Source organism: Mycolicibacterium monacense, assembly GCF_010731575.1.
GTDB lineage: Bacteria > Actinomycetota > Actinomycetes > Mycobacteriales > Mycobacteriaceae > Mycobacterium > Mycobacterium monacense.
This window is the reverse complement of the sequence record NZ_AP022617.1, coordinates 1,661,007-2,122,379: the sequence shown is the minus strand read 5'-3', so window position 1 is coordinate 2,122,379 and position 461,373 is coordinate 1,661,007. Positions and strand designations below refer to the sequence as shown.

The 461,373-nt window shown below is 67.5% G+C and carries 425 protein-coding genes, 1 tRNA gene, 3 rRNA genes, 14 pseudogenes and 1 riboswitch (2 of these 444 running past the window's edge); of the genes and pseudogenes, 198 read left to right on the top strand and 245 right to left on the bottom strand.

The genetic code is table 11. The annotated features are described in order from the left end of the window. Nucleotides 1-248, bottom strand: the start of a protein-coding gene (locus G6N49_RS10090) for a response regulator (RefSeq protein ID WP_064872639.1). The gene continues 508 nt to the left of window position 1, outside the view; only the first 248 of its 756 coding nucleotides appear in the window; the start codon lies at nt 246-248; the stop codon falls past the left edge of the window. A gap of 128 nt (nt 249-376) precedes the next feature. Here G6N49_RS10090 and G6N49_RS10085 point away from each other — a divergent pair, with 128 nt between their 5' ends. Continuing rightward, the gene (locus G6N49_RS10085) at nt 377-613 is read left to right on the top strand and encodes a hypothetical protein (protein WP_163647379.1); all 237 of its coding nucleotides are present in this window, start codon (nt 377-379) and stop codon (nt 611-613) included. A gap of 4 nt (nt 614-617) precedes the next feature. Here G6N49_RS10085 and ripA read toward each other — a convergent pair whose 3' ends face one another. After that, the gene (gene ripA / locus G6N49_RS10080; RefSeq protein WP_372507583.1) at nt 618-1,988 is read right to left on the bottom strand and encodes an NlpC/P60 family peptidoglycan endopeptidase RipA; all 1,371 of its coding nucleotides are present in this window, start codon (nt 1,986-1,988) and stop codon (nt 618-620) included. A 472-nt stretch (nt 1,989-2,460) separates the two neighbouring features. Between ripA and G6N49_RS10075 the strand changes: the two genes are divergently transcribed. From G6N49_RS10075 to G6N49_RS10065, 3 genes are all read left to right on the top strand, one after another. Then, entirely contained in the window at nt 2,461-2,817 is a 357-nt protein-coding gene (locus tag G6N49_RS10075; RefSeq protein WP_064872643.1) for a BlaI/MecI/CopY family transcriptional regulator, read from the top strand. Continuing rightward, nucleotides 2,817-3,737 carry a M56 family metallopeptidase gene (locus G6N49_RS10070; protein WP_064872683.1) on the top strand — a complete coding sequence of 307 codons (921 nt, stop codon included), beginning with the start codon at nt 2,817-2,819 and terminating at the stop codon, nt 3,735-3,737. Before G6N49_RS10075 ends, G6N49_RS10070 begins: the two co-directional genes overlap by 1 nt. Before the next feature lie 281 nt (nt 3,738-4,018). Next, entirely contained in the window at nt 4,019-4,693 is a 675-nt protein-coding gene (locus tag G6N49_RS10065) for a winged helix-turn-helix transcriptional regulator (RefSeq protein WP_082947875.1), read from the top strand. A 55-nt stretch (nt 4,694-4,748) separates the two neighbouring features. Here the strand turns inward: G6N49_RS10065 and ripB are convergent, their stop codons facing one another. From ripB to G6N49_RS10050, 3 genes are all read right to left on the bottom strand, one after another. Further along, nucleotides 4,749-5,519 (bottom strand): NlpC/P60 family peptidoglycan endopeptidase RipB, encoded by a 771-nt coding sequence (ripB, locus tag G6N49_RS10060; RefSeq protein ID WP_064872646.1) that lies wholly within the window; start codon nt 5,517-5,519, stop codon nt 4,749-4,751. A gap of 520 nt (nt 5,520-6,039) precedes the next feature. Beyond that, the gene (locus tag G6N49_RS10055) at nt 6,040-7,263 is read right to left on the bottom strand and encodes a L,D-transpeptidase (protein ID WP_064872649.1); all 1,224 of its coding nucleotides are present in this window, start codon (nt 7,261-7,263) and stop codon (nt 6,040-6,042) included. Nucleotides 7,264-7,645: 382 nt separating this feature from the next. Then, entirely contained in the window at nt 7,646-8,551 is a 906-nt protein-coding gene (locus G6N49_RS10050; protein WP_225892150.1) for an alpha/beta fold hydrolase, read from the bottom strand. Nucleotides 8,552-8,707: 156 nt separating this feature from the next. On the opposite strand from G6N49_RS10050, the gene G6N49_RS10045 reads away from it, so the two are divergent. The 6 genes from G6N49_RS10045 to G6N49_RS10020 all read left to right on the top strand — a co-directional run bounded on the left by G6N49_RS10045 (nt 8,708) and on the right by G6N49_RS10020 (nt 15,094). Then, nucleotides 8,708-8,920 (top strand): heavy-metal-associated domain-containing protein, encoded by a 213-nt coding sequence (locus G6N49_RS10045; RefSeq protein WP_064872654.1) that lies wholly within the window; start codon nt 8,708-8,710, stop codon nt 8,918-8,920. Further along, nucleotides 8,917-9,876 (top strand): DUF8832 domain-containing protein, encoded by a 960-nt coding sequence (locus tag G6N49_RS10040; RefSeq protein WP_064872656.1) that lies wholly within the window; start codon nt 8,917-8,919, stop codon nt 9,874-9,876. Before G6N49_RS10045 ends, G6N49_RS10040 begins: the two co-directional genes overlap by 4 nt. Nucleotides 9,877-9,916: 40 nt before the next feature. Next, nucleotides 9,917-12,223, top strand: coding sequence for a heavy metal translocating P-type ATPase (locus tag G6N49_RS10035; RefSeq protein WP_064872685.1), 2,307 nt, complete (start codon nt 9,917-9,919; stop codon nt 12,221-12,223). 9 nt (nt 12,224-12,232) lie between these two features. Continuing rightward, on the top strand, nt 12,233-12,508 hold the full coding sequence (locus G6N49_RS10030; RefSeq protein ID WP_082947876.1) for a hypothetical protein: 276 nt from the start codon (nt 12,233-12,235) through the stop codon (nt 12,506-12,508). A 49-nt stretch (nt 12,509-12,557) separates the two neighbouring features. After that, nucleotides 12,558-12,887, top strand: a complete 330-nt coding sequence (locus G6N49_RS10025; protein ID WP_064872658.1) for a metal-sensitive transcriptional regulator — start codon at nt 12,558-12,560, stop codon at nt 12,885-12,887. Between the two features lie 83 nt (nt 12,888-12,970). Further along, nucleotides 12,971-15,094 (top strand): heavy metal translocating P-type ATPase, encoded by a 2,124-nt coding sequence (locus G6N49_RS10020; RefSeq protein WP_064872661.1) that lies wholly within the window; start codon nt 12,971-12,973, stop codon nt 15,092-15,094. 213 nt (nt 15,095-15,307) lie between these two features. Here G6N49_RS10020 and G6N49_RS10015 read toward each other — a convergent pair whose 3' ends face one another. Further along, nucleotides 15,308-16,108, bottom strand: a complete 801-nt coding sequence (locus tag G6N49_RS10015; RefSeq protein ID WP_234786801.1) for a hypothetical protein — start codon at nt 16,106-16,108, stop codon at nt 15,308-15,310. Nucleotides 16,109-16,436: 328 nt separating this feature from the next. Here G6N49_RS10015 and G6N49_RS10010 point away from each other — a divergent pair, with 328 nt between their 5' ends. Together G6N49_RS10010 and G6N49_RS29460 are read left to right on the top strand one after the other, a co-directional pair. Further along, nucleotides 16,437-16,997, top strand: a complete 561-nt coding sequence (locus G6N49_RS10010; protein WP_064872665.1) for a DUF1942 domain-containing protein — start codon at nt 16,437-16,439, stop codon at nt 16,995-16,997. 82 nt (nt 16,998-17,079) lie between these two features. Beyond that, a pseudogene (locus G6N49_RS29460) lies at nt 17,080-17,223 on the top strand (TlpA family protein disulfide reductase); the annotation flags it as partial. A gap of 118 nt (nt 17,224-17,341) precedes the next feature. On the opposite strand, the gene G6N49_RS10005 reads toward G6N49_RS29460, so the two are convergent. The 4 genes from G6N49_RS10005 to G6N49_RS09990 are packed head-to-tail and all read right to left on the bottom strand — an operon-like array spanning nt 17,342 to nt 23,555. Next, on the bottom strand, nt 17,342-19,867 hold the full coding sequence (locus G6N49_RS10005) for an AMP-binding protein (RefSeq protein WP_225892149.1): 2,526 nt from the start codon (nt 19,865-19,867) through the stop codon (nt 17,342-17,344). Then, complete coding sequence (locus G6N49_RS10000) at nt 19,842-20,921, bottom strand: ABC transporter ATP-binding protein (protein WP_064872274.1); 1,080 nt, start codon at nt 20,919-20,921, stop codon at nt 19,842-19,844. The genes G6N49_RS10005 and G6N49_RS10000 overlap by 26 nt, the downstream gene beginning before the upstream one ends. Beyond that, nucleotides 20,918-22,483: an ABC transporter permease gene (locus tag G6N49_RS09995; protein WP_064872280.1), complete on the bottom strand. Its 1,566-nt coding sequence runs from the start codon at nt 22,481-22,483 to the stop codon at nt 20,918-20,920. Before G6N49_RS09995 ends, G6N49_RS10000 begins: the two co-directional genes overlap by 4 nt. 49 nt (nt 22,484-22,532) lie before the next feature. Next, nucleotides 22,533-23,555 carry an iron ABC transporter substrate-binding protein gene (locus G6N49_RS09990; RefSeq protein WP_064872272.1) on the bottom strand — a complete coding sequence of 341 codons (1,023 nt, stop codon included), beginning with the start codon at nt 23,553-23,555 and terminating at the stop codon, nt 22,533-22,535. A 144-nt stretch (nt 23,556-23,699) separates the two neighbouring features. On the opposite strand from G6N49_RS09990, the gene G6N49_RS09985 reads away from it, so the two are divergent. Next, a complete protein-coding gene (locus G6N49_RS09985; protein WP_082947858.1) occupies nt 23,700-24,656 on the top strand; it encodes a HipA domain-containing protein in 957 nt (318 codons plus the stop codon). Between the two features lie 163 nt (nt 24,657-24,819). Next, nucleotides 24,820-25,419, top strand: a complete 600-nt coding sequence (locus tag G6N49_RS09980) for a hypothetical protein (protein ID WP_225892148.1) — start codon at nt 24,820-24,822, stop codon at nt 25,417-25,419. Between the two features lie 777 nt (nt 25,420-26,196). Here G6N49_RS09980 and G6N49_RS09975 read toward each other — a convergent pair. From G6N49_RS09975 to G6N49_RS09955, 5 genes are all read right to left on the bottom strand, one after another. Further along, the gene (locus G6N49_RS09975) at nt 26,197-26,538 is read right to left on the bottom strand and encodes a DUF3703 domain-containing protein (RefSeq protein ID WP_064872268.1); all 342 of its coding nucleotides are present in this window, start codon (nt 26,536-26,538) and stop codon (nt 26,197-26,199) included. Nucleotides 26,539-26,550: 12 nt separating this feature from the next. Beyond that, the gene (locus G6N49_RS09970; RefSeq protein ID WP_179959970.1) at nt 26,551-26,715 is read right to left on the bottom strand and encodes a hypothetical protein; all 165 of its coding nucleotides are present in this window, start codon (nt 26,713-26,715) and stop codon (nt 26,551-26,553) included. Between the two features lie 141 nt (nt 26,716-26,856). Beyond that, complete coding sequence (locus G6N49_RS09965) at nt 26,857-27,480, bottom strand: class I SAM-dependent methyltransferase (RefSeq protein WP_064872266.1); 624 nt, start codon at nt 27,478-27,480, stop codon at nt 26,857-26,859. A 290-nt stretch (nt 27,481-27,770) separates the two neighbouring features. After that, a complete protein-coding gene (gene lnt, locus G6N49_RS09960; protein ID WP_064872278.1) occupies nt 27,771-29,495 on the bottom strand; it encodes an apolipoprotein N-acyltransferase in 1,725 nt (574 codons plus the stop codon). A gap of 65 nt (nt 29,496-29,560) precedes the next feature. Beyond that, entirely contained in the window at nt 29,561-30,166 is a 606-nt protein-coding gene (locus tag G6N49_RS09955; protein WP_407665039.1) for a TlpA family protein disulfide reductase, read from the bottom strand. Nucleotides 30,167-30,589: 423 nt separating this feature from the next. Here G6N49_RS09955 and G6N49_RS09950 point away from each other — a divergent pair, with 423 nt between their 5' ends. The 4 genes and pseudogenes from G6N49_RS09950 to G6N49_RS29840 all read left to right on the top strand — a co-directional run bounded on the left by G6N49_RS09950 (nt 30,590) and on the right by G6N49_RS29840 (nt 32,254). Beyond that, complete coding sequence (locus G6N49_RS09950; protein ID WP_179959971.1) at nt 30,590-30,988, top strand: ArsR/SmtB family transcription factor; 399 nt, start codon at nt 30,590-30,592, stop codon at nt 30,986-30,988. Further along, a pseudogene (locus tag G6N49_RS29845) lies at nt 30,985-31,387 on the top strand (signal peptidase II). Before G6N49_RS09950 ends, G6N49_RS29845 begins: the two are co-directional and overlap by 4 nt. Next, a complete protein-coding gene (locus tag G6N49_RS09940) occupies nt 31,384-31,986 on the top strand; it encodes a cadmium resistance transporter (protein ID WP_064875957.1) in 603 nt (200 codons plus the stop codon). Before G6N49_RS29845 ends, G6N49_RS09940 begins: the two are co-directional and overlap by 4 nt. A gap of 67 nt (nt 31,987-32,053) precedes the next feature. Continuing rightward, entirely contained in the window at nt 32,054-32,254 is a 201-nt protein-coding gene (locus G6N49_RS29840; RefSeq protein WP_372507508.1) for a hypothetical protein, read from the top strand. Nucleotides 32,255-32,423: 169 nt separating this feature from the next. Here G6N49_RS29840 and G6N49_RS09930 read toward each other — a convergent pair whose 3' ends face one another. From G6N49_RS09930 to G6N49_RS09915, 4 genes and pseudogenes are all read right to left on the bottom strand, one after another. After that, entirely contained in the window at nt 32,424-32,834 is a 411-nt protein-coding gene (locus G6N49_RS09930; protein ID WP_064876250.1) for a PIN domain nuclease, read from the bottom strand. After that, nucleotides 32,825-33,052, bottom strand: a complete 228-nt coding sequence (vapB, locus tag G6N49_RS09925; RefSeq protein ID WP_064876252.1) for a type II toxin-antitoxin system VapB family antitoxin — start codon at nt 33,050-33,052, stop codon at nt 32,825-32,827. Before vapB ends, G6N49_RS09930 begins: the two co-directional genes overlap by 10 nt. A 502-nt stretch (nt 33,053-33,554) precedes the next feature. Then, nucleotides 33,555-34,163 (bottom strand): cadmium resistance transporter, encoded by a 609-nt coding sequence (locus tag G6N49_RS09920; protein WP_013471561.1) that lies wholly within the window; start codon nt 34,161-34,163, stop codon nt 33,555-33,557. Between the two features lie 171 nt (nt 34,164-34,334). Continuing rightward, a pseudogene (locus tag G6N49_RS09915) lies at nt 34,335-34,722 on the bottom strand (heavy metal-responsive transcriptional regulator). Between the two features lie 56 nt (nt 34,723-34,778). Here G6N49_RS09915 and merA point away from each other — a divergent pair. From merA to G6N49_RS09890, 5 genes and pseudogenes are all read left to right on the top strand, one after another. After that, nucleotides 34,779-36,181, top strand: a pseudogene (gene merA, locus G6N49_RS09910) (mercury(II) reductase). A 26-nt stretch (nt 36,182-36,207) separates the two neighbouring features. Next, complete coding sequence (merB, locus tag G6N49_RS09905; RefSeq protein ID WP_163647409.1) at nt 36,208-36,867, top strand: organomercurial lyase MerB; 660 nt, start codon at nt 36,208-36,210, stop codon at nt 36,865-36,867. Between the two features lie 13 nt (nt 36,868-36,880). After that, the gene (locus G6N49_RS09900) at nt 36,881-37,171 is read left to right on the top strand and encodes a mercuric ion transporter MerT (RefSeq protein ID WP_005148657.1); all 291 of its coding nucleotides are present in this window, start codon (nt 36,881-36,883) and stop codon (nt 37,169-37,171) included. Continuing rightward, nucleotides 37,164-37,718 (top strand): TlpA family protein disulfide reductase, encoded by a 555-nt coding sequence (locus tag G6N49_RS09895; protein ID WP_083045648.1) that lies wholly within the window; start codon nt 37,164-37,166, stop codon nt 37,716-37,718. Before G6N49_RS09900 ends, G6N49_RS09895 begins: the two co-directional genes overlap by 8 nt. Next, nucleotides 37,715-38,563 (top strand): cytochrome c biogenesis CcdA family protein, encoded by an 849-nt coding sequence (locus tag G6N49_RS09890; protein WP_005148659.1) that lies wholly within the window; start codon nt 37,715-37,717, stop codon nt 38,561-38,563. Before G6N49_RS09895 ends, G6N49_RS09890 begins: the two co-directional genes overlap by 4 nt. Before the next feature lie 982 nt (nt 38,564-39,545). Here the strand turns inward: G6N49_RS09890 and G6N49_RS09880 are convergent. From G6N49_RS09880 to G6N49_RS09870, 3 genes and pseudogenes are all read right to left on the bottom strand, one after another. Then, complete coding sequence (locus G6N49_RS09880) at nt 39,546-40,574, bottom strand: TniB family NTP-binding protein (RefSeq protein ID WP_005148661.1); 1,029 nt, start codon at nt 40,572-40,574, stop codon at nt 39,546-39,548. Continuing rightward, nucleotides 40,562-42,524: pseudogene (locus tag G6N49_RS09875) on the bottom strand (Mu transposase C-terminal domain-containing protein). Before G6N49_RS09875 ends, G6N49_RS09880 begins: the two are co-directional and overlap by 13 nt. 122 nt (nt 42,525-42,646) lie before the next feature. Beyond that, a complete protein-coding gene (locus tag G6N49_RS09870) occupies nt 42,647-43,387 on the bottom strand; it encodes a TnsA-like heteromeric transposase endonuclease subunit (protein WP_011894084.1) in 741 nt (246 codons plus the stop codon). A gap of 1,307 nt (nt 43,388-44,694) precedes the next feature. Between G6N49_RS09870 and G6N49_RS09865 the strand changes: the two genes are divergently transcribed. The 3 genes and pseudogenes from G6N49_RS09865 to G6N49_RS29455 all read left to right on the top strand — a co-directional run. Next, nucleotides 44,695-46,101: an IS1380 family transposase gene (locus G6N49_RS09865; protein WP_083045654.1), complete on the top strand. Its 1,407-nt coding sequence runs from the start codon at nt 44,695-44,697 to the stop codon at nt 46,099-46,101. Nucleotides 46,102-46,352: 251 nt separating this feature from the next. Continuing rightward, nucleotides 46,353-49,163 (top strand): tetratricopeptide repeat-containing protein, encoded by a 2,811-nt coding sequence (locus G6N49_RS09860; RefSeq protein ID WP_083045653.1) that lies wholly within the window; start codon nt 46,353-46,355, stop codon nt 49,161-49,163. Nucleotides 49,164-49,254: 91 nt separating this feature from the next. Then, nucleotides 49,255-50,243, top strand: a pseudogene (locus tag G6N49_RS29455) (IS3 family transposase); the annotation flags it as partial. Nucleotides 50,244-50,250: 7 nt separating this feature from the next. Here G6N49_RS29455 and G6N49_RS09845 read toward each other — a convergent pair. After that, nucleotides 50,251-51,645, bottom strand: a complete 1,395-nt coding sequence (locus tag G6N49_RS09845; RefSeq protein ID WP_083045650.1) for an IS30 family transposase — start codon at nt 51,643-51,645, stop codon at nt 50,251-50,253. A gap of 239 nt (nt 51,646-51,884) precedes the next feature. Between G6N49_RS09845 and G6N49_RS09840 the strand changes: the two genes are divergently transcribed. Both G6N49_RS09840 and G6N49_RS09835 read left to right on the top strand, forming a co-directional pair. Beyond that, on the top strand, nt 51,885-53,246 hold the full coding sequence (locus G6N49_RS09840) for a Mu transposase domain-containing protein (RefSeq protein ID WP_083045649.1): 1,362 nt from the start codon (nt 51,885-51,887) through the stop codon (nt 53,244-53,246). Beyond that, a pseudogene (locus G6N49_RS09835) lies at nt 53,243-53,635 on the top strand (ATP-binding protein); the annotation flags it as partial. The gene G6N49_RS09840 and the pseudogene G6N49_RS09835, both read left to right, overlap by 4 nt. A gap of 45 nt (nt 53,636-53,680) precedes the next feature. On the opposite strand, the gene G6N49_RS09830 reads toward G6N49_RS09835, so the two are convergent. From G6N49_RS09830 to G6N49_RS09820, 3 genes are all read right to left on the bottom strand, one after another. Continuing rightward, nucleotides 53,681-54,124: a DUF6262 family protein gene (locus tag G6N49_RS09830; protein ID WP_083045661.1), complete on the bottom strand. Its 444-nt coding sequence runs from the start codon at nt 54,122-54,124 to the stop codon at nt 53,681-53,683. Further along, nucleotides 54,121-56,088 carry a tyrosine-type recombinase/integrase gene (locus G6N49_RS09825; RefSeq protein WP_235679510.1) on the bottom strand — a complete coding sequence of 656 codons (1,968 nt, stop codon included), beginning with the start codon at nt 56,086-56,088 and terminating at the stop codon, nt 54,121-54,123. The genes G6N49_RS09830 and G6N49_RS09825 overlap by 4 nt, the downstream gene beginning before the upstream one ends. A 199-nt stretch (nt 56,089-56,287) precedes the next feature. Then, a complete protein-coding gene (locus G6N49_RS09820; protein WP_083045659.1) occupies nt 56,288-57,469 on the bottom strand; it encodes a tyrosine-type recombinase/integrase in 1,182 nt (393 codons plus the stop codon). Nucleotides 57,470-57,590: 121 nt separating this feature from the next. On the opposite strand from G6N49_RS09820, the pseudogene G6N49_RS09815 reads away from it, so the two are divergent. Both G6N49_RS09815 and G6N49_RS09810 read left to right on the top strand, forming a co-directional pair. Further along, nucleotides 57,591-58,055 (top strand): annotated as a pseudogene (locus tag G6N49_RS09815) (ATP-binding protein); the annotation flags it as partial. Nucleotides 58,056-58,119: 64 nt separating this feature from the next. After that, nucleotides 58,120-58,284: pseudogene (locus G6N49_RS09810) on the top strand (integrase core domain-containing protein); the annotation flags it as partial. A gap of 159 nt (nt 58,285-58,443) precedes the next feature. Here G6N49_RS09810 and G6N49_RS09805 read toward each other — a convergent pair. The 3 genes from G6N49_RS09805 to G6N49_RS09795 form a co-directional block, all read right to left on the bottom strand. Continuing rightward, nucleotides 58,444-60,066 (bottom strand): GTPase domain-containing protein, encoded by a 1,623-nt coding sequence (locus tag G6N49_RS09805; RefSeq protein WP_110807684.1) that lies wholly within the window; start codon nt 60,064-60,066, stop codon nt 58,444-58,446. Next, nucleotides 60,063-63,830, bottom strand: a complete 3,768-nt coding sequence (locus tag G6N49_RS09800) for a GTPase (RefSeq protein WP_083045099.1) — start codon at nt 63,828-63,830, stop codon at nt 60,063-60,065. Before G6N49_RS09800 ends, G6N49_RS09805 begins: the two co-directional genes overlap by 4 nt. 94 nt (nt 63,831-63,924) lie before the next feature. Beyond that, complete coding sequence (locus G6N49_RS09795; protein ID WP_133056654.1) at nt 63,925-65,151, bottom strand: endonuclease/exonuclease/phosphatase family protein; 1,227 nt, start codon at nt 65,149-65,151, stop codon at nt 63,925-63,927. 58 nt (nt 65,152-65,209) lie between these two features. Here G6N49_RS09795 and G6N49_RS09790 point away from each other — a divergent pair, with 58 nt between their 5' ends. The 6 genes from G6N49_RS09790 (at nt 65,210) to drmC (ending at nt 81,529) form a co-directional block, all read left to right on the top strand. Further along, entirely contained in the window at nt 65,210-67,210 is a 2,001-nt protein-coding gene (locus tag G6N49_RS09790; protein WP_235679610.1) for an AAA family ATPase, read from the top strand. A 239-nt stretch (nt 67,211-67,449) separates the two neighbouring features. Beyond that, nucleotides 67,450-70,998, top strand: a complete 3,549-nt coding sequence (gene drmD / locus G6N49_RS09785; RefSeq protein WP_235679509.1) for a DISARM system SNF2-like helicase DrmD — start codon at nt 67,450-67,452, stop codon at nt 70,996-70,998. A gap of 131 nt (nt 70,999-71,129) precedes the next feature. Then, the gene (locus tag G6N49_RS09780) at nt 71,130-75,071 is read left to right on the top strand and encodes an Eco57I restriction-modification methylase domain-containing protein (RefSeq protein ID WP_235679508.1); all 3,942 of its coding nucleotides are present in this window, start codon (nt 71,130-71,132) and stop codon (nt 75,069-75,071) included. Next, the gene (gene drmA, locus G6N49_RS09775) at nt 75,071-78,784 is read left to right on the top strand and encodes a DISARM system helicase DrmA (protein ID WP_083045104.1); all 3,714 of its coding nucleotides are present in this window, start codon (nt 75,071-75,073) and stop codon (nt 78,782-78,784) included. The genes G6N49_RS09780 and drmA overlap by 1 nt, the downstream gene beginning before the upstream one ends. After that, entirely contained in the window at nt 78,784-80,835 is a 2,052-nt protein-coding gene (drmB, locus tag G6N49_RS09770) for an MrfA Zn-binding domain-containing protein (protein WP_083045105.1), read from the top strand. The genes drmA and drmB overlap by 1 nt, the downstream gene beginning before the upstream one ends. Beyond that, nucleotides 80,825-81,529, top strand: coding sequence for a DISARM system phospholipase D-like protein DrmC (drmC, locus tag G6N49_RS09765; RefSeq protein WP_083045106.1), 705 nt, complete (start codon nt 80,825-80,827; stop codon nt 81,527-81,529). Before drmB ends, drmC begins: the two co-directional genes overlap by 11 nt. A 300-nt stretch (nt 81,530-81,829) precedes the next feature. Here drmC and G6N49_RS09760 read toward each other — a convergent pair whose 3' ends face one another. From G6N49_RS09760 to G6N49_RS09690, 15 genes are all read right to left on the bottom strand, one after another. After that, nucleotides 81,830-82,702, bottom strand: coding sequence for an ImmA/IrrE family metallo-endopeptidase (locus G6N49_RS09760; RefSeq protein WP_163647407.1), 873 nt, complete (start codon nt 82,700-82,702; stop codon nt 81,830-81,832). A 145-nt stretch (nt 82,703-82,847) separates the two neighbouring features. After that, nucleotides 82,848-83,726 (bottom strand): hypothetical protein, encoded by an 879-nt coding sequence (locus tag G6N49_RS09755; RefSeq protein WP_083045108.1) that lies wholly within the window; start codon nt 83,724-83,726, stop codon nt 82,848-82,850. 49 nt (nt 83,727-83,775) lie between these two features. Then, nucleotides 83,776-84,144, bottom strand: a complete 369-nt coding sequence (locus G6N49_RS09750) for a hypothetical protein (protein WP_024445219.1) — start codon at nt 84,142-84,144, stop codon at nt 83,776-83,778. 80 nt (nt 84,145-84,224) lie between these two features. After that, nucleotides 84,225-85,079, bottom strand: coding sequence for a hypothetical protein (locus G6N49_RS09745; RefSeq protein WP_083045109.1), 855 nt, complete (start codon nt 85,077-85,079; stop codon nt 84,225-84,227). 40 nt (nt 85,080-85,119) lie between these two features. After that, a complete protein-coding gene (locus G6N49_RS09740; protein WP_235679507.1) occupies nt 85,120-85,344 on the bottom strand; it encodes a hypothetical protein in 225 nt (74 codons plus the stop codon). A 166-nt stretch (nt 85,345-85,510) separates the two neighbouring features. Then, entirely contained in the window at nt 85,511-86,326 is an 816-nt protein-coding gene (locus tag G6N49_RS09735) for an ExeA family protein (protein WP_011767780.1), read from the bottom strand. Further along, nucleotides 86,323-87,783 (bottom strand): DDE-type integrase/transposase/recombinase, encoded by a 1,461-nt coding sequence (locus tag G6N49_RS09730; protein WP_013470158.1) that lies wholly within the window; start codon nt 87,781-87,783, stop codon nt 86,323-86,325. Before G6N49_RS09730 ends, G6N49_RS09735 begins: the two co-directional genes overlap by 4 nt. A gap of 90 nt (nt 87,784-87,873) precedes the next feature. Beyond that, nucleotides 87,874-88,494, bottom strand: coding sequence for an RNA polymerase sigma factor (locus tag G6N49_RS09725; RefSeq protein ID WP_011767782.1), 621 nt, complete (start codon nt 88,492-88,494; stop codon nt 87,874-87,876). Nucleotides 88,495-88,686: 192 nt separating this feature from the next. Continuing rightward, entirely contained in the window at nt 88,687-88,998 is a 312-nt protein-coding gene (locus G6N49_RS09720; RefSeq protein WP_235679506.1) for a hypothetical protein, read from the bottom strand. Between the two features lie 176 nt (nt 88,999-89,174). Next, nucleotides 89,175-89,342, bottom strand: coding sequence for a type II toxin-antitoxin system Phd/YefM family antitoxin (locus tag G6N49_RS09715; RefSeq protein WP_158498036.1), 168 nt, complete (start codon nt 89,340-89,342; stop codon nt 89,175-89,177). Next, complete coding sequence (locus G6N49_RS09710) at nt 89,339-89,614, bottom strand: hypothetical protein (protein ID WP_024445222.1); 276 nt, start codon at nt 89,612-89,614, stop codon at nt 89,339-89,341. Before G6N49_RS09710 ends, G6N49_RS09715 begins: the two co-directional genes overlap by 4 nt. 43 nt (nt 89,615-89,657) lie before the next feature. Then, entirely contained in the window at nt 89,658-89,930 is a 273-nt protein-coding gene (locus G6N49_RS09705) for a hypothetical protein (RefSeq protein ID WP_133056656.1), read from the bottom strand. A 707-nt stretch (nt 89,931-90,637) separates the two neighbouring features. Further along, nucleotides 90,638-91,636, bottom strand: a complete 999-nt coding sequence (locus G6N49_RS09700) for a TniB family NTP-binding protein (RefSeq protein ID WP_083045111.1) — start codon at nt 91,634-91,636, stop codon at nt 90,638-90,640. Between the two features lie 3 nt (nt 91,637-91,639). Next, nucleotides 91,640-93,703: a Mu transposase C-terminal domain-containing protein gene (locus G6N49_RS09695; protein WP_083045112.1), complete on the bottom strand. Its 2,064-nt coding sequence runs from the start codon at nt 93,701-93,703 to the stop codon at nt 91,640-91,642. After that, entirely contained in the window at nt 93,700-94,482 is a 783-nt protein-coding gene (locus G6N49_RS09690) for a TnsA-like heteromeric transposase endonuclease subunit (protein WP_083045113.1), read from the bottom strand. The genes G6N49_RS09695 and G6N49_RS09690 overlap by 4 nt, the downstream gene beginning before the upstream one ends. Nucleotides 94,483-95,347: 865 nt before the next feature. On the opposite strand from G6N49_RS09690, the gene G6N49_RS29265 reads away from it, so the two are divergent. Further along, entirely contained in the window at nt 95,348-96,406 is a 1,059-nt protein-coding gene (locus tag G6N49_RS29265; protein ID WP_179967745.1) for a hypothetical protein, read from the top strand. A gap of 388 nt (nt 96,407-96,794) precedes the next feature. Here G6N49_RS29265 and G6N49_RS09680 read toward each other — a convergent pair whose 3' ends face one another. Both G6N49_RS09680 and G6N49_RS09675 read right to left on the bottom strand, forming a co-directional pair. After that, on the bottom strand, nt 96,795-97,925 hold the full coding sequence (locus G6N49_RS09680; RefSeq protein WP_083045115.1) for a tyrosine-type recombinase/integrase: 1,131 nt from the start codon (nt 97,923-97,925) through the stop codon (nt 96,795-96,797). A 489-nt stretch (nt 97,926-98,414) separates the two neighbouring features. Then, nucleotides 98,415-98,672, bottom strand: coding sequence for a DUF3297 family protein (locus G6N49_RS09675; RefSeq protein ID WP_011559995.1), 258 nt, complete (start codon nt 98,670-98,672; stop codon nt 98,415-98,417). Nucleotides 98,673-98,928: 256 nt separating this feature from the next. On the opposite strand from G6N49_RS09675, the gene G6N49_RS09670 reads away from it, so the two are divergent. From G6N49_RS09670 to G6N49_RS09640, 7 genes are all read left to right on the top strand, one after another. Beyond that, nucleotides 98,929-99,480 (top strand): YaeQ family protein, encoded by a 552-nt coding sequence (locus tag G6N49_RS09670; RefSeq protein WP_011855682.1) that lies wholly within the window; start codon nt 98,929-98,931, stop codon nt 99,478-99,480. A 211-nt stretch (nt 99,481-99,691) separates the two neighbouring features. After that, nucleotides 99,692-99,901 carry a hypothetical protein gene (locus tag G6N49_RS09665; protein WP_011559997.1) on the top strand — a complete coding sequence of 70 codons (210 nt, stop codon included), beginning with the start codon at nt 99,692-99,694 and terminating at the stop codon, nt 99,899-99,901. A gap of 433 nt (nt 99,902-100,334) precedes the next feature. Then, entirely contained in the window at nt 100,335-100,784 is a 450-nt protein-coding gene (locus G6N49_RS09660; RefSeq protein ID WP_011559998.1) for a nuclear transport factor 2 family protein, read from the top strand. Between the two features lie 3 nt (nt 100,785-100,787). Continuing rightward, a complete protein-coding gene (locus G6N49_RS09655; RefSeq protein WP_110807686.1) occupies nt 100,788-101,213 on the top strand; it encodes a hypothetical protein in 426 nt (141 codons plus the stop codon). 46 nt (nt 101,214-101,259) lie between these two features. Then, nucleotides 101,260-102,438: a flavin-dependent monooxygenase gene (locus G6N49_RS09650; RefSeq protein WP_011855684.1), complete on the top strand. Its 1,179-nt coding sequence runs from the start codon at nt 101,260-101,262 to the stop codon at nt 102,436-102,438. 110 nt (nt 102,439-102,548) lie between these two features. After that, nucleotides 102,549-103,406: a fumarylacetoacetate hydrolase family protein gene (locus G6N49_RS09645; RefSeq protein WP_235679609.1), complete on the top strand. Its 858-nt coding sequence runs from the start codon at nt 102,549-102,551 to the stop codon at nt 103,404-103,406. 5 nt (nt 103,407-103,411) lie between these two features. After that, nucleotides 103,412-105,328, top strand: a complete 1,917-nt coding sequence (locus tag G6N49_RS09640) for an acyl-CoA synthetase (protein WP_011855686.1) — start codon at nt 103,412-103,414, stop codon at nt 105,326-105,328. Here G6N49_RS09640 and G6N49_RS09635 read toward each other — a convergent pair. Then, nucleotides 105,285-105,731, bottom strand: a complete 447-nt coding sequence (locus tag G6N49_RS09635; protein ID WP_011855687.1) for a hotdog fold thioesterase — start codon at nt 105,729-105,731, stop codon at nt 105,285-105,287. The two genes, G6N49_RS09640 and G6N49_RS09635, sit on opposite strands and share 44 nt — an antisense overlap. 92 nt (nt 105,732-105,823) lie before the next feature. On the opposite strand from G6N49_RS09635, the gene G6N49_RS09630 reads away from it, so the two are divergent. After that, nucleotides 105,824-106,768, top strand: coding sequence for a LysR substrate-binding domain-containing protein (locus tag G6N49_RS09630; RefSeq protein WP_011855688.1), 945 nt, complete (start codon nt 105,824-105,826; stop codon nt 106,766-106,768). Further along, on the top strand, nt 106,765-107,388 hold the full coding sequence (locus G6N49_RS09625) for a TetR/AcrR family transcriptional regulator (RefSeq protein ID WP_011855689.1): 624 nt from the start codon (nt 106,765-106,767) through the stop codon (nt 107,386-107,388). The genes G6N49_RS09630 and G6N49_RS09625 overlap by 4 nt, the downstream gene beginning before the upstream one ends. A gap of 19 nt (nt 107,389-107,407) precedes the next feature. Here the strand turns inward: G6N49_RS09625 and hpaD are convergent, their stop codons facing one another. From hpaD to G6N49_RS09600, 5 genes are read right to left on the bottom strand one after another with little or no spacing between them, the layout of a single operon-like run. Beyond that, nucleotides 107,408-108,463 (bottom strand): 3,4-dihydroxyphenylacetate 2,3-dioxygenase, encoded by a 1,056-nt coding sequence (gene hpaD / locus G6N49_RS09620; RefSeq protein WP_011855690.1) that lies wholly within the window; start codon nt 108,461-108,463, stop codon nt 107,408-107,410. A gap of 33 nt (nt 108,464-108,496) precedes the next feature. Beyond that, entirely contained in the window at nt 108,497-109,999 is a 1,503-nt protein-coding gene (hpaE, locus tag G6N49_RS09615; RefSeq protein WP_011855691.1) for a 5-carboxymethyl-2-hydroxymuconate semialdehyde dehydrogenase, read from the bottom strand. Beyond that, nucleotides 109,996-110,946 (bottom strand): 4-hydroxy-tetrahydrodipicolinate synthase, encoded by a 951-nt coding sequence (gene dapA / locus G6N49_RS09610; RefSeq protein WP_011855692.1) that lies wholly within the window; start codon nt 110,944-110,946, stop codon nt 109,996-109,998. Before dapA ends, hpaE begins: the two co-directional genes overlap by 4 nt. Beyond that, complete coding sequence (locus tag G6N49_RS09605) at nt 110,943-112,472, bottom strand: fumarylacetoacetate hydrolase family protein (protein WP_041925061.1); 1,530 nt, start codon at nt 112,470-112,472, stop codon at nt 110,943-110,945. The genes dapA and G6N49_RS09605 overlap by 4 nt, the downstream gene beginning before the upstream one ends. A 7-nt stretch (nt 112,473-112,479) precedes the next feature. Continuing rightward, nucleotides 112,480-112,656 (bottom strand): hypothetical protein, encoded by a 177-nt coding sequence (locus G6N49_RS09600; RefSeq protein WP_163647406.1) that lies wholly within the window; start codon nt 112,654-112,656, stop codon nt 112,480-112,482. Here G6N49_RS09600 and G6N49_RS09595 point away from each other — a divergent pair. From G6N49_RS09595 to G6N49_RS09585, 3 genes are read left to right on the top strand one after another with little or no spacing between them, the layout of a single operon-like run. Continuing rightward, the gene (locus G6N49_RS09595) at nt 112,655-113,191 is read left to right on the top strand and encodes a flavin reductase family protein (RefSeq protein ID WP_011855694.1); all 537 of its coding nucleotides are present in this window, start codon (nt 112,655-112,657) and stop codon (nt 113,189-113,191) included. The genes G6N49_RS09600 and G6N49_RS09595 overlap by 2 nt on opposite strands. 28 nt (nt 113,192-113,219) lie before the next feature. After that, the gene (gene hpaB / locus G6N49_RS09590) at nt 113,220-114,725 is read left to right on the top strand and encodes a 4-hydroxyphenylacetate 3-monooxygenase, oxygenase component (protein ID WP_011855695.1); all 1,506 of its coding nucleotides are present in this window, start codon (nt 113,220-113,222) and stop codon (nt 114,723-114,725) included. Between the two features lie 40 nt (nt 114,726-114,765). Beyond that, nucleotides 114,766-116,601 (top strand): acyl-CoA dehydrogenase, encoded by a 1,836-nt coding sequence (locus G6N49_RS09585; RefSeq protein ID WP_011855696.1) that lies wholly within the window; start codon nt 114,766-114,768, stop codon nt 116,599-116,601. Between the two features lie 183 nt (nt 116,602-116,784). Here G6N49_RS09585 and G6N49_RS29190 read toward each other — a convergent pair whose 3' ends face one another. After that, entirely contained in the window at nt 116,785-116,931 is a 147-nt protein-coding gene (locus tag G6N49_RS29190) for a hypothetical protein (protein WP_085975399.1), read from the bottom strand. Between the two features lie 274 nt (nt 116,932-117,205). Here G6N49_RS29190 and G6N49_RS09580 point away from each other — a divergent pair, with 274 nt between their 5' ends. The 3 genes from G6N49_RS09580 to G6N49_RS09570 all read left to right on the top strand — a co-directional run bounded on the left by G6N49_RS09580 (nt 117,206) and on the right by G6N49_RS09570 (nt 119,466). Next, a complete protein-coding gene (locus G6N49_RS09580) occupies nt 117,206-118,078 on the top strand; it encodes an SDR family NAD(P)-dependent oxidoreductase (protein WP_011855697.1) in 873 nt (290 codons plus the stop codon). A gap of 8 nt (nt 118,079-118,086) precedes the next feature. Then, the gene (locus G6N49_RS09575) at nt 118,087-118,566 is read left to right on the top strand and encodes a MerR family transcriptional regulator (RefSeq protein WP_011560014.1); all 480 of its coding nucleotides are present in this window, start codon (nt 118,087-118,089) and stop codon (nt 118,564-118,566) included. Nucleotides 118,567-118,668: 102 nt separating this feature from the next. Beyond that, nucleotides 118,669-119,466 (top strand): dienelactone hydrolase family protein, encoded by a 798-nt coding sequence (locus G6N49_RS09570; RefSeq protein ID WP_011560015.1) that lies wholly within the window; start codon nt 118,669-118,671, stop codon nt 119,464-119,466. On the opposite strand, the gene G6N49_RS09565 is transcribed toward G6N49_RS09570, so the two are convergent. The 3 genes from G6N49_RS09565 to G6N49_RS09555 form a co-directional block, all read right to left on the bottom strand. After that, complete coding sequence (locus G6N49_RS09565; protein WP_011855698.1) at nt 119,448-120,341, bottom strand: helix-turn-helix transcriptional regulator; 894 nt, start codon at nt 120,339-120,341, stop codon at nt 119,448-119,450. The two genes, G6N49_RS09570 and G6N49_RS09565, sit on opposite strands and share 19 nt — an antisense overlap. A gap of 43 nt (nt 120,342-120,384) precedes the next feature. Then, nucleotides 120,385-121,239, bottom strand: coding sequence for an SDR family oxidoreductase (locus G6N49_RS09560; protein ID WP_011855699.1), 855 nt, complete (start codon nt 121,237-121,239; stop codon nt 120,385-120,387). A 74-nt stretch (nt 121,240-121,313) separates the two neighbouring features. Next, a complete protein-coding gene (locus G6N49_RS09555) occupies nt 121,314-121,874 on the bottom strand; it encodes a TetR/AcrR family transcriptional regulator (RefSeq protein WP_011855700.1) in 561 nt (186 codons plus the stop codon). 90 nt (nt 121,875-121,964) lie between these two features. Here G6N49_RS09555 and G6N49_RS09550 point away from each other — a divergent pair, with 90 nt between their 5' ends. Further along, nucleotides 121,965-122,711, top strand: coding sequence for an SDR family NAD(P)-dependent oxidoreductase (locus tag G6N49_RS09550; RefSeq protein WP_011560019.1), 747 nt, complete (start codon nt 121,965-121,967; stop codon nt 122,709-122,711). A 71-nt stretch (nt 122,712-122,782) separates the two neighbouring features. Here the strand turns inward: G6N49_RS09550 and G6N49_RS09545 are convergent, their stop codons facing one another. Next, a complete protein-coding gene (locus G6N49_RS09545; RefSeq protein ID WP_235679505.1) occupies nt 122,783-123,097 on the bottom strand; it encodes a helix-turn-helix transcriptional regulator in 315 nt (104 codons plus the stop codon). Nucleotides 123,098-123,308: 211 nt separating this feature from the next. Here G6N49_RS09545 and G6N49_RS09540 point away from each other — a divergent pair, with 211 nt between their 5' ends. Together G6N49_RS09540 and G6N49_RS09535 are read left to right on the top strand one after the other, a co-directional pair. Further along, nucleotides 123,309-124,994, top strand: a complete 1,686-nt coding sequence (locus tag G6N49_RS09540; protein WP_179967828.1) for a GMC family oxidoreductase — start codon at nt 123,309-123,311, stop codon at nt 124,992-124,994. A gap of 92 nt (nt 124,995-125,086) precedes the next feature. After that, nucleotides 125,087-125,896, top strand: a complete 810-nt coding sequence (locus G6N49_RS09535) for an LLM class F420-dependent oxidoreductase (RefSeq protein ID WP_011560023.1) — start codon at nt 125,087-125,089, stop codon at nt 125,894-125,896. A 215-nt stretch (nt 125,897-126,111) separates the two neighbouring features. Here the strand turns inward: G6N49_RS09535 and G6N49_RS29835 are convergent, their stop codons facing one another. Both G6N49_RS29835 and G6N49_RS09525 read right to left on the bottom strand, forming a co-directional pair. Next, nucleotides 126,112-126,489 (bottom strand): DUF4189 domain-containing protein, encoded by a 378-nt coding sequence (locus tag G6N49_RS29835; protein WP_011768228.1) that lies wholly within the window; start codon nt 126,487-126,489, stop codon nt 126,112-126,114. A gap of 129 nt (nt 126,490-126,618) precedes the next feature. Continuing rightward, nucleotides 126,619-127,080 (bottom strand): nitroreductase family deazaflavin-dependent oxidoreductase, encoded by a 462-nt coding sequence (locus tag G6N49_RS09525; protein ID WP_011560024.1) that lies wholly within the window; start codon nt 127,078-127,080, stop codon nt 126,619-126,621. A gap of 273 nt (nt 127,081-127,353) precedes the next feature. Here G6N49_RS09525 and G6N49_RS09520 point away from each other — a divergent pair, with 273 nt between their 5' ends. Then, entirely contained in the window at nt 127,354-127,920 is a 567-nt protein-coding gene (locus G6N49_RS09520) for an HD domain-containing protein (protein WP_011560025.1), read from the top strand. Between the two features lie 373 nt (nt 127,921-128,293). Beyond that, entirely contained in the window at nt 128,294-128,509 is a 216-nt protein-coding gene (locus G6N49_RS09515; RefSeq protein ID WP_011855702.1) for a PLDc N-terminal domain-containing protein, read from the top strand. A gap of 41 nt (nt 128,510-128,550) precedes the next feature. Here the strand turns inward: G6N49_RS09515 and G6N49_RS09510 are convergent, their stop codons facing one another. From G6N49_RS09510 to G6N49_RS09500, 3 genes are read right to left on the bottom strand one after another with little or no spacing between them, the layout of a single operon-like run. Continuing rightward, nucleotides 128,551-128,931, bottom strand: a complete 381-nt coding sequence (locus G6N49_RS09510) for a DUF4267 domain-containing protein (protein WP_011855703.1) — start codon at nt 128,929-128,931, stop codon at nt 128,551-128,553. Nucleotides 128,932-128,951: 20 nt separating this feature from the next. Then, nucleotides 128,952-129,269 (bottom strand): NIPSNAP family protein, encoded by a 318-nt coding sequence (locus tag G6N49_RS09505; RefSeq protein WP_011855704.1) that lies wholly within the window; start codon nt 129,267-129,269, stop codon nt 128,952-128,954. A 48-nt stretch (nt 129,270-129,317) separates the two neighbouring features. Then, nucleotides 129,318-129,794 (bottom strand): DUF1772 domain-containing protein, encoded by a 477-nt coding sequence (locus G6N49_RS09500; RefSeq protein WP_011560029.1) that lies wholly within the window; start codon nt 129,792-129,794, stop codon nt 129,318-129,320. 105 nt (nt 129,795-129,899) lie between these two features. Between G6N49_RS09500 and G6N49_RS09495 the strand changes: the two genes are divergently transcribed. From G6N49_RS09495 to G6N49_RS09485, 3 genes are all read left to right on the top strand, one after another. Further along, nucleotides 129,900-130,490 (top strand): TetR/AcrR family transcriptional regulator, encoded by a 591-nt coding sequence (locus tag G6N49_RS09495; protein ID WP_011560030.1) that lies wholly within the window; start codon nt 129,900-129,902, stop codon nt 130,488-130,490. 74 nt (nt 130,491-130,564) lie between these two features. Next, the gene (locus G6N49_RS09490; protein ID WP_011855705.1) at nt 130,565-131,038 is read left to right on the top strand and encodes a MarR family winged helix-turn-helix transcriptional regulator; all 474 of its coding nucleotides are present in this window, start codon (nt 130,565-130,567) and stop codon (nt 131,036-131,038) included. A 76-nt stretch (nt 131,039-131,114) separates the two neighbouring features. Beyond that, a complete protein-coding gene (locus G6N49_RS09485; protein WP_011855706.1) occupies nt 131,115-131,768 on the top strand; it encodes a dihydrofolate reductase family protein in 654 nt (217 codons plus the stop codon). A 25-nt stretch (nt 131,769-131,793) separates the two neighbouring features. On the opposite strand, the gene G6N49_RS09480 is transcribed toward G6N49_RS09485, so the two are convergent. Beyond that, a complete protein-coding gene (locus G6N49_RS09480; protein ID WP_083045117.1) occupies nt 131,794-132,636 on the bottom strand; it encodes an alpha/beta fold hydrolase in 843 nt (280 codons plus the stop codon). 270 nt (nt 132,637-132,906) lie between these two features. On the opposite strand from G6N49_RS09480, the gene G6N49_RS09475 reads away from it, so the two are divergent. Next, nucleotides 132,907-133,476 (top strand): hypothetical protein, encoded by a 570-nt coding sequence (locus G6N49_RS09475; RefSeq protein WP_049771809.1) that lies wholly within the window; start codon nt 132,907-132,909, stop codon nt 133,474-133,476. A gap of 3 nt (nt 133,477-133,479) precedes the next feature. On the opposite strand, the gene G6N49_RS09470 is transcribed toward G6N49_RS09475, so the two are convergent. From G6N49_RS09470 to G6N49_RS09460, 3 genes are all read right to left on the bottom strand, one after another. Then, entirely contained in the window at nt 133,480-134,007 is a 528-nt protein-coding gene (locus G6N49_RS09470; RefSeq protein ID WP_011855709.1) for a DUF421 domain-containing protein, read from the bottom strand. A gap of 57 nt (nt 134,008-134,064) precedes the next feature. After that, nucleotides 134,065-134,919, bottom strand: coding sequence for a SigB/SigF/SigG family RNA polymerase sigma factor (locus tag G6N49_RS09465; protein ID WP_011855710.1), 855 nt, complete (start codon nt 134,917-134,919; stop codon nt 134,065-134,067). A gap of 235 nt (nt 134,920-135,154) precedes the next feature. Then, nucleotides 135,155-135,664, bottom strand: a complete 510-nt coding sequence (locus G6N49_RS09460) for a MarR family winged helix-turn-helix transcriptional regulator (RefSeq protein ID WP_011560037.1) — start codon at nt 135,662-135,664, stop codon at nt 135,155-135,157. A 100-nt stretch (nt 135,665-135,764) separates the two neighbouring features. On the opposite strand from G6N49_RS09460, the gene G6N49_RS09455 reads away from it, so the two are divergent. Next, nucleotides 135,765-136,283: a copper chaperone PCu(A)C domain-containing protein gene (locus G6N49_RS09455; RefSeq protein WP_011560038.1), complete on the top strand. Its 519-nt coding sequence runs from the start codon at nt 135,765-135,767 to the stop codon at nt 136,281-136,283. Between the two features lie 46 nt (nt 136,284-136,329). Here G6N49_RS09455 and G6N49_RS09450 read toward each other — a convergent pair whose 3' ends face one another. Next, complete coding sequence (locus G6N49_RS09450; RefSeq protein WP_011855711.1) at nt 136,330-136,743, bottom strand: DUF7144 family membrane protein; 414 nt, start codon at nt 136,741-136,743, stop codon at nt 136,330-136,332. 73 nt (nt 136,744-136,816) lie between these two features. Then, a complete protein-coding gene (locus G6N49_RS09445) occupies nt 136,817-137,260 on the bottom strand; it encodes a lipoprotein LpqH (RefSeq protein ID WP_011855712.1) in 444 nt (147 codons plus the stop codon). A 91-nt stretch (nt 137,261-137,351) separates the two neighbouring features. Here G6N49_RS09445 and G6N49_RS09440 point away from each other — a divergent pair, with 91 nt between their 5' ends. Beyond that, the gene (locus tag G6N49_RS09440) at nt 137,352-137,795 is read left to right on the top strand and encodes a hypothetical protein (protein WP_041925062.1); all 444 of its coding nucleotides are present in this window, start codon (nt 137,352-137,354) and stop codon (nt 137,793-137,795) included. Nucleotides 137,796-137,822: 27 nt separating this feature from the next. Continuing rightward, the gene (locus G6N49_RS09435) at nt 137,823-139,178 is read left to right on the top strand and encodes a DUF2254 domain-containing protein (RefSeq protein WP_011560042.1); all 1,356 of its coding nucleotides are present in this window, start codon (nt 137,823-137,825) and stop codon (nt 139,176-139,178) included. Here the strand turns inward: G6N49_RS09435 and G6N49_RS09430 are convergent. Beyond that, nucleotides 139,163-140,488: an APC family permease gene (locus G6N49_RS09430; protein WP_049771812.1), complete on the bottom strand. Its 1,326-nt coding sequence runs from the start codon at nt 140,486-140,488 to the stop codon at nt 139,163-139,165. The genes G6N49_RS09435 and G6N49_RS09430 overlap by 16 nt on opposite strands. A gap of 77 nt (nt 140,489-140,565) precedes the next feature. Here G6N49_RS09430 and G6N49_RS09425 point away from each other — a divergent pair, with 77 nt between their 5' ends. Continuing rightward, nucleotides 140,566-140,730, top strand: a complete 165-nt coding sequence (locus tag G6N49_RS09425; RefSeq protein ID WP_163647378.1) for a hypothetical protein — start codon at nt 140,566-140,568, stop codon at nt 140,728-140,730. Further along, a complete protein-coding gene (locus G6N49_RS09420; RefSeq protein WP_011560044.1) occupies nt 140,727-141,152 on the top strand; it encodes a hypothetical protein in 426 nt (141 codons plus the stop codon). The genes G6N49_RS09425 and G6N49_RS09420 overlap by 4 nt, the downstream gene beginning before the upstream one ends. Nucleotides 141,153-141,170: 18 nt before the next feature. Here the strand turns inward: G6N49_RS09420 and G6N49_RS09415 are convergent, their stop codons facing one another. The 3 genes from G6N49_RS09415 to G6N49_RS09405 form a co-directional block, all read right to left on the bottom strand. Then, on the bottom strand, nt 141,171-141,578 hold the full coding sequence (locus G6N49_RS09415; protein ID WP_011560045.1) for a four-helix bundle copper-binding protein: 408 nt from the start codon (nt 141,576-141,578) through the stop codon (nt 141,171-141,173). 110 nt (nt 141,579-141,688) lie between these two features. Beyond that, complete coding sequence (locus G6N49_RS09410) at nt 141,689-142,291, bottom strand: TetR/AcrR family transcriptional regulator (RefSeq protein ID WP_011560046.1); 603 nt, start codon at nt 142,289-142,291, stop codon at nt 141,689-141,691. Nucleotides 142,292-142,302: 11 nt separating this feature from the next. After that, nucleotides 142,303-143,055, bottom strand: a complete 753-nt coding sequence (locus G6N49_RS09405) for an SDR family NAD(P)-dependent oxidoreductase (protein ID WP_011855719.1) — start codon at nt 143,053-143,055, stop codon at nt 142,303-142,305. A gap of 148 nt (nt 143,056-143,203) precedes the next feature. Here G6N49_RS09405 and G6N49_RS09395 point away from each other — a divergent pair, with 148 nt between their 5' ends. Then, entirely contained in the window at nt 143,204-143,836 is a 633-nt protein-coding gene (locus G6N49_RS09395; RefSeq protein WP_041310156.1) for an FKBP-type peptidyl-prolyl cis-trans isomerase, read from the top strand. 3 nt (nt 143,837-143,839) lie between these two features. Here the strand turns inward: G6N49_RS09395 and G6N49_RS09390 are convergent, their stop codons facing one another. Beyond that, nucleotides 143,840-144,247 carry a pyridoxamine 5'-phosphate oxidase family protein gene (locus G6N49_RS09390; RefSeq protein ID WP_011560049.1) on the bottom strand — a complete coding sequence of 136 codons (408 nt, stop codon included), beginning with the start codon at nt 144,245-144,247 and terminating at the stop codon, nt 143,840-143,842. 112 nt (nt 144,248-144,359) lie between these two features. On the opposite strand from G6N49_RS09390, the gene G6N49_RS09385 reads away from it, so the two are divergent. Next, on the top strand, nt 144,360-145,373 hold the full coding sequence (locus tag G6N49_RS09385; protein WP_011768229.1) for an acetamidase/formamidase family protein: 1,014 nt from the start codon (nt 144,360-144,362) through the stop codon (nt 145,371-145,373). 10 nt (nt 145,374-145,383) lie between these two features. Then, complete coding sequence (locus G6N49_RS09380) at nt 145,384-146,145, top strand: SDR family NAD(P)-dependent oxidoreductase (RefSeq protein ID WP_011560051.1); 762 nt, start codon at nt 145,384-145,386, stop codon at nt 146,143-146,145. Between the two features lie 4 nt (nt 146,146-146,149). Here G6N49_RS09380 and G6N49_RS09375 read toward each other — a convergent pair whose 3' ends face one another. Continuing rightward, nucleotides 146,150-147,016, bottom strand: a complete 867-nt coding sequence (locus G6N49_RS09375; RefSeq protein WP_179967744.1) for an EamA family transporter — start codon at nt 147,014-147,016, stop codon at nt 146,150-146,152. Between the two features lie 108 nt (nt 147,017-147,124). Here G6N49_RS09375 and G6N49_RS09370 point away from each other — a divergent pair, with 108 nt between their 5' ends. The 6 genes from G6N49_RS09370 to G6N49_RS09345 all read left to right on the top strand — a co-directional run bounded on the left by G6N49_RS09370 (nt 147,125) and on the right by G6N49_RS09345 (nt 152,052). Next, entirely contained in the window at nt 147,125-147,517 is a 393-nt protein-coding gene (locus G6N49_RS09370; protein WP_011560053.1) for a TA system antitoxin ParD family protein, read from the top strand. Nucleotides 147,518-147,531: 14 nt separating this feature from the next. After that, nucleotides 147,532-148,110 carry an ATPase gene (locus G6N49_RS09365; RefSeq protein WP_011560054.1) on the top strand — a complete coding sequence of 193 codons (579 nt, stop codon included), beginning with the start codon at nt 147,532-147,534 and terminating at the stop codon, nt 148,108-148,110. Between the two features lie 226 nt (nt 148,111-148,336). Continuing rightward, entirely contained in the window at nt 148,337-149,758 is a 1,422-nt protein-coding gene (rox, locus tag G6N49_RS09360) for a rifampin monooxygenase (RefSeq protein WP_011560055.1), read from the top strand. Nucleotides 149,759-149,786: 28 nt separating this feature from the next. After that, a complete protein-coding gene (locus tag G6N49_RS09355; protein ID WP_011855720.1) occupies nt 149,787-150,857 on the top strand; it encodes an aldo/keto reductase in 1,071 nt (356 codons plus the stop codon). 9 nt (nt 150,858-150,866) lie between these two features. Continuing rightward, entirely contained in the window at nt 150,867-151,229 is a 363-nt protein-coding gene (locus tag G6N49_RS09350) for an Hsp15 family ribosome-associated heat shock protein (protein WP_011560057.1), read from the top strand. 49 nt (nt 151,230-151,278) lie between these two features. After that, nucleotides 151,279-152,052 carry an enoyl-CoA hydratase/isomerase family protein gene (locus G6N49_RS09345; RefSeq protein WP_011560058.1) on the top strand — a complete coding sequence of 258 codons (774 nt, stop codon included), beginning with the start codon at nt 151,279-151,281 and terminating at the stop codon, nt 152,050-152,052. 9 nt (nt 152,053-152,061) lie between these two features. Here the strand turns inward: G6N49_RS09345 and G6N49_RS09340 are convergent, their stop codons facing one another. Continuing rightward, nucleotides 152,062-153,174, bottom strand: coding sequence for a spore photoproduct lyase family protein (locus G6N49_RS09340; protein ID WP_011855721.1), 1,113 nt, complete (start codon nt 153,172-153,174; stop codon nt 152,062-152,064). 50 nt (nt 153,175-153,224) lie between these two features. Here G6N49_RS09340 and G6N49_RS09335 point away from each other — a divergent pair, with 50 nt between their 5' ends. Then, on the top strand, nt 153,225-154,844 hold the full coding sequence (locus G6N49_RS09335) for a class I adenylate-forming enzyme family protein (RefSeq protein ID WP_011855722.1): 1,620 nt from the start codon (nt 153,225-153,227) through the stop codon (nt 154,842-154,844). Nucleotides 154,845-154,989: 145 nt separating this feature from the next. Here G6N49_RS09335 and G6N49_RS09330 read toward each other — a convergent pair whose 3' ends face one another. From G6N49_RS09330 to G6N49_RS09315, 4 genes are read right to left on the bottom strand one after another with little or no spacing between them, the layout of a single operon-like run. Then, complete coding sequence (locus G6N49_RS09330) at nt 154,990-155,973, bottom strand: DUF808 domain-containing protein (protein WP_011560061.1); 984 nt, start codon at nt 155,971-155,973, stop codon at nt 154,990-154,992. A 54-nt stretch (nt 155,974-156,027) separates the two neighbouring features. Next, nucleotides 156,028-157,278 (bottom strand): sulfotransferase family protein, encoded by a 1,251-nt coding sequence (locus G6N49_RS09325; protein WP_011855723.1) that lies wholly within the window; start codon nt 157,276-157,278, stop codon nt 156,028-156,030. After that, nucleotides 157,275-158,360: a DUF1214 domain-containing protein gene (locus tag G6N49_RS09320; RefSeq protein ID WP_011855724.1), complete on the bottom strand. Its 1,086-nt coding sequence runs from the start codon at nt 158,358-158,360 to the stop codon at nt 157,275-157,277. The genes G6N49_RS09325 and G6N49_RS09320 overlap by 4 nt, the downstream gene beginning before the upstream one ends. Next, nucleotides 158,357-159,001, bottom strand: coding sequence for a TetR/AcrR family transcriptional regulator (locus G6N49_RS09315; protein WP_041925063.1), 645 nt, complete (start codon nt 158,999-159,001; stop codon nt 158,357-158,359). The genes G6N49_RS09320 and G6N49_RS09315 overlap by 4 nt, the downstream gene beginning before the upstream one ends. Before the next feature lie 143 nt (nt 159,002-159,144). Here G6N49_RS09315 and G6N49_RS09310 point away from each other — a divergent pair, with 143 nt between their 5' ends. Continuing rightward, the gene (locus tag G6N49_RS09310; RefSeq protein ID WP_011855726.1) at nt 159,145-161,187 is read left to right on the top strand and encodes a glycoside hydrolase family 183 protein; all 2,043 of its coding nucleotides are present in this window, start codon (nt 159,145-159,147) and stop codon (nt 161,185-161,187) included. Nucleotides 161,188-161,263: 76 nt separating this feature from the next. On the opposite strand, the gene ripD is transcribed toward G6N49_RS09310, so the two are convergent. Further along, on the bottom strand, nt 161,264-161,878 hold the full coding sequence (ripD, locus tag G6N49_RS09305; protein WP_011855727.1) for an NlpC/P60 family peptidoglycan-binding protein RipD: 615 nt from the start codon (nt 161,876-161,878) through the stop codon (nt 161,264-161,266). Between the two features lie 226 nt (nt 161,879-162,104). Here ripD and G6N49_RS09300 point away from each other — a divergent pair, with 226 nt between their 5' ends. Beyond that, a complete protein-coding gene (locus G6N49_RS09300) occupies nt 162,105-162,353 on the top strand; it encodes a DUF6480 family protein (protein WP_041925064.1) in 249 nt (82 codons plus the stop codon). 59 nt (nt 162,354-162,412) lie between these two features. On the opposite strand, the gene G6N49_RS09295 is transcribed toward G6N49_RS09300, so the two are convergent. After that, nucleotides 162,413-163,444 carry an NADP-dependent oxidoreductase gene (locus G6N49_RS09295; protein ID WP_011855729.1) on the bottom strand — a complete coding sequence of 344 codons (1,032 nt, stop codon included), beginning with the start codon at nt 163,442-163,444 and terminating at the stop codon, nt 162,413-162,415. 58 nt (nt 163,445-163,502) lie between these two features. Between G6N49_RS09295 and G6N49_RS09290 the strand changes: the two genes are divergently transcribed. Continuing rightward, on the top strand, nt 163,503-163,949 hold the full coding sequence (locus tag G6N49_RS09290) for an MOSC domain-containing protein (RefSeq protein ID WP_011855730.1): 447 nt from the start codon (nt 163,503-163,505) through the stop codon (nt 163,947-163,949). Between the two features lie 5 nt (nt 163,950-163,954). Here G6N49_RS09290 and G6N49_RS09285 read toward each other — a convergent pair whose 3' ends face one another. Next, entirely contained in the window at nt 163,955-164,737 is a 783-nt protein-coding gene (locus G6N49_RS09285; RefSeq protein WP_011855731.1) for a hypothetical protein, read from the bottom strand. Between the two features lie 85 nt (nt 164,738-164,822). On the opposite strand from G6N49_RS09285, the gene G6N49_RS09280 reads away from it, so the two are divergent. Then, on the top strand, nt 164,823-165,044 hold the full coding sequence (locus G6N49_RS09280) for a hypothetical protein (protein WP_221222781.1): 222 nt from the start codon (nt 164,823-164,825) through the stop codon (nt 165,042-165,044). A gap of 11 nt (nt 165,045-165,055) precedes the next feature. Here G6N49_RS09280 and G6N49_RS09275 read toward each other — a convergent pair whose 3' ends face one another. From G6N49_RS09275 to G6N49_RS09260, 4 genes are all read right to left on the bottom strand, one after another. Next, nucleotides 165,056-167,590, bottom strand: coding sequence for a hypothetical protein (locus G6N49_RS09275; protein ID WP_011855732.1), 2,535 nt, complete (start codon nt 167,588-167,590; stop codon nt 165,056-165,058). Between the two features lie 39 nt (nt 167,591-167,629). Continuing rightward, the gene (locus G6N49_RS09270; RefSeq protein WP_041310159.1) at nt 167,630-168,457 is read right to left on the bottom strand and encodes a hypothetical protein; all 828 of its coding nucleotides are present in this window, start codon (nt 168,455-168,457) and stop codon (nt 167,630-167,632) included. 367 nt (nt 168,458-168,824) lie between these two features. Then, nucleotides 168,825-170,336 carry an acyl-CoA carboxylase subunit beta gene (locus G6N49_RS09265; protein ID WP_011855733.1) on the bottom strand — a complete coding sequence of 504 codons (1,512 nt, stop codon included), beginning with the start codon at nt 170,334-170,336 and terminating at the stop codon, nt 168,825-168,827. A gap of 37 nt (nt 170,337-170,373) precedes the next feature. Next, nucleotides 170,374-170,805 carry a type II toxin-antitoxin system Rv0910 family toxin gene (locus tag G6N49_RS09260; protein WP_011855734.1) on the bottom strand — a complete coding sequence of 144 codons (432 nt, stop codon included), beginning with the start codon at nt 170,803-170,805 and terminating at the stop codon, nt 170,374-170,376. Nucleotides 170,806-170,988: 183 nt separating this feature from the next. On the opposite strand from G6N49_RS09260, the gene G6N49_RS09255 reads away from it, so the two are divergent. The 3 genes from G6N49_RS09255 to G6N49_RS09245 all read left to right on the top strand — a co-directional run bounded on the left by G6N49_RS09255 (nt 170,989) and on the right by G6N49_RS09245 (nt 174,725). Then, complete coding sequence (locus tag G6N49_RS09255; RefSeq protein ID WP_041310162.1) at nt 170,989-171,453, top strand: Fur family transcriptional regulator; 465 nt, start codon at nt 170,989-170,991, stop codon at nt 171,451-171,453. A 47-nt stretch (nt 171,454-171,500) separates the two neighbouring features. Continuing rightward, nucleotides 171,501-173,750: a catalase/peroxidase HPI gene (gene katG / locus G6N49_RS09250; protein ID WP_011560076.1), complete on the top strand. Its 2,250-nt coding sequence runs from the start codon at nt 171,501-171,503 to the stop codon at nt 173,748-173,750. 78 nt (nt 173,751-173,828) lie between these two features. Next, entirely contained in the window at nt 173,829-174,725 is an 897-nt protein-coding gene (locus G6N49_RS09245) for an aminoglycoside phosphotransferase family protein (protein WP_011855735.1), read from the top strand. Nucleotides 174,726-174,733: 8 nt separating this feature from the next. Here G6N49_RS09245 and G6N49_RS09240 read toward each other — a convergent pair whose 3' ends face one another. The 3 genes from G6N49_RS09240 to G6N49_RS09230 form a co-directional block, all read right to left on the bottom strand. After that, nucleotides 174,734-175,426 (bottom strand): Rv0518 family GDSL lipase, encoded by a 693-nt coding sequence (locus tag G6N49_RS09240; RefSeq protein WP_011855736.1) that lies wholly within the window; start codon nt 175,424-175,426, stop codon nt 174,734-174,736. A 118-nt stretch (nt 175,427-175,544) separates the two neighbouring features. Next, nucleotides 175,545-176,768: an acyltransferase family protein gene (locus tag G6N49_RS09235; RefSeq protein WP_011560079.1), complete on the bottom strand. Its 1,224-nt coding sequence runs from the start codon at nt 176,766-176,768 to the stop codon at nt 175,545-175,547. A 156-nt stretch (nt 176,769-176,924) separates the two neighbouring features. After that, nucleotides 176,925-177,728 (bottom strand): M15 family metallopeptidase, encoded by an 804-nt coding sequence (locus tag G6N49_RS09230; RefSeq protein WP_011560080.1) that lies wholly within the window; start codon nt 177,726-177,728, stop codon nt 176,925-176,927. A gap of 126 nt (nt 177,729-177,854) precedes the next feature. Between G6N49_RS09230 and G6N49_RS09225 the strand changes: the two genes are divergently transcribed. Genes G6N49_RS09225 through G6N49_RS09210 form a run of 4 tightly spaced genes read left to right on the top strand, consistent with a single transcriptional unit; the run spans nt 177,855 to nt 181,777 of the window. After that, complete coding sequence (locus G6N49_RS09225; protein ID WP_011560081.1) at nt 177,855-179,078, top strand: PP2C family protein-serine/threonine phosphatase; 1,224 nt, start codon at nt 177,855-177,857, stop codon at nt 179,076-179,078. Next, nucleotides 179,075-180,658 carry a sensor histidine kinase gene (locus G6N49_RS09220; protein WP_011560082.1) on the top strand — a complete coding sequence of 528 codons (1,584 nt, stop codon included), beginning with the start codon at nt 179,075-179,077 and terminating at the stop codon, nt 180,656-180,658. The genes G6N49_RS09225 and G6N49_RS09220 overlap by 4 nt, the downstream gene beginning before the upstream one ends. Further along, the gene (locus G6N49_RS09215) at nt 180,658-181,098 is read left to right on the top strand and encodes a response regulator (protein WP_041309694.1); all 441 of its coding nucleotides are present in this window, start codon (nt 180,658-180,660) and stop codon (nt 181,096-181,098) included. Before G6N49_RS09220 ends, G6N49_RS09215 begins: the two co-directional genes overlap by 1 nt. A 10-nt stretch (nt 181,099-181,108) precedes the next feature. Beyond that, nucleotides 181,109-181,777: an alpha/beta hydrolase gene (locus G6N49_RS09210; RefSeq protein WP_011560084.1), complete on the top strand. Its 669-nt coding sequence runs from the start codon at nt 181,109-181,111 to the stop codon at nt 181,775-181,777. 4 nt (nt 181,778-181,781) lie between these two features. Here G6N49_RS09210 and G6N49_RS09205 read toward each other — a convergent pair whose 3' ends face one another. Beyond that, on the bottom strand, nt 181,782-182,534 hold the full coding sequence (locus G6N49_RS09205; RefSeq protein ID WP_011560085.1) for an ArsR/SmtB family transcription factor: 753 nt from the start codon (nt 182,532-182,534) through the stop codon (nt 181,782-181,784). Nucleotides 182,535-182,870: 336 nt separating this feature from the next. On the opposite strand from G6N49_RS09205, the gene G6N49_RS09200 reads away from it, so the two are divergent. Genes G6N49_RS09200 through yaaA form a run of 4 tightly spaced genes read left to right on the top strand, consistent with a single transcriptional unit; the run spans nt 182,871 to nt 185,885 of the window. Next, on the top strand, nt 182,871-183,419 hold the full coding sequence (locus tag G6N49_RS09200; RefSeq protein ID WP_041925066.1) for a glycoside hydrolase: 549 nt from the start codon (nt 182,871-182,873) through the stop codon (nt 183,417-183,419). A gap of 29 nt (nt 183,420-183,448) precedes the next feature. Next, nucleotides 183,449-184,585: an alkaline phosphatase family protein gene (locus G6N49_RS09195; protein ID WP_011855738.1), complete on the top strand. Its 1,137-nt coding sequence runs from the start codon at nt 183,449-183,451 to the stop codon at nt 184,583-184,585. A 47-nt stretch (nt 184,586-184,632) separates the two neighbouring features. Continuing rightward, nucleotides 184,633-185,112, top strand: coding sequence for an MSMEG_6728 family protein (locus G6N49_RS09190; protein ID WP_011855739.1), 480 nt, complete (start codon nt 184,633-184,635; stop codon nt 185,110-185,112). 26 nt (nt 185,113-185,138) lie between these two features. Then, on the top strand, nt 185,139-185,885 hold the full coding sequence (gene yaaA, locus G6N49_RS09185) for a peroxide stress protein YaaA (protein ID WP_011855740.1): 747 nt from the start codon (nt 185,139-185,141) through the stop codon (nt 185,883-185,885). On the opposite strand, the gene G6N49_RS09180 is transcribed toward yaaA, so the two are convergent. The 3 genes from G6N49_RS09180 to G6N49_RS09170 all read right to left on the bottom strand — a co-directional run bounded on the left by G6N49_RS09180 (nt 185,886) and on the right by G6N49_RS09170 (nt 188,867). Continuing rightward, entirely contained in the window at nt 185,886-186,614 is a 729-nt protein-coding gene (locus G6N49_RS09180) for a phytanoyl-CoA dioxygenase family protein (protein WP_011855741.1), read from the bottom strand. Between the two features lie 42 nt (nt 186,615-186,656). Further along, complete coding sequence (locus G6N49_RS09175) at nt 186,657-187,484, bottom strand: alpha/beta fold hydrolase (RefSeq protein WP_011855742.1); 828 nt, start codon at nt 187,482-187,484, stop codon at nt 186,657-186,659. Nucleotides 187,485-187,604: 120 nt separating this feature from the next. Further along, nucleotides 187,605-188,867 (bottom strand): amidohydrolase family protein, encoded by a 1,263-nt coding sequence (locus G6N49_RS09170; RefSeq protein ID WP_011560092.1) that lies wholly within the window; start codon nt 188,865-188,867, stop codon nt 187,605-187,607. A gap of 61 nt (nt 188,868-188,928) precedes the next feature. On the opposite strand from G6N49_RS09170, the gene G6N49_RS09165 reads away from it, so the two are divergent. Continuing rightward, a complete protein-coding gene (locus tag G6N49_RS09165) occupies nt 188,929-189,780 on the top strand; it encodes an AraC family transcriptional regulator (protein WP_011855743.1) in 852 nt (283 codons plus the stop codon). A 9-nt stretch (nt 189,781-189,789) separates the two neighbouring features. Here G6N49_RS09165 and G6N49_RS09160 read toward each other — a convergent pair whose 3' ends face one another. Further along, nucleotides 189,790-190,989, bottom strand: coding sequence for an enhanced intracellular survival protein Eis (locus G6N49_RS09160; protein ID WP_011855744.1), 1,200 nt, complete (start codon nt 190,987-190,989; stop codon nt 189,790-189,792). 75 nt (nt 190,990-191,064) lie between these two features. Here G6N49_RS09160 and G6N49_RS09155 point away from each other — a divergent pair, with 75 nt between their 5' ends. After that, entirely contained in the window at nt 191,065-192,456 is a 1,392-nt protein-coding gene (locus G6N49_RS09155) for a pyridoxal phosphate-dependent decarboxylase family protein (RefSeq protein WP_011855745.1), read from the top strand. On the opposite strand, the gene G6N49_RS09150 is transcribed toward G6N49_RS09155, so the two are convergent. Further along, nucleotides 192,438-192,950: a hypothetical protein gene (locus tag G6N49_RS09150; protein WP_011560096.1), complete on the bottom strand. Its 513-nt coding sequence runs from the start codon at nt 192,948-192,950 to the stop codon at nt 192,438-192,440. The two genes, G6N49_RS09155 and G6N49_RS09150, sit on opposite strands and share 19 nt — an antisense overlap. Nucleotides 192,951-193,132: 182 nt before the next feature. Here G6N49_RS09150 and G6N49_RS09145 point away from each other — a divergent pair, with 182 nt between their 5' ends. From G6N49_RS09145 to G6N49_RS09135, 3 genes are read left to right on the top strand one after another with little or no spacing between them, the layout of a single operon-like run. After that, nucleotides 193,133-194,026, top strand: a complete 894-nt coding sequence (locus G6N49_RS09145; protein ID WP_011560097.1) for a fructose bisphosphate aldolase — start codon at nt 193,133-193,135, stop codon at nt 194,024-194,026. A gap of 60 nt (nt 194,027-194,086) precedes the next feature. Continuing rightward, nucleotides 194,087-195,556: an amidase gene (locus G6N49_RS09140; RefSeq protein ID WP_011855746.1), complete on the top strand. Its 1,470-nt coding sequence runs from the start codon at nt 194,087-194,089 to the stop codon at nt 195,554-195,556. A 47-nt stretch (nt 195,557-195,603) separates the two neighbouring features. After that, a complete protein-coding gene (locus G6N49_RS09135) occupies nt 195,604-196,518 on the top strand; it encodes an alpha/beta fold hydrolase (RefSeq protein ID WP_011855747.1) in 915 nt (304 codons plus the stop codon). A 4-nt stretch (nt 196,519-196,522) separates the two neighbouring features. On the opposite strand, the gene G6N49_RS09130 is transcribed toward G6N49_RS09135, so the two are convergent. Further along, nucleotides 196,523-197,788: a competence/damage-inducible protein A gene (locus G6N49_RS09130; RefSeq protein WP_011855748.1), complete on the bottom strand. Its 1,266-nt coding sequence runs from the start codon at nt 197,786-197,788 to the stop codon at nt 196,523-196,525. A gap of 70 nt (nt 197,789-197,858) precedes the next feature. Between G6N49_RS09130 and G6N49_RS09125 the strand changes: the two genes are divergently transcribed. Next, nucleotides 197,859-198,530: an MBL fold metallo-hydrolase gene (locus G6N49_RS09125; RefSeq protein ID WP_011560101.1), complete on the top strand. Its 672-nt coding sequence runs from the start codon at nt 197,859-197,861 to the stop codon at nt 198,528-198,530. Here G6N49_RS09125 and G6N49_RS09120 read toward each other — a convergent pair. The 3 genes from G6N49_RS09120 to G6N49_RS09110 all read right to left on the bottom strand — a co-directional run bounded on the left by G6N49_RS09120 (nt 198,508) and on the right by G6N49_RS09110 (nt 200,311). Continuing rightward, a complete protein-coding gene (locus G6N49_RS09120; protein ID WP_011560102.1) occupies nt 198,508-198,732 on the bottom strand; it encodes a hypothetical protein in 225 nt (74 codons plus the stop codon). The two genes, G6N49_RS09125 and G6N49_RS09120, sit on opposite strands and share 23 nt — an antisense overlap. 73 nt (nt 198,733-198,805) lie before the next feature. After that, nucleotides 198,806-199,516, bottom strand: coding sequence for a 2OG-Fe dioxygenase family protein (locus tag G6N49_RS09115; protein WP_011855749.1), 711 nt, complete (start codon nt 199,514-199,516; stop codon nt 198,806-198,808). 57 nt (nt 199,517-199,573) lie between these two features. Then, nucleotides 199,574-200,311, bottom strand: coding sequence for a glucose 1-dehydrogenase (locus G6N49_RS09110; protein WP_011855750.1), 738 nt, complete (start codon nt 200,309-200,311; stop codon nt 199,574-199,576). Between the two features lie 74 nt (nt 200,312-200,385). Here G6N49_RS09110 and G6N49_RS09105 point away from each other — a divergent pair, with 74 nt between their 5' ends. Continuing rightward, entirely contained in the window at nt 200,386-201,474 is a 1,089-nt protein-coding gene (locus tag G6N49_RS09105) for an NAD(P)H-dependent amine dehydrogenase family protein (protein ID WP_011855751.1), read from the top strand. On the opposite strand, the gene G6N49_RS09100 is transcribed toward G6N49_RS09105, so the two are convergent. The 4 genes from G6N49_RS09100 to G6N49_RS09085 form a co-directional block, all read right to left on the bottom strand. After that, on the bottom strand, nt 201,461-201,937 hold the full coding sequence (locus G6N49_RS09100; RefSeq protein WP_011855752.1) for an ATP-binding protein: 477 nt from the start codon (nt 201,935-201,937) through the stop codon (nt 201,461-201,463). The two genes, G6N49_RS09105 and G6N49_RS09100, sit on opposite strands and share 14 nt — an antisense overlap. Before the next feature lie 32 nt (nt 201,938-201,969). After that, nucleotides 201,970-202,449, bottom strand: coding sequence for an STAS domain-containing protein (locus tag G6N49_RS09095; protein ID WP_011855753.1), 480 nt, complete (start codon nt 202,447-202,449; stop codon nt 201,970-201,972). 116 nt (nt 202,450-202,565) lie between these two features. Beyond that, nucleotides 202,566-202,904 (bottom strand): hypothetical protein, encoded by a 339-nt coding sequence (locus G6N49_RS09090; RefSeq protein ID WP_011855754.1) that lies wholly within the window; start codon nt 202,902-202,904, stop codon nt 202,566-202,568. Nucleotides 202,905-203,009: 105 nt separating this feature from the next. Next, nucleotides 203,010-203,747, bottom strand: a complete 738-nt coding sequence (locus G6N49_RS09085; RefSeq protein ID WP_011855755.1) for an HAD family hydrolase — start codon at nt 203,745-203,747, stop codon at nt 203,010-203,012. A 130-nt stretch (nt 203,748-203,877) separates the two neighbouring features. On the opposite strand from G6N49_RS09085, the gene G6N49_RS09080 reads away from it, so the two are divergent. Both G6N49_RS09080 and G6N49_RS09075 read left to right on the top strand, forming a co-directional pair. Continuing rightward, the gene (locus G6N49_RS09080) at nt 203,878-205,008 is read left to right on the top strand and encodes a nitronate monooxygenase (protein WP_011560110.1); all 1,131 of its coding nucleotides are present in this window, start codon (nt 203,878-203,880) and stop codon (nt 205,006-205,008) included. A gap of 63 nt (nt 205,009-205,071) precedes the next feature. Further along, a complete protein-coding gene (locus G6N49_RS09075) occupies nt 205,072-205,503 on the top strand; it encodes a hypothetical protein (RefSeq protein ID WP_011855756.1) in 432 nt (143 codons plus the stop codon). Here G6N49_RS09075 and fdxA read toward each other — a convergent pair. Beyond that, complete coding sequence (fdxA, locus tag G6N49_RS09070; protein WP_011560112.1) at nt 205,500-205,844, bottom strand: ferredoxin; 345 nt, start codon at nt 205,842-205,844, stop codon at nt 205,500-205,502. The genes G6N49_RS09075 and fdxA overlap by 4 nt on opposite strands. Nucleotides 205,845-206,003: 159 nt before the next feature. Here fdxA and G6N49_RS09065 point away from each other — a divergent pair, with 159 nt between their 5' ends. Then, nucleotides 206,004-206,588 carry a TetR/AcrR family transcriptional regulator gene (locus G6N49_RS09065; protein ID WP_011855757.1) on the top strand — a complete coding sequence of 195 codons (585 nt, stop codon included), beginning with the start codon at nt 206,004-206,006 and terminating at the stop codon, nt 206,586-206,588. Next, the gene (locus G6N49_RS09060) at nt 206,585-208,843 is read left to right on the top strand and encodes a molybdopterin-dependent oxidoreductase (protein WP_011855758.1); all 2,259 of its coding nucleotides are present in this window, start codon (nt 206,585-206,587) and stop codon (nt 208,841-208,843) included. Before G6N49_RS09065 ends, G6N49_RS09060 begins: the two co-directional genes overlap by 4 nt. Before the next feature lie 6 nt (nt 208,844-208,849). Here the strand turns inward: G6N49_RS09060 and G6N49_RS09055 are convergent, their stop codons facing one another. Continuing rightward, nucleotides 208,850-209,356 (bottom strand): hypothetical protein, encoded by a 507-nt coding sequence (locus tag G6N49_RS09055; RefSeq protein WP_011855759.1) that lies wholly within the window; start codon nt 209,354-209,356, stop codon nt 208,850-208,852. A 226-nt stretch (nt 209,357-209,582) separates the two neighbouring features. Here G6N49_RS09055 and G6N49_RS09050 point away from each other — a divergent pair, with 226 nt between their 5' ends. Further along, a complete protein-coding gene (locus G6N49_RS09050; RefSeq protein ID WP_011855760.1) occupies nt 209,583-210,854 on the top strand; it encodes a cytochrome P450 in 1,272 nt (423 codons plus the stop codon). Here G6N49_RS09050 and G6N49_RS09045 read toward each other — a convergent pair. Beyond that, nucleotides 210,796-211,143, bottom strand: a complete 348-nt coding sequence (locus G6N49_RS09045) for a hypothetical protein (protein ID WP_011855761.1) — start codon at nt 211,141-211,143, stop codon at nt 210,796-210,798. The genes G6N49_RS09050 and G6N49_RS09045 overlap by 59 nt on opposite strands. Nucleotides 211,144-211,252: 109 nt before the next feature. On the opposite strand from G6N49_RS09045, the gene G6N49_RS09040 reads away from it, so the two are divergent. From G6N49_RS09040 to G6N49_RS09025, 4 genes are read left to right on the top strand one after another with little or no spacing between them, the layout of a single operon-like run. Beyond that, nucleotides 211,253-212,053, top strand: coding sequence for a helix-turn-helix domain-containing protein (locus tag G6N49_RS09040; RefSeq protein ID WP_041925068.1), 801 nt, complete (start codon nt 211,253-211,255; stop codon nt 212,051-212,053). A gap of 40 nt (nt 212,054-212,093) precedes the next feature. Further along, the gene (locus G6N49_RS09035; RefSeq protein WP_011855763.1) at nt 212,094-212,513 is read left to right on the top strand and encodes a lipoprotein LpqH; all 420 of its coding nucleotides are present in this window, start codon (nt 212,094-212,096) and stop codon (nt 212,511-212,513) included. Nucleotides 212,514-212,563: 50 nt separating this feature from the next. Next, complete coding sequence (locus G6N49_RS09030; protein WP_011855764.1) at nt 212,564-213,283, top strand: FadR/GntR family transcriptional regulator; 720 nt, start codon at nt 212,564-212,566, stop codon at nt 213,281-213,283. Beyond that, nucleotides 213,280-213,954, top strand: a complete 675-nt coding sequence (locus G6N49_RS09025) for a sterol desaturase family protein (RefSeq protein WP_011855765.1) — start codon at nt 213,280-213,282, stop codon at nt 213,952-213,954. Before G6N49_RS09030 ends, G6N49_RS09025 begins: the two co-directional genes overlap by 4 nt. On the opposite strand, the gene G6N49_RS09020 is transcribed toward G6N49_RS09025, so the two are convergent. From G6N49_RS09020 to G6N49_RS09010, 3 genes are all read right to left on the bottom strand, one after another. Then, complete coding sequence (locus G6N49_RS09020; protein ID WP_011855766.1) at nt 213,938-214,678, bottom strand: L,D-transpeptidase; 741 nt, start codon at nt 214,676-214,678, stop codon at nt 213,938-213,940. The two genes, G6N49_RS09025 and G6N49_RS09020, sit on opposite strands and share 17 nt — an antisense overlap. Before the next feature lie 135 nt (nt 214,679-214,813). Next, nucleotides 214,814-215,461 carry a Pr6Pr family membrane protein gene (locus G6N49_RS09015; protein WP_011855767.1) on the bottom strand — a complete coding sequence of 216 codons (648 nt, stop codon included), beginning with the start codon at nt 215,459-215,461 and terminating at the stop codon, nt 214,814-214,816. An 8-nt stretch (nt 215,462-215,469) separates the two neighbouring features. After that, on the bottom strand, nt 215,470-216,405 hold the full coding sequence (locus G6N49_RS09010) for a threonine ammonia-lyase (RefSeq protein ID WP_011855768.1): 936 nt from the start codon (nt 216,403-216,405) through the stop codon (nt 215,470-215,472). Nucleotides 216,406-216,540: 135 nt separating this feature from the next. On the opposite strand from G6N49_RS09010, the gene G6N49_RS09005 reads away from it, so the two are divergent. Genes G6N49_RS09005 through speB form a run of 3 tightly spaced genes read left to right on the top strand, consistent with a single transcriptional unit; the run spans nt 216,541 to nt 218,520 of the window. Beyond that, nucleotides 216,541-217,026 (top strand): DUF5994 family protein, encoded by a 486-nt coding sequence (locus G6N49_RS09005; protein ID WP_234786907.1) that lies wholly within the window; start codon nt 216,541-216,543, stop codon nt 217,024-217,026. Nucleotides 217,027-217,043: 17 nt separating this feature from the next. Further along, nucleotides 217,044-217,442, top strand: coding sequence for an acyl-CoA thioesterase (locus tag G6N49_RS09000; RefSeq protein ID WP_322790263.1), 399 nt, complete (start codon nt 217,044-217,046; stop codon nt 217,440-217,442). A gap of 40 nt (nt 217,443-217,482) precedes the next feature. After that, entirely contained in the window at nt 217,483-218,520 is a 1,038-nt protein-coding gene (speB, locus tag G6N49_RS08995; RefSeq protein WP_011855771.1) for an agmatinase, read from the top strand. 1 nt (nt 218,521) lies between these two features. Here the strand turns inward: speB and G6N49_RS08990 are convergent, their stop codons facing one another. Then, nucleotides 218,522-219,406 carry a cyclopropane mycolic acid synthase family methyltransferase gene (locus G6N49_RS08990; protein ID WP_011855772.1) on the bottom strand — a complete coding sequence of 295 codons (885 nt, stop codon included), beginning with the start codon at nt 219,404-219,406 and terminating at the stop codon, nt 218,522-218,524. Nucleotides 219,407-219,644: 238 nt separating this feature from the next. Here G6N49_RS08990 and G6N49_RS08985 point away from each other — a divergent pair, with 238 nt between their 5' ends. The 4 genes from G6N49_RS08985 (at nt 219,645) to G6N49_RS08970 (ending at nt 221,928) form a co-directional block, all read left to right on the top strand. Continuing rightward, on the top strand, nt 219,645-219,860 hold the full coding sequence (locus G6N49_RS08985; RefSeq protein ID WP_011560129.1) for an Rv3202a family protein: 216 nt from the start codon (nt 219,645-219,647) through the stop codon (nt 219,858-219,860). Nucleotides 219,861-219,886: 26 nt separating this feature from the next. Then, nucleotides 219,887-220,438 carry a chorismate mutase gene (locus G6N49_RS08980; protein ID WP_165760730.1) on the top strand — a complete coding sequence of 184 codons (552 nt, stop codon included), beginning with the start codon at nt 219,887-219,889 and terminating at the stop codon, nt 220,436-220,438. 18 nt (nt 220,439-220,456) lie between these two features. Continuing rightward, nucleotides 220,457-221,305 carry an SDR family oxidoreductase gene (locus tag G6N49_RS08975; protein ID WP_083045281.1) on the top strand — a complete coding sequence of 283 codons (849 nt, stop codon included), beginning with the start codon at nt 220,457-220,459 and terminating at the stop codon, nt 221,303-221,305. A 161-nt stretch (nt 221,306-221,466) separates the two neighbouring features. Then, the gene (locus G6N49_RS08970; RefSeq protein ID WP_011855775.1) at nt 221,467-221,928 is read left to right on the top strand and encodes an SRPBCC family protein; all 462 of its coding nucleotides are present in this window, start codon (nt 221,467-221,469) and stop codon (nt 221,926-221,928) included. Here G6N49_RS08970 and G6N49_RS08965 read toward each other — a convergent pair. Beyond that, nucleotides 221,925-223,850 (bottom strand): flavin-containing monooxygenase, encoded by a 1,926-nt coding sequence (locus G6N49_RS08965; RefSeq protein ID WP_011855776.1) that lies wholly within the window; start codon nt 223,848-223,850, stop codon nt 221,925-221,927. The genes G6N49_RS08970 and G6N49_RS08965 overlap by 4 nt on opposite strands. 50 nt (nt 223,851-223,900) lie before the next feature. On the opposite strand from G6N49_RS08965, the gene G6N49_RS08960 reads away from it, so the two are divergent. Beyond that, nucleotides 223,901-224,347, top strand: coding sequence for a hypothetical protein (locus G6N49_RS08960; RefSeq protein WP_011855777.1), 447 nt, complete (start codon nt 223,901-223,903; stop codon nt 224,345-224,347). Between the two features lie 10 nt (nt 224,348-224,357). After that, nucleotides 224,358-225,641 (top strand): cytochrome P450, encoded by a 1,284-nt coding sequence (locus G6N49_RS08955; protein ID WP_011855778.1) that lies wholly within the window; start codon nt 224,358-224,360, stop codon nt 225,639-225,641. On the opposite strand, the gene G6N49_RS08950 is transcribed toward G6N49_RS08955, so the two are convergent. Then, nucleotides 225,604-226,947: an FAD-dependent oxidoreductase gene (locus G6N49_RS08950; RefSeq protein ID WP_011855779.1), complete on the bottom strand. Its 1,344-nt coding sequence runs from the start codon at nt 226,945-226,947 to the stop codon at nt 225,604-225,606. The genes G6N49_RS08955 and G6N49_RS08950 overlap by 38 nt on opposite strands. Nucleotides 226,948-227,004: 57 nt before the next feature. Between G6N49_RS08950 and G6N49_RS08945 the strand changes: the two genes are divergently transcribed. Both G6N49_RS08945 and G6N49_RS08940 read left to right on the top strand, forming a co-directional pair. Then, nucleotides 227,005-227,649 (top strand): TetR/AcrR family transcriptional regulator, encoded by a 645-nt coding sequence (locus G6N49_RS08945; protein ID WP_011855780.1) that lies wholly within the window; start codon nt 227,005-227,007, stop codon nt 227,647-227,649. Nucleotides 227,650-227,711: 62 nt separating this feature from the next. Further along, on the top strand, nt 227,712-228,812 hold the full coding sequence (locus G6N49_RS08940) for an Rv2629 family ribosome hibernation factor (RefSeq protein WP_011560138.1): 1,101 nt from the start codon (nt 227,712-227,714) through the stop codon (nt 228,810-228,812). Here G6N49_RS08940 and G6N49_RS08935 read toward each other — a convergent pair. The 3 genes from G6N49_RS08935 to G6N49_RS08925 form a co-directional block, all read right to left on the bottom strand. Continuing rightward, complete coding sequence (locus G6N49_RS08935) at nt 228,797-229,519, bottom strand: HAD family hydrolase (RefSeq protein WP_011560139.1); 723 nt, start codon at nt 229,517-229,519, stop codon at nt 228,797-228,799. The genes G6N49_RS08940 and G6N49_RS08935 overlap by 16 nt on opposite strands. Next, nucleotides 229,516-230,121 carry a hypothetical protein gene (locus G6N49_RS08930; protein ID WP_083045280.1) on the bottom strand — a complete coding sequence of 202 codons (606 nt, stop codon included), beginning with the start codon at nt 230,119-230,121 and terminating at the stop codon, nt 229,516-229,518. The genes G6N49_RS08935 and G6N49_RS08930 overlap by 4 nt, the downstream gene beginning before the upstream one ends. A gap of 75 nt (nt 230,122-230,196) precedes the next feature. Further along, a complete protein-coding gene (locus tag G6N49_RS08925; protein WP_083045279.1) occupies nt 230,197-231,318 on the bottom strand; it encodes a glycosyltransferase in 1,122 nt (373 codons plus the stop codon). Between the two features lie 225 nt (nt 231,319-231,543). Between G6N49_RS08925 and G6N49_RS08920 the strand changes: the two genes are divergently transcribed. After that, nucleotides 231,544-232,911 carry an HNH endonuclease signature motif containing protein gene (locus G6N49_RS08920; RefSeq protein ID WP_083045278.1) on the top strand — a complete coding sequence of 456 codons (1,368 nt, stop codon included), beginning with the start codon at nt 231,544-231,546 and terminating at the stop codon, nt 232,909-232,911. Here the strand turns inward: G6N49_RS08920 and G6N49_RS08915 are convergent. Next, nucleotides 232,899-233,810, bottom strand: a complete 912-nt coding sequence (locus G6N49_RS08915) for a dienelactone hydrolase family protein (RefSeq protein WP_064872688.1) — start codon at nt 233,808-233,810, stop codon at nt 232,899-232,901. The two genes, G6N49_RS08920 and G6N49_RS08915, sit on opposite strands and share 13 nt — an antisense overlap. Nucleotides 233,811-233,876: 66 nt before the next feature. Between G6N49_RS08915 and G6N49_RS08910 the strand changes: the two genes are divergently transcribed. From G6N49_RS08910 to G6N49_RS08900, 3 genes are all read left to right on the top strand, one after another. Further along, nucleotides 233,877-234,800 (top strand): SDR family oxidoreductase, encoded by a 924-nt coding sequence (locus tag G6N49_RS08910; protein ID WP_083045277.1) that lies wholly within the window; start codon nt 233,877-233,879, stop codon nt 234,798-234,800. An 82-nt stretch (nt 234,801-234,882) separates the two neighbouring features. Continuing rightward, the gene (locus G6N49_RS08905; protein ID WP_083045276.1) at nt 234,883-236,679 is read left to right on the top strand and encodes an N-acyl-D-amino-acid deacylase family protein; all 1,797 of its coding nucleotides are present in this window, start codon (nt 234,883-234,885) and stop codon (nt 236,677-236,679) included. After that, complete coding sequence (locus tag G6N49_RS08900; protein WP_011560146.1) at nt 236,669-237,112, top strand: nuclear transport factor 2 family protein; 444 nt, start codon at nt 236,669-236,671, stop codon at nt 237,110-237,112. The genes G6N49_RS08905 and G6N49_RS08900 overlap by 11 nt, the downstream gene beginning before the upstream one ends. 8 nt (nt 237,113-237,120) lie before the next feature. Here the strand turns inward: G6N49_RS08900 and G6N49_RS08895 are convergent, their stop codons facing one another. From G6N49_RS08895 to G6N49_RS08885, 3 genes are read right to left on the bottom strand one after another with little or no spacing between them, the layout of a single operon-like run. Beyond that, nucleotides 237,121-238,473: a type I glutamate--ammonia ligase gene (locus G6N49_RS08895; RefSeq protein ID WP_011855785.1), complete on the bottom strand. Its 1,353-nt coding sequence runs from the start codon at nt 238,471-238,473 to the stop codon at nt 237,121-237,123. Between the two features lie 43 nt (nt 238,474-238,516). Beyond that, the gene (locus G6N49_RS08890) at nt 238,517-239,011 is read right to left on the bottom strand and encodes a carboxymuconolactone decarboxylase family protein (protein WP_011560148.1); all 495 of its coding nucleotides are present in this window, start codon (nt 239,009-239,011) and stop codon (nt 238,517-238,519) included. Between the two features lie 26 nt (nt 239,012-239,037). Further along, nucleotides 239,038-241,086, bottom strand: a complete 2,049-nt coding sequence (locus tag G6N49_RS08885) for an MDR family MFS transporter (protein WP_011855786.1) — start codon at nt 241,084-241,086, stop codon at nt 239,038-239,040. A gap of 162 nt (nt 241,087-241,248) precedes the next feature. Between G6N49_RS08885 and G6N49_RS08880 the strand changes: the two genes are divergently transcribed. Then, nucleotides 241,249-242,754: an IS1634 family transposase gene (locus G6N49_RS08880; RefSeq protein ID WP_083045275.1), complete on the top strand. Its 1,506-nt coding sequence runs from the start codon at nt 241,249-241,251 to the stop codon at nt 242,752-242,754. A 178-nt stretch (nt 242,755-242,932) separates the two neighbouring features. Here G6N49_RS08880 and bfr read toward each other — a convergent pair whose 3' ends face one another. Then, a complete protein-coding gene (gene bfr, locus G6N49_RS08875) occupies nt 242,933-243,412 on the bottom strand; it encodes a bacterioferritin (RefSeq protein ID WP_011560150.1) in 480 nt (159 codons plus the stop codon). A 238-nt stretch (nt 243,413-243,650) separates the two neighbouring features. Here bfr and G6N49_RS08870 point away from each other — a divergent pair, with 238 nt between their 5' ends. Together G6N49_RS08870 and G6N49_RS08865 are read left to right on the top strand one after the other, a co-directional pair. Continuing rightward, a complete protein-coding gene (locus tag G6N49_RS08870) occupies nt 243,651-244,283 on the top strand; it encodes a hypothetical protein (RefSeq protein ID WP_011560151.1) in 633 nt (210 codons plus the stop codon). Between the two features lie 11 nt (nt 244,284-244,294). Further along, the gene (locus G6N49_RS08865) at nt 244,295-244,510 is read left to right on the top strand and encodes a (2Fe-2S)-binding protein (RefSeq protein WP_011560152.1); all 216 of its coding nucleotides are present in this window, start codon (nt 244,295-244,297) and stop codon (nt 244,508-244,510) included. Between the two features lie 4 nt (nt 244,511-244,514). On the opposite strand, the gene G6N49_RS08860 is transcribed toward G6N49_RS08865, so the two are convergent. Continuing rightward, the gene (locus G6N49_RS08860; RefSeq protein WP_011855787.1) at nt 244,515-245,273 is read right to left on the bottom strand and encodes an enoyl-CoA hydratase/isomerase family protein; all 759 of its coding nucleotides are present in this window, start codon (nt 245,271-245,273) and stop codon (nt 244,515-244,517) included. Nucleotides 245,274-245,287: 14 nt separating this feature from the next. Continuing rightward, nucleotides 245,288-245,992 carry an EthD domain-containing protein gene (locus G6N49_RS08855; RefSeq protein ID WP_011855788.1) on the bottom strand — a complete coding sequence of 235 codons (705 nt, stop codon included), beginning with the start codon at nt 245,990-245,992 and terminating at the stop codon, nt 245,288-245,290. A 93-nt stretch (nt 245,993-246,085) separates the two neighbouring features. On the opposite strand from G6N49_RS08855, the gene G6N49_RS08850 reads away from it, so the two are divergent. Then, a complete protein-coding gene (locus G6N49_RS08850; RefSeq protein ID WP_083045282.1) occupies nt 246,086-248,035 on the top strand; it encodes an FUSC family protein in 1,950 nt (649 codons plus the stop codon). Here the strand turns inward: G6N49_RS08850 and G6N49_RS08845 are convergent. Further along, nucleotides 248,004-248,636: a PaaI family thioesterase gene (locus G6N49_RS08845; RefSeq protein ID WP_011855789.1), complete on the bottom strand. Its 633-nt coding sequence runs from the start codon at nt 248,634-248,636 to the stop codon at nt 248,004-248,006. The two genes, G6N49_RS08850 and G6N49_RS08845, sit on opposite strands and share 32 nt — an antisense overlap. A gap of 147 nt (nt 248,637-248,783) precedes the next feature. Between G6N49_RS08845 and G6N49_RS08840 the strand changes: the two genes are divergently transcribed. The 5 genes from G6N49_RS08840 to G6N49_RS08820 are packed head-to-tail and all read left to right on the top strand — an operon-like array spanning nt 248,784 to nt 253,862. After that, on the top strand, nt 248,784-249,344 hold the full coding sequence (locus tag G6N49_RS08840) for a TetR/AcrR family transcriptional regulator (protein WP_011560160.1): 561 nt from the start codon (nt 248,784-248,786) through the stop codon (nt 249,342-249,344). 21 nt (nt 249,345-249,365) lie between these two features. Then, nucleotides 249,366-250,385: an ABC-2 transporter permease gene (locus G6N49_RS08835; RefSeq protein WP_011855790.1), complete on the top strand. Its 1,020-nt coding sequence runs from the start codon at nt 249,366-249,368 to the stop codon at nt 250,383-250,385. Beyond that, nucleotides 250,363-252,054, top strand: coding sequence for a tetratricopeptide repeat protein (locus G6N49_RS08830; RefSeq protein WP_011560162.1), 1,692 nt, complete (start codon nt 250,363-250,365; stop codon nt 252,052-252,054). Before G6N49_RS08835 ends, G6N49_RS08830 begins: the two co-directional genes overlap by 23 nt. Before the next feature lie 30 nt (nt 252,055-252,084). Continuing rightward, a complete protein-coding gene (locus G6N49_RS08825; RefSeq protein ID WP_011560163.1) occupies nt 252,085-252,564 on the top strand; it encodes a nucleoside deaminase in 480 nt (159 codons plus the stop codon). Further along, entirely contained in the window at nt 252,561-253,862 is a 1,302-nt protein-coding gene (locus G6N49_RS08820; RefSeq protein ID WP_083045274.1) for an alpha-amylase family glycosyl hydrolase, read from the top strand. Before G6N49_RS08825 ends, G6N49_RS08820 begins: the two co-directional genes overlap by 4 nt. 4 nt (nt 253,863-253,866) lie before the next feature. Here the strand turns inward: G6N49_RS08820 and G6N49_RS08815 are convergent, their stop codons facing one another. Further along, nucleotides 253,867-254,295, bottom strand: a complete 429-nt coding sequence (locus G6N49_RS08815) for a DUF1810 domain-containing protein (RefSeq protein ID WP_041925307.1) — start codon at nt 254,293-254,295, stop codon at nt 253,867-253,869. 199 nt (nt 254,296-254,494) lie between these two features. On the opposite strand from G6N49_RS08815, the gene G6N49_RS08810 reads away from it, so the two are divergent. The 9 genes and pseudogenes from G6N49_RS08810 (at nt 254,495) to G6N49_RS08770 (ending at nt 262,311) form a co-directional block, all read left to right on the top strand. Next, nucleotides 254,495-255,499, top strand: a complete 1,005-nt coding sequence (locus G6N49_RS08810) for an esterase family protein (RefSeq protein ID WP_011855793.1) — start codon at nt 254,495-254,497, stop codon at nt 255,497-255,499. Between the two features lie 107 nt (nt 255,500-255,606). After that, on the top strand, nt 255,607-256,083 hold the full coding sequence (locus G6N49_RS08805; RefSeq protein ID WP_064872711.1) for a hypothetical protein: 477 nt from the start codon (nt 255,607-255,609) through the stop codon (nt 256,081-256,083). 65 nt (nt 256,084-256,148) lie between these two features. Next, on the top strand, nt 256,149-258,500 hold the full coding sequence (gene lon, locus G6N49_RS08800) for an endopeptidase La (RefSeq protein ID WP_011855794.1): 2,352 nt from the start codon (nt 256,149-256,151) through the stop codon (nt 258,498-258,500). Between the two features lie 71 nt (nt 258,501-258,571). Beyond that, nucleotides 258,572-258,904, top strand: coding sequence for a TfoX/Sxy family protein (locus tag G6N49_RS08795; RefSeq protein ID WP_011855795.1), 333 nt, complete (start codon nt 258,572-258,574; stop codon nt 258,902-258,904). A 37-nt stretch (nt 258,905-258,941) separates the two neighbouring features. Next, nucleotides 258,942-259,574, top strand: coding sequence for an HhH-GDP family DNA glycosylase (locus tag G6N49_RS08790; protein WP_011855796.1), 633 nt, complete (start codon nt 258,942-258,944; stop codon nt 259,572-259,574). After that, nucleotides 259,571-259,798, top strand: a pseudogene (locus G6N49_RS08785) (DUF72 domain-containing protein); the annotation flags it as partial. The gene G6N49_RS08790 and the pseudogene G6N49_RS08785, both read left to right, overlap by 4 nt. Nucleotides 259,799-259,869: 71 nt before the next feature. Next, a protein-coding gene (locus G6N49_RS08780; protein WP_085975380.1) for an IS3 family transposase occupies nt 259,870-261,098 on the top strand; the annotation gives its coding sequence in 2 pieces (ribosomal slippage) (nt 259,870-260,182 and nt 260,182-261,098; 1,230 coding nt in all). A gap of 29 nt (nt 261,099-261,127) precedes the next feature. Then, a pseudogene (locus tag G6N49_RS08775) lies at nt 261,128-261,646 on the top strand (DUF72 domain-containing protein); the annotation flags it as partial. Nucleotides 261,647-261,693: 47 nt separating this feature from the next. Further along, the gene (locus G6N49_RS08770) at nt 261,694-262,311 is read left to right on the top strand and encodes a hypothetical protein (RefSeq protein ID WP_011768237.1); all 618 of its coding nucleotides are present in this window, start codon (nt 261,694-261,696) and stop codon (nt 262,309-262,311) included. Nucleotides 262,312-262,390: 79 nt separating this feature from the next. Here the strand turns inward: G6N49_RS08770 and xypA are convergent, their stop codons facing one another. From xypA to G6N49_RS08720, 10 genes are read right to left on the bottom strand one after another with little or no spacing between them, the layout of a single operon-like run. Further along, nucleotides 262,391-263,446 (bottom strand): sugar ABC transporter xylitol/L-sorbitol-binding protein XypA, encoded by a 1,056-nt coding sequence (xypA, locus tag G6N49_RS08765; RefSeq protein WP_011560173.1) that lies wholly within the window; start codon nt 263,444-263,446, stop codon nt 262,391-262,393. Between the two features lie 47 nt (nt 263,447-263,493). Then, nucleotides 263,494-264,543, bottom strand: coding sequence for a substrate-binding domain-containing protein (locus G6N49_RS08760; protein ID WP_011560174.1), 1,050 nt, complete (start codon nt 264,541-264,543; stop codon nt 263,494-263,496). 42 nt (nt 264,544-264,585) lie between these two features. Continuing rightward, nucleotides 264,586-265,614, bottom strand: a complete 1,029-nt coding sequence (locus G6N49_RS08755; RefSeq protein ID WP_011560175.1) for an ABC transporter permease — start codon at nt 265,612-265,614, stop codon at nt 264,586-264,588. Then, complete coding sequence (locus G6N49_RS08750; RefSeq protein ID WP_011855798.1) at nt 265,611-267,152, bottom strand: sugar ABC transporter ATP-binding protein; 1,542 nt, start codon at nt 267,150-267,152, stop codon at nt 265,611-265,613. The genes G6N49_RS08755 and G6N49_RS08750 overlap by 4 nt, the downstream gene beginning before the upstream one ends. Nucleotides 267,153-267,155: 3 nt before the next feature. Then, nucleotides 267,156-268,199: a zinc-dependent alcohol dehydrogenase gene (locus G6N49_RS08745; protein WP_011855799.1), complete on the bottom strand. Its 1,044-nt coding sequence runs from the start codon at nt 268,197-268,199 to the stop codon at nt 267,156-267,158. Then, complete coding sequence (locus G6N49_RS08740; RefSeq protein WP_011855800.1) at nt 268,193-268,960, bottom strand: SDR family NAD(P)-dependent oxidoreductase; 768 nt, start codon at nt 268,958-268,960, stop codon at nt 268,193-268,195. Before G6N49_RS08740 ends, G6N49_RS08745 begins: the two co-directional genes overlap by 7 nt. After that, on the bottom strand, nt 268,960-269,985 hold the full coding sequence (locus G6N49_RS08735; RefSeq protein WP_011855801.1) for an NAD(P)-dependent alcohol dehydrogenase: 1,026 nt from the start codon (nt 269,983-269,985) through the stop codon (nt 268,960-268,962). The genes G6N49_RS08740 and G6N49_RS08735 overlap by 1 nt, the downstream gene beginning before the upstream one ends. A gap of 1 nt (nt 269,986) precedes the next feature. Continuing rightward, on the bottom strand, nt 269,987-270,637 hold the full coding sequence (locus G6N49_RS08730; RefSeq protein WP_011855802.1) for a beta/alpha barrel domain-containing protein: 651 nt from the start codon (nt 270,635-270,637) through the stop codon (nt 269,987-269,989). After that, complete coding sequence (gene xylB / locus G6N49_RS08725; RefSeq protein WP_011855803.1) at nt 270,634-272,115, bottom strand: xylulokinase; 1,482 nt, start codon at nt 272,113-272,115, stop codon at nt 270,634-270,636. The genes G6N49_RS08730 and xylB overlap by 4 nt, the downstream gene beginning before the upstream one ends. Then, nucleotides 272,112-272,729 (bottom strand): SIS domain-containing protein, encoded by a 618-nt coding sequence (locus G6N49_RS08720; protein WP_235679503.1) that lies wholly within the window; start codon nt 272,727-272,729, stop codon nt 272,112-272,114. Before G6N49_RS08720 ends, xylB begins: the two co-directional genes overlap by 4 nt. A 184-nt stretch (nt 272,730-272,913) precedes the next feature. Between G6N49_RS08720 and G6N49_RS08715 the strand changes: the two genes are divergently transcribed. Then, nucleotides 272,914-273,834 carry a sugar-binding transcriptional regulator gene (locus G6N49_RS08715; RefSeq protein ID WP_011560183.1) on the top strand — a complete coding sequence of 307 codons (921 nt, stop codon included), beginning with the start codon at nt 272,914-272,916 and terminating at the stop codon, nt 273,832-273,834. A 28-nt stretch (nt 273,835-273,862) separates the two neighbouring features. After that, nucleotides 273,863-274,633, top strand: coding sequence for an SDR family oxidoreductase (locus G6N49_RS08710; protein ID WP_011560184.1), 771 nt, complete (start codon nt 273,863-273,865; stop codon nt 274,631-274,633). On the opposite strand, the gene G6N49_RS08705 is transcribed toward G6N49_RS08710, so the two are convergent. Continuing rightward, nucleotides 274,626-276,104 (bottom strand): acetyl-CoA acetyltransferase, encoded by a 1,479-nt coding sequence (locus G6N49_RS08705; protein ID WP_011855805.1) that lies wholly within the window; start codon nt 276,102-276,104, stop codon nt 274,626-274,628. The two genes, G6N49_RS08710 and G6N49_RS08705, sit on opposite strands and share 8 nt — an antisense overlap. 181 nt (nt 276,105-276,285) lie before the next feature. Between G6N49_RS08705 and G6N49_RS08700 the strand changes: the two genes are divergently transcribed. Together G6N49_RS08700 and G6N49_RS08695 are read left to right on the top strand one after the other, a co-directional pair. After that, the gene (locus G6N49_RS08700; protein WP_011855806.1) at nt 276,286-278,706 is read left to right on the top strand and encodes a phosphoketolase family protein; all 2,421 of its coding nucleotides are present in this window, start codon (nt 276,286-276,288) and stop codon (nt 278,704-278,706) included. Between the two features lie 28 nt (nt 278,707-278,734). Beyond that, entirely contained in the window at nt 278,735-279,469 is a 735-nt protein-coding gene (locus G6N49_RS08695) for a CPBP family intramembrane glutamic endopeptidase (protein ID WP_011855807.1), read from the top strand. A gap of 482 nt (nt 279,470-279,951) precedes the next feature. On the opposite strand, the gene G6N49_RS08685 is transcribed toward G6N49_RS08695, so the two are convergent. The 3 genes from G6N49_RS08685 to G6N49_RS08675 form a co-directional block, all read right to left on the bottom strand. After that, nucleotides 279,952-280,953 (bottom strand): APA family fibronectin-binding glycoprotein, encoded by a 1,002-nt coding sequence (locus G6N49_RS08685; RefSeq protein WP_011855808.1) that lies wholly within the window; start codon nt 280,951-280,953, stop codon nt 279,952-279,954. A gap of 199 nt (nt 280,954-281,152) precedes the next feature. Further along, the gene (locus tag G6N49_RS08680; RefSeq protein WP_011560190.1) at nt 281,153-282,229 is read right to left on the bottom strand and encodes a sulfate/molybdate ABC transporter ATP-binding protein; all 1,077 of its coding nucleotides are present in this window, start codon (nt 282,227-282,229) and stop codon (nt 281,153-281,155) included. After that, the gene (locus G6N49_RS08675; protein WP_221222827.1) at nt 282,226-283,002 is read right to left on the bottom strand and encodes an ABC transporter permease; all 777 of its coding nucleotides are present in this window, start codon (nt 283,000-283,002) and stop codon (nt 282,226-282,228) included. The genes G6N49_RS08680 and G6N49_RS08675 overlap by 4 nt, the downstream gene beginning before the upstream one ends. Before the next feature lie 166 nt (nt 283,003-283,168). Here G6N49_RS08675 and G6N49_RS08670 point away from each other — a divergent pair, with 166 nt between their 5' ends. From G6N49_RS08670 to G6N49_RS08660, 3 genes are all read left to right on the top strand, one after another. Further along, entirely contained in the window at nt 283,169-283,855 is a 687-nt protein-coding gene (locus tag G6N49_RS08670) for an SDR family oxidoreductase (RefSeq protein WP_011560192.1), read from the top strand. An 18-nt stretch (nt 283,856-283,873) separates the two neighbouring features. Continuing rightward, nucleotides 283,874-284,803 carry an LLM class F420-dependent oxidoreductase gene (locus G6N49_RS08665; RefSeq protein WP_011560193.1) on the top strand — a complete coding sequence of 310 codons (930 nt, stop codon included), beginning with the start codon at nt 283,874-283,876 and terminating at the stop codon, nt 284,801-284,803. Between the two features lie 110 nt (nt 284,804-284,913). Continuing rightward, nucleotides 284,914-286,299 carry a type II NADH:quinone oxidoreductase Ndh gene (locus G6N49_RS08660; protein ID WP_011855809.1) on the top strand — a complete coding sequence of 462 codons (1,386 nt, stop codon included), beginning with the start codon at nt 284,914-284,916 and terminating at the stop codon, nt 286,297-286,299. Here G6N49_RS08660 and G6N49_RS08655 read toward each other — a convergent pair. From G6N49_RS08655 to G6N49_RS08620, 8 genes are all read right to left on the bottom strand, one after another. Continuing rightward, nucleotides 286,292-286,924, bottom strand: coding sequence for an urease accessory protein UreD (locus tag G6N49_RS08655; RefSeq protein ID WP_011560195.1), 633 nt, complete (start codon nt 286,922-286,924; stop codon nt 286,292-286,294). The genes G6N49_RS08660 and G6N49_RS08655 overlap by 8 nt on opposite strands. After that, nucleotides 286,924-287,616: an urease accessory protein UreG gene (gene ureG, locus G6N49_RS08650; RefSeq protein ID WP_011560196.1), complete on the bottom strand. Its 693-nt coding sequence runs from the start codon at nt 287,614-287,616 to the stop codon at nt 286,924-286,926. Before ureG ends, G6N49_RS08655 begins: the two co-directional genes overlap by 1 nt. Nucleotides 287,617-287,641: 25 nt before the next feature. Beyond that, complete coding sequence (locus G6N49_RS08645; RefSeq protein WP_011855810.1) at nt 287,642-288,277, bottom strand: urease accessory protein UreF; 636 nt, start codon at nt 288,275-288,277, stop codon at nt 287,642-287,644. A 16-nt stretch (nt 288,278-288,293) separates the two neighbouring features. Next, entirely contained in the window at nt 288,294-290,015 is a 1,722-nt protein-coding gene (locus tag G6N49_RS08640; RefSeq protein ID WP_011560198.1) for an urease subunit alpha, read from the bottom strand. Continuing rightward, a complete protein-coding gene (locus G6N49_RS08635; RefSeq protein WP_011560199.1) occupies nt 290,012-290,329 on the bottom strand; it encodes an urease subunit beta in 318 nt (105 codons plus the stop codon). Before G6N49_RS08635 ends, G6N49_RS08640 begins: the two co-directional genes overlap by 4 nt. An 8-nt stretch (nt 290,330-290,337) precedes the next feature. Then, nucleotides 290,338-290,640, bottom strand: coding sequence for an urease subunit gamma (locus G6N49_RS08630; protein ID WP_011560200.1), 303 nt, complete (start codon nt 290,638-290,640; stop codon nt 290,338-290,340). 48 nt (nt 290,641-290,688) lie between these two features. Beyond that, complete coding sequence (locus G6N49_RS08625; RefSeq protein WP_011560201.1) at nt 290,689-291,093, bottom strand: PaaI family thioesterase; 405 nt, start codon at nt 291,091-291,093, stop codon at nt 290,689-290,691. A 173-nt stretch (nt 291,094-291,266) separates the two neighbouring features. Further along, nucleotides 291,267-292,040, bottom strand: coding sequence for a hypothetical protein (locus tag G6N49_RS08620; RefSeq protein ID WP_011855811.1), 774 nt, complete (start codon nt 292,038-292,040; stop codon nt 291,267-291,269). A 203-nt stretch (nt 292,041-292,243) separates the two neighbouring features. Between G6N49_RS08620 and G6N49_RS08615 the strand changes: the two genes are divergently transcribed. From G6N49_RS08615 to G6N49_RS08570, 10 genes are all read left to right on the top strand, one after another. Next, entirely contained in the window at nt 292,244-292,660 is a 417-nt protein-coding gene (locus G6N49_RS08615; protein WP_011560203.1) for a BlaI/MecI/CopY family transcriptional regulator, read from the top strand. A 14-nt stretch (nt 292,661-292,674) separates the two neighbouring features. Next, a complete protein-coding gene (locus tag G6N49_RS08610; protein WP_011560204.1) occupies nt 292,675-293,625 on the top strand; it encodes a M56 family metallopeptidase in 951 nt (316 codons plus the stop codon). Nucleotides 293,626-293,673: 48 nt separating this feature from the next. Further along, nucleotides 293,674-295,134: an NADP-dependent phosphogluconate dehydrogenase gene (gndA, locus tag G6N49_RS08605; RefSeq protein WP_011560205.1), complete on the top strand. Its 1,461-nt coding sequence runs from the start codon at nt 293,674-293,676 to the stop codon at nt 295,132-295,134. 83 nt (nt 295,135-295,217) lie between these two features. After that, nucleotides 295,218-296,654 (top strand): GuaB1 family IMP dehydrogenase-related protein, encoded by a 1,437-nt coding sequence (locus tag G6N49_RS08600; RefSeq protein ID WP_011560206.1) that lies wholly within the window; start codon nt 295,218-295,220, stop codon nt 296,652-296,654. 206 nt (nt 296,655-296,860) lie between these two features. Further along, nucleotides 296,861-298,273, top strand: a complete 1,413-nt coding sequence (locus tag G6N49_RS08595) for a hemolysin family protein (RefSeq protein WP_011855812.1) — start codon at nt 296,861-296,863, stop codon at nt 298,271-298,273. Beyond that, a complete protein-coding gene (locus G6N49_RS08590) occupies nt 298,273-299,328 on the top strand; it encodes a hemolysin family protein (RefSeq protein ID WP_011560208.1) in 1,056 nt (351 codons plus the stop codon). Before G6N49_RS08595 ends, G6N49_RS08590 begins: the two co-directional genes overlap by 1 nt. Further along, nucleotides 299,328-300,245 (top strand): hypothetical protein, encoded by a 918-nt coding sequence (locus G6N49_RS08585; protein WP_011855813.1) that lies wholly within the window; start codon nt 299,328-299,330, stop codon nt 300,243-300,245. Before G6N49_RS08590 ends, G6N49_RS08585 begins: the two co-directional genes overlap by 1 nt. A 59-nt stretch (nt 300,246-300,304) precedes the next feature. Then, entirely contained in the window at nt 300,305-302,500 is a 2,196-nt protein-coding gene (locus G6N49_RS08580) for a malate synthase G (RefSeq protein WP_083045486.1), read from the top strand. 105 nt (nt 302,501-302,605) lie between these two features. Beyond that, nucleotides 302,606-304,672 (top strand): vWA domain-containing protein, encoded by a 2,067-nt coding sequence (locus tag G6N49_RS08575; protein WP_011855815.1) that lies wholly within the window; start codon nt 302,606-302,608, stop codon nt 304,670-304,672. 84 nt (nt 304,673-304,756) lie between these two features. Beyond that, entirely contained in the window at nt 304,757-306,103 is a 1,347-nt protein-coding gene (locus tag G6N49_RS08570; RefSeq protein ID WP_011855816.1) for a hypothetical protein, read from the top strand. Here G6N49_RS08570 and G6N49_RS08565 read toward each other — a convergent pair. Next, nucleotides 306,088-306,894 (bottom strand): SDR family NAD(P)-dependent oxidoreductase, encoded by an 807-nt coding sequence (locus tag G6N49_RS08565; RefSeq protein WP_011855817.1) that lies wholly within the window; start codon nt 306,892-306,894, stop codon nt 306,088-306,090. The genes G6N49_RS08570 and G6N49_RS08565 overlap by 16 nt on opposite strands. A 265-nt stretch (nt 306,895-307,159) precedes the next feature. Between G6N49_RS08565 and G6N49_RS08560 the strand changes: the two genes are divergently transcribed. Then, complete coding sequence (locus G6N49_RS08560) at nt 307,160-308,974, top strand: CocE/NonD family hydrolase (RefSeq protein WP_407665053.1); 1,815 nt, start codon at nt 307,160-307,162, stop codon at nt 308,972-308,974. Here G6N49_RS08560 and G6N49_RS08555 read toward each other — a convergent pair. After that, the gene (locus tag G6N49_RS08555) at nt 308,961-309,482 is read right to left on the bottom strand and encodes a DUF2505 domain-containing protein (RefSeq protein WP_011560215.1); all 522 of its coding nucleotides are present in this window, start codon (nt 309,480-309,482) and stop codon (nt 308,961-308,963) included. The two genes, G6N49_RS08560 and G6N49_RS08555, sit on opposite strands and share 14 nt — an antisense overlap. A gap of 88 nt (nt 309,483-309,570) precedes the next feature. On the opposite strand from G6N49_RS08555, the gene G6N49_RS08550 reads away from it, so the two are divergent. Then, nucleotides 309,571-310,002 (top strand): SRPBCC family protein, encoded by a 432-nt coding sequence (locus tag G6N49_RS08550; RefSeq protein ID WP_011855819.1) that lies wholly within the window; start codon nt 309,571-309,573, stop codon nt 310,000-310,002. On the opposite strand, the gene G6N49_RS08545 is transcribed toward G6N49_RS08550, so the two are convergent. Together G6N49_RS08545 and G6N49_RS08540 are read right to left on the bottom strand one after the other, a co-directional pair. Further along, nucleotides 309,947-310,369: a DoxX family protein gene (locus G6N49_RS08545; RefSeq protein ID WP_011560217.1), complete on the bottom strand. Its 423-nt coding sequence runs from the start codon at nt 310,367-310,369 to the stop codon at nt 309,947-309,949. The two genes, G6N49_RS08550 and G6N49_RS08545, sit on opposite strands and share 56 nt — an antisense overlap. Nucleotides 310,370-310,449: 80 nt before the next feature. Then, nucleotides 310,450-312,033: a PE-PPE domain-containing protein gene (locus G6N49_RS08540; RefSeq protein WP_235679502.1), complete on the bottom strand. Its 1,584-nt coding sequence runs from the start codon at nt 312,031-312,033 to the stop codon at nt 310,450-310,452. A gap of 611 nt (nt 312,034-312,644) precedes the next feature. Between G6N49_RS08540 and G6N49_RS08535 the strand changes: the two genes are divergently transcribed. Beyond that, nucleotides 312,645-314,123 carry a flavin-containing monooxygenase gene (locus G6N49_RS08535; RefSeq protein ID WP_011560219.1) on the top strand — a complete coding sequence of 493 codons (1,479 nt, stop codon included), beginning with the start codon at nt 312,645-312,647 and terminating at the stop codon, nt 314,121-314,123. A gap of 21 nt (nt 314,124-314,144) precedes the next feature. Here G6N49_RS08535 and G6N49_RS08530 read toward each other — a convergent pair whose 3' ends face one another. The 10 genes from G6N49_RS08530 to G6N49_RS08485 all read right to left on the bottom strand — a co-directional run bounded on the left by G6N49_RS08530 (nt 314,145) and on the right by G6N49_RS08485 (nt 338,216). Then, nucleotides 314,145-315,029 carry a class I SAM-dependent methyltransferase gene (locus tag G6N49_RS08530; protein ID WP_011855820.1) on the bottom strand — a complete coding sequence of 295 codons (885 nt, stop codon included), beginning with the start codon at nt 315,027-315,029 and terminating at the stop codon, nt 314,145-314,147. Nucleotides 315,030-315,044: 15 nt separating this feature from the next. After that, nucleotides 315,045-316,277, bottom strand: coding sequence for a phthiocerol/phthiodiolone dimycocerosyl transferase (locus G6N49_RS08525; protein WP_011768239.1), 1,233 nt, complete (start codon nt 316,275-316,277; stop codon nt 315,045-315,047). 70 nt (nt 316,278-316,347) lie between these two features. Beyond that, on the bottom strand, nt 316,348-317,211 hold the full coding sequence (locus G6N49_RS08520; RefSeq protein WP_011560222.1) for an ABC transporter permease: 864 nt from the start codon (nt 317,209-317,211) through the stop codon (nt 316,348-316,350). Then, nucleotides 317,211-318,020 (bottom strand): ABC transporter permease, encoded by an 810-nt coding sequence (locus G6N49_RS08515; protein WP_011560223.1) that lies wholly within the window; start codon nt 318,018-318,020, stop codon nt 317,211-317,213. Before G6N49_RS08515 ends, G6N49_RS08520 begins: the two co-directional genes overlap by 1 nt. After that, nucleotides 318,017-319,117, bottom strand: coding sequence for an efflux ABC transporter ATPase subunit, DrrA-related (locus G6N49_RS08510; RefSeq protein ID WP_011560224.1), 1,101 nt, complete (start codon nt 319,115-319,117; stop codon nt 318,017-318,019). Before G6N49_RS08510 ends, G6N49_RS08515 begins: the two co-directional genes overlap by 4 nt. 56 nt (nt 319,118-319,173) lie before the next feature. Further along, nucleotides 319,174-323,592 carry a type I polyketide synthase gene (locus tag G6N49_RS08505; protein ID WP_011855821.1) on the bottom strand — a complete coding sequence of 1,473 codons (4,419 nt, stop codon included), beginning with the start codon at nt 323,590-323,592 and terminating at the stop codon, nt 319,174-319,176. Further along, complete coding sequence (locus G6N49_RS08500; RefSeq protein WP_083045433.1) at nt 323,589-328,151, bottom strand: type I polyketide synthase; 4,563 nt, start codon at nt 328,149-328,151, stop codon at nt 323,589-323,591. The genes G6N49_RS08505 and G6N49_RS08500 overlap by 4 nt, the downstream gene beginning before the upstream one ends. Nucleotides 328,152-328,156: 5 nt before the next feature. Continuing rightward, entirely contained in the window at nt 328,157-331,729 is a 3,573-nt protein-coding gene (locus tag G6N49_RS08495) for a type I polyketide synthase (RefSeq protein ID WP_011855822.1), read from the bottom strand. 5 nt (nt 331,730-331,734) lie between these two features. Next, complete coding sequence (locus G6N49_RS08490) at nt 331,735-336,477, bottom strand: SDR family NAD(P)-dependent oxidoreductase (RefSeq protein ID WP_011855823.1); 4,743 nt, start codon at nt 336,475-336,477, stop codon at nt 331,735-331,737. Continuing rightward, nucleotides 336,474-338,216, bottom strand: coding sequence for an AMP-binding protein (locus G6N49_RS08485; protein ID WP_011855824.1), 1,743 nt, complete (start codon nt 338,214-338,216; stop codon nt 336,474-336,476). Before G6N49_RS08485 ends, G6N49_RS08490 begins: the two co-directional genes overlap by 4 nt. 1,632 nt (nt 338,217-339,848) lie before the next feature. Here G6N49_RS08485 and G6N49_RS08475 point away from each other — a divergent pair. Beyond that, a complete protein-coding gene (locus G6N49_RS08475; RefSeq protein WP_011560231.1) occupies nt 339,849-340,595 on the top strand; it encodes a thioesterase II family protein in 747 nt (248 codons plus the stop codon). Between the two features lie 4 nt (nt 340,596-340,599). After that, entirely contained in the window at nt 340,600-340,995 is a 396-nt protein-coding gene (locus tag G6N49_RS08470) for a hypothetical protein (RefSeq protein ID WP_011855826.1), read from the top strand. 6 nt (nt 340,996-341,001) lie between these two features. Here G6N49_RS08470 and gcvP read toward each other — a convergent pair whose 3' ends face one another. The 12 genes from gcvP to G6N49_RS08410 all read right to left on the bottom strand — a co-directional run bounded on the left by gcvP (nt 341,002) and on the right by G6N49_RS08410 (nt 353,412). Then, nucleotides 341,002-343,848, bottom strand: a complete 2,847-nt coding sequence (gcvP, locus tag G6N49_RS08465) for an aminomethyl-transferring glycine dehydrogenase (RefSeq protein WP_011855827.1) — start codon at nt 343,846-343,848, stop codon at nt 341,002-341,004. Between the two features lie 167 nt (nt 343,849-344,015). Continuing rightward, nucleotides 344,016-344,114: riboswitch (glycine riboswitch) on the bottom strand. 133 nt (nt 344,115-344,247) lie between these two features. After that, entirely contained in the window at nt 344,248-344,868 is a 621-nt protein-coding gene (locus G6N49_RS08460) for a MerR family transcriptional regulator (RefSeq protein ID WP_011855828.1), read from the bottom strand. Between the two features lie 228 nt (nt 344,869-345,096). Continuing rightward, a complete protein-coding gene (locus G6N49_RS08455) occupies nt 345,097-345,591 on the bottom strand; it encodes a bifunctional nuclease family protein (RefSeq protein WP_011560235.1) in 495 nt (164 codons plus the stop codon). Between the two features lie 104 nt (nt 345,592-345,695). After that, nucleotides 345,696-346,454: a transcriptional regulator FtsR gene (ftsR, locus tag G6N49_RS08450; protein WP_011560236.1), complete on the bottom strand. Its 759-nt coding sequence runs from the start codon at nt 346,452-346,454 to the stop codon at nt 345,696-345,698. A 30-nt stretch (nt 346,455-346,484) separates the two neighbouring features. Continuing rightward, nucleotides 346,485-346,961: a glycogen accumulation regulator GarA gene (gene garA, locus G6N49_RS08445; protein WP_011560237.1), complete on the bottom strand. Its 477-nt coding sequence runs from the start codon at nt 346,959-346,961 to the stop codon at nt 346,485-346,487. A 171-nt stretch (nt 346,962-347,132) separates the two neighbouring features. Then, entirely contained in the window at nt 347,133-347,528 is a 396-nt protein-coding gene (gene gcvH, locus G6N49_RS08440) for a glycine cleavage system protein GcvH (RefSeq protein ID WP_011560238.1), read from the bottom strand. Nucleotides 347,529-347,573: 45 nt separating this feature from the next. After that, nucleotides 347,574-348,386, bottom strand: a complete 813-nt coding sequence (locus tag G6N49_RS08435; protein ID WP_011560239.1) for a DUF881 domain-containing protein — start codon at nt 348,384-348,386, stop codon at nt 347,574-347,576. Between the two features lie 2 nt (nt 348,387-348,388). Continuing rightward, a complete protein-coding gene (locus G6N49_RS08430) occupies nt 348,389-348,721 on the bottom strand; it encodes a small basic family protein (protein WP_011560240.1) in 333 nt (110 codons plus the stop codon). Then, entirely contained in the window at nt 348,718-349,632 is a 915-nt protein-coding gene (locus G6N49_RS08425) for a DUF881 domain-containing protein (RefSeq protein ID WP_011560241.1), read from the bottom strand. Before G6N49_RS08425 ends, G6N49_RS08430 begins: the two co-directional genes overlap by 4 nt. Further along, entirely contained in the window at nt 349,625-350,227 is a 603-nt protein-coding gene (locus G6N49_RS08420) for a CDP-alcohol phosphatidyltransferase family protein (protein WP_011560242.1), read from the bottom strand. The genes G6N49_RS08425 and G6N49_RS08420 overlap by 8 nt, the downstream gene beginning before the upstream one ends. 10 nt (nt 350,228-350,237) lie before the next feature. After that, on the bottom strand, nt 350,238-352,562 hold the full coding sequence (secA2, locus tag G6N49_RS08415; RefSeq protein WP_011560243.1) for an accessory Sec system translocase SecA2: 2,325 nt from the start codon (nt 352,560-352,562) through the stop codon (nt 350,238-350,240). A gap of 4 nt (nt 352,563-352,566) precedes the next feature. After that, on the bottom strand, nt 352,567-353,412 hold the full coding sequence (locus tag G6N49_RS08410) for a GNAT family N-acetyltransferase (RefSeq protein ID WP_011560244.1): 846 nt from the start codon (nt 353,410-353,412) through the stop codon (nt 352,567-352,569). A 74-nt stretch (nt 353,413-353,486) separates the two neighbouring features. Here G6N49_RS08410 and G6N49_RS08405 point away from each other — a divergent pair, with 74 nt between their 5' ends. The 4 genes from G6N49_RS08405 (at nt 353,487) to G6N49_RS08390 (ending at nt 360,740) form a co-directional block, all read left to right on the top strand. Further along, on the top strand, nt 353,487-355,100 hold the full coding sequence (locus G6N49_RS08405; RefSeq protein WP_011855829.1) for an FAD-dependent monooxygenase: 1,614 nt from the start codon (nt 353,487-353,489) through the stop codon (nt 355,098-355,100). A gap of 9 nt (nt 355,101-355,109) precedes the next feature. After that, entirely contained in the window at nt 355,110-356,990 is a 1,881-nt protein-coding gene (locus G6N49_RS08400) for an ABC transporter ATP-binding protein/permease (protein WP_011855830.1), read from the top strand. 45 nt (nt 356,991-357,035) lie between these two features. Continuing rightward, nucleotides 357,036-358,946, top strand: coding sequence for an ABC transporter ATP-binding protein/permease (locus G6N49_RS08395; RefSeq protein ID WP_011855831.1), 1,911 nt, complete (start codon nt 357,036-357,038; stop codon nt 358,944-358,946). A gap of 87 nt (nt 358,947-359,033) precedes the next feature. Next, nucleotides 359,034-360,740 carry a DUF222 domain-containing protein gene (locus tag G6N49_RS08390; RefSeq protein ID WP_197913482.1) on the top strand — a complete coding sequence of 569 codons (1,707 nt, stop codon included), beginning with the start codon at nt 359,034-359,036 and terminating at the stop codon, nt 360,738-360,740. 6 nt (nt 360,741-360,746) lie between these two features. Here the strand turns inward: G6N49_RS08390 and G6N49_RS08385 are convergent, their stop codons facing one another. The 3 genes and pseudogenes from G6N49_RS08385 to G6N49_RS08380 form a co-directional block, all read right to left on the bottom strand. Next, nucleotides 360,747-362,228 (bottom strand): FAD-binding protein, encoded by a 1,482-nt coding sequence (locus tag G6N49_RS08385; RefSeq protein ID WP_041925313.1) that lies wholly within the window; start codon nt 362,226-362,228, stop codon nt 360,747-360,749. Nucleotides 362,229-362,339: 111 nt separating this feature from the next. Next, a pseudogene (locus G6N49_RS29445) lies at nt 362,340-362,723 on the bottom strand (VOC family protein); the annotation flags it as partial. A gap of 62 nt (nt 362,724-362,785) precedes the next feature. Further along, nucleotides 362,786-363,469 carry a TetR/AcrR family transcriptional regulator gene (locus tag G6N49_RS08380; protein ID WP_041925073.1) on the bottom strand — a complete coding sequence of 228 codons (684 nt, stop codon included), beginning with the start codon at nt 363,467-363,469 and terminating at the stop codon, nt 362,786-362,788. A gap of 102 nt (nt 363,470-363,571) precedes the next feature. Between G6N49_RS08380 and G6N49_RS08375 the strand changes: the two genes are divergently transcribed. Next, nucleotides 363,572-364,012, top strand: coding sequence for a nitroreductase family deazaflavin-dependent oxidoreductase (locus tag G6N49_RS08375; protein WP_011855835.1), 441 nt, complete (start codon nt 363,572-363,574; stop codon nt 364,010-364,012). 3 nt (nt 364,013-364,015) lie between these two features. On the opposite strand, the gene G6N49_RS08370 is transcribed toward G6N49_RS08375, so the two are convergent. From G6N49_RS08370 to G6N49_RS08345, 6 genes are all read right to left on the bottom strand, one after another. Then, complete coding sequence (locus tag G6N49_RS08370) at nt 364,016-364,690, bottom strand: Rv1815 family serine proteinase (RefSeq protein ID WP_011855836.1); 675 nt, start codon at nt 364,688-364,690, stop codon at nt 364,016-364,018. Nucleotides 364,691-364,806: 116 nt separating this feature from the next. Then, nucleotides 364,807-366,213 carry an NAD(P)/FAD-dependent oxidoreductase gene (locus G6N49_RS08365; protein ID WP_041925074.1) on the bottom strand — a complete coding sequence of 469 codons (1,407 nt, stop codon included), beginning with the start codon at nt 366,211-366,213 and terminating at the stop codon, nt 364,807-364,809. A gap of 9 nt (nt 366,214-366,222) precedes the next feature. Further along, nucleotides 366,223-367,377, bottom strand: coding sequence for a cation:proton antiporter (locus tag G6N49_RS08360; RefSeq protein WP_011560255.1), 1,155 nt, complete (start codon nt 367,375-367,377; stop codon nt 366,223-366,225). Between the two features lie 3 nt (nt 367,378-367,380). Next, nucleotides 367,381-367,905 carry a cation:proton antiporter regulatory subunit gene (locus G6N49_RS08355; RefSeq protein ID WP_049771553.1) on the bottom strand — a complete coding sequence of 175 codons (525 nt, stop codon included), beginning with the start codon at nt 367,903-367,905 and terminating at the stop codon, nt 367,381-367,383. A 30-nt stretch (nt 367,906-367,935) separates the two neighbouring features. Next, nucleotides 367,936-368,874, bottom strand: a complete 939-nt coding sequence (locus G6N49_RS08350) for a sterol desaturase family protein (RefSeq protein ID WP_011855839.1) — start codon at nt 368,872-368,874, stop codon at nt 367,936-367,938. 37 nt (nt 368,875-368,911) lie between these two features. Continuing rightward, entirely contained in the window at nt 368,912-370,483 is a 1,572-nt protein-coding gene (locus G6N49_RS08345; RefSeq protein ID WP_011560258.1) for a carboxylesterase/lipase family protein, read from the bottom strand. 68 nt (nt 370,484-370,551) lie between these two features. Here G6N49_RS08345 and G6N49_RS08340 point away from each other — a divergent pair, with 68 nt between their 5' ends. Both G6N49_RS08340 and G6N49_RS08335 read left to right on the top strand, forming a co-directional pair. After that, entirely contained in the window at nt 370,552-370,896 is a 345-nt protein-coding gene (locus G6N49_RS08340) for a DMT family transporter (RefSeq protein ID WP_011560259.1), read from the top strand. Continuing rightward, on the top strand, nt 370,896-371,219 hold the full coding sequence (locus G6N49_RS08335) for a DMT family transporter (RefSeq protein ID WP_011560260.1): 324 nt from the start codon (nt 370,896-370,898) through the stop codon (nt 371,217-371,219). The genes G6N49_RS08340 and G6N49_RS08335 overlap by 1 nt, the downstream gene beginning before the upstream one ends. Here G6N49_RS08335 and G6N49_RS08330 read toward each other — a convergent pair. Then, nucleotides 371,188-372,387, bottom strand: a complete 1,200-nt coding sequence (locus G6N49_RS08330; protein WP_011560261.1) for an MFS transporter — start codon at nt 372,385-372,387, stop codon at nt 371,188-371,190. The two genes, G6N49_RS08335 and G6N49_RS08330, sit on opposite strands and share 32 nt — an antisense overlap. A gap of 89 nt (nt 372,388-372,476) precedes the next feature. On the opposite strand from G6N49_RS08330, the gene malQ reads away from it, so the two are divergent. After that, nucleotides 372,477-374,636, top strand: coding sequence for a 4-alpha-glucanotransferase (malQ, locus tag G6N49_RS08325; protein ID WP_011560262.1), 2,160 nt, complete (start codon nt 372,477-372,479; stop codon nt 374,634-374,636). A gap of 92 nt (nt 374,637-374,728) precedes the next feature. Beyond that, nucleotides 374,729-375,139: a hypothetical protein gene (locus G6N49_RS08320; protein ID WP_041310174.1), complete on the top strand. Its 411-nt coding sequence runs from the start codon at nt 374,729-374,731 to the stop codon at nt 375,137-375,139. A gap of 2 nt (nt 375,140-375,141) precedes the next feature. Here the strand turns inward: G6N49_RS08320 and G6N49_RS08315 are convergent, their stop codons facing one another. Genes G6N49_RS08315 through G6N49_RS08305 form a run of 3 tightly spaced genes read right to left on the bottom strand, consistent with a single transcriptional unit; the run spans nt 375,142 to nt 377,255 of the window. Then, nucleotides 375,142-375,909 carry an SDR family NAD(P)-dependent oxidoreductase gene (locus G6N49_RS08315; RefSeq protein WP_082967855.1) on the bottom strand — a complete coding sequence of 256 codons (768 nt, stop codon included), beginning with the start codon at nt 375,907-375,909 and terminating at the stop codon, nt 375,142-375,144. A 34-nt stretch (nt 375,910-375,943) separates the two neighbouring features. Beyond that, the gene (locus G6N49_RS08310; protein WP_011560265.1) at nt 375,944-376,378 is read right to left on the bottom strand and encodes an SRPBCC family protein; all 435 of its coding nucleotides are present in this window, start codon (nt 376,376-376,378) and stop codon (nt 375,944-375,946) included. 31 nt (nt 376,379-376,409) lie between these two features. Further along, nucleotides 376,410-377,255, bottom strand: coding sequence for a lysophospholipid acyltransferase family protein (locus tag G6N49_RS08305; RefSeq protein WP_011560266.1), 846 nt, complete (start codon nt 377,253-377,255; stop codon nt 376,410-376,412). Nucleotides 377,256-377,349: 94 nt separating this feature from the next. Between G6N49_RS08305 and G6N49_RS08300 the strand changes: the two genes are divergently transcribed. Then, nucleotides 377,350-378,249 carry a metal-dependent hydrolase gene (locus G6N49_RS08300; RefSeq protein WP_011560267.1) on the top strand — a complete coding sequence of 300 codons (900 nt, stop codon included), beginning with the start codon at nt 377,350-377,352 and terminating at the stop codon, nt 378,247-378,249. Next, on the top strand, nt 378,249-379,355 hold the full coding sequence (locus G6N49_RS08295) for a PDR/VanB family oxidoreductase (RefSeq protein ID WP_011560268.1): 1,107 nt from the start codon (nt 378,249-378,251) through the stop codon (nt 379,353-379,355). Before G6N49_RS08300 ends, G6N49_RS08295 begins: the two co-directional genes overlap by 1 nt. 3 nt (nt 379,356-379,358) lie before the next feature. Here the strand turns inward: G6N49_RS08295 and G6N49_RS08290 are convergent, their stop codons facing one another. After that, nucleotides 379,359-379,703 carry a DUF7882 family protein gene (locus G6N49_RS08290; RefSeq protein WP_011560269.1) on the bottom strand — a complete coding sequence of 115 codons (345 nt, stop codon included), beginning with the start codon at nt 379,701-379,703 and terminating at the stop codon, nt 379,359-379,361. Between the two features lie 69 nt (nt 379,704-379,772). Here G6N49_RS08290 and G6N49_RS29685 point away from each other — a divergent pair, with 69 nt between their 5' ends. From G6N49_RS29685 to G6N49_RS29440, 3 genes and pseudogenes are all read left to right on the top strand, one after another. Continuing rightward, complete coding sequence (locus tag G6N49_RS29685; protein ID WP_268793806.1) at nt 379,773-379,904, top strand: hypothetical protein; 132 nt, start codon at nt 379,773-379,775, stop codon at nt 379,902-379,904. Then, the gene (locus G6N49_RS08285; protein ID WP_011855840.1) at nt 379,901-380,776 is read left to right on the top strand and encodes an LLM class F420-dependent oxidoreductase; all 876 of its coding nucleotides are present in this window, start codon (nt 379,901-379,903) and stop codon (nt 380,774-380,776) included. Before G6N49_RS29685 ends, G6N49_RS08285 begins: the two co-directional genes overlap by 4 nt. Continuing rightward, nucleotides 380,773-381,165: pseudogene (locus G6N49_RS29440) on the top strand (nuclear transport factor 2 family protein); the annotation flags it as partial. The gene G6N49_RS08285 and the pseudogene G6N49_RS29440, both read left to right, overlap by 4 nt. A gap of 43 nt (nt 381,166-381,208) precedes the next feature. Here the strand turns inward: G6N49_RS29440 and G6N49_RS08275 are convergent. The 4 genes from G6N49_RS08275 to G6N49_RS08260 are packed head-to-tail and all read right to left on the bottom strand — an operon-like array spanning nt 381,209 to nt 383,807. After that, nucleotides 381,209-381,682 (bottom strand): NUDIX hydrolase, encoded by a 474-nt coding sequence (locus G6N49_RS08275; RefSeq protein WP_011560272.1) that lies wholly within the window; start codon nt 381,680-381,682, stop codon nt 381,209-381,211. A 17-nt stretch (nt 381,683-381,699) separates the two neighbouring features. After that, the gene (locus G6N49_RS08270; RefSeq protein ID WP_011560273.1) at nt 381,700-381,891 is read right to left on the bottom strand and encodes a hypothetical protein; all 192 of its coding nucleotides are present in this window, start codon (nt 381,889-381,891) and stop codon (nt 381,700-381,702) included. Between the two features lie 32 nt (nt 381,892-381,923). After that, nucleotides 381,924-383,246, bottom strand: coding sequence for an NAD(P)/FAD-dependent oxidoreductase (locus G6N49_RS08265; protein ID WP_011855841.1), 1,323 nt, complete (start codon nt 383,244-383,246; stop codon nt 381,924-381,926). Between the two features lie 3 nt (nt 383,247-383,249). Further along, nucleotides 383,250-383,807, bottom strand: a complete 558-nt coding sequence (locus tag G6N49_RS08260) for a type 1 glutamine amidotransferase domain-containing protein (RefSeq protein ID WP_011560275.1) — start codon at nt 383,805-383,807, stop codon at nt 383,250-383,252. Nucleotides 383,808-383,890: 83 nt separating this feature from the next. On the opposite strand from G6N49_RS08260, the gene G6N49_RS08255 reads away from it, so the two are divergent. From G6N49_RS08255 to G6N49_RS08245, 3 genes are read left to right on the top strand one after another with little or no spacing between them, the layout of a single operon-like run. Then, nucleotides 383,891-384,943, top strand: coding sequence for an alpha/beta hydrolase (locus G6N49_RS08255; protein ID WP_011855842.1), 1,053 nt, complete (start codon nt 383,891-383,893; stop codon nt 384,941-384,943). A 10-nt stretch (nt 384,944-384,953) separates the two neighbouring features. Continuing rightward, nucleotides 384,954-385,724 (top strand): SGNH/GDSL hydrolase family protein, encoded by a 771-nt coding sequence (locus tag G6N49_RS08250; RefSeq protein ID WP_011768244.1) that lies wholly within the window; start codon nt 384,954-384,956, stop codon nt 385,722-385,724. A 4-nt stretch (nt 385,725-385,728) separates the two neighbouring features. Beyond that, nucleotides 385,729-386,610 carry a cyclopropane mycolic acid synthase family methyltransferase gene (locus tag G6N49_RS08245; protein ID WP_011855843.1) on the top strand — a complete coding sequence of 294 codons (882 nt, stop codon included), beginning with the start codon at nt 385,729-385,731 and terminating at the stop codon, nt 386,608-386,610. 6 nt (nt 386,611-386,616) lie between these two features. Here G6N49_RS08245 and G6N49_RS08240 read toward each other — a convergent pair whose 3' ends face one another. From G6N49_RS08240 to G6N49_RS08230, 3 genes are read right to left on the bottom strand one after another with little or no spacing between them, the layout of a single operon-like run. Then, a complete protein-coding gene (locus G6N49_RS08240; protein WP_011560279.1) occupies nt 386,617-387,189 on the bottom strand; it encodes a hypothetical protein in 573 nt (190 codons plus the stop codon). A gap of 53 nt (nt 387,190-387,242) precedes the next feature. After that, nucleotides 387,243-387,434 carry a hypothetical protein gene (locus G6N49_RS08235; protein ID WP_011560280.1) on the bottom strand — a complete coding sequence of 64 codons (192 nt, stop codon included), beginning with the start codon at nt 387,432-387,434 and terminating at the stop codon, nt 387,243-387,245. 9 nt (nt 387,435-387,443) lie between these two features. Then, complete coding sequence (locus G6N49_RS08230; protein ID WP_011560281.1) at nt 387,444-388,268, bottom strand: nuclear transport factor 2 family protein; 825 nt, start codon at nt 388,266-388,268, stop codon at nt 387,444-387,446. Nucleotides 388,269-388,377: 109 nt separating this feature from the next. Here G6N49_RS08230 and G6N49_RS08225 point away from each other — a divergent pair, with 109 nt between their 5' ends. The 6 genes from G6N49_RS08225 to G6N49_RS08200 all read left to right on the top strand — a co-directional run bounded on the left by G6N49_RS08225 (nt 388,378) and on the right by G6N49_RS08200 (nt 394,489). Next, nucleotides 388,378-388,755 carry an Rv0313 family protein gene (locus G6N49_RS08225; RefSeq protein WP_011560282.1) on the top strand — a complete coding sequence of 126 codons (378 nt, stop codon included), beginning with the start codon at nt 388,378-388,380 and terminating at the stop codon, nt 388,753-388,755. 76 nt (nt 388,756-388,831) lie between these two features. Then, the gene (locus G6N49_RS08220; protein ID WP_011560283.1) at nt 388,832-389,254 is read left to right on the top strand and encodes a hypothetical protein; all 423 of its coding nucleotides are present in this window, start codon (nt 388,832-388,834) and stop codon (nt 389,252-389,254) included. Between the two features lie 31 nt (nt 389,255-389,285). After that, on the top strand, nt 389,286-390,962 hold the full coding sequence (locus G6N49_RS08215; protein WP_011560284.1) for an acyl-CoA synthetase: 1,677 nt from the start codon (nt 389,286-389,288) through the stop codon (nt 390,960-390,962). Between the two features lie 70 nt (nt 390,963-391,032). Continuing rightward, on the top strand, nt 391,033-391,833 hold the full coding sequence (locus G6N49_RS08210; protein ID WP_011560285.1) for an alpha/beta fold hydrolase: 801 nt from the start codon (nt 391,033-391,035) through the stop codon (nt 391,831-391,833). Continuing rightward, on the top strand, nt 391,830-393,011 hold the full coding sequence (locus tag G6N49_RS08205) for a PP2C family protein-serine/threonine phosphatase (RefSeq protein WP_011855844.1): 1,182 nt from the start codon (nt 391,830-391,832) through the stop codon (nt 393,009-393,011). Before G6N49_RS08210 ends, G6N49_RS08205 begins: the two co-directional genes overlap by 4 nt. A 2-nt stretch (nt 393,012-393,013) precedes the next feature. Next, entirely contained in the window at nt 393,014-394,489 is a 1,476-nt protein-coding gene (locus G6N49_RS08200; RefSeq protein WP_011855845.1) for an AMP-binding protein, read from the top strand. A gap of 60 nt (nt 394,490-394,549) precedes the next feature. Here the strand turns inward: G6N49_RS08200 and mbp1 are convergent, their stop codons facing one another. After that, a complete protein-coding gene (gene mbp1 / locus G6N49_RS08195; RefSeq protein WP_041925075.1) occupies nt 394,550-394,804 on the bottom strand; it encodes a microaggregate-binding protein 1 in 255 nt (84 codons plus the stop codon). Nucleotides 394,805-394,960: 156 nt separating this feature from the next. Between mbp1 and G6N49_RS08190 the strand changes: the two genes are divergently transcribed. After that, nucleotides 394,961-395,629, top strand: coding sequence for an SOUL family heme-binding protein (locus G6N49_RS08190; RefSeq protein WP_011855847.1), 669 nt, complete (start codon nt 394,961-394,963; stop codon nt 395,627-395,629). Nucleotides 395,630-395,637: 8 nt separating this feature from the next. Here the strand turns inward: G6N49_RS08190 and G6N49_RS08185 are convergent, their stop codons facing one another. Continuing rightward, nucleotides 395,638-396,447 carry a SigB/SigF/SigG family RNA polymerase sigma factor gene (locus tag G6N49_RS08185; RefSeq protein ID WP_011560290.1) on the bottom strand — a complete coding sequence of 270 codons (810 nt, stop codon included), beginning with the start codon at nt 396,445-396,447 and terminating at the stop codon, nt 395,638-395,640. A gap of 545 nt (nt 396,448-396,992) precedes the next feature. Here G6N49_RS08185 and G6N49_RS08180 point away from each other — a divergent pair. Then, complete coding sequence (locus G6N49_RS08180) at nt 396,993-397,439, top strand: STAS domain-containing protein (RefSeq protein ID WP_011560291.1); 447 nt, start codon at nt 396,993-396,995, stop codon at nt 397,437-397,439. 8 nt (nt 397,440-397,447) lie between these two features. On the opposite strand, the gene G6N49_RS08175 is transcribed toward G6N49_RS08180, so the two are convergent. From G6N49_RS08175 to G6N49_RS08155, 5 genes are all read right to left on the bottom strand, one after another. Continuing rightward, entirely contained in the window at nt 397,448-397,675 is a 228-nt protein-coding gene (locus G6N49_RS08175) for a hypothetical protein (RefSeq protein WP_225892142.1), read from the bottom strand. A 93-nt stretch (nt 397,676-397,768) separates the two neighbouring features. Then, the gene (locus G6N49_RS08170; RefSeq protein WP_011855848.1) at nt 397,769-398,563 is read right to left on the bottom strand and encodes a glutaminyl-peptide cyclotransferase; all 795 of its coding nucleotides are present in this window, start codon (nt 398,561-398,563) and stop codon (nt 397,769-397,771) included. 25 nt (nt 398,564-398,588) lie between these two features. After that, nucleotides 398,589-399,200: a hypothetical protein gene (locus G6N49_RS08165; protein WP_011855849.1), complete on the bottom strand. Its 612-nt coding sequence runs from the start codon at nt 399,198-399,200 to the stop codon at nt 398,589-398,591. 29 nt (nt 399,201-399,229) lie between these two features. Then, nucleotides 399,230-399,787 carry a class I SAM-dependent methyltransferase gene (locus G6N49_RS08160; RefSeq protein WP_407665038.1) on the bottom strand — a complete coding sequence of 186 codons (558 nt, stop codon included), beginning with the start codon at nt 399,785-399,787 and terminating at the stop codon, nt 399,230-399,232. After that, nucleotides 399,778-401,055, bottom strand: a complete 1,278-nt coding sequence (locus G6N49_RS08155; RefSeq protein WP_011855851.1) for an acyltransferase family protein — start codon at nt 401,053-401,055, stop codon at nt 399,778-399,780. Before G6N49_RS08155 ends, G6N49_RS08160 begins: the two co-directional genes overlap by 10 nt. Nucleotides 401,056-401,173: 118 nt before the next feature. Here G6N49_RS08155 and G6N49_RS08150 point away from each other — a divergent pair, with 118 nt between their 5' ends. From G6N49_RS08150 to G6N49_RS08140, 3 genes are read left to right on the top strand one after another with little or no spacing between them, the layout of a single operon-like run. After that, a complete protein-coding gene (locus G6N49_RS08150) occupies nt 401,174-401,845 on the top strand; it encodes a VldE C-terminal domain-containing protein (protein WP_041309709.1) in 672 nt (223 codons plus the stop codon). A gap of 50 nt (nt 401,846-401,895) precedes the next feature. Beyond that, nucleotides 401,896-402,636, top strand: coding sequence for a response regulator (locus G6N49_RS08145; protein WP_179967741.1), 741 nt, complete (start codon nt 401,896-401,898; stop codon nt 402,634-402,636). Beyond that, nucleotides 402,633-403,772, top strand: coding sequence for a sensor histidine kinase (locus tag G6N49_RS08140; RefSeq protein ID WP_011855853.1), 1,140 nt, complete (start codon nt 402,633-402,635; stop codon nt 403,770-403,772). Before G6N49_RS08145 ends, G6N49_RS08140 begins: the two co-directional genes overlap by 4 nt. A 248-nt stretch (nt 403,773-404,020) precedes the next feature. Here the strand turns inward: G6N49_RS08140 and G6N49_RS08135 are convergent, their stop codons facing one another. The 3 genes from G6N49_RS08135 to G6N49_RS08125 form a co-directional block, all read right to left on the bottom strand. Further along, nucleotides 404,021-405,265: a serine/threonine-protein kinase gene (locus G6N49_RS08135; RefSeq protein ID WP_011855854.1), complete on the bottom strand. Its 1,245-nt coding sequence runs from the start codon at nt 405,263-405,265 to the stop codon at nt 404,021-404,023. A gap of 66 nt (nt 405,266-405,331) precedes the next feature. Continuing rightward, nucleotides 405,332-405,790, bottom strand: a complete 459-nt coding sequence (locus G6N49_RS08130; RefSeq protein ID WP_011768245.1) for a transglycosylase family protein — start codon at nt 405,788-405,790, stop codon at nt 405,332-405,334. A gap of 213 nt (nt 405,791-406,003) precedes the next feature. Continuing rightward, a tRNA-Pro gene (locus G6N49_RS08125) sits at nt 406,004-406,077 on the bottom strand. Nucleotides 406,078-406,238: 161 nt separating this feature from the next. Here G6N49_RS08125 and G6N49_RS08120 point away from each other — a divergent pair. Then, complete coding sequence (locus tag G6N49_RS08120) at nt 406,239-407,729, top strand: cryptochrome/photolyase family protein (protein ID WP_011855855.1); 1,491 nt, start codon at nt 406,239-406,241, stop codon at nt 407,727-407,729. Here G6N49_RS08120 and G6N49_RS08115 read toward each other — a convergent pair. From G6N49_RS08115 to G6N49_RS08050, 14 genes are all read right to left on the bottom strand, one after another. Further along, nucleotides 407,726-408,493 carry a sulfite exporter TauE/SafE family protein gene (locus G6N49_RS08115; RefSeq protein ID WP_011855856.1) on the bottom strand — a complete coding sequence of 256 codons (768 nt, stop codon included), beginning with the start codon at nt 408,491-408,493 and terminating at the stop codon, nt 407,726-407,728. The two genes, G6N49_RS08120 and G6N49_RS08115, sit on opposite strands and share 4 nt — an antisense overlap. Before the next feature lie 49 nt (nt 408,494-408,542). After that, a complete protein-coding gene (locus G6N49_RS08110) occupies nt 408,543-409,481 on the bottom strand; it encodes a sulfite exporter TauE/SafE family protein (RefSeq protein WP_011560319.1) in 939 nt (312 codons plus the stop codon). Nucleotides 409,482-409,695: 214 nt separating this feature from the next. Next, entirely contained in the window at nt 409,696-411,111 is a 1,416-nt protein-coding gene (gene der, locus G6N49_RS08105) for a ribosome biogenesis GTPase Der (protein ID WP_011560320.1), read from the bottom strand. Then, a complete protein-coding gene (cmk, locus tag G6N49_RS08100) occupies nt 411,108-411,794 on the bottom strand; it encodes a (d)CMP kinase (RefSeq protein ID WP_011560321.1) in 687 nt (228 codons plus the stop codon). The genes der and cmk overlap by 4 nt, the downstream gene beginning before the upstream one ends. Further along, nucleotides 411,791-412,534, bottom strand: a complete 744-nt coding sequence (locus G6N49_RS08095; protein ID WP_011560322.1) for a pseudouridine synthase — start codon at nt 412,532-412,534, stop codon at nt 411,791-411,793. The genes cmk and G6N49_RS08095 overlap by 4 nt, the downstream gene beginning before the upstream one ends. Beyond that, nucleotides 412,531-413,226 (bottom strand): SMC-Scp complex subunit ScpB, encoded by a 696-nt coding sequence (scpB, locus tag G6N49_RS08090; protein ID WP_011855857.1) that lies wholly within the window; start codon nt 413,224-413,226, stop codon nt 412,531-412,533. Before scpB ends, G6N49_RS08095 begins: the two co-directional genes overlap by 4 nt. Continuing rightward, the gene (locus G6N49_RS08085) at nt 413,223-414,050 is read right to left on the bottom strand and encodes a segregation/condensation protein A (RefSeq protein WP_011560324.1); all 828 of its coding nucleotides are present in this window, start codon (nt 414,048-414,050) and stop codon (nt 413,223-413,225) included. Before G6N49_RS08085 ends, scpB begins: the two co-directional genes overlap by 4 nt. Then, nucleotides 414,047-414,919 (bottom strand): ParA family protein, encoded by an 873-nt coding sequence (locus G6N49_RS08080; protein ID WP_011768247.1) that lies wholly within the window; start codon nt 414,917-414,919, stop codon nt 414,047-414,049. Before G6N49_RS08080 ends, G6N49_RS08085 begins: the two co-directional genes overlap by 4 nt. 54 nt (nt 414,920-414,973) lie before the next feature. Further along, nucleotides 414,974-417,277, bottom strand: coding sequence for an MMPL family transporter (locus G6N49_RS08075; RefSeq protein WP_011855858.1), 2,304 nt, complete (start codon nt 417,275-417,277; stop codon nt 414,974-414,976). Between the two features lie 6 nt (nt 417,278-417,283). Next, a complete protein-coding gene (locus G6N49_RS08070) occupies nt 417,284-418,432 on the bottom strand; it encodes a flavin-containing monooxygenase (RefSeq protein ID WP_011855859.1) in 1,149 nt (382 codons plus the stop codon). Nucleotides 418,433-418,437: 5 nt separating this feature from the next. Continuing rightward, nucleotides 418,438-419,499 carry a pyridoxal phosphate-dependent aminotransferase gene (locus tag G6N49_RS08065; RefSeq protein WP_011855860.1) on the bottom strand — a complete coding sequence of 354 codons (1,062 nt, stop codon included), beginning with the start codon at nt 419,497-419,499 and terminating at the stop codon, nt 418,438-418,440. Further along, nucleotides 419,496-420,509, bottom strand: a complete 1,014-nt coding sequence (locus G6N49_RS08060; protein WP_011855861.1) for a 3-oxoacyl-ACP synthase III family protein — start codon at nt 420,507-420,509, stop codon at nt 419,496-419,498. The genes G6N49_RS08065 and G6N49_RS08060 overlap by 4 nt, the downstream gene beginning before the upstream one ends. A 9-nt stretch (nt 420,510-420,518) precedes the next feature. Beyond that, nucleotides 420,519-421,184: a hypothetical protein gene (locus G6N49_RS08055; RefSeq protein ID WP_011560330.1), complete on the bottom strand. Its 666-nt coding sequence runs from the start codon at nt 421,182-421,184 to the stop codon at nt 420,519-420,521. Then, nucleotides 421,165-422,913 carry a thiamine pyrophosphate-binding protein gene (locus G6N49_RS08050; protein ID WP_011855862.1) on the bottom strand — a complete coding sequence of 583 codons (1,749 nt, stop codon included), beginning with the start codon at nt 422,911-422,913 and terminating at the stop codon, nt 421,165-421,167. Before G6N49_RS08050 ends, G6N49_RS08055 begins: the two co-directional genes overlap by 20 nt. 1,113 nt (nt 422,914-424,026) lie before the next feature. Between G6N49_RS08050 and G6N49_RS08045 the strand changes: the two genes are divergently transcribed. Next, on the top strand, nt 424,027-425,379 hold the full coding sequence (locus G6N49_RS08045; protein ID WP_011855864.1) for a cytochrome P450: 1,353 nt from the start codon (nt 424,027-424,029) through the stop codon (nt 425,377-425,379). Here G6N49_RS08045 and G6N49_RS08040 read toward each other — a convergent pair. The 7 genes from G6N49_RS08040 to G6N49_RS08010 form a co-directional block, all read right to left on the bottom strand. After that, on the bottom strand, nt 425,357-426,481 hold the full coding sequence (locus tag G6N49_RS08040; protein ID WP_049771818.1) for a methyltransferase: 1,125 nt from the start codon (nt 426,479-426,481) through the stop codon (nt 425,357-425,359). The two genes, G6N49_RS08045 and G6N49_RS08040, sit on opposite strands and share 23 nt — an antisense overlap. 97 nt (nt 426,482-426,578) lie before the next feature. Then, a complete protein-coding gene (gene xerD, locus G6N49_RS08035; RefSeq protein WP_011855866.1) occupies nt 426,579-427,535 on the bottom strand; it encodes a site-specific tyrosine recombinase XerD in 957 nt (318 codons plus the stop codon). Further along, the gene (locus G6N49_RS08030; RefSeq protein ID WP_011855867.1) at nt 427,535-428,164 is read right to left on the bottom strand and encodes an NUDIX domain-containing protein; all 630 of its coding nucleotides are present in this window, start codon (nt 428,162-428,164) and stop codon (nt 427,535-427,537) included. The genes xerD and G6N49_RS08030 overlap by 1 nt, the downstream gene beginning before the upstream one ends. Next, complete coding sequence (locus tag G6N49_RS08025; protein ID WP_011855868.1) at nt 428,157-429,896, bottom strand: CTP synthase; 1,740 nt, start codon at nt 429,894-429,896, stop codon at nt 428,157-428,159. The genes G6N49_RS08030 and G6N49_RS08025 overlap by 8 nt, the downstream gene beginning before the upstream one ends. Nucleotides 429,897-430,021: 125 nt before the next feature. After that, the gene (locus G6N49_RS08020; RefSeq protein ID WP_011855869.1) at nt 430,022-430,963 is read right to left on the bottom strand and encodes a copper transporter; all 942 of its coding nucleotides are present in this window, start codon (nt 430,961-430,963) and stop codon (nt 430,022-430,024) included. 9 nt (nt 430,964-430,972) lie between these two features. After that, nucleotides 430,973-432,157 carry a putative cytokinetic ring protein SteA gene (gene steA / locus G6N49_RS08015; RefSeq protein WP_011855870.1) on the bottom strand — a complete coding sequence of 395 codons (1,185 nt, stop codon included), beginning with the start codon at nt 432,155-432,157 and terminating at the stop codon, nt 430,973-430,975. 92 nt (nt 432,158-432,249) lie between these two features. Continuing rightward, nucleotides 432,250-432,627: a VOC family protein gene (locus G6N49_RS08010; RefSeq protein WP_011855871.1), complete on the bottom strand. Its 378-nt coding sequence runs from the start codon at nt 432,625-432,627 to the stop codon at nt 432,250-432,252. Nucleotides 432,628-432,699: 72 nt separating this feature from the next. Here G6N49_RS08010 and G6N49_RS08005 point away from each other — a divergent pair, with 72 nt between their 5' ends. Then, nucleotides 432,700-433,275 carry a TetR/AcrR family transcriptional regulator gene (locus G6N49_RS08005; RefSeq protein WP_041925077.1) on the top strand — a complete coding sequence of 192 codons (576 nt, stop codon included), beginning with the start codon at nt 432,700-432,702 and terminating at the stop codon, nt 433,273-433,275. Between the two features lie 3 nt (nt 433,276-433,278). Here the strand turns inward: G6N49_RS08005 and recN are convergent, their stop codons facing one another. The 11 genes from recN to G6N49_RS07950 all read right to left on the bottom strand — a co-directional run bounded on the left by recN (nt 433,279) and on the right by G6N49_RS07950 (nt 446,630). Then, the gene (gene recN / locus G6N49_RS08000; RefSeq protein WP_011855873.1) at nt 433,279-435,042 is read right to left on the bottom strand and encodes a DNA repair protein RecN; all 1,764 of its coding nucleotides are present in this window, start codon (nt 435,040-435,042) and stop codon (nt 433,279-433,281) included. Nucleotides 435,043-435,047: 5 nt separating this feature from the next. Continuing rightward, the gene (locus tag G6N49_RS07995) at nt 435,048-435,971 is read right to left on the bottom strand and encodes an NAD kinase (RefSeq protein ID WP_011560343.1); all 924 of its coding nucleotides are present in this window, start codon (nt 435,969-435,971) and stop codon (nt 435,048-435,050) included. Beyond that, nucleotides 435,968-436,777 carry a TlyA family RNA methyltransferase gene (locus G6N49_RS07990; RefSeq protein ID WP_011560344.1) on the bottom strand — a complete coding sequence of 270 codons (810 nt, stop codon included), beginning with the start codon at nt 436,775-436,777 and terminating at the stop codon, nt 435,968-435,970. Before G6N49_RS07990 ends, G6N49_RS07995 begins: the two co-directional genes overlap by 4 nt. Nucleotides 436,778-436,783: 6 nt before the next feature. Next, a complete protein-coding gene (locus tag G6N49_RS07985) occupies nt 436,784-436,957 on the bottom strand; it encodes a hypothetical protein (protein WP_165607539.1) in 174 nt (57 codons plus the stop codon). A gap of 13 nt (nt 436,958-436,970) precedes the next feature. Continuing rightward, nucleotides 436,971-437,975, bottom strand: a complete 1,005-nt coding sequence (locus G6N49_RS07980) for an HAD-IIA family hydrolase (protein ID WP_011855874.1) — start codon at nt 437,973-437,975, stop codon at nt 436,971-436,973. 13 nt (nt 437,976-437,988) lie between these two features. Then, the gene (locus tag G6N49_RS07975) at nt 437,989-438,822 is read right to left on the bottom strand and encodes a tetratricopeptide repeat protein (RefSeq protein WP_011855875.1); all 834 of its coding nucleotides are present in this window, start codon (nt 438,820-438,822) and stop codon (nt 437,989-437,991) included. Between the two features lie 120 nt (nt 438,823-438,942). Next, nucleotides 438,943-439,057 (bottom strand): 5S ribosomal RNA (gene rrf, locus G6N49_RS07970). Between the two features lie 136 nt (nt 439,058-439,193). Further along, a 23S ribosomal RNA gene (locus G6N49_RS07965) occupies nt 439,194-442,313 on the bottom strand. Between the two features lie 431 nt (nt 442,314-442,744). Then, nucleotides 442,745-444,266, bottom strand: a 16S ribosomal RNA gene (locus G6N49_RS07960). The 16S, 23S and 5S rRNA genes sit together here, the layout of an rRNA operon. 396 nt (nt 444,267-444,662) lie before the next feature. Continuing rightward, entirely contained in the window at nt 444,663-445,934 is a 1,272-nt protein-coding gene (gene tyrS / locus G6N49_RS07955; RefSeq protein WP_011855876.1) for a tyrosine--tRNA ligase, read from the bottom strand. Nucleotides 445,935-445,961: 27 nt separating this feature from the next. Next, on the bottom strand, nt 445,962-446,630 hold the full coding sequence (locus G6N49_RS07950) for a DNA-3-methyladenine glycosylase (protein ID WP_083045273.1): 669 nt from the start codon (nt 446,628-446,630) through the stop codon (nt 445,962-445,964). A gap of 3 nt (nt 446,631-446,633) precedes the next feature. On the opposite strand from G6N49_RS07950, the gene G6N49_RS07945 reads away from it, so the two are divergent. The 3 genes from G6N49_RS07945 to G6N49_RS07935 are packed head-to-tail and all read left to right on the top strand — an operon-like array spanning nt 446,634 to nt 448,768. Next, nucleotides 446,634-447,395, top strand: coding sequence for an ABC transporter ATP-binding protein (locus G6N49_RS07945; protein WP_011855878.1), 762 nt, complete (start codon nt 446,634-446,636; stop codon nt 447,393-447,395). Continuing rightward, nucleotides 447,323-448,147: an ABC transporter permease gene (locus tag G6N49_RS07940; RefSeq protein ID WP_183497711.1), complete on the top strand. Its 825-nt coding sequence runs from the start codon at nt 447,323-447,325 to the stop codon at nt 448,145-448,147. Before G6N49_RS07945 ends, G6N49_RS07940 begins: the two co-directional genes overlap by 73 nt. A gap of 6 nt (nt 448,148-448,153) precedes the next feature. Then, the gene (locus G6N49_RS07935) at nt 448,154-448,768 is read left to right on the top strand and encodes a TetR/AcrR family transcriptional regulator (protein ID WP_011855880.1); all 615 of its coding nucleotides are present in this window, start codon (nt 448,154-448,156) and stop codon (nt 448,766-448,768) included. Here the strand turns inward: G6N49_RS07935 and G6N49_RS07930 are convergent. The 3 genes from G6N49_RS07930 to G6N49_RS07920 form a co-directional block, all read right to left on the bottom strand. Further along, a complete protein-coding gene (locus G6N49_RS07930; RefSeq protein ID WP_011560353.1) occupies nt 448,765-448,971 on the bottom strand; it encodes a Trm112 family protein in 207 nt (68 codons plus the stop codon). The two genes, G6N49_RS07935 and G6N49_RS07930, sit on opposite strands and share 4 nt — an antisense overlap. 10 nt (nt 448,972-448,981) lie before the next feature. Further along, nucleotides 448,982-449,428 carry a hypothetical protein gene (locus tag G6N49_RS07925; protein ID WP_011560354.1) on the bottom strand — a complete coding sequence of 149 codons (447 nt, stop codon included), beginning with the start codon at nt 449,426-449,428 and terminating at the stop codon, nt 448,982-448,984. A 63-nt stretch (nt 449,429-449,491) separates the two neighbouring features. Then, a complete protein-coding gene (locus G6N49_RS07920; protein WP_011855881.1) occupies nt 449,492-452,509 on the bottom strand; it encodes an acyl-CoA synthetase in 3,018 nt (1,005 codons plus the stop codon). 140 nt (nt 452,510-452,649) lie between these two features. On the opposite strand from G6N49_RS07920, the gene G6N49_RS07915 reads away from it, so the two are divergent. Both G6N49_RS07915 and G6N49_RS07910 read left to right on the top strand, forming a co-directional pair. After that, a complete protein-coding gene (locus tag G6N49_RS07915; RefSeq protein WP_011855882.1) occupies nt 452,650-454,440 on the top strand; it encodes an ABC-F family ATP-binding cassette domain-containing protein in 1,791 nt (596 codons plus the stop codon). A 48-nt stretch (nt 454,441-454,488) separates the two neighbouring features. Beyond that, nucleotides 454,489-454,942, top strand: a pseudogene (locus tag G6N49_RS07910) (TIGR03618 family F420-dependent PPOX class oxidoreductase). Here G6N49_RS07910 and argH read toward each other — a convergent pair. The 7 genes in view from argH to argJ are tightly spaced (at most 13 nt apart) and all read right to left on the bottom strand, a layout consistent with a single transcriptional unit that may run on beyond the window. After that, complete coding sequence (gene argH, locus G6N49_RS07905) at nt 454,943-456,355, bottom strand: argininosuccinate lyase (RefSeq protein ID WP_064875256.1); 1,413 nt, start codon at nt 456,353-456,355, stop codon at nt 454,943-454,945. Between the two features lie 7 nt (nt 456,356-456,362). Further along, nucleotides 456,363-457,565, bottom strand: a complete 1,203-nt coding sequence (locus G6N49_RS07900) for an argininosuccinate synthase (protein WP_083045271.1) — start codon at nt 457,563-457,565, stop codon at nt 456,363-456,365. A gap of 13 nt (nt 457,566-457,578) precedes the next feature. Further along, nucleotides 457,579-458,058 (bottom strand): arginine repressor, encoded by a 480-nt coding sequence (locus G6N49_RS07895; RefSeq protein WP_011855886.1) that lies wholly within the window; start codon nt 458,056-458,058, stop codon nt 457,579-457,581. Nucleotides 458,059-458,065: 7 nt separating this feature from the next. Further along, the gene (argF, locus tag G6N49_RS07890) at nt 458,066-458,989 is read right to left on the bottom strand and encodes an ornithine carbamoyltransferase (RefSeq protein WP_011855887.1); all 924 of its coding nucleotides are present in this window, start codon (nt 458,987-458,989) and stop codon (nt 458,066-458,068) included. Further along, nucleotides 458,986-460,194, bottom strand: coding sequence for an acetylornithine transaminase (locus G6N49_RS07885; protein ID WP_011855888.1), 1,209 nt, complete (start codon nt 460,192-460,194; stop codon nt 458,986-458,988). Before G6N49_RS07885 ends, argF begins: the two co-directional genes overlap by 4 nt. Next, on the bottom strand, nt 460,191-461,063 hold the full coding sequence (argB, locus tag G6N49_RS07880) for an acetylglutamate kinase (RefSeq protein WP_011855889.1): 873 nt from the start codon (nt 461,061-461,063) through the stop codon (nt 460,191-460,193). The genes G6N49_RS07885 and argB overlap by 4 nt, the downstream gene beginning before the upstream one ends. Next, nucleotides 461,060-461,373 carry the final stretch of a bifunctional glutamate N-acetyltransferase/amino-acid acetyltransferase ArgJ gene (argJ, locus tag G6N49_RS07875; RefSeq protein ID WP_011855890.1) on the bottom strand. The gene runs 892 nt beyond the window's last position, so 314 of the gene's 1,206 nt are visible here — the last part of the coding sequence; its start codon lies beyond the right edge, outside the window — the gene reads right to left on this strand; it ends in the stop codon at nt 461,060-461,062. Before argJ ends, argB begins: the two co-directional genes overlap by 4 nt.

The window sequence follows — 461,373 nt, the reverse complement described above, 5'->3', positions numbered from 1 at the left end:
AGCTGTCTGCAGACTTCCAGTCCATCAATGCCGGGCAGGCCGAGGTCGAGAATGACGACATCGGGATCGAAGTCGCGTGCGACAGCGATAGCGTCGACGCCGTTGCCGGCCACCACGGCCTCGAACTGATCGCGTTCCAGATAGCTGGCCACCACTTCGGCCAGTGGCAGTTCGTCGTCGACGACGAGCGCGCGGTATCCCTTCGCCTGCTCAGGCGATCTACCCGGGTGGCGCTCCATGCTCCCCATGGTGCCCGCCGAAGCGGCCGCGGCGGCGCACGACTTCCGGAACGGCGCAATCTTCAGCAGATCTTTACGAGACTCATACCGATTCCATCCTGCGGCTGGGTGACGCTCACTGTGGAGGAGGGCCTTGCATGCGCTGGCTGATGGACGTCTGCCCGAACAGCCTCGGGTGGCAAACGTGGCTGATCCTGTGCGCCGTTGTCGTCGTGCTGTGGGCCGCCGCCATCGCCGGCGCGACGGCTCTGTTCCGCGCCGCAGCGCCGCAGCGCCGCAGCGAGCGGCGTGAGGCATTGGAGGAGCCCGTTCACAGCGGTCACGCTGGGGCGGATGATGCGTTAACGGTGCAACCGCCACAGCGCTCGCTGTGAGGTGTCAGTACTCGATCAAGCGCGTGACGTAGGGTGTCATGCCGGAGGTGCGCACGGGGGAAATCTTGACGACGGACCCGGTGTAGGGAGCTTCGAGCATCATGCCGTCACCGAGATACATGGACTCGTGCTGGCTGGCGTTGGGGCCGTAGAAGATTAGATCACCACGTCGCATCTGCGATGACGGAACTTTGCGGCCGGCGTTGTACTGCGATCCGGAATAGTGGTCGAGCTTGATGCCCACGCCGGCGAAGGCGTACAGCATGAGCCCGGAACAGTCGAAGCCGACGGTGTTGGCTCCCTGATCGATGCCCCGAGAGGGACCGTTGGCGTTGCCGCCGCCCCACGAGTAGGGAACTCCCAGTTGTGACATGGCGCGTCGGATCACGAACTCAGAGGCCTGCCGGCCGTTCAGGCTGGGGATGCGTCCATTGGTGATGCCGGGATCTGCGGCGGCGGCCGCCGGGGAGAGAATGCCCAGTTTGGTAAGGAACTTTCGGCCCATGTCGGCAGTCAGCTGCACCGAGGTCGCCATGATCTTGAGGATCGCGTTGATGATGGCTACCGGGTCGCCGGCCACATTGGCGCTGGGCACCATCGGCAGCGTGGTGTCCCAGAGGCCGGCGCCAGAATTGTCGGCCGGCAAAGAGTCGCTTCGGTCCCATTGGTCGCCGGGTGCCTGCGCGGCGCCGGGTTGAGGAACCGTGGGCGCAGTCGCGGTCCCTGCTACCGGCCGGGCGGCACCGAGTCGGGCTTGCGCCGAGTCACGTTCGGCGGCAAGCCTATTAATTTCGTCCTGCCGTGCCGCGAAGGTCTGCTGCGCCTCCTGAAGGGCGGCGACCGCGTCGTCCTGGCGGCGCTGCGCCTCGGCGGCGGCGCCCTCAGCGCGCGCCCGGGCAGCCGTCGCGGTTGAGAGCTTGTTGGCGTGATCGGTCTGCCTGCGCACGAGGTCATCCCTGACCTTCTGGAAGCTGATGATCAGGCTCTGTTGCGTCGAGGCTCCAGCAAGGATTTCCTCCGGCCCGTCTGCCAGTGGCAGCGCACCCGACGGCCCGTTCATATACATCGATGCGGCGAACTGATCGAAGCGTTGTTGCGCGGCGTCGATCGCCACCTGACTGTCGGCGAGGCCCTGCTCACTGGCGGCAACCTCACGCTGCGCGTCCGCGAGAATGTCGCGAGCAGCAGCAATCTCGACGAGGGCCTTGTTGACGCCCTCTTGCTTGATCTGGATATCGGCACCGACATCGGCTACCCGCTGATTCGCCTCGGCGACAGCCGCAACCAGGGACGGAATGTCCTTGTTGTCGCCGTCTGGTGCGCCGTCATGTTCGGCAGCCGCGATACCTGAAGGGCTGAGCATCAGCGTCGACATCAGTGCGCAGAGAGTGAGAAGTGAAGTGAGGCAACGCATCGGATCTCCTCACCTGGGTTGAGCGTCGTCGGGCTACCGAGCGAGGGCCAGCGCACGGCATTCTCGGATCGGACCTACTGCCCAGCAAAGTACGGAGCACGATAGTAGGCAGTTGAAAACGTACATCACTTGCGCACCAGGGGAAACGCCTGTCACAGTCTCAAGTCGGTAACGACTCTGCGAGGCTCCGTGGACAACCCGCAGGCGGCCCCTCAATCATCGTCTGTCAGCGCTGCGGCGAAGCTGATGCCCAGTTGACAGCTCCCGTGCGTGATCGGCTCCGCCCGCACGGCGGCGTGGAATGCACTGACGAGGCCATGAACGCCGGGTGCGGCGCATCGGAACTTTCGAGGTCGGGCGCTACATTGGGGGTCTGGTAGGGGTCGATGGGCAAAGTACTCCAGCTCGTCGTGGACAGCAGGAGCGGCGCGGAATGGAACAGCGAGGGTTCGGCGACCTCTATGCAGTAGTCATGGATTGCGTGTGGGATTGCGCGGGGCCCATCACAGTGGGCGACGGCTTCGACGAGATCTCCGGGAAGCGCCAGTCCTACACCAGTGTGATGCCGACGATAGACAACCTGTACCGCGAGGGTCGGCTGAGGACTCAGCGCCGTGGGAAAGGCTATGTATACCCGGCATCGATGGGCCACGAGGGGTGTTCAGCGCAATTGGTGCGGGCTGCTATCGACTGCGGCGGTGATACCAGTGCGGTGTTGGTCGTAGTCGATCAGATGAGTGCGGAGCAGTCGGCGCAACTGAAGTCGGCTACGTGTAGGGGGCGGCGATGATGACTACGGCGCTGTGGCTGCTGCTTTACGGGGGTGCGCTTGCGTGGTTGGCTCCTCCGGTTCTGCGGCGAATGACCGGCCAGGGAATCAGCCCTCATATGGGAGTCGCCGCATGGCTAATCACGGTCGCCGCAACCCTGGCGGCTTGGCTGGTCGCGGTCTCGATGGTCATCGGTGCAACGGCGGACAGTATTCGCACTGGCGCGGTGGTGACGCTGTGTCTTGAACTGTTCGGATTTTCCGAACACACACCGATGGCGGGCAGGATCGGATCTGTTGCCCTCATCGGTGTGGGGACCCTGACGTTAGGGTTCGGAGGACTGCGGATGAGCCGTAGCCTGTCCCGCCTACGCGCGCGGAGTCACGAGCACGCACATGCCGCGCGGATCATTGGCCGGCCCACCGGTCACCCCAACGTGGTTGTCGTGGACGCCGACCGGCCCGCCGCCTACTGTGTGGGCGGCCGCCTGAACACCATTATCGTCACCTCCGCGGCCATCAAGACGTTGAACCGGTCGCAACTGAAAGCGGTTCTGGCACACGAAGATGCCCACATCTCGGGGCGCCACCACCACATCCTCATGGGGCTGCGTGCCCTCGCCGTCACTTTGCCCCGCCTGCCGCTTTTCGCTACGGCACGCCATTCTGTAGCAGAACTGCTGGAGATGTGCGCCGACGATACCGCCGCGCGGCGCGTCGGCACTCGCCCTCTGCTTGCCGGGCTGATTGCTCTGGCCGGACATCAACCTCCTGTGCACGAAGGCCTAGCCGCAGCGGGAACGGCGGTCGTCGCTCGAGCGGAACGATTGGTCACCCCCACGTGCCGCCACGTGCGATGGCGCCACCGTATCTGCTTAGCTGCCGCGATCATCGCCATGCTTGCGACACCAGCTCTCATCCAGCTGCTCTGCCACCACTGAGGACCTGACGACAGCCGACACGATTGCGGCGGCGAAGACATCGACGCGGTCGACCGAAACCCAAAAAGCCGACATCGGATGTCGCGAGAACACGGGCTGAAAGCGGATAGTCGACGACATGCGGGACGCCCGGGCTGTGATCTACGTAGTAACAACGTAGATCACGATATGCTGGTTGTCAGAACCCGCGTAGGCAATCCAGTAACCGCGATGCGCGTCGTCGACAGGAGGCTGCCACGACCATCGAGTCACACCTCGGACCGGGTAGTGCCGCATCTCCGGTGGCGGCCGCCGGCCGCATCCGCGTTCTGCTCGTTGAGCCGCGACGCATCTACGCCGACATGCTGGCCCACCGTATGCACGCCGGAGATTTCGCCGTTACGGTCGCATGCTCGGAAACCGCAGCACTCACCGCATTGCGTGTCGTTGACCCCGACGTGGTGGTGGTCTGCGTAGGGCCAACGGACCAGGGAGCTGCTGTCCTTGACCGTGTTCGTCAGGTGGCACAAGGTGGCGTAGTCGCGCTTACTGATGCAGAGATGGCGCCGCTGGTGTCACGTGTCGCAGTGGTGGCGATCGGCGACTCGGAGATGCTGAGTACACGAATTAGACGCGCGCTCAGGCACATCGGCGTGTGCGGTGCGGCCGGCGATACGCAGCGACGGCAAATCGACGACCTCGTGGTCGATGTCGCGGCTCGGCGGGTGTATCAGCGAGGAAACGTTGTACCGCTCACTCGGACAGAGTTCGCGATCCTGCGGGCACTATCGGACAATCCGGGCGAACCCGTGACGTGCCGGCGACTCCAGGAGAGTCTCTGGGGAGCCTCGCACCCCGGCGGTCGGGCTGCTCTGGGGGTGCATGTGGGCAATCTCCGTCGCAAGCTCGGGGACGACCCGACCTGTCCGCGCTACGTCCGCACTGTCCGCGGCATCGGCTACTGTCTCGTCGGTTGATTCGGTCACCCGCTGAGGTGAACGGCTCTGCGGGCGTGCTAATTGAGCCTCGCGCTCAGCTCTCGATAATCCGGACGACGTAGGGCGTCATGCCCCCTGTTCGCACTGGGGAGACCTTGATCGGGACGCCGGTCTGCTGCGCCTCAATCATTTGACCGCCGCCCAGGTAGATAGCTTCGTGCTGACTCCCGCCCGGCCCCCAGAACAGCAGGTCGCCCCGCTTCGCTTGGGAGGGCGGCACCTTTCGGCCGGCGTCGTACTGGTCACCGGACCATCGCGGGAGCAGAACACCGACGCCGGCGAACGCGAACCGTGTCAGGCCTGAACAGTCAAAGCCCACGGTGCCTGCTCCCTGGTCGACGCCGCGGCTTGGACCGGTGAGGCTTCCGCCACCCCACGAGTAGGGAACACCGATTTGCGTTCCCGCCCTGCGAATCACGTACTCGATCGCTTGCGCACCATTGACCCGATTTCCGCGCACGCTCGTCGACGGATCCGCGGCGGGGCTGACAATTCCCAGGCTGCTGAGGAAGCTGCGACCCATATTCATGGCCGTCTGCGTCGCCATGGCCGTTGCCTGCAGGGATGCGTTCGCGATGGCAACCGGATCGCCGGGAGCGCCCGCGCTCGGTATCTTCGGAAGCAATGGGTCCCACGGCCCGGCGGCAGGTTGGGCCGACGCGACCGGTGCGCACGCGAGGAAAAGCAAGACGACGATAGCGATCACACCGGGGAGCCGTCGAACACGTCCCGCAACAAGGATTGCCGGGTCGCAACGGTCAGCGCGGGCAGTTGCCGCACCCTTGCTCCGGACGTGTAATCCCATGTCTTCTCCTCGGTGCGCCCGGCGGTGAGTTACTTCACGCACCAATAGCGGGGCTGATCGCATACGTAGGGCGCAGCACCAAAAATACGTAGCTCCTACGTAGAAAAGCGTAACCCACAAAAGCCCCACCAGTAACACCAGCCACATAATTACAGTGGTGAAATTCGCTGCGGCCGTTCGCTTCGATGCGGCAAGTACTGGACTTAAACCCGTTTCACGGTCGGGAAGACGCGCGTGAATGGTGCGCGGACTAACTCAAATGTGCGAGCTTCTCGGCAAGGAGCTCTATGGGCCGTCTTCGGGCGTCAGCAACCATTCTGCCCCGAGCGGTCATGTGAAGCCTCGTCGGCGGTACGCGCCGCCATCGGTCATCGGGGAGCCGATGGGCTCCAGCCACGCCGACAACCGCCCGTACGGCAACGACGTCTCAGAAATGACCTCAAATGCACTGCGGAGTAATTGTTTTCAGATTCGCCGGGCATTGAAGCCATGTCGGCTCGGTGTCAAGAACTTCCGATGCTCAGAGGTTGGCGTTTCCGGCCTTCCATTGCTCCCAGGGGATGTTCCAGTCGCCGAGGCCGTCGGTTCCTGACAGTGTGGGGCCGGTTGTGTTGATGACTTCCACGATGTCGCCGCGTCGGGTGTTGTCGTAGAACCAGCGGGCGTTGGCCGGGTTGACGTTGAGGCATCCGTGGCTGACGTTGGCGATGCCTTGGCTACCCACCGACCATGGCGCTGAGTGCACGTAGATGCCGCTGTAGGACATTTGCGTGGCCCATTCGACTTCGGTGCGGTACCCGTCGGGTGAGTTGACGGGGACTCCGTAGGTGGACGAATCCATCACCAGGAATGAGTAGCGGTCGCCGATGATGTAGGCGCCGTTGTCGGTGGGCGTTTTGGCTTTGCCCATGGAGATGGGCATGGTTTTGACGACTTCGCCGTTGCGCCGTACGGTCATCGTCTTGGTGGCGTCATCGGCGGTGGCGATGATTTGGTCGCCGATTGTGAAGCGCGTGGTGACGTCATCCTGGCCGAAGAGCCCGTCGCCGAAGTCGACCCCGTAAGCCTTGACCGACACCTCAACGGTGGTTCCGGGCTCCCAGTACTCGGCGGGGCGCCAGCGGACTTCACGGCTGCTGAGCCAGTAGAAGGCGCCTTCAACCGGGGGGTTAGTGGTCACCGTGATCGCTTGCTGCGCCGCAACCCGGTTAGCGATGTTCTCGTCAAAGCGAATTGCAATGGGTTGACCCACGCCCACTGTTTCGCCGTCATTGGGCAAGACGTAGGGCATCGTCAGGTTTTCGGGGGAATGGGTTTCGAATGTTGCGCTGGTGCTTGTCGTTCCGCCAAGCCCTTGTGCGTGCGCCTGCAGGGTGTACTGCTTGTTGTAGCCCAGCGGTTCCGCCGATGACCAGGTAACGCCGTCGGGGCCCAGCTGCCCGTTGACAGGTTCGCCCGCCTCGTTGGTCAGCGACACTTGGCCGAGAACACCGTCGCCGGCGGTAACGGTCACGGGGGCATCGACAGCGACGCCGATGGCACCATCAGTGACGGACGCTTCCAGTTTCGGTACGAGCAAGTCTGCGTAGGGCGTGCCCTTGTCGGTGATGACGTCGGGAGTGGGCGCCGCCGTCGGTGATGAGGTGCAGGCGGTCGCGATCAGCAGCACCGCCACCGCGAGGACGGTCGTGCGCAGCCAGTGCGTCGTCGCTCGAAACGCTGGGGGGCAGCCTGTCTGCGGCATGAGTGGGGCTCTCCGTATCGGGTTGTCGTAACGGCTAACGGGCGGCGCACCGCCTGGTGCGTCGCGAGGGCCGGTCGCGGGCGACGGTGCACCGTTCACGGGTATGTCTTCGAGTGTGCTCGTCAGTCGTTTGGCTTTCTTAGTCCTTCGATGAAGATTCGATAAAGGCGGCACTACGAGCTGGCTCCACGGCTTCGCGAGCAACATCTGATAGGGCGCACATTGTGCGAGGATACCCCCGAGGGGTACTTTGCGGTTGTACCCGCGGCGGGTACCTCGTCGACTGGGATTTCTATCGCTCGTGACGGCACAAGAGAAATTCCGGCGGCTCATCGAGAGTTCAACCACGCGGTCGATCGCCACGTGCATCGCTCTGTGCACGTTAAGCCAAATCACCGGCGAGCGCCGCCCCATCAAGGCCGATAAGGGGAAATCCTGCTGCAGCTGACGGCTGGAGCTGCGCCACTCCCTCGATGGCCTTAAGTATCCGGGTCCGAGGTGGTGGCGAGGAACTGTTCGATTTCCGGGGCGCGAGCGCGCGCCAGGTCGTCGGCGTTGTCGAGCAGGTCGGACATTGTGGCCTCGGCGAGTACTCCGTGCGGAAGGGTGTCGGCGAGGGTGCGCGCGAGTTGCGTGGGGTGACGTGGGTCATCGCCGGCGATGATGAGCGCCGGAGTGTCGATGCGCCGGAGTTCCTCGACGGTGGCGAAGGCGCGGTCATGCCCGATTGCCGCTGCGGCAGCGGCGCTTTGGGCGTTAGCGCGCGGAATGGCCTCGGTGACGAGGTGGGCAATGAGCGGCTGCAGGTGAGGAACAAACAGCTCCAGGCGGCCTGTAGACCGCGGGAGCGGGCGCGGTCGGCGAAGCGGTCCATCAGCTTTGCGTCTGCGGCCTTGTCGTCGTCGTCCTCGATGGCTTCAGCACTGATGATGACCGCGGACCGGGCGACATGGGGGTGTTGGAGGCATGTCCGCAAGGCGATCGTGCAGCCGAGGCCGGCGCCGACAAGGTGGGTGGACGTGGCGTCGAGCGCGTGCATGATCGCGACGGTGTCGGTGACGTACTGATCCCAGCGGTGCAACGTCGGGTCGGGGCATTGTGATGCTCCGTATCCTCGAATATCGGGCAGCGCAACGCGATACCGGCGAGCAAGTCGGTCGGCAAGTGGCCGCATGCTGTAGTGATCGGGCCCACCGCCGTGCAGCATGATGATCAGCTCGCCGCGGCCGATGACCTCGCCCATGACCGGCCACCCGTCATCCCCGACGTGCAACGTTTGCATCACCATTTGTCTCTCCCTTCGTCGGGAATGCTTCAACCAGCGTCGACGCGGCATCAGCACGAGCCCGAAGAAGCCGCCCTTGCAACATACCCTCTGGGGGTATACTGTGAGGTACGCATACCCGGTAGGGGTATCACCTGAGTCGAAGATGGGAGTTCGGTCATGAGCACGACCAAGTACGCCGTCACGGGAATGACCTGCGGGCACTGCGAGCTGTCAGTGCGAGAAGAAGTCAGCGAGGTCGCCGGTGTTCAAGACATCGAGGTCAGCGCCACGACGGGCACTCTGATCGTGACCTCCAGCGGTCCCGTCGATGACGCCCAGATCCTGCGTGCGGTCGACGAGGCCGGCTATTCGGCGGTGCGGGTCGCATGAACGCCGCGGGACGGTTGGCCGCTTTCGGTGCCGGACTGGCAGTGGCGTTCACGGCTGCGTACGTCACTGCCGCGGCGGTCGTCCCTGACACCGCGGTGACGGCTACTCAGCACGTTGGCGCTAAGCCCGCGGCTGATCACAGCGCGCCGACCGCGCCGATATCACCTCTGTCCGCTGATCCGCCGGGGTTGTCACTCGCCCAAGACGGATACACGCTCAACGCGGTACGGGCACCCGGAGCCCCCAACGATCGGGCCACGTTGAGCTTCACCATTGCTGGTCCCAGCGGCACGCCGCTGCTGGACTACGCGACGGTGCACGACAAGCAGCTGCATCTCATCATCGTCCGCTCCGACGGTCAGCACTTCGCGCACGTCCACCCGGCCCTGGACCAGGCAACCGGCATATGGTCGACGCCCTGGATGTGGAAGGCCGCCGGGACCTACCGGGTGTTCGCGGATTTCCAGCCCGCCCAGCCCGGCAGCGCCAAACTCACGCTCACCCGCACGGTCGACGTGGCCGGCGAGTTGGCCCCGTCGCCCCCACTGACCACACGCACCTCGGATGAGATCGCCGGGTACACCGTGGAACTCGACGGTGCGCTCACCGCGGGCGTCGCGAAGCAGCTCACAGCGAAGGTCACCCGTGACGGCGAGCCGGTGACGACACTGCAGCCCTACCTGGGGGCTTACGGGCACCTCGTCGCGCTGCGGGAAGGTGACCTGGCGTATCTGCACGTGCACCCTGAGGGCGCTGAGCCGGTGGGGAACCGCGGTGGGCCTGCGGTGTCGTTCGCGGCGACCGCACCCACCGCCGGTCGCTACCTGCTCTACCTCGACTTCCAGGTCGACGACACCGTGCACACCGCCACTTTCGTTGTGGACGCCGCACGCGGCGACATCGATCAACCAGTGACAGAGCCTTCGCGCGACGCCGGCCATGCCGGCGGGCACTGACAACCTCCGTCCACCCAAGAACCGAAAGGCAGTGGCACACATGACGACAACGACCCCCGTGTCCGGCCCGAGCATCGAGCTACGCATCGGAGGAATGACCTGCGCCTCCTGCGCCAACCGCATCGAGCGCAAGCTCAACAAGATCGATGGCGTCGCGGCAACAGTCAATTACGCGACCGAGAAGGCCACCGTCACGGTGCCCGACGGATACGATCCCGCGCAGCTGATCGCCGAGGTCGAAACCGCCGGCTACAGCGCCGCGCTACCCACACCGGAGAAGCCCGCCCCGCCTGGGGAGGATGCAGGCGAGACCGACGACCCCGACATGGTGTCCCTGCGCCACCGGCTGACCGGTTCGGTGCTGCTGTCGGTGCCGGTCATCGCGATGGCGATGATTCCCACGCTGCAGTTCACCTACTGGCAGTGGGCGTCGCTGGTGCTGGCTGCGCCGGTGATCGTCTGGGCGGCGTGGCCGTTTCACCGTGCTGCCTGGGCCAACCTGCGGCACGCTACGGCGACGATGGACACGCTCATCTCCCTGGGCACCTTGTCGGCCTTCCTGTGGTCGCTGTACGCGCTGTTCTTCGGGACCGCCGGCATCCCAGGAATGAAGCATCCGTTCGAACTGACACTCGCACCGTCTCACGGCGCCGCCAACATCTACCTCGAAGTCGCCGCTGGAGTAACGACATTCATCCTTGCGGGGCGCTACTTCGAGAAACGGTCCAAACGGCAGGCCGGTGCGGCGCTGCGCGCCCTCCTGGAGATGGGCGCCAAGGAGGTGTCCGTGCTCCGCGACGGCGCGGAATCGAAGATCGCCGTCGAGGACCTGATGGTGGGCGACGAGTTCGTCGTGCGCCCGGGGCAGAAGATCGCCACCGACGGGGTGGTGGTGTCGGGGACATCGGCTGTCGATGCCTCGATGCTGACCGGGGAATCGGTCCCCGTGGAGGTCGGTCCAGGTGACACCGTGGTCGGTGCGACCGTCAACGCCGGCGGGCGGCTGGTGGTGCGCGCCGCCCGCGTCGGTTCCGACACCCAGTTGGCGCAGATGGCCCAACTGGTGGAGAACGCTCAAACGGGCAAGGCCCAGGTCCAGCGTCTGGCCGATCGCATCTCCGGTGTCTTCGTGCCGACCGTGCTCGCGATCGCGGTGATCACACTCGGCGCATGGTTGGGCGCGGGTTTCCCGGTCGCGGCCGCCTTCACCGCCGCGGTTGCTGTGCTGGTAATCGCCTGCCCCTGCGCGCTCGGTTTGGCCACGCCGACGGCACTGCTGGTGGGCACCGGTCGCGGCGCGCAAATGGGCGTTCTGATCAAGGGCCCGGAGGTGCTGGAGTCCACCCGCAAGGTCGACACCGTGGTGCTGGACAAGACCGGCACCGTGACCACCGGGAAGATGACCCTGGTCGACGTCGTTACCGCGCCGGGAACCGAACGCGGGAACCTGCTCCGGCTGGCAGGGGCGTTGGAGAACGCTTCGGAGCACCCGATCGCCCAGGCCATCGCCGTCGCTGCGACCGAAGAACTCGGGACGCTGCCCACCCCTGAGGATTTCGCCAATGTCGAAGGCAAGGGTGTGCAGGGCATCGTGGACGGCCACGCTGTCGTCGTGGGGCGCGAGTCACTGCTCGCCGACTGGTCCCAGCACCTTAGTCCAGAGTTGGCGCGGGCGAAAGCCGGTGCGGAAGCTCAGGGGAAGACTGTGGTCGCCGTCGGCTGGGACGGTGAGGCTCGCGGCGTGCTCGTCGTCGCGGATACCGTGAAACCGACTAGTGCGCAGGCGATTTCACAGATGCGTGAGCTTGGTTTGACGCCTGTGCTGCTCACCGGGGACAACGAGGCCGTCGCCCGGCAGATCGCTGCTGAGGTCGGCATCGACACCGTGATCGCCGAGGTGATGCCCAAGGACAAGGTCGACGTCATTGTCCGGCTGCAATCCGAGGGCAAATCGGTGGCGATGGTCGGCGATGGCGTCAATGACGCGCCCGCCCTCGCCCAAGCCGACCTCGGCCTGGCTATGGGTACCGGAACCGATGTGGCGATCGAAGCCTCCGACATCACCTTAGTACGCGGCGACCTGCGCAGCGCCGTCGACGCAATTCGGCTGTCCCGCAAAACACTATCGACAATCAAGACGAACCTGTTCTGGGCTTTCGCCTACAACGTCGCCGCCGTACCGGTTGCTGCACTGGGCATGCTCAACCCGATGCTGGCCGGCGCGGCCATGGCGTTCTCCAGCATCTTCGTCGTAGGCAACAGCCTCCGACTGCGCGGCTTCAAATCCACGTCCATCCTCAGCCCCTACCCACTAAAACCCCCACTGCGCCAACCCTTACTGCACTAAGGAGAACCCATGTCCGACAACAAGAACCTGACGTCGAGCTGCTGCTGCAGCGGCTCAACACAAGACCTCGACACGACGATCATCAATCCTGCGGCCACGAACCTCCTCGACCCCGCAACGGACCAGGCGACATGCCCGGTGATGCCCGGCACGCCGGTGAACACGGCGGCCGCCGAAGCCGCGGGGCTGTTCCGCGACTACCGAGGCCGACGGTACTGGTTGTGCTGCAAAGGATGTGGACCGCGATTCGACCGAGACCCCAACAAGTACGCCAGCGCGGCGTGACTGACCTGCCGGACCCCGGCGCCCCAACCCACAGACCGAAGGAGTTGCCATGACTCACGTCGACGACGCTGACCACTGCCCAGCATCGGGGTCGGTCCACCACGGCTATATCACCGATAAGGACAAATATCTCAAACGCTTGAAACGCATTGAAGGCCAAGCCCGCGGCATCAGCCGGATGATCGAGGACGAACGCTACTGCATCGACATCCTCACCCAAGCCGACGCACTGACCAAAGCCCTGCAAAGCGTCTCGCTGGCACTGCTCGACGACCATCTCCGACACTGCGTTCGAGACGCTGCAGCCGCCGGGGGACCAGCCGCCGACGCCAAACTCACCGAAGCAACCGAAGCCATCGCCCGACTCGTACGGTCATGACCCCCAACGGCGGTGCACTGACGCCGCCGCCTCGCGACACACCCGCGCGAACGAACACGTGAGACTCCTCAAGGAGAGACAACATGGCTAACCACGACGAGCACGCCATAGCGACATCGCACACCGGCGTCCACGCCAACCACGACGGCCACGGCGAGCACACCGTTCACGATTCCGACCCCCACCACGACAACCATGCCGGCCATGGGGGTCATGCCGGGCACGGGTCCGATCACGTCGCTGTGTTCCGGAAGCTCTTCTTGATCAACCTGATCATCGCCGTCCCGGTCATCGCGTTCTCGAACATGTTCGCAATGCTGCTCGGCTACGAAGTACCCGACGTCCCCGGCGGCCGCTGGATCGCGCCACTGTTGGGCACGGTCATGTATGTCGTCGGCGGGCGTCCCTTCCTTACCGGCGCCGTCAGCGAAATCCGTTCCCGCAAACCGGGAATGATGCTGCTCATCGGGCTGGCCATCACCGTCGCATTCTTCGCCTCCTGGGGTGCGAGCCTGGGCCTGCTCCACCACGAACTGGAGTTCTGGTGGGAACTGGCGCTGCTGATCGTCATCATGCTGCTCGGACACTGGGTCGAAATGCGCTCCTTGGCTCAGACCACCTCCGCACTGGACTCCCTGGCCGCCCTGCTTCCCGACGAGGCCGAGAAGGTCGACGGCGAACGAATCATCACCGTCTCACCCGCCGACCTGCAGGTGGGGGATCTGGTGGTCGTGCGACCCGGCGGCAGCATCCCCGCCGACGGCAGAATCGTCGACGGACGAGCGGACATGGACGAGTCGATGGTGACCGGTGAATCGCGGCCGGTGAACCGCAGCGTCGGAGATGCGGTGACAGCCGGAACTGTCGCCACAGATTCCGGGCTGCGGCTCGAAATCACCGCCACCGGCGAGGACACCGCCCTAGCGGGAATTCAGCGCCTGGTCACTGACGCCCAGAACTCGTCCTCGCGAGCCCAACGCCTCGCCGACCGCGCGGCGGGATGGCTGTTTTGGTTTGCCCTAGGGACCGCCGCCATCACTGCCGCGGCATGGTCGATCGTCGGAGACCCCGACGCCTCCGTCATAAGAGCCATTACCGTGCTCGTCATCGCCTGCCCCCATGCGTTGGGATTAGCGATACCACTTGTCGTCTCGATCGCCACCGAACGCGCCGCGCGGGGAGGCGTGCTGATCAAGGATCGCCTGGCCCTAGAAGGTATGCGCACCGTCGACGCCGTTCTCTTCGACAAAACCGGCACCCTCACCAAGGGCGAACCAACCGTGACCGCGATCGAGGTCCGCGGCGACCTCGACGACGACTCCGTGCTCGCCGTCGCGGCCGCCGCCGAGGCCGCCAGTGAACACCCCCTGGCACGAGCGATCGTGAAAGCCGCCGACGAGCGGGGACTGACTGTGCCACGCGCGAAAGGCTTCTCGTCGTCTCCCGCCGTCGGGGTGACTGCCACGGTCGACGGACACGAGATCCGCGTGGGCGGCCCCCGCCTGCTCGACGAGATCGGCGCACAAGAGGTTCACGCGGCGACCTCGTGGCGCGACGAGGGCGCAATCATCCTGCACGTCATCCGCGACGGTGCTGTGGCCGGCGGGCTGCGCCTGGCCGACGAGATCCGCCCCGAGTCCCGCGACGCCGTCGATGCCTTGCACAAGCTCGGCGTCGAGGTGGTCATGATCACCGGTGACGCCGAAGCCGTCGCGCAGGCGGTAGGTCACGAACTCGGCATCGACCGGGTGTTCGCCGGAGTACGCCCGGAAGACAAGGCGTCGAAAGTTGCTGCGCTGCAACAGGAGGGCAAGAAGGTCGCGATGGTCGGCGATGGCGTCAACGACGCGCCCGCGTTGGCACAGGCCGACGTCGGCATCGCGATCGGCGCCGGCACCGATGTTGCCATCGCCTCTGCCGGTGTGATCCTGGCCAGCTCCGACCCGCGCTCGGTGCTCTCGGTCATCGAACTGTCGCGTGCCAGCTACCGAAAGATGAAGCAGAACCTCTGGTGGGGTGCCGGATACAACCTCATCGCAGTGCCGCTGGCTGCCGGTGTGCTCGCACCGCTCGGATTCGTCTTACCGATGTCAGTCGGCGCCATCCTCATGTCACTGTCGACGATCGTCGTGGCGCTCAACGCGCAACTGTTGCGCCGCCTCGACCTGAGCCCTGAGGCCAGCACACGCGCAGTTCTCAACCGTTAGGACTGGTTAGCGGCGGGCTCGATCCGCCAAGGCGCGCTGCGGAGTAGGTCGCAGGCACTATGGGCTCACGAATGGGATGACCGGCATGCGCTGATGGTGACGGGTTGCGGCCCATCCGCCGAGCTGACCTCTGGGGTGCCGGTCGATCACGATACGTACCGACTGGGCACCTGCCAATCGTCTAGGAACCCACTCCAGCGAGAGATCAGATTTTCAGTCGCCGTGATCGTGATCGCCATGGGCGTCGTCCAATGGCGCAGCGGATGGGGCCGGGGCTCCTTCCGGCGCCGGCGCCTCGCCGCCAGGCACGCTCACCGGCGCCTCGCCGCCAGGCACGCTCACCGGCGGCGAGATGACCGACTCTGGACGACCGCCATCGTGGCCATCTGCATGCTCGGCACTCGTCCCACGATCACTACCCTCCTCCGGCTCGGCGCTAGTGCTGTGGTGGTCACCATCCGCAGCCTCGGCGGCCGTCCCATGGTGACCACCGGCTGCGCCTGCTGGACCGTGATCACCGTGCCGCAGACCTGAAGCAACTCCCACTGTGGACGCCAGCGCCACGACACTGACTGCGCCCATGAGGACCATCGCGCTGCCGAACACCGGTACCGGCTCTCCTTGCAGGCCGCGGTACCACACCCAGCCGGCGCCCATCACGACATAGATCTGAAGCAGCAGCGCACAAAGGTCCGCGGCCTGCACCAATTCGGCTTCCCCTGCATTAGGGCCGAATGGTGCCCCGGCGGTCCTGGACAGGCCCCAAAGAGCAATGGCTCCGAGATTGAGCATGATGCCGGCGGCAAGCACGGGCATCGTCGTTCGGGCCAGCACAGCCCGCGCCCATATCAATTGGAAGAGCGCGACCGCAACGAAGAACAAGCCCGCCGGCATCCACTCCTGCCAGTGAGCAGGCACAACGGCGAAATGGATAAGAGAAGCGCCCAACGAGGCCAGCGCGGCAAGCCGAGCAGCCAGTCTGCTGTCGGTCTTCCTCGCTGTCCTAGGCGCCACGGAATCAGGATGACAGCGCTTTCCCCGAAGCGGCTGCCTGACACCACATCTCAACCCGAACGAGATTCATCTGTCACCGATAGGTGTCGTCGTGCGCGCATGCCACTTCCTGAGAACCCGCTCGCTTAAGTCTCGACCACTGCTGATCGGCCCTCAGTTATCCGTACTGACCCGTACGACACCTGTTCCGAGCTCCCTGATCGATGCTTCCGCGTGCAGTTGCTTACCGCGCAGGGGCGACCGACTACGATCTAGCTACGTAGATGTTCGCTATGCTGCATACGCGCCCGCGACCGCCTACTCACATCGCACGGAAGGACCACCCAATATGCGTCTTCGCGTCATCATGGCGGTACTCGCCTGCGTGACTCTTCTCGGTGCCGCAGCTACTCTCGCGCCGCCCGCAGTAGCGGCGATGCCGTGCGGACATCAGTTCGGCTCGCCTCAACAGCTCACCGATGCGGGGGGCGCAGTCGTCCAGGAGTGGGTCATCTCGGATCTGCGAGAGTCCTCGGTCGCCTTGCCCGGATACACGGCCCGCGGTCAAGTCTGGGAAGCTTCGGCCACCGTTCGAGCCGTCACCGGCACGGTGACTCCGATAATCCCGAATCTGTACACGGTCACCGCAGACGGCCAGCGTTATCCCGTCCTGTGGCAGATCGCCAGCCCACAAGGCCTTCCGGCTACCACCCTCGGCCAGGGCCAAGCCTCCAGCGGGGCGATCTACTTTGATGCAGTTGGCCCACAGCCCATGGCGGTGGTTTACGACAACGGCACTCCTACGCAGCTGTTTTGGTGTTGCACGGGCTCCATGATGATGCCAATGGAGAAGTGTCCGATGTGCGCCGACATGCAGCGCGCCTGCCCCCATTGTCCCGGCGGGATGTAGCCCCCGAGGACCTGACAGGGACCCATTAGCCTTCACCGATCGCCGCTAAGTGTCAAAGCTATCTCCAACCGATCCGCCTAACACCCTGGGACGTAACTATCCGACCAGCGTGGTGCCCACCACGATGGTCCTCGACCGCCAGCACAAGGTCGCGACGGTCTTCCGCGTGGCGCTACTAGCCGAAGACATACGGCCTCTGCTAGATCGGCTGACCACCGAGCGCTGACACCTCGCTGGAGAGCTGCCCTGCGGCGCCTAACGTCACGGATCGTTCGATGCGTCGGTGCGCGCAAGGATCCCAGGTTCATCAAGATGACCGCGGGCCCCGGTGCCGCAGCGGGGTCTCACCGCCGAGCGGCAGCCTGACCGCGAGTGATGGCGGTCGGCGTGTATCGGTGAGCCTTTTTGCGAGTTAGCGTGACCAGCTGGGTCAGCAGGATGCCGACGACGATCGCGGCCAGCACGCCGACGAGCTTCTGTTCGCCGAACAGCGGATACACCTGGTAGTGCGTCAGATAGATGAACAGTGACGCCTCGGCGATCACACCGGCAGTGACCGTGAAAGCGGATGGGCAGCGAATGGCGGGCAGCCAGATCAGCAGCGCCAGCCCGATGAACACCAAGGCCTCGCGGTTGGGTTGGCCGAAGTACCCGACGATTCCGATCGCGAGGACCGCGGTCACGGCGAGCCGCTGCCACACCGTCGACGACTTCGAGGCAGCCCAGCCGATGGCGAAGAACCAGAACGCCAGCATGGTGAACCAGGCGGACTTGCCGAACCCGATGCCGAAGACGTCCCACCGCAGGGCCATGCCCAGGGCCAGGAATGCCGCCGCAACGCCGAACGGCCACCGGCGTTCGGCGCGGTCACCCCACCGCGTCGCGCACAGCAGCGCCAGCCCGACCAGAACCCACACCAGGAACTCGACGAACCACAACCGCCCAGCGGTCATGCTGTCCTCTGGGCCCAGGAACTTGTTGGCCAGCAACACATTCGAGGCCGCATAGTCGTCGGTGACCAGCAGCGCGAATGCCACCCACAGTATGGCGGGCACGGCGATCCACCTGATGGTGCTGACCAGGTGACGCACCCGGGTGGCGCGCGGCAGGGGGGTGAGGCAGAAGCGGCCGAAGTTGTATCCGGCGACGCCCAACAGAACGTGCGCGCCGCCCCACAACACCCACAGCTCCGCGTGCGAGCCGGCGACCAAAACGATCGCCGCCGCACGCAGCGCCACGCTGGTCTCCAGCGTTGTTCCCCACCACCGGCGGGTCTTGCGGGCGGACTCCAGCTCGCTCAGCGGCAGCCGCGGCCAATCCGCTGGCAGGTGCCCGAGCGCGCGTTCGAGCCGCACCGACATGGCGACGTAAGACAGCGAGTTGCCGCCGAGGTCGACGAAGCTACTGCGGGGATCGACGTCGGCCGTGTCGATCTGCAGCACGTCGGCGAACAGACCGCGCAGGTCCAGGCGGGCATCGGCGGTCGTCGGCTCGGCGGCCCGCTCGCGCAGGCTGCGATAGTCCGGCTTGCCGGTGGGCAGGCGGGGGATCTCGTCGACGTCCACCACCCGGATCGCGGCCCGGGGCAGCCCCGACGCGTCGGCCGCCGCGGCAGCGACGTCGGTGTCCTCGGGACAATCGACGGCGCCCACGAGCAGCAGGCCGTCGCCGTCGGTGCAGATCGCGGTGACGCCGTCGGCGTGCAGGGCCGACTCGACGCGTTGCAGGTCGATGCGCAGTCCGTACAGCTTGACGAACCGGTCGCTGCGCCCGACCACCTCGTAGAGGCCGTCGCGGCGCTGCCGGGAGATGTCGCCGGTGCGCAGTTCCTCGATCCCGGCATCACTGGCGAGATCGGCGGCGGTGTGGGCGTACCCCATCATGACGTTGGGTCCGCGGTAGAAGAGTTCGCCGGTGCCGTCGGGCATTCCGTCGACCGGCTCGATGCGGAACGACCCACCGGGGATCGGAATGCCGATCGACTCGGGATGGTCGTGAGCGAGTTCCGGCGGCAGATACGCCATGCGCGCGGTGGCCTCGGTGGCGCCGTACATGACGAAGAATCGCCAACCCGCCCGCCCGCCGAGGTCTGCCAGCCGGCGCACGCGATCCGGGTCGAGCCGTCCGCCGGCCTGGGTGACGTAGCGCAGGTCCGGCAGCGACATCGCCTCGAAGCCGATCCGGTCGAGCAGCTCGAAGGTATGCGGAACACCCGCGAACGACGTTGCGCCGCACTTCCGGAACACGTTCCAGAAGTCGTCGTCGACCACGGAGAGGTCGGTGAGCACGACTGCGGCTCCGCGCAGCAGGTGACTGTGGATCACCGACAGGCCATAGCAGTACGACATCGGCAGAGTCGTTGCGGCCCTGTCGGTTCGGGTGATGTCGAGATAGGTGGCGATAGAATCGGCGTTGGCGGCGAGGTTGAACCGGGACAATCGCACCAGCTTAGGGGAGCCGGTACTGCCGGACGTCGAAAGGAGCAGGGCCAGGTCCGGGTGGAGTTCGGGGGTGGTCCGGTAGCGTGGGCCGTCGGTGACGACGCCGTCGGTGACGATGACGTCGGGGCGGTAGGTGTCGACGACCGACCGGTTGTCACCGCCCGCGGGCACGGGCAGCACCACGTGGTGGCCGGCGAGCGCACCGAGGTAGGTCACCAGCGTGGGCAGGTCGTTGCGGGTCTCGAGCAGGACGAGCTTGCGGCAAGTACCCAGTTCCTCGGCGCGGGTCGCGACCTGCGTCGCGAGTTCGGCGTAGGTAACGGCCTTCTCGGCGGTGATCACCGCGACGGCGTCGCCGTGGCAGGCAAGGTGGTCAACGAGCCGCTCGAACATCACGGCGCGGTCATCGCCCGTCGCGCGGGCGGTCATCAAACACTACGGCGGCACCGGTGACGTGGATGCGGACCTTGGCGTCGACCGCGGGCGGCGCGACGCTGTGCTGGCGGACGGTGATCGGCGCGGCGTCGCCGCCGAGGTCCACGGTGAGCAGGACGTCGTGGCCGCGGAACTCCGACGCCAGGACCGTCGCCATCCCGTCGCTGCGGTCGTCGTCGGAAACTGCCGCCGCCTCCAATTGCTCCGGGCGGAGCATCAGCGTGCCACCGCCGTCGGGTACGGAGCCGCGGACGGGAAGGCGGCCCAGCGCCGAGGTAGCGACCCCGCCGGTCACGGTGCACGGCAGCAGCACGCAGTCACCGAGGAATTCGGCGGTGAAACGATCGTTGGGTTCTCGGTAGACCGCCTGCGGCGTACCGACTTTGGTGAACCGGCCGTCGCGCATCACCGCGACCTGGTCGGCGATCGACAGCGCCTCCTCCTGATCGTGAGTGACGATCAGGGTGGTAACGCCGGCGTCGGAGAGCAGTGTCGCCACGGCCTTGCGGGTCGACGCCCGCAGTCCGGTGTCCAGGGCGCTGAACGGTTCGTCGAGCAGCATGAGCGCGGGCTGGCGGGCGAGGGCGCGGGCGAGGGCCACGCGCTGCTGCTGTCCCCCGGAGAGTTCGTGCGGCCGGCGCGCGGCGTAGGACTCGTCGAGGGAGACGGTAGCGAGCAGTTCGGCGACGCGCGGCTGGACGTTGCGGCGGCCCGACAGCCCGTAGGCGATGTTCTGGCCCACGGTCAGGTGCGGGAACAGCGCGCCGTCCTGCGCGACGTAGCCCACGTCGCGGCGATGCGCGGGGGTACTGCTGCCGGCTGCTGCCACCTGGCGTCCGGCGATGGAAACCGTTCCCGCGTCGGGGTTCTCGAAGCCGGCGACCAGACGCAGCAGCGTGGTCTTGCCGCAGCCGGAGGCGCCGACCACGGCGGTGATCGTGCCCGCGGTGACGCCGAGGTCGATGCCGTGCAGCACGGTGTGGCTGCCGAAGGCCTTGGTTAGCCCGGTGACGTCGAGCGCGTTGCCGGTGACCCCGCGGATCGTCATAGCGCGGCCGCCCTGCTGGACTGCTGGAACAGCACGACTGTCACCGGAACCGCGAGCACGACGAGCAGCAGCGCATACGGTGCGGCGCTGGCGTAGGACAGTTCGCTCGACAGCGACCAGAATCGCATCGCCAGGGTGTTGGTGCCAGTCGGTGCCAGCAGCAGGGTGGCGGTCAGCTCGGTGGCTACGGCGACGAATACCAGCGAGGCGCCTGCGGCGGCGGCAGGTGCGGTGAGCCGCAACGTGACTCGCAGCAAGGTGCGGGTGGGGGATACGCCGAGCGAGCGCGACGCCTCCTCCAGCGTCGGCGGCACTTGGGCCAACCCCGACCGCAGGTTGACCATCGCGCGGGGCATGAACATCAGCACGTAGGCCGCGAGCACCAGCGTGGCGGTCTGGTATAGGGGCGGTGCGAAGCGGATCGCCACGGTGACGAGCGCGAGCGCGGTCACGATGCCTGGCATCGAGCTGGTCACGAAGTTCGAGCCCTCGACGAAGCGGGCGAAGAAGCCGCGGTGCCGCACCGCGATCCAGGCGAAGGGGAAGGCCAGCACCGTCGTCAGCGCTGCGGCCGCGGCGGCCAGCGCCACAGTCTGCACGGTCGACGGCACGATCTCGTAGAGCGCCCACACGTCGCTGCCGCCGATCCACAGCCACCGCAGGATCGTCCACACCGGAACGCCGAGGGCCAGCACGGCCAGTGCGGCGAGGGCGGCCAGTGCTAAAAAGGTCATGGCGCCCAGTCGATGGGGCAGCGAGGTGCGCTGGGCGCCGGAACCGAGTCGGGCGTAGCGGGCGTTGCCGCGCACCCCGGCCTCGCCGACGAGCAAAACCAGGCACAGCAGCATCAGAACGCCTGCGAGCGTGCTGCCCGCCGCGCCGTCGAACGTGGCCTGGAACTGTTCGAAGATCGCGGTGGTGAACGTCGAGAAGCGCAGCATGGCGAACGCGCCGTACTCGGCCAGCAGGTGCACGCCGATGAGCAGTCCGCCGCCGAGGACCGCCAGGCGAAGCTGTGGCAGCACCACGCGCCGGAATACGGCCGCCGGGCTGGAACCGAGCGTGCGTGCGGATTCCTCGATCGCCGGGTCGAGGCGACGGAGCGTGGCGGCGGCGGGCACGTAGACGAACGGGAAGTACGACAGCGAGGAGACGAGAATGCCTGCCCAGAAACCGTGCAGGGCCGGGACGACGCTGACCCATGCGTAGCTGTTGATGAAGGCGGGCACCGCCAGGGGAGCGACGAACAGCGGTCGCCAGATCGCCCGGCCGGGGATGTCGGAGCGTTCCACCAGCCATGCCGCTCCGATGCCGAGCACGATGCAGATCGGGACCGTGACGACGACGAGACCGACAGTGTTGACGAACAATTCGAGCACGCGTGGCCGTGCGACGAGTTCCCACACCCGCGTCGGCCCCAGCGACACCACCGACCAGGCGACGTACCCGATCGGCACGAACGTCGCGACGACCAGCAGCACCACGCCGGCGGTGAGGACCGGCCCCGGCCGCGTGGCAGCTGCCCGGCCGGGCACCTCCGACGGCGTAACGGCGTCGATCAGCGCCGCGTCGACGGCCGTCGCGGTGGGAGTGACCACGTCAGCCACCCATCTAGAGCAGGCCCGCCTTCGTCATCAGGTCGGTGACCTTCTGCGCGTCGAGGTTCGACGGGTTCACGGCGGGTGCCTGCAGGTCGACAAGAGGCACCAGCGCGGGGTTGGCCGGAACGCCGCTGGCCACGGGGTACTCGAACGACGTGCCCTTCTCGAGCACTTCTTGGCCGGCGTTGCTGGTGATGAAGGTCAAAAACTTCTGGGCGTCTTCTTTCTTCTTGCTGGAGTTCAAGATGCCGCCGCCGGAGATCGAGACGAAGGCGCCCGGGTCTTGGTTCCGGAAGTAGTGCAGAGCGGTGTTGCCCGAGATTTCCTTGGTCTGCGACTGATCGCGGAACCAGTAATAGTGGTAGATGATCCCGCCCTCGACCTGGCCGTCGTTGACGGCGCGCAGCGTGGCGATGTTGTCGGAGTAGATCTCCGCGCCTGCCTTCATGCCGGCCAGCCACTGGCCGGTGGCCCGTTCACCGGTGAGTTCCAGCATTGCCGCGACGATGGCCTGGAAGTCGGGCTTGACCGGCGGGGCACCCCAACGGCCCTTCCATTCTGGCTTTTCCAGATCCATGATCGAAGTCGGCAGCTGAGCCTCGGTGAGCTTGGTCTTGTCGTAGGCGAACACGGTGGTACGGGCGGCGACGCCGGTCCACTTACTCGTGGCGGGGCGGAACTGTGGTGGCACCTGAGCGATCGTGGCCTCGTCGACGTCGGTGAACAGGCCGTCCCTCTCGACCGCGGCCATGGCGGGCGAGTTCTCGGTAAGGAACACGTCGGCCGGCGACGCGTCGCCCTCGGCGATTAACTGGTTGCCCAATTCGGTGTCGCCGCCCTGGCGATAGGTGACCTTGATGCCGGTCTCCTTGGTGAAGGCGTCGATCCACTCCTTGGTCAGCGACTCGTGCTGCGCGTTGTAGACCAGCAGGCCGTCCTCCTCGGAGGACGAGCAGGCAGTAAGACCTGCTGCCAGCCCCCCAGCGACAATGAGGGTGACGATGCGATTCCAGCGAGTGCGACGGGTTGACATCCACGACACTTTCTCCGAGGTGAGCCTTGGCTAACGAACATACCCTTCGGCATGGCGCCGTTTTAAGTCGCAGGCCCTTGCTGCGGACGGGCGCGCCGCTCTGCCTCGCCCCGTCTCACGGAGCCCCCACTTAGAGTTCGCACCGTGGTGGACAGCTACGAAGTCGTCGACCTCGCCGACTGGACTCGCGGTGAGAGCGAACCAGGAGGTGACGAAGCGAAACGATGGTTCATAGCACCAGAGACTTCGCCGCATGCCGGGCACTGGTTGTTCAAGCCACGCCGCATCAAAACCCTCGAACTGTCCAAAGAACGTCGGCATCGCGGCGACAAACCCGACGTGCTCGTTCGCGGAGAGGACTGGGCGGAGAAGATCTCCTACGAGGTCGCCCAGCTGCTGTCTGTGCCTGCAGCGGAAACGGAGTTGGCGACAGTTGTCCAGTTGCGCACCCACGAACGCGTCTATGGCTCGATGAGCCGAGACATGCGGCCTCGCGCGTGGGCATGGACCCCGGGAGCAGCATTGCTTGCTGAGCGCGACGACGAGTTCGATGCCAAATCCTGCCGCGGCCATACGATTAGCGCCATTCGCGAAGCATTAGAGGGGCTGCAAGGTCCGGAGGGCACCAGTTACGCCGACTGGCCCGCATTCGATGTCTTCGCGGGCTATCTGCTCCTGGACGCCTGGATCGCGAACACTGACCGGCATGCGCACAATTGGGGGGTGCTGCAAAACTCCAGGACAGGTAACGTTTGCCTCGGTCCAAGCTTTGATCACGGGTCGGCCCTCGCCAGCGGTGACGAGGATAGGGTCCGTGCCCAGCGAATTGAGCAGAAGACCGTCGTGCAGTGGTGCGAGCACGGGCGAACAACCCGCTTTAACGCCGGCGAGGCGATCGGCCTGGTAAATGTCGCCGCGGAGGCCCTGTCAGTCTGCGGAGGCGCGGCACGACAACACTGGACAGCTCAAATAACCGACGTTGACCTGGATCTATGCTTCGATATCGTTGCAGCGACACCAAATCTGTCGGACCCGACCCGTAGTTTCGTGAGGACAGCACTCGCCACTAATCGAAAGCGAATCCGTGATGCACTCCGTTGATCTCTTAGTCGAGTCGACAGATGCTGACCCAGGTCTTCGTCGGTCGAGGTTGATTGTCACGCGTCGCGGTGCTGACGATGGGGTGTATCGGGCGATTGGCTACCTCGATAGGTTGACCGGAGGGGCCGAGCGCCCGACGTATCAATTCACGTACTTGGCTCGCGTGGCGGCTGATCCTGCTTTCGTGCCGGTCGTTGGGTTCCGTGACGTCAGCCGTCTTTACCGTTCCGAGAGGCTATTTCCATCGTTCGCCGACCGGGTGATGAGCGCTAAGCGGCCGGACCGTCCTCAATACCTTGAGGCTTTGGATCTCGATGCCGACGCTGATGCCTGGGAGATCCTGACCGCGTCCGGCGGGCATCGCGAAGGCGACCCGATCGAACTCGTCTCAATACCCCGATTCGATCGGACCACAGGCGAAACGTCGGCGCACTTCCTTGCTCACGGTGTCAGGCATCGCAGCGTAGAGGCCAGCCACCGAATAACCGCCCTTCGGGCGGGCCATCGCCTCGGACTGGAGCGCGACCTCGAGAACCCTGTTAACTCAGCGGCGATCCGGGTTGTTGATCGTGGGATGCACTTGGGGTTTGTGCCCGATCCCCTTCTTGACTACGTCCATTCGGTAATGGCCAGCGGCACTTACGATCTGACAGTCATGCGCGCCAACCCTGCTGTAACTCATCCGCACCTGCGGCTACTGCTGCGCTTGGGCGGACATTGCAGTTCTTTTGTGTTCGACAGCCCGGACTGGAATGCGGTCTAACTCCACTCCCGTTCCACCTTGATAGTTCGAACGGCAAATGCACAGTTAAGCGCTTCAAGGGCATCTTGCCGGAGGGTGCCCGGAATTGCCTCTGCGACATCATGTTTGGTGACTGGATTATCAGCCCTGCTTATCGCACGCCTCCAAAGGCCAGTAGGAGCTTCGAAGTCCTGGAGGTGGTATAGCGTCCGCCGGTTCTCATTGAGCGATCAAGGCGCGAAGCTAGGTCGGCGTCGAACCAATGTCTTTCTCTCCCAATGCGGATAAGGCGGCCCAGGCCCCAGCGCTCAGTGTTCGGTGTTGGAGGGTGTTGCCACTTCAACGTGCCGGCAAGCTCTCGCTCGCAGCAGGCGTGGGCACACAATATGCAGGCCAGATCAGCCCCGAGATGATAGCAACGGGTTGCCTCGACAATGAGAAAACCGTTTCATAGCCGCCGGCGGACGATCCATAAAGCCCTGGGCCACCATATGACTCGACGATTAGGTTGACCTCGGCCCGACGAATCGGCTCTTCGTCTATGTCGGTGCACATCGACAAACGTCTCTGTGCGTGCAGATGCCAGTTCGGCTGATCGAATCACGAGGTGCAACTGTAGGGCAACGGGGGATCGATCCGCTGTCCGCGCGGACGTCTTCACTGCAGTCGCAAACCGGGATGAGCCACCTGGACTGAAGAGCACTAGAATTGGTACCCCTCCACGCTATTGGCATACTGCGCTCTATTCGTGCACTATTTCCGGGACAGTCGCAGGCGGGTATGCCGACGGCGCGGCGCCTAAGGTGCCAGGGCTGCCCGCAGGTCTTCGGGTATTGGCATCGGCGTCGTCAGGCCCGCCGCCGTCCGGCCCGTGTTGCCCTCGGGGTAGCGCCCCGCGAATGAACCGGGTGCGGCGACGACGATCCGGACGACCTGACCGAAGGCCTCACGCCGGTCGCGCTGTCGGACGGCCAGCACAAACATGGCAGCGTGGTTACAGGTGTGTAGCCATGGGTCAGGCTGCGAGACAATGTGCGCCCGTTCGAGGTGGTGCCAGCGCGCCGCGGCGGTGCCAGCTGCTTTCGCGGCCGTCATCTCGCGTCGGTAGACGTCCCTCCCGTTGTCGGTGATGCGGCTCATGTCGCGCTCCGTTCAGTCGTCGTCATTGTCCTCTACCAGTTCGACCTCCCAGGCTTCTTTGCCTTCGTGGATGGCGAACGCGGAGATGACGAAGCCAGCGACGGGGTCGGGCCAGGCCGCGCCGGTAAGCTCGACCAGCCCGACGCCGACCAGCGTGAGATGCTGAGCAGCACACAACGTGGTCTCGGCGGTGTCGACCAGGATGAGGTTGTCTTTGCGGCGGGCGCTGACCTCATTTTCCTTTTGATCTGCCGGCGGCCCGCGCCCTTCACCAGGATCATCGAAGTGAAGACAGGACCAAGACCGCGATGGTCACCATCACTCACAGCCGGTGGGCAACGGTTTGGCGGCCACGCCGAGCAGGTAGTCGCCTTGGATGCGGGTCCGTGAACCCAGTACGACGAGGCCATGATGGGCGAGCTCGTCAGAGAATTGCTCGGCGCTGAACCGGTCTTCGGTCGGGTGGTCGAACAGCCGCTTGTAGCTGGGGCGGGCGAGGGCGTGGGCGGTGACTTCATCGAAGTAGAACCGCCCGCCCGGCGCGAGGACTCGCGCGACTTCGGCGACGGCGTTACGCCAGTCGGGAATGTGGTGGACGATCCCGAAGTCGAACACCGCCCCGTAACTGCCGTCGCCGGCATCTAGCGCGGTGGACAGATTGGTGGCGCTGCCTTGGACCAGCCGAACTCGGTTGCCGTAGCGGGCCAAGCGCTCCCCGGCCCGCCGGATCATCGCCGGGTCCAGGTCGACGGCGTCCACGGTGGCAGCGCCAAACCGCTCCAGAATCAGCTGCGTTCCGTATCCAGATCCGCAGCCGATTTCTAGAGCCTGGGTGTCCGGGACCAACCGGCCGCCGAACCGCAGCAGCACCGGAACCTCGTAGACGCGTTGGAGCCATCGCCGCGGCGCAGAATTGATCAGCGCGGTCTCCGCCATGTTCATCAACACGATTGGCCCTCTCCAGAGGTGGTCGTATCAGCGGACAGCCCGTGAGACTGGTTGCAGTTCAGCTCGATTCAGCTGTGCCAGGCCCCGGGCCGGCGGTGCGTGCCGCGGTGAGCACGGGGCACTGAGCGAGGCATGGTCCCGGTGGCCGACAGCGCCGGGACCATCCGTGCAGGGCGGCGGTTGACGGTTTACGCCGACCCGCACCAATGAACAGACTCCTACCATCACCGCCGTTTGGCGATGACCGCGATCCTGACGCTATCATCGCCTTCGGACGATGACAACTATCGCCGCCGCGGTGCCATTGCAGGCGGCGACGTGTGGGTACGCGGGGTGCGACGGCGCAGACTGACCCGGTGCGTAGGTGATCTGCGCAGAATGATCGACGCGATGCACGCGACGATGCCAATGCTGATCAGCAGCCACTGCACGACCGGGCCCCACCGAGTGGCTGGCGTGAGTCCGGTCATCAGCCTGACCGGGGTGTCTAGGTAGGCAGGTTCGAAGAATCCGGTGCGGGCCAGTTCGCGACCGTCCGGCCCGACCACGGAACTGATGCCCGTCGTCGCGGCGACCACGACGTAGCGGTTGTGCTCGACGGCGCGTAACTTGGCGAATGCGAGCTGCTGCTCGCTCATCGCCTCACCGAAGGTGGCGTTGTTGGACGGGACGGTGAGCAGCTGGGCGCCGTTGAGGACCGACTCGCGGGCCGCCCGGTCAAAGATCACTTCCCAGCAGGTCACCACTCCGATCGGCACCCCGGCTGCGCGCACTACCCCCGACCCGTCGCCGGGCACGAAGTAGCCAGCCCGGTCGGCGGAGGACGAGAAGAGCCGGAAGAAGCCGCGCCACGGCAGGTACTCGCCGAATGGTTGCACGATCTGCTTGTCGTGACGGTCACTAGGGCCGCCGACCGGATCCCAGACGATCACCGAGTTGAGGGTCACCGGGTTGGTGCTGCTGTAACCCGGCCCGGCGAGCACGCCGCCGACGAGGATCGGCGCCTCGATCGCCCGCGCGGCGATCGTGATCCGTTCGGCGGCGTCGGGATTGGCCAACGGGTCGACGTCGGAAGAGTTTTCCGGCCACACGACGATCTGCGGTTGCGCAGCACGCCCGGCGCGCACCTCGTCTGCGAGCCGCAGGGTTTCCCGAACGTGGTTGTCCAACACGGCGCGACGTTGGGCATTGAAGTCCAGGCCGAGTCGCGGCACATTGCCCTGCACCGCGGCCACGGTGACGAGCGGGTCGTAGTTCGCATTGATTGACGGCTGCCGGACCTGCGGCCAGATCACGGCGGTAGCCAACAGCACCACACCGATGTACGCACCGGGCAGCACTATCGCGGGAGGGCCCGCGTGGCCGGCACCGGCGGCGTCAAGGCGCCACCAGCGCGTGACCTCGCTCGCCAGGGCGGCCATGCTGACGCCCAGGAGCACGACCGCAAATGACACCAGCGGCACCCCGCCGATTTGGGCGATCGGCAGAAACGGGCCGTCGGTCTGGCCGAACCCGACTGCGCCCCAAGGGAATCCGCCGAACGGAACATTGGATTTGGCCCATTCCTGCACAGCCCACACGGCCGCGACCCAGATCGGCCAGCCCGGCAGTCGGCGCACCAGCACTGCCCCCGCGCCGAACAGCGCGGGAAATACCGACTCCATGCCCGCCAGCGCCAGCCATGGGCCGACGCCGACGAAGCTGCTCGTCCAGGGCAGCAGCGAAACGTAGAACGCGATGCCGAACAGAAGTCCATATCCGAGCCCGCCGATTTGCGTCGTCGACTCGTGGGTCAGTACCCAGGCCAGCAGTGCGAACGCGACGATCGCGGTGTACCACCACCCGAACGGCGGAAAGCTGACGCACAACAGCAGGCCCGCAGCGATCGCGCCGGCCATCCGGGGCAGTCGGCGCAGCACCGCAGCACCTAGACCTGCACCCCGAGGTCTGCTCAACGGCGGGGCGGGGGCCCCATCGGAATTGGCGGACCCGTCGGTGAGCGCCGCCATCGCGTCGGTGTCCTCGTCGGGTTGCCCCGCACCGCGCCTCCCGGTCAGCCTGGCCAAGGGGCCGGTCACGGGTTCATTGCCGCGACGGCCGCACGAACCTGCTCGACGTCACGGAACACCGTGGGCGTGGTGACCCGGCGGACGGTGCCGTCGGTGCCAACGAGGTAGCTCAGCGGCAGGACCGGGGGAGCGCCTAGGACCTGCCCGACGGCGTCGGCGTTGCCGAAGGACGGGTAGTGCACACCCAGATCCGCCAAAAGGCTCAGCGCCACGGTGTCGGTGTCCTGCACGTTCATCCCGACCACCCGCACCGCGCCCGGCTGCCCGGCGTAGGCGTCCAGCACCGGAATCTCTTCCCGACACGGGGCGCACCATGACGCCCACAGGTTGATCAGGGTCTGCTCACCGGCGAGCGCCGCGCCGACGTTGAACATGGTCCGCGCCCCCAGGCACGACGCCAGCGCACCAGCCAAATCACCCTTGGGCGGCGCCCCCTCACGTGGTGTCGGGCATGGCGCCAAGGCCGCACGCGCGGTGAGTCGCGCCAGTTCGCCGGTATCGGCGTCGCCAACGGCGGCAGCGGGCAGGGTAAGCCCGGGGCTGGAGGCATTAGTGCCGTCGACCTGGGGCGTACGCGGCCAGATCGCCACCGCCATCGCGGCTATTACCACCAGCGCGCACACCGTCCACCGCAGCCGAGCCCGCAATTGGCACCTCCCCTGTTGCCGAGTTGGCACCGGCTGGGTCCTGGGCGCTACCGACGGCACCCTTCCTACTAGGGGCCATAGTAGATTGTTCGAGCCTGCCACCGTTGATGAGCCGCCAACGTTCCGGGAGGGGGGCCGATGACCGCCGAATGGTGTTGGCATACATGGATCCGGCACTGAACCGCCCAAGAGGATCGCGTGGCCTCAGGGGCACGCAGCAGGTCAGGCCTCCTCTCCCATGCCCATCCCAGGAGGCGCCGGCCGCAGCACCTGCCGGTCGCCGTCTGCGGATGCGTTGGAGGTTGCGCCGACCCGGACCAATCAACGAACTTCGTGCTTTCACCGTCCTTTGGCGATGAGGGCGAAAAGAGGCGGTATCATCGCCGTATGGCGATGACAACCAACGATTGCGGCTCTGCGCGGCCGTCCCCCAATCTGTCTCCGGCGGCGGCGCTGTTTCACGGTTTGGCGGATCCGACTCGACTGGCGATCCTGCAGCGGTTGGCTGACGGTGAAGCCCGAGTGGTGGATTTGACGGGACTGCTCTCTATGGCGCAGTCCACAGTGTCTGCGCATCTGGCGTGCCTTCGTGACTGCGGGCTCGTAGTCGGGCGGCCCGAGGGCCGGCAGATGTTCTACTCCCTGACCCGCCCCGAACTGCTCGATTTGTTGGCCACAGCCGAGACACTTCTGGCCGCCACCGGCAATGCCGTCGCGCTGTGCCCCAACTACGGAACCCGCTCCCGCACGGGCGCAACGATCGATGCGGAGGAGACCGGCCGATGAGCGACGCCTGCGGCTGCGGCAATGACGAACCCCGCGGCGCCGACGAGGAGGAGCGAGAGCCCGAGCGGCTCTGGCAGATCAAGGAATTGCAGTTCGCCGCCATTTCAGGCGGTCCTGCTCGGCGTTGCCGGCGTAATTGTGGTCGCACTCGCGGTGTTCGCGGTCCGCGTCGCTCGCACCGCCGCGCCGCCGGTCGTGCTGGCACTGGCCGCGATGCTGGGTGGCGCGGTGGCCAACTTGAGTGACCGCGCCGGTGATGGGCTGGTCACCGACTACCTGCACACGGGCTGGTTTCCCACCTTCAACCTCGCTGACGTCTTCGTCGTCACAGGCGCCGCCGTCCTCGTTCTGGCTAGTTGGCGCGCCAGCGACACCGCAGACACCGGGGCCGACGCATGATCCAGTCGTCGATTCTGCCCGCGATCGGCCTGTTCATCGTCACCAACATCGACGACATCATCGTGCTGTCGCTGTTCTTCGCCCGCGGTGCAGGGCAACGCGGGACGACGGCCCGGATCACCGCAGGCCAATACCTGGGGTTTGCGGGGATCCTGGGCGCGGCCGTGCTCGTGACGTTGGGCGCGGGAGCATTTCTTCCCCCGCAGATCATTCCGTACTTCGGGCTCATACCCCTGGCCCTGGGACTGTGGGCGGCATGGGAAGCCTGGCGTGGAAACAACGACGACGATGATGACGACGACGACGCACGAGTCGCAGGTAAGAACGTCGGCGTCTGGACCGTCGCGGCAGTCACCTTTGCCAACGGCGGGGACAACATCGGCGTCTACGTCCCCGTCTTCCTCAGCGTGGGGCCCGCGGCCGTGGTGGCCTACTGCGTCGTCTTCCTCGTGCTCGTCGCGGTCCTCGTCGTCGCCGCCAAATTCGTCGCCACCCGCCGGCCGATCGCCGAGGTCCTCGAACGCTGGGAACACGTGCTGTTCCCGATCGTCCTGATCGCCCTCGGCATCTTCATCCTGGTCAGCGGCCTCGCCTTCTAGCAGCTGGCCAGCGACCCCCGCCCGCACACCAGCTGAACGCCGAACTACTTGTAGTGAAGGAGGTTTCATGCGTAGCGCGAAGCAATCTCTCGCCGTCGTGGCAGCCCTTGTCATCGCGGCAGCCCAAGTCACCGGCTGCACCACGGGCGAGGATGCCGTCGCGCAAGGCGGTACGTTCGACTTCGTCTCCCCCGGCACGTTGCCGGCGGCGTCGGTGGTAGGGCCGCTCGATCTAGGTCACGATCCGCCACCAATAATTCATGGATAATGACTATTATCCATGAAGTAAAGCCGTTGCGGCAGTGGGGGATTGGGTTGATTGCCGTGCCCGTCAACGTCGTCGTGGAGTGATGAACTTGAGCACTTCGCAAGAGTTGACCCCGGTGGGGGCGCAGTACGCCGTCTACGGCGAGGTTGGCAGACGGACGCTCAACCGGTCACATCCGCAGGCTCTCAACGGGCTGACCGGTGACCTGGGCGATGAGATCGAAGTCCTTGTCCAGCGCCAGCACGGTCAGCCCACCGAGTTCTGCGGTCGCGGCGACGAGAAGATCAGGAATGGCGGGGGCGCGGTGCTGGCCGCGATCGGCCAGCAGCATTTGCACCGCGACGGCGCGGTCCTCAGCGGCCGGTGTCAAGTACTCGACCGGCATCAGGCTCAGGGGAGGGGATGCTGTCTCCTCGCGCGCCTGTTGGCCGGTGCGGAACGAGTATCCGATTTCTAGTCGGGTGACGGTGCTGATGCGGACGAGGCCGCGTTCGATGCGTTCGATCCAGGCCGTGGCGTCGCGCGACGCCGATAGCCGTGTGTAGGCGGATTTGTCGATGATCCAATTAGTCACCGCCACGCTGTGTCCATCACGCCGGGATCGTCGAGGTCGGCGGCGGCGGCCTCAGCGCGGCGCAGGTCGGCCAGCGTCAGCGAGCGCTGGGTCGCGCCCACTGTCCCTTCGCGCTCGAACCGCTGACGCAGATACTCTTGGCGGGACAGGCCGCGCGCGGCCGCGTCGGCGTCGATGCGCGCCACCGCCCCCTCGGACAATCCTCGGATCAGCACGTCGCTCACTCGTCCCACCTCCTGATATCACTGTTATCAGTCTAACGGATCTCAAGCTAGGTCGGTGACGAAACGCTCAGCGCGCCGCTATCGACGGTTGTCCGTTCTCATTGAATCTGGGGCACATTTACTAGTCTGACCTGCATTGCCCCAGATTGGATGAGAATTTCGATCGCGACGTTTCTCATTGAATCTGGGGCAACCCTGCTTCCGCGCCCGGCTGCGAGCGCAGCAGGGTAGCCGGAATGGTCTCCTGTCGATTCCGTTGGCTCGGGTACGTCTTCGGTATAACTACTGTGATCGTGTCTCTCGTGACACACGATCATGATTCTGTGGTGCGCTCGCTCGTGTTGGTAGTTCGGGTGCCGGCTGCGGCCTTTGAGCACCTTGGCCACCGCCCGTTTTAGATTGTCATAGCGGATACGGGCCGGGACATCACCAAAGTGGTTGAACGCCAACACATGCCGATGCAGGAGCGCCTCCTGGCCCTGAGTGGTGAAGTTGCTCCGAGCTAGAGGGCGAACGCTCCGCCTTTGATGAGGATGAGGGCCCCGATTGTGATCAGTGCAACGGGCAGAACGATGTGGCCCCAGCGTGAGAGTGCTTTGGCGATGATCGGGTGGGAGGCGAAATATCGGCCGGCCGCGCACCAGATGGCCACACCGATGAGGAACACGATGATGTAAACACCGATGGTGGCGATCGTTGAGACGGCGAAGATCGGAACGTACACGCCGATGTTGTCGCCGCCGTTGGCGAAGGTGATGACTGCGACCTGCCAGGTGCCAGGCGTCAACAGTGTTGCGGGATCATCGGTCGGCGCCGGTTGGGTGCGGCGATCCCGCCAGGCCAGCCATGCCGCCCGCAGCCCCAACACGATGGGCAGCAGCCCGAAGTACGGCAGTGCGGCTGGAGGAAGCAGCGTGGCACCCAGGAGTGCGCCGCCGACCGAAACTGCCAAGATGGCGGTGAAGCCGAGGTACTGACCGGCGGTCACTCGGATGGCTGCGCCACGATGACCGGGCGCCTGGCCGAACATCACCGCGAGGACCACGATGTCGTCGATATTGGTGATGGCGAAGGTGGCGATCGCCTGAACGAGTGTGGCTGGGCTCAGCACGGCCAATGCGACCAGCTTCGAGTGAAATCCCACCGCATCGGGTGAGCCTACTGCTCAGCAGGCCCCGCGCTCCCGCGCACCAACGACCTCCAGTGGGGCGGAAATTCATGACGACTGCCGGGGTCAACGGACTTGACGAAATACATGCCTCCGGTGCCACGGAGGTGGCTCCTAGAGGTATCGACATACGTCATCGGCGCTGCATGATTCCGGGTCGACGCTTTCGGCGCCCTGCCGCAGCCGGGCGATGGTCTCGCGCAGTGCCACCAGTGCGCTGATCTGCTCGTCGAGGTCGGTCAGTCGGATGTCGAGCAGGTCGCGCATGCGTGCACGGCGCGTGGCCGCTGTCACGGATGTCGAGGATCTGCCGAATCTGGGCGAGGCTGAACCCGGCGGCCTGTCCCCGTCGGATGAAGCCGACCCGGGCGATCGTGTCGGCGGCATAGTCGCGATACCCCGCCGGGGAACGTTCGGCGGGCGGGAGCAGGCCTTCGTCTTCGTAGTAGCGCAGCGTCGCGGTGGTGGCCCCGGTCGCCTCGGCGAGCTTCCCGATTCTCACGATGTCTCCTCAGAACACTTGACCTTCAAGCCTACTTGAAGGTCAAGGATGGGTGCATGAGTCAGGGATTGGACCTCGCGGTCATCGGTTCCGGCGGCGCGGCGATGGCCGCGGCGATCCGCGCTACCGCGCTCGGTAAGTCCGTCGTCATGATCGAGCGCGGCATCTTCGGTGGCACGTGTGTCAACACCGGCTGCGTGCCGTCAAAGGCCCTGATCGCAGCGGCCGAGGCCCGGCATACCGCAGCCGACACTGCCCGGTTCCCGGGATCGCCACCACGGCCGGCCCGGTGGACATGGCGGCCCTGATCGCCGGCACGCACGATCTGGTGGAGTCGCTGCGCTCAGAGAAGTACCTCAACGTGGCCGAATCGTATGGCTGGCAGCGCATTCAGGGCCAAGCGCGGTTCGCCGGAACCCCGGACGCGCCCGTCATCGAGGTCGGCGATGCCACCATCGAGGCCGAGCACTACCTGATCGCCACCGGCGCGAACCCAGTCATCCCGCCCGCATTCGAGGGCGTCGCCTACCTGACCTCGACCACCGCGATGGAAGTCACCGAGGTCCCGGAGTCGCTGCTGGTGATCGGCGGCGGCTACGTCGCGTTGGAGCAGGCGCAACTGTTCGCCCGGCTCGGGTCAACGGTGACGGTGCTGGTCCGCTCCACGCTGGCATCGAAGGAAGAGCCGGAAGTCGGCATGGCGCTGCTGGAGGTGTTCGCCGACGACGGCATCCGGGTGGTGCGCCGCGCCACGGTGAGCGAGGTCGAGCAGGCCGACGATCAGGTCACGGTCACCGCGACCATCACCGGCGGAACGCAGCAGTTCCGTGCCGCGAAAGTCCTCGTCGCCACCGGCCGCCGTCCGAACACCGACGGCCTGAATCTCGAAGCGGTGCAGGTCAAAACCGGCGAGAACAACGAGGTCGTGGTGAGCGACGGGCTGCAGTCGTCGAACCCACGGATCTGGGCGGCCGGCGACGTGACCGGGCACCGCGAGTTCGTCTACGTCGCCGCCCATCACGGCGCGATGGTCGCCGACAACATCTTCACCGACGCCGGCCGCAGGGTCGACTACCGCCATCTGCCCCGCGTGACGTTCACCAGCCCCGCGGTCGGTGCGGCCGGGACGACCGAGGCCGAGCTCCTCGCCGCCGGGACACGGTGCGACTGCCGGGTGCTGCCGCTAAAACATGTGCCGCGTGCGGTGGTCAACCGAGACACCCGCGGTTTCATCAAACTCGTCGCCGACGCCGGCACCGGCCGCATCCACGGCATCACCGCCGTCGCCAAGGATGCTGGCGAGATCGCCGCCGCCGCGGTCTACATCCTCGACGCCGCGATGACCGTCGACCAGGTCGCCGGGTCCTGGGCCCCGTATCTGACCATGGCCGAAGGCATCAAAATCGCCGCCCAGTCCTTCAGCGCCGATATGTCCCGACTGTCCTGCTGCGCATCCTGACGCATGGCTCACTCGAAAGGTTCCTGATGCCCAATTTCCTTGACCGCCTGACCATTCCGGAAGAGTCCGGGCTCGACCCGACGATGCTGGTGCCGTTGCTGCGGCTGCTCGCCGCCGGCGAGCCGGTCACCGTGGAGGCGCTCGCCGCGGCCGTCGGCCTCCCGGTTGACGAGGTGACCCGGCGTCTGGCCGCGGTACCCGACACCGAATACGACGAGCAGGGCCGCATCGTCGGCCAGGGCCTGACCCTGCGCCCGACCCGCCACCGATTCACCGTGGCCGGCCAAGAGCTCTACACCTGGTGCGCCCTGGACACCCTCATCTTTCCCACCATCCTGGACCGGCCCGCCAGCATCGAATCCGAATCACCCGTCAGCGGGCACCCGATCAGGGTCTCGGTCGGCGAAAACGGTGTCACCAGCGTGCAGCCCGAGACCGCGGTGGTCTCGCTGGTCAACCCCGACGACCTCACCTCGATCCGGTCCTCATTCTGCAACCAGGTGCACTACTTCACCTGCGCGCAGGACGCCGCGCCGTGGCTCGCCGAGCACCCCGAAGGTCAGATCGTCAGCGTCGCTGAGGCCCACCAACTCGGCGCAGCCCTGACCACACAAATCCTTACCCAGCTCCATACCCCGCCAACTGCCCACCCGGCTGCTGCAGCTGACCAGCCGCACCCAACCTGATGAGGAGAAATCAATGAATCAACGTCCACGAAGAAATCCCGTGCTGCTGGGTGCGGCAGCGGTGCTGGTGACGGCCCTGTGTTGCGCCGCGCCAGTCCTGATCGCCGGCGGCGCGCTCGCCGCCGTGTGTGGACTGCTCGAGAATCCATGGGTCATCGGGGCAGCCGTCGCGCTGCTGCTGGCGGCTGTGGTCGCCTTCGCCCGCCGCGGTCAACGCGGCGATCACTGCTGTCCCGCCGACAGCCATTCACCCGCGACGCACACGCTCGACGACCTGACGAAAGGAAGCATCGACAATGTCTGAAACGCGTTCGTTTACACCCCACAGGTGGGCGGGCGTTACGGCTGTGATGCTGGCAGCGGGCGCGCTGACCGCGTGCGGCCAATCGGCCACAACCAGCAATCCGACCTCACCGCCACACGCCAACGCCACAACCCAGGCGACGGCGGCGACACTGACCACGGTGGACGGCAAAACCGTCGAACTGCCCGCTGCCGCCCCGACCGCGATCCTGTTCTTCTCCTACGGGTGCGGCGAATGCGTCGGCGGCGGTAAATCCCTGGCCGCTGCTCGGGCGGCCGTGGAGGAAGCCGGAGGCAGCGCCAAGTTCCTAGCCGTCGACATCGTCCCCACCGAGAAACCCGCCGATGTTCGCCACTTCCTGGACCAGATCGGCGGCACCAGCCTGCCCGCGGTCGTCGATACTAACGGGGCCCTGACCAGCCGCTACCAGGTGACCGCGCCGACCACCGCCCTCGTCATCGACCCGTCCGGGCAGATCAGCTACCGCGGCCACGCCCCGTCCCAGGATCAGATCCTGGCCGCCCTCGGCAGCAGCGCCGCACGGTGAACCTGCTCGCGCTCGCGTTTACCGCTGGCATGCTCGCCCCGGTCAACCCCTGCGGGTTCGCGCTGCTACCGGCGTGGATCACCGGCACCATCGCCACCGGCGGCACCGATGCGGTGCTCGTGCGGCTGGCCCGGGCACTGCGCACCGGGGCCGTCCTGACCATCGGGTTCACCGGCACCCTCACCCTCGCCGGTATCGCGATCAGTGCCGGTGCCCGGACCCTGGTGACGGCTGCTCCCTGGCTCGGGATCACGATCGGGCTCACCCTGGCCATCTTGGGCGGCTTCATGCTCACCGGCCGCACCATCGGTCTGCGTATGCCTGCCCGGACGCGTCATCGGCCGGACTCCCCAACAGCCGGTGGTGTGCTCGCGGCCGGAATCGGCTACGCCCTGGCGTCACTGTCCTGCACCTTCGGGGTACTGCTCGCGGTGATCGCCCAGGCCCAGGCCACCAGCGGATGGGGCGGTCTGCTGGCAGTGTTCACCGCATACACAGCCGGTGCCGCCACCATCTTGATGCTGGTCAGCGTCGGCACCGCCATCGCCGGCACGGCCCTGACCCGGCATCTGGGTATCCTCGCCCGCCACGGGACCCGCGTCACCGCCGTTGTCCTCATCGCCACCGGCGCCTACCTCGCGTGGTACTGGCTGCCCGCGGCCACCGGGCACACCGCCAGCGGCGGCAACCTGCTCACCGGCTGGTCGGCCACCGCGACCGGATGGCTGCAGGACCACGCCCTCCCGGCCAGCGTCATTGCCGCCTTCGCTGTGGTGGTCAGCGCGGTGGCCGCGTACTGGACCACCCACCGCCGGCCAATCACCGGCAAGCAGCGCCGCCGGTGATGATTCACCGGCCGATACACCCAGCCAGATACCACTGTCCCTAACGATTAGAAAGCCGATAGATACAACCGTCGGACACAGTCAGATGCACACCACAAGTGCCTTACTGATAAGGCACATTCAAGACTGCCGACCCCCTAAGCGCGACACGCCAGTTCTGCGCCGTCTGAGCGTGTCGTCAATACGGCAGTGGCGAATAGGCGTCGGTACTGCGCCCATTGCTCGACGGGGGGTGGCGTCGGCATGGTGGGCGCCGGTGCGTTCGTTGATGCGGTCGAGCAGTAGCGTCGGCCAGGCGGGTTCCGTTGGCGTCCTGGGCTGTTCAACCCGAGGGCGAGCTGTGAGCAATGTTGCGGCTACGGCGATCACATCGGGGTAGGCCACCACGTGCGCTTCTAGGCCATTCTGCAGAATCCCCGCCGCCACGTGACGCTCTGCGTGAGCCCAGAAGACCAGGATGTGGCGGGCGTCGCCCAAGGCGTCATGAAGGTCGACCTCTGAATACTGACGGGCCAAGCGCCGATGCGTGCGCCCGGCACTGAGCACCGTGGGCCGGTCACGAAGATCCACCTGGTCGTCAAGAACGCGCGTTGGTGAACCGATCCAGCGTCGGTGACGGTGGCATACGGAGACATGTGCAGGCAGGTAGCAGTAGACGGGTTCGTGTATTCCCTTGCGTGCCATACATCTTTGACACAAAGGGCGGCGGAGATATTGCTTGAGCGCGGTGGGGTCGCCAGCAAGCCCGCAGAGACGGGACCGGATTACCTGCTCAGGTTGGCCGCTGACGACGGCCAACCAGTCCGGTCGCGGCCGGGCTGCGCATGATTCGGCGACATGGCCGCGCAGTGTGGAGACGCCGATATGGTTGGCGCGGGCCAGCCTGTCGATGTAGGACGATACGGCTTCCCAACGGAACGGTGCGATCGTTCGCGGGAGCCGCTGGCGTGGTCCGCGCGGCCACGGCCTGACAGTTGCCACGTCAGCTGGCCGTGCGGGCCGCGGCCGTGTGGGCGGCGTAGTCGATCAAAATATCGTCCATGGCCTCGCGGGTGATGTGCTCGGTGCCGTCGAGCATCGCTTGGATTGCTGAAGCCCGGATCAAGTGGGCCAGGCTGCCGATCATCCCGCCGGTGCGGCGGTGCAGGTAACGGGCCTGGGCGACAAGGCTTCCCGGTTCGTGTCGATGCAGACGCAAGGTACCTTCCATGGCGGCGACGAGTTGTCGCCACTCCTTGGCGTCGGGGAATGCGCTGGTGTGGATCACCCCGCAACGGCCGGCCAACTGCCGTCCCCGCGTGCCGGTGAACAGCCCCGAGCGTTCCACTTCGATCCCGGCGTAAACGAATGTCGCAGGCAGATGCTCGGTGAAGTATTTGAGGTGGTCGGACAGTTCTTCGCCGGCGCGGGTGTCGAGGTTGAGGTTGTGGATTTCATCGACCACCACGATGTCGGTACGGGCATCGATGAGCACCTGGCACACGGCATCGGAAATATCGGTCACGTTCATCCGCTGATTGAGCGTGGGAAGCCCCAGAAACCGTGCGAACTCCATCGCCAACTTGCGGGGCGACCCTTTCGGCGGGGCCGTCACATACACCACCGGAATCCGGCTCTCATCGCCGGGAAACCGTGCACGGGTGCGCAATTCGTGAAACCGACCCAGTTGCTTGATCGCCGTAGTTTTCCCCGTCGCTGCCCCGCCGGAGATGATCAGCCCGCGCCGGGCCCCGATCTCGCGCTGGTTGAGCAATGTCAACAGCCGGCCCTGATGGGTGATCGCTTCGATCGCCGACGTGGTGACCACCACCAGCTCCGAATGATGCGCAACCCGGGCCTCGTTGTAGGCCGTCCGCTCGTCCTCACCGAGGCTGGCCCACTCGTCGTCGGCGAGCAACGTGAACTCCGGCGGATCGGCATCAACAAAACGCCGCCAGCCCTCCAGCGTCGTGGTCGGCTGGCGGCGATCCTCTAACTGACCCACCGCCGCAATCTCGGTCACAGTCGCCACGTTTGGGCCTCCTTGCGTGCATCAAACACCGGCAGGGTATGACCTCCGCCATCTCGCCGTCATCGTCGAAAGTCTCGTTGTCGGCGGCCCGTTCCGACGGTGACGGGCCATGATGTTCGGATGATTCCGTCGGGTCCGGCCAGTCCCGGCCGGCGCTCGCGGCGCTGGTCCGTCCAGTCACTCGGCGCTCGGCTTTCGTCTGCTGCTGCGGCCCAGCGGCGGCGCGGTCCAGCAAGTCCTCCGCGATGGCCGCAATCTCCGCTTCCTGGGTCTTCTGGGCCCCTCTGCGGTCGGCTACGGAGCGGGCGTGGCGCCACAGTGTCTCGCCGAACGGCACCGGCGAGGACCGAAGGTGCGTCCACGTCGCGGCCAGCCATCCGTCTTCGTGGTGATTGCGCACCCAAATCCTCGACACGTCATACGGGTCGTAGTGCACTTCCACTGTCCGTTACGGGCATCGACCCCGGAATGCTGGCGCCGGTATGGGTTGAGCGCCTTGGCGTCATAGGTGCGATGGTTGATCCGGACCCCGTAACTGTTGATTGTGCGCCACTGCACGGGAAGCAATTCGATATAGTCGTCGGCGTCCAGTGGGACCGGTACATAGCCAGCCACCTCAACGAGGGCAGTGTATTTCTCGTTGGGAGACAACGCTTTCCCCGGCGTCACCGGATCCCGCAGGCCATCGTGGGGGCGGTTCTGCCACACCGCGATGATCCACTCGTCCAGCAGCGCCTGCAGCTCAATCATCGACCACACCGCGTCGTCCTCGGCGTTTTTCCCACGCCGCTCCACCGATGAACCGACGTAACCGGCCACGTACTGTGCGAACAGGGTGCCCACCGACTGCAATGTCCGCTCGATCTTCGGCTTATCGGTCGGGCAGTCGGGATGAGCCGGCTGCAGATTGATCCCCAATGTGCAGCACGCTTGCCGAAATGTTTGGGACAGATACGCTTTCCCGTGATCGCAGACGATCGTCTCGGGAGCGATCACCGGCCTGGCCGCAGCATCGGCCAGGCGCTGATCGACACTGGTCAGGCTGTGGTGCGGAAGTACCGACCGGGACATCCGCAGCGCATCGGCCCATCCCGGGCGCATCGGTTCGGGCGTCAATGCCCGCGCCAAGAGCAGTGACGCGTCCACTGCTTTGGTCGTCGGTCGCAGCACCGCGGCCGGGATGGACCGCGTAGCGTTGTCGACCATCGCAGTCAGCTCGACTCGGTCTACCATGCCGTCATCGAGCACTACCCGTACATCCAGAAGGGTTGAATCGATTTCCACCATCTCGCCGGGGCGCACCACGGTGATCGACCCGAATGGGCCATCGGGCTGCTTGGACAGCGATCGCCGCGTCCGTGCTGACCCGAACGTGTGCCGTCCTTCCGCGAGGCGCTTGACCAGCCGGTAGAAGGTGGGCTGCGACGGCATCGCGGGCGCGTCGTCGGCACCATAGGTGGCCACCAGCGTCTTGGCGACCCGCCGTTGCAGACGCTGCACCGTTCCCGTTGACAGGTCGGTCTCGCCCTCGATCGCATCCCGCACCGCGGCGACGACACGGTCGTCCACACGGCCGAATACCGCGCGCCGCCGATTATGGCGCCCGTCAACCACTCCCAGGAGCCCGTCCCGTTCGTAGGCAAATCGGCGACGCTGCAACGCATTCCGACTCACGTCGTGGCCGGCGGCACGCAGCTCGTCCAACTTGGCCAGCTCACGCTGCCGCAGAGATCGTTTCGCCGTGTCGAACTCTGGGCGGGGACGAATGCCCGCGGCCGTCCCAGGCGGGCGGCCGCTGAGGATCTCCACGATGTGGCGCTCCCACCACCGTGCTTGCTCGACGGCTGCCTCGGGAATGCCAGCCAGCATTTCCTCAGAACACAGTGGCGGTCGCGACCCCGACACCAATTCCAATGCCGGATCAACCATCAGCTGCGAGAGCGGCACCACAATCTGCTCGCCGACAGCGTCAACCAGTCGAGCTGATCCGCCCGACAGGGTTACGACGGTGAAAACACCTGCTGATAAACGGATTTCGTCTCCTCTCGGACGACACCCGTTCGCACGTCAGGTCACCACCCGGTCCCGAGGCCAATCGCCGTGTCGTCGCCAAGTGCCGCTCCTTGCAGATCGGCAACTAAACGGCCGTGCCAGAGCAGATGAAACAGTACGGGCAGCACCACCAAAGGAGTCCCGACCGCGTGCACACCAGCCATCAACGGACGGACCCGAGCGAAGACCTCCGCCAGTTGATCAGCCAAACCGATCTTCAATACTCGCGGATGCCGATAACCCGACAACCAACGTAGATTCGCCCGCAGCACTGGATCGAGGGAACCGACACGCAGGTAATCCCAACCGACCATCGCGCACGTGGCGGCAGACCGATCGAACACGTCCCGATCAGCGTCAGAGATCCGGTCGTCCTCACGAACGTCGACTACGACGACAGATCCATCGCGGCGCCGCACGAAGTAGTCAGGAGCATGCCGCGTGCCGTCACGCCAATGAATCCAAAATGGTTGCGACAGAACACCAACAACATCCGGATCGGCATCCAACGCCATCAACTGGTCACGTTCTACCCAGGACTCGTGACCTACATGTGCGCCGGTTGTGGCGAACCACCACAGCCCGGGAAAGTTACGCTGACCTCGAAACGAGGGGAAATTCCGCACTGGTGAACAGTCCAACTCAAACCGGGTTGCAGCACATCGGTCCAGCGATTGCCGCGTGCATCCCTCGCGGGTGTTGAACTCCAAGTCCACTGCACTCGCTACACCTGGCCCAGCCGAAACAGCCGACGTCAGCACACATAAACGCTAAGCCTCGTGCCCCAGATTCAATGAGAAAGACACGCACTTACCCCAGATTCAATGAGAATGCCCCAGAATCAATGAGAACGGACAACGGTGCCAATGAACGCAGGGATGCGATGGCCGTTTAGAAGAACAGTCAATAGCATTACGTCACCGTGACGTAATGCTATTGAGTTACCGGGAGCGTCTAGACTAAATCCGTCTAAGTGCCTGAGCAGAGCAGAGCGTCGCCGTCAACGTGCACTGTCAGGTTTTTCTGGACGGGGGTCCGGCGCTCTCAGGTCTTTCCGGACGAGGGTCCGGCACTGTCGAGTTATCCCGGAATCGCGGGCGCCCCACTGGGAACGTGCGGCCACCAGGAGCGACTCGATGTTCGGCTAGCTCAGAAAGGTCTCGGGCACGCGCGGCCCGCATGTATTCGTGGATTGCTGTCCGATCCGGAACTTTCTGAGAGTGCGGGGGAGTGCCGACCGGCTCGCTCTCAAATAGTTTCGGACGGGATGAGGCCGACAACTCCAAGATAGTATGAGAGTGACGGATGACATCCAGGAAGACTTGAGAGCGCCGGACAACGCCGGCGCTGAAGGGTCGCGAGCAATCTGAGATCGAGTACTTCTCTGCGGGAGCACCCCCGGTTCGGGACAACTGCGCAATCGCGTCGCCTCAGCGAACAGCTGTAGGGCTCGTTGGGCGCGTCGGCCAGGGCGAGCGGATATTGCAACAATGACCAACTCAGCGCCGCTGCCCGTGATCTGAACACCCAACAACAAATAAGGAAGCTGATTTCGTGGCAAAGAAGAAGCGCGACAGGCCTGCCCAAACAGGCTGGGACGAAGATCTCTGTACCGAATGCAAGACTCGCGCCGAAAGGCGAGAGCGTTCGTGCACGAAGAGCCATGTCAGCAACAGAGCTTTTCGCGGTGAAGAGCGAAAGATGGTCCTACCCACGTGGTTCTCTGAATTCCCAATGGGCGGGCCTCGCCGTTAGGGAAGCGGGTTCTTCTTCGGTGAGTGAAGGTGGCTGGTCCCGATACTGAGCTCACCCTCCAATGGGCGAATGGGAAGCGCCGGGCTGCACCGCCCCAGTATCGTCACGATGACGAAGTGGGCAAAGACACATGAGTGTGTCCGACGGTGTAGGGAGCAGTAGACAAGACCACCCGCGAAATGCAACGGTCTAGCCCGGATTTTTCGCGGATTATCGCTGGTGACGGCGTGTAGATAAGCGAAAGTGCCTGTCCTGCAAGGGATAATTGGACTTCTCTAGGGTTCAACCATCCTGACGGGAAGGCACTTCGCAGGTGAAGAGTATCGCGGCCGCATCGCGGGTGAAAGTGTCAGCCGACGGCCACGGGGTCGTGTCGCACGCCGGGATGGGCCTACTGCGGGAACTGGCCGACCGGACCGGGTTATCAGCGCAGGTCACCAGCGCGTTGGCCGACACCTACCGCGGACGGTGGACCTATGCACCCGGCGAGGTGTTCGCCGATCTGGCCGCGGCGGTCGCCGACGGCGCGGACTGCATTGACGGGGTCGGCCAACTGTGCGGCGACCGTGAGCACGCGTTCGGCGCGAAAGCCTCCACGACCACGATGTGGCGGCTGGTCGATGAGCGCATCGACGCCGCACACCTGCCAGCGGTGCGCGCGGCCCGCGCCAGCGCGCGGGCGGCGGCCTGGGCCGCCAGTGCGGCCCCCGAACCGGGTGGCTGGCTGCACATCGACATCGACGCCACCCTGGTGATCGATCACTCCGACAACAAACACGGCGCGACGCCGACCTGGAAGAAGTCGTTCGGCCACCATCCGCTGCTGGCGTTCCTGGACCGCCCCGAGATCGCCGGCGGTGAAGCCCTGGCCGGGCTGCTGCGCAGCGGCAACGCGGGCTCCAACACCGCCAGCGACCACATCATCGTCCTGGCCCAGGCGCTGGCAGCGCTGCCCGCGCCGTGGCGGCCCGACCCCAGTCGCGGCGGTGATCCCGACCGGCCCCAGGTGCTGGTGCGTTGCGACACCGCCGGAGCCACCCACCGATTCGCCAACGCCTGCCGCGAGCAGGGGGTCGGATTCTCCTTCGGCTACCCCGTCGACGCCCGCGTCCAGGACGCGGTGGACACACTCAACCTTGCCCAGGGCTGGTACCCAGCCATCGACACCGACGGTGGGCTGCGCGACGGCGCCTGGGTCGCCGAGGCCACCACCTTGGTCAACCTCAACAGCTGGCCGCCGGGCACCCGGCTGATCCTGCGCAAAGAACGCCCGCATCCCGGCGCCCAGCTGCGGTTCACCGACACCGACGGGATGCGCGTCACCGCGTTCATCACCGACACACCCACCGGTGTCGTGGCCGGCCAAGTCGCCGGCCTGGAGTTGCGGCACCGCCAGCACGCCCGCGTCGAGGACCGCATCCGCGAACTCAAGAACACCGGCCTGCGCAACCTGCCGTGCCACGGCTTCTGGGCCAACGCCGCCTGGCTCGAGATCGTCCTGGCCGCCGCCGACCTGGTCACCTGGGCACGGCTCATCGGATTCACCAGTGATCCGACGCTGGCCCGCGCCGAGATCGCCACGTTCCGCTACCGCGTGCTGCACGTCGCGGCCCGCATCACCCGCGGCGCCCGCCAACTCCGGCTGCGTATCGACGCCACCTGGCGCTGGGCCACCTCGATCGCGACCGCCTGGCAGACCATCCGCACCGCCTTCGGCTAACAGCCGGCCCCCTGACCGATCGATCACGAAAGACCTACCGGCCCTGGGAAAGCCCGCCCCACCCGGCGACACGGGACCACCCCAGCATGCCTTGTGACCACAGACCTCACCCGACCACACACCACGCCCTACAAATCCACCGCCAACACCCTCGACGAAAAATCCGGGCTAGTCTGACCAACAACATGGGGGATCATTCTTGTCGAGCAAGTCCTGCACGGTCGTCTATGTCCTGCGAAGATTAGCGTGTCATGACTGAGCTAGGCGGCGGTGGTGTTGCCGCTTTCGGATTTAGCTACCAGTACCTGCAAACCGCTGAGGTCTTTCTCACTTTCCTGCGCGATAACACCGAGCAAATACCTCGCGCGACGCTTGTTGTCGAGCCTCTGCACACAAAAGCCGACGGCGAAGACGACGACGTAGTCGACTTCGCGATTGAGGTCGACGGTGACGTGCTGTACAGCATCCAGGTGAAGTCCTCGGTGGAGCCCGACCAGAATCCCATGCAACCCGCTCCTGCTCGGACGGCCCTGGAACGGCTGGTTGCATACCCAGCCGCGAACACGCTCCTTTTGACCAATAAGCCGATTTCACCGGGCCTACTCGACGAGGTCGAGATCGTTCCTGGGAACGGCGCAGAAACGACGACGGCGTACACGTGGGCCAACGGGCCGCAAAGAGGGCCGAACGATCCTGGGGCTCAGCCGAACATCGTCGTCGATTCTCGACGGCCAGTCGTCATACGTAACTCGATCGCAGAACTCATCAGATTCTTTCGTGGCCAACGGGCGCTACGCCAAGGCGTCGTTTCGGCCCGACTTCTTGTCCCGATACTGCAAGACTACATATTCTCGGCCGCTGCGGGCCAACAGCCAAGCAGATTAAGCGCGCTTGACCTGCTTGAGATCCTGGCCATGCCAGATCCGCGCATCGCCCACGTGGCTGGCGGGTTCGATTGGGGCGTACCAATTACTGGCATTCCAAACTACCTATCGACCGTCCCCCGGTTCGAGTACCTAGAACAAGTTCAGGAGCATCTTGCTCCAGATGACACAACCATCACGCCAGCTAGGGTGGTATTAACTGGACGCACGGGCAACGGTAAAACTGTTCTGGCAACTGACTATTGCCACGTCGAATCGATTTCTTACGAGTTCATATGCTGGATCGATTGCCGCGAGGTCGACTTTATCGAGCCGCAGATCCGAAACCTCATCTCGCAGCTAACAAGCGAGCAGATCACCGCTGACGCAGCGGTCGCTTCTGTATTCGCCGGCATGCTCGGGCGTCACAGCGGCCCGTGGCTGCTTGTCTTCGACGGCGTCCAACGCCGAAGCGACATCGATGCATACATCCCGTCTATGGGCAACGGTTCGGTTCTTGTGACCTCGAATAACAGTCTGAATTGGTGGCCAAGTGTGCCCGTCATCGACGTCGGCGAAATGACGGAAGTCGAAGCAGTGCACTGTTTTGCCAGTTACGCAGGTATCGCTGACGCCGACATCGAGGACGTTCGGTCGCCGATCTCGGAGATCGTCGATCGACTGGGGCTGGTACCGCTTGCGGTCAGTATGTCCGCGATCTATTTCAAGAACACTGAGGGCCAACTGGACGAACTTGCGCTGCAATACTTCAGCGACCTTGAAGCCCTCGCTGACAGTGACTCAAGGCCCCCAGGTTTCCCGAGGACGGCATTCGCCGCGATACAGCACGCGGTCCGGAATCTCGGCAAAGGTACGCCAGCCGGCGCTACCTATGGCAGGTCAGCCCGAGCAGTATTGGAGATCGGATCTCTGCTCGCCCCAGAGCTATTGCCGCTGAACTTCATGCTGTTAGCGACGCCCGAAGAGCTCCAGATAAACCTGGCCAATCTTCCAGTGCCCACTGAGGTCGACAAGGTCACCCTTCGCGGAGTCCTGTCCACTCTGCGAACTCAGACAATCGCAAGGCGAGTGGTGAATGACGGGGACGGCAGTCACACGGCTGTCAGCGATACCATCGCGATTCACCCCCTAGTGCACGACATCCTTCAGCGCTCGTACCTGGCGGCGGTTCCGCCCGGCTACTTGGAGCCACAGTGCACAGTCTTCATGTACTTCCTGATCGGTTGGCTAGGCCAGATGCGGACTGAGGGTGAATACTTCGCGGTCGAGCAGTTGCGACTACACGCGAATGCGCTCCTCGCGCTCGTCGCTGAGAACGAACCCATGTCGTCGCTGTCGGCTGACAACACACGGGTTTACACATACGCCAAGACACTGCTGCAGGCCGAGCTAAGCACGTGTGCTGCCAGCCGCGGTCGGCTGCAGGTGGCGTTCGAACTCGGGACGTCGGCGTTCCAGACTCTCTCGCGGTACATGCATGAGCCATACGCGCGGCGAATCGCAATGAAGATACTTGCCAACATGATCGCCGACTTGAGCATGGGTGAGGCACCTTCCGAAGCAATTCGAAGGTGCGCGATCCCATTTGTCAGCTCCGTGGCCGAGGCTGAAGCCGACACTAGCGATTCCGTGCGGGCACTTGCCTACACCTTGGCAAGCGACACGCTGGCTGTCATAAACCGACTGGATACCTACCGCGACGCGCCGGAACTGACTGCAATCAGGCAGAGACTCTTCGAGGTCACTCAACGAGACCCGTCTCTTGCCACGCAGGAGGCGACTCAAATGATGCGGGTCAACGAGCTCTACGAGGCGGGTCATTTTACTGAACTTCTTTATCTCGCTGACGAATTGCTGGCTGCCAACACTTCGCTCGAAGGGAGAGTCATCCTCAAGGCAATCAAGATCACAGCACTGCTGCTTACCAACGCCGTAGACGAAGCTCTTGCAGGAGTCGATGAATTGTTGGAGCTGCGAAACTACGCGGACTACGTGCTGCTATCGTTGCACGAAGCACTCAAGAAGATCGGACGCGAGCTGTACCGGATGATCGATACGGAGGCATTCTCATCGACCCGTCCACGCCTTCAGAGAACGCTCGATCGAGTTGTGGAGCGCTACAACGAACTCAGTGATTCTGCAGGACCTGAATCCAGCAGCCAGACGGAACAGAACTGAGCAATTTGTTGTTGCGGTCCATGTATGGCCGATAGCGAAGTGACCCGTCCCGGCGTTTCCGGAGACTTCCGATCTTGGGAGGATCTGGGTTATGGGACGTGTCAGCAAGTACCCCGAGGAGCTTCGTGAGCGTGCGGTGCGCATGGTCGCCGAAGTCCGCCCGCAGTACCCGTCGCAGTGGGCGGCGATCACCGCGGTCGCGGGCATGTTGGGAATCGGCACCCCGGAGACGTTGCGGACCTGGATACGGCGTTCGGAGGTCGATACCGGCCAGCGGCCGGGGGTGACGACTCAGATCGCCGAGGAGAACAAGGCGCTGCGCAGGGAGATCGCCGAGCTGCGTCGGGCCAATGAGATCTTGAAGGCAGCGGCGATTTTCTTCGGGGCCGAGCTCGACCGGCCCGGGAGACGGTGATTCGGTTCATCGCCGAACACAAGGACCAGCAGGTGGCCGGCCCCGACGGCGGGGCCGGACTGCGCTGGGGTGTCGAGCCCATGTGCGCCGTGCTCTCCGAGCACGGCATGCCGATCAGCCCGTCGACGTTCTACGAGTGGATCGCCAAGACACCGACACGGCGCCAGGTCCGCGACGCCGAGTTGGTCGAGATCATCACCGCGGCAAGGGAAGACCGCAAGACCGGGAAGTTCGTGCAGACGTTGGGATCGCGCAAACTCTGGATCTGGTTGCGTGGTCGAGGTCACGATGCGGCGCGCTGCACCGTGGAGCGGGTGATGCGTGAAAACGGTTGGGAGGGTGCGCGTTACGGATCTAAGCACCGTACGACCGTCGCCGACGACACCCACGTCCGATACCCCGACCTCGTCGACCGCCGGTTCTACGCGGCTGCACCGAATCGGTTGTGGGTAGCCGACTTCACCTACGTCTCGACCTGGATGGGGTTCGTCTACGTCGCGTTCGTCATCGACGCCTACAGCCGTCGGATCCTCGGGTGGCGGGCCGCCCGGACGATGACCACCGACCTGGTCCTCGACGCCGTCGAGCACGCCTTCTTCACCCGCGCACAGGACGGAACCACCAGCCTGCACGGGCTGATCGCCCACAGCGACGCGGGCAGCCAGCGCGGATTCAACTGGTCGACGCAACAGTATCCTCGATCGAGGATAGTTCATCGCGCATCAGTTCGGCGGGTGTTCGCCACTTGAGGATCTTGCGCGGACGGTTGTTCAATGTGTCGGCAACAGCTTGCAATTCTGTTGATGTCCAACGTGATAAGTCAGTCCCCATGGGGAAGTACTGCCGAAGGAGACCGTTGGTGTTCTCGTCGGTACCGCGCTGCCACGGGCTGTGCGGATCGGCGAAGTACACCCGCACACCGGTCGTATCGGTCAACGCGGTGTGAGCAGATAGTTCCTTGCCTCGGTCCCAGGTCAGTGACTTCCTCAGCGGCTCTGCAATTTTCGTCAGCTCCGCTTCCAGCGCGGCGTTCATGGACAACGCACCATAGCCGCCCAGGGCCGGGCCGTTCTTGACCGGTTTACTCACCCCCCACCCATCCTTGCGTGGCAGGTGAACAAGCATGGTGTAGCGCGTCTTGCGCTCGACAACCGTGCCGATCGCCGAGCGTCCAAGCCCGATGATGAGATCTCCCTCCCAGTGGCCGGCAACGCTGCGGTCATCCGCCTCCTTCGGCCTGTTGCTGATCACGGTGTCCTCGGTGACATGCGCCCACGCGACTCGCTTCGAGCGGGCTCGCGGCATGCGCAACGCTCGACCCGTGCGCAGACTCAGGATCTCGTCACGGTTGAGGCCACCGCGGCCCTCGATGTATAAGGCCTGGTAGATCGCCTCGTGGCTGATCCGCATCGACGGATCATCGGGAAAGTCGATCGTGATCCGGTTCGCGATCTGCTCTGGGCTCCATGCCTGCACCCAGCGACGATCGGCCCGATGCGGCTTGTTGCGGCCGGTCCACTGCCCGACCGCGGGTCCGGCGACCACGTTGCCCTCGGCATCATGAATCTGGCCAGACAGTCGTTGATGGACGTACTCGCGCAGCTTCGGGTTGGTCTCCAGCTTGGTGGCCTTCGGTCGGCGGGCGAACAGTTCTGCCTTCCATTGAGCTACCGACGCCCGGTACTGCAGTGTTCCGCTTCGGGTTGCTGCGTTGCGGCGCAGCTCCCGCGAGATCGTCGATGGACTCCGTCCCAAAGCCGAAGCGATCTCTCGAATTCCTTTACCCTGCACGCGAAGTAATGCGATCTCTTCTCGCTCGGGAAAGGTCAAGTAGCGACCTGAAGGCGCCGGCCAAGAGTACGGGGACATGCCCCCACCTTGACGGAACCATCGGGATCCCACGACGCCCGACACACCGACGGCCACCCCGGCTTCCGAAGGCAACATCCCCTCGGCCACCTTGTCCCAGAATCGACGCTCCAACCCACGATGGTGACCGGGATGCCCCGGCGACCGCAGCGGCCTGCGCCCGGTAACCTCACGAACCCAATCTGACGGACGTCCCACAGCACCCTCCTGACCTCGGGTGTTGCGTCCACCGGTTGAGCCTGATCAGTACACCTCGGTGGCCTTCACCCAGCGGCTCATCGACGAAGGCGTCGATCCCTCTGACCGCGCTCACTGAATTTCCCCACTGACGCTCATCGAAATTCCCCACCCGTGTGGCTCCGCCGAGAAGGGCGGGCCTCCCTCGAAGCTGCTGGTGTCTGACGCCAGTTGCTCCATCGAAGGAGGCCCGCTTTCTCATGCTCACATGGGAGGACGATGTGGAAGTACATGCCCTGCACAAACGTGGTTGGACGATCTCGGCGATCGCCCGCCACACCGGCTTCGACCGCAAGACGGTCCGCAAGTATCTGGCCGGTGACGGCACGCCCGGGGTCCGCGCCCGGCCCGACCCGGATCCATTCGATCCGTTCGTCGACTACATCACCGCGAGGCTGACCGAGGACCCGCACCTGTGGGCCCGCACCCTGTTCGACGAACTGGAGGACCTGGGGTTCGGGTTGTCGTATCAGAGCCTGACCCGCAACATCCGCGCCCGCAGCCTGCGCCCGGTCTGTGAGGCTTGCCGGACCGCCACGCAGCGCCCGAACGCGGTGATCCCGCACGAGCCCGGGGATGAAACCCAATGGGACTGGCTGGAATTGCCCGATCCACCGCAGTCGTGGGGCTGGGGCAAGACCGCGCACCTGCTGGTCGGCTCGCTGGCGCATTCCGGGAAGTGGCGCGGCTATCTGGCGCCCTCGGAGGATCAGCCGCATCTGGTCGCCGGCCTGGACCGCGTCACCCGCGGCCTCGGTGGACTCACGCGAGTGTGGCGCTTCGATCGGATGGCGACCGTGTGTGACCCCGGCTCGGGTCGGGTGACGGCATCGTTCGCCGGGGTGGCCAAGCACTACGGCGTCGCGGTGGCGATCTGCCCGGCCCGGCGCGGCAACCGCAAGGGCGTGGTGGAGAAGGTCAATCACACCGCCGCGCAACGCTGGTGGCGCACCCTGGCCGACGAGGCCACCGTGGAGGCGGCCCAGGCCAGCGTGGATCGCTTCGCCCGGGTCCGTGGTGACACCCGAATGCGGGCCACCGCTGACGGGCGGTCCTCGGTCGCTGTCGTGGCCAAGGCCGAACCGCTACACCCGGCGCCGGCGCAGGCGTATCCCGTCATCGTCTCCGAGCGTCGGACCGCGTCCCGGCAGGCATTGGTGCCCTACCGCGGCAATCGCTACTCGGTGCCCCCGGAACTGGCCGCCGCCCAGGTCGTGGTGTCCCATCCGGTCGGCGGCGAGTTCTGCGACATCGCCACCACGAGCGGGATCATCGTCGCTCGCCACCGGATGGCCGCCGACGGGCTTGGGGTGATGGTGCGTGACAGCGGGCATGTCATCGCCTTGGACACCGCGGCGATGGCCACCGCAGCCACCGGGCGTCCGCATCGCCGCAAGAAACGCATCCCACCGGGACCGGCCGCCAAAGCCGCTGCCGCGCAACTGCTTGCAATCAAGCGGCCATCCACCACCGCAATTGAAACATCGACTCCGTCAACCGATTCCACCGTCATCGACTTGTCCGCCTACGAGCGGGCCGCCCAGAACAGGACCATCCAATGACCGCCACGCCGCCCAACGCCACGACCACCACCACGACCGCCACCCAGGAGTCGCCGTCGGCGGCGGCGAGCCGCTATCAGCAGCTGCGCTCACACCTGGCCGAACTCAAACTCACCGCGGCCGCCGAAGCGCTGCCCGCGGTGCTCGACCAGGCCACCGCCGAAGGCCTGTCCCTGACCGTCGCATTGGAGCGGCTGCTGGCCGTGGAAGTCGAGGCCTCCACCGCCCGCCGACTGGCCGGCCGGTTGCGGTTCGCCTGCCTGCCCACACCGGCCACCCTGGCCGACTTCGACGTCGACTCCGCTGCCGGGATCGACCGCAAGCTCATCGACGAACTGGGCACCTGCCGCTACCTGGAATCGGCGACCAACATCCTGCTCATCGGGCCGGGCGTTATCGAGGGTTGGAGCGCAGAATGGCTGTGTTCTCCCAGTTCAGGACGTTGTTGCGATCGATGCAACGTTTGGCGAAGGTTGGATGCCGCGGCGGGCCAGTTCGCGCCGTAGGTCGAGGTTCTCGCCGTGTGCCCGCTCGAGGGCGTCGCGGAGCGCTTGCAGTTGCCGACGGTGCTGTTTCTTGAGTTCGGCGAGCTGGCGGGTCAACGTGATGACGAGGGTGTCATCGGTGTCGGCGCGCTGGTCGGTGGTGGCCTTGCGGCGGGCGCCGCGTAGATGCTCGATTCGTTTGCGCAGTTCGGGGTGGTTGTAGAGGAAGGCGTGGGAGACGCTTGCCTCACGTTGCACGGCTTGGAACGTGATCGGTTCGCCGCGTTTGACCAGTCGGCGGATGGCTTGGTCAGCGTCTCGGGTTTTATTCTCGGACTTGGCTTTCGCTGCCTCGGTGAGGGCGGTGATTCGGCGTTCTCGGGAGTCGGTCATGGGGTGCTCCTGCGGTGGCGGGTGAGGTCGAGAGTCAGCGGGACGGGTCCAGCGCTGGGTTGATGACACTCGGTGATCGCGCCGTGGGCCGCGGAGTCGGGTTCGTGGTCGAGGGCGTCGAGGAGTCGTTCCAGAGCGTGGTGTTCAGTGCGGCGCCTAGTGAGCCATACGTTGTCCTCGGGCATGGGATGGCCGTGTCGTTGCTCGAATTCTGTTGCGGCCCGGTTTATCAGATCGGTGGTTTCGCGAAGTTGACGTTGCAGAACGTCTCGGTGGGTGTGGTCGGTGACGAATACCGAGCAGGTCAGGCAGGCGTTGCCTTTGTCGCAGGACTGCAGCGGTGGCAGGGTGCACCAGCCGTTGGGCAGGAACCGGTCTGCGCGGCGGAACAGGTGCAGGCTGTCGTGGTCGTCGCTGGAGAGTTGGATGCGGGTGCCGTCGGATCGGAGCTTGGCGGTGGCCAGGAACGCCTGCTCGGCGTGTTCGTCGCGGGCGGCGATGTAGTGCATGGTCATGGTGGGGGTGGCGTGTCCGGCGTAGCGCTGCAGTACGTGGACTGGCAGGCCGAGTTCGGCCAGTCGGGTCAGCCTGGTGTGTCGGAAGCGGTGGGTGTGGCTCAACCGCACGACGTGGCCCTTGGCGTCGGTGATCTGAACGAGGTCGCTGAGGGTGCGTAGCACCCAGTTGTAGGTGCCTGCTGGATAGGGTTTGTCGCCGCGGCGGTTGCCCAGGCGCCGCGCGAACAGGTACCGCCTGCTGCCGCCCGGATGCTGGTCTTGGAGCCAACGGTGTTGTTCAGCAATGACTTCGGTGACTTCGTGGTCAACAAGGATGGTGTCTGGCGCGACGTCGATCTTGCTTTGCGCGTAACGGAACCTGCTCAGCGTTTGGTCGTCGTCTGCGGCCGCGGTGGTACTGGGCGCAGCGGTGAGGCAGTCGAAGTCGCAGGTGCGGATCTCGCTGGCCCGACGGCCGGTGAGGATCTGCAGCAGGATCATCCGCATCGCTTGCGGGTCGTCGAGCCCGCTTACGGTGATGGTGGTGCCATCGCCGCGGGTGATGGTCATCTGCTCGGTGCGGGGCAATCCGATCAACGGCAGCGCAGCGGTGATCTGGGCGAGCGCGTGATCGTCGATGTAGTTCGCGTCGTTGAAGCCGCGTTGATGCGGTATCCGGGTGACACGGCCGAACCAGCTGGCGGCGTGTGCTGCGGTGACGTGTTGCCAGGGGTCGGCACCCAGAACGGTGCGTGCTTCGCCGGGGTTGGCGGCGACGAAGTCCAGGAGGCCGGCCACGGCTCGCAGGTCGTCGTTGATCCCTCGGGTCGGCACCGGTCTTCCGAGGTGGCGGGTGTCTGATTCGCGGGTGACGCGGTTGGCGGCCACGGCGGTCCACCGTGCGAACGCGGCTGCCTGCTCGACCGCTGTCGTGGGGTCACCCAGGATGTCGGTGGGGTCGTCGAAGCTGGTGGTCAGCCAGTTGTCGAAGCGGCGGAAGCTTCTCATCCGTTCTTGGCTGACCGTGGTCCAGCGCAGCATCCCGGATTCCAGGGAGGTGCCCAGGTGCCACTTCACGGCGGCCCGCAGCCAGGGCAGCTGGATGTGTCCGGGTGGGCAGCCGTAGTTGGCGACCGGTTCGCGGTCGGTGAGGGGGATCCGCGGATCGCAACGCGGGTGCCAGAAATCCAGTTGCCACCACGGGCCGTCGTGACAGGCGGCGATCAGTGCGTGTCGTGCAAACCCGAACAGGCCGTGAACCCGGGCGCGGCCTCTGGGTGAGGGCAGTCGCTTGCCCCTGCTGGCATAGAACCAGCCCTGTAATGCCGCGGCGGCGTTGTAATCCATCGCCCGGATCGACGGCGCGAACGTACGGCCTTCGGCGATGGCCCGTCGAATGATGTTGGCGAACTGCGCCATCGCCAGCACCGACACCCGGGTGCCATCACCGGCCTGCCAGTGCGCCATCCACGCCAGCTCCGCGGCGAAGGGTCGGGTAATCCGCTCAGATCGAGGTGTGGCCAGTCATTCTCGGTAAGCGATGCCCAGTTCTCGATGCCAGGTCCCAGCACCGGGCCACGCCACTGCGCCGGCAGCCCGTCCCAGAGTCGCCAGATCGGATCGAGGTGTTCGGCTCTTCGCAGGTGACGGTGCCCACGCTCGTCGATCATTCGGCCACCCGCCAGCTGCTGGCATAGGAAGCCCAGTTGGCCGCCGCTCGCAGCGCGTCGTCGTCCCGGACCCAGCCGTAGAGGTCAAGGGTCGTCTGCACGTGGGCGTGCCCGAGGCGCCGAGAGACCACCCATTCCGGTGTCCCCGCGAGCAACAATGCGGTGGCATGGGTGTGGCGGAACCAATGCGGTGTCCACCCAGGCGTCCCGATGCCGCGCCGGCGCAGCGTGGCCACCTTCTCCCGCACTGTCGTCTCACGCAGAGCCGCCAGCAGCGGGGGTCGCGCCACATTCACCAGCAGCGGATACTGATCTGTCAGCCCGATACCGGATTCAGCTGCGCGGCAGGCGATATCGGTGAGATAGTCAGCGAACAGCCGCTCGAGGTCAGCACCGACATAGACCCGTCGCGGTCGCATCATCTTCACCCGCGCACCGTTCGGGTTATCCGAGCGCGGCACGATCTCCACATACGCGGTGCCGCCGCGGCCGAGGACGAACTCGCCGATCCGCAAGCCCAACGCCTCCCCGAGACGCATCCCAGTCTCCGCAAGCAGCGCGAACACGAACCGGTCCCGCAGGTTGCCTCGCCACGATCCGGACTCGGCATCGAAGACCGCGCAGCCATCCAGGATCGCCTGGATCTGTTCAGGCAGCAGTAAGGGCGGTCTGTCCCTGCGTCGGTCGCGTCGCACGCGCACCAGCGACGTTGCCGCCGGGGCCGAACGCGCATCCAGATGCGCCAGCAAGCCTCGGGCTGGTCGGTGCCGCGGTGTTCCTCGAAGTAACCGCTCCGCCACCAACACACCGGAGGTTGCTTGATGCCATCGGTAGAACGAAATCAACGCTGCCAGGCGAACTTCCAAGGTCGCAGCGGTCGGCGCCAGGTCCGACTCCGCCAGCCGGTGTTCAACTGTGCGGCCATTGCGTTGCCAGGAAAGGAACGCCGTGACGGCTGGGACACCGACCTCGTACCAACCGTCGGCTTGCCCGCGTTGCTCCAGGAAGCTCCACCACTGGGCCAACGAAGTCGCATAACCGCGCACGGTGTTCGGCGACCACAGGTGTCGGTGAGCTTCTATCCACTCCTCAACGGGACCGACCGTTGCATAATCCTGCCCGAGCACGGTCCAGGTCCGCTGCCCCCTCGCAGGAGACACTGCCACCGGATACGCCATCGTTGCCGTTCCTTCACGTCGAAGAACACCCGCCGATAAACCGGCAACAACGATGACAAACCTGGCTCTAACCTCCCTGTCGCATACATAGATTCGAGCGTGTTACTACCCGTTGATAACACCGGGCACCGGCAAGACGCATCTGTCCGTCGGATTGGCCCGCGCTGCAGCACACGCCGGCTACCGGACCTACTTCACCACCGCCGCCGACCTGGCCGCCCGGTGTCATCGCGCAGCGATCGAGGGGCGCTGGGCCACCACGATGCGGTTCTTCGCCGGTCCGACGCTGCTGGTGATCGATGAGCTGGGGTACTTGCCGTTGCCCGCCGAAGCCGCCTCGGCGTTGTTTCAGGTTGTCTCCCAACGGTATTTGAAGACCAGCATCGTCATCACCACCAACCGCGGGGTGGGAGCCTGGGGTGAGATCCTCGGCGACACCACCGTGGCCGCCGCCATGCTCGACCGCCTGCTGCACCGCTCGGTCGTCATCAACCTCGACGGCGAGTCCTACCGGCTACGCGACCATCACGCTGCCGCTGAAACCCTACGCCGGACCACCACCGGCACCCGCCAACAACTACACTGACCGCTGCTCACAGGTGAGGAATTTCGGCGAGCACAGCCGGGGATTTTCGATGAGCGCCGTCACCTCGGTCGGCTCGGTCGGCGACGCGCTGGACAACGCCTTGGCCGAGACCACCGTCGGGTCCTTCAAGAACGAGGTCATCCGGCGCCAAGGCCCCTGGCGTGACGTCAACCAGGTCGAGTTGGCGACCGCCGAGTGGGTGATGTGGTTCAACACCGAACGCCCGCACGAGTACCTCGACGACTTCACCCCCGAGGCCGTCGAGAAGCTCCACTACGATCACAGACGCATCCCACCGAAGGCGGGATGAATCAACGAATGCAGTCTCCGGACTCGCCGGGACGGGTCAAAGTGCCGCTCAAACCCCACCACGCGTTGACCGCCGCGATCAGGTGCCGCTCCCCGAGGCGGAAAGCAATGCCTCACCTGAGATGATGTGGTTGCGTAGCTCGTCGACCAAATGTCGCAGCCCGTCGCGGAACTCAACTTGGTCGGCGGTGGCGTCGCCGATCCGTTGACGGGCTCCGTCAGCGAGATCATCGAGTGCTTTTTGCGCCAGCGCTGTCGCTTCTTCGCCGACACTGACAAGTTCGGACTGTAGTTGTGCACGCTGCTGCACCGCCGCATTCGCCGCACGTTGTCGGTTAGCGAACTGTTCTGCGATGACGGCCAACTCCGCGATCACGGACACGCCAGCGGCGGCAGCCGCCATCCGGTCAACACCGAGCGATGCCCCCAAAGCGCCGGATGCGGGCGAAGTCAGTTTCAGGCCGCGACTCTGCTCGTAGTGCCGCAACGCATTCAGGACCGCATCACCAACTTGTCGCACCACCGGGGCGTAGATCAGCTCATCGTCGGGTGCAGACTCAGGTCCTGGTGGCCCAAGTCGCAATGTTGCGGCCATTTCCTCGAACCGCTGCCAGTCCGGCCGCATGCGTTCAGTCGCGACCGTATCTCCGACGCTGCGTAACAGCTTGTCGATGTCGCGTTTGAGGGCGGCGTACCAGGCGCCGAGAGACGTCTTCAACGCCTGCGCGAAACTCTGAGCCGGATCGGGACTGTCCACGGCATCGCCAACGGCCGCCGACACCATTCCACGCAAATCAGCCTCAGCGGCGCGAGTCAACGTGTCCAATTGCGCCAGCCACGACGCGCGTCGTTGCTCACCTTCGTCACTGACGGCCGAGTTCTCCAGGCGCGTTGCGAGCTCCGCGCGCAACTGATGAAGCACTTGCTGAACCGAGCTACCCCAAAACCTCTGTGCGGCAGCTTGCCTAGTGTCAGGTCGAGACGAACTACCTAGAGCAGTGATCGCAGCGATCAGTTCCGAGATTCCGTCCCAGCTGCGTGATTCGTCCCAAACAGTTGGATCGGGATTACGTTCCGTACCTGCCATCTGAGCAAAATCCTGGCAGACCACGTAAACCGGAAACCGCTCATCAAGACTCAGGGCAGCCCTGAGTTCACCCACTTTGTGCTCGCCTAGTGCACGGTAACCGTCCGGGTCATCGTCGGGATCTATCCCTGCTTCGTCGAATCGCGAAATCACAAACCACAGTGATTCCGGCGCCCACTCTTGCTGTACCAATTCGCGAAGCACAGGATATTCAGCAGTGGCAAGTTGCGGCGGCACCACGACAATACCGATGTCGGTCCGTGCGATGGCGTCCGATGCAAGTCCGGTATTCATCTCTGCGCGAGCATCCGTGCCACCCGAGACGAACCCGGGTGTGTCCCGCAACAGACACCCGGCGGCGCGAATCTCGTTGACCTCAAAGGTCTCATGTCGCGCACTAATCGTGAGCCAGGCTGGAACTTCCTGCCCGAGCTCGATGAGCAAACGGCGCAGGAGCGAACTCTTTCCGGTGTCGTACGAACCGTAGATTGTCACGACTGTCTCGCTAGCAGCTGAGAAATCCTGCCAGCTTTGTTCCAGGCGCTGGCCGATCTCGCCACCGGGAACTGCATTCAGCCAATTCTTGGCGGCGTCGACATCGATGGGATCACTCATTTCCCGCTACCTCCCCGTAGCTCTTGTGCTGCAGTAATAAGTTCATCGGCCACCTCCAGTCGTCGTTCCAGCCGCTCGGCCTCCTGCTGCGCAGCACGCTGACGTCCTTCGTACTGACCCCGAAGAAGTCGGACCTGTTCGGTGCGTTCGCTCAGGTACGCCCAGGGGCCCTCAGGTTCAGCAAGCAACAGTTGTACTGCGTCGTGCTTATCCGACTCCACCTGTTCCACAGCAGCATCGCGTTTGGAGTCCCAGTTCCGCGCCTTACTCGCTTGGAAGGCCCAGTCAGCTCCATCAGCGGCGACTGCGACAACACCGAACACCACCCCGACTCGCCCGACGGCTTTGCCGGCTTTGATCGCACCCCATGGTTTGAACTTGTGACCGAAGAAATGGCCAATTTGCAAGGCTGCCTCGCGGTTACCAAGTACCTTGCCCAATTGGGCTCCGAACTTCGCCACCGAGCCAGCTACCCCGGCTGCCTGCCCGACGGCATCACCGACACCGCCTACCGATGCTGCGCCCGGTAGATTGAGGTTAACGTCGAATCCAGCCGCTGCCTCTTCACGGCTGATTGTAGAAGCGTGCGTCGCGGACCAGTCGTTGACCTTTGTCGTCGCTCTTTCCATGAATCTCTTTACTTCGTCCTCGGTTTCGGCACTACGCCAAGAACTGATCGCTTCGGCAAGTTCCTTCTCTTCGCCAACAGCGACTGCTCGGATACGGGCGACAGCCTGGGTGACAAAGGCTGCGAGCACATCGTCGAGTTCGTGTTCTAGTGACCGCTGCAGGTAATCCGCGTCTTCGAGGCCAATATCCATTGCTGCGATTAAGGAATCATGCTTGCCGGTCTCATTGCGGTAGGCCGCGATGTCCGCGCGAGTGTCCTCCCGCAGTACGAGGAGTGCTGAGCAGGCTTTGTCGAATCCGGCAAGCGCAGTAGCGCGCGTCAGGTCGTCGTCGACCCACTCCCGTAGCGCGGCAACCAGGGCGCCTATCCCATCCCAGGCCCTGTTAGCGTCGTAATCAGCTGCGGTGACCGGGTACTGCATACCTACGCTGCCGTATGGGTCGGCTGCGACACCGTGGATATGCGTAGCGTCCACCTCGATCCCGCGGGAGCGCAGTGCCGCTCCAAGTTCGGTCAGTTTGCGGTCGCGGCGATTGAAGTACTCAGCGGTGGAGTCCAGCGGGTCGACGCCTAACTCGTCGCAGCGGTTCACGATGAACAGCATGCGTGGCCATTTTCCGACACCGGTCGACATCCCATTCGCGATCGTCTGCAGTGCTGCGGTATCGCCGATGAGTAGATTTATATGCAGCACGACGACCACCAGCGCGGCATCACGGACCCCGGCCAGGGCCAAATCATCGTGGTCGGCACGTCGACTCTGAAATCCAGGCGTATCGACGATGTCGATACGGCCCATCGCATAGCGGTGCACTTCGTCTGTGGTCGCATCTGCGCGAATGTGCAGAGAAGCGGGCACTTCGATGCCGAACTCTGTGAAAAACCGCTTGATGAAGGAGGACTTCCCGGCGCTATAGTCGCCGGCAACGACGACCGCTGGACGTGCGAGTGGGGCGGCGAGGTTCGTCACCTCGACGAAGGCCTCGTCGGCTACGGCTGCCTCCGCCGCCTGCCGCAGCCACCCGCGGATGGAGGACGGTTCGGGGTGGGCGAATGCCTCGCCGATCGCGTGACGCAGTGCGTCGGTGTCCTCGTCGTTGCGTTCCCGACAGAAATCCGCTGAATCTGTGGTGTCGTAGCTGAGTTCAATGGACTCGTCTTGATCGAACCAATCTTCACCGAGCAGGAAACTCTTGGACCCGCCCGAGTCTCCGCCGTCTAGCAAGCGGAAGGTCGTATCGAGGAAGTGAAGGGGCGGGGTCTGCGCGATCGATGTTGCTTGCCCGCGGAGATGGGTGGTGACAGTTCCGATGTCGGTGCTCAAGTTAGTAAGGACGATGACCTCGATTAAGGCGGGACGCAATAGCGGTGCAGCGGCTGCCCAAGCAGATTTTGATACGCCCGAAGCGAAATGGCGCTCAATGTCGTCGAAAGTGTTGTGGATGGCTCGGCGTCCTTGGCGGGCTGCTTTCGCACGAGCTTCGGCCTTCTCACGAACTGCGTCACGGCTCTTGTTGCTCCCAAACCAGTTTGAAACTGCTGCCGCCGCCCCGACCCCGATCCCCGCCGCGATGCCGAGGGGCCCTCCTAGCAGAAAGGGAACGGCAATTGCCGCCACTCCTCCTGCCATGCCTCCACCGCGAAGCAAGTTTGCGAACAGATCAGCCGTCTCGCCCGCGTCACCATTCAAATCGGCCTTCTCGTAGGCCGCGGCATCGTTCATTCGTAGTTCCACACCTGCCAAAGAGAGTTCCCGTGCCAGAAACGCGGCCGCTTCGGTGCTCACTCGATCGAGGGCGCCGATGAGTTCCCCGCCATCAAACACCCGCTCGGCAAAGGTCTCGGCATCAATCGTTTTGCCTTCGTGGAACGCCTGATGCTCCAGGTCTTTGTAGCGGCGCAGCGCGTTGTTGCGGGCTTCGGCAAGGTGTGATTTGAGAAGGTTGCGAACCTGTCGAAGCAAGGAACCGTCAGATGGCGCCTTGTAGGGTTTGCGCCGTGCGCTCTCCGCGAGGGTCAGCAGATCGGAGTGCCAAACGTCATCATGCAGATCCCTCGAGCGCTCCTCGGTTTCGAGGTAGCCCAGCACTTCCAGGTATTTCTGGGTGATTCGGTCAACTTCGTTGATTCGTTCGGTGATGCGTATCCGCAGTTCTTCGAGTGACGTGGCTTCATCGATCAGTCGGGCACGGACCCCTTCCCGAAGCGACTTGAGGCGCAGCTGCGATCCACCCGCGGTAATGCCGGCAGCCAGGACACTCTCCAACGCCGCGAAATTCGACCAGCGAGACAAGTAGTCGATTCCGTACCTATCACGATCGTCGTCGAAGTTCTGCTTGGCAGGACCTTGGTACGGAGTGGCAGCCCTGGCGAACAGGGCTCGTCTGCTGGAGATGGCGACGACGGGAACATCGTCGAGGCCGATGTTGGCCAACTCCACGCGAATATTCTCAGCGTGCTGGGCGACAGGTTCGGACATATTGCGTCGGGCTGCCTGAGTGGGCACCCGGGCGGGGTGGCGCCAACGCGGGTTCCGCACATTGAGAACGGCCACGACCGGCTTGCCGTAATGGGTCACCCAAGCGGCGACTTTCGCGAATTCGCTCGCCTGCTGACTCTGGGTGTCGAAGCACAGCAACACAACATCAGCGGTCTCGACCGCTTTGCGGGCAGTAGACTCCAGCTCCTCGCGACTCTTGCGGCGGCCCCATCCGTTAATTCCCGGGGTGTCGTAAAGCTGGCAGCCGCGCCACCGGATGGGCTTTACCGTCTCCGTCCAGTCGGACGCACCGAAGGGGGAGACAGCCTCGCCGTTCAGTTCGCCGAAAGCGGACAACAGCGTGCTCTTGCCGGCTCCCGTCCTGCCAAAGAACGCGACGTTGAAGGTCGACAGTACTTTGGACTGTTCAAAGAGATGAGCGGATAGCTCGTCGGCAAAGCGCAGCCGCATTTGGGCGAACTCGCCCATTAACGCATCCAAATCGCCGTCTCTGACGAGCTTCGCGCCAGCCTCGCCGTAGACCGCCGCCGATACATCGACAACAGACGCCAGCTCCGCTATCTCCCGCTGACCAAACTCCAAGGCATTAGCCAACGCCTCATCAAAAGATTTGTCAGGCCTAATGCTGTGCATGATCGAAATCCCCTTGCCGCAACTGCCGTTGCAAATCTAGACGGTGACGTGCATCCCGAGTTCGGTGATCCCGCCTTCGGGCGACGTACGCTCGTCAAAGGATTCGTTTCAATGAGTCGGATGCTGTTCCTCCCAGTTGACATCGATTAGCGCTGGTGTCGGACCGAAGGCGGTCAGCGATGAGCGGTGGTAGGTCGGCGATGTCGATCCCACCAGCAGCGCGTGCATTCTTCCAGCGATGATCGAGTTCGCGCTTGCCGAGTGACCCGTCTTGCAGCACTCGTGGTCCCCAAATTCTGACCTCAACGAGCACCCCGCGGGTCCACTCGGCGGTGAACGAGGTCGGGCGGAACGCCTGGACGAACCCTTCGCCGTTCACACCGCACAGCATGTCCGGCAGGCTGTCTGGTTCGAGTTGAAAGCGCGTCAGTTTGTCGTCTGGAGTCGCGCCGGCAGGACCGGGATGGCGGACAAGCTGCGACTCCGCGGACGGGTCCACCGCCTTGAAATCTTGAGAATCATCGCCTCCTGTGGCGGTGACTTGATTGGATGGCGGACCAACGCCGCGGTCGGCGCGTGGGCTCACCCTCAAGTCGACTGTCATTGGGCTGTGATCGCTGTAGGAGAGCCAATCGGAGTGAGTGCCGACTGTGACGGTCTGTACGGCTTCTGGCCGGGACACGAGGGTGTAGTCGATGTGGTAGGGCTTGTCGGCGTTTCTGGTCCACCACAGTGTCGGGTCTGGCTCTGCCCCACGTTCGCAGCCGCGGGTGTGGTGGTAGGCACTGACGAACCCGCGTGCTTCTAACTGGTCCATGAAGTCGCCGAACTTGGCCCGCTTAGTGGGCTTATCCCAGCGAACCGAGTTGTTGAAGTCGCCGCTGATGATCACCAGATCAGCCGGGCCAGAGAGGAACTGCTCGTAGTAGTCGATGGAGGCGCGGCAAGCCCCGAACTGCCTGGCCGATAGATGACCAGTCCCTCGGTGATTCATGTCCCACACCGCCAGCAGCCGGATATGCCCTGGGCCGGTGACATGCACAGGCATCACCCACTGGAACCCGCGGTCGTAGTCGTCATCGATAGCTAGTTGCCATCCGTTGAACGCGGCGACGGAGAGGCCCTTATTTTTATTGCCGCCGATCCATTCCACGGATGTCGCTCCGACCGCCTGCAGTGCGTCTCGCGCTGAGGCGGTACCGGCGGATTCGGGCAGGACCGCGACGGTGGGGTTCAGCGCCGCCAGTAGGTGCGCCTTGGTGTGGAGGGACATCGCGACGTTCCACTCGACGAGGCGCAGTGAGATTGCGTTGCTGGACATGCGGTCGAGGATGCCATCACTGGCCGACATTGCGGACGGTAGGTTTCGGGCTGTGCGGATGTCCAGAATTAGTTTGGGTGGTTATCGGGCGGTTCCAGTCGAGGAGTTCGATGTCGGACCATTCACCGTGTTGTTCGGGAAAAACAACGTCGGCAAGACCTACGTGCTCGAAGCGATTTACAGCGTGCTTGCTCCACACGTCTTCGCCGACGGAAAACAACGCATCCGTGACCTGCGTGCAGACACCGGTAGCTACGGAGCCGTCTACGTCGATCTGGAGCGGGGGCTGGAGTTCGATGATGCTGTCCTGGCGTTGATCCCTGACAACGTGGACGGTGGTTACCTCCGGTTTCCGAGACTGCCGCAAGACCAGGTCTGCTATGCCAGCACTCCGGATAATGAGAGCCTGCCCAACCCCGACTGGCAGCAGGAACTTTGGTTCGTGGACCTGCGCGACTACTGGACAAAGACGGACTTGGATGGGGAGATCCGCGACGAAACTTCGCCCGACGAAGTTCACCCGGTTGACAATCGAACCCGACTGGTCGGCGCCGAGCCGCATGTGCGGCCCGTGTTCCTAGGCTGGGAGTTCTCCGACGTTGACCGATGGGTGACTTCCGCAATCGCCGATCTGAGCGTCGTGTCGGGTGGCATGCAAGAAACGGATGACGGGTCCAACACATATGTCCCCGGCTCCAGTGGAGTTCTTATGAGGATGCAAGGGGCAGCCGAGGATGATCGTTATGAGGAGCTGGAAGGTGTCCTCGGCGTGCTGGGTCTCGAGCACACCCGGCCGGTGATAAACCCCAGTACCGACACCTGGCGAGTCCGGCCAGAGGTAGCCGCACGACTAAATCAGCTGGCCACGTTGGCTACCGATCTCCTGCCCGACTTCCTCGACGGCCTGATCCGCACGGAACTTGAAGTTCCGACCGACTGGGCCGGTTCACCCCATATCCGTGTGCAGTACGTGGAACGGGGAGGCGACCGCGGGCACCCCATCAACGACTTCGGCCGGGGCGCCTCCCGGTGGCTGTCCATCGCGCTCCAAGTGGCAATCCACATCATGGAAAAAGACTGGCTGACATCAGCCGTACTCGATGACGCGGCCAGGAAGTTTTCCGGTTTAGTTCTCCTGGTCGACGAACCCGAAGCACACCTTCACCCATCCGCGGTCGCGAGCGTGGTTCGGTGGTGTCGCCGCATGGTGAGTGCCGGTTTCCAGGTTGTGGCCGCATCGCACCACGAAGAGTTTCTGCGAACGACCGGCAGCGATGTGAGGTTTGTCAAAATGACCCGTGGCGCCGGAACCTGGACCAATGTAGTGGGCGAGGTCCACGATGCTGTCCTTACCCGCGCGCGCACGTTGTCAACTGAAGCGACCCCCGTGTTGCAGGAACTAGCCGCCGACGTCGGTATGCACCCTGCTGTGGCGCTGTCTCTCCGTCGGGCCGTCTTGTTCGTCGAGGGCACCCTCGACGAAGCGGTGCTAGACGAGTACGCCGGACAATCGCTCGACGCCGCCGGGGTGCTGATCGTCCCCATTCACGGCACGAAGAACCTCGAAGGGTTGATCGACTCCGAACTCACCGTCCGCCTGGGCATCAAAATGGGCATCCTCACCGACAACACCGTCACCGCCACGATGCGTGAGCGCCCCAAGAAGAAGCGGTCAGGGGAAGAACGCAAAGTCATCAAGTTGGTCGAAACATTCGAGTCCAGGGGTTTGCCCCAGCCGACCGTCTTCGGGGTGCCTGAAGACGACTTGTTATTCGCGTTGCCAGCAGACGGCATCCGTCAGCACGCAACGGGTCTCGCACGAGGCAACGTGGCGGGCTTTCCGGGTTGGCATGAGCTACGACAAGAGTGCCGCGACGCCTTCGGGAAGACCTCGTCGGACTCAGTTGACTGGAAGACCTACGCCCAGGAGCGCTACGGCCTCGCTATCACAACGCCGGAAGGGGTAAGGCGCCTCATCCGCGCCCTCGACCTGGCAGGGGTGGAGATGCCGTCCGTTCGTCGAGCCGTTGATCAGATCGTCGGCTGGGCTAGAAGTTAGGCCGTCGCGGCAGGCCCCGTCTCGAAAACGATGGGTGGCGAAACGCGAGGGCCAGCGGCTCGCTTGCTCGCGCTGCCGAGATCGACGACGTCCATCGCGACGAGGGTGGCTACTACATCAGGAACTGCGAGCGCGTCAGTCACGCACGCAATTGCCACACTCGTTAGAAGTTCCCGCGGCGCCGCGACTGGTCAGGAAATCCGACCAATGTCCGAGAACCCCAGCTAGCGTGGTGCTGCGTGGGGGAGACACCGCAGGAAGAGGCTGACCATCTGTCACCTGGCCAGCGCTCGAATATCCGTCGAGCCGTTCAAGAGGCCATAGACGAACACGGCATCGAATGGGCGATGCGCAACACCTGCGCCCAGCTCGAAGCTAAGTACGGCATCTCGTACGACACCATCGAGTACCTGCTGCATGATGAGTTGCCGGCGGCGTTGCCCGAGGAGCTGCTGACTTCGGGCCAGCGGAACAAGATCCGACGGGATTTCATTGCTGCGACCTCCATCGTCGACCCCAGTCGCAGACACACCGCCGCTGCCGAGGTGGTCAAGCGCTCCGCCGAGCACTTCGGAGTGTCCGAAGACACCATCCGCGCCGTTGTCGGTATCGACGGCGATACTGTTCGGCCAACGCCACCACCCGGAGGACCACCTGTGCCTGTAGCTGCCCCGTCCCTGCCCGAGCCCGGTCAGGTTGTTGAGGTGCGCGGTTCGACGTGGGCGGTCGCCAACGTTCAAGCTCAGGGTCTACCGCTCAGCCCGGCTGACGACGCAGCCGCGAAGCTGAATCACGTCGTCGACCTGCAGTCACTCGATGAGGATCGCCTCGGTGAACAGCTGTCGGTGATCTGGGAGCTGGAGGTCGGCAAGACCGTCACCCCACCGCAGGGATTGCCCGAGCACATCAACTCAGAGGGCTTTGATGATCCGGTCACCTTGGCCGGCTTCATCGACGCGATGCGCTGGGGCGCGGTCACCTCGGCAGATCCCAACCGCTACCAGGCGCCGTTCTGGTCGGGGGTGACTGTGGAGGCCTACCAGCTCGAACCGCTACGCCGCGCGCTGACCAGCCCGCGGACCAACCTGCTGCTGGCCGACGACGTCGGACTGGGCAAGACCATCGAAGCCGGCCTTGTCGTGCAAGAACTGTTCCTGCGGCATCGTGCCCGCACCGCGGTGATCGTGTGCCCGCCGAGTTTGGCGTTGAAGTGGCAAGACGAGATGCGGGACAAGTTCGGCCTGCAGTTCGTCATCGTCAACAGCGAACTGATGGCGGAAGTACGTCGTACCCACGGACTGCACGCCAATCCGTTCCAGCTGTATCCGCGGGTCATCGTGTCCATGGCCTGGTTGCCGCAGGTCCGCTGTCAGCGCTTGCTGCGCGACGTCTACGCACAGGCCAAGAACCCCAAGCTGGGCAAACGGTTCGCCTTCGACATGCTCATCGTCGATGAGGCCCACCACGTCGCCCCGTCGAGCCCCTCGACCATCGCCGGCGGACGCGGCTATTCGGTGGACACCCAGCGGACCGTCGCGGTGCGCCAGCTCGCCGACACGTGTGAGCACCGCCTGTTCCTGAGCGCCACGCCGCACAACGGCTACCCGGAGTCGTTCACCGCTCTGATGGAGATGATCGACCCCCGACGGTTCTCCCGCGGCGCGCTGCTGGATGCCACCGCCCTCAAGGACGTGACGGTGCGCCGCCTCAAGCGCGATCTCAAAGGCAAAGGGTTCAAAGAGCGTCAGGTCAACATCCTCGACTTCACGCCCGAGGACAGCGAGCAGGAGATGTTCTCTCTTCTTGATGAGATCGTCACCCGCAGCGCCAAGCAGAACGGCACCAGACCGGGTGGCGACATCGTCACGATGTTGCTCAAGAAGCGGTTCCTGTCCAGCCCGTTCGCCTTTGGGATGACGATCAGCCACTACCGCGACGCGCGAGCCGGGCGCGGGTTGCGCGACGACGAGTACGACGACATCTTCGGTGAAGGCCAAGCCGACGAGGAGGAAGGCCTGTGGGAGCACGACGAGGCCGAGCGGTTGCGTGAGTCCAAGGCCTCCGATCCGCTCAGCGCTGCCGAGCCCGGTCAGCTGGAGAAACTCGCCGACTGGGGATTGAGCTACGAAAGTAGGCCCGACTCACGCCTGGAGCGGCTGATCACCTTCCTCGACGCGGTCTGCCGGCCCGACGGCACCCACTGGACCAACGAGCGGGTCGTGGTGTTCACCGAATACGCCCATACGCTCGGCTGGCTGCAGCGCGTACTCACTCAACGCGGCTACGCCGACCGATTGGCCGTCATCGAAGGCGCAACCCCCGCCGAGGACCGCGAGTACATCCGCTCGCAGTTCACCGCCGACCCGACCGAAGAACCGGTGCGGGTGCTGCTGGCCACCGACGCCGCCGGCGAAGGCATCGATTTGCAAAACCACTGCCACCGGCTGGTGAACTTCGACATCCCGTTCAACCCCTCCCGTCTCGAACAGCGCATCGGCCGCATCGACCGCTACGGGCAAACCGAAACACCCGAGGTGTTTCACTTCGTGCCCGACGACAAGTCCTCCACCTACGCCGCCGACGCGAACTTCATGGCACGCATCGCCAAGAAGATCGCTCAGGTCGAGGTGGACCTGGGATCGGCCAACCAGGTGATCGGTGACGAGATCCAAGAACACTTCGCCCGCCGCGCACCGGCCAAACGCAAAGCCAAGGGGCTTGACGGCAACAAGGTGATTCAGGAAGCGTTGGCCGGCGGGATTGAACTCAACACCCGGCTCACGGAGCTGGAGCGTGGCTACGACGCATCGCGGGCCGATCTGCATCTGGAACCGCAGAACCTGCGTCGAGTCGTTGACACGGCACTGCGGATCAACCATCAGCTTCCGTTGGAGCCGGTCGGCGATGTCGACACCGACGCCGAGGTCTTCGAAATGCCGCCATTGAGCCCCGCATGGCAGGACACCCTCACAGGCTTGGCTACACGACTGAAACCCGATGTGCTGCGCCCGATCACATTCGACCCGACCGCCTCTGAAGGACGTGCCGACCTGGTATACGTCCACCTCGGCCACCCGATCGTGCAGAAAGCGCAACGGCTGCTGCGCCGCTCGCTGTGGAGTGTGGATTCCACCCTGAACCGAGTCACTGCGGTCGTGATCGACGATGCTGCGGAGTCGTTTGTGGCTGCCGTGACCCGTATGGTGCTCGTCGGCCGAGGCGGGGTGCGGCTGCACGAGGAGGTGTTCCTGGTCGGTGTGCGGCTGAAGGGCAGGCGCGCGATGGCCGAGGAGAAAGCCGAGCAAGCCCTGGACCACGCACTGGATGGTGACCGGCTGACGCTGGCCAGCCGCCGGGTCCGCGACGACTTGTGCGACATCTGGAACGCACCAGATGCACCGCTACGGGCTCGACTGGAGGAGTCTATGCACGCCCGCGCCGACCGCCGACACACCCGCGTGCTGGAGCAACTGGACAAACGCCGAAGTTCCGATATCCAGCGGGCCCGCGACATCTTCGCCGCGTTCCGGACGAATCTGCGCGAGTCGCTGGATCTGTTGCGCAGCAAGGAAGCCGAAGCCCAAGCGATGCTGTGGGCCGACGACCAGCAGAAGCAATGGCGCCGCGACATCGACTCAATGCAGCGCCGCCTCGATGAACTCGACGACGAGGAGGCCCGCGAGATCGCCGCGATCACCGACCGCTACGCCGACGTGAAACCTCACACCACCGCCGCCGCGGTGGTGTTCGCCCTCACCCCTGAAGACGCGACAGCAGGGCTGCGCTGATGGCACCTCGCACACCACGACAGAGGTCAACGCCTAATGCGTCCGAGCTGCACCGCGCGTGGCTCGAACTCGTCGACACCGACGGCCCGTTCCTGGCGATCGCACCACTCAAGCGGGTATGGCCCCAGGGCATGCCAGCCCTGGACCACGAACGCAAAGAAGCACTGCTGTACGCCCGCAAGGACTTCGAAGCCGCATGGGAGGCCGCAGACCGAGCCGCCGGCGACGACGGCACGACAGGCGACGCGTACCGCATCGCCCGCGACAAATGGGTCGAAACCGTCCTGCGCGACGTCGTCGGCTGGGCCGAATCCCTGTCCTGGGGACCCGTCGCCGGCATCACGGCTCAATCACCCAACCGCGCGGTCACCGTTGGTGCCGAGGCGGCTCTGCTGGACCCCGACGGCGCCATCGGTGCCCTGGTGTCGGTGGTCGATCCTGTCGATTCGTTGCGACAGGTCCCCAGTGACCTGTGGGCGGCCAGCCCGATCGACCGAATGGAAGCGCTGCTGCGCGACAACGACGTCCCAATCGGCATCGTCACCGACGGGCGCTGGTGGGCACTGGTGTGCGCACGTGCCGGCGCCATGACCGCCTCCGGAGTCGTTGACGCGCTGACCTGGGTGGAGGAAACCCGCGCCCGCGACGCTTTCCTGACGCTGATCTCGCGTCAGCACATCATTGGCGGCAAGGAAGACGAGCGGCTGCCGGTGCTGTTCGAGGAATCCGTGGCCGCCGCCGAGGAGATCACCGAAGCCCTCGGTGCGCAGGTGCGTCGCGCGGTCGAACTGCTCATCCAGTCGTTCTCCGAATCGGCACGCGACGCTCAACAACGCGGCGAACCCGATCCACTACCTGTGAATACCCACCAGAGCTATGAAGCCGCGGTGACGATCATGATGCGGATCGTGTTCCTACTGTTCGCCGAGGAACGCGGCCTGCTGCCGTCGGGAGAGTTGTTCGAGCAGGGGTACGGCATCTCCCGCGAACTGGACCGGCTGCAAGCACGTGAAGCCGAGGAAAGCGAAGAGGCCCTCGATGCCACCTCGCTGACTTGGCATCGGCTGCTCGCCACGAGTCAGGCGCTCTACGGTGGTGCGTCCTTTGAGAACATGCGGGTACCGGCCTACGGCGGTTCCCTCTTCGACCCGGAGCGGTTCCCGTTCCTGACCGCGCTCACCGCACACGGAACCTTAGCCATCACCGTGTCCGACCGAGTGATGCTACACGCACTGCGCTCGGTCCAGCAGGCAGTCCTCAAAGGTAACGAGGTGCGCCGAATCTCTTTCCGCGACATCGACGTCGAACAGATCGGCTACATCTACGAAGGCCTGCTCGGCTACACCGCCGTCACCGTCGGTGAGACCTATCTCGGGCTGCAAGGTGCCCGCGGGGAGGAACCGGAGATCGCGCTATCCGAACTGGAACGGCTTGCAGCGGCTAACACCACCCCGAAGAAGCTGGCCGACGCGATCCGGGCACACATCGAACGTGATCAACCCTCGGCCAAACCTCAGTCAGCCGCCGCAATCACCAAAGGCATTGGCGCCCAGATCGAGCCGAATGTCATCAGTGGCCTGGCGCAAGCGGTCGGCGACGACACAGCGCTGCGTGAACGTGTGCTGCCCTGGCTGGGAATTATGCGGCAGGACCTTCGGGGCCGGCCATTCGTGGTCCTCGACGCCGGGCTAATGGTGAAGGAAACGCCGTCCCGGAAGAACGCGGGCGCGCACTACACCCCCAAGTCGTTGGCCAGGGAAGTCGTCCTGCACGCGCTGCAACCACTGTGTTACGAGCCTGGTCCCTATCAGACTGCAGACGAGTCGGAATGGAGGCTCAAGTCATCGGATGACCTGCTGAGTCTGAAGGTCGCCGACATCGCCTGCGGCTCTGGGGCATTTCTGGTTTCTGCGGCCAGTTACCTGGCCGACCGGGTGGTCGAGGCGTGGACCGCTGAGAATCCTGCCAACGCCCACCGCAGCGACCTGCACCGGCGAGCCATCCGCGAAGTGGTCGCGAACTGCCTCTACGGCGCCGACATCAACGACATGGCCGTCGAGATGTGCAAGCTCTCGTTATGGCTAGTGTCGTTGGATCGCGACCTGCCGTTCTCATTCGTTGATGACAAGATCTTCCTCGGTAACTCCTTGCTCGGCATCACCAGCCTGGACCAGCTCCGGAAGCTGCACATCGACCCGTCGAGGGTGCCGGCCGGCGAGATGTTCGACATCTTCGACGTCGACATCGACGCCATCATCGCCAAAGCTGCTGACCTTAGACGCAAACTTGCTTCCGAGATTGACGAGAACGACCCGGCTCGTAATAGTGCAGCCAAACGCCGCCAGCTTGCTCAATTACGTGAGGTTACAACTAATTTGCGTAGGATCGCGGACGGCATCGTTGCAGCGGGTCTTCCGCTCGGCGGAAAACCGGGCAAGGCGCTCGACGAGGCCTACGAAAACCTGCGCATCGCAGTCAAAGCCGCACACCCTGAATCCGGCGTGGTGACCTCAACGATGCTCGACACGATCATCGACGCCGGTCTCAAGCCAACCGTGGCCACCGACTATCGTCGGTGGCAGCCTAACCACTGGATCATCGAAGCGGCTGACGTTTTCGTTGAGCATGGTGGTTTTGATGCAATCGTCGGGAACCCGCCGTTTCTCGGAGGATCCCGGATCACGGGTGCGGTGGGAACGAACGTCCGCGACTGGCTCGTCGATGTACTCGCTGGCGAAACTCGGGGAGCGGCCGACTTAGTTGCGTACTTTTTCTTGCGTGCGCACACGCTGATCAACCGGCGCGGGACGGTTGGCCTGATCGCGACTAACACTCTGGCTCAGGGTGATTCACGAATAGTTGGTCTCGACCGTATGGTCGCGTCAGGGTTCTCGATCACGCGCGCGATTCAGTCTCGGCCGTGGCCTGTTGCCACCGCAAACCTCGAGTTTGCGGCGGTGTGGGGAAGCCTCGCTGCTATTGCGGACGACGTGCCACGGATCTGCGACGATGTTCCCGTACCCCGCATCTCAACCCTGTTGGAGCCCGCTGGCCGCGTCGACGGGAAGCCGCAACGGCTGGCTACAAATACCGATATCGCGTTCGAAGGCTGCAAACCCATCGGAATGGGTTTCATTGTCGAGCCGGGGCAGGCGGAGCAGTGGGTCGCCGACGACCCAGCCAACACACACGTGCTTTTCCCTTACCTAAACGGAGAGGACCTGAACTCGCGACCTGACTGTTCCGCGCGCCGTTGGATAATCGATTTTAATGATCGCCCAGAGGAAGAATCAACGAAATTCTCACTGCCGTATTCGCGGATACTGGAAGTGGTCAAGCCCGAGCGGGCGACGAACAACCGAAAAGTTTACCGCGACTATTGGTGGCAGTTTGGTGAAAGACGCCCAGCCATGCGTAAGGCGATTGCAGACCTCGATACGGTTCTTGTGTTGACGCGGGTAAGCGACACGCTGATGCCGATTCGAGTTTCGAGCGCACAAATATTCAGCGACCGCTTGACGGTGTTTGCGTCCGATTCGCTAACGCTTCTTGGAGTTCTATCGTCGTCCATTCATAGCCTATGGGCCATCAGGTATGGCACTACCCACGAGACGCGTGTCACCTACAACCCATCAGCAGTGTTCGAGACCTTTCCTCGTCCCGTAACCACCGACCGAGTGACCGCGGCTGGCGAGTTGCTTGATACCAGACGACGTGAAGTGATGCTTCGCAGGGAGTTTGGTCTGACGCACCTCTATAATCTCGTCAACGATCCGCAGATCACTGATGCTTCCGACCCGGATATCGCCCGGATGCGGGCCATTCATGTCGAACTTGACGAGGCGGTAATGGACGCGTATGGCTGGTCCGACATCGCGCTCGACCACGGCTTCCACACTTATCGGCAGATGCAGCGCTGGACGGTGAGCACCGCAGCACGCGTCGAGATTCTCGATCGGTTGTTGGAGTCAAACCATTGCCGAGCAGCCGAAGAAGCGAAGCAGGCAACGAAACCGAAAAGCAAGGGACGCCGGGGCAAGAACTTGTCGGACGAGCAAGGGACACTGCTGTAATGACTAGCGCCACTGAGAAAGCGAAGGAACCGGCGTCGTCCTATGAGCTGACATTCGAGCCGGACGGCTCGTCGTTCACGGTTCGAGAGAACTTGGTCGACATTCTGGAGCGCGAGCTGCTCGGCCCGATCCATGGCCCTGAAGAGTTGTTGCCCTTTAGCCCACGCTCCCAGTACTTGGTCGGATACATCGCGCCAGTGCGGCTCAGCGGCGCCACAGCCGGTAACGGTGACGCTGCCGAAGGCACCGAGCGTGGCGAGCTGGCTGAGGCTCGTGCTGACGAAAATGCCGCGGCTGAGGGACGGGGCATTCCTGCGTTTGCCGCGGATGACGGTGAGGCCGACGCTGCCGACGATGATGCTGAGGACCGAGCACCCAAGCAGGGGTTGATGATTCCCTCATCAATGGGTCTGCGGTTCCAAGTACCGCCCGACCTGGAAGCGTTCACGGTCACCGCGTCGTGGGGGACCTACGAGTCGGTGCAGACCGACAAAGTCACCAAAGCGGGCCGTCCGATCCGCAATTTCCAGCGCATCCCGGTCGAAGAACCCCGCACTATCCGTCTTGCCGATCTCGACGCCGGTCAGACGACGACGATCCCGTTGCGCGACACCATCTGTCTCCGGGTGGACCGCTACGACGACGCGACGTATGGCCGGGTGCTCATCGAAATCGCGTTGTGCAACGACCGCGAGACACCGATGCCGATCCCGATCGGGATGTGGATGTTCCAAACCAAGCTCCACATCCATGCCGGGGGAGCGGAAGTATTTCTCCCGGTGTGCGATGTGCTCGAGCAAAACTTGCCAGAACACGACCCCGAGGTGCAACGCCTAAACCTGCAGTACCGCAATAGGCTTGAGTACGCGATCGGTCGGACCTGCTCGGTGGACTGGACCGTCAAGAAGGGCTCGCGACGCGCCACCGCGGTATGGACCACGTGGCTGCCGGTGGCTGAAACCCCGCAGACACAGGCTCGTGACGTCGAAAACGCACTGCTGTCCATGGATGCTCTGGCGACCGCGACAGCAGAACAGGTCCGCTCCGGACTACAGCCCCTGATCGACGGCTACGGGGACTGGCTCGACACGCAAGAAACCGCGACCACGCAGTTGCCGCCGCATCTTCGCGATACTGCCGACCTCGCCCTGTTGGAAGCGCGTCGGGCCCACAAGCGACTGCTAGCGGGGCTGGAACACGTCGTGGCCGACGTTGAAGCGCTGCGCTGCTTTCAGTTCATGAACGCCGTCATGCGCGATCAGCGCATCGCCTCTCAGGTAGCTGCGTTGCGGGCATCTGATCCGGCGTTGTCGATTGCCGATGCACAAAGCAAGGTGGCCGAAGTGGGCCCGAAGGCTGCATCGTGGCGCCCCTTCCAGCTGGCGTTCATTCTTATGCAACTCGGGGCCTTAACGGACCCGGCGGCATCGCTTCGCAGCGCCGCGCACTTGGCGCAAGTCGAGTTGTTGTTCTTCCCGACCGGTGGCGGCAAGACCGAGGCCTACCTCGGGCTGGCCGCCTACACCTTCGCGATCCGGCGCCGCCAGGGTCTCGTCGATTCCGTCGATGGCCCGTTGGACGGCCGCGACGGTGTGGCGGTGCTGATGCGCTACACGCTGCGGCTGCTCACCGCCCAGCAGTTCCAGCGGGCCACCGCACTCGTGTGCGCCGCCGAGCTGGCGCGCCAAGCTGACGAAACCACCTGGGGCACTGAGCCATTCCGGATCGGGCTGTGGGTAGGTACCGACGTGAGTCCGAAACGCTTCGAGGAAGCTGACGAGCAGCTGACCAAGGCCAGCGAATACGGGTCGCATCGGCTGACCGTGCTCCAGGTCCAGCGCTGCCCATGGTGTGGCACCCCGATCACCGCGGCACAGGTCAAGGCCGATGCCACGGCCCGGCGGGTGTTCGTCTACTGCGGTGATGATCTGGCACGTTGCCCCTTCGCGAAGGGCGGTCAGGTCAGTGAGGGACTGCCGATCCTGACCGTCGACGAGGAGATTTACCGACTGACACCGGCATTCGTCATCGCCACCGTCGACAAATTCGCCCGCCTGGCCCGCGAAGGCGAAGCCGCCGCATTGTTCGGCTACGTCGCACGGCGCTGCGGTCGCCACGGCTACGTCCATCCCGACTACGCCGCGTGCAACATCTCCACCGCGCATCCGGCCGTGGCCGGATATCCCGCGGCCACCGTCCACCCGGTGAACCGGCTGCGACCGCCGGATCTGATCATCCAGGACGAGCTGCACCTGATCACCGGGGCGCTGGGCACCTCGGTTGGCCTGTTCGAGGTGGCGGTAGAAACCCTGGCGTCCTGGGAACAACCCCACGGCAAACCTGTGCGGCCGCTGATTGTCGCGTCCACCGCCACCGTGCGAAATGCACAGGAACAGGTGCGCGGCTTGTACGGGCGGCGCCTAGAGATCTTTCCGCCGCAGGTGCTCGATGTCGCCGACACCTACTTCTCGCGCGAAATCCCGATCACCAAGACGACGCCCGGTCGCCGCTACCTCGGGGTGAGCGCGCAGGGCGTGCGCCTGGCCAGCGCCGAGATCCGCGTCTCGGAGGTGTTGCTCTCGGCCGGGCAGCTGCTGTTGGACCGCAGCGGCATCGCCGCCGACCCCTACCTGACCCTGGTCGGATACTTCAACGCCACCCGCGAGCTGGCAGGCATGACCCGCTACATGGGTGACGATGTGCAGAACCGAATCAAGCGGCCCCGCAAAGACTCCGGGTTCCCGCCCCGACATGGCGCCGCGTTCGGCCTGCTGAACACCGGCGAACTCACCGCACGGATCGCGTCGTCGGAGATCGGCCGCACACTGGACCGGTTGGGGTTGGAGTTCGACCCCGACTACGACACCACCGAAGCCTTCCAGGCTCGAATCGCCGCTCAGCGCGACGGCAAGAAGGTGCCCACACGCAAGGAGGCGCCGTTCGACGTGGTGCTGGCAACCTCGATGCTGCAGGTCGGTGTCGACGTGCAGCGGCTCGGGCTGATGCTTGTCGTCGGCCAGCCTAAGAACACCGCCGAGTACATTCAGGCCTCCTCCCGCGTCGGTCGCGATGCGTCCCGCCCTGGTTTGGTTGTCACTCTGGGCAATTGGGCCCGTCCCCGCGATCTGGCGCACTACGAGCAGTTCCGTCACTACCACGAGACGTTCTACTCTCAGGTGGAAGCGCTGTCGGTGACCCCGTACTCGCCGACATCGCTGGATCGAGGATTGGACGGGCTGTTGGTCAGCGTGGCCCGCGTAGTGCAGGCGCCCCTCGATGACGGGCTCTCCCAGGAGCGCGGTGCTTGGCGGATCAAGGAGCACCGGGACGTGGTCGAGCGGGTGGTCGAAAGACTGAAAGCTCGGATCTCGGCTGCGGCGCAGGATGATGCGAGGGTGAAGTATGCCAGCGACCGGTTGGTCAATCGCATCGATCGCTGGGTAGATCGCGCCAACCGCGCCAGCGACCGGCACAGGACGCTGGTGTACGAGCGCACTGGGGAAGGGGACAAGTACGAGCCGTTGCTGATGAGCCCCGAGAACGCCAAGGCTGGTGTCGGATCGGCGAATCAGGCTCCGTTCGTCGTCGCGAACTCGATGCGGGAAGTGCAGCCGGAGATCAACATCCTCGTCAGCCCGATCCCGGAGCGCCTGTTTGCCCACGTTCCTGACGGTGCACCACGATGGACCCTGCCAGTGGGGGATGAGGACTGATGACCGAGACCGCGCCCGAAGAGGTGATGCTGCACGATCCGGGGGAGTCGCTGGACCCGCTGGCCGATGCCGAAGACGCGGTGGTCAAGAACCGCGCCAAGGTGGGCTCGTCGCGGCCGTCGTCGCTGCTGTACACGTACGGGCCGGGGGCGATCATGGATCTGCCCGGCTTTTCGGTGATGCCTGCGGGTCTGGACGATTGGGAGCCCATCTGGAAACGGCGTGAGAAGATTCCGGCGGTCATCGAGCCGCGGCTGCTCAATGTGATTCGGATGCATCTCGGTCCGCAGGTGGAGGCGCTGCGGCCCTATCCTTGGCAGCCGAAGCAGAACTCGTTCGCCAAGGAGGGCGCCGACTTGGGCATCCCCGCCCGGGTCTTCCCGCAGTGGCTGCGATGCACGGGCTGCGACTACCTCGGTCCATTGCCACGGTTCAGCTACACCAATACCCATCCCTTCCGGCCCGATCTCGCGCAGTTCACTCATAAGGGCTGTCCGGGCCGCGGCGCGCAGCGCGGTGGTACGAAAACTGGGAGGCGGGAGAGCCCGGCCGTACCCGCGCAGCATCTGTTGACATGCACCAACGGTCATGTCGACGAGTTTCCGTATGAACTGTGGGTGCATCGCGGCCGGCGCTGCGCCAAGGCGGAGCGACCGGACCTCAAGATGCGTGATGCCAACGTCGGCAAGAGCGTCGGCTCGATGATCGCGTGCACGCAATGTGGTGCCACCCGCGGCATGGCAGAGGCACAGGGCTCGATGGGGCGCGATAAGCTGCCGCAGATCTGCCGAGGACGTCACCCACATTTGAACGCCTTCGACAAAGAGTGCGACGCGCGGCCGACGTTGATCATGATGGGTGCCTCGAACCTGTGGTTCGCCTCCACGCAGTCGATCATCGTCATGCCGCGTACCGACGCCGAGAAAGCCGAAGCCCTCGGTGACCTGCTCCGCCTGGAACTCGGGGTTGACACCGTCAAGCAGTTCGCCGGACAACTCGACGTTATCCGCGCGATGGCAGGTATGAAAGATATTGATCTGAGCAGTGTTTCGAATGAGAGTCTCTCGACCGCGGTTGCCGACGCGCTTACTCCGCCGGAGTCCGACGAGGAGCGGAAGAAGAAACGCGACGACTGGGATCCCGTAGAACTCCTGGTCCCCGAATGGCAATACCTGCAAAAGCCGGCGCTGTTCCCCTCCCAGAAGAACACCACAGGGCTGATGGTTACCGACATGGCACGCGGCCCTGAGCTGCCCTCCCAGATCAGCCGCGTCGTCGCGGTCAACCAGATGAAGAAGGTCAATGCCTTCATCGGGTTCACTCGACTTGACGAGATGGACCGGGTCAACGATCTGCCCGGGCGCCTGGTCAAGCTCACCCGCAACGGCAAGCCCACGTGGGTGCCCGCGACGGAGGACCGCGGCGAAGGAATCTTCCTGCAGCTCAGCCTCGATGCCGTCGAAGCGTGGGAGAACATCATCTACACCACGCCGCTCTGGGCGGCACACCAGGCGGCTAACCGGCGTAACTTCGCCCGACGCTTCTCCGAGACCGCGAAGGCCGTGGACCCCGACACTCGGCTACCCGCGCCTCGATACTGGTTGCTGCACACCCTGTCTCACGTGCTGATCCGCGAGATGGCCATGTCATGTGGTTACGGCGCGGCGAGCCTGACCGAGCGGATCTACGGCTGGCCAGCCTCTGCACACCGCGAGGGCGCTGCCGGGCTGTTGATCTGCACTACCGCCTCAGATAGCGAAGGCACTCTGGGTGGTCTCGTCGCGTTGTCAGAGCCGGCTCGACTGCAGGGCCTGGTCATCAACGCGCTACGGCGGGCGGCCCGTTGCTCATCGGACCCTGTGTGTGCCATGCGAACTCCGAGCGACCCCGAGGATTTCTTGCATGGAGCGGCGTGTCACTGCTGCACCTTCGCCTCGGAGACATCGTGCGAGAGGGCGAACCGGTTCCTCGACCGCCGCTTCTTGCTCACACTGCCCAGCGCGCACGGCAAGCCGGTGCCGGGGTTCTTCGGGAGCCCTGATGTCCGATGACCCGCTGAAACAACTGGGGGAGTACCTGACCGCAACCGAGGCTGAAAGCCTGGCGGTGCTGATTGACGCGGGCGAGCACACCACACACGCACTCGCATCAGTAAGCCACGCCCGGCGCGACCGAGCCGCAAATCTGTTGAAGACCGCGGGAATCGGACACGCTGACCCAGCTCTGTCGGTGGCGGTGCTTCGCGGAATCGCAGGTGCCAAGTCCGCGCATCGCGACCTCACACCGGTGTGGACGATGCCGGGAAACGAAGCGACTACCGGTCACCTGACGAACCAATTTCACGATGTGGTTGCCGCGGCTCGTATTTCGGTGACGTGTGCGACCTACAACTTCTCATCGACATCGAACATGTGGGACGCACTCCAGACAGCATCCGAGGAGCCCGAGGTGGTTGTGTGTGTCTACGTCGACGCAGGCAAGGGCGACCCTGGCGGCGTCAAAACACGGCTCCCGCGGGCGAACGTCTACCGCTCAGCCAACTTGCCGAATGGACAGCCGATCGTCAGTCACACCAAGTTCATTGTCGTCGACCATGAGGTCGTTCTACTGACAAGTGCAAACTTCTCGTACAACGCTGAGAACCGAAACATCGAGTTCGGTCTGCTGATTCACGACAGCGGCCTGGCGGCGTCGATCGAGTCAACGATGGCGAGCAAGCGGGGAAGTCTGTACGAGTTGGTGTAGCCAAGGTTGCGGGCTTCTGCTTGATCGGAGGTACGGTGCGGCTCAAGGAGTGTTTTGGCGGCAACGAACACGGCGACTTCACGCCCTGCCGGGCGACGACAGGAGTCCGGCCCAGGATCGCTTCGCTGAACATGCGGCTGAGATTTCGACGCACCCGGATCCATCGATGAGATCATGGAACTCGTCCCTGATAGGTACAACTTCTGCCGGCGCGGTGCGCGACTTACGCGTACCGATGATGGGCCACGGCGACAAGGTGCTTCTCATCACGACCGGCAAACGTCTGCCTTCCCTCCGGGGTCACCAGCACTCGTGATTGCCTGATGCCATCTCGGCTGGTGTATACGGCAGAAAACACGTACCGCACTTCTCGGGAGGTACGGCCGCGGTGCATCCGCATCGGTGGCAGTGCGGACACTTGAAGTCCTGACAGGTCTCGCAGCGGCCGCTTGACGACGTAGCCTGAAATGCCTTTGCACACGCTGGGTTGGAGCATTCCTGGGAGGGGTACGTCCACGTGCCCGCCCCGTTCGCGGTCGTCGGCCGCAGGGCGAGGAACACGTAACGCTCCTCGTGGTCGAGCGCAGCCTCCACCCGCATCCCGTCGAGCACGGACCCGGTTTTGTATTCGATTCCCTCGTGGAACTCCCGACGCACTGCAGCATCCACCGCCTCGACCGCAACGCGCCGGAAGCCTTCCTGCACCAATCCCTTTGGGGGTTGCGGGTCCTCGTAAGTGGTCGCCGAAGTGATCACGACCCCGTCCAGGTCCGAGACGGCGAGGAGCCAGCGGGCGCCCTGGGGCATCATTTCGCGCACGCGCTGCAGAACGGCAGATCGCGACGCTTCCCACCGGGCGAAGAGACCGGCCATGACATCGGCGGGGTGAAGTGAGGTGGCGTGACGGTCGGTATCGCTGACCGGCATGAGCACCTGGGCGGCGAACTGGTCGCACACCTTCTCCTCGATGTCGCGGCGCTCGCGTTCGGCCATGTCGATCAGCGTGAACCCCCACTGGTCGTGCGTCTGCTGCAGATGGTGGCCGAGTTCGTGCAGCACGGTGAAGTTGTCACGGCGGTACGTCGCCGGGTGGAGGTGGATCGTTGGCGGTTTCGGGCGGTAGTAGCCGCCTCCGCCGCAACCGGTCTCAATGAGTCCGTCCTCGATCTCCACCTCGATCCCGACAGATCCCATCACCGCTCCGAGCGGGTTGTCGCGCAACGCGGCGAAGTTGAAGGTGGTGCACTCTGCGATGATGCGGGACGCGATCGCGTGAGCGTCACGACCGACGGCGAGATCCTCCCAACCGTCCACCGGACTACCTGACGTCCCGGCCGGCGCGATTGATCGCGTCTCGCAGCTTCGCCTCCCGCAGGGCGTCGCTGTCGTTGCGCGCAGCGAGGGCAAACTCGCGACGGGCGAAGCGGCGAATGTCCGCCTCTCCGAGGCCGGTCGCCTCGGTACGCGCCGCGATGAGGTGCTTGTAGCTCGGAGAGGCGAGGTCAATCACGACGTCCTCGAGGGGGTCGGCTCCGACGAGCGCATCTCGGTTGACCCCGAGACGCTCGGCGACGGCGGTGAGCTGCTCGTCGGAGATCGGCACGATACCGTCCATGAGGGCCCTCAGTTCCGGCAGCGCGAGTCCTAGTACCTCGCTGACGATCCGCGAGCTTCCGCCAGCCTGCCGGACCTTCGCCGAGTCGAGAAATGAACCCTCCTCGGCGCCGCCGGCGTTGAAGCACAGCTCGGTCCAGTGATCCACCATCAATCGGTCGGCCTCAGTGTTGTCAGAGTCGCGAGCGGAACCTGGTGCGAAGGCCAAGCCGGGGTCGTCGCTGTCATCGAGCGCGAAGGAGATCGGGCGGATCCGGTCGGGCAGTAGCAGCTGCCCCAGGCTGCGATCGAGAAGGTGGTCACCGATGCCAGTCTCCCTCGTCGGCCAAAGGGTGACCGGAACACCGAGTGGTGAATTCTCCACAACCAGACCAGGAGCGAACGACACCTCACCGGGCAGCGTCACCGGCCAGGCCAAGACGAACCCGTGCTTCGCCGCGGCGATCGCTGCGAGCCCTACGACCTCGCGGTCCCAGGAGAGGACCCACAGGTCTCCGGCGCGGACCTGCTCGCTCTGCGCGCCGTTGTCCCAGAGCTGGTGCGCAGATGCCGGTATTCCGGCCGGCCGATCACGTCCGCTCACTGCTCACCTTCTTCGGTCGTCGCTGCAAAAAGAATCGCCAGAGTACAGGTCACGAGTCGTACAGCCGACCCCGGTAGACCTCCCTGGCCACCGTCACCTCATCTTTGGGCAGCTGGCCGAGATACTCGCACTTTCCGGCATGCCCCGTGACCGCCTTGTAGACCGGGTGGATGTACCGGGCCGTCCACCACCCTGCGGTGTTCAAGCGGGTCGTGTGAATCTCCGGCATCGCCTTGCTGGGCAGGTCTTCAGGCTTTTCGTCGCTGGTGATCCGGGGCAGCCCGGCCCATGTCGTGTCCTCGCGGCGCTCCGCCATACATGCCATCGGACGTGCGGGCTTGCCGACGCGCGCCGGATTCTGGGTGGCCTCCTTGGTCACCCAGTAGACGTCGCCGAACTTGGCGTCTTCCTCTGGCATGGGCGGCAGCCTACAAGCGCTGACCGACAGCACCGGAGCGCCGCGCTGCGTGTGTCAGGTCCCGGGCTGCGTTCACCCATTCAGAAGTCTTGATCGACCCGGCGCAAGATGTTCGCGAGCATGATCACCGAATCCGCCGCGATTCCGGCCTCCCGCCGTGTAGGCGCGGTGGAGTGCTTCACGCTGTGCGCCAGCTCGATTACCTTGTTCGCGACGCCGCGGATCGCCTCGTTGTTCTTGCCCGCCAAGGAGTCCTCGACGTAGCGGCCGATGCGCTGCTTTGTCTTATCGGCCGGCGGCTCGGTCTCGCCGTCTCGGAGATGCACGGAGGGGTCGTAAATGGTGCGGCTCAACGCCTCAAGCACGCCAACGGCGCGGTTGCCGACGTCGCGATAGTCCTGCGTGGTGGTGGCGGTGCGGAAACGCCGGCGAAGCTCGGTGAGCTCCTCGTCAACCTTCGGCCAGCCCGTCTTGGTGTGCGGCGACACCGCCTCAGCGTTCACGGCGCGGAACTGATCCTCCTCCTGCTGATCCAGCTCCGCCTGCACCGGGGCAAACAGCTCGTTGAGGAGGTCTCGGCGGGCTTGCCACGAGTTGTAGCAGCCGTTACGCAACCAATGCGTCTTGAAGGTGGCGAAGTCCCGCCAGGGGAAGTTCAGCGTAATGCCGATTCGCGAGAGGGTCGCGGTGAGGGCGCGCTGGGCAAGGGCGATTTCCTTGTCGTCGAGCGCGTTGCTGCCGTCGGTGCCGAACGCAGTCAGGTTATCCCACACCAAGTGGGTCAGCGCGATCGCCGCGTCGAGGTCGTCCGCGCCGGCTACGGGGCCGGCGCGCAGCTCGTTCAGCAGGTCCTTCCGGAGCTTCGTCGTGATGGACGGTTCACTCGACCATGGACTGACCGTTTCGATTTCCTCGAAGAAGTCATCCGGTCCCATGGGAAGCGACGCTACCGAGGCAGGGTGACATCGCGAACTGTTACTCGCCTGCGAGAGCTCGACCGAACGCGACCGCAAACTCTCTCTGTCGCCCAGACGAAGGGAAGGGGATCCGCACCTGGCTGACCGGAAGGCCTGCGGCGGCCAACGCGGGATATGCCACGCGGAACACATCGGCCTTGATCAGGATGATGCGTTCGGGTTCCAGCTCGGCAATCCGGTCAAGGAGCGCGGGCACGTAGGGCGACAGGTCGGACCCGTCCACGGGTGTTGCCCGTCGCTATGGATGAGGATGTCGGCGTCATTGGCGGTGATGATGGGTGGGCTATGAGAACGGCCCCGCTCGGTGTGGTGAGCGGGGCCGTGGTGGGCTCGGTGACGGGGTCGTCGGCGTGGTGACGCCGTGGTCGGCGTGGTGAAGCGACTTGGGTTCAGTCGGTTGCTGTTTCGCTGATGGCGATGCGTGCGGCTTTCTCTCCGACGATGGAATGACCGGCGGCGAACGCCGCGGTCAGGGCGTGGAGAGCGAGGTTGTTGACCGCGCGGGGGTGCCCGCGTGAGGCGTTGTGGATCAGCGTGATCGCGTCGTCGGCGAACAGCACGTCGGAGCGGCCGGCGATTTTGGTGTGGTGGTTGATGTAGTCGGCGGTGTCGGCCGGTGTCATGCCGGGCAGGGTGTAGCGCACCGCGATGCGTTGATCCAGTGCGGCCAACACGCCCAGGCGTAGCCGGTGGCGCAGGGTGGGTTGTCCGACCAGCACGACAGCGAATGGTGATCCGGAGTCCATGTCGTGGTTGGTCAGCAGCCGGATCGCTTCGAGTTGACCGTTGTCGAGCAGGTGGGCTTCATCGACGACCAGGACGGGGCTGCGGCCGCGTTCGGCGTGCTCGGCGGCCAGGGCGTCAGCGGCCTGGGGTGCCAGGCGTGCGGTGTGAAAGACCGGGGTGTGGCCGAGGGCGGCCACGATGTGGGTGAGCATGCCGCGCACCCCGATGGTGGGGTTGGCCAGGTAGATGATGACGTGTCGTGCTGGGTCCAGCGCGGTGGCGGCGGCGCGGATGGCCACGGTTTTGCCGGCGCCGACTTCGCCGGTGATGACTCCGATGGCGCATTGGTCCACACACCAGGAGATTCGGGCGATCGCTTCGCTGTGTCCGGGGTGGCGGTGCAGCATCGACGGCGCGAGATCGCGTCCGAACGGCATCCGCGAGAAGCCCCAATGTGATTGCAGTCGTTGAATACTCATGCCGACACCCCATCCTTGTGATCGAGGCTGGGCAGCGCGAGTTGACCGGGAAGCTGATTGTCATCGGTGGCCGTGGCCTGGGCGCCGTAGAGGGCGTGGTAGCCGATGCGTTCGTCATCGCGCAGCTGCTCATGGTGGGCCGCGGCGGTCAATGCCAGGTAGTCGATACCGGTGGCTGCCGGCGGTGTCTGGCTGCTGATTTCGGGTCGGGCTTTGGGGTGGGCGTGGCGGGTGATCGTGTGGGCTATGGCTTGGCCGTAGCTTCTGTCCTGGTCGCGGACCTCGATGGCCTGCAGGTCGAACGGGGAGAACACCAGTTCCACCCGGCGCCCGACCAGGGCGGGGTCGACCTGGTAGGTGTTGGAATGCAGCGAGACGGTGGCGGTTTTGGTCACTATCCGGAACTCCGACCACAGGAACGCTTCGGTCAGATCCGCGGCGGTCGGCAACGCCGCAGGGTGGCCGAGCCGGTCGAAGCCGGCTTCCCAGCGGGCCAGTGGGGATTGCCCGGTCTCGGTATGGATTCGGCGGTGGTATTCGGTTTCAACCCAGGCCATGAACAGCCGGTTGAGCTCCAACAACGCACCAGCATGGTCGACCCCGGCCGCAGCGAGGTCCTCAGCGGTGGTGTCGGTCACCTCGACGAGGAACTGTTCACGCACGGTGCGGAAGAACCGTTCGATCTTGCCGCGGCCCTGCGGGCGACCGGGCGCGGAATGCACCAGCCGGATCCCGAGTTTCGCGCACGCCCGCAGCAACCACGCATCGACGAACGCGGACCCGTTGTCGACATAGATCGAGGCGGGAACTCCGCGAGCAGCCAACGCCGGCTTCAACGCCGCCGCCAGGCGCACGGTGTCTTCGGCGAACCCGAAGCGGTGCCCGACCACCAACCGAGAATGGTCGTCGAGGAACGCGAAGAGGTAGGTTTTGCGGTCCCCGACCCGCGGGCCGTGCAGGGCATCGCCGACCCACAGTTCATTCGGGTCGGGGGCTTCGAACCGCCCGAACACCTCAGCGCTCTGACCTGCGGCCGGGCCCATCAGCTCACACCGATGGAAGTGGCGCAGCAGCGTCGATTCCGAGGGCGCCCACCCAGTCGCGGTGCGCAGAATCCGGGCCACCTGCGCGGCGGTGCGGGCCGGGTTCTCCCGTTTGAGCGAGGCGGCCAACTCCAGCACCTGGACATCGGTGCGGGTGGCCAGCCGGCGCGGTTCAGGGACCAGCGCTTCGAACCCGCCGCCGCGGTAGCGCCGGATCCAGCGGTCCAGGGTGGCCCGCGCGATCTGGACCTGGGTGCCGAACGGGTCGATATGGCGACGGCCGGCGATCTCACGGACTACCCGGCCCCGCTGCCGGGTCGAGAGCCCCTCTTCCAGCGCGGGGCAGATCACCTGATAGCGGAACAACCCGATCGCATTCGCCCGTTCCCGACGCTTGTGGTCCTCCAACGACACCGCAGTGCCCTCCTCACACTCGATGGCCCCACCCGAAACCGTCTGTCGGGCAGGCGCCCTGGCGAGGATCACCGATCACCTGACTGTGCGTCAGGGGCAACTGGTGTTGCACGGCACCGCCGATGACATCGGCGGCCACCCAGGCGCCAACAGTCGAGCGCCGCTGACGGCCACCACCACCAGCGCCGGCGTCACCACGCCCAGCAACCCGGCCGGCCCGAACCGCTGCCCGATCGCCGACGCGGCGACCATCACCGCCGCCACGACATCGCGCCAACCACAGCCGAGCCCGTCGGGGATCATCACATCGATCCCCGTACCCACCGCCACCGTGAGAAACCACGTCCTCATCGACTCCAGACGCTGCCCAGCCCGCCGCAGCCAGCCCCGCACCGTCGACGGCGGTACCTGCAGTCGGGCAGCGATCCCGCGATGCCCTACCCCCTCAGCCCGCGCCGACAGCGCCATCCAAACCCGCTCGGCCGCATACGCTCTGCGCAACAGCATGGTGACCGGCAACAACACATGAGTGACCAGACAGGAGCGGCACCGGGCCCGGCGCGGCCGCACCCGATCATCGAGTCCCTCGACGTGGCGGGCGCGGGCATACCCCCAGCCGCCCAACACCCCGTCCGGACAAGCCGGGCAGGAAATCGCCCCACCAACCAGCCGCGACTCGACGCAGACACGATCGACCTCTACCGTCACCATCAGTGCCTCCGAGCACTACAGCGCGGCACCTCGCCAAGCCCGCCAAGACTTCAGCGAGGTGCCGCGCACCCATCAGTTCCTCGTCACACTGACGGTGCACACGAACAAGATCAACCCGACGACGGCGCCACAGGCCACATCAGCACGCTCAATGACGACCGCATACCCCGTCGTCGTCATCCCGAGAGACGGTCAACACACGGGATCGGGCTTGAGGTCGATCAGGAAGATGCCGCGGTCGCGCAGGTGCGCCAGCACGGATGCCTTGTTGGTCCGGGTCAGCTCTACGTGGGGCAGGATTGCCCGCGCGACCGCCCGAAACAGCCAGTCGTGCTGCGCTACGTCAAGAAAGTAGAAGTAGCGGTCGTCGGCGTCAGGTGGAGCTTGGGCCACCAGCAGAAGCCGAACCCTGCTGGGCTGGTACTGCTTGGCGGCCTCTGCACGGCGTCGGCGCACCTCGGCAGGACCGGTGTCGTCTTGCTGGGTCTGCGGCGGTGACGCCACGGCGACGGGTTGGCCATACCCTCGCGAGCGACTGGCCGGACCATGAGTGCGGCACCACTGGCGCCCGAGCTTCGTAGGCGGGTGCAGACCGTCGCGGTAGCAGGGACTGTGGTCGAAGTTCGTTCGGGATGTTGGGTGTTGCATGATTCCAATAGTGCTCGTGGTCCTCTTCTCGGTTAATGCAGATCTTCGTCGGCAAATCGCCGGGCCGGAGCCAGCACGGCAACGTCGCGCCCCCGGCGAGTGATCACGAAAGTCCGCCCTTGTTCGGCTTCGCTGATGAACCGGCTGAAATGTCGGCGTAGTTCGGTGATGCTGATGCGCGGCAGCGAAGGATCGATCAACGTTCGGCACCAGGATCGGCGACGGCACCGAACATCTCGATCCAACTTTCGAGCTGAGCGGCGGACTCGGTGAGGACGAGCGCGAGAGCCCGCGCGTTCTCAATGGTGAGTCCAGAATCAGGGTGGAACTCGAGGTAGATGTGGGGAACGTCGGCAGCAGTCTCAAAGCTGCCGTCTTCGACCTGAATCGCGCTGATGCGGACTCCAGCCGTGCATCCGGCGGGGAACCGGTCGGGTGTGTAGACGACGCGGGATGCGATGCCCTGGTCCAACTCCCATTCAGTGCAGAGCGATCCGATTGGGGTAGCGGGCTCCTCATGACTTCGGCTTGACATTGCCACCACCGTCCTTCCTGTACCAACGAGACTCGCGTGAATGGTTGCTCGGCGCGACTTCGACTTCATCTGGGGGAGCGTGCAGTTCACCCAACACTGCCTGCCGGAAGGGATCCGACGCGCCACTCGGCGATAGGCCGGGAACGATGTTCTGAAGTCGAACGAGGCCCTCTGCAATGACAGTCGCGGCGGAGGAATGCCGTCCCTCCGACGCTTCGTGCCGCAGCGAGATGATGACGTCGGCCAGCGCCACCGCATTGGGGTACCAGGCCGCGGCTTGTCGTGGAAGCATGGGCGGTGCTTCCTCGGGTACACCGAGCCGTCGCCTGCGTTGCTGAGTATCAGGCGCACGAGAGACCGCCGGCCAGCCTGACCAAAGGGAGAAGCAGGTCACAGCAGCCATGAAGCCGGAGTATGTGGGGCCGCGCCCCCAGCGTCGAATGAGACTACGGTGCTGGCGGTGTGCGCGTTCGATGTCAGGACAGAGTCGGACTGAAAATTGTTGCTGGGCATCGCATTTAAGTGCAGAACTTCCTGTCCATTGCTGGTGTATGGCGCAGAGCACCTGTTCATGGCCGGCAAAGACAGTCACTGCGTGACTTCGACTTTGAGTTTGCGCGGCAGCGCAGTGTCTGCATGCGGATCGGATCCCCGCCCGCTTCGAGACGTGGCCGACCAGGTGCGGCCATCGCTTGATTGCATGCGGAGTTCGGAGTTCCGGAAGCGCCGCTACCAACCCTCGCTCCGTCAAGCCGGTCAGCTCAACGAGGTCCGCAACGAAGTGGGGCTGTCGGGAGAGCTGGGGCAGCCAGCTGGGTCGCAAGAGATTCTGATCCGTCACGCGGCGGAGGTAGCTGTTCAGCGTCTCCGAACACATCGGAGAGACTGGCACGGGAAGTCGTTGACGGCCATGGCGGACACCCTCCGGGACTGTCGATGGCTGTTCGGCACGAAGCGACATCAGCGGGCCACTCCAGGATCTACGTCGTCGATCGCAATCGAGTCGAGCAGGTCTAACGTGATGGCTTCGGTACCGAAGTCGATGGCGTCGGTGGCTGCATCGATAATTAGATCGCTCAAGGATGCGATTGAGCCGCCGGTGCGGTGGTAGAGGTAGTCCGCATGGCGTTCGAGCATTCCATTCTCATGCAGGGGGAGAGGAAGAATACGTTCGAAGGATGCGACGAGCTGCACCCACTCCTTATGGTCGGCGTCGTTCGAGAGTGAGTAGTTGCTCAGGTTGATGGGCCGGGTCCGTTTGCGCCACTGCTCTCCGTTCTCGCCGCTGAACAGGGGAGCGGTCTCCAACGAAATTCCTGCGAAGAGCATCGTTGCATCGAGATTTTCGGCGAATGTCTTGATGTTGTCGGCGACTTCGGCTCCTGCGGCACGGTCGGTGTTGAGGCGTTGGACGTCATCGAGGATGACGAACTTGGTGCCGAGGCTCTTCAGCAGTCGCGCCAGATCCACGAGTCGCTCGTCGGCATTGCTACCTCGCAGCTCGCGCGCTCCGACGAAGTCGGCGAGGCGCACCCAGAGTTTGTTCGTCGTTGTCGCCGTGGCGATAGTGGTGTAGACGACGGGCAGGAAGGACAAGTCGTTCTCCCTGCCGCAAGTCCGTCGTATTTCTGCGTCCAGTCGCTTGCCGGCGGCCATCACATCGGTGGTCTTGCCGGTCCTGGGTTCCCCGGATACTCGAATACCGGGCCTGGCTACGAACTTCTTGGCTCGTGATCGGCGAAGCAGTCTCCGTGCGTGGTTGAGGATGCGGGTGAGATCCCGGGTGGGAAACACGCGTTCCTCGTTCAGGTAGTCGATGCGGCGTTCGTTATACGCCGACCGCTCGACGGTGCCGAGAGCCTTGATCTCGTCCGCACTCAAAGAGGGTCGCTGCGAATCCGGGGTGGGCTCGTAGGTGCAGTATTCGCGCCACTCTTCGCGGGTTGTCGGTGATGCCAAGGTTCACCACCCTTCCGACAGGCGCATCGGACGCATGGGCTCAACTGGTCCGACCGTGGGCTGAACAACCGGCGCGACCGGAGTGTCGTCGCTTCGTCCGGGCACAACGACCTCAGCGGGAGGGCCGGCGCTGAGTTCTTGTCGCGCGAGGTTGGCGCGCCCGGCAGACGCTTCAGCACGGGAAAGCGGTCGAGGTTTCGGTTCTGATGGGCCGCCGAGCAATTGACGATGAATTTGCTCCGCGCGCCTGAGCACTTCTTTGTCGGTTGGTTTCCTACTCATGTCCCGACGGATCGCTTTCACCATGTCGATCCCGAATGGAATGGTCGCATAGTCGGCCAGAACCCAGCGGCACTCGATCCAGCCATTGTCTTCGACTTTGCGCTGACCCTGTGAGTCGAAGACTAGGGATTCGTCTCGCACCCAGATCTGCATCAGGTTGGTGGGGTCGTAGCGCACCTCCCACTTGCCATTCTGTTTGGAATTCAACGATTTCGTTCGTCGCATCTGGTGGAAGCGCGGCGAGTCGGAGTTGTACACGAGGTTCTCCAAGTTGACGCCATAGCGGTTGATACGACGAAACTCGTGTGGTTTCAGCGAGATCCAATCGTCGCGTGTCATCGTCCGTACTGGAGTCGGTGCCATCTCCGACATCGCTCGATACATGGCATTGGGAGAGAGCTGCATCCGAGGGGCCGCCGTCAGGTGAAGCCCCGAGTGGGGACGGTTCTGATACACCGTGATGACCCATTCGTCGAGCAGCGCCTGAAGTACAAACAGCGGCCAAACGATATCCTTCTCCGGGTTTCGGCCCCGGTGGCTGACCGAGCGTCCTTTGTATCCGGGGATCCATCGGACAAAGTCGTCGCCGATGGTCTTGAGCAAGCGTTCGATATGAGGCTTGGCGGTGGGCTGGTGCGGAGCAGCGATCCGAGGGTGCACTCCGCGAAGTTCGGTTGCCTTTTCGAAGGCTTTCGAGACGAAGATCTTTCCACGGTCAACTACGACACCCCGCACGTCGATGATGGGCTTGTTCTCGAGTGCCCTATCGAGATCGATCTGGGGGGATAGCCTGTCCGACAGGTAGCTTCGTGCGACAGTCATATTCTCAATCCAGCCTGGCAACATCTGTTGCGGGATACAGGAGTTCGCCCAGAGTTCGATAGCATCCACAGTTTTGCAGGCGTTAGGGCGGAGAATTCCTGCGGTGATGCTCAGTGTCGCGACGTCGATGCCGGCAGCCAAATCGATTCGGCATGGTTGACCATCGGGCAGTAAGGCCATTGCGTCAAGTGGTGTTGAGTCGAGCTGCACTTCTTCGCCTGGATACAACGCGACGATCTTCGAGAACGCTCGGTCGGGGCTGTTCGCGTGACTGCGGCGCGACGTCGCATCGCCGGTGGTGTGCTCACCGCGGTCAAGTGCAGTCAGTAAGGCGTACATCGACGACCTGCACGGCACCGGCACGTTGTCGTCACGAAGGCGACGCTCCGCGATTTCGAGGATCTGCTTCTTGGTAGGCGTCGACTTGTCTACGTAGTGAGCCTTCACCATCTCCAGGACGACGATCACACGCTCGTGCACCCCGGACAGACGGACGTGACCCGGCATGCCGCGCTGATCGATACATCCGAGCAGGCCCGCAGTGTTGAAGCGTTGCCACTTACGCCACATAGTGGTCATGGAGACCGGCCGCCCCAGGGTTCGTAGCTCGGATCTCTTATCCGAAAGTCGTTCGCGTACAGTCGCGATCTGGGTACCCGAAGAGGCTTGTCCTTGAGCCGGCTGTTCGATGGCGTGTTTGATACCGGAGAGGTGCTCATACCAGAACTCGGCATCTCGTCGCTGTTCGTCGGTGGCGAGGTCGAGCAGCCTCTGATCGGCGATACTTGGTCCAGAGGCATCGGGACCGACGAAGGAATCGTCGCAGAGCAACATCGCTACCGGCAAGGTCAGGTCGCTGCCGTCATCGAGACATTTGAGTCGAAGGGCCAGTCCGTCGCTGTCGCGGATATGCCAGCTCTGGCCACGGAGTTCGATGATGTCGCCAATATGAAGTTCGATCACGAGGTGATCACCGTGGTCCAGGTCAGCGGGCGGGCCAGGTCGACGTGAATCTCTCTGTTCCAGATCATGTGGTACGTGCTGCAGATGAGATCGCTTTCGTCGAATTCAGCTCCGTCCGAGGCGTTGTCGATCAGCTCGCCGAACTGCACGCCGTTTCGCCCCGATCGATTCACGCAGATCGTGATAGCGGATCGTACTTCTGCTGACGGTGCGAACCGCGGATGGTGGTAGGCGCATAACAGCCGTAGGTTGCGTTCTGCAGTCTTGTCTACCGTTGTGAATTCCTCATACTCCCAGTGCAACTCGCGACATACATCGCGGGTGCGTTGATGCTGGAGCCGATCCTTCTCGCGGAGACGATCTGCCGGCTTGACGTCGACAACGAGAGCCGATCCGTCGCGTCGTCGGATGAAAAAGTCTGGGGCGTGCCGGTGGTACGTCTGACCCTTCGGCCACAGCAGCCAGAACGGGTTGGAGCTGACCGCGATTGCGTCGCCCCAAAAGTCGACCGTCATCAGGGCAGTCATCTCGAACCGCGACTCAAAGCTGACATGGCCTTGTGAACGCGAGAACCAGTACTTGCCTTGATGGGAACGGCGACCACGGTAGGCCGGGAAACTCCGGATAGGCCTGCATAGCTCAAATGACATGCGCGAAACCTCAGGTGTGAGACGGGTTCGTACGCGCTGCCCGGTCTTCGGATCCTCGTACAGAACCATCGTGTACGGGGCGTCATTGACGGGCAGTGCCCCTGCTGTGGGGACCGGCGGCGCGGTCATCCCCGTTCCCACCTGGCATCGGGACCGGCAGCCCCCGATGGAGTCAGGGGCCAGGATGCGAAGCCGGGGTTGACATCATGACGAAAGCGCGCTGAAATAAGCATGTCTCCCTCTCATGGGGTGAAGTAAGTGATTAGCGGCCAAGTGCCGCACCGAAGAAGCCGGGGTACCAGCCCGGCTTTTTCAGCGTCTGGGGACTCTTGAAGCCCCGTCAGCAAAAGACATTTGAGTCGCTCGTGCGGTGCCACCTCCTCGTTGACCTGGACGTTCGGCTGCCTCCGATGGGCGCACTCGTCGAGCCCCGTGCGTTTATGCGCAGGCTGAAGGGCCTGCCTCCTCACCGTAATTAGCAACGTCAGTTGAGCACAAAGTGACAGAATCGCACAAGGGTTGCAGCAACTACCACTTTGACCAGCTTTGCCGAGATGAGCGGAACTATTTCGCAATCTTTCGTGGGTTGATTGCAAACGCGAATGGCTGCTGGAACCGAGGAGGTCAGAGAATAGGTCTGTCTATATTCCACTGCTACACACTAAATTAACGCGTTTGGCGAGATAGAAGCGTTTTGACACGCGTTCCAGCGTCAGCGTGTAGTTGGCCGACGCGGGTCCGTGTGTTGCCTATAGGCAACACCTGTGAAATGAACCCTCCAGCAAATTGCTGTTCACTGATACCCTCGCACGCAGTTAACATAAAATCGACTTGGCACTCCAGAGTTTGCTGATAGATCCGCGGCCAACTGCATCGAATACGCCGCCATACCGACCGTGACACCACACTCGCGCGTCAAGGTCTCTGAATCTGCGCTGCTGGTCCGGCTCTGGTTTCCCCGAAGCCTGTCGGTGCGCCGCGTTATCTTGATCCGATGCGCTGGTTTGCCCGCCCTGATAATCGCTCGCTGGAGCTGAGGGTCGCCCCGCGGCTCGCATCGTGGAACAAAGCTGACGATCCAGATCAGATCCGATTGCAGGAGTACCTCGACGATACGGAGGCTTTGATCGCCGACGCATGGATCAGGGGCCCGTGGGCGCTGCGTCTCGACGTCGGTTTACCGAGTTCACGAGACCTGCTCGATGCCAGCGACCTGGATAATTACGCGTATCCGCTCGCATCGCGCCTGCGCGATGTCGACTTGGTGTCGGTGTGGTGCACGAAGCGCCATGGTGAACAGTCGTCTGTGCGGATCTGTGCCGCCCGAGAAGTTCCTGCACCCACCGCCGCTGGTGTGGTCGTCGCGACGACTGCAGCTTCTTCTTCGAGCGTCGCCTATAAAGAGGCTATCCACGCCGCCGTCTCTGGCGCTGCCGTGCTACCGGATGGACAAGTTCGGCTCGAACTGTCCTTCGTGGTCGGTCCACGTCGCAATTGGCTGAACCTCTGGAAGCAGACGATCGACGCGCTCGACCCCCTGCTTGGTCGTACCCGGCCAGATCGGGCATGGCATCCCCGCGACGGCAGAATCACCGAGCTCGGCCTGCACTGCGCTGTGGACCAGTTCGCCGGCAACAAGGTCGTGGTGGGCATCTACGCATCGGCCGAATCCGCGAGTGTTATTGAGGACAGTTCGCTCGATGTCCCACAAAGTCCGGTTGGCGAGTTCGTCGACGTCGTGCCAGCCGATGCACTCGCTGGAGTGGATCACCGCACCCGCGCACACGAGTTCCGGGACGACGACGCCGGCTATCTGGCTTGGCTCGCCGCCAACCCGGAAGGTTTCGTCGTGAACATCGCCCGTAACTACAGCGTGTCTACCGCGCGGGTGCATCACGCCACGTGCCGCACCATCAGCGGTCAGAATCCGCACAACGGACCGTGGACTGGTGCCTACGTCAAGGTGTGCGCCATTCATTCGGCGGACGCCGAAGAGTGGGCCGCAAACACCGTGCGAAAGCCCATCCCGCCGTGCGGGACTTGCCGACCCTGATACGTGTGACCGCCGCGGGGCGCAAGCGGGCTCATCTGAGCTCGTCGGTCTGGGACGCAGAACGACCCCGTGCGGCCAGTCGCTCGAATTTTGTTGATGCGCTATTGAACTCGGACGCAAGCTGGGCGTAGCCAGCGTCCAGGATTTGTTCGTGTATAGCCACAGCGCCCACCCGAAGCAGAATCCGCAGCACAGCGGCATCCGATTTGATGTCACCCGAGGCATAGTCATTGTGGTATGCCCACTGTCGCAGGACCTCGAAAGCTGGCGAGCCCCGATTGAGGAAGGGAGCGAGCATCGCCTCGTCTGCGTCGCGGAGAATGAGGCTCACTCGCTTACTCATTGCGAGGCCTTCCTTCGTCCTTGGGGCACATGGATCGCTTCGTTCTCAGCTGGTCCCATCGTCCTCCCGTTGTTCGGTCAATAGGGAGTAAAGCTGATTTTGCGCTGCTGCACTTCGTGTTTCAATCCCCGCCGCCGTAACGTAACGCTGCGATGTCGTCATCGACTCATGTCCGAGGAGTTTCATCAGTGTGTAGACGCTGACATTCGAGGTCGCGAGCTCAGTTGCATAGGTATGGCGAAGTCCGTGCACCAAGGCGCCGGGTACGGGGCGCGCGTCCGGTCCTGCGCGTTTGAACGCGCGCTTGATACGTGACTGTAGGGTGCCCCGCGTCATCCGTTCACCGTCCCGACCGACGAACAGCGGGGCGGAATGCGGCCAGCCCGACAATGGTCTACTCGTCGGCGACGATGTGCGCTTCTTGCTCTGAGGAAACCGTCCGGCACGACTATCCATATAGGTTCCGATCATCTCCAGCAGGGCTGCCTCGATGGGGACGTTGCGTTCCTTGCCGCCTTTGCCTTTCACGTTGATCACTGCGGAGCCGTCGTCGAGCGTTCGTATGTCGCCAACATCGACCAGGCGCAGTTCTTCGGCCCGCAGTCCCGCGAGGAGTGTAGTGAGGATGAGCGCGAGATCTCTTTCTTTCCAATCTGTTCGGCGAGTATTGGACTCCTGCGTGACAGCAGAGAGCAATGCTTCCACAGCGGTTCGGGGGAGCGCTTTCGGCAGCGGCTTCTTCAGCTTCGGTCGTCCAACGAGCTGCATGGGGTTGGCCGCCAAAAGTTCGTTGGTATAGAGGAAGGTGCACAACACATTCCAGGTTGACCAGCAGCGTCGGATCGATGCCGCCTCGTGGTCGGCTGCAAACGCCGCGAACGCAGCCCGCATCGAATCGCGAGTTATGTCAGCTGGACTGAGACGGGCCGGCTCACCACCGGTAAGCAGATTGGCAATGGCGACGAAGTCGCGGCGATAGGCCTTCATGGTGTGCGCCGAGGGTTTACTTGCCTGCCGGTGATCCAAGAACTGCCGGAACCACTCGGGGATCTCATCGACGGCCGGCGCGACGGCACCAGCTTCAACAACGCCTTCGATGACGGAGTAGCCGGGATCGGTCTCATGCGACACACGGTCAGCCTCGCAGATGAAAGATGGATAATCAACGTTATCCATATTATTGGGTGTTAAGCGGCTCCAGCCTGTGCGAACAGGGGGCGCTGTACCACCTATGTAACGTCACAGTGACGAATTGGACGATTCCCGCTGGGCCTCGACGGCGCGGAGTGTCCGCCGCTGTCAGGTAGTTCTGGACTGTCGATCGTCCCGTCCGGCGCTGTCAGATAGGTCATGGATTCCGGCTCAGCGCCATGGTTACGCGGGCCGAAGATCCGCAGGTGCACGGGCAGGGACCTGGGCGGGTGTCACTGTCAGATAGTCCTGGAACGGAGGGCGGGAAATCGGACAGCTACCAGGTTTTCCCGGATTACTCCCAACTAGTTCCGGATCGGACAGCAGGCGAGGCACTGTGGCGCGCCACCACGCTACCTACTTCTTAACGAACTACCGATAAGCCACATTATGTCAACTTAACGCTGGGGCCGCCTCCTGAAAGCGCGGCCGTGCCGAGATATGGCGGGACTCGCCGTAGCGGCTGGGCGTCCGCTATTCCGGTCCCCGGAAATAGGGCTCAACTGTGCCGCTGAGCTTGACGACCATAGGATTTCCGTGGCGATCCTTCGCGGTAGGGACTTCAACACGCACCCAACCCTCGGCCACGTTGTATTCATGAACATTGGTTCTTTCGGTGCCATTGAAGCGAATACCCACATCGCGGCGAAGCACCTCTTCGCTATAGAAAGCGCTGCGCGGATCGATGGAGAGGTGATTCGGTGGAACGTCTGTGTTCTGGTCCTCGGACATGATGGCCTTCGCTGGATGGTGCGTTGGGTGGCGGATTGCTCTCAAGGAATTTACGCGGCCCTGCCGTAGCGGCTTGCGCGTAGGGCTTGGAGGGCCCCCTCATACATACATCGTGCAAGCCGAGGAACGCCATCATTGCCCGCTCGACCTCAACGAGTTGCTCTGCCGTTAGTCGGCCACCGGAACTGACGGACGGGCCTGACCGCTCCGTGCGGCCTGACTGCTCGAGGAACACCACCTGGGTGGACAATATGTCGTGGCTCTTTCTGCAACAGTGTTCAAAGTCGAACTCGGCGTCTCCGATGTCGATCATGGTTACTACGCTGATCACGCGCTGACCGTGGCACGTCATCCCAGTGAGACCGACGAGCGGATGGTGGTGCGGTTGTTGGCATTTGGGCTGCGCGCACACCGGCTCGGCGACGTCGACGGAGAATTGGCGTTCGGGGCAGGCCTGTCCACCCCTGGCGTACCGGACTTGCGGCTCGCGGACTACGCGGGTCGGACCCTGGAGTGGATCAACGTTGGCCAGCCCGATGGGCGCGCCTTGGGCAAGGCGGCCAGCCAGGCCGACCAGGTGGTGCTGTTCCCGTTCGCCGCCGGAGTGGCCACCTGGTGGCGCACCGTCGGCCCCAAGGTGGCGGGACTGCCGAACCTGTCTGTGGTGCAGATACCGCATGAGCCGGTGCAGCAACTGGCTCAGACTGTCGATCGACGGGTCGCGGCGCAAGTGATGGTGATGGAAGGTCAGGTGACGATGACTCTGGGCGGTGTCGACGTCACCTTCACGCCCGAGCCATTGAAGTGAACGTCTGAGCCCGAGGTGCTACACCCAATCGAGGATCCGCCCGTGCCCAGAGCTGATGCGCAACGCAACGTCGATGCCTTGCGCGCTGCTGCGAAGGAGGAATTCGCCGCGCAGGGTGTAGATCACTCCGCCCGCCATGCGATGTGCAGCTTTGGGTCCGATCCGAGCTGACAGTCGGGGGGTGCTTCCATTCGCGCCGTAGGCTCACGGCGTGCACGACATGACCCTGGCTAGCGCCGCGTCGACGGCGGCGCTGACGGTGGGGTTGGCGGCCTATGCCGGGTTGATCTTCGCCGGCATCGCGGTGGCGATCTACGACGTGCGCCGGCACCGACGGGGCCGGGCGATCGCCGCCGCGGTGATGGTCGGGGTGCTGACCCTGGGCGGGCTGGTCATCGCGATCGTCAGCAGTGTCGCGTGAACCGTCACAACGCGGTGGGCGTGGACACCGGATGGTTGGCGGCGTCCGGCAACTCCCGGAAGTAGTCCCTCGACGACCTCGCTGGTGGCGATCTGGTCAGCAGTCCGCGCCTCTCCCCCTGCAACATTCCACGGATTCGCTGCTGCGTATCGCGAGAATATGGCGGGATCGAACACCGGCCCCGCCTCCGCGTCGGGTCGATTCGACCAAACGCCTCGACAACAGAGGCTTACGGCTGATCGCAGCATGCTCGTACGCCCCCGCGTCACGCGTCGACGAACGTTCGTTTCCCCTACGCCTGATCTGTGACCTCGTAATGCCTACTCGCTGAGGCAGGTCGATCACCGACGTCCGCCGCCGTCCCGACCCGGGTGACTTCGGACCGGGTGTCGAAACCTCTTGTAAAAACTTTATTGGATGATAAAGTAACTTTATGTCGCACGATGAAGCGCTCATGGCGATCCGGCCTTCGATCGAGACCCTTGTCGCCGAGTTCGCCTGGCTGATCGACCACGAGTCCGGCCGCGGCGTCGCCGAGTTGTTCACCCATGACGGCGAATACGAGATGGGGCCGGTCTCGTTGAGCGGCCGATCGGAGATCGAGGAGTTCTACCGACGCCGGCACGCGGCAGGGCCCCGCACCTCACGACACCTCTTCACCAACCTGCGACTGCGTGATGTCGACGGTGACAGTGTTCGCGGTACCTGCGTTCTGAGTCTGCATGCCGCCAACGGCGTGCCGCCGCATCCACTGTCGCCGGTGATCGTCGCCGACTACGACGACGAATACGTGCGTGGCGAAGACGGTTCGTGGTTGTTCCGACGCCGAACCGTCACCGTTCTTTTCGGTGAACCGCCGAAGCTCCCCACAGGAAGGCACTGACACTTGTTCACCACTTCCCTGGTCGTCCTGACCATCGTGATCTTGGGCTACAGCCTCATCCCCGTGCTGGCCGACTTCAACAAGACCCACGCCACCAACCCATTGTGGACGGGACACGCCCGCTATCACGTGGTGTGGCAGGTGTGCAGCTATGTCGGGATCGGAATCATTTCCCTTGGTCTGCTGTGGATCCCCGGCGACGGCCAGCAGCTACGGGCTCACCTCGTCGCCGCCCTCGCCCTGTGCATCTACGGTGGCTTTTTCACCGCTGCGGCCACCATGCGCCTCTATGACGGGAAGCTCAACGACACCAACGGATGGCCATCTATCGCGTTGCCCGGCGGCCGCTCGATTGACCGGAACCTGGCCGTCTTCATTCCCCTCACCGTGCTTCTGTTCACTGGCTGGGCCTTGTTGGCCGCCTCCTGACCCCTCGACCCCTCGCGACACCACAAGCCTTGGAAAGGTTTTCGCCATGACCGTGACCACTCAACGAACCAGCACCCTCGCCGATCGCGTGCGAGACATCCTGCCGGGCATCTCGGCCCGTGCCGACGAAGCAGAACGGATCCGCAAGGTTCCGGTGCAGAACGTCGACGCGCTGCGGGAGATCGGATTCTTCCGCGCCTTCGTGCCCGCCAAGTACGACGGTCTGTCGGTCTTGCCGTCCGAATTCGGTGAGGCCACCCGTGTGCTCGCCACCGCCTGCCCGTCCACCGCGTGGGCGTGCGGCCTGATGGCTGTCCACGCCCACACGGTCGCGAATTACAGCCCCGTGCTGCAGGAAGAGGTGTGGGGGTCCGACCCGGACACTTTGATCTGCTCATCGGTCGCCCCGATGGGTCGGCCGACGAAAGTCGACGGCGGTATCCGCTTGACCGGCGACTTCAGCTGGTCCAGCGGCTCCGAGCATGCGCACTGGATCATCGTCGGAATGATGATGCCCGGGTCGAGCGAAGCGCCTGAGCCGCATTTTGCCATCGTTCCGCGCAGCGACTTCGAGATCAAAGACACCTGGTTCGCCATGGGCTTGAAAGGCACGGGCAGCCAGGACATCTCGATCAAAGATGTCTTCGTGCCCGAGTATCGTCTGGAAACGCTGATCAGCCTCAACATCGGGACTGCGACGGGATTCGGCACCCATGACGCACCGGTCTACCGGTTGCCCTGGCAACCGGTCTTCGCGCTGAACTTCTCCGCTGTGAACCTCGGCGCCAGCGAGGCGTTGCGCGATCTCTACCACGCGCGGCTGTCGACCAGGGTCCGCGCGTACACCGGCGCGAAGGTCGGAGAGACCGCGCCGGCTCTGATGCGCCTGGCCGAATCCACCCATGAGCTCGATGCCGCCCGGTCCCTACTCGAAAGTGACTGGCGGGCTATGGATTCGCGCGCCAACTCCACCGACCCGACAACGCCGGACGAGATGGCGGGCTGGCGGAGCAATCAGGCTTACATCACCCGGTTGGCGGTGCGTGCGGCCGATCGGCTCTTCGATGCATCCGGCGGATCTGCGGTCCGCGACGAGAACCCCATGCAGCGGTACTGGCGAGATCTGCACACTGGTGCCGCTCATACCTATAGCGATTACGACATCGCCGCGCAGGTCTACGGTGCTCATCTGGCAGCCGTGCAGCCACAAGAGGGGCTTTTCTAGCCATGAAGATAGCAACCGTACTGGCCGCGGGCCGTCCCGTGGTGACTGCGCTCGGTCCGGCTGAGCAGTTGGTCAACGTCGCCCGGCTGCTCAGCTTGCCCGACCTGACGGTGGCGACCTTGATCGCCGACGCCGACCGACTCCTGCCGAAACTGGCCGCAGCGCTGAGCGAACCCGTGGCGGCGGAGGCAGTCTTGGACAGTGCCGACATCTCCTGGCTGGCGCCGCAACCCCACCCCTCCAAGATCGTCGGTGTCGCGGTCAACAACAGCGGCATCGCGCAATTCGCCTATCGGCAGCACGTCGAGCCGGCGTATTTCTTGAAGCCGCCGTCGGCGCTGACCGGCCATGGGGAGCCCATCGTCGTGCCACCGGAGTATGGCCTGACACACCCCGAACCCGAGTTGGCTGCCATCATCGGCCGTCGCATCAAGGCGGTCCAGCCAGAGCAGGCACTCGAGGCCATCTTCGGCTACACGATCATCAACGACATCACCTCCCCGGCACTCAAGGACCGCGACAGCATGGAGTTGCGGTTGCCCAGCCCGGTCGGGACTGATCTCACCTGGCGAGAAACCCACGGCGAGAAGGATTCCTCGCTCTATTTGACCTACCACGCGCGATCCAAAGGGTCCGACACCTTCGCCCCGATGGGGCCGTGGATCACCACCCGCGACGAGGTGGTCGACCCCAATGCCCTGGCGGTGGACTGCTGGCTCGACGACGAGCTCGTCGTGAGTGACTCGACGAGCAAGTTGACGTTTCCCATCCAGGACGTCATCGCACACCTGTCGAACTACATGACCCTCGAGCCCGGCGATGTGGTGCACTTCGGCACGGCAGTTCAACCAGGCGCGAACCCGAAGTTCCCGACGCTGCGCCACCTCGATATGAGCAGTCTGAATGGCACTCTGTCGGTGGAGATCGCCGGGCTCGGACGCCTCGACAACCCGATCGCTCACAAGTGAGCTCTGTGTCGACCACCTCTGCAGAGCTCTGGCCCGCCTTGACGGGTCCGGCCGACCTGCACAAGGTCGAAGCCTCTCCCCTTGCGGTTCGCGGGGTGCCGACGAGCGGATACGCCGCGCTTGAACGCGCTGCCGCCCTGTGGCCCGACCGGCTTGCCGTGACAGCCCTGCCAGGTGGCACGAACCTCGAGCAGTCGACAAGACGGACCTACGGCGAGTTACTGGCAGATGTCTGCCGCTGCGCCAATGCGCTCACCGAACTCGGCGCGCAACGGTCAACTGCGATAGCGCTGCTCTCCCCCAACACCGGTGAGCTGGTCAGCGCGCTGCTCGCCGCGGAGACCACCGGGATCGCCGTCCCGCTCAACCCGCGGATGTCCCCCAGTCATCTGACCGAACTGATGACCCGTGCCGGTGTCGAGATCCTGGTGGCCGCCGGCCCCGAGTTCGACGCCGATGCCTGGCGCACCGCGTGCGAGGTGGCCTCGTCGGCGGGCGTGCGAGCCGTTCTGGCGTTGAGGCCGGTGGTGACATCGCCTTCAGCGCCGGATCTTGGCACGTGGTCGGGTCTGACGGTCGACTACCTCGAGACGGTGGCCAGTCGCCAGGTCGACGACCACCTGTGTGCCACTCCTCCAAACGCCGACGACCTCACCGCGTTCTTCCACACCGGTGGCACCACGGGGTTGCCCAAGCTGGCCGCGCACCGCCACGGCGCCCAGATGGCCGACGCCTGGATGATCGCCTGCAGCGACCAACTCGACGACGACGCCGTGGTTTTCGCGGCATTACCGCTCTTCCATGTCAACGCGCTGATCGTGACCATCCTGGCGCAGCTTCTTCGAGGCCGGCACGTTGTCTGGGCGGGACCGCTCGGTTACCGGGACCCCGAATTGTTGGCCGGGTTCTGGTCACTGGTCGAACAGTTGCGGATATCCGCGATGTCGGCGGTACCGACGGTCTACGCCGCATTGAGTCGGATCCCGGTCGATTCTGATGTGAGCAGTCTGCGCTTGGCCATCGTGGGGGCCAGCCCACTGCCGCCGGCGGTGCGTGAGAGCTTCCGCGCCGCCACCGGCGTCGAGCTGAACGAAGGCTACGGCCTGACCGAGGCGACGTGCGCAAGCACCCGAAGTTTTCTCGAGCATCCGCGGCCCGGCTGGGTGGGTCAGCGTCTGCCCTATCAGCAAGCCCGAGTGGTCCACCGCGATCCCGACGACGGGCGGCCTCTCGACGTCCCGTATGGCGGCGTCGGCACGCTCCTACTCAAGGGCCCCAACATCTTTGCCGGTTATGTGACCGGCCGTGACGGCGGTCGTCCGTGTCTCGACTACCTCGGTGCCGTCTCCGACGACGGCTGGCTCGACACCGGTGACCTGGCACGCATGGATGACCAGGGTTTCATCCAGGTGTGCGGTCGGGTGAAGGACTTGATCATCCGCGGCGGCCACAACATCGACCCGGCCCAGATCGAAGACGCCCTGCTCGCTCATCCCGATGTGACCGCGGCCGCCGCAGTCGGCAGCCCGGACACCCACGCCGGAGAGGTGCCGGTGGCTTATGTCACGGTGCAGCTCGACGCCGCGGTATCGGCGCCGGAGCTGCGCGACTGGTGTCGAGACCGAGTTGCCGAACCTGCTGCGGCCCCACGACACGTCGTCATCGTCGACGATCTTCCGATCACCGATGTCGGCAAGCCGAACAAGGTTGCGCTGCGGGCTGACGCGATCCGGACTGTCGCTGACACGGCTCTGCGGGACAACGGGATTCAGGCATCGGTTTCCGGGGTCGTGGTCGACGGGATTCCCACCGCGGTGATCGAACGGTCGGGCGACGGACCGTTGGATGACGGAGCGGTCGCCGCAGTGCTGCGTGGGTTCAGCTTTGCCTGGAAGATCTGTCCTGATGACCCGCCGAATTGACACGGTTACCTGGGGCGGTGACGTTGCGGCTACGAGCCCGAAACTCCGCGATCACCTCGTCGCCGCGACACACCGTGACGTCGTAGAGGCCGCTTCGTCCCCGCTCCACGCGCTCGCACGCACGGGCCACCAGAACGTCACCGACACCACTCGCAGCGATGAAGTCGATGGTCGCACTGACGGTCACCCCCATCACCCCGGCGCTGCGGTTGCAGGCGAGCGCGAACGCCGTGTCGGCCAGCGCAAAGACAGCACCACCGTGGGTGATGCCGTGACCGTTCGCCATGCCGGACGTGACGGTCATGGTGACCACCGCGTGTCCCGGCTCCCGATGCTTCACCTGGATACCGAGATGCGCGGACATGCGGTCGTCGGTGAGAAGATCAGGCATCGTCTCGTCCATGGCTTCATCCTCTCCTACCCAGGCGCCTTGGGTAAGCAGCGAAAACCACTGAATATCCCCGGGTTTTCGCGTCTTCAACGGGGTCAGCATCCATGACGGTGGGTTTCACGCTCAAGCAACTCGAGTACTTCTGTGCGGTCGCCGAGCACGGCTCGTTCAGCGCCGCCGGCGCCCGATTGCACGTCTCCCCCTCGGCTGTGGCCTCCTCGGTCGGTGATCTCGAACGCGTCCTGGCCACCCAACTGCTGGTGCGTCGCAAGGCTCACGGGGTCTCGCTGACCGCCGCAGGCTCCCACACGTTGAAGCGAGCCCGCATTCTGCTCGCCGAGGCACGTGAAGTGGAACTCGTGCGAGGCGAGGACGGTAGCCGGCTGGCCGGGCCGGTCTCGATCGGATGCTATTCGACGCTGGCCGCCTCGGTACTTCCCGGTCTACTCGAGGAGTTCTCCGCCCTGCACCCCGACGTCGACCTGTCCTTCGTCGACGGCGGTATGGACGACCTGGTGCCGATGCTGCGCCGGTCGGCGCTCGACCTCATCATCACCTACCGCATCAATCTTCCGGTCGGCGTGCAGGAGGCTGTCCTCTACGAGTGCGATCTGCACGCACTGCTACCCGGCGGGCACCGACTGGCTGAGGAGTCGGCCATCGACGTCCAGGAGCTCGCCGGCGAGAACTTGATCTTGCTAGACCTGCCGCCCAGTGGCAGGCACACCCTCGACCTGCTCAGTGCCGCCGGGATAACCCCCACCATCCGGCACCGAACGCAGAACTTCGAGCTGGTGCGATCCCTGGTGGCCCGCGGTCTCGGCTACAGCCTGCTCATCCAGAAGCCGCGTATCACCCACAGTTATGAGGGCCTCTCTCTGGTGACTCGGCCCCTCCAACCCCGGCTGTCGCGGGAGGCCGTCGTGTGCATCTGGCCCGCGGCGACCCGGCTGACCAACCGGGCCCGCGCGTTGGTCGACTACGCGAGGGAAACCTCCGCGCCGGCTTTGACGAAGACCTCGTCGACCCCACAGACTGACAAACTATGAGTGCTGAGGAGCTTGTTGACGGCCGGCGGCTGCGCGGGTCGGTCACCAGAGCCAAGGCGATTGAAGCCGCCGCGGAGTTGTTCGCAGCACAGGGCTATTCGGCGACCAGCATGGGCAGCATCGCCTCGGCCGCCGGAATCCACTCGGCATCGATCTACCACGCCTTCGGAAGCAAGGAGGGTCTGCTGGGCGCGGTGGTCGAACACGCCAGCGATGAGTTCTACCACCTGCTCAGGGAACAGAGCGTCAGCAGCGGCAGCCTGCGCGACGGGCTGCGGGGGGTCGGCGTGGTCTTCGAGAAGCGGCCGCTGTTCCTCAAGCTGCTGTTGATGCTCGTGCTCGAACGCGGCGACGGCGATCCCGGAGTCCTGCGGATCGCCGCCGACGTGCGTCTCAAGGGCCGTGCGCTGATCCGCGATCTGCTGAGCCGCCAGGTCCCGGCCGGGACCGGGACGGATCTCGACGCGGCCAGCCGGCTCATCATGGTGGCTCTCGACGGCGCGTTCATCGCCCGGCAGGTTGATATGAACGCATCCGAATTCACCACACTGATGGATTTGATCGCCGAAACGGCCGAACGGCTCCTCACCGACACCCGCACCCGACCGAACCGCCGGTGACAGCCGCCCGGCGGATCAGTCAGAGCTGGGCGCCCAGCTTGAAGCCCTGCTCCTCGTCGTCGCGGCGGGTGTAGGAGAAGCCGTCGGCACCGATGGTCACCGCCATCTCGCTCTGGTCGGTGCGCACCTGGACGGGCTGCGGGACACCGTCGAGGTCGAGCACCAGCGAGGCCTCGGTGTACCAGCTCGGAACCACGGCGTGGCCCCACCAGTCCCGTCGCTGGTTGTCGTGCACGTCCCAGCTCACCAGCGGGTTGTCCGGGTCGCCGGTGTAGTAGTCCTGCGTGTAGATCTCCACCCGATGTCCGTCGGGGTCGCGTAGGTAGAGGTAGAACGCGTTGGACACCCCGTGCCGGCCGGGACCGCGTTCGATGATGTCGGATCGACGCAGCGCACCGAGCTTGTCGCAGATGTAGAGGATGTTGTGTTTCTCGTGGGTGGCGAAGGCGATGTGGTGCATTCTGGGACCGTCGCCGCCGGTCAGCGCGGTGTCGTGGACGGTGTCTTTGCGCCGGAACCACGCGGCGTAGGTGATGCCTGCATCGTCACGGATGTCCTCAGTGGCGCGAAAACCCAACTCTTCGAGGTATTTCCGGCCTCGCGGCACATCAGGGGTCACCTGATTGAAGTGGTCGAGGCGTACCAGGGCGCCCGCTCCCTGGACGTCGTAGCGCCAGGCCATGCGCTCGACATGCACGACGTCGTAGAAGAACTCGTAGGGGAAACCCAACGGGTCCTCCACCCGGACGCTGTCTCCGACTCCGCGGGTGAATCCGCTCGAACGACGCTCGGTGCGCACGCCGAGCGACTTGTAGTAGGCCTCGGCACGGTCGACATCCTCGGGGCTGCGGACCCGGAAGGCGAACGCAGCCACCGCGGCGACCGGGCCCCTGCGCAGCACCAGATTGTGGTGGATGAACTCCTCGAACGCCCGCAGATAGATTGCGTCAGAGGTTTCCTCGGTGACGACCAGACCCAGGATGTCGACGTAGAAATCCCGTGATCGTTCCAGGTCGGTGACGACCAATTCCATGTACGCACAGCGGACGATGTCGGGCGGTGAAACGGAGGCCATGTGTCGGCTCACTTTCATCAGAAGGGAGTCTGGTCAGCGGGCGGTGATGCCGAATCTCGGTGTGTGGACGTCGCCGAGGGTGATGTGCACAGCCTGCTGGTCGGTGTAGAAGTCCAGGGACCGGTAGCCACCCTCGTGGCCAAGGCCCGAGGCCTTGACTCCGCCGAAGGGGGTGCGCAGATCGCGAACGTTGTGGGAGTTGACCCACACCATGCCGCTGTCGACATTCTGCGCGAACCGGTGGGCACGTTTGAGGTCGTTGGTCCAGATGTAAGCAGCCAGACCGTATTTCACGCCGTTAGCCAACGCGAGCGCCTGCTCTTCGGTCTGGAATCGCGACAGCGCGACCACCGGTCCGAAGATCTCCTCCTGAAAGATCCGCGCGTTCGGCTCCACATCGGCGAAGGCCGTCGGCGCCACGAAGTTGCCCTGCGGCAGATGCGCCGGCCGCCCACCCCCACACAGCAGCCGTCCCTCTGTCTTGCCGACGTCGATGTAGGACATCACTTTGGCGAAATGCTCAGGATGGACCAGGGCACCCACCTCGGTCCGTGGATCCTGGGGATCCCCGACCACAATGCCGGCCGCCCGCGCGGCAAACCGTTCGACGAATTCGTCGTAGATCTCCTCCTGGACAAGGATGCGGCTGCCCGCCGTGCATCGCTCGCCGTTGAGTGAGAAGACACCGAACAGCGTGGAGTCCAGGGCGGCGTCGAGGTCGGCATCGGCGAACACCACCGCCGGTGATTTGCCGCCGAGTTCCATCGACATGCCTTTGAGGCCGGTGGCGCAGTTGCGGAAGATGATCTCGCCGGTGGCCGACTCACCGGTGAAGGAGATGACTCTGACGTCGGGATGCTTGACCAACGCGTCGCCGGCTTCTTCGCCAATGCCGTTGACCAAGTTGAACACCCCATCGGGAACGCCCGCGTCGCGGAAGATGTCGGCCCACAGTCCAGCGGACAGCGGAGTGAATTCGGCGGGTTTTAATACGACGGTGCATCCGGATGCCAAGGCCGGCGCCAACTTCCAGCTCTCCAGCATGAACGGGGTGTTCCATGGCGTGATCAGGCCGGCGACACCTTTTGGTTTGCGGTTGACGTAGTTGATCTGGCTGCCGGGCACCTTGTAGGCGTCGTCGGCCTGCGCCACCACCAGGTCGGCGAAGAAGCGGAAGTTCTCGGCGGCGCGGCGGGCCTGGCCGAGCGCCTGCGTGATCGGCAGGCCGCTGTCGAACGACTCCAACTCGGCCAGCCGCGCATCGCGGCTCTCGATGGCGTCCGCGATTCTGTTCAGCACCCGGGAACGGCTCCGGGCCTGCATGTTCGGCCAGGGCCCGGTCCGGAAGGCGACTTTGGCCGCGGCCACCGCGCGGTCGACATCGTCGGCCTGTCCTGCGGCGGCCTGCGCGTACGGCTGGTTGGTCACCGGATCGATGACGTCGAACCACGTGTCGGCAAGGCTGTCGACCAACTTCCCGCCGATGAAGTGCTGGATGCGCTGCGGTACACCCTCGGGCCGACGGTTCGCGGTCACGCGAAAGCTCCTTCCAGTGCGAAATCGCCTACTGGCGTGAGGAACTTCTCGCCAGCACGCCGCAACACGGCGATTCTCTCCAGTGCGCCCGGCGTCGGCGTGATCAATGGCGGGCGAACATGGTCAGAGGCAATCAGGCCGAGATCCTTGAGCAGCCACTTGCCCGGCGCCGGGTTGGTCTCGACGAACAGCAGATCCACCAGGGGATGCAGGCCATAATGGATGGCCCGGGCCTCCTCGTGCGCACCGGCGATCCACAACTCGTACATCCGTGCATGAGCAGCGGGAGCGATATTGGCTGTCGCGCTGAGGAACCCGGTGCCACCGAGTGCGAGCAACGGCAAGCACAGCAGCTCTATCCCCGACCAGACGATGATGTCGGGGCCGCACAGGTGCATCACCCGGGAGAAGTGCTCGAAGTCCTTGGTCGTCTCTTTGACGCCGACGAAGTTCTCGACGTCACGGTAGAGGCGGGCGATGGTCTCCGGCGCGAGATCGACAGCGGTCCGTACCGGAACGTTATAGGCCAGGATCGGCAGATCGGGATACTCCTCGGCAACCGTCTTGTACCAGCGGTACAGCGCCTCCTGAGTCGGCCGGGCATAGTACGGCGTGATGACCAGTGCCGCATCGATCCCGAGTTCCGCAGCCCGACCGGTCAGTTCGATGGTCTCGTCGAGCTTGGCCGTGCCGGTTCCGGCCACCACCGGCGCCCGGCCCGACACAGATTTCATGACCGTCGCGATCGCAGCGAGACGCTCCGCGACCGACTGCGCGCCCGGTTCTCCGGTGGAGCCGCCGATCGAGATACCGTGGCTGCCGCTGGCCAACTGCCAGTTGACGAGATTGGCAAGGCTCCGATGATCGACTGCGCCGTCGTCGGTGAACGGCGTCATCAACGGAGTGATGGATCCGCGGATGCTGTGCGGATCTCGACGGGCTGTCATGGTGTCGAACCTTTCGGGGTGGTGTCGGCGTGGCGGCCGCGCCGAGACTGCTCGTAGTCGGCGCGTGCCGAGTCGTTCATGGGATAGAGACCTTCGAGTGCGGCACCTTCGGCGACCCGGTCGGCGATGTACTGCTCTTCGGTCTCCTGGGCTATTGCCGAGTCGGCGATGTCCTCGGCGAGACCCGGTGGAATCACCACGACTCCGTCGGCGTCGCCGACCAGGACGTCGCCCGGCTCCACCGTCGCGCCGCCGCAGGCCACCGCGATGTCCACATCCCAGGGCACGTGTCTGCGGCCCAGCACGGCGGGGTGCGGGCCGCCGTGGAATGTGCAGATGTCCAGCGCCGAAACAGCGGCCACATCGCGCACGCCGCCGTCGGTGACGATGCCGACCGCCCCGCGCACCTGGGCGCGCAACGCGAGGATGTCGCCGACGGTGCCGCTGCCCTTTTCGCCCCGGCCCTCGATCACCAGAACATCGCCGGGCTCCAGGCTGTCGAAGGCCCGCTTCTGTGCGTTGTAGCCGCCGCCCCGGGCTTTGAAGAGGTCCTCGCGCAGCGGCACGAACCGCAAGGTCCGGGCCCTTCCCACCATGCGTTTGTCCGGATGGGTCGGCGTGAGTCCGTCGATGGTGACCGCGTTGAGGCCGCGCTTACGCAATTGCGCGGACAAGGTGGCGGTTCCCACCGATGCCAGCTTCGCCTTCAGCGACTCGGTCAGGACGAACTCCGGTTCCAGACCGGCCGCGACGCGGCTCCCCCAGGCATCGACGATCTGCGCTTCGTCGGCGTCCGGTTGGGCACCGAAGTCGGCGAACGCGTCGGTACCGGCGACGACCGATGTGCACAGCCGGCCGGTACTCAGGCGCGGGTCCTCGACACTGTCGACCTGGACCTCCACCGTGTCTCCGGGGGCGACCACGCTGGAGCCGGCGGGGGTGCCGGTCAAGATGACGTCACCCGCTTCGAGAGTGATCAACTGGGACAGGTCGGCGATCAACTGGGTGAACGGGAAAAGCAGGTCCGAGGTGTCGCCATCCTGTGCGAGTCGTCCGTTCACCCAGGTTCGGACCCGAAGCCGAGCGGGATCGATTCCTCGTGCACTCAGCAACTGCGGCCCGATCGGGGTGAATCCGTCACCGCCTTTGGACCGGAGGTTCGACCCCTTGTCCACTGTGCGGAGGTCGTAGACGCCGAGATCATTGGCTGCACAGACGAACTGAACACAATCCCAGGAATTCTCCGGTGACACCCGCCGCGTGCGACGGCCGATGACGAGCGCGATCTCGCCCTCGAAAGCCAGCAACCTCGTTCCCGCCGGCCGCTCCACCGGTCGTCCGCTCAACGCCAGCGACGTCGGCGGCTTGAGGAAATACGACGGATGGCCCGGGAAACGCCCCCGCTGCGCGGCACGTGAGCGGTAGTTCAGATGCACGGCGATCACCTTGCGACTGCGCTCGATCACCTCGGCGACCGAAATGGCCACGCCGGTAGACACTTTGGCGCTGTCGGGTTCGATGGTCACACCAGCATCATGCGTTGACCCTGCGCGGCCGGTAAAGCGCTGAAAAGCGCTGATGATCACCTGTTTTTTCAGTTTTCCGCAATCGGGTGTGACCTGGATGATCGAGGGTGCGGTGGTTGGCGCCGGCGCCGTCAGTGCCCGGGCATTCCACCACCACCTTCGAAAACGCGAACAGGATCGCCATGACTCCCCAGAGCCAGCAATGCTCGGCATTCCCGCCGGGCTCTGCGTTGTATCGTCCCCCGCAGCACCACTTCCGTGGATCGCTGGGACGCTTCGCGACCGGCGTAGCCGTCGTCACATTCGACTCGCCCAGTGGTCGGCACGGGCTGACGGTCAACTCGTTCACGTCAGTGTCGATGGAACCGCCGCTGGTCCAGATCTCGCTCCAGCGCACCGTCCGGTCACATGACCTGATCCGTGGGGTGCCGTTCACCGTCAACGTGCTCGGCGCCGAACAGGAGCCACTGGCTTGGCAGTTCGCGGGCAGACCGGCTGTGGACCCGGTGTGGATCGACGGTGAGTTCGCTCCCCGGCTGGCCGGAACATTGAGCTATTTCGAGTGCACGCCGTGGGCCGAGTACGACGCCGGTGATCACACCCTGTTCCTCGGTGAAGTGCGAAACTTCGACTACCGCCAGGGAGACGCATTGGGCTTCATCAACGGCCGTTTCACCACCATCCCCGAATCCGCAGTCGGCCACGAGCTGCTGTTCTGAGCCACCACATCGACGAAAGAGACCAATCATGGGCATCCGTACCGGAGCGCAGTTCCTGGACAAGATCAACGCCATGCGCCCCCACATCGTGATCGACGGTGAGGTGGTCAGCGAGAACGTCGCGGAGCATCCGGCGTTCCGTGATGTCGCCCGTACTTACGCGAAACTGTTTGACATGCAGCATGACCCGCGTTACCAGGATCAGCTGACCTTCACCTCCCCCACCACCGGCGACCTGGTCAATGCGTCCTTCCTGGTGCCGCGTTCGGTCGAGGATCTCAAGCGCCGCCGCGTAGCGATCCAGGCATGGGCTGACGAGACCAACGGTTTCCTGGGCCGCAGCGGGGACTACATGAGCAGCTCGCTCACTGCGCTCGGTGCTGCGCAGACATGGTTCGCCAAGGCGGACCCGAAATTCGGTGAAAGGATCGCGAACTACTACGAGTACGCACGGGAGAACGATCTGCTGGCCACCCACACGTTGATACCGCCGCAGGTCAACCGATCCTTGACCGGCAGTCAGCAGGGTGGCGGACAGCTCGCCGCACGGATCGTCGAGGAGCGGCCGGACGGCATCGTCGTGCGCGGTGCTCGGATGCTGGCCACCGTGGCTCCGATTGCCGACGAGCTGCTGGTCTTCCCCTCCACCGTATTACGCGGAACACCGGAGGATGCCCCGTACAGCTACGCGTTCGCGATCCAGAACGACGCACCCGGTTTGCGCTACCTCTGCCGAGGATCACTCCACAACGGCGGCAGCACTTTTGACGAGCCGCTGGCCGCCCGGTATGAGGAGATGGATGCGGTGGTGGTTTTCGACGACGTCTTCGTGCCCAATGACCGCGTCTTCATGCTCGGACACCCCGAGTTGTGCAACGCCTTCTACGCCGAGACCGGCGCGGGGGCGTTGATGACCCATCAGGTCGTGACGCGCACCGTCGCCAAGACCGAGTTCTTCCTCGGTCTGGCGTCGGAGATCGGTGCCGCGATCGGAATCGAAGGCTTCCAGCACATTCAGGAGGACCTGGCCGAACTCATCGTCGACCTCGAAATCGGGAGGGCGTTGCTCCGCGCGGCCGAAGCCGACGGAGCTATCAACGACTGGGGTGTGTACCTGCCGCGGTGGGAAACTCTCAACGCCGCTCGCAACTGGTATCCGAAAGTGTCACAACGTTTTCCGCAGATCATTCGCAAGTTCAGCGCCTCCGGCCTGATGGCGCTGCCCGGTGAGGCCGACATCGCCTCGGATGCCCGCGACGACATCGAGCAATACCTGCAAGGCGCGACGGTCAACGGCACCGACCGGGTCCAGCTGTTCAAGCTGGCCTTCGACGCCTCGATTTCCGGGTTCTCCAGCCGGCAAGCGCTCTACGAGTACTTCTTCTTCGGCGACCCGGTACGTATGGCCGGGGCTCTGGTGAACGGCTACGACCGTGACCCGGCCCGCGAGCGGATCCGAAAGCTGCTGAACGAAGGTCGAGCGAATCTGCCCCACGACACGTGCAGCGAGCGCGTCGCCACACTGGCCCTCTGATGCGGCCAGCCCCTTTGATTGGTCAACAGAAAGCGCGCAGATGACACACTTCCGCCCCAACGTCCGAGATATCGAGTTCAACCTTTTCGAGGTCCTCGGTGTTGACCGACTGCTCGACGACGGCTGTTACGGCGATCTCGACACCGAGACGGTGCGCCACATCTTCGAAGAGGTTGTCCGCCTTGCCGAAGGCCCACTGGCCGAATCCTACGTGCAGGCCGACCGACACCCGATCCGGTTCGACGCCGCCTCCCACGAGGTCGTCGTCACCGATCCGCTGCGCAAATCGGTTCTCGCACTCAAAGAGGCAGGCTGGTGGCGGCTGGGTATTCCCGAGGACATCGGGAGCACGCTCGCGCCGATGCCGATGGTGTGGGCGGTCCGGGAGATCCTGCACTCAGCCAACCTGTCCGCGGCCTTCTTCAACCTCGGGCCGGAGATGGCGGCCGCCCTGTGGGAGGTCGGCACGCCCGAACAACGGCGTTGGGCCGCCGTCGCCATGGAGCGGGGTTGGGCGGGAACCATGGTGCTCACGGAACCGGACGCCGGCTCCGACGTCGGCGCCGGGGTCACCAAAGCAGTCGAACAGTCGGACGGGACCTGGCACATCACCGGCGTCAAACGCTTCATCTCCGGCGGCGACGTAGGTGACACCGCGGAGAACATCTTCCACCTCGTCCTGGCCCGGCCCCAAGGAGCCGGCCCAGGGACCAAGGGACTGAGCATGTTCTTCGTCCCGAAGCATCTGTTCGACCCCGCGACGATGCAGATCACCTCCCGCAACGGTGTTTACGTCACCGGGGTCGAGCACAAAATGGGCATCAAGTCTTCCCCAACCTGCGAGATCACCTTCGGCGGAGACCAACCCGCGATCGGCTGGTTGGTGGGCGATGTCCACAACGGTATCGCCCAGATGTTCAAGGTGATGGAGAACGCACGGATGGGCACCGGCGTGATGTCGACGGGGATGCTGTCGACCGGCTACCTCAGCGCACTCGACTACGCCAAGACGCGCATTCAGGGACCTGATCTGACCCGCACCTCCGACAAGACCGCGCCCCGGGTACCGATCATCCGCCATCCGGAAGTACGGCGCTCGCTGTTAACGCAGAAGTCCTATGCCGAAGGGCTGCGGGCGCTGTACCTGTTCACCGCCGTCCACCAGGACGCCGTTCCTCAGCTGGCCCGCAGCGTGTCGCACGCCGAACCGGAGCTCGCCGCCAAGATCAACGACCTGCTGCTACCCGTCGTCAAAGCGGTCAGTTCAGAACGGGCTTACGACACACTCAAACTCAGCCTGCAGATGTTCGGCGGATCTGGTTACCTCCAGGACTATCCGATGGAGCAGTATGTCAGGGACTGCCTGATCAACACCCTGTACGAGGGGACCACCGCCATTCAGGCACAGGACTTGTTGTTTCGCAAAATCATCCGGGACGACGGGCAGACCCTCGACCATGTACTGGGGCTCATCGTCAAGTTCACCGAATCCGCGGGCGGCTCAACGTTCCAGCAGGAGCGAGCGCTGCTGGCGACTGCGATAGAGGACATCCGATCGATGGTCCACACGCTGCGCGGGCATTTCGACGCGGCGCGTGAGGAGCCCACCGAGGTGTACAGAACGGGTTTGGGATCGGTGCCCTTGCTCTTCGCACTCGGCGATCTCGTGATCGGCTGGCTGCTGCTATGGCAGGCGAAGGTGGCCAACGACGCGCTGTTGCAAGCGCACTCAGACCAGGGCCGACAGTTCTACAACGGCAAGATCACCTCGGCACGGTTCTTCGCTCGCACAGCACTGCCCGGCATATTGGCGATCCGCGCTGCGGTCGAGGCGGAGGACTACGGCGTGATGGAGTTGGCCGAAGAAGCCTTCTGATCGATCAACGAGGCGATGACGCCGTCGGCTTCTCTGACCTGAGACCTGCAAGCGATAGTCCCAGAAGGCCTCCCCCAGCCACATTTCAGTGATGCACTGCTGCGTATCGGGAGGAATGTCGACATAAACGAATATGGCGCGTCACCACGAAGATGTGCTGCTCTGCGGCCCAACGTGATGGCGTCAGTCCGTTTCGTCGTCGTCGCGGTGCGCAGCTTCGATAACCTCGGGCGGCGCCGGCTTCTGCAACCAGGCCCTGATTCCCAGCAACCCGCCGGCGACAGTACCGACCGCGAACACCGCGACGACGATCCATACTGCAGAGGACATGGAGCAATTGTCCGCCTACGACCAGTCATTTGCGGCCAATTACGCACGACTCCCCGCACGCAGCCCTGACAACCCCAGTCTCGGTACCCAACCCGTCGCACGCGAGTCAGACTCCCTCGTGTCCGGTAGCCACTGGCGGAGGCAGCAAGCGCGCGGACGAATATGAACCGCCAGGTGCGGACCCCCGCCCCGCTGCGGATCGACGGGCCGCCTTCGCGACCCTGCTGGGGTCGAGCTTGCGTTCGAGCGCGCTCGAACTCCTAACGTCACGGCCATGACAACAGCTACGGCATCGCAGACCTGGATCATCACCGGAGCCTCGAAGGGACTCGGACGTGCACTGGCCGAGGCCGCCCTTGCCACGGGCGATCAGGTCGTGGCCGCAGTCCGCAATCCTGACGCTATGGCCGACCTGATCACCAACTTCGGTGATCGCGTCACAAGTGTCCAGTTCGATGCCCGAGACACCACCAAAGCCGCCGGCCTCGTCCAGGCTGCGGTCGAGCGTTACGGCCGGCTCGACGTCCTGGTGAACAACGCCGGACGCGCCATCGTCGGCGCCGCCGAGGAAGTCACCGACGCGCAGCTGCGCGACCTGATGGACCTGCACCTCTTCGGTCCCGCCGCCCTCGTCCGTGCGGCACTACCGATCATGCGGGCTCAGGGCGGCGGGACGATCGTGCAGATGAGCAGCCAGGGCGGCCGGACGTCCTTCCCCGGCGTCTCCACTTACTCGGCGTCGAAGTTCGCGTTAGAGGGATGGTCAGAGGCCTTGGCCGGCGAAGTCGCCCGGTTCGGGATCGGTGTGATGCTGGTCGAGCCCAGCCGGTTCCGCACCGCGTTCAACACCGCCGACGTGCTCGACTTCACCGCCGTCTCGCCGACCTACCGGGAGATCCTGGCCGATGTGCGCGCCGACATGGCCGGCGCGGACGGGAACCAGGAAGGTGACCCCGTCAAGGCCGCTCAGATCATCGTCTCCTTGGCCCATTCCGAGGAAGTGCCGCTGCGGCTGCCGCTGGGCGCCGAGGCCGTCGAGCGGCTCACCGCAGCCTATCGACGCAGTCTGGAGGAGGTCAGCCAGTGGGCTGAGCTTGCGCGCAGCGCCGACTTCGCCGACGTCCCCGCCTCAATGCGTCCGATCTAGGATCGGGTATGTCCACCGACGACCTGATGACCAAGGCCCTCGCCTCACTCGGCGAGATCGACGGTCCGATGTCGATCGAGGTGATCCATCGCCTCGCCGCCACCACTGAGGTCCGCGCTTCGATGAGTATCGCCGAGGTCGCCGAGTTGCTCGACGTCTCCGCGCATACCCTGCGCTACTACGAACGCGTCGGCCTGGTCGAGGTGGACCGCGACAGCAGCGGCCACCGCAGCTACCGTCCCGCGGCGGTGCGTCGGCTTGTCTTCCTCACTCGGATGCGGTTGTCCGGCATGGCTATCCGCGATCTACAGCACTATATCGCGCTCGTCGACAGCGGCGATCAGACCGTACCCGAACGACTCGACATGCTGCTCGAACACCGCGACACCATCCGCCGCCAGATCCGTGAACTCACCCTTTCCCTGGCTGCCACCGAATACAAGATCACCACCTACGGCGGTACCACCGGCGACACCGGTGCGCGGTAGCAACTGCCAGTTGGGCTACCCCACGATCGTCGGCCCCTGGCGGTCGGTCAGCCCAGGGCGAACGCGATACCGAGGTGCCAGATCCCTGGTTAACGTGATCGCATGGTCGTCACGCGCGAAGTCACCTACGAAGTCGACGGACTGACGATGGTCGGCCACTTGGCGCGGCCTGACGGCGAGGGTCCCTGGCCGGCAGTGCTCATAGGGCATGACGGAATCGGTCTCGATGACTATCAACGCGGCCGCGCCGACAACCTCGCCGAGCACGGCTACATCACCCTCGCGATGGATTATCACGCTGGCCGGACGTTCTTCGGTGACCCGCAAGCGATGCTGGATCGGGTCATGCCACTCATGGCTGATCCGGCCCGTATGCAAGCCATCGGCCGTGCTGCGCTCGACGTTCTACTCGCTGTGCCCGGTGCTGACCACGACCGGCTCGCAGCGCTCGGATACGGCGCCGGCGGCCGAATCGTCCTGGAACTTGCCAGCGCGGGAGTGCCATTCAAGGCACTCGCCGCGATTCATCCAGGCTTGCCAGTCGCCCGCACCGAGGATTGGATGAACGTGGGCGGAGCCTTCCTGCTGTGTACAGGCTCCGAAGACCCGCTCTGCACCCCCGGGCAACTGTTCACGTTTGCCAGCGCGCTTCAGAACGCCGGAGTCGACTGGCGCGTAAACGTTTACGGCGGAGCCAAGCACGCTTTCTGGGCCGCTCCGATGCAACCTGACGGCTCATTGACCGGGGGCACCACCCACGTCCTTGCCACCGTGCCCGGTGTGGAATACCACGCCGTGCACGCGACACGGGCGTGGCAGGCGGTGCTGGATCTGCTCGACGAGACATTGGGATCCCTGACGCGGACGGGCTGGAGGCTGAGTCATCTGCCCGGGGCATGAAGCTCCATCGCCAGCGTCTCTTGACTGGCCCACGACGCCAACAGGGCCATATTGTCAGCGGCCGGACCTCTTGCGGGCGCGGTGTAGACATTCAAGTGCAGGCCTGGGTCGGTGGGCAGATCCATGGACTCGAAGTTCAAGTCGAGCCGGCCCACCACGGGATGGTTCACACGCTTGCTCCCGTATCCGTGCAGCCGCACGTCCTGAGATGCCCACTGTTGACGGAACAGCTCACTGCACGTTGATAATTCGCCGACCAAAGCGATGAGCTCCTCGTCGTGAGGATTCCGGCCCACTTCCATACGCAGCACCGCGGCCGCATTTCGCGCCACCTGGTCGTAGTCGACGAAGAACTCCTCGGCCTCGTCGGGGTGCAAGTACACGAACCGCGCCGTGTTGGCGGGCCGTCGCGGGTCGGCCAGCACCGGTGAATACAGCGCGCGACCAAGTCCATTCATGGCGAGCACGTCGTGGCGCCCATTGCGGATCAACGCAGGCGCACCGGTGATGGCGTCGAGCACCTCTTGCAGCGCCGGGCGCACCGTCGCGGGAGGTTTGGGGTGCCGTCGACCGGTGGGCGTCCCGGACTGGCGTGCGAGATGGAACAGGTGATCGCGCTCCGCTTCGTCGAGCTGCAGGGCCGTGGCTGGTGCGTCGAGCACGCCGTCGGAGGTACCGGCCAGGCTGCCGCGCTCGATGCGCACGTAGTACTCGACCGAGACCCCGGCGAGGAGCGCCACCTCCTCTCGACGCAGACCCTTGACTCGACGTCTTCCACCGTAGGCGGGCAGGCCGGTCATCTCGGGCGCGATGCGGGCCCGACGCGACCTCAGAAACTCTCGGATCTCGGTGCGCAGATCGAGCGTGGAGTCCATCCATCCACCGTAGGCCCGCACCGCACGCGTTGTCGCCGCAGTATCACGCGGTCGTGGCGATCCCTCCGTCGACGGGGACGATGGCGCCCGTGAGGTAAGCGCCTGCCCGGCTGGCAAGGAACACGGCGACACCCGCCATGTCGTCGTCGCGGCCGATCCGGCGCAGCGGGGCCGACGCCGCGATCGCCTCGCCGAACTCGTCGAGGGTTGCCGCCATCATCGTCGACGGGAACGGTCCCGGCGCCACCGCGTTCACCGTGATGTGCTGCGGGCCAAGCTCCTTGGCGAGCACTCTGGTGAGTTGATGCAGCGCAGCCTTGCTGCTGGAGTACGAGTAGTTGGGCCGCGCGGGGATGTGTATGGCAGCGATGCTGCCGATGTTGATGATCCGCGCAGGATCGTCGGCGGTACCGGCGCTGCGGAGCGCCGGCAGCAGCGCCTGCACGAGCCAGAACGGCGACTTCAGGTTGAGGTCGATGACCGTGTTCCAGGCTTCGTCCGGGAACGTCTCCAACGGCTCGTCCCACATTGCGCCCGCATTGTTGACGAGGATGTCGAGCTTCCCGGATTCGGCTGTGACAAGGTCGGCGAGGCGCTCACACTCGTCGTGCCGGGACAGATCGGCGGGCACGGCCCAGACGTCGCCGTATACGGACAGCTCCTTCCGCGCGTGAGCGCACGCTTCTGCGTTGCGCGAGCTGATGACCACGCGGGCACCCGCCTGAAGGAGCCCGCGCGCGATCATCATCCCGATTCCCCTGGTGCCGCCGGTGACGAGGGCTCGTTTACCACTGAGCCCGAAAAGCTCTGCCTGCGTAGCGAATTTGCTGTTTATAACGTGTCGCCTTTCTCGTTGGTCGGGCCTCCTGCACAGCGATTTCAGCCCGATGTACAGCAAGTTAGGCGGTATTCCGCGCGCCAGGGAGTTCCCCGTAGTGGGGGTACTGTCAGACTCCCCTTGCCCCGGTCGACTCAGGAATGGGCTTGCAACATCCGCTCGACGGCGGTGACGACCGATTGTCGGCGAGCGGCATCCCCATGGCTGCCGGCTCGGTTTTCCTCGAGTCCGGTAAGTCCTTTCGGGGACAGCTGCCAGGCTTGCGCGATGGCGTAGACGAAGACCAAAACGTCGACGCCCGACAGCGGTCGGGCCGCAGCCGTCGCGACGGCAAGCGCCTTGTCCCGATAGGCCTCGCGCGGCTCATCAGTGGCCTCTGGCCGCTCGAGCTGAGCCCACATACACAGCCGGAGTACCTCGGGGAAGCGCTGATGATGATCGAACACGTCCCCGGCCCAGCCGGCAAGGTCCTCGGGACGCGGGGGGACGTTCTCGGCCATGCGACGCAGCGCGTCGGCCACGGTCGCATCGAACAGGCCGCTCTTGCCGCCGTAGTACGCGTAGATCATCCGAACGTTGCACTGCGCCTGAGCGGCGATCCGCTCAACCCGGCCACCCGCATACCCGTGCGCGGAGAACTCGGCGGTTGCCGCAGCGAGGATCCGCGCTCTCGTGGCTTCGGCGTCGCGGGCCATTACCCTCTCCCCTGCTTTGAATTGACGGCATCACCGGCACGGGCTAGCTTACAAGTAAGTATCCATTTACTTATCTGATGTGGGGACGACATGGCCCGAATTGCACTCGTGACCGGCGCCAACCGCGGACTCGGACGAGCCACCGCGCTCGCGTTGGCCAGGAACAAGATCCGAGTCGTCGCAGCCTCGCGAAATGGTGCGAGTGGGGTCGTGGACGACATCGTCGAAGCGGGAGGTGAAGCCATCGCGGTCCAGTTGGATGTCGCAGACCTATCATCCGTCGAGGCGGCGCGCGTCGCTGCGCTCGCCGGCATCGGGCAGGAGTGGAACGCCAGCACCATCGACGTGCTGGTCAACAACGCCGGGGTGGGCCTGTTCGCGCCGCTCGGCGCCATCACGGTCGAAGACTTCGACGCCACCTTCGCCGTCAACGTTCGTGGCCCGCTTTTCGTCACGCAAGCTTTCTTGCCCCACCTGTCGGAAGGAGCAAGCATCGTGAACGTGTCGAGTTCGCTCAGCCGACACGTCAGCCCGGCGGCCTCCGTCTACGCGGCATCGAAGAAGGCACTCGAAGCACTTACCCGCAGCCTCGCCCTCGAACTCGGCCCGCGGGGCATTCGGGTCAACTCGATCGCCCCCGGCCCGACCGCGACCGACTTCAACGGCGGAGCCATGCGCGACAGCGAAGCCATGCGAGCGGAACTCTCCGGACAAACCGCCCTCGGGCGAGTGGGCGACCCGGATGACATCGCCGAGGCGATCTGCGCCCTCGTGTCCCGTGAGTTCCGCTGGGCAACCGGTGAACGCCTCGAGGTATCCGGTGGCGTGTTGCTGTGACCGGACGCGGCGCCGTCGGGGACAGACGCTGCCGCCCAACGGCTCTCGCCCCAATCGATCTGTTCGCGGCGTCACCCGAGCCGCCGAGTGCGCCACCGCGACAGATCCGCATCGAGCACCGCAGGATCCCGTTCGGGAAACACCTCGCCGGTGATCTCCAGGTGCCGGATGCGGTCGAGGTGAAATCCGCGGATGCCTTCGCGCAGCCGACACCATCCCACGAACATCCACGAATCGCCGCCGCGCAGCAGACCCATCGCCTCCACGTCACGGGTGGTGTGGGTCGCGCCGTCCTCGGAGGTGTAGTCCAGCCGTACGACCCGGCGCGCGGCGATCGCCTCGGGAATGAGCGAGGTCGTATCCATCATGTCTGTGTTCTTGTTCATGACATCAGCATCAGTCACCGCCGCGACAACGGTATGTCGGTGTTTGCGCCCCGACTCGGTATGGATGTTCGGCGTTCATGACGGTTGTGGCTCGTCGATCGCACGTCGAGTTCTGCGACAACTGCAGGGCACGAAGTCTTAGTCTCTCCCGACGACGACACGGTGAACAGCGACAGCACACACGGAACGCCATGGAGGAACGATGCCGGATATGAGCCCCGTCGCCGAGTTCGACTTCGTCATCGTGGGCGCAGGCAGTGCGGGCTGCCTGCTCGCCAACCGGCTCAGCGCCAACCCGGATCACCGGGTGCTCTTGATCGAGGCCGGCGGCACAGACAACTGGTTCTGGATCAAGGTGCCAGTGGGCTACCTGTACACAATTGCCAACCCCCGCACCGACTGGTGCTTCACGACCGAGGCCGACCCGGGTCTGGCCGGCCGCAGCATTCACTACGCGCGGGGCCGTGTGATCGGCGGCAGCTCGTCGATCAACGCCATGATCCATATGCGCGGGCAAGCGTCCGATTACGAGCTCTGGGCACAGGCCACCGGTGACGAGCGCTGGCTTTGGGGCGGCCCGGACGGCGCCGGCGAGACGTTGTCGATCTACAAGGATTTGGAGGACTACTTCGGCGGAGCCGACGAGTGGCACGGTGCCGGTGGCGAGATCCCCGTAGAGCGACCGCGGGTGCGCTGGAAGATCCTGGACGCCTGGCAGGCCGCCGCCGCCCAGGTGGGTATTGCTCCGATCGAGGAGTTCAACCGCGGAGACAACGCCGGCAGTGCGTACTTTCACGTGAACCAACGGCGTGGCCGTCGCTGGTCGATGGCGGATGCCTTCCTGCATCCCGTCTCCCACCGACCAAATCTCACCGTCTATACCCAGACCCAGGCCTTACAGCTGCTGATGGACGGCCAGGTCCACGACGCTCAGCGTCGCGGTGCCTGGACCACTGCTGCGCACCGTGCCACCGGCGTGCGGCTGCTCAAAGACGGTCGGACCATCGACGTTCGGGCCCGCCGGGAGGTGATCCTGAGCGCCGGAGCGATCGGGTCGCCGCATCTCATGCAGGCCTCGGGTCTGGGCCCGGCCTCGCTGCTCACCCAGCATCAGGTGCCGGTGGCGGTCGATCTGCCCGGAGTGGGTGAAAACCTCCAGGACCACCTGCAGCTGCGAACGGTCTACCGGGTACGAGGCGCCCGGACCGTCAACACGCTGTACCGCAATTGGATCACCCGTGCAGGCATGGGACTTCAGTACCTGCTGCTGCGATCAGGACCCATGACCATGCCGCCCTCCACGCTGGGCGCTTTCGCCAAAAGCGACCCCGCACTGGCCAGTCCAGATCTGGAGTGGCATGTGCAGCCCTTGTCGTTGGCCAAGTTCGGCGAACCTCTGCACAAATTCGGGGCGATCACACCCTCGGTGTGCAATCTGCGACCCAGTTCGCGTGGCCACGTACGCATCACCAGTGCCGATCCAATGACGTACCCGAAGATCGTCTGCAACTACCTGTCCACCGACGACGACCGTCGAATCGCCGTGCGGGGCTTGAGGATGACCCGGCAGATCATGGCGGCGCCGTCCCTGGCCCGCTACTGCCCAGAAGAAATGCTTCCTGGCCCGCAACTGGTGAGCGACGACGACCTGCAGCAGGCGGCTCGTGAGCTCGGTACCACGATCTTTCACCCGGTGGGCACCTGCGCGATGGGAGCCTTCGACACACGCGGTCTGCCGAGGTCGGCGACCACGGTGCTCGACACCGAGTGCCGGGTGTACCGCGTCGCCGGCCTTCGCGTGGTCGATGCTTCGGCGATGCCCACCATCACCTCCGGCAACACCAACGCGCCGGTCATGATGATCGCAGAACGCGCAGCGCGGGCGATCCTGGGATGAGTCGGTCGATTTCAAGACGCGCCGATCCGGAATAAACCCCGCACCGGTGAACTTGGCTCAGGAGTCGCCCCTTCCCCGACTCAGGAGCATCCATGACCCGTCCCGTCCGCGTCGCCGTGCAGATCCAGCCCGGCGGCGCACCCGATTACCGCACCTGGCGTGACGCCGTCCTGGCCGCCGACGACTTGGGTGTCGACGTGATCTTCGGCTACGACCACTTCCACCGGCCGGCGATGAAGGCCCTCGTCGACGGCAAGCCCGTCCTGTTCGACGAGCAGCCCGACGTCGCCAACTTCGAGGGCTGGACCGCGCTCGCGTCGTGGGGCGAGATCACCTCACACGCCGAGATCGGGCTCCTCGTCACCGGTGTCGGCTACCGCAACGCGGACCTGCTCGCTGACATGGCGCGCACCGTCGACCACATCAGCGGCGGCCGGCTCATCCTCGGCCTCGGCGCGGGGTGGTACGAAAAGGACTACACCACTTACGGTTACGACTTCGGCACCTTCGGATCCCGCTTCGATCTGTTCGACGAGAGCCTGATCCGCATCGAGAACCGGCTCGCTGCACTGATTCCGCCGCCCGTGCGCAAGCTGCCGATCCTCATCGGCGGCACGGGGCCCAAGCGCTCGCTGCCCGCCATTGCCAGGCACGCCGACATCTGGCACGCCTTCCAGGACCTCGACGCCTTCCGCAGGTCCAGCGACCGCGTCGATGAGCTGGCAGCGACGTTCGGCCGCAACGGCGCTGACATCGAACGCTCGACGCTCTGGGGGAACCCCGACGGCGCCGATGCTTTCCGCGAGGCAGGAGTCACTCTGTTCCAGACCGAACTGACCGCCGACGACGGTTACGACCTCACGTCTCTCAAGGAGGTGCTCACATGGCGGGACAATGGGTGACCACGATCAAACGCCGGCGTTTCACGGGCAAACCGGACTCGGCAAGAACTATCTGACAATCCCAGGTCTAATCCCCCCGGTTGCTGACGTCTGCTGATTGACGGTCGATCATGCAGTAATCGAATATGCATTCTTACCAATAGGATTGGGCTCAGTGGCTGGCCCGTGCTGGCGCTATGCCGTAGCGCCCCGTGCGCCGTTCGCCGGGCGGGCGGTCAGGTACAGGAGACGCCGACGACACGGCAGCCGGCACCGTGTCGACTGCACGAGATCAACGCCATCCTCTGTGCACCCGCGCTGTCGCGGCCCACACCCGGTGCCCACCACGCATCGGGCGCCTGCGCGACCGCGCCGCACCCTTTCGTGAAGTTCACGACCGCCCGGCAGTCGCGGGCGCTACAGAGGCCGATGGCCGCGCGCTCGGCCTCGATAGCCGAGTTGTAGCCCTTCGTATACCCCACCTTGCCGGTGTCCGGCGATACCGCGATCGCGCCCCAACCCAGAGCCCCGGCAGTCGGTGCCGTGAACGCCGCGCCCCCGCCGAGGCACCCGGCCACCAGCGAAGTCACAAGCAAACGCCGGAGGGCCACCATAGGAGCGGATCGTATTCGTACCATGCAAGGGCGAGCAGTGGAGACACCAAAGCGGTACCTACCCGAGACTGCAGTGAGATCGCTGCACGACGCTCACACCGCGGAGAGTGCAATCCCGTTCTGCGCCCGTCAGACGCGGTGGAGTTCGAACACGGGGATGGTGCGTGCCGTTCTGGCCTGGTAGTCAGCGAATACCGGCGCCTGATCGGTGATTTCCCGGAAGGCCGTGTCGCGTTCTTCGCCGAGCAACTCGCGGGCGTCGATGTCGTAGGCCTCGGTGCCGACCTCGATACGTGCACGCGGGATCGCCCGCAAGTTGTGCACCCACGCCGGATCTCTCGGCGCCCCGGCATACGAGCCGGTGACCAGCATTCTGCCGCCGACGAGGGAGTACGCCAGCGGAGAGAGCCGCGGCTGTCCGGACTTGGCGCCGGTGGTGTGCAGCAACAGCACAGCACTGCCGCCATAGGCGGCGACGACGCCCGCGTTGGCTCGGAACTCCGCGATGATGTTCTGATTGAGCTCGTTGACGTAACCCGCGTCGGAGACAAACCTGTCTTGGTCGTATTCGGTCACGCCGCGTGACAACATCACACGCGGGGCCCCGTATTCCTCACCACGCGACGGGCAGACCGACAATTGTCAGCAGTTCAGCGGCCAACTCAATGTAAAGCCCTGGCGCAGGCCGAGTTCCAGGGTTGTGTGACAGAATCGACGTGCTCACCGCACCGGGTGCGTTCGGCGTCCGAACAGCGTCGCGCCCGTGTTCGTCGGGCGCGATCCCTCGAGCGGGCATCGGGTCGACACGCGGCCGAAACAAGTCACCGTTAGGTTCGATCGGGAGCTTGTCGAAAGGAGTCGGTCATGAGCACGCCGACACGTGCCACCTACCGCACGATGGCCGAGGGCACCTCGGAGGACTACGCGCTGATCAGTCGCGCCGAAGAGGCGAACAACGCCGGCCTGGTATCCCGCGTCCTCACACTGGTGGAAGCTCTCGCCGACGGGGAGCAGGCGTATCCGATCAGCCGGCTGGACCACTCACTGCAGTCAGCGACCCGGGCCCACGACGACGGGCGGTCGGTTGAATATGTGGTCGCGGCGCTGCTGCACGACATCGGTGACACCTACGCGCCCCATGCCCACGGCGCGTTCGCCGCAGCAGTCCTCGCGCCCTATGTGTCGGAACGGATGGCCTGGATTGTGAAGGTCCACCCCGAATTCCAGCAGTATTACTACGCTCCGCACATGGGTGGTGTCCGCGATGCCCGGGAGCGGTATCGCGGCCACCAGTGGTTCGACGATTGTGTGGAGTTCTGCGAGAAGTACGACCAGAACTGTTTCGATTCACGATTCGAGCATCGTCCGCTCGAGTTCTTTCGCCCGATGGTGGAGCAGGTCTTCGCCCGCCAACCGTGGGCCGCGCACTGATCCGCATCCAGGACACAGCTACTGCACGCCTGGTATGGACGATCGCCGACCCCGAGGGGCCCCGATCACTACAACGGCGCCGCACAGGTCATCGAGGAGCGCGACGGTGTCCGATTCGTGTGGACCGCCGACGTGCTGCCGGACGAGGTGGCACCTCAGGTCGTCTTCCCGACTGACAGGAGCAGGGACCCTGTGCTCAGCACTCGGGAAGTTCCCTGCTGGCATCCAGCGCACGAGCCAGACCCGTTGTGACATAGCACAATTCGCCTGTGCCGTCCCGTGGGCCGCAACGGCTGATCGATCCCCCCAGAGCTGCAATCCGAGGATAGACAGGCGGCGCCTGGCATCTGACTGACTTGATACGGTGGTCGGCGTGGCCAAGCGCAAGTGGAGTGACCTGTCCCCGACACAGCAGAGAGCCGTCGTCGTGCTCGGCGGCGTCGAGACGTTGGCGACCACCGCCATGCTGGTCGACCTGGCGCGACGCCCGGCATCGAAGGTCCGCGGCCCGAAGCTGCTGTGGCGGACGCTGTCGGTGGTGCAGCCGGTTGGTCCGCTTGCGTACTTCACCGTGGGCCGGCTGTCCTGAGTATCGCGCCGCCGCGCCCACGGGACTTCTCTCACCCCTCCCTACGACACGAGCAGCAGCGCAGAGGTGGCGAGCATGACGGCGGCGGTAAGACCGTGGACGCCCCAGGCGATCGATTTGGGGCCGTCGTTGCCGAGCACGATGACCGTATCGGCGACCGGAATGATCGTGGCGGCCAGAATCACCCAGCCGAGCAGGTGTGTCGCGCCCGAGACCATCAGGATGAAGACGAAGAGTCCCGATGCGATATCGCGGACGCCCTTGACGCTCAGGTAGGCGCTGACACCGTGCTGGCCGAGATCCGGTGCCACTCCGTACCCGGCGGCGGCGGCCCGCGGTGAGACGATGAACCGCGCACCGATGACGATGATGGCCGCTCCGATGAGTCCGGCGAGTGTGTAGGCGATGGTCGTGACGGTCATGGGAGGACTCCTGGGTTCGTTCAGTGGATCGGCGAGAAAGCCGCCGGGTCAAGCAGAATCGACTCGACGTCGACGATCTCGTCGACGTCGAAACCGGTCATGTCGGCGGCGAACTCGGGGCTGGCCATGACCTCCCGGGTGACCTGTTCGGGGTCGGCGCCATGCGGGTAGCGGATCAGCGCGACGAGTCGATTCGCGCCGCCACCACGCTCGGCCCACACGCCGTGGGTGGTGACCCCGAACGCGTCGAAGGTGGCCGAGTGGCGAGCCCAGTGCACCGACGCGTACCGGTACAGCGATTCGGGTGACCGCAGGGTGTAAATCCTGAGTTGAAACATTGAACGCCTTTCTCCGCTGGTCGAATTCGTCTGGTATCGATCAGCGCGTCATGAGATCAACGCCAGGCAGAGAGCGGCCATTGCCACACCCTGCAGTACGGCCCGAACGCCGATGACTCGGTCCCACTTCCCCTGCAGGGCACGCCCATCCGGTAGCGGCTCACCGCCGTCGGCGGCCGCGGTCAGTCGACGGTTGATGGGCAGGCACACACCCGCGTAGAGCGCGAGCCAGACCAGAAGCAGGGCCAGTGCGATGAGCGCGGCGGTCGCCTGGACCCACTGTGCGGACGCCACCGCCAGCGCCAGTGTCGCCGCGGTGGCCAGCACCCCGAGCGCACCCGGCACCGGCATTCGCCGGTCTCCGTATCGATGCACGCTTCCCATCACGGCGACCAGTGCGCGGTCGTCGACCGCCGACAGGGCCGGTCGCAGGACGATCGCGCAGAACACGTCGGTGCCGTAGACCACCGCGGTGCCCAGAATCGCGACCAGTGCGGCGACGCTGGTGATGTGCTCCAGGGCCATTGGCGTACTCCCGTCCCGTCGGTGACTAACTGCTAGCAACGCTAACCCCCTGACCCGCCATGGTCAATAGCGCCGCTAGTATCAGTAGCGGTGATAATATGCGGTATGGCCATCGAGGATCGCCGTGAGCGAGAGCGTGCCGCCCGGCGGCGGTTGATCGTCACCACAGCCCGCAGGTTGGCCGAGGCCGAGGGCTGGGACGCCGTGACAACCCGCCGGCTGTCCACCGAGATCGAATACAGCCAGCCGGTCTTGTACAAGCACTTCACCGGCATGGACGCAATCGCCGACGCTGTCGCCACCGACGGGTTCGGGGAGCTCGCGGAGGCGATTCGGGCAGTTCGCTCTCAGGCCTCCACGCCGAGCGATGCACTCGCGCGAATCGCGCGCGCCTACCTCGACTTCGCCCGCGAAAACAACGCCGTCTACGACGCGATGTTCACCCGCGCGACCGCCTTGCGTTTCGCCGCCGAAGACACACCGTCCCAGCTGGCGTCGGCGTTCGGTGAATTACGTGAAGCGGTCGCCCTGGTCGCCGGCGAAGAGGATGCAGATACGCTCACCGAGTTGTTCTGGGCTGCGCTGCACGGGCTGGTCACGCTCGGCCGCGCCGGCCGGCTGCGCGCAGACCACGGCACGGAACGTCTTCGACTGCTCGTCGACCAATTCACCGGCAGACAGCGAACGAACCTGTAGCTCAACCGAACCCACTCGCCGGTCGGTGCTGGGCAAAGAATGGGGTCAGGCGCTCGCTCGCGCCGTCATCCACGGTGCGAGGTCGCCGCCCGCCGCAGGTGCTGGGCGTCGGCGCCGGTGATCGTCACCGCGGCGATGACGATTCCCGTCACGATCCCCACGGCCGTGTCGAGAACACGGTCGAGAGCGACCGACGGCGCCAGGCCGGCTCCGAGTCCGGTGAGAAGCAATGCCATTGGAGTCACGGCCAACGATGTCACCGCCTACTGCGGGCCAGCGAAGTCGTCTCCACCACGCTGCTCAGTGGGGCGTCGATCACCAAGATCGCCGACAGTCTCGCCCGCCGTGATCTCCTGGTCAGGCAGAAGTCCGAACGTGACGGCCGCGTGGTCCTCCTCGCCCTGACCGATGCGGGACGCACGGTCACCGACGAGGAGATGCCCCGCCGCCTCGCCGATGACGAGCAGTTGATCGCCGCACTCACACCGGCCGAACGGGAGACGCTGGCCGGACTGCTCCGGAAAGTCTGTGCCGCGCTGGGTGAGTGAGTGGAAGTCGCGATGACTTCGCCGACGCGTGCGGGTCTATCCCTCCATCGACACAACACACTCATCGGGAGCTGGTATGGGACTCATCGACATCGAGTTGTTCGCGACCTTGGATCTGGTCGGGCAGTCGCCCGGAAGCCCTGAGGAGGACCCGGTGGGATTCTCGTTCGGCGGGTGGCAGGCGCCCCTGCTGGACGAGGTCTCCGGCACGCAGGTCGATACCGCGTACGAGGGAACCGACGCGCTCCTGCTCGGTCGACGGACCTACGACATCTTCGCCGCGTATTGGCCGCATCAGCAGGGCGGCGAGGATGGTGCGATCGCGGCGCTGTTCAACAGCATCCCGAAGTACGTGGCGTCTCGTGGCAGGCCCGATCTGTCGTGGGACGGGACCACACAGCTGGGACCGGATCTGGTCGGTGAGGTCAGGCGGATCAGGGACCGGCACGAGCGCATCAAGGTGGTCGGCAGCCTGAACCTGGTGCAGACCCTCCTGCGGGAGAAGCTCTTCGACCGCCTCGACCTCTGGGTGCACCCGATCGTGCTCGGCGTGGGGAAGAAGGTGTTCGACGGTGGCGCGGTTCCCACCAACCTCAGGCTGCTCCAACCGCCGGCAGCCAGTCCGACCGGAACGGTGTATCTGCGCTACGGCGTCGCCGATGGCATCCCTGCCACCGGGGACATGAGCGCACCCGATCGGGGCGTTGGCGACCAACCGGCCACCGCGTGAGGTGGCCGCCTCGTACGGTCACCGGTCAGAACAATTCGGGTGTCACCGGCGGGACGTCGTCGAGGAACGCACTCACCACCGGCGCCACCACGTCATACGCGGCTGCGATACCGATGTGGGACATCGCTGGCAGCACCATCAACCGCGCGGCCGGGACGTCTTGGAGGACTCCGGTCGCCGCTGCCTGCTCGTCTCCCCCACCGCGCAATCTGAACATCTCCACCGCATGTTCGAGCGTCACACCGTCGGCATCCCCGATGACGACCATCGTCCTCGCGGGAATCGAGCGCATCTGCTCCTCGCTGATGTGTTGATCGTTGACGTTCAACCCCTTCATCTTGGCGATGTAGGCGTCGAACTTCGTGGCATCGGGCGTGTGCTCGAGGAACATCTTCTCGACGGCCGTGCCGGCGAACATGTCGGCGCCCAGTCCCCCGATGGCTTCGCCGACCACCGGATACCAGCCGTCCCGGCGGAATGTCGCCGACATCGCGACCAACTTGTTCACCAGGGTTCCGTGCCGGACGGCGAGCTGTAGCGCCACCCCGCCGCCCTGCGAGTACCCCATGACGTCCGCGCGCTCGACTCCCAGCGCGCGCAGCAACGCGGCGGCATCATCTCCGAACTGTTCGTAGGACATTCGCCGTGATGTGTCCGGGGTTCGGCCGTGCCCCTGTTGATCGAACACGATCACGGCGCGCTGGTGCGCGAACGCCTCCGCCCATGCCTGCATCGAGTCGGTGGCCATGAAGGCGCCCGGAATCAGCAACAGCGGCACCTTCGAGCCGTCGAGTTCGCCGTGCACCGCGTAGTAGAGGTTCAACCCGTTGATCGGCAGGTGACCACTGCGTGCGTCCGTCGTGCCCATCGAATTCCTCCAGCTTGGTGTGCGGTCCTGCTTGCAACAGGAGCAGACCTGCCGAGCGTCCGATACTCACCGCGCGAGACGCGGCCCATCCGCTCGGCGAAGTCACCGAACGTATACGCCGTGGCCGCTCGGGTACGCACGACGCACCGCGAGCACGCGATACGGAACGCAGACAAAGGAGGAGCCATGAGTGATCCTGCGGTAGCGAACCGAACGGGGGCAGGGAGGATGCGCATCCCGCGAAGTCGTGGTGCTGTCACAGGAATCCTGTTGATCGGGCTCGGTCTCTGGACGGCGCTTATCCCCTTCATCGGGCCTGGGGTCGGGTTCGCCTATGCCCCGGACGACGAGTCGGTGTGGACGGCTTTGCGCGGTTGGCTGCAGGTCCTTCCGGGTGTCGTCACCGTCGCGGGTGGGGTCCTGCTCCTGCTGTCGCGCAACCGGGCCACTGCGCTGTTCGGCGCATGGCTCGGCGTGGTCGCCGGCTCCTGGTTGGTCGTCGGACGGGCGGCGGCCGAACCGTTGGGGTTGGGGTCGGTGGACGCACCCGTGGCCACCGGTGGCGCACGCGAATTCTGGCTCGAGATGACCCACTTCACGGGTGTGGGGGCGCTGATCATGTTTCTGGCGGCACTGAGCATGGGACGTCTGTCGGTGCGCAGCCTGCGCGACATCCGCTACGAACACGCGTCCGCCGGCACCCTTGGCACGACGGACGAACACCGCCACGACCCGCACACCGATCCTGTGCGCGCGTCGAAAAGTGCGGAGACGGAGCAGCGGCCGATGCGGAAACGTCTTGAGCACCTCATCGGCACCAATACCTCTACGGCGCGATGACCGTTACCCGGGTGCTGGCGGGACCTGGTCATCCACGTCGATCAAGGCGGAGTGGTCACCCAAGTCGGCCGTGGTGATGACGCTGAGGGACCCGTCGGATTCGAGGACCACCGCGCCGACGTCATTCAGACCGCCGCGACCGGACGAACGGACCGCCTGTCGCACGTCGGCGCGGCTGACTCGTTGCTTCCGCATCGCATCGTCGCGAAAGGATCCATGGGCGAAAAGCAACGATGGGCGGGACGTGAGCACCGCGCGCCCGATACGCGGCCGGGATGCCACGATGGCGGCGACGTACTGAAGCGCTGCCAACAGGATCAGTGCGACGATCCCCTCGGTGACCGACACGCTGGAGTTGAGGAAAACCGTGGCCAGCGTGGAGCCGACGGCCACAGTCACCACGAGGTCGAAGGCATTCAATTTGGCCAACGTGCGTTTGCCCGACATGCGTAGCACCAAGATGAGCACGGCATACGCGACGGTGCCGGCGATCAGCACCCGCAGCAGGTCGTTCCAGTCGTCAAACCACACGGAGTCCACCTGCCCGACCGGCCACGCGGGGGGCGCGGGATGAGACCGGGCGGCGCATCAGACGGTGCCGATGAAGGGACCGACGACACACAGTGCGGCCGCGGCGTCCAGATTGACCCGCTGACGGATCCGTGCCAACGCATCGTTGAGCAGGCGGGAGATCTGCACCTGGGAGACATGGAGCCGACGGGCCACCTCGCGCTGCGTGAGGCAGTCGAAGAAGATCATGCCGACGATCGCCCGTCGCCGAGGGTCGAGATCAGAGATGGCCTCCTGAAGCAGGATGAGGTCTTCCACCCTGCCGTAACCCGGATCGTCGCCTCCTTGCATCGAGCCCACTGTGTCGCCGTCGTTCTGCGCGGTGAGCAGCGGCGCGTCGAGCGATACCGGCCGATAAGCGGTGGTCGCGGCTTGGCAATCCCCGAGCTCCTCGCTGCCGACATCGAGTTCCTCGGCCAGTTCGACGCCCGTGGGCGTGCGGTTGAGTCGCTGCGAGAGCGTGTTGACGGCGTCGCGCATGCGCAGCTGGGTCTCCTGCACTTTGCGGGGCACCCGCACCGTCCAGGTGTTGTCCCGGAAGTGCCGTCGGATCTCTCCTCGGATCGTGGGGACGGCGAACGCCAGGAAATGGCCCTTGTCCGGGTCGTAACGATCGACGGTCTTGATCAACCCGATACGGGCTACCTGGATCACATCCTCCGACGGCTCGCCACGCCCGACGAATCGGTAGGCGATGTGGTCGGCGATCGGTACGCACGCGGTGATGATGTGCCGACGCCATCGCTGCCGTTCGCTGTCGTCGGCGCTTTCAGCGAGACGGTCGAAAAGGCGATCGACATCGACGTCGTTGCCGTCATACGGCGTATCGATGCCGGGTGTTGAAGTCGCCTCCGGGTGAGCGTGGACGGTCATGTAACACGCCTACCCGCCCCGGGATGCGTAAACGCTCGATCACGCAATCGTTGCCGAAACGCAATAAATGCACATCCGCCGGGAGCCTGCTCGGGGCGAAACTCCTCGACGTATCAGAATCCCGCGGAGGGGAACCATCGCCGTGACAGGAGGTGGCGATGACTTATCACTCGAGGGGACGCTGGAGATCACCCGATCGTCGTCGGCGAATTTTCACGTGGGCAGAGGCCGCCGTTCAGCGGGTCGGCGGCCACAGAGCCGCCACCACCGGGCCTTCGTCATGGGACTCCCCCGCCGCGGCCGCAAACTCCGCGAGCGCGTCGGCCAAACCTTCGCGCGCCGGGGCGGGCATGCGGCGCAGCACCTTCTCGATGGCCGCCCGACGTTGACGCGTCACCTTCTGCACCAACCGCCGTCCGGCCGCGGTCAGCGTCAAGGTGATGTTTCGCCGGTCGACTTCGGCCTCACGCCGATCGAGCAGACCCGCCTTGGTCAACCGGTCGCACGTTCGACTGGCGTTGGACGGATTGACGTCGAGTTCGGCCGCGACCGAGGCCAGGTTCATCGGCCCGCGGGTGTAGATCAAGACCAGCACCCGCCATTGTGGCACCGTCACCACGTCCTCGACGGCAGCCAGCGAGGTGGCGGCGATACCCACCAAGGCGCGAGATGCCCGCAACACCGCGTCGGTCTGTTCCGCACTGGGCCGATCGTCGACGGGGCGTGCCTTCTGCGGCGCGTTCATGCCTGCATCTTCACCGGCGCTGGGAACCAACGCAACTCACGGCTCCGGCGCGCCGAAGTCCAATCCGCACCGCACAAGAGCAAACCATGAGGGAAAAACAATGGGACTGACACCGACTCACCACTTCAACACCTCGCTCGTGATCATCACCGCAGTGGCGTTGGCCACCTCGGGTTGTGGGGAGGATCCCCCACTCGGCTCGTCCAATCGCGGCTCGGGGTCGGAGACCGAGCGCACGAGCGTCGAGAACGCGTTCATCGTGCCGACCTTTCTCCCCGGCCGTTGCGCCATCCAACTGGACGCCGGCGCGGAGATGCGTTTCACCGTGGCCAACGGCGATCCGACCGAGAGTGAACGGCTCCTGAGCGTGTCGACGAGCGCATCGTCGGACGGCGACATCGCCTCGGGCGTCGAGATCCCGGCGGAGTCCACTGTGAGTTTCGGACAGCCCACCACAGCGGCGGTGGACGGCGGTGGCACCGTGTCGGCGGTGCAGCTCGGGCGACTCGCGCCGAACCTGACGCCGGGAATGTCCGCCAGCGTGACCTTCCACTTCGATCGCGCCGGGGACATCGAGATGCCGGTACCGGTCGAGGCGTGTCCTACGCAGCAGAAGTGAACGGGGTTGGAGGGCTTGAACTTCGGCCGCCCGTGGTGCGCCCGCATCATGGACGCCGAACAGGATCGGCGATCAGCAGCGCGCCGATGGCCAACATGCCCAGGATGATCGCCGGGACCGTCCACGCCGGGTAGTAGATCGTCCAGATGACCATCAACGCCGTCGCCGCGGTCGTCAGTGCCAACGCGGTGGTCGACGCCCACCTCGCACCGGTCATCGCGGCGAATCCCACCAGCACCATACCGACGCCCAGCACGACGTGAATCAGTCCCCACCACGGTTCGTTCAGCTTGAAAACCCATCGCGGGCCGTACCGCAGGAATTGGTCGTAGAACAGTGTCGAGAGCCCCAGCAGGAAGCTGAAAAGGCCTGCTGCGACGACGAACAGGCCGCCCGCCAGCGATGCGCCGCCTCGCCGGCCACCGGTAGGGGGTGCGTCTTCGGGAGAGTTGTCGACCATCTTGGCCACTCCTCGCGATCGATCGATGACTTCGCCGCAGTAGTGCCCGGGTGACCGCTTGGTGATACTCCGGTCAGCAGTCGGTACGGATCGCGAAGCGCGCGGTGGCCTTTTCTTTCGGGGCGTCGTGGAAGTAGCCCTCGGCCGTGCCCGTCAGGATCAACGTTCCCTCGACGATCGACGCCGAGGCGGCACCGATGGTTCCCTCCCAGAAGCTCCCCGTGAAATTGCCCAGATCGTCGATCCGAACGGCGCGGGGTTCAACCGTCGCACCGGTCTTCACCTGGGCCCCGAAACCCGGTGTCTCACGGAGCGTCTCCACATACCAGACCCACTCGACCTGCTCGCATCGAATGCGGGGCCGTTCTCCGATGTCCACGCCGTTGATCAGCACCTCCGCGGTGTGGGTGCCAAGCGCGGAGTAACCGTCCGAACATCCCGTCGCCGCGGATGCGGCCGCAACGGCGGCCGCCAGGACGGCGAAACGCGCCTGCGCGGTTCGGTTGTGCGCACTCATGCCGCTTCATTACCCGGCACGCGGACGCTGATACCTGCCCCGGGCTGGCCCCGAGGTATCAGACTCCAGCCATCGGGGTACGTGTGTCGCCATGCGATGCGCACCGTCTCCCGCCGGGATCGTCGGCGCGGCATTGTCTGCAGTGCTGCTGGTCCCCGCCACCGCAGGGTGTGATTCGACGCCCTACCCCACCGGCGAGAACTTCACCACCACGGTGCAATCTCCACCAGACGGTGCCGCGGCGACATCGGTGGCGCCGGGCTCGTCCCCCGTGGTGCTCGACGTAGGCATCTCCGATGGTTCCGTCCGGCCGACGAACGCGAGGGTCAGCGCCGCTGTGGGACAACGCGTCGAATTACGTGTCGACAGCGATGAGGCAGGGCAGATCCGCGTCACGACGGACCCCGCCCGGACCTTCGAACTGCTTCCACAGGATGATCAGGTGTTCGGCTTCACCGCCGACGAACCGGGCGAAGTCACCATCGAGGTGCGTAACCCCGATCGTACGGTCGCGACCGTCCAGGTGGGCCCGTGAGGACGCGACGGATGCGGCGGGCGGAGGATGCTTAGCCGCGCCGGGGTGGCCGAAGCGGTGCGGTCGCGCTTGTGGCCGCTGCCGATGTTCGCCCTGGCAGCGGCTCTCGCGTGCGGAATCGCGATGCCGGAGGTCGACGCCGCACTCGACACGCGGTTGCCGGGAGCGGTGGAAAGGATTCTCTTCGGCGGCGGCGCCGATGCCGCCAGGGAAGTGCTCAGCGCGATCGCGGGGTCGTTGATCACGGTCACCTCGCTGACCTTCTCACTGACTTTGATCACACTCCAGCTGGCCAGCAGCCAGTACTCCCCGCGTCTGCTGCGGACCTTCGCCGCCGACCAAGTGGTCCAACGCACGCTGGCACTGTTCCTCGCCACATTCGTGTACGCGCTGACGGTTCTGCGCACCATCCGCAGCAATGACGAGTCAGCCGACTTCGTCCCGCAGTTGTCAGTGACGATCGCCTACGTGCTCGCCGTGGTCAGCGTCGGTGCGCTGGTGATGTTCCTGGCTCACCTCGTGCGGCAGATCCGCGTCGAGTCACTGCTCGACCAGGTGTGCGGCGACACCGTCGCCACCGCTGCGCGGATGTTGCGCCGGCGGGAAGACGGTGACGCAGGCACGGGTGACCCACAGGCAGTCACGCCCCCCGGTCGCGGTGTGGTCATCGAGTCGGGAACGTCGGGGTTCCTCGTAGAGATCGACGAAGCGGACCTGCTCGCCACGGCCGTCCGCCACGATGTCGTGCTGCGGATGGACCGGCCCGTCGGCAGTCCGTTGACCGCCGGTGTGCCGGCCGCTCGGTGTTGGCCCGGCCCGGGAACACAATTGGACGATCAGGCGCTGCGGGACATCAGGCAGCACGTGTCCGCCGCGCTGCGCACCGGACCGGAGCGGACCAGCGCTCAAGATCCTGAGTACGGTTTGCGTCAGTTGGTCGATGTGGTCATTCGGGCACTCTCGCCGGGAATCAACGACCCCACCACCGCGGTCCATGGACTGCATTCGTGCACCGTCGCGCTGTCCGAACTGCTCGGGTACCACCTGGGTCCTCATATGGTGACCGACGAGCACGGCGATGTCCGCGTGGTGATCATCCGTTCCAGCTTCGCCGAACTTCTCGCGTTGGTGTGCGCCCAGCCGCGGCTCTACGGTGCCGACGACCCCGCCGTACGGTATGCGATGCTGACGCTCCTGCACGACCTGGCGTGGAAGGCGACTCTGCCCGACCACCGGGCCGCTATCGCGGAGCAGCTCACGCACTTGCGACGAGTGGCCCCGCAGGATGTCGGGACAGTCGATGCGCAGCGCACAGAGCTCTTGTACCGAGAGGTGTTGTCGGTGCTCGACCGACAGCGGGACGAGGATCAGGAGCGGTCCTGATTCTCGTCGGTGCCGTCGTTCGGAGCGGCCGGCGCCGCCGACGACCGGTTGCGATGCCGCACCGCCGCTTGCTGACCCAGGACGATCACCGCTGAGACGACGCCGAAAATGACGAGTGTTGGCAGACTGTTGCGCGCGGTGAGGATCACGAAGGGCACCAACACCACGACATCGAGCGCGATCGCCAGCAGTGGAACCCAAACCTTGAAGTCCACATCGTGTCTCAACCGACGGAGCAATCCCCAGTGGATCGCGATGTCCATCGACAGGTACAGCATCGCGCCCAGCGAAGCGATTCGACTCAGGTCGAACAGTGCCGCCGTGACGATGGCAGCGGCCGCGGTGATCAGCAGTGACGGGCGGTGCACGCTGCCGGGTACATCAGGCACCTGATGCATGTGCCGCAGCATGTCGTAGAGCCGTGACACGGAGTACAAGCTCGCGATCAGACCGGACATCGTCGCCACGACGGCGACGGCAACGGTCAACCGCACACCCCATGAGCCGAAGAGCGGTTCCGCTGCCTCCGCGAGAGCGTAGTCACGTGCGTCCACGATCTCGGCGACGGACAGACTCCCGGTGACGGCGATCGTGAGTAGCAGGTAGACGACAGCGCACACGACGAGCGAGATGACGATTGCCCGGCCGATGTTTCGGCGGGGATCACGGATGTCGTCGCCCTGATTCGTGATCGTGGTGAAGCCCTTGTAAGCAAGGATGCAGAGTGTGACACCGGCAAGGAAGCCGAGGATTCCACTGCGCGGCGGCGTGGCTTCGGCTCCTGTCTCGAAAACCTGTGACAGCGAAGACAACCCGGTGGCGTAGATTCCGGCGATCGCGAGCACGGCAATCCCGGTGATCTTCACGATCGCGGTCACCGTCGCCGACGACTCGACCCAACGGTTACCCACGAGGTTGACCGACGTCGCGATCACGATCGCCAATACGGCGAGGACAGGCACCAAGATCGCCGAACCCTGCAGTCCGAACGGACGCAGAGCGTAGGTGCCGAAGGTTCGCGCCAGCAGGCTCTCGGCCAGGACCATGGACACATACATGAACAGCGAGAAGGTTCCGGCGACGACGCCGGGGCCATACGCCGCTTTGAGGATCATGGCGATCCCACCCGATGACGGATTGGCGCTCGCGCATCGCACGTATGAGTAGGCGCTGACGGCGGCCACTACAGCGCCGGCCACGAACGCCCAGGGCACGGCCGAGCCGGCCAGCTCCGCCACCTGTCCCACGAGCGCGAAGATCCCCGCACCGGGTCCACGCCCTCCCGATGCTTCGGTAGCTGGTTTGGTGATGAACGTTTACTTCACTTGCGTAGTGGCAACTGATTCAACGACGCAAGTATCGAAGTCCCCGACGAATGGTATCCATGATGACCACCGCCACACAGGTCGACATACTCGCCGATCACCCGATCTGGATCGCGGTCCCCGCGTTCGCCCCAGCCATCGTGGTCGCCGGTGTGGTCGTCTACATCGCCGCCAAGAACCGCCAGAAGCGCCAGGGCGGGCGGTCCGCGCAGGACGGGGCGTCGTGACCTCAGTGGGACGTCGCCTCGTCGCGACCTCCTCCGTGGCAGCAGTGGCGGTGTTCCTGGCCGCGTGTGGTCAGGACAACAGCGAGGCCGCACCGCCCTCACCGTCGGCGATCGCCACCGGGCCCGCCCCGATCTCCGGACCCCCGGAGGCTCTCGTCGTCGAGATGGTCATCAAAGGCGGGACCGTCACACCCGCCAATGCCCGGATGCAGGGCACGGTCGGAGAGCCGATCGTGTTGCGGGTCGACAGTGACACCACTGACGAACTGCACGTCCATTCCGTGCCTGAGCACAGCTTCACCGTCGAACCGAGAAGCGGTCAGGAATTCCAGTTCCGAACCGAGGTGCCCGGCAACGTCGAGATCGAACTGCACGATCTCAACCAGGTGGTGGCCACCGTGCAGGTGGGTCCGGGAAGCTGACCGCTCGCCCGGGGCCGTTCAGCCCGGGGCGTCGGCCAGGCCGCGGCATGAAACTTCACAGCGGCGGCACACATCCGCGCAGACCCGGCAGTGCTCGTGGTGGTCGGCATGCCGAGAGCATTCGTCGGCGCAGCTCCGGCAGGCGGTGACGCAGGCGGCGAGCATCGCCATCGTCAGGGTGTCGTCGTTGCCGGTGTGACGGGCCAAGACGCCCCGTGTCGCGTCACAGACGTCGGCGCAGTCGAGGTCGGTCCGGATGCATTTGGTCAGGTCCGCAACCGATTCCTCACTCAGGCAGGCGTCGGCGCAGGCATTGCACGCGTGGGAGCACTCGGTCAACAACTCGATACAGGCGGCGAGCTCCGCCCGGTCGAAGCGCCCGACATCCTTCGGATTGCTCTGCAACATCGCCGAGGCAGTGTTCATCATGGCTCCTCCGTAGATGATCCATCTGACCTACCACATACCCTGGCGGCTCACCCATATACGTCGTCGATATCGCAATCATTGCGAGTGCGCACCGGTCGCCACGAGCCTCACCGAGCTCGTTCGATTCCGGTGAACACGTGGTCGACGATCCGGTCGACGAACCCCTCGGTGAGGTCGGCGTCGCGGTAGGGCACGAGGATGCGGTGGTAGATCGGGCCGTACAGCGTGTCGAGCACCACGTCGATGTCGAGGTCGCTCCTCAACTCACCGTGGTCCATGCCGCGCCGAACGAGTTCGCGCGCGGACTCGCGACGTGGCTCGACCCACCGGTTGCGGACTTCCTCGCGCAGTACGTCGTCGACCTGTGCTCGCCCGATGACCGCGCGCAGCAGCGTGCCCGTCGGCCCGCGATAGGCCTTGATCAGCGACCGCATGGAGGTCCGGAAACTCTCCCGGACGGTGTCCCCCTCGGTGATCGGCGCAACGGCACTGACATCCTCCAGGAACGCGTCGACCACCAACGCCCAGACATTCGGCCACCGCCGGTACACCGTGGTCTTGCCCACGCCCGCGTGCGCCGCCACCGCCTCGGCGGTGAGCGATTCCAGACCGTGCTGATCGATCAGGTCACGGGCGGCGGACAGGATGGAACCGGTCACCACCGCACCGCGCGGACGTGCCGCGGTGTCGACGCCGTCGGATTTCGTCATCGTCCCCTCGATCAGTTCGGCACCGCAACGCTCATGCCCCCGTCGAGCATCCAGACCGCGCCGACGGCGTAGCTCGCCAGATCGGAGGCCAGGAATGCGACCGCATTGGCGATCTCGCGGGGATCGGCCGCACGCCCGATGGGTGCCCCCTTCCCGTGCTCGGCCAGATCGTTCGGATCGCCGAGGATGTTGGTCACGGTATCGCCCACCCCGATCGCATTGACCCGGATGCCGTGGTCGATTCCCTCCAACGCGGCGGTCCGCGTCAGCTGCGCCAGGGCCCCCTTCGAGGCCGCGTACGCCGAGATGGTCGGGAACGCCTGGAAACACGCGTAGGAACCGATGTTGACGATCGACCCCTTCGCCCGGGGAATCATCGCCTTCAGCGCCTCGCGGGTGTGCAGGAAGGCCCCGGTCACGTTGGTGGTCAGGATGCGGTTCCAGTCGTCCAGTGTGGTGTCGACGACCGGTCTGTTGACGATGGTGCCGGCATTGTTGACGAGCACGTCGAGCCGGCCGAATGCGCGGTCGGCCAGGGCGACCGCGTCCAGCGCGGTCTGCTCCTCCCCCACATCGCCGACCAGGGGCACCACCGATTCGACGTCGGCGTACTGCTGCTCGACGTCGGGGTTGACGTCCTCGGCGACGACACACATGCCGTACTCGGCGAAGAGCAGGGTCGTCGCCCGCCCGATGCCGCTGGCGGCGCCGGTGACGATCGCGACCTTGCCCTGAAGATCGTTGGTGATGTGAATTCCGCTCACTGAACCTCTCCTCTCATTCTACTAACGATACGATACGTTTCGTTGCGATGGGGGTTGCACGCGGGGGCGGCACCCAAACATCACCGAAGGGCGGCCGTCGGCAGGGATCCGGTGCGGCTGTACCGTCACCACGGTGAACTCACTTCGTCTGCCTTCTTCTGTTGCGCTCGTCACCTGTGCCGCGTCGTTGGTCGTGACGCTCGCCGCGTGCGGTTCGGACACAGAGACGGCGTCGACGAGTTCGTCGGCCAGCACGTCCGCCAGCACGTCGGCCATGGCCGACCTGCTCCCACCTTCGGCGCCCGTGACGTCGGCGGCGGCGAGTACGTGCCCCACGGCGGCGCCGGCCGACGGCGAACCTGAGTGGACCTTCTCCGGCGCCACCGGCAGCGTCTCGGTCACCGGATCCACCGATGCGGCGGCGCCCGCCGTCGAGGTACAGGCCCCGTTCAGCGTGACCGAGACCCAGGTGCACACGCTCAAGGCCGGCGACGGCCCGGTCGTCGCGGAGACGGCCGCAGTCACCGTCTGCTACATGGGTGTCAACGGACGCGACGGCTCGGTGTTCGACAGCAGCTACGAACGGGGTGAACCGGTCGACTTCCCGCTCGACGGCGTCGTGCCGGGCTTCCAGAAGGCCATCGCGGGCCAGAAGGTGGGGTCCACCGTCGCGGTCGCCATGACGTCCGCCGACGGCTACCCCGAGGGCCAGCCCGCGGCGGGTATCCAGCCCGGCGACTCGCTCGTGTTCGCGATCAAGATCCTCGACGCCTCGGGATAACGGCTACTGCGCGTAGTCCACGCTCAACCAACGGGCCGGGCGCATCCGGATGGCGATCGACGTGGGTGTCAGATTCTGGTCGGTGAAGGTGTTTCCCGCTTCCGCGCCGAGGTAGCGGACCGCGAGCTCCCGGACGTCGGCGTCTTCTGCGGGTCCGATGCTCGTGACGTCGCCCTCTGCGGTGACGTACCGATATGGCGGGTTCTCGTCCTGCACTGTGATCGCGAACCGGCCGGCGTCGCGAATCAGCCTGTGTTTCAACGAATCCGACTCGGTCCACAACAGCACCTCACCGCCCGGCTGGTAGCCGTACCAGATGGGCACCGCCAACGGCGCCCGGTCCGGCCGTTCGACGGCGATGACGCCGACGTGTACATCGGCCAGGAACTTCTCACGTTCGTCGCTGCTCATCTTCGCCACGAGTGGGGCAACCCGTATGGCCACCGTCACATTCCCGTGCAGCGGCCTCGCACCGGGCGCAGAAACGCTGCAGCAGCGGCGTGCGCGGGTGAGGATGACTGCCATGGACCACGTGCGCTTCGTCCCGTCACCGGAACAGTTCGCCTACACCTTCGGCGGCGCCGCACCGGTCATGCGGATCACCCCACCGACGGTGTTGACCCTGTGGACCGAGGACGCGTACGGGGGCCGGATCACCAGCACGTCCGACGTCGCGACGCGGGCACTCGACACCCTGGACCTCAATCCCCAGACCGGACCGTTCTGGATCGACGGCGCCGAACCCGGTGACACCCTCGCCATCCACCTGGTCGACCTCACCCCGGCCCGCACGTGGGGTGCCTCGACGCTGATCCCGTTCTTCGGCGGCCTGACCAGCGTGCCCGTCAGCCCCACACTGCAGGACCCGTTGCCCGAACGCACCTACATCTACGAGTACGACTCGGCCGCAGAGACTTTGGCGTTCTCCGCGCAGGGCAGCGATTTCGAACTGGCGTTGCCCGCGAATCCGATGCTGGGCACCGTCGGTGTGGCCCCGGGCCGACGGGAAGTGCGCACCTCTCTGGTACCCGACGTCTTCGGCGGCAACATGGACACACCCGAGATGGCCGCGGGTGCGACCTGCTTCCTGCGCGTGAACGTTCCCGGCGCGCTGTTCTCACTCGGCGACGGCCACTATCGGCAGGGCGAGGGCGAATCGTGCGGCACCGCTGTCGAAGGCGCCATGCACGTGACCGTGATCGTCGACCTCATCAAGGGCGGTGGGCCGGCGTGGCCACGCCTGGAGACCGACACACACCTGGCGTGCATCGGCTCGGGCCGCCCACTCGAGGAGGCATGGCGGGCCGGACAGGTCGAGATGATCACCTGGCTGGGTGAACTCCACGGCCTCGACCGGATCGACGCCTATCAACTGCTGACGCAGATCTCGCTGGCCCCCATCGCCAACGTCGTCGACACCAACTACAGCTCGGTCACCAAGATCGACAAGCGTCTTCTGCCCACCGTCGCGGTCTATGACGGGATCCACGCTGAACTCCGCTCCGCGGCAGCATCATTCGGAACGATCACCTACTGAGGGGACTGTCATGGACCTGGGCCTGACCGGCAAACGATTCGCCGTCACCGGCGGCACCCGCGGCATCGGCCGAGCGGTCGTCGAGGGTCTGCTCGCCGAAGGGGCCGTGGTCGCGTTCTGCGCACGCACCCCCGAGGCGGTCACCGACGCGCAGGCGGAGTTGACGGCCGACGGCGCCACCGCCGTCGGTGCGGCGGTGGACGTCGGTGACCCGACAGCGCTGACCGCCTGGGTGGGCGCCGCCGCGGACTCGCTGGGCGGCCTGGACGGGGTGGTGGCCAACGTCAGCGCGCTGGCGATTCCGGAGTCCGCGGAGAACTGGCGCGCGTCCTTCGACGTCGATCTGATGGGCACCGTGGGTCTGGTCGACGCCGCCCTGCCACACCTGCTGGCCGCGGGTGGCGGGTCGATCGTGACGATCTCGAGTGTGTCCGGGCGGGAGATCGACTTCGCCGCCGGCCCGTACGGGACGATGAAGGCCGCGATCATCCATTACACCCAGGGCCTGGCGTACCGACTCGCCGCTCAGGGGATACGCGCGAACACCGTCAGCCCGGGCAACACGTACTTTCCCGGCGGGGTGTGGACCTCGATCGAGGAGCACAACCCGGAACTGTTCGCCACGGCGCTCGCACTGAACCCGACCGGCCGCATGGCGACCCCGCAGGAGGTGGCCAACGCGGTGCTGTTCCTCAGCAGTTCCGCGGCCAGCTTCGTCACCGGTACGAACCTGCTCGTCGACGGAGCGCTGACGCGCGGCGTGCAACTCTGAGGCCTCACCCCACCTCGAGTGGTACGGCCATCTCCCGGCCCCCGCCGCGGGCAGCCCCGATCCCGGCGACGACCACCGCGGCGATGCCGAGGATGCCCGCGACGCCGGGCGCTTGATCGAGCAGCACGAACCCGACGACCATCGCGAAGGCCGGTTCGAGGCTCATCAGCGTGCCGAAGGCGGCCGTCGTCAACCTCCGCAGCGCCAACAACTCCAGGACATACGGCGCCACCGGCAGCAGCACCGCCATGCCGAGACCGATCAGGAGCAGTTGCGGGGTCATCCGCTCGAAGACCGCGGTGCTCACGAACAGGCTCGAGACGACCCCGGCGACGGGCATCGACACAGCCAGCCCGTTGACGCCCGAGACCTGGTCGCCGACCCGCTGGGTGAGCAGGATGTAGATCGCCCAGCAGACACCGGCGGCGATCGCGAGAAGCGCACCCTTGACGTCGATGCCGCCGTCGAACGGTCGGCACAGGAGCACCACCCCGACTGCGGCGAGCCCGGGCCACACCACCCGGTGACGGCCGCTGCCGTGCACGACCGCGACGGCCAGCGGGCCGAGGAACTCCAGGGCCGTGGCGGTGCCGAGTGCGATGCGGTCCAGCGACGCCATGAACAGCAGCGTGATCGCCGCGCTCACACAGCCCAATACGACGCACATGCCGAAGGTCCGCCACGTGAACGCCGAGGGCCGCGGGCGGACCACCACGAGCAGCAAGACCCCCGCCCACGCCAACCGCAACCAGGCGGTGCCGTCCGAACCGATCCGATCGATGAGGCCGACGGCCACGGCCATCCCCATCTGAACCGAGACCTGTGCGGTGATGGCCATCAGGACGCCGCTGCGGGCCCGATCTGCGGTCACCACTGCATCTAACTGATCACGCTGCACGGTGTCTGCGGGTTGCCGGCAGCCGGTAGACTCTGTAGCAGATTGCTACACTTGTAGCATCCTGCTACGAAGGGGTGCGCCATGGCTGACGTCGCCGACCGGGTGACTCGCGTCGCCGCCGATCTGATCGACAGTGCGGCGGTCGAGGGCGCACGCCAGAGCCGCTCTGCCAAACAGCAACTCGACCACTGGGCGCGGGTCGGCCGGGCGGTGTCGAGTCACCACACCGCCGCCCGCAGGCGCGTCGAAGCCGCGCTGGCCGGAGTAGCCGGCCTCGACACCCTCAACCGCGAGGAGGGCGTGGTCTTCAACGCCGAGATCTCCGCGGCGATCGAGGAGCGGCTCGCCGGCGCCGACTACGGGGAACTGCTGGCGGCCCGCGGCATCACCACCGTCGCCCTCGACGACGCCGGCCGGATCGTGCAGTACCGGCCCGACGGCACGTCGGTCGTCCTCGACGACACCCCGGCCTGACCCGGCCGGCCGGGATGCGCCGACTCGACCTCGTCATCGGGCCGAACGGGGCCGGTAAGTCCACCTTCGTCGCGTTCACCCTGGCGCCGCTGCTGCCGGGCAGCCCGTTCGTCAACGCCGACGAGATCGCCAGGCAGCGCTGGCCCGACGATGCGGAGCAGCACTCCTACGAGGCGGCCCGGATCGCGGCCGCCACGCGCAGCGCCCTGATCCGTTCGGGTCGCTCCTTCATCGCCGAGACGGTGTTCTCCCATCCCTCGAAGCTGGACCTCATCGCCGAAGCGCACGGCCGCGACTACACCGTCGTCGTGCACGTCTTGTTGGTCCCCGAGGATCTGTCGGTGGAACGCGTGCGGCATCGCGTACTCGCCGGCGGGCACCGCGTCTCGGAGGACAAGATCCGCGAACGATACCGCCGGCTATGGGATCTCGCGGCTCAGGCGATCGAATCATGTGACAGTGCAACCGTTTACGACAACAGCCGCCGACGCGGACCGAGGATCGTGGCCCAGTTCACCGGCGGTGAGCCGATCGGCGCGCCGGCGTGGCCGGAGTGGACACCGGCGCCACTGGTGCAGCACTGGCCTGCCTGAAATTCATCTCCGGAGTGGGCGCCGCAGCCGGTTCCGCCCGGTGTCACCCAACGGCAATACCGAGGTCCGGGGCTTGGGTTGAAGAGGAGCGAACCGCTCCCACTCTCAATTTATAGCCCACCGGGGGGCTTGCGGCAAGACCCCCGTCATGCCCCAGAATCGTCGGGCCTCGGCGAAAGGCCTTGTTTCTCCGGACCTTTCGCCAATCCGAGAAATGGGGAGATCGATGTTCGATGTGATCATCGCCGGCGGCGGACCGACCGGCCTGATGCTGGCGGCCGAGTTGCGTTTGCACGACGTGGCAGTGCTGGTGCTGGAAAGGGACGAGGAGCCGGCGGCGCATGTGCGCTCGCTCGGACTGCACGTGCGCAGCATCGAGGTGCTGGATCAGCGCGGGATGCTCGAGCGGTTCCTGGCACACGGTGAGCGACACCCATTGGGAGGGTTGTTCGCCGGCATCCCCAAGCCCGCACTCGAGTTGGACACCGCGCACGGCTACATCCTCGGGATCCGCCAGCCCGTGACCGACCGGCTGTTGGCCGAGCGTACCGCCGAACTCGGCGCCGAGATCCGGCGCGGCCGTGAGGTGGTCGGGCTGACCCAGGATGCGCACGCCGTGACCGTCGAGCTGGCCGACGGCGCGCAGCTGCGGGGGCGCTACCTCGTCGGTTGCGACGGCGGGCGCAGTACGGTGCGGAAACTGCTCGGGGTGGGCTTCACCGGCGACCCCAGCACCACCGAGACGCTGCTCGGCGAGATGATGATGACCGAGGATCCGGCGACCGTGGCCGCCGTGATCGACGACGTCCGCACCCGGCACTGGCGCTTCGGTGCCATGCCCCTGGGCGACGGAATGCATCGTGTCATGGTCCCGGCCGAACGTGTCGCTGAGGACCGCACGGCCCCAACGACATTGGCGGAGTTCCGCGAACGGATGCGGGCGGTGGCCGGCACCGACTTCGGCGTGCACTCCCCGCGGTGGCTCTCGCGATTCGGAGATGCCACCCGGCTCGCCGATCGCTACCGCGTCGGTCGGGTGCTGCTGGCCGGCGACGCCGCGCACGTCCACCCGCCCGCCGGTGGACAGGGACTCAACCTCGGAATCCAGGACGCCTTCAACCTGGGCTGGAAGCTGGCGGCGCAGATCGACGGCTGGGCACCGGAAGGCCTGTTGGACACCTACGAAACCGAACGCCGCCCGGTGGCCGCCGACGTGCTGAACACCAGCCGGGCGCAGATGGAACTGATGTCGCTGGAACCGGGTCCGCGCGCGGTGCGCCGATTGTTGGCGGAACTCTTCGAATTCGACGAGGTGAACCGGTACCTCACCGAGAAGGTCACCGCGATCGGTGTCCGCTACGACGTCGGCGCTGGGCATCACCTGCTCGGCCGGCGGCTGCATGACGTCCCGCTGACGCGGGGCCGACTGTACGAGTTGATGCGGGATGGCCGCGGGCTGCTGCTCGACCAGACCGGTGAGCTCTCCGTCGGCGGGTGGGCGGCTCGCGTCGACCACATCGTCGACGTCAGCGAGGAACTGGAGGTGCCGGGCGTGCTCCTGCGGCCCGACGGACACGTCGCGTGGGTCGGTTCCGATCAGGATGATCTGGTCGCCCATCTGCCCACATGGTTCGGCGCTCCGGACTGATCCGGTCCGCGTCACTACGATTGCCCTCATGTCCGGAGACCTGTTGATCGGTGACGCGCCCTTCTCCCACGACCCCTGGGTGGCCAGGCGGGAACGCTACGATTCGATGCCGTACCGGCGGGTGGGTGACTCCGGGCTGCTGCTGCCCGCGATCTCGCTGGGCCTCTGGTACAACTTCGGCGACAACCGGCCGTTCGACGTGCAACGCGAGGTGCTGCGGTACGCCTTCGACCGCGGCATCACGCATTTCGATCTCGCCAACAACTACGGCCCGCCGTACGGTTCGGCCGAGGAGAACTTCGGCCGGATGCTGCGCCGGGACTTCAAGCCGTATCGCAACGAGTTGATCATCTCGACCAAGGCCGGCTGGGACATGTGGCCCGGACCGTACGGGCAGCTCGGCGGCCGGGCCTACCTGCTCGCCAGCCTCGACGAATCACTCGACCGTCTCGGCCTCGACTACGTCGACATCTTCTACTCGCACCGCATCGATCCGACGACACCGCTCGAGGAGACCGTCGGCGCGCTCGACACCGCGGTGCGAGCCGGTAAGGCCCGCTACGTCGGGGTCTCGTCGTATTCGGCGGACAAGACCGCCGAAGCGGCCGCGATCGCGAGACGTCTCGGCACTCCGTTGGTGATCCACCAGCCGTCGTACTCACTGCTGAACCGGTGGATCGAGGGCGACCTCACCACCGGACTCCGCAACGCCGGGATGGGTGCGATCGCGTTCACCGCACTGGCCCAGGGTCTGCTGACCGACCGCTACCTGGAGTCCGACCCGAGCGAGATCGACCGTGCCACAGCACGACCCACGTTCAACGATGAGCACGTCACCGACCGGGTGCGCGAGCAGCTGCGGGGTCTGGCCGGCATCGCCGAACGTCGCGGACAGTCGCTGGCCCAACTCGCGCTGGCGTGGGTGCTCCGTGACCCGACCGTCGCATCCACACTCGTCGGCGCGTCGAGCGTCGCGCAGCTCGAAGAGAACCTCGGCGCCCTCGACAACCTCGACTTCACCGCCGACGAGCTCGCCGAAATCGACCGGTACGCAACCGAATCCGGAATCGACCTGTGGCGAGAGAGCTCCGATGTCTAGCGGTCTGCCATGGATTCGACCCGTATAGACCGCTGGTTGTGGGCGGTCCGGCTGACCAAGACGCGGCCGGACGCCGCAGCCGCGTGCCGGGGCGGGCACGTGCGGGTCAACGACCGGCCCGCCAAACCGTCGACCACCGTGGCACCCGGCGACCAGGTGCGCGCCCTGGTCGGCGACCGGATGCGGATCGTCGAGGTGGTGCGGGTGATCCAGAAGCGGGTCGGTGCGGCCGATGCGGTGACGTGCTACCTCGACCGCACCCCGCCTGCGCCCAAGACCACCGAGATCCCACTGGCGGTCCGTGACCGGGGCGCAGGACGGCCGACGAAACGAGACCGCCGACGGCTCGACAGATGGCTCGCGGGGCAATGACTCCGAGCGTGTGAGGGAGCCGGTGACCCGGCGAAACTAGGGTGCAGGCATGACTCTCGTCACCTATGAGTTGGCCGACCACGTCGCCACCATCACCCTGAACCGGCCCGAGGCCCGCAACGCCATCAACGGAGCGCTGCGCGAGGACCTCAACGCCGCCTGGAACCGGTTCCGTGAGGACGAGGACGCCTGGGTCGGCATTCTCACCGCGACCGGAGATGTCTTCTGCGCGGGAGGCGACCTCAAAGACGGCGCGGGCTCGGTCGGCACCTTCGCCGGGACGTTCTGGGAGAAGCCCACCATCAACTCGTTCGAAAGCGGTATGGAGCTGTTCAAGCCGACCATCGCGGCCGTGCACGGGCCGTGCGTCGGCTACGGCTTGACCGGAGTGTTGTTCTGCGACTTCGTGATCGCCAGCACCGCGGCCACCTTCTCGTTTCCCGAGGTGTCGCTCGGAGTGCCCACCATCGTCGGCGCGATCCGGCTGCCCGAGCGGGTGCGCTGGGCCGACGCGATGGAGCTCCTCCTCACCGGCAAGCCCATGACGGCCCAACGGGCCAAGGAGGTGGGCCTGGTCTGGCGGCTGGTCGAGCCCGAGAACCTGCAGGCCGAGGCGCAGGCATGGGCCCGCACCCTGACCGAGGCCGCGCCGCTGGCTCAGCGGGCGACCAAGGAGGTGGCGTGGCGCACCGCGAACATGGGCTGGATCGAATCCGTCCGGTTCGGCGAGACCATGCGCAAGGTCGCCGCCGCCACCGACGATGTCGTCGAAGGGATACAGGCGTGGCGCGACAAGCGCAAACCGCAGTGGAAAGGCCGCTGACGCGACGGCTCAGAACGCGTAGCGGATACGGCAGTCCGGCAGTCTGTCGGCGACCAGGTCGGTGAGCTGCTGCACCCACTTTCCCTTCCAGGGGCTCTTGTAGCGGACGTTCCACTGACCGCTCTGACTGCGTTTGAGCTGCTGGAGATCGGGCCGCCACAGCAGCTCCTCGCCCTTCGGATGCCAGCCGAGGTTGACGTCGTGCAGCCCCTCGTTGTGGGTCAGGAAGATGACCTCCGCCGCCAACTGTCGTCTGGTGCGGTCGTTGGTCTGGTCGGCGATCTGCTCGAGCAGGTCGGCCCAGTCGGCGATCCAGTTCTCGTGCACGATCACCGGGCTGAAGTTCAGGTGCACCTCGTAACCCGCCTCGACGAAATCGTCGATCGCCGCGATCCGGTCGGAGATCTTCGAGGTCCGCACGTCGACCAGGCGTGACGTCTCGGCCGGCATCAGCGAGAAGCGCACCCGCGTCCCCCCGCGCGGCTCGTACGTCAACAGGTCACGGTTGACCAGCTTCGTCGCGAAACTGGCCTTCGCGTTGGGAATCCGCCCGAACAGGTCGACGAGGTCGCGGACGTTGTCGGACACCAGCGCGTCCGCCGAGCAGTCGCTGTTCTCACCGATGTCGTACACCCAGTCGATCGGGTCGCACTGGTTCGGTTCGGGTTTGGCGCCCTGACGCGCGGCGTGCCGTTCCAGGTAGCCGGTGATCTTCTCGATGTTGGCGAACACCGTGATCGGATTCGCATAACCCTTGCGTCGGGGGACGTAGCAGTAGGAGCACGCCATCGCGCAGCCGTTGGCCGTCGACGGTGCGATCCAGTCGCTGGAGCGTTCGTTGCGTCGGGCGCTGAGCCTCTTCTTCTCACCGATGACGAGGACCTCGCGCTTGTTGCGCACCCAGTCCTCGACGTTGCCCTCGTTGCCGTACAGACCCGGGATCGCCTGATGGGACAGCACCTCGACCCGCTCGGCGTCGGGGTAGCGCTCGAGTACGGCGCGGGCCCGCGGGAACCGCTCGATGCCGGGTTCGTGGTAGATCCGCTTGATGTCGAGAAGCCGATCGGCCAGGTCGACCGGAGCCCGGTGCACAGAGTCGCCGCTGCCCGGATCGAACGTCATGGCCGTATCAACGTGTGTGTGACAGCCGCTGTTCCGGTACCGGGAGTGAGGTGGATCAACCTCCGGCGCGACCCCGCGGTGGCCGGTGTGATCCCGTCGGAGAAGATCGGCAGGTGATCCCGCCGCGCCCCACCATCCCGGCTCTCCTGGCGCGCAGCGCCCGCGAGTTCGGAGACCAGGCCTACGTGATCTCCCCGACCGAGCGGCTCACCTACGGCGATGCCGAACGGCGCTCGGCGGAGGTCGCCCGCTGGTTGCTCGGCCGGGGCGTCGGCAAGGGTGTGCGCGTCGGTCTGTTCTTCCCCAACGGGGTGGACTGGATCGTCTGGTGGCTGGCGGTCTCACGCATCGGAGCGCTGGCCGTACCGCTGAGCACCATGTACACACCAGCTGAGCTGGCCAAGGTGGTGCGGCTGGCCGACGTCGCGCTGGTGGTCGGCCCGTCGGCGGTGCTCGGGATCGACGTCGCGCAGCGTTTCGAGGAGGCGTTCCCGGGGCTGGCCGATCAGCCCGCCGGCCGCCTTGCGCTGACGCAGGCGCCCTATCTGCGCAGTGTCGTGCTGACCGGTGGGGCCGACCGCCCCTGGGTGACACCTCACGATTCGTCGGAGGCGACGGTGTCCCGCGAGGTGCTGGCGGCGGTCGAAGACGAGGTGTCCCCGGCGGACCTGGCGGTGATGGTGCACACCTCCGGGTCGACGGCCGATCCCAAAGGCGTGCTGCACACCCACGGCACCGTGGTCCGGCAGACGTCGGGGTGGCCGGCCGCGGTGCGCGCGGTCACCGGATCCGCGGGGCCGGTGCGGATCCTGTGTGCGATGCCGTTCTTCTGGATCGGCGGCCTGCTGGCGGCGACGGGTGCGCTGCACGAACCCGTCACCGTGCTGGTGCTGCCGCGACTCGACGCGCAGACCGCACTCGACCTGATCGAGCGGGAACGGGCCACCGGGCTGGTGGGGTGGCCGGCCTTCACCCAGCGGCTGCGCGACCACCCCTCGTTCGCCGCCCGCGACCTGAGCAGCGCGCCGATGCTGCGGGACGGCCCGCTCGACATCGCGATGACCGACGTGCCGGACGGCTATCCCGTACATCGGACCATGTCGGAGACCGCGGGCGGGTTCGCCTTCACGGAGATGGCGATCGTCGACGACGAGGGCCAGGCGGTTCCGGAGGGCACCGTCGGCGAACTCCTCGTCCGCGGTATCGGCGTGATGGCCGGCTACAACAAGCGCGAACGCGCGGAGACCTTCGACGCCGACGGCTGGTACCACACCGGCGACCGCGTCTACCGCAGAGAAGGAGACCCGCGGCTGTTCTACGTCGGACGCACCAGCGAACTGATCAAGGCCGCGGGCGCGAACGTCTCGCCGCTGGAGGTGGAGGCGGTCGTCGAGCAGTTCCCCGACGTGGTGCAGTGCGTGGTGGTCGGCGTCGACGACCCCGAGCGGGGTGAACAGGTGTGCGCCGCCGTCGTACCCGCGCGCGGCGAGGTCGACGTCACGGATCTGTCCGCCCGGGCGCGCACCCAACTCTCGGCCTACAAGGTGCCCACCCGATGGGCCGTGGTCGGGGCGGATCAGCTGCCCGTGCTGGCGAGCGGCAAACTCGATCGCAAGGCGGTCAAGAAGATGATCGCCGACGGTGTGCTGCCGTCGGTGGCGCCGACCTAGCGCTCCCGCGGTGAGGGAGGGGCCGCTCCCCCGTCCTCGGGCTGGAACTCCGCGGACCCGTCGTCCTCCGTGGCGTCGACGTGGTCTCCGGCCTCAGGCATATCGGGTGCGGTCACGGTGCCTGGCTACCCGCTGCGCGGGGCGGTCAATCGCCGGTGGGTTCGGCTTCCGGCCCGGCCGCGTGGGATTCGGCGTGGTGCTTCTTGCGGCCGAACGGCAGAACATGCACGACCGCCACCACGACCGCGCCGACGACCAGGCCGATCACCGCCGACGCCGCGGTGTTCACCAGCCAGGCGAGCACACCGCCGATGCCGCCCACGGCGTGGTGGACGGCCTCCTCGGCGTGGTGCACCAGTCCGTAGAGGGTGTGCCAGCCCAGCTCGTCGGTGCCGACGAGCAGGATGTGGCCGCCGACCCACAGCATCGCGACCGTGCCGATGAGCGCCAGCGCGGCAAGCAGTTTGGGCATGCCGGCGACCAGGCCGTGGCCGACCCGCTGTGCGAACCGGGATGAGCGTTGAGTCAGGGCCAGCCCGATGTCGTCCATCTTGACGATGCCTGCGACCACGCCGTACACCGCCACCGTGATGAAGAACGCGACCACCACCAAGATGGCGAGACGGGGCAGGAACGACTGGTCGGCGACCTCGTTGAGCGCGATGACCATGATCTCCGCCGACAGGATGAAATCGGTCCGGATGGCCCCTGTGACCACGGCGCGCTCGGCGTCCGCATCGTGCCCGACGACGGCAGATTCGTGATCCTCGTGGCCGCGGATCCGGCCCCACACCTTCTCCGCCCCCTCGAAGCACAGGTAGGTGGCGCCGAGCATGAGGATCGGGGTCAGCAGCCAGGGCACGAACTGGCTGAGCAGCAGGGCGGCGGGCAGGATGAACAGCAGCTTGTTACGCAGTGAGCCGATCGCGATGCGTTTGATGATCGGCAGTTCGCGCTCGGCGGCGATCCCGCGGACGTACTGCGGGGTGACGGCGGTGTCGTCGACCACGACACCCGCGGCCTTGGCGGTGGCGCGCCCGGCGGCCGCTCCGACGTCGTCCACCGACGCCGCTGCCAGCTTGGCGAGCGCGGCGACATCGTCGAGAAGTCCGAACAGGCCCGCGCTCATCGCATGTCCTCCATGGCGCGAGGGTACCCGCAGGAGCCCGGTCGACTCCTCGCGTCAGGAAGCGACGAAACGCCGCTGGTAATCGCTCAGCCGGGCGGCCACCTGATCGACGTCGAGCCCGAGGTCGGCCGGGCGGTGGATCACGCCGCCGTGCCTACCGCGGGGGTGATCGGCCCGGAACTCGGCCATTGCGCTGCGGGCGCGATCGTCGAACGGCTGGCCGGCCACCGCGTAGATCGCGGCCAGCGTGGCCTCCTCGTCGGCCATGAAATCCTCGAAGCGGATGTCGACGGACCGGTCGGCGGGTAGCACGTCGCGGTCGCGCACGCACGCGGTGAGCAGATCGGCGGAACGCTCGACCCAGTAGCGGGTGCGCTCAACGGGGTCCGGGTGCTCACACGACATCCGTGCCGCGTAGCTGATCATCGTCGCCATCGACTGGATGACCTCCGCCGGGTTGCGGTGGGTGAGAACGAAAGTCGCGTCCGGGAACGTCGACGCCAGTGCCGGGAACTGTTCGAGGTGCTGTGGGGACTTGAGCACCCACCGGGTTCCACCGCCCTGCCACTGCAGGGCCTGCAGGGTCCGCTTGAGGTAGGCGTAGGACGCCGACTGGTCATGGGCCTTGTAGTGGTCGGCGAAGCGCGGTACGTGGAAGGTCGTCTCGAACAACATCCCGCCGATGTCGTTGGCCAGCAGCTGAATCTCTTCGTGGGCGTGGTCGACGGTCATGTCGTGCATCCGCCTGAACTCCGGCATCACCGTGTGGACCAGGTCCAGGCCGGCCGCGCACCGCTCCCGACGGCCCTGCGGGTCGTCCTCCCCCGGTGCGGGCACGGGTTCGAGGCTCTCCCAGTACGGCAGGTACCGGATCGCGGGGTCGGCCGCGATCATGTTGTGCAGGTGGGTGGTGCCGGTGCGGGGCAGCCCACAGATGATGATCGGACGCTCGATCGGAACGGCCAGGATCTCGGGGTGACGGGTGATCAGATCCTGCAGCCGTAGCCGGTTCACCAGGTGCTGGGTCAACTGCTCGAACGCCACCGCCCGGCCGGCGTCCGACAGCGCGGCCTCGGTGTCGAGCGCATCGCACAGCACCCCGAGCCGGTCGCGGAATCCGTCCTCCCCGAAGTCGGTCAGACCCGCTCGGTCCACGGCCGTGGACATCAGCGCCTGCGGCGACAGGTCCAGGGTGGCGCCGTAGGCGGCCAACCCGTCGCGCAGCGGCCGGGCCGCCTCGGCGTAGACAGGGGCGGCGAGGTCGTCGAAGGCGATCGGCGCGGGGCGAGCGACTCGCGCGGTCACCGGGAGACCTCCGCGAGGTCGACGACCCGGCACTGCGGCCGCGCGGGCGTGGCCTCGGGCAGAAACCAGCGCAGCCAGATCAGCCCCGTGCGCCGGCCCGCGGTCGACACCCAGTTCGGATGCCCCGGATCGCGGTCGGCGATCACGATCCGCCACGACCCGTCCGGTTCGTAGGTGACCTGCGCGCCGTTGAGGGTGACCCGCTCGTAGGTGTAGTCGTAGGTGTGCAGGAACGGATTCCACAGACACAGGTTCCAGAACGCGCACTCCGGTGACGTGCCCTCCACCACGAGCGCCTGATCGGGCTGCAGTTCGTAGGCCCCCATGGCGTAGGCCGCGTCGGCCGCGGACCAGCCGTAGGCGTTCTGCGGCACCGGAAACGGTTCGAGGATCTCGTTGGGTGGGTCGATCCGGGTCGGCAGGAACGAACACTGTTCACGAATCCAGGTGCGCGCGGCCCGCATTCGGCGGGCCAGATCCTGGGCGTCGTCATGGCGGCGGGCCGGCGGATCGACGCTCTGGATCGTCCACTGCGTGCGCCGGCCGGTCTCCGGTGCGGTGAGATAGTCGCGGGTCAGCGCGATCACCGCGTCGTCGTCGAGTTTCAGCCATGCGCCGGGCTGTGGATCCGGGCTCAACGTGAATTCGAAGTCGCCGTTGTCGTCGAACTCGAGATCGCGGTCGTTGAGCGTCCCGACGATCCGGTTGCTGTACCGGCCGTCGTCCGGGCCGCCGTAGACGGTGATCGACAGGTACACGGCGTCGCCCCGGTTACCGCGCACCCGATACGTGCGCCTCGGATCGATCGGTGCGATCTGGTAGAACGCGTCGGAGTTGTCACCGCCCCACTTGAGGTACGGCCCGATCACGTCGACGAACCGGGGGTTGTCCTTGTCACCCCAGACGTAGGCGTCGACCGCCACCCGCAGGAGGCTGAACGTGAGGCGGTACCCGTCGAGCAGGTCGGCGTCCTCGAGTGGCGGATCGGCGGCGAGCAACTTGTCCTCGACGACCCGCAGTTCGTCGAGCAGCTCCCGGAACGCCTCGGACAGGTCGGGGTGGCGTCGATCAGCCTGCGTCATCGGTTCTCGTCTCTGTCGGCTGCCCCCTGGGTGGCGAGGGAGCAGAGGTGGGTGAGGTAGGCCTGGAGGTCGGCACCGTCGGTGACATCCCGGACGTACACCGCGTAGAAGGTGCTGCCGATCACGGTGTCGTACAACGAGTCCGCGTCCATGTCGGCGGCCACGGCGCCCTGTGCGATGCCGTCGCGGACCAGTGCGGTGAAGCGGGTCCTGGTCGCTTCGTCGAGCAACTGCTGGGCGCGGATGCGCAATTCGGGAGAGCGGTGGCGTTCCGCGAGGATGCCCAGGGTGGCGGCGTACACCACGGGTTCGCGCCAGAACTCGACCACCGATCGCAGGAACCTGCGAAGATCGGCGGTGAAATCACCGGTGCCGGTGGCGATTTCGCTCGACCCGTTCACCTGGAACGCGGCATCGAAGACCACGTGGGCCTTCGACGGCCAACGGCGGTAGACGGTGGGTCGGCTCACCCCGGCTTCGCGCGCCACCGCATCGACGGACACCTGGTCGTAGCCGTCACGGACGAGCAGCCGCCGCGTGGCCGAGAGGATGTCCTGTTGCGTGCGCGGGTCACGGCGTCGCCCGCGCGGCGGGGCCATCGACGCATCGGCATCGGTTTCCACGCCCTTCGGGACTGCCACGTCGCAAAGCGTTACACAGTGTCACGTATATGTGTCCAGAATCGGGAGATCGGGGCGAGAAAGTTGAGAACAGAAACACTCGCGGGTCGATCGGCGATGATCACTTCGGTATCGACGCCGCCGACGACAAGGGGAACTGGCCGATGAGATCCAGGACGAGCGCTGCCGCACACGTGGGCCGGATCGGCGCTCTCGCCGTGGCGCTGGGTGTCGGCGCTGCCGTGACCCTCGGGTACGGCGTCGCGGCGGCCGACTCGAGCGACTCATCGGGTGCGTCATCGGAGTCCTCATCCCAGGCGTCCCCGTCGAAGGAGTCGTCGACCGAGGCGTCGGAACCCGACCGGGAGGCGACCAGGTCCGACGACGAGGACCAGACCGAGGACCAGACCGAGGACCAGACCGACGAGGACGACGAGGCGCTCGACGACAGCGGCTCCGACGACCCCGCCGAAGAAGAGCCCGCCGAAGAGCCACAACTCGAAAAGCCGGTCGAGGAACCACAACTCGACGACGAGACCGAGACGATCCCCGACACGCCGCGGCCGTCCACACCGTCGAACAGAGGCGACGACGACCCGATCGAGGAAAGCGCCGAGGACACCGCTGTGATCGACGCCGACGTCGAGGTGGTGGTCGAGGAGCCCCGCGCCATCGAGACCCCGGCCGAACCGGTCGCCGACGCGCCGGCGCAAACAGCTCCCGATCCGGCCGATGACGTCGAGAGCGCGGACGCGCCGCCACCCAGCGTCGCCCCGACACCTGTGGCGGCCGTCGCGCGGACGGCCCGGTCGCTGCCGTCCGCCCCGCCGAACCTGCCCAAGGCGTTCTCCGGACTGCTCGCCGCCGTCGGCCTGGCTCCGCTGATCGCCAACCTTCCGGCCGCGCCCGCACCCCCGCCGGCGTTGTGGGCGCTGCTGGCCTCGGCGCGCCGGGAATTCGAGCGCGCATTCACCCGGCCGGTCACCACCGCGCCCGCGCAGTCGACCATCGTCGCCGCCGCGGTGGTCACTCCCTACCCCACCACCCTGCCGTCGGTGAACAAGGGCTGGGTGACGGGCAAGGTGCCCAACAACTTCGGGATCGGCGGCACCGACCTCGGCATCATGTGGGACGGCGGAATCCGGCTCGGGGAACGCTTCGTCCACGTCGCCTTCGGAGACACCTTCGCCAACGCCAACATGACCGGCGACTGGCGGTCCAACGTGCTGCTGATCAGCACCGACAACGATCTGACCAACGGCCTGCAACTCGTGCAGACCGGATACGCCGGACGCTTCATCGGCCCCTTCAAGGGCCGGCTCGGGTTGTTCGGCTCGGAGGTCACCCAGATCCCCACCTCGGGCATCCAGATCGACGGCAAGCAGTTCGTCAACTTCATGTCCGTCAAGTCCTGGGACACCCCGGGCCGCTGGACCACCAACTACTCGGCGATCTCGATTTACGACCAGTCCCAGGACAAGTGGGTGTTGGCGCCGTCGACGATCCGCTCCGCGGGATGGTTCCGGTCGAGCACGCGGTACGTGGCGGGCAGCCAGAACTTCCAGCAGGCGGCATACGTCCTGCAACCCGAGGATCAGGTCGGTGAGGACGGCGTCCGCTACCTCTACGCGTTCGGCACGCCGTCGGGGCGGGCCGGATCGGCCTACGTCTCCCGCGTCGCCGAGGGTTCGGTGACCGACCTGTCGAAGTACGAGTACTGGGACGGTTCGAAGTGGGTCCGCAACCGGCCTGCGGTCGCCGCGCCGATCATCGGTGATTCGAAGCGGTCCACGGGCCTGTTCGGCTTCGTCGTCGACTGGGCCAACGACCCCAAGGTGTTCGGCGGCTATCTCGGCGGGCTGTTCGGCGCCAAGACCGGCGGCAACGTCAGCGAGATGTCGGTGCAGTACAACGAGTACCTGGGCAAGTACGTCGTGCTCTACGGCGACGGCAACAACAACATCCGTCTGCGCACCGCGGACACCCCGGAGGGCCCGTGGTCGGCGCCGGTCACCGTCGCGACCTCGAAGCAGTACCCGGGTCTGTATGCGCCGATGATCCATCCGTGGTCTGGGACCGGCGATCTCAAGGACGAGAACGACGAGCCCGACCTGAACAACCTCTACTGGAACATGTCGCTGTGGGGTGACTACAACGTCGTGCTGATGCAGACCGACCTGTCGCCGCTGAAGGCCGTCTACGTCTGAGCCGCGCGAGTTCTACCCAGTGGTCGTTCCGATCACGGTGGGACGACCCTGAGGTAGAACTGGCGGGTGTCGACGCTCAGTCGATGTAGCGCACCAGGTACGGCGCCATGTTGTTGGTGCGGACCGGGGAGACCTGCACGACGGGGTCGGTGGCCTCGACCATCTGCCCGCCGCCGATGAACATGGCGACGCTCTGTGTGCCGTTGGGGCCGTAGAAGATCAGGTCACCGGGCAGCGCCTGGGAGGGCAGCACCTTGCGCCCGACAAGATACTGGTCGCCCGAGGTCCGCGGGATCTTGAGCCCGGCGCCGGCGAACGCGTAGACCATCAGACCCGAGGCGTCGAATCCGACGACCTGCGGCCGCGGCGGCTCGGGCAGCACGAGGGCCGGCGCCGCAGCGGGGAGGCCCGCGATCGGGATGGCGCCGTTGGTGCCGTCGACCGGGATCGCCCCAGGCGGCGCCGCCGCCGGTGCGGGGGCGCTGCTGCCCCCGGGGTTGCCGAGCGTCGGACCCGCCGTGTTGCCGCCGCCGTAGGCGAAGGGGACGCCACGCTGCGAGAGCGCGCGGGCGATCACCAGGTCGACGGCCTGTTGGTTGCGGGTCGGAAGCGGGAAAAGCTCCGCACTCGCGGTGCCCGCTGTCGCCAACGACAGCGCCAGACAGATGACGACGGCGTAGATGCGCCTCATCTCACATTCACCTCTCGACTTCGACCCGAGCGGTGGGCAATTCCCACCAGCATCACTTGTACCTCCAGTAACACGCCTCTTTCCATCTGGAACGGCCCGCCGGAGCGAAGAGATGCAGTAGTGAGACCCAACGGTGATCGATCGGTGGGTGGACGCCCGTGTGAGCCGCCGGGTCAGGGGTATGCGGTGGCCGACGACAGCCGCCTCAAGAGGGAGACCGAGACCGATGACTGCGATACCGCCCGACCCCGAGCCGGCGCAGACGCCGGACCTCGAATCCGGTGGTGGGGTGACGCCCGGCGCGACGCCGCCCGACTCGGACCAGATGTCGGGAATCGGAAAAGTCGAGGAGAACCCCCGACGCCGGATCACTCCGGGGTCGGTCACCACCATCGTGGCCGTCGCGGTGTTCGCGCTGATCTTCCTCGCCATCGCGGTCGTGATGGTGCTCAACATGACCGGTGTCCTCGACTGATTACGCGATCCTGGGGAACCCCGGGTCGCTGGCATGGAAGGCTCGAACGCCTATGCCGCTCAGCCCGTTTGGACGGTCGGTTCCCCGATCTTTACGAGCATCTTGCCGATGTTGACCCCGGCGAACAGCCCGTTGAGCGCATCGACGCACGAGCCGATGCCCTCGAAGACGTGTTCGCGGTGCACCAGCAGACCCTGCTCATCCCAGCTGCGCAGTGCGGCGAACGCTTCCTGGAAACGGCCCCACTGATCGAGCGCGTTGAACCCCTGCATGAGCGCGGTCCGCGACAGCAGGTTGACGTAATTGGCCGGTCCGGGGTGTTCCCCGGTGAGATAGCTGGAGATCACCCCGCACAGCACCACCCGGGCGTTCTGCGCGAGCCGTCCGAGCACCGCGTCGAGAATGGCCCCGCCGACGTTGTCGAAGTAGACGTCGACCCCCTTGGGGCAGTGCTCCTTGAGCGCCGCCGCCAGATCCGCCGACCGGTAGTCGATGCACGCGTCAAATCCGAAGTCCTCCACCACAGTTCGGCACTTCAGCGGACCGCCGGCGATCCCCACCACGCGAGCACCGGCGATCTTCGCGATCTGCCCGGCCACCGAACCGGTCGCACCGGCCGCCGCCGACACCACGACCGTCTCCCCCGGCCGCGGCTGCCCGATGTCAGTCATACCGAAGTAGGCGGTCGCGCCCGTCGGCCCGTACACCGACATGACCGCGCGCTGGTCCACCTTCTCCCGCCCCGCGATCGGCGTGCTGAACAGATCGTCGCGGATGATCGCGTACTCCTGGAATCCCGTCAGGGTCGTCACGACATCCCCGACGGCGAAGGCGTCACACCGCGACCGCACGACCTCGCCGATCCCCGCCGCCCGGATCACCTCACCGAGTTGCACCGGGGGCAGGTAGCCGCGCTGATCGTTGAGCCACGTGCGGATCGCCGCGTCGATGCCCACGAACGTGGTGCGCAACAGCGCTTCGCCGTCGGCGGGCTCGGGCGCCGGTGACTCGACGAGTTCGGTGTCTGACGGCTCGACCAGGCCGACCGGGCGGCGACGCAACACGATCTGGCGGTTCATCGGGTCCGGCACGTGCCCGAACCTACGGCACCCCAGCGGGTTTCGGGCCGGACTCCGTACAATCGCGGCGGTGATCGTGGTCGCCCTGCACACCGCCAAGGCCCGTCGGCTGCCCGTCCGGTCGGTCGACGAGGTCGTCGCCGAAGCGGGCCTGGGACTGGTCGGTGACCGCTACCACGGCACCCGGCATCGACACGTCTCCATCCAGTCCGCCGAACTGCTCGACCTCGCGGCCCGTGATCTCGGACGCGATTTCGACTACGGGGCGACCCGCCGCAACATCACCGTGGACGCCGGCGACATCCCCATCCGGCCCGGAACCCGGGTGCGCATCGGCGAGGTCGAACTCGAAGTGGTGCGCATCCTCGCTCCGTGCCGGTTGCTCGACGACGACATCGGGGCGGGTGCGGCCGCGGCGCTGCGCAGGCGGGCGGGGTCGGCGTGCCGGATCCTCACCTCGGGCACGATCCGCATCGGCGACGCGGTGACGATCACGGAGCCGCCTGCCGAGGGCTGACCGCGTCAGCGGCGGCGTTCGCGCACCTTGTACGTCGCGGGCCAGGACTGCCGGGACTCGTCGCCCACCAGCGGGGTGCCCTTACCGCCGACCTGCACGTTGTAGGCCTCCTGACCGGCACCGACCTCGCGGTTGACGTGCTCCTGAGCCAGGTAGTACAGCTCGTCGATCGCCGCCTCGCTGTAGGCGACGAACGTCGTCTTCCGCGTGATGTCCCCCGCGCCGGCGGTCATCCGCTCCGGCAGCACCCGCGAAGCCAGCGCGCCCGCGGCGACGAGAAGGAAGGGAATGACCCAGTAGAAGACGAAGGTCACCGGGGTGTCCGTGTCGAGGATCGACGCGTCACTGCGGATCAGCGGCGGAATCGCCGCCGACACCGCCATGGCCGCGAACACGCCCACCCAGATCCAGGTGAGCCGCGCGGTGACCTGCTCGAACAGATCGGTCTCGACGATGTCCTTGGGCTGACCCGCGGCGGCGAACTCCCGGATGAACGGGCGTTTGACGAGCACACCCACCAGAGCGGTGACGAAGATGCCCGCGAAACTCAGCGGGGCCAACCAGCGCTCGGCGAACGCATCGCTCACCACGAGGGCGAGCACCGTCAGCACGGCGAACGTGACCACCGCTCCGATGTCCAGCGTGCGGCCCGAGGCGTGCCGCGCCGGTCCGAGCAGCAGGGCGGCGACGGCGACCACCAACGCCGCCACACCCGCGACGACGAACGGCACGTTGCCCATCAGAATCCAGTACACAACCCACGGCGCGAAACCCAAGACGATGCCCACGGGCGGTCAGTCTATGGGCTTACCGTGAGACCGACGGGACGACGTGGGCGCGAGTTGCGCCTCCGGTGGTGTACAACGGCGGGTGATGAGGTATCTGCTCATCGCCCTGTACCTGGGCGGATGGTTGTTGACCACCGTGCTGCTGCTGCGGCGGCAGTTCGGCGATGACGAACGCGGCCGACGCGATCGTCTCGTGTTCAACACCGTCAGCGTGCTGTGCGCGGTGGCACTCGCGGCGGTGTGGCCGCTGTCGGGGTGGTTCCTCCCGCTGATCCGCGCGGCGCTCGGCCGACGCGACGAGGAGTGAGCGTTGCTCGGTCAGGGAGTGGTGGCTGTCCCGTCTGAGGTGCCGGTGTCCGCACTCGTGTCACCCGAGGTGGCGCCCGACGTGTCACCGGAGGTGGTCCCGTCGGCGGTGGGATCACTGGTCGCGGTCGGCTCGCTGGGCGCCGAACTCTCCGCCGTCGCCGGTGCCGACGTGCTCGCCGTCGACGGATCGGTGGTGGCGGTTTCGGCAGCGGTTTCGACGGCCGTCTCCCCCGCCGTGGTCGGGGCCTGACTCGTACCGCTGACGGTCGGCGGTGCCGAGGTCGACGGCGCGGTGGTCGACGGCGCGACCGTGGTCGAGGTGGCGACGCCGGTGCTCGTCGTCGGCGGGGTCCCGCTGGTCGTCGGGATCGTTCCCGGCTGATCCTTCTCGACGATCGCCATGATCCGGGTGGTGTAGCCGTCGAGGCGCGCCTCGATCTGATCGGGAGGGACCTTGCCGGCTTCGATGTCCTTCTCGAATTGCGCCAACTCGGCCCACACCGCGTCGAGTTCCTTGGTGGCCTCCTCGGACAGCGGTTCGTCGAGGGTGATGAACACCTGGCGGGCCAGGGCATAGGTGAGGCAGTTCGCGCATTCGTAGTTCAACGCGCCCGCCAGGTTCTGCGGGGCCACCACGTTGTCGTCGGCGGGGTCGCTGTCGATGACGAAGACGACCTGATACGCCACCGCCACCGCGGCGCAGGAGTCGCACGAGGCGTAAGCCTGTGCTTCGTTGACGTTCATCGCGTCGGAGTTGTCCGTCACGTACACCATCGCGAACGCCGCTTCGTAGACCGTGGTGCCGTCGGTGGTGTTGACCGCGAGAGCCTGATTGTCGCCGGGCTCCGGGGCGAGCGGCCGGTTGACGGGGAACACCCAGCCGTCGTCGGCGCCGGTGGTGCTTCCCGCCACCGCGCCACCGCCGGAGACGCCCGCGCTGCCACTGCTTCCGGTGTAGTCGACCTCCTGTCGGGGCACCATGATCAGCGCCAACTGCGGGGCCTGTTGTGTCGGCATCGGGGCGTCGGTGTCCCAGACGGCCTGGATCACGCCCTGCTGGCCCTTGACGAACGTGGGCGCCGAGACGAGTCGCGGGTCGCCGTCGCGCCGGACCGGTCCGCCCATGTCGTCGGACTTCAGCGCGTAGACGATGTCGCCGATCGTTCCGCGCTCCCACGGCTGGATCGGCCGATAGGCCGCCTCGTCAGGCCACCACGCGTAGGCGACACCGGCGCAGATCACCGCACCGGCCGCCACCGCGACCATCCGCATGAGCGGCTTCCCGGCGGTGCTCTTCCAGACACCCGCGACGGTGCGGCGAACGAACCGCACCAGCATGTAGATCACGCCGGCGACCGGGATGACGATCGCCGTCATCGCCAGCACCCGGGCGATCGCCTGGATCATGTCGCCGTCGGCCCACGCGGTGAGCAGAACGTCCTGCTGCTTGTTCAGGCTCGCCCACGCCGTGCCCACCAGACGCGGCAGCGTCCACACCGCGAGCGCCAGGGTGGCCAGCAGCAGCGGAACGACGACCACCACCCATACCGTCACCACGATGCGGGCCCACGGCTTGAGCAAACGCGCGTGCGGATCGCCCCACCGCCACGGCAGGGCGCCCAGCAGGGTCGGTTTGATCCGGGAGTAGAGATCGGGCACTCCGGTCACGTCGGCGAGGACGTGGTAGCCGTCGAACCGCACCAGCGGCGCCAGCTGGCGAAGCATCTGCAGAATCTGGGTGGCCACGATGAGAAGCAGTGCGTCGTAACCGATCCACAGCCACAGCCCGGTGATCGCGACCGCCACGAGCGCGTTGAAGTAGAGACCGCCCAGGTCGGTGCGGATGCGGCCGCCGCGCCCGAGCCGGTAGGAGTCTGTGACGTCGGTGTAGAACGCCGGCCAGACGAGGTAGACGCCGAAACCCATCACGCCGGGAGTCGCCCCGCCGTAGCGTGCGGCGGCGGCGTGGCCGAATTCGTGGAAGCCCGCCGAGACGATGGTGACCACGAAGACCAGGATCAGCAGTCCGGGCCGTTCGAACGCGTCATGCGCCGCGGACGCGAGGCCCTTCTCGAAGAACACCCACCAGCACACGGCCGCGAACGCCGCGAGTGCAGGCAGCACCACCCACGTCCGGAACAGGACCCGGAACGGGTCGGTCACCCGTCGGGTGCGGTCGGGGTCGGTCACCGCATACCGGAAACGCAGGCCCAGCAACGGGTTCTGCTTCTTGAGCGCCGGCTGGGCGCCGTCCGCCCGGACCAGGAGGCCCAGCGGTCGAAGTTTGTCGACGAAGTGGCGGACGTTGTCCTCGCTGACGGTGCGGCCGGTGGACGACGAGACCTCCTGCGCCACCTCGGCCGCGGACCTGCGGCCGTCGATGGCCCGCAACACGGCATAGAGCAGCGGCGTCAGCTGGACTGTCTGGCCGTCGGCGCGGCGGACCAGGGAGGGTGGGACCCGGTAACCGGATCCCACCATCTCCCCGATCAGCTCGACACCGTCGGCGCGCTGCAGTCCGGCCTGGGTCGGCTCGGCGCCCATCGTGGTCACAGGAGTGCTTCCCCTCGCGTGTCAGGCGGTTCAGCCGGCCGTCGAGCCCCCGCCGTCCCCGCTGCTGCCGGTGGAGCCCGAGCCGCCGGAATCGCTCGAGCCACCGGAATCCGCGCTGCTCGTACCGCCCGTGCCGGAGTCGGTGCCTGCGTCGGCCGTGCCGCCGGTGGTGTCGCCGGCGTCGCTGTCACCCTGCGAGATCTCCGAATCCTGGTTGGAGATCGCCGTTGCGCTGCCCTCGAGGTTCTGGGTGATGATCGCGTCCTGTTCGGCGACCGAGATCGCATCGGAGTCCACCGAGCCGATGTTGGCGGCCACACCGGCGTTGATCGGGGCGGCCACGTTCGCGTTGGCCGCCACTGCGCCGCTGATCGGTGCGGCCAGGTCGGCGTCGAGGTCGACGTTGACGTTGACGTTGAGCAGGTTGCCGTCGAGCAGTGCGGCCGGGCTGGTGTCCACGGTGGTGCCCGTGCCGTCGGTGCCGGTGTCGGTGCCGGTACCCGTGCCATCGGTCGGGGGGACCTCGTCGGCGTCGGTGTCCATTCCGCCCTGGTCGATGCCACTGACCTGAGTGGACGAGGCGTAGGCGTCCGCTTCGAGGTTCTGGTCGATCATCGCGCCCTGGTCGACGACCGCCTGCGCACCCGAGCCGTAGGACAGCACATTGGCGCCCGCGGCGGCGTCGATCGGTGCGGCGACGTTCAGGTTCGCGGCCGCGGCAAGGTCGATCGGCGACGCCGCATCGATCGCGACGTCCACGTCAGCGTTCAAGTCGAGGATCGAGACGACCTCCTTGTCCGGGAGTGCAATGGCGCTCTCGGCCGAGAGTTCCTCGGGGGTAAGTCCGTCGATGGTCATGTCGTGCACCTTTCCGTCCGCTCCTGGTCGGCATAGCTACCGAGTCGCATGCGCTCGGCTGTGGTGTTGAGCCGGATACCCCGTTGCTTACAAGATCAACAGAAAAATCTGAGAAAGTATGAGAGAGCAGCGCCGTGAGCTGCGTGAACGGCGACGAACTAATTAACTTGGGCGTAGATACATGACCTGGACCACGCAGGTCAGGAGGGCGGCGCCACAGTAGGTGCACTCCTTGACCGGTTTGCCGGGCCGGCTTCGAATCCGCTACCGGCGCCCATCACTTCGACCGCGGGTCGGCGACGATCAGTCCGTGTTCTGTGGCACGGGCTGGGTGTCACCCGGCGCTTCGGCGGTCAACCGCGACCGGTCACCAGGTGTCGACGAACCGGTGCGGGTGCCGTTCGCGTGGGGCGGCCGAGGCCGCGGCCAGGGTGGCGGCGACGAGGCTGCGGGTCTCCGCCGGGTCGATCACGTCGTCGATCTCGAAGACGGCGGCGGCGTTGAGCGCCTTCGCGTTGTCCTCCGCCGCGGCGGTGGCCCGCCGCACCGCCTCCTCGCGTTCCGCGTCGTCGGCGATCGCCTCGAGTTCCTTGCGCAGGCCGAGCCGCACAGCGCCTTCGAGCCCCATCGGACCCAGATGCGCGCCCGGCCAGGCGACCGTCAGCAGCGGTTCGTGCAGTCCGCCGCCGGTCATCGCCTGCGCACCCAGGCCGTATCCTCGGCGCAACACCACCGCGATCAACGGCACCTGCAATGCCGCACCCGCGACGAGGAGCCGAGATCCCCTGCGCACCAGAGCTTCTGCCTCCGCGGCCGGTCCCACCATGTAACCCGGGCAGTCGACCAGCGACAGCACCGGGATGTCGAACGCGTCGCAGAGTTGCAGGAAGCGCGCCGCCTTGTCCGAGGCCGCCGCGGTGATGGCGCCGGCCATGAAGCGGGTGTCGTTGGCCAGCACACCGACGGGCCGGCCCTCGATGCGGATGAGCGCGGTCACCATCTCCCTGGCGAAGCGCTCGCGCAGGAACGTCGCGGAACCGTCGTCGGCCAGAGTCCGGATGATCGGCGCGACATCGTAGGCGCGTCGCGCGCGCTCGGGAACCGCTGTGCGCAAAGCACTCTGGTCCGGGGCCTCGCCGGGTGCGGCCGGCCCACCGAAGTAGCCGATGAGTGTCCTGGCGACCGCGACGGCCTGCGCCTCGTCATCCACCACGATGTCGACCACCCCGTTGGGTTCCTGCGTAGTGATGGGTCCGACCGCGTCGGGCGGTACGTCACCGAGGCCGCCGCCGGCGATCATGGCCGGACCACCCATGCCGATGGACGTGTCCGACGTCGCGACGATGAGATCGGCGCAGCCCGCGATGACAGCGTTGCCCGCGAAACACCGACCCTTGACCACCGCGATCCGGGGGACGAGGCCCGAGAGCCCGGCCCACAGCTTGAACGCGCGGACGTCGAGCGAGGACGCCACCGGGAAGTCGGTGTCCCCCGGGCGTCCGCCGCCACCTTCGGCGAAGAACACCGTGGGCAGGCGCATCCGCTCGATCAGGTCGAACAGCCGATCCTTCTTACGGTGCCCCAGAGCACCCTGAGTGCCGGCCAGCACGGTGTAGTCGTACGACAGGACCGCGCAGGCGGCGCCGCCGATCCGTGCCGTCCCGGCGATCAGCCCGTCTGCGGGGGTGCGGGCGATCAGGTCGTCGAGGTCGCGACGCGCCCGCTGGGCGGCGATCGCGAACCGGCCGTACTCGACGAACGATCCCTCGTCGACCAGATCGGCGATGTTCTCGCGCGCCGTGCGCCCACCGGCTTCGTGCCGGCGCGCGACCGCCTCCGGGCGTGCGGCGTCCTCGGTCAGCGCGCGGCGGCGCAACAATTCGGCGTAGTCCGTCCGCGGCGCCGCGGACGGACCCTCAGACGTAGAGCTCCTCGAAACGGCTGATCGACCGCTCGATGTCGCCCTTGACCGCGCGGGCGGCCGCGGCGCCGATCGGGCCGAACAGGGGCGCGCCCCCGAGTTCGAGGGTGACGGTGAACGCGCAGCCCGACGACGTCGGGCGCACCGCCATCTTCATGCCGTACTTGGTGCCGCCCACACCCTTGCCGTCGACCTGCAGCAGCGTGGGCGGATCCACCTGTTTGATGGTCCAGGTGACCCGGTTGCGCATGCCCTTGGCGCCGGCCACACCGACGATGGTCGTGCCCACCGTGAGCTCGTCGGGCAGCTCGCTGCGCCAGCCCTCGTGCATGACGAGCCAGTCCCCCAGTTCGGCGAGGTTGGAGGCATGCGTCCAGGCGTCGTCCGGATCCAGCGACAGCTCGCGGGTCAACTCGAGTTTGGCCACCACGCGATAGTAGTGGCGACCGGGCGCGGTCGACCCCGGATTGGGGCGACGCGCGGAGTCATGATCACCCCGCTCGGGCTGAAGTCACGGATATGCCTGGCGCGCAGGCCGATTGGCGTTTCGGCGCAAAACGCCCGCGATGAACTCTTGACTTATTCCAAAAAAGCGGGTGATATGGCTGTCGTGTCGTCGTCGTCCGAGTACGTGGACCAGTTGCGGGGCGCGGATCTGCGCGTCACCCGTCCCCGGGTCGCCGTGCTGGAAGCGGTCCACGCCCACCCCCACGCAGACACCGAGACCATCTTCGCCACCGTCCGGTCCAGTCTGCCGGACGTATCGCGGCAGGCGGTCTACGACGTGCTGCACGCCCTGACCGGCGCCCGTTTGATCCGGCGGATGCAACCGTCCGGTTCGGTCGCCCGGTACGAGACCCGCGTCGGCGACAACCACCACCACGTGGTGTGCCGCTCGTGCGGGACGATCGCCGACGTGGACTGCGCGGTGGGCGAAGCCCCGTGCCTGATGCCGTCCGAACACGACGCTCTCGACGGCTTCGTCCTCGACGAGGCCGAAGTCATCTACTGGGGCGTCTGCCCCGACTGCGCCGCCGAGAGTTCCACCGCAGATAGTTCCCGATCACATCCGTGATCGCAGCCCATCACCACCTTGATGTATGGAATACGAAGGGAAACACCGTGTCATCCGATACCTCCGATACCCGCCCCCCGCACTCTGACTCCGGAACCCAAAGCAACAGCGAGTCGGAGAACCCGATCATCGACTCGCCCGAGCCCAAGGCGCACGCCCCGCTCACCAACAAGGACTGGTGGCCCGAGCAGGTCGACGTGTCCGTGCTGCACAAGCAGAACGACAAGGGCAACCCGCTCGGTGAGGACTTCAACTACGCCGAGGCGTTCGCGCAGCTCGACCTCGAAGCGTTCAAACGCGACGTCATCGAGGTCATCCAGACCTCGCAGGACTGGTGGCCGGCCGACTACGGCAACTACGCCGGCCTGTTCATCCGGATGAGCTGGCACGCCGCAGGCACCTACCGCATCTTCGACGGTCGCGGTGGCGCCGGGCAGGGCTCGCAGCGCTTCGCCCCGCTCAACAGCTGGCCCGACAATGCCAACCTGGACAAGGCCCGCCGGCTGCTGTGGCCGATCAAACAGAAGTACGGCAACAAGATTTCCTGGGCCGACCTGATCGCCTACGCCGGCAACGCCGCGCTCGAGCAGTCCGGGTTCAAGACGGCCGGCTTCGCATTCGGCCGCGAAGACATCTGGGAGCCCGAGGAAATGCTGTGGGGCCAGGAGGACACCTGGCTGGGCACCGACAAGCGGTACGGCGGCACCAACGAGGACAAGCGTGAGCTCGCCGAGCCGTTCGGCGCCACCACGATGGGCCTGATCTACGTCAATCCCGAAGGGCCCGAAGGCAAGCCGGATCCGTTGGCCGCAGCGCACGACATCCGCGAGACGTTCGGCCGCATGGCGATGAACGACGAGGAGACCGCCGCTCTGATCGTCGGCGGCCACACCCTCGGCAAGACCCACGGTGCTGCCGACGTGAACGTCGGACCCGAACCCGAAGGCGCTCCGATCGAGGAGCAGGGTCTGGGCTGGAAGTGCCCCTTCGGCACCGGCAACGCCAACGACACCGTCACCAGCGGTCTCGAGGTGATCTGGACGGGCACCAACTCGGAGTGGAGCAACCGCTACCTCGAGATCCTGTACGGCAACGAATGGGAGCTGACCAAGAGCCCTGCCGGCGCATGGCAGTTCGAGGCCAAGAACGCCGAGGCGACCATCCCCGATCCGTTCGGCGGCCCGCCGCGCAAGCCCACGATGCTGGTCACCGACGTGTCGATGCGTGAGGATCCGATCTACGGCCAGATCACCCGCCGCTGGCTCGACCATCCCGAAGAGATGGACGAGGCGTTCGCGAAGGCCTGGTACAAGCTGATGCACCGCGACATGGGGCCGATCAGCCGCTACCTCGGCCCGTGGGTCGCCGAGCCCGAGATCTGGCAGGACCCGGTGCCGGACGTCGACCACGAACTGGTCGACGAGTCGGACATCGCCTCGCTCAAGAGCAAGGTGCTGGAGTCCGGTCTGACGGTGCAGCAGCTGGTCAAGACCGCCTGGGCGTCGGCGTCGAGCTTCCGCGGCACCGACAAGCGCGGCGGCGCCAACGGGGCACGGGTGCGCCTGGAACCGCAGCGCAGCTGGGAGGGCAACGAGCCGGCCGAGCTGGCCAAGGTGCTGCCGACGCTCGAGCAGATCCAGCAGGACTTCAACGCCTCGGCTTCCGGCGGCAAGAAGATCTCGCTGGCCGACCTGATCGTCTTGGCCGGTTCCGCCGCGGTCGAAAAGGCCGCCAAAGACGCCGGATACGAGATCGACGTACACTTCGCGCCAGGCCGCACCGATGCGTCGCAGGAACAGACCGACGTCGAATCGTTCGCGGTGCTCGAGACGAAGGCCGACGGGTTCCGCAACTACATCCGGCCGGGCCAGAAGACGTCGGTCGAGAAGCTGCTGGTGGAGAAGGCCTACCTCCTGGACCTGACCGCGCCGGAGATGACCGCACTCCTCGGTGGTCTGCGGGTGCTCAACGTCAACCACGGTGGCTCCAAGCACGGCGTGTTCACGAACTCGCCGGGCGCGCTGAGCAACGACTTCTTCGTCAACCTGCTCGACATGAACACCGCGTGGAAGCCGTCGGAAAACACCGAGAACGTCTTCGAGGGTCGTGACCGCGCCACCGGTGAGATCAAGTGGACGGCAACCGCCAACGACCTGGTGTTCGGCTCGAACTCGGTGCTGCGCGGCATCGCCGAGGTCTACGCGCAGGACGACAGCAAGGACAAGTTCGTCGAGGACTTCGTCGCGGCCTGGGTCAAGGTGATGAACAACGACCGGTTCGATCTCGAGAAGTTCTGATCCGGCGATCGTCGCCATCGCAACGAAACGGACACCCCGCGAACCGCATTCCGGTTCGCGGGGTGTCCCGTCTCACCGGTGACCGTCGAACTGCCCGCCGCGGTGCGGGCGATGTCCGCGCGCGGCCCGGACTGGGCGCGGTGGGTGGAGACGTTGCCCCGCGAGACCGAGGGCCAACTGCGCGAGTGGGAGTTGCGCGTCGACGGGGCGCCCACCCACGGAACGACTTCCCTTGTGATACCGGTCCGTACGTCGCACGGCCGGCCGGCGGTACTCAAGCTCGGTTTCCCCGACGACGAGTCCGAACACGAACACCTCGCGTTGCGCCGATGGGCCGGCCACGGCGCGGTGCGCCTGCTCAGCGCCCGGCCGCACCGCCGCGCGGTGCTGCTCGAACGGCTCCACGACCGCGACCTGAGCACGCTGTCCGACATCGAGGCCTGTGCCGTTGTCTGCGATCTGTATCGCCGCATCCACGTCCCGGCGCTTCCCCAGTTACGCACGCTCACAACGTGGTTGGAGTCACGCAGGGCCGAGCTGGCGGCCCTCCCCCGCAACACCCCGCTGCCGCGCCGGCTCGTCGAACAGGCGCTCACCCTGACAGGTGACCTGGGAAACGACCCGGCCTCCGTCGGCACGCTCGTCCACACCGACCTGCACTACGGAAACGTGTTGGCCGGCGATGCCCAGCCGTGGGTGGTCATCGACCCGAAACCACTCGACGGCGACCCGCACTTCGAGATCGCACCGATGTTGTGGAACCGCTGGGACGAGTTGGCCGGCGACGTGCGCGACGGGGTGCGGCGCCGCTTCCACGCCATCGTCGACGCCGCCGGTTTCGACGAGGACCGGGCGCGCGCCTGGGTCGTCGTGCGCATGGTGCACAACGCGGTGTGGGAACTGCAGCAGGCGGCACATCCCGACCCGCGCTGGCTCACCGTGTGCGTCGCGGTGGCCAAGGCTGTTCAGGACTGAATCCGGCCTCAGACCCGTCGGGTCAGCTGGGTGGCGATCAACGGCGCGATCTTGTCGGCCATGTACAGGTGCCCGGCGTCGGTGGGGTGGACGCCGTCGGCGCCGATGAGCCCGGGGGCGTCGACGAACCAGCGCTCCGCGATCGGGTCGACGAACGTTGCGTTGGCCAGGCCCGACTGATACCGCAGGGTGTCGCGGATCCGGAGGATCGCCGGCGGCGGATCGGCGGTCGGCCACGGTGGGCCGATCACCAGGAGCCGGGCTTCCGGAGCGGTACGGCGGGCGAGTTGGAACACGCCGTAGACCATGATCGTGAACAGGGTGGGCTCGACCCTCTCGTCGTTCCGCGACCCGTAGAACACCACGAGGTGGTCGTCGGCCTTCACCGCTCGGGCGGTGAGGTCCTCGAAGACACTGCCGCGGTTGCCGCGGGTCCCGTACCCGGCACCGCCCTCGGCAGCGACGTCGGCGCGCACCGGAAGGCCCTGGGCGGCCAACAACTGCCATGCCCGCGTCGTCCAGCCCTTGGCGCCTTCGCCACCCTCGTTACTGCCGGTGGTGTACGAGTCGCCGACGACGGCGACGCGACTGCCGGCGAACTGCAGCGTCACCATCTCGTCGTCGCGTACCGGCTGCGGGCGGGCGACCACCAGGCCGACCAGCAGCGCAACAGACAGCACCAACGTGACCAGGCGACTCACCGCTTACCTCCACAATCGACGGCACCGAGACGCCGCACCTCACGATGACTGAAAGGGTAAGTGTCGGCGAAGCTGCCGGCCTTCCGCGACTCGCTCGCGGGATTGTCACGAAATCGGCTCATCCGACGCGTACGGGTACGTGGTCGGTGTGTTCCTCGCGCTCGGCGTCCGGTGTCGGGGCGGAACGGCCGCCGACGCTGCTGCTCGTCGAATCCCTGACGTCCACCATCCGGCGCATCCACAACCGGGCCGGTTCCTCGACGCCGTGATACAGCGCGACCGCACCGACCACGGCGACGCCGAGCAGGCCGATGACCACCGTGGTGCCGGTCCAGCCCGGGGTCACGGTGATCTCGAACTGGACCACCGCCCAGTTCCATGCGGTGTGCACCAACTCGTGAACCATGTACAGCCCGAACGAGATGTGGCCGCAGTACACCATCGGACGGGCCGACAACAGCCGCGGCAGAGTGCCCGCCCCCACGGCCAGCGCCACGACCAGCGGAACGAACAGGACGTCCACCAGGCCGCTGGCGTCCCGGACGGAGGCCGGCGGATTGGCGTCGAGGTAGTACAGGCTGCCGACGATCGTCGCCCCGATCAGCAGCGCCAACCAACCGAAAGCGCGACGGGTCCGCTCGGTGGGTCGCAGCTTGCGCACTGCCGCACAGGCGAACGCGCCTGCGGTGAACTGCATCACGATGCGCGGCAACCAACTCCAGGGCGTGTAGAACTCGCCGGTGGCGAGCAACAGCAGCGTCGGCGGCAGCGAGGCGGCGATCGCCACCCACAGCAGAACACGCGCCCGTGACACCCGGGCGACACGGAAGATCACCAGGATCAGCACGCCGAACAGCAGATACGCCAACCACTCTGCGCTGATCGACCACGCCGGACCGTCCCAGCTGGTGCCGTCGAAGTACGGTTCGAACCACAGCTGGACCAGCAGCAGCTGGCGCAGATAACTGGTCGCGGTGAGCTGATCGACCGCCGGTGACGGGACGTGGCCGACGTTGCGGGTGAAGATGATCCACGCCGCGGCCAGGTGCATGGTGACCAGGTAGACCGGCCACACCCGGGCGAGTCGTAACCACAGGAAACGCAAAGTCGTTCGGGTGGACCAGGACTGACCCATGCGGTCGAGGTAGTTCCACGTCAGCACGAAGCCGCTGAGGATGAAGAACAGGTCGACGCCCTGGGCGCCGCAGTCCAGCAGCGGGGCCAGCGCAGCAGTGAAATCCGGTGCGGCCTGCGCCAACAGCGGCCGGAAGTGGAACAGGACGACCCAGACCGCGGCGACGATGCGCAGACCCGACAGGGCCTTGATCTCTCCGCTGCGCACAACACTCTTTTCGTGAGGGAGTCTGCTGTTTCGTCCGGGCCGGTTTCGTATGCCGCCCTGCGCTCAACGGGCAGCGTTAGGCAGGGTATCAGCGAGCCGGAGCCCGGTGCGCGTCCGAAACCTGTGGCACTGCTGCCAACTCGGCCACTGGGCCATTCACCGCAGCTCGAAGTGCTGGTAGTCCTTCGGTGTCCGCCAGTCCCCACCCCAGCGCCATCCGCGGTCGGTGAACACGAGTACGGCCGGGTCACCGGCGTGCAGGATGCCGGGATCGGTGCGGGTGCGGTCGACGTAGGGGCCGGCGTTGGCCGGTTCCACCGCACCACTGCCACCGATGTAGGGGTTGAGCAGCGGGTTGAGGTCGATCGCGCGACCGTAGGCATGGTAGGACCAGGCCTGCGACCCCGGGATCCCCCGGCAGTTGAAGGCCGAGGTGTTGTTGTCCCGCATCGACAGTTCGTCATCGGCGCCCGGGTACGCGTCGACGGTGCGCATCTTCGCGATGGGATAGCCCAGCCGCTGCAGTTGGCCGAACACCTCGATGACCTGCGCCACCAGGTCCTCGTGGACGACGAGTGCACCACGGTGGGTCCGACCGTCGAAACCGAGGTGGTCGAGTTCGACGCGCCGGAGACGTTCGGGGCCGAGGGGGCAGCCCGGTCGCCAGGTCGACCCCAGGTCGGCGGCGGTGACCGGGGTGACCGCAGCGGGTTGCGGCGCCGCAGAGGTCGTCCTCGTACTGGTGGGCGTCCTGGTGGCGCTCGGGCGTGTCGCGGTGGACTTCTGGGATGTGGAGGACGACGGGGAAGGCGGGGCCTGCGGCGGCGCGTCGGCCCCGCATCCGACGAGCGCGATGGCAGCGGCGGCCACGGCCAGCGCCGTCGCGGGGCGCCGGCCGATGCTGCGCCGGATTCGGATGAGTGACACCACCATGACCGGTGCCGACGGTACCGCGGTCACCGCGGCTGCCGGCCCCGGACAGCCGGATCGACGCCGCCGGGCAAGACCTTCGGTATTGTCAGGGGGCTATCACTGAAGAAGAGGTCAGCGCGGCCGCGGTGATGAACGAGAAGGACTGATTTGTCGATGCTCGCGCCGCATGACTCAGAACTGAGGCCTGTGCCCGATTCCGCCGTTGCCCCGATGACGCAATTCGATACATTGACGGTGCTCCTCGTCGAGGATGACCGCGGTGATGCGTTGCTCGTCGAGGAGTTGATCAGCGACGCGGTGGCTGACATCCGGCTGCGGTGGGCCGAGTCCATGGCGGACGCCGCCCGGGAGATCCGCTCAGGGCGCCCGGACTGTGTGCTGCTGGACCTCAACCTGCCCGACGCCAACGGAACCGACGCCGTGGACAAGATCTGCGGACTCGACCCCACCCTGCCGATCGTCGTGCTCACCGGCAACGTCGACGACCACTACGGCGTATCGGCGGTCGCATCCGGCGCTCAGGACTACCTCGTCAAGGGGAATGTCGAACCGGAGATGCTGCGGCGTTCACTCCTGTACGCCATCGAGCGGAAGCGCTCCGAGCTCACCGCGGTCGACCTGCACGCCAGCCATCTGCGGGCACAGGAGAACGCCCGACTGGAGCGCGGTCTGCTGCCGTCGCCGCTGCTGCTCGAGAACCCGGGCGTCGACATCGTCGCCAAGTACCGGCCGGGCCGGCCGAACGCACTGCTCGGCGGTGACTTCTACGATTTCGTCCAGACTCCCGACCGCACGGTGCACGTGATGGTCGGCGACGTCTCCGGCCACGGACCCGATGAAGCGGCCCTCGGGGTGGCGCTGAGGATCGGGTGGCGCGCACTGACCTTCGCCGGGTTGCGCGGTAACGAGCGCATGCAGCAATTGGAGCGCATCCTGCGCGCCGAGCGGCCGGGGCCGGGCATCTTCGCCACCGTGATGAGCCTCGCCTTCTCCCCCAGGGACCGCAGCTTCACGGCCGTGCGCGCGGGCCATCCCGGGATGCTGCTGCACAACCGCACCGGCAACAGCGTGGACTGGCTGGAACCGCCCGCCGGACCCGCGCTCGGCCTCGGCGGTGCGGCATGGCCGCTGACCGAACTCGAGTTGCCCGCCGGCCACGGCCTGCTGCTGCTCACCGACGGGCTGTTCGAGGGCCACTCCGGCGAGGGCAACGAACGCCTCGGTGAGGAGGGGCTCCTTGGCCTGGCCCGCACGGTGGCGGGGCTGCCCGGACCCCAGTTCGTCGAGGCGCTGATCGACCGCGCCGAGGACCGCGCCCGACGGCACGGTGGACTGACCGACGACATCGCGGTAGTCCGCGTGGAGCGCACCACGTGACGGCCCCCGCCCGCCGGCGGGGAGGCCAGTTGACGGTGCAGGGCTGGTTGAACGTCGTGCTGGCCGTGATGGGAATCCTGGTGCTGGCCGGCGCGTTCGCCGGAGCGATCCTGATGAACCGTACGGACGCGGTGTCGCGCGAACTGATCGAAGAGATCCAACCGTCTCGGGTGGCGGCCTACCGGTTGCAGGCCGCCCTGCGCGATCAGGAGACGGCGGTACGGGGTTACGCGATCGCCGCCGACGAACAGTTCCTCGAGCCGTACTACGAGGGGCAGCAGACCGAACGGGAAGCGGCCGAGGAGATCCGCGAACACGTCGGTGACCACGCCAACCTGATCGCCGATCTGGATGCGGTCGAACAGGCCACCGCCGAGTGGCGCGCGAACTACGCCGAGCCGTTCATCCGGAGCGTGGGCCCGGGCGCCCCCGTCGACAACGACCTGGTGCAACGCGGTAAGGAGCGCTTCGACAACATCCGCGCGCTGTTCCACGTGCAGAACGTCGACCTCGCGGCGGCGCGCACCGCCGGGGTCAAGGAACTGGACGAGGTGCGCGGATGGCGCGACCGCGTCCTCGCCGGCATCATCGTCACGTTCTTCGTGACCGCCTTGGCGCTGGCGATCCTGGCTCGCAGCGCGCTGGTGCGCCCGCTGTCGGCACTGGCCGCGTCGTGCCGCCGCATCACCGAGGGGCATTTCGACGAGCGGATCGTGGCCCAAGGGCCGCGTGACGTGCGGAGCATGGCGTCGGACGTCGAGGACATGCGACAACGGATCGTGGAGGAACTCGAGGCGTCGCGGGCGGCCCGTGAGCAACTCGACGAACAGGCCGTCGAGTTGCGCCGGTCGAACGCCGAGCTGGAGCAGTTCGCCTATGTCGCCTCGCATGACCTGCAGGAACCGCTGCGCAAGGTGGCCTCGTTCTGTCAGCTGCTCGAGAAGCGCTACGGCGACAAACTCGACGAGCGCGGCGTCGAGTACATCAAGTACGCCGTCGACGGTGCCAAACGGATGCAGGTGCTCATCAACGACCTGCTGACCTTCTCGCGCGTCGGACGCCTCAGTGCCGCACACACCGACGTCGAACTCGACGAGGCGCTCGACGCCGCGGTGTCGAATCTCGAAACCTCCATCGAGGAGTCCGGCGCCGAGATCGTGCGCCCCGAAGAGCCGTTACCCCAGGTCCTGGGTGATCCGACGCTGCTGACGATGCTGTGGCAGAACCTGATCGGCAACGCGGTGAAGTTCCGGAAACCGGACACCACGCCCCGGATCGTGATCGAATGCCAGCGCGGCACCGACGACCGGGACGGCCAGTGGGTGTTCACCGTGTCGGACAACGGCATCGGCATCGCCGAGGAGTTCTCCCAGAAGGTGTTCGTCATCTTCCAGCGGCTGCACGGGCGCGAGGCCTACAGCGGCACCGGCATCGGGCTGGCGCTGTGCAAGAAGATCGTCGAGTACCACGGCGGCTCCATCTGGATCGACAACACCTACACCGAAGGCACCCGGTTCCGCATGACCCTTCCGGTCGCCGTCCACGAACAACCCGAAGTGGTTCTGGAAGGAGCCCAATGATGACACCCTCGACGAGGCCCATCGACGTTCTGCTCATCGAGGACGACCCGGGAGACGAGCTGATCACCCGCGAGGCGTTCGAGCACAACAAGATCAGCAACACCCTCCACGTCGCCCACGACGGGCAGGAGGGTCTCGACTTCCTCTACCGCCGCAATGGCTATGAGAACGCACCCCGCCCCGACCTGATCCTGCTCGACCTGAACCTGCCGAAGTACGACGGCCGTCAGCTGCTCGAGACGGTGAAGTCCGATCCCGACCTCAACCACATCCCGGTCGTCGTGCTGACCACCTCCTCGGCCGAGGAGGACATCCTGCGCAGCTACAAGCTGCACGCGAACGCCTACGTCACCAAACCGGTGGACCTCGACCAGTTCATGAACGCGGTCCGTCAGATCGACGAGTTCTTCGTCCAGGTCGTTCGACTGCCGCAGAGCTGAGCTCACGCCAGTGCAGACCCGTGACTACGCCCCCGGCCGGTCGCTCGACCTGTACGGCGCCGCGGGGGACCCCGTGGTCCTGCTCTGGCACGGTATGCAGACCGATGCGCGGGCCGCGGTCCGGCCGCTGGCCGAACGAATCGCCGGGCACGGTTTCGCGGTGGTCGCACCGGACTGGAATTCCCATGCTGACGACGACGGACGCTCCGACCTGCTGCGCTCGGCCCGCTTCGCCGCCGACCAGACCGGCGCCGCGGACGGTCTGATCGTCGTCGGGTGGTCGCTGGGCGGGGCCGCCGCGGTCGGCCTCACCTTCGGAGCCGCCGAGTACGGGCTGCGCATCGCGCGCACGGTCTGCCTCGCCGGTGCGTTCATGGCGCCCGACCCGCTGTCCGGCGAACCGTTGACCCCCGGTGCCGCGGCCGGCCCGCGCGTGCCGGTCACGCTGGTGCACGGAAGCGGCGACGACGTCGTCCCGGTGAGCGCGAGCCGGGACTTCTCCGCCGAGTTGAGCGGGGCCGGCTGGCGTGTGCAGTACGTCGAGCTCGCGGCCGACCACGCCAACATCGTGGGTGCCCGCTACGACGCCGCCGCCGACCGCTACGAACCCTCCGACGACCCCGCGAGCCTGAATGTCGCCGCCGAGGTCGCCGAGATCATCGCCGCACCGGCCGGCTGACCGACTATCGGTGCTCCAGCCCGCTTTTGAGATCGGCCAACTTCCGCGGCCACATTTTTGACATGTATTGGCGCACAACACTGTTCGCGATGAAACCGTCATGCGTGAGGGTGAGCTCGACCTGATCGCCCCGCGAGTCGAGCTCGATCGACACCCGTGAGTTGGGCTCCGGTGGGAGGGCATCGGCATCCACGTCGACCGTCGACGGTACGGCGGCGGGGAACGTGAAGGCCAGTCGCCGGTACGGGTCCGCCTCGAGGACCACCAGGCCGGGGTCGTCGACTTCCAGATCGCCGTCGACCCACGTGTAGGGGGCGCCTCGCTGCCAGGTCGACACCATCGCATGGCCCATGTAGCGACCGGAAAAGGACGGCCCGGTGAGCGCCTGCCACAACCGCTCCGGGGTCGTCCTGATGTAGGTGGTGTAGGTGAACGCCTGGGTGTCGATCTCCGGTGGGACCGGTGACGCCTCGGGGCCGGTCGCCGAAGTGGCCCGCCCGCGGTCGTACTGACGGATCCAGCGGTCGAAGAGCGCGTTGATCGGTTCGGCATCGAGGTGGTGGAGTTTCTCGCGGCCACGCCGCTGAGTGGTGACGAGGCCGGCCGCCTCGAGCACCGTGAGGTGTTTGGACACGGACTGGCGCGTCATCTCCAGCCCCGCCGACAGTTCGCGCAGGGTCTGCCCGTCGCGCAGGTTCAGGCTGTCGAGCAGGCGGCGCCGGCTCGGGTCGGCCAACGCCTTGAACACCTCGTCCATCAACGGTCTCCGTCAGGCAACCGGTCGGCTGCATCAGCCACCATATGCACCCGAACGGTTGCCAGTCAACGTATCGGCCGCCATACCTTGAGGAGGACCGGCTCTCGGGGTGCGCCGCTTTGCCGTAATTGGCCACGCCGGTCGCGTTCGCCGAGTTCGGAACGGGTAGTGCGGCGGCCTGTGCGGTTCGACCGCCGGGGCGGCGGACTGGCCGCCAGGCGCAAACGCGCACGTCGAGGTGCCGCAGATTTCGTGGCCCAGGCCATACGAATTCCCAAACGTGAACGCGGCCACAGGTTTTGGACTGCCCGATACGCTCTGCTAGCGTCCGGCGGCATGTTTGCTCTAGTCACGTTGATGTCACTGGTCAACTCGGTTTCGGGCACGCCCTACGTCTCGGGCGGCGACAGCCCGGCGGGAACGGACTGCTCGGGCCTCGCGTCGTGGGTCAGCAACGCCGCGACCGGACGGCCCGTGTACGGCGACCGGTTCACCACTGCGAACATGGAAAGCGAACTGCTCGCCCGCGGCTTCAAACACGGTTCGGAACCCGGTGCGCTGGTGATCGGCTGGAACAGCGGCCATGCGGCGGTCACGCTGCCCGACGGCACGCCGGTGTCCTCGGGCGAAGGTGGCCGCGGCGTGAAGGTCGGCGGCGGCGGCGCACACCAGCCGCAGTTCACCAACCGGATGTTCCTGCCCGCTCCCCCGGAGGCAACGGTGCCGGCGCAGCCCCCGATCAATGTGCCGTTGCCGCCCCCGCCCCCCGGCGCCCCGCTGCCGCCTCCTCCCCCCGGCGCCCCGTTACCGCCCCCGCCGCCCGGCGCCCCGTTGCCGCCCCCGCCGCCCGGCGCCCCGTTGCCGCCCCCGCCGATGGCCGCGTGACCGACCCCGCGGTGTGACACGCTGCTGGAATGCAGCTCCCGCAGTCGAATCCGGACGTACCGCACCTCGCCGACGTGGTCCCCTCGGTGCTCGCGGCGATGGAGGTGCCCGGCTTCGACGCGCGGATCGACCTACCGACCGGGATCGGCTCCGCGTGCGTCCTGCTCATCGACGGCCTCGGCGCCGAACTACTCGATCGGCACGCCGACGATGCGCCGGTCCTGAGCGGTCTGCGCGGCGACACCCTGCAGGTCGGATTCCCGTCCACCACGGTCGCCAGCCTGGCCTCCGTGGGGACGGGGTGCCGCTCCGGGGCGCACGGCATGGTGGGCTACACGTTCCGCATGCCCGGTGCCGGTGTGGTGAACCCGCTGCGCTGGCGTCCCCACCCCTGGGGTGAGGATCTACGCGAGTCGATGCCACCCGAGACGGTGCAGCCGATGCCGACGGCCTTCGAACGCGCGGCGTCGGCCGGCGTCGCCGTACACGTCGTGTCGAACGCGGAGTTCGCCGGTTCGGGCCTGACCCGCGCAGTGCTGCGCGGCGGGCGTTTCATCGGCGTACACGGACTCGGTGACCTCGCCGCCTCGGTGCGCCGGGCCCTCACCGACGGCGGATTCTGTTACGGCTACCACGGCGACCTCGATCTGCTCGGGCACCTGTACGGGCCGGGGTCGACGGCGTGGCGTCTGCAGCTACGCCAGGTCGACCGGCTGGTCGAGTCGGTGGTCACCGGGCTGCCGCCGGGTGCGCTGCTCGCCGTGGTCGCCGACCACGGGATGGTGGAGGTCGATCCGGGCCGCATCCTCGATCTCGACGCGTGCGCTCCTCTGTTCGACGGGGTCGAGGCGGTCGCGGGGGAAGCACGCGCCCGCTATGTCTACGTCGCCGAGGGGGCGACGGCCACGGTGCTGGCGGCGTGGCGGGAGACGCTCGGCGACCGGGCCTGGGTCACCACCCGCGACGAAGCCATCGAGGCCGGCTGGTTCGGCGCCCGGGTGGCCGACGACATGCGCCCGCGGATCGGTGACATCGTGGTCGCGGCAAGGGATTCCGCGGCGCTGGTGCGTCGCACGGTGGAGCCGATGGAGTCGGCGCTGCGGGGCCAGCACGGCTCGCTGACCGATGCCGAACAGCGGGTTCCCCTGCTGCTCGCGCACGCCTGAACGTCGTGCGCGTGTGATCTTCGCGCACCGCGGGTACGTCGGCACCGATGCAGACCTTCCTGCCCTGCGAGGATTTCGACGCCAGCGCCGAGGTGCTCGATGTGCGTCGACTCGGTAAGCAGCGGGTGGAGGTGATCCAGGTCCTGCGGGCGCTGACGGTGCCGGGCTACGGATGGCGGCACCATCCCGCCGCCGCGATGTGGGCGGGTTACGAGGAGGCCCTGGTGCGCTACGGGCTGCAGATCTGCGCCCACTGGTGCCGCAGCGGACGGGCCGACACGTGCGCCACGACGCTGGTGACCGATCTCGGCGCGACGGTCGGCGCCACCGCCGTGCGCTCACAGGCCGAACTCGGCGCCGCCGGCGAGCTGCCACCGTGGCTGGGCGACGAGGCCTTCCACCGCAGCCACCGGGCGGCGTTGGTGAAGAAGGATCCGGCCCACTACCGGCCGCTGTTCCCCGACGTGCCCGACGACCTGCCGTACGTGTGGCCGACCTCCGACCGCGAGCGCCGAATACCGCTCTGAGGTGTCTCGGCGATAACGTCGTCGCCGTGCTCGTGCTGCTTCCGCCATCGGAGACCAAACGCGACGGCGGCGACGGACCGCCGCTGCGGCTCGACCGGCTGTCCTTCCCCGACCTGGACCCGGTGCGCAAGGCGCTCCTCGACGAACTCGTCGACCTGTCGGCCGACCGGGAGGCGAGCCGCGGGGCGCTGGGACTCTCGCCGAAACAGGACGCCGAGATCGAACGCAACGCCGTCCTGCACACCGCCCCGACGCTGCCCGCCATCGACCGCTACACCGGCGTGCTCTACGACGCCCTGGACATCGGGTCGTTGCGCGGCGCGGCCGCCGTACGGGCCCGGCAGCGACTGGCGATCGGTTCGGCACTGTTCGGGCTGCTGCGGGCCGACGACCCGGTGCCCGCCTACCGGCTCTCGGCGAGCGCGAAACTGCCCGCGAGTGCGCCGCTGAGCGCGCGGTGGCGTCCGGTTCTCGAACCGGTGCTGACCGACATCGCCGCACAGGAACTCGTCGTCGACCTGCGGTCCGGTTCCTATGCCGCGCTCGGCCGGTTGCCCGACGCGGTGCGCGTCGACGTGCTCGCCGAACACCCCGACGGCCGACGCACCGTGGTCAGCCACTTCAACAAGGCGCACAAGGGCAGGCTCGCCCGCGCGCTGGCCACCACCCGTGCCGAACCGTCCGACGCGGCGGCGGTCGCGACCGTCGCGCGGCGCGCCGGGATGCGGGTCGAACGCGACGGAGCCGATCTCGTCGTCGTCGTGCCCGCCTGATCAGGCGGGACCACCGGACCACACGCGGGCGGGCACCGAGGCGCTCGCGGGATCCAGCGGTGCGCTCAGCACGACCGGTGTCTGGGCCATGAATCGTGGTGTGCGGCCGCGGTGTTCGTCGGCGGCGTGCACCGTGAACGGATGCAGCAGGTACATGTCACCCGCGGACCCGGTCGCGTGCGCCACCGGTCGGCCGGCGCTGACCCGGTCGACGAGTGCGCCGGCCTCGAGGAAATCCACCGGTGTCGCGTCCAGCACGGCCGCCACATCGCGATGCGATCCGACGCGGATGCGGGTCGGCGCATCGTCGGGACCGACATCGGAGAGCAGCGTCAACAACAGCAGTGTGTGAGGGCGCCCGCTGACCGCCCACCCGCCGTCGGGACGTGGCGTGTTCAGGTCGATGTGCCAGCCCCGGTCGTCACCGACCGGCGACACCGGAAAGCGCACCGGGATGTTGCCCAGCGCACCGCGCGGCTGCCACCCGCCGACGCCGCACAGGGCGTCGAGCGTCTCGGCCAGGCGCGTGCTGCGGGTCAGTTCCCCGAACGGGCCGACGCCGGTCATATCCGCCGCCCAGACGACCGGCTGCGTCCACGACGCCGGATCGCCGGGTGACAGCCCGATCTGCGCCCACAGCGCCGCGCGGGCGGCCCCGGCGGCGCCGCGCAACTCCGGCTGGTCGATCTTGAGATGGCCATCCCGGTCGAAAGCCGCCACATCCACCACGCGGGACAGGGTGCCGTACGGCGCCGCACCCGCGAAAGCGATTTATCGCAGCACCGATCCGACCGCTTCGGCGGTGACGAGGTCCACGATGCAGGTGAAGTGGTTGCTGTCGGGGGTCTCGACGACGCGGACCGCCGGGTTGGTGGCGCGCAGGTCCGCGACGGCCTCGTCGCCGATCAGCACGGCGCCGTTGAGGGGCCGCATCGCCCGGACCGCGACCGCCGGCATGGTCAGTGCCCGCCAGTGGTCGGTCCAGTCGGTGGGCCAGCGCTGGAAGAGGTCCTCTTCGGCGGCGGCACGCGAGGTCGTCGGACGCCACGTCCCGTCGGGCTGTTCGGCCAGTTCGTAGGTGTGGTGCTCGTCCCAGAACGGCGTCCACGGATCGACGATGCCTGCGGCGCGCACGCTGTCGAGGTAAGCGGCCGGATCGGGGACGGCCGCGTCGAGCCGCGCGAAACCCGCGCGCACCGGCGCGAGCGCGGCCCGCTGCGCCGGACCGATGTGGTCGATCAGCGAGACGCTGCGCACCCGGGTGTCGTCGTCGCGGGCGACGCGCATCGCGATCAGCGCACCGAGTGACCAGCCGGTGAGGTCGACCGCGTCGGCGCCGAGCGCGTCGGCCACCGCGAGGACGTCGCGGGCGTGGCTGTCGAGCCCGTAGCTGCCGGGCGGGGTGATCTCGCTGCGACCGCGGCCGCGCAGGTCGAATGCGACCACCCGGCGGTCCGGACCGGCCAACCGGTCGGCGAGGTAGGTGAACGCCGTCAGGTTGGCCGAGATGCCGTGTACGCACAACAGGATCGGCGCATCGTCGGCACCCCACGACCGGGCGTGCACCCGTCCGGACGGCAGGTCGAGGTCGAAGTCCACCGGCCGGACTCTACGCGAGCCCGCCCCCGAGCTTCCCGGCCACAAACCCCGTCGACTCTGCGCTGAAGGCGGGGTCCACTCGCGTTTCGTCGCCCTGGACGCAGAGTCAACGCAAGGGGCCTACGCCTTCGCGAGTTGCTTCTGCTCGTAGAGCCGCGCCCACTCCTTACGCGGCCGGATCGACACGTCGACGTCGGCGCCCTCGGCCCGCAGCGCCTTCACCGTCGCCTGGTCCTTCGGCGTGAGCGCGAACGGATCCCAGCCGAAGAACCGGCAGGAGTTCTCCCAGGTGATCTTGTTGATGTCGGAATCCGAAGCGCCCGCGGCGTTCAACTCGGCGAGCACCTGCTCGGGCGCGTCCGGCCAGAAGCAGTCGCTGTGCGGGTAGTCGCACTCCCAGGCGATGATGTCGATGCCGATCTCGTGCCGCAGCTTCAGCGACGTCTTGTCGGTGACGTAGCAGGCCAGCGAATGCTCACGGAACACATCGCTGGGCAACTTGTCGCCGAAGTCGCGGCGCAGCCACTTCTGGTTGGTGTAGTGGCGGTCGCTGCGGTCGAGGTAGAACGGGATCCACCCGATGCCACCTTCGGAGAACGCGAACTTCAGGTCGGGATAGTTGCGCATCGCCGGGCCCCACAGCAGGTCCTGGGCGCACATCGCCGAGACCTGGGTGGCCAGGATGATCAGGTTGTCGATCGGCGCGTTGGGCGCCATGCTGATCGCGCCGAAGCCGGTGCCGATGTGAAGGCACATCACCACGTTCTCCTCGGACAGCGTCCGGAACACCGGGCCCCAGTAGTCCTCGTCGTGGTAGCTGGGCAGACCCTCCAGATGCGGCAACTCCGGCATGGTCACCGCGCGGCACCCCTTGGCGGCGACCCGGCGGATCTCGGCGCACATCGCCTCGGGGTTCCACGTCGGCATGATCGCGATCGGGATGAAGCGGCCCGGATACGAGCCCGCCCATTCGTCGATGTGCCAGTCGTTGTAGGCCGACACCATCACCAGCGTCGACTCTTCGCGGTGCATGTTGAGATGACGCGCCGAGAACCCGGTGAAGGTCGGGAAGCACATCGAGGCGAGGATGCCGTTGCGGTTCATGTCGCGGACGCGTTCGTGGACGTCGTAGACGCCCGGACGCATCTCGGCGAAGCCGGCCGGGTCGCGTCCCCACTCCTCGGCCGGCCAGGACACCACCGCGTTGAGGCCGCTGACACCCTGCGGGCGGCCCTGGTACATCCACTGGTCGACGCCCTTGTCGTCGGTGACGACGATCGGCGCCTCCTCCTTGTACTTGGCAGGCACGTGCCGCAGGAACATGTCGGGCGGTTCCACCACGTGGTCGTCGATGCTCACCAGAATCAGGTCGTCGACATTCACAGGCACTCCTTCACGTGGTCACGATCACACTGGACTTGTTCCAGTTGTACCCTCCATAGGTGTGACCGTCTCTGCGCTATCGGCCAAGGGTTTAGCCGAACCGGCCAACCTGTCCGAGCGGGTGATCGACCTGCGCCGCGGCGGCCGCGCGCTGGCGGGCAGCTACCTCTATCAGGGTGACGGCCTGATCACCGGTTGGCATTCGCACGACGTGCACCAGATCGAGTACGCCATCGGCGGCGTGGTCGAGGTCGAGACCCCCTCGGGGCACTACCTCGTCCCGCCGCAGCAGGCCGCGTGGCTGCCGATGGGACTCGAACACCAGGCCACGATGAACGCCGACGTCCGCACCGTCGCGGTGATGTTCGACCGGGCCCTGATCCCCGACGGCGGCAACCGCGCCCGGATCCTGGCCGTCTCACCGCTGATCCGGGAGATGATGATCTACGCGCTGCGCTGGCCGATCGACCGCCGCGCGGGCGCCGTTCACGACGAGGCGGCGGCCGACGCCTTCTTCCAGACCCTGGGCAACCTCGTGATCGAGGCGCTCGACCACGAGGCCCCGTTGAGCCTGCCGAGTTCCGAACATCCGATCGTGGCCGCGGCGCTGGCCTACACGCGTGAACACCTGCAGGCCGTGACCGCCGACGAGGTGAGCCGCGCGGTGGCGGTGTCCGAGCGCACGCTGCGGCGCCTGTTCGCCGAGGAACTCGGGCTGTCGTGGCGGACCTATCTGCTGCACGCCAGGATGCTGCGCGCGATGGCCCTGCTGGCCGCGCCCGGGCAGTCGGTGCAGGAGACGTCGGCGGCGGTCGGATTCGACAGCCTCAGTTCCTTCACGCGGGCCTTCACGCAGTTCTGCGGGGAGACGCCGTCGGCCTACCGGCGCCGGGCGGCGACGACCGCGGTGTGAGGCGACGCCTCAGAACGGGAAGCCCAACTCGGCCGGAACGTCGGCGGCGAAGGCCCTGTCGAGTTGCGCGATCAGCTCGGAATCGTTGCCGCGCAACCGGTTCGCCGCGGTGAATGCCGTCGCCCGGTGGCCGCCGAGGTACAGCGACCCGAGGACGTCGATGTCGAGTGCGACGTCGGGTGCGGCGTCCGTCGGCGTGCACACGGCGCGGCCGTCGCGGATGTCCAGTGCGAATCGGCCGCCGTCGCAACGGAACCCGTCGTCGACCTCGAGCACGAGCGACAGGTCGCGGTCGTAGGTGCGCGACTGCAGCGCGGCCGGGACGTCCATCAACCGCAACCAGAGGTCGTCGACGACGGCGGTGGTGCGCACCCGGCGGGCGTCGGCAAGCAGGTAGGGCAGCGGATCGGCCGGATGCGTGGCGATCTCGATGCGCTCCATCAGGTCCAGTCCGCACAACGCCCGCCACAGCGCGGCGTGCGCCTCGGCCGTCGCGGCCGTCAACTCCACCACCCGGACGTGCCTGGGCCCCGACCCGTGCACCCGGTAGAGCGCGTAGCCGTCGGCGTGCAGGAAGGCGAACAGGGCGCTGCCGCCGGCCCGGTCGTCGTCGCGGTCGGCCAGCAGATCGTCCCACAGGGCGCGGGGACGGACCAGGCCACCCGGCGTCACTTTCCGCCAGCGGTCGTAGACGGCGGCGAAATCGTCGAGGTGCTCACTCGGTGTCACGATCCGAACACCACCGGGATCGGCTGTGGTGGAACGGAACTGGGCCGTGCGCCGATCGACGGACCACTCGTGAGCAGTCGTCGCCGGCCCGTACCCGAACCGTCCGTAGATACCGCCCTCGCTGGCCGTCAGCGCGGCGATCGGACGTCCCGCAGCGGCGACCCGGTCGTGCAGTTCGGTGAACATCGACCGCAGCACACCGCGACGGCGATGCGTCGGCGCCACCGATACCCACGTGATGCCCGCGACGGGCAGGACGGCGCCGCCGGGAACAGTCAGCTGCAGGTCGAGAAAGAACGCCTGGCCCACCACGTCGTCGCCGTCGGCCACCACGAGTGCGGCACCGTCGGGGATCAGCGACCGCCAGGTCCTCAGGGCCGATTCGGGCACGACCTGGCCGAAGTTGGTCGCGTCCAGGCGCACCATGAGCGGCCAGTCGGCCTCGGTGACCGGTCGCAGGTGCAGATCCGAAGCGCTCACAGGTGGCGACGCTGCCACACCCGCACCGGCAAGCGCACCTGATTTTGCGCCGCGGCGGGTCATAGGCTCGGTCGCATGCCTGATCGCACCGCCGGCCTGCACGCCGCCGTCCGGCACGCCGAGACGTACCTCGCCGGACTCGACGAACGACCGGTCGGCGCGGCCGCCACGGCCGCGGAGGTCCGCGACCGCCTGGGCGGTCCGCTGCCCGAACACCCGACCGATCCGGCGGAGGTGATCGAGGCGCTGGCCACCGGCGCCGAACCGGGCCTAGTCGCCAGTGCGGGACCCCGCCACTTCGGATTCGTCGTCGGGGGCGCCCTGCCCGCCGCGCTCGCGGCCGACTGGCTGGTGTCGGCGTGGGACCAATGCGCCGCGTTCCACGCCCTGTCCCCCGCCGGATCGGCGATCGAGGAGATCGCCGCCGGATGGGTCCTCGACCTGCTCGGCCTGCCTGCCACCGCCAGCGTCGGCTTCGTCACCGGCGGTCAGGGTGCCAACACGACGTGTCTGGCGGCGGCGCGGCAGGCGGTATTCGCCGCCGCGGGCTGGGATGTCGAACGCGACGGCCTCATCGGGGCCCCACCGCTCCGGGTGTTCTGCGGGGAGCAGGCCCACGCCACGATCCACACCGCGCTGCGGTTGCTCGGTCTGGGCGCGGACACCGCCGTCCGCATCCCCGCCGACGGGGAGGGCCGGATGGACCCGGAGGCGCTGCGGCACGCCCTGGACGACGGCACCGGACCGGCGATCGTGTGCGCTCAGGCCGGCAACGTGGCCACCGGTGCGTTCGACGCGTTCGCGCCGATCGCCGAGGCGTGCGCGGCGCACGGCGCGTGGTTGCACGTCGACGGCGCCTTCGGGTTGTGGGCCGCGGCCGCGCCGCGGACCCGCCATCTCACCCACGCCGTCGAACGCGCCGACTCGTGGGCGGTCGACGCGCACAAGTGGCTCAACGTCCCGTATGACTGTGCGGCGGCGATCGTCGCGCACCCCGACGCTCACCGGGCCGCGATGCGTCTCGCCGGCCCCTACCTCGTCGCGGATCCCGGGCAGCGCGACAACACCACCTACGTGCCCGAGAGTTCACGGCGGGCCCGGTCGGTGCCGGTGTACGCGGCCATCCGCTCACTGGGGCGAACCGGCGTCGCGGACATGGTCGAGCGCAACTGCGCCCAGGCCCGCCGGATGGCCGAGCACCTCCGCGCCATCCCCGGCGCCACCGTGCTCAACGAGGTGGTGCTCAACCAGGTGCTGGTCGCACTGCCGGGCGGTGACGAGGCCAACCGCGCCGCGGTGGCCGCCATCCAGCGCGACGGCACCTGCTGGCTGGGCGGCACCACGTGGCAGGGCGCCCATGTCCTGCGGGTGAGCGTGTCGAACTGGGCGACCACCGACGACGACATCGACCGCTCGGCGGCGGCCATCGCCGCGGTGGCCGCGACCGGTCAGATGCCGACGATGTAATCGGTGGTGTAGAACTCCGCGGGCAACTGCGAATGCGGTTGCGGGCGATCGATGGCCAGCCACGAGCCGGTCGCACCGGACATGATCGGGCTCGACAACGTGACCGCACCCCCGCCCAGCCCGTCGGTGTGCAGTGCCGCGACCGCGGTGCCGGGCGCACCGGCGTGACATCCGGCTGACGACGCCCTCGGAGCCTGGACCAGCCGGACCTCGTAGTACGAGTTCGGCTTCGCGAGCAGCAGCTGCACATCGGCGGTGACCTGCGAACCCGCGGTACGCACGGTCGCGGTGGCCCTGGCGCTGCCCGCGGAGTCGTAGTACGGGCGAGTCGAGAAGTCGCACCGCCGCAGGATGCTGCTGAACGGTAGGAACGTGCCGCCGGACTCCGCGGCGGCAGTGGGTGCCGGCCCGACGCCGGCGGTGACCGACGCGAGCGGCGCAGCGGTCAGCGCCACTGCGGCGGCGACCGAGGCGAACGATGTCAGAGCGGGCATGATGCTCCCTTTCGGCCGTGGTGACCCGACGCCGGCAGGTGCGCACCGGCGTCTTCCCACCCAAGCACGGCACCTGCCGGAACGGGCGCGTAAGCGCCGAATATCCTCACAGGGGAACCGGTACGGCGGGCCGACCACGAATCCGTCAGCGACAACCGTCTTCAAAGGAGTGGACTGCACCGATGGCGAACCAGCAGCAAACGGACAAGTTGGCGGCGGGCAAAGGCTTCATCGCCGCGCTCGACCAGAGCGGTGGCTCGACGCCGAAGGCGTTGCGGCTCTACGGCGTCGAGGAGAACGAGTACTCGTCCGAGACCGAGATGTTCGATCTGATCCACAAGATGCGCTCGCGCATCATCACCTCCCCGGTCTTCACCGGTGACCGGGTGCTCGGCGCGATCCTGTTCGAGCAGACGATGGACCGCGAGATCGAGGGCAAGCCGTCGGCGGCCTTCCTGTGGGAGGACAAGGGTGTCGTGCCCTTCCTCAAGATCGACAAGGGGCTGGCCGAGGCGTCCGACGACGTGCAGCTGATGAAGCCGATGCCGCAACTCGACGATCTCCTCAAGCGCGGTGTGGAGAAGGGCATCTTCGGCACCAAGGAGCGTTCGGTGATCGGCGGCGCCAACGCCAAGGGCATCGCCGCGGTCGTGGCCCAGCAGTTCGAGGTGGCCAAGCAGGTCCTCTCCCACGGCCTGGTGCCCATCATCGAGCCCGAGGTGACGATCTCGATCGACGACAAGGCCGCGGCCGAGGACATCCTGCGCGACGAGATCGCCAAGAACCTCGAGACCATCCCGAGCGGTCAGCAGGTGATGCTCAAGCTCACGCTGCCGTCGACGGCCAACCACTACCGGCCCCTCGTCGACCACGACAAGGTGCTGCGGGTGGTGGCGCTGTCCGGTGGCTACTCACGCGACGACGCCAACAAGAAGCTCGCGGAGAACTCCGGTGTCATCGCCAGCTTCAGCCGCGCGCTCACCGAAGGGCTGTCGGCCCAGCAGTCCGACGAGGAGTTCAACGCCACCCTCGACGCCGCGATCCAGAGCATCTACGAGGCGTCGATCGCCGGCTGACCGTCCCCTGCGGTGCGTCGGGTTGCCAGTCGGCCCGGCGCACTGCAGGATCGCCGAGCTATGGATGCTGTGGACAACAACTCGGCTTTCGACTTGGCCGGAGTCGACGCGATCGGACAGGCGCAGCTCATCGCCTCCGGTGAGCTGACGGCCACCGAACTCCTCGACGCCGCGCTCATCCGGCTCTCGGCGGCCCGCGGCCTCAACGCCGTCGTCCACGAACTGTTCGACCGGGGCCGTGAGCAGGCGGCCGCACTGGACGCCTCGGGACGGCTGCGCCGCGGGGACGCCGGCCCCGTCGCGGGCGTGCCGTTTCTGCTCAAGGATCTCGGCGCGGCTGTCGGGGGTGCCCCGGAGTCCATGGGGTCACGCGCGCTGCGCACCCGCATCGCCCCTCAGAACGCGTGGATCGTCGACCGCTATCTGGCCAACGACCTGGTCGTGTTCGGCAAGACCAACACCCCGGAGTGGGGCAACCACTGCACGACCGAACCGTCGCTGTTCGGTCCGACGGTCAATCCGTGGTCGCCGGACGTGACGCCGGGCGGGTCCAGCGGTGGCTCGGCCGCCGCGGTGGCCGCCGGTGTGGTGCCCGCCGCGTCGGGCGGTGACGGCACCGGGTCGATCCGGGTGCCCGCATCGTGCTGCGGCCTGGTCGGGCTCAAACCGCGCCGGGCCCGCACGTCGTTCGCACCGGCCGGCCACCTGCTCGAGGGTCTTGCCGTCGAGCATGCGCTGACGCGGACGGTGCGTGACAGCGCGGCCCTTCTCGACGCCGTCACCGGGTCCGACCCCGGCGACCCGTACAACGCGGCACCGCCCGCGATGCCGTTCCTGCAGGCACTCGCCCAGCCACCGGCTCCGCAGCGCATCGCGTTGTCGACCGGTTCACCGTTCCCCGGCCCCGCCACCGACCCCGAGATCGTCGCGGCGGTCGAGGCCACCGCCCGCCTGCTGGCCGACCTCGGCCACCGGGTCGAACCCGCCGCCACCGCGGTGAACGCCGACGCCGTCGCCGACGCGATCGCCGTGCTGCACAACGTCAGCAACGCCCAACTGCACGAACTGGCCTCCGCACACCTCGGCCGCCCGCCCGCCGACGACGAATTCGAGGCCAGCACCTGGGTGATGGTGCGTGAGGGGTTCACGACGACCGGGGTGCAGTACGCCGGGGCGATCGAAACCGTGCACGCTGAGACCCGCCGGTTCGTCACTGGGATGGCCGGCCACGACGTGCTGTTGGCGCCGACCCTGCTGACTCCCCCACCCCCGTACGCCCTGCTCGACCAGCCCCGCGGCACCACCCGGGCGTTCTTCGACGTCGAGTTCGCGACGACCGGGTGGACGTCGCTGGCCAACGTCACCGGTTGGGCGGCGATCTCACTGCCGCTGGGCACCACCTCGACCGGCCTGCCGATCGGGGTCCAGCTGATGGCGCCGGAGGAGACCGTGCTGCTGCAACTCGCGGCGCAACTGGAGGTGGCCGCGCCGTGGGCGGACCGCCGCCCGGCCGGGTGGGTCGCGCCGTGATCGGGAGCCGTCCGGTCCGCCATCGGTGACATGCGACACTGCTGGGCATGACGCCGCCCATCGCCCGCCCGAAGCTCGAAGGCAATATCGCGGTCACCGCCGATCGGCAGATCGGCTTCGCGGAGTTCGGCCACCCGCAGGGGCGGGCGGTGTTCTGGCTGCACGGGACGCCCGGGGCGCGTCGGCAGATCCCGGCCGAGGCGCGCGCGTTCGCCGAGGAGCAGAGAATCCGGCTGATCGGCATCGACCGTCCCGGCATCGGCTCGTCGACGCCGCACCAGTACGAGAACGTGCTGGCCTTCGCCGACGACCTCGCGGTGATCGCCGACACCCTGGGCATCGACCGGATGGCGGTGGTGGGGCTCTCCGGCGGCGGCCCCTATGCGCTCGCCTGCGCGGCCAGGATGCCCGAGCGGGTGGTGGGCACCGGTGTGCTCGGCGGGGTGGCCCCCACCGTCGGCCCGGATGCGATCGGGGGCGGGTTGATGACGCTCGGCACCCGCGTCGCCCCGTTCCTCGAGATCGCCGGCGGCCCGATCCGGCTGGCGGCCGGCACGCTCATCCGGTTCGTGCGCCCCGTCGCCGACCCGGCTCTCTATCTGTATGCGGCGGTGTCACCCGCGCCCGACCGCCGGATGCTGGTGCGGCCGGAGTTCCGCGCCATGTTCCTCGACGACCTGCTCAACGGCAGCCGCAAACAACTCTCCGCACCGTTCGCCGACGTGGTGGTCTTCGCCCGCGACTGGGGTTTCCGCCTCGAAGAGGTGAAGGTGACGGTGCGCTGGTGGCACGGGGACGTCGACCACATCATCCCGTTCGCCCACGGTCAGCACTGTGTGGCGCGACTGCCCGACGCGCACCTCTACCACCTGCCGGGTGAGAGCCATCTCGGCGGACTGGGGCAGGCTCAGGCCATCCTGGGGTCGATGCTCGAACTGTGGGACCGCGCCGACCGCACCTGAGCGCTCACCCGTCCTGCAGCGCGCGCCGCAGCAGATGCATGGCGACGGTGGTCGACCGCTCCCGCACATCGCTGCGGTCGCCGGGGAGCCGGACGGTGCGGGTCACCACGCGGCCGTCGGCGCGGCGCACGCAGAAGCACACCGTGCCGACGGGTTTGAGCTCGGTTCCGCCGCCGGGCCCGGCGATCCCGGTGATCGCGACGGCGACGTCGGCGCCGAAGCGGCGCAGGGCACCGTCGGCCATGGCTTCGGCCACCGGCTCGGACACCGCGCCGTGGTCGGCGATCAGGTCCGCGGGTACTCCGAGCAGTTCCACCTTCGCGGCGTCGGCGTAGCACACCGCCGCGCCGGCCACATATGCCGACGATCCGGCGCGCTCGGTCAGCCGCGCGGAAAGCATTCCGCCGGTGCAGGATTCGGCGGTGGCGATGGTGTGCCCCGCGAGCAGCGCGGCGACCTGATCGTCGACGAGTGAACCGTCCTCGGAGAAGATCGCCGAGCCGTGCCGGTCCCGCAGCAGCGTGAGCAGGTTGCGGTACACCGGTTCGGCGTCGGGTTCGTAGCGGGTGACGATCTCGAGCTCACCGCGCCGCAGGCAGGTGGTGATCTCCAGGCGGTCGAATCCGGCGAGGTCCCGCTCGGCGTCACGCAGCGTCTCGGCCAGCCCCGATTCGGGCAGCCCGAACATGCGGACCATGTCCTGCCGGTACTCGGTGCGCCCGGCGATGGCCGACCGGAGGGCCTCGGTCTGCACGGCGGTGCGCCACATCGGTTGCAGCTCGCGCGGCGGCCCGGGCAGCACCAGCACGGTGGGCGAACCGGGAACGACCACGCCGGGCGCGGTACCGACCGGCTCGAGCACGGTCGCACCGTCGGGGACCATGGCCTGTTTGCGGTTGGCCGCCCGCAGCGCGTCGAAGTCGACGTCGGTGCGGCGGCCCATCAGCCGGCGCAGGATGTCGGCGATCCGCTGCTCGAGTTCGGTGTCGAGGATCAACTCACGACCGCAGAACCGGGCGACCGTGGCCACGGTGAGATCGTCGGCGGTGGGTCCGAGCCCCCCGCTCGTGACGATGAGGTCGACGCCTTCGGCGGCGAGGAAGCGCAGCTGCGCCTCGATGTCCGCCGGGCGGTCACCGCAGATCGTGATGTGGGCCAACTCGACGCCCAGTTCCAGGAGCCGGTCGGCGATCCACGGGCCGTTGCGGTCCTGGACCCGGCCGGTCAGCACCTCGGTTCCGGTGACGATGATGCCTGCGCGTGCGCTCACGGCGTCAAACCTACGCGGTGACTTTTCGGGCCTTGACCTGAACTTTGGTTGAGGTCGGAAACTTACTTCCATGACCACCACACTCACCCGGATACGACCCGATCTGTTCCAGACCCGAACCGACTCACCGTTTCCCGGCCTGACCACGCACGCCTACCTGTGGACCGGCGGGCCGACCGGCAATGTGCTGTTCTACAGCACCGCAACCGATTCCGACTTCGACGCCATCGCCGACCTCGGCGGCGTGACCGATCAGTACCTGTCGCATCTCGACGAGGCCGGTCCGATGCTGGGCGAGATCGCGCAACGGTTCGGATCCCGTCTGCACGCGCACGCGGCCGAGGCGCCCGCCATTGCCCGGCACGCGACCATTGATGTCGAACTGTCCGCCCGCGGTATCGACGCCAACGGCGTCGAAGTGATCCCCACCCCCGGGCATTCCCCCGGCAGCGTCTGCTACCTGGTCCGCGGCGCCGCCGGCGCGACCTACCTGTTCACCGGTGACACGGTCTTCCCCACCGAGAAGGGCACGTGGTCGACGTTCCTGCCGCCCGGTCGCGGTGACGCCGAGGCGTTGCGGTCCAGTGTCGCGCTGCTCGGCACGCTCGAACCCGACCTGGTGATCGCGAGCGCCTTCGGCGGACCGGACGCCGTGCAGGCGGTCGACCGTGAGTCATGGTCGACGATCGTGGCTCAGGCGCTCGCGAGCGTGCCGTCGGTCAGCGCTTCAACCAGCTGTTGACGGTCGGCAGCTCACGCGTATAGGTCATCATCACGTCGTCCTGCATCAGGGTGGCGCCGCTGATGGCGTCGGTGCCCCGCCAGATCACCCGCACCCGGGTGTCGCCCCGCAGGTACAGGTCGGTCCGACCGAGATCGTTGCGCCGCCATCCGGCCTGTTCGGCGAGCTGCTGCAGCTCGCGGCGCTCATCGACTGAGGTCATGGCTCGCTCCTTGTCCCTGGTAGGCGGTCCGCTGATACACGTACGCGTTGACCCGACGAGCCTACGGGACCGGTCAGGACGCAAAGGTCACCACCAGCACGTCGCGGTGTGCAGGCAGCCCGGGGTCGTCGGGGTGGATCGGGGTCACCCGGTGCAGGGTCCGGCGGTCGTCGCCGACCAGCAGCGTGCCCGGCTCGGTCAGGGTCGCCGTGAGCACCGGGTTGCCCGCCGTGTCGAAGACCGAGCTCTCCCCGCCGGTGGCGTTGCGCCGGTTGATCATCAGCGACGACACCAGCGTCACGCCGTCGCGGTGCAGCCCCTCCGGCGTCGGGTCGCCGTGGACGTCGGCGCCGGCGACCACCCGGAACGGCGTCACCTTGACATGCCACCGGGGTGGGTCGTCGAGAGCCTGTGCCACCCCGCCGAGAAGCCCCATCACCGCGTGCAGCACCTGGTCGGCGGCGAAGGATTCGGTGAGCGGTTCGAACAACCGGTCGCGGTCGACGTAGAGGTGGTTCGACTGTTCGGGCTGGACGAACACACCGTGGGGCAGCCGTTCGAGGACGCCGTCGGCGGTCCGGAAGCAGAAGTGCCCGTAGCGGCGCAGCCGCCGGGTGCCCAGCTCGGCGGCGTAGTGGTCGGGCCGCAGGTCATCCCAGTGACGGCCGAAGGTGTTCCACACCTCGGGTGTCGTGCCGAGAGCGCGGTTCAGCTCCGCCGGCGCGACCAGGCACGCCCCCAGTGCGTTCAGCGAGCGCGCGACGTCGCCGAGCGGGGCGCCCACGCGGTGGTTCACGTTGTCGTGATTGCCGCCTCATGAGCGCCACAATCGCGGCGGGCCTCAGATCTTGTGCGGAACGTCGTTGACCAGGCCGCCGTCCATGACGAACTCGGCCCCGGTCGCGTAACGGGATTCGTCGCTGGCCAGGAACACCACGAAGGTGGCGACCTCGTCGGACTGCCCCGGCCGGCCGAGCGGAATGGTCAGCATGTTGTCGGGGAAGTGTTTGGTCATCGGGGTGCGGATGAAGCCGGGATGGATCGAGTTCACCCGGATCTGATGCGGGCCCAGTTCCAGCGCCGCCGATTTGGTCAGGCCCCGCACCGCCCACTTCGAGGCCACGTACGGGTGCACCATCACGGCCCCGCGCATCCCCTCGATCGAGGAGACGTTGATGATCGATCCGCCGCCGGCGGCCTTCATCGCCTCGACGCTGGCCTGCATGCCCAGGAACGTGCCGGTGAGGTTGACGTCGATGACCTTCTGGAACTTGGTCATGTCGAATTTGCCGATCTGACCGAGCGCGACGATGCCCGCGTTGTTCACCAGGACGTTGAGCAGGCCGAAGTCGTTGACCGCGGTCGCCACGGCGGCCTCCCACTGATCGGCCTGCGTGACGTCGAGGGTGACGTACCGCGCCGCGTCACCGAGTTCGTCCGCCAGTGCCTTGCCCTCGTCGTCGAGGATGTCGCCGATCACCACCTTGGCGCCCTCGGCCACCAGGGCACGTGCGTGTTCGGCGCCCATACCCCGGGCTCCACCGCTGATCAGTGCAACTTTTCCGTCTACCCGTCCCATGACGGGCCAGGCTACCCTAGGCTGTCCCGAACTAGAACCTGTTTCAGTTTCACCTCGGTGCGGAGGACTTGTCGATGGCGATTCGTGTGGCTCACGTCGGGACCGGGAACGTCGGACGGCTGGCGCTGGCGGCGCTGCTGGGCAACCCGGCGTACGAACTCACCGCCGTCGGTGTCTCGACGGATGCGAAGGTCGGCAGGGACGCCGGTGAGCTGGCCGGGCTGGACGTGGTCACGGGGATCACCGCCACTAAGGGGCTCGACGAGGTGCTGGCAACCGCGCCGGACTGCGTCGTGTACTGCGCGATGGGTGACACCCGGCTGCCCGAGGCGATGGCCGACTGCCGCCGCATCCTCGAGGCCGGCATCAACGTGGTCGGTTCGGCGCCCGGGGTGCTGCAATACCCGTGGGGGGTGATCCCCGACAAGTACATCGACCGGGTCCAGGATTCGGCGCGGCAGGGCGGCGCGAGCATCTTCATCAACGGCGTCGACCCCGGTTTCGCCAACGATCTGATCCCGTTCGCCTTCGCCAGCACATGCAGCAGCATCGAGCAGATCCGGTGTATGGAGATCGCCGACTACGCCACGTACGACGGCGCCGAGGTCATGTTCGACGTGATGGGGTTCGGCAAGGAGATCGGTGACCTGCCAATCCTGTTCCAGCCCGGCGTCCTGAGCATCGCATGGGGAACGGCGATCCGTCAGCTGGCGGCGGGCCTCGGTGTCGAGGTGACCGAGATCCGGGATTCGGTGGAACAGGAGCCGGCCCCGGAGGACTTCGACGTGGCGGTCGGGCGGATCGCCAAGGGCACCGTCGCGGCGGTCCGGTTCCTGATCGAGGGCTGGATCGAGGGCGGCGAGGGCAGGCCCGCGATCGTGATCGAACACATCACCCGGTTACGCGACGATCTGCGCCCCGATTGGGCACGCCCGGCGCAGCCGGGTGGGTCGTACCGGGTGGAGATCGTGGGAGAGCCGTCCTACACCGTCGACATCTGCCCGACGAGCCGTAAGGGCGACCACAACCACGCGGCCATCGTGGCCGCGGCCGGACGGATCGTGAACGCGATCCCGGCTGTGGTGAACGCCGAACCGGGTATCCGGACGCCGCTTGACCTGCCGTTGATCACCGGCAGTGGCCTGTTCGCTACCCGCGGCTGAGATCGTGCGACGGCGCTGGGCGGGCGGCGACGCCGGTCCACTGCAGTAGGACGCGGGTGCCGCCCTGGGAGCGGTCGATCGAGGTCGAATCGGTGAGCGCTTCCATCAGTGGTATCCCGCGACCGCGGGCTTTACTCGGCGGGACGGTCGCGCGGTCGCGCCAGGTGCCCTGATCGGCGATGGTGACGGTCAGGACACCGGCCTGCGCGTCGAAGTTCGCTTCCACGTCCATGGTGCCGGGACGGTCGGCGCTCGCGTAGGCGAACTCCGCCGCGTTGGCCAGGGCCTCGTTGGTCGCCAGGATGAGATCGCTCGACCGGACCGGGTCCAGAGCGAAGTGGGCATCCAGCCAGTGACCGAACTCTTCACGTACCTGCGAGGCGGTCTCTCCGTCGGCGGCGATACCGATGCGCGTGAAACGCTCGGCGTTGGAGACGTTTGCCGCAGAGACGGAATCAATCATGGCTGGACTGTGGTTACCCGTTGACCCCTCAACTAAGCACTCAGTGCGGCGAGCGCCTCGTCAACCGACGCGTAGAGCGGAATGATGTCCGCGATTCCCAGGAGCTTCAACGGACGGCTGGTGGCGGGACCTTCCGCGACGACGCAGAACGTGACGCCGGACGAGATCTCGTCGTGGATGGCGACCAGAATGCCCATGCCCGCCGATGCGAGGAATTCCACGGCGGAGAAGTCCACGACCAGTCCGGCCGGCTCCTTCGCCAGACCCGCTCGGATGGCCTGCTCCAGCTGCGGTGCCGTGAGCATGTCGACGACACCGGCCACCGAGACCACGACGTTGCGATCAACCCAGCGTTCGTTGATCTCGCAGTTCGTCGAGTCCGCGGCGGAGGTCGCCCCTGCTGCGGCTTCGCGCTGTTCCTCCAATGGTCCACCTCCCGCGTGGGTCGCTCTTCGAGCAGAGCGCGCACGCAATTCGTGCTCCCCAGGCTGGGACTGAACCTGACGAGCCATCCAGCGACACCGGAATGATCCGATACCGGGTGCGCCCGCGATCGGCGAGCGCAACCGGAATCAGATTAAACCAGGTCTGGGCGGCTCAGTGGTCAGCGGTCCGGTCGTCGATCTGCTCAGACGGTGCGCGTCCGCCGGCCGCCGACGACCGCCGCACCCACCGCGATCAGTGCGCCGACGACGGCCACCGGGATGGCCCAGGCCCGCCTGCTGCCGACCGCCGATTCACACAGAGCGACGTAATCGGTGTGCGGAACGATCTGGTTCAGCACCGGGACGTTCGCGACGCCCTGGTTGTTGGCCGCTTCCGCACCGGACGTATCCGAGATCAGGGCGTTGCCGCATCCCACGCTCTTACCGTCGTCCCCGGACACCGAGACCGGGACGAGCAATCCGGCGATCCCCACCACGAGGATGATCGCGCCCACCACCATTGCCAACCGTCGCGCCGTCACAAACACTCCCCTCGTCCGGGTTCCGTCTGAACCAGGCGGAGGTCTACCCGCCGGTCGACCGATCTAAACTGTTGCGAAAACCGTTGTCCGGCAAGGTGTTATGGGTCACCCGCGGCGCCGCATCCTGGTGAGCTGCAAAACCGGCCAGTCGTGCGCGGCCGCGGTGGTCGCCAGCCTGGGGCGCGGGTTGACCGGTCGCGGGAAGCCGACGAGTTCCATCAGAGCCACGTCCTCGTCGCCGTCGGCGTAGAACCAACTGTCGGTCAGGGCGATCTCGTTGGCACCGCAGAACCGTTCCACCGCGACGGCTTTCTGCGGCCCCCAGATCACCGGACGCACGATGTCGCCCGTCAACCGGCCGGCGTCGTCGACCGCGAAGTGGTTACACAGGACGTGGTCGATGCCGAGGAAGCGGGCGACGGGTTCGGCGTGGATGGTCAGCGCCGACGAACTGAGCACGACGGTGTGCCCCCTGCGCTGGTGTGACTCCACGATCTGCCGCATGTGGGGGAATACGCGGGCGGCCACGCGTTCGACGAACAGACGTTGGCCCAGTTCGTCGAGTTCGGCGAGCGACTCCCCGCGCAGGTATCCGGCGGCCCGCCCGACCAGGCGCTCGAACTGCATGCGACCGAGGCGGTAGCGCACCGAGGCCTCGAGGACGCCGAGAACCTCGCCGAGGCTCGCCTGACGGCGCCTGATCCGGTCGCCGGCGTGTGCGGTGGCGGTGAACCCGTCGACCAGGGTGCCGTCGAGGTCGAAGAAGACACCGACGCGAGGACCGCCCGGCCCACCGGCGATCTCGTCGACCGACTCGGCGAGTGTGAGCGACCGGGGCACCACCCCATCATCACGTGCCCCCTGCGCCGGACGCGAGCGGGGCGGATCTGGCCAGGTGACTGTCGGAACACGGCGTTCCCGTACTAAACTAGAACACGTTCCAATTCGCCGACCGCCCCTTGAAGGAGCGCGCATGCACACCGCCATCTGTGACGAGCTCGGCATCGAGTTCCCCATCTTCGCCTTCACCCACTGTCGCGATGTCGTGGTGGCGGTCAGCAAGGCCGGCGGCTTCGGTGTGCTCGGCGCGGTCGGCTTCACCCCGGAGCAGCTCGAGATCGAACTGAACTGGATCGACGAGCACATCGGCGACCACCCCTACGGCGTCGACATCGTCATCCCGAACAAGTACGAGGGCATGGACGCCAACATGTCCGCCGACGAGCTCAAGGGCATGCTCCAGTCGCTGGTCCCGCAGGAGCACCTGGACTTCGCCAAGAAGATCCTCAAGGACCACGGGGTGCCCACCGACGACAGTGACGACAACGCGCTGCAGCTGCTCGGGTGGACCGAGGCGACCGCGACGCCTCAGGTCGAGATCGCGCTGCGGCATCCGAAGATGACCCTGATCGCCAACGCGCTCGGCACCCCGCCCGCCGACATGATCAAGAACATCCACGAGGCCGGCCGCAAGGTCGCGGCACTGTGCGGATCACCGTCGCAGGCGCGCAAGCACGCCGACGCCGGCGTGGACATCATCATCGCCCAGGGCGGTGAGGCCGGTGGCCACAGCGGTGAGGTCGGCTCCATCGTCCTGTGGCCGCAGGTGGTCAAGGAGGTCGCACCGGTGCCGGTGCTGGCCGCCGGCGGTATCGGCAGCGGCCAGCAGATCGCGGCTGCGCTGGCGCTGGGCGCCGCGGGAGCGTGGACCGGTTCGCAGTGGCTGATGGTCGAGGAAGCCGAGAACACCCCGGTGCAGCAGGCCGCGTACGCCAAGGCGAGCAGCCGTGACACCGTCCGCAGCCGCTCGTTCACCGGGAAGCCGGCCCGCATGCTGCGCAACGACTGGACCGAGGCGTGGGAGCAGCCGGAGAATCCGAAGCCGTTGGGGATGCCGTTGCAGTACATGGTGTCCGGGATGGCGGTGGCCGCGACGCACAAGTACCCCAACGAGACCGTCGATGTGGCCTTCAACCCCGTCGGACAGGTGGTCGGTCAGTTCGACAAGGTCGAGAAGACCTCCGCGGTGATCGAACGCTGGGTGCAGGAGTATCTGGACGCGACGACCACGCTCAACACCCTCAACGAGGCCGCAGGCGTCTGATCCGGCGTCCCGGCACGGCCGCGCCTCCCCCGGTGGCGCCGCCGTGCGGGTTAGCCTGCCGCCATGTCGGATTCCCCGCGGCCCCGTCGGACCTTCCTCCACCGCACGGCCATCGGGTTCGTCACCGCGGCAGGCGCCATCGCGATCGCACCGTCGGCAGGCGCGCAGCCTTCCGAGCCCGCCACCGACCACAACGGCTATGTCGGAACCGCCGCGTACTGCCAGGGTTCGGCCGCGGCGGTCGCGTTCGGCCGCACCGCCGACGCGCTCGTCGCGATCTGCAAGGGCCCTGACGGTCAGTTGCAGTACCGCGGGGTGCGGTTGAGTGACGAATCGGCGCTGATGCTGACCGCCGCGGCCGACGAGTCCGGGGGCTTCACGGCCGAGAACGGCAGCGTGGTCTACGACGTCTCGTCAGCCGAACTCGTTGTCACCGAAGGTGATACGACGCTGTACCGGCAGTCGATGGTGCAGTACTACGCACCCGCCGACTAGCCGTCGCGCCGGGCGAGGCCGGCGATCAGCGGGGTGTCGACCCCGATCCGGCCGACGGTGGCGGATCCTCCGGGTGCGCCCAACGGTGCGTCGCGACCCGGCAGCACCTCAGTGAAGAACGCCGCGTTGTCGGCGAGGTGGCGCTGCTGATCCTCGGGCAGATCGGTCTCGTAGAAAATCGCGTCCATCTTGCAGATCACCCGGCAGGCACCGCAGTCCACGCATTCGTCCGGGTTGATGTACATCACCCGGTCCCCTTCGTAGATGCAGTCGACGGGGCACTCCGGCACACACGACTTGTCGACGACATCCACACACGCACTACCGATCACATACGTCATACGGCGAGCCTAGGAAGGCTCGGCGGTCTCACGCTGGGGCCGAAAGTCCTCATTTCAAGGTCTTCATACCTCCCTCCACCCACACATCTCCCCTGGATCTTCCCTCTGCCAGCGGTTCTATGTAAGGTGACATACATAGTCGGCGGAAGGACGGTTGGTATGGCCACCCCTCGCGAACGGATGGTGCGGTCCGCGGCACTGCTCATCCGGGAACGCGGCGCCCACCCGACCGCGATCGCCGACGTACTGGCCCACAGCGGTGCACCCCGCGGGTCGGCCTACCACCACTTCCCGGGCGGTCGCACCCAACTGCTCTGCGAGGCCGTCGATTACGCCGGTGACCGGGTTGCCGAGCAGATCGAACAGGCTCCCGACTCGCTGACCCTCCTCGACGGTCTGTTCGCCGGGTACCGGGAACTGCTGACACGCACCGACTACCGCGCCGGCTGCCCCGTCGTCGCCGTCGCCGTCGAAGCGGGCGATCCCGACAAACCAGAGCAGTCCGAGCCCGTCATCGCCCGGGCGGCAACCGCTTTCACCCGCTGGACCGCACTGATCGCCGACCGTATGACGGCCGACGGGATCGACGCCGAGCGGGCCGCGGAACTCGCCATGCTGCTACTGACCAGCTTCGAAGGTGGGATCGTCGTGGCGCGTGCCGCCCGCGACGTCGGCCCCCTCGACGTCATTCACCGCCAACTGCGCACCCTGCTGCAGGACGCCCTCGGGAAGGACCGCTCGTGACGACCACACCGCTGAAGGGCAACTGGCAGCCGACCGCGTGCATCCTGTGCGAGTGCAACTGCGGCATCGTCGTGGAGGTCGAAGGCCGCTCACTGGCCCGCATTCGCGGCGACAAGGACCATCCGGCGTCGCAGGGCTACACCTGCAACAAGGCGCTGCGCCTCGACCACTACCAGAACAACCGCGGCCGGCTGACCTCACCGATGCGCCGCCGCCCCGACGGCAGCTACGAAGAAATCGACTGGGACACCGCGATCTCCGAGATCGCCGCGGGATTCCGGCGCATCGCCGACACCCACGGCGGGGACAAGATCTTCTACTACGGCGGTGGTGGGCAGGGCAATCACCTCGGCGGTGCGTACAGCGGCGCGTTTCTCAAGGCGCTCGGCTCGTACTACCGATCCAACGCGCTGGCACAGGAGAAGACCGGTGAGCACTGGGTGGACGCGCACCTCTACGGCGGGCACACCCGCGGCGAGTTCGAACACGCCGAGGTGTCGGTGTTCGTCGGGAAGAACCCGTGGATGTCGCAGAGTTTCCCGCGAGCCCGCGTCGTGCTCAACGAGATCGCCAAGGACCCGAGCCGGTCGATGATCGTCATCGACCCGGTCATCACCGACACCGCCAAGATGGCCGACTTCCACATGCGGGTCCGTCCGGGCACCGATGCGTGGTGTCTGGCGGCGATGGCCGCGGTGCTCGTGCAGGAGGACCTGTGCGACGAGACGTTCCTGGCGGCCCATGTCAACGGCGCCGACGCCGTGCGCGAGGTGTTGCGCGAGGTGCCGGTGGCCGAATTCGCGCGGCGCTGTGGCGTCTCCGAAGACCTGCTGCGGGCCGCGGTGCGCCGTATCGCGGCCGCCGAGAGCGTCTCGGTGTTCGAGGACCTCGGAATTCAGCAGTCCCCCAACAGCACCGTGTGCTCGTATCTGAACAAGTTGCTGTGGATCCTCACCGGCAACTTCGCCAAACGCGGTGCCCAGCATCTACATTCGACGTTCGCGCCGCTGTTCCGCGCCGGTGGTGTCGGCCGCACACCCGTGACGGGCGCCCCGGTGATCGGCGGGCTGGTGCCGAGCAACGTGGTGCCCCAGGAGATCCTGACCGACCACCCGGACCGGTTCCGGGCCATGGTCGTCGAGAGCAGCAATCCGGCCCACTCCCTCGCCGATTCGGCCGCGTGTCGCGAGGCGTTCTCGGCGCTCGAGCTCCTGGTGGTCGTCGACGTCGCGATGACCGAGACCGCGCGGCTGGCCCACTACGTGCTGCCCGCCGCGACGCAGTTCGAGAAGGCCGAGGCGACCTTTTTCAATCTCGAGTTCCCGCACAACACGTTCCACCTGCGGCACCGGCTGTTCGAGCCGCTCGAGGGCACGCTGCCCGAACCCGAGATCTGGGCCCGGCTGACCCGTGCGCTCGGAGTGGTCGACGACGCCGAACTCGCACCGCTGCGCGCGGCCGCACGCGACGGGCTGGCCGCCTACAGCGCGGCGTTCCTCACCGCCCTGGGTGCCAACCCCGGTTTGAACAACGTGCTGCCGTACGTGCTGTACGAGACGCTCGGCCCGGCGCTGCCGGAAGGCCTGGCCGGGGCGGCGGCGTTGTGGGGGCTGGCGCAGAAGACCGCGATGGCCTATCCCGAGGCGGTGCGACGGGCCGGCCATGCCGACGGCAACGCGCTGTTCGAGGCGATCCTGAACCATCGCTCGGGAGTCACCTTCACCGTCCACGAGTATCCGGACGATTTCGACCTGATCACCCACGACGACCGCCGGATCGCTCTGGAGATGCCGGACATGCTCGGTGAGGTCAGGGCCCTCACCGCCGAGCGTGAGGCACTCACATCGGCCGAGTTCCCGATCGTGCTCTCTGCCGGTGAGCGCCGGGCGTACACGGCCAACGACATCCTGCGGGATCCGGGATGGCGCAAACGCGACACCGATGGCGCCCTGCGGATCAGTGTCGAAGACGCCGCCGCCCTGAACCTGCGGACCGGTGACCGGGCGCGGATCACCACCGCGGCCGGAAGCGCCGAGGCCGGCGTGGAGGTCAGCGAGGCGATGCTGCCGGGCCACGCCTCGCTGCCCAACGGCTTCGGGCTGGACTACCTCGACGCCGACGGCACCACCCGGGTCCCCGGTGTGGCCCCGAACTCGCTCACGTCCAGTGACTGGCGTGACGCCTACGCGGGGACCCCGTGGCACAAGCACGTACCGGCGCGCATCGAGAACGTGAGCTCCGCCGTCGGCGGCTGATCCCCGCTACGGCACGGGTGCCGGGGCAGGTGCGGGTGCGGGTGGCGGCACCGGCTCGGGCGCCGGAGCCACCGGCGCCTGCGGTCCGGCGGGCACCCCGGGCGGCGGAGTCGCGGCCGGATCGAGGGGACGCTGTGTCAGCAGGAAGATCGCATCGCTTCCGCTGACCTCCTGGGTCTGCACGGCATGCCACAGGTCTCGCAGGTACGACAGTCCGCGGCTGCCGGTCGGCGCCGTCGGGGTGGTCGTCGTTCCGGGTGGCGGGTTGTCCGGGCTGTAGAGATGCGGGACACCCGCATCGGCGGGTGCCGGTGCGGCGAGCGCGGCGACATCGCCCGGTGCCGCCGAGGCGGCCGCGATCGGAGCGGGTGCCGGTGCCGGCGCCGGACCGGGTGCGGGTGCCGGGGCGGGCACCGGCTCCGCACCGGCCGTGGGCGCCGCCACGAAGATTCCCAGACCGATGCCCATTCCCAGGGCGGCACAGGCGGCGGTGCGCCGAATCTCGATCGCCACTGCGGTCTCCCTCCACGTCGCGTGACCTGGTTACAGCAGATTGTTCTCCTTGTCCGCCCAATTTGTTACAGAAGTGGCCAACGTTCCCTAGCTGTGATGTCCCGCCCCCGCGGCGGTAACACGTTCTACTTCGGACTTCACCCAACCTCGCCCGGGGGTCCCCATCAGTGGTGTAGCAATGCCTTGACGGCACGAGAAGACATCGTCTTAGGAGATGCCCGTGGTCATGAGCAGCGATCGACTCCGCCCCAACCTGCCGCCCGGGTTCGACTTCACCGATCCGGACATCTACGCCGAGCGCCTACCCGTCGAAGAGTTGGCCGAGATGCGCAGGGTGGCCCCGGTCTGGTGGAACGAACAGCCCATCGGGGCGGGCGGCTTCGACGACGGCGGCTTCTGGGTCGTCACCAAGCACAAGGACGTCAAGGAGGTGTCCCGGCGCAGCGACGTCTTCTCCAGCCTCGAGAAAACGGCGCTGCCGCGGTACCGGGACGGCACGGTCGGCGAACAGATCGAGCGGGGTAAATACGTCCTGCTCAACCAGGACGCCCCCCACCACACCCACCTGCGCCAGATCGTGTCCCGGGCGTTCACCCCGCGGGCGGTCGAGCGGTTGCGCGCCGAACTCGACGCCCGCGCACAGCAGATCGCGCGCACGGCACGGGAGCAGGGTTCGGGGGACTTCGTCGAACAGGTGTCGTGCGAGTTGCCGTTGCAGGCGATCGCCGGGCTCATGGGTGTGCCGCAGGAGGATCGCAAGAAGCTCTTCGACTGGTCGAATCAGATGGTCGGCGACCAGGACCCGGAGTTCGCGGGCAACGACGCGATCGGCGCCTCGGTGGAACTCATCATGTATGGAATGCAGATGGCCGCCGACCGGGTCGCCAACCCCGGCGACGACCTCGTCACCAAACTGGTCCAGGCCGACGTCGAGGGACACAAACTCTCCGACGACGAGTTCGGGTTCTTCGTCATCCTGCTCGCGGTCGCCGGCAACGAGACGACACGCAACTCGATCACCCAGGGGATGATGGCGTTCACCGACTTCCCCGACCAGTGGGAGTTGTTCAAGCGGGAGCGGCCCGCCACAGCCGCCGACGAGATCGTGCGCTGGGCAACGCCTGTCACGTCCTTCCAGCGCACCGCGCTGTGCGACACCGAACTGTCCGGTGTGACGATCAAGAAGGGTCAGCGCGTGGTGATGTTCTACCGCTCGGCCAATTTCGACGAGGACGTCTTCACCGATCCGTACTCCTTCGGCATCCTGCGCGACCCCAACCCGCACGTCGGCTTCGGCGGCACGGGCGCCCACTACTGCATCGGCGCCAACCTGGCGCGGATGACGATCGACCTGATGTTCAACGCCATTGCCGATCACATGCCCGACCTCACCCCGGTCGGCAAACCGGAGCGGTTGCGGTCGGGTTGGCTCAACGGCATCAAACACTGGCAGGTCGACTACACCGGCTCTGCCGCGAAACCTCCTGCCGCACAGTAGGTGTCGCCGGGTAGTCGATGATCGAGCGCCAATAGTCCTCCGGTATCTCGGTGTTGGAGCGCAACACGATCGCCAGGCCGGTCGCCATCGCGATGCCGAGCAGGCCGAGCCACAGTCCCGCGAGGCCGATCAGCACCCACAGTGCCGCGGTGAGCGCCGGCCACGGCGACACCAGCGCCAGCGCGGGCGCGAAGAAGAATCCGGCCCCGATGTACCAGGCCGACCCCGCGCGGTCCGACGCCAGCACGAAACGCAACCACCGGGGGATCTCCTGCCCTGCCGTCTTCATCGCGTCCTCCTCGTGTCGTGGACGACTCCACTGTCGCGCGGACGCGTAATCGCGGCAATTACCCCGGAAGTAATGGCGGCGGACCGGTGTGCGGGCGACACTGGGACCCGTGACCGCCACCCACACCGCCGCGACATTCGGTGACGTGTTGCGGACCTGGCGGCAGCGCCGCCGGCTCAGCCAACTGGATCTGGCGATCGAGGCAGACGTGTCGGCCCGTCACCTGAGCTTGGAGACGGGTCGCTCGACACCGAGCCGGGCCATGGTGCTGCGGCTGGCCGAGGTGCTCGACGTCCCGTTGCGCGAACGCAATCACCTGCTGATGTCGGCCGGCCTGGCGCCGGTCTATCCCGAACGCGGCCTCGATCACCCGGAGATGGCCGCTGTGCGCGACGGGGTGCAGAAGGTGTTGTCGGCCTACGATCCCTACCCGTGTGTGGCGGTGGACCGGCACTGGAACATCCTGAGCGCCAACGCTGCAGCCGCGGTGCTGCTCGACGGTGTGGCGCCGTCGTTGCTGGCGCGGCCCAACGCGCTGCGGGTGGCGCTGCACCCCGAGGGGCTGGCGCCGCGGATCAAGAACCTGGGCCAGTGGCGCCACCATCTCATCGACCGGCTCCGCCGCGAAGTCGCGGCGAGTCGATCCGGTGAGCTCACCGCTCTGCTGGCCGAACTCGAGACGTATCCCGGGCCGTCGGCGGATTCGCCCGACCCCTCGGCGGTGGCCGTGCCACTCGAATTGTGCACCGACAGCGGCGATTTGCTGACGTTCATCAGCACCGTGACGACGTTCGGCACCGCGCTCGACCTCACCGCGGCCGAACTGAGCATCGAGGCGTTCCTGCCCGCCGACCAGGCGACCGCAGCGGCGCTGGTTTGCCGGTCAGCATCGCAGGGAAGTCCGCAGTGAGCGGAGTCGGGACACCGAGTCAACAGAACAGAGGTGGCGCGTGAACAACCGAATCGTCGTGGTGCTGGGTGCGGTCAGCGTCGTCACGCTCTCCGCATGCAGCCCGCCGGAGCCGGCAGTGGGCACCCGCACAGCGCAGGTGTCGGTCAACGGTCAGGAGACGGCCAAGATCCCGGTGGAGTGCAGCCAGGCCGGCTGGACGTGGCTCATCTCCGACTTCGGCGAAGAGACGCCCGGCTTCTCGGCCTCCGTCTCCACCGGCGAGAACGTCGCCGCACACTCCGTCGAGATCCGGGACCTCGAGGGGTTCACCGGTGCGTACTGGGAGGGCACGGTGGGCGACGGCAAGGCGACCATCGACAAGTCCGTCATCACGATCACCGGCACGGCCAAGGGGTCCTTCGCCGACAACCCCACCGGGGCCGCCGAGGCGAAGTACGAGATCACCACGACCTGCTAACTGGTCAGACCACTTGACCTCTGGCCACTGACCCTGCCATCCTCGGTGGCATGGCGCTACAACCTGTCAACCGCCGCTCGGTACCCGAGGACGTCTTCGACCAGATCGTCACCGAGGTGCTCAGCGGGCAGATGCAGCCCGGGCAGACGCTGCCGAGTGAACGGCGGTTGGCCGAGGTGCTCGGGGTGTCGCGGCCGGCGATCCGCGAAGCGCTCAAACGCCTTGCCGGCGCCGGCCTGATCGAGGTGCGCCAGGGCGATGCGACCACCGTGCGCGACTTCCGGCGCACAGCCGGCCTCGACCTCCTCCCCCGGCTGCTCATGCGCGGCGGCGAACTCGATCTGACCGTGGTCCGCAGCATTCTCGAGACCCGGTTGCACAACGGTCCGAAGGTCGCCGAACTGGCTGCCGAACGCGGCGGTCCCAGCCTCGCGGGGCGGCTGGACGAAACCGTGGACGCACTCCTGACCGAGACCGATCCCGTTGCCGCGCAACAACTTGCGCTCACCTTCTGGGACCACGTCGTGGACGGGGCCGACTCGATCGCGTTCCGCCTGATGTACAACACGCTGCGAGCCACCTACGAACCGGCCCTGCCTGCGCTGGCCGCCATGATGGCCGAAGAGGTCGGTCGACCCGACGCCTACCGCGCCGTCACGGCCGCCATCGTGGCGCGTGATCCGGCGGGGGCCGCCGATGCCGCCAGGCGTCTGCTCGAACCCGCCACCACCGCACTGCTCGACGCACTCGGCGAACTGGAGGCCCGATGACCACCCACCACGCATCCCGGCCCGCCCGCCGGGCGTTCACGCTGGCCGACGCCGCGCGCGAATTCCGGCGGCACCCCTCGCCCCGGCTGATCGCGGGCACCCTCGTCGCCGCCACCTGCGCCCGCCTGGCCGTGGGCGACTGGCAAGCCACCGACATCCTCGTCCCGGTCGCCATGGTGGCGGTCTTCCCGCTCGTGGAATGGGTCGTGCACGTGTGCATCCTGCATTGGCGGCCGCGACGGATCGGCCGGCTGCGGGTGGACCCGCTGCTCGCGCGCAAACACCGCGAACACCACGTCGACCCCCGCGTCGTCTCGCTGATCTTCATCCCATGGCAGGCGCTGATGTGGGTGCTCCCGGTCGCGCTGGCGGTGGCGCTGCTCGCGTTCCCGCGCCTCGGCATGGGCCTGACGTTCCTGGTGTCCCTGACGGTGCTGGGCCTGGTCTACGAATGGTGCCACTATCTGATCCACAGCGATTACAGGCCGAAGACCACCGCGTACCGCGCGATCTGGCGCAACCACCGGCAGCACCACTTCAAGAACGAGCACTACTGGTTCACGGTGACCAGCGCCGGCACCGCCGACCGGGTGCTCGGCACCTGTCCCGATCCCGCCGCGGTCGCCACGTCACCGACCGCGAAGAACCTGCACGCTACGCCTGGACGATGACCGGATCGCCCATGCCGACCGTGTTGAAATACCAGTCGGCGTTGTCCGGGCTGAGGTTGATGCAGCCGTGGCTGACGTTGGCGTAGCCCTGCGAGCCGGTGGACCACGGAGCCCCGTGGACGTAGACCCCGCCCCAGGTGATGCGGACCGCGTCGTACACGGTGAGTTTGTAGCCCTCGGGGTCGTCGAGCGGGATGCCGATGGTCCGCGAATCCATCACGACGACGGATTCCTTGCCCAGGACGCGGAACGTACCCTGCGGTGTCGGGAACTTGGCCTTGCCCATGGACGCCGGCATCTCCCGCACCACCTCGTCGTCGATGCTGACGGTGAAGGTGTACGCGTCGATATCGGCGACGCTGACGACGGACGCGCCGGTGCGGAACTCCGTCATGAAGTCACCCGCACCCACCGAGATCGGTGAATGCGCAGGCCAGAAACCCGTCGGCGTCCACTGCATCACCGAATCGCTGAGCCAGGTGAACTCGCCGTCGGGCGTGTTCGGTGAGGTGATCCGCAACGACCGCTGCGCGGCGAACCGGTTGTCGACCGGCGCGGCGAACCGCACGGTCAGCGGCATCGCCACCCCGACGACGTCGCCCGTCCCGGGTGCGATCGACGTGACGGCGGGCGGCGTGCTGATCGCCGCGGAACCCGTCGCGACGGAACCGGTCATCGCGATCGCGACGGAACCGGCGATCACCAGCACCGATCGCGTGAACATGCGCAGCATGTGGCCAGTGTAGGTGGGCCGACGGATCGGCCCTCCCGATCGACGGCGCCCTCGCGCCTCGACGGCGCCTTTCCTGTTACGGCTTGTCCCCACGTCATGGACATCGCCGGCGCACGCCCGGGTGTTTCACCCCCGCGCCGGGTCCACGCGCCGCCGGGTGCGTCCGAACGCCATCAGGACGTATCCCAGCGCCAGGAAGATCGCTCCGAGCAGACCGATGTTGACCCCGACGGCGAACGTGCCGACGCTGCCGGGATCGAGGAAGTAGTACGGCGCGCGCCGGCCGGCCTGGTTCAGGACGGCCAACGCGATCACCACGTAACAGCCCGGGTACGCCAGCCACGCCCACGGATGCCACCACCGCAGATCCGACCGGCCTGCGGTGGCCAACCCCCACTCGGCCAGCGCCAGCACCGGCACGACGACATGGAGCAGGAAGTTCGCCGGGGTGTAGCCCATGCTGTAGTCGGTCAGGAACAGATTCCACACCAGGCCCGCGATCACGACGTACAGGACGACGGCCCCCCGCAGCGCCGACCGGGTGTCGGCGCGCGGTGAGAGCAGCGTCGTCGCATAGAACCCCGCCGCCAGCAGGTTGGCCTGATAGGTGAAGGTGACCAGACGCCACAGCACCCCCGACCGCGAGGTCAGTTCGACCAGGACCACGGCCGCCACCACGGCCACGATGATCGACAGCCGAAGCGCGGTCCGCAGCAGCGGCGCCGCCCGGGAGACGTCGGTCGCGGTCACCTCCGCGAGGATAGCCGCGCGCACCGGCCCGCTCAGCCCGCGAGGATCTCCCGCAGCAGGGCGCTCTCGATGTTGCCGCCCGACACCACCGCCACGGCCCGGCCGGTGGGTGCCACCCGGCGGTAGCCGGCCAGCGCCACCGCCCCGCTGGGCTCGCTGACCAGATGGGCCCGAAGCGCCAGATCACGCACGGCCGAACGGATCTCGTCCTCGGTGACGGTGACGGTGTCGTCGAGCACCCGCTGCAGGTGCGCGAACGTCAGGTCCGACGGCTGCGAGCGCAAGCCGTCGGCGATGGTGCGGTTGCGGTCTTCGATCGACCAGTCCACGCGGTGCCCATGCCGCAGACCCTCGGCCGTATCGCCCGCCAGTTCCGGCTCCACCCCGTACACCCTCGCACCCGGGCACAGCGCCTTGATCGCCGTGCCGATGCCGGAGGCCAGCCCTCCGCCACTCACCGGGATGAAGACGTGCTCGACGTCGGGCAGGTCCTCGGCGATCTCCAGCCCCGCTGTCCCCTGGCCGGCGATGATGTCGGGGTGGTCGAAGGGCGGGACGAGCACCGCGCCGGTGCGCTCGACGACCTCGGCGGCGACCGCCTCCCGCCGGCCGGCGGCGCACAGCACCACGTCGGCGCCGTGCGCGCGGGTCGCGTCGACCTTGATCCGCGGCGTCTCCTCGGGCATCACGATGTGCGCCGAGATGCCGTACCGGGCGGCCGCGTACGCGACGGCCTGAGCGTGGTTGCCACTGGAGTACGCCACCACGCCGCGGGCCCGGACAGCCGGATCCAGTCGGGCGATCGCGTTGAACGCGCCACGAACCTTGAACGCCCCGATGGCTTGCAGGTTCTCGGGTTTGAGCCACAGCGTTCCGGCCCAGGCCGCGGGGATCAGCGGGGTCCGCAGGACGTCGTCGCGGATACGTGCGGCCGCCGCGCGGATGTCGTCGATCGAGACGAGTTGCACGCGGTCAGTCTGCCCGCCGCACGCCCGCCGCGGCCCTCGGGGTGGGAGGGTCGCGCGACCGCCGAGGGTTATGCTCGACCGGTCGTAGGTTCGTCGCGTGTCCGTTCTCCGGTTGCCGTCTGCGATGTGCGAAAAGTGACGGGAGCGTCTTCGATGACGCCCAGCGATCCGGCTTCACCCGGTTCCGGCCGGTTGACCATATGTGACAGGGCGCAGATTCCCGGTGCGGTGGACGGCGCCTGGTGGCCGCGCAGCGCGGACCTCGGCGACGAACTCCCCGACCTGGTCGCGGTGCTCAGCCGGCTCATCGGACCGATCCGTCGCGTGGTGTACGACCCCTCCTCGTGGAAGTCGGCCCCCAGCCGGGTCATCCACCGCAACCACGCCGTGGCCGTCGACGCCTACCGGCTCGTCGCCAACGACACGATCTACCTCGTCGGCTCGCATTCCAGGGATGCGCTGCTCTACGTGATCGGAGCGCACGTACCGCCCCCGGCGGCGCGCTCGGTCCTCGACACCGTCGACGGTGGGCGGGAGTCGATCGGAGTCGCGCTGCTACGGCGGCTGACCCACCGGGAACCCGCCGCCGCCGGCGAACGTCAGGACGACACCGCCTTGTGAGTGCAGCGGCTTTCTCGATGCCGGTCGTGCCGCGCTACGCCGAGATCGACCAGCAGGGCGTGGTTTTCAACGGTCATTACCTCACCTGGTTCGACGAGGCCTGCACGGCGTTCTTCGACCACATCGGGGTCGCGTATCCCGATCTGATCGCCACCGGCCTGGATTTCCAGGTCGTCCACAGTGAGATCGACTACGCCGCATCGGTCCGCTGGCGCGACGACGTGCGGGTGGCGGTGCACTGTGAGCGCGTCGGCTCGACGAGCTTCACCCTCGGCTTCGCGGTGTCGCGCCAGGACGCGGGTGGCGGCAAGCAGACCGCGGTGACGGGCCGCAACGTCTACGTGGTGGTGTCGACGTCCGACTGGGCCAAGCGGGCGATCCCGGACTGGCTGCGGAGCGCGCTGACCGCCGGCTGATCGCCGCACGATCCGTCGCAGCGGGCGGTAGCGTCTGCCCATGGGCCATGCGCACGACCGCGAGCCGCAACGGGATCTCCCGCCGGGAATGGCCGAGCAACTCGACCTGCCCCATTCGGGGATGGCCACTTTCGGTCATCGGCCGTTCCTGACCGAGACCGCCCAACTGGACTCGTGGCGGCCCGACGTCGCGATCGTCGGTGCGCCGTTCGACGTGGGGACCACCAACCGCCCGGGCGCGCGGTTCGGGCCGCGCGCCATCCGGGCGACGGCGTACGAACCCGGCACGTACCACATGGATCTGGGGCTGGAGATCTTCGACTGGCTGGAGGTGGTCGACTTCGGCGACGCCTACTGTCCGCACGGTCAGACCGAGGTGTCGCACGCCAACATCCGCGAGCGGGTGGCCGCGGTCGCGTCGCGCGGCATCGTGCCGGTCGTCCTCGGTGGTGACCACTCGATCACGTGGCCGGCAGCCACCGCGGTCGCCGATGTGCACGGCTACGGCAACGTCGGCATCGTGCATTTCGACGCCCACGCAGACACCGCCGACACCATCGAGGGCAACCTGGCCAGTCACGGCACGCCGATGCGGCGGCTCATCGAATCGGGTGCGGTCCCCGGAACCCACTTCGTACAGGTCGGGCTGCGCGGCTACTGGCCGCCGCAGGACACCTTCGAGTGGATGCTCGAACAGGGCATGACCTGGCACACCATGCAGGAGATCTGGGAGCGCGGCTTCCAGGAGGTGATGCGCGACGCGGTGGCCGAGGCGCTCGCCAAGGCCGACAAGCTCTACGTCTCCGTGGACATCGACGTCCTCGATCCCGCCCACGCCCCCGGCACCGGGACCCCGGAACCGGGCGGCATCACCAGCGCGGACCTACTCCGGATGGTCCGGCGGCTCTGTTACGAGCACGATGTGGCGGGTGTCGACGTCGTCGAGGTCGCACCGGCCTACGACCACGCCGAACTGACCGTCAACGCCGCGCACCGGGTGGTGTTCGAAGCGCTGGCCGGGATGGCGGCCCGCAGGCGCGACGCCGCGGGTGCCCAGCCCGGTCCGCCCGCCCGGTGACTCAGCCCTTGGTCAGGGTGAACTGCGCGACGTCGGTGTAGCCCTCGCGGAACAGGTCGGCGCAACCGGTCAGGTACTTCATGTACCGGTCGTAGACCTCCTGCCCCTGCAGCGCGAGCGCCTCGTCCTTACGCGACTCCAGCGCGGCCGCCCAGATGTCGAGCGTTTTGGCGTAGTGCAGGCGCAGCGGCTGCACGAGCTTGACCTCGAAGCCCGCCTTGGTCGCGTGGTCGGTGACGGCGCGCGCCTGGGGCAGGTCACCGCCGGGGAAGATCTCGTCCATGATGAATTTGAAGAAGCGCAGCTTGTTCATCGTCAGCGGCAGTCCGCGCTCGGCGAATTCCTCGTCGCTCGGCTTGATGATGGTGTGGAGCATCATCACGCCGTCGTCCGGCAGCGCGTCGTAGGCCATCTTGAAGAAGTCGGTGTAGCGGTCACGCCCGAAGTGTTCGAAGGCGCCGATCGACACGATGCGGTCGACCTTCTCGTCGAACTGCTCCCAGCCCTGCAGGAGCACCCGCTTGCTGCGCGGGCTGGCCTGGTTGTCCAGGAGTCGCTGCACGTGCGCCTGCTGGTTACGCGACAGCGTCAGGCCGACGACGTTGACGTCGTACTTCTCGAGCGCACGGTTGATCGTGGCGCCCCAGCCGCAGCCCACGTCGAGCAGGGTCATCCCGGGCTGCAGCCCGAGCTTGCCCAGTGACAGGTCGATCTTGGCGAGCTGCGCCTCTTCCAGCGTCATGTCGTCGCGTTCGAAGTAGGCGCAGCTGTAGGTCTGCGTCGGGTCGAGGAACAGCCGGAAGAATTCGTCGGACAGGTCGTAATGCGCCTGGACATCCTCGAAGTGAGGCGTCAACCCCTGGGCATCACTGCTTGTTTCTGGCACGGTACAGCCTCTGACGTCGTTGTTCGTGGTTGGTTCGGCGCTCCTCCGTTTTCGAGAGCCGCCCCCGTCGTCTGCGCACACTACCCGAACAGGCAACGCCTGAAGACCAAGGTGGGCAGGTCAGTGGGCCGGGTGGACCGCGTCCCGAGATCCGGGCCCAGCCCTCTGCAGCCGACATCATTAGTGTGGTGGCACGGCCGGTGTTCGGTCGATGTCAAGCCAGGGAGGGAGACTGCTCGTGAGTACTCCGGATCGACCGGTGTTCGGTGACGACGCCCCGGAAGCCGACGTCGTCGAACAGCTGATTCCCGTGGACGTGGACGATGAGGATGAAGGTGGTCTGGACCCGGCCCGGGTGTCGCTGTCGCGCAATCTGGAGGCCGACGAGGCCGACCTGATCGAGCAGTCGATCGCGGTGCCGCTGTCCGACGACGACCCGGACCTGGACCGCTGAGCGGCCGGTCCGCGCGGCGGCGGCTACTGGCCGGCCTCGCGGTCCTCGGCGCCTGCTCGGGCGCCTTCGCCGGCATCGCACCGGCGCATGCCGACCCCGGCGGTCCGCTGACGGCGCTGGTCGACGCCGCCGCCGAGCGGTTGAGCACCGCGGAGCCGGTGGCCGCCAACAAGTGGAACACCAAGGCGCCCATCGAGGATCCGGCTCGCGTCGAGCAGGTGCTCGTCACCGTGGCCACCGACGCGTCCGCACAGGGTGTGGACCCCGACCGGGTGCGCCGCATGTTCCGCGATCAGATCTCCGCGACGGAGTCCATCCAGTACACCCGGTTCGCGCAGTGGAAGCTCGATCCAGCGGTCGCCCCCGCGACGGCCCCGGACCTCGCCTCCTCACGCGGGGTGATCGACGGCCTGAACCGGACGATGGTCGATCAGATGGTCGCCCAGTGGCCGCTGCTGCAGTCACCGGACTGCGGGCAGCGGGTTCGGGAGGCGACCGACGCGGTCGCGGCGTCCCGCGGCCTCGATGAGCTCTACCGGCACGCGCTGTCGTTCGCGACCCGGTCCTACTGCGGGTGAACCTGTCAGGATGACCCGATGACACCGCCGACGCAGACGCCCCGGACGACGAAGTCGATCTTCATCACGGGTGCGGGTAGCGGTATGGGACGTGCAGGCGCGCAGCTGTTCCACGACCGCGGCTGGCGGGTCGCCGCCGTCGACCGCAACGAGGCCGGCCTGGCCGAGCTGACCGCCGAACGCGGCGGCGACCGACTGTGGACCCGACAGGTCGACGTGACCGACAAGGCGCAGCTCGAGGCCGCGCTCGCCAACTTCTGCGGTGACGGCGGCCTGGACATGATGTGGAACAACGCCGGGATCGGCGAATCCGGCTGGTTCGAGGACGTGCCGTACGAAGCGGCCATGCGAGTGGTCGACGTCAACTTCAAGGCGGTGCTGACCGGGGCGTACGTGGCGTTGCCCTACCTCAAGCGGGCGCCGGACAGCCTGATGTTCTCGACGTCGTCGTCGTCGGCGACCTACGGGATGCCGCAGATCGCGGTGTACTCGGCGACCAAGCACGGCGTCAAAGGCCTCACCGAGGCGCTCAGCGTGGAGTGGCAGCGGCACGGGGTGCGCGTCGCCGACGTGCTGCCCGGTCTGATCGACACGGCGATCCTGCGCGAGACACCCAACCACTCCGGGCGTGCGCCGTCGGACGGTCCCGCCGCGGACGTGACCGCATCCGCGCCCAAGCGGGGTCCGTTCCGGTTGATGCCGGCCGCCAGTGTCGCGGAGGCGGCGTGGGCGGCCTACCGGCATCCGACCCGGCTGCACTGGTATGTGCCGAACAGCATCCGGTGGCTCGACCGGCTCAAGGCCGTCAGCCCGGAATTGGTCCGCGGTCAGATCCGCAAGGCGCTACCGCGGCTCACCGAGCGCTGAGGTTCAGTTCTCACGCGGCAGGAGTTCGGCGCGGCGCAGCGCGGCAGGCGCCGACCCGCCGAGCCAGATGTCGAGCGGTCGGTCGGACCTTCACACCTGCCGAGTCAACGCGATCGGCGATCGGCCGGCAGCACCGGGTGCGGGTCTGGCAAGCTGCCCGCATGCAGGGTTCGGTCAGCGTGACGATGAACGCCCCGGCGGAGCGGATCTGGGATCTGGTCGCCGACGTGCGCAACACCGGTCGGTTGTCCCCCGAGGTGATGGAAGCCGAATGGCTCGACGGCGCCGCCGGACCTGCACTGGGCGCCAGGTTCCGCGGTCACGTCCGGCGCAACGAGATCGGACCGGTTTACTGGACGACGTGCCGGGTCACCGCCTGCGAACCGGGTCGCGAGTTCGGCTTCGAGGTTTTGGTGGGTGACCGGGCAGTCAACAACTGGCAATACCGCTTCACCCCAGTCGACGGCGGTACCGAGGTCACCGAGTCCTTCCACCTGGAAGACTCCGCATTGATGCGGGTCTTCGCGGTGGCCGGCGGCCAGTTGCGTCGGCGTCGCAACCTGCGGGACATGCGCAAGACACTGGAACGCATCCGATCCGTGGTGGAGGGCGCGGAGGGTTAGCCGAACTCGAAGTCGCGCGGTTCCGGGCGGCGAGTCCACGTCCAGTAGTCGACGAGGCGCCACGGGCTGAGCGTGTAGATCTCACCGTGGGAGTTCTTGTAGAAGGAGTGCTCGACCGACGGCTGCGACCAGACCAGTTTGCCGAGTTCTTCCTGGGTGCGTCTGCACCAATCCTGAGCGCACTGCTCCCGAGGCTGCAGCCAGCGGTGGCCGCCGTCGATCAGCAACTCCAAACACTGTGCGATGTAACGCATCTGACATTCGGAATGGAAGATCAGGCTGCCACCGTGCGCGAGGTTGGTGCCGGGCCCGTACATGCAGAAGAAGTTGGGAAACTCCGGCACCGTGATGCCGAGGTACGCCGACGGCCGTTCACCCCACACCTCCCCGAGCACCGCCCCGCCGCGACCGACGACGCGCATCGGCCACAGCATCCGGTTGGCGTGAAACCCGGTGGCATACACGATGACATCGGCCGGGTAGCGGGTCCCGTCCTCGGTGACGACGGCGTCGGGCTCGATGCGGGCGATGCCGGTGCGGACCAGTTCCACATTGTCGCGGGTGAGCGTGCGCAACCAGCTGCCGTTGTCCTGCAGCGTGCGTTTGCCGGTGGCCGGGTAGTCCGGCAGCACCTTGGCCAGCAGATCGGCGTCGTCGCCCACCTGGCTGGTGATCCACTCCGTGAACATCATCCGTGCGATGTCGTTGACCTCGCTGACCGCGCGCTGCGGGTCGGGGTAGTCCGGATCGACCCTGGCCGCCGCCAGTCCCTTGTCGCAGCCCGGCCAGAACAGCAGGAAGCGGTACCAACGACCGTAGAACGGGAGGTGCCGCAGCGCCCAGCGCACCCCGTCGCCGACCGGCGCGTGATAGTTCGGATTGGGGAACATCCACTGGGCGGTGCGCTGAAAGACGGTGAGGCGGTTGACTTTCGGTGCGATGGCCGGTGCGATCTGGAAACCGCTGGCCCCCGCGCCGATCATCGCGACCTCGCGGCCGCGCAGGTCCACCGAGTGGTCCCATTCGGCGGAGTGAAAGGCCGGTCCGCCGAAGTCGTGCTGTCCCTCGATCGCCGGGGTGTGCGGGCGGTTGAGCTGGCCCACCGCGCTGATCACCGCGCGCGCCCGCACACTGGTCACCGCGCCCTCGAGGTCGCGCATGTGCGCGGTCCACGTACCGGTGTCTTCGTCCCAGACCAGCTCGGTGACCTCGGTGCCGAACCGGACGTGGGGCGACATTTCGTGGCGGTCGAACACCTCCTGGAAGTAGGCCTGCAGTTCGGGCTGTTCGGCGAAGAAGTGGGTCCACCGGTCAGACGGTTCGAAGCTGTAGCAGTAGAAGTGGTTGCCGACGTCGACCCGCGCGCCCGGATAGGTGTTCTGCCACCAGGTGCCACCCACCCCGGTGTTGCGTTCGACGATCGTGAACGGGATGCCGGCCTCCTTGAGACGGATCCCCGCCAGCAGACCGGACTCGCCGCAGCCGATCACCAGCACGGGGAACTCGGCACGCGCGGGGTCGGCCGGCGGTGGCACCGCGCGGTCGTCGCGACCGTCGAGTTCCATCTCCTCGAGCAGCATCGGCACGTACTCGGCAGGCACCTCTTCGCAGACCAGCCACTGCATCATCTCGTGCAGGAGTTCCGGTCGGATCGGTGCGGGTTCGGGGCATCCGCGGTCCCAGTAGTCCGCGATGATCGGCAGGGCGAGCGCGCGGACCGCGGCCTTGTCCTCCTCGGACATGTAACCCTGCACCTCGTTGAGGAACAGGCCGGCGGGCCGGAGCGCCCCGCGGATCAGGGACGCGTCGCCGGACATGTGGACCAGCGACATCATCAGTGTCGGGATGCTGACGTCGAGCAGCGCATCGGCGATGCGTTCGTCCGGGTCGGTGAATGGTTGTCCGGCATGTGGGTTGCGCACGGTCCGGTGCTATCACGTTTCCACCCTGCCGGGGCGGGTATCTGGGTCCGGTGACAGAACCATCCGACAAGCCGGCCGACTACGACCGTCAGTTACCCGACGACATCTCCGACGACACCGTGGAAGCGGTGGGCTCGGTGTCGGAGGCGCTCGAGTGGGTCGAACGCGCCCGCGGTCACCTGTACAGCTTCCATCAACTGATGGGCCGGGCCGACCTGCTGCTCGGCGAGGCGTGCGACAAACTGCGCGACGCCGGCCACGACGAGGTCGCCGACCGGTTGGCCGCCGAGCTGGTCGGCCGCAACGTGCTCTACGGCCGGTGGACCTTTCAGATCGTCGAGGACTTCGACGACAACTACTGGTCGGTGTTCCGGGATCACGAGCGCCGGGTTCGTGACGAACTCCAGCAGGGGCACCGGCACGTCTTCGAGGCGCGGATGAAGGAAGACCGGCGCAGCAAGGGCCGACCCGGACACGAGGGCCGTCCCGAGGGCTAGGCTCGACGGCGTGGGCATCGCGGCTCGGGAGAACGGCTCGGTTCCACCTGACGTGCCGCTGGCCGACATCGATCTGGGGTCGTGGGACTTCTGGGCGCTCGACGACGACATCCGCGAGGGTGCGTTCGCCACCCTGCGGCGTGAGGCCCCGGTCCGGCACTTCTCGGAGTTCGTGGCCGACGGCATGGAGGCCGGCCGCGGCCACTGGGCGCTGACCCGGTACGACGACGTGTTCTACGCCAGCCGGCACCCGGAGATCTTCAGCTCCGCGTCGGGCATCACGATCGGTGACCAGACGCCCGAACTCAACGAGTACTTCGGGTCGATGATCGCGATGGACGATCCCCGGCACAGCAGGCTGCGCAACATCGTGCGCAGCGCATTCACCCCGAGGGTGCTCTCGCGCATCGAGGATTCCGTGCGCGACCGCGCCCGGAGACTGGTCGCCGAGATGGTGGCGGCCAACCCGGACGGCACCGGTGAGCTCGTCACCGACTTCGCCGGTCCCCTACCACTGCAGATCATCTGCGACATGATGGGCATTCCCGAAGAAGACCATCAGCGCGTGTTCCACTGGACCAACGTCATCCTCGGTTTCGGCGACCCCGACCTGACCACCGACTTCGACGAATTCGTCGGCGTGGCAATGGAGATCGGCGCGTATGCGAGCGCACTGGCCGAGGACCGGCGCGCCCACCCGGGAGACGATCTGACCACCAGCCTCGTGCAGGCCGAGGTCGACGGGCAACGGCTCACCTCCGGTGAGGTGGCGTCGTTCTTCATCCTGCTGGTGGTGGCGGGCAACGAGACCACCCGCAACGCGATCAGCCACGGGTTGCTGGCCCTGAGCCGCTACCCCGACCAGCGCCGGATCTGGTTCTCCGCGTACGACGAACTGGCCCCGACGGCGGTCGAGGAGATCGTGCGCTGGGCCTCTCCGGTGAGCTACATGCGGCGCACCCTGACCTGCGACGCAGAGCTGGGTGGAGTGAAACTGGTTGCCGGCGACAAAGTTTCACTGTGGTACGGCTCCGCCAACCGGGACGAATCGAAGTTCCGTGATCCGTGGACGTTCGACGTGCGTCGCCACCCCAATCCGCACGTCGGGTTCGGCGGCGGTGGCGCCCACTTCTGCCTGGGTGCGAACCTCGCCCGACGTGAGATCACCGTGGCGTTCGAGGAACTGCACCGGCAGATCCCCGACATCACCGCCTCCGAGGAACCCAGCCGCCTGCAGTCGGCGTTCATCCACGGGATCAAACGGCTGCCGGTGACCTGGACACCGCCCCGATAGCGGGCGTCACTTCACAGAGGTCGCCGAGTTCGGAGCGGGTGGGTCCCGGCGGGACGGCCGGACGCCAGCCGCCGGCGAAGATCTCCCGTGCCCGCGGCTCGGCCGGTGCGAGGCTGGCGGGTAACGACGCCATCGTCGCGTACGGTCCGACCAGTGGGCCCAAAGCCGGATCCGCGTCGGCCGCGGCGACGATGAGGTCCGACGGCAGAGGGCGAGTGAGGTCCACCTCGCCGCCGGACCAGCGGCGCACCCGGTCGCCGTCGACGCGGCGGTGATCGTCGAACCACGGCCGCACGTGATGCTCGCACCATGCGTCGAACACCCCTGCGGCGGTCTCGATCTCGCGTTCGGAGTCCAGGACGTCGAGCAGTGCCCGGGACTGCATCAGCCCCAACGTCACACCGCGGCCGGCCAGCGGCGTGGTCGTGCACACGGCGTCGCCGACCGAGATCAGCCCGGGCAGAAAGGGTGCGCCGTCCGTGCCGACCTGCGGGCGGTAGCTGTTGTACAACCGCCCGCCCGGCAGTACGGACGCGAGGGGTTCGGACCGGTGCGGGTCGATCCAGTCGGCCAGTTGCGGGATCGCGCCGACGACCGCCTCGAACACCGCGTCCTCCCGCAGCCGGCGCAGCCGCGGATCGCTGCCATCGTGGGTGATCGTCACCGAGAACGTGCCGCCGTCGTGCAGGAATGCGATGGCGGCGTAGCCGGACATGCTCAGCGACAGGCCGATCGGTGAGTTGACGGGCCCGGCGGCCGCGCCGGTGCGCAGCCGGTACTCGCGTGTCGCGTACACGGCGCCGCAGTCACCGCCCACGGCGTCGAGGCGCAGCCCCCGCAGGTATCGGGCGGCCCGACCGGAGGCGTCGAGCACGAGGTCGCCGTCGAGCACGCGGTCACCGACGACGACTCCGGTGACCCGGCCGTCGACGCGATGCGGACGCTGCACGGTTCCGACGTGGCGGGTGATGCCGTCCTGCAGCGCGGCGATGCGGTGCAGCACCCGTTCGAAGGTCGACCGCCGGCACAGCAGCGCAGTCCCCGAGCCCTTGCTATCCGTGGCGATGCCGGCGCCCGCGACGGTCAACGCGTCGACCACATCGGGCATCTCGGCGCGCAGCGCATCGACTACCGGCATCCGGAAGGTGTGGGCGTGGTCGAACTGCATCACTCCCCTTCGCCGCCAGCGGCCGACCGGTGGCGGACCGGGGTCGCGGTCCACCACTGCGACCTTATGACCGCGGCGGGCGAGCGCGACGGCGCAGAACAGCCCTGTCGGACCCGCTCCGACGATGATCACACGCATGCCGGGCCTCCATTGAGGTAACTTGTAGTGTAATGAATAGAACGAGGGTGGCGTGAAATGGCCGAGGATGTCAAGAGGCGGTACCGATCGGACCTGCGCGCTGCACAGGCGCAGGAAACCCGCCGCAGAATCGTCGCCGCGGCCGCGCGACTCTTCGCGGAGAACGGCTACGGCGCCACGACCATGGACGGGATCGCCGACGCCGCGCGGGTGAGCCGCAAGACGGTGTTCACGTCGGTCGGCGGCAAGATCGAACTGCTCCGTCTCGCCATGGACTGGGCCGTGGCCGGCGACGACGCCGACGTACCCGTCTCCGATCGCGAGGAGATGCGGTGGGTGCTGGCGGGCGACGACCCGGCCGAGATCCTGCGCGGCTGCGCTGCGGTGAGCGCGGGGATCAACGCACGGGTCGCGGATCTGTTCCGCACGCTCGAGGTGGCCGCAGGCGCCGAACCGGAGGCGCAGGCCCTGCTCACCGCCACCCGCGAGCAGCGGTTGACCGATGCGCGGACGATCGCGCGCCGACTGCGCTCGCTCGGGTTGTTGACCGGCCGGAAGGCCTACGAGGAGGCGATCGACCTGATCTTCCTCGCCATCGATCCGCATCCGTTCGACGTCCTGGTGCGCCAACGCGGGTGGTCGCCGACCCGATACACGCGGTGGCTCGGTGACTCGCTGATCCGGCAGCTGTCGGGTGGGTGAGCCGTTTGTGCGATCGGAGTGCGGGCACTCAACGGGCGTCGCACCCATCAGGACGGAGGATCATGCAATTCGAACGCTTCCGAACGCTGGCGGAGTCGAAGGGGCCGTACGCATCGGTGTACTTCGACGATTCGCACAACACCGAGGATGCCGCTGCTCAGCGGGAACTCAGGTGGCGGGCGGTCCGAGACGACCTCGAAGAGCAGGCTGCGCCGGCCGAGTTGATCGAGGCGTTGCAGCCCGCCGTGCTCGACGCGCCGCCCGCCGTCGGCCGCAGCGGTCGAGGCCTGATCGTCGGGGCCGACGGTGTGCTGCTCAACGAACACCTGATCCGGCCGATCGAGATTCCCGTTGTCCGCGTGTCGTCGCTGCCGTACCTCGTACCGGTGGTGGAGCACGGTGATCAGCACTCGACCTATGTGATCGTCGCCGTCGACCACGCCGGCGCCGACATCGCTCTGCATCGCGACCGATCGGTCGTCTCGGACACCGTCGACGGTGGCGGCTACCCCGTCCACAAGGCCGACAGCGCCGAGACGCCCGGTTACGGTGACCCGCAGCGGCGCAGCACCGAGGCAGGGCGCAAGAATCTGCGGGCCGTCGCCGAGCGGTTGGCGACGCTGGTCGACGAGGCCTCCCCCGAGGTGGTATTCGTTGTCGGCGAAGTGCAGTCACGTTCGGATCTGGCGCCCATGCTGGACGAGCGAGTGGCCGATCGGGTGGTCGAGCTCGACGTGGGCGCCCGGCACAGCGGTTTCGCAGACGCCGACCTCCGCCACGCCGTCGACCAGGAGTTCCTCCGGCGTCGACTCGCGACGATCGAGCATGCGGCAGAACAGTTCTCGCAGGCGATCGGTCAGGGTTCGGGGCTGGCCACCCAGGGTCTGCACGGCGTCTGCGCCGCACTGCGGGCCGGCGCCGTGGAAACCCTCATCATCGGAGACATCGGCGATGCGACCGTCGTCGCCGGCGACGACCTGCTGACACTCGCGCCGAACGAGAAGCTGCTGTCGGAGCTGGGCACCGCGCCGGCCCAGACGCTGCGGGCCGACGAGGCGCTTCCCCTTGCCGCCGTACGCACCGGTGCGGCGCTGGTCCGCACCGACGAGCGAATCGACCCGGACGACGGAATCGCCGCGGTGCTGCGTTACGCCTTGGCCTGACTGTTCGTGTCGGCACGGCTCAGCAGCGCGGCGACGGGGCTCTCGTCGATGTGCACGCGCAGGTCTTCGGCGTTCTCGAAGACCGCGCGGGCACCCGCCTCGGTGAGCTCGCCGCGGGAGACGCCACCGCTGAGCACGCCGATGGATGTCAGGCCGGCTCGCCGACAGGCCTCGATGTCCCATACGGCGTCGCCGACGAACACCGCGTGCTCGGCGTCCACACCCGCGCGTTCCAGAGCGATGTGGACGATGTCGGGCTGGGGTTTGGCGGTGTCGACGTCCTCCCCGGACGTCATGGCGGAGTAGACGTCTTCACTGTCGAGCACCTCACGGAGCACGTCGAGTTCGTCCTCGGGCGCCGAGGTGGCCAGCACCACCTGTAGGCCGAGCTCCTTGATCCGCTCGAGGAGTGCCCGCGCACCGGGAAGCAGGCGTAACAGGCCCCTGTCGTCGAGGTAGTAGCGAGAATGCCCGTCCTTCAGACGCTTTCGCGTGTCGTCGTCGGCATCGGGAACCAGGTTGTCCAACAACGTCGAGCCGTCCATGCCGATGCACCGGTGCACCCGCCAGGATTCAACCGTCAGCCCCTCGTCGGCGAAAGACCGGTGCCAAGCGTGGACATGCAGATAGTTCGAGTCGACCAGGGTGCCGTCGATATCGAACAGCACGGCCGGTGCGGAACCGGCCGTGCTGTGCGAGTTGGTCATCGGGTGGGACGGTCGGTCGCGGTGCGACCGTTGTCCGGCCCGGCGCCGGGCTGCTGCGGGTAGCCGGGCTGCTGGGTGCCACCGGGCTGGGAGTACCCGGGTTGCTGGTTGTAACCGGATTGCTGTGCGCCACCGGGATACTGCGTGGCGCCCTGCTGGGGCCCGCCGTGACGAGTGTCCTCGTGCCGACCGCCGCCGAGACCACCCTGCCGTCCGGCGTCCTGACCGTCCGCCTGCATGTCCTCGGCCTTCGGGGTGTGCGGGTCGAGCTCATCGGCGAACCGGCGACGCTCGTCGAGTTCCTGTCGCGAGGTGTCGACGGCCTCCCGGTGGGTCGACGCGACGTCGCGCAGGCGGGCGGCCTCGGCAGCCTTCGCCTCCGCCTCGGCCGCTGCGGCCCGGGCCTCGGCCTCGGACTGCTGCGCCACCAGGTCGCGCTGCTCGACGTGCTGATGGTGCTCTTGGACTTCCTGACGGATCTGCTGGGCTTCGAGGTGTCGCTTCTCGTTGCGGCGCTTGCGGGCCATCATCGCCAGTGCGGCGATGATCAGTAGCGCCACCACCACTGCGACGATGATCCAGACGATGGTGCTGGTATCCACGTCGGCTCCTTCGGTCGGTCGGGCAAGGTCATATTGACTGTCCCGCTGATTGCGGGTGCCCCTCCGCGTCGGCGGCTAAACGGTTCCCACGTCACCGGCGCACATCGCGCCGAGCATGCCCTCGGCCGCTCGCGGCCACGTGAACTGCTCGGCGCGCCGCCGGGCGTTGATCCGGCGCACCGTTTCCGGTACGCGGATCACCCGTCCGACGGCATCGGCGATCGCCTGCGGGTCGTTGTCGGCGGCGGCTCCGCTGTCTGCAGTGAGGATCTCGGCGAGGGCGGAGGTACGGGACACGACGGCAGGGGTTCCGCAGGCCAGCGCTTCGAGTGCGGCGAGGCCGAACGTCTCATGCGGTCCCGGGGCGAGCGCCACGTCCGCGGACGCGAGGATGCCCGCCACGGTGTCGCGACAGCCGATGTACCCCGTGAAGTCGACGGGGAGGCCGGTGGCCTGGCGTTCGAGGCGCTGCCGCAGCGGCCCCTCGCCCACCACGACCAGTCGCGCGTCGACACCTGAATGACGCAGCGCCGCAACGGTGTCGATGCTGCGGTGCGCATGCTTCTCGACCGACAGCCGGCCACAGTGCACGAGGAGGGTCTGATCGGGAGCCGCCCACCGCCGCCGCATCTGATCCGACCGTCGACGCGGGTGGAACTGGTCGAGGTCGACTCCGAGCGGAACGGTGACGACGTTGGTGGCGTCGATCCGGTCGAACTCCCTACGCGCGAACGCGGTCGTACAGACGACGGTGTCGTAGTTGCTCGCGGTGCGGCGGTTGGCGATATCGGCGACCGCACGAGCCACGCGGCCCGGCACGACCTGCCCGACGAGACGGTCGAGGCGTTCGTGGGAGATCATCACCGTCGCCACACCGTGGCGTCGCCCCCATCCCCCGAGCGAACGCAACGTCAGTCGGTCGGACACCTCGATCGCGTCGGGTTGCAACTCGTGAAGCAAGGCGGTGACCGGACCCGGCAGAACGGCGCGATACCCACCGGTGAAGGGAATCAGGCGGGCGGGCAGGGTGATTCGGGTGACGCCGGTGGCCAACCACTGATGCTCGGTGCGATGCCCGGGCACGACGAGACACACCTCGTGTCCGGCCGCGCAGTACTCGGCGCCGAGCCGGTCGACCGCGGTGCGTAAGCCGCCCGAGCGTGGCCCGTAGAAGTTGGCGACCTGCACCACGCGCATGCCTCGAGGAAACCGGTCGCTTCTGTGCGTTGCGCGGCCACGCATCGACCGGCACCTGAACGTGCCGTGAACTCCCCCTGCGTTCTTTGGCGCGAGGGTGCGTGTCTCGCGGTTTCGCAGCAGTTTGCGTACCCTCGCGAGTTAGTCCAAACCTCCTTTTTCACAGTGGTTTCCGCAGTCACATCGCCGGCCGTTTTGTCGGTGGTTCGAACTAGTGTTCGACGTATGGATGGATTGTCTGGCGCGGTCGACCACCTCGTGGCGTCCATCGCCGCTCTGCAGACCGCCTCCATCGACGAGCTCTCCTACGAGCAGATCGTGGCCGAACTGGACCGCATCAAAGCAGCGGTGTGGGCGGTGCCCAGTGTGGAGCACCGCCTGACCGCGCGGCTGATGGACGCCGACCCGCACACGTTGGGGGCGACGTCGTTGAAAAGGCTGCTCGCCGACCGGCTCCGCATCTCCGACAAAACCGCCGGCGACCGGCTCACCGACGCGCGCCAGTTGGGGCCGCGCCACACCCTGACCGGGGAGCGGGTGCAGACCGAGTTGGCCCACACCGCGGATGCGGTCGCCCGCGGCGACATCGGCACCACCCACGTGCGGATCATCCAGGAGTTCGTCAAGAAACTGCCCGCATGGGTGTCCTGGGAGCGCCGCGACCACTACGAACGCGACCTCGTCGGCCACGCCCTGCAGTTGCGCCCCGACCAGTTGAAGAAGGTTGCCGACACGCTGCTGGGGTTCATCGACCAGGACGGCACCGAACCCGACCACCACACCCACCAACGCCGCCGCGAGTTCACCGTCGGCCGCCAACAGGCCGACGGGATGAGCCGGGTCTCGGGCTGGCTCACCCCCGAAGCCCGCGCGCACTGGGACCTCATCGCCGCCAAATACGCCGCCCCCGGCACCAACCTGCCCCACGACGACACCCACACCGGCCGCGACGACCGCACCACCGGACAACGCCACCACGACGCCCTCACCCGAGCAATGCGGGACCATGTGCAGTCGGGCGCCCTTGGTCACATCGCCGGCGTTCCCGCCAGCATCATCGCGACGATGACGCTCAGCGAGCTGGAACGCGCCGCCGGCTGGGCGCACACCGGCGGCGGCAACAAGATCCCCATCCGGGATCTGATCCGGATGGCCGCCCACTCCCGGCACTACCTGGCGGTCTTCGACGACCACACCGAAGAAATCCTGTATTTCGGCCGCGCCAAACGCTGCGCCACCACCGCCCAACGCCTGGCCCTGTTCGCCCGCGACAGAGGCTGCACCCACCCCGGCTGCACCGTGCCGTTCTACTGGACCGAAGCCCACCACACCCACGACTACTCCCGCGGTGGGCGCACCGACATCGACGACCTCACCCTCGCCTGCCAACCCGCCAACCTGCTCATCGAAAAAACCGGATGGACCACCCACCGCCCCGGCAACGGCCGCACCCAATGGACCCCACCCGAAGACCACGACACCGACCAACCCCGCATCAACAACCACTTCCACCCCCACCGCTACCTCACCGACAACGACGACGGTCAAGACGGCGACGACGGTAGAGACGACGAGGACGATCAGTCGACGTAGCGGGAGAACCACTCCTGCAAGCGTTTCCACGCGTCAGCGGCGGCGGCGGCGTTGTAGCGCTCACCGGTGTCGTTGAAGAAGGCGTGGTTGGCATCGGGCTCGGTGACGAGTTCGAAGACCATGCCGGCCTTTTCGAGTGCGGCGCGCGCCACCGGTTCGCTGGCGTTGACCCGCTGGTCCTGCGAAGCATAGATGCCCAGCACCGCAACGTCTTTCGAACCGGAGAAGTCTGGGTTCTCCGGGGTTGGGCCGTAGAAGGGCACCGCCGCTGCCAATCGTGGCTCGCCCGCGGCCAACAGCCGCCACACCATGCCACCGCCCATGCAGAACCCGACCGCCGCGAGTTTGCGGTCCGGCAGCCGGCGGCTCAACTCGTCGATTCCGGATCTCAGATCGGCGACCGCCTCCTCGGGCGGCAGCTTGCTCAGCGCCGCGGTCGCCTCGGCCGGATCGGCGAACGTCGCGGTGCCCCCCTGCCCGGAGAGCAGATCGATCGCGAGGGCGGAGTAACCGATGCCGCCGAACCGACCGGCGACCGACCGGATGTAGTCGTTGAGTCCCTTGTTCTCGTGGATCACCAGCACCGCGCCACGCGGTTGGTCCGCCGCCGCCCACGCGCCCTGCAACTCGCCGCGGGGGCCCGCCCAGGTGACGGGCTCGGTCGGGACCGCGTTCTGCGATCCCGGCGGCGGCGCACTGACCGTGGCGGCGCCGCTCGATGTCACGGGCGCCTCGGCTTCCTCCTGCTTGTTCTCGCTGCACGCGGCGAACAGTGCGGTCGCGCCCGCGGTGCCGATGCCGATCAGGGAGAGCCTGCGCAACGCCTCACGGCGGGACAGCAATCCGTCGACGTGGTCGGTCGCGATCTCTTCGGCGATGTAGCGCTGCAGCGGTGTCACGTTCGCGAGTATGCGCTCATCGCCGAAGCGGCGGAACCGATTGCCTCACCGCGCCATACTCGCGTCATGACATGGCGCCCCGATCCGGATGCGTTACGTGACCGCATCGCGGTGGTGGCGGGGGCGACCCGCGGCGCCGGGCGCGGGATAGCCGCCGCCCTCGGCGAGGCGGGTGCCACCGTCATCTGCACTGGACGCAGCAGCAGGACCGAACCTGGCGGATCCGACTACGACCGGCCGGAGACGATCGAGGAGACCGCCGAACTCGTCACCGCTCTCGGCGGTCGCGGCATCGCCTACCGCGTCGACCACCTCGACGCCGAACAGGTGCGCACGTTGGCCGACAGGCTGGGCAGCGAGCACGGCCGGATCGACATCCTGGTCAACGACATCTGGGGTGCCGAGGTGCTGAAGGGCCCGCCGCCCACGTGGGGCCGCCCGATGTGGGAGCACGATCTGGCCGACGGACTACGCATCGTGCGGCTCGGACTGGAGACCCATCTCATCACCTCGCACGCCCCGCTGCCGTTGCTGACCGCCCGGCCCGGCGGCCTGCTCGTCGAGATCACCGACGGCACAACGGAATACAATGCGGCACGCTACCGGATCTCGGTGTTCTACGACCTGGTCAAGTGTGCCGTCAACCGGCTGGCGTTCAGTCACGGACATGAACTGGCGCCCTTCGGTGCCGCCGCGGTCGCCGTGAGCCCGGGGTGGCTGCGTTCGGAGATGATGCTCGACAATTACGGCGTCACCGAAGCCGACTGGCGTACGGCGCTGAACGCCGACCGCGCGGACGGCCGCCCGCCGGCCCCGCCCGGCTTCGCGGAGTCCGAGACCCCGCGGTATGTGGGCCGCGCCGTCGCGGCGATCGCCGCCGACCGTGATCGTCAGCAGTGGAATCAGCGCTCGCTGAGCTCGGCCGAACTCGCCCGCGAGTACGGATTCACCGACGTGGATCAACGCCAACCGGACTCATGGACTGGGTGAACACGCAGTTGAGAGCCTAAATAGACAGATCAGGAAATCTGTTCACTGGAATCGTTGACACCCGCCGCACCGGGACTGTTCTATGACAGTCGTGACCTACGACACGATCATCGCCAACGGCCGCTGGTTCGATGGCACAGGGGCGCCGTCGGCGATCCGCAACATCGGCATCCGCGACGGCCATGTCGTCACCGTCACGCAGGAGGAGCTCGACGCCGCGGGCTGCCCCCAGATCATCGACGCCGCCGGCAAGTGGGTGATCCCCGGCATGCTCGACATCCACACCCACTACGACATCGAAGTGCTCGAGGGGCCGGCGCTCACGGAGTCCCTGCGTCACGGCGTGACGACGGTGATGCTGGGGTCGTGTTCGCTGTCGACCATCCACGTCGACGGCACCGACGCCGGCGACCTGTTCGGCCGCGTCGAGGCGATCCCGCGTGAGCATGTCATCGCCGCGGTGGACCGGCACAAGACCTGGACGACGTGTGAGGAATACGTGAGCGCGCTCGAGTCCCGGCCGCTCGGCCCGAACGTGTGCGCGTTCATCGGGCACAGCGACATGCGGACTGCCGTCATGGGTCTCGACCGCGCCACCCGTGGGACCGAACGCCCGACGCGCGGCGAACAGGCCCGGCTGGAGGAGATGCTCGAGGAGGCGCTGGTTGCCGGATTCGTCGGGATGTCGTCGCAACAGCTGCTGTTCGACAAGGTCGACGGCGACACGTGCCGTTCGCGCACCCTGCCCTCGACCTACGCCAAACCTCGCGAACTGCGCCGCCTCAAAGCGCTGTTGCGGCGCAGCGGACGGGTCCTGCAGTCCGCGCCCGACATCGCGAACCCGCTGAACCTCGGCTCTCAGGTGGCCCAGTCCCTCGGCGTCTTCCGCAATCCGCTGAAGACCAGCCTGCTCTCGGCCGCCGACGTGAAGTCGAACCCGTACGCGATCAAGATCCTCGGCCCGGTCGCCCGCGCGGCCAACCGGCTCGGCGGGAACTTCCGCTGGCAGCATCTGCCCGTACCGTTCGAGGTGTACGCCGACGGCATCGATCTGGTCGTATTCGAGGAATTCGGATCCGGTGCGGCCGCACTGCACCTGCGCGACGAGGTCGAGCGCAATGCGTTGATGCGCGACGAGGCCTACCGCCGTCGCTTCCGCAAGGACTACGAGAACAAGATGGGCGTGCGGGTGTGGCAGCGCGACTTCTTCGATGCCGAGATCGTCGAGTGCCCCGACGCCTCGATCGTCGGCAGATCGTTCGGCGAGGTCGGCGTGGAGCGCGGCCTGCACCCCGTCGACGCCTTCCTCGACCTGGTACTCGAGTACGGGCGTGAACTGCGTTGGCGGACCACGATTTCCAATCACCGGCCCGATGTCCTCAAGAAGCTGGCCCGCGAACCCGGTATCCAGATGGGCTTTTCCGACGCCGGCGCCCACCTGCGCAACATGGCGTTCTACAACATGGGTCTGCGCCTCCTGCGCCATGTGTACGACGCGCAGCAGGCCGGCCGGCCGTTCATGAGCGTCGAGCAGGCGGTGCACCGGCTCACCGGCGAACTCGCCGATTGGTACCGCCTCGACGCCGGCCACCTGCGGGTCGGCGACCGGGCCGACCTCGTGGTGATCGATCCGGCACACCTGGACGCCAGCCTCGACGACTACGCCGAGGACCGCGTCGACTTCTACGGCGGGCTCGAGCGCATGGTCAACCGCAACGACAGCACGGTCAGCGCCGTCCTGGTCAGCGGGCACACGGTGTTCCGCGACGGCTCCCCGACCGGACTGGTCGGCAAGCAGCGCACCGGGCGGTTCCTGCGCGCCGCCCACCGCGCGCCCGCCGTACCCGCCTCGACGACGGAGTTCGCCAGTGTCAGTTGACGATACGGTGCTCGGGCTGTGGAAGGCGTTGTCCGCCCGGGACTGGGACGCGGTGAAGACCCATCTGAGCGACGACTGCATCTACGCCGACATGCCCCTGGGCCCGGCGCTGGCCGCACGCGGTCCCGAGGACATCGTCAAGCGGCTCAAGGTCGGCCTCGAACCCCTGGCCGGCTACGAGAACCACGACGGACTACTCGTCACCAACTGCGCCGACGTCATGTACGAGCACTCCGAGACGTGGGAGTGGCCGACCGGCGAGACCGCCGTACTGCGCTTCGTCACCGTCCACCGCGTCGAGAACGGCAAGATCACGCTGTGGAAGGACTACTGGGACATGTCGGGGCTGACCGCCACCGCACCGCCCACCTGGCTCGAAGACCTCGCCACGGCAGACACCTCCTGGGTCTTCGACGCGACCGGCATGATCTGAACGAACGGTCATACACTCCAGGCCATCCGGAACTTGTCTGCCTGCTCCTCCGGCGACAACGCACCGAAGTGTTCGGCCTCGTAGCGCCGCACCGCGACCACGGCGTCGACGACCTCGTCTCCGAGTATGCGCCGCATCGTCGCGGAACCTTCAAGAGCACGTAACGCGTCGAGCTGTCGGGCGGGTAACAACACCGTACCTGCTTGTGTCCGTTGGGCTTCGGTGAGCGACGCCGGATCCACGCCGGTCTCCGGCGGCAGCGTCGCCTCGCGTTCGACACCGTCGAGTGCCAGTCCGAGGACGGCCGCCGTGGCGAGGTACGGGTTCGCCGACGGGTCGATCACCTTGACCTCGACATTGCCGCCGTACACGTTGCCCTGACAGCCCTGCAGGAACCGCACCGCCGCTTCGCGATTCTCGGTCCCCCAGCAGATGTAGGCGCCCGACCAATGGCCCGGCTGCATACGCAGACCGGACAGCAGCGACCCGCACAGCACCCCCTGCGCCTCCGGCAGCCCCGCGACCAGCCCGGCGACGGCGGACTCGCCCTCGGCTGTCATCCCGTGCGCACCCGACCCGTCGGAGAACAACGGGACGCCATCGCGCAACAACGAGAAGTGCTGGTGCGCACCGTTTCCGACACTACCGGCGAACGGGACGGGCGACAGGCTGACCCGCAGACCGTGCCGGCGGGCCACCCGGCCGACGATGATCCGCATCAACACCAGCAGGTCGGCCGCATCCACCGGCGGCATCGGTGGCAGCGAGATCTCGAACTGATTGGCCCCGTACTCGGGATGGAACTGTTCGATCGGCACCCCCGAGCTGTTCGCCGCATCGGTGACGTCGCGGACGAAGCCTTCGTACTCGAGCACCCCGGCGAGGCCGTACTGCGCCCACAGTGTCGACGGCAACCGGCTGCCGTCCGGCGCGACGAGGACGAACTCCATCTCGTGGCCGACCGAGGCGGTCAACCCGGCCGCGGCCAACCGGTCCTCCACACGGCGCAGGGCACCGCGGCTGCAGTACGGATCGGGTCCGCCGGCCTGATCGAAGAATCCGCCCGGGGCCCAGGCCAACCCGTCACCCAGGATGCGCAGCGCGCCGAGGTCGATGCGGATCCGCTGGTCGCCGACGACGCTGATGGCGTCGCCGAACACGATGCCGGCCTGGTCGATGGTGAAGGCGTGCCACACCGGACTCGCCCCGAGGCCGGGGTCGGCGAAGGTGCCCATCCGGCGCAGGGGCACCGTCTTGGCGTGGGTCAGCCCCGCCGGGTTGACGACCGTCCCGATGAGGGTCGCGACGCCGTCGGACTCGAGCTGCGCGATAGCGGCTGCGGCGAGGGGTTTGGCTGCCATGAAACCATTGTTCACCTCGTGGCCACCCGCAGGCGTCCCGAATCTACAGAGTGATCTTGCAGCTCTGCCCGATGTCGAGTGTCCGCAGGACTCGACCCATCCCGACCCACATGGCGCACGACAGCGCGAGGTCGGTGATCAGATCGGCGTCGAAGTGCTCGGCCGCGCGTGCCCAGAAGTCGTCGTCCTCGCGCAGGCCGATGTGATCGGTGGCGAACCGGTGGGCGAACTCCGCGGCGATGCGTTCGGCAGGGCTGTACCCCGGCCAGGTGCGCCACTGGTCGCTGTAGCGGTAGAGATCCTCGTCGACGCCTGCCGCCTCACCGTCGGAGTCACGGGTGTTCTGGCACACCACACACTCGTTCGCGTTGGCGATGACGACCCGCGCCAGTTCCCGCACCCGCAACGGCAGGCGGCCCTTGGTGTAGACGGCCTGGCTGAAGGCGGCCATCGCCGCGCCGAGATCGGGTGAACGAACCGCGAAGGCCGTCACGTCATCGTCGGCGAAGTCCCGGGCGGCGTCTCCGATTCGGCTCATGGCCGCATGCTACGCGCAGGCCGGGATCACTGAGCGCGTTCGAGTTCGTCGTCCCAATCCCAGTCGCGCTGTACGAGCATGCGGTGGGTGATCCGTTCCAGCGCCGCCTCCACCTGCAACCGGTCGGGCCGTCCCTCGAATGTGGGTGACTGCGCGAGCTTGTCGACGATCATGCCGACGAACGCCGACGACACGGCATCGACCTGGCGGACTCCGGATTGACTCAGCCACAGCAGATCCCCGGTCCGCACGGCGTACCCGCCGGCCACCAGATCGTCGAAGACCGGTTCGACCACCTCGCACGGGATGCGCAGCCGGTCGGCGATCTCGCTCAACCGGGCAGAACCGAAAACCTGGTTGTGGCGGTAGATCTGCAGCAGCGCCCACAGCCGCGCGACGTCGAGTTCGCAGCCCGGCCGCCCGGCCACCGACCGCAACCGGATGTCGGGCGAGTGGCGCAGCATCCGGCCCACCGCGGATTCGAGCATCTGCTCGGGGGATTCGGCACCCGGCATCGCGAACCCCTCGCCGAGATCCACGGCGGTGCCGGTCTCCATCTCCCGCAGCGGCACCTCTTTGAGCAGCAGCGCCACCAGGAATCCGACGGCCGCGATCGGGGCGGCGCACAAGAACACCAGACCGAGCGAATCGGCGTAGGCGTCGACGATCGGTGCAGCGACATCGGGTGCCAGGCGGTGCAGAGCCTGGGGGGACTCGGCGGCGACCGGGGGCGCACCGCTGCTCAGCAGTGCCGCGCCGATCCGGTCGTCGAGGAAGTTGGCGAACAGCGACCCGAAGATGGCCGCACCGAACGAGCTGCCGATGGTGCGGAAGAACGTCACACCGGAGGTGGCGACGCCGAGGTCTTCGAAGGTGGCGGTGTTCTGCACGGTGAGCACGAGCACCTGCATGCACAACCCGATTCCGGTGCCGAGGATGAAGAGGTACAGCGACTGCTGCAGCAGGTGCGTCGTGGCGTCCATCCGGGACAGCAGGACGAATGCGACCGTCATGATCGCGGTGCCCAGGACGGGGAAGATCTTGTACCGCCCGGTGCGGCCGACGATGGCCCCGCTGCCCGTCGAGGTGATGAGCAGACCCGCCACCATCGGCAGCGTGCGCAACCCCGATTCGGTGGCCGAGACGCCGTCGACGAATTGCATGAAGGTGGGCAGGAAGGTCAGCGCCCCGAGCATCGCGAAGCCGACGATGAACGACAGGATGCAGCAGACCGTGAACACGGGGCTGGCGAACAACCGCATCGGCAGGATCGGTTCGGCAGCGCGTCGCTCGACCTGGATGAACACCGCCAGCGCCAGCGCGGAGGCGACGAACAGGCCGATGATGACCGGCGACGTCCAGGCGTACTCCGCCCCGCCCCAGCTCGTCGCCAATGTCAGGCCGGAGGCGCCAAGGCCGACGAAGACGATGCCTGCGTAGTCGATCTTGGCCCGGCCGACCCGGCTCAGCGCGGGGATTGCCGCGGCGGCCACGAAGAACACCACGATGCCCACCGGCACGTTGATCCAGAACGCCCAGCGCCAGCTCAGGTGGTCGGTGAAGAAGCCGCCCAGCAGCGGGCCGATGACGGTGGTGACACCGAAGACGGCGCCCAGCGCACCCTGGTAGCGGCCGCGGTCCCGCAGCGGGATGACCTCGCCGATGAGCGCCATGGCGGTCACCATGAGCGCGCCGCCGCCGACACCCTGCAGCGCGCGTGCAGCCACCAGCATGCCCATCGAACCCGCGAGCCCGCACAGCACCGAACCGGCGAGGAAGAACACCACCGCCGCCTGGAAGACGGTCTTGCGGCCGAACATGTCGCCGAGCTTGCCGACGATCGCGGTGACGATCGTCGAGGCCAGCAGGTAGCTCGTCACCACCCAGCTCTGGTGCCCGGCACCGCCGAGATCGGCCACGACGGTCGGAAGCGCCGTCGCGACGATCGTCTGGTCGAGCGCGGCGAGCAGCATCCCGAGCAGCACCGCGACGAAGATCAGGTTGCGCCGCTGCGGGCTGATCAACGCGCTGCCGGCCTCCGGCGGTGCTGCGGTGGGTGCGGGTGAACTCGCCATGCGTACCTTCCGTCGATGCCGAAACCTACATCGTTAGCCTGGCTATAAAACCTGACTTGGCTCACTTTTCGGGTTCGGGCCTGACTGCAGCGTTCTGACCTGCGGTTCTAGTTGTAGATCGGCCGGAATTTGCACACTAAAGTGTGGTCGTAGGCTGCGCTGGTGGCCTACATCCGGACCGTGAAGACCGCCTCGGGGGCGACTGCAGTGCAGATCGTGTGGTCCTGGCGGCGGGGGTCACGCTCGATCGAGCACATCGGATCGGCCCACGATGATGTTGAGCTCGCGGCATTGAAGTCCGCTGCGGCCGCCCGCTTGGCGGCCGGACAAACTGAACTCGACTTGGGCCTGTCTGGTGGCCTCGAGCCGGGGACGCTGCCGATCACCTCCTCGCAGATGACGCATCTGTGGGGCGGCCTGTGCGCCGCCTACCGTGCACTGGGATTCGAAGCGGTCACCCAGGGCGACAACGTGTTTCGCGATCTCGTACTTGCCCGGATCATCGAGCCGACCAGCAAGATCGACACCGCACGGGTGTTGAGCGAAGTCGGCGTCGACGCGGCCTCCTATGCCACCCTCAAGCGTCGGCTGCCGATCTATGCCACACCCGCCTGGCGGCAATCCCTGGCTGCGGCAACAGCACGGCATGCCCGGCTGGGGCCGGCCTCACTAGTGCTCTACGACGTGTCGACGCTGTACTTCGAGACCGATACCGGTGACGGATTCCGCGAACCTGGGTTCTCCAAGGAACGCCGGTTGGAACCGCAGATCACCCTCGGGTTGCTCACCGACGCCTCGGGGTTCCCGCTCACGGTAGAGGCCTTCGAGGGCAACCGGGCCGAGACCGCCACCATGCTTCCAGTCATCAACGCGTTCAAGGCCGCCCACCAGTTGAGCGATGTCACCGTCGTCGCCGATGCCGGGATGATCTCCGAATCCAACCAGGTCGCCCTGCAAGCCGCGGGGTTGTCATTCATCCTGGGCACCCGGATTCCGTTCCTGCCCGATGTGGTCCGCGAATGGCGCGATCAACACCCCGACGAGGCCGTTCCTGATCAGCTGGTGTTGACCCAGCCCTGGCCGGCCAGCAGCTCGGAGAAGACTCGCGGCATCCCCGATCGCGTCGTCTACTACCAGTACCGCAATGACCGGGCCCGGCGCACCCTGCGCGGCATCGATGAGCAGGTCGCCAAGGCCCAGAAGGCTGTCGATGGTCATGCTCCGGTCAAGCGCAACCGGTTCATCAAGCTCACCGGTGCCACCAAGACGGTCAACCGCGAGTTGGAAGCCAAGAACCGCGCTCTGGCCGGCTGGAAGGGCTACACCACCAACCTGGTCGACCAGCCCGCTGACTTCGTCATCGGCGCCTACCACCAGCTCTGGCGCATCGAGAAGAGCTTCCGGATGTCCAAGCACGACCTGGCCGCCCGCCCGATCTACCATCACCTGCGCGAGTCGATCGAGGCCCACCTGAGCATCGTGGTCGCCGCCATGGCCGTCAGCCACTACATCGAAACCCAAACCGGTTGGAGCATCAAGAAGTTCGTGCGTACCGCCCGCCGCTACCGCACCGTCCAGATCAAAGCAGGCCGCCAGCTCCTCACGGCCGCCGATCCGTTGCCCGACGAGCTCCGCGTGGCCCTCGCCAAAATCAGTGCCCCGACTTGAACACTAAATTGAGCCAACTCGGGTACCTTCCGTCGATGCCGAAACCTACATCGTTAGCCTGGCTATAAAAGTTACGGCGACCCGTTTTGATTCCGGAGGACCCCCGGACACGAAACGACCCGCGCCTCCGGTTACCCCGGAACGGCGCGGGTCAGTCAGTCGGTACGGCGGCTCGCCGTCAGTGCGGCGGGCGCGACACGCACTGTGCCGCGTAGAGCTGCTCGCCGAGCTTGTCCATCAGCTCGAGCTGCGTCTCGAGGTAGTCGATGTGCTTCTCCTCGTCGGCGAGGATGGTCTCGAACAGGTTGGCGCTGGTCGCATCGCCCTTCTCGCGGCACATGATGATGCCGGGCTTGAGCCGGCCGACCACCTCGTATTCGATCGCGAGATCGGCCTCGAATTGTTCGCGAAGCGTCTGACCCACGCGCAGTGAAAAAAGACGTTGGTAATTCGGAAGGCCGTCCAACAACAGAATTCGATCGGTGATGGCCTCCGCGTGACGCATTTCGTCGAACGATTCATCGCGGGTGTGACTCGCCAATTCCGTGAAGCCCCAGTTCTCTTGCATCTTGGAATGCAGGAAATACTGGTTGATCGCCGTCAATTCGCTTGTCAGTTGCTCGTTGAGCAATTTCAGGACATCGGGATCGCCTTGCATGGACCTCTCCTAGAGACTGTGTGGCCGCTCGGTCTCGCTGTTTGCCGTACCCCTGCAATCTAGCGTCAACCAGGGGGGTAGGCGACCCATTTGACTTGATAGCGGCGTGTTTTCGCAGTGCGGTCGCGCAGTCGGGGGTTGCCGGGCGCATCGCGTGCCGGGTTCTCTGGACTGGCTGCCCTAAGTAAGGTTAGACTCCACTAACATGCAGACGCGGACCTCTGGCAGGCGGGAATCGATGGGTGAGTATGACCTTCACTCATTCATTCTCGCGTGCGATTTCCGCGTGGACGATCCCGAGCGGATGTGGGCATGGCTTCAGACGAAGAAAGCCGGTTTGAGTTCGATAGGCGCACACCACGTGGTGGTCTACAAATCCATTTGGGAGCCCGGCCGGATATTGACAACCATCGGCATCCGCCATCCACGATCCATTCGGGAGGTCCTGCGTTCGCCGGCGATATTCGAATGGTTCGACATCGCGGGGGTCGACGACATCCCACCGGTGTTCGGCGGTGAGGTCGTCGAGAAGATCGACCTGGACGGCCCGTCCTCGGAACGCCACGTCGCCGGGGTCATCGTCGGCGCGATGGCCGCCGTCGACGACGTGGAGGCGCTGATGATCAAGGTGCACGACGGGCTCGACCGGTTCCGCGAGGCCGGCGTCCGCAAGGTGTGGGTCTACCAGGCCCTCGACGACGGGCAGGAAGTCATGATCCTGCAGGAGATCGACGACGAGCGCAGCGCCCGGCAGTGGATCGACCACCCGGACGCCTCCGCCGAATGGATGTCGAGGGCCGGCCTCGGCGCCTACCCCACCCTGTTCGTGGGCAAGCTCGCCCACGTCATGGCCGTGGACGACGAGGGATAGCGGGGTCCGCAGTGTTCGTCTGCCTGTGCATGGGAGTCACCAGCCACGTCGTCAACGACGTGGTCGCCGCGGGCGCTTCGACATCCAAGGAGATCGCGGAGGCCTGCGGTGCGGGCAGCGAGTGCGGCCGCTGCCGACGCACCCTGCGGGCGATCATCGAGGCACACAACGTCAACGGCTGCCCGGCCAACTACAACGGTTGCCCGTCGCGGCTGCCGGCGAACTAGGGAATCAGCTCGCCCCGCGCTCCGCGAAGGCGGCCAGCGCATCGGTGTTGGCCGCACCACCGAGGAGCACCTCGAATTTGGCGTATTCGCGGGTGAGCGCGGCCTTCACCTCGGCACGCGTCGGCTCCACGATGGTCTCCTTGACCGCCATCAGGCTCGGGATGGGCCGGGAGGCGAGGACGGCGGCGTGCCTGCGGGCCTCGGCCATCAGATCGTCCGGCTCGCACACCTGCCAGGCGATCCCCATGCGCTGCGCCTCGGCGGCCGACACCCATTCCGAGGACATCAGCATCCACGCCGCGTTCTGCCGGCCCATCAACTGCGGCAGCAGATAGCTCGATGCCGCCTCCGGTGCCACGCCCAGGCTGGTGAACGGACACTTCAACCGCGCCGTCGTCGCCATGAACACCAGATCGGCGTAGCCGAGGATCGTGGTCCCGATGCCCACCGCGAGCCCGTTCACCGCGCACACCAACGGTTTCCGGAGGTCGAGCAGCGCCTCCATGAGTCCGGGGAAGCCGTACTCCCCCGCCTTGAAATCCGGATCGGTCACGCGTGCGGCCATCTCGTGGAGGTCGTTCCCGGCGCTGAACGCGCGCCCGGCTCCGGTGAGCAGTACGACGGCCACCGCGGGATCGGCGTCGGCCTCCAGCAGCGCCACCGTGGTCGCGTCGTAGAGCGCCTCGTTGAACGCGTTGAGCGCCTCGGGCCGGTCGAGCGTGACGGTGCGCACCCCGTCGGCATCGTTGATCTGCAGGGTCACGGCAGCAGCGTACGTCAGCCGGCCACGAACGGACTGCGCATCACGTACCGACTGGTGGGCACCGTGTCGATGTCGCGGTTGGCGCCGAACGCCTCCGTGCTGGCCAGCATCTTCTGCATCCGGTCGGCCAGGTCGGCGTCGTCGACCGCACCGAAGAACGCGTGCAGATCCGACACCGCCGCAAGGGGAAACAGCTCCTCGACGATCGCGGCTATCACCGGTGCGTCGTCGGTCAGCGCGCGCACGACGGTGTTCTGGACATAACCGAACGTGGCCTGGGTGGCGATCGCCACGGGCGTGTGGTCGATCTGCCAGCGTGTCCGCCACGTCGGCTCGTCGAGGTGTTCCGGCCGTCGCAACAGCGCGATGTTCGCCAGCCCGTCGGTGCGCTCCCCCGGCGACGTGACCGGGCCCGGCATCGGCACCGATTCGGTGACCAGATATGCCGCCACCGCGTCACATTCGGGCGTCACCACCTCGACGGCACCGCGGACGTCGCCGCCGTAGGACTGCTGCGTCCACAGGCTCAGCACCGCCACCCCCGGCGGATCGAGGGTGGTGAGCGTCATCAGGGAATCCCGGACCGGCGCGTCGCGGACGTTGAGCGTGAGCCCAGGAACGCCGAGATCGAGGAGCCGGGGCGTCACCTCGGTGCGCAACCGGGTACACCAGTCCTCGTCGGCACCCGACGAACGCAGCAGCAGCATCACCTTCTCCACGCCTGCAACCTACTTACCTCGCTCCCACGCGCGAGTCACACCGGGCCGCCGGCGCCTCGGGGGGAGAATGATCGCGTGCACGTCGACAGCCGGATGATGGACACGGTTCGGCTGACCACGCCGGGAGTCGGTGCGGTCGTCCGCAGCCTCCTGGGCGCACTGGCGTTGACGGCGTTGGCGCTGTACGCGGTTTCGCCCACCGCGGCGATGTGGACGGCGGGAGCCGGCATCATCGCCGGCGCCATCGCGCTGCAGGACACCCCCGGGCGCCGGCTGCCCATCGTGGTCATCGCATCGGCCGAGGTGGGCGCGGCCGCGCTGCTGGGCTCGTTGAGCACCGAATACGACGCCTTGTTCGTCGTCGTGGTGGCGGGCTGGTGCTTCATGGCGGGAATGCAGTGGGCGCTTGGCGCCAACGCCGGTTTCGTCGCCGCCGCCGCGGCCGGTCTGCTGGTGATCACCCCGCAGGAGTCGATGTCGGTGGCGGCCGTGCTGGCCACGACCGCGTTGACGGTGGCCACCGGGCTGGTGCAGGCAGCGCTGGTCTGGTTGCGTCCGCCACAGCGGTGGCGTGCGCAGCAGCGCGCCCTCACCCGGGCACACCGGTCGCTGGCCCAGGACGCCAGGAAGCTGGCCGGTGACCCCGGCACACCGCTCGACCCGGCGCAGCTGACCTGGCTGCGCGAGGTGTTCTCCAACATCCCGCAGCATCAACGCCCCAAGGCCTATCAGCTCGGATACCAACTGCCCGAACGGATCGCCGCGACGCTGGTGGCGCTGCGCCGCACCGACGCGGATCTCACGGAGCTGTCCTCGGCCGCCGGAGAGTTCCTCGATGCGATCGCAGAGCACGGGGTCGCCGCCCACCGTGGAGCCGACCGTGCCCTGCACCGCGTCGATGCGGCCGCCGCGGCCGTCACCGGTCCTGGCGCCCCTGCCGCCCAACGCTTCTCCGAACAGTTGCACGAGGCGGCGGTGCTGCGTTTCGGCCGGCTGCGCGGACCGGATCTGAGGGGTTCGCTGTCCGGGTCGGCGAGCGTGTTGCGACGCCACCTGGCATCGACGTCGCCGGTGCTGCGGCATGCGATCCGCCTCGCCGCCGCCACCGCGGTCGCCGTGGCGGTGGCGCGATACTCCGACCTGCGTGAGCCCTACTGGATCGCATTGACCGTGCTGCTGGTCCTGCGGCCGGAGTCCGCGCACACCTACACCCGCTGCGCGGGGCGGCTGGCCGGAATCGCCGGGGGCATTCTGGTGGCGTCCGCGATCAGCGTGCTGTGGCCGCCGACGGGAATGGTCGCGGCGATCAGCGCGGCGGCGTTCATCGGGGTGGCCTACGCCGTATGGGGGTTCGGATACATCGCGGTCAGTGCGGCGCTGGCCGCGGCCGTGGTGTTCCTGATCGGGATCGCGGAGCCGGTGCAGGCCACCGCGGTGCTCCACCGCCTGTTGGCGGTCGCGATCGGTGGCGGGCTCGCGCTGATCACCCATGTGACGTTGCCCGACGACGCGCTGATCCGGTTGCGTCAGCGGGCCGGTGAGCTGCTGATGACCGAGATCGACTATGCGGCAATGGTGGTGCGGGCCTTCGTACACGAACTCGACCGGCCGGCGGATGCACTCGCCGCGGCGTGGCAGCGGGCCTACCGTGCCCGAGCGGCGTTCGAGGCGGCCTCGGGCGCCACCCGACTGCAGGATCCGATGCAGCGGCAGTGGTTGCGATCCCTTCGGACCGCGCTCAACGCGATCACCGGTGCGTGCACCACGATGGAGAGCAACCTGCCCACCCAACCGGTGCGGCTGAGCCCGGAGTTCGTCGCGGCGGTGGACGACTACGTCGACGCGCTGCGCGGGGCCCCGCCGAACCCGGCCGCGCTGTGGACCGTGGACCTGCCCGAGGTGATCGCGGCCGACCGCCGCGTCCGCGAGGTGGCGCACACGGTCACGGCCAGCAGCGGTGCCCGCGTGCTCGTCACCGAACTGGCCGCGATCACCCGCAGCCTGGCGGCGATCACGCCTCTTCCCGCGCCCACCTGGGCTTGATGAACACTCCCTCGGCCTCGACGGTCACCCCGTCCTCGTCCGCGAGATGACCGACGACGAAGGCCTTGATCCCCTCGACCCGCGCGATCTGCGCCTCCGCGTGCAACCGGCCGAGGCGCGTGGTGCGCAGATAGCGCATGGTGATCGTGCCGGTGAGCCGCGGCGTGCGCCGGTCGCTGGCGGCCTCACCCAGCACGTGATCGAGTACCAGTGCGGCCACCCCGCCGTGGACGTGACCCGGAGGACCTTCGTAGGCCGCGCCCAGGTCGAAATCGGTGGACACACGGTCGTTCTCGTCACGGTGGATCACCAGCGGGGGTGCGACCGGGTTGCGGATCCCGACCACGGGGTTGCCCCAGGGCATCTGATCGCCGTCGGAGGTGAACTGCACCCCGAAGGCGCCGTCGAGTTGCCTGCTGCGCAGGCGCGCGGTGACCGCGTCGATCTCGGCCCTGGCGGCCGCAACGGTCCCGGCGTCGGCCTGCGTGCGGATGGTGGCGTCGATCAACGCGCGTACCGACTCCGTCAGCGGTTCGTAGGTCTCCCGTAACCGGACGACATCCGCCGAGCTCAGACCCTCGATATGGGTGTACTCCAGCACCTCTGCACTAGAACACGTTCCAGCGGCCGGTGTCGAATCCCCTGGCGGCTTCGCCGTCATCGGCGTCACAGTCCGAGCCGCAGGGTGTCCGAAGGCACGGGCCGAGTTCGTGGTCACTTGTCTACGAACTCGCGTAGAGTTCTCCCTATGGCGGCACGGACTCACAGCGCGGATCCCCGCGCGGAACGGGTACGGGCGCGCCTTCGCGACGCCGCACTGACCCTCGTCGGGCAACGGCCCGTCGACGATCTGACCGTCGCCGACCTCGTCGCCTGCGCCGGAGTCAGCAGGCAGGCGTTCTACCAGCACTTCGACGATCGCGACGATGCGATCGCCACCGCGTTCACCGCCGCGTTCGCCGCCGCCGCCAGCGATCTCGACGGCGATGCGCGCACCCGCATCCTGCGGTTGTTCGACTTCGCCGCCGACCATCGCGCGATGTACCGCAACGTCGTCGGAAGCACGGTCACCCAACGGGTGGTGTCGGCGTTCCGCGCCGAACTGCTCCCCGCGTGTGCCGATATCGCCGAGGAGGCCGCACCGGCGCTCGGCCCGGTCGCCGCACTGTCGCCGGAACCGGTGAGCCGGTTCCTCGTCGGCGGGCTCCTGGAGGTGCTGCGGTCCTGGATGGAGGACCCGGACAGCGACGATCTGCACACCAGGGTGACCGCCGCGCTCGACACCGTGTACGCGCTCCTGAAACTCTGACCCCGAAAGGTCCTCTCCACCATGGCAAAACACGCCGCCGCACCTCGCCGGGAATCCGGCATGCGCACCCGTTTGGCCGCCACCGCCGCCGCGATGGCGGCGCTCGCGCTCTTCGTCGTCGCGATGATCGCCAGCTACTCCGGCGCCTTCGCCAACCCGACGCTGCGCCACCTCGACGTCGCGGTCGCCGCTCCCCCGCAGGTACTCGACGCGATCCGCGGGCAGGATGCGCTCGCGGTCACCGAGGCTCCCGATGCCTCGGCCGCGCGCGATCTGGTCTACCAACGCCGCGCCGACGCCGGGTTCGCAGTCGGCGCCAACCGTGACCTCACGATCTTCGTGGCAGGCGGGGGCGGGCGCAGTGTGGTGTCCGCCGCCGAATCCGTCGGCCGCGCCATCGCCACCGAAGCCGGGCTGACACCGGTGGTCGAAGACGTCGCGCCCACGTCAGCGGCCGACCCGTCGGGCACCGTCGAGTTCTACGCGGTGATCTTCCTGTCCATCGGCGCCTCGGTCGGCGCCACGATCCTGAGCCGGCTCATGGGCCCCGTGCGCACTCCACGCACCCTGGGCCTGCGCACCCTGAGCCTGGCGGGTTACTCGGCCCTGCTGGCGGCCGGGGTGACCGCCTACGTCGACGGCGGAATCGGTGCGCTCACCGGCCACACCTGGCAGCTGCTCGGTGCGCTGTGGCTGTACGCGATGGCGGTCGGTGGAGCGATCACCGGTGTGGCGGCGGCGTTGGGGACCGTGGCGTCGCTCGCACTGACGCTGTTCCTGGTGATCGTCGGCAACGCCGCGGCCGCCGGTCCGGTGGGCCGGCCGCTGCTGTCCGGCTTCTACCGCACGTTCACCCACATCGTTCCCCAGGGTTCGGGGGTGGATCTGCTGCGCAGCCTGCAGTACTTCGACGGCAACGGGGCGACGACCGCCGTGGTGACACTCGCGGTGTGGGCCGCGGCGGGTGCGGTGCTCGCCACGCTCGCCACCGTCGCCTCACGGGCATATCGTTCTCGCCATGACGGTTTCGCTCGGTCGTGACGTCGAACCGTACTACGACCTGGGGTCCTACCACCGCGCGGTCGAAACGCCGTCACCGCAAGCGCAGACCTGGTTCGACCGCGGCCTGATCTGGGCCTATGCGTTCAACCACGAGGAGGCGATCCGCTGTTTCGAGCGGGCGCTGGAACTCGACCCGGACCTGGCCGTCGCGCGCTGGGGCATCGCCTACTCCGTCGGCCCGAACTACAACAAGCCGTGGGAGGCATTCGATCCGGTCGACCTGGGCGCATCGCTGGCGCGGGCCCGGATGGAGCTGCGGCTCGCGCTGAACGGTCGCGCGTCGGCCGTCGAACGCGGCCTGATCGAGGCGCTGCAGGCCCGCTTCCCGGTCGACGACCCCGGGGCGCCCGAGGCGCTGCAGGACGGGCACCGGGTCTACGCCGACGCGATGGTGGAACTCGCCGCGGCCTACCCCGACGACGTCGACGTGCAGGCGCTGGCCGCCGATGCGCTGGTCAACATCACGGCCTGGGCGCTGTGGGACACCAGGACGGGCGAGCCGGCGCCGGGGTCGCGGGTGGTGGAGGCCAAGGGCATCCTCGACGCGGCGCTGGCCACCGACGCCGGACGCCGGCACCCGGGCGTGCTGCACCTGTACCTGCACACCATGGAGATGTCGGCGGCCCCCGAGGATGCGCTGCCCGCGGCCGACCTGCTGCGCGGGCTGGTGCCCGACGCCGGACACCTGCAGCACATGCCCAGCCACATCGACGTCCTCTGCGGGCAGTACCGGGCGTCGGTGACCGCCAATCTCGCTGCGGTCGAAGCGGACCGGCGGTTCGTGGAGCGGGCCGGACCGCTGAACTTCTACTCCCTCTACCGTGCGCACGATCTGCACTTCGTGGTGTATTCGGCGATGTTCGAAGGGTCGTCGGAGGTCGCCCTGCGCGCGGCCGACGAACTCGCAGGCCAACTGACGCCGGAACTGCTCGCCATCGAATCACCCCCGATGGCCGACTGGCTCGAGGCGTTCGTCCCACTGCGGGTGCACGTGCTGGTGCGGTTCGGCCGCTGGGACGACCTCATCGCCGAACCCCTGCCCGACGATCAGGTGCTCCACTGCACCACGACCGCGACCATCCACTACGGCCGTGGGGTCGCGCACGCCGCCAAGGGAAACCTCGACCAGGCCCGGGCCGAACGCGACGGCTTCGCCTCCGCCTACGTCCGCATCCCCGAGTCCCGCTACCTGTTCAACAACACCAGCCGCGACATCCTCGCGGTCGCCGAAGCGATGCTGGACGGTGAGATCGCCTACCGGGCAGGTCGATTCGAGGAGGCCTTCGAACACCTGCGGCGCGCGATCGAGCGGGACGACTCCCTGCCGTACGACGAACCGTGGGGCTGGATGCAACCGACCCGCCACGCCTACGGGGCGCTGCTGCTCGAACAGGGCCGCGTCGAGGATGCCGCCGCCGTGTACGCCGCCGACCTCGGCCTCGACCCGCAACTGGCCCGTTCGTCGCAGCATCCGGGCAACGTGTGGAGTCTGCACGGCTATCACGAATGCCTGCAGCGCCTCGGCCGGACCGCGGAGGCCGCCATCGTCGGTCAGCAGCTCAAGCTGGCGCGGGCGCGGGCCGACGTGCCGATCACGGCATCGTGCGCCTGCCGTCTCGACGTCGCCGACGACTGCTGTTCCGACTGACGGCCGGCGCCGCTGCGTAGACTCCGGCACGTGGCGATCAGCGACTCGGATCTCGAACACCTCCGCCGCTGTGTGGACCTCGCCCGCGAGGCGCTCGACGCCGGTGACGAACCGTTCGGCTCCCTCCTCGTCGACAGCGCAGGCCAGGTCCGCTTCGCCGACCACAACCGCGTCAGCGGCGGCGACCACACCCGTCACCCCGAGTTCGCCATCGCCAGGTGGGCGGCGGAGCACCTCGACCCCTCCGAGCGCGCCGCCGCGACCGTGTACACCTCGGGTGAGCACTGCCCGATGTGCGCCGCCGCCCACGCCTGGGTCGGCCTGGGCCGCATCGTCTACGCCACCTCGTCGGCGCAGCTGAGCCGATGGCTGGCCGAATGGGGCGCCCCGGCCCCGCCGGTGGCGACCCTGCCCGTCAACACCGTCGCACCCGGCGTGCCGGTGGACGGACCGGCGCCGGAACTGGCCGACGCCATGCAGGCGCTCTATCGGGAGAAGTTCGGCTCATGACAGAACCCGCGTGGGTGGCACACGTCATCTGGTGGCAGATCTACCCGCTGGGGTTCGTCGGCGCCTTCCCCGCCGATCCCCCACCCACACCCGACGAGCACCGGTTGCGGCGCATCGTGGACTGGCTCGACCACGCCATTGCGCTCGGCGCGTCCGGTCTGGCGCTGGGACCCGTATTCGCCTCGCGCACACACGGATACGACACCACCGACCACTACGCGATGGATCCGCGGCTCGGTGACGACGGCGACTTCGACGAACTGGTCGACCAGGCGCACCGGCGCGGTCTGCGGGTTCTGCTCGACGGCGTGTTCAACCACGTCGGCACCGACTTCCCCCGCTACCGCGAAGCACTCGACGGCGGACCCGAGCATCCCTCGTCGGCCTGGTTTCGGCGCCGGCGCAACGGCTTCGACACGTTCGAGGGCCACGGCGAGCTGATCGCGCTCAACCACCGCGAACCCGCCGTCGTCGACTACACCGTCGAGGTGATGTCGCACTGGCTCGCCCGTGGGGCCGACGGCTGGCGGCTCGACGCCGCATACGCCGTCCCGGACGGGTTCTGGTCCCAGGTGCTGCCGCGGGTGCGCGAGGCGCATCCCGACGCGTGGTTCGTCGGCGAGGTGATCCACGGTGACTACGCGGGCCGGGTGGCGGCCGGTTTCGACTCGGTCACCCAGTACGAGCTGTGGAAGGCGGTGTGGAGCAGCCTCAACGACGGCAACTTCCACGAACTCGACCACGCCTTGACCCGGCACGACGAGTTCGTCGCCACGTTCGTGCCGCTGACGTTCGTCGGCAACCACGACGTCACCCGCATCGCGAGCCGGATGGACGATCCCCGCCACCTCGAACACGCGCTGGTGCTGCTGTTCACGATCGGCGGGGTGCCGAGCGTCTACGCCGGTGACGAGCTCGGATACCGCGGCGTCAAGGAGGACCGGGCCGGCGGTGACGACGCGGTGCGACCTGAATTCGATTCGCCGCCAACCGAAGACAGCGATATCTTCCGGCTGCACAAGTACCTGATCGGACTGCGCCGCCGTCATCCGTGGCTGCACTGGGCGACGACCTCGGCGGTGCAGCTGACGAACCGGCAGTACGTCTACGAGACCCGCCACGGTGACGATGCGCTCGTGGTGGCACTCAACGTCGACGACACACCGCTGACGATCTCGCTCGGCGACACCGCGCTGCGCCGTGGCCGGGTGGTGGCCGGATCCGGGGCGCCACCCGCGGAGGAACTCGACCGGCTGACCGTGCCGCCGCACGGATGGGTGGTCGTCGCACCCGCTTGAGCGGTCACAGCCGCGAGACGGTCGCGGGGTCCGGTTCCCCGCCGTAGAACTTGTCGAGGACCGCGAGGAAATCGGCGTTGTCGTCGGCGCACCGGGCGAACAGCGTCATCGACGAGCGCAGCTTCAGATCGTCGGGTGAGCCGAACGCCTCACCGATGGACCGGCCCTCGATGGCGAGCACCAGGCGGGTGCACTCCCGCAGCCGCGGCCCCAGCACGTCGTGTGCCAGATAGGCGACGGCCTCCTCGTGTGAGGCGATGCCGTAGTGCTGTGCGGTCGGGCTGCGTCCCAGCCCGCGCAGCTGCGGGAAGATGAACCAGATCCAGTGCGTGCGTTTGCGTCCCGCGCGCAGTTCCGCGATCACGGTGTCGTACACGGGATCCTGGGCATCGACGAAGCGCTGCAGGTCGAAGGGGTCGGACGTGCTCACCACCTGGTGGTACCCGCCCCCTGCCCGTGTCATGCGCACGCCGCGCGCGACTTCGTAACGGGCCGAGTCGCAATCGTTAGCCAACCGCGATCACGCGCCACCGTGTTGGTGCGGCTGTGACGGATGGGGCGCGTGTTTCATGAGTCTCGATAAGCGACGGCACTGCTTGTGGCATGCGAAGAAAGGTGGGTGGGTTGCCGTTATGAAATTCGTCGGAAAGTTCCGTGATACAGCGAGGCGGACATGGAGGCGGATGGCGGTGGTTGCGGTCGCCGCGATCACGCTTCCGGGTCTGATCGGCTTCGCTGGGGGTTCGGCGACCGCAGGTGCCTTCTCGAGGCCGGGTCTGCCGGTCGAGTACCTCGACGTGTTCTCCCAGTCCATGAACCGCAACATCCGCATCCAGTTCCAGGGCGGCGGACCGCACGCGGTCTACCTGCTCGACGGGTTGCGGGCGCAGGACGACTACAACGGCTGGGACATCAACACCCCGGCGTTCGAGTGGTACCACCAGTCGGGCCTGTCGGTGGTCATGCCCGTCGGCGGCCAGTCCAGCTTCTACACCGACTGGTACCAGCCGTCGCGCGGCAACGGTCAGGACTACACCTACAAGTGGGAGACGTTCCTGACCCAGGAGCTGCCCGCGTGGCTCGAGGCCAACCGCGGCGTGTCGCCCAACGGCAATGCGGTCGTGGGTATCTCGATGGCGGGCAGCACCGCGCTCACCTACTCGATCTACTACCCGCAGAAGTTCGTCTACGCGGCGTCGTTGTCGGGCTTCCTCAACCCCTCCGAGGGCTGGTGGCCGATGCTGATCGGGCTGGCGATGCAGGACTCCGGCAAGTACAACGCCGAGAGCATGTGGGGCCCGGCCAGCGATCCGGCGTGGCGGCGTAACGACCCGATGGTCAACATCAACCAGCTGGTCGCCAACAACACCCGGGTGTGGATCTACTGCGGTACCGGCACACCGTCGGAACTCGACGCCGGCACCTCCGGTGGCAACCTCATGGCGGCCCAGTTCCTCGAGGGCTTCACGTTGCGCACCAACGTCACCTTCCGCGACAACTACATCGCCGCGGGCGGAACCAACGGGGTCTTCAACTTCCCGTCGAACGGCACACATGCCTGGGGCTACTGGGGTCAGCAGCTGCAGCAGATGAAGCCGGACATCCAGCGGGTGCTCGGCGCCCAGGGCGCCATCTAGATCCACCCACAACCAGGGAGCCTGCCGCCACCCCCCAGGCGGCAGGCTCCCTGCCGTTTGCGGCAAACTCCGCCCGGGGTGACCGGAGGCGACCTTAGAGTGGCGCAATGGCCGACGACGGCGATGCCGTGACACACATCGAACTGCAGCAACGAGTGGACCCCGGCGCGCTGGCCCTGGCCACCGTGGGCGGCGCGGTCGCCTTCATCTTCGCCGGCGACGACTGGGACGTCCTCGCCGTGGTGATCGGCCTGCTGCTGCTGATCATCCTGCTCGCCCACCACCGCCCCGCACCGACCGTCCGCACCCCGCGGGCGCTGCTCCTGCGCGGTGCGTTCGGCGCCACCACCGGGCTCGCGTTCTGCATCGCGGTGGCCCCGGCCATCCAGTTCGGCGTCATCGGCCCGTTCTTCCACAGCGAGGACGACGACGGTTACTCGTTCGACGCCTGGAACACGACGGTGGCGCTGTCGGTGCTGTGGTTCGCCGTCGCGGTGCTGCTCGCGATCTTCGAACCCCGATTGGCGCGTTGGCTGGACCGCCCACGCGGTCCCGAGCCGTCCCGGATGACCGGCGAGCGGTGACACCTCGGGGAACAAACCACCCGCGGCCAAGGTTGAGTCGATCTGACTGAACTTTGGAGGATCACATGGCTCAAGCCACATCTGTGCCGGTGTTGTTCTCGAACGAGACGATCGTGCTGCCCGGCATGGTCGTGCCGATCGAACTGGACGACGCCGCCCGCGCCGCCGTGGAAGCAGCGAAGGTCGCTGCCGCCCCCGGTGAGTCCGGTGAACTGCTCATCGCCCCCCGACTGGACGACCGCTACCCCACCTACGGTGTCCTGGCGACGATCGTGCAGATCGGCCGCATCCCCAGCGGCGCCGCGGCGGTCGTCCGCGGAACCAGGCGGGCCCACATCGGCGCCGGCGTCGACGGCCCCGGCACGGCGATGTGGGTCTCGGTCGACGAGGTGCCCGAACCCGAGATCACCGACCAGACCCGCGCCCTCGCCGCGGACTACAAGAAGCTCCTGCTGGCGATGCTGCAACGCCGCGAGGCCTGGCAGATCATCGACTTCGTCAACCAGCTGACCGATCCGTCGGCGCTGGCGGACACCGCCGGGTACGCGTCGTACCTGACGCCGGTGCAGAAGCGCCAGCTGCTCGAGACGCCTGACGTCGAAGAGCGGCTGCGCGCGCTCATCGACTGGACGGGCGACCACCTGGCCGAGGTCGAGGTCACCGACAAGATCGCCGAGGACGTGCGGTCCGGTATGGAGAAGCAGCAGAAGGAGTTCCTGCTGCGCCAGCAACTCGCCGCGATCCGCAAGGAACTCGGCGAACTCGGGCCCGATGGCGAAGAGGGCTCCGACGACTACCGGTCCCGCATCGAGGCCGCCGACCTGCCCGAGAAGGTGCGCGAGGCGGCGCTGCGCGAAGCCGGCAAGCTGGAACGCGCCAGCGACCAGAGCCCGGAGGGCGGCTGGATCCGCACCTGGCTCGACACCGTGCTGGACCTGCCGTGGAACGTGCGGACCGAGGACTCGACCGATCTGACGGCGGCGCGGGAGATCCTCGACGCCGATCATCACGGTCTCGAGGACGTCAAGGACCGCATCGTCGAATACCTGGCCGTACGGGCGCGCCGCGCCCAGCGCGGGCTGCAGGTCGTCGGCGGCCGCGGATCCGGTGCGGTGATGGTGCTGGCCGGGCCGCCCGGCGTCGGCAAGACCTCGCTCGGTGAATCCGTGGCGCGGGCCCTGGGCCGCGAGTTCGTGCGTGTCGCCCTGGGCGGTGTGCGCGACGAGGCGGAGATCCGCGGACACCGGCGGACCTACGTCGGCGCCCTGCCGGGCCGCATCGTGCGCGCCATCGCAGAGGCGGGTTCGATGAACCCCGTCGTGCTGCTCGACGAGATCGACAAGGTCGGCAGCGACTACCGTGGCGATCCGGCCGCGGCACTGCTCGAGGTGCTCGACCCGGCGCAGAACCACACGTTCCGCGACCACTACCTCGACCTCGATCTCGACCTGTCCGATGTGGTGTTCCTGGCCACGGCCAACGTGATCGAGAACATCCCGCAGGCCCTGCTGGACCGGATGGAACTGGTGCAGATCGACGGTTACACCTCCGACGACAAGGTGGCCATCGCCCGCGACTTCCTGCTGCCGCGGCAGCGCGAGCGCGCGGCCCTGACCACGGATGAAGTCGACGTGACCGATGCGGCGCTGCGCAAGATCGCCGCGGACTATACCCGCGAACCGGGTGTGCGCCAGTTCGAGCGGCTGCTGGCCAAGGCGATGCGCAAGGCGACCACGAAGTTGGCCACCAGCGACGAGCCGATCACGATCGACGAGCCCGATCTCGTGGAGTACCTGGGCCGTCCGCGCTTCATGCCGGAGTCGGCCGAGCGCACCGCGGTGCCGGGCGTGGCGACCGGTCTGGCGGTGACCGGACTGGGCGGTGACGTGCTCTACATCGAAGCCGGTGCCACCGATGGCGAACCGGGCCTGCAGCTTACGGGTCAGCTGGGTGACGTGATGAAGGAGTCCGCGCAGATCGCGCTGTCCTACGTGCGCGCCCACGCCGCCGAACTCGGCGTCGACCCGAAGGCGCTGGACCGCCGCATCCACGTGCACGTCCCCGCGGGTGCCGTGCCGAAGGACGGTCCGTCGGCCGGCGTCACGATGGTCACCGCGCTGGTGTCCATGGCGACGGGACGGCAGGTGCGCTCCGACGTCGGGATGACCGGCGAGGTGACGCTCAACGGCCGCGTCCTGCCGATCGGCGGGGTCAAGCAGAAGCTGCTGGCCGCGCAGCGTGCCGGGTTGTCGACGGTGTTCATCCCACAGCGCAACGAGCCGGATCTGGATGACGTGCCCGCCGAAGTCCTGGCGGAGCTCGAGGTTCGTCCGATGACCGATGTCGCCGACATCGTCGCGCAGGCGCTCGAACCGGCGGCGCAAGAGTCGACGCCGGCCGTCACGCGCGCCGCGTGAACAGTGCACTCAGGGTCGTGATTCCGTGCGGGTCACGACCCTGAGTGCATTCTGCGCGCTACCGTCACGACGTGGCCTACGACGCCGACCTCGCCGACCGGATCCGCGAAATCGTCTCCGCCGAGCGCGGAGTCACCGAGAAACGCATGTTCGGCGGCCTCGCGTTCCTGCTCGACGGGAACATGGCGGTGGCCGCCAGCGGGCACGGCGGCCTGATGGTCCGCGTGCCGCCCGACCAGACCGAGGAACTGCTCCAGCGAGAGCACGTCGCGCCGATGATCATGTCCGGCCGCGAGATCAAGGGCTGGCTGCGGGTCGACGACGACGGTGTGCGGACGATGCGGCAACTGCGGTCCTGGGTGCGCCGCGGTGTCGACTACGCCAAGGCGCTGCCGCCCAAGTAGCCGGTTCGCCGGCGCCGCGCGCGGGTACGAATCCGCCATGGGCGCATCGCGGGACATCGTTTCGCGCCTGCACGACCAGGCAGGCCAGACCTACGCGGAAGAGGCGGGCATCCGGCTCGCGGACAAACCGATGCCGCTGTTCCAGTTGCTGGTGCTGTGCATGCTGGCCAGCAAGCCGATCGACGCGACCGTCGCCATGCGCGCTGCCCGTGAGCTGTTCGCGGAGGGCCTGCGCACCCCGCAGGCAGTCCTCGACGCCAACCGCAAGACCATGATCGACGCGTTCGGCCGGGCCGGCTACGCCCGGTACGACGAGAGCTCGGCCACCCGGCTGGTCGAAATGGCCCACGCCGTGAACAACGACTACGGCGGGGACCTGCGCCGGCTGGCCGAAGCCCAAGACGTCGCTGCCGCACGCCGAAAACTCAAACAGTTCAAGGGAATCGGTGACACCGGCTCGGACATCTTCCTCCGGGAGGTGCAGGACACCTGGACGTGGCTGCGGCCCTACTTCGACGAACGCGCCACCGCCACGGCCGCGCGCCTCGGCCTGCCGGACGATCCGGTGAAGCTGCAGCGGCTGGCCCCCGACGGCACGGCCGCGCTCGCGGCGGCGTTGGTGCGCGTGGCGCTCGACGACGATCTGTTCGAGCGGGTGCGAGGCGAATGATCCGCATCGGCACCTCCGGGTGGTCCTACGACCACTGGACCGACGTGCTCTACCCGCAGCGCACACCGGTGGCCAAACGCCTCGGCCTCTACGTCGCGGAGTTCGACACCGTCGAGCTCAACGCCAGCTTCTACCGCTGGCCGCGTGGCGCGACCTTCGAAGGCTGGCGGCAGCGGCTGCCCGAGGGGTTCACCATGTCGGTCAAGGCGCACCGCGGGCTCACGGGACTTGACCCCGTGTGTTGGACACGCTCAATCCCAGGAATGTGCTGGGGGAAGCGAGATGATCCAACCCGATGGCAAGGAAAAATTACCCCGATGAGTTCAAGCGTGACGCGGTCGCGCTCTACCGGGACACCGAGGGCGCGACGATCGCCCAGATCGCTGCCGAGCTCGGTGTCAGCGAGGCCACGCTCTCGGCGTGGTGCAAGTCGGCCGGGGTGCCGATTCGGCACCGCCGCGGTGTCGTAGTGGCCGAGCCTGTGCCAGGGGCCGAGAGCCCTGAGCAGGAGCTGGCCCGCCTCCGCAGTGAGGTCAAGGCGTTACGCGCCACCGAGGCGCGGTTGTCCACCGAGCGTGACATCTTGCGGTCGGCGGCCAAATATTTCGCCGGGGAGACGAACTGGTGAGCCGCTTTCAGTTTGTCGCCGACCACCTGCACGCCTTCGAGGTGAAGTGGCTCTGCGCAGTCGTCGAGGTTGCGCGTTCGTCGTTCTACGCGTGGTTGGCCGGTGCTGACGGACGAGCGGCCCGTCGGGCTGCTGACGAGGCGCTGGCCGAGCGTATCCGCGCCGTCCACGACGAGGACAACACCTACGGGGCGCCGCGGATCACCGCCGAGCTCAACGACGGTGCGCCCGAGGGGCAGCGGGTCAACCACAAGCGGGTGGCTCGGGTGATGCGCGGCGCCGGGATCGCCGGTTATCGACGCCGACGTCGGGTCAAGACGACCGTGGCGGACCCGGCGAACCAGAAGGTCCCCGACCTGCTCAAACGCGATTTCACCGCCGCGCAGGTCAACACCCGTTACGTCGGCGACATCACCTACTTGCCATTGGCGACCGGCGCCAACCTGTACCTGGCCACCGTGATCGACTGCTGTTCACGGCGGGTCGCCGGGTGGGCGATCGCCGATCACATGCGCACCGAACTGGTCATCGATGCGCTCAAAGCCGCTGCTGCACTGCGGGGTTCACTGGCTGGTGCAATATTCCATGCAGATCATGGAAGTCAGTACACCTCACGGGATTTCGCGAATCTCTGCCGCGATCTGGGGGTCGTCCAGTCGATGGGTGCGGTGGGGTCAAGTGCCGATAACGCGTTGGCCGAATCGTTCAACGCCGCCCTCAAGCGCGAGATTCTGCAAGACCGTGCCTGCTGGCCGGACGCGGCGATCTGCCGCCGTGAGGTCTTTCGGTGGCTGGCCCGCTACAACACCACACGACGGCACTCCTACTGCCGTCATTCCAGCCCCGCGACCTACGAAAGGAACCTGACACCGGCTACGCTGCCCGAAGCCGCATAACCACAAATCCCGTGTCCACTACATGGGGGCAAGGCCCCACCCACTTCCGCAGGCTGACGAATCCCGAGCCGTGGGTGGACCGCTTCGAACGGTGCTGGACCGCGCTCGGTGACCGCCGCGAAGCCCTGTTGGTGCAGCTGCATCCGGCCATCGAGCGCGACGACGCCCTCTTGGCGCACTTCCTGTCGGTGATGCCGGACTGGATCCCCGTCGCCGTGGAGCTGCGGCACCCGTCGTGGGACGACCCTGCGGTGTACCGCCTGCTCGAAGACCACCGCGCCGCCTACGTGGTCATGAGTGGTGCCGGGCTGCGGTGCGTACCGCGGACCACCAGCGATCTGGTCTACCTGCGGATGCATGGTCCGAGCCAGGAGTCGCTCTACGCCGGTTCCTATCCCGACGACGCCCTGAGCCGGTGGGCCGACCGGATCGCCGGGTGGGATGCCGAGGGGCGTCGGGTGCTGGTGTACTTCAACAACGACCTCGGCGGGCATGCGGTGCGCAACGCGCGCACACTGCGTCACCTGCTCGCCGCCCGCGTGGGCTGACCCGGCCGGCGCGGCCCGAACCGCTTGCGGCACGCTTGGACACCGACATGCGCACATCAACCGTGATCCCGGCAGCACTGGCCCTGGTGGCACTGGCCGCCTGCACCGGACCCGCGGTCGTCACGACCGACGACGCCGGACCCGCGGTGTCGGCGTCGTCCACCGCGACCCCACCACCGCTGAACAGCGCCAACCTGGTCAACGCGTTCCACTTCGGGGCCCCGGTCGACGGGTTCACCCAGTACTTCTTCACCACGCCCTCGGGGCGCTGGGAGTGCGCGGTCGTGCCGCGGGTGCAGGCCGGTTGTCAGGCCGCCGACGGCGCGGCGCTGGGTATCGAGGGGGCGCCGGAGACCGTGACCGACACCGCCGGTGAGCAGACCGCACCGAATGCGATCGTGATCACCCGCGACGGCGAGCCGGCGTTCGTCGCGCTCGAGGGCGCCCCGTTCCGACCGGATTCCGCAACGGCAGGCGTACTCCAGTTCAACCAGATCCTGGCGGTGGCCGGATTCCGGTGCAACGTCCAGGAAGCCTCCGGGGTGTCCTGCGTGAGCGAACGCAGCAGGCGCGGCTTCACCTTCTCCGCGGAGGGTTTCGCACCGCAGTACACCGACGTGCCCGCCGGCGCCGTGGTCGCGCCGCCGACGACGACCACGCGGTAGCGCCCTGAAGCGCCGAATGTGAAACCACTGCGAAGAATCGGCCGATAATTCGCAACAGCTTCACATTCGGCGAACGGGGTCAGGGCTGCGGCTGCTCCTGGCCCGGGATGCCCTCGTAGGCGATGTCGCCGGTCTCGAGGTTCTTCTCGGTCAACTCGACCAGCCCCTCGAGGAACTTGCCGCGTTCGGTCACCACGTGCTGGATCGCGACGTCGACGTTGTCCTTGGTGATCGCGGGCATGACGTAGACCGGATCGGTCTTGACGTCCTCACCCTTGACCAGGGCGTCGGCGACGGCCAGGCCGGCGGACAGTTCGACGGTGCCGTTCTGCAGTGAGGTGCCGATGAATTCACCGCTCTTCACGGCGTTGAGGCCGTCCTCGATTCCGTCGATGCCGACGATCGGGACGTCGGTGCGGCCGGCCTCCTTGAGCGCCTGCAGGGCACCGAGGCCCATATCGTCGTTCTGGGCCACCACGCCGTTGATCTGCGGGCCGAAGCTCGAGATCCAGTTCTTCATCTTGTTGACGGCCTCGTCGCGCTTCCAGTTCGCGGTGTCCTTGGCCAGCACCTTGATGTCGGGGTACTTGGCGAGCACGTTGTCGATGCCCTTACCGCGGTTGATCTCACCGGACCCGCCCAGCGGACCCTGCAGGACGACGATGTTGCCGCGGCCGCCGAGGCGGTCGGCCATCATCTGCATCTCCTGCTCACCGGCGGCCACATCGTCGGGCTGGACGTTGCCCGCCAGATCCGGCGTCTCCAGCGCGGCGTTGACCGCCAGCAGCGGGATGCCCTTCTCCTTGGCCGAGGCGACCTGGGGTCCGAGCGAATCCGCCTGCACGGGAACGACGATGATCGCGTCGACCCCCTGGTTGATCAGCGAGTCGACCTGGCTGGCCTGGGTGGAGACGTCGTTGTTGGCCGAGTTCCACACCAGTTCGATGTTCTTGGCCTTGGCGTAGGTGTCCATCCCCTCTTTGCCCTCGGTGATGAACGAGCTCATGTCGTACACCGTGACGCCGATGCGGGTGGTGTCGCTGTTGGCTTCGGTGTCACCGGCGCCGCAGGCCGTCAGCCCGAGGCCCAGCACCCCGGCGGCGGCGATCGCACCGAACTTCGTTGTCAGTGTCATCTGTTGTTGTCTCGCTCTCTTTCGGTTGGAACCACTGGATTCGGCGATCACGGTTGCTTCTGACCGGGGATGCCCTCGTAGGCGATGTCACCGGTCTCGAGGTTCTTGTCGGTCAGGTCGGTCAGGCCGTCGAGGAACTGCTGCCGCCCGGTCACGACATGCTCGATCGCGACGTCGACGTTGTCCTTGGTGATGGCGGGCATGACGTACACCGGCTTGGTGTCGACCTGTTCACCCTTGGCGAGCTTGTTGGCGACGGCCAGGCCGGCGGACAGTTCGACGGTGCCGTTCTGCAGTGAGGTGCCGATGAATTCACCGCTCTTGACGGCGTTGAGGCCGTCCTCGATCCCGTCGATGCCGACGATCGGGACGTCGGTGCGGCCGGCTTCCTTGAGCGCCTGCAGCGCACCCAGGCCCATGTCGTCGTTCTCGGCGACCACGCCGTTGATCTGCGGGCCGAAGCCGGAGATCCAGTTCTTCATCTTGTTGACGGCCTCGTCGCGCTTCCAGTTCGCGGTGTCGATGGCCAGCACCTTGATGTCGGGGTAGCGGGACAGCACGTTGTTGATGCCCTTGGTGCGGTCGATCTCGCCCGATTGCCCGAGCGGACCCTGCAGGATCACGATGTTGCCGCGGCCGCCGAGGCGGTCGGCCATCATCTGCATCTCCTGCTCACCGGCCGCCACGTCGTCGGGCTGCACGCTGGCGGCCACGTCGGGGCTGTTGAGCGCGGCGTTGACCGGCACCAGCGGAATCCCCTTGGCCTTGGCCGAGGCGACCTGGGGTCCGAGCGAATCCGCCTGCACCGGAACGACGATGATCGCGTCGACACCCTGGTTGATCATCGAGTCGACCTGGCTGGCCTGCGTGGACACGTCGAGATTGGCCGAGTTCCAGACCAGCTCGATGTTGTTGTCCTTAGCGTAGGCCTCCATGCCCTCTTTGCCTGCGGTGATGAACGAGCTCATGTCGTACACCGTGACGCCGATGCGGGTGCTGTCGCCGTTGGCGGCGGTGTCACCTGCCCCGCAGGCGGTCAGGCCGAGGCCCAGCGCAGCCGCGGAGGCGATGGCGAACGTCTTTGTCCCCAGTTTCATGTGCCTTCTCTTCTCGTGGTTGGTTGTCGCCGGATCTTGGTGTCAGGTTCGCCGTTTCGAGGACCACACGTCGATGGCGACGGCGGAGACGATGAGCACACCCTTGATGACGTCCTGCCAGTACGCGGGCACCACCAGGATGTCCAGGCCGTTGTTCAGCGTCTGGATCATCAACAGGCCCAACGCGGTTCCCCAGATGGTGCCTCGCCCTCCCATCAGGCTGGCGCCACCGATGACGACGGCCGCGATGGCGTCCAGTTCGTAACCCTGGCCGAGGTTGGGCGGTCCGGAGATCACTCGGGAGGCCAGCATGACGCCGGACAGGCCGGCGAGCAGACCGGAGAACGCGTACACGCTGAACAGCACGTTCTTGGCGTTGATACCCGCGATCTCGGCGGCGTTCCGGTTGCCACCGACGGCGTAGACGCGCATGCCGTAGGTGGTGCGCTTCATGATGACGGCCAGCGCGATGATGCCGATGATCATCAGGAGCACCGGGATCTGCAGGCCCAGGATCTTGGTGTTGGCGATCGAGCCGAACTCCGCGGGCAGACCGTTGATCGGCGCGCCCCCGCCGATGACGTACGCCGCACCCGAGCCGGCGGTCAGGGTGCCCAACGTCGCGATGAACGGCGGAACGTTGAGGCGCGACACCATGATCCCGTTGAGCGAGCCCACGATGAGGCCGACCCCCATCGCCACCAGCACGGTCATCCAGACCTGGCCGGGGTTGGCCTTGGCGGTGGCCGCACCGGCCATGGCCGAGACGGCGATGACGCTGCCCACCGAGAGGTCGATACCACCGGTGAGGATCACCAGTGTCTGGCCGAGTGCGATCAGCGCGAACGGCGCTGCCGCGACCAGGATGGTGATCAGGTTCTCGACGGTGGAGAACCGGGCGCTGCGGTAGCTGAAGTAGAAGATCACCATCAGCAGGATGATGAACATGGCGTAGCGCAATGCCATGGCGCCCAGCCATTCCCGGGAGAACAGCTTCACTGGTTCACCGGTGATCGGCGACGCCACGACGGCGCCTCCGGATTCCGGTGCGATGTCTTCCTTGGTGCTCAAGATGCTGCCTCCTGGTTCGTGGGCATTGAATCGGGTCTGGCCTCCAGCGCGGTCGCCAGCCGGAACACCGACTCCTGGACCTCCGGATGGTCGAGGGCGTCGCGGTCGAGTTCTCCCACCACGGCGCCGTCGCGCATGACGAACGCCCGGTGCGAGAGACCGACGACTTCGGGCATGTCCGAGGACGCCATCAGCACAGCCATGCCCTGCCCTGCGAATTCGGTGATGATGCGGTAGATCTCGCTGCGGGCGCCGACGTCGACGCCGCGGGTGGGCTCGTCGAGCAGCAGCACGTTGACCTTGCCGGTGAGCCAGCGGGCCAGCACGACCTTCTGCTGGTTGCCGCCGGAGAGCGTGCCGACCTCCTGGGACAGGTTCCGGCTGCGCAACCGCACCGACTTCATCACGTCCGACACCGCCGTGGTGCGCGCCTTGGCGCGCAGCCAGCCGGCGACGGAGAACGCCGAGAGCCGGGGCAGGGAACCGTTGTCCAGCACGCTCATCGACAGGACCACTCCGGAGAGCTTGCGGTCCTCGGGCACCATGGCCATGCCTTCGGCGATGGCGGCGGCCGGAGCGTTGCGCTTGACGAGCTTGCCGCGGACGAGGATCTCGCCCGCGGTGCTGTGCCGGGCCCCGAAGACGGCCTCCAGCAGCTCGGTACGTCCCGCACCGACCAGGCCGGCCAACCCGACGATCTCACCGGCCCGGACGGTGAACGACACCGGTTCGGAGGCACCCTCGACCTGCAGACCCTTGACCTCGAGCACGGTCTCGTCGGTGGGCTTCGGACGTTCGGGGAACAGCGCCTCGAGCTCGCGGCCGATCATGGCGGTCACGATGTCGTCGTCGGAGACCTTGTCGATCGTTTCGTCCAGGATCAGCCCGCCGTCACGCAGCACCACGACCCGATCGGCGATGGCGCGGATCTCGGCCATCTTGTGGGTGGTGTACACCATCGCAACGCCCTGCTCGCGCAGTCGCCGCACGATCGAGTACAGACCCTCGACCTCACGCTCGGAGATCGCCGAGGTCGGTTCGTCGAGCATCACCACCTGGGCGCCGGTGCGGGCCGCCTTGACGATCTCGACGATCTGGCGCAGGCCGACGGGCAGGCTTCCCATCCGCGCGGTCGGCGGGATGCTCACGCCGAAAACGGCGAGCGCATCGCCCGCCTCGGCGATCATGGCCCGGCGGTTCAGGAACGGGCCGACGGTGAGTTCGCGTCCCACGAAGAGGTTTTCGTAGACGGTCATGTCCTCGATCGAGGCCAGCTCCTGCGGCACGATGGCGACCCCGTGCTTGACGGCGTCCTTGGTGTTCCCCGAGGCGAGCTCGTTGCCCTTGACGGTGACGGTGCCATGGTCGGCGGTGTACTGACCGCTGATGATCTTCATCAGCGTCGACTTGCCTGCGCCGTTCTCACCCGCCAGCGCGGTCACCGTGCCCGGCTGCAGGTTCAGGGTGATCCCCTTGAGGACCGGCACCCCGTGGAAACTCTTCTCGATGTCAGTGCATTCGAGTAGTGCCTGTGCCATCGCTCAACTCCCAACCGTCACGAGCACCTTGACGTTCTCCGGATCAGCCGAGGCGCTGAAAGCCTGCGCCGCGTGGTCGAGATCGAAGTCGGCGCTGATGATCTCGTCGACCGGCACGATGCCGGAGGCCAGCAGGTCCATCGCGGCGGTGAAGTCCTCCCGCACGTACATCAGGTTGCCGACCAGGGCGAGTTCGCGGTCCTGGATCAGTCCGAGCGGCACCGGTGTGGACCCTTCGGCGACACCGACGATCATGACCGCACCGCCCTTGTCGACGAGATCCACCGCCAGCGCCACCGTGCTCTCGCGCGACACACAGTCGACGACCACGGCGGCAGGCCCGCCGAGCAGCCGCTGGGCCGTGGCGACCGCATCGTCGCCGGTGGGGTCGAAACTGCCGACGGCGCCGAGACGTTCGGCCCGCGCCCGCTTGGACTCCAGCAGATCGGCCACCACCACCCTGGCCCCGGCGTGCCGGGCGGCCAGCAGCGTGAACAGCCCGATGGGTCCGGCGCCGATCACCACGACGGCGCGGTCGCGAAGGTCTCCGACGAGTCCGGCCGCCCGCCGCACGGTGTGCACCGGGGTGGCGAGCGGTTCGATCAGGATCGCGTGCCGGTCGTCGAGTTCGTCGGGCAGGGCGACGACGCGGTCGACCGGGATCGTGAACGAGTCGGCGAGCGCCCCTGCGGTCTGGCAGCCGAACACCAGCAGTTCCCGGCAGATGTTGTAGCGGCCGGCGCGGCACTGGGTGCAGTGCCCGCAGGCGAGGTTCGGTTCGATGGTCACCCGTGTACCGAGCCAGGATTCGTCCACGCCGGCCCCGACGGCGTCGACCACGCCCACCGCCTCGTGCCCGGGGCGGTAGGGCAGGTCGATGAACGGGTGTCTGCCGCACGCGGCGTGCAGATCCGAGCCGCAGATGCCGACCAGCGACGTGCCGACCCGCACCTCACCGGGCCGCGGGGTGTCGGCGGTCTCGGTCTCGACGACCACGTCGTCGAGCGAGGACACCACCACCCGGCGGTTCGGTGTCGGCGTCACCACGCCGTGTACCCACCGTCGGCGACCAGCACCGAACCGGTGATGAACGAGGCGGCGTCGCTGGCAAGGAACACGACGCTGGGTGCGATCTCCTCCGGCATCGCATAGCGCAGCATCGGGGTGTCGTCGATCCAGTGCTGTTTGAACTCCGGCTTGTCGACAGGTGCCATCTCGGTCTTGCAGTATCCCGGCGCCAGGGCGTTGACCCGGATGCCCAACGGACCCCATTCGGCGGCAAGCGATTTCGTGAGGTGGTGCACCGCGGCCTTGGATGCGTTGTAGGCGGGCTGCATCTGGGGTCGGTTGACGATCAACCCGGACATCGACCCGATGTTGACGATGGAACCGCTACCGCGTTCGCGCATGTGCGCGCCCGCGGCCAGCGAACATGCCCACAGCGCCTTGACGTTGAGGTCGAACACCGAATCCCACTGTTCCTCGGTGACGTCCCACGATTCGGCGTGGTAGCAGGTGCCCGCGTTGTTGACCAGGATGTCGAGGTGGCCGAGCGCCGAGATCGCCTCGGCGGTCATCCGGTCGACGTCGTCCTGGCGGGTGATGTCGGCGGTGATCGGGTGCAGCGCGAAGCCTTCCGCGGCGGCCTCTTCCACGACCTTGGCGTTGCGCTCGGCACTGCGACCGGAGATGGCCACCGTCGCGCCGGCCTGGGCCAGCCCGAAGGCGAAGGCCCGGCCGAGGCCCTGGTTGCCGCCGGTCACCAGTGCGGTGCGGCCGGTCAGGTCAAAGGGGTTCTTCTGCGTCATCAGGGGTTCACAATCGACTTGAGGCTGGCAGGGTCGGTGTCGCTGTCGAGGGCGTCGGCCACGTGTTCGAGGTCGTAGCGGCCCGTCACCATCGCGTCGAGATCCACCGCGCCGGAGTTCACGAGATGTATTGCGGCGGGCCAGGTGTCGGTGTACCGAAACACGCCGGTGACGGTGATCTCGAGGTTCGCGATGTGGCTGACCGGCAGCGCGTACTCATCGGCACCCATCCCGACCAGCACCACCCTGCCCGCCGGGCCGACGGCCTTGATACCGCTGACCACCGCCGCGGGTACGCCGGTGGCGTCGACGAACGCGTCGACGGGTTCGATCGCCGAGACGTCCACGGCGGCCGGATCCAGCACCTCCGTGGCGCCGAACTTCAGCGCCATCTCCCGGCGCGACGGAACCAGGTCGGTGACGACGATGCGGGCGGCACCGAAGGCTCGGGCGGCCTGCGCGCAGATGACGCCGATGGGACCGGCGCCGGCGATCAGGATGGTGGATCCGGGGACCACTCCCGCTTTCCGCATCGTGGCGATCGCCACCGAGAGCGGTTCGAGCAGCGCGGCGGCGTCATCGGACATGGACTCGGGCACCGGATGGGCGAAGTCGTCGTCGATGACGACGTAACGGCAGAACGCGCCGTCGATCGGTGGGGTGGCGTAGAACTTCATCTCGGGGCACAGGTTGTACCGGCCGGCCTTGCACTGCTTGCAGCGACGGCAGGGATGCTGTGGTTCGACGGCGACGCGCTCACCCACTCGTCCGGGATCGACGCCCTCACCGACGGCGGCGATCCGCCCGGATAGTTCGTGGCCGAGGATCATCGGCTCCTCGACGACGAAATCGCCGATCCGGCCGTGACGGTAGTAGTGCACATCCGAACCGCACACCCCGACCGCGGCCACCTCGACGAGCACCTCGTGCGGTCCGGGAGACGGCACCGGCCGCTCCTCGATCCGCAGCGTGCCGACCCCGGTCATCACGCTGGCACGCATGGTGCCGTCAACGGTCTCTGTCATCTCATGCTCCCTCTCGGTACGCGGTGCCGGCGAGCAACGCCCGTCCGACCACCATCGCTTCGGCGCCGGCCGTGACACACAGCGGCGCAACGTCTTCGGTGACCCCGCCGTCGACGATCACGGGAAGCCCGGCCGCACAGGCGGCCACGATCGCCAGTCGCTCGACGCGGCACCGGTCACGGGTGCCCGGTTCGATGAGCATCACCAGCACCCCGTCGGGCGCGGCGGGCCAGCGCGGTTCGGGCTCGCTCAGTGCGTCCCACTCCTGCCACAGCGCCACCCAGGCCGATCCTCCTGCGGCGCGGATCGCGGCCGAACGCTCCTCGCTGAACGCCGCCCACGGCAGGAAGACCTTCGCCGGCGCATACGTGAGGACCCGCGGCAGTGCGGCGTCGACGAAGGCGGGCGAGCCGATCAGGTGGACGTCGAATCCGGACGGGACCGCGCAGGCGATCTCCTCGAGTTCCCTCAATCCGACGCCTGCGGGCAGACCTTCGCCCTCGGCCATCATGTCGACGTGGACGCCGAGTCCGGCCTCGTACATGGCCCTGGCCGCCGAAGCGCGCGCGGCGGGCGGCACCGCGTACACGGATCCGGCGAGGCGGCCGGGGAACTCCCGGTGCCACGGCGCCAGCAGCGCGGCGGCGTTCACGGCCGGATTCCGTTCTCCAGCAGGGGTGACGCCGCCAGTTGCGCCCACCGCGCCCGCAGGGCGTCCAGGTCGCGTCCGGTGTGTCGCGGCGAAACCCGGTGCCGCACCGCGGGTTGCCATTGTTTGGCCACGTCGACCAACCCGGCGACGTCGCGTCCGGTGGCGACGGCGGCGGCCTGCACACAGGCCCCGCGCGCGGTCGCCTCATCGGTGTCGAGCACGGTGACCTCGTCGTCGAGCAGATCGGCGAGCAACTGCAGCGTGGCCGGTGAGCGGGCGCCGCCGCCGACCGCGGTGGCGGCGCCGCCGACGTCGACGCCACACGCGCGCAGGCTGTCGCGTGCGCTCATCAGCGACAGCAGTGGCCCCTCCACGAATGCTCGCGCCAGTTCTGCGCGGGTGGTGTGGGAAGTGAGGTCGGCGAACGCGCCGCGGGCGTCGGGCCGGTCGGGTTTGCGCTCACCGTCGAGGAACGGCACCAGCACGGGCCCCTGCGTCTCCCCGGCACTGAGCGCCAGGTCGGCCAGGTCGACCAGATCGGTGCCCAGGAGTCGGGCGGCGACATCGGACACCCGTGCCGCGTTGAGCGTGCTCACCAGCGGCAGGTAGCCCCCGGTCAGGTCCGCGACCCCGTCGACCATGCCGCGCGGGTCGAAAACCGGTGTGCGCGAGGAGGTTGCGACCACACCGGACGTGCCGATGCCGATGTACTGGTCGCCGTCGCGCAGACCGAGACCGAGGTAGGCGGCGTGCTGGTCACCGCCGCCGGGTGCGACGACCACGTCACCGTCGAGACCGAGGATCTCCGCCGCGGCCGGCCGCAGAGCCCCGGCGGGCTCACACGGCGCGAGCACCGTCGGCAGCATCGACGGCCAGTCGCGGGCACCACCGGCCAAGTCGAGGTATTCGGTGATCCACTGTCCGGTTTCGACATCGAAGTACCCGGTGCCCGACGCCTCGGAGCGGTCGGTGACCGGCCGCCCCGTCAGCCAGTAGGTCAGGTAGTCGTGCGGGAGCAGGATCGTCGACGCCCGGTCGAGCACCTCGGGTTCGTGTTCGGCGACCCACGCGAGTTTGGCGATGGTGAATGCGGCGGTCGGTGCGGACCCGGTCCGGCGGATCCAGGACGGTACACCGATGCGGTCGGCCAGCGCGCGCAGTGCGGGGGCGCCGGTGGTGTCGTTCCACAACTTGGCGGCGCGCAGGGGGTTGCCGTGATCGTCGAGCAGTACCAGACCGTGACACTGCGCGGCGACGGAGATCGCGCATACGGCGGGTGGGCGGGCGCAGTCGGCCAGTGCGGTCCGGGTTGCGGCGACGAACGCCGACACCCAGTCGAGCGGATGCTGTTCGCTGCACGGCGGAAACGCCGGCGGGTGCGGGGCCGAACCGCACCCCAGGAGCTCTCCGGTGGTCAGATCGCGGATCTCCACCTTGCACGACTGCGTCGAGGAGTCGACACCCAGGACGGCGGTCATGTCCGCACCACCGGTGCCGATTCGTCACCCGGGCGATGCCCGCGCGCGCCGACTCCGCCCGCGGGGTGGCTGTGCACGACGTCGTGCAGGGTGCGCCCTCGCAGGGTCATCGACACGACCGCGAGCGCATCACCCCACGCGCCCACCACCAGCGTGCTGGCCAGCGCGATCATGCCGCCCGGGTCGGCGTCACCCGGGGTGCGGGGCAACGCCTGCACCTGGGTGGCGGCCAGCGCGAACGGGCTCTTGGCATCCTCGGTGATCGCGACGACGTCGACGCCGCGGTCCACCAGACGTTCGGTGAGCCTGGTCAATTCGGCCGACCGCCCGGTTTTCGAGATCGCGAGCACCAGGTCGTGCGCGGTCACCGCCCCCATGCCGCCATGCAGGGCGTCCATCGCGGGCAGGTAGACCGCCGGAGTGCCGCAGACCGACAGCAGATGGGCCAGGCGTTCGGCCATGATCCCGGACGTCCCGGAGCCGGTGGTGACCACCTTGCCGGTCACGTCGAGCAGTCGGCGGGCGACCGCGACGACACCGCCCTCGACGGTTCCGGCGAGTGCGGACACCGCGTCGGCTTCGCGAGCGAGCACCTCGCCTGCGAGGGCCGTCAAGCCGGCGTCCTCCGGTCCCACGCGCAAGTGTCCGCCTCCCGGGTCAGATCAAGGTCCGCTCATCTGTTGGATGAGCTACTCATATGAGGGGTTGTGGTCTGGATCATGCAATGGCTTATGCTCATATGTCAACGAGGGTGCACATATGTGCACGCTGCTCGGGGTTTGCTGAGGAGGCGGCGCCATGGGACCGGACGAGCTGTTCCAGCGGGCGGTGATCGCGCGCCGCTACTACCTCGAGGGGCGGACGAGGATCCAGATCGCCGAGGAGTTCGGACTCTCCCGGTTCAAGGTCGCGCGAATGCTCGACGAGGCCCTCGAATCCGGGATGGTGGAGATCAAGATCCACAACCCCGGCGCGGTCGACGTCGACCTGTCCACCGAACTGCAGCGCCGCTACGGCCTCGAACACGCCTACGCCGTCGCGTGCGACACCTCCACCGCAGCCGACCGCATCGAAGCCGTGGCCAAGGCGATGGCCGAGTTGCTGCAGTCGATCCTGCGGAACGGCGACGTGGTGGGGGTCGACTGCGGGCGCACGCTCACCCACATCGCCGCGCACCTGACGTCGTTGCCGCCGTGCGATGTCGTCCAACTCACCGGGATGGCCGGCGCGATCACCTCGAACGGGGCCGACCTGGTCCGCCGGATCAGCGAGATCAGCGGGGGCCGCTCCTGGCCGATGTACGTGCCGCTCGTGGTGCCCGATGCGCGCACCGCCGAAAGCCTCAGCGGCAACCAGCAATTGCAGGAGACGGTGGCCCGGCACCGTGACGTCAGTTGCGCCATCATCTCCGTGGGCGCCTGGAGTCCCGGCGCCTCACAGGTGTACCAGTCGCTGACGCCCGAGGAGATCGGGGCACTCGACGCCGCCGGTGTCTGCGCCGAGACGTGCGCCCTGCTGCTCGACGCCGACGGCAACCGCGTCCCCGGCCTCGACGAGCGGCGGATGGGGATCGCCGAGGACACCCTGCGGTCCATCCCGACGAGGATCGCGCTCGCGACCGGCCCCGAGAAGATCGACGCGACCCGTGCGGTCCTGCGGTCCGGGCTGGTCTCGTCTCTGGTCACCGACATCGACGTGGCCGCCGCGGTACTGAACTGAATCCCGTACTCCCCCAGGAAAGGACGACATGACCGACGCCGAAATGACCGTGGATCTCGACTTCTCACTGACCGGGAAGGTCGCACTGGTCACCGGCGGCGCATCGGGCATCGGTGCGGCGATCGCATCGGCGTTCGCCGCCAAGGGCGCCCGCGTGGCCGTGGCCGACCTCAACGAACCCGGTGCACAGGCGCACGCCGCGGCGTTGGCCACCGAGAGTTCGGGATTCCGTTGCGATGTCAGCGATCCCGCGTCCGTCGCGGCGACCGTCGACGCCGTGGCCGGCACCTTCGGCAGGATCGACATCCTGGTCAACAGTGCCGGGGTGGCCCGGCTGGCGCCCGCCGAGGACCTCACGCTCACCGACTGGGAGTCGACGATCGACATCAACCTCAAGGGCACGTTCCTGATGTGCCAGGCGGTGGGCCGCCGCATGCTGGCCGACGGTGGCGGCAGCATCGTCAACCTGGCGTCTCAGGCCGCCTCCGTGGCACTCGACCAGCACGTGGCGTACTGCGCGTCGAAGTTCGGGGTGGTCGGGGTGTCGAAGGTCCTGGCCGCCGAATGGGGCGGGCGGGGCATCCGGGTCAACACGATCTCGCCCACGGTGGTCCTCACCGAACTGGGCCACAAGGCCTGGGACGGACCGCGCGGCGATGCCCTCAAGAAGCTGATCCCCATCGGCCGGTTCGCCTACCCGCCCGAGATCGCCGCCGCCGCGGTCTACCTCGCCTCCGACGCGGCCGCGATGGTCACCGGCGCCGACCTGGTCGTCGACGGCGGCTACACCGTCAAATAGCCAGGCGCGCAGTACCGTCGGCGTACACCGTCACCGCCGCACCCGCGATGTCGCCCTCGACGGTCGCCGCGGCGTCCTGCGCGTCGTGGATGACGGCGAGCGTGCGCGCACCCTCGGGGGTGCGCACCGCGAGGAACGCCTTCTCGGGGATACCGTCGCGGTTGAACGGCGTGGTCCACGATTCGACGGTGCCGGTGCCGGACCACTCCACGGCGAGCGTGCGGGTCGGTTCCCGGTCCACCTCGGATTGCACGTCTTCCCAACGGAATTCGTGCTGCGGCGGTTCGGTGCCGTAGACCCCGAAGCTGTGCTTGGTCAGATAACCGCCGTTCGCGGTGATCAGGCCGCGCTGTCCCGGGTTGGCGGCCAGCCGTTCGGCCATCGTGGCGATGGAGTGTGAGACGTAGTTGTTCCAGGGGCCGCCGGCGAAGGTCAGGCCGCCGGTCACGGTGAGCGGTCGCGCCGGGTCGCCCACCGGCAGACCGAGTTCGGTCGCCGCCACCTGGACCGCCGAGGGGAAACACGAGTACACGTCGATCAGCTCGACGTCCTCGATCGCGGTGTCCGCCAGTTCCAGCACCCGTTGTCCGGCGATCCGGATCGCCGGTGACCGGTGGAACTCCGCACGCTCCCCGATGGCGTAGGTGTCGTGCGAATCGGTGCCCGCGTAGGGGAAGATCCAGCGCTCGGACGGGATCTTGAGCTGGCGGGCGGTCTCGACCGAGGTCAGGATGAGCACCGCACCCTGGTCGACCATGTTGTTGGAGTTCATCAGCTTCGGATAGGGGAAGCTGATCATCCGGTTCTCCGGGCTCGGCTGCCAGATCGCGTCGGCGGCCAGCGCGTCGCGCCGCCAGGCGTGAGGATTGTCGGCGGCGACCGCGGAGAACTGCGCCCACAGTTCACCGATCCGGCGCCGGTGCTCGTCGGGCGTCTCACCCGCCGCGATGCGCACGGCCTGTTCGAACATCGGGTAGACGTAGGAGGGCCGGTCGAGCAGGATGCGGTTCTCGGCGTCACCGGCCATCGGCACGTTCTCGTCGGCGCCGTCGGCGATCGGCACCGATTCGTCCTGGCGCGTCCAGTTCGGCCTCTCCCCCTTGGCGCGCAACCGTGTTCGGGTACGCCAGGTTTCGGCGCCCGCGATCAGCACGACGTTGTGGCGCCCGGACTGGATGTCCAGACACGCCTGGTTGACCAGGCTCTGCGGCACGTTGCCGCCGATGCCGGTGTACCGGGTCGCGGCCTTGTCGGCGCCGATGCGCTGCGCCAGCAGCAGTCCCGGGTCGCGGTAGCGCCAGGACAACAGGTTCACCACCCGCACGGCGTCGACGGCCTCGAGGACCCGCGCGTCGGCGGCCTCGCGCGCCGCGGCCTCCATCAGATCGACGGGTTCGAGGTCGGGACGGTCCTCGCGCTGGTTCACCTGTCCATAGCCGACGAGCACGGGGGTGTGGGCGGGCGAAGGCATCGACGCTCCTCTGGACGGTGACGGACGGGCAGAGTTGACAGGTGTCAAGCCTCTAGTGTGCACGACCGCTCGCGGCGCGCACATAAAGGGATACACAACCGGGTACCAGGAACTCACATGCTGTTCACCATGCCCGATGACAATGCTCGCCATGAGCAGTCAGATCACCGACGGGACATCAATGAGTGAGACCACGCTTGCCCCCACGCTGTCCGACGAGGAGCTGCGGCTCATCGACGCCTACTGGCGGGCCGCCAACTACCTGTCCGTCGGGCAGATCTACCTGCTCGACAACCCGCTGCTGCGCGAGGAGCTGCGGGCCGAACACGTCAAACCGCGGTTGCTGGGACACTGGGGCACCACCCCCGGGCTCAACCTCGTCTACGCGCACCTCAACCGGATCATCCGCGAACGCGACGCCGACGTCATCTACATCACCGGCCCGGGACACGGCGGTCCCGGGCTGGTGGCCAACGCCTACCTGGAGGGGACCTACAGCGAGGTCTACTCCAACATCGGCGAGGACGCCGACGGACTGCGAAAGCTGTTCCGCCAGTTCTCTTTCCCTGGCGGCATACCCAGCCATGTGGCGTCGGAGACGCCCGGCTCCATCCACGAGGGCGGCGAGCTGGGCTACGCACTGGTGCACGCCTACGGCGCCGCCTTCGACAACCCCGATCTGGTGGTCGCCTGCGTCGTCGGCGACGGGGAGGCCGAGACCGGACCGTTGGCCGCCAGCTGGCACTCGAACAAGTTCCTCGACCCGGTGACCGACGGTGCCGTGCTGCCGATCCTGCATCTCAACAGCTACAAGATCGCCAACCCCACGGTGCTCGCGCGCATCCCGCAGGAGGAACTCGAATCGCTGTTCTACGGCTACGGGTACCGGCCGATCACCGTGGCGGGCGACGATCCGGACAACGTCCACCAGCAGATGGCCGCCGCGCTCGACGAGTGCTTCGACCAGATCGCCGCCATCCAGCGGGCGGCGCGGCTGGACTCCGAACCCGGCCGTCCGCTGTGGCCGATGGTCATCCTGCGCACGCCCAAGGGCTGGACCGGCCCGCGCGAGGTGGACGGTAAGAAGGTGGAGGGCACGTGGCGCTCGCACCAGGTGCCGTTGTCGGAGACCCACACCAACGCCGACCACATGGCCCAGCTCGAACAGTGGCTGCGCAGCTACCGCCCCGAGGAACTCTTCGATGACGACGGCCGTCTGATCCTTGAGGTCAAGGCCCTCGCCCCCGAGGGAACCCGTCGGATGAGCGACAACCCGCACGCCAACGGCGGTCTGCTGCTGCGCGATCTGGACCTCCCCGACTTCCGTGACTACGCGGTCCCCGTCGAGGAACCGGGGTCGCAGAGCGCCGAAGCCACCCGCGTCCTAGGCACGTTCCTGCGCGACGTCATCGTCCGCAACCAGGACCGGTTCCGCATCATGGGACCCGACGAGACGGCCTCCAACCGGTTGTCGCCGGTGTTCGAGGCGACCGGCAAGGCGTGGATGGCGGAGATCAGCCCCGACGACGAGAACCTCGAGCCGTCGGGCCGGGTCATGGAGGTGCTGTCCGAACACCTGTGCCAGGGCTGGCTCGAGGGTTACCTGCTGACCGGCAGGCACGGCCTGTTCAACTGCTACGAGGCGTTCGTCCACATCGTCGACTCGATGCTCAACCAACACGCCAAATGGCTGTCCAGCAGTGCGCACCTGAGTTGGCGGCGCCCCATCGCCTCGTTGAACTACCTGCTCACGTCCCATGTCTGGCGCCAGGACCACAACGGCGCCTCACACCAGGATCCGGGGTTCATCGACCATGTCGCCAACAAGCGGCCCGAGGTGGTGCGCGTCTACCTGCCGCCGGACGCCAACACGCTGCTCTCGGTCGCCGACCACTGCCTGCGCAGCCGCCAGTACGTCAACGTCATCGTCGCCGGTAAGCAGCCCGCGCTGACGTACCTCACGATGGACGAAGCGGTCGCGCACTGCACCCGGGGGCTGGGCATCTGGGAGTGGGCGAGCACCACGACCGGCGAACCCGACGTCGTCCTGGCGTGCGCCGGGGACATCCCCACCCTCGAGACCGTGGCCGCCGCCGACATCCTGCGCCGCCGGCTGCCCGACCTCAAGGTGCGGGTGGTCAACGTCGTGGACATCATGCGGCTGCAACCCGAATCCGAGCACCCGCACGGTCTGTCCGACCGGGAGTTCGACTCGATCTTCACCACCGACAAGCCGGTCATCTTCGCCTACCACGGATATCCGTGGCTGATCCACCGGTTGGCCTACCGGCACGCCAACCACGAGCAGTTGCACGTACGCGGCTTCAAGGAGCGCGGCACCACGACGACGCCGTTCGACATGGTGATGCTCAACGACCTCGACCGTTTCCATCTGGTCATGGACGTCATCGACCGCGTCGAGAGCCTCGGCACCAAGGCCGCCGGGCTGCGCCAGGAGATGGCCGACGCGCGCTTGGCCGCGCGGGCCTACACCCGTGAACACGGCGAGGACGACCCCGCGATCTCGGAATGGAGTTGGGACAGCGGTTACCGTGCCGACGGCACCCAGTCCATGGCACAGGACACCGGCGACAACGGGTGAGCGGTTCGCGCCGGTAGAATCGGCGCGGATGACTGCCGTTCACGCCCAACCGTCGACGATGCCCCGGATGCGGGTCTACCTCGACATCGCCATTGTTGTGGCGGTGCTGGCGGCCACCAACCTCATCGCGCACTTCACCACGCCCTGGGCCAGCATCGCGACCGTGCCCGCAGCGGCGGTCGGATTGTTGATCCTGGTCCGCAGGCGGGGACTGTGCTGGACCGAACTCGGACTCGGGCGCGAGCACTGGCGCTCGGGGGCCGGGTACGCCCTGGCCGCCGTGGCCGTGGTGCTGTCGGTGATCGCCGTCGGCCTCCTGCTGCCGTGGACACGGCCGATGTTCATGAACAACAACTACGCGACGATCTCGGGCGCCTTGATCGCCTCGATGGTCGTGATCCCGCTGCAGACCGTGATTCCCGAGGAACTGGCCTTCCGCGGAGTGCTGCACGGGGCGCTGAACCGGGCCTGGGGGTTCCGCGGTGTGGCCGCGGCCGGATCCCTGCTGTTCGGCCTGTGGCACATCGCCACGTCGCTGGGTCTGACCAGCAGCAATGTCGGCCTGACCCGGCTGTTCGGGGGCGGGGTGCTGGGCACCGTGATCGGCGTGGTGCTCGCTGTCGTCGCGACCGGGATCGCGGGTTTCGTGTTCACCTGGCTGCGCAAGCGAAGCGGCAGCCTGCTGGCGCCGATCGCGCTGCACTGGTCCCTGAACGGGATGGGCGCGCTGGCCGCCGCCCTGGTCTGGCAACTGTCGGCCTGAGCGTCACCGTGTGGTGCGGTACCGCCCCCGTTGATAACGGTTCGGAGAAGTGTCACTGGTTCTATCATTGACGGGTCGGGCTCGGTGACTACCGAAGGGAGCCCACATGAAAGGCAATGTTCGCCGGTGCGCAGTCATCGGATTGGCAGCGATCGCGCCATTCGCTTCGGTGGCTCTGATCTCGCCGGCAGTCGGCAACGCTACGGAATGCGGATTCGGAACGGTGTACGACGCGCCGTCCAACACCTGCGTCGGTCTACCGCCCCCTCCTGCGCCGCCACCGCCCCCACCGCCGCCGGCGTGGAACGGCGATATCACGCCGTACTTCAGCGTGGGGGCCTGCGTACCGATCCCCATTCCGTTCGTGCCGTCGATCTGCGCGGGAATCTGACAACGGTGCACCGCAATCGCGGGGTGCCGCATTGCCCCGCGCCGATGGCTTGCGTGCGCATCGGCGCGAGGCATGTGGACCGTCCTCGGAATCAGCCCTGCGGCCGCATCTCCGGCGGTACGTTCTCCGGCGCGACGGGAACCGCGACACCCACCTCGGGCCGCGGCGGCGGCGCGTTCGGATCCGCGGGCGGAGGCGGCACGTTCGGATCGCCCGGCGCCGGCGGCGGCGGTGGGGGCGGCGGCGCCCACGGCCGGATCGAATTGGCGAGCGTGACCGCGGCCTCCCGGTCGACGGGGTTGGTGGCCGACCCCAGCCACACCACGAACCACCGTTCCGGCGTGCGCTGGCCACGCGGGGTGCCCGGCGCGACCGGATTGCCGACCACACCGGCCCAGATCTGGCCGTTCGGCTTGTTCGTATCGGTGAACTTCACCTCGTAGTACGACGCGACGCCCGGCATACCGTTGGCGTCGAGCGGAGTCGTCGACTGGTTGACCCGGGTCCCCGGGAACGGCATGAAGAACTCACCCATGTCCGAGGCCAGGCGGTTGGCCGCCTTGGTGTTGTCGGTCTCGGCGCCCGCGAACAGCTTGAGGTCGAGGCGGCCGAGCAGCACGCTGGTGTCGTTCGGCGGGTTGGTGACACCCTCCGGCGGAATCCTGGTCAGCAGCGCCTGCCCGTAAGACAGGTTCGTCGCGTCGGAGACCTTCCACCCGCCGGGCACCACGTAGCTGAACCCGCCCGCGGCATTGTCGACACGGCCCGGTTCCGGCGCGGGCGGCGGCGGGGCGTTCGGATCTGCCGGCGGCGGTGCATTCGGATCCGCCGGGGGCGGCGGAGGAAGCTGGCCCGCGGGCGGCGGTGCCGCATTCGGGTCCGCAGGCGGTGGCGGCGGGACGGGCCCGGGACCGGGCGGCGGCGGCGCCGGCGCCGCCGGTGAGGGTGCGGGGGGCGGCGGAGGGGGTGCGGGTTGCGCACCGGCCACCGAGGGCATCGCCAGGGCCGCTGCGGTGGCGCCTGCCACCGCAGCGATCGCCAGCGTCTTCGACAGGCCCCTGCGTCGCGTCGACATCACGTCCGGCTCATCCATGGTGAAAGAAACTACCGTGTTACCGCCGTGACGCAAGTGTGAATTGCTGTGAATGTGAGTAAAACGGTGATTGCTGTCTGCCTGAGCGCGCAGATCAAAGCAGGTGGACGAGGTTGCTGGGCACGTCAGTTCGCGGCCGCCACGCCCGGGGCCGTCCAAACACGTTCTGCCCAGTGGATCGGACGGGGACCGCGGGCCGTTACGGCGCCGGATACAGCGCGACTTCCTGGGCTTTCACCGCCATGTGGATGCGGTCCCCCGGCGTCAGACGCAACTCGGCGGCCGATTCCGCGGTGATGTCGGCCGCAAGGCCGGGCGCGCCGGACGCCGACTCCCCCGCCCGCACCCGAACCGCCGGACCGCTGCTGTCGACCTCGACGACCGTGACCTCCACCGTGTTGCGCGGGCTCCCGTGCGGACGCTGCCGGTACACCGCGACGGCCGCCGGGCGGAAGATCGCCACCGCCGGTTCACCGCTCACCACGTCATCCGCGGGGACGCCGTGCCAGTCCACCCCGTCGGCGCGCACCACGCCACGGTGCCCGGCGATGCCGGTCACGAGGTTCACCCCGGCGAAGCGGGCGCCGAACGGGCTGCGCGGAGCGGCGAGCACCGAGGCCGCCGGACCTTCCTCGGCGACCCGGCCGCCGTCGATGACGATGACCCGGTCGGCCAGTGTCGCGACGTCGACCAGGTCGTGGGTGACCAGCACCGCCGAGCGGCCGTCCCGGGTGAGCACCTCGCGAAGCACCCGACGCATCGCACCGGCGACGGCGACGTCCAGACCGGCCAGTGGTTCGTCGAGGAGCAGCACCTCGGGTTCGGCGGCCAGCGCGCGCGCCAGCGCCACCCGCTGCGCCTGACCGCCGGACAGTTGCCGGGGCATCCGACCGGCCAGGTCGGCGGCGCCCACTTCGTCGAGCCAATGCCGCGCGCTCGCAACGGCATTCGCGCGCGATCGACCGGTGCTGCGCGCCCCGAACGCGACATTGGCCGCCACCTGTAGATGTGGGAACAGCAGCGGGTCCTGCAGCAGCAGCCCGACCCGGCGCCGGTGCGTCGGCACCTGCACACCCGCGGCGGTGTCCGTGAGCACGCGGTCACCGACCCGCACGACGCCGTCGTCGGGCCGCACCACGCCGGCGACCACATGCAGGGCCGTCGACTTACCGGCGCCGTTGGGGCCGAGCACCGCCAGCACCTCGCCCCGGCCGACGGCGAATTCGACGTCGACACCCCGGCGCTCCACTCGCGCCCGCACCGCCAGCCCGGTCACGTCCAGCCCTGCGCCCGCAGCCGCCGGCTGCCCAGGCTGACCACCACCACCGCCGCGACGACGACCAGCAGCACCGACAGCGCCACGGCCGCGTCCGGGTCGCTCTCCCGTTGCAGATAGATCTCCAGCGGAAGGGTGCGGGTGACGCCCTCTCGGGATCCTGCGAACGTCAGCGTGGCACCGAATTCGCCCAGTGACCGCGCGAAGGCCAACACCGAACCCGAGACCAGGCCGGGTGCGAGCAGCGGCAGCGACACCCGCCACCACACCGTCGACGGCCGCGCGCCCAGTGTGGCGGCCACGACCTCGTAGTCGGTGCCCGCGGTCCGCGCGGCGCCCTCCAGGGCGATGACGAGGAACGGCAGCGAGACGAACGTCTGCGCCAGCACGACGGCCGCCGTGGTGAAGGCGATCTGGATGCCCGCCGCCTCGAGATACCGGCCGAGCAGCCCGAGTCGCCCGAACGCATAGAGCAGCGCGATACCGCCCACCACCGGCGGCAGGACCAGCGGCAGCAGGATCACCGGCCGCACCGCGCGCACCGCCCGCGACGGGCTGCGGGCCAGCACCATGGCCATCGGCACGCCCAGCAGCACGCACAGCACCGTGCTCGCGGCCGCCGTCTGCAGGCTGAGCACCAACGCCGCCACCGACGATTCGCTGGTCACCAGTGCGGTGAAACGCGGCCAGTCGACCTTCGCGGCCACGGAGACCACCGGCAGGCCCACGAACAGCGCGCCGGCGACTGCCGGCACGTAGATCCACCGGGGCAGCGCGGACCCTTCGGTGACGGTCACGCGATGCACATTAGGTCACCGGAGGGTGGGGATACCGCAACGTCTGCGCGTCGGATTACCCGAGATAGCTACCGTCCAGTAACATCGACGGCGATCGCGGCCCACGCGCGCGGCGATCAAGCCACACGAGGAGGTCATGGCGATGGAGGTGCTGGTCACCGGCGGCGATACCGATCTGGGCCGGACGATCGCGGAGGGTTTCCGCGACGACGGCCACCGGGTGGTGATCGCCGGAGCGCGGCGTGAGGACCTGGAGATCAACGCCAAGGAACTCGACGTCGACTCGATCGTCTTCGACAACACCGACCCGGCCGGCGTCGAAGAGGCCCGCTCGTTGTTCCCGCACCACCTCGACACCCTCGTCAACGTGCCCGCGCCGCAGTATCCCCCGGCGGATCCGCGCACGTTCAGCCTGGCCGACCACGCCCTCGCCTGGCGGCGCGCCCTGGACACCACCGTCCTGTCGGCCGTGCTGACGGTCCAGATCGTCGGCGACCATCTGCGCTCGGGCGGTTCGATCGTCAACGTCATCCCGGAGAACGTCGTCATCGCCCAGGCCCGCGAGGGCAGCGTCGACGCCGCGATCAAGGCGGCGCTGTCCGACTGGACCGCCGGGCAGGCCACCCATTTCGGCACCCGCGGGATCACCGTCAATGCCGTCGCGACCGGTAAGAGCGCCGGACCGTCCTACGACGGTCTGTCGAGCACCCCGCCCGCGGTGGCCGCCGAGATCGCCCGGATGGCCCTGTTCCTGTCGACGCCTGCGGCCCGCCACATCACCGGCCAGACCATGCATGTGAGCCGGGGTGCGCTCGCGAACTTCGGCTAGACCGATAGGGTTGACGGAGTGACGATCCGACTCGGACTCCAGATCCCGAACTTCAGCTACGGCACCGGTGTCGCCGAACTCTTCCCGACAGTCATCGCGCAGGCACGTGAGGCCGAGGAGGCGGGGTTCGACTCCGTCTTCGTGATGGACCACTTCTACCAACTGCCCGGGCTCGGCACCCCGGATGCGCCGATGCTCGAGGCCTACACCGCGCTCGGCGCGCTGGCCACCGCCACCGAGCGGGTCCAGCTCGGCACGCTGGTCACCGGCAACACCTACCGCAACCCCACGCTGCTCGTCAAGGCGATCACCACGCTCGACGTGATCAGCCAGGGCCGCGCGATCCTCGGCCTCGGCACCGGGTGGTACGAGCTGGAACATGATTCCCTGGGCTACGAGTTCGGGACGTTCACCGACCGCTTCAACAAGCTCGGCGAGGCGCTGCAGATCATCCTGCCGATGCTCGAAGGTGAACGCCCGACGGTCGAGGGCAAGTACTACCGCACCAAGGAGGCGATGGCCGAGCCGCGTTTCCGCGACCACATCCCGCTGATGATCGGCGGTAGCGGCGAGAAGAAGACGATCCCGCTGGCCGCGCGCCACTTCGACCACCTCAACATCATCGCCGGGTTCGACGAACTGCCCCGCAAGATCGAGGTCGTCAAGCAGAAGTGCGAAGAGATCGACCGTGACCCGGCGACGCTGGAGACCAGCATGCTGGTGGTGGCGATCATCGACGAGAACGTCACCGGCGACGTCATCCCCGACGACTTCAAACAGCAGGCGGTCTTCGGCAGCGCCGAGCAGATCGTCGACCAGATCAAGACCAAGGTGCTCGACGCCGGCGTCGACAGTGTCATCTTGAGTCCCGTCACCAGCCTCAACGGCTACCAGCCGGGCGGCATCACCGACGTCGCCGCCTTGTTGAAGCCGGTGCTGGGCGTTTAATCCCGCGCCCTGCGTGGCATAAGCCACAACCGACCGAGTGCCCAACGCCGGGCGCCGCCGACTACCGTAGAGGGCGAGATTTCGCATGTCCCGCCCGTCGAGGAGCACTGATGAGCCATCCCGGAGCCACTCCAACGGATCGGCACAAAGTCGTCATCATCGGGTCGGGGTTCGGTGGCCTGAGCGCCGCCAAGACCCTCAAGCGCGCCGATGTCGACATCAAGCTGATCGCCCGCACCACCCACCACCTGTTCCAGCCGCTGCTGTACCAGGTGGCGACCGGCATCATCTCCGAGGGTGAGATCGCCCCCGCCACCCGGGTGGTACTGCGCAAGCAGAAGAACGTGCAGGTGCTGCTCGGCGACGTGACGCATGTCGACCTGCAGAACCGGCTCGTGCACTCCGAGTTGCTGGGCCACGACTACGCGACGCCCTACGACAGCCTGGTCATCGCCGCAGGCGCCGGTCAGTCCTACTTCGGCAACGACCACTTCGCCGAGTGGGCGCCCGGGATGAAGTCGATCGACGACGCGCTGGAGTTGCGCGGGCGCATCCTCGGCGCGTTCGAGCAGGCCGAGCGTTCGAGCGACCCGAAGCGCCGCGAGAAGCTGCTCACCTTCGTCGTCGTGGGGGCCGGCCCGACGGGTGTGGAGATGGCCGGGCAGATCGCCGAGCTCGCCGACTACACGCTCAAGGGCACGTTCCGCCACATCGACCCGACCAGCGCCCGGGTGATCCTGCTCGACGCCGCACCGGCGGTGCTGCCGCCGATGGGCGAGAAGCTGGGCAAGAGAGCCGCGGCCCGGTTGGAGAAGATGGGCGTCGAGATCCAGCTCAACGCCATGGTCACCGACGTCGACCGCAACGGCATCACCGTGAAGGACCCCGACGGCAAGCTGCGGCGCATCGAATCGGCGTGCAAGGTCTGGTCGGCCGGGGTGTCGGCCAGCCCGCTGGGACGCGATCTGGCCAACCAGTGCGACGTGGAGGTCGACCGGGCCGGTCGCGTCAAGGTGCTGCCCGACCTGTCGATCCCGGGTCACCCGAACGTGTTCGTCGTCGGCGACATGGCCGCCGTCGAGGGGGTGCCGGGCCAGGCCCAGGGTGCCATCCAGGGGGCCCGCTACGCCGCGAAGCTGATCAAGAACGAGGTCAAGGGCGCCAACCCGGCGTTCCGCCAGCCGTTCGAGTACTTCGACAAGGGCTCGATGGCGACGGTGTCGCGGTTCTCCGCGGTGGCCAAGGTCGGACCGCTCGAGTTCGGTGGCTTCATCGCGTGGCTGGCGTGGCTGGCCCTGCACCTGGTGTACCTGGTCGGGTTCAAGACCAAGATTGTCACGCTGATCTCGTGGACGGTGACGTTCCTGTCGACCAAGCGCGGCCAGCTCACGATCACCGAACAGCAGGCGTACGCCCGAACGCGGATCGAGGAACTCGAGGAGATCGCCGCGGCGGTCACTGACACCGAACGCGAGCGGGAGCAGGCGGCTAGTTAGTCAGCCGCTCGCCCTGCCAGGTTGCCAGGCAGCCGCCCGCCGCAAGCGCGAGCACCGTCCCGTCGGACGCGAATGACGGTTCGGGGTAACGCAGTTCGCTGACGCAAGCCAGCGGGCGGCCGAGCGCGTCATCCGTGACCGATCCGGTGCCGAGTTCGACACGGTGCCGCAGCAGCGGCGCCCCGTCGACGTCGGCGTGCAGCGCACCGGACCAGAAGCCTTCGCGCTCACCCGATCTGCCGATCTGAACCCGCTCTCGTAGGCGGATGCTGCCCGCATCGGTCAGCCGTATGCGGGTGGTCGTCAGGTGGCGGGAGGCGCCCGCGACGACGGTGGGTTGCGGGTCGATGTCGAGTGCGCCTGCCGATTCGATGTCCCAGCACGTCTGCGACTCCGGGGTGGCCGCGCTCGGCAGCGTCACGGTCGCCGCGGCGCTGCGCACCACGAGCCGGGCCCCCGGTTCCACCACGACGCGCACGTTGATGACGTCGCCGCCGAGCGGGGTGGCCGCGGCGGACACCAGGTACACCGTGTCGGACCCGGTGCGGCGCACCGCGATCCCCCCGGTGTGCTCGATGCGGGGGCCACGCCCCGCGCAGGCGACGATGACGACGTCGGAGCGCACTAGCCCTGCACCGGCACCCGCAGTTGCGCCCGCACCCAGTCCAGCACCGGCCCGGCCGTCGGATCGGCGGTCAGCGAGATGAGTACGAAGGGCCGCTCTCCGCGCACCTTGGTCGAATCGCGTCGCATGACGTCGAGATCGGCGCCGACCATCGGCGCCAGATCGGTCTTGTTGATCACCAACAGATCCGAGAACGTCACCCCGGGTCCGCCCTTGCGGGGCACCTTGTCGCCGCCGGCCACGTCGACGACGAAGATCTGCACGTCGACGAGTCCGGATGAGAACGTGGCGGTGAGGTTGTCGCCGCCGGATTCGACGAGGATCAGGTCGAGGTGGTCATGCCCGGCGACGAGGTCGTCGATGGCGTCGAGGTTCGCGGTGATGTCGTCGCGGATGGCGGTGTGCGGGCAGCCGCCGGTCTGCACGGCCGCGATCCGGTCGTCGGGCAATACCGCATGACGGCGCAGGAAGTCGGCGTCCTCGGTCGTGTAGATGTCGTTGGTCAGCACCGCCAGCGACAGTTCGTCGCGCAGTTGCCGGCACAGCGCGGCCACCAGCGCCGTCTTACCCGACCCGACGGGGCCGCCGACGCCGATCCGCAACGGCTCCCCCGGGGTTCGCACCCGCTTGGGGCGGTCGGCGTGCCGGTGGGGTTGGCCCGTGGAATCAGCGGAGAGGAAATGCGGTGGCATGGCGGGTCCTTCTCTGGTGGTGCGATCAGGAGGCGAACAGGGGACGTTCGCGTTCGGAATGCCGCTGGGCGAGCACGTCGAGCAGCGGATCGGACAGGTCGGCGGGTTCTTCGGCGGCAGCCGCCGCGACGTCGTCGCACAACGGCGCGAGCCCGAAGGTCAGCGCCGCGACGTCACCGGGGTCCAGCGCGAGCAACCGCTGGGCGGCCGTCGCCGAGCCCGTCATGGTGGTGTAGACGACGGACAGCGCCGTCTGTCCCGGCGTGAGCCCGGCCACCGCACCCACCGCACCCGAGGCGACGGGCAGATGCGGCGCGCGCCCCAGGGCGGTCCAGTCGTGTCCGGGCCACACGCGCCTCGCCAGCCGGGCCAGTCCCCTGCCCTGCGCCCGGGAGGCGGTGCGCGCGGCGGGTGCCGGTGTGCGCGCGTCGGTTTCGCGGTCGGCCGCGGCCACCGTCAGGGTCCCCGCGTGCACCGCGGCTGCGATCGACGCGGCGACCAGGCCCTGGGTGCGCACCCGGCGCACCAGATAGGCGTGCAGCGTCTCCAGATTCGTGACGAGCCCGCTGGTCACGGCTTCCTCGACACCGCCGGAGTGGACGTGTCCACCGATGGGCAGGCGGGAGTCCGCGAGTGCCAGCAGGGTCGTCAGCGTCGTCATCAGAACAGCGTCGTCATCAGAACAGGAAGTACCGCTGCGCCATCGGGAGTTCGGCGGCCGGCTGCTCCTGCCACACGTCGCCGTCGATGCGCACGGTGAAGGTGTCCGGATCGACCTCGATGCGGGGCATGGCGTCGTTGAGCGGCATCTGAGCCTTCCCGACGTGCCGGCAGTCCGCGACGGCGATCAGGCTCCGCCGGACGTCGATGCGGTCGGCGAGGCCGTCCTCGATCGCCTGCGGTGAGACGAAGTGCACCGACGTGGCGGCGGCCGCAGCGGGTGCGGCACCGAACATCGGGCGCGGCAGCACCGGTTGCGGTGTCGGGATCGACGCGTTGGCGTCACCCATGGCGGCCCATGCGATCATCCCGCCCTTGATGACCGCGTGCGGGCGGACACCGAAGAACGCCGGCTCCCACAGGACGAGGTCGGCGAGCTTGCCGACCTCGACCGAGCCGATCTCGCCGTCGAGGCCGTGCGCGACCGCCGGGCAGATCGTGTACTTGGCGACGTAGCGGCGCGCCCGGTTGTTGTCGGCCCGTCCGTCACCCTCGAGCGCGCCTCGGCGGCGCTTCATCACGTGCGCGGTCTGCCAGGTGCGCAGCACCACCTCGCCGATCCGCCCCATCGCCTGGGCGTCGCTGCCGATCATCGAGATCGCCCCGATGTCGTGCAGCAGGTCCTCGGCGGCGATGGTCGACGGCCGGATGCGACTCTCGGCGAACGCGAGATCCTCGGGGACGCTGGGGTTGAGGTGGTGGCACACCATCAGCATGTCGAGGTGTTCGTCGAGGGTGTTGACGGTGTGCGGGCGGGTCGGGTTGGTCGAACTCGGCAGCACGTTGGGGTGCGAGGCGACGGTGATGATGTCGGGTGCGTGGCCGCCGCCTGCGCCCTCGGTGTGGTAGGCGTGGATCGACCTGCCCTTGATCGCCGCCAGGGTGTCCTCGACGAAGGCCATCTCGTTGAGCGTGTCGGTGTGGATGTTGACCTGAACACCCGCCGCGTCGGCGACGGTGAGGCACGCGTCGATCGCGGCCGGTGTGGTGCCCCAGTCCTCGTGCAGCTTGAAACCGGCTGCGCCACCGCGCAACTGCTCCCACATCGCCTCGGCCGACACCGTGTTGCCCTTGCCCAGGAGCACCACGTTGAGCGGCCAGGTGTCGAGTGCCTCGAGCATGCGGGCCAGATGCCAGGCCCCCGGTGTGACGGTGGTGGCCTTACTGCCCTCCGCCGGTCCGGTTCCGCCCGCGACGATCGTCGTGATCCCGCCGCCGAGCGCCTCCTCCATGATCTGCGGGCAGATCAGGTGGACGTGGCAGTCGATCGCACCCGCCGTGAGGATCCGACCGTTGCCGGCGATGATCTCGGTCGACGGCCCGACCACCAGATCGGGGTGCACGCCGTCCATGATGTCGGGATTGCCGGCCTTGCCGATCGCGACGATGCGACCGTCGCGGATGCCGATGTCGGCCTTGATGATTCCCCAGTGATCGAGGATGACGGCGCCGGTGATGACGGTGTCGGGGGCACCGTCTGCGCGGGTGGCCCTGGACTGGCCCATCGACTCGCGCAGCACCTTGCCGCCGCCGAACACGGCTTCGTCACCTGCGAGTCCCGTTCCGCCGCTGCGGTCTTCGGTGATCTCGATGACGAGGTCGGTGTCGGCCAGCCGGATGCGGTCACCGGTGGTCGGACCGTAGAGCGCGGCGTAGCGCTCGCGCGACAGGCCGGTCACGACGCCCCGTCCAATCTGCCGGGTGGGTTCAGCGACAGGCCGTGCACCTCACGACTGCCTCCCAGCGGCACGAGCCGGACGCGCTGGGCCACACCGGGTTCGAAGCGCACCGCGGTGCCGGCCGGGACGTCGAGGCGGTGGCCGCGGGCGGCGGTGCGGTCGAAGTCGAGTGCGGCGTTGGCCTGCGGCAGGTGGACATGGCTGCCGACCTGCACCGGCCGGTCACCGGTGTTGACGATCTCCATCTCCAGGCGTCGGGCACCGGCGTTGATCTCGACATCCCCTTCGCCGAAGAAGATCTCACCGGGCACCATGTGCGCGCTCACGGGATCGGGTGGTGGACGGTGACGAGTTTCGTCCCGTCCGGGAACGTGGCTTCCACCTGGACGTCGTGCAGCATCTCCGGCACTCCCTCCATCACGTCGTCGCGGCCGAGCACATCTCGTCCGCTGACCATCAGCTCGGCCACCGTGCGGCCGTCGCGGGCGCCTTCGAGCAGGTGGTCGGTGATGACGGCGACGGCCTCGGGATGGTTGAGGCGCAGCCCGCGGGCGCGCCGGCGCCGCGCGAGGTCGGCGGCGTAGGAGATCAGCAGGCGGTCCTGCTCATGCGGGGTCAAACGCATAGTGCGCGATCCTGCCATGACGGCGCGCGCTCGGCAGCCCGCCGACCCTCAGGCGTCGGCGATGTTCTGCAGCCGCACCTGACCGCGCGCCACCAGCTTGTCGTTCTCGTCGGTGATGGTGATCATCCACAGCTGCTGGCGGCGGCCGCGGTGGATGGGCGTGGACACCGCGGTGACGGTGCCCGAGGAGATGGCGCGCAGGAAGTCGGTGTTGTTGTTGACCCCGACGACCGTGCCGCCGCCGTGTTCTGTCAGCCAGACGTGGCCGGAGACACTGGCGAGGCTCTCGACGATCGCGCAGTAGACGCCGCCGTGCACGATCCCCCACGGCTGCAGCAGCTTGTCGTGGATCGTCAGCTGCGCCCGGCTGCCGTCGGGGGTGACCTCGAGATAGGTGAGGCCGAGTTCTTTGTCGTAGCCGTCGCCGAGGCCGTCGGGTACCTGTGTCGTCACAGCAGACGTGTCTACACCGCGGGGTGCGCGGCATGCGACACGGGTTGGGCGAGAAATGCGGACGGGCCCCGCACGTGGGGTGCGGGGCCCGCCCTTCGATGGACCGGGGGTCTCTGCAGCCTCAGGACTCCGGCGCGGTCCGGTGGAACATGATCAGAATAGGCAAGGCTGCCCTAATTGAGCAAGACCTTCCCCCCGGTTCCGCGCGCCGCACCGCGGACCGGCAGGCCGAAACCGACGAGCGCATCGAGCACGGCCTGGGCGCGACGCATGCTGGTCCATTCGCTCGACCCGGCGAGCAGCGGCACCTGGGTGGCCGCTCCGACGACGGCGCCACCGACCAGGTGCCACATGGCCGGAACGGACATCGCCCCGTCGCTGATGGCGGCCAGCTTGGCGAACAGCGGTGCCAGTGCCCGATGGCTGCGGTGGGCGATCCACGTGGTCAGCGCGGCCTCGCTGGGCAGCGCGACGATGCCCTGCGGTGCGCCCAGGCGCAGCCGGCGCCGGTCGCCGAAGTGCGGATCGTCCGGCAGCGCCCGCACGGTGGGGTCGACGACTCCGACCCAGTCGATGGCGCCCTCGGAGTCGACATGCACCCACAGGTTCTCCAGCCCGGTGTCCCAGGCCCGCCCTTCGAGCACCAGCAGCGGCACGACACGGCCCAGGACGACATGGGCGAGTGTGGCGGCCAGCTGGTGGGCCACCGCGGCGCGGTTATCGGTCTCCGCCGAGGCGACGTCGAACATCGCCTGCAGGCGTTCTCCGGTGAGCGCCTCGGTCAGCGGCCACCACCGCCGCCGGGAGAGGTCACCCATGACGGCCACCCCGTACACCCGCGGGCACTCCGGGTAGAGCTCACGCAGCCTTCGGCTCGACTCGTGCAGCGGCAGTGTCTGCTTGATGGCCATGCCCGCGATCAGCGGATCCTCGATCAGTACGGTCACTGCACCTCCCGGCGGCTGGCTTGAGTTAGGTTAGCCTTACTATAACTATGAGCCGCAAGGAGGCCAGACCCTGTGATCGGTCTCACAACCACGCACGGTGACCAGGGCGGGAATGCCCGCGATGAGGAAGACTGTTGCTCCTCGGCGTCAGATACGACGCGCGGTAGTACCCTGGTTCTACTGTTCGAGAGAGTGACGGGAAGATGGCCAAGTTGACACGTCTGGGCGAGCTCGAGCGCGAGGTGATGGACCACCTCTGGTCGGCCCGCGAACCCCAGACCGTGCGCCAGGTGCACGAAGCGCTCGCCGCTCGCCGCGACCTGGCCTACACCACGATCATGACGGTGCTGCAGCGACTGGCGAAGAAGAACCTGGTGGTGCAGCACCGTGACGACCGTGCTCACCGGTATGCCCCCACCCACGGTCGCGACGAGCTGGTCGCCGGGCTGATGGTGGACGCCCTCGACCAGGCCGCCGACTCCGGCAGCCGGGAGGCCGCGCTGGTGCATTTCGTCGAGCGCGTCGGCGCCGACGAGGCCGCCGCCCTGCGCCGGGCGCTGGCCGAGTTGGAGGGCAAGCAAGGTCTCACCAAGCCCGCTGGCGGTCCGGGCACCGCCTGAGCGACAATCGAGGGGTGTCCGCGCTGGCCTTCACCCTTGTCGCGCTGCTCCTTGTGGGGCCGGTGCCGGCATTGTTGGCCCGCGCGTCCTGGCCGATGCGCGCGCCGCGCGCCGCCGTGGTGCTGTGGCAGTCCATCGCGCTGGCCGGTGTGCTCTCGGCGTTCTCCGCGGGTATCGCGATCGCGAGCCGGCTGTTCGTCCCCGGTCCCGATGGCAGACCGACCGCCACCATCACCAGCGAGATCGAGGTGCTCGGGTGGCCGTTGTGGCTGCTCTACGTCGTGGTCTTCGCCCTCACGCTGCTCATCGGCGTCCGCCTGATCGTCTCGGTGCTACAGGTGGCCGTCGCCACCCGGCGCAGGCGCGCCCACCACCGGATGATGGTCGATCTGCTCGGGGTCTCCCGCGACTCGGTGCCCACCGACGTGCGCCGACAGGCGACCGGCCTGCGCGTACTCGACGTGAAGCAACCGCTGGCCTACTGCCTGCCCGGGGTGCGCAGTCGGGTGGTGCTCAGCGACGGCGCGCTCAAGACCATGACCCGCGACGAGATCGCCGCGATCCTCACCCACGAACGCGCACATCTGCGGGCGCGACACGATCTCGTCCTGGAGATGTTCACCGCGGTACACGCCGCGTTCCCCCGGTTCGTCCGAAGCGCCAGCGCCCTCGACGCGGTGCGCCTGCTGGTCGAACTGCTCGCCGACGACGCCGCCGTGCGCACCGCCGGGCCCACCCCGCTCGCCCGCGCCCTCGTCGCCTGCGCCGCGGGCCGTGCCCCGTCCGGTGCGCTGGCCGCGGGTGGTCCGAGCACCGTGATCCGCGTGCGCCGACTCGGGGGCCTGCCGAACAGCCTGGCAATCGCCGCGGTCGCGTACCTCGCCGCCGCGGTGGTGCTGGTCGGCCCCACGGTGGCCGTCGCCGTGCCGTGGCTGACCGAACTGCACCGCCTGTTCATCCGCTAGGCCCATCGGAATCACCTCCCTCACAACAGAACACGAAAGGCTGCGCCCATGAGCTCATCCGAGAAGTCCACCGCCGGCACCGCGCAGATCGGGGTCACCGGCCTGGCCGTGATGGGTTCGAACATCGCACGCAACTTCGCCAGGCACGGCTACACCGTCGCCCTGCACAACCGGTCGGTGGCCAAGACCGACGCGCTGCTGGCCGAACACGGTTCCGAGGGCTCCTTCGTGCGGACCGAGACCATCCCGGAATTCCTGGCCGCCCTGGAGAAACCGCGCCGCGTGCTGATCATGGTCAAGGCCGGCGAGGCGACCGATGCGGTGATCAACGAGCTCGCCGACGCGATGGAAGACGGCGACATCATCATCGACGGCGGCAACGCGCTCTACACCGACACGATCCGCCGTGAGAAGGCGATCCGGGAACGCGGTCTGCACTTCGTCGGCGCCGGCATCTCCGGCGGCGAGGAGGGTGCGCTCAACGGGCCGTCGATCATGCCCGGCGGCCCCGCGGAGTCCTACGAGAGCCTCGGTCCGCTGCTGGAGGAGATCTCCGCGCACGTCGACGGTGTCCCGTGCTGTACGCACATCGGACCCGACGGCGCGGGCCACTTCGTGAAGATGGTGCACAACGGCATCGAGTACTCCGACATGCAGCTCATCGGCGAGGCCTACCAGCTGCTGCGCGACGGGCTCGGCAAGTCCGCCCCCGAGATCGCCGAGGTCTTCGACGAGTGGAACCGCGGCGACCTCGACAGCTTCCTGGTCGAGATCACCGCGCAGGTGCTGCGTCAGATCGACGAGAAGACCGGCAAACCGCTCGTCGACCTCATCCTCGACGAGGCCGAGCAGAAGGGCACCGGCCGCTGGACGGTGAAGTCGGCGCTCGACCTGGGTGTGCCCGTCACCGGTATCGCCGAGGCGGTGTTCGCCCGCGCGCTGTCGGGATCGGTCGCCCAGCGCCAGGCCACCACCGGGTTGGCCTCCGGCGACCTGGGCGAAAAGCCCAGTGACGCAGAGCAGTTCACCGAGGACATCCGACAGGCCCTCTACGCGTCGAAGATCATCGCCTACGCGCAGGGCTTCAACCAGATCCAGGCAGGCAGTGCCGAGTACGACTGGGGCATCACCCCCGGCGACATGGCCACCATCTGGCGCGGCGGCTGCATCATCCGGGCGAAGTTCCTCAACCGCATCAAGGACGCATTCGACAACGATCCCGATCTGCCCACGCTGATCGTCGACCCGTACTTCCGCGACGCGATCGAGAACGCCATCGACAGCTGGCGCCGTGTGGTGGTCAAGGCCACCGAACTCGGCATCCCGATCCCCGGCTTCTCGTCGGCGCTGTCGTACTACGACGGGCTGCGCACCGAACGCCTGCCCGCCGCACTCACGCAGGGGCTGCGCGACTTCTTCGGCGCCCACACCTACGGCCGCATCGACACCGACCGGGATAAGCGGTTCCACACGCTGTGGAGCGGTGACCGCAGCGAAGTCGAGGCCTGATTTCGCCGAGACTGCGGCCAGATCGCGATTCCGCAGCGAAGCATGATCTGGCAGCAGTCCCGGGGTAACTAGACTGGCCGACGATGAGATTCCTCGACGGGCACCACCCGGTCTTCGACCTGACCTACGACGACGTGTTCGTCGTCCCGCAGCGGTCCGACGTGACGTCGCGGTTCGACGTCGACCTGTCGACCGTGGACGGCTCGGGCACCACGATCCCGGTCGTGGTCGCCAACATGACCGCCGTCGCCGGACGCCGGATGGCCGAAACCGTGGCGCGCCGCGGCGGTCTGGTGGTGCTGCCGCAGGATCTGCCGATCTCGGCCGTGCAGCAGACCGTCGACTTCGTCAAGAGCCGCGACCTGGTGGTCGACACGCCGGTCACGCTGGCACCCGACGATTCGGTGTCCGACGCGATCGCGCTGATCCACAAGCGCGCACACGGGGCGGCGGTCGTGGTGTTCGAGGGCCGTCCCATCGGCCTGGTGACCGAGTCGACCTGCGCCGACGTCGACCGGTTCACCCGGGTCCGCGACGTCGCCATCACCGATTTCGTCACCGCGCCGGTCGGCACCGATCCGCGCAAGGTCTTCGATCTGCTCGAACACGCGCCGGTGGACGTCGCGGTCCTCACCGAGCCGGACGGCACGCTGTCCGGTGTGCTCACCCGGACCGCGGCGATCCGGGCGGGTATCTACTCCCCTGCCGTCGACCGGCACGGGAGGCTGCGCATCGCCGCAGCGGTCGGCATCAACGGCGACGTCGGGGCGAAGGCGCGGGCGCTGGCCGAGGTCGGAGTCGACCTGTTGGTGATCGACACCGCCCACGGTCATCAGACCAAGATGCTCGAGGCGATCCGGGCGGTGGCCTCCCTCGACCTCGGTGTGCCGATCGCGGCGGGCAACGTGGTGTCGGCCGAGGGCACCCGCGACCTCGTCGCGGCGGGCGCGTCGATCATCAAGGTCGGCGTCGGCCCCGGCGCGATGTGCACCACCCGGATGATGACCGGTGTCGGTCGGCCGCAGTTCTCGTCGGTCGTCGAATGTGCCGCGGCGGCAAAAGATCTGGGCGCGCACGTCTGGGCGGACGGCGGGGTGCGCCATCCGCGCGACGTGGCGCTCGCGCTGGCGGCGGGGGCAGCCAACGTGATGATCGGCTCCTGGTTCGCCGGCACATACGAGTCTCCCGGCGACCTGATGCACGACCGCGACAACCAGCCGTACAAGGAGAGCTACGGGATGGCGTCGAAGCGGGCGGTGGCGGCCCGGACAGCCGGCGACAGCGCGTTCGACCGCGCCCGCAAGGCGCTGTTCGAGGAAGGCATCTCCAGATCGCGGATGAGCCTCGACCCGACCAAAGGCGGTGTCGAGGACCTACTCGACCACATCACCTCCGGGGTCCGCAGCACCTGCACCTACGTCGGGGCCACGACGCTGCCCGAACTGCACGACAAAGTGGTGCTCGGGGTGCAATCGGCGGCCGGGTTCGCCGAGGGCCGCCCGCTGCCCACCGGTTGGTGAGAGTCCAGTTACGATTGGGCATTCGCGCCGTCGGTCGTCTGACGTCCGACATCCGACCGAGGAAGGGATCACGTGCCGCAGGCACCCGCCGAGGCCCGGTGTGCACCGGAGGCCTGCCGGGCCGAGCACCCGTCCATCGAGCCACCCGACGCCGAGCCCTCTTCTAGCCGGCCGGGCCCACGGCCCGGCGTACCGGTGACGATTCGATGAGCGTCGCATACACCCTGCTCTCGCTGTTGGCGATCGTGGTGTTGACCGCGGGTACCGCGGTGTTCGTCGCCGCCGAGTTCTCGTTGACGGCGCTGGAGCGCAGCACCGTCGAGGCCAATGCCCGTAGCGGGCACCGGCGCGACCAGCTCGTGCGCCGCGCCCACCGCACGCTGTCCTTCCAGCTCTCGGGCGCCCAGGTGGGCATCTCGATCACCACGCTGGCCACCGGCTACCTGGCCGAACCCGTGGTCGCCCGGCTGCTGCAGCCGGGTCTGGACGCGATCGGACTGCCGGAACAGGCCGCGAGCGGCGTCGCCCTGTTCCTCGCGATCCTGATCGCCACCTCCCTGTCGATGGTCTTCGGCGAACTCGTGCCGAAGAACCTCGCGGTGGCCCGCCCGGCGCCGACCGCCCGCGCAGCCGCACCTCCGCAGCTGCTCTTCTCGACGATCTTCACGCCGCTGATCCGGCTCACCAACGGCACCGCGAACATGATCCTGCGCCGGCTGGGCATCGAACCCGCCGAGGAGCTGCGCTCCGCGCGGTCGGTGCAGGAGCTGATCTCGCTCGTGCGCAACTCCGCGCGCAGCGGTTCACTCGACCCGGTGACCGCGGTGCTGGTGGACAGGTCACTGCAGTTCGGCGAGCGCACCGCCGAGGAACTGATGACCCCCCGCACCGAGATCGAGGCCCTGCAGGCCGACGACACCGTCGCCGACCTCATCGCCGCGGCGATCGAAACGGGGTATTCGCGCTTCCCGATCGTCGAGGGTGACCTCGACGAGACCATCGGCGTCGTCCACGTCAAACAGGTGTTCTCGGTACCGCGCGACGACCGCGACCGCACCCGCCTCGCGGCAATCGCGATCCCGGTGGCCACCGTGCCCTCGACGCTGGACGGGGACGCGGTGATGACCCAGATCCGCGCCAACGGGCTGCAGACCGCGCTGGTGGTCGACGAGTACGGCGGCACCGCCGGCATGGTGACCGTCGAGGATCTGATCGAGGAGATCGTCGGCGACGTCCGCGACGAACACGATGACGCCACCCCCGACGTGGTCGCCGCCGGCGACGGCTGGCAGGTGTCGGGCCTGCTGCGGATCGACGAGGTGGCCACCGGGACCGGTTTCCGCGCCCCCGAGGGCGAGTACGAGACCATCGGCGGGCTGGTGCTGCAGGAGCTCGGACACATCCCGGAAGTGGGCGACTCGGTCGAGCTGACCGCGTTCGATCCGGACGGGCCGCTCGACGATCCGATCCGCTGGCAGGCCAAGGTCGTGCAGATGGACGGTCGCCGGATCGACCTGCTGGAGTTGGTCGAACTCGGGCGCCGCGGTGACACCGACGACCACATCGACAACGACGACCACCACAGCAAAGACGGCGCCGCGCCGGAGGAGGACCGCTGATGGGTGGCGATCTGTTCGGCGTCCTGCTGACCGTGCTGCTGCTGGGGGCCAACGCGTTCTTCGTGGCCTCCGAGTTCGCGCTCATCTCCGCGCGCCGCGACCGGCTCGAGGCCCTGGCGGAACAGGGCAAGAACAGCGCCGTGACCGTCATCCGGGCCGGTGAGAACCTCTCGCTGATGCTGGCCGGTTCCCAGCTGGGCATCACGATCTGTTCCATCCTGCTGGGCCGGGTCGGCGAACCCGCGGTGGCGCACCTGCTGGAGAAACCCTTCGGGTTGCTCGGCATCCCGGACGCGGTGCTGCACACCGTCTCGTTCGTGGTCGCGCTGAGCGTGGTGGTCACGCTGCACGTGCTGCTGGGTGAGATGGTTCCGAAGAACATCGCGATCGCGGGGCCGGAGTCGGCGGCGATGCTGCTGATCCCGGTCTACCTGGTCTACATCCGTGCGGCGCGCCCGCTCATCGCGTTCTACAACTGGTGCGCGAACGCCACGCTGCGCGCCTTCGGGGTGGAGCCGAAGGACGAACTCGACGTCAACGTCTCGACGGTCGAACTGTCGGAGATGATCGCCGAATCGGTCTCCGAAGGTCTGCTCGACCCCGAGGAGCACACACGGCTCACCCGCGCCCTGCAGATCCGCAACCGGGCCGTCCGGGATGTGGCGATGCCGCTGGACACCATCCACGCCATCCCGGCGTCGGCACCGGGTCAGGGCCCGACGGTCGCCGCGGTGGAACGGGCGCTGGCCGAGACGGGCTACTCCCGGTTCCCCGTGACCGCGCCGTCCGGCCAGTACCTGGGCTATCTGCACATCAAGGATGTCCTGCCGCTGGTCGACGATCCCGATGCGGTGCTGGACCGGTCGATGGTGCGCCCGCTGCCGCAACTGCCCGCATCGCTGCCGCTGCCCGACGCCCTGTCCCGGCTGCGCCGCACCAACAGCCACCTCGCGCTGGTCACCTCCGCCGACGGTGCGGTCACCGCGATGGTGGCGCTGGAAGACCTGGTGGAGGACCTCGTCGGCACGGTGCGCGACGGAACCCACCGGCGGTGATGACCGAACTCCTCGACGAGTCGGTGTGGGTGCGGCGGGCGAGCACCCACCGAAATCGGGTGGACGCCTTCTGCGCGCCGCATCAGGCGCGGCGACGCGCCGGCCGGACCCACCCGGTGTGGGATTTCCTGTTCACCTACTACAGCCTGCGTCCGCGCCACCTGCGGTGCTGGCATCCGGGCTTCGGCATGGTGCTGTCCGGGGACGCAGCCCGCCCCTATCTGGCCCGGTCGGGCTACGGCGCGGTGCCCGGCGGGGTGGGCGTGACCGCCGAACACCTGCGGTCACGCGCGGACGCGGTGGAGTTCGTGGCCGCGCTGTTGCGTGCCACCGCCGCCCGGCCGGCGCGGCTCAACTGCTTCGGATTGCACGAGTGGGCCATGGTGTACCGCTCCCCCGACACCCGCCACGACGCGGTGCCGTTACGCCTCGGACGGGCCGGCACCGACGCGGTGGTCGAGTCGATGTCGTTGCGCTGCAGCCATTTCGACGCGTTCCGGTTCTTCACCGAGGCCGCCGTCGGGCGCAATGCCGAACCGTTGAGCCGTGAGCGGCAGATCGACACCGAACAGCCGGGCTGTCTGCATGCCGCGATGGATCTGTACAAGTGGTCGTACAAGCTGTCACCGCTGGTGGCTTCGGATCTGGTGATGGACTGTCTGGAACTCGCGGCCGACGCCCGCCTGCTCGACATGCGTGCGAGCCCATATGACCTACGCGGCTACGGATTCGACCCCATCGCGATCGAAACCCCGGCGGGACGCGCCGAATACATCCGGGCGCAGCAGGACATCGCCGACCGGGCGGCCCCGCTGCGCGCCACACTCGCGGCCCGATGTGACGCGTTGCGCACCGCACTGGCGGGAGACGGCGGGGCATCGGTGCACGCTGGATTCGTCGCTGTTACCCATGGGTAAGCTGGATCGACGGCGGCGTGCCGCGTGGCGCGCGTGAAGTACGGCCGAGGAGGAAAACGATGACTGATCGCGTGACGGTGGGAAACCTGCGCGTGGCCCGCGCGCTCTACGACTTCATCACCGATGAGGCGCTGGCCGGTACCGATCTCGACCCGGACAGCTTCTGGTCGGGTGTCGACAAGGTCGTCACCGACCTGACCCCGCGCAACCAGGAACTGCTCGCCCGCCGCGACGACCTGCAGGCGCAGATCGACAAGTGGCACCGGCAGCGGGCGATCGGTCCGCACGACGCCGACGAGTACAAGCAGTTCCTCACCGAGATCGGCTACCTCGAACCCGATCCGGGTGACTTCACGATCACCACCGCAGGCGTCGACGACGAAATCACCACGACCGCAGGCCCGCAGTTGGTGGTGCCGGTGCTCAACGCCCGCTTCGCGCTCAACGCGGCCAACGCGCGGTGGGGTTCGCTCTATGACGCGCTGTACGGCACCGACGTCATCAGCGAGGAGGACGGCGCCGAGAAGGGCACCAGCTACAACCGCGTCCGTGGCGACAAGGTGATCGCCTACGCGCGCGAATTCCTCGACGGCGCAGCGCCGTTGGCGTCCGGCTCCTATGCCGACGCCACCGGTTTCCGAATCGAGGACGGGCAGGTGCAGGTCGAGCTCGGAGACGACCAGTGGGTCGGTCTGGCCGGCCCGGACCAGTTCGTCGGCTACACCGGTGAACTCGGATCCCCGCAGTGGTCGATCCTGCTGCGCAACAACGGACTGCACATCGAGATCCTCATCGACCCCGACTCGCCCGTCGGCTCGACCGACAAGGCCGGCGTCAAGGACGTCGTGCTCGAATCCGCCGTCACCACCATCATGGATTTCGAGGATTCGGTGGCCGCGGTCGACGCCGAGGACAAGGTGCTGGGCTACCGCAACTGGCTGGGGCTCAACCGCGGCGACCTGAGCGAAGAGGTCAGCAAGGGCGACAAGACCTTCACCCGCGTGCTCAACCCCGACCGCACGTACACCACCCCGGACGGTTCCGGCGAGCTCACCCTGCCCGGCCGCAGCCTGCTGTTCGTGCGCAACGTCGGACATCTGATGACCAACGACGCGATCACGGACGCCGAGGGTAACGAGGTGTTCGAAGGTATCCAGGACGCCCTGTTCACCGGTCTGATCGCCATGCACGGTCTCAAAGAGAGTGACGCGAACGGCCCGCTGCGCAACAGCCGCACGGGTTCGGTCTACATCGTCAAGCCCAAGATGCACGGCCCCGCCGAGGTGGCCTACACCGTCGACCTGTTCAGCCGCGTCGAGGATGTCCTGGGGCTGCCGCAGAACACCCTCAAGGTCGGCATCATGGACGAGGAGCGCCGCACCACCCTGAACCTCAAGGCGTGCATCAAGGCCGCCGCCGACCGGGTGGTGTTCATCAACACCGGGTTCCTGGACCGCACCGGCGACGAGATCCACACCTCGATGGAGGCGGGTCCGATGATCCGCAAGGGCGCGATGAAGAGTCAGCCGTGGATCAAGGCCTACGAGGACCAGAACGTCGACGTGGGTCTGGCCACCGGTTTCTCGGGCCGGGCCCAGATCGGCAAGGGTATGTGGGCGATGACGGACCTGATGGCCGACATGGTCGAACAGAAGATCGGTCAGCCGAAGGCCGGCGCCACCACCGCATGGGTGCCGTCGCCGACCGCGGCCACGCTGCACGCCATGCACTACCACCAGGTCGACGTGTACGCCGTGCACAAGGAACTCGAGGGCAAGCAGCGCGCATCGCTCGACGATCTGCTCACCATCCCGCTCGCCAAGGAACTGGCCTGGGCGCCCGAGGAGATCCGCGAGGAGGTCGACAACAATTGCCAGTCGATCCTGGGCTACGTCGTCCGCTGGATCGACGCCGGTGTCGGTTGTTCCAAGGTGCCCGACATCCACGACATCGCGCTGATGGAGGATCGCGCCACGCTGCGGATCTCCAGCCAGCTGCTGGCCAACTGGCTGCGCCACGGCGTCATCACCGAAGAGGACGTCAAGACCAGCCTGCGCCGGATGGCCGCGGTGGTCGACGAGCAGAACGCCAAGGACCCGGACTTCAAGCCGATGGCCACCGACCCGGACTCCAGCATCGCCTTCCAGGCCGCGCAGGAACTCATCCTCGCGGGCGGCACGCAGCCCAGCGGGTACACCGAGCCGATCCTGCACCGACGCCGACGCGAGTACAAAGCCAGCGTTGCCGGCGCCTGAGGCGGTCCTGGCGGACGACTAGACTGCCCGGGGCGCGGACGAAAGCGGCGATGACCCAGCGATGATCAAGCGACGACGCAAACACGGGGACCGGAATGGGTAGGCATGGGTAGGCACAGCATTCCCGATCCTGAGGACTCCGACGACGACGCCGGCGTCCCCGACGACAGGATCGACGACGGTGGATACGGCTCCGACGACGGCCCGTCGGGTCGGCACAGTGGCGAGTTCCCGGCACAGCCCGAGGGTGCGGATGCACGCCAGGGCGACTACACCGACGAGTACGCCGACGGCGACTATGCCGACAGTGAGTATGCCGACGAGTACGCCGACGAGTACGCCGACGAGTACGCCGACGACCATCCGGTCACCGCGGGGGCCCAGCCACCCGCCGAACCGTCCGGACCCGCACACGGCGGCACCTGGGACGGCGGCGATTGGACCGGCAGCCACCGGGCGGTGACGCCCGGACGGCGCGGCCTCAGCATCGGGGTCATCGCCGCGCTCGTCACGGTCGTCGTCGTGGTCGGCGGGGTCATCCTGTGGCGCTTCTTCGGTGACGCCCTCTCCGAACGCAGCGACGCCGCATCGGCGCGGTGCGTCGACGGCAACCTCGACGTCGCCGTGCTGGCCGACCCGTCGATCGCGGAGACGATCGGCGGACTGGCCGACCAGTACAACGAGAACGCCGCCCCGGTGGGTGACCGCTGTGTGAAGGTGGGCGTCAAACCGGCCGGTTCCGAGCAGGTCATCAAGGGCTTCGGCGACACCTGGCCCGGTGACCTCGGCGAGCGTCCGGCGCTGTGGATTCCCGCGAGCGGTGTCTCGGCGGCCCGGCTCGAGGCCGCGACGGACCAGAAGACGGTCAGCGATTCACGCACCCTGGTCAGCACACCGGTCGTCTTGGCCGTGCGGCCCGAGCTCAAACCCGCCCTGGCGCAGCAGAACTGGGGCACCCTGCCCGGCCTGCAGACCAATCCGACAGCGCTCGACGGACTCGGCCTGCCCGGGTGGGGCGCGCTGAAGCTCGCGCTGCCACGTAGCGGCAACGCCGACGCGTCGTATCTGGCGGCCGAGGCCGTCGCCGCCGCGGCGAGCCCCGACGGCGCACCCGCGACCGACGGGATCAGCGCGATCAACACCCTGTCCGCCGGCGCACCCGAACTGCCCGCCGATACCGCCGACGCCGCCATGAAGGCGCTGCTGACCTCCGGAGATCCGGCGAAGGCGCCGGTGCACGCCGTCGCGACGACCGAACAGCAAGTGGTGGCGCGTGCCGCGTCGTCGCCCGATGCGAAATCCGAACTGGCCTCGTGGCTACCGCCGGGTCCGGTGGCGACCGCCGACTACCCGACCGTGCTGCTGTCGGGCGACTGGCTCTCACGTGAACAGGTCACTGCGGCCAGCCAGTTCGCCCGGTTCATGCGTGAGCCCGATCGCATGAACGAACTCGCCAAGGCCGGGTTCCGCACCCAGGGCGGCACACCCCCGCCGAGCGACGTCACCGACTTCCCGAAGCTGGCGGCGCCGTTGTCGGTCGGCGACGATGCGGCACGGGTGAAACTGGCCGAGGCCCTGACCTCACCGGCGCAGGCCTCCACGACGACGATCATGCTCGATCTGTCCATGCCCGGTGCGGAAGGCGACAACACGAGGATGGGCAACGTCGTCAACGCGCTGATCCCCCGGGTCGATGCGCTTCCGCCGACGACGGCACTGGGGCTGTGGACGTTCGACGCCGCCGCGGGCAACTCGCAGATCACCACCGGTCCGCTGTCCGAACCGGTCGACGGTCAACCGCGGTCCGCCGCGTTGACCACGACACTCGACACGCTCTCGTCGACCTCCGGCGGCGCGGTGTCGTTCACCACGCTGCGTCTGGTCTACAACGAGGCGATGGCCAACTTCCGCGCGGGACAACCCAATTCGGTGCTGGTGATCACCCAGGGTCCGCACACCGACCGGACACTCGACGGTGCGGGACTCGAAGCGTTCATCCGCGACGCGTTCGATCCGGCCCGGCCGGTGGCCGTCAACGTCATCGACTTCGGTGACGACCCCGACCGCGGGACGTGGGAGACCGTCGCGCGGACGACCGGGGGCCAGTACCAGAACCTCACGACGTCGGATTCACCCGAACTCACGGCGGCGATCACCACGCTGCTGCGGTGATCGGTTCTTGGAATCGCAAGTAGTCGCCGAGTAAGACCGCGCAATGCCCGCCGAGGTGCGGAACGCCTGTGTTAGATACGGACCATGGCGGGGCAGGCGAGGAATGACGTCATCGTCGAGGACGCGGCGCGCGGGGACGGCACCCGCGCCTGTGCCGCGGTGCGTGCGTACGCGCGGGCGGGTGGCTCCCGCCGACTGATCGTCGCGGCGATCGTCGGGTTCGTCGCCTTCAATGCCGGATCGACGTGGCTTTTCGGCATCGCCGGGAAATGCGGGATCCTGCACTTCGCCTCCCAGTTCTCCGGCGGTAGTGAGCGCTTCGACTGGCTCGTGCAGGGCTGCACGGTGCCTGCCTCGGTGCAGCAGATCCTGCTGCCCGACTTCCTCGTGATGGCCGGCTACTGGTTGATGTTCACCGCGATCCTGATCGGTGGCTGGTGGCGCATCACGGTGCCCGCACTGCAGCGCGCCGGATGGGTGCTGTGGCTGCCGTCGATCGCGTTCGCCTGCGACGCCGTCGAATACGTCCTGCTCTCGGCGCTGATGTACAAGCGACCCGACGGGCAGTTCGCCTACCGGGGCGACGGGGGCATGCTCAATTTCGTCCAGATGGCGGTCTCGTCGGCCAAATGGTTGGCGGTGGCGGCGATGGTGGTCGCCGGCCTGGTGTCGGCCGCGGCGTGGTTCACCCGCCGCGATGCCGTCTTCCCTCCCGCAGCGTCACCGCATCCCGACCCGGCGCCGACGGACACCGAAGACGACCGGACGACCGGACGCGGGGTGCTCGAGCGGCTCACGACGGTTCTCCTGGTGGCCCTGACGACCTATGTCGTCGCGTGGGTCCTCGGGCTGTTCATGACGCACTGCGCGATCGACAGCGGTCAACTCGGGCCGGCTTACTGTGCCCCGCCGCCCATTCCGCCCGATCACTTCTACGCGCCCAGTGTGGTTTTCGCGGTCGTGGGGTTGACGTGTCTGGTGCTGGGGGTGGTGGCGGGCCGGCGGGGAACCGCGGTGCGGGCAGTGGGGGCGGTGCTCGTGGGGGCATCGCTTTTCCTGGCCGTGTGGCTGGTCTGGGCCCCCGCGTTGTTCCGCTCCCTCGACGATGTCGGGACGCCTGCGCTGATCGCCGCGGCGGTGATCGCCGTGAGCGTGGCCGCCGGGGTCGCAGTTCGGAGGCCCGGCACGCGGTGGCTGGCCTTGGCCCTCAGGGCGGTTGCGGTGGCAGGCACGGCGCTGTGGGCACTGGTGGTGATGTACGCCGTCGCCACGTCGGCGGAGTGGGCGGCCCCGTGGGGCAGCCTTCGGCTCTCGGCGACGTCGAGGTGGTCCGTGATCATCGCCGCCACGATCCTCGTCGTGGTCTACGTCATGCACACCGCTGCGCGCCGACGCCGGCTACACCCTGCCTTGGATCAGACCGAATCGTAGGTTTCGATGAACTCGCGTTGAGTCTTGCTGCGCAGCAACAGATTGTCGAGTTGCACACCGAGCGGACGGACGACGTTGAGGAAGTTCCAGCGCGCCGGGATGATCACCCGCACCTTCCCTTTCTCGACCGCGCGGATGACCGCCGCGGCGGCCTTCTCCGGCCCGATGGTCAGTCTCTGTTTGGCCCGTGAGGGCGGGGTGAGGGACTGTTCGAGCATGGCGGTGTCGATCGGACCGAAGTAGGCGATCGTGACACCGACGTGGTGGGGTGAGAGTTCCATCCGCAATCCGCGCCCGAGCATCTCGACGGCGGTCTTGCTCGTCGAGTAGGCAACCCCTCCCACCGCCGGAAGGAGTGTTCCGTACTCCGTATTGGGTGGCCACCCCATGGACGACACGACGACGATGTGTCCACGGGAGGCGATGAGCGCCTCCAACGCCGGGTGGATCGTGTTGAGTGTGCCGACCAGGTTGACGTCGATGACGCGTTGCGCCTCGCCGGGTTTCAACGACCGCAGCGTGGCAGGCAGGTGGGTGATGCCTGCGGTGCAGAAGACCACATCGAGTTTCCCGAACTGATCGACCACGCGATCGACCGCCGCTGCCATGGCCTCGCGGTCGGCCACGTCGGCACCGATCGCCAGATCGGCCCCGCTCCGGGCGGCGGCGTCCTCGTCGATGTCGACGGCGCAGACCCGCGCTCCGCGGTCACGCAGTAACTTCACCTGCGCCGCACCGATTCCGCCACCTCCCCCGGTGACGATGGCGACTGCTCCCGAGAAGTCTCGCACTGGGCGCTCCGATCGAGTCCGCGCTGTCTCCTGTCACGGGGGACCCTACCTGAGGGCATGTCACCACGGCCCCAAAGAAAAAGCGTCTGACCATATTTGGTTTCATCCGCAAGAAAGCTGTGCACTGCGTCGATCGGATCCTATGCTTGGCCGAATCGCGCCGACGGGGGCGGAATCGCAACGCAGATGGAGGATTCTGGTGGCGGACAGCGAGTCGGATGCGGGCTGGTTCTCCCCTCCGCCCAGCCCCCGCCGACTGCGCGGCGTGCGGAGCTTCTCCCGCTACATCACCATGCGCGACGGGGTCCGAATCGCGGTGAGCGTCTACCTCCCCGCCGACACGACCCGGCAGACCCGGGTCCCCGCGGTGGTCAATCAGACCCGCTACTACCGGGCGATGGAGCTCCGGCAGCCACTGCGCGCAGCGGTCGCCGGCCGACCTTTTCACCACATCCCCTCCACAGCCAGGTGCCGACGGCGTTTTCTGGCCAACGGTTACGCCTGGGTCGACGTCGACGTGCGAGGGTCGGGTGCATCGTTCGGCCACCGGCTCTGCGAGTGGTCACCCGACGAGATCCGCGACGGCGCCCAGATCGTCGACTGGATCGTCAGCCAGCCGTGGTCCGACGGGTCGGTGGGTGCCCTCGGTAGCTCGTACAGCGGGGCTGCGGCCGAATTACTCTCGGTCGCAGCGCATCCCGCGGTCCGCGCCGTCGCACCCCGGTTCTCGCCGTTCGACGCCTACACCGACATCGCCTTCCCCGGCGGCATCCACGCGGTGTGGTTCACCGAGACGTGGGGACGGTACAACGCCGCACTGGACCGCAACGCGCCCCACGAGGTCGCCGGTTGGTGGGTGCGGATGCTGGTGACCGGGGTGCAGCCCGTCGACGGTGACCGGCGTCGACGCCTGCGCCGCAGCGCGCTGGCCGCCCATCTGGACAATTACGACATCGACAGCCAGGCAAGGTCGTTGACGTTTCGCGACGATGTCGCACCCTCGGACCCGTACCACTCCGACGAGGGTGAGGCTCCCGAGTTGGTCGGGCATCCGATCGACGAGTCCGGCAGCATCAACCTGTTCAGCCCGCACAACTACTGGCGCGACGTCGAGAAGTCGGGCGTCGCGGTCTACAGCTACAGCGGGTGGTTCGACGGCGCCTATTCGCATTCCGCGGCCAAGCGGTTCCTCACGCTCGGGTCCGCCGGGAACCGGTTGATTCTCGGTCCGTGGAGCCACGGCGGGCATTGGCACATCGAACCTCACCGGGATCCGGTGAAATCTCGGTTCGACCACGAAGGTGAGCTGCTGCGATTCTTCGACCACCACCTCCGGGACCGCGATTCCGGGATCGGCGCGGAGGACCGCGTGCACTACTACACCATGGGCGAAGGCCGCTGGAAGAGTTCCCGGTCGTGGCCCCCGCCGGCTGAACCCCGCACGTACTACCTGTCCACGGAGCGCATGTTGAGCACCGAGCCGCCGGAGACCGACAGCAGCGTAGACGAGTACGACGTCGATCCGACGGTGGGCACCGGTGAGCATTCCCGTTGGCGCACACAGGTGGCCGTCGGCGAGGCCGTCCGCTACCCCGACCGCAACGCTGTGGACAGACGCCTGCTCACCTACACGTCCGCACCGCTCGACAGGGCGGTGGAAGTGACGGGGCATCCGGTGGTCACGCTGTTCCTGAGCGTGACCGGTGACGATGCGACGGTATTCGTCTATCTGGAAGACGTCGACGCCGGAGGGCGCGTCGCCCCGGTCACCGAGGGACAGCTGCGCGCGTTGCACAGGCAGGTGGCCGACGCGCCCGCGCCGTACCGGCAGACGGTGCCCTACCGCACCTTCAAACGTGGTGACGCCCGGCCGCTGAGTTCCGGTGAGATCGCGACGCTCATCTTCGACCTGATCCCGACGTCGCACCTGTTCCGGCCCGGACACCGAATTCGTCTCGCCCTTGCCGGTGCGGATGCGAGCCACTTCGCCGTGCTGCCCGGAACGCCGCCCACGTTCGGGGTGCACCGCAGTCGACTCCGCGCGTCGCGAATCGATTTGCCGGTGGTTACGGCCAACTGAGTCGGTGGTTTTCGGCGATCCAGTCGTTGGTGAATTCCTGCAGTCTCGCGATCTCGTCGACGGTCTGGCGGCCCATGTAACTCTCGATCCGTCCGCCGACCAAGGGAACGTTGACCTTGACGCTGCCGGCGTAGGTCATTCGAGACCCGGTGGCGGTGGACGTCAGCATGCATTGTCCCGCGGCGCACACCGGTGCACCGGTCACGGTGACTTCGATGTCACCGCGGACGCGGCCGTCTTCGAGCCAGCACCACCTCTCTTCGCGGATCATCTCGATGTCCCCCGGATGGAGTTGTGTCACCACCTTGGGGAGCCGGTCGCGAAGCAGGCCGAGGGCGATCGTGACAGCCACGGTGCCGGTCGCGTCGGTGCGGAGGGATTCGACGGCGGCTGTGCCTCCGGCGAATTGGCCCAGCCGCGCTGACCAATACCGTTCGTCGGAGAACGCCGACACGATCTGCGCCACCGTCGCCGGCGAGTCGACGGCGGTCTCGAAGGTTCGTGGCATCTCAGCACTCCCGATGACTAGGTGGGATTTCCACAGTGTTCTCGGCGGAGTTGCTGCCGCGCCCGCACGTCGGTGACATGATCGAGCGATGGGCAACAAACTCCGATCGGTTGAAGGCTCGTCGCCGTGTTCCGCTCCGGCCGAGACGGTTTGGGAGGTGTGGACCGATCCGTCGGCGTGGCCGGGCGACGTCATCGAGATGGGCACCGTCGACGGCGACTTCGCCGTTGGTGCGCGTGTCGGCGTCAAGGTCAAGGGCGGTGTGAAGACGTACTCGACGCTCACCCGCGTTGAGCGACCGGCCATCTGGACATCGGAGACCACGTTTCCCGGTCTCAAGTTCACCTACGAGCACACTATCGAGAATCATGGCGCCGGAACGCTTCTCACTGAGCGCGTCATCATGAGCGGGGTTCTCGCCGGCGTGGCGCATCGCCTGCTCCGTAGCCGGCTCGAGGAGACGTTCACTGCGGTGACTGGGTATATCGGTCGCCTTGCAGAAGCTCGCCTGCCAAGGTAGGCCCCTGATCGGCCGCCAGTTGCGACAGGTGGCCGGCGAGAACGAACGCGGTGAGCACGAAGACCGCTATCGCCAGCAGCATCTCCTTGAGCGGATCGTTGACGCGTCGGTGTGCCAGGACGGCGCCGATCAGCAGGAGAAGAAGTCCGATCGCCGCGGCGATCGCGAGCGGCCGCCAGAACAGTCCGCCGATCAGGCCCACCACCGACGCCCACTGGCACCAGCCGATGAAACGGGTCAGCCCCACCGAGATCCGCAGGTGCACTTGGTTTTCCCGAGCATCGCCGACGAAGAAGACGTTGAGGAATCCGGCGACCGCCATGAAGATGGCCAGGCCGACCGAGACGATGATCAGTGCGATTTCCAAGGGTCAGTCCTCTCGAGACACCGCAGTGGTGCTGGACCGCCGTTGACGGCCCAGCACCACTTTGGGTGGGTATGCAGTTTTCAGGCGGCAGGGGTCTCGTTGTTGCTCTCGGTGCCGGTACCCCCCCCACTCGGCTCCGTATCCGTCGGTCCCGGGTCCTGCGTCGACGGGCTGGGATCCTGCGTAGTGGTGGTGCCACCACTACGCTTCGGGGTCAGCGCCCCGACAACGGTGTTCACGGTCCCCGTGATCGCCTTGTTGATCTGCTGCAGGGACTTGTTGATGTTCACCTGCGGTTTCGACGTGCTCGGCGTCGTGACCTCCCCGCCCGTGGGCGCCGGGTCCTGATTCACCACCGGCGTGACCGGTTGCGTCGTCGGCGGTACCGTCGCGGTCGGCGGAGCCTGAGTCACCGGCGCCGGTGTGAACGGCTTGTACCAGGTCTGTCCACCAACTGGACCGGTTCTGGCTGTCTCTCCGCCCGTCTTCGGTGTCGTGACCACACCGGTGGTAGTGGTGGCGACAACCGACTTCTCCTCCGTACCCGACGCAGTGATCGTCTGAGTTTGGGGCTCAGGAATATTGTTCTGCATCAGGTTGGCGTGGTTGAGCTCTGCGAGGTTCTCCTGCGTCTCCTCCATACCCGCGGCGATGGCGTGGAAGTCCTCCACCCACTGATGGGGGTCGGGCATCAGTTCGAGATGAACTGGCGTAGCGGCGTACTTGCCATCGGTCGGTCGGTCGTATCCGGTCTCGATGATGGCCCGCAGCAGCGGGTCGAGAGCCCTGACGATTTCGGGTGGAACTCCGAGATCCAACAGCGGCCGGGTGAGGGGTAGCTGGCCGACCGGGTTCTTGATCAGAATGTCGGTGACATTGCCGGTCTTGGTGACGATGTAATCCGGGTTGTCCTCCAATGCATCGATGTCAGCTTGGTCGAATCCGTTGTTGTTCACATCGGGGATCTCGACATCGTTGTAGTAGCCGTTGTGGACGTATATGAAGCCCAGTGCGGCGTTGGCCCATGCAAGCGGATTCATCACGTACTTGGGCACATCCGAAGCACCGTCATATTGCTTGGAGATCTGAATGACCTGTGGCGCTTTAGGATCCAAGCTGGGGTTGGTCGAGGCTCCGAAGCTGAGCCCAATCAACGGAACATAAACTCCTGCAGGCAGTCGTGCCCAGAGGCCACCATCGTTGCGAGCGCCGTTGCCCAAGAGTACGAACGTCACGCCTGATGCGTCGTAGCCGTCCTTTCGCAATTGGTCGATGACGTCCGATGCCGCGTTCGCGCCCTGGGAGAACCCGACGACGTAGATGGGGTCGCCAGCCTGGTATGTGGGATCGCTCTTCGCAGCTTTGATCGCCTTGATGGTCTCCTCAGCAGCGATGCTCTTGGAGTCGTCGTAGGTATGGCTGCCTAGACCGGTCATGATGCCGAACTCGCGCGGATAGTTGATGAAGACGTTCTTCCCCGAGCAAGGGCTCGTCGCACATTGATCGAACGCTCCGTCGAGCGCGCCCTTCATCCGATCCGGATCCTGGCTGTCAGTCGTCGGGAGGATGTCCTTGGTGCCATCGATGAAAATCGACACGGCGGCCATCGGGCTGATGCCCGGAAGGTGACTGTCCGTCGCGTACGCGAGGCCGAAGAGCGTCACGATTTGCAGTGCGGCGCCAGTGGTCAGATATGACGCCGTTCTCATGTTCTTACGAGCCTCTGCTCGATGGTTCCCCACGTTGGTCCTCCACCCCGGTATTACTCGATGCGGGCTAATTCGTTACCCGCGTGTCGAGCAGCGTAGCGCAGCACAGCGAACCGCCGGAATACCTTTCGCTGAAATCTGAGGAGAAGCTGAATTTCGCATCTGGGTCGCGCGAGAATTACCGCCGCACCCACTTCGCCGGCAAGCGCAGGGTCACCTCGCTCTACTTTGTTCTGGCAACGTCGCATCGTGCCTAGTTCCAGGCCGGGATGCACTGATCACGCTGCTGGCAAGCGTTTTTCGAGTATGACAGTTCGGTTACGAGCCAATTACCGTTTGATAGCAAACGCGGCCGCGACTTCGGGTGGTTGCGGCGGCAACGCCCCCGGCAACGCGCACGCAAAGATCGCGTCGCACGGATTGATTGCACACTCAACCGGTTTGCCGTCCCGAAACGGCCTCCGCACTACCCGCACGGCCGCCAAACGAAACCTGATTGCTGCAGCAAACATCTTTTAGGTATCCGAAGTCGCGCCGAAAGCTGGCCTCGGCGGTACGGTGAGACCATGGATTCGGAGGTCTTGGACGTCATCATCGTGGGTGCCGGATTCGGCGGAATGGGCGCGGCGATCGAGCTCAATCGGCTGGGCTACAACGACATCGCGATTCTCGATCGTGAAGACGATCTCGGCGGCACGTGGTACGTCAACCACTATCCCGGTCTGGCGGTGGACATTCCGTCCACCACCTACTCGTACTGGTTCGAGCCGAACCCCTACTGGTCGCGCCTGCACGCGCCAGGGGCCGAGCTCAAGACCTACGCCGACCACATCGCGGACAAGTACGACCTCCGGCGCTTCATGCGGTTCAACACCACGGTCGACGGCGCACGGTGGGACGAGGACGCCCAGCTGTGGCGGGTGGCCCTCGCCGGCGGACGGTCGATGTCGGCGCGGTTCCTCATCACCGCCACCGGATACCTGTCGCAGCCCCGGATCCCCGACATCCCGGGGGTCGACACCTTCGGCGGCACCATGGTGCACACCGCTCAGTGGGATCCGGCGTCGCCCGTCGAGGGCCGACGAGTCGGAATCATCGGTACGGGTGTGACGGCTGTGCAGCTGATCCCCGAACTCGCGCAGCAGGCCGCCGAGCTGACCGTCTTCCAACGCACCCCCATCTGGGTGGTGCCGAAGGTGGACTTCCCCATACCCGCCGCCGCCCAACGCATGTTCGCGCGGTTCCCGGTCGCGCAGCGGCTGCTGCGTCTGGTCACCGACGCCTTCGCCGAGATCGGCGTGTCGAGCGCAGTCGTCCACTACAAGCAGGTTCGACTGCTCAACATCGCCGCCGCCGGGCTGTCCAAGCTGCACCTGTTCGCTTCGGTGCGGGACCGCGCGACCCGGCGCAAGCTCACCCCGGCCTACGAATTCGGCTGCAAACGAACGACGTTCAACAACGACTACTACCGCATCTTCAACCAGTCCCATGTCCGCCTCGAGACAGCGGGTATCGATCGCATCGAGCCGGACGGCATCGTCACCGCCGACGGACACAAACGACCTCTCGACACCCTGGTGCTGGCGACCGGCTTCGATTTGTGGGAGGCGAACTTCCCGGCCATCGAGGTGGTCGGCCGCGGTGGCCGCAACCTCGGCAAGTGGTGGCGGGAGAACCACTTCCAGACTTACGAGGGCATCTCCGTGCCCAACTTCCCGAATTTCCTCAACCTCGCGAGTCCCTACGCTTTCACCGGCGCGTCGTTCTTCACGATGATGGAGATCCAGATGCGGCACATGCGCCGACTCTTCGGGGAGCTGCGCCGCAGCGGGCATGAGACGTTCGAGGTGACCGAACAGGCCAACGCCCGGTACTACGAGCAGATGTCGGCCAAGCTCGACAACATGGTGTACTTCCGCGGGAACTGCGCCGGGTCGCGGTCCTATCACTTCCGCGGTGACGCGACCATCGTCCGTCCCGTCTCACGACGCCGGGCAGTGCGAGAGTCGACCCGCTTCCCGGTCAGCGACTACGCGTTCAGCTGACCGGGCCGCGGCCCTGCGCCCTCAGAAGGCGTAGCGGTGGAGCTGAACGATCTTGCGCAGCACCGGAGTGCGGGAGGCGACCCGGCTGAATCGACGAAGCCCCTTGGGGAGGCGCTGCGCCGTCTCCGCGTCGAACAACGAGATCGCGGTGACCAGCCGTGTGCCAGGCACTTTCGTCAGGACATCGTCCGGTTCGTCGACCGACCACCCCAACTCCGAACCGGACCACCGCACGACCGTGTTGTTCTTCTGCTGCGCGCGGGATCCGAACCGGCTCCAGAAGTCCAGCTGCATCTCACCGGCCGGAAAGTGCTCGACCACACGACGCATCAACGCGATCCCGTCCTGCTCCAGCAGGTACATGCTGACGCCCTCGGCGAGGACGAGCACCGGCCGGTCGGTGGGCAGGTCCCGTAACCAGGCTGGGTCGGTGACCGACGCAGCGACGAGGTGGTAGTGGTCGCGGGTCGGATAGAACCGTTCGCGCAGCGCGATGACGTCGGGGAAGTCGACGTCGAACCACTCCACGCCGGGTCCCGGGTCGATGCGGAAGACCCTGCTGTCCAGACCACACCCGAGGTGCAGTACCACCGCGCGTTCGTGCACGGCGAGGAACTGGCGCACCCAGATGTCGAACTGGGCGGCTCGCACGGTGATCGACGACACCTGCCGTCTGCGCTGTTTGGTGATCGGGTTGCGGCGCCGGTCGTAGTCGACCCGGTTGATCAAGTCACGCGCATAGTTGTCTCCGAGCACCGGATGCGGGGACTCCGCGTCGAGGGCCTTCGCGAACACCATGTCGAGCATCGTCTGCGGTGGTCCGCTCAGTTCGACGTGCACGGTGTCCGCCGCGCCGGGCCCCAGGTCGGTGGCGCGTCGCCGAGCGAGCCAGCTCGTTGAGCTCATGTTCAACAATCCCCTTCAGTGTTGATGTTCTGAGACCACGGACCGCAGAAGCGACCGGATCAGATCGATGGTGGTCTCGGCGGCGTCGACGTGGTGCTCGATGAGCAGTTCACCGCCGACCACGCCGAATGAGTAGACGTCGATGACGGCAGACGACGCGCGGTAGAACTGCGACTGCACGCCGACCACCTCGAGGCCGGGCGGCGTGCTCATGGCCACGGCGTTGCCGAGGTTGGTCGACAGCACCACGTCCGGCAGACCGGGGATCGCGCCCTCGTACTGCATGTTGAAATGCAGAAGTGACTGCTGGACAACGCCGTCGGCCAGATCGGCCTGGAACATGTCCGCGATCCCCCTGGCGAGTTCGACCATGGTGGTCTGCGGTGTGATGTGCGCGAGGTAGGTGGCCACGCCGATCGCCAGCGTGCACCCGGTCGCACTCACCGGCGGTTCGACCAGCGCACGCAGGTTGACGTTGTACACGTACGGGATCGGGATGTGCGGTGTGCGCCGAACCTGCCACTCCGCCAACAGGATCGCCGCCGAGATCAGGTTGTTGACGAACAGCCGGTTGACCCGCCCGTACTTCACCAGACTCGACGTCTCGGCCTTGCTCAGCCGGCATCGCGTCGTCGGTACCGCCGCCGGACGCTCCGCCGCGCTTCTGGTGGTCACGCGTTTGGGCGGCAGCTCGTAGGCGAACATCGCGGGGATGAAGCGATCCAACCCCGACCGTTGCTGTTTGCGAATGCCCCGCTGTTCGAGAACCGTCTCGATCGGCTCGGGCGCCGGATTCGGGCTCACCGGCCCCGCGCTCCCGGTGGTGACGACCTCGGTGTAGCGCGCGAAAAGCTCGAACAGCAGCCCCGCCATGTGGGTTCCGTCGGCGAGGCTGTGGTGGATGAACAGGGTGACCTCGACCGGCGTCGAATCCGGCTTCACCAGGAGGTAGATCAGCGCCACACCCTGATCGAGTTGATCGGTGGGCGCCGGGTCTCCCTCGAACTGTACCCACAGTCCGGGGTGCAGCAGGTCGTCGGCCACCAACTCGAACCCGCCGTCGGAATCGGGTTCGAGGTGGCCCGCGTACACCGGATAGGCCTCGAGGAGGGCGTCGAACGCATCCGCCATGGCGTCGATGTCCACGGTCCCGTCGAGCAGCACGGTGATCGAGGTGAAGGTCTGGGTTTCGGCGAAGAACTTCTCGCTGGGTGCGAGCCGTCGGATCACCGACGTGGAGTACGCCATCAGAGTCCTTCCCGGTGGGCTGCCCGGTGACCGGTGCCGCAATGCGGAGGCCGTCCGCGAAGCTGCCCGCTCATCCGCGCATGCTGGCTTTCCGGTAGCCGATGACCATCGGGATGAGGCAGGCCAGGATGATGCCGCCCGACCAGGCCAGGATTCCGATACCGGGTTCCAGGACGGGGCCGCCCAGCGACAGCCCGCGCATGGTCTCGATCGCATACGACACCGGTTGGTGCTCGACGGCCGGCTGGACCCACGACGGGTACTGGTTCAGCGGGACGAATCCGCTGGAGAAGAACAGGCACAACGAGTTCACGAGGACGATCGCGTTCACCATCGTCGGGCTCGGCCAGTACAACGCCACGGTGAGCACCAGGATGGCGAAGGCGACGCCGAAGAGCACCGGAACGCAGACCCAGGCGACCGCCGCGGGAATCCCCTGCTCGAAGCGGAGCCCGAGCGCGAAACCGACGGCCAGCAGCAGCACGGAGTTGATCACCACGCGCAGCGCCTCGGCGGTGATCCGGGCCAGCAGCCCCGATGCGCGGTGGATCGGCGTCACCCACAACCGTGCCAGCATGCCGTCGTTCTGTTCGGCGATGATGCCGACCGCACCGACGGATGCACCGTTCATGGCGCCGATCACCGTCATCAGCGGGACACTGCCGTACACCGCCGAGTTGCCGGTGACTGCCGAGATCGCATCACCGAGAACGATGTCCAGCACCAGGAGCATGAAGATCGGGAAGACCACGCCGAAGAAGAACGTCATCGGATCCCGGAGGAACCGCATCAGCAGCCGCTTGGTCTGCACCCAGGCGTGTGGGAACAGCGTCCGCGGCGAGTTCTCCCGACGGGGTCGGTTGATCTTCGGGAAGCTGTCCTCCTGCAGGATCGTGGAGTCGGCCGGCCGAGTCCCGTTGTGCGTCATCGTCATCAGGATCGCCTCCGAAGTAGCATCACCGACACCGGCACCATGATCACCATCACCCCGACCAGCCATGCCACCGACGGGCCGATGACCGGCCAGCTGACCTCGCCGGCACCCGGTGTGGTGTCACCCCCGAGTGCGCGCAGCGCGTAGATGAACTGCGAGATCGGCTGGTTCCGCACGATCGGTTGGATCCACTCCGGGAAGTTCTCCGCCGGCTGGATGCCCACCGAGATCAACCCGAAGATCAACTGCGGCAACATCAGCCACTGCGACGTCGCCTCGGGGTTCTTCGAATTGCTGCCCAGCAGGTCCGCCAGGAACGACAGCACCAGCCCGATCGCCAGCAGCAACACACAGAACAGCACGGCGTTCACCAGACCGCCGTGGAACCGGAACCCGATAATGTGCCCACTGACCAAAGCCGCGAACGTGCCGACGGCGCACCGGTAGAGGCCGGCCGACATGCGCGCCGCCAGCGGCGTGAAGGCGGGGATCGGCATGGAGTCGAACCGCCTGTTGATGCCCTTCACCGAATCAGTCGCCGCGCGCAGTGCGCCGGTGATCGCCGCGAACGAGATCCCCTGCAGCGCAACGAGGGGCATCAGGAACTGCGCGTAGCTGCTCATCCCTGACCTGGGACCGAGGATGTTGTTCAGCGGGATGTACCAGCCCACGGTGAACACCACCGACGCGACGAGAGCGGTGGCGACCTCACCGTTGCGCAGGGTGGGCGACACCAGCCGGTTGGTCAGTACCCACCACTGTCCGACTGTTCTCGGCTCCGGCCTGGGGTCGGTCAGGGCAGCCGTCATGACGCCAGATCCGACGTCGTCAGCGAGCCCCGTCCGTTGCGCCGGTGCCGGCCCGAACCGCCGGCCGAGCTGCCCACCAGCTCTTTGGATTTCCCGTCGTCCGCGGTGTCCGAGTCGTCGGCCGCCGCGGATTCCGAGTCGGCGGTCAGGGCCAGGAACACATCGTCGAGCGAGGGGCGCCGAAGCGCGATGTCGGTCAACTGGATCGAAGCCGAGTTCAGCCGAGAGAGGGCCTCGACCAGTGTGTTGGGACCGTCCGGGGCGGGCATGGCGATGCGGTCCGACGCCGCGGTGAGTGCCGCCCGGTTCTGCTCCGGGATGAGGGATCCCAGCGCGTCGACGATGGCCGGGAGGTCGTTGAGGTCGCGGGGGACGATCTCGCAGTAGCTGCCGCCCGTGCGTTCCTTCAGCTCGTCGGCTGTTCCCTCGGCGACGATTCCACCGTGGTCGATGACGATGATCCGGTCGCTGAGGGCGTCGGCCTCCTCGAGGTACTGCGTGGTCAGCAGGGTGGCGATCCCGACGTCCTTGAATCCCGACACCAGGTCCCAGATCGTCTGCCGGCTCCGCGGATCCAGGCCGGTGGTGGGCTCGTCGAGGAACACGACCTCGGGACGCACCACCAGACCACAGGCGATGTCGATGCGTCGGCGCATACCGCCGGAGTAGGTGCTCAACCGCCGGTTGGCGGCGTGCTGGAGGTCGAATGCGGTGAGCAGTTCGTCGGCTCGTGCTTCGGCGGCCTTCTTCGCCAGTCCCTGCAGGCGGCCGAACAGCACGAGGTTCTCGCGGCCGGTCAGCATGTCGTCGAGCGCCACCTGCTGCCCGGTGAGCATGATCGACCTTCTGACGCTCGAGGCCTCGGAGACGACGTCGAAGCCGGCGATCGTCGCCTTGCCGCTGTCCGGTTTCGTCAGGGTGGACAGGATGTCCACGGTCGTCGTCTTTCCGGCACCGTTCGGCCCCAGCAGGGCGACGACCTCACCGCGTCCGACATCGAAACTCACGTCCCTGACGGCGTGGACATCACCGAACGACTTGCTGATCCCCTTGACGACGACGCTCTTGTCGGAGTTCGCCGTTCGGCTGTCTTGCATCGCATTCCTCTTCGTCGATTGGTGCTTCGTCGGCTGATGGGTTCGGTAGACCTGACTCATTCCGCGGACAGGTCCACGAGTGCGAGTTCCTCGATGGCGTCCGCGAGTTCGGCGTTCGCACCGGCCGACGCGGACGACTCGGCGACGAGGTCGTTCAGGGCGGCGGGGAACCGCGCGGCGAAGACCTCGACCGTCTCCTGTGGCACGCGCCGGGTGTCGTACCACCAGTCGAGGTGCAGTTCGCCGGAGGAACGGAACACGCGCAGTTCGATCGGGTGACCCAGCCCCGGGATCTTGTCGCGCAGCGACGATGCCACGTCGGCGTCCAGCTGGATCGGGCTGTCCCCCAGGTCGACCTCGGGCACGACGCCCTCGTTGCACAGCAGGATGTCCGGCGGCGGGACAGGGCTGAGCGTGCGCGCCGTCGGTCCGTACAGAAAACGCAGCAGACCGTAGCCGATCCCGTGGTGCGGCACGCCGTCCAACGTGTTGTGCACGGCGTTCAGCACCTCGACCGCGGGTGTTGCCTGGGTCCCGGCGCACGCCAGTGCCAGCGGATAGAGCGTGGCGAACGCGCCCACGGTCCGTCGAGGGTCCAATTCCGGTTTCAGCACCGGCCGCGCGTCACCGCAGACGCCGACTGCCAGCACCCCGTCACCGAGCGTGTCTCCCACCGTCCTGCTGAGTGCGGCCAGCAGCAGCTCGTCGAGCGTGTACTGGTACATCCGCCGCGCGCGGTCGACCTCCTCGGTCTGTCCGGCGGGCAACGTCGTCCCCATCCGGACGAGGTGTTCGCTGCGTGGCGGGTCGGTGACGTGGCGGTCCGCGATGTGCATCGTCGTCTTGGTGGCGGTCTCCACCCAGTACTCGCGCCCGGCCAGCACCGCAGGGTGGGTGGTCAGCTCGGCGCAGCGTTGCGACCAGGCCTGCCAGGACGTGGTGGCCGGCGGCAGGCTGACCTCCTGCCCGGCGAGTCGTTGACCGAACGCGGTGATGATGTCGGTCAGCAGGATCTCGCGTGAAGTGCTGTCGACCACCATCTCGTGCACCGAGAGCGCGAGGAAACGCGCCGTTCCGTCCGCGTCGAGGATGTAGGCCGCGCGCAGCGGCGACACCGACAGATCATCGGCCGACAGGTGGTCGGCGATGAGGTCGAGGACCGCTTCGCGTTCGCGGGCGGTGCCGTGCCCGGTGCCTGCGGGCAGCGTGAGGATCTCCGGGTCCACCGCCTCCACCGCAGGCGTGATGCGCTGTTCCCAGCTGCCGGCGCGCGCGTCGATCCGAACCCGCAGTGCGTCATGGTGATTCGTCACTGCGGTGAGTACGGCCCGGACGTCGTCCACGCCGACCTCGGGCCGGATCGCGAAGAGCAGCGGTACCCGCCAGCGTCCCGCGTCCTGGATGCCGTATTCGAGGAAGTGCGCGACGGCCGGCGGTACCGGCGGGTTGATGGCGTCCGCGGCGGGCATCTCCGCCAGGCCCCCCGTGGAGAAGCGCGCACCGAGGGCCCCGGCGAGCGCGGACACCGTCGGGTATTCGTACAGATCCTGTGGAGTCAGGTCCAGACCCTTGTTCGTGGCGTTCATCGCGACCCCGATCGCGATCAGTGAGTCGCCGCCGATCTCGAAGAAGTTCTCCGCCGGATCAATCGACGCGACGCCGAGGCATTCACACCAGATCTGCTGCAGCCGCTGCTCGATCGACTGGCCGCTCGTGGATGCCGCGACCGCGGCGGCCGGCTCCGACACAGGCCGGGATGCGTCGGTCGACGGGACTCCCTGCGACCATTCGAGATTCCGGTTGGGCTCGACCCAGTGCCGGTGGCGGGCGAATTGGTAGCCCGGCAGGGTGATCAGCCCGGGCTTGTCCTTCGACAGGCGCGACCAGTCGAGATCGACACCGGCAGCCCACATCTGACCGAGCGCCAGCAGGAACGTGTCGTGGTCGTCGCGGGTCTGCACCTGGTGGCGCATGAGCCGGACCGCCCGGTGATCCTCGGACCACCGGGGGTGGCGAACCGCGGCTCCGGTCAGCGTGCCGCCCGGCCCCACCTCGACCAGGACGCGATGGGGTGTCGCGAGGACGGTGCTGAGTTCGTCGGCGAAGCGCACGGTGGCGCGGATCTGTCGCGCCCAGAACTGCGGGTCGGTCGCCTCCGCATCGGTCATCCAGGTTCCGGTAACGTTGGACAGCAACGGGATTCGTGGGGCGTTCAGCTTCACACCGGACAGGAATTCGGCGAACTGCGGGACCACCGCGTCCATCAGGCGGGAGTGGAACGCATGCGAGGTCCTGACGCGGCGGGCCAGGATGCGCCGTCGGCGAAGTTCGTTCTGGAGCGTCTTGACGTCCTCCTGTGAGCCCGAGATGACGCAGCCACCCAGTTCGTTGATCGCGGCGACGTCGAGATCGGCGGTGAGCAGATCGCCGATGTCCTCGAGGCCGGCGCCCACCGCGACCATGGCGCCCGACGGTGACGCGTGCATGAGCCGGGCGCGCTGCGCGACCACCTTGACGGCGGTGGGCAGATCGAACACGCCGGCCAGGGCGGCCGCGGCGTACTCCCCGATCGAGTGCCCGGCGTAGGCGCCGGCGGTCACGCCATAGGACTCGATCAGCCGACCGAGCGCGTATTCGACGGTGAACAGGGAGGACTGCGCCAGATCCGTGCGCTCGAGCTCGGGTGTCGTCGGACCGAAAACCGATGCCTTCAGGTCGATGCCGAGTTCTGCGTCGAATCCCGCCGCGCACTCGTCGAACGCCGCCGCGAACACGGGTTCCCGGTCGTAGAGGCCGCGGGCCATGTCGGCGTGCTGCGCGCCCTGACCGGGGAACAGGAACACCACGCGGTCGGATTCGTCTCGGGCGTCGACGCCTTCGCCGACGAAGACGTCGTCGCTGTCCGGTGATCGGAGGACCGCGGCGGCGTCGGCCCGGTCGTGGACGACTGCCGCCATCCGCACCTGGTCGGTGCGGCGGCCGGCCAGCGTGAACGCCACATCGTCAAGATCGAGGGCGTCGTTGTCGGCGAGTTCATCGGCCAGTGCGGTACGCAGTGCGCTCAACGACTCCTCGGTGCGGGCGGACAGCCGCAGAACCTTGGGACCGTCGAGCGGGGCGGTCACCGGGCGGGTGGGCGCCTCCTCGACGACCAGGTGGACGTTGGTGCCGCCGACGCCGAACGAACTCACCCCGGCCCGACGGATCCCGTCCCACTCCCACGGGGTGTACTCACTCTGGATGACGAACGGCCCGCGATCGAGGTCGAGCGCCGGGTTGGGTTCGGTGTAGTGCAGCGTCGCCGGGATCGCCTTGTGCTGGAGGCTCAGGATGGTCTTGATCAGGCCCGCGATACCGGAGACCTCCGCGAGGTGACCGATGTTGGATTTGACCGAACCGACCGCGCACGGGCCGGGCCGCGGGGTGTCGGAGACCCCGAAAGCCCTTCGGAGCCCGTCGATCTCGATCGGGTCGCCCAGTGGCGTTCCCGTCCCGTGCGCCTCGACATAGCTGATCGTCGCGGGGTCGACGTCGGCGACCGCGTGCGCCTCGGCGATGACATCGGCCTGAGCCGCGCCGTTGGGGGCCGCGTAGGTCATCTTCATCGAACCGTCGTTGTTGATGGCCGATCCCCGGATGACGGCGTGGATGCGGTCACCGTCCTCGAGTGCGGTGGCCAGTGGTTTGAGCACCACCACCGCGACGCCACTGCCGAACACCGTGCCGTCGGCCCGCGAATCGAACGGCCGGCAATGCCCGACGCCGGACACCATGGATCCGGGTTCGTGGAAGTAGCCGACGTGATGCGGCACGCGCAGCGACACCCCGCCGGCGAGCACGATGTCGGATTCCCCGTTGAGCAGGCTCTGGCAGGCCGTGTGGATGGCGACCATGCTCGACGAGCACGCCGTCTGCACCGTGACGCTCGGTCCGCGCAGGTTGAACTGATGGGAGACGCGCGTGGCGAGATAGTCCTTGTCGTTGAGCAGCGACATGTTCACCAGGTCGAAGGTCGCGCCCTGACCGAGGATGGTGTTCGGGTCGTGGTGCGTCAGCAGGTTGTGCAGCAGGTAGATGCTCGACCCACTGGTGGCGTAGACACCGATCGAGCCGTCGAATCCGGCCGGGTCGCATCCGGCGTCTTCCATGGCGTGCCAGGCGGTTTGGAGGAACAGCCGGTGCTGCGGGTCCATCATGCGCGCCATCTGCGGCGGGAACCCGAAGAAGTCGTTGTCGAATTCGTCGATGCCGTCGACGATGGGGGCCCGCCGGATGTAGAACGGGTTGGCCAGTGTCTGCTCGCTGATCCCGGCGGCCAGGAGTTCTTCCTCGGACAGGGTGACGATCGATTCCTCGCCACGGCGCAGGTTGTCCCAGAATGCCGACACCGAGTTCGCACCCGGGAGTCGTGCCGCCATCCCGATGACGGCGACCGCGTTGGGTGGCACGTCGCCCGGTGTCGCAGGAGCGTTCACAGCAATTGTCCTTTCTTCCGCCGCACTGCGGCACCACGACGTGCGGCGGCGCGCTGATTGGCTCTTTCACGCATGCCGTCGACGGCGGTCGTTCCCGGTTCGGCGATTCCCAACTGACTCAGCACGTCGGCGGTCACGTCGTCGAGCGACCCGCCCTGCAGGAGCAGGGACACGGGAGGTTCGACACCGAAGTCGTTGCGGGTCGCCTGCCGGATCCGCACGGCCATCAACGAATCCATCCCGAACTCGATCAACGGCACCGCCGGGTTGAGCGCCGAGGAGTCGGCATAACCGAGGACGGCGGCCAGGCGAGTGAGCGTCCTGTCGGCGATCACGCGCCGCGCGTCGGCCGCGTCCATCTCCCGGACGGATTCGACTCCCACCCAACCCTCGCCGGTGGCCCCGTCGTCGACGTCCGTGGTGGTGAGGTCGTCGAGGATGTGCATGGGCGCGCGGGTCCGGTAGGCGGCGCCCAGCCGGGTCCAGTCGGCGGCGACGACCGTCGACCGCACCGGGCTGTCGGGCCCGATCGTCGACCAGAGCGCCTGGATGGCGACCTCGTCGGGCATCGGTTCCAGCCCGGAGTTGATGGTGACCTGGCGGTATTCGTCGGACTCGTTGTCCGCCAGGGATTTCCAGAATCCCCAGTTGATCGCGGTGGCAGGAAGTCCGGCCGCCCGACGGGCGTAGGCGAACGTGTCCAGGAACGTGGTGGTGGCGGTGTAGTGCGCCAACCAGCGTGACCCGATCAACCCGGAGATGGAGGTGAAGAGGACGAATTGGCGCACCGGATGCGCCAGCGACAGCCGGTGCAATACCGCCGCCGCATCGAGTTTCGCGGTGAACATGGTGGTGACGTCGTCGTCGGTCATGTCGAGGAGCGTCACCGGTCCCCCACCGAATGCGGCGAGGTAGATACCGCCGAGTGGGGGCAGATCGGTGCCGAACCGCTGGAACAGCGGCGTCATCGAGGGTTCGTCGGAGGCGTCCGCCGCGACCGTGGTGAGGGTGACTCCCCGGTCCGCCAACGTCTGGGTGAGGTGCTGCAACCGCGTGCCCGGGTTACGGGATACCGCGACGATGGTGCGGGCACCCATATCGGCCAACTGCTGGACCAGATGCGGCCCGATGTTGCCGGTGGCACCGACGACGAGGTGCGCGGCGTCCGGATCGATCGACGCCTGTGAGCCGGCGGTGTTGCCGTGCCGGTGCAGCCGGGGAACCCGGCGAACCCCGGCCCGGTAGACGATCTGGTCCTCGTCTCCGGCCGCGGCTTCACCGACCAGATAGCGGGCCACGAGTTCGGCGGGGACGAGTTCGTCGACGTCGACGACCTTGCCCCACAGTTCGGGGTGTTCGAGTGCGAGTGTGCGGCCCAGCCCCCACAGCACTGCGTGCCCGGGATTCGCCCTGTCCCCCTCGTCGATGGGCTGTGCATTGCGGGTGAGGATCCACAGCTTCGCTGGCGTCGGTGCCTGCGCGAGGTGGTCTACGAGGGTTCTGGCCGCATCGAACAACCGACGGCCGGGCGCCGCGTCGAAGACCCCGGATGTGGTTGCCGGTGCGTACAGCACGTGGGTGGCACCGGCCAGGGCATCGGCGAGTGCGCCGTGGTCGTCGAGCGCCCCTTCGGCGAGGACGGTCGCGGAGTGGCCGGCGCCGGTCAGCGGGGCGGCGAGGTCGGCGCTGCCGATGACGAGCCAATGGTGCGCGGTGGTGTCGGCGGGTGTGGTCGGAGGTTCTGCGTGCCAGACCAGTTCGCAGCGCCACTCGGCGGGGATGACGTCACCGGCCGCCGGCGCGGTGCTGCGCCGCCCGCTGTGCTGCGTGGTGCGTTGAGGTCGCGCGGAATCGAACCAGTGGCGGGTGTGGTGCCACGGCGTGGTGGGCAGTTGGGGGTGAGGCTCCGGCGCGTGCGGGGTGGCCGGTGGCCGGATGGTGTGCGCGGAGTTGAGGTTGGTGCGGAAGGTGTGGGTGTCGTCGGTGTCGCGGGCCAGCGTGCCGATCGCGTGGTGGTGGTTCTCGCCGAGAGTCTCGGCAACGGCGTGCGCGAGGATCGGGTGTGGGCTGATCTCGACGAATGTGGTGTGCCCGGCGTCGGCTGCGGCCGACACCGCCTGGTGCAACCGCACCGGCCGCCGCACGTTGGCCACCCAGTAGTTCGCGTCGAGCAGCGGAGCCGAGATGCTGTCCGCCACGGTGGAGAAGAACGGGATATCGGGTGTCTGTGGCGTGAGATCGGCCAGCTCGTCATGCAATTCGCCGAGTATGGGATCCATCAGCGCGGTGTGGGAGGCGACCTCCATGTTCACCCGCCGCGCGAACTTCCCCGCGTCGGTGACCTCATCGATGACTGCGGCCACCGCCGCCGGCGGACCGGCCACCACCGTTTGGGTCGGTGACACGAAGCCCGCGATCTCCACCTGCGGGTGCGATCGGATGACCGCCTCTGCGGCAGGCGCATCAAGTTCCAGGAGGGCGACTGCGCCCTGGCCGGCCAGTCGGGACATCAGCCGGGACCGGATCGCGATCACCCGCAGCCCGTCGCGCACCGACAGCGCACCGGCCACCACCGCCGCGGTGACCTCACCCATCGAATGACCGATCACCGCATCCGGGGTCACCCCGTAGGAGCGCCACAACTCGGTCAGCGCCAACTGCAACCCCACGATCACCGGCTGCACCCGAGCATCCCCGGTGACCGCCTCACCATCGGCGAGCACCTGAGCCAGCGAGAACCCGACCTGCTCGACGAACACCGGCTCCAACTCGGCCACCGCCGCCGCGAACACCGGCTCATCGGCCAACAGCCGCCGACCCATCCCCGCCCACTGCGACCCCTGACCCGAGAACACGAACACCGTCCCCGACCCACACGGCCCGTCGTGCGGATTGACCACACCCGGTGCGGCCTGACCGGCGGCCAACGCCCGCAGACCCGCCACCGCCTGCCCCCGGTCCCGCGCGCACACCGTCGCGAACTTGGCGTGCCGCGCCCGATGGTGGTTGAGCGTGTGAGCCACCTCGGCCAATCCGACGGCGCTGCCCGGGCCGGTCATCCACTCGGCCAACGCTTCTGCCGTTGTGGAGATTCGTTTCTCGGTTTTGCCCGAGAGCACCAGCGTGCACACCGCGGGGTCCGGTGCGGGTTCGGCGGCCACCACGTCCGGCGCCTGCTCGAGGATGATGTGCGCGTTCGTGCCGCTGACGCCGAACGAGGACACACCCGCCCGTCGCGCCCGCGTCACCGCGGGCCACTCCATCCCGTCGGTGGCGATGGTGAACTGCGACGCACCCGGCCCCGCATGCGGAGTCAACTGGGTGAAGTTCAAGTGCTTGGGGATGTACCCGTACCGCACGCTGAGCACCGTCTTGATGAAACCCGTGATGCCCGCTCCGGATTCGAGGTGTCCGAGGTTGGTCTTGACCGACCCCAACACCAACGGTGCCGCGTCCCCGCGATCACCGAACACCGCACTGAGCGCGTCCAATTCGATCGGATCACCCAACGCCGTACCCGTGCCGTGCGCCTCGATGTAATCGATGTCGGCCGGACCCAACTGCGAGGCAGCCAGCGCCTGACGCATCAACGCCTGCTGCGCCGGGCCGTTGGGCACCGTCTGCCCACTGCTGGCCCCGTCCTGATTGACCGCCGAGCCTCGCACCAGTGCGAGCACCCGGTCACCGTCGGCCAGCGCGTCCCCGAGGCGCTTGAGCACGACCACACCGCAACCCTCGCTGCGCACATACCCGTCGGCACCGGCATCGAAGGTCTTGCACTGCCCGTCCGGCGCGAGCATCCCCCACCGGGACAGCGCGACGTTGGCTTCCGCCTTGAGCATGAGGTTGACGCCGGCGGCCAGCGCGGTGTCACTCTCGCGGCGGCGCAGGCTCTGACACGCCAGATGCACCGACACCAACGACGACGAACACGCCGTGTCCACCACCACCGCCGGACCCCGCACCCCCAGGAAATACGACAACCGCCCCGCCGCGAAATTCGCCGCATTCCCGAACGGCACGTAGGCGTCGTACTCCTCGCGGTCCAGGCCGTCGGAGAGCTTGAGCATGTAGTCGTAGCCCGTCATCCCGACGAACACCGACGTCTGTGATCCCCGGATGCGGTCCGGTGTGATTCCCGCGTGTTCGAGCGCTTCCCAGGCCACCTCGAGCAGCAGTCGCTGCTGTGGATCCATCGCGGCGGCTTCCCGCGGCGAGATCCCGAAGAACTCCGCATCGAATTCGTCTGGCTCCCAACCGGTCAGGAACCCACCCTCGCGTGTGCAGATCGTGCCGGGAACCGAGGTGTCGGCGCTGTAGTATTCGTCGGCATCCCACCGCTTCGGCGGCACCCGGACGATCCCGGAGCGACCGTCCTGCAGCAGCTGCCAGAACCCATCGGGGTCCGAGACCCCGCCGGGCAGCCGGCACCCCATCCCGACCACCGCGATCGGCTCGTACTGACCCCGTTCGGCGACCTCCAAACGGGCAGTGAGATCGTCGATCTTGCGCAGCGCCTCGGTGATGATCGCACGCCGGTCCGGCGTCGCAGCAGCCATGGAGCTCAACTCACCTTCTCGGGCAGGGGCACCGTCGCGAGGTCCCGGAGAGAATCCCCGTCGATCTCGCCCAACGCGACCAGATGATCGGCGAGGGATTCGACGGTCGGGTTGTCGAACAGGACGGGTGACGGGACCTCCACACCGAGCGTGGCCAGCAGCGCCCGCTGCAGGACCACGCTCATCATCGAATCCATGCCGAGTTCGAAGAAGTCGGCCTCGGGATCGAGTGACTCGGGTGAGGGCAGCCCCATGACCGCGGCGATCAGGACACTCACGTGCCGGTGCAACAGGTTTCGTCGGCGGTCGACGGGGTAGGTCCGCCACACGTCCAGGATGTCCCCGCCCGGCAGGGCTCCGTCGTCGTCCGTGTCCGCGGCCGCGGCCCCAGCCGATTCGACGACCACCAGGCCGCCCCATGACCGGGCATGGTCACGGGCGAGTGCGCCGGCGAGTCCGCTGATGGTCACCAGGGACGCGGACGCCTCGGCGATTCCGTCGGCGGGGTCCGCAGGCGGTACCGAGATGTGCAGTCGCGGCGGCGCGGCCATGGCCGCCAACACCGACGTCAGGCGCCGGATACCGCTGAACAGACGGTAGCCCGACTCGGCGTCGAACCCGTCTGCCGGCAGGTCGGGGACGAAGAGGACGTTTCGCGCGGCGGTGAGGGCGTCGAGCAGCCCTGCGCTGGAGGCGTCTTCGGCAAGTACCGAGGTGGACGTCGTGGTCGTCTTCTCATCGTCGAGCCAGGAGGGCCTCCCGTCGGCGATCACCAACCAGGTGCCGTCCGCGAGATCGGCGGCCGATCGCGCGGTCACCTCGGCGCGCTGAACCGCAGGCGTCCGGTCGATGCCCGCCGTCGGGTCCACCTTGATCCAGTGGTGGGCGTGATGCCAAGGGGTGGCGGGCAATAGCGGGTGGGGTTCGGGCGCGTGCGGGGTGGCCGGTGGGCGGATGGTGTGCGTGGTGTTCAGGTTCGTGTGGAAGGTGTGGGTGTCGTCGGTGTCGCGGGCCAGCGTGCCGACCACGTGGTGATGCCCTTCGACCAGGGTGTCGCCGACTGCCCGCGTCAACACCGGGTGTGGGCTGACCTCGACGAAGGTGGTGTGCCCGGCAGCGGCCGCGGCCGACACCGCCTGGTGCAAGCGCACCGGCCTGCGCACGTTGGCCACCCAGTAGTCCGCGTCCAGCACCGGTGCGGTGGTCGTGTCGTCGACCGTGGAGAAGAACGGGATCTCGGGTGTCTGTGGCGTGAGATCGGCCAGCTCGTCGCGCAATTCGCCGAGTATGGGGTCCATCAGCGCGGTATGGGAGGCGACCTCCATGTTCACCCGCCGCGCGATTGTGCCTCCGGCGAGCGCCGCTTCGACGGCCGCATCGACCGCCGCGGGTGGACCCGCGATCACCGTCTGCTCCGGCGCGAGGTAACCGGCGATGCCGACGTCGTCGAACCCGGCGATCAGAGCCGCGGCGGATTCGGCGTCCAGGGTCACCAGTGCCACTGCGCCCTGGCCGGCCAGCCGGGACATCAGCCGGGACCGGATCCCGATCACCCGCAGCCCGTCGCGCACCGACAGCGCACCGGCCACCACCGCCGCTGTGACCTCACCCATCGAATGACCGATCACCGCATCCGGGGTCACCCCGTAGGAGCGCCACAACTCGGTCAGCGCCAACTGCAACCCCACGATCACCGGCTGCACCCGAGCATCCCCGGTGACCGCCTCACCATCGGCGAGCACCTGAGCCAGCGAGAACCCGACCTGCTCGACGAACACCGGCTCCAACTCGGCCACCGCCGCCGCGAACACCGGCTCATCGGCCAACAGCCGCCGACCCATCCCAGCCCACTGCGACCCCTGACCCGAGACCACGAACACCGTCCCCGACCCACACGGCCCATCGTGCGGGTTCACCAGCCCGACGGCGTGGTGCCCCACCGACAACGCCCGCAGACCCGCCACCGCCTGGCCCCGGTCCCGCGCGCACACCGTCGCGAACTTGGCGTGCCGCGCCCGATGGTGGTTGAGCGTGTGAGCCACCTCGGCCAGCGCCACCCCGGCGCCGGCACCCGTCATCCACTCGGCCAACGCCCCTGCAGTGGAGGCGATCCGCTCTTCGGACTTCCCGGACACGACCAGCGTGCACACCGCCGGATCCGGCTCCCACCGGGCGGGTTCCGGCGCCGGCGCCTGTTCCACGATGATGTGCGCATTCGTGCCGCTGACGCCGAACGAGGACACACCCGCCCGTCGCGCCCGCGTCACCGCGGGCCACTCCATCCCGTCGGTGGCGATCGTGAACTGCGACGCACATGGTCCCGCATGCGGAGTCAGCCGGGTGAAGTTCAGGTGCTTGGGGATATACCCGTACCGCACGCTGAGCACCGTCTTGATGAAACCCGTGATGCCCGCGCCCGACTCGAGGTGCCCGAGGTTGGTCTTGACCGACCCCAACACCAACGGAGCGGCATCCCCGCGATCACCGAACACCGCACTGAGCGCATCCAATTCGATCGGATCACCCAACGCCGTACCCGTGCCGTGCGCCTCGATGTAATCGATGTCGGCCGGACCCAACTGCGACGCAGCCAGCGCCTGACGCATCAACGCCTGCTGCGCCGGGCCGTTGGGCACCGTCTGCCCACTGCTGGCCCCGTCCTGATTGACCGCCGAGCCCCGCACCACGGCAAGCACCCGGTCACCGTCGCGCAGCGCGTCACCGAGGCGCTTGAGCACGACCACACCGCAACCCTCGCTGCGCACATACCCGTCGGCACCGGCATCGAAGGTCTTGCACTGCCCGTCCGGCGCCAACATGCCCCACCGTGAGCAGGCGATGGTGTTCTCGGGGCTCAGCATGAGGTTGACGCCGGCGGCGAGTGCGGTGTCACTCTCGCGGCGGCGCAGGCTCTGACACGCCAGATGCACCGACACCAACGACGACGAACACGCCGTGTCCACCACCACCGCCGGACCCCGCACCCCCAGGAAATACGACAACCGCCCCGCCGCGAAATTCGCCGCATTCCCGAACGGCACGTACGGGTCGATGTCTTCGCGCCGCAGTTTCCCGGCGAAGAGAAGCGAGTAGTCGTTCGTGGTGAGCCCGACGAAGACCGAGGTCTGGGTGCCGCGCAAGTTCTGGGCGGGAATCCCCGCGTGCTCCAACGCTTCCCAGCTGACCTCCATCAACAACCGCTGCTGTGGATCCATCGCGGCGGCTTCCCGCGGCGAGATCCCGAAGAACTCCGCATCGAACTCATCGGGCTGCCACGACGTCAGGAATCCGCCCTCACGCGTGCAGATGGTTCCCGGCACACCGTTGTCGGTGCTGTAGAGCGCTTCGGCGTCCCACCGCTCCGGCGGCACCCGGACGATTCCGGAGCGACCGTCCTGCAGCAGCTGCCAGAACCCATCGGGGTCCGAGACCCCGCCGGGCAGCCGGCACCCCATCCCGACCACCGCGATCGGCTCGGTGTCCGCCTGCTCGGCCACCGCCAACCGGGCAGACAGGTCATCGATCTTGCGCAGCGCCTCGGTGATGATCGCACGGCGATCCGACGAACCAGCAACCATCAGAGTCAGCTCAACCTTTCCGAGAGTTGTTGGAGCAGTTCGTCGTCGCTGAACTCGTCGTAGTCGTCGACGTCGCTTTCGTCGGCGATCTCGAGCATCTCGGGCAATACCGTGGCGAGGTATTCGGTGAGTCCGTCGACGGTCGGGTAATCGAAGATCACCGACGCCGGCAGGCTCTCACCGAGGCTCTGGCCGAGCTCACGCTTGAGGGTGACGCTCATCAGCGAGTCCATCCCGCACTGGAAGAAGCCCGCGGACGGGTCCACCAGCTGGGCGCTGGACAACCCCATCGACGATGCGACGAGCGCACGGATGTGGGTGCTGAGCAGATACCCTCGCTCGTCGGCGGGGCATGCGCGCAGTTCACGGCGGAATTCGGTCTCCGGAACCGACGCCGGGGTGTCGGCGCGTTCGTCGTCGGTGCTCTCGACCGGCAGCAACTCGTCGACGATCCGCAGTGCGGCGCGCGTCCGGTAGGCCGCGGCCAGCCGCGGCCAGTCCGCGGCGACCACGGTCGAGCGGGCAGGTGTGCCGGGCGCGGTTATCGACCACAACGCCTGGATCGCCACCTCGTCGGGCATCGGTTCGAGGCCGGACTCCACGGTGATCTGCCGTTCGTGCTCACTGTAGTTGTCGGCCAACGACTTCCACAGACCCCAGTTGACGGCGGTGGCGGGCAGTCCTGCGGCGCGTCGCGCATAGGCGAAGGCGTCGAGGTACGTGGTGGTCGCGGTGTAATGGGCCAGCCATCGCGAGCCCAGAATCCCCGAGATCGACGAGAACAGCACGAATTGCTGGACGTCGGTGGTCAGCGACAGCCTGTGCAGTACCGCCACCGCGTCGAGCTTGGGCGCGAACATCGCGGTGATGTCGTCGTCGGTCATTTCGGCCAACATGACCGGCCCTCCCCCGAAGGCGGCCAGATAGATTCCGGCCAGCGGGGGCAGATCGGCGCCGAAGCGGTCGAACACCGCGCGCATCGACTCTTCGTCGGCGGCGTCGGCGGCCACGGTGACCAGGGTGACGCCCCGCGCGGCGAGGGTGTCGCCGAGTTCGCGCAGCCGGTCGCCGGGGTTCCGAGATACCGCGACGACGGTCTTGGCCCCCATATCGGCCAATTGCTGGATCAGGTGCGGGCCGATGTTGCCGGTCGCCCCGACGACCAGGTGGCTGCCGGCCGGATCGAGCCCGTCACCGGATGCCTGCGACAGCGGGGTTCGGCGTAACCGGGCCACCCGGCGCGTCCCGTCGCGATAGACGACCTGGTCCTCGCCGTCCTCGGCCGTCGCCTCGGCGAGCAGGTAGCGGGCGGCCAACCGGTCTGGGACCAACTCGTCGAGATCGATCACGGCGTCCCAGATCTCGGGGTGCTCGAGCGCGAGAGTGCGGCCCAGACCCCACAGCACCGCGTGTGCCGGGTTGGCGCGGTCGCCTTCGGTGACGGGTTGGGCGTTGCGGGTCAGCAGGATCAGGCGGCCCGGGTCGGTCATCCTCGCCATCGCGACCGCGATGCGACGGGCAACGTCGAAGAGCCGACGGCCCTGCGCGGCATCGAAAACCGCAGGCACCGCGGGCGCATAGACCACGTGGTCGGCGGCGGCCAGCGCATCCTCGAGCCGGGTGTCCGGCGTGTCTTCGTCGAGGACTGCCACCTCTGCGCCGGCTCCCAGATCTCGCCGGATCTGGGCTGCCAGAGCCGCGTTCCCGACGACCAGCCACGATCCGGCGACGCGCTCCCCGCCGGCGACTGGCCGGCTCGGCCACGTCAGCTCGCAGTTCCACTCCGCGGGCAGCACCCCCGCTGATGAATCCCCCTGCGGCGCAGCGTCAGTCGCGGTGCGACGCAGTGGAGTCAGGTCCATCCAGTACCGGTTGTGCTGCCACGGCGTGGCGGGCAGCACCGGGTGTGGTTCGGGCGGGTGCGGTGTGACCGGCGGATGCGTGGTGTGAGTGGTGTTCAGGTTGGTGTGGAAGGTGACGGTGTCGTCGGTATCCCGCGACAGCGTGCCCAGCGCGTGGTGGTGCAGGTCGCCGAGCGTCTCGGTTACCGCGGTGGTCAGCATCGGGTGCGCGCTGATCTCGACGAATGTGGTGTGGCTCTCGGCGGCGGTGGCCAACGCCTGGCTCAGCCGTACCGGCCGCCGCACGTTGGCCACCCAATAGTCCGCATCCAGCAGCGGGGTCGCGCTGTCCTCGACCGTCGAGATGAACGGAATCGCAGTCGTGTTCGGCGTGAGGTCGGCCAGTTCGGACCGCAGTTCGTCGAGGATCGGATCCATCAGGGCGGTATGGGAGGCGACTTCCATGTTCACCCGGCGGGCGAACCGGTTCTGGCTCTGCACCGCGGCGATCACCGCGTCGACCTCTGCGGGCGGACCGGCGACGACCGTCTGCCCCGGTGACACATACCCGGCCACCGCGACGTCCGGATGATCGGCGATCAGCGCCTCCGCGGCATCGGCGCCCAGCGTCAGCAGCGCGACCGCGCCCTGGCCGGCCAGCCGGGACATCAGCCGCGAGCGCACTGCGATGACCTTCAGACCTTCGGTGGGGCTCAGCGCACCGGCGACGACGGCCGCGGTGACCTCACCCATCGAGTGGCCGATCACCGCATCCGGGGTCACCCCGTAGGAGCGCCACAGCTCGGTCAGCGCCAACTGCAGCCCCATGATCACCGGCTGCACCCGAGCATCCCCGGTGACGGCCTCACCATCGGCGAGCACCTGAGCCAGCGAGAACCCGACCTGCTCGACGAACACCGGCTCCAACTCGGCCACCGCCGCCGCGAACGCCGGCTCATCGGCCAACAGCCGCCGACCCATCCCGGCCCACTGCGACCCCTGACCCGAGAACACGAACACCGTCCCCGAACCACACGGCCCCTCATGGGGTTTCACCACGCCATCGGCGGGCAGGCCTGCGGCCAGCGCCTGCAGAGCTGCCACGGCGTCGACGCCGTCCCGGGCACAGACCGTGGCGAAGGACTGGTGGTGGGCGCGGTGATGGTTGAGGGTGTGGGCCACATCGCCCAGCGCGACGCCCGCACCGGGACCGGACATCCACTCGGCCACTGCGGCGGCGGCGGCTTCGATCCGCTCGGGGGACTTGCCCGACACGATCAACGTGCTCACCGCAGCGGCGGGGTGCGGTTCGGCCGAGATCGCGTCTGGCGCCTGCTCGAGGATGACGTGGGCGTTGGTGCCGCCGAAACCGAACGACGACACCCCGGCGCGGCGTGCGCGCGACACGGATGGCCACTCTTGTTCGTGGTCAACGACTTTCAACCGCAGTTGGTCGAACGGGATATGGGGATTCGGCGACTCGTAGCCGGCGTTGCCGGGAATCCGGCCGCGCTGCAGCGCCATCACCGTCTTGATGAATCCGGCCACTCCGGCGGCGGCCTCGAGGTGCCCGAGGTTGGATTTGACCGCACCGACGAGCAGCGGCGAGGTCGCGGGCCGCCCGCGGCCCATCACCGAGCCGAGGGCCCTGGCCTCGATCGGGTCACCCAGGAAGGTGCCGGTTCCGTGCGCCTCCACGTAGTCCATGTCCTGCGGTTCGATGCCGGCGTTCGCACACGCAGACCGGAGCACCGCCATCTGCGCGGCCGGGTTCGGCGCCATCAGACCGTTGGACCGGCCGTCCTGGTTGATCGCCGATCCGCGCACCACGGCGAGCACCCGGTCACCGTCACGCAGTGCATCCGGGAGCCGCTTGAGCACCACCACGCCGCAGCCTTCGCCACGGACGAAACCGTCGGCGGCCGCGTCGAACGAATGGCACATTCCCGTGGGTGACAGGGCGCCGGCCTGATCGAAGCCGTGGAAGACGGCGGGTGAGAGCAGCAGGTTCACCCCCGCTGCGAGTGCGAGGTTCGAGTCGCCCGACCGCAGGCTCTGGCAGGCCAGGTGGACGGCGACCAGCGAGGACGAGCAGGCCGTGTCGACCGTGATCGACGGCCCACGGAGGTCGAGGAAGTAGGAGAGCCGGTTGGCGATGATGCTCAACGCCCCGCCGGTGTTACTCCATGCGTCGACCCGTGGCAGATCCGTCGATGCGAGGTAGCCGTACTCGCTGAAGCATGCGCCGGCGAAAACGCCTGTCTGCGAACGGCGCAGCGATGCGGCAGGGATCCCGGCGTGCTCCAGCGCCTCCCAGGCCACTTCCAGCAGCAGGCGCTGCTGCGGATCCATCTTGACGGCTTCACGCGACGAGATGTCGAAGAAGTCCGCGTCGAAGCCCGCGATGTCGTCGAGGAACGACCCCCAACGCGTGGTTCCCGCCAGTGCCGACGCCACCTCGGGGGAACCGTCGTCGAACGGTTGCCAGCGTTCGGGCGGCACCTCCCCCACCGCGCAGCGGCCGTCGGCGAGTAGATCCCACAGCGCATCTGGATCGGAGATCCCGCCGGGCATGCGGCAGCCCAACCCGATGACGGCGATCGGTTCGGTGCCCGAAACCCTCGGCCCCTCGACGACGGCCTGCGCCTCCACCTCGGTGACGGGTGCGCTGAGGAACTCGATCAGGCTGTTGATCGTCGGGTGCTGCCAGAAGTCGACGGGCGAGACCGGTCTGCCGAGCAGTTCCGCCAGTTCACCGGACAGGACGACGGCATCGCGCGAGCCGACCCCGAGGTCGGCCATCGACGCGTCGAAGTCGATGCTCTCGGGTGAGCACTCGACGTGCGTGGTCAGATAGGTGACCAACCAGTCGCGCAGCCTCGCGTCGTCGAGCGTGGCCGGTGTCATGCCGGCTGATCCAGACGCTCGAACTCCCCGCGCCCGTAGCGCTCCACACAGGTGGAACGCCGGATCTTGCCGCTCGTGGTGATCGGGATGGCGCCGGGCGCGACGAACACGACGTCGGCGGCCCGAACCCGGTGGGTGGTCGAAACAGCCGCGGTGATCCGGCGTTTGAGGGTGCGCAGCCGTTCGCGGTGCTCGTCGTCGGAGCCGCGCTTCTTGACCTCGACGATGGTGACGAGATGTTCGGTCTCCCCGCTGGGCACCGAGATCGCGGCCACCCGACCGCCGGAGAGTTCCTGGATCGTGGCCTCGATGTCGTCCGGGTAGTGGTTCGACCCGTCCACGATCAGGAGGTCCTTGATCCGGCCGATGATGAACAGTTCACCGTCGGAGATGACGCCGAGGTCGCCGGTGCGCAGCCACGGTCCCGATGCGGTCCCCGCCGACGGCTTGACCAGGCGTCCGGAGAACACCCGCTCGGTCTCCTTCGGGCGCTGCCAGTAACCCCGGGCGACGTTCGCCCCATGGACCCAGATCTCCCCGACCTGGCCGGCGGGGTTCTCGGTGCCGCTCTCCGGATCGACGATGCGCAGTGTGGTCGACCGGGCCGTCCCGTGACCGAGCAGATCCGTGCCACCGGCGGCTTCGCTCTCACAGCGCATCGCGTGCCCGCTCGACAGCTTCTCGTAGTCGAACCGGACGATGTTCGGTGCGTGGCCTCGGTCGGACGTCGCCACATAGACGGTGGCCTCGGCAAGCCCGTACGAGGGTTTGACCGACGCCGCATTCAGGCCGAAGCGGCTGAAGCGTTCGACGAAACGGTTGACCGTCGCCGCGTGGACCCGTTCACTTCCGCTGCAGATTCCGAGCACCGCGCCGAGATCGAGCCCGGCCATGTCCTCGTCGGTGGTCCGCCGGACCGCCAACTCGAACGCGAAATTCGGTGCCGCCGTGAATGATCCGGGATTGATCGCGATCTGCTGGATCCAGCGGGCGGGGCGCTGCAGGAATGCCATGGGGCTCATCAGGACCGCGGAACGTCCGCTCACCAACGGCGCGCACACACCCTTGATCAGACCCATGTCGTGGTAGAAGGGCAGCCACGATACGAAGGTCATGCCCGGAGGCGTCGCCCCCGAGTGACCGAAGTAGTCGGTGAACGCCTGGTCGACGTTGACCACCACGTTGTCGTGGGTGACGACCACACCGGCCGGCACCCGCGTCGACCCCGAGGTGTACTGCAAGTACGCGATCTTGGACTTCTGGGCCGGGGGCGCAGCAGACTGTGCGGGGGCGTCGAGATCCAGCGAGTCGACCTCGACCACCGTTGCCGCTCGGCTGCCTCCGCCCAGTGCATACCGGCCGACTTCACCCGCGACGCTCGATGTCGTCAGGATGACCGACGGTGCGCAGTCCCGCAGCACGCTCGAGATCCGCTCGTCGTGCACGCCGTACGCCGGGACCGAGAGTGGAGCGGCGATGAGTCCCGCCTGCAGCGCGCCGAAGAAGGCGACGATGTAGTCCAGGCCCTGGGGAGCGAGGATCGCGGCGCGGTCACCGGCGCCGGCGAACAGCATCAGCTCCTCGGCCAGCACCTGTGCCCGGTTGTGCAGCTGAGCCCAGGTGAGGGTCTCGGCGTACCCGTTCGGGTCGACGTCGTAGTCGATGAACGTGTACGCGGGCTCGTCGGGCTGGTGCAGCGCCCGCTCCTGCAGCAGGGCTGTCAGAGACGATTCAGTCATGGTCCTACTCGTTTCTTCAGTGGCCGTCCGTTGAGAAGTCCGTATGTGCTCGTCACGCGACGACGCTGCAAGCGGCCCGGCGTCGCGGCGCGTCCTCCCCAGATCCGCGCGTAGCGTGCCGGAGCCGTCGGTCGGATAGACCGTCAATGTCATCCCCCAGTGCTCCCCACCAACGAATTCCGGTCATCTTGAACCACCTTGCGGTTTCGTTGATCGCCATACCGTACAACGGTGTTCCGAAACTTAAACCGGAAATTTTGGCCGCATCATTCCACTCGTTACCTACGCAAATTACGTCCAGCTGGGACCCACCGCGGGTGCGGCTCCTACCAGCGAGTTTGACGCGCGTCAAGCAAATACGGAGCGCTCGCGTCGGTCTCAAATCAGCAACGGCAGGATCGCGCCCAGGAACCCCGCAACATGGACCCCACCACACCCGGTGGGGCGATTCCAGCAATGATCACGAACCTGCCGCACAGTCGGCCGACGCGCGGTCGACGCCCCGAAACCGCCCAGAACGGCCAGCAGGCGGGGCCGCCGCATCGCGTCGACGTCGCGGGACGGTGCCCGCGATTGCACCCGTGGTGACACTCGGTGCCGTTATCGATGCAGGTGACCGCGTCTGCCACGATTTCGACAGGCGTCTGCGATGGTTGCGACGGATTCCGTCGCCCAGATGCCGCCTCGCCCGGCGTTGCCCCCGCGAAGGCCGCCACTCCCAACAGGCACTTGACGGTGGCGTCACTTCCCGCAAGGGACGCCACCGGGGGTGAACGATGCGAATCTGCGCAGCGACGGCGAATACCCCGCAACGTGGCGCCCTAGGCTTGGCAACGCACGATGTCATCCCTCGGGCAAACCCGCTCACCGCACCGGCCCGCAAGTCCGGGCACCCACTCGGCGGCAAGCGGAGAATTACCCCTGCCATCGTCGAGCCATTTATCGGAATTTGGCTCTGAGAATGAGTGTTCCCCATTTAACGCGAACAATTCTAAAAACACCTGTTTGTCCGGCTATGCAATCGGCACAAGCCAATTCCCGACACCATCGGGACTGCATTGCGCGGCGGTCGCGCGGGTCGCGCCGAACGCCGGCGCTCCGAACCGGTGCTCAACCCCCAGAGGACCGCCCACCTGCACGAATATCCGCCTGACCGGCCGGTGACCACACGCGGAATAGTGTCGCTTGCAACGGATTCGAGGGCCACGACCGTCGGTCTGGCTGCTCGGTGCGGATGCGTCGGCCGATTTGGCGCAAATCCCCGCGGTCCGCCTATCGGCGGTCGGATATTCTCATCTGGTTCTCAGGTTGCGCCCGCCTCAGCGATCCTCCGAGCGGCCGAAGGAAAGTCCGGAATCCCGGAAATTGACGATTGCGGCGAAAGCTCCCGCCGCCGCGTGCGACCCCATTGGTCAGCAACCACCCCGGCGATCGGCCGAGATTGCTGGCCCCCGCCGCGCTGCACATCGTGGCAGGTCATGAGAATTCTGCGTTCGTAAAGACCATTGCGACGAGTTCGCTGATCCCTCGCGTAACACGTGTGTTTTCGGCGATCATCGACAGCGCCGACATTCCACGACGTGCCGTACCGGTTGGCGTGACGCCGGACCGGGCAGCGGCAGGGGGAACCACATGAACAGTGCCACTCCGTTGAGCGCGACGGCTCAGGCCGCAGTCGAGACGCTCTTCATCTTTCCGCATGCCGGCGGGTCCGCCGCCGGGTACAAACCCTTCGCCCGCGCGTTCACGATGGATGCGAAACGGATAGCGGTGCAGTACCCGGGCCGAGCCGGACGCCACGACGTACCGGATCTCGCGAGCATCTCCGCGCTCGCCGACGACATCTATCCACTCCTGCGGCCGAAGATCACCGGATCCCGCGTCGCCTTCTTCGGCCACAGCATGGGCGGACTGCTCGCCTTCGACATCGCCCGCCGACTGGAACGAGACGGGGATTGTCCTGCGGCGCTTTTCGTTTCGGCCTCACCGGCGCCTGGCCACGGGGGCTACGAGCAGTTGCACCAGGGTTCGGACGACGAACTGCTCGAGATGGTGGCGAGTATGACCGGCACCGATTCCCGGTTCGTCGGCGGGGAATTCGGCGCCACGGTACTGAAGACCCTGCGGAACTACGGAGCGATCACCAGCTACAGCTGTCCACCGGGTACCACGGTGTCGTGCCCGGTGTACGCCTACGCAGCGGCCGACGACGCCGCGGTGACCTACGAGAGCATGCGCGCATGGTCGGAATTCACCACGGACGACTTCGCGTTACGCACCGTCGCGGGTGACCACTTCTTCATCACCGAGCACGTCGACGAGATCGTCACCGACATCGAGGCGCGACTCACCGGATGCACCGTTCGGGAACAGGGGTGACGCGATGGTCATGAGCCGCGACGCCGAGAAGGATCTCGGTCTGGTGCTGTCCTACCTGACCGGCCGCAAGCTCACGCTCGACGAGGTGCTGGCAGCCGTGGGGATGTCCCGGTCGACCTACTACGACCGGCAGGGCAAGGGGACGCTGACGACCACCGACACCCTGCTCCGCGCGGCCCGCAACCTCGACCTCAACCCGGTGGACCTGCTCATCCGCTACGGCCGGATCGCCCCCACCGATGTCGCGGACTACCTGGAGGGGGAAGAAGAAGACCACCCTTTTGGCCTGACGGCGGCGACGTCGCCCAACACGGCGAACCCGCCTGAGCGCACCCGCCGTCGTCGTCGCCGCTCCTCGCTGTCGGACCTGGCACCGCGGGCCGACGCGCCGCCTCTGTAGACCCCGTTACGCGAACGCCTCGACCGGCGGGCACGAGCACATCAGGTTGCGATCGCCGTAGGCCCCGTCGATCCGCCGCACCGGCGGCCACACCTTGGGCCGGAAGCCCTTGCCCAGCGGGTAGGCCGCCTGCTCGCGGGTGTACGGGTGCTCCCACTCGGTCACCAGCAGTGACTCCGCGGTGTGCGGCGCACCGCGCAACGGGTTGTCGTCCACCGGCCAGGCGCCCGACCCGACCTGGTCGATCTCGGCCCGGATTGCGATCATCGCCTCACAGAACGCGTCGACCTCGCTCAGCGATTCGCTTTCGGTCGGCTCGACCATCAGCGTCCCCGCCACCGGGAAGCTCATCGTCGGTGCGTGGAAGCCGAAGTCCGCCAACCGCTTTGCCACGTCGTCGACGGTGACGCCGGTCTGTTTGGTGATGGTCCGCAGGTCCAGGATGCACTCGTGGGCCACCATCCCGTTCTCGCCCGTGTAGAGCACCGGGTAGTACTCGTCGAGCCGGCGGGCGACGTAGTTGGCCGAGGCGATCGCCGTCAGGGACGCCGCCCGCAGACCCGGCGCTCCCATCATGCGGATGTACATCCACGTGATCGGCAGGATCGACGCCGAGCCGTAGGGCGCGGCCGAGACGGTGTAGTCGTCGCCGAGTTCGTCGGCGAGCGGGTGGCCCGGCAGGTACGGCGCCAGGTGGGCGCGCACCGCGACGGGCCCGACACCCGGACCGCCGCCGCCGTGCGGGATGCAGAACGTCTTGTGCAGGTTGAGGTGGCTGACGTCGCCGCCGAATCGGCCCGGCCGGGCCAGGCCGACCAACGCATTGAGGTTCGCGCCGTCGACGTAGACCTGACCGCCCGCATCGTGCACGGCCGCGCAGATCTCGGCGACGTCGTGCTCGTACACACCGTGCGTCGACGGATAGGTGATCATCAGTGCGGCCAGGCGCTCGGCGTTCTCGGTGACCTTGGCGCGCAGGTCGTCCAGGTCGACGTCACCGTTCGGCCGGCACCCCACCACGACGACCCGCATCCCGGCCAACGCCGCCGAGGCCGCGTTGGTGCCGTGGGCGCTCGACGGGATCAGGCACACGTCGCGTTCGGGTGCGCCGTTGGCGTCGTGGAAGGCCTTGATCGCCAGCAGGCCGGCGTACTCGCCCTGCGATCCGGCGTTGGGCTGCAGCGAGATCTCGTCGTAACCGGTGATACCGGTCAGCCAGGTCTGCAGATCGGCGATCAGCCTGCGCAGGCCCGGCGCATCGCTCTCGGGCCCGAACGGGTGTTGCCTGGCGAACTCCGGCCAGGTGATCGGCTCCATCTCCGCGGCTGCGTTGAGCTTCATGGTGCAGGAACCGAGCGGGATCATGCTGCGGTCCAGTGCGATGTCCTTATCGGCCAACGACCGCAGGTAGCGCATCATCTCGGTTTCGGTGCGGTACCGGGTGAACGCCGGATGGGTGAGGAATTCCGATGTGCGCGTGGCGATCTCGGGTCCGGCGAAGGGTTTCCCGCCGCGGGTGGCGCCGAACGCCGAGAGCACCGCGGCGACATGGTCGGCAGTGGTCGCCTCGTCGCAGGACACCGAGACGTGATCGGCGTCGACCAGCCAGATGTTGATGCCGTGCGACTTCGCGGCGTCGCGGATCTCGGCGGCCCGGCCCGGCACGTTGACCAGCACGGTGTCGAAGAATGCGTCGTGCACCACGTCGACCCCGGCCTCGGCGAGTCCGGTGGCGACCGCGCGGGCGTGCCCGTGCACGCGGCGGGCGATCGAGGTCAGACCTTCGGCGCCGTGATAGCTCGCGTACATCGCCGCGATGACCGCCAGCAGCACCTGGGCGGTGCAGATGTTGCTGGTCGCCTTGTCCCGGCGGATGTGCTGTTCGCGGGTCTGCAGCGCCAATCGGTACGCCGGCGATCCGTCCGCATCCACGGACACCCCGACGAGGCGGCCGGGCAGCTGCCGGGCGTGTTTGGTGTGCACCGCGAGATAACCGGCATGCGGGCCGCCGAACCCCATCGGCACACCGAATCGCTGCGTGCTGCCGAAGGAGACGTCGGCGCCGAACTCACCCGGCGGGGTGACCAGCGTCAGTGCCAGCAGATCGGCGCCGACGGCCACGAGGGCACCACGGTCGTGCGCGTCGGCCACCAGCGGCGCCCAGTCGACGAGTGCTCCGCTCGCACCGGGAAGTTGGACGATGACGCCGAAGAAGTCGCCCTCGGGCAGCCCCTGGCGGAGGTCGGCGGTGACGATCTCGATCCCGAGGGGCCGGGCCCGGGTGGCGAGCACCGCGGCGGTCTGGCGGTACAGATCGGCGTCGACTGCCAACCGGTTCGACTTGCTGCGGCCGGCGCGCTGCATCAGCGTCATGGCCTCGGCCGCGGCGGTGGCCTCGTCGAGCATCGACGCATTGGCGACCTCGAGGCCGGTCAGATCGGACACCATGGTCTGGAAGTTGAGCAGCGCCTCGAGCCGACCCTGGCTGATCTCGGGCTGGTACGGCGTGTAGGCGGTGTACCAGGCCGGGTTCTCCAGGATGTTGCGGCGCAGCACCGGCGGGGTCAGGGTGTCGAAGTAGCCCTGCCCGATCATCGACACCGCGACGGTGTTCGACTCCGCGAGCGCCCGGAGTTCCGCGAGCGCCTCGGTCTCGGACGCAGGGGCCGGCAGCAATTCGAGGCCGGGCGCGACACCGTCGGCCGACAGGGCGTCGAGAATGTTCGCGGGCAGCGCCTTGGCGGCGAGGTCGTCGAGGGTCGCCACGCCGATGGTGTCGAGCATGACCGCGACGGCATCGGAGTCCGGACCGATGTGCCGGTCGGCGAAACGGGGCTGATGAGAGTCGAGCACGGGTGAGATCTCCTACCGGGCGCAGAACCGCTGGACGATCCCTCTCCCTCTGTCGTCGACCCGGGGCGGGCGCCTGAGAGATTCGGCCGCGTCCGAACAGCTCGCCGGGCGCGCCTTTCCCCATGGGCGGGCGGACCACTGGTGTCCACCGCTTTCCAGAGGCATCGAGGCCGTGCGCGGTCCTGGGTGCCTGAGAGGTTGACGGAGAGGTGTTGCTCCTTCGGCGCCCGTGACTGGCGATCACGGAGCTCTCCCGCACACGGGCGATGCGGAGACCAGTTTAGCGGGCGGCGCGGACACGCACCCGTGCAGGAGAACCGCGACCAGGCCGATGTGTGTGTCAGGTCACATCACGGGGCCGTTGTGTCACCAAAGATGGTGCGGGACAGCGGTTTCGAATCAGCCGATCTTGCGGTCGCGGTGCTTGCGCCGGGAGGCGAGTTCGTCCTCGGGCGCGGCGATGGACTCGCCGCCGTCGGCCCGTTCGCCCGGGAAGTCGGCGATCGCGCCGGTCAGCTCGCGCATCGCACCCGAGACCGCGATACCGAAGACGCCCTGGCCGCCCTGCAGCAGGTCGACGACCTCCTCGGCGGAGGTGCACTCGTACACCGTGGTGCCGTCGGAGAACAACGTGATGTTCGCGAGGTCACTGACACCGCGCTGGCGCAGATGGTCCACCGCGACGCGGATGTTGTGCAGGGAGATGCCGGTGTCGAGCAGCCGCTTGACGATCTTGAGGACGAGGATGTCCTTGAACGAGTAGAGCCGCTGGCTGCCGGATCCGGCCGCACCGCGGATCGAGGGCACCACCAGCGAGGTGCGGGCCCAGTAGTCCAGCTGCCGGTAGGTGATGCCGGCGATCTGGCAGGCGCTCGGCCCGCGGTAACCCACGAGCTCATCGGGGACGGAGTCGTCGGGGAACAGACCTGCCTGAACGGGTTCGTTCGGCACCCGGGCCGCCGGCTCAGGGGTGTTCTCGGTCGACAGATCCAGCTCTCCCTGACGTGGCGTGTCGCCCACTATCTGATCCTCTCGCCGATCGAACTCGCCCGCTAGCACCCTGCAGCGACGTGCAGTTCAGTGTCTTCGTCCGCCAGCCCGATTGTGTCCGAGCATACGCGTTCACTCGAGCCCTGACTGCTCGTCGCTTCCAAAGTATGGCCGCCCGACGGGGTGTTGGCGGCCACTCACACCGCGTGTCGGCACGCAGGCGCCCAGTTGAGACGCATCCGTGACAAAGGCAACGTTTCAGGTCGCCTTGAAGTCGTCCGGGGACACGCTGTCGAGGAACTCCTTGAACTTCTCGACCTCGTCCTCACGGACCGCGCCTGCGGCCTCTTCGTCGTTCTCGTCGGGGATGAGCAGCCCGGCCTCGGCCAGCACCGCCTCCTCGACGTAGATCGGGACCCCGACGCGCAGTGCGATCGCCACCGAGTCCGACGGCCGGGCGGACACCTTGATGTCCCGGTCGAAGATCAGATCGGCGTAGAAGGTGCCCTCCTGCAGATCGACGATCCGGACCTCTTTGAGGGAATGCCCGAGGGCGGCGATCACGTCGCGGATCAGATCATGGGTCAGCGGCCGGGCCGGTTCGACACCCTGCTGTTCGAGGGCGATCGCGGCGGCCTCGGACTGGCCGATCCAGATCGGCAGATAGCGGTCCCCATTGGACTCGCGCAGCAGCAGCACAGGCTGGTTCTGGGGCTGCTCCACGCGAATGCCGACCACACGAACCTCAGCCATCTGTGTCTGCCCTTTCGCACCAGTGTGCTTGTCGTTCTTCGGTGCTGCGTGTCAGATGCGGTGCCCTGACGTGACGAACGAATCCGTCGTTGCGAGTCTAATCCTCAGCGATCCAGTACGTCGCGTACGGCCGATTTGATCAACGACGTATGCAGGGTGATGGCCAGGGCCGCCACTTCACGGGCGAGGTCGTCGGCCCGGTCGCGGGCGCCGGTGGTGCCGGCCTTACCCACCGGACCGGCGATCTGGGCGATGAGATCGGACTGCCGGTCGGCCGCGGAGCGGAATGCGCGCAGATGCCTGGGTTCGACGCCGTAGTCGGCGAGCGCGCCCGCGCACTGCGCGATCACCACGGAGTGCTCGTCGAAGAAGATCCCGCCGCCGGCCTTGGCAGAAGGGGTGATCACCCCCGCCTTCACCAGCGCGGCCAGCAGGTCGTCGCCCACACCGGATCGTTCGAGCAGATCCTCGCGGCTGAGCCGGACCTGCGTCGGCCCCACACCCGCCGCCGCGGCCGCGCCGTCGCCGGTGCCGACCGGCACCAACCGCGGCGCCGGATAGGGCGTCGAATACGGCTGGGCAGAAGGTGGCAGGGCGCCGTCGGGTTGAGCGTCGAGCTGGGCCTTGATGACCTTGAGCGGCAGATACTGATCCCGCTGCGCGGTGAGGATGAACCGCAGGCGCGCGCAGTCATACGCGGTGAACCGGCGGTAGCCCGACGCGGTGCGCTCCGGTGTGACCAGACCTTCGGCCTCCAGGAACCGGATCTTGGAGATCGTCACGTCCGGAAAATCCGGGCGGAGCAGGTCCAGGACCGCCCCGATGGACATCCCGGCGAGTGGGGCGCTGTCGGGCTGGCTCATTTACTCTTCGCGCGAGCGCTCATCGGCCACCTAGCTGCTCGGGCCGTTCTCGGTGCTGGGGCCCGTCAGGAAGACCAGACGGAATTTGCCGATCTGCACCTCGTCACCGTTGGACAGCACGGCGGAGTCCACCGGCTCGCGGTTGACGTAGGTTCCGTTGAGGCTGCCGACGTCGACGACCTGGAACTCACCGCTCTCGAGCCGGAACTCGGCATGGCGACGGCTGACGGTGACGTCGTCGAGGAAGATGTCGCTGTCGGGGTGGCGCCCCGCCGAGGTGGTCGGCTGGTCGAGCAGGAACCTCGAACCGGCGTTCGGACCGCGCTTGACGACCAACAGCGCCGAGCCGACCGGCAGACCCTCGACACCGGAGACCGCGCTGTCGGACCCGGCCGCAGGCGGTGCATCCAGTTCGTTGAGGAAGTCGGCCCGGAACACCGAGGTCGTCTCGACGGTGACTTCTTCAGACGTCTGGTCGCCCCCAGAGTTGATGTCCTTCTCCGTCACCCGCTGCTCCTCACTGGCTGCTGTGGCGATACCCGGCCGGTTACTGCCGTCGTGTCACGTCGACCGTACCGCGCAGTGGACGCCATTGTGTCCACCACCGCCGGATCCGCCCCTCGTCGATTTCACTCGTTCGAAGATGGTCGAACCGTCGCCCAGCACCCTAACAACAACTCACTCGGTCACCACGCCACGGTAGCCGTCCGCGTCCAGCAGACCGCCCAGCGCCGCCTCCATGTCATCGGCGTCGAGCTGCAGGTCGACCAGCCAGCCCTCGCCGTACGGATCGGAGTTGACCAGATCGGGGCTGGCCTCCAGATTTCCGTTGACGGCAAGCACTTTCGCGCTGACGGGGGCATACAGATCGGATACCGATTTGGTCGACTCCACCTCGCCGAACGACTCCCCCGAGGTCAGCTCGGCGCCGACGTCGGGCAGCTGTACGAACACGACGTCACCGAGCGCCGCCTGCGCATAGTCGGTGATGCCGACGCGCAGCGTGTCGTCACCCGTACGGAGCACCCACTCGTGTTCGTCGGTGTAGTACAGCTCGGCTGGGATCTCGCTCACGGGTCTCCTCTGCGTACGACGCGCGCGGCCGGGGCGGCCGGCACGCTATTTGACTGGCTGAGCGTATTGGCGGTCTTTCGGTTGCCGCAAGGCGGTCACGTCCACCCGGTCGGACTGTTGGATCTCCATCGTCCCGCCCACCCGTTCGATGCTGTCCATCGCACCTCCCGGGATGTTCATCGCGGCCGCCAGGGTCGGCGGATCGCCAATGGCGGCAACGGTGTACGGCGGGTTCAGCGTCGCCCCGTCGACGTTGAGCGCCCCCGGCCGGCCCAACACCCAGGTGTCGACGCCGACGCGCACCGTGACCGGCTGCGCACCGGGGCTGCCCTGGATCTGGATCGCCTCGGCCCCGGCGGCGCGCAGCTCGTTGACCACGTCGATCATCGTCTCGGGTGGGACGCCCGGGGTGCTGTCGGTGATGGTGAGAACCACTCCCGGACCCGTGGCGCCGACCGCGCCGATGAGGATGGACAGCGCCGCGAGCCGGGCCTGGGCGTTCTCGATGGCCGCCTGATCGTTGCTCCCCGAGGCCGCCAGCTGTTCGAGGGTCCGGCGCAGATCGCCGACTTCGGTGTTGAGGGCGGCCTCCCGCTGCTGCAGCGAGTCGAGGAGGACAAGGAGGTCGGCGGGCCGGGCGGTTTCGAGGGAGTCACCCGACTCGTTCTGGCGGACCTGGGTGACGATCGCCACGCCCAACAGCACGCACAGCAGCGCCCCGAGCGCGCCGAACAGGACCTGCGACCGTCCCCGGCGCAGCAGGCCGCCGAGTGGTCTGCGCGGGGGGCGCGACGGCAGTTCGTGGCGGCCGTGGTGGTCGGCGTGGTGTTCGGATCCGGTTCCTGGTGACTCCGTCATGGTCAGGCGCCGAACAGTCTGCGCCGCAGGGCGGCGGCGTTGCCGAAGATGCGGATGCCGAGCACGACGATGATCGCGGTGGACAACTGGGTGCCCACGCCCAGCTGGTCGCCGACATAGACGATGAGCGCGGCGACGAGCACGTTGAACACGAACGACACCACGAACACCTTGGAGTCGAAGATCTGCTCGAGATAGGCGCGCAGCCCGCCGAACACGGCGTCGAGTGCCGCCACGACCGCGATCGGCAGATAGGGCTCGACGAAGTCCGGCACGCTCGGGCGGAAGACCAGCCCCAGGACGATACCGGCGAGCAGCGCGGCGATTCCGATCATCTGGCTCCGATCTGCTTGGCGAAGTTGACCTCCCGCACCGAACCGGCGGGCAGGGTGAGCGCGTCCGCGGTGCTGACGGAAACCCCGACGCCGTAGGAGGTTTCGAGCAGCCGCAGCCGCTGCAGCCCGGCGCTGCGGTCGAACGTGTCGACCATCGACTTCGGCGGACCGACCGCCTGTACGAGGTACGGGCTGCTGACGGGCTGGTTGTCGACGAGGATCCCGCCGCCGGCCTGCCGGATGGTGACGTTGGGTCCGATGCGCACTCCCCCGACGGCCACCGCCTCGGCACCGCTGACCCACAGCGAGTTGACCACCAACTGCAGATCGCGGTCGAGGATGACCTGCCTGCTGCCTGCGACGCGTTGTTTCGACACGTCGGACAGGTCGTTCGACAGACCGGGATCGGTGACGGCGACCGTCAACCCGGGACCGATCACCGGTGTCGCGGCCGCGGCGACGTCGGCGACGTCGAGGTCGGCCAGCAGTTGCCTGCCGCGTTCGTCGCCCTCGAGTCGACTGCGGCGCTCCGCGGCGACCTGCGTGGTCAGCGCGTTGCGCTGCGCGGTGAGCTGTTGGTCGGCCGCCTCGGCGGCACGCACGCTCCCGGCGAGGACCTGCTGGGCTTCGCGCGTGGCGGGGGCGGCGGTCTGCGCCTGCGCGGCGGCGACGCCGAAGACCGTTGCGACGGTGAGCGCCGCGGCCAACTGCCAACCCCACTCGACGGCGCGGGGCCGTCTGGCGCCCTCGCGTCGCGCGGCGGCCGCGGCCGCGTAGCCGGGGTCGAGATGTTCGGAGAGCAATGACCGCAGCAGCGAGGGCACCGGGATCTTCTGGGGCCCGGCGGCGTCGTGATGCTTGAGACCCGCCTCGGGGTCGAATCCGCCCAGCAGTCTGTTCGGCTCAGCCACCGGTCCGGACCTTCGGCAATCGCTGGGCGACCATCACCACCTGCACCAGATACAGCACCCCGGACCACAGGTACAGCGCCATCCCCCAGCCCAGGAAACCCCAACCGCAGGCCAGCACCACCCGGCTCCAGAGCGCATCCCATTGGCCCAGCAGCACCAGCGGGAATCCGGACATCAACGCGAACGTGGCGGCCTTTCCGAGGTAGGTGACCGGGAGCGCCGCCAGCCCCCGGCTTCGCAGCAGCGGCAACGTCGCGGCGAGCACCACGTCGCGGCCGAGCAGCGTGACCACGAACCACCACGGGACGGTGCCGTGGACCGCCAGCGCCAGCGGAACCGTCACCATGTAGATCCGGTCGACCAGCGGGTCGAGCAGCTCGCCCAGCCGCGACGACTGGTTGTCGACCAGCCGCGCGATCTTGCCGTCGGCCCAGTCGGAGAACCCGCTGAACATCAGCACGCCGACCGCCCACGCGTTGGCGTGCGCGCCGAACAGCAGCCAGAGGAACACCGGAACCAGCACCAGGCGCAGCACGGACAGTGCATTGGGCACCGTCAGTACGCGGTCCCGCTCCCCTGACGCAGATGCGTCCATGCCGGTAAACCTAGCGGAACACCCCCGGCAGGCTCAGCGCCGCCATCGTGTCGTCGGCCAACGGGTTGTCGTGGACCATGTAGGTCCACGTGGAGGTCGGCCGCGCGAGTTTGGACAGATCCACACCGGGTTCGTCCTCGAAGGACGGTGCGGTCTCGAACGTCTGCTGGGCCGCCTCGATCGCGTCGGCGGCCAGTGAGGCGAACGCGTCGACGGCCATCCGGTGGAATTCGTCGAGAGGGTTCTGCCGTCCGAGCGCACGCAGGTGGATGCTCTCGCGGATGTCGGCGAGGTAGGCGAGGTGCTCACACCACCCACGGTCGAGGTGGTAGAGCATGATGAGCCGGCAGATCCGTTCCAGCCGTTCCTCGGACAGCTCCTCGGCCAGTTCGGCGTACCGCTTGGGCGACAGTTCGGCGAGCTCCTCGCGCGCAGTCGGCGTGCGCAGCAACGCATCTCGGCGCTCGACGATGATCGCGCGCTGCTGGGCGGTGAGCTGGTTGTAGCGCCAGGTGTTGGCGTGCACGTCGAGCAGACGCCCTTCGGCCACGCGCTGGGCGTGGTCGAGCAGTGCGGCCGCCTTGTCGGTCAGGACCCGGCCGTTCTCGTCCGCCTGCATCGGTCGCTTGTTCGGTTCGAGGTGGGCCTGGACGAGTTCGTCCTCCCAGCTGGAGAAGAACACCGACGAACCCGGATCGCCCTGGCGGCCGGCCCGGCCGCGCAACTGGTTGTCGAGTCGCTGGGTGTTGTGGCGGCCGGTGCCGACGACGTGCAGGCCGCCGAGTTCGGCCACTTCATCGTGGTCACCTTCGTCCGACCCGCCCAGCCGGATGTCGGTTCCACGTCCGGCCATCTGGGTGGATACGGTGACCGCGCCGAGCTTGCCGGCCTCGGCGATGACGCGGGCCTCCTCGGCGTCGTTCTTGGCGTTGAGCACCACCGCGGGCACCCCGCGCTTGACCAGCTTCTCGTGCAGCTCTTCGGATTCGGCGACGTCGTGGGTGCCGACGAGGACCGGTTGACCGGTCTTGTGCACCTCTTCGATGTGCTCGATGATCGCGTCGATCTTGGCCGCCGCGGTGACGTACACCCGGTCGGATTCGTCTTCGCGGATGTTGGGCTTGTTCGGCTCGATCGGCGACACGCCCAGCTTGTAGAACTGGCGGAGCTGTTCACCGGCGGCCAGCGCGGTGCCGGTCATACCGCACACCGTCGGATACCGGTTGATCAACGCCTGCACGGTGATGGTGTCGAGCACCTCACCGGTCTCGGTGGTCGCGATGCCCTCCTTCGCCTCGACGGCCGCCTGCAGACCGTCGGGCCAGCGCTGCAGCTGGGCGATGCGTCCGCGGGAGGAGTTGATCAGGTGGACGGCGTCGTCGCGCACGATGTAGTGCACGTCGCGCTGCAGCAGCACATGGGCGTGCAGGGCGACGTTCACCTCGGTCAGCGTCGTGCCGACATGCTCTTCGGAGTAGAGGTCGATGCCGCCCAGCTTGGCCTCGAGTTTGCGGGCGCCCTCGTCGGTGAGGTGCACGTTGCGGCTGTCGGTGTCGGTGTCGAAGTCGCGGCCGGGGGTCAGTTCACCGACCATGCGGATCAGCTCGACGCGCGGGGTCTCGCGGTGGCTGGTGCCGGCGAGCACCAGCGGGACGAGTGCCTCGTCGACCAGGACGGAGTCGGCTTCGTCGATGAGCGCGACGTCGGGGTTCGGCGACACCAGGTCGGCGACATCGGTGACGAGCTGGTCGCGGAGCACGTCGAAACCGATCTCGTTCACCGAGGCGTAGGTGACGTCGCAGGTGTAGGCCCTGCGGCGCTCCTCGGCCGTCGACTCGGCGGTGATCCAGCCGACGGTTAGGCCCAGCGCCTCGATCAGCGGGCCCATCCATTCGGCGTCGCGGCGGGCGAGGTAGTCGTTGATCGTGATGACGTGCACGCTGCGGCCGCCCAGGGCGTAGCCCGCCGCGGCGATCGCGCCGGACAGCGTCTTGCCCTCACCGGTGGCCATCTCGACGACGTCGCCGGCGAGCATGCGCAGCGCGCCGAGCAGCTGGACGTCGAACGGACGCAGCGAGGTGGAGCGCTCGGCGGCTTCGCGCGCGATGGCCAGGAACTGCGGGATGTCGGCCGACTCAGAGAGATCCTCGAGCCGCAGCAACTCGGCGGCTTTGCGCAGCTGTTCGTCGTCGAGGTCGGCGGCCTTGGTCTCGTAGTCCGCGGACGCCTTGACCTGTGCCAGCGACCGGCCCTGGTTCTTCTCGGTGGCGGCGCCGAGCAGTTTCCAGAACTTGCCGCTCAGGCGGCCGGGGGTGCGTGTAGTCGTCTTGGGCACACGTTTACGGTACGCGGAACTCGACCGTGATCGAATCGCCCACCGGTACGAATCCCAACCGCTGGTAGACCCGGTTACTCGTCGGGTTGGCGAGGTCGGCGAACAGCACCACCTGCTCGGCGCCCGCGGCCAGCGCCCACCGGCAGGCCGCGGCGGTGACCGCCGCCCCGTAGCCGTGGCCACGCACCTCCGGTGCGGTGTACACCGGACCGATCCGAGACACGCCCGCCGCCGGCCGCCGCACGCCGGCCATGCTGACCGGCGCACCGCCCGCGGTCCACAACAGGTACGCGTTGCCGGCCTCGCGCGCGGTGGCCAGCGTGGCCCGCGCCAGGGACGGGTCGGGCTGATACCCGAACGCCTCGGCGGCGAATTCGCTCTGGTACTTGATCAGCACCGGTTCGTCGGATCGGCGCGCGACGCGGTGGGTTCCGGGCACACCGGCGGGGGCGGTCAGCGCCGCCAACCGGTACAACCGCTCCGCCGTGGTGTCGGCCCGCGCCGCACCGGTGACCGTGCACCACTGCCGGGCGAACCCGTCGGCGACCTCACGCGGACCGCGCACACCGGGCAGGGTCATTCCGGCGCCGGCCATGTCGCCGACCACCTCTGCCGTCGGCGCCGCGAACAGCCCGCCGCACAGCAGCGGCAGCGGCGGCGTGCGGATCGCGGCGCCCAGCAGTACGGCGCCGTCGCCGTCCCACACCGTCATCAACACCGGCGTCTCCTCGGAGGGCACCCCCTCACGCAGCAGCGAGAGCTCGATCGTGTGCACCATCGGCCTGCGCGCATACCAGGCCGTCGCCGTCGACACGAAGTCGTCGACGTCCGAATGGAAGCGCAGGGTCATCGGTTCAGCATGGCGGGCGGGCCGAAGATCATGAAACCCCGCCGCACGGGCTCCTGCAGGACATACTCATCGCTGTGCCCGACACCCTGAACACTGAGGTCCTCATCGCCGGTGCAGGCCCGGTCGGGCTCACCGCGGCGATCGAGCTGACCAGACGCGGCGTCGACTGCTTCGTCGTCGACCCCCTGCCGGACCCACCGCAGTACGCCAAAGCCGTTGGCGTACAACCTCGCACGCTCGAGGTGTTCGAGAACATGGGTGTGCTGCGGGCGGTCCTCGACGCCGGTATCGAGATGAACGGGCAGTGTGTCTACGTCAACGGCGAACCGGTGACGCGACTGGACCTGTCCCTGCCTGCGAACGTCCCGTTCCGGTTCCTCTGCATCCCCCAGTACGAGACCGAGCGGATCCTGCGCGAGGAGTTCGCGGCACGTGGCGGGTCGATCCAGCGCGGGTGGGGCCTGACCGGATTCGCCCAGGACGACGACGGGGTGACCGCGACGGTCTCCACCGACAGCGAGGACCGCACCGTGCGCGCCCGGTACCTCGTCGGCGCCGACGGTGCGCACAGCGTCGTCCGCAAATCGCTCGGCCTGACCTTCGACGGCGCGGCGTTCGAGGAGCAGTACATGCTCGGCGACGTCGAGGTGGACTGGACCCAGCCGCGCGGGTACGCCATCCGCTCCATGCACCAGACCGACGGCGTCACCGACGATCTGCTGGTGTGCATCCCGCTGCCCGGACGCAACCGGTACCGGATGTCGATGCTGGTGCCCGACGACCTGTCGACCCGGTCGCACGGCGAGGTGGAGCACGGCTTCGAAGCCGGCCGGGCCCCCGAACTACACCACATCCAGGCCGTCCTCGACCGGCTGTCACCGCAACCCACCACGGCCCGCAACCTGCGGTGGTCGTCGGTCTTCCGGATCAGTCACCGCATCGTCGACTCGTACGGGTCGGGCCGGGTGTTCGTCGCCGGCGACGCCGCCCACATCCATCCACCGACCGGCGCGCAGGGAATGAACACCGGTATCCAGGACGCCCACAACCTGGCGTGGAAGCTGGCGCTCGCCGTGTCGGGCAACGCCGCGCCCACCCTGCTCGACACCTACGACATCGAACGACGCCCGGTCGGCGAGGAGGTCGTGGGGCGTACGGTGCGCAGCGCCCGACAGGGCATCGGCGCGGACTCCGACGACCTCGACCACGTCATGCTCCGGGAGGCTCAGCTGCTCATCGACTACGCCGACAGTCCGATCGTCGCCTCGGCGGGTCCGGTGTCCGAGCCGCTGCCGGGTGGCCGCGCGCCCGACGCGACCGGACTCAGCCGGGCCGCCGTGTCCGGACCGCTGCGCCTCTATTCGCTGCTGGGCCGCAACCACACCGCACTGTTCTACGCCGACGGCGACGCCACGGTGACCGACGTCGCCCGGTTCGAAGCGGCCGCCGAGGCCGCCGCCACCGCCGCGCGCGGCGCTCTCGACGTGTACCTGGTGGCCGCGCCCACCGCCGAGGTGGACAGCACGGTGCTGCCGTTGCTCCGGGACAACGACGGCGATTTCGCCCGCAGCTACTCCACGGCGGGTACGTCTGTCTTCGTCATCCGTCCCGACGGGTATCTGGGCTTCGCCGCTCACCGGCTCGACACCGAGGTGTTCGAAGGCTTCCTGCACAACACGTTTGGCTGACGGCCGCCGATGTTCAGACCGTCGATCGACTGGGGTTCGGAACTTGCGAACTCGACGGTGTGGGTGCTCGGATGCTTCCTGATCACCGCACCGTGCCTTCTGCTCGTGCTGGCCGCCGTGGGGCGGTTCACCGAGTGGGGGCGTCAGTTCCGGCGCATCACCGGCCGGTACTTCACCGGCACGCAGAGCGTTCCGGTGTGGGCGGGGCTGGCGGCGCTGCTGCTCTCGTCGATCGTGTTGGTGCGGATCAGCGTGCTGCTCAGCTACTACGCCAACGACCTGTTCACGTCGCTGCAGGTGGCGTTCCAGGGCGGTCGGGACGACGGCAGCGGCGAACAGGGGTTCTGGGCCACCATGCTGGTGTTCGTGGTCCTGGCCGGCTGTTTCGTGGTGCGACTGCTGGCCGACCTCTACCTCACCCAGCGCTTCATCATGCGGTGGCGAATATGGCTGAGCCGCAACCTGATCGACGATTGGCTGGACCACCACGCCTACTACCGGGGCCGCTTCTCGCGCCAACCCGTCGATAATCCGGACCAGCGCATCCAACAGGACATCGACGTGTTCACCACCGGCGTCGGGCGCCAGACCAACAACCCGGCCTACACCTCCGACCGGGTCCTGCTGTTCGGTGCGGTGCAGGCGGCGCTGTCGGCGGGGGCGTTCAGCGTGATCCTCTGGCAACTGTCCGGTCCGCTGACGCTCTTCGGTCTGACGCTGCCGCGCGCACTGTTCTGGATCGTGATCGCCTATGTGGTCGTGGTGACGTACGTCGCGGTCGTCGTGGGCCGGCCGCTGATCCGCTTGAGCTACCTCGACGAAGTGCGCAACGCCGGTTTCCGGTACGCGCTGGTGCGTCTGCGCGACGCCGGCACCGCCGTCGGGATGTACCGGGGTGAGCGGGCCGAGGCCGCACTGCTGGACAACCGGCTCTCGGCGGTGATGACCAACTACCGGCGCTGGCTCAACCGCACGCTGCTGTTCATCGGGTGGAACGTGTCGATGAGTCAGGCGATCAACCCGCTGCCGTTCGTCGTGCAGGCGCAGCGGCTCTTCGCCGGGCAGATCTCGCTCGGCGGGGTCATGCAGTCCGCCACGGCGTTCGGCGTCATCCATGACTCACTGTCGTTCTTCCGCAACGCCTATGACGAGTTCGCCGGCTACCGCGCTGCCACGATCCGGCTCGACGGGCTGGTGACCGAGAACGCCCGCGCCCGCTCCCTGAGCCGCATCACCACCGACGCATCGGTGACCGGGGCGCTGTGCATCGACGGCCTCGATGTGCGCGCACCCGACGGCCGAGCGTTGGTGGAAGGCCTCGACCTCGAGTTGCCGGCCGGCGAGACACTGGTGATCCGGGGTGAGTCCGGGGTGGGTAAGACGGTGCTCCTGCAGACTCTGGCCGGTCTGTGGCCGTTCGCCACCGGCCGCGTCGAATTGCCGGTGGGTGACGCGGCGATGTTCGTCCCTCAACTCCCCTATCTGCCGTTGGGGGATCTGCGCACGGTCGTGTCGTATCCGCGCCACGAGGTTCGCGTCGACGACCGCGAGATCCAGCGGGCGCTCGTGGCGGTGGCGTTGTCCCACCTAGTGATCCGGCTGGGCGAGGTCCGGGACTGGTCCCAGGTGCTGTCCGTCGGCGAACAGCAGCGGATCGCGTTCGCCCGCATCCTGCTGGCGCGGCCCACGGCGGTGTTCCTCGACGAGTCCACCTCCGCGCTCGACGAGGGGCTCGAGGCGATGCTCTACACGCTTCTGCGGGGCGAACTGCCCTCGGCCACCGTGGTCAGCGTGAGCCACCGCGCCACCGTCGAGCGCTTCCACGGCCACGAACTCAGACTGCTCGGCGACGGGGACTGGCGGCTGGCCCGACTCGCCCGCGCAGGTTGAGCGCCTCGAACGGCCACGGGCAGTGCCTCGCGGTACCTTGCCCGAATGGAAATGTTCGCCCCGTCGCTCGACTGGAGCAGCGAGTTGTGGACCTCTCTGCTCTGGATCGGCAGAGCCTGGGTGGTCGCGGCCGTCATCACGCTGGTGATCCTCGTCCTCATCGTCCGGTTCACCACGTGGGGAAGCCAGTTCTGGCGGGTCACCCGCGGGTATTTCACCGGACCGGAGAGCGTGCTGGTGTGGGCGTGGCTGGCAGGCATCTTGCTGTTGGTCATCGTCAGCGTGCGCCTGTCGGTGTTGTTCAGCTTCCAGGGCAACGACATGATGACCAGCTTCCAGGTCATCGCATCAGGGGTGGGCGCCGGCGACGACGCCGTCAAGGAATCCGGCAGGGACGGCTTCTGGATGTCGATGGCCGTCTTCACCATCCTGGCCGTGTTGAACGTCGCCATCATCATGTTCGACCTGTTCGTCACGCAGCGATTCATGCTCAGATGGCGCACCTGGCTGACCGATCGACTCACCGGCGACTGGCTCGACGGTAAGGCGTACTACCGCGCGCGGTTCATCGACGACACCATCGACAACCCCGACCAGCGCATCCAGACCGACATCGACATCTTCACCGCGGGCGTCGGGTCGCTGCCGAACACACCGAACAACACGTCGACCAGCACCCTGTTGTTCGGTGCCGTCTCGTCGATCGCATCGATGTACGCCTTCACGGCGATCCTGTGGAATCTGTCGGGACCGGTGACGTTGCCGTTCGTCGGCGTCGAGCTGCCCAAGGCGATGTTCTGGATCGGCATCGTCTACATCCTGTTCGCGACTGTGGTGGCGTTCTGGATCGGCCGGCCGATCATCACGCTGTCGTTCAACAACGAGAAGTTCAACGCCGTGTTCCGCTACGCGCTGGTGCGGCTGCGCGACGCCTCCGAGGCGGTGGCGTTCTACCGCGGGGAGATCGCGGAGCGGACCGGTCTGCGGCGTCGCTTCACCCCCATCGTGGAGAACTACAAGAAGTACGTGAACCGGATGGCCGGCTTCCTGGGATGGAACCTGTCGATCACCCAGGCCCAGGAACTCATCCCCTACCTCGTGCAGTTCCCGCGCTTCTATAACGGAGAACTGACGCTCGGTCAGCTGACCCAGACAGCGAGCGCCTTCCGCGAGATCCTCTCGGGCCTGTCGTTCTTCCGTAACGCCTACGACCAGTTCGCGGGTTACCGCGCGGCGATCATCCGTCTCCACGGCCTGGTGGTCGCCGACGAGCAGGCACGTGCGCTGCCGTCCATCGACGTCCAGAGCTCGCAGGACGGTCGGGTCGAACTCGACGACATCGAGGTGCGCACCCCGGCGGGCAAGCAGCTGATCGAACCGCTCGATCTGACACTGCAGCCCGGCGACGCGCTGGTGATCACCGGCCAGTCCGGCACCGGTAAGACCACACTGCTGCGCAGCCTGGGCAGCTTGTGGCCCTACACATCCGGGACGTTGAAGTACCCGGACGCCGAGAACGCGACGATGTTCCTGTCGCAGATGCCGTACGTACCGCTCGGCGATCTGCGTGCGGTGGTGTCGTACCCCCAGAGCGAGGGCGCCGTGGACGACGCCGCGCTGCGCGAGGTCTTGAACAGGGTGGCCCTACCGCATCTGGCCGACCGGCTCGACGAGGAGAAGGACTGGGCCAAGGTGCTGTCGCCGGGCGAGCAGCAGCGGGTGGCGTTCGCCCGGATCCTGCTCACCAAGCCGAAGGCGGTGTTCCTCGACGAGTCCACCTCTGCGCTCGACGAGGGGTTGGAGCTGATGCTCTACCAGCTGGTGCGCAGCGAGCTACCCGAGACGATCCTGGTCAGCGTGAGTCACCGCAGCACGGTCGAACAGCACCACACCCGGCAGCTACAGCTCCTCGGCGACGGCCAGTGGCAGCTCGGCGAGGTCGCGGCGCGCTCGTAGCCGGAGGTTGTCCCCAGCGGTGAATTCATCCACAGGCGTGGGGTTTTCGGGGGTTGCGTGTCAGACCCGTCTGCCAGAATCGAAGACATGTTCGATGGTTCGTTGCCCGGGATCGGCGACTTCTCCGCGCTCAGTGACGCGGAGTTGGTGGCCGCCTCGGCCGGCTGGGGACGCGCCGAAAACGCGGCCGCCGCCCGCAAACTGGCCGCCATGGCCGAACTGTTCCGCCGCCGCACCGGCTGCGACACCGCCACCGACCGCCACAACTGGTTCGTCGACCCCGACGCCAACGCCGTCAGCGAACTGGCCGCCGCCCACAACATCACCGAACGCCTGGCCATGTTCCAAACCCACCGCGCCGTCGCCCTGGCCGACCGACTCCCCCACGTCGCCGCCCTGTTCACCGCCGGACTGATCACCGACCTGCTGGTCCGCGCCATCGTGACCCGCACCGCCCTGATCACCGACCCCACCCTGATGGCCGCCGTCGACACCGACCTGGCCGCCCAGATCACCAGCTGGGGACCCCAATCAGAAAAGAAAACCTTCGCCGCCATCGACGCCATCGTCGAAACCCACGACCCCGGCGCGCTACGGCGGGTCAAAGACGCCGAAAACGACCGCGGCCTGCAATTCGGCTTCATCAGCGACGCCGCCGGCTTCATGACCGTCTGGGCCCGCATGTACGCCCCCGACGGCGCCGCCTTCGAACAACGCGTCACCGACATGGCCCACACCGTCTGGGACGAGGACCCCCGCACCGCCGACGAACGCCGCAACGACGCCCTGGCCGCCGTCGCCACCGGCACCCACCTACGCTGCGAATGCCCCCACCCCGACTGCCCCGGCAACCGCGACACACAACCCACCAAAGACGTCGTCGTCCACATCGTCACCACCGAAGAAACACTCGACGCCGCCCGCACCCAAACCGAAACGCAGCCCGAACCCGAAGCGGAACCGCACGCGGAGACTGAGCCCCAGCACGAGCCGGAGGCCGAAGACGAGGCGCAGCCGGAGCCCGAGGCGGAACCGCAAGCGGAGCCTGAGCCAGAGCCGGAGGCCGAAGCGGGGCCGACCCCCGAGGCGGAGGCTGAAGCGACGCCGGAACCGGAAGCGACCCCCGAGGCGGAGGCGGCGCCGTTGGCCGAGGCCGCTACGCAACCACCGTCGGCCCCGCAGCAGTCAGCCTGCCGCGCACCGGCATTCGTCATCGGCGCCGGAGTCACCAACCCCACCGTGCTCGCCGCCTTCCTCCACCGCGCCCGCCTCCGCACCATCCAGCACCCCGGCAACGCGCCACCCGAACCCCACTACCGACCCTCGGCAGCCCTGCAGGACTTCGTGCGCTGCCGCGACCTGACCTGCCGATTCCCCGGCTGCGACGCCCCGGCCACCCGCTGCGACATCGACCACACCGTGCCCTGGCCGGCCGGACCGACCTGCGCCGCCAACCTCAAATGCCTGTGCCGAAAACACCACCTGCTCAAAACCTTCTGGACCGGTGAAAACGGTTGGCGCGACGAACAATTCGCCGACGGCACCATCGTGTGGACCTCCCCGAGCGGGCAGACCTACACCACCCGCCCCGGCAGCGCGCTGCTGTTCCCGACCCTGTGCACCCCGACCGCCGACGTGCCGATCCAACCCACCAAAGACACCACCACCGACCGCGGCCTCAAAATGCCCAAACGCCGCCGCACCCGCGCCCAAAACCGCGCCCGCCGCATCCAAGAAGAACGCCGACTCAACGACGACCTCGTCGCCGAACGCAACAAACCACCGCCCTTCTAGCGGTCCCTATCCCCTCTGGGCCGCGTGTGTTCCCGCGCGTCTGCCGAAGAACGAGCCCTCGCCCAACTGGGTGCCGCTCGCGTAGCCCTTGCCGTCCTGGGCGATGTTCGACGCACAGGCACCCGCCGCATACAGTCCCGGGATCGGCGATCCGTCCTCGCGCAGCACCTCACCGTCGATGGACACCGCGAGCCCGCCCATGGTGAAGCCTGAGTACATCGCCCGTCCGAGCGACAGATCGAATGCGGCCCACGGCCCCTTGTCTTGTGCCGCAAGGTAATCCGGCTGCTTGTGGAAGTCGGGGTCCTCGCCGCGTGCGGCGTGCTCGTTGTACCGCTCGAGCGTGGCGGCCAGCTTGCCCTCCGGAATGCCGAGGGCGGCCTCCATCTCGACGACGGTCTCCCACCCGTCGATGAACTTGATCAGCGGCATCTCCGGCATCTGCATGTGCGCCTCGTCGACGATCAGGTAGGCCGTCTGATCCGGCTGCTCCAGCACGAAAGCCGATGTGCGGGAGTGGTAGGAGTCCTCGGCGACGAACCGCTGCCCGTCCTTGTTGACGATCACACCGGTGAGCAGGACCTCCGGCGGATAGGCGGCTGCGGTGATGAACAGCTGGTCCAGGTTCTTGGCGACACCGCCCGCCGAGATCCCCATCCTGATGCCGAGCCCGTCGTCGTTGGTGTTGCCGAGGATGTAGGGTTCGACCTCGCCGTGGTGCTTGGTCTTCCGCTTATGCCCGAGTGCGGGCGTGTACTCGGCGACCATCTCGGGATTCATCGCGAACCCGCCCGCGGCGATGATCACCGCCTTGGCCTTGATGGCCCCGGTCTCTGCGAAGTGCTTCCACTTCACCCCGACCACACCGCCGTCCCCCACCACCAGGTTCGTCACTCCGGTCTCGTACCGGATCTGCACGCCGAGGTCGGCGGCCCGCTTCAGGAGCAGGTCGATCACCATCGCCGCGCCGCCCAGTTCGCCGGGCACCGGGACCGAATGCCCTCGGGGTGCGGGCTTCGCCTGCTCGCAGAACGGCCACACCTTCTCGTTACCCGTGTACGACAACCCCTCCGTGCCCGGCGGCACCACGACTTTGCCCGGGTAGTAGCTGCGCTCGAATTGGAAACCGAGGTTCTCGAGCCATTCGAAATGGTCGACGCTGCCCTCGCAGTACGCCCGGATCTTGTCGTGCTCGGGTTCCCGCGACATCGCGACCAGGTACTTGTACATCTCCTCGGCGGTGTCCTCGTGCCCGGTGGCCTGCTGCACGGCGGTGCCCCCGCCGAGGTAGAAGTGACCGCCCGCCATCGAGGTGGTGCCGCCCGCGGCGGCGGCCTTCTCCAGCACCAACACCCGCGCGCCTGCGGCCGCAGCGCTGACCGCGGCGCATCCGCCTGCGATGCCGAACCCGACCACCACCACGTCCACCTCGTCCGACCACTCGTGGACCGAACCGGCCTCGACGGTTTCGGGAATCTCGGTGCTCATGGCTGCTGCTCCTGTTTGACGTAGTCGAAGAAGGTGCCGGATGTCGTCTGTGAGACAAGCGATCTCGATGTAGGGCACGCCTGCGTCCTCGGCGGTGACATAGGCGAATCGCATGCCGCCGGGCATCACGCCGTCGGCGACGACGGTGGCGCCGTGCCGTTCGGCATCGCGCACCGCGGCGTCGAAGTCGGCCGGGTCGGTCGCCTCCCTGCAGACATGGTGCAGTCCGGGGCCACATCGTTCGAGGAACTCGGTGTAGAGGCTCTCCCCGCGGACGGGCGCGATGATCTCCAGTTGGGTGTCACCGGCATAGCTGAGCGCGACGTCGGCGACGAAGTCCGCCGGGCGGCCACGGAACCGGCACGAGTCCGGCCCGAAATGAACGCCGGGCATGCGCACCCATCTGCGCGCACCGAGCAGCGCGGACAACGCCTGTTCGGTGGCATCCATGTCGCGGGTCACCCACGCGATCTGGACAGGTGTCTGATTGGCCATCGCTGCGAGGATATCGCCCGACTGCCCCACGCGCTAGAACGTGTTCTAGTTTCGGCTCCGGACTAGTGGGACGCCAGCAGCTCGACCAGCGCCCGGATGTGCAGATCGAACACGGTCTTCGGATCGGTGAACGTGTCAGCGCCGTACTGGCCGAAGACCTCGAGGCTGATCGCCCCGATCAACCCCGCCCACAGGGTGAGCGTCTTCGCCACGGCACCGTCGCCACCGGAGAAGTCGAATTCCTGCCGCAACCCCTCGAAGTCTGCCGAAAGCGAATCGGGCACATCGCTTTTCAAACCGGATATGTCACCGGCTGCGATCCCATCCGCCACCGCGCGGAACAGGGCGGCCACCACGCGGGTGCCCGGCTCGGTGGTGCGTTCGGCCGGCGCGCGGTAACCCGGCACCGGGCTGCCGTAGAGCAGCGCCCACCGCGCCGGTTGGGACACCGCCCACTCCCGTGCGGCGTGCGCCATCCGCAGGATCTGGGTCCGCCAATCCGGCTCACCCGCGGTGGCCGCGTCGTCGACCCTCGCCGCCAGTTCGGAGTACGCGTCGACCAGCAGGAGGGTCAGCAGGTCATCGCGACTGCTGACGTAGCGGTACACCGCAGACGACACCACCCCCAGGTCGCGGGCGATCGCACGCAGCGAGAGCCCGGCCGGACCGTCGGTGATCAGGTGCCGGCGGCCGACCTCGATGATCCGTGCCTCCATCCGGACCCTGCTGTCCTGGCGTATCCCCACGGGCCCAGTCTCACACAAAACGAGATCAGCGCTCTTGAAATCTCCGCGCTAACGGTGCACTCTCGGTTAGAGAGCACTGCTCACTCAACGGAAGGAGTTCTCATGACGATCCGCTACGACCAGCCGGGCGCCCTGGCCCGGGCCGGCAACGAGGTGATCCGCTGGCTCGCGGAAGCGGGGATCAGCATCGCCGGTTCACACGCCCTGCGGGTCAGGGGCCGCAAGACCGGCAAGCCACGCAGTGTCGCCGTCAACGTGTTGTCGGTGGACGGCCGGCGCTACGTCGTCTCCCCCCGCGGCAACACGCAGTGGGCCCGCAACGCCCGTGCTGCCGGCGAGGTCGAGGCCGGTCCGCGGTGGCGGCGTCGCAGGGTGCGGATCGCCGAGATACCCGACACCGACAGACCCGAACTGCTCAAGCGCTATCTCGACCGCTGGTACTGGGAGGTCAAGGGACATGTCGGCGGGCTGACGCCACAGTCGAGCGACGACGAGATGCGCGCCGTGGCGCCGTCGATCCCGGTGTTCGAACTGCTCGGCTGATGGTCAGGCAGCGCCGGCGGTGATGACGACGCCCTGACCGGCCCGCTGCGTGGCCGCCTGCCACGACACCGCCGCCGGGAACTGACCCCAGGTGCTGTTGAACATCCCGATGATCACCGCGCGGCCGTCGGGGGCGTTGAAGTAGACCGGCCCACCCGAGTCGCCCTTCTTGCTCACCACACCGTTGGCCATCGTGAACCAGCCGTTGTTGACGGCCTCGATGGTGCCGCAGCTCTCCCCGGTCACCACACCGAAGTGGCACACCGGCATTCCCTTCGTGGGGACCACGGACGGATCGACCACGAGCGGGCGACCACTCGGGAGTAGGTTGTTGACCTGCACCTCGGGCGCCAGCGAGATGGTCTGCCAGTCGGAGATCTGATGGTTCACGTCGACCGTGGTGCCGTCGGGCGTGTTGTCCTCGAATGCGCTCTGGACACCGATGAAGGCGCCGCCGCGGTCGCTGACCGGGCCGCTTCCGCGGCAGTGGCCCGCGGTGTAGGCCACCCGCTGCTGCACGTCGACGAATCCCAGCGTGCACAGGTTGGTGTCCTGGCGGATCTCCATACCCGGAGAGACGAGCACCCCCGGGTCGGCGTGGGCCGGTGCCAGGGGCGCGAGCAGCGCCGCCAACGGTGCCGCGACGGCGGCCACCACGTTCAGCAGGTGTCGGCGCACTTCTGCTCCCTCCCGACGGTTACAGCGACGCGACCCCGATCTTGCAGTCGCTTGTGACCTCTATCGGGGGCTTGCGCATTCACGTTACGGAAGCATCACGGTCAGCGCAGAGGAGGTCACGAATCGAAGCCGAGGCCCAGGGCGTCGAGGGTGCGCAACAGTAGATTGCGCCGCCCCGCCGAGTGGTCCGCGCGATCCAGCGACCACCTCGTGGCGTTGATCCCGATACTCGCCAGCGGCTCGGGCGGGAACGGCAGCGGTTTGTCGCGCACCATCTCCAGTCGGGTGCGGGGAGTGTCGGCGCCGTCGAGCAGGTCGAGGCACACATCGGCGGCGAAGCGGGTCGCAGCGACGCCCAGGCCGGTGAAACCGTTGACGTACGCGACGCGACCACCGCGGGCGAGGCCCCAGTGCGCGCAGAACCGGGTGTTCGTGTCGATCGCACCCGCCCAGCGGTAGTCGAACCGGACGTCGTGCAACTGCGGGAACGTGAGGAAGAAGTGGGCGGCCAGCCGCCGGTAGGTCTGCGGGCGGTCCTCGTATGCGGACTCGACCTTGCGGCCGAAGTGATAGACGGCGTCATAGCCGCCCCACACGATGCGGTTGTCCGCGCTCAGCCGGTAGTAGTGGAACTGGTTGGCGCTGTCGCCGACACCCTGCCGGTTGCGCCAGCCGATGCGCGCCAACTGCTCCTCGGTGAGGGGCTCGGTGGCCAGGACGTAGTCGTACACGGGCACGGTGTGCAGCCGGTTGCGTCGCAACAGGCTCGGGAAGACGTTGGTGGCCAGCACCGCCTGCCGGGCGGTGACCCGGCCTGCCGCGGTGTGCACACACACCGTGGATCCGCGGGTCTCCAGTGACGTGGCCGGGGTCTGTTCGTGGATCTGCACCCCGGCCTCGGTGCACGCACGCGCCAACTCGAGGGCCAGCTTGGCGGGGTGCACGATCGCGCAGGTGTCGGGGCTGAACAGTCCGGCACGGTAGGTCGGCGAGTGGACCTCCTCGCGTACCGCCTGCTCGTCGAGGAAGCGGCCCTCACCCGCACCGGCCGCCTCCTGCAGCCACGGCACCTGATGCGGTTCGGTCGCCACCGTCAGCATGCCGGTGCGCTGCCAGTCGACGTCGAGACCGAGCCGGTCGATGTCGGCCTGCATCCCGTCGAGGTTGTCCATGCCGAGGCGCTCGAGGAGCTCGATCTCGTTGGGCCAGCGGGATTTTCCGTTCTCCCGGCCGTGGGTGAGGCTGGCGTCGACGAATCCGCCGTTACGGCCCGACGCCGCCCACCCGACACGGTCGGACTCCACCACGACGACCCGTGTGCCGGGCCGGCGTTCAGCGGCGTGCAGCGCGGTCCACAGCCCCGTGTATCCCGCGCCGACGACGACGAGGTCCGCGGTCACCGCACCGGTCAGCCGTTCAAACCGCGGCCGCGGCACATCGAGCCACATCGATCCCGGGACACTGGGCGCGAGCGCCGCATCGACGAGGGTCGCGTCGACATGCGCGTCGAATACCGTCTGCACAGCCGGAGACTAGCCGGGCCGTCGGCGCGCGGGCGCCCGACCACCGGTGAAGCGCGCCAGCACCGGGCCCACCATGGCCAGGATGAACACATACGGCGTCGCCACGGCTTCGAGCGCCTCCACGCTCGCACCGACGAGCCCGATGATCACCAGCGAGAATTCACCGCGCGCGATCAACGCCGTCCCCGCGCGCAGCTGACCCGGCCGGCCGACCCCGTCGCGCCGCGCAGCGAACTGGCCGGTCAGCACCTTGGTGGCGGCGGTGGCGACCGCCAGCGCCGTCGCGACGGGCAGCATCGGGATCAGCGCAGCGGGGTCCACCGACACCCCGATCGCGAGGAAGAAGATAGCGGCGAACAGATCCCGCAGCGGGGTGAGCACGGTGCGGGCCCGTTCGGCCGCCTCTCCGGTCAACGTCAGCCCGACGAGGAACGCACCGACCGCCGCGGACGCGTGGATGAACTCGGCCAGCGCCGCGACGATCAGCGTGAGCCCGAGGATGCGCAGCAGCAACTGCTCGTTGTCCGGGTGGACGACCAGACGGCCGACGTGGTGGCCCCAGCGGTAGGACACCACGAACGCGAAGCCCAGTGCGCTGACCGCGATCGCCATCCCGAGCAGCGCCTGCAGGAAGGTGCCACCGGTGGCGAGCACCGCGAGCAACGGCAGATACGCCGCCATCGCGAAATCCTCGAGCACCAGGATCGACAACACCGCGGGCGTCTCGCGGTTACCGAGACGTCTGAGGTCGGACAGCAACCGGGCGATGACGCCGGACGACGAGATCCACGTGACACCCGCCAGCGCCAGGATGCCGACACCGTCCAACCCGATCAGCCATCCGGCGATGGCGCCGGGCGCTGCGTTGAGGACCAGGTCGACACCGGCCGACGGCAGGTGCCTGCGCAGGCTGGTCGCGAACTCCCCGATCGAGAACTCCAGACCGAGGGTGAGCAGCAGCAGCACGACGCCGATCGTCGCGCCGGTCTCCACGAAGTCCCCGGCCGCGGGTACCGGCGCCAGTCCCCCCTCGCCCACCGCGAGCCCGGCGAGCAGGTACAGCGGAATCGGTGAGAGCGCGAACCGACGGGCGATGGTGCCGAGCACGGTGAGCGCAGCGAGGATCACGCCGAGCTCGAGCAGCAGCGTCGCCGAAACCTCCACCGATCAGCCTTGGCCGGGCGGACCGGGCTGGTGCGCCTCGCCTCCGTGCCCCTGGCTGACGATGACTTCTACACCGGCCAGGCCCTCGTGGGTCCCGATCACCACCAGCACGTCGCCGGCGCGCAACAGGTCGGAAGGCCCGGGCGACGCCAGCACCTCCTCGTCCCGGACGATCGCGACGATCGAGGCCCCGGTGCGAGTTCTGGCCCGCGTGTCTCCGAGCGGCCGGTCGACGAAGGGGCTGCCCGCGCGCACCGAGACCTGGCCGGCACTGAGGCCGGGCACCTCGCGGGTGAGGTCGGCGAACCGCTCGGCGATACGCGGGGCGCCCAGGATCTGCGCCAGCGCCTCGGCTTCCTCGTCGGTCAGCCGGAACACCTGCTGGGCCTGGTCGGGGTCTTCCTTCGGGTAGACCACCACCTCGAAATCCCCTGTGCGCCGGGCGACCACACCGATCCGATCTCCGTCGCGGTTGTCGAACTCGAACCGCAGCCCGACACCGGGCAGCAGAACCTCTTTGACATCCATAGCGTTCATCTTGCTGCGCCGGCACCGAAATCAGGCGCGAACCGCCGCCTTCTCCGCGACGTGTCGGTTCTCGACCGGTTTCCACCCCGGTGGGCCGAACGCGTAACCGAGTCGGTCACGCCAGCGTCGCGCGCCGCGCACGTCGCGGGCGATGGCCGCGTATTCGTGGGTCTGCAGCCGCCAGATGTTGTAGGTATTCACCGGTTTGGTCAGCCCGTAGTGCGGGCGGAACAGTTCCGGCTGGAACGTGCCGAACAGGCGATCCCAGATGATCAGGATTCCCCCGTAGTTCTTGTCCAGGTACTCCGGATCCCTGCCGTGGTGCACGCGGTGGTGCGACGGCGTGTTGAACACGAACTCGATCGGCCGCCACATGGTGCCGATCCGTTCGGTGTGCACCCAGAACTGGTAGATCAGGCTGATCGAGAACCCGGCGAACACCATCCACGGCGGCACACCCAGCAGCGGCAACGGGAGCCACATCACGATCTCGCCGCTGTTGTTCCACTTCTGGCGCACTGCGGTGGCGAAGTTGTAGTACTCACTGGAGTGGTGCGCCTGATGGGTGGCCCAGACCAGCCGAACCCGGTGGGCGATGCGGTGATAGCTGTAGAACAGCAGGTCCACACCGACGATCGCGATGACCCACGTGTACCACTGATTCGACGGCAGCTGCCACGGGGCGACGTAGGCGTACAGCGCCGCGTAGCCGATCAGCGCGCCGAACTTCCACACCGCCATGGTGCCGACCGAGACCAGGCCCATCGCGAGGCTGGTCCACGCATCACGGGCGACGTAGGCGCCCGCAGGCGGTTGGTCGCCGGATTCCAGGTGTTCGAGTTTGCGTGCGGCGGTCCATTCGAGGATCAGCAGCAGCAAGAAGAACGGGACCGCGAACAGCACCGGCTCGCGCAGCTGCGGCGGCAGGAACTGCAGAAACGCCGAAACCGCTTCGCCCGTTGCGCCCATCACCCGACACCTCCGAGCCGGAGTCTAGCCGCCCGCCCTACCGGAAACTGAGGACCTCGTCACCCCACGCGGCGCGGATCTCACCGTCGAGGTCGTCGACCACCCTGTCCTGCCCGTCGATGACCAGGGTGGCCCGGTCGTCGGACCGGTACGGCCGCCACGGCGGCGTGCCGCCGGGTTCACCGGACGCGGCGAACCCGGTCCACCGGCCGCGCACCCTCTCGGAGACGGCGGTACCGGCCTTCAGCCCACCGAGCTTGAACGTCGGGTCCCTCGGTCCGGCCACGAGATTGCCCCAGACATAAGGCAATTCGGTCGCATGGGCCGCGCCGAGGCGCAACAGCCGCAGCATCGGGGTGGCGAAGTCGAACCGGTACAGGTAGACCGGCGCGACGGCGTTGTGCCCCTCGGCGAACCACACCGAGGGCATCCGGAAGCCGATGTCGCGGGCCACGCCCATCCCCCTGGCTTTCCCGCGCAACCCGGAGTAGGCGCCCACCAGGTCCGCCTCCGACGGGATCTGCAGCCCCGGTTGTTCGGCGGCGATCTCGGCGAACATCGAGCTGATGGCCTGCGGCGTGATCGGCATCAGCGGCGACTTCATCCACCTGAACAGCGCGGCCTCGTGCTTGTTGGTGCCGATGATCAGGGGTACCGGAAGCGATCCACCGGCCCGGGCCACCCTGACCGGCAGGTCGGGGACCAGGTCACCGTCGACGATCGGCGCGAAGGCCAGCGTGCCCGGCGTCCGCACCGGAACCTCGTCGAAGAGGCGTTTGGAGGCGCTGAGCACGGCGGGCAGTGGCGCATCGACGAGACGGTGTGCGTCGGCAGGTGAGACGCCCAGCTTGTCGAGGAACTGCTCGGCGGTGCGACGCCCACGCTCGGCGCTGTAGACCGAGGTGGCCGGGGAACTCTGCGCGATGGCCGCCGAGAACAGCCCGGCCGCGGCCGGACTCGTCAGCAGTGTGGTGACGATGCCGCCGCCCGCGGATTCCCCGAACAGGGTGACCCGCGCCGGGTCACCGCCGAACGCCGCGATGTTGTTCTGCACCCAGCGCAGCGCGGCCAGCACGTCACGCAGACCGGGGTTCGTGTCGAATCTGGTGCGCGAGGTGGTGAATGCGGAGAGGTCCAGGAAACCGAACGCGCCGACGCGGTAGTTGACCGTCACGACGACGACGTCGCCACCGGAGGCCAGCGCCTTTCCGTGGTAGAGCGGCTGATTCGCCGAGCCGAGGACGTAGGCGCCACCGTGCACCCACACCATGACGGGTTTCCCGTCGCCGGCGGCCGAGCCCGACGGCGCCCACACGTTGAGCCGCAGGCTGTCCTCGTCCTGCACACCACCGAGATCGAGCGGGATCCGCGGATCGGTCGCCTGCGGGCAGACCGGACCGATCCGACGCGCATCGGCGACGTCGCGCCACGGTTGTGGCGGTTGCGGGGCACGCCAGCGGAGTTCACCGGCCGGCGCCGCGGCGTAGCGAACCCCCTTCCAGACCTTCACCACACCATCGTCGGTTCCGCGGACCGGCCCGTACTCGGTGTCGACCACGGGTTCGGAGACCGCCGTCGGGCCTGATGCACCGGTTGATTCGGTCGTCACGAGCAGCACCTCCCTGCGGTAAGCATCGACCCGACCAGGCTACTCACGCAGTCGGTTAGGTTGGCGCGGTGCGAAGATCAGTGCTGTTGATCGCAGCCATCGCCACCGAGGTCACCGCCACCCTGGCGCTGCGGGCATCCCACGATGATTCGTGGTGGCTGATCGTCGTGGTCGCCGGATATCTCGGGGCGTTCCTGCTCCTCACCGCGGTGCTGCGGGCCGGGATGGCCGTCGGCGTCGCCTACGGGATCTGGGGGGCATCGGGCACCGCGGCGACCGCGATCCTGGCCGCGGGCATCTTCGGCGATCCGTTCACCTGGCCCATTGCCGCCGGCATCGCGCTGATCGTCGGCGGGGTGCTGTTGGTCGAATTCGGCTCGCGCCCGCGGCCGGAACCCGGTGGCGCGCGGTGATGTACCTCGCACTTGCCGCGGCCATCGCGCTGGAGGTGCTCGCGACGCTGTGCCTGCGGGCGTCCGACGGCTTCCGCAAGAAGGTGTGGATGGCGCCGGTGGTGATCGGCTACCTGGCGTCCTTCTACCTGCTGTGGCTGACGCTTTCGCTCGGCCTGCCGGTCGGCATCGCCTACGGCGTGTGGACGGCCTGCGGTGTGGCGCTCGTCGCCGTACTCGCCCGCGTCCTGTTCGGCGAACGGCTCACTCCCACGATGGGCGCGGGGATCGCGCTGATCGTGGCCGGCGTGCTCACGATCGAACTGGCCGGCCTCTCACATTGAGCGCACCCGCGAGCACCATGATCACCAGCCCGGCAACCGGCACGGTCAGCAGTCCGATCCGCAGACTGGTCCAGTCGGCGATCAGGCCGACGAGTGGCGGTGAGGCCAGGAAGCCGATCCGCAGCAGCCACGTGACGATGGTCAGACCGGTCCCCGGTCGCAGTCCCGGAAGCTGATCGGCGCCGTGCATGGCCGCCGGGATCGCGGTGGCCACGCCGAGTCCGGCGGCGGCGAAGCCGGCGATCGTCGCGGGAACGCTCGGGAAGGCCAGCGCCACACCCATCCCGGCCGCGGCCAGCGCTCCCCCGGCCCGGGCCACCGCGGTTTCGCCGAACCGGTCGACCAGCCGGTCGCCGATGAGCCGGCCGACGAACATGAACGCCGCGAGGGCGATGTACCCGAACGCCGCGATCGCCCCCGGTGCGCCGACACTGTCGCGCAGATACAAGGTGGCCCACGAACTTCCGGCGTCCTCGACCATCGCCCCTGCGATGGCGATGACGGCCAGCGCGACCAGCACGAGGTACACCCTCCGGCCGGCGCGCTCGCCCTCGGCATACCCGGACGCCGGATGGTCGTCCTGGTCGGCGCCCGGCAGCATGAAGCGGTAGGCGACCAGCACCACACCGGTGAACACGACGGCGGCCACCCCGAGGTGCACCGGCCGCGGGATGTGCAGGGCGATCGCCGCCGCGCCCATGAGGCCGCCGAGGACCGCGCCGCCGGCCCACACGGCGTGCACCGAGTTGATGATGGATCGGCCGTAGATGCGCTGGACCCGAAGGGCATGCGCGTTCTGCGCCACATCGGTGACCGCGTCGGACGCGCCCGCCAGGAACAGCGCACAGGCCACCAGCACCGCCGACGGCGCGAGCCCGGCCGCGAAGACGAAGACCGCGATGGCGATGGTTCCCCCGACCGCGACGCGCGCCGAACTGAAGCGGCGGATCAGGGCGGCTGCGGTGAGGCCGGCGACGAACGCCCCCGCGGAGAACGCGGCAATCGTGAGCCCGTACACGGCATTCGACAGCGCCAGATCGGTCTTGATCTCCGGAAAGCGCGGCAGCAGGTTCGCGAACAACGCCCCGTTGGTGAGGAACTGCGCGGCCACCGCGACCCGGGCACGGCGGGCGCGCACCGCGGTCACGTCGAGCACTCCGGAAGCCATGAGCGCGACCATACCCAGGCCGGTTACTTTCACGCGGAACGGGAATGCTCGCGCGCGTGCCCACCTCACTCACGGCAGGATGGTCAGCTATGACCGAACTGTCCCCGTCACTGGTCGAACTCGCCGCCCGCCACGGCGTCGCCACCCGCTACGAGGACTGGTCCGGCACCCAGGTCGCCGTGCCCGAGTCGACGCTGATCGCGGTGCTCGCCGCACTGGGCGTCGCCGCAGCGGACGACGAGCAACGCGCCGCCGCGCTCATACAGCACGACCGCAATTACTGGCAGCGGTCACTGCCGCCCACGATCCTGGCCCGCACCGGAAGCACGTCGTCGTTCTGGGTGCACGTCACCCACGGTGACCCGGTCGAGGTCTGGGTGGCCCTGGAAGACGGGTCGATCCGCCAGAGCCTGCACCAATTACGCAACGACACACCGCCTTTCGACCTCGACGGCCGACTGGTCGGGGAGGCCAGCTTCGAGCTGCCCGCCGATCTGCCGCTGGGTTACCACCGGGTGCACATGCGGACCGGAACGGTCGAGGCCGATGCACCGCTGATCGTCTCCCCCGCCACGCTGCCCGTGCCGCCGCGGCTCGGGGCCCGGCGCAGCTGGGGGTTGGCGACCCAGCTCTACAGCGTTCGCTCCCACCGCTCCTGGGGTGTCGGCGACCTGACGGATCTGACGGACCTGGCGGTGTGGTCGGCGACGCGGCACGGCGCCGGGTTCATCCTGGTCAACCCCCTGCACGCGGCCGCGCCTGCCGCGCCGATGGAGCCGTCGCCGTACCTGCCCACCTCGCGACGGTTCGTCAACCCGCTGTACCTACGGCCGGAGGCGATCCCCGAGTACGCCGAACTCCGCCATCGGGGTCGGTTGCGCAGGTCGCGGACCGAGGTTCAGGCCCGTGCCCGGCGCAGGGAGCTCATCGATCGCGATTCCGCCTGGCGGGCCAAACGGGCGGCCCTGGCGACCATCTACCGTGTCGAACGTTCGGCCGGCCGTGAGCTCGCCTACGCCGGGTACCGGGCGCGGGAGGGCCGCGCGCTCGACGATTTCGCCGTGTGGTGCGCGTTGGCCGAGAAGTACGGCAACGACTGGCACGGCTGGCCCGCCGAACTGCAGCATCCCCGCAACGTGGCGGTGGCCGCGTTCGCCGCCGAGCACGCCGACGAGGTGGACTTCCACCGGTGGCTGCAGTGGCAGCTCGACGAGCAGCTCACCGCCGCGCACGCCACGGCGATCGGCGCGGGGATGGACATCGGGGTCATGCACGACCTCGCGGTCGGGGTGAATCCCGACGGGGCCGACGCGTGGGCACTGCAGGAGGTCCTGGCCCTCGGCGTCACCGCGGGCGCGCCGCCCGACGAGTTCAACCAGCTCGGCCAGGACTGGTCGCAGCCGCCGTGGCGACCCGACCAGCTCGTCGAGCAGGCCTACGAACCGTTCCGGGCGTTGGTCAACGGGGTGCTGCGGCACGCGGGCGGTGTCCGGATCGACCACATCATCGGACTGTTCCGGCTGTGGTGGATCCCCCGGGGCGCCGCACCGACCGAGGGCACCTATGTCCGCTACGACCACGAGGCGATGATCGGCATCGTCGCGCTCGAGGCGCACCGTACGGGGGCGGTCGTGGTCGGTGAGGATCTCGGCACCGTCGAACCCTGGGTGCGCGACTACCTGCACGACCGCGGACTGTTCGGCACCTCGATCCTGTGGTTCGAACAGGACCGCGACGGCCAGGACGCCACAGGTGGTCCGCTCCCCGCCGAGCGGTGGCGGGAGTACTGCCTCTCGGCGGTGACCACCCATGATCTGCCGCCGACGGCCGGTTACCTCGCCGGTGAACACGTCCGGTTGCGCGACGAACTCGGACTGCTCACCCGCCCGGCGGCCGAGGAACTCGCCGACGACCGGGCGGCGCAGGCCGCGTGGCTGGCCGAACTGCGCCGGGTCGGCCTGTTGGCCCACCCGGACAACGGCGAGGAACCGGAGTCCGATGCCGTGATCCTCGCCCTGCACCGGTATCTGGGCCGGACCCCGTCGAAGCTGCTGTCGCTGTCCCTGGCCGACGCCGTCGGCGATCTGAAGACCCAGAACCAGCCGGGAACGAGTGACGAGTACCCCAACTGGCGGGTGCCGCTGCGGGGTCCGGACGGGCGCCAGCGCCTGGTCGAGGACGTGTTCACCGACCCGCGGGCCGCGGCGCTCGGCGCCGTGATGGGTTCGTTGGTGCACCCGGTCCTGTGAGTCGGGATGTAACGCCGGAGGGCTCTTCTCCGGTTTCACATTCGTCACCGCTGCGATATGTTCGCACCGCACCACAACCGACGGAGGCCATGTTGAAGAAGCTCGTGACGCTCGGCGCCGGAATCCTGGCCGCCGGAGCCGCAGCCGTGATCGGCACGGGTGTGGCCGCGTCCCAGCCGGGCGGCAGCTACAACGTCGTCGGTGAGCCCTACAACAAGGCGCTGCAGATCCTGCGCGCCCAGGGCGTGAAGGCCACCTTCGGGGGCTCGTTCGGCAGCGTGCTGCCGCAGGCGAGCTGCCTGGTCGACACCCAGAAGCTGACGTCCGCCGGCAAGATGCTGCTGATGCTGGACTGCAGCCAGGCCGCCGCCGACCGCCTCAAGGCCTCGCAGCCGGCGGGCGGACCCCGGGTGGGGTCCAACGGCATCACGACGGTGACGCCCACCCCGATCGTGCCGATCCAGGGGGCACCCGGCGCGGGGACCCCGCCGCCGGTCGGCTGACCTCAGCGGCCCATCGGCCTGGCGATCAACCGGTTCATCCGCGCCTTGACGCCGTCGGGCAGCACCGTGTTCACCGCGCCCAACGCCTTCGACATCAGCGACGACGCGACCACCTTCCGGTCGCCGCGCATCATCGCCTCGTAACCCTGCCTGGCGACGTCCGCCGGATCGTCCTTGGGCAGCGGACCGCCGACCGGGGTGTTGCGCATCTTGGCGCGGGTGAAGAACGCGGTGTCGACCGGACCGGGCATCAGCGCGGTGACCGTCACCCCGGTGTCGCGTATTTCGTCGTGGAGCGCCTCGGCGAAGCTCTGCACGAACGACTTCGACGCGTTGTAGATGCTCTGGTGAGACCCGGGCATCGCGGCGACCGTCGACGACGTGAACAGCACCCGGCCACTGCCGCGGTCGACCATATCGCCCAGCACCAGCCTCGCCAGGTGCACAGTGGAGCGCACGTTGAGGTCGACGATCGCGAGGTCTTCGTGAAGGTCGCCGTCGACGAACCGGCCCGCCCGCCCGATCCCGGCGTTGATCGCCACCGCATCCAGCCGACGCCCGTCCGCCGTGGCCTTCTGGTAGAGCGCGGAGACGCCCGCTTCGGTGCGCAGGTCCACCTGGACCGGGGTCACTGCCCGGCCGATCCTCGAAAGCTCTTGCGCTGCAACGTGAATTTGCGCTTCGTCGGCGGCGATCACCAGCTCGTACCCGTCGCGGGCGAACAGCTTGGCCAGTTCGAACCCGATACCCGTGGACGCGCCGGTGACCAGTGCCAGCTTCGTTGCGGTGGTCGTTTCGGTGATCTCAGCCCTCCACCATGGTCTTGAGCCGCTTGAGTGTCTCGGACATGGTGCGACCCACCTGCCGGGCCGCCACCCGGTCGGCGATCAGGCCGAGCAGTCCGCCGGGTGCCTCGTAAGAGAGCCGGAACGTCACCTTGGCGCGTCCGTCGCCGTTGTCGCGCAAGCGGAACCGGCCACGCAGGGTCACCCCGGTGATCCCGATCCACGCCAGGTCGCGCTGCGGATCGAACTCGACGAGTTCGACGATGCCGCCGATCGGGACCGAACCCACCTTCCAGTGCGCGGTGAACCGGGACCCGACGTCGGGTGGACCCTCGGTGACCGTCTCCCAACGCTCCAGGCTCGCCATGAACTCCGGATAGCAGTCCGGGTTGCTGACCACTTTCCACACCGTCTCGCGGTCCGCGTCGAGGACGCACCGCCGTTCCAGCCTCATGGAGCCCCTCGCTTCTTCGCGCAAGCGCTCATCAGCCGAGCACCGGGAATCGTCGCTCCGCCGCCAGCCTGTCCACCCCACCCTGCAGGCTGGCCACCACCTTGTCGTTGATGACGTCGTCGTCGGTGTCGGCGATGTCGGCCGCCGAGATGGGCTCCTGCACCTCGATGACGATCTTCGTCGGCAACGGCAGCCGCGGGATGAGGTCGCTGACCACCAGACCCCACGGCGGCGCCAACAGGATCGGCACGCTCTTCAACCGCGCCAGCTTGTCCACCATCAGCAGGCGGGCCAGCCATTGGCCGCGATCGAGGAACAGCGCCGCCTCCTGACCGCCGACGCTGGCGACCGGCACGATCGGCACACCCGCCTCCCGGGCCAGCTTCACGTAGCCCTTCCGCCCGCCGAAGTCGACCTGGTGCCGTTCCCACGACGGCCGGAACACCTCGTAGTCGCCGCCGGGGTAGACCAGGAGCGCGGCGCCGGACTCCAGCGCCATCCGGGCGTTGTCGTGGTTGGCCGCGACGGTGCCGAACTTGCGCAGCCAGCCCAGTCCCGGAGCGGACACCACCAGGTTGTGCGCCAACTGGTAGAACGGCCGCTCGACACCGAAATACGAGCAGAATGCCAACGTGAACACGAACGTGTCCGGCGGGAGGTTGCCACCGCTGTGGTTGCCGACCAGCAGCACGGGCCCCTCGGACGGGATCCGGTCCAGACCCCGCACGTCGGCCCGGAAGTACAGCGACGCGAGCAGCCAGGTGCCGGGCAGCTGCTCGCGGATGTAGTCCGAGTCGCGCTGGTCCAGGTCCGCTTTCGGCACCTTGGACGACACCTGGTGTTTGGCCCAGTCGAGAACGTCGTTGATCCCCGCCATGGCTGGTGGTATTGACGCGTCGCGGTTAGCCGAAACCTGCGTTCCCACCTAACCGTCGTAGACTGCGGGCGTCACCGGCAGCAGGAGGTGTGCGATGTTGCGACCGCGCCGCTTCGACGTGGAGGTCGATCCGGGGCCCGTGCAGATCCAGGCCCGCAGGGTGGCGTTCGACGTCACCGGCAGCGACCTGCACTGGATCCCCGGCCATCCGGTGGGCTCCAACGTCGTCAGCCTGCTCAACATCGTCCTGCCCGCCGCCGAACGGTGGTTCGTCGACACCTTCAACGAGGCGCTGCCGCTGGTTCGGGATCCCCGACTGGCCGAGGACATGCGCGGGTTCATCGGCCAGGAAGCGACCCACGCCGACGTCCACGAGCAGGTTCTGCACGACTACCTCGAAACCCACGGCATCGACCCCAAGCCGGTCCTCGACCAGATCGAGTACGTGTTCGGTCGCATGCTCGCACCCGGTACGTCGACCGATCCGAAGCGCAGGCTCAACCATCTGTGCGACCGGCTGTGGCTGATCGCGGCCATCGAGCACTACACCGCGGTCATGGGTGACTTCGCCCTCAACTGCGCCTGGGACGACTTCGGCGCCGACCCGACGATGGTCGACCTGTTCCGCTGGCACGGCAGTGAGGAGGTCGAGCACCGCAGCGTCGCCCACGACGTCGCGGTCTACTTCCACGACAGCTACCTCGACCGGATCCGGGCGATGTCGATCGCGGTGGTGATGATCTTCGTGTTCTTCCAGCGCGCCGCCTGGTATCTGGTGAAACGGGACCCCAACACCGACATCGGGTGGTGGCGGTTCAACCGGCTCCGGATGCGCGACTCGAAGCTGGGTCTGCTGCCTCGTTATCGAAAGCTGTTCGGCGCCAACACGTTGATGTACTTCAGGCCGGGATTCTCACCCGAGGAGATGGGATCGACGGCGCAGGCGGTCGCCTACCTGGCCAGCTCCCCGGCGGCGCGGGCCGCGCACCTCTGATGCCGCTGCTCGACCGGTTCCGGCAGGCGCCCCCGAGCGCGTTCGGCCGGTTGCGCCACGACGTGTCGATCGGCGTCGCCGACGCCGCCATCTCCGCGCTGTGGGCCCTGTCGGGCCGCGTCCGCGACATCTCCGAACCGCGGCCGCGAGAACACCTGATCACCTTGACCGTCACCGACCGCCGCATGGTCGCCCACGACGAGGACGTCGTCGCGCTCACGTTCACCGCGTCCGACGGCGCCACACTGCCGCCCTGGCACCCCGGGGCACACCTCGACCTGCACCTGCCCAGCGGGCGCATCCGGCAGTACTCGCTGTGCGGGGACCCCTCGGTGCGGGACAGCTATCGCATCGCCGTCCGGCGCATCGCCGACGGCGGTGGCGGTTCGGTCGAGGTGCACGAAAAACTGCACCCGGGCGTGGCCGTGGGAACGTTGGGCCCCCGCAACGCCTTTCCGCTCACACTGCCCGGGTACGGATCCCCGGCCCGACTGCTGCACTTCGTCGCCGGAGGTATCGGCATCACCCCGATCCTGCCGATGCTCGCGCTCGCGCAGCGGTTCGAGGTGCCGTGGACGATGTCCTACGCCGGGCGCAGCCGTGCCAGCCTGCCCTTCCTCGACGAAGTGGCCGCCTACGGCGAACGGGTGCGCCTCCACACCGACGACGTCGCAGGTGTGCCCGCAGCCGGCGATCTGCTCGGCGAGTGCCCGGACGGCACAACGGTGTACGCGTGCGGGCCGGCGCCGATGCTGACCGCCGTGCGGTCGGCACTCGCCGGGCGCGCCGGGGTCGAACTGCATTTCGAGCGGTTCGCCGCACCGCCCGTCGTCGACGGCGCACCTTTCTCCGTGTCGATCACCTCGACGGGTGCGGTGGTGCCGGTGGCCGCGGACGAAACCCTGCTCAGCGCCCTCGACAGGTCGGGTGTGCACGCCGCCTACTCGTGCAGGCAGGGGTTCTGCGGCACCTGCCGGACCCGGGTGCTCGCCGGCACGGTCGACCACCGCGACACACTGCTCACCGAGCCGGAACGCGCAGGCGGGATGATGCTGACCTGCGTGTCGCGCGCCCCGGCGGGGCAGCGACTGACGCTGGACCTGTAGCCGCTAGGCGTGTTCGGTGAACGGCCACCACAGGCCGTCGCTGCCGCGGACGCCGTACGGCGTGTCCATGGCGGCGGTGATCTCCTCGATCTCGTTGTCCTGCAGGGCTTCCGGCGCCACCCGACCTCCTGATCCATCGGTGACGTCGTAGCCGAAGCTGACCGGCAGACCGGGGTGGATCCAGTGACTGACCGTCTGCTCGGCACCCTCTTCACCGACCTGTGAGGTGGTGAGGAAGAACCCCTTCCCGGACGCGAACCGCGCGGCCGTGGCCGCCTGCAGATGCGCCAGGAAACGGTTGGTGAAAGTGCCGGGTAGCTGTTGCCCGCCCACGTGAAGCGTTGCCACGGATTCGCCCTTCGCTCGTGTCTCGTCGACCTTCGCCCACCCACCGACGCCGATCTGTACTATCGCGCCATGGCGTTGGCCGAGCGGGCGACGTTCGCGGTGCCGAAGGTGCTGCCCGCGACCGTATCAGCGCACGACACGTACCGAGAGCGGTTCAACCGGGAAGCCCGCCGGCGCAGCAACGGACTGCCGCTCCCGTGAAATACGCCGTCGTCGCACCGGTCCACGCCGGGGTCACCGCCGATCCGGCCTGGATGGCGGCGTTCGCGCGGCACCTCGAGGCGTGCGGATTCGAGTCGATCGTCGCCGTCGAGCACACGGTGCTGATGACGCAGTACACCAGCGTCTACCCCTACGACCCGTCCGGGCGGGTCGAATTGGCCGCCGACACCCCGGTACCCGATCCGTTGGATCTGCTGACTTTCCTCGCCGCGCACACCGAGCGGCTGGGGTTGGCGACCGGTGTGCTGGTACTGCCCAACCACCATCCGGTGGTGCTGGCCAAGCGGGTGGCGACCGTCGACGCGCTGTCGCGAGGCCGGGTACGGCTCGCCGTCGGGACCGGATGGCTCGCCGAGGAGATCAACGCGTGCGGTGCCGACTTCACCACCCGCGGTCGCCGCGCCGACGAGCAGATCCAGGTGTTGCGGACGCTGTGGGCGGACTCCCCGCTCGGGGCGAGTTTCCACGGCGAGTTCGTCGAGTTCGACCACGCGATGTGCTATCCGAAGCCGGCCGCGCGTGTGCCGATCCACATCGGCGGACACAGCCGGGCGGCGGCGCGGCGCGCGGGCCGGCTGGGTGACGGTTTCCAGCCCCTGGGCGTCGCAGGCCCCGACCTGAGCGACCTCGTCGAGGTGATGCGTTCCGCCGCAGTGGAATCCGGGCGCGACCCAGATGCCGTCGAACTGTCGCTGGGACACGCAGTTGCCAAGATCGACGCGGCCCGTGCGGAGCGGCTCGCGGAGGTGGGCGCCGACCGCTTGGTGCTGGCGATGCCGCCGGTCACGACGCTCGACGAGGCGACCGACGTGGTGTCGGCGTGCGCCCAGCGGTTGGGACTGACTTCATGACACTGGCCGTGGCCGACCGGCTGGCTCTGGCCGACCTGGTGCACCTCTATGCCGCCGCCGTCGACGACCGCCGGTTCGACGACGTGGCCCAGTTGTTCACCGAGACAGCCGAACTGCGGTTGCCCGACCCGCCGCGCGTGCTCACCCCGGTACGGCATCTGCACGGACGTGACGGAGTTCGGGCGGCGATGTCGGCACTCTCCGATGTGGAGCGCACCGAACACGCGATCGTCGGCGAGGTGTACGCCGAGACAGCCGACCGCGCCTACGCGCTGGGCCGGATCACCTGCATCGCCCACCACTGGAGCGTCGCCGACCGCGAAGTCACCGATGTGGTGTGGCATTTGCGCTACGACGACGAATACCAGCACACCCCGGCGGGGTGGCGGATCCACGGTCGCGCGCTCACCGTCAACGCGATCGACGTCGGCCCTACCCGCGTCCTGCGGCGACAGCAGCCGTCAACTGATCGAGTACGGGACGCTGACCCGCGAGCAGCTTCGCCCGGGCCTCCTCCACCGGAAACCATGCCACCCGGTCGATCTCGGGGAACTCCCTGAGCGTGCCGGAGCCTCTGGGCCACTCGAGGGTGAAGGTATTGCTCGTCGCGGCGCCCGGGTCCAGGTCGCCGCGGACCGCGAAGACCGTGACGATCTTCCCCCCTGCTTGCTTCACCGGTTCCAGGCGCAGTGGTTCACCGGGCGGGACCGGTGCGCCGAGTTCCTCGGTGAACTCCCGTTGCGCGGCAGTCCACGGATCTTCGTCGGGGGCGTACTCTCCCTTGGGAATCGACCAGGCGCCCTCGTCGCGGCGCGCCCAGAAGGGTCCGCCCGGATGGCCGAGCAGGACCTCGACGACTCCGTCTGTCACCCGGTAGAGCAGCAGTCCCGCACTGAGTTTGGGCACGCTGCCACCCTAGCCGGTCAGTAGGAGCGGTCACCCTCGCTGTCGTCGACGAAGTCCCAGCGGTCCTCTTCGACCTTGACTTCCATGCGGTAGCCGAGTTCGTTGCCGGGAACCTGTTCGACGAACCAGGCGTGGGCATCGTCCGCGCTCTCGATGTCCGTGGTCGAGACGACCTCACCCTTCGGATCCAACACACGATAGGTAGCCATGGCTCTTCTGTTCCCGCTCCGAGGAGTTTGAATCAGTCGCCTTTCGGCATCGGGATGCCCTCGCTGGCGGAGAACCGGGCGTCGTCGGCGGACGAGAGCCCGATCGACACCACCGACCGGGCGAAGAACACGTCGGTCAGGTACGCCAGCGACACCGCCCACCGGTTGACGAACCGCGGTATCGCGTACAGGTGGTAGGCCCGTGTCACGGCCTTCGCCGGCAGCCCGGACAGCCGCACGCCCAGCGGATTGGCCACGGCGTAGCGCGGTCCCAGATCCACCACCAGACCCATGTTGCGGTGTTTGTACAGCTTCTTGGTGCCGTGCCCCAGACTCGCGGCGACGTTGCGGGCCAACACCTTTCCCTGCCGGGTGGCGTGCTGCGCGGTGGGCGGCGTGATGGCGCCGGACTGGGTGAGGTCGGGGACGGCGGCCGCGTCACCCGCGGCGAAGACGTGGGGGTGGCCGGGAACCTGCAGGTCCGCGTCCACCTTCAACCGACCCTTCTCGGTCGGCAGCCCGAGCTTCTCGATCAGGGGCGCGCCGGTGACACCGGTGACCCACGCGACGGTGCGGGTGTCGATCCGGGTGTCGTCGGTGAGCAGCACGTGGTCGTCGTGCACCTCCTTGAGCGTCACGCCCAGGCGCACATCGACCCCCCGCCCGCGCAGCACCCGGTGGGCGGCGGCGCCGAGCTTCTCCCCGACCTCGGGCATCACCTGTTCGGCGAGATCGAGCAGGACGAACCGCACGCTGTCGGGATCGAACCCCATCTGCTGGGCCGCCGCATCGGCCAACGCCCGCAGTTGCACGGCCAATTCCGTTCCGGAGTACGACGCACCCACCACGACGATCGTCCGCCGCGCCGCCGCCAGCGTGGGGTCCTCGTCGAAGTCGGCCAGCTCGAGCTGTTCGAGGACGTGGTCACGCAGATACAGCGCCTCCGCGGTCGATTTCAGCCCGCGGGCGTGTTCGGCCAGGCCGGGCACGTCGAACAGCCGCGTCACCGATCCCGGCGTCAGCACCAGGCGGTCCCAGGGCATGCTGCGGACACGCTGCTCGGGGTCGGTGAAGGTGACGGTGCGCTGGTCGAAGTCCACGTCGTCGACCCGTCCGCGCACGGCCCGCACGCCGCGCAGGCTGTTGGCCAACGGGATCGTGACGAACCGCGCGTCCACCAGACCGCCGGCCACGTCCGGCAGCAGCGGCGTGTACAGCATGTAGTCGACCGGCGAGATGATCGTGATCTCGACCGGTTCCGAGCCGGTCCCCTCGCTCTTGCGCAGCTTGCGGGCCAGATGACGGGCGCACTCGAAACCGGTGAACCCGCTGCCGACGATGACGACGGAGGTCATCGATCAGGTGTGCGCGGGAGTGTTGGCGAACTGATCGGTGATCGCCTGACAAAAGGCGGGCAGGTCTTTCGGCGACCGGCTGGTGATCAGGTTCCCGTCGATGCACACCTGTTGGTCGACGACGGTGGCCCCGGCGTTGCGCAGATCGGTGCGGATGCTCGGGTACGACGTGAGCGTGCGGTCCCGCACGACGTCGGCCTCCACCAGGGTCCAGGGACCGTGGCAGATCGCGGCGACGGGCTTACCGGAGCGCACGAAGTCCCGTACGAACGCCACGGCCGATTCGTCGAGGCGCAGCTTGTCGGGATTGACCGTGCCCCCGGGCAGGACGAGCGCGTCGAACTCCTCGACCCGCGCCTCACCGACCGGGCGGTCGACGGAGAACGAACCCGCGGGTTCGAGATCGTGGTTGCGTGCCTCGATCTCGCCGGGTTCGAGCGACAGCAGTTCGACCTGTCCGCCCGCGGTCTCGACCGCCGCGCGCGGCTGTTCGAGTTCGACCTTCTCCACGCCGTCCGCGGCGAGGATGGCGATCTTGCGGCCCTGTAGTTCCTTCGGCATGTGGAAGTCCTTTCTGCGACGGAATCAGGCGTACCCGCGTGAACGGGATCGAACACCTCGAACACCTCCGTAGGCTTTCGGTCGTGATCCCCGCCGCACTGCGCTGCGTGCCCGCCGGTCAGGTCGACGTCACCGCGCCCGTGACCATCGACGGCCTGAGCTACATCGCACCCGACGACCCCGCGATGCCGATGTACCGGGTGATCGCGAACAACCGGCAGCCGGTGGCGTTGCGGGATCTGATGATCCAGCCGGTGCGCAGCGGCTACATCGGTGACGGACATCAGCCGGACCCGGCGCTGGTCCCGCCCACCGGGGCGCAGGCGGTGCCGGACGTCGACGTCGACCAGGTGTACCTGCCGGTGCGCGACGGGGTGGCGCGGTGCCAGCTGTACCGGCCCAGGGCGGCGCCCGCCGACGAGCAGCTACCGGTGATCGTCTACTACCACGGCGGCGGGTTCACCGTCGGTGTGTCCGAGGACTGCGACTTCCTCGCGCGCAAACTGGCCTTCACCAACTCCGCGCTGGTGGTGTCGGCCAATTACCGCTCCGCACCGGAGTTCATGTTCCCCACGCCGCTCGACGACGCCTTCGACGTGTACCGCTGGGTGACCGTGAACGCCGAACTCGTGGGCGGGGACGCGACCCGCGTCGCGGTGGCGGGCGACTCGGCCGGCTCGAACTTCGCTGCGGCGCTGGCGTTGCGGGCCCGCGACGAGCACGCCCGGGTTCCCGATGCGGTGGTGATGCTCGGCGCGATGCCCGATTTCCACTTCGAACGCTGGGATTCGTTCCGCGCCCAGGCGCCGCGCGGGATCGTCTACGACATGGCCTTCGCGGGGTTCATCCGCGGCGCGTACGTCGGCCCCACGCCGTGGGACCATCCGTGGGTCAGCCCCATCGAGGGCGACCTGACCGGATACCCGCTCACCGTGATCACCGCCGGCACCCACGATCCGATCGTCGACTCCGCCAGAGCGTTCGGCGAGCGGATCCGGGCGGCCGGCGGTCAGACCGTCGAGTACTTCCCCGCGGGGATGCCGCACGGCTACTACTTCTTCCCCGGCGTGCATGCCGAAGAGGACGTCGCCTACGAAATCGTCGCCGAGGCGCTGGCGAAACCGTTCCGCCGCTAGGCTTTTGGTCGTGTCCGGGTATACGCGCTACGTGGCGATCGGCGACAGCCAGACCGAGGGGCTGTGGGACCGCGACGGCGACGGCGGGTTGATCGGTTTCGCCGACCGGCTGGCCGCGCATCTGGACACCCTTTATCCCGGTATCGCATACGCCAACCTCGCGGTGCGTGGCCGCCGGATCGCCCACGTGCTCGACGACCAGTTACCCCTGGCCCTTTCCATGCGGCCGGATCTGATCACGGTCTGTATCGGGATGAACGACGTGACGCGGCCCGGCCGGTCGTTCGGCGCGGCGCTGGCCGACCTCGATGCCCTCTACGCGAAGCTGGCCGCCTCCGGCGCGACGGTCGTCACCACGATGTTCCCCGACATCACCGCGATACTGCCGGTGGGCAGGCTGATCGCCGGCCGGGTGCGTCGGGTCAACGGCGTCATCGAGACGGCCGCGCAGCGGTACGGGTTCCGGCTCGTCGACCTGTACCACGCCGAGTCGATGCGTGAGCACGACACCTGGAGCGCCGACCGCGTGCACGGTTCGGCGAAAGGACACCGGTTGTTCGCCGCGGCCGCCGCCGAAGCCCTCGGCCTGCCGGGCAGCGACCACAGCTGGGCTTCGGCCGGCGCGTGCGCCGAGCAGCCGTCGTTCCGGACCCGGGCGGCCTCGCAGGTGTCCTGGACACGCAATATGTTCGTCCCACACCTGTGGGGCAATCTGCGGGGCGTGTCCAGCGGTGACGGGCTCGCACCGCGGCGTCCGGTATTGGCCCCGGTAATACGATGAGCGGATGCCCGACACACCGGACGACCCGGACGAGATGAAGCCGCACTTCGACGACGTGCAGGCCCACTACGACCTCTCCGACGAGTTCTTCGCGCTTTTCCTCGACGCGACCCGGACCTACAGCTGCGCCTACTTCGAACGCGACGACATGACGCTCGAAGAGGCCCAGCTCGCGAAGATCGACCTCGCGCTGGGCAAGCTCGGTCTGCAACCCGGTATGACGCTGCTCGACGTCGGCTGCGGCTGGGGTTCGACGATGATGCGGGCGATCGAACGCCACGACGTCGACGTCATCGGGTTGACGTTGTCGGAGAACCAGCGGGCGCACGTCCAGAGCCGTTTCGCCGCCGACCAGAGCCCGCGCTCCAAGTCCATCCTGTTGCAGGGTTGGGAGCAGTTCGACCAGCCGGTCGACCGGATCGTGTCGATCGGGGCCTTCGAACATTTCGGCCACGAACGCTATGACGCGTTCTTCGCGATGGCACACCGCGTGCTTCCTGACGACGGGGTGATGCTGCTGCACACCATCACCGGGCTGCACCCCGACGAGATGGCCGAGCGCGGTATGCCGCTGTCGTTCCAGTTCGCCCGGTTCGTCCGGTTCATCGTCACCGAGATCTTCCCGGGCGGCCGCCTACCGTCGATCCCGATGGTCGAGGAGCGCGCCGCCGCGGGCGGTTTCACCGTGTCGCGCGTGCAGTCACTGCAGCCGCACTACGCGAAGACGCTCGACATCTGGGCCGCCGCGCTGGAGGCACGCCGCGACGAGGCCATCGCAATCCAGTCCGAAGAGGTCTACGACCGGTACATGAAGTACCTCACCGGCTGCGCCGACATGTTCCGCGTCGGGTACATCGACGTCAACCAGTTCACGCTCGAGAAGTAGGCCGGCTCAGATACCGGTCCAGGATTCGTCGATCATCTCGGCGACGTTGATGACCTGAGCCTGTTTGCTCTCGGGGCTCTCGATCTCGCCCGCGACGTGGGCGGCGATGAAGCGTTTGATCTCGGAGTCGATGCCGCCGATGATGCGGACCACCTCGGCGCGCAACGATTTCGACGTCACGTGGATCGAGATGTCCGACGGCCGTGGCTTCTTGACGTCGAGGATGAGCAGCAGCGGATGCGCCGCCAGTGCCGAGGCCCGCAGCGAGATCTCGCCGTAGACCACGAATTTCGGCTTGTCGATGCGCAGGTCGACGACCATGTCGATCTCGAGCGGGATGCGGATCGCGAACGTGATCATCTCGCCGACGTGGCGGGTCACCCGGGGTTGCTGGATCTTCACCCGGGCGGTGACCTTGGCGATACCGCCCGGCCCCTGACCCATCGGGCCCATCTCGAACGCGTCGCCGGCGATGTCGCCGATCGCCGCACCGACCCGTTCCTCGGTGACGGCGAATTCGAAGAACCTACGGCCGAAGTCCTCGTAGGTCATGTGTTGGCGGTCAGACATGGTCGTCATACCGTCTCATGTCCGGGTTCCGGTGAGGTGCAACCCGGCCGTCTCGCCCGGGCTCAGCTGCCCTGCTGTTGTGAGCGGGCCTCCGCGCCGGTCTGCTCGTCGTCGAGCGCGTCGTCGCTGCCGGTGCGGCCGACGTAGGTGCCGGCCTCTTCGTCGCCTTCTTTCCCCGCACGGGAGGACGCGACCTTCTGGTCGTCGCCCACGTCGGATTCGTTCTTGCCGGCTTCATCGCTGGGTGTGCTCACGGGGCAGGTCTACCCGCCGTCCACCCCGGTTAACCCCGGCCCCGCGAAGACGCGCAGGCGCGCGATCGTGAACGGTCGCGTCCCGACATCGGCGATCAGCACCGCGGGTTCACCGTCGGGGGTACGCACCGCGGCCACCACGTGGCGTCCGGCGGCGATCAGCCTGTCGCACCGACCGCCGGCCAACAGGGCGAGCAGATCCGTGCCGCTGAGCGGGCGGTGTTCGCCGACGGTCACCCGAGTGCCCCGGCCGAGCCTCCGCCGCACGGCCACCTCATCGCCGCCCGCGGCGTCGCGCAGGAACCGCTCGACGCCCCGCTTGCCGGTCGCACCCACACTCCGCAGGCCCGCGAGGAACCCTGCCGCACCGGCCGGCCCCTGGTTGCGCAGCAGCGCGACGCCCAGCGCCCCGCCGACCGGGACCGCTCGCGGCCCGCTGCGCAGGAACTGGCCCACCATGCCCGGCAACTCCCAGAACGCCTGCAGACGGGAGATCTTCGGCCGGCCGCCGACCGGGGCGAGGTCGTATTGGAGGACGGCGGGGATCGTCATCGTCACCCGCGGCGACATCCGCACCTCGAGGTCGACGTCGCGGACGACCGTCTGGTCCACCACCACGTCGGAGCGGACGTGGAAGGCGATGTCGCGCGGGGCGATGAACGTCGCATAGAAGCGGTCGATGCGATCGGTGCCGCGGTGCGCCCGGCTGCCGACGGGATCCTCGATCACGGCGTCGGGCGTGTACAGCGACACCCACCCGGCACGGTCGTGTGCGGCCGCCAGGCGCGGTGAGCGCTCGACGGCGGACAGCAGGTCGGCCTGGGTGAAGGTCATACGGTCACCTATCTCGCGCGCCTCGGATCCAACTGTGAGTACCGTGAGTGTTGCGGTACTTGAGGAGGACGGCAACGATGGACACACGGCCCACGATCGGCGAACTGCAATGAGCAACAACGGACCATTCGGCTTCGACCCCGACGACTTAGACCGGGTCGCGCGTGAAGCACTGGAAGGCGTCGGCCGCTTCTTCACCACCTCGGGTGAGCGCGCCGGGTGGGGTGCCCTGATCGACGAGTTGGGGCGGTTCGGCCGGCCCAGGACCGAGCCGGAGACCACCGGTGAGACCGGCGACGGCGTGTGGGCGATCTACACCGTCGACGCCGACGGCGATGCCCACATCGAGCAGGTGTTCCCCACCGAACTCGACGCGCTGCGGGCCAACAAGAACAACACCGACCCGACCCGCAAGGTGCGGTTCCTGCCGTACGGGATCGCGGTCAGCGTGCTCGACGCGAATACGCCCGGCGACTCCGCGGAGTAGACGGAAAGCGGTCGCGCCCGTCGGCCACCGGTTACGCTTTGCCGCGAGGCCATCGAGTCAGCCGTGAGGGTGGGACATGTTTCGTGAACTCTTCGTCGCCGTGTCGATCGCGGGCGCCGCTGTCGGACTGGCGCCGGGCGCCCTTGCCGACCCGTCCAACGACTACCACGACGATCCCGGCCGGTATCCCACCGACGTGCCGGGGATGAGCTACGAGGCCAAGCTCGGGGCGCCCTGTTACAGCTGGGAGCGCAATGTGTTCGGGCGCGGCCGTGGCGGCGAACCGCTGCAGTGCAAGTGGATCCCGAACCAGTGGCCGCCGGTGTACACGGGCTTCTGGACGGCGACGTACGCGCTGTACGGCGTGCAGGACATCGGCGCACCCTGCCCCGGCCCACAGTCCACCGCCCAAGCGCCCGACGGCAGGCCACTGCTGTGCGTCGGCGCCAGGGGATGGCAGCCGACGGTGCTGACCGGCAGCGGTCTGCATCCGGCCTGACACTTCGACCATACGATGTTCGCGTAGTTGTATGGTCATGGCCATGAGCGACGGTGGTGTGAGTTTCGATCTGTCGACCGTGTTCAAGACGGTCGCCGAAGCGGTTCCGGACAACACGTTCCTGGTGTGGCGGGACCGCAGGCTCAGCTATGCCGAATCCGACGCCCGGGTGGATGGCGTCGCGCACTATCTGACATCGGTGGGCCTGGGCTGCCATACCAAACGCGATCGCCTGCAGGGGCACGAATCGGGGCAGGACCACCTGGGGATCTACCTGCGCAACGGCAACGAGTACCTCGAGGCGATGATCGGCAGCTACCGGGCCCGCGTCGCACCGTTCAACGTGAACTACCGCTACGTCGACGAAGAACTCACCTATCTGCTCACCGACGCCGACGCGAAGGCTCTCGTCTACGCCGCGGAGTTCGCGCCGCAGGTCGCCGCGGTGCGGGACCGACTGCCGAACCTGCGGGTGCTGATCCAGGTCGCCGACGACTCCGGTAACGAACTGCTGCCCGGCGCAGTCGATTACGAGTCGATCGTCACCACGCCCGCACCTGCCGGTGGAATGCCGACGCCGACCGGCGACGACCTCTACATCCTCTACACCGGCGGCACCACCGGAATGCCGAAGGGTGTGCTGTGGCGCCAGCACGACATCTTCCTGTCCTCGATGGGCGGCCGACCGTTCGGCAGCGACACGTTCCTGTCCTCATATGAGGAGCTCGCCGAACGGGCACGGGCCGGCGCGGGCGCGATGGGGCTGTTGATGATCCCGCCCTTCATGCACGGCGCCGCGCAGTGGGCCGCCTACAACGCGGTGACGATGGGCGGCAGGCTGGCCATCCCCGACCATGTCGACCGCCTCCACGCCGACGATGCGCTCCGCGTCGCCGCCCGCGAACGCGTGCTGAGCATCCCGATGGTCGGCGACGCGGTGGCCCGCCCCCTGCTCGACGAGATCGAGCGCGGCGACTACGACCTGTCGGGGCTCGTCACGCTGACCAACGGCGGCGCACCGCTGTCGCCGACGGTGCGCGACCGGATCCTGGCAGCATTGCCGCACGTCATCGTCATGGACGCGGTGGGGTCCTCGGAGTCCGGCGCCCAGATGAGCACCTACGCCAGCGCCGGCGCCGAGGTCGAGGCCGCGACGTTCACACCGCAGAGCGACACCGCGGTGGTCTCCGCCGACTTCACGCGGGTTCTGCAACCCGGTGAGGGGCCGGGCTGGCTGGCACGGCGCGACCTCGTCCCCCTCGGATATCTCGGAGACGCAGCCAAAACCGCCAAGACCTTCCCCACCATCGACGGGGTCCGCTGGTCGGTGCCCGGTGATCGCGCGAATGTGTTGGCGGACGGGCGGATCGAGCTACTGGGCCGCGATTCGGTGACCATCAACTCCGGCGGGGAGAAGATCTTCGCCGAGGAGGTGGAACGCGCGGTCGCGGCGCATCCGGCGGTGTACGACGTCGTGGTGGTCGGCCGGCCCTCCGAGCGGTGGGGCAGCGAGGTCGTTGCGGTCGTGCAGCTCGCCGAGGGCGCCTCGGCGACCGACGAGGAACTCGCCGAGGTGTGTTCCCGGTCGATCGCCCGCTACAAGGTGCCGAAGGTGTTTCTCAGGGCCGAGAAGGTCGTCCGGTCGCCGGCGGGTAAGGCCGACTACCGCTGGGCGAAAGCCGTTGCCACGGAGAGCGTCAGCAGCTGACGACCGGGGCCGGTGGAAATTCCGCCCGGAGGCTCCCCCGTCACACGCTCGGGATGAAAGGATCATCTCGATGGATGTGCGCTCACGGAACAACGTCCGGATCGTCGGGGCCGAGCACGGGCCCACGATTGTCCTCGCGCACGGGTTCGGCTGCGACCAGAACCTGTGGCGGTTGGTGACCGCACGACTCGCGCCGGAATTCCGGGTGGTCCTGTTCGACCATGTGGGTTCCGGGGCCTCGGACCCCGCTGCGTGGGACGCCGACCGCTACTCGTCACTGGATGGTTACGCCGAGGACATCCTCGAACTGCTGCGCGAACTCGACCTGCGCGACGTCGTGTTCGTCGGGCATTCTGTCGCCGCGATGATGGGGGTGCTCGCCGTCCGCGCCGACCCTGGCCGGTTTGCGAAACTCGTGCTGCTCACCCCGTCACCGTGCTACGTCGACGACGGCGACTACCGGGGCGGATTCACCAGGGCGGACATCGACGAGCTCCTCGAATCCCTCGAGAGCAACTACCTCGGATGGTCACGCGCGATGGCCCCGACCATCATGGGCGCGCCGGAGCAGCCGGAGCTGTCGGAGGAGTTGGCCGAGAGTTTCTGCCGCACCGACCCGACGCGGGCGCGGGTGTTCGCGCGCGCGACGTTCCTGTCCGACAACCGGGACGATCTCGACGGCGTGGGTGTACCCACGTTGATCATCGAGTGCGCACACGACGCGATCGCCCCGCGCGGTGTCGGGGAATTCGTCCACGGCCGCATCGCCGGCAGCACGCTGGTCACTCTGGACACCAGCGGCCACTGCCCCCATCTGAGCGCCCCGGCGGAGACCGCCGAGGCCATCGCCGGGTTCGCCCGGTCGACGTGAACAGCGCCGAGGGTGCGGCACCTGCACCGGAATGCTCCGTCGAGGATCTGTACGAGCACGCCCCGTGCGGTCAACTCGCGACCGCGCCCGACCGGCGGATCATCTCGGTGAACGAGACGCTGGTGCGCTGGCTCGGCCGCTCCCGCGACGAGTTGATCGGCACACCGTTCACCGATCTGTTGACCGTCGGCAGTCGGATCCACTTCGAGACCCACTTCGTTCCCCTGCTGCATCTCACCGGTGAATTACAGGGTGTCGCAGTCGATCTCATCGCGTCGGGCGGCGCCCGTCTGCCCGCGCTGATCGCCGCGAACGTCAAGACCGACACAGGCGGAGCGCCGGCGACCATCCGGTTCGTCCTCCAGGACGCCAGCGACCGGCGAGCCTATGAACGCGAACTCCTGGCCGAGCGGGAACGCGCCGAGCAGGAGCGAACCAGGGCGACCGCGCTCGCGCGGACACTGAAACGCTCCCTGCTGCCGCCTGCCCTGTCCCCTCCCGCGGGCCTGGAGGCCTGCGCCCACCTGCACGCGGCATCGCACGACGAGGTCGGCGGCGACTTCTACGATCTGTTCGCGCTGGCTCCCGGCCGTTCGGCATTCTTCCTGGGCGACAGTTGCGGGAAAGGGATCAGCGCGGCGACCGTCGCGTCGCTGACCCGCTACACGCTGCGGGCGGCGGCGGTGTTCGACGACGATCCGGTGGCGGTGTTGCACAACCTCGACACCGTGCTCATCAACGAGTTCGGTGCGGACCGTTCGCATTTCTGCACCGTGATCTACGGGGTGCTCGCCCGCCACAACGGGGGGTTCGACGTGCATCTGGCCAGCGGTGGTCATCCACCGGCGCTTCTGCTTCGCGCCGACGGCGGTGTCCACAAGATCACCACCGAGGGCGGTCAGGCCGTCGGCATCTTCACCAACGCCCGGTTCGCCTCGGCGCGTGTGCACCTCGGCGCCGGTGACACCCTGGTGCTGTACACCGACGGGGTCACCGAGGCCCGGATCGGAAGCGGCGCAGAACGATTCGACGACCATGACGCGCTGATGGAACTGGCCCGCGCGCATGCGCCCACCACGGCGACCGCGATCGTCGAGACGTTGCGGAACCTGCTGGCCGATCTGGGCGACGGCGTCGAGGACGATGCGGCGGTGCTCGCGCTCGGGGTGCCGCGGTAGACATGCTCCTGCACGACCTCGTGACGTCGGCCGCCGCCGCGGATCCGGACCGCCCGGCGGTCATCGGACCCGACGGCGCCGCGACCTCGTTCGCACAGTTCGACCGGCAGATCCGGTCGGTCGCCGGATGGGTCGCGACCCACAGCGAACCGGGTGACCGGATCGCGGTCATCGCCGACAACAGCACTGCCTACGCCCGGCTGTACTACGCGGTGCCACGCGCCGGCCGGGTGCTGACGCTGGTCAACCAGCGCCTGCGGGCCGACGAGCAGTACACCCAGCTGGCGCTCACCGAACCCACCGTCGTCATCGGCGACCAGACCTACGTGGACGCACTGACCGAGCTGCGGTCCCAGGTCCCGTCGGTGCGCCACGTGATTGCGGCCGGATCTCCGGAGCTCACGGCCGAACCGGGCGAGCCCGGCGTCGACGTCGCGTGCGCACCCGAGGACCCCGCCTGGCTGCTGTTCACCAGCGGATCGACCGGCACTCCTAAAGGCGTTGTGCACAGCCACCGTTCGATACTCGCCGCCGTGCAAGGTTCGGTCATCGGCCGCGCCGTCCCCCGCGGCGGGGTGTACCTGTTGCCGTTTCCGATGTGCCACATCGCCGGCTACAACATGCTGGTGCAGCACGCCGTCGCCGCCACCGTGGTGCTCGCGGCGCAGTTCCGGGCCGACGCGATCGCGCGCACCATCAACGACTGCGCGGTGACCGCCTGTTCACTGGCTCCGACGATGCTGCATGCACTGCTCGACCACCTGCGGGCCACCGGTGCCACGCTGCCGACCCTGCGGTCGATCGCCTACGGGTCCGCCGCGATCCCGGCCGAGCTCCTGCGCACCGCACTCGAACGCCTCGACGTCGACTTCCATCAGGGTTACGGCATGACCGAGACCGGCGGGAACGTCACCTTCCTCGGCCCCGGCGACCACCGGCGCGGCCTCGCCGGGCACCCCGCGATCCTGGCCGGCGCCGGCCGACCCCATCCGCATGTCGAGGTCCGGATCGGCGACGACGGTGAGATCCTGGTCCGCGGCCCCCAGGTTGCCACCAGCTACTGGCGCGGGCGTTCTGCGGTGGACGGTGAAGGGTGGCTGGCCACCGGTGACATCGGCCGCATCGACGCGGACGGCAACCTGTACGTGGTGGACCGCCGCAGGGACATCGTGGTCACGGGTGGGGAGAACGTGTCCTCCCGCGAAGTGGAGGACGTCCTGACCGACCACCCGGAAGTGGAATCGGCCGCCGTGGTCGGTGTGCCGGACGAATACTGGGGTGAAGCGGTGTGCGCGGTCGTCGTGGCGGCCGAGGGTCGACACCCCACCGAGTCGGCGCTGGTCGAGCACGTGCGGGCGCGGCTCACCGGGTTCAAGCGCCCACGCCATGTGCTGTTCGTCGACGCCTTGCCGCTGACGACGAACGGCAAGATCGACAAGAACCGGGTCCGCCGGCTCGCCCGTTCCGCGCTGACCTGATCCGGACACACGAACGGCCCGCACCTGCAGGAGGCGCGGGCCGGCCGTCAGTCGGTGTTCTCAGTTGTCGTTCTGTTCGGACTTCTGCCGCTCCTCGGCGACCTTGGCCGAACCGCGCGCGGCCTCGGCTTCGGCCTCCTTCTTGGCGGCGTCGCGTTGGGCGTCGGCCTTGTCCTGCTGCGCCTGACCCTCCCGGTAGAGGTCGTCACGGCCCAGTACCGCGCCCGCGACCTCCTTGGCCTTGCCCTTGACCCCTTCGACCGCGCCCTTGACGGCTTCCTCCGGTCCGCTGTTGCCGCTGTTGTCGTCGGCCATGTGTTGGTCCTTCCTGTTCCCTGCCTCGCGTCGAGGCGTTCGGGACCTCTGTTCCCAGAAGTGATCACGCACCAAACCTGACGTGACGCACAGACCGATGTCGCGTTCATTACGCCCCACCCCGCGCCGTTTGCCGGGCTCCGCCACCGGCTAATCGTGCGTGGACCGACGAAAGGACGGACGACGTGCTCGACTCCAGTGTTTCGGATAGCCGGCCAGGTGGCCGAGGGTGCGGGGGCCGTCGTGGGGATCCGGCACGGCACCGAGGAGCCCCCGCACACCACGCAGCCACTGTCGGCGTCAGTCGAGATCCGCCGTTACGACCAGCGGATCGCCGCGGAGACCACCGTGTCCGCCGACGAGGAAGCCTCACGCAACGAAGGGTTTCGCCGCCTCGCGCGGTACATCTTCGGCGGCAACCACGGCGGCACCGAGATCGCGATGACCGCTCCCGTCACCCAGCAGCGCGGCACCAAGATCGCGATGACCGCGCCGGTGGCGCAGTCCTCCGATGCCGCAGGTGAGTGGACGATCCGGTTTTTCATGCCCTCGAAATGGACGATGGACACCCTGCCCACCCCGAACGACGATCGCGTGCGGTTGACGGTGGTGCCGGCCGAGACCGTCGCGGTACTCACCTTCACCGGCGACCGCGGCCCGCGAACCGTCGCCGAACGCACCGAGGAACTGCAGAACACGTTGCGAGACAGCGCCTTCGAACCGATCGGCGAACCGGCGGCATGGTTCTACGATCCGCCGTGGACGCTGCCGTTCCGGCGTCGCAACGAGATCGCGGTCGCGGTCCGCCAGCGCTCCGGGGGCTGACCTACAGGTCAGCTCATCCCGTCGCGCAACTGCTGAAGTGTCTTGGCCAGGATCCGCGAGACCTGCATCTGCGAGACACCGATTCGCTCGGCGATCTGCGTCTGCGTCATCGACGCGAAGAACCTGAGGCTGATCACGGTGCGCTCACGTTCGGTCAGCGCCGCCAGCAGCGGACGCAGCGACTCACGGTCGGTGATGTGCTCCATCTCCCCGTCGACCTCGCCGAGCGTGTCGGCGAGCGAACGCGTCGTGTCGTCCGACGATGAGATGGGGCTGTCGATCGAGCGCAGGCTGTACGCGTCACCGGCAACCAGGCACTCCACCACTTCCTGCCGGTCGGCCCCGAGTTCGGCGGCCAGATCGGTGGGTGTGGGGGGACGGCCGAGCGACTGCGTCAGCCGCGGGGTCGCCCGGGTGATCTGCACGTGCAGATCCTTGAGCCGGCGTGGGACGTGCATCGCCCATCCGTTGTCCCGGAAGTGGCGTCGGATCTCGCCCAGCATCGTGGGCACTGCGAACGACAGGAAGTTGGCGCCGTTCTCGGGATCGAAGCGGTTCACCGCATGCATCAACCCGACCCGGGCGATCTGCACGAGATCGTCGAGGTTCTCGCCCTTGCGGTGATAGCGGAATGCGATGTGGTCGGCCAACGGAAGGCATCGCGTCACGATGCGTTCACGCTGCCGGTCGTGATCCGGGGTTCCGGGGCTCAATACCGACAGCAGGCGGAACATGTCCGGGACATCGGTGTAGTCGTCTTGGGTACGAGTGGACGGCCTTTTGGCCGTCACCTGGAGTGTGTCGTCAATGATCGTCATCGCGGGTCCTTCCGGACTCGGTGCGGACGCGAAGGCGACGCCGGCTGTTCGACGCATGCCTTGCTTATCCGGGAGACGGTGCTGTGGCCAACGGGAGCCATGACGGCTGGCGGTGACATCGGCGGAAATAGGACCGTTGGCTTGATCGGACTACCGCCTGCAGCGGGCCGCTTTGCACTAAACGGTGACGCCTCCCGAACGGGATGTGTGTCACTCTACCCCCTCGAACCGGCATCGGGGCCGTTGTGCACCCGGCAGTTTGAGGAACTACGCAATCCGTCGTTGCTGGTCGCGATTCGTCCGTCGTTTGCCACAGCGCAACGGAGATTGCGAGCAAAGCCGCAGGTGGGGGCGTACCTGAGAACCTCCTTAAGCTTGTAGTAATACGACGCATTCCGTAGTAATCTGCGTCACAGGTTGAGAAGCGCAGCCAGCGGCCTGGTCATCCGGTCAAGGCTCGCCGGCCATCCCCCGGCGGCGTGCGAGCTCCGTATCGCGGTGACCGCACTACCTGTCGGGGCATCACAATCGAGGGAGTCCCACCCATGATTGACGTCGGAACCGTCCGGGTTTTCCGTCCCGACCCCTCGGCGGCAGAATCGCCGCAACAGCGCGGGCGCGCCGTGTTCTCCATCCGGTCGCTGCCGCCGACCCTCTCGGTGGTCACCGCGGTCGGCGAGATCGATGCCACCAACGGGCGCGATCTCGGCCGCTACGTCGAGTGCCACACCGCCTCGGCGACCCAGCTGATCGTCGACCTGACCGGCGTCACCTTCTTCGGGTCGCAGGGTTTCAGCGCGCTGCACTACATGAGCGTGAGTTGCACGCGGATCGACGTCGACTGGGTGATCGTGCCGGGCGGGGAGGTACGGCGGCTGTTGCGAATCTGCGATCCGCAGGGGGAATTACCGCTCGCAGACAGCGTCGATGCGGCGTGCGCGCGACTCGACCGGGTCACGCGCCGGCGCCAACCCTTCTCGTGGGCAGGCTGACCGGTCGTTCAGGTCGCGAGTTCGACCTCGTAGCAGACCGCGTACCGCCGGAAGTTCGGCGTCGGGCGGAACAGATGACCGGCGTCGGGTGACCACGTCACCACGCGCAGCAGACGTTTGTACGACGGCAACTGCTTGGCCACCAGTTCGGCCAGCGCAGCACGGGGTGAATACCCGCAGCGATCGTCAACGTCCTTCGGAAGCAGCACATCCCACATGGTTTCCTCGACCCGCATGCGAAAAGTGTCACGCGCGAACGGCCGTCGGCCGAGGACCTCGCGCGGCCGTGTCGAAGATCGAGACCAATTAGTGACCTTGGTCACAAACCGCTACATCGCGTCGAAGCGCACCCGGTACATCGTCGACCAGTTCTTGCCAGTGATCAGGTACTGTCCGTCACCGGTGTAGGCAATACCGTTGAGCACGTTGACATCTGGTTCCGCTCGACGCAGCGGCGCGGCATCGACCGAAGCGTTCACCGTTCCCGTGCCCGGGTCGATCCGGATGATCTCGTCGGTGGGCCACACATTCGCCCACACTTGGCCGTCAACACATTCCAGCTCGTTGAGACCCGCGACCGCTTCTCCGCCCGGTCTGGTGACGGTCACGCCGCCGATCTCGGTGAAGTCGGCGGGTGCGACGAATCGCAGCCGGTCGCTGCCATCGCTACGGACGATCCGGCCACCGTCGAAGCACACACCCCACCCCTCACCCTCGATGGGAATCTCCCGAATCGGAACGAAGGCTGTTTTGTCCCATTCGATTGCGACACCATCGCGATAAGTGACCTGCCAGATGCGGTTGCCGACGGCGGTCATACCCTCACCGAAGTATCCGCCGGGTAGCGGCGTCGAACGCCGCACCGCACCCGTGCCGGGGTCGAGTTCGCGCAACTGTGACTGCCCGGCGAGTCCGGTGGTCTCGAACAATGCCGCGCCGTCGAACTCCAGACCCTGGGTGAACGCCGACGTGTCGTGCGGTACCTCGTCGAGCACCGTGATACGGAATTGCGACTGGACAATCGGCGCCGCACCGGCGTCGTGGGCGTCGGCACATCCCGCCGCCAACATCACGGCGGTGACGCCCAACCCGGTCAATACACGTAACGCGCTCATCAACGACATCGTGCCCCATCCCCCGCGCGGAGGCTCAGCCGCGGTAGAACATCACCGGTGGCAACGGGCGTAGTCCTCCCCCGCTGTTGCTCGCCGCGAAAGAGACCGACGCCTGCGGGATCTCGCTACCCAACTGGATGTCACCCACCCGGTGGAACCGGCCGATCACACCGCCGATGAGGAATTCGAACCGGTCGCCGCGGCCCAGCACTCCGGTCTGCGAGCCGGCCGCCGCGGAAACGCCGAAGACGACGGGACGTACGCCCGCGAGGTAGAGCCACAGCGAGGAGTAGAGCTGGTCATCGGCCCGCGTTCGGGGAAAGGTGAAGTGGTGCAACGGCGCGCCGTCACCGGAGGACGCGAACAGGAAGTCCTGATCGGTTCCCGGGCCGTAGGCGTCGGGGAATTTGACGCACACGGTGCGGACCACGGCGTCGGTACTCGTCGGTGCGATCCGCACGAAGGTGGTGTACCGCCGGCCGGGCCGCAGCAACTGCGTGAGCCCGGGCATCCGCGCATCGTCGTCGAACGCCACGTCGGCCTCGTACACCGGGCCGGGTTCGGCGAACAGCCGCAGCGGGTCTCCGAGCGCCCCGGAGACGGTTGAACGCACGGCGGACGGCAACGTCGCCAGAGTCTCAGACATACCGGCGGACTACCCACGCTCGGCGGATCTCAACATGACGCGGTCCGGCGACCGAGCAGCCACGCCGTGCCGGACCTCTCGCCGGCGGCGACGATCTGGAGGTCGGCGAACGCGTGGGTGAGCGCCCCGGGAGCCACCCGGTAGCGGCCCGGTGCGGCGCCGACCTCGCTCAGAGCGGCGACGGCGAGCAGTCCACCGGGTCTCAGCCGGGCCACCATCGCCCGGTCCAGGCGTTCGTCGCGGAAAAGGTGGCACACGACGACGTCCACGGGCGGGCCGGGCGGCAGGCCGCAGTCGAGATCGACCACGTCGAACCGGCAGCGGTCGGCCACACCGCGCTCTCGAGCGGTGGCCGCGGCCTGTTCGACCGCGACCGAGGAGATGTCCAACCCCCGGACGTCCAGGCCACGCTCGGCGAGCCAGATCGAGACGCGGCCCTGCCCGCAGGCGACGTCGAGTGCGGACCCCGCGGTGGGGAACGCGTCCGAGTGGGCGGTGAAGATGTCGGGCAGACCGATCGACCCGGCCGCCGACGGGCCGAGCCGGTCGTATCTGCGGTCCCAGTGGGCGCGGTCGCTCACCGCCACCCGGCACACACCCGTGCGGCCACCGCCGCGAGAAGGAACCCGCCGAGCGCCGTCCACCCGCCGACGCCGGCCAGCCCCTGCTTGGCCATCAGCACCGAAGCCACACCGGCGACACAGATCAACCCGCCCGCGAGGGCCGAGCGGACGCCGGTGGCCGCCGCGGGGTCGTCCCACCACGGAAGTGGCCGGTGCTCCAGCGGTGCGAGCAACTTGAAGAGCAGGGCCATGACCACGGCGAAGACGACCGCCCGTAGTGCCAGCAGTGCCCAGAAGTCCGGCGCATCCACGTCGAACGCGTCCAGGCCGACCGCGTGCAGCGAGAACGCGGCGATCGCGATCGCGGGGATGTGCCAGAGGTAGAGCGTCATGGCTCCCGCGTTGCCCACCGCGACGGCATCCCAGACCCGCGGTCGGGCCGCCCACCGGCGCAGCCGCCCCGCCACGACGACGAACGCGCAGGACATCCACGTGCAGTGAAGTGCGAGCAGCAACGTGGGCGGCGAGGTGTTGGACACCCGCTCGACACCGGTCACCACGAGCGCGACCTCATAGGCGCCGGTGAACGTGAGGGCACACTGCGCGGCGAACGCCGCCACCGCCGCGGCGATCGCGGCGAGGGGCCTGATCAATCCGCGTGCATAGGCCACGCCGAGCACCACCGGGATGAGCCAGACGACCAGGAAGTTGACGACGCCGACCTCGGGCGTGCCGACGGCGGACCTGATGCCGTCGACGGCCCACGCGACGGTCAGCAGGGCGATGATCAGAAGGGCCACCGCACCGCCCGTCCGCAGCCGGGTCAACGCCGGCACGAAGGCGAGCGCGATCAGGTACACACCCAGGAACCACAGCAGCGCGACGCTTTCGCGACCGAGCGCGTCCGCGGACTCCGCGCCCAGCAGCAGCCGCACCACGAGAAGGACGGCCGCCCACGCCGCCAGATACCAGAACACCGGTCGGCACAGCCGCTGGGCCCGGGTGAAAAGCCATGCACCCCAGGGCGTCCCGGCGTGCCAGCCGTAGGCGCCTGCCGCACCGCCGGCCAGGAAGAACAGCGGCATCACCTGGACCACCCAGGTCACCGGGGCGATCGCGGGCACCGCACCCAGCAGGTTCCCGATCCGCACGCCGCCGGAGTCGATGGTGGCCAGCAAGAGCGCGCAGTGGCCGAACATGACGACCACCAGAGCCGTGAGCCGAGCGACGTCCACAGCGCGGTCTCGGCGGCGCACCTTGTCGTGGGTCGGTCGCGTATCGAGTTCCGCCATGCGTTCAGCATCCCCGCCGAGGGGATCCGGCGGATGAGTAGGACTACGTGCGATCACGATTCACCGAATCGGCGCGGAATCCCCGTGCCGCACCGCTTCCGACTCTAGAGTGCTGCGCATGGGGTGGACGATCTCAGCGAACGGGATGGGCCGCTGGGTGGCGCTCGCCACCTCGCTGGCCGTCTCCGCGGCGATGGTCTACGCGCAGGACACCGAAGACGCTCCCAGGGTCGCCGAGGCCCCCCTGGCCGCTGCTGCCGCCCCGACGTCCGTGCCCGCGGCCCCGCCGTCCGTCGCCCGGGCCGACGAGGCCGAACTGCTGGCGGCGAGTGCGCCCGTCGCTGCGCGGGATTTCAAGTTCGAACTGCCCGCAGGTGTCGCGCCCGAGGGTGGTCTTCAGGTGAAGACGATCTGGGCGGCCCGCGCCATCGGCGTGATGTTCCCCGAGATCAAAACCATCGGCGGATATCGGCAGGATCCGCTCAAGTGGCACCCCAACGGTCTGGCGATCGACGTGATGATCCCGAACCACGGCTCCGATGAGGGCATCGAGCTCGGCAACCAGATCGCCGGATTGGCGTTGGCCAACGCCCGCCGGTGGGGAGTGCTGCACGTCATCTGGCGGCAGGGCTTCTACCCGGGCATCGGTGCGCCGAGTTGGACGGCGGATTACGGCAACGAGACGGCCAATCACTACGACCACGTCCACATCGCCACCAACGGCGGCGGCTTCCCCACTGGGCGCGAAACGTATTACCTCGAGTCGATGAGCCCGGTGCCGCGGCCCTGATGCGCCCGGGGATCCCTCCGGCCGCGACGCCGGCGGGCACGATGGGATTCATGGAACAGTCGACCGGTTCAACGACTCGTACCCACGGCTACCGCGCACTGGTGGTCGACGACGAGACCGCGTTGGCCGAGGTGGTGGCGAGCTATCTGGAGCGCGAGCAGTTCGAGGCCTCCGTCGTCGGCAGCGGTGCGGAGGCCATCGCCGTCGCCCGCGGCCTCGATCCGGACGTCGTCATCCTCGACATCGGCCTGCCGGGTATCGACGGCCTCGAGGTGTGCCGCCAGCTCCGCACCTTCTCGGACGCCTACGTGGTCATGCTCACCGCCCGCAACACGGAACTGGACACGGTCCTCGGGCTGACCGTCGGCGCCGACGACTACGTCACGAAACCGTTCAGCCCGCGGGAACTGGTGGCGCGTATCAGGGCCATGCTTCGGCGGCCCCGCATGCGTCCCGTCGCCGGCGCCGACACCGAGGACCTGCCGCCGCCACGAGTGTTCGGTCCGCTCAGCATCGATGTGGCGGCCCGTGAAGTGGGCCTCGACGGTGAATCGATCTTGTTGACCCGCACGGAATTCGACATCCTGGAGGCGTTGTCCGCGCGGCCGGGGGTCGTGCTGAGTCGGCGTCAACTGCTCGACATCGTGCGCGAGGGGCCGTGGGTGGGTAACGAGCACCTCGTCGACGTCCACATCGGCCATCTGCGGCGCAAGCTCGGAGACGACGCCGCGAACCCCCGGTTCATCATGACCGTGCGGGGTGTGGGCTACCGGATGGGAAGTTCCCGATGACGGCCGGCATCGGCGCGCGACTGTTCGCAGCGCAGGCGATCGTGCTCACCGTCGGTGCGGCCACCACGTCGATGGCGGCCGCGATCGTCGGACCACCCCTCTTCCGCGACCACCTCCATCAGGCGGGCGTACCGCCGAACTCGCTCGAGGAGATGCACGCCGAGGAAGCGTACGGGTACGCCACGGCCATCTCCATCACCGGCGCACTCGCGGTCTCGGTGCTGGCCGCACTGGCCGTCAGCTGGTACCTCAGCCGCCGGCTGCAGCGCTCGATCACCGAAGTCGCCTCGGCGGCAACCGCGGTCGCCGACGGCCGGTACGACATCCGGGTCTCGCCGCCCCATCTCGGTGAGGACTTCGACGCGCTCGCCCACGCGTTCAACCAGATGGCGTCGCAACTGCAGTCGGTCGAGGTGACTCGTCGCCGACTGTTCAGCGACCTCGCCCACGAGATCCGCACCCCGGTCGCGGTGCTCGAGGCGTACTTCGAGGCGATCGAGGACGGGGTCCGCAGCCTCACCCCCGAAACCGCCGCGATGCTGCGTGACCAGACTGGACGACTGGTCCGGTTCGCAGGCGATCTCGGTGCGCTCGCCCGCGCCGAGGAGAGCTCCGCATCGATGGAGCTCGAGCCGATCGACATCCACTCGCTGGTGCAGCGTTGCGCCGCGGCGGCACAGTCGGGCTACTCCCGTAAAGGTGTGGAATTGTGCACGGCAGTGGACGTCGACCTGCCACCGCTGTGGGGAGACGAGCAGCGCATGAGCCAGGTACTGGCGAATCTGCTCGACAATGCTCTGCGCCACACGCCCTCCGGCGGACGGGTCGAGATCAGCGCCAGGCGTGACGGGCACCGGGTGTTGATTCGCGTGTCCGACAACGGTGAAGGGATCGCCGCCGAGCACCTGCCGCACGTGTTCGAGCGGTTCTACCGGGCGGACTCCGCCCGGGCGCGCCAGAACGGCGGCGCCGGAATCGGATTGGCGATCGCCAAGGCGGTGGTCGAGGCCCACGGCGGCACCATCGCCGCCGACAGCGCCGGCGCCGGGAGGGGGACCGTCTTCACCGTCGCGGTGCCCGTTCGAGCATCCGCACCTGACCTCGCGCGGCGGCCCCCGCCGACACCGGTTGCTTGATCTTGTACAGCGGCGGGTAACCGTGCGCCAACGATGAAGGGGCGGTGGCGTCATGGGGACGGGTTGGTTTGCCGAGAAGGCTTGTGTGGCTGTGTGTAGGGCGTGTGGCTATCCCACGTTGGGCGTGCGGTACTGCGCGGTGTGCGCCGTAGACGTGTTGGCTTCGGCCTCGCATCCCGACCGCGACGTGCAGCCGGATCACGGAGTTGTCCCGGCGGCCTGACCTGCGGCGCGCTCAATCCAGCGTTTCAGCCGTTGCCGTTTCCGCGGCCTTCGCGCTTCTTCTCTTCTTTCTTTTGCTCCTTGTCGCCGGACCCGTCCTGCGGCTGTTCGATGGCAGATGACGGGGTGCTGCTGGGAGTGGGCGCGGGAGTGCTGGTGCTGCTCGGTTGTGGTGATGGTGCGGTGGAGAACGGCTCGGCTGCGAGTGCGAGAGCGGAGACGGTCAGGCACACGAGTATCGCGGCGGCGAATATCGCCTTGCGGGTGCGCCCCGGCAGTTGGCGCCACCGCGACGGCGGCGGTGGCGGCAGGACGTAGTGCGCCGACGGCGGCAACGGTTGGTCGAGAACCTTTGTGGCGGGCCGTGGCGGAGCCGCCGTGGCGGGTGCGGCACCGGCGAGCAGTGCCCGGCGGTCGCCGTTGACTGCGGCGCGCATCTGGGCGGCGTCGCCGAAGCGTTGGGCGGGGTCACGGGTCATTGCGCGGTCGATCGTCCCGGCCAGGACGGGGTCGAGATCCGGCCGCACCTCACGCAGCGGGGGCGGTGGGTCGTCCATGATGGCCCGCGCCACCGCGACGGGGCTGTCCTGCGGGAAGGCGCGGTGGCCCACGATCGCCTCGTAGCCCACGACGCCCACTGCGTAGAGATCGTCGGCCACCGACGCCGGAGCCCCGGTGACGCGCTCGGGACTCATGTAAGCCATGGTGCCGATGATCTGACCGGTCATGGTGTGGGCGGCCCCGCCGGCTTTCGCGATACCGAAGTCGGCGACCTTGACGCTGTCCCCGGTGACCGACAGCAGAATGTTGGCCGGTTTGATGTCGCGGTGCAGCACACCCGCGGAGTGGGCGACGGACAGGGCGGCCAGGACGTCGTCGAGCATGGAGCGCACCTGGTCCGGTGCCAGCGGACCGTCGGCCATGACGTCGTGCAGAGTCCGGCCGGGCAGGCGCTCCATGACGATGAACGGTGTGCCGTCCTGCTCGCCGTAGTCGTGCACCGCGACGATGTTCGGATGGGACAGCATCGCCGCTGACCGTGCTTCGTCGCGGAACCGGTTCAGGGTTTCCGGCTGGGCGTTCATGGCCGGGTGCAGGATCTTGATCGCGACGGGGCGGTCGAGTCGGGTATCCCAGGCGTCGCGCACCTCGGCCATACCGCCGGCGCCCAGGACCCCGCGGAGCACGTAGCGCCCCGCGAACAGGTCGTGTCCGGTCGAGTCCACAGCGTTGCCCCGCTCATTCGCCGTCACAGCGGATGGTGCCACCATGCGCTGTTCGGTCCTCAGGTGAGGATCGTCCCCGGGGGCATTCCCCGTTAGCGGCGGGTCTGAGCGTCAGCGGGCCAGTGCCGAAGCCACCGCACGTGCCTGGCTCGTCAGTGCGGCGCACATTCTGTTGAGGTTGACGACACCGAGCACGAGCCCGGACATGACCCGGCACGCGCTACCCGTACCGGGAGGAGCCGACGACCTCGGGGACAGAGCGTACGCACCACAAACGGGCCACGCGCCGATCCCCTGGGTGCGCAGAACACGCTCGGCGATGGCTATCTGGTATTCGCGCGGCGCCTTGTCCGGAGAGCCGACACCGCCGTGCTCCCGCCACGTGGCGGGCAGGAACTGCAGGCCACCGTAGAACCCGTTGCCGGTGTTGATCGCCCAATTACCGCTGGATTCGCACTGTGCGATCGCATCCCAGTTGACCGTGCTGGCATTGGCCTTCGGTGTAGCCACCGCGATCGATGTCGTCGACAGGGCGACGGCGGTCAGTGCCACACCCAATCCCTTGACCATCTGCACTGGGGAACCCTTTCAGCCGCCGAACGCGTCCTGACGTGGTGGTCGGTGTCGAACGATTCCCCATTGTTACCGCTGTTGTCACAGTGGACCATGAGGAGACAGTGATAGTTGTTCACAACTTTGAGGTCGGCCCGACACCGGGGCCCGGAGTTGGGCCGAATGAGAAAAGGCGGCTTCCGAATTCTCGGAAACCGCCTCTGACCTGCGTCGGGCTGACAGGATTTGAACCTGCGACCACTTGACCCCCAGTCAAGTGCGCTACCAAGCTGCGCCACAGCCCGTTGCCGCGGGATTGCTCCTGCGGCAGCACGTGAGCCTACCGCACCCCCCGCCGCGAATCCCAACCGCTTCGCCGTTGTGCGGATTCGTACGCGACACGCCGAGGACGGCGTATGACGTCGCACACTCGAGCCCACCCAGCGCCCCTCGTAGCCTCGAAGAGGTGACCGGTACGCGTGACGACACCCCACTGTGGCTCTTCGCCGACCAACTCGGCCCGGCCGTCCACGGCGGCGAGCACGCCCACCGCGACGTGCTGCTCATCGAGGCCGACCACGCCCTGCGCAAGCGCCGCTACCACCGCCAGAAACTGCACATCGTGCTGTCCGCGCTGCGCCACGCCGACCGCGACCTCGGCGACCGCGCCACCCTCCTCCGCTCCGAGACCTACACCGACGCGCTCGAACGCTACGGCCGGCCCGTCCTCGTCCACGAGCCGACGTCCTTCGCCGCCGAGAGGTTCGTCCACCGCCTCAAACAGCGTGGCCTCGTCGCCGACATCCTGCCCACCCCGACATTCGCGTTGCCGCGCAAGGACTTCGAACAGTGGGCCGGGAACCGCACCCGGTTCCGCATGGAGGACTTCTACCGCGACCAACGCCGCCGCTTCGACGTCCTGATGAGCGGGGCCGATCCCGTCGGCAACCGGTGGAACTACGACGAGGAGAACCGCCACTCCCCACCGAAGAAGCGGCGCACCCTCGACGTGCCCGCGCCGTACAAGCCCCGCGAGGACGACATCGACGAAGAGGTCCGCCGCGACCTCGACCGGATGGACCTCGACACCGTCGGCGCCGACGGCCCCCGCCTGTTCGCCGTCACACCCGCCGAAGCCAAACGCGCCCTCACCCGCTTCATCGAGCACCGCCTGCCGACCTTCGGCGACTACGAGGACGCGATGATGGGCGAGGACTGGGCGATGTCGCACTCACTGTTGTCGGTGCCGCTCAACCTCGGCGTGCTCCACCCCCTCGACGCTGTGTACGCCGCCGAACAGGCCTACCGCGACGGGACCGCGCCGCTGGCTGCCGTCGAGGGGTTCATCCGCCAGATCCTCGGCTGGCGCGAGTACATGTGGCATCTCTACTGGCATTTCGGCGAGCGGTACGTCGACAGCAACGAACTCGACGCCAGGACACCGCTTCCGGACTGGTGGGCCGACCTCGACGCCGACGCCGTGACCGCCGAATGCCTGCGCCACGCGCTGATGGGGCTTCGTGACCGGGGCTGGACGCACCACATCCAGCGGCTGATGATCCTCGGCAGCCACGCCCTGCAGCGCGGATACCACCCTCGCGAACTCACCGAGTGGTACGCCACCGCCTACGTCGACGGCTTCCGCTGGGTCATGCCCACCAACGTCGTCGGGATGAGCCAGCACGCCGACGGTGGCATGCTCGCCACCAAGCCGTACACCTCCGGCGGCGCCTACATCAACAAGATGAGCGACCACTGCGGCGACTGCGCCTACGACCCGCGTAAACGCCTCGGCGAGGACGCCTGCCCGTTCACGGCCGGCTACTGGGCCTTCGTGCACCGCCACCGCGACCGGCTCGAGCGCAACATGCGCACCCGCCGGGCGGTACAGGGGTTGAACCGGCTCGGCGACCTCGAGGACGTCCTCGCCCAGGAGGACAAGCGCACACGGTTCTAGACGGTCACCAGCCGCCACAGCCCGATCAGGCCGACCACGACGATGACCGCCCGCAGGGCGTTCGGCGACAGCCGTCGGCCGTAGTGCGCCCCGAGGAACCCGCCGAGCAGCGAACCGACCGCGATGAGACCCGCAGCGGCCCAGCTGATCCGGTCGAAGGCGACCAACGTGTACGCGACGGCCGCGACGACGTTCACGATCAGCGACAGCAGGTTCTTGGCGGCGTTCATCCGTTGCATGTCCTCGGGCAGCAGCGCCCCCATGACCGCGATCAGCAGGATCCCCTGCGCCGCGGTGAAGTAGCCGCCGTACACGCCGACGAGGAACGTCCCGATCACCAGCGCGGCCATCCTGCCGCGGCTGATGTGGTCGAGCGAGCGCCCGGCGCTCTCGGACCGCTGCCTGGCCCACGCCTGGATCCTCGGGCCGACGATCACCAGGATCAGCGCCGCGATCAGCAGCACCGGGACGATCGCGATGAACACCTTCTCGGGCAGGTGCAGCAGCAGCCACGCCCCCGCCATCGCTCCAAGGAGGGAACCCGGGATCTGCCAGCGCAGCCGATGCCATTGCCCGCGCAGTTCGCGGCGGTAACCCCAGGTGCCGGACACTCCCCCGGCCACCAGTCCGACCGCGTTCGACATGGTCGCCGTGACCGGCGGATAACCGAGCGCGACGAGCGTCGGGAACGTGATCAGGGTGCCCGACCCGACGATCGCGTTGATGGCGCCCGCACCCACCCCCGCTAGGGCGATGAGGACCATGTCGACGACGGGCACCCGGGGAACCCTAGTGTGTCCCGCTCAGACCGGCTCAGCGCACCTCGTCGGCGGTTTCCGCCGGTCGCTCGACGACCGCGACCTCGGCTTCGAGTTCCTGCGGCACGTACGCCGGGGCGCGCATGATCCGCCACGCCAGCACCAGGAACACCGCCCAGGCCACGGCGATGACCGAGTAGATCAGCGTCGACCACGGCCACTCGATACCGAAGTAGTGGACCAGTTTCTGGGAGTTGGTGAGCACGATGATCCCGCCGACTCCGGTCCCCAGCAGCGCCGGGCTGATCCGGCTGACCAGCCAGGCGGCGATGGGTGCAGCGATCACGCCGCCGACGGCCAGCGCCGCCACCACGCCGAGGTTGTCGAAGAACTCGTCACGCAACCCGACGAGGAAGCCCACCGAGGCCGACGCCGCGACCAGGAACTCCGACGCGCTGACCGAACCGATGACCGTGCGCGGTGCGGTCTTACCGCTCGAGAGGAGCGTGCTGGTGGTGATCGGACCCCAGCCGCCGCCACCGGAGGCGTCGATGAATCCGCCGAAGAGCCCCAGCGGGGTGAGGAATTTGGCTCCGTGTTTGGTGCCGTTGCCGCCGATCACCGGTGGGGTGCGCAGCGAGAAGCGCAGCAGCACGTAGGCGCCGATACACACGAGGATCGCGGCCATCAGCGGTGCGGCGTCCTCGGTGGACAGCGCCGACAGCACCGTGGCGCCGAGGAAGGCGCCGACCGCGCCCGGGACGCCGAGCTTGGCGACGATCGACCAGTCGATGTTCTTGAAGCGCCAGTGCGAGATGCCCGACGCCAGCGTGGTGCCCACCTCGGCCAGGTGCACCGCGGCGCTGGCCTGGGCGGCGGCCACTCCGGACAGCACCAGCAGGGTGGAGGCGGTGACGCCGAACGCCATCCCGAGTGCACCGTCGACGAGCTGGGCACCGACGCCGACGAGGGCGATGATCAGTAGCGAACGCATTGGTCCGGCTTTCGACTCCGCGGCGCCTGAAGAAGGCAGCCTGAACGATCAGTGGGCGCGTGTTCTACGGACGCGGACAACACCACTCGTCGAAAGCCATCAACCGGCGCGACGGCCAGAAGGGCTGAAGGGCGCAGGCGTGCGAGGGTGCGGCACGGAAGGCTCGTTCAGCCACCGTCGTCCCCTCTCGTCGTCTGCTGATCTTCACACTGTACTAGCGCGATCGTGAACCGCGCTTCTCGCGTACCCGAACGTTGATCCGGATGGGGCTGCCCTCGAATCCAAAGGTCTCACGCAGCCGCCGCTCGAGGAACCGACGATAGCCCGCCTCGAGGAAACCGCTGGTGAACAACACGAACGTCGGAGGCCGTGCGGTGGCCTGGGTGGCGAACAGGATCCTGGGCTGCTTGCCGCCCCGCACGGGAGGCGGCGTGGCGGCCACGATCTCCTTGAAGAACGTGTTGAGCCGGCCGGTCGGGATGCGGGCGTCCCACGATTGCAGCGCCGTCTCCAGGGCCGGCACCAGCTTCTGCACGGCCCGGCCGGTCATCGCCGAGATGTTGACCCGCGGCGCCCACTGCACCTGCGCCAGCTCCCGGTCGATTTCCCGGTCCAGCAGATAGCGGCGGTCCTCGTCGACGAGGTCCCACTTGTTGAAGGCGAGCACCAGTGCCCGGCCGGCCTCGATGACCATCGACAGCACCCGCTGGTCCTGTTCGGTCAGCGGTTGGGAGGCGTCGATCAGCACGAGCACGACTTCGGCCGCGTCGATGGCGCCGTGGGTGCGCACCGAGGCGTAGAACTCGTGGCCGCTGGCCTGGCCGACCTTGCGGCGCAGCCCGGCCGTGTCGACGAACCGCCACGTCTTGCCGCCGAGTTCGATCAGCGAGTCGACCGGGTCGACCGTCGTCCCGGCGACGTCGTGCACCACCGACCGTTCGTCCCCGGCGAGCCGGTTGAGCAGCGAGCTCTTGCCCACGTTCGGTTTGCCGACGAGCGCGACGCGGCGCGGACCGCCGGATCCCCCGCCGACCTCGGACACCTCGGGCAGTTTCTCGAGGACATGGTCGAGCAGATCGGCGACGCCGCGGCCGTGGATGGCGCTCACCGAATGCGGCTGACCGATCCCGAGCGACCACAGCGCGGCCGCATCGGCCTCTCCGCGTTCGGTGTCGACCTTGTTGGCGGCCAGGAACACCGGTTTGCCCGATTTGCGCAGCATCCGCGCGGCGGCTTCGTCGGCGGCGGTCGCGCCGACGACGGCGTCGACGACGAGGATGATCGCGTCGGCGGTGCGCATCGCGACGGTGGCCTGGTCGGCGACCAGCTGCTGCAGGCCCTTGGCGTCGGGTTCCCAGCCGCCGGTGTCCTGTACGACGAAACGGCGTCCGGACCAGGTCGCGTCGTAGGAGACGCGGTCGCGGGTGACGCCGGGGATGTCCTGCACCACCGCCTCACGCCGGCCCAGGATCCGGTTCACCAGCGTCGACTTGCCGACGTTGGGACGGCCGACGACGGCTACCACCGGGGGTGGGGCGGACGCCTCCTCGATCGCCTCGGCGACCTCTTCGGCACCCAGCTCCCAGTCCCGTTCGTCGACCCAGGTGCCGTCGTCCTCTGGTGATGTCATCGGCGCACTCCCGCCCGCTGGTGCACCAGATCCTGCAGATGCGCGACCACTTCGGTTTCGTTCATATCGCTGGTGTCGACGACCACGGCGTCGTCGGCCGCGCGCAGCGGCGAGACGGCCCGGGTCGAGTCCAGATGGTCGCGACGCCGGACGTCGGCCAGGACGGAGTCGTAGTCGTCGGGCAGTCCGTTGGCGACGTTCTGCACGTTGCGCCTGCGCGCCCGCTCCTCGGCCGAGGCGGTGAGGAAGATCTTGACGTCGGCGGCGGGCAGCACCACGGTCCCGATGTCGCGCCCCTCGACGACCACGCTGCCCGATCCGTCGGCCAGCCGGCGCTGCAGGTCCACCAGCCGCGCGCGCACCGCGGGCACCGCCGACACCGCCGACACCGCCCGCGTGACGGCGTCTCCGCGGATCTCGGCCGAAACATCTTCTCCCGCAAGCAAAGAACGGTCCTCGTCGGGGTCGTAGCCGACCGCGAGCTCGACCCCGTCGACGGCAGCGGCCACCGCGTCCCCGTCGGAGGGATCGATGCCCGCGCGCAGCACGGCCAGGGTCACGATGCGGTACATCGCCCCGGTGTCGAGATACCGGGCGCCCAGCGCGCGAGCCAAACCCCTTGACACCGAGGACTTTCCGGTGCCGGCGGGGCCGTCGACGGCGATCACCGTTCCGTCAGTCACATCCCCACCGCCTTGTACAGTTCACCGATCTCCTTGCGGGTCAGCACCCGGATGCTGCCGGGGCGCTGCTCGCCGAGCGAGACCGCCCCGATGTCGGTGCGCACCAGCTCCTGCACCGGGAATCCGACCGCCGCCAACAAGCGACGAACGATACGCTTGCGCCCCTCGTGCAGGGTCACCCGGACCATCGACCGGCCGGGCATCGCGTCCACGACCGCGAAGTCGTCGACCCGGGCGGGTCCGTCGTCCAGTTCCACTCCGGCGCGCAGCTTCTTGCCCAGCCCGCGCGGGACGGTTCCCAGCACGGTGGCGACGTAGGTCTTGGGCACCTCGTAGGACGGGTGCATCAACCGGTGTGCGAGTTCGCCGTCGTTGGTCAGCAGCATCAGACCCTCGGTGTCCGCGTCGAGGCGGCCGACGTGGAACAACCCCTTGTTGCCGCGCACCCGGTGCTCGACGAGGTCACCGATGCAGGGCCGTCCGCGGTCGTCGGACATCGTGGAGTGCATCCCTCGCGGCTTGTTGATGGCGAGGTGCACGAGCGTGTCGTCGAGCAGGACCCGGGTGCCGTCGACGCGGATGTCGGCCGCGGTGGGATCGACCCGGGTGCCGAGTTCGGTGACGATGTGGCCGTCGACTTCGACGCGGCCGTCGAGGATCATCTTCTCGGCGACTCGGCGGGACGCGATTCCGGCCTGCGACAACACTTTCTGCAGTCGGACACCATCGGGTTCGGTCATCGGTCATCCTTGTCCACGTCGTAGGACATCGGCTGTCCGGTGGGTGCGGGCACGCCGCCCAGTTTCATGAATCTCGGTTCGTCCGCGAGCGATTCGCTCAGATCGTCGATCACGTCGACGTCGGGCAGCAGCGGGGCGATGTCGGGCAGGTCGGCCAGCGAGGACAGCCCGAGCCGCTCGAGGAACAGCTCGGTGGTGGCGAACGTGACCGCCCCCGAGTCCGGGTCTGTGCCCGCCTCGGTGATCAGCCCGCGGGCCAGCAGTGTGCGCATGACGGCGTCGACGTTGACCCCGCGGACCGCGCTGACCCGCGCGCGGGTCACCGGCTGGCGGTAGGCGACCACGGCCAGCGTCTCCAGCGCCGCACGGGTGAGTTTGGAGCGGGCGCCGTCGAGCAGCAGCCGCTCGACGTACGGGGCGTAGCGCGACCGGGTGTACATCCGCCAGCCACCGCCTGCCTCGCGCAGGTCGATGCCGCTGTCGCGGGCGGCCAGGTCGGCGGCCATCTCGGTGAGCATGGTGGCGATTCGGTAGCCAGGCTGGTCGGTCACCTCGGCCAGCTGGTCCACGGTCGCGGGCGTGTCCACGACCAGGAGCAGGGCTTCGAGTACGTTGCGCAGTTCGGAGTCGTCGAGCTCGGGGGTGGTCGCGACGTCGATGCCGAGGTTGCCATCGGTGATCTCGTCGGTCATTGCTCTCGTTGTTCTCCCGCGTCGACGGTTGCCAGTTGTTCGTTGGTCGGCCTATCCCCGGTCCACGAAACCTGGAGCACACCAAGCGGTTCTGCCTGGTCGAATGCTACCGTCCGCGCCCGGTACAGCTCGAGCAGCGCCAGGAAACGGCCGACGATCTCGATGCCACCCTGACAATCGGCGACCAGATCGGTGAATGTGGCCCACTGGCCGACCCCTCGCTGCTCGAGCAACGCCAGGAGCCGCTTCGCCTGTTCGGGCACCGACACCGACGGTGCGTGCAGGTGGTCGGTTCGAACGCTCGGCACCGGCCGCGGGGTGAACGCCGACGCCGCGATCTCGGCGAACCGGTCGGCGTCGACCCCGAGCATCACCTCCGGGAGCAGTTCGCTGTAGCGGGGCTCCAGCGACACCGCGCGCGGATAGCTGCGCAGTGCGGCGGCCTCGAGTTCGGCGAACATGACCGCGACGTGTTTGAACGCCCGGTACTGCAGGAGCCGGGCGAACAGCAGGTCACGGACCTCGAGCAGGGCGAGGTCCTCTTCGTCGTGGACCTCGCCGGCGGGCAGCAGGCGGGCGGCCTTGAGGTCGAGCAGCGTCGCGGCGATCACCAGGAACGCCGTCGTCTCGTCCAGTTCGAGTTGCCGGCCGATCGCCTTGGTGTAGGCGATGAAGTCGTCGGTGACCTGGTGCAGCGCGACCTCGGTGACGTCGAGCCGATGGGCGAAGATCAGCTGCAGCAGCAGATCGAACGGTCCCTCGAAATTGTTCAGCCGAACCTGGAACCCACTCTTGTCTGGCTGCTCGGCGTCCCCGCCGCTCACGCGCCGAACCGGTCGATGACTTCCCGTGCCAGCGCGCGGTAGGCCTCGGCGCCGGCCGACTTCGGCGCCCACGTCGTGATCGGCTCGCCCGCGACGCTGGTCTCGGGGAAGCGCACCGTACGGGTGATGACGGTGTCGAAGACCAGGTCGCCGAACCGCTCGACCACCCGGGCCATGACCTCCCGGGCGTTGACGGTGCGCGGGTCGTAGCGGGTGACCAGGATGCCGCTGATGTCGAGCTTCGGGTTGAGCCGGTCACGGACCTTGTCGACGGTGTCGGTGAGCAGCGCCAGCCCGCGCAGCGAGAAGTACTCGCATTCGGTGGGGATGATCACGCCGTCGCTGCAGGCCAGCCCGTTGACCGTGAGCAGTCCGAGCGACGGCTGACAGTCGATCAGCACGTAGTCGTAGCGGTCCAGCACCGGATGCAGCGCGCGGCCCAGTGTCTGCTCGCGGCCGACCTCGTTGACCAGCTGGATCTCCGCGGCGGACAGGTCGATGTTGCTCGGCACCAGGTCGAGGTTCCTGACCCGGGTGCTGATCAGGACGTCGTCGATCGACACCCGCGGTTCGACCAGCAGGTTGTGCACGGTGTGGTCGAGTTCATAGTGCGGCACGCCCAGCCCGGCGGACAGCGCCCCCTGGGGGTCCAGGTCGACCAGCAGCACCCGCCGGCCGTATTCGGCCAGGCTGGCGCCGAGGTTGATCGTCGAGGTGGTCTTGCCGACCCCACCCTTCTGGTTGCACATCGCGATGACCTTGGCCGGTCCGTGCGTGCTGCGGGGTGCGGGTTCAGGGATCGAGCGGTACGGCCGTCCGGTCAGGCCCGTCGCCACGGGCGCGTCGGCACCTGCGGCGTCATCGGTCATGCCGGACCGCCGCAGGCCGGGCACTCCACACGCAGGGCGAACATCCGGTTGAGTTTAACGTCGCGGGACCGCCGATACCGGCAGACCCGCAGACGACTTGCCGTCCTCACCGCCGCGGTGCCGGCCTGCCGGTGCGGCCTCGCCGATGCCGAACCGGCGGTGCAGCCGGGCCAGGGGCGCCGGAGCCCACCAGTTCGCCGGGCCCATCACGTGCATGAACGCCGGCACGAGGATCAGCCGGACCAGCGTCGCGTCCATCAGCACCGCGACGGTGAGCCCCACCCCGAGCATCCGCATGAACGACACCTCGGCCGCGATCAGCGCCGCGAAGGAGATCGACATGATCACCGCCGCCGCCGTGATGACCCTGCCGGTACGTGCCAACCCGAGGGCGACCGCCTCGTCGTTGGCCGCCCGGGTCCCGGCCGGGACATCCCGCGGGGCCAGCCAGTATTCGCGGATACGTGCCATCAGGAAGACCTCGTAGTCCATCGACAGCCCGAAGGCGATACAGAACAGCAGCACGGGAATGGTGACGCCGATGGTGCCGGTACTCGTGGTGCCGAGCGCCGCGAGGTGGCCCTGCTGGAAGATCCACACCAACGCCCCGAACGCCGCGGTGAGCGACAGCACGTTGAGCACGATCGCCTTCAGGGGAAGCACCACGCTGCCGGTGAGCAGGAACAGCAACACCAGGCTGGTGAGGCCGATGATGCCCAGCACCAACGGCATTCGCGACAGCACGGCGGCGACGATGTCCCGGTTGCTCGGGGTGGTGCCGGTCAGCAGCACCTCGCGGCCGTCCGGGCCTGGCACCGCCTGCAGCGCGTCCAACTGGGCCTCGGACTCCGCCGAGTCCAGCGGCGCGGAACTGGCGACGGTGAGGAAGGCGCTGCCGTCGGCCGTCCCGGTGGGCGCCGAGGGTGGGCCGGTCTGCCGGCCGCCGGCGAAGGTGCCCGCCGGCGAGGACACCCACGGCACGTCCGGGACGCGCGACAGTTCGGCGGCGAACTCGCCGAGCGCGGCGGGGCGGACACCCGCGATGTCGGGGAGGACGACCGTGACCGTCGTGGCCGAGTCGGCGGTGAACTCGGTCCGCAACAGGTCGCCGACCCGGTGGGCGTCCGCGGTCGTCGGCAGCACGCGGTCGTCGGGGAATCCCCACCGTGCGTCGAGGAACGGGGCGCCGAGCACCAGCAGCAGGGCCACCACGGCGACACTGAGCGCGCCGCCGCGACGCGTCACCGCCCGCGCGGCGCGGTACCAGAAGGATCGCTCGACCGGCCGGGGCGTGGGCGGTGGCCTGCGCAGTATCCGCCGGACGAACCGCCGCACGTCCAGTGAGTCGAGGCGGTCACCGCACAGCGTGATGACCGCCGGGGTGACGACGAGCGCCGCCACCGAGGCGAAGCCCACCACGGCGACACCCGCGTAGGCGAACGATCGCAGGAAGTACATCGGGAACACGGCCATCGGCAGCATCGACAGCCCGACGATGACCGCGGAGAAGACCACGGTGCGCCCGGCCGCCGCCATCGTCCGCATCAAGGCGTCCTCACGCGGTGCGCCGGTGGCGATCTCGTCGCGGTAGCGGCTGAGGATGAGCAGCGTGTAGTCGATCGCGAGGGCCAGGCCCATCGCCACGGCGAGGTTGAGGGCGAACACCGAGACGTCGGTGACCATCGTGATACCGCGCAGGACGGCCATCGATCCGACGATGGCCAGCGCCCCGACCGCCATCGGCAGCATCGCGGCGAACAACCCGCCGAACACCCAGACCAGAACCAGGAAGCTCAGTGGGAAGGCGATGGCTTCCATCGCCATCAGATCCTTCTCCGTCTGCGCGTTGATCTGGGCATTCACCGCGGCGACGCCACCGGCGCGCACGACGACCCCGTCGCGGTCGCCGGTGAGCGCGGCGGACAGGTCCTCCGCATGCGCGGCGGCATCGCTTTCGTCGCCGTCGAGCCCGGCGATGACGAGCGCCGTCGTGCTGTCGGTGCTGACGAGTTCGTCCGCCGTACCCGGTGGCGCCCCCCACGGTGACTCCACGTACCCGACGGACGGTGACTCCCTGAGTGCCCTGACGATGTCCGCGCCGACCGCCGCGCCGGGGCCGGTCAGCGCCCCGTCCGGCGCCGTGACCGTCAGCAGCAGCTGCATCTCCGGCCGGTCGAAGGTGTCCGCCAGGATCGCCGACGCCCGCGCCGAATCCGATTCGGGGTCACGGAACCCGCCGCCGGACAGGCTGCCGGCGACCGGGACCCCGAAGACGGCGCACCCGATGAGAACCGCCACGGCCGCGGCGATGACGCGCTTCGGCGCGGCGATCGCCAGTCGGGTCACGGCCTGTAACACGGCGACTCAGCGGATCAGCGTGGGAGTGCGGTCCAGCTCGTCGGCGATGTGCCTGGCGACGTGCTGGGACTGCTTGGCGACATAGGAGATCAGGCCGGGGCGGGACAGGAATCCGACGAACCGCAGTCCGGGCGCGGCCGCGGCGACACCGCAGGACCGCGGAAGACCCTTGTCGTCGAGGACCCCGAGGTGACCGACCATCGCGTCGAGGCCGCGGGTGTACCCGGTCGCGCAGATCACCGCATCCGGTCGCAGGCGCCTGCCGTCGACCAGCTCCACGGTGGCGCCGTCGAACCGCGCGACGGTGGGGACGACCTCGAACACGCGGGCGCGGATCGCGCGCACCACCTCCCGGTCGACGATGACCGGGGCCCGGCCGAGCCGTTTGCCCCGGGCGAACACACCTTCCGACGGCGTCGGCAGGCCGTACTCGGCGAGGTCGCCGACGTCGATGCGCTGCCCCACCCGGGAGACGGCGTCGGCCAGCCAGGTCGGCGCGTCGAACAGCGGTGTGGCGAGATAGTCGGACGGGAATCCGCCGGGAAGTGAACGGATCATGATGTGCGGCACCGTGCGGACGGCGAGCCAGGCGCTCTCGGCGCCACCGGTCGCGACGTCGTGCACGATCTCCATCGCCGACGATCCGGCCCCGACGACCAGCACCCGCCTCCCCGTGTAGGGGCGCGGATTCCGGTACTGCGCCGAGTGGCTGACCTCACCGGGATACGACCGCATCCCGGGCCATTCCGGAATCCGCGGGCTGTGTTCGTATCCCGTCGCCACCACCACCTGCCGTGCGGTGAGGTCACCGGTCGACGTACTCAGGCACCAGCCCGCCGGGTGCCGGTCGATGCGGGTGACGGTGGTCTCCAGCAGGAGCTCGATTCCGTCCTCGTGTGCGTGCCGGTCGAGGTGCGCGACCACCTGATCGCGGGTGGGGAACACGCCGGTCCCGTCGGGATACGGCCGGTTCGGCATGTGCGAGGTGCGTCGGCCGGTGTTCAGTTTGAGCCGGTCGTAGCGTGCCTTCCACGACGATCCGACGTGATCGGCGCGGTCGATGAGCACCGGGCGCAGACCCCTGTCGCGCAGGCTCAGCGCGGCCGCGACCCCCGACGGCCCGGCCCCGATGACGACGACCTGATGATCGCGCATGGCCGTCACCCTCGGCCGCGCAGCGCGGCCAGCACGGCACCGGTCGACGAGCGTCCGCCCACGGTGATCCGGACTCCGCCGTCGGCGCAATGTTTGACCCGCACACCGTCGGCGCCGTCGAAGACCTCGCGCCACGGGCGGTCGCCGACCGGCAGGTACACGAAGTTGGCGTGTCCGTCGATACTCGGGACGCCCATCGCGCGCAACCGCATCCGCAGATGGCGGCGCTCCGAGGTGATCAGCCGGATACGTTGCCGCAGCTGACTTTCCGCCTGATAGGAAGCGGCGACGGCCACGAGGCCGGTGCTGCCCATCCCGAACGGGAGCTGCATCGCCCACAGTTCGGCGGTCAGCCCCCAGGAGCCGATCGCGTAGCCGATGCGCAGACCCGCGAGCCCGTAGGCCTTGGAGAAGGTGCGCAGGACCAGCACGTTGGGGAACCGTTGGATGAGGTCGACGGCGTCGATCCGCCACTGTGGCGCGACGAATTCCACGTACGCCTCGTCGAGGATGACGATCGTGTCGCTGGACAACCGGGCCAGGAAGGCCTCGAGCGTCGCAGCGCTCTCCACGGTGCCGGTCGGGTTGTGCGGCCGGCAGACCACGACGAGCCGGGCACCGGACGCCGCGTCCGCCATGGCGTCCAGGTCGTGGTGGCCGTCGGCCAGCAGCGGAACCGCCTCCACCTGCAACCTGGTCATCGCCGACGCGATGGTGTAGCCCTCGAACGTCGGGACCGGCAGGACGATCCGGTCCCCCGGCGAGGTGAAGGCGTGCATGACCTGGACCAGCACCCCGGTCGCCCCAGCGCCGACGACGACCTGTTCGTCCGGCACGGCGACGTGGTCGGCGATCAGGTGCCGCAGGGATTCCGGAAGGAACTCCGGGTATCTGTTGGCCGCCTGGATCGACTCGATCATGGCGGTTTGCACGGCAGGCAGCGGCGGGAACGGATTCTCGTTGAGCGACAACGCCATCGGATCGACCGCCGTGGGCAGTGAGGAGATCCTGGGCTGCACGGACCCCGGTGGTGACGTTGCTGGTCCCGGTTCGGCGACGATGGTCATGCTGATCGACCACCCCACCGCACGGCCGCGGCGCCGGCGAAGTCACCGGCGTGGGCGAACGCGGCCATCAGCACGGTGTCCCCGCGTTTGAGTTGGCCGTCGCTGATCGCGCGGTCGAGGTTCATCGGGACACCGACCGCGAACAGGTTCCCGCACTCGTCGAACGTGTCGCGGTGACGTTCCTTCGGCAGCTCCAGCGCATCGCGCCAGTTGCGCAGGAACACGCGGTTGGGCTGGTTGGTGACGAACAGATCGAGCTCTTTGGGTTTGATGCCCAACCGGTCACACACCGCGAAGGACACCTCCGGAACCTGTCGGTTGCCGCGGGCGAGCACCTTGGTGATCTTGGCCTCGGTGAATCCGATGCAGCCCTCCCCCGGACCGGGCTGCCACCACTTGCGGAACGGTTCGACCGCGATCGTCATGTCACCGGCGTACTCGCCGTAGGTACGGCACTCCACGTCGAGCACGGGAGATTCGTCGGACAGCGCGACCAGGCCGACGGCGGCACCGTCACCGGGTACACACGACTGGGCCTTCTGCCGGGTGAGCGGCTGGTCGAAGATCTGCCCGGCGGCATTCTGCGCCAACGCGATCAAGGCGGTGCGCCCTTCGCCGGCCTGGATCAGCGTGCGCGCCAGCTGCAGACCGAGGATGAACGCCGCACATCCACCGTTGTGCAGGTCGATCACGGTGCGCGGTTTCATCCCGAGGCGATGGGCCATGCCGCCGCCGCCTCCGTAGAACGGCATATCGGGCATCTGGGTGTGGGTGATGAGGATGTCGATGTCGGCGATCGTGTCGTGGCCGTGCCGTTGCACCAGGCCGGCGGTCGCACGTTCGACCATGTCGATGGCCGTCTCGTCCTCGGCGACGTGGTGGCGAAATTTCGGCGCCCGGAACATCAGGTGCTCGCGGAGGTCGTCGGCGCTGGCGAAGTCGGCGTAGTAATCGGCGCTGATGGGTTCGCCGGGAAGATAGGTCGAGACGTCGAGCAGGCTCACAGTCATCTCGTGCCCTCAGTCCATCCAGGCCGGTTTGATCGGCAGACCGTTGCGATGGCGGAATTCGGCGATCGCCTTCAGATTCTTCAGCTCGAGCAGGTGGCCGGCGCCGAACATGTCCCAGAAGTCACCCACCCACACCGGCCGCTCCGGCGGGGCCGTCTCGGGATAGGGATTGTTGTCGTAGAACGGGTGGTGGCAGTTCGTCCACAGCACAACCGATCCCGGCTTGTCGAGCACGACGCGGGCGTCCACGACGCGCATCAGGTAGATCATCCACAGGTGCTTGCCCTGGTCCCACGCGCAGTGGTAGTCGACCGTCCCGGCCTCCCGGTTGAAGACGGTCCTGGTGTAGATCTCGGTCTCGGAGCCGAGGCGATCCCAGGCCAGCCACAGGCCGTCCTCCTCGGTGCGCTCGAAACCACGCAGACTGTAGGTCCACTCCTCCAGGCTGCGGGTGTCGGAGAGGTAGTCGAACAGTTCGTCCGGCGGACAGTCGACGTAGCTGTTGACGGTGCAGAACTCGCCGAACACCTCGTCGTGCGGATAGACCGACCGCATCATGTCCATGATGATCGGGGTCGCCTTCTCCCGCGGCGACGTCTCGATCCGGATGACGCCGTCGATCGGATTGGTACTACCGGTGTGCGTGGCGATATCGTCAAGCGCTGGCAGGGACATCGATCGATTCCTCCTCGTGAACGGTGGCCGGGTCGGGGGCAGCCGGTGGGCCGGCCGCCAAAAATGGTGCGAAAGGCGGGATTTCGTCGGCCGAGCATTCGACCGAGACGACCGAGGGACCGTGTGCGTCCAGCGCCGAGGTGACCGCGCCGGCAAGTTCGGTGACATCGGCGACATCGACCGACGGCATGCCGGGGAACATGGCGTTGAGCCCCGCGCCGAGATGGCTGGGCGCGAACCTGTTGTAGCTGTACGTGCCGTCGTAGTAGAGCTGTTCGCGCGTCACACACATCCCGTGGGCGTTGTTGTTGAACAGCACGAAGGTGACCGGAAGACGGTGCTGTATCGCCGTGTGCAACTCGAGGCCGTGCATGAAGAACGACCCGTCACCGGCGATCACCACGGTCCGTCTGCGCCGGCCGAAGGCAACGCCGATCCCGGCCCCGAAGCTGTACCCCATCCCGCCCATGCCCAGCGCGACGAGGAACCTGCCTCGCCGGCGCACGGGTAGGTAGTGCACCGCTGACGCGCCGGTGTTCCCGGCGTCCACGACGATGTCGACGTCGGCCGGCAGCAGCCGGTCGAGGGCCTTCATCGCGTCGCGGAAGCGCACTCCTTCTCCGTCGAAGATCGGTGGCGACAACTCTTTCCGCGGGATCGTGTCGGCCACCCGCAATCCGCGCGGCCGCCGGCGCCCGATCAGCCCCCGGGTCAGCAATGGCAGTGAGGCGCGCAGATCGTCGCTGTGGATGTGGGTGCACGGGACGAAGGGCGGTGCCGAACCGATCGACAGGGTGCGGGTACCGGCCAGCACCGCGTCCAGACCTGCTCGCGCGGTCACCGGCAGACGCGACCCGACCAGCAGGCACAACGCGCTGTCGCCGATCGCCTCGGCGGTACCGGGATGGCCCATGACGCCGGTGACGCCGACCAGCGACGACGAGCCCATCCCCGGCGTCCCCGCGGCATCCTTCGCGTCGGGCGTGACGGCCACCCGGGCGCGCAGCACGGCGCGCAGTTGTTCGAGTTCCGCGCGGGCGTCGTCGTGGATCACCTGGCTGCCGACGACGATGGTGACGGGGCCGTCGACCTTCTGGAGTGCCCGCGCGATCGGGCGCGGATCGCCGACCTGCCTCGTCACCGGCGCGCGTTCGTGGCCCTCGGTCGAGTGTCGTACGTCGAGCACGGCCTGCTGAACGTCTTTGGGCAACAACAGGACTGCCGGCCCGCCCGAGAACGCTGCCCGCACGGCACGCGGAAGCGCGGTGAGGATGTCGGCGGGTTCGGTGATCCGTTCGCAGAACACCGACACCGTGGAGAACAGAGCGAGAGCATCCAGCGAACCGTTGCACCCGCTGGTGTCCTGGAAGCTCCCGCGGCCGTCCAGCGCCAGCGGAGGCTGACCGACCAGCGCGAGGACGGGAACCCGGCTGGCCAGCGACTCCCCCAGTCCCGGAACCAGGTTGAGCGAGCCGCCGCCGGAGGTCGCCATGACCACCCCCAGTCCGGCGCCGCTGCGGCTGTAGCCGTCCGCCATGGCGGCGGCCGAGAACTCGTGCTTGGCCAGGACCGCGGTGACGTCGCCGCGGAGGTGGGCGGCGTCGTAGACGTCCTCGATGTTGGCGCCGTCGACTCCGAAGAGGTACCGGACACCGCCCGCGGACAGGTAGTCGACGATGTGGTCCACCACGCGTGAGCGGAAAGCTGTGCCGACCGTGCTGTCATTCATGGAGAACACCCCGATTCTGCGCACTCCCACCGCGAAATAGCCCCGAAATAATGCGAGGCAGTCAACCTCTCTGGCTGCGATACGTTACCGCCGAATGGGGCACACGGATTGAAATTCGTCTGCGATATCCACGAGATGCTTTCTTAATCAACAACGACTTCGCTCCACCGCAGATCCAAGGGCGCCATAACCAGCCGGTTTCTGACAAGTGGGCAAACACCAGACACTCGATTCCGTTCATCCGATCGAGTTCCCACGCAACAATCCGGCCCCGAATGTGGCGCCCCGGAGGCCCGCCGTCGGGCACCTACAGCAACACCGCATGGCCGCCGGCCGGCGGTACCGCCGTCGGGGCGACTCTCGCCCCGCGACGACCGGGGCGCGATGGTCAGCGTCGCAGCGTGCAGAATCGCGACATTCGTCGCGAAGATGACCCGGGTATATGACCACGATCACAGTTGACTACCTGACGTGACTCACGTAACGGCAAACCCGCGCTGGCAGTACCGAGGCGGCGTAGCCTCTGCACTGAGAGGTTTGGACGACAGCACGGCCTCGCAAACACAATTGCGGTAACGAAAGTGACCCAATAATGGCACCGAACACAATGGGAACAATGCCGAGTCGAATTCATTCAATTGAAATTGATTTACTGTCAAGTCAATTACACGTCGGTGAATTCCGTCATTGCCGGCGCAATGTCGACCATGATCGCGCAAATGCGGCGCCGATTGCGCCCGAAGTCACGGGAGCGGGACTCACGGGCGCAGTCTGTCTTGACACCGACGGCACCCGAACGGGAGGGTCCTTGCGTTCAAAACCAATCACTCGGTTGGCGGCGCTGCGACCAGCGAAAACGTACCGCGCCGCGGCTCCGCGCCCAACCGGCGTTCGAGCCCGCGATGCCGCACCCCGGAAACCAGGTCGCGCCGTAATACCCGGCTGCCCTACAGTCCGAAGCTCCACGATGGCGCCGAGCAGCAAAAATGAGAATTTCTCACCGGTGGCGCCCCGCAAAGCCGTCCCCGCCCCGTGCCACCCCATCGCCGAATTGACGCCGTCACAGCCGGCCGCCGAGGTGGCGGCGCGAGGCCGACGTGAGGCGGGTCCGTGGTGAGGACCCGATTCGCGCTCTCGCCGCCGGCGCTGGTGCGCGCCGCCTCGGCCGCAGCAGATCCGGTGGGTTTCTTCACCAACCGGGCCGCCGACCGGCGCCCGTTCGTCCTGCACTTCCCCGGACTCGGCCAGGTCGTGTTCCACGGCACCAGTCCCGCCGCACGGGACATTCTCGCCGCACCTTCGCATGCGTGCCGGGCGCCGTTGCCCAACCCGATCGAGCCGGTGGTCGGGCCCGCCTCGCTGATCCTGCTCTCGGGTGAGCGTCACCGCCGCGAACGCGCGCTGCTGACCCCGGCGCTGCACGGCGAACAGGTCAAGAGCTACGCCGAAATGATCGCCGCGGCGACGTCGGAACAGATCGGCGGCCTGCGCCCCGGGCAGTCGGTCGACGTCTACGACCTGGCCGTCGGGATCACCCTGGACGTCGCCATCCGCGTGGTGTTCGGCGTCACCGACCCGGCCCGGCGCACGCGGTACATCCAAGCGGTGAAGGATCTGCTCGCCGCCAACACCGCGCCGTTGATGCTCCTGCCCGCCCTGCGCCGCGACATCGCCGGCATCGGGCCATGGGCGAAACTGTTGCGGTTCCGCGACGACCTCGACCGGCTGCTCGCGGAGGACATGGCGTCGCGGAGTCGAGCGGACACGCCCGGCGGGGACATGCTCGACCTGCTGCTGTCGGCCACCGATGACGCCGGACAGGGGCACACCGACGCCGAGACGCTGGACCAGTTGCGAACCCTGCTGGCGGCCGGTCACGAGACCACCGCATCGTCGCTGACGTGGGCGCTCTACCACGTACACCGTGACGACGACGTGCGTGCCCGGCTGCACGCCGAATTGTCCACCTGCGCAACGGCTCTGGAGTTTGCCGCGCTGCCGTATCTGGGTGCGGTGATCAAGGAGACACTGAGGATGCACCCGCCGGTTCCGATCGTGCTCCGGCGACTGACCGAACCACTCACCGTCGACGGGGTGACCCATCCCGCCGGGCGGGTCGTCGGCGTCGCGCTCTACGCGCTGCACTTCAACCCGGACATCTGGTCCACACCCCACCGGTTCGATCCGGACCGGTTCCTGAGCCGGCGGCCCACCCCGTTCGAATACGCACCCTTCGGCGGCGGGTATCGGCGGTGCGTCGGGGCCGCGTTCGCGACGTCAGAACTCGCGGTGGCCCTTGGCACGATCCTCATTCACCTCGACCTGCGGATGTCTCAACGGGATTCGGCCGCACCTCCGCCGCGCAGCGTGGCCCGCGGTATCGCCGTCGCACCCGCAGGGCGAATCCGGCTGGAGGTGGCCGGACTGCGCGGCAGTGGTGGCATCAGCACGCCGTCGCCTCGATGAGCGACAGATGGGTGACCGTGGGAACGATGCGGTCCAGGTGGAAGCCCGTCTCGAACAACAGTGACGAGAACTCCGCGCGGGTACGTTCCCGGCCGCCGGCGAAGATCAGCATGTCGAGATCGAGGAGCTTGCCGAAGTGCATACCGTTGCCGGGCGGGATCACGGTCTCGACCAGCAGCAGGACGGCCCGCGGGGGCATCGCATCGCGGACCTGGCGGAGGATCTCGCGCGCGCGGTCGTCGCGCCAGTCATGGATGACGTGTTTGAGCACGTAGAGATCGCCGCCGCGGGGGACGTGGTCGAAGAACGATCCCGACTCGATCGTCGCGCGGTCGGTCAGGCCCGCGGAGCGCACGGTTTTCCTGGCCTGTTCAGCGAGTGCGGGCAGCTCCAAGAGCACACCCCGCGACGCAGTCGCGGCCTCGAGGATCGCCGTGAGCATGCGTCCGTCACCCCCGCCCACGTCGATGATGGTGCGAAAGCGTGAGAAGTCGTACACCGCGAGGACGGGAGGGATCGACATCGCCGTGACGCAGGTCATCGCGTCGTTGAACACCCGGGCGACCTCCGGGTCTTCATCCAGGCACTCGAAAAGCCCCTTGCCGTACTCGGTCTCGAGGCTGGTGCGGCCGGTGCGGACGACGTCGGTCAGTCTCCCGAAGTGCTCCCAGTAGAACGGGTGGCTCAACATGAGCAGCAACGGCCGGATGGAGACCGCCGCGTCGCTGCGCAAGGCCTGCGACAGCGCGGTCATCTCGAAACGGCCATCGCGGCGTTCGCGGAAGATCTGATGGGCCGCCAGCACCCGCATCAGCCGATGTACCGCGGTGGGGTCGGCATGCACCCTGTCGGCGATGTCCGCGGCGGTCATCGGCCCGTCGCACAGCACGTCGGCGACGCCCAGGCGCGCCGCGGCGTAGATCGTCTGTGCGACCGCGAAACCCATTGTGAGATCGAGAATTCCCGCGAACGGGGGCACGACCTTGAAGCGCACACGGTGCAGAGCGGTGCGCAACGTCTCGACGACGCGGGCCAATCTCGCAGGCGGCAACCGGACCGGCTTCGTCAGTGGGGCGTGTCCGGGATCGGGTCGGGATTCCACACGGTCACCTCCAATGAGCGCCCCGACCATAACTCCCGCACCTCACGGCGAAATGCCGTTTATCCGAGACGTCACACAACCGGACGCGACCGGTGGCTCACCGGGCCCGCGGATGCGCCCCCGCCCACACCTCGCGCAGCGCATGCACCGTCACCATGGTGTAGATCTGCGTCGTGGTCACCGAGGCGTGCCCGAGCAGTTCCTGGACGACGCGCACATCGGCGCCGCCGTCGAGCAGATGGGTCGCGAAGGAGTGCCGCAACGTGTGCGGCGACACCGCGGAGGTGATCCCGGCCCGGTCGGCGGCGTCCTGCAGCACCTGCCACGCGCTCTGGCGCGACAGCCGGCCCCCGCGCGCGTTGAGGAAGATCGCCGGCGTACCGCGGCCGCGGCGGGCCAGATCCGGCCGCCCCCGGACCAGGTAGGCGTCCAGCGCGCTCACCGCAGGCCTGCCGATCGGCACCAGCCGTTGCTTCCCGCCCTTACCGCGCAGCAGCACAGAGCGCGCATGGGTGTCGACGTCGTCGATGTCGAGGCCGACCGCTTCGGAGATCCGCGCGCCGGTCGAGTACAGCAGTTCGAGCAGTGCGCGGTTGCGCAGTGTGAGGGGGCCGTCGGCCTCGCTGTCACCTCCGGCGCCGTCGAGGAGTGCGAGAACTTCGTCGATCGACAGGCTCTTGGGCAACCGGCGCCCGGGGGTGGGCGGTTTGACCGCGCGGGCCACGTCGACATCGGTCAACCCCTCGGCGGTCGCGAAGCGGTGCAGACCTCGCACCGCGATCAGCGCCCGCGCCGCCGAGACCGCCGACAGCGCCTGGGCCCCCGTGTCGGGATCACCGCGCCGCAGGGCGACCAGGAAGTCGCTGACATCGGATTCGGTGACCTTCGCGAGGTCCTCGACCCCGCGGCCGGTGAGGTGCTCCGAATAGCGCCGCAGATCGCGGCGGTAAGAGCTCAGCGTGTTCGCGGCGACGCCGCGTTCGATGGTCAGATGGTCGAGGTAGCCCTGCAGCTGATCGTCGAGCGCCGACCGTCGAACAGCTGAGGGGGCCATCAGTGACCTTTCCGCCGGGCGAAGGCGCGTGGCCGGTCGGTCCACTCCGCGTCGACCGGACGCAGCGACTCGACACCGTGTGCTGACACGTCGAGGGCGTGCACCGCGAGGATGCCCGCCACCGCAATCGAATTGACGATCTCTCCGGACAGCACCATACGGACGGCCTCCGACAGCGGCACCCGCTTGACGATCAGGTCCGCCTCTTCGTCGTGGGCGTCGGGCCGGTCGATCTCGCTGATGTCCGTCGCGAGGAAGACCCGAACGCTCTCGTCGCTGAACCCGGGCGCGGAATCGAGGTCGACCAGGACCCGCCACTGCGCCGCCGACAGTCCCGCCTCTTCCTGCAGTTCACGTGCCGCGGTCACCTGCGGCGGCTCACCGCCCATGTCGAGCAGGCCCGCGGGCAGTTCCCACAGCCGACGGCCGAGCGGGTGACGGTACTGGTAGACCAACGCGATGTTGCCGTCGTCGTCGAGCGCGGCGATCGCCACCGCACCGTAGTGTTCGACGACCTCGCGGCGGGCGGTGCCGCCGCCCGGCATCCGCACCTCGTCGGCGCGCAGCGCGAAGATGTTGCCGACGTAGACGGTCTCGCTGGTGACGGTTTCGAAGTCGTGCTCAGCCACGGGAAGCGGGTTCTTGCAGCAGCTCCACCCCGTTGGACCGTTGCTCGGGAATCTCGACCGGCAACCGCTCGGCGGCCTTGTAGTCGAGCGCCGCGCCGATGAACGCGGCGAACAGCGGGTGCGGACGGGTGGGCCGGCTCTTGAGTTCGGGATGCGCCTGGGTGCCGACGAGGAACGGATGCTGCTCGGCGTCGTACTCGACGAACTCGACCAGATGTCCGTCGGGCGACGTGCCCGAGAAGCGCAGCCCACTCTCGGCGATGCGGTCGCGGTAGGCGTTGTTGACCTCGTAGCGGTGCCGGTGCCGTTCGGAGACCTCGGTCGCCTGGTAGGCCCGCGCGACGATCGAATCTTCCTCCAGCACAGCCGGATAGGCGCCCAACCGCATGGTGCCGCCCAGATCGGCCTCACCGGCCACGGCGTCACGCTGGTCGGCCATCGTCGAGATGACCGGGTCGGGGGTGGCCGGATCGAATTCGGCGGAGTTCGCTCCGGTGATGCCCACCGAGCGGGCCGCCTCGATCACGATGCACTGCAACCCGAGGCACAGCCCGAGCACCGGCAGGCCGCGCTTGCGGGCGTAGCTGATCGCGCCGATCTTGCCTTCGATACCGCGGATGCCGAACCCGCCGGGGATCAGCACCCCGTCGACGTCGGCAAGCGCCGCGGCCGCACCGCTGTCGAGTTCGCAGTCGTCGGAGGCCACCCACCGCATCTCGACCTTGGCGTGGTGGAAGAACCCGCCCGCACGCAGCGCCTCGGTCACCGACAGGTACGCATCGGAGAGGTCGATGTACTTGCCCACCAGCGCGATCCGGACCGTCTCGTGCGGTTCGTGCACCCGCTTGAGCAGGTCGTTCCACTGGGTCCAGTCCACGTCGCGGAACGGCAGGTTCAACCGGCGCACCACGTAGGCGTCGAGTTCCTCACGGTGGAGCACCTTGGGGATGTCGTAGATCGACGGTGCGTCCGGCGTCGAGATGACCCCGTCGATGTCGACGTCGCACATCAGCGCGATCTTGTTCTTCAGCGCCTCGGGCACGTCCCGGTCGCAGCGCAGGATCAGGGCGTCCGGCTGGATGCCGATGCTGCGCAGTGCGGCGACCGAATGCTGCGTGGGTTTGGTCTTGAGCTCACCCGACGGCGCCATGTAGGGCACCAGTGAGCAGTGCAGGAAGAAGCAGTTCTCGCGGCCGACCTCGTGGCGCACCTGGCGCGCGGCCTCCAGGAAGGGCAGGGATTCGATGTCGCCGACCGTGCCGCCGACTTCGGTGATCACCACGTCCGGACGGTTGCCGTGCTCGTCCGGCGCGGCCATCGCGACGATGCGGCTCTTGATCTCGTCGGTGATGTGCGGGATCACCTGCACGGTGTCACCGAGGTACTCCCCGCGGCGTTCCTTGGCGATCACCGACGAATAGATCTGCCCCGTGGTGACGTTCGCGGACCCCGACAGGTTCCGGTCGAGGAAGCGTTCGTAGTGCCCGACGTCGAGGTCGGTCTCGGCGCCGTCCTCGGTGACGAACACCTCACCGTGCTGGAACGGGTTCATGGTGCCGGGGTCGACGTTGAGATAGGGGTCGAGCTTCTGCATCGTCACCTGCAGGCCCCTGGCAGTCAACAACTGTCCGAGGCTCGAGCCCGTCAGACCCTTGCCCAGGGAGGAGACGACGCCGCCCGTGACGAAGAGGTGCTTTGTGGCCGTTTGCGGATGCTTGCGTAGCGCGGGCAAGAACAACCTCCGTGACGACGGGCAGGGCTTACTTTTCTAGGCTTGCTCCTAGCTTTGGGGCCTGCCGACCCACGGAACCCCACCCTAACACCGACTCCGACAGGTCGTCGGTGGCGCGCCGGGCCTCACTGGGCGATCGTGACCGCGCCCGCCCCCTGACCGACTCCGTACTGGCCCGGCCGGGCACCGCCGATCAGATCGGCCAGTGCGAGCACCGAGGTGATCCGTCCCGATTCGGTGTCCACGTCATCGACGGTGCTCACCGCTGCGGTCAATGCCGGATCCGATCTGGTCACCGCGACCGCGCCGGTCCCCGAGGCGGACCCGTCCCGGCCCACCAGGACGGTGCCCGACCCGTGTTTGGCCAGTCCGGCCGCGAACCGAGCCACCGTGGCACCGCGGTTGCCCGCATCGTCGCCGAGGGCGCCGCCGGTCACGATCAGCGCCGTGTTCGCCGCGCCGACGGGATCGGTGCCGAAGGTGAGGAAGCCGGTGTCACGCAGGGCGGTCAACACGGTGTCGCGTTCCGCGTCGCTCACGACCGGTGCGGCGGGGTCCTTGTTGAGCAGCAACGCGATACCGAGCAGATCCCCGGCCTGTGAACCCTGATCCACCGCGGCGGTGCTCAGTTGCTTCCCGGCCGGCACGATCGGCGAATTCACCACCGACAGAAGCTTTTCCGCGGAGTTGGCGTCCACGAACTCCTGGGTGAGCGTGACCGTACCGCTGACCGTGCCGCCGGCCTGTCCGACCGACCGGGTCAGCGCGTCCACGTCGTCGTCGGCGGCATCGGGTGTGCGGAACAGGACCACCGACTTGCCGCCGAGCGTGTCGCGTAACACGCGCGGGGCGATCTGCGCATCGAACTCCCCTGCGGCGCTGAGCCTTTGATTCAGTCCGTTCTTCTCGTCGGTGAGGCTGTTGATCTGGTTCTGCAGATCCTGTTTGTCGTCCTGCAATCCGGACAACACCGTGTTCGACAGCAGTCCCGATCCCAGCGCGACGCCGATGGCCAACGCCAGGAAGACCGCCGCCAGCGAGATCGCATGTGCGCGCAGGGATATCACCGTGACTGCCTAACTGACCAGACCCTGGGCCCACAGCACGAGCTGGTTCCAGTACTGCTGGATCCACTCGATGACCGCGGCATCTGCGCGCGAGACCCACAGTGCGGCGATCACCGCAACCAGCATCGCCAGGATCAGCAACGCGATGGCGCCACCGGAGACCCGGCTGCGGTACAGCGTGGCAACGGCTTTCGCGTCGACGAGCTTCTCCCCCACCTTGAGGCGGGTCAGGAACGTCGACGGGTTGCTGCGCTGGCGGTTGCGGTCGAAGAACTCCTCGATGCTGGCGGTGTGACCGACCGTGACGATCAGCGATGCGCCATGGTGATCGCACAGCAGCAGGGCGAGGTCGGCGGCCGATCCCGCCGCCGGGAACGTCATCGCCCCCACGCCGAGGTCCTGGATGCGCTCCAGACCTGCGGCGTGCCCGTCGGCGTCGGCAGGCAGCACCACCTGGGCGCCGCTGCGCAGCACCTCGGCGCTCATCCGGTCGGGATCGCCGACGATGAGCGCGGGACGGTAGCCCGCCTTGCGCAGGATGTCCGCGCCCGTGCCGACGCCGACCAGCACGGGCTGGTACTCCTTGATGAACGGTTTGAGCGCCTTGAGATCTTCGGCGGCGTGCGGTTCCTCCGCGACGATGACCACGTGGCGGCGGTTGAGGTCGACGTCGATGTCCGGGATGCCGATGCCGTCGATGAGCAGCGGGCTCTCGCTGCGGATGAACTCGATGGTGTTGCCCGCGAATGCCTCGAGGTGCGCGACCAGCCCGCTCTTGGCCTCGTGCATCAACTCGTGGATCTCCTGGTCGGTGCGCTCGGAGCCCGCGATCAGGCGCCGGTCACCGGAGTAGACGCCGCCGTTGTGCAGTCGCACCCGGTGGCCGTCCTTGACCTTCTTGAAGACCTCGGGGCCGGTTTCGTCGATCAGCGCGATCCCGTTGGCCACCAGCACCTCCGGCCCGAGGTTGGGGTAGCGCCCGGAGATCGACGGGGACGCATTGACCACGCCTGCCACCCGCGCCTCGACCAGAGCGTCGGCGGTGATCCGGTCGAGATCGAGCGCGTCGATGACCACGATGTCACCGGGGCCGATACGCCGCAGCAGGCGATCGATGTCGCGGTCCACGCGAGCGGTGCCGGTGATTCCCGGCCGTGAACTGGCATTACGGGTGAGCAGCGCTGACATCTTCATGTCGGCGATTCTGTCGGCGAACCCTCAAGTAGAGGTGGAGGCGCGCCGTAACACCTGCCTCATTTGTCACAGGAGCAACAGCGGTCAGCCGGTCAGCCGTTCTCGAACAACTCCACGATGTTGCCAGACGGATCGAGTGCGAGCGCCTGCCTGCCGCCGCGGCCGGTGATGATGCCGCCGCGGAAGCCGACTCCCTGCCGGCGCAGATCGTCGACGACCGCCTCGAGGTCGTCCACCTGGATCTGGAAGCGGTTCCAGCCGCCTGGCTCCGGGCTCTGATCGGCAGCGGGCGAATGACCGGCGCCGCCACCCCCGCCGGGCGAGTTGAGCAGGAGCCGCAGATTGTCACGGGCAACCAACGCGAAACCCGGACCGGGCTTCATCAGGACGTCGAAGTCGAAGTGGCGGGAGTAGAAATCGACCGCCCGGTTCACGTCGTCAACGATGTAGCGGACACGTATGGCGCTCATCGTCGCACCTCCTCGAACTTGTGAAACACTTATGTATTGTTACGCTACACCAATGTCCCAAAAAGGAAAGGGGTGCACGTGACCGAGCGGCCGCCGGATCCCCGTGTCGACCACTCGCGACGAATCATCTGTAGCGCCGCACTCGAGGAGTTCGCCGCATCCGGCTACGCCGGCTTCCGAATGGACGCGGTGGCGACCCGCGCCGGCGTCGGTCGGAGCACGGTCTACCGACACTGGAAGAACAAGGGCGCGTTGATCGTCGATGCGCTGCGCACACTGAACACGCAGCCCGACCCCGCCCGGGACCTCCCCACCGTCAGCGCCCGGCAGCAGGTCGAACTCCTGCTCGGTCACCTGGCGTCGGCGTTGTCCGACTCCGCGGTGTCGTCGGTGATCCCTGCGCTGATCCACGCCGCCGACCACGACCCCGACCTGCGCGAGCATCTGCACGCGTACTCGGCCCAGCGCCGCCGGCGCCTGACCGACACGATCGCGAGCGCCGTATCCGCAGGCGAGGTGCGGGCGGTGGATCCGGAGGTCGCCTCGGTGCTGCTCTCGGGCGCCGTCTTCTACCGCATCCTGATGACCGCCGAAGCGCCGGATCCGGGGGACATCACCGCCCTCGTCGACACCGTCCTCGCGCGCTGACGGTCAGTCGGTTTCGGCGGCCTCCGCCCGCGCGGCGTCGAGCAGCTCCCGGGCATGGGCCCTGCCGCTGTCGGACTCACCGAGGCCGGCCAGCATGCGGGCCAGCTCGGCGACCCGGTCGTCGTCGTCGATGCGGCGCACGCCACTGGCCTTGCCGCGCCCGCTGCTGTCGACCACCAGATGCGCGTCGGCGTACGCGGCGACCTGGGGAAGATGGGTGACGACGATGACCTGATGGGTGCGGGCCAGACGGGCCAGGCGCCGACCGATCTGTACGGCGGCACGCCCCCCGACCCCGGCGTCGACTTCGTCGAACACCATGGTGGTGCCCTCCGCCGACGCCGCCAGCACGACCTCGATCGCGAGCATCACCCGCGACAGCTCGCCGCCCGATGCGCTCTTCGACAGCGGCAGCACATCGGTCCCGCGGTGTGCGGCGAAGCCGAAGTCGACGGCGTCGACACCGTCGTGGCCGGCGTGTACGACGACGCCGTCCGGCAGGGTCAACGGCGCCGAGTCGTCGGCGCGCACGGCGAGCGGTGCGACGCCGACCGTGAACTCCGCCCCGGCCATCGCCAGACCGGACAGTTCGGCGGTCACCGCCTTGGCCAGACCCTTCGCCGCCTTGAGCCGGGCCTTGGTCAGATCGGCCGCGGCGGCGACGACCTGTGCTTGCAGCTCGCCGACCCGCCGCTCCAGACCGGCCAGCGCCTCCTCCGACACGTCGAGCTGATCCAGGCGTTCTCGCGACTCCCGCGCCCAGGCCAGCACCCCGTCGATGTCGGCGGCGTACTTGCGTGTCAAGGTGCGCAGTTCGGCCTGCCGCGCCAGCTTGTTCTCCAGGGTGCTCGCGTCGGTGGGCAGCGCGCCGAGGTAGTCGCCGAGCTCACCGGCCACGTCGCCGATCACGGCGACCGCGTCGGCGAGTTGGGCGCCCAGCGACCGCAGGGTGGCGTCGTCGGTTCCGTCGAGGGCCGACTTCGCCTGCGCGGCAAGGTTCGCCGCGGACATCGCGTCCCCGGTGGGGTCGTCGTCGGCGCCGGTCAACGCCGCCCGCGCGGTCAGCGCGGCCTCACGCAGCGCGTCGAGTTCCGACAGTCTCCGGATGTCGTCGACGAGGGCGTCGTCCTCCCCCGGCGACGGATCGACGTTGTCGATCTCGGTCAGACCGAACTTCAGCCGGTCGGCCTCCTGGGCGAGTTCCCGCTCGCGTCTGCGCCGGTCGGTCAGATCGCGGCGCGCGGCGAGCCATTCGTCCCTCGCCGCGCGGTAGCGGCGCAGCGGTTTGTCGACGGCGGCGAACCGGTCGAGCGCCGCGCGCTGCTCGTCCGGGCGCATCAGGCGCAACTGGTCGTTCTGGCCGTGCAGTGTGAGCAGTTCGGTGGTGAAGTTGCTCAGCGACTTGGCCGGTACGCTGCGGCCCCCGAGATAGGCCCGCGACGGCCCGTCCTTGCTGACCGACCGGGCGGCGATGATGCTGCCGTCGTCGTCGCGCTCCGCGCCGGACGATTCGAGGAGGTCGTCGACGCGGCGCGCGACGCCGTCACCGAGGTCGGAGGTCAGGAAGCGGCCCTCGACGACGGCGCGCTCGGAGCCCGACCGGACGCGGTTGGGGTCTGCGCGGGCCCCGCCGAGGAGATGGAGCCCGGTGACGACCATGGTCTTGCCTGCCCCGGTCTCGCCGGTGAGCACGGTCAGACCACGGTCGAATTCGGCGGTGGCGGCGCTGATCGCGCCGAGGGACTCGATGCGGATTTCGGACAGCACGGGCGCTACTGCCCCCGCCATCCGGTGACGGGCAGCCGGAACTTGCGCACCAGCCGGTCGGTGAACGGTGCGCTGTCGAGCCGTACCCATTTCAGCGGTGTGCCGCAGCGGGTCACCTCCAGCCGGCCACCGGCCGGCACCACCATCTCCCGCCGGCCGTCGCAGAACACCAGGGCGTCATGCCCGCTCGCCTCGATCTCGATCGCGATCGTGGCGTCCGGGCTGGTCACCATCGGCCGCGCGAACAGGGCGTGGGCGTTGTTGGGCACCACCAGGATCGCCTCGAGGTCCGGCCACAGCACCGGCCCGCCGGCGGAGAACGCGTAAGCGGTGGACCCGGTCGGCGTCGACACCAGCACACCGTCGCAGCCGAACGCCGACACCGGGCGGCCGTCGATCTCCACGACCACGCCGAGCACCCCCAGGCGCGGCCCCTTCTCCAGGCTGGCCTCGTTGAGCGCCCAGCCCCGGGTGAGGAGCTCCCCTTCCGCGCGCACCGCCACGTCGAGGGTCATCCTCTCCTCGACGCGGTAGTCGCGGCGGACGACGTGTTCGAGTACGCGGTCGATGGCTTCCGCCTCGGCCTCGGCGAGGAAACCGATCCGCCCGAGGTTCACCCCCAGCACCGGGATCTCGACGTTGCGCGCGAGTTCGGCGGCGCGCAGGAAGGTGCCGTCGCCGCCGAGAACCAGCACCAGCTCGCAGCCTTCGGCGGCCCGTTCGTCGGCGTCGACGACGTCGATGTCGACGCCGATCGCGCGCATATCGTCGGGCGACAGGTGCACCGGGCCCCGGTCGACCGCCTCGGCGGCGAGCACCCGAAGACCAATGTCGTTGTCGCCCAACATCTTCTGCACCCGTCGGGCCACATCGGTGGCATCCTCGCGTCCCGTGTGAACCACCAGCAGGATGGTGCGTTCAGACGTCATTGCGGTCCTTCCGTGACGGCGCGCCGCACCGCCTGCTCGAGATCGTCGCCGCGCAGTCCGCGGTCCGTGCGGGCGCGTAACCACAAGAAGTACTCGACGTTGCCCGACGGGCCCGGCAGCGGGCTCGCCGTCGCACCGACCGTCTCCCAGCCGAGCCCGGCGGCCTTGGCGGCCACGGACAGCACCGACTCCGCACGCAATTCGGGTTCCGAGACGACGCCACCGGCGCCGACCCGGTCCTTCCCGACCTCGAACTGCGGCTTCACCATGGGAACGATATCGGCGTCGGGCGACGCGCATGCGGTCAGCGCGGGCAGAACCGTCGCCAGGGAGATAAACGACAGGTCCGCCACGACGAGGTCGACAGGACCGCCGATCATCTCCGGGGTGAGTTCGCGCACGTTGGTGCGTTCGACGACCACCACCCGCTCATCCGAGCGCAGCGACCACGCCAGTTGGCCGTATCCGACGTCGACGGCGACGACTTCGCGGGCGCCGCGGTCGAGCAGGACCTCGGTGAAACCCCCGGTCGACGCCCCGGCATCGAGTCCGCGCCGATCCGCGACGTCGATGTCGAAGGCGTCGAGGGCGCCGATGAGTTTGTGCGCGCCCCGCGACACCCAGGACCGTTCGTCCGCGGTGTCGACGGCGATATGGGCGGTGACGGCGACCGCGGTCGCCGGTTTGGCCGCCGGCATACCGTCGACGGTCACCCGGCCTGCGCCGATGAGCTCGGCGGCCTGCTGACGCGACCGGGCCAACCCCCGTCGCACCAACTCGGCGTCGACCCGTGCGCGCCGCGTCACGAGCGCTCAGCCCTTCTCGACCGCCGCCAGCGCCTGCACGAGCAGATCGTGCGCCTCCTCCAAGCGCGCGGCGACGGTGTCGATATCGCAGTCGGCGAGGTCACCGGCGTGGTCCGGTTCCGGCAGGTCAGCGAGCAGGGCCGCGACCCGGGTGCGAAGCTGATCGGGGTCGTTACTCATGTCGACCGCCACGCTAGTCGATCACGGCGGTGAGCAGCGACCACCGTCGCAGCGCGGCGGCCGCAGTGTCGTCACCCGCGCGGACCGCGAACGGCGTGCCCGCCAGGTCCGCCTGCCACACCACGTGGGCCGTCGCACGCAGCACCGAGAGGTCGTCCCCGCGGTCGGCGCCGTCGGCGTGGACGGTCACGTCCGTGTCATCGACCTCGATGCGCCAGCCGGGGTGCGGACCGACCCGCAGGTCGTCGGCCGGTGCGTCCAGGGAGCGCAGATCCTCGGCGATGTAGTCGGGCCGCTCCTGGGGCACCGCACGCAGCACCTCGTCGGCGGTGCTGACACCGCTGAGCACCATCAGGCTCGGCAACGACGCCGCGTTGGCGCCGGCGATGTCGGTGTCCAGACGGTCACCGACCACCAGCGGTGTGTGAAAGTCGCCCCGGCTCAACGCATCCCGCATCAGCGTCGGCTGCGGCTTGCCGGCGACCTGAGGTTCGCGGGCGGTCGCGGCCTGCAGGGCGGCGACCATCGAACCGTTGCCCGGCAACAGTCCCCGCTCGGACGGCAGGGTCAGATCGACATTCGCCGCCACCCACAGGGCGCCGGCGCGCAGGGCCAGCGCCGCCTCGGCGAGGTCCGCCCACGCCGTCTCCGGGTTGTGGCCCTGCACGACGGCGGCAGGATCGTCGGCGAACTGCCGGACGGGCTGCAGTCCCACGAGGTCGACCTCGGCCGCCAACGCCTCGGTGCCCACGACCAACACCCGCGCCCCAGCGGGAAGTTGGGCGGCGAGCAGGTGCGCTGCGCTCTGGGCGCTGGTCACCACGTCGGCGGCGTCCGCGTCGAACCCCAACTCGACGAGGTGGCCTGCGACGTCGCCCGGGCTGCGTGAGGCGTTGTTGGTGACGTAGAGGACCCGCGCGCTCAGCGCGGCGAGGCTCTCGACGGCTCCGGTGGTCGGTTCGTGGCCGCGGAACACTGTGCCATCGAGATCGAGGAGCAGGCAATCATGTTGCTGCACAAGGCCTGTCACGTCAGCTGAGTTCCGTGATCCGGTCCTCGGCGTCGGTGACGCCCTCCACGTCGGCGGCCGCGGCATTGAGGAACCACTGCAGGGCGTCCTGTGTGCGGCCGAGCGCGAGGAGCGTGTCGGCGTAGACGTAGAACAGCCGCGCCGCGGTCGGGCCGCGCCGCGACGGGTCCAGTGGGGGCGTCGACAACACTGCGAGCGCCTGCTCGAGTTGGCCGAGGTCCGACCGGGCGCCGGCGACCACGATCTTGAGTTCGTCGGCGTCGTCGCCGCTGAGCTGATCGGCTTCGGGGCCACGCGCCAGTTCGATCGCCCGTTCCGGGCGCCCGACTCCGCGTTCACAGTCGGCGATCAACGGCAACAGCGGCGACTTGCTGCCCATACGGCGGGCCGCCCGCAGTTCGGCCAACGCCTGTGCCCAGTCACCGCAGTGGTAGGCGGCGATCCCCACCGCCTCCCGCACAGCGGCGATCCGGCCGGATCGGGCGCGGGCAGCTCGGGCATGGGCCAGCGCCGCTTCGGGATCTTCGTCGAGCAGTTCGCCCGCGGCGACGAGGTGCCGCGCGACGGCGTCGGCGGTATGGCGGTCCAAAGTCGTGAGTTCACCGCGGATTTCGGGAGCCAATTGCTTGGCCTCGATCTCCGGCGGGATGACGGGACCGTCGAACCGTGGTGTGTCCGAACCGCTTCGGGGTTGCGTCGAGCGGGCCCGGTTCGGCCCCGAGTTCCGCGGCGCGGCACGCTGATCGCGGGGGCGACGAGGCGCGCTCGCATTCGACGTCCGTCGCGGCCGACGTTCGTCGCGTCCACCCGACTGCCTGTCCTCGCTCACGTACACCTCTCGCTGTCGCCCCGCCGACGCGAGTTTACGTGCCGGCGAGAATTGGCGACAATTCGCGTCTTATAGAAAAAGACCTCGGCCCTCCGATTGTGGTCGGAGGGCCGAGGTGTAAAGGGTGTTCGGCGGTGTCCTACTTTTCCACCCGTGGTGGGTAGTATCATCGGCGCTGGCAGGCTTAGCTTCCGGGTTCGGGATGGGACCGGGCGTTTCCCTGCCGCTATGGACCGCCGTAACTTTATTTTCACTCGTTTCTGAGTGCCCCCACAGGTGGTGTGGGGGAAGTGTTTTTTGGTGGTGGGGTGTGAATCGTGTCCGATTCTGGTGTGGATGCGTGGTTGCGAGGCGTTTGTGTGCACACATTTTGTGGTGTGTGTAAGTTTTCGGCCGGTTAGTGCCAGTTCCCTGCACACATTGCTGTGCTTCTAGGTCTGGTCTATCGATCCCGTGGTCTGCGGGGGGCCTTATCCCACTTAAATGGGTGAGAAGCCTGGTCTTGGAGGGGGTTTCCCGCTTAGATGCTTTCAGCGGTTATCCTGTCCGAACGTGGCTATCCAGCGGTGCCCCTGGTGGGACAACTGGTGTACCAGAGGTTCGTCCGTCCCGGTCCTCTCGTACTAGGGACAGATTTCCTCAAGCTTCTGACGCGCGCGGCGGATAGAGACCGAACTGTCTCACGACGTTCTAAACCCAGCTCGCGTGCCGCTTTAATGGGCGAACAGCCCAACCCTTGGGACCTGCTCCAGCCCCAGGATGCGACGAGCCGACATCGAGGTGCCAAACCATCCCGTCGATATGGACTCTTGGGGAAGATCAGCCTGTTATCCCCGGGGTACCTTTTATCCGTTGAGCGACACCCCTTCCACTCAGAGGTGCCGGATCACTAGTCCCGACTTTCGTCCCTGCTCGACATGTACGTCTCGCAGTCAAGCTCCCTTGTGCACTTACACTCAACACCTGATTGCCGTCCAGGTTGAGGGAACCTTTGGGCGCCTCCGTTACATTTTAGGAGGCAACCGCCCCAGTTAAACTACCCACCAGGCACTGTCCCTGAACCGGATATACGGTTCGAAGTTAGAAGCCCAATACGATCAGAGTGGTATTTCAACAACGACTCCACAACCACTGGCGTGGCCGCTTCACAGTCTCCCACCTATCCTACACAAACCGAACCGAACTCCAATACCAAGTTGTAGTGAAGGTCCGGGTCTTTTCGTCCTGCCGCGCGTAACGAGCATCTTTACTCGTAATGCAATTTCGCCGAGTCTATGGTTGAGACAGTTGAGAAGTCGTTACGCCATTCGTGCAGGTCGGAACTTACCCGACAAGGAATTTCGCTACCTTAGGATGGTTATAGTTACCACCGCCGTTTACTGGGGCTTAAATTCTCAGCTTCACCCCGAAGGGTTAACCGGTCCTCTTAACCTTCCAGCACCGGGCAGGCGTCAGTCCGTATACATCGTCTTGCGACTTCGCACGGACCTGTGTTTTTAGTAAACAGTCGCTTCTCACTGGTTTGTGCCACCCCCTCCCGCTGCCCCGGGTAAACCGGTTGACGGTATGGAGGTCCCCCTTCTCCCGAAGTTACGGGGGCATTTTGCCGAGTTCCTTAACCATAGTTCACTCGTACGCCTTGGTATTCTCTACCTGACCACCTGTGTCGGTTTGGGGTACGGGCCGTGTGTGCACTCGCTAGAGGCTTTTCTTGGCAGCATAGGATCACCGAATTCGCCTCAATCGGCTATGCATCACCTCTCAGGATATGTGACATCCGGATTTGCCTAGATGTCTCCCTACAGGCTTACCCCAGTACAACCACTGACTGGTACGGCTACCTTCCTGCGTCACCCCATCGCTTGACTACTACCAACGAAGGTCCCGCGCAGCCCCACAATCCCTCACCCCGAAGGGATCGGTGACCGTGGTTTTGGGCGGTTAGTACCGCTGATTCATCAGGGACGCTCACACACGGGTACGGGAATATCAACCCGTTGTCCATCGACTACGCCTGTCGGCCTCGCCTTAGGTCCCGACTCACCCTGGGCGGACTGGCCTGGCCCAGGAACCCTTGGTCTTTCGGCGGGCAAGGTTCTCACTTGCCTTATCGCTACTCATGCCTGCATTCTCACTCCCACACCCTCCACAGCTAGATCACTCTGCTGCTTCACCGGATGCAGGACGCTCCCCTACCCAACCAGACATATATCTGATTGCCGCGGCTTCGGCGGTGTGCTTGAGCCCCGCTACATTATCGGCGCACAATCACTTGACCAGTGAGCTATTACGCACTCTTTCAAGGGTGGCTGCTTCTAAGCCAACCTCCTGGTTGTCTTCGCGACTGCACATCCTTTTCCACTTAGCACACGCTTAGGGGCCTTAGCCGGCGATCTGGGCTGTTTACCCTCTCGACGCACGGAGCTTATCCCCCGCCGTCTCACTGCCACACTCTCACTTGTCGGCATTCGGAGTTTGGCTGACGTCAGTAACCTTGTGAGGCCCATCGGCCATCCAGTAGCTCTACCTCCAACAAGAAGCATGCAACGCTGCACCTAAATGCATTTCGGGAGAACCAGCTATCACGGAGTTTGATTGGCCTTTCACCCCTACCCACAGCTCATCCCCTCAGTCTTCAACCTAAGTGGGTTCGGGCCTCCACGACGTCTTACCGTCGCTTCACCCTGGCCATGGGTAGATCACTCCGCTTCGGGTCCAGAACACACCACTACACCACACACTGTTGTGTGGATACGCCCTATTCAGACTCGCTTTCGCTACGGCTACCCCACCCGGGTTAACCTCGCGACATGTCCCTGACTCGCAGGCTCATTCTTCAAAAGGCACGCCATCACCCCACGACAAGTCGAGGGCTCTGACGGATTGTAGGCACACGGTTTCAGGTACTCTTTCACTCCTCCCGGGTACTTTTCACCATTCCCTCACGGTACTAATCCGCTATCGGTCACTGGGAAGTATTCAGGCTTACCGGGTGGTCCCGGCAGATTCACAGCAGATTCCACGGGCCCGCTGCTACTCGGGGACACATCACTACAGAGCACGTGTTTTCACCTACGGGACTCTCACCCTCTACGGTCGGCCATCCCAAACCAGTTCGACTAACACGAGCTTTTCTCACTGCAGCCCAGACCGGCAGATCTGAGAACAATGCACCCCACAACACCGCACACACAACCCCTGCCGGGTATCACATGTGCACGGTTTAGCCATCCTCCGCTTTCGCTCGCCACTACTCACGGAATCACTTTTGTTTTCTCTTCCTACGGGTACTGAGATGTTTCACTTCCCCGCGTTCCCCCCCGACACCTATGTATTCAGTGCCGGGTGACACGACATCACTCGTGCCGGGTTTCCCCATTCGGACATCCTCGGATCCACGCTCGGTTGGCAGCTCCCCGAGGCATATCGCAGCCTCCCACGTCCTTCATCGGCTCCCAGTGCCAAGGCATCCACCATGCGCCCTTAAACACTTACAACACAAAACCAAAAAATGAGTCAAAAAAAGAAATTGCATACAAACAGATGACCAACCCACACCAACACACCCACCCCCACAAAAAGAGGGGTGAGCCCATTCGCGCAAGCCGCCATCTAGATGCTCGCAACCACTATCCACAAATCAAACACCACACCCCACCACCAAAGCAGGGCAGCAACACAAACCCCCGAACCAACGCTCGAGAGCCGGCACCCACCCCCACAAGGGAGTGAGCCCGCGGGCCTGTTGCCTCAGGACCCAACAGTGTGTCTGGCAATCCTTCGCATCAACCGGTTTCCCTCCGGCCAACACACGTTTGTTGTGCACCAGACCCGCCCCCACTACAGAGACAGGCCATCTTCACGAATCGCTCAACTCACCGAACCCCCACACGATGTGGGCGGGGCCAAGTCTCGTGGTGCTCCTTAGAAAGGAGGTGATCCAGCCGCACCTTCCGGTACGGCTACCTTGTTACGACTTCGTCCCAATCGCCGATCCCACCTTCGACGGCTCCCTCCCACAAGGGGTTAGGCCACCGGCTTCGGGTGTTACCGACTTTCATGACGTGACGGGCGGTGTGTACAAGGCCCGGGAACGTATTCACCGCAGCGTTGCTGATCTGCGATTACTAGCGACTCCGACTTCACGGGGTCGAGTTGCAGACCCCGATCCGAACTGAGACCGGCTTTGAAAGGATTCGCTCCACCTCACGGCATCGCAGCCCTTTGTACCGGCCATTGTAGCATGTGTGAAGCCCTGGACATAAGGGGCATGATGACTTGACGTCATCCCCACCTTCCTCCGAGTTGACCCCGGCAGTCTCTCACGAGTCCCCACCATAACGTGCTGGCAACATGAGACAAGGGTTGCGCTCGTTGCGGGACTTAACCCAACATCTCACGACACGAGCTGACGACAGCCATGCACCACCTGCACACAGGCCACAAGGGAACTGATATCTCTACCAGCGTCCTGTGCATGTCAAACCCAGGTAAGGTTCTTCGCGTTGCATCGAATTAATCCACATGCTCCGCCGCTTGTGCGGGCCCCCGTCAATTTCTTTGAGTTTTAGCCTTGCGGCCGTACTCCCCAGGCGGGGTACTTAATGCGTTAGCTACGGCACGGATCCCAAGGAAGGAAACCCACACCTAGTACCCACCGTTTACGGCGTGGACTACCAGGGTATCTAATCCTGTTCGCTCCCCACGCTTTCGCTCCTCAGCGTCAGTTACTGCCCAGAGACCCGCCTTCGCCACCGGTGTTCCTCCTGATATCTGCGCATTCCACCGCTACACCAGGAATTCCAGTCTCCCCTGCAGTACTCAAGTCTGCCCGTATCGCCCGCACGCCGAGGGTTAAGCCCCCGGTTTTCACGAACAACGCGACAAACCACCTACGAGCTCTTTACGCCCAGTAATTCCGGACAACGCTCGGACCCTACGTATTACCGCGGCTGCTGGCACGTAGTTGGCCGGTCCTTCTTCTGTAGGTACCGTCACTTGCGCTTCGTCCCTACTGAAAGAGGTTTACAACCCGAAGGCCGTCATCCCCCACGCGGCGTCGCTGCATCAGGCTTGCGCCCATTGTGCAATATTCCCCACTGCTGCCTCCCGTAGGAGTCTGGGCCGTATCTCAGTCCCAGTGTGGCCGGTCACCCTCTCAGGCCGGCTACCCGTCGTCGCCTTGGTGAGCCGTAACCTCACCAACAAGCTGATAGGCCGCGGGCCCATCCCACACCGCAAAAGCTTTCCCCCACCAGGCCATGCGACCAGCAGGGTGTATTCGGTATTAGACCCAGTTTCCCAGGCTTATCCCAAAGTGCAGGGCAGATCACCCACGTGTTACTCACCCGTTCGCCACTCGAGTACCCCGAAGGGCCTTTCCGTTCGACTTGCATGTGTTAAGCACGCCGCCAGCGTTCGTCCTGAGCCAGAATCAAACTCTCCAAACAAAACCCAAAAAGGCCATTCAGAAAAATCTGATCAAACAACAAGACACCAAAAACTGGCATCCAAAAACAACCACACCCCTAAACGGGAAAAAGAGGCGCGGCCAAAACAAAAACAACAAACAAAAACCACCAAACACACTATTGAGTTCTCAAACAACACACCCGCCCGACCCGCGCAGCGATCCCGCGGCGAAAAGCCGCGTAATCGTAGTGCGGACGGTCAGGAACCCACCGAAGTGAGTGTCCCTCTGGGAGTCTGCCGCGCTCCCCGGCCCGGAGGCCGTGTCGCGGCGACGTGGAATAAGTTACGTCAGTGGAAACTCGGAGTCAAATCCCCAGCTAGAAGCGGGTTTTCGGCTCATTTCGGCGGACGCACAGTCGTACGGCCGTGCCAGATCATCGAACGCGCTGCACGCCGGCGATATTCCGCTTGCCGCGGCGCAGGACCAACCACCTGCCGTGCAGGAAGTCCGAGGCCTGCGGGGTCCACTCGTCGCTGTCGATCTTCACGTTGTTCACCGAGACCCCGCCCTCGGCGATGGTCCTGCGCGCGGCGCCCTTACTCGCCGACAGGCCGGTGGCGACCAGCAGATCGGTGATGAGATCCGGCCCGCTCGGGGTGAGTTCGGCCACCGACGCCTCACGCAGCGCCGCGGCCAGGGTCGGTTCGTCGAGCGCGGCGAGCTCACCGCGGCCGAACAGCGCCTGGCTGGCGTGCTCCACCGACCGGGTCGCATCCTCGCCGTGGACCAGCGTGGTCAGCTCGCGGGCGAGGCGCCGCTGGGCGGTGCGCTGGTGAGGTCGATCACGGGTCGCCTCCTCGAGCTCCCCCAACTCGCCGGCCTCGAGGAACGTGAACCACCGCAGGTAGTTGACGACGTCGGCGTCGGCGGTGTTGATGAAGTACTGGTACCAGGCGTACGGCGTGGTCATCTCCGGGTCGAGCCACAGGTTCCCACCCCCGGTCGACTTCCCGAACTTCTTGCCCTCCGAGTCGGTGACCAGCGGGGTCGTCATCGCGTGGACGGTGTCGCCCAGTTTCTGGCGCACCAACCGGACCCCGGCCACGATGTTGCCCCACTGATCGGAACCGCCGATCTGCAGCGCGCAGCCGTGGCGTTTCCGCAACTGCACATAGTCGTTGGCCTGCAACAGCATGTAGCTGAACTCGGTGTAGGAGATCCCTTCTCCCTCCAGGCGCCGCCGGACGGTGTCGCGGTCGAGCATCACATTCACCGAGAAGTACTTGCCCACGTCACGGAGGAATTCGATCGTCGACAACGCGCCGGTCCAGGAGAGGTTGTTCTCGACGATCGCGCCGGTGGGCGATTCGTCGAACTCCACGAACCGCTCGAGCTGACCCCGGATCCGGTCCGCCCAGTCGGCGACCGTGTCGGCGGTCTGCAGTGTGCGCTCCCCCGTGTCCCGCGGGTCGCCGATCATTCCGGTGGCCCCGCCGGCCAGCACGATCGGCCGGTGACCGGCCTGCTGAAAACGGCGCAGCGTCAGCAGTGGCACGAGATGTCCGGCATGCAGGCTGGGCGCAGTGGGGTCGAAGCCGGAGTACAGCGTCATCGGACCGGCGGCCAGTTCGGCCGCCAGTGCGTCCCGGTCGGTCGATTGCGCGATCAGCCCGCGCCAGTCCAACTCGTCGAGAATGCTGCTCATGCCTCGATCTTTCCGTACGCGCCGAGATCAGTCGCTGCCGCCCGGTGCCGGAGCTCGCGGGCTGCGCCGGTAGGCCGACACCTCCGGCCGGCCGGCCAACCACAGTCGCCACGGCCGGTCGGCGGCCTTGCTCACCCCGACCCGGGGCCCGGCGATGCACGGCTGTGCCTCACCCAGCCTTAGGTGGACGGGGCTGTCCTCGGCGAACACATCGATTCCGTTGTCCGCCATCGTGATTCCCAGCGCCGCGCACAGGTTTCCCGGACCCCTGGCAAACGCCGACTCACGCACCGCCTCGCCGCGACGGCGCTGTACGACGTCATGACCCGATTCGATGACAGCCGCGCGCAGCAGCACGGCGGCCGCCACCCCGTCGTCGGCGCAGGCCACGTTCGCGCAGACGTGAATGCCGTGGCTGCGGTAGGTGTAGAGCCTGCCTGCGGGGCCGAACATCACCTGATTCCGCGGGCCGGGACCGCGGTACGAGTGGGCGGCGGCGTCCGGCCACGGCCCGTCGGGTGGGCCGCCGTATGCCTCGACCTCGACGACCGTCGCGCTGACGCCGCGGCAGGTCAGTACCGCACCGAGCAACCGACGGGCCGCCGTGAGGGGGTCGACCCGCAGCAGCTCCACACTCACCGCAGCGATTCTGCCCCGCCCTCTTGACCCCGCCGACCGCGGGGGAGAAATATTCATCACATGATGACTTCATCGGATGATGAATTGATCGACGCCGCCGCGGTCGACATCCGGGATCTGCGGGTGGTGCGCGGCAATCGGGTGGCGCTGGACAGGGTGTCGGTCCAGGTGGCCCGTGGCGCCATCACCGGCATCCTGGGGCCGTCCGGCTGCGGTAAGACCACGTTGATGCGCTCGGTGGTCGGCACCCAGATCATCGCCGCGGGGTCGGTCACCGTGCTGGGAAGACCTGCCGGATCCGCGGAACTGCGCCATCGCGTCGGCTATGTCACGCAGGACGCCACCATCTACAACGACCTGCGCGTGATCGACAACGTCCGGTACTTCGCGGCGCTCTACGGCACCGGCGGTCAGGCCGCGGACGAAGCCGTCGACGCCGTCGGGCTAGCCGACCACCGCTCCGAATTCGGCGCCAACCTGTCGGGCGGTCAGCGCACCCGGGCGTCGCTGGCGTGCGTGCTCGTCGCCCACCCCGAACTCCTGGTGCTCGACGAACCGACCGTCGGCCTGGACCCGGTGCTGCGCGTCGACCTGTGGCAGCAGTTCGACGAGCTGGCCCGCGGCGGCACGACCCTGCTGGTGTCGAGCCACGTCATGGACGAGGCGGACCACTGCGGCGATCTGATCCTGCTACGCGAGGGCCGCCTGCTCGCCCACTCCACCCCGGAACAACTGCGGAAGGACACGGGATGCACGTCACTGGAGGAAGCGTTTCTGTCCGTCATCCGGCGCAGCACCGCAGCCGGAGTCGCCACCGGCTGAGCCCTCAGGCGTACCTCGCCACCACCGGCCGGATCCTGCGTCAACTGCGCGCCGACCACCGCAGCGTCGCGATGATCCTGCTCGTACCGAGCGTGATCATCACCTTGATCTACTTCATGTTCGCCGACGTACCGCATGCACCCGGCACGCCGTCACCGTTCACCAACGCCTGTCTGATCATGCTCGGGGTGTTTCCGCTCATCGTGATGTTCCTCATCACGTCGATCACCATGCAGCGGGAACGGGTGTCGGGAACGCTCGAGCGGATCCTGGCCACTCCCCTGCGCCGGGCCGATCTACTCGCCGCCTACGGCACCGCCTTCTCGCTCGCGGCGGCGGCCCAGGCCAGCCTGGCGTGCGTGGTCGCGTTCTGGTTTCTGGGCTTCGAGACCGCGGGCAGCCCGCTTCTGGTGATCGGCATCGCCATCGTCAATGCCGTGCTCGGCGTGGGGCTCGGGCTTCTGTGCAGCGCCTTCGCCCGCACCGAGTTCCAGGCGGTCCAGTTCATGCCGCTGGTCATCGCCCCCCAGCTGCTGTTGTGCGGAATCATCGTGCCGCGCAACGCCCTGCCCGAATGGCTGCAGTGGGTCAGCAACGTCATGCCGGCCAGCTACGCACTGGAGGCGCTGCGGGAGGTGAGCGCACACCCGGAACCGACGGCGACCGCGGTGCGGGACATCACGATCGTGGTGGCTTTCGCGGTGGTGGCCATGTTCCTGGCCGCGGCCACGCTGCGACGAAGGACACCGTAGGAATTCGTGACGACCAACGCTGAGCGGAAACGTCCCGGGCGCCCGCCGGGGACGTCCGACAATCGCGACCGGATACTCCACACTGCACGGGCGCTGTTCGCCCGCAACGGGATCGACAAGACCTCGATCCGCGCGATCGCGGCAGGCGCGGGTGTGGACCCGGCGCTGGTGCACCACTATTTCGGCACCAAACAGCAGCTGTTCGTCGCGGCGATCCAGGCGCCGATCGACCCGATGACGGTGATCGGACCGCTGCGCGACGTGCCCGTCGAGCGACTCGGCTACGTGCTGCCGACGATCCTGCTGCCGATCTGGGATTCGGAGTTGGGCCATGGCTTCATCGCCACGCTGCGATCACTGCTCGCCGGCTCGGAGGTCGGCCTGCTCCGCACGTTCTTCCAGGAGATCATCGCCGCGGAGATCGGCCCGCGCGTGGACGATCCCCCGGGCAGCGGGCGGGTGCGGGTGCAGTTCGTCGCCTCGCAGCTGCTGGGCGTGGTGATGGCGCGTTACATCCTCGAACTGGAGCCGTTCGCCTCCCTGCCGGTCGAGCAGATCGCCGAGACGATCGGCCCGAACCTGCAGCGCTATCTCACCGGTGACGTGCCGGGGCCGGCCTAGGACTCCGCGCGGTCGAGCAGTCGCTGATGTTCGGCGTCGTCGGTGACGGCGACCGCTTCGTCGACGAGCAGGACCGGGATCCCGTCGTCGATGCGGTAACCCTGGCGCAACCGCGGGTTGTACAACATCTCGTCGCCCACCAGCAGCAGCGGGCCACGATCCTGTGGGCAGACCAGGATCGCCCGCAACTTCTCGTCCAGCACGGTCGACCGGCTAGTCGTAGGGGTTGATGTCGTATTCGGGCCCGACCCAGGGGTTCTCGTCACCTGGCGGCACCCATGCCGGGGCCTTGACCGCCGGGCCGCCACCGCCGGACAGCTGCGACTGCATCTGCACCTTGCGCTGGTAGGCCACAGTCGACTTCAGCGCGTCGAGCAGCCGGGTCTGGTTGGGCAGGAAGTCCCAACCCTCCTGCAGCGCTGCGAGGTTCTCCTGCGAGGGCCGGAAGCCCTGCGCGCGCAGATTGATCGACTGTTCGGCGAACACCGAGATCTGACCGCCGCCTGCGCCCTGCATGTACTTGGCGCCGATCTGATCGAGAACGTCGGCCTGCGAGGCGGGTGCGGTCACCAGCATCGCTGCGGCCAGCGCACCGCTGGCGAGCGTGCCGGTCAGGGCGCGACGCCAGCCCGAACGGTTCTTCCGGCTCTGCGAATTCATCAATCCTCCAGTCGAAGCGACGCCAGCGGGAGCCTATCAGTGCGACCGCGCCGTGGCGCGGCGTCACTGCTGGGCACGGGGCGGCAGCGGTGAGTCCTCCGGCGAAGCGTCACGGTCCTGCCCTCCGGTGATCTCGGCACGCACGGCCACGGTGAGCCGCTTGTACCCATTGGTATCGGGATCGAGGTACCAAGAGTTACGCCGCGACGGCCGAGGAACCCCGGCGGCGCGCAACGGATTGATCAGCGGGCGGTAGGACGCGCTCAATTCGATGTCGGGCACGACGTGGACGAGGTCGGGGGGATTGCCGACCGGCAGGTCGGCCAGCGCCTCGGTCAGCTCGGCCGTGGTGATGCTGCCGCCCGGGCACAGTGCCAGGGCGGTGACCGCCAACTGCCGGCCGCGCGCCTCGATGCCGTAGGTCACCGCGACGTCCACCGCACCGATGCGGCCGACGGCATCGCTGATCGGCATCGCGAAGACGGGCCCGCGGACCGTGTGGATCACCGCACCGCGGTTGTCGACCAGCCAGTAGTCGCCGTCGGCGTCGCGGCGGAAGAGGTATTCCGACGACACCCAGGTGTCGGCGGGGGCGAACACTCCCCGTTTCACCGACGCCGTCGGGTCGACCGGTCCGCGCGGGCGGGCCAGCAACACCCCCACCTCGTTGTCCGCCGCGCGGCGCACGAACCCGCGGTTGTCTTCGAGGATCAGGTCGTCGTCGGCGTCGTAGGCGGCCAGTTCGACCTGCCCGCCGCCGGGCAGCGCGCGGCCCTTGCTGCCGATCTTGGCGCCGGAGACGTTCGCCAGCACCGCCTGACCGTCGGTGGTCGCGAAGAACTCGACGACGTGGGCCGGCGCAAAGATGTCGATCACCCGCTCCCACAGTCCGGTGGGCATACCGGATCCGATGAACAGCCGCACCGGGTGCCCGCCGGACAACCGGAAGGACGGGTCGTCGATGACTTCGCGCAGCATCGCCCAGGTGTAGGAGACCACCGACACGCCGTACTGCCGGATCTCCTGCACGAAGCGGTCCGGACGCAGTCCACGCGATAGCGCGATGCGGGTACCGCCGACGACGGCGCCGCCGAGGCTGACCAGCAGACCCGACTGGTGATGCAAAGGCGTCAGACAGTAGACGGTGTCGGTGCGGCCGAGGTTGGCCGCCGAGGCGGTGCCGAACGCCGACAGCGCCCACCGGTAATTGGTGATCTGCCGGGCGACCAGTTCACCGCCCAGCGTGCTGAACGCGATGAACGCCAGATCGCGCGCCAGACCCGGATTGGGTCGGTACCAGCCGGGCAGCGCGACCTGATCGGGGTCGATCTGTTCCATGTCGACGACGTCGGCGTCATCGGTCACGTGAAGGTCGCGGATGTCGCCGCCGCCGAGCACCAGCACGCGCATCGGCAGGGTGCGCGCCGCCTCGAGATGGGTGGGGTCGGCGATGATCTCCGACACCGCGCCGAGCCGGGCCGCGGCGGCGAGATCGACGTCGGGCGGCATCAGCACGGCCACCGCGCCGAGGCGGGAGAGCGCCGCGATCGCCACGAGGGCGCTGGGGCGGGTCTCCATGAGGACGCCGACGCGGGTGCCCTGGCGCACCCCGACGTCGATGAGCCCGCGCACCACGTTGTTGATGCGGCGGTCGACGGCCTCGTAGGTGTGCACCCGGCCGTCGTAGAGCAGGAACTCACCATCCGGCGCGCCACGGGCCTGCTCGGACATGATCCGGCCGAGCGAGATCCGGGTGTGGTCGTTGATCTGACCCAGGCGGGCCAGCCGAGGCAGCGTGCGGGCGGTCTCCACGGCGAGTGTGCGGGCGGACTTGTTGGCCGAGACCAGCGCACCGGCCGCCGATCGGGCGACGCCGAACGCCATCTCGGTGGCGGCCGTGGCGCCGTGGGCGACCCGCGAGGTCAGCGATACGCCGCTTTCGATGTGTTCCTTCGGTTGCAGCGCCATCGGTTCCACGCCGTCGGGCATGTCGCCGTCGCCTTCGAGCCACTTGACCCAGTCGGCGACGGTCGGCCACGTCTGATGCGAGGCCTTCGACCCGACCACCAATCCGAAATGTCCTGCGCGGATGAGGTATTCGTACACATCGGCCTGTGGGGCCGCGCGTTTGATGCCGCGCACCGACGGCGGCTGACCGATGTCGTCGACCTCACCGACGACGGCGAGCACCGGACAGGTGATGTCCGACAGCGTGACGAGCTGACCGTGGATGGCGAACCCGCCGGTCATCATCCGGTTGTGCGCGATGAACTGCTTGAGCAGTTCGGAGATCGCCGGGCCCGACCAGGCGATCCAGCCCTCGGAGGACAGGAACCGCCGCTGCTGCTCGCGCGGCAGCAGCGCCTCACGGTCGTGCAGCTGCAGCAGGAACTCGACCCGCGCCTGGGCGGTCTTGACCGGGTCGAGCATCTGGAATCCCGTGCGCGCCAGCCATCCCGGGATGTCGATCCGGCTGAACACGTGGTCGGCCATGAAGTCCGCGGCTCCCACGGCCACACCTGCGGGCAGGTTCATCGGCAGGGCCGCGAGCGTGTCGACCGGGGCCCCGAACGCGATGATGCTGGCCAGGTCGCGGGACTGTCGATACGCGGCGGTCTGGTAGCAGAACATGCCGCCCTGCGAGTATCCGGCGAGGTGCACGTCGTGGCCGGAGACCTGCTTGACGGTGTCGATCGCCTCGGACAGCGCCACGACGTGGTCGGCGAGATTGCGCTGCATCCCGCCCTCGACCTTGTCCGGTGAGCCGAAGTCGATCACCCACGGGTCGAGACCGGCGCGGTAGAGGATCCCGACGGCGCCGTCGTCGCGGGTCACGTCCCACATGTCGGCCGACATCATCATCGGGTGCACCATCAACACCGGCGGGCCCGGCGGCTTGGCGCCCGGGCGGACGTCCGGCGGGAAGTAGCGCCGCAGCCGGTACATCGGCACGCTCTGCACGATCTGGAACGGTGACGGCACAGCGCCCGTCTCCAGACCCCCGTAGCGCAGGACCTCCAGACCGTTCTGCGCGGTCGCCACCAACCGTCCGACCGGCCTGGTGATCGCTGAGAGGTCCATCACCGACTCTCCCCTCCACATCGACCCGCAGCCAGGTCCCCCGGGCCGCGCCCTGCCGCAATGCCTCGTCATCATGGCACAGCGTTGCTGGTCGGCCGCCATGAACGTCGGGCACCACACCCGCATAGCCTTGAGGGGACATGGCGCATCTTCTCGGGGCTGAAGCCCTCCATCTGGAATACCCGACAAAAGTCGTGTTCGACAGGGTCTCACTGGGCGTGAACGAGGGCGACCGGATCGGCATCGTGGGCCGCAACGGTGACGGCAAGTCCAGCCTGTTGGCCATGCTGGCGGGCCGGCGCAGCCCCGACTCGGGCCGGGTGACGGTGCGCGGCGGGGTGCGGATCGGGGTGCTCGATCAGGCCGACACCCTCGACGACGAGGACACCGTCGGGCATGCGGTTGTCGGTGACATGCCCGAACACGACTGGGCCGGGGATCCGCGCGGCCGTGACGTGATCGGCGGCCTGCTCGGCGATCTGGCGTGGGACGCGGTGCTGGGCACTCTGTCGGGCGGGCAGCGTCGGCGGGTGGCGCTGGCCGCGCTGCTGGCCGGCGACCACGACGTGCTGGCCCTGGACGAGCCGACCAACCACCTCGATGTCGAGGCGATCACCTGGCTGGCCGAACATCTGAAGCGACGCTGGTCGCCGTCGGCCGGCGGATTGCTGGTGGTGACCCACGACCGCTGGTTCCTCGACGAGGTGTGCACCGTGACGTGGGAGGTGCACGACCGGATCGTCGAACCCTTCGACGGCGGATACGCGGCCTACGTGCTGCAGCGGGTGGAACGCGACCGCCAGGCCGCCACGATCGAGGCGCGCCGCCAGAACCTGGCCCGCAAAGAGCTGGCATGGTTGCGCCGTGGCGCCCCGGCCCGGACGTCGAAGCCCAAATTCCGGATCGACGCGGCGAACGCTCTGATCGCCGACGTCCCGGAGATCCGCGACAAGGTGGCACTGCAGTCGTTGGCCGTGTCACGGCTCGGCAAGCAGGTGGTCGACCTGCTCGACGTGTCGGTGTCCTACGGCGACCACGAGGTGCTCCACGGCGTCGAGTGGCGGCTCGCCCCCGGCGAACGGACCGGCATCCTCGGCGTCAACGGGGCAGGCAAGTCGACACTGCTGGGTCTCATCGACGGTTCGGTGGAGCCGACCGCGGGCCGGGTCAAGCGTGGTAAGACCGTCAAGGTCGCGACACTGACCCAGACCCTCGACGAACTCGAGCCGCACCTCGACGATCCGGTCCGTATCGTCCTCGAAGGCCTACGCACCACATACACGTTCGGCGCCGGCTCCAAGGCGCAGGAACTCTCACCGGGTCAACTGCTGGAACGGCTCGGGTTCTCCAGCGCGCAGTTGTCGACTCCGGTCAAGGACCTCTCCGGCGGGCAGCAGCGTCGCCTGCAGCTGCTGCTCATCCTGCTGTCGCAGCCCAACGTGCTGATCCTCGACGAGCCGACCAACGACCTCGACACCGACATGCTGGCCGCCATGGAGGATCTGCTGGATTCGTGGCCGGGCACCCTCATCGTGGTCAGTCACGACCGGTACTTCCTCGAACGCGTCACCGATCAGCAGTACGGCATTCTCGGCGGCCGTCTTCGGCACCTACCGGCCGGCGTCGATGAGTACCTGCGGCTGCGGGCGGCGCATGCCGCCGAGACCGGGACCGCACCCGCCGCTCCTGCGGACGAGTCGACGGAACTGTCCGGAGCCGAGCTGCGGGCGGCGCAGAAAGAAGTCACCGCCCTGGAGCGCCGGTTGGAGAAGCTTCAGGCGCAGATCGACCGCGACCGCACGGCGCTCGCCGATCACGACCAGTCCGATTTCCAGGGGCTGGCCACGAAGGTGGCCGCCATTCGAGCGATGGAGGAAGAGGTCGCCGACGCCGAAAGCCGCTGGTTCGAACTGAGCGAGCAGATCGGCTAGCCGCGCAGCCGCCGCCGAGGACTGACGATCCGGGAGTAGCGTCGATCCATGACCGACCTCTCGGAGTTCACCGGACTGATCTCTCGCGACCACGGCCTGTGCGTGTTCAGCACGCTGCGGCGCGACGGCAGCATCCAGTCCACGGTCGTCAACGCCGGCGTCCTCGCGCACCCGGTGACCCGGACGCCGGTGGTCGGGCTCGTCGCGGCCGGCGGCTCACTCAAACTACGCAATCTCCGTGCCGATCCGCGGGCGACCGTCGCCGCCCGCGCCGGCTGGCAGTGGGCGAGCGTCGAGGGACGTGGCGAGTTGATCGGGCCCGACGACCCCTACCCCGGCATCGACGGTGACGGCCTGCGAAACCTGTTGCGCGACGGTGTTCACCGCCGCGGGCGGCACCCACGACGACTGGGACACCTACGACCGGGTGATGGCCGAGGAACGACGCACCGTGGTGCTCGTCGCCCCGCACCGCGTGTACACCAATCCGGGGACGGGATAGTCAGCGGCGCAACGCCAGCCGCAACCGGTCGGCGGTGTCGCGAACGACGTTGAGCTGTTTGGCCACCTGCACAGGCGCGGTGCCGCCGCGCGCATCGCGGGAGTTGACCGAGCCCTCGACGGTCAGCACTTCGCGGACGTCCCCGGTCAGTTCTGGGTGGATGCCGGTCAGCTCGGCGTCCTCGAGGTCCTCGAGTCCGACGCCGCGGGCTTCTGCCGCGCGCACCGCCGCGCCTGCGGCCTCGTGCGCGACGCGGAACGGAACCCCGCGCCGCACCAGCCATTCCGCGACATCGGTGGCGAGCGTGTATCCCAGGGGCGCGAGTTCGGCCATCCGGTCGACGTCGAAACGCAGTGTGGACACCAGGCCGGCGACGGCGGGCAGCAGCAGTTCCAGCTGCGCCACCGAGTCGAAGACCGGCTCCTTGTCCTCCTGCAGATCGCGGTTGTAGGCCAGCGGCTGCGCCTTGAGCGTGGCCAGCAGCCCAGTGAGGTTGCCGATCAGCCGGCCGGATTTGCCGCGCGCCAGCTCGGCGATGTCGGGGTTCTTCTTCTGCGGCATGATCGAGCTGCCCGTCGACCAGGCGTCGTGCAGCGTGACGTAGCCGAATTCGGTTGTGCTCCAGAGGATGATGTCCTCGGCGAGCCGGGACAGGTCCACCCCGATCATCGCCAGCACGAACGCCGCCTCGGCGGCGAAGTCGCGGGCGGCGGTCGCGTCGATGGAATTGTCGGCCGCGGAGTCGAAGCCCAGTTCCGCGGCGATCGCGTCGGGGTCGAGCCCCAGCGACGAGCCGGCCAGCGCACCGGCACCATAGGGCGACACCGCGGCCCGTTTGTCGAAATCGGCGAGCCGGTCGACGTCGCGCAGCAGCGGGTGGGCGTGGGCGAGCAGATGGTGGGCCAGCAGCACGGGCTGCGCCGACTGCAGGTGCGTCTTGCCAGGCATGATCGCGGTCGGGTGGGCGGCGGCCTGGGTCGCCAGGGCGCTCACCACGCCGAGCACCCCGTCGGCGACGCGGCGGATCGCGTCGCGCAGCCACGCCCGGAACAGGGTGGCCACCTGATCGTTGCGCGAGCGCCCGGCCCGCAGCCGGCCGCCGAGTTCGGCCCCGACCCGGTCGATCAGGCCTCGTTCGAGCGCACCGTGCACGTCCTCGTCGGTGACCAGCGGCGCGAAGGAGCCGTCGGCGACGTCGGAGGCCAGGCTGTCGAGACCGGCCAGCAGACCGTCACGCTGGTCCTCGGTCAGCAGTCCGGCCGAGAACAACACGCGGGCATGCGCTTTGGACGCCGCGATGTCGTAGGGCGCCAGCACCCAGTCGAAATGCGTCGACTTGCTCAGCGCGGCCAGCGCGTCGGCGGGTCCGTCGGCGAACCGGCCGCCCCACAGTGAGCCTTCGTTGGTGCTCACCGATCGCTCACTTGATGCCCAGGTCGCGGCGCGCGGAGATGCTCGAGCTCAGGCCGTGCACGTGCACGAAGCCCTTGGCCGAGGACTGGTCGAAGGTGTCGCCCTCGTCGTAGGTGGCCAGGTTGAAGTCGTACAGAGATTCCTGGCTCCGGCGTCCATTCACGGCGATGTGGCCACCGTGCAGCACCAGCCGGATCTCACCGCTGACGTGTTCCTGCGTCTTGGCGACGAACGACTCGAGCGCGGTCTTCAGCGGGGAGAACCACAGCCCGTCGTAGACCAGCTCACCCCACTTCTGGTCGGTGGTGCGCTTGAACCGGCCGAGTTCGCGTTCCAGCGTGACATGTTCGAGTTCGGTGTGCGCGGTGATGAGCACCATCGCACCGGGGGCCTCGTAGATCTCGCGGCTCTTGATGCCGACCAACCGGTCCTCGACGACATCGAGGCGGCCCACGCCCTGCGCGCCCGCACGGCGGTTGAGTTCCTCGATCGCCTGCAGCACGGTCACGTCGCGGCCGTCGACGGACACCGGCACACCCTTGTCGAAACCGACGATCACCTCGTCGGGGGTGCTCCAGTTGAGTGTCGGATCCTCGGTGTAGTCGTAGACGTCCTTGGTGGGCGCGTTCCACAGGTGCTCGAGGAATCCGGTCTCCACCGCGCGGCCCCACACGTTCTGGTCGATCGAGAACGGTGAGCGCTTGGTGACGTTGATCGGGATCGCGTTCTCCTCGGCGAACGCGATCGCCTTCTCGCGCGTCCACGCATAGTCGCGGACCGGGGCGAGCACCTCGAGATCCGGCGCCAGCGAGGCGAACCCGACCTCGAAGCGGACCTGGTCGTTGCCCTTGCCCGTGCAGCCGTGCGCGACGATGCCGCCCTTGTGTTCGCGGGCGGCGTCGACGAGGTGTTTGACGATCAGCGGCCGGCTGAGCCCGGACACCAGCGGATAGCGGTCCATGTAGAGCGCGTTGGACTGGATGGCGGGCAGGCAGTAGTTCTCGGCGAACTCGTCGCGGGCGTCGACGACGACGGCTTCGACCGCACCGCAGTCGAGGGCACGCTGGCGCACGACGTCCATGTCCTCGCCGCCCTGACCGAGGTCGATGGCGACCGCCACCACCTCGCGCCCGGTCTCCTTGCCGATCCAGCTGATCGCCACCGAGGTGTCCAGACCGCCGGAGTACGCCAGGATGACGCGTTCGGACATGACCAATCTCCTCTTATTTCAGGTTCTCAAGGGTGGCGGCCAGCTCGACGCCCGACATGGGCTCGCGGGCCACCACCATGATGGTGTCGTCGCCGGCGATGGTGCCGACGACGTACGGCAGCGCAGCCCGATCGAGCGCGCTGGCGAGATAGTGTGCCGCACCGGGCGGCGTGCGCAGTACGGCGAGGTTGCCGCTGGCGTCCGTGGACACCAGGAGGTCACCGAGCAGCCGGGTGAGCCGGTCGGTGCCGCCGGCGACACCCCGCACGGGGCTGCCGTCCTCGGGGACGACGTAGACGCCGACGCCGCCGTCGGCACCGCGCAGTTTGACCGCACCGAGTTCCTCGAGGTCGCGCGACAGCGTGGCCTGGGTGACCTCGATCCCCTCGTCGGCGAGCTTGGCGGCCAGCTCACCCTGGCTGCGCACGGAATGCGACGACAGGATCGCCACGATACGGGCCTGTCGTCCGGCTCTGGTCACCGCGGAAGTCATGACACCGTCACCCCGACCGCTCCAGCAGCCACACCAGCAGCGCCTTCTGCGCGTGCAGGCGGTTCTCCGCTTCGTCCCACACCGCGCTGTGCGGGCCGTCGATGACCTCGTCGGTGATCTCATGCCCGCGGTGGGCCGGAAGGCAGTGCAGCACAACGGCTTCGGCATGGGCGCGGTCGAGCAGGCCGGTGTTGACCTGAAACGGCCGGAACGGTCGCACCCGGTCGAGGCCGTCGTTCTCCTGACCCATCGACGTCCACGTGTCGGTGACGAGGACGTCCGCACCGTCGGCGGCCTGATGCGGGTCGGCGGTGACGGTGACCGACGCGCCGGTCAGCGCGGCGCGCTCCTGCGCGGCGGCGACGAACATCGGATGCGGTTCGAAGCCCTGCGGCGCCGCGATCGTCACGTGCATGCCGGCGGTGGCGCCGCCGAGCATCAGCGAGTGCGCCATGTTGTTGGCACCGTCACCGAAGTAGGCCATCCGCAGGCCGGGTAGCGCGCCGCGGCGTTCGATCAGCGTCTGCAGGTCGGCAAGGACCTGACAGGGGTGGAACTCGTCGGAGAGCGCGTTGATCACCGGCACGGTCGCCCCGGCGGCCATGGAGGTCAGCCGTTCCTGGGCGAAGGTGCGCCACACGATCGCATCGACGTAGCGGGACAACACCTTTCCGGTGTCCTCGAGGGTCTCCTCGCGGCCGAGCTGGGTGCTGCGACCGTCCACCACGACGGCGTGCCCGCCGAGCTGGGCGATGCCCACCTCGAAGGAGAACCGCGTGCGCGTCGAGTTCTTGTCGAAGATCACCGCGACACCGCGCGGCCCGGCCAGCGGGCGGTGCAGCAGCGGATCCTTCTTCAGCTCGGCGGCCAGCGCCAGCACCTCGGCCTGCTCTTCGGGGGTGAGGTCGTCGTCGCGCAGGAAATGTCTCATGAGTCCGCCACCTCCGAGGCAGCCGGGGTTGACTCGCCGCCTCCGGCGGCGGTGTCGAGTACGCCGGGGAGCGCACCGAGGAAGTCGTCGATCTGGGCTTCGGTCACGACCAACGGCGGCGCCAGCCGGATGACGTCGGGGGCGGCGGCGTTGACCAGGAACCCGGCGGCACGCGCAGCGGCCTCCGCGGGTTTGGCGGCGGCCGCGCGCAGCGCGATCCCGATCAGCAGGCCACGGCCGCGGACGTGGTCGACCAGCGGGTGGTTCAGCTCCTCGATCCCGTGGCTCAGCGTCTTGCCGAGCACCCCGGCGCGGGTGACGAGATCGTCGTCGGCCAGCACCTTCAGCACCGCCAGGGCCGCCGCGGTGCAGACGGGATTGCCGCCGAATGTGCTGCCGTGCAGGCCCGGGGTCAGCAGATCACCGACGGCGCCGACGGCCAGGCAGGCCCCGATCGGCAGACCGCCACCGAGCCCCTTGGCCAGGGTCACGACGTCGGGGGTGATGCCGTCGTGCTGGTGGGCGTAGAACACGCCGGTGCGGCCGACCCCCGTCTGCACCTCGTCGACGATCAGCAGCGCACCGTGGCGGGTGGTGATCTCGCGCGCGGCGGCCAGGTAGCCGGCCGGCGGTACGACGACACCGCCCTCCCCCATGATCGGTTCGAGGAACACCGCCGCCGTCTCCGAAGTGACAGCGCGTGCGAGTTCGTCGATGTCGCCGAACGGCACGTGGGTGACGTACCCCGGCAGCGGTTCGAACGGCGCCTGTTTGGACGGCTGGCCGGTCAGCGCCAGTGAGCCCATCGTGCGGCCGTGAAAAGCGCCTTGGGCGGCAACGATTTTCGTGCGCCCGGTCAGCCGGGTGATCTTGAACGCGACCTCGTTGGCCTCGGTGCCGGAGTTGCAGAAGAACACCCGCGCGGGTGCGCCGAGGTGCCCGACGAGCGCTTCGGCCAGTGCGATGCCCGGTTCGGTGGCGTACAGGTTCGAGGTGTGTCCCAGGGTGTTGAGCTGCCGGGTCACCGCCTCGATGACCGCGGGGTGGCGGTGGCCGAGGATGTTGACCGCGATACCGCCGAGCAGGTCGACGTAGGACCTGCCGTCGGTGTCGGTGACCACCGCGCCGTCACCGCTCGCCAACGCCAGCGCCGGGGTGCCGTAGTTGTTCATCATCACGGCGGACCACCGCTGCTGCAGTGTCACGGGTTCACCACCTTGGTGCCGGTCCCCTCATCGGTGAACAGTTCGACCAGTACACAGTGTTCGACGCGGCCGTCGATGACGTGGGCGCTGGGCACGCCCTCGGTGACGGCACGCAGGCAGGCCTCGATCTTGGGAACCATACCGGCCTCCAGCGTGGGCAGGAGTTCCGTCAGGTCGGCGGTGTTGATCTGGCTGACCAGCGAGTTGCGGTCGGGCCAGTCCGTGTAGAGCCCTTCGATGTCGGTGAGCATCAACAGTTTCTCGGCGCTGAGCGCGGCGGCCAGCGCGGCCGCGGCGGTGTCGGCGTTGATGTTGTGCACCACACCGTTCGCGTCGGGCGCGATCGTCGACACCACGGGAATGCGGCCGGCGGCGATCAGGTCCCGGACGGCCTCGGTGTTGACGTGTTCGACGTCGCCGACCAGGCCGATGTCGGTGGCCACCCCGTCGACCATGACGTCGCGGCGCACCGCGGTGAACAGGTGGGCGTCCTCGCCGGTGATCCCGACGGCATACGGTCCGTGCGCGTTGATCAGCCCGACGAGTTCGCGGCCCACCTGACCGAACAGCACCATCCGGGCGACGTCGAGCACCTCGGGCGTGGTCACCCGGAAGCCGCCCCGGAAGTCCCCAGGGATGCCGAGCCGTTTGAGCATGGCGCTGATCTGGGGCCCACCGCCGTGGACGACGACGGGGTGGACGCCGCAGTTGCGAAGGAACACCATGTCGGCGGCGAACGCGGCCTTGAGGGTGTCGTCGGTCATGGCGTTTCCGCCGTACTTCACCACGACGATCTTGCCGTGCAGTTGCTTGAGCCACGGCAGCGCCGCGGCGAGCACCTGCGCCTTGGTGTGTGTCGCGGCGGTCATGAGCTGTACGCCGAGTTCTCTTCGACGTACGCGTGCGACAGATCGGTGGTGCGCACCGTCGCCTGCCCCGCGCCGAGGCCGAGGTCGACGGCGACGTCGATGTCGGCGCCGGTCAGATCCACCTCGCGGGCACCGGGTGTCCCGGCGCCGTTGGCGAACGTCGGGGAACCGTTGAACGACACGGTGATCCGGTTCGCGTCGATGGTGAACGGCACCATCCCGACCGCGGCGAGCACCCGCCCCCAGTTCGGGTCGGAGCCGAACAGCGCGGTCTTGACCAGGCTGTCCCGGGCGAGCAGCCGGGCGGCGA

What these genes read in the sequence shown, in the direction of transcription:
- G6N49_RS10085 (WP_163647379.1), top strand. Translation starts at nt 377, where the DNA reads ATGCGCTGGCTGATGGACGTCTGCCCGAACAGCCTCGGGTGGCAAACG.
- ripA (WP_372507583.1), bottom strand. Translation starts at nt 1,988, where the DNA reads ATGTCGACGCTGATGCTCAGCCCTTCAGGTATCGCGGCTGCCGAACAT.
- G6N49_RS10075 (WP_064872643.1), top strand. Translation starts at nt 2,461, where the DNA reads ATGGAACAGCGAGGGTTCGGCGACCTCTATGCAGTAGTCATGGATTGC.
- G6N49_RS10070 (WP_064872683.1), top strand. Translation starts at nt 2,817, where the DNA reads ATGACTACGGCGCTGTGGCTGCTGCTTTACGGGGGTGCGCTTGCGTGG.
- ripB (WP_064872646.1), bottom strand. Translation starts at nt 5,519, where the DNA reads ATGGGATTACACGTCCGGAGCAAGGGTGCGGCAACTGCCCGCGCTGAC.
- G6N49_RS10055 (WP_064872649.1), bottom strand. Translation starts at nt 7,263, where the DNA reads ATGCCGCAGACAGGCTGCCCCCCAGCGTTTCGAGCGACGACGCACTGG.
- G6N49_RS10050 (WP_225892150.1), bottom strand. Translation starts at nt 8,551, where the DNA reads ATGGTGATGCAAACGTTGCACGTCGGGGATGACGGGTGGCCGGTCATG.
- G6N49_RS10045 (WP_064872654.1), top strand. Translation starts at nt 8,708, where the DNA reads ATGAGCACGACCAAGTACGCCGTCACGGGAATGACCTGCGGGCACTGC.
- G6N49_RS10040 (WP_064872656.1), top strand. Translation starts at nt 8,917, where the DNA reads ATGAACGCCGCGGGACGGTTGGCCGCTTTCGGTGCCGGACTGGCAGTG.
- G6N49_RS10035 (WP_064872685.1), top strand. Translation starts at nt 9,917, where the DNA reads ATGACGACAACGACCCCCGTGTCCGGCCCGAGCATCGAGCTACGCATC.
- G6N49_RS10030 (WP_082947876.1), top strand. Translation starts at nt 12,233, where the DNA reads ATGTCCGACAACAAGAACCTGACGTCGAGCTGCTGCTGCAGCGGCTCA.
- G6N49_RS10025 (WP_064872658.1), top strand. Translation starts at nt 12,558, where the DNA reads ATGACTCACGTCGACGACGCTGACCACTGCCCAGCATCGGGGTCGGTC.
- G6N49_RS10020 (WP_064872661.1), top strand. Translation starts at nt 12,971, where the DNA reads ATGGCTAACCACGACGAGCACGCCATAGCGACATCGCACACCGGCGTC.
- G6N49_RS10010 (WP_064872665.1), top strand. Translation starts at nt 16,437, where the DNA reads ATGCGTCTTCGCGTCATCATGGCGGTACTCGCCTGCGTGACTCTTCTC.
- G6N49_RS10005 (WP_225892149.1), bottom strand. Translation starts at nt 19,867, where the DNA reads ATGACCGCCCGCGCGACGGGCGATGACCGCGCCGTGATGTTCGAGCGG.
- G6N49_RS10000 (WP_064872274.1), bottom strand. Translation starts at nt 20,921, where the DNA reads ATGACGATCCGCGGGGTCACCGGCAACGCGCTCGACGTCACCGGGCTA.
- G6N49_RS09990 (WP_064872272.1), bottom strand. Translation starts at nt 23,555, where the DNA reads ATGTCAACCCGTCGCACTCGCTGGAATCGCATCGTCACCCTCATTGTC.
- G6N49_RS09975 (WP_064872268.1), bottom strand. Translation starts at nt 26,538, where the DNA reads ATGAGCCGCATCACCGACAACGGGAGGGACGTCTACCGACGCGAGATG.
- G6N49_RS09965 (WP_064872266.1), bottom strand. Translation starts at nt 27,480, where the DNA reads ATGAACATGGCGGAGACCGCGCTGATCAATTCTGCGCCGCGGCGATGG.
- lnt (WP_064872278.1), bottom strand. Translation starts at nt 29,495, where the DNA reads ATGGCGGCGCTCACCGACGGGTCCGCCAATTCCGATGGGGCCCCCGCC.
- G6N49_RS09950 (WP_179959971.1), top strand. Translation starts at nt 30,590, where the DNA reads ATGGCGATGACAACCAACGATTGCGGCTCTGCGCGGCCGTCCCCCAAT.
- G6N49_RS09940 (WP_064875957.1), top strand. Translation starts at nt 31,384, where the DNA reads ATGATCCAGTCGTCGATTCTGCCCGCGATCGGCCTGTTCATCGTCACC.
- G6N49_RS29840 (WP_372507508.1), top strand. Translation starts at nt 32,054, where the DNA reads ATGCGTAGCGCGAAGCAATCTCTCGCCGTCGTGGCAGCCCTTGTCATC.
- merB (WP_163647409.1), top strand. Translation starts at nt 36,208, where the DNA reads ATGCCCAATTTCCTTGACCGCCTGACCATTCCGGAAGAGTCCGGGCTC.
- G6N49_RS09900 (WP_005148657.1), top strand. Translation starts at nt 36,881, where the DNA reads ATGAATCAACGTCCACGAAGAAATCCCGTGCTGCTGGGTGCGGCAGCG.
- G6N49_RS09895 (WP_083045648.1), top strand. Translation starts at nt 37,164, where the DNA reads ATGTCTGAAACGCGTTCGTTTACACCCCACAGGTGGGCGGGCGTTACG.
- G6N49_RS09860 (WP_083045653.1), top strand. Translation starts at nt 46,353, where the DNA reads ATGACTGAGCTAGGCGGCGGTGGTGTTGCCGCTTTCGGATTTAGCTAC.
- G6N49_RS09840 (WP_083045649.1), top strand. Translation starts at nt 51,885, where the DNA reads ATGCTCACATGGGAGGACGATGTGGAAGTACATGCCCTGCACAAACGT.
- G6N49_RS09830 (WP_083045661.1), bottom strand. Translation starts at nt 54,124, where the DNA reads ATGACCGACTCCCGAGAACGCCGAATCACCGCCCTCACCGAGGCAGCG.
- G6N49_RS09825 (WP_235679510.1), bottom strand. Translation starts at nt 56,088, where the DNA reads ATGGCGCACTGGCAGGCCGGTGATGGCACCCGGGTGTCGGTGCTGGCG.
- G6N49_RS09820 (WP_083045659.1), bottom strand. Translation starts at nt 57,469, where the DNA reads ATGGCGTATCCGGTGGCAGTGTCTCCTGCGAGGGGGCAGCGGACCTGG.
- G6N49_RS09805 (WP_110807684.1), bottom strand. Translation starts at nt 60,066, where the DNA reads ATGAGTGATCCCATCGATGTCGACGCCGCCAAGAATTGGCTGAATGCA.
- G6N49_RS09800 (WP_083045099.1), bottom strand. Translation starts at nt 63,830, where the DNA reads ATGCACAGCATTAGGCCTGACAAATCTTTTGATGAGGCGTTGGCTAAT.
- G6N49_RS09795 (WP_133056654.1), bottom strand. Translation starts at nt 65,151, where the DNA reads ATGTCCAGCAACGCAATCTCACTGCGCCTCGTCGAGTGGAACGTCGCG.
- G6N49_RS09790 (WP_235679610.1), top strand. Translation starts at nt 65,210, where the DNA reads ATGTCCAGAATTAGTTTGGGTGGTTATCGGGCGGTTCCAGTCGAGGAG.
- G6N49_RS09780 (WP_235679508.1), top strand. Translation starts at nt 71,130, where the DNA reads ATGCCAGCCCTGGACCACGAACGCAAAGAAGCACTGCTGTACGCCCGC.
- drmA (WP_083045104.1), top strand. Translation starts at nt 75,071, where the DNA reads ATGACTAGCGCCACTGAGAAAGCGAAGGAACCGGCGTCGTCCTATGAG.
- drmB (WP_083045105.1), top strand. Translation starts at nt 78,784, where the DNA reads ATGACCGAGACCGCGCCCGAAGAGGTGATGCTGCACGATCCGGGGGAG.
- drmC (WP_083045106.1), top strand. Translation starts at nt 80,825, where the DNA reads ATGTCCGATGACCCGCTGAAACAACTGGGGGAGTACCTGACCGCAACC.
- G6N49_RS09750 (WP_024445219.1), bottom strand. Translation starts at nt 84,144, where the DNA reads ATGCCAGAGGAAGACGCCAAGTTCGGCGACGTCTACTGGGTGACCAAG.
- G6N49_RS09745 (WP_083045109.1), bottom strand. Translation starts at nt 85,079, where the DNA reads ATGGGACCGGATGACTTCTTCGAGGAAATCGAAACGGTCAGTCCATGG.
- G6N49_RS09735 (WP_011767780.1), bottom strand. Translation starts at nt 86,326, where the DNA reads ATGAGTATTCAACGACTGCAATCACATTGGGGCTTCTCGCGGATGCCG.
- G6N49_RS09725 (WP_011767782.1), bottom strand. Translation starts at nt 88,494, where the DNA reads ATGGTGACGGTAGAGGTCGATCGTGTCTGCGTCGAGTCGCGGCTGGTT.
- G6N49_RS09690 (WP_083045113.1), bottom strand. Translation starts at nt 94,482, where the DNA reads ATGACCGCGCCGCCGGTCCCCACAGCAGGGGCACTGCCCGTCAATGAC.
- G6N49_RS29265 (WP_179967745.1), top strand. Translation starts at nt 95,348, where the DNA reads ATGCGCTGGTTTGCCCGCCCTGATAATCGCTCGCTGGAGCTGAGGGTC.
- G6N49_RS09680 (WP_083045115.1), bottom strand. Translation starts at nt 97,925, where the DNA reads ATGGATAACGTTGATTATCCATCTTTCATCTGCGAGGCTGACCGTGTG.
- G6N49_RS09675 (WP_011559995.1), bottom strand. Translation starts at nt 98,672, where the DNA reads ATGTCCGAGGACCAGAACACAGACGTTCCACCGAATCACCTCTCCATC.
- G6N49_RS09660 (WP_011559998.1), top strand. Translation starts at nt 100,335, where the DNA reads ATGTCGCACGATGAAGCGCTCATGGCGATCCGGCCTTCGATCGAGACC.
- G6N49_RS09650 (WP_011855684.1), top strand. Translation starts at nt 101,260, where the DNA reads ATGACCGTGACCACTCAACGAACCAGCACCCTCGCCGATCGCGTGCGA.
- G6N49_RS09635 (WP_011855687.1), bottom strand. Translation starts at nt 105,731, where the DNA reads ATGGACGAGACGATGCCTGATCTTCTCACCGACGACCGCATGTCCGCG.
- G6N49_RS09630 (WP_011855688.1), top strand. Translation starts at nt 105,824, where the DNA reads ATGACGGTGGGTTTCACGCTCAAGCAACTCGAGTACTTCTGTGCGGTC.
- G6N49_RS09625 (WP_011855689.1), top strand. Translation starts at nt 106,765, where the DNA reads ATGAGTGCTGAGGAGCTTGTTGACGGCCGGCGGCTGCGCGGGTCGGTC.
- hpaD (WP_011855690.1), bottom strand. Translation starts at nt 108,463, where the DNA reads ATGGCCTCCGTTTCACCGCCCGACATCGTCCGCTGTGCGTACATGGAA.
- dapA (WP_011855692.1), bottom strand. Translation starts at nt 110,946, where the DNA reads ATGACAGCCCGTCGAGATCCGCACAGCATCCGCGGATCCATCACTCCG.
- G6N49_RS09595 (WP_011855694.1), top strand. Translation starts at nt 112,655, where the DNA reads ATGACTCCCCAGAGCCAGCAATGCTCGGCATTCCCGCCGGGCTCTGCG.
- G6N49_RS09600 (WP_163647406.1), bottom strand. Translation starts at nt 112,656, where the DNA reads ATGGCGATCCTGTTCGCGTTTTCGAAGGTGGTGGTGGAATGCCCGGGC.
- hpaB (WP_011855695.1), top strand. Translation starts at nt 113,220, where the DNA reads ATGGGCATCCGTACCGGAGCGCAGTTCCTGGACAAGATCAACGCCATG.
- G6N49_RS09585 (WP_011855696.1), top strand. Translation starts at nt 114,766, where the DNA reads ATGACACACTTCCGCCCCAACGTCCGAGATATCGAGTTCAACCTTTTC.
- G6N49_RS29190 (WP_085975399.1), bottom strand. Translation starts at nt 116,931, where the DNA reads ATGTCCTCTGCAGTATGGATCGTCGTCGCGGTGTTCGCGGTCGGTACT.
- G6N49_RS09580 (WP_011855697.1), top strand. Translation starts at nt 117,206, where the DNA reads ATGACAACAGCTACGGCATCGCAGACCTGGATCATCACCGGAGCCTCG.
- G6N49_RS09575 (WP_011560014.1), top strand. Translation starts at nt 118,087, where the DNA reads ATGTCCACCGACGACCTGATGACCAAGGCCCTCGCCTCACTCGGCGAG.
- G6N49_RS09570 (WP_011560015.1), top strand. Translation starts at nt 118,669, where the DNA reads ATGGTCGTCACGCGCGAAGTCACCTACGAAGTCGACGGACTGACGATG.
- G6N49_RS09565 (WP_011855698.1), bottom strand. Translation starts at nt 120,341, where the DNA reads ATGGACTCCACGCTCGATCTGCGCACCGAGATCCGAGAGTTTCTGAGG.
- G6N49_RS09555 (WP_011855700.1), bottom strand. Translation starts at nt 121,874, where the DNA reads ATGGCCCGCGACGCCGAAGCCACGAGAGCGCGGATCCTCGCTGCGGCA.
- G6N49_RS09550 (WP_011560019.1), top strand. Translation starts at nt 121,965, where the DNA reads ATGGCCCGAATTGCACTCGTGACCGGCGCCAACCGCGGACTCGGACGA.
- G6N49_RS09545 (WP_235679505.1), bottom strand. Translation starts at nt 123,097, where the DNA reads ATGAACAAGAACACAGACATGATGGATACGACCTCGCTCATTCCCGAG.
- G6N49_RS09540 (WP_179967828.1), top strand. Translation starts at nt 123,309, where the DNA reads ATGAGCCCCGTCGCCGAGTTCGACTTCGTCATCGTGGGCGCAGGCAGT.
- G6N49_RS09535 (WP_011560023.1), top strand. Translation starts at nt 125,087, where the DNA reads ATGACCCGTCCCGTCCGCGTCGCCGTGCAGATCCAGCCCGGCGGCGCA.
- G6N49_RS29835 (WP_011768228.1), bottom strand. Translation starts at nt 126,489, where the DNA reads ATGGTGGCCCTCCGGCGTTTGCTTGTGACTTCGCTGGTGGCCGGGTGC.
- G6N49_RS09525 (WP_011560024.1), bottom strand. Translation starts at nt 127,080, where the DNA reads ATGTTGTCACGCGGCGTGACCGAATACGACCAAGACAGGTTTGTCTCC.
- G6N49_RS09520 (WP_011560025.1), top strand. Translation starts at nt 127,354, where the DNA reads ATGAGCACGCCGACACGTGCCACCTACCGCACGATGGCCGAGGGCACC.
- G6N49_RS09510 (WP_011855703.1), bottom strand. Translation starts at nt 128,931, where the DNA reads ATGACCGTCACGACCATCGCCTACACACTCGCCGGACTCATCGGAGCG.
- G6N49_RS09505 (WP_011855704.1), bottom strand. Translation starts at nt 129,269, where the DNA reads ATGTTTCAACTCAGGATTTACACCCTGCGGTCACCCGAATCGCTGTAC.
- G6N49_RS09500 (WP_011560029.1), bottom strand. Translation starts at nt 129,794, where the DNA reads ATGGCCCTGGAGCACATCACCAGCGTCGCCGCACTGGTCGCGATTCTG.
- G6N49_RS09495 (WP_011560030.1), top strand. Translation starts at nt 129,900, where the DNA reads ATGGCCATCGAGGATCGCCGTGAGCGAGAGCGTGCCGCCCGGCGGCGG.
- G6N49_RS09485 (WP_011855706.1), top strand. Translation starts at nt 131,115, where the DNA reads ATGGGACTCATCGACATCGAGTTGTTCGCGACCTTGGATCTGGTCGGG.
- G6N49_RS09480 (WP_083045117.1), bottom strand. Translation starts at nt 132,636, where the DNA reads ATGGGCACGACGGACGCACGCAGTGGTCACCTGCCGATCAACGGGTTG.
- G6N49_RS09465 (WP_011855710.1), bottom strand. Translation starts at nt 134,919, where the DNA reads ATGACCGTCCACGCTCACCCGGAGGCGACTTCAACACCCGGCATCGAT.
- G6N49_RS09460 (WP_011560037.1), bottom strand. Translation starts at nt 135,664, where the DNA reads ATGAACGCGCCGCAGAAGGCACGCCCCGTCGACGATCGGCCCAGTGCG.
- G6N49_RS09455 (WP_011560038.1), top strand. Translation starts at nt 135,765, where the DNA reads ATGGGACTGACACCGACTCACCACTTCAACACCTCGCTCGTGATCATC.
- G6N49_RS09450 (WP_011855711.1), bottom strand. Translation starts at nt 136,743, where the DNA reads ATGGTCGACAACTCTCCCGAAGACGCACCCCCTACCGGTGGCCGGCGA.
- G6N49_RS09445 (WP_011855712.1), bottom strand. Translation starts at nt 137,260, where the DNA reads ATGAGTGCGCACAACCGAACCGCGCAGGCGCGTTTCGCCGTCCTGGCG.
- G6N49_RS09440 (WP_041925062.1), top strand. Translation starts at nt 137,352, where the DNA reads ATGCGATGCGCACCGTCTCCCGCCGGGATCGTCGGCGCGGCATTGTCT.
- G6N49_RS09435 (WP_011560042.1), top strand. Translation starts at nt 137,823, where the DNA reads ATGCTTAGCCGCGCCGGGGTGGCCGAAGCGGTGCGGTCGCGCTTGTGG.
- G6N49_RS09425 (WP_163647378.1), top strand. Translation starts at nt 140,566, where the DNA reads ATGACCACCGCCACACAGGTCGACATACTCGCCGATCACCCGATCTGG.
- G6N49_RS09415 (WP_011560045.1), bottom strand. Translation starts at nt 141,578, where the DNA reads ATGAACACTGCCTCGGCGATGTTGCAGAGCAATCCGAAGGATGTCGGG.
- G6N49_RS09410 (WP_011560046.1), bottom strand. Translation starts at nt 142,291, where the DNA reads ATGACGAAATCCGACGGCGTCGACACCGCGGCACGTCCGCGCGGTGCG.
- G6N49_RS09390 (WP_011560049.1), bottom strand. Translation starts at nt 144,247, where the DNA reads ATGAGCAGCGACGAACGTGAGAAGTTCCTGGCCGATGTACACGTCGGC.
- G6N49_RS09385 (WP_011768229.1), top strand. Translation starts at nt 144,360, where the DNA reads ATGGACCACGTGCGCTTCGTCCCGTCACCGGAACAGTTCGCCTACACC.
- G6N49_RS09380 (WP_011560051.1), top strand. Translation starts at nt 145,384, where the DNA reads ATGGACCTGGGCCTGACCGGCAAACGATTCGCCGTCACCGGCGGCACC.
- G6N49_RS09370 (WP_011560053.1), top strand. Translation starts at nt 147,125, where the DNA reads ATGGCTGACGTCGCCGACCGGGTGACTCGCGTCGCCGCCGATCTGATC.
- G6N49_RS09365 (WP_011560054.1), top strand. Translation starts at nt 147,532, where the DNA reads ATGCGCCGACTCGACCTCGTCATCGGGCCGAACGGGGCCGGTAAGTCC.
- rox (WP_011560055.1), top strand. Translation starts at nt 148,337, where the DNA reads ATGTTCGATGTGATCATCGCCGGCGGCGGACCGACCGGCCTGATGCTG.
- G6N49_RS09355 (WP_011855720.1), top strand. Translation starts at nt 149,787, where the DNA reads ATGTCCGGAGACCTGTTGATCGGTGACGCGCCCTTCTCCCACGACCCC.
- G6N49_RS09350 (WP_011560057.1), top strand. Translation starts at nt 150,867, where the DNA reads ATGGATTCGACCCGTATAGACCGCTGGTTGTGGGCGGTCCGGCTGACC.
- G6N49_RS09345 (WP_011560058.1), top strand. Translation starts at nt 151,279, where the DNA reads ATGACTCTCGTCACCTATGAGTTGGCCGACCACGTCGCCACCATCACC.
- G6N49_RS09340 (WP_011855721.1), bottom strand. Translation starts at nt 153,174, where the DNA reads ATGACGTTCGATCCGGGCAGCGGCGACTCTGTGCACCGGGCTCCGGTC.
- G6N49_RS09330 (WP_011560061.1), bottom strand. Translation starts at nt 155,973, where the DNA reads ATGAGCGCGGGCCTGTTCGGACTTCTCGACGATGTCGCCGCGCTCGCC.
- G6N49_RS09320 (WP_011855724.1), bottom strand. Translation starts at nt 158,360, where the DNA reads ATGACGCAGGCTGATCGACGCCACCCCGACCTGTCCGAGGCGTTCCGG.
- G6N49_RS09310 (WP_011855726.1), top strand. Translation starts at nt 159,145, where the DNA reads ATGAGATCCAGGACGAGCGCTGCCGCACACGTGGGCCGGATCGGCGCT.
- ripD (WP_011855727.1), bottom strand. Translation starts at nt 161,878, where the DNA reads ATGAGGCGCATCTACGCCGTCGTCATCTGTCTGGCGCTGTCGTTGGCG.
- G6N49_RS09300 (WP_041925064.1), top strand. Translation starts at nt 162,105, where the DNA reads ATGACTGCGATACCGCCCGACCCCGAGCCGGCGCAGACGCCGGACCTC.
- G6N49_RS09280 (WP_221222781.1), top strand. Translation starts at nt 164,823, where the DNA reads ATGAGGTATCTGCTCATCGCCCTGTACCTGGGCGGATGGTTGTTGACC.
- G6N49_RS09275 (WP_011855732.1), bottom strand. Translation starts at nt 167,590, where the DNA reads ATGGGCGCCGAGCCGACCCAGGCCGGACTGCAGCGCGCCGACGGTGTC.
- G6N49_RS09270 (WP_041310159.1), bottom strand. Translation starts at nt 168,457, where the DNA reads ATGACCATCGACGGACTTACCCCCGAGGAACTCTCGGCCGAGAGCGCC.
- G6N49_RS09225 (WP_011560081.1), top strand. Translation starts at nt 177,855, where the DNA reads ATGCTCGCGCCGCATGACTCAGAACTGAGGCCTGTGCCCGATTCCGCC.
- G6N49_RS09215 (WP_041309694.1), top strand. Translation starts at nt 180,658, where the DNA reads ATGACACCCTCGACGAGGCCCATCGACGTTCTGCTCATCGAGGACGAC.
- G6N49_RS09205 (WP_011560085.1), bottom strand. Translation starts at nt 182,534, where the DNA reads ATGGACGAGGTGTTCAAGGCGTTGGCCGACCCGAGCCGGCGCCGCCTG.
- G6N49_RS09200 (WP_041925066.1), top strand. Translation starts at nt 182,871, where the DNA reads ATGTTTGCTCTAGTCACGTTGATGTCACTGGTCAACTCGGTTTCGGGC.
- G6N49_RS09195 (WP_011855738.1), top strand. Translation starts at nt 183,449, where the DNA reads ATGCAGCTCCCGCAGTCGAATCCGGACGTACCGCACCTCGCCGACGTG.
- G6N49_RS09190 (WP_011855739.1), top strand. Translation starts at nt 184,633, where the DNA reads ATGCAGACCTTCCTGCCCTGCGAGGATTTCGACGCCAGCGCCGAGGTG.
- G6N49_RS09155 (WP_011855745.1), top strand. Translation starts at nt 191,065, where the DNA reads ATGCCTGATCGCACCGCCGGCCTGCACGCCGCCGTCCGGCACGCCGAG.
- G6N49_RS09150 (WP_011560096.1), bottom strand. Translation starts at nt 192,950, where the DNA reads ATGCCCGCTCTGACATCGTTCGCCTCGGTCGCCGCCGCAGTGGCGCTG.
- G6N49_RS09145 (WP_011560097.1), top strand. Translation starts at nt 193,133, where the DNA reads ATGGCGAACCAGCAGCAAACGGACAAGTTGGCGGCGGGCAAAGGCTTC.
- G6N49_RS09140 (WP_011855746.1), top strand. Translation starts at nt 194,087, where the DNA reads ATGGATGCTGTGGACAACAACTCGGCTTTCGACTTGGCCGGAGTCGAC.
- G6N49_RS09135 (WP_011855747.1), top strand. Translation starts at nt 195,604, where the DNA reads ATGACGCCGCCCATCGCCCGCCCGAAGCTCGAAGGCAATATCGCGGTC.
- G6N49_RS09125 (WP_011560101.1), top strand. Translation starts at nt 197,859, where the DNA reads ATGACCACCACACTCACCCGGATACGACCCGATCTGTTCCAGACCCGA.
- G6N49_RS09120 (WP_011560102.1), bottom strand. Translation starts at nt 198,732, where the DNA reads ATGACCTCAGTCGATGAGCGCCGCGAGCTGCAGCAGCTCGCCGAACAG.
- G6N49_RS09110 (WP_011855750.1), bottom strand. Translation starts at nt 200,311, where the DNA reads ATGGGACGGGTAGACGGAAAAGTTGCACTGATCAGCGGTGGAGCCCGG.
- G6N49_RS09105 (WP_011855751.1), top strand. Translation starts at nt 200,386, where the DNA reads ATGGCGATTCGTGTGGCTCACGTCGGGACCGGGAACGTCGGACGGCTG.
- G6N49_RS09100 (WP_011855752.1), bottom strand. Translation starts at nt 201,937, where the DNA reads ATGATTGATTCCGTCTCTGCGGCAAACGTCTCCAACGCCGAGCGTTTC.
- G6N49_RS09095 (WP_011855753.1), bottom strand. Translation starts at nt 202,449, where the DNA reads ATGGCTCGTCAGGTTCAGTCCCAGCCTGGGGAGCACGAATTGCGTGCG.
- G6N49_RS09080 (WP_011560110.1), top strand. Translation starts at nt 203,878, where the DNA reads ATGCACACCGCCATCTGTGACGAGCTCGGCATCGAGTTCCCCATCTTC.
- G6N49_RS09075 (WP_011855756.1), top strand. Translation starts at nt 205,072, where the DNA reads ATGTCGGATTCCCCGCGGCCCCGTCGGACCTTCCTCCACCGCACGGCC.
- fdxA (WP_011560112.1), bottom strand. Translation starts at nt 205,844, where the DNA reads ATGACGTATGTGATCGGTAGTGCGTGTGTGGATGTCGTCGACAAGTCG.
- G6N49_RS09065 (WP_011855757.1), top strand. Translation starts at nt 206,004, where the DNA reads ATGGCCACCCCTCGCGAACGGATGGTGCGGTCCGCGGCACTGCTCATC.
- G6N49_RS09050 (WP_011855760.1), top strand. Translation starts at nt 209,583, where the DNA reads ATGAGCAGCGATCGACTCCGCCCCAACCTGCCGCCCGGGTTCGACTTC.
- G6N49_RS09045 (WP_011855761.1), bottom strand. Translation starts at nt 211,143, where the DNA reads ATGAAGACGGCAGGGCAGGAGATCCCCCGGTGGTTGCGTTTCGTGCTG.
- G6N49_RS09030 (WP_011855764.1), top strand. Translation starts at nt 212,564, where the DNA reads ATGGCGCTACAACCTGTCAACCGCCGCTCGGTACCCGAGGACGTCTTC.
- G6N49_RS09025 (WP_011855765.1), top strand. Translation starts at nt 213,280, where the DNA reads ATGACCACCCACCACGCATCCCGGCCCGCCCGCCGGGCGTTCACGCTG.
- G6N49_RS09020 (WP_011855766.1), bottom strand. Translation starts at nt 214,678, where the DNA reads ATGTTCACGCGATCGGTGCTGGTGATCGCCGGTTCCGTCGCGATCGCG.
- G6N49_RS09000 (WP_322790263.1), top strand. Translation starts at nt 217,044, where the DNA reads ATGCCGGTCGTGCCGCGCTACGCCGAGATCGACCAGCAGGGCGTGGTT.
- speB (WP_011855771.1), top strand. Translation starts at nt 217,483, where the DNA reads ATGGGCCATGCGCACGACCGCGAGCCGCAACGGGATCTCCCGCCGGGA.
- G6N49_RS08975 (WP_083045281.1), top strand. Translation starts at nt 220,457, where the DNA reads ATGACACCGCCGACGCAGACGCCCCGGACGACGAAGTCGATCTTCATC.
- G6N49_RS08970 (WP_011855775.1), top strand. Translation starts at nt 221,467, where the DNA reads ATGCAGGGTTCGGTCAGCGTGACGATGAACGCCCCGGCGGAGCGGATC.
- G6N49_RS08950 (WP_011855779.1), bottom strand. Translation starts at nt 226,947, where the DNA reads ATGCGTGTGATCATCGTCGGAGCGGGTCCGACAGGGCTGTTCTGCGCC.
- G6N49_RS08945 (WP_011855780.1), top strand. Translation starts at nt 227,005, where the DNA reads ATGGCCGAGGATGTCAAGAGGCGGTACCGATCGGACCTGCGCGCTGCA.
- G6N49_RS08940 (WP_011560138.1), top strand. Translation starts at nt 227,712, where the DNA reads ATGCAATTCGAACGCTTCCGAACGCTGGCGGAGTCGAAGGGGCCGTAC.
- G6N49_RS08935 (WP_011560139.1), bottom strand. Translation starts at nt 229,519, where the DNA reads ATGACCAACTCGCACAGCACGGCCGGTTCCGCACCGGCCGTGCTGTTC.
- G6N49_RS08925 (WP_083045279.1), bottom strand. Translation starts at nt 231,318, where the DNA reads ATGCGCGTGGTGCAGGTCGCCAACTTCTACGGGCCACGCTCGGGCGGC.
- G6N49_RS08920 (WP_083045278.1), top strand. Translation starts at nt 231,544, where the DNA reads ATGGATGGATTGTCTGGCGCGGTCGACCACCTCGTGGCGTCCATCGCC.
- G6N49_RS08910 (WP_083045277.1), top strand. Translation starts at nt 233,877, where the DNA reads ATGACATGGCGCCCCGATCCGGATGCGTTACGTGACCGCATCGCGGTG.
- G6N49_RS08905 (WP_083045276.1), top strand. Translation starts at nt 234,883, where the DNA reads ATGACAGTCGTGACCTACGACACGATCATCGCCAACGGCCGCTGGTTC.
- G6N49_RS08895 (WP_011855785.1), bottom strand. Translation starts at nt 238,473, where the DNA reads ATGGCAGCCAAACCCCTCGCCGCAGCCGCTATCGCGCAGCTCGAGTCC.
- G6N49_RS08890 (WP_011560148.1), bottom strand. Translation starts at nt 239,011, where the DNA reads ATGAGCCGAATCGGAGACGCCGCCCGGGACTTCGCCGACGATGACGTG.
- G6N49_RS08885 (WP_011855786.1), bottom strand. Translation starts at nt 241,086, where the DNA reads ATGGCGAGTTCACCCGCACCCACCGCAGCACCGCCGGAGGCCGGCAGC.
- bfr (WP_011560150.1), bottom strand. Translation starts at nt 243,412, where the DNA reads ATGCAAGGCGATCCCGATGTCCTGAAATTGCTCAACGAGCAACTGACA.
- G6N49_RS08870 (WP_011560151.1), top strand. Translation starts at nt 243,651, where the DNA reads ATGGGTGAGTATGACCTTCACTCATTCATTCTCGCGTGCGATTTCCGC.
- G6N49_RS08850 (WP_083045282.1), top strand. Translation starts at nt 246,086, where the DNA reads ATGATGGACACGGTTCGGCTGACCACGCCGGGAGTCGGTGCGGTCGTC.
- G6N49_RS08840 (WP_011560160.1), top strand. Translation starts at nt 248,784, where the DNA reads ATGGCGGCACGGACTCACAGCGCGGATCCCCGCGCGGAACGGGTACGG.
- G6N49_RS08835 (WP_011855790.1), top strand. Translation starts at nt 249,366, where the DNA reads ATGGCAAAACACGCCGCCGCACCTCGCCGGGAATCCGGCATGCGCACC.
- G6N49_RS08830 (WP_011560162.1), top strand. Translation starts at nt 250,363, where the DNA reads ATGACGGTTTCGCTCGGTCGTGACGTCGAACCGTACTACGACCTGGGG.
- G6N49_RS08820 (WP_083045274.1), top strand. Translation starts at nt 252,561, where the DNA reads ATGACAGAACCCGCGTGGGTGGCACACGTCATCTGGTGGCAGATCTAC.
- G6N49_RS08810 (WP_011855793.1), top strand. Translation starts at nt 254,495, where the DNA reads ATGAAATTCGTCGGAAAGTTCCGTGATACAGCGAGGCGGACATGGAGG.
- G6N49_RS08805 (WP_064872711.1), top strand. Translation starts at nt 255,607, where the DNA reads ATGGCCGACGACGGCGATGCCGTGACACACATCGAACTGCAGCAACGA.
- lon (WP_011855794.1), top strand. Translation starts at nt 256,149, where the DNA reads ATGGCTCAAGCCACATCTGTGCCGGTGTTGTTCTCGAACGAGACGATC.
- G6N49_RS08790 (WP_011855796.1), top strand. Translation starts at nt 258,942, where the DNA reads ATGGGCGCATCGCGGGACATCGTTTCGCGCCTGCACGACCAGGCAGGC.
- G6N49_RS08770 (WP_011768237.1), top strand. Translation starts at nt 261,694, where the DNA reads ATGCGCACATCAACCGTGATCCCGGCAGCACTGGCCCTGGTGGCACTG.
- xypA (WP_011560173.1), bottom strand. Translation starts at nt 263,446, where the DNA reads ATGACACTGACAACGAAGTTCGGTGCGATCGCCGCCGCCGGGGTGCTG.
- G6N49_RS08760 (WP_011560174.1), bottom strand. Translation starts at nt 264,543, where the DNA reads ATGAAACTGGGGACAAAGACGTTCGCCATCGCCTCCGCGGCTGCGCTG.
- G6N49_RS08750 (WP_011855798.1), bottom strand. Translation starts at nt 267,152, where the DNA reads ATGGCACAGGCACTACTCGAATGCACTGACATCGAGAAGAGTTTCCAC.
- G6N49_RS08740 (WP_011855800.1), bottom strand. Translation starts at nt 268,960, where the DNA reads ATGACGCAGAAGAACCCCTTTGACCTGACCGGCCGCACCGCACTGGTG.
- G6N49_RS08735 (WP_011855801.1), bottom strand. Translation starts at nt 269,985, where the DNA reads ATGACAGAGACCGTTGACGGCACCATGCGTGCCAGCGTGATGACCGGG.
- xylB (WP_011855803.1), bottom strand. Translation starts at nt 272,115, where the DNA reads ATGACCGCCGTCCTGGGTGTCGACTCCTCGACGCAGTCGTGCAAGGTG.
- G6N49_RS08715 (WP_011560183.1), top strand. Translation starts at nt 272,914, where the DNA reads ATGGGACCGGACGAGCTGTTCCAGCGGGCGGTGATCGCGCGCCGCTAC.
- G6N49_RS08710 (WP_011560184.1), top strand. Translation starts at nt 273,863, where the DNA reads ATGACCGACGCCGAAATGACCGTGGATCTCGACTTCTCACTGACCGGG.
- G6N49_RS08705 (WP_011855805.1), bottom strand. Translation starts at nt 276,104, where the DNA reads ATGCCTTCGCCCGCCCACACCCCCGTGCTCGTCGGCTATGGACAGGTG.
- G6N49_RS08700 (WP_011855806.1), top strand. Translation starts at nt 276,286, where the DNA reads ATGAGTGAGACCACGCTTGCCCCCACGCTGTCCGACGAGGAGCTGCGG.
- G6N49_RS08695 (WP_011855807.1), top strand. Translation starts at nt 278,735, where the DNA reads ATGACTGCCGTTCACGCCCAACCGTCGACGATGCCCCGGATGCGGGTC.
- G6N49_RS08685 (WP_011855808.1), bottom strand. Translation starts at nt 280,953, where the DNA reads ATGGATGAGCCGGACGTGATGTCGACGCGACGCAGGGGCCTGTCGAAG.
- G6N49_RS08670 (WP_011560192.1), top strand. Translation starts at nt 283,169, where the DNA reads ATGGAGGTGCTGGTCACCGGCGGCGATACCGATCTGGGCCGGACGATC.
- G6N49_RS08660 (WP_011855809.1), top strand. Translation starts at nt 284,914, where the DNA reads ATGAGCCATCCCGGAGCCACTCCAACGGATCGGCACAAAGTCGTCATC.
- ureG (WP_011560196.1), bottom strand. Translation starts at nt 287,616, where the DNA reads ATGCCACCGCATTTCCTCTCCGCTGATTCCACGGGCCAACCCCACCGG.
- G6N49_RS08645 (WP_011855810.1), bottom strand. Translation starts at nt 288,277, where the DNA reads ATGACGACGCTGACGACCCTGCTGGCACTCGCGGACTCCCGCCTGCCC.
- G6N49_RS08635 (WP_011560199.1), bottom strand. Translation starts at nt 290,329, where the DNA reads ATGGTGCCCGGTGAGATCTTCTTCGGCGAAGGGGATGTCGAGATCAAC.
- G6N49_RS08630 (WP_011560200.1), bottom strand. Translation starts at nt 290,640, where the DNA reads ATGCGTTTGACCCCGCATGAGCAGGACCGCCTGCTGATCTCCTACGCC.
- G6N49_RS08615 (WP_011560203.1), top strand. Translation starts at nt 292,244, where the DNA reads ATGGCCAAGTTGACACGTCTGGGCGAGCTCGAGCGCGAGGTGATGGAC.
- gndA (WP_011560205.1), top strand. Translation starts at nt 293,674, where the DNA reads ATGAGCTCATCCGAGAAGTCCACCGCCGGCACCGCGCAGATCGGGGTC.
- G6N49_RS08600 (WP_011560206.1), top strand. Translation starts at nt 295,218, where the DNA reads ATGAGATTCCTCGACGGGCACCACCCGGTCTTCGACCTGACCTACGAC.
- G6N49_RS08595 (WP_011855812.1), top strand. Translation starts at nt 296,861, where the DNA reads ATGAGCGTCGCATACACCCTGCTCTCGCTGTTGGCGATCGTGGTGTTG.
- G6N49_RS08590 (WP_011560208.1), top strand. Translation starts at nt 298,273, where the DNA reads ATGGGTGGCGATCTGTTCGGCGTCCTGCTGACCGTGCTGCTGCTGGGG.
- G6N49_RS08585 (WP_011855813.1), top strand. Translation starts at nt 299,328, where the DNA reads ATGACCGAACTCCTCGACGAGTCGGTGTGGGTGCGGCGGGCGAGCACC.
- G6N49_RS08580 (WP_083045486.1), top strand. Translation starts at nt 300,305, where the DNA reads ATGACTGATCGCGTGACGGTGGGAAACCTGCGCGTGGCCCGCGCGCTC.
- G6N49_RS08575 (WP_011855815.1), top strand. Translation starts at nt 302,606, where the DNA reads ATGGGTAGGCACAGCATTCCCGATCCTGAGGACTCCGACGACGACGCC.
- G6N49_RS08570 (WP_011855816.1), top strand. Translation starts at nt 304,757, where the DNA reads ATGGCGGGGCAGGCGAGGAATGACGTCATCGTCGAGGACGCGGCGCGC.
- G6N49_RS08555 (WP_011560215.1), bottom strand. Translation starts at nt 309,482, where the DNA reads ATGCCACGAACCTTCGAGACCGCCGTCGACTCGCCGGCGACGGTGGCG.
- G6N49_RS08550 (WP_011855819.1), top strand. Translation starts at nt 309,571, where the DNA reads ATGGGCAACAAACTCCGATCGGTTGAAGGCTCGTCGCCGTGTTCCGCT.
- G6N49_RS08535 (WP_011560219.1), top strand. Translation starts at nt 312,645, where the DNA reads ATGGATTCGGAGGTCTTGGACGTCATCATCGTGGGTGCCGGATTCGGC.
- G6N49_RS08530 (WP_011855820.1), bottom strand. Translation starts at nt 315,029, where the DNA reads ATGAGCTCAACGAGCTGGCTCGCTCGGCGACGCGCCACCGACCTGGGG.
- G6N49_RS08525 (WP_011768239.1), bottom strand. Translation starts at nt 316,277, where the DNA reads ATGGCGTACTCCACGTCGGTGATCCGACGGCTCGCACCCAGCGAGAAG.
- G6N49_RS08520 (WP_011560222.1), bottom strand. Translation starts at nt 317,211, where the DNA reads ATGACGATGACGCACAACGGGACTCGGCCGGCCGACTCCACGATCCTG.
- G6N49_RS08515 (WP_011560223.1), bottom strand. Translation starts at nt 318,020, where the DNA reads ATGACGGCTGCCCTGACCGACCCCAGGCCGGAGCCGAGAACAGTCGGA.
- G6N49_RS08510 (WP_011560224.1), bottom strand. Translation starts at nt 319,117, where the DNA reads ATGCAAGACAGCCGAACGGCGAACTCCGACAAGAGCGTCGTCGTCAAG.
- G6N49_RS08500 (WP_083045433.1), bottom strand. Translation starts at nt 328,151, where the DNA reads ATGGCTGCTGCGACGCCGGACCGGCGTGCGATCATCACCGAGGCGCTG.
- G6N49_RS08495 (WP_011855822.1), bottom strand. Translation starts at nt 331,729, where the DNA reads ATGGTTGCTGGTTCGTCGGATCGCCGTGCGATCATCACCGAGGCGCTG.
- G6N49_RS08490 (WP_011855823.1), bottom strand. Translation starts at nt 336,477, where the DNA reads ATGACACCGGCCACGCTCGACGACGCGAGGCTGCGCGACTGGTTGGTC.
- G6N49_RS08485 (WP_011855824.1), bottom strand. Translation starts at nt 338,216, where the DNA reads ATGACTGAATCGTCTCTGACAGCCCTGCTGCAGGAGCGGGCGCTGCAC.
- G6N49_RS08475 (WP_011560231.1), top strand. Translation starts at nt 339,849, where the DNA reads ATGAACAGTGCCACTCCGTTGAGCGCGACGGCTCAGGCCGCAGTCGAG.
- G6N49_RS08470 (WP_011855826.1), top strand. Translation starts at nt 340,600, where the DNA reads ATGGTCATGAGCCGCGACGCCGAGAAGGATCTCGGTCTGGTGCTGTCC.
- G6N49_RS08455 (WP_011560235.1), bottom strand. Translation starts at nt 345,591, where the DNA reads ATGGCTGAGGTTCGTGTGGTCGGCATTCGCGTGGAGCAGCCCCAGAAC.
- ftsR (WP_011560236.1), bottom strand. Translation starts at nt 346,454, where the DNA reads ATGAGCCAGCCCGACAGCGCCCCACTCGCCGGGATGTCCATCGGGGCG.
- G6N49_RS08435 (WP_011560239.1), bottom strand. Translation starts at nt 348,386, where the DNA reads ATGACGGAGTCACCAGGAACCGGATCCGAACACCACGCCGACCACCAC.
- G6N49_RS08430 (WP_011560240.1), bottom strand. Translation starts at nt 348,721, where the DNA reads ATGATCGGAATCGCCGCGCTGCTCGCCGGTATCGTCCTGGGGCTGGTC.
- G6N49_RS08420 (WP_011560242.1), bottom strand. Translation starts at nt 350,227, where the DNA reads ATGGACGCATCTGCGTCAGGGGAGCGGGACCGCGTACTGACGGTGCCC.
- G6N49_RS08410 (WP_011560244.1), bottom strand. Translation starts at nt 353,412, where the DNA reads ATGACCCTGCGCTTCCATTCGGACGTCGACGACTTCGTGTCGACGGCG.
- G6N49_RS08400 (WP_011855830.1), top strand. Translation starts at nt 355,110, where the DNA reads ATGTTCAGACCGTCGATCGACTGGGGTTCGGAACTTGCGAACTCGACG.
- G6N49_RS08395 (WP_011855831.1), top strand. Translation starts at nt 357,036, where the DNA reads ATGGAAATGTTCGCCCCGTCGCTCGACTGGAGCAGCGAGTTGTGGACC.
- G6N49_RS08390 (WP_197913482.1), top strand. Translation starts at nt 359,034, where the DNA reads ATGTTCGATGGTTCGTTGCCCGGGATCGGCGACTTCTCCGCGCTCAGT.
- G6N49_RS08385 (WP_041925313.1), bottom strand. Translation starts at nt 362,228, where the DNA reads ATGAGCACCGAGATTCCCGAAACCGTCGAGGCCGGTTCGGTCCACGAG.
- G6N49_RS08375 (WP_011855835.1), top strand. Translation starts at nt 363,572, where the DNA reads ATGACGATCCGCTACGACCAGCCGGGCGCCCTGGCCCGGGCCGGCAAC.
- G6N49_RS08355 (WP_049771553.1), bottom strand. Translation starts at nt 367,905, where the DNA reads ATGGATGTCAAAGAGGTTCTGCTGCCCGGTGTCGGGCTGCGGTTCGAG.
- G6N49_RS08350 (WP_011855839.1), bottom strand. Translation starts at nt 368,874, where the DNA reads ATGGGCGCAACGGGCGAAGCGGTTTCGGCGTTTCTGCAGTTCCTGCCG.
- G6N49_RS08335 (WP_011560260.1), top strand. Translation starts at nt 370,896, where the DNA reads ATGTACCTCGCACTTGCCGCGGCCATCGCGCTGGAGGTGCTCGCGACG.
- G6N49_RS08330 (WP_011560261.1), bottom strand. Translation starts at nt 372,387, where the DNA reads ATGGCTTCCGGAGTGCTCGACGTGACCGCGGTGCGCGCCCGCCGTGCC.
- malQ (WP_011560262.1), top strand. Translation starts at nt 372,477, where the DNA reads ATGACCGAACTGTCCCCGTCACTGGTCGAACTCGCCGCCCGCCACGGC.
- G6N49_RS08310 (WP_011560265.1), bottom strand. Translation starts at nt 376,378, where the DNA reads ATGAGGCTGGAACGGCGGTGCGTCCTCGACGCGGACCGCGAGACGGTG.
- G6N49_RS08305 (WP_011560266.1), bottom strand. Translation starts at nt 377,255, where the DNA reads ATGGCGGGGATCAACGACGTTCTCGACTGGGCCAAACACCAGGTGTCG.
- G6N49_RS08300 (WP_011560267.1), top strand. Translation starts at nt 377,350, where the DNA reads ATGTTGCGACCGCGCCGCTTCGACGTGGAGGTCGATCCGGGGCCCGTG.
- G6N49_RS08295 (WP_011560268.1), top strand. Translation starts at nt 378,249, where the DNA reads ATGCCGCTGCTCGACCGGTTCCGGCAGGCGCCCCCGAGCGCGTTCGGC.
- G6N49_RS29685 (WP_268793806.1), top strand. Translation starts at nt 379,773, where the DNA reads ATGGCGTTGGCCGAGCGGGCGACGTTCGCGGTGCCGAAGGTGCTGCCC.
- G6N49_RS08270 (WP_011560273.1), bottom strand. Translation starts at nt 381,891, where the DNA reads ATGGCTACCTATCGTGTGTTGGATCCGAAGGGTGAGGTCGTCTCGACC.
- G6N49_RS08265 (WP_011855841.1), bottom strand. Translation starts at nt 383,246, where the DNA reads ATGACCTCCGTCGTCATCGTCGGCAGCGGGTTCACCGGTTTCGAGTGC.
- G6N49_RS08260 (WP_011560275.1), bottom strand. Translation starts at nt 383,807, where the DNA reads ATGCCGAAGGAACTACAGGGCCGCAAGATCGCCATCCTCGCCGCGGAC.
- G6N49_RS08245 (WP_011855843.1), top strand. Translation starts at nt 385,729, where the DNA reads ATGCCCGACACACCGGACGACCCGGACGAGATGAAGCCGCACTTCGAC.
- G6N49_RS08240 (WP_011560279.1), bottom strand. Translation starts at nt 387,189, where the DNA reads ATGACGACCATGTCTGACCGCCAACACATGACCTACGAGGACTTCGGC.
- G6N49_RS08230 (WP_011560281.1), bottom strand. Translation starts at nt 388,268, where the DNA reads ATGACCTTCACCCAGGCCGACCTGCTGTCCGCCGTCGAGCGCTCACCG.
- G6N49_RS08225 (WP_011560282.1), top strand. Translation starts at nt 388,378, where the DNA reads ATGAGCAACAACGGACCATTCGGCTTCGACCCCGACGACTTAGACCGG.
- G6N49_RS08220 (WP_011560283.1), top strand. Translation starts at nt 388,832, where the DNA reads ATGTTTCGTGAACTCTTCGTCGCCGTGTCGATCGCGGGCGCCGCTGTC.
- G6N49_RS08215 (WP_011560284.1), top strand. Translation starts at nt 389,286, where the DNA reads ATGGTCATGGCCATGAGCGACGGTGGTGTGAGTTTCGATCTGTCGACC.
- G6N49_RS08210 (WP_011560285.1), top strand. Translation starts at nt 391,033, where the DNA reads ATGGATGTGCGCTCACGGAACAACGTCCGGATCGTCGGGGCCGAGCAC.
- G6N49_RS08200 (WP_011855845.1), top strand. Translation starts at nt 393,014, where the DNA reads ATGCTCCTGCACGACCTCGTGACGTCGGCCGCCGCCGCGGATCCGGAC.
- mbp1 (WP_041925075.1), bottom strand. Translation starts at nt 394,804, where the DNA reads ATGGCCGACGACAACAGCGGCAACAGCGGACCGGAGGAAGCCGTCAAG.
- G6N49_RS08185 (WP_011560290.1), bottom strand. Translation starts at nt 396,447, where the DNA reads ATGACGATCATTGACGACACACTCCAGGTGACGGCCAAAAGGCCGTCC.
- G6N49_RS08180 (WP_011560291.1), top strand. Translation starts at nt 396,993, where the DNA reads ATGATTGACGTCGGAACCGTCCGGGTTTTCCGTCCCGACCCCTCGGCG.
- G6N49_RS08175 (WP_225892142.1), bottom strand. Translation starts at nt 397,675, where the DNA reads ATGCGGGTCGAGGAAACCATGTGGGATGTGCTGCTTCCGAAGGACGTT.
- G6N49_RS08170 (WP_011855848.1), bottom strand. Translation starts at nt 398,563, where the DNA reads ATGTCGTTGATGAGCGCGTTACGTGTATTGACCGGGTTGGGCGTCACC.
- G6N49_RS08165 (WP_011855849.1), bottom strand. Translation starts at nt 399,200, where the DNA reads ATGTCTGAGACTCTGGCGACGTTGCCGTCCGCCGTGCGTTCAACCGTC.
- G6N49_RS08155 (WP_011855851.1), bottom strand. Translation starts at nt 401,055, where the DNA reads ATGGCGGAACTCGATACGCGACCGACCCACGACAAGGTGCGCCGCCGA.
- G6N49_RS08150 (WP_041309709.1), top strand. Translation starts at nt 401,174, where the DNA reads ATGGGGTGGACGATCTCAGCGAACGGGATGGGCCGCTGGGTGGCGCTC.
- G6N49_RS08145 (WP_179967741.1), top strand. Translation starts at nt 401,896, where the DNA reads ATGGAACAGTCGACCGGTTCAACGACTCGTACCCACGGCTACCGCGCA.
- G6N49_RS08140 (WP_011855853.1), top strand. Translation starts at nt 402,633, where the DNA reads ATGACGGCCGGCATCGGCGCGCGACTGTTCGCAGCGCAGGCGATCGTG.
- G6N49_RS08135 (WP_011855854.1), bottom strand. Translation starts at nt 405,265, where the DNA reads ATGGTGGCACCATCCGCTGTGACGGCGAATGAGCGGGGCAACGCTGTG.
- G6N49_RS08130 (WP_011768245.1), bottom strand. Translation starts at nt 405,790, where the DNA reads ATGGTCAAGGGATTGGGTGTGGCACTGACCGCCGTCGCCCTGTCGACG.
- G6N49_RS08115 (WP_011855856.1), bottom strand. Translation starts at nt 408,493, where the DNA reads ATGGTCCTCATCGCCCTAGCGGGGGTGGGTGCGGGCGCCATCAACGCG.
- G6N49_RS08110 (WP_011560319.1), bottom strand. Translation starts at nt 409,481, where the DNA reads ATGCGTTCGCTACTGATCATCGCCCTCGTCGGCGTCGGTGCCCAGCTC.
- der (WP_011560320.1), bottom strand. Translation starts at nt 411,111, where the DNA reads ATGACATCACCAGAGGACGACGGCACCTGGGTCGACGAACGGGACTGG.
- G6N49_RS08095 (WP_011560322.1), bottom strand. Translation starts at nt 412,534, where the DNA reads ATGACCGAACCCGATGGTGTCCGACTGCAGAAAGTGTTGTCGCAGGCC.
- scpB (WP_011855857.1), bottom strand. Translation starts at nt 413,226, where the DNA reads ATGACCGACGAGATCACCGATGGCAACCTCGGCATCGACGTCGCGACC.
- G6N49_RS08080 (WP_011768247.1), bottom strand. Translation starts at nt 414,919, where the DNA reads ATGACCGATGACGCCGCAGGTGCCGACGCGCCCGTGGCGACGGGCCTG.
- G6N49_RS08070 (WP_011855859.1), bottom strand. Translation starts at nt 418,432, where the DNA reads ATGCGCGATCATCAGGTCGTCGTCATCGGGGCCGGGCCGTCGGGGGTC.
- G6N49_RS08065 (WP_011855860.1), bottom strand. Translation starts at nt 419,499, where the DNA reads ATGACCATCGTCGCCGAACCGGGACCAGCAACGTCACCACCGGGGTCC.
- G6N49_RS08060 (WP_011855861.1), bottom strand. Translation starts at nt 420,509, where the DNA reads ATGACTGTGAGCCTGCTCGACGTCTCGACCTATCTTCCCGGCGAACCC.
- G6N49_RS08055 (WP_011560330.1), bottom strand. Translation starts at nt 421,184, where the DNA reads ATGTCCCTGCCAGCGCTTGACGATATCGCCACGCACACCGGTAGTACC.
- G6N49_RS08050 (WP_011855862.1), bottom strand. Translation starts at nt 422,913, where the DNA reads ATGAATGACAGCACGGTCGGCACAGCTTTCCGCTCACGCGTGGTGGAC.
- xerD (WP_011855866.1), bottom strand. Translation starts at nt 427,535, where the DNA reads ATGGCCCCCTCAGCTGTTCGACGGTCGGCGCTCGACGATCAGCTGCAG.
- steA (WP_011855870.1), bottom strand. Translation starts at nt 432,157, where the DNA reads ATGAAGATGTCAGCGCTGCTCACCCGTAATGCCAGTTCACGGCCGGGA.
- G6N49_RS08010 (WP_011855871.1), bottom strand. Translation starts at nt 432,627, where the DNA reads ATGAGCGCCATACGTGTCCGCTACATCGTTGACGACGTGAACCGGGCG.
- G6N49_RS07995 (WP_011560343.1), bottom strand. Translation starts at nt 435,971, where the DNA reads ATGACGTCTGAACGCACCATCCTGCTGGTGGTTCACACGGGACGCGAG.
- G6N49_RS07985 (WP_165607539.1), bottom strand. Translation starts at nt 436,957, where the DNA reads ATGAGTAACGACCCCGATCAGCTTCGCACCCGGGTCGCGGCCCTGCTC.
- tyrS (WP_011855876.1), bottom strand. Translation starts at nt 445,934, where the DNA reads ATGAGCAGCATTCTCGACGAGTTGGACTGGCGCGGGCTGATCGCGCAA.
- G6N49_RS07950 (WP_083045273.1), bottom strand. Translation starts at nt 446,630, where the DNA reads ATGAATATTTCTCCCCCGCGGTCGGCGGGGTCAAGAGGGCGGGGCAGA.
- G6N49_RS07945 (WP_011855878.1), top strand. Translation starts at nt 446,634, where the DNA reads ATGATGACTTCATCGGATGATGAATTGATCGACGCCGCCGCGGTCGAC.
- G6N49_RS07940 (WP_183497711.1), top strand. Translation starts at nt 447,323, where the DNA reads ATGCACGTCACTGGAGGAAGCGTTTCTGTCCGTCATCCGGCGCAGCAC.
- G6N49_RS07925 (WP_011560354.1), bottom strand. Translation starts at nt 449,428, where the DNA reads ATGAATTCGCAGAGCCGGAAGAACCGTTCGGGCTGGCGTCGCGCCCTG.
- G6N49_RS07920 (WP_011855881.1), bottom strand. Translation starts at nt 452,509, where the DNA reads ATGGACCTCTCAGCGATCACCAGGCCGGTCGGACGGTTGGTGGCGACC.
- G6N49_RS07915 (WP_011855882.1), top strand. Translation starts at nt 452,650, where the DNA reads ATGGCGCATCTTCTCGGGGCTGAAGCCCTCCATCTGGAATACCCGACA.
- G6N49_RS07900 (WP_083045271.1), bottom strand. Translation starts at nt 457,565, where the DNA reads ATGTCCGAACGCGTCATCCTGGCGTACTCCGGCGGTCTGGACACCTCG.
- G6N49_RS07895 (WP_011855886.1), bottom strand. Translation starts at nt 458,058, where the DNA reads ATGACTTCCGCGGTGACCAGAGCCGGACGACAGGCCCGTATCGTGGCG.
- argF (WP_011855887.1), bottom strand. Translation starts at nt 458,989, where the DNA reads ATGAGACATTTCCTGCGCGACGACGACCTCACCCCCGAAGAGCAGGCC.
- argB (WP_011855889.1), bottom strand. Translation starts at nt 461,063, where the DNA reads ATGACCGCCGCGACACACACCAAGGCGCAGGTGCTCGCCGCGGCGCTG.